Below are 461,373 nucleotides of genomic sequence, written 5' to 3'. Positions count from 1 at the left end.
GGCGCCATAGCAGCTCCCATATTCAGAGGATCCGTCATTCCCATGTCCACTACTTTGCCAATCGTGGCGCAAGATATCGAAGGAGTTCCCGGCTTATTCTGTCCAATTAAAACAGCCCCTGCTGCTGTCACTGTCCATTGTGCAGTAGCTGCTTTTTGAGTACCGTACTCGAGCGGATAACGAAATTGCCGTTCAACTGCGTTATGTTGACTAGACGAGCCGGCGATGAGCCAATTTGCTTGTTTAGCTTCTGCAAGCAGCGCGGCTGTAATCATAGAAGAAACGGATGTTGCACAAGCTGAAAACATTCCTAAATAAGGAATTCCTAAAGCCTGGGCTGTGAAATTAGATGGCGTCATTTGATTCACCAAGTCGCCCGTTAAAAAGAAATCAATTTTTTCGACATCTTTTTTAGCTTTACTGAGAGCAACCATCACAGCATCATACATCAACTGTTTGTGACCATCCTCATTTGTCGGCAAATCACATCGCTCGTCTTCATATAATTTGTCAAAACTCTGGGCAAAAACACTTTTCTTTTTTTCTAGGGGTCCTGCAGTAACTCCGGCTGAATGAATACTTGGCATAGAATTGAAAGTCAGGATTCCATTCTTCACCATGAAACAACACCGAATTTCACAAGAATCGTCTTGATAAGCGCCACAGCAAATGCAGAAAATACGCCAAATAAAATAACAGAGCCTGCAAGTTTGAACATATTCCCCCCGACACCGAGCACATATCCTTCTGATTTATGCTCAATTGCAGATGAAACAACCGCATTACCGAAACCTGTGATAGGAACTGCTGCACCCGCTCCCCCGAACTGAGCAATCTTTTTATACAGACCAAAACCCGTTAGCAACATTGAAAGGAAAATCATCGTGGCAACTGTTGGATTGCTCGCTGTACGTTCCGTAAAATCAAAGAACATTATATAGAAAAGTGCGATAAACTGTCCAATTAGGCAAATGAGACCACCTACCAAGAACGCTTTAATGACATTTTTTAGAATGGGAGGTTTAGGCGATAATTCTTTCTCCAAATGGGCATACTTTTCTTGTTCCATTAGGTTTGCTCCTTTTCAATGGATTTAATTTTATCTATTTTCTTTTGGTATTCATCTTGTTTTTCTTTATCAATCAATTTCTTTGTTTCCAGCAACACTTTACTGTCCGCAGAAACAGTAACCGTCAAATCCGGATAAACTTTTTCTAATTTCTTTTTAATATCCGATGCGATCTTTTTCTTTTGAAAGCGAGAAAATGTATTCACACGAATGCCCGTTATCAAGTCCTTTTCATGAAGAAGCGCTATCGCTAATTTGACATGACTGTTTTGATCCAAAACTTCTTCCAACTTATCTTCATCATAAGCCGTTGTATTTTCAATCTTGGTTCCTTTTTCACTGCAGCCAGTCAATAGAATGAGCAAAGTAAACAGCAAACCGATTCTTTTCAAGAGTATCTCCCTCCTTAGAGAAGAGTATGGAATATTCTTAATCGAATTATACATACCGGTGCAAACGCCCTGACGTCTTTTCTCACACCGCATAAGGTATAGAGAAAGAAAAACAGGAGGTGGACAGTAGTGGGATGTGAAAGAACAGAGTTTGAAAGAGATAATGGTAGTCGCTGTAATAAGTCCAATTGTATTTGTGAGGTAGTGCGTTTTATTAAACGTGTCCAAAGCACGAGTCCAGAGGTGGATTGTGTTGAATGTGATACGGATTGCTTCATGGCTCCGCTCGGCAGTTTAACTCTTCCGGCGCGCGGTCGTGTGAATACTCGTGTATTCAGTTTGTTAACAGACGACGGTGACTACTTCAAAGCCGTATTCCGCGGTGGGAAAAGGAATCACAGACCTCGCCCGCAACCAAGAGCAACTGAAGATGAAGTAAGTGGCAGAAGACCGGGACCAAGTCCAGCACCATCAACAAGCTGCGTCTCCGTATTCTTCCGCGTACAGAAAGTATTTGACTCTTGCTGTGCAACGCTTCAAGTATTACAGCCATTGAAAGATGGTAGGCCTTTCGACATTACAAATAACGGGAAAATCTGCGTAGAAAAAATTTGTCAAGTAAACGGCTTCGGAGCCACTGATACGTGCTTGACTGTTGATTTAAGCTGCTTCTGCGGTATCCAATGCATCGACGATGTGTTTATCGACTTCTGCGACGAAGACTAAAATTCAATTAGAATTAACGCTTGCAATGCGAAAAAAGGGCGAACCCGAAATCACGGGTTCGCCTCTTATTATTTATATAGAAAATGATTGCTGTTTCCACTTTATGTCTCTAATATCGTGAATGGCGATTGAGGTAAGATCTTCGCCCTCCTTCATCCAAAGTACATCATCTTTCAGTTCCTCAAGTATTCCCTTCACTACTCTCTCCTCTGTCACAATTTCAATCGGCTGATACAATTCTTTACGGAAAGGATGAACCAAATAATCCAAGTTCTTCTGAATATACGGATTTACTTCCACTGAAACTTCTTCGTCCGATACGACTAATTGAGGCAATTCAATGACTCGTTCCGCTTCTCGAGTATGCTCCATTTCAAAAACAGAAGTACTCTCTTCTTCAACAGTTGGCGTATACATGAATTTCCGAATCACCGGGCTCTTAATAAACAACAACGGCTCTTCATTACGCATACCTCTCACATCCTTTTTGTTTAGCATATGTAAACAAAAAGCCTAACGTTCCAAGTTCCAGTTCATCTTCAATTTTCTATACGTTTTCAAATGTTCAAATAGAAAAAACAGCATTTACTCCTCACAAGGAGCTGATAAATGCTGTTGCTAGTCCTAGATAAATAATAATACTGATGACGTCATTCAACGTCGTGATAAATGGTCCGGAGGCTACTGCAGGGTCCACCTTGATCTTATGCATGAATAAAGGGATGAACGAACCTGAAATGGTAGCGACAAAAATCGATACAAGGGTAGCTGTACCCACTAAAAGAGCAATGACCAATTCATGTTTCCAGATAAATATCAGCAGAACAACGAATATTGCGCAGACTAATCCGGTGATTAATCCGGTACCCGCTTCTCTCACTAACAATTTGAACTTACTCTCATCCTCAATATCACGTGTCGCAATACCCCGAACGGCAACGGCTAATGATTGGGTACCACTATTTCCCGCAGTTCCCGCAATTAACGGTATAAATACAGCGAGTAAAGCGACCTGAGAAATCGTTTCTGTAAATAAATCAATTAAATTAGCAGTGAGCATACCGAGAACAATCAATGTGATCAACCAGGGTATCCTCTTCTTTGCAGCAGAGAAGGAGTTCTTGTCGAATGTGTCCATTGTAGAAACACCGGCAAGCTTTGAATAATCGTCTGAAGCTTCTTCATCAAGAACATCAATAATATCATCGACTGTGATAATTCCTAAAATGTGTTGTTGAAAGTCGACAACAGGAACGGCTAAAAAATTATAATCCTGGATTGTTCGGGCAACATCTTCCTGGTCATCTGAAACAGACACGCTGACAATGCGATCACTCATGATTTCACGAATCAACGTATCTTCATCCGCAATAATAAGATCACGTAAAGAAACGACACCAGTCAAACGCTGGTGATCATCCACGACGAAGACATAGTAAATTGTTTCGGCACTCGGAGCTTCATTACGCAGTATAGTCATCGCAGAACGGACGGTTGAATTTTCGGGAACCGTAACAAATTCAGTGGTCATGATGGATCCTGCTGTGTACTCTTCATAGTGTAGCAAAGCTTTGATCTGAACAGCAGCGTCTTTATCCATTAATGTCAAATAGCTGACTACTTGCTTTTTATCAAGTTCTTTCAGGACATCTACCGCATTATCCACAAACATGTAAGATATCATCTCTGCAGCATATGTCGCGTCCATCTCCTCAAGGAACTCTTTGTATTCATCTTCATCAATTTCGCTCGTCTCAAAAATTTCAGCAAGTTCTTTTGGTGATAAATAGAAATACATCAATTCTCGGAGTTTCGGATCAACTTTTTCATAAAAAATCGCTCGATCATATGGATGAAGGGTTAAATATTCTTGTCTAAATGAATGGATATCTTCGTTTACGAGCAACTCACGCAAGCTATCTTCATCATAGATGACTTCATTTTTTAATTCCTCTGGTTGATTGTTCATGATTATACACCTTCCCTTCTGCAGTTACGGTTCATATCAAATCCTTCTGTTATTCCCCGGGAAATTATTACATACTCCTTATTTCGACTGTCTTACTTTGCTTTAAGTAGTACTTCATGTCACTTGGCAACGGACTATCAAATATCATTCTTTCCTTCGTAAGCGGGTGAAGAAAACTGATGGATGAACAATGCAACGCCTGACGCGCAAATTGGTGACTCGAAGCACCATACAAATCATCGCCAACTAAAGGATGGCCTAACCATTGCATATGAACACGTATTTGATGAGTTCTTCCCGTATGCAGTTTCAGCTCGACTACAGAAAAAGCCTGAACGTCATTGACATAATTACCCAGGAGAGTTACATCTGTTTTTGCGTATTGTCCCTCTGCACTTACCTTCCGCTCAATTATGCTTCCTTCTTTTCTATCGATTGGTTGTTCGATCCTAATCAAAGAAGTATTGATGTGACCTTCCGCGAATGCCGTATAGCGCCGATGAAAGAGCTGCTCATTCATCTGCTTACTTAATAAGTGATGAATGTGTCGATTTTTCGCCACGCAAATTACTCCTGACGTATCTGTATCCAGCCTCGTCACGATATGAGCTGTCGATAGTATGCCCTCTTCTTCAAACTTCCCACAGACAAAATTCGCAAGTGTTCCGGACGGATGATTACGTGAAGGGATTGTACTCTGACCTGCAGGTTTATCAAGTAATAAAATCGTCTTGTCCTCATATAAAACAGACAATGGACCCAATTCTGACTTCAACCCTTCGCTCATCTGTTCAGGAGGGAACACTACGGTAACTTGATCACCTGGCCGTAAAATATAACGAACATTTTGTGCATGACCGTTCACCAAGATATCCCCGCCTTGATATTTAATGGCGGTCAATGTGGTTTTGGAAATATCTTTCCTCGCTAAAAAATCTCGCAGTATTAGTTGTTCTTCCACTTCATAGTCTAATTGAAACAAATGATTAGCTATCCTGTTCATTGTCTTCACGTTCAAATCTTAAATCACTCGCTATAAAAGATTCATTCACTCGCTTCCAAAATGGGAAAGGTCTAAACCGCGCAAAGCCCATTTTTTCATTGGAAACTTTGTACTCAATAGACTTTACGTCTTTATGAAGCAATTGCAAGTGATCCACTGTCACCATGAAATCAGGCCCTTTTACAGGAGTCAACGTACAGATATGGTGATCGGGCAAAATAAGAGGAGAACCAACTGTTCGGAAGACGCGGTTATTGATCGATGCCATTTCCGTCAGCTGCATCGAAGGTAAAGATGGATGAATGATCGCTCCACCAAGTGACTTACTATAGGCAGTTGAGCCAGATGGCGTTGACATACATAAGCCGTCTCCTCTAAAGCGTTCAAAATGTTCCCCATTTAACTCAACGTCCATAACTAATGTCACTTCAGGTGATTTCACTGTTGATTCATTAAGTGCCAAATAGGATGCACTTTTTTCTGAGTGGCGGTAATTAATCGTCACTTCAATTAATGGATACTCTATGACTTCGTATTCCTGTCTAGCAATCAAAATCACTAATTTTTCTACTTCAGAAGGTTTCCAATCAGCATAAAATCCTAGATGACCTGTATGGATACCGACGAATGACGTCTTGTCGAGTCGATGTATGTATTTATGAAAAGCATGCAGTAATGTGCCATCTCCACCAATTGACAATACAATGTCCGGTTCTTCCTCATCATACTTTAAACCGAAATCTCGTAAATATACTCGCGCTTCTTTCATTAACTTATTCGAAAGTTCGTCGTTTCGAGACTGAATTGTGAATTTCATTACGCCACTTCCTTTCTATTTTGTTTCTTCGTATACCGCTTAGTTTTCCTGTTCTAATACAGATTGGAAGGCTTTCTCAACAGCTACACTGAATGCTTCACCATAATTATCATTGCCTTCGATATTCAATACCAGTGCCTGTAGTTCCTCTGCCGCGTTTTCTAGAGGTATTTTCTGATCTACCCAAATTAGAAAAGGTTCCATTTCATTCAACAGCAAATCTACAAGGCCGTACCAGCTTTCTTGTGGAAAATACGCATACTGATAGCCCGAATCATGATCAAATACATAAACAAATGATTGTCGGTCTGTGTCTGTCAGCATTTTTCCTGTAGGGACACTATCTAAAGGCCACTCTGCTTCCGGATCCAAAATAAAGTGTATTTCATTCCCTTGCTGACTCACTTTTATTATTTTATTTTTGATATCCAATATGATCACTTCCTTAATACAAGTCTTTACGTTCAGTCTACCATATGACACACATAGTTGCATTTTGTTATTGTACATTCGGGTACAAAAGTTGGTATAATGGATATAATCGACCAATGAAAAACTAATAGAAAAATCATAGATAGGGGGAGAAAGTATGAGCCTAGACCTACAAAATCTAAGGTTACTCCTAGAAATCAACGCGCTGCAAACACTCGGAGCAGTTCAGTCCTTCAGCACGAACTCTTCAGGCAGCTCTAACGAATTCCAATCGATGCTGACGCAGTTAATGACAGAAAGTACATTAGGGTCAGTAAGTTCATCGAATACAGTGAATGGCACTGCTGCTGACGGCCTGCTTTACCAAGGCGCCAATCCAGTATACATGCCAGCCCATATTCCAGCATTCCAGTTACAGAACTCCTCTCCAACAATAGCTGCACCATCATCCGGTGCAACCTACCAAGGTCCGTATGGAGACATCATCAAGCAAGCTGCTGACAAATACCAATTGCCGCAAAATCTGATTGCCGCTGTCATCAAGCAAGAGTCCAACTTTAATAATAATGTCACGAGCCACGCAGGAGCAGCCGGCTTAATGCAATTAATGCCCGGAACAGCTAAATTCATCGGTGTCACAGACCGCTTTGACCCGCAACAGAACATCATGGGCGGCGCCAAATACTTGCGAAAAATGCTAGATCAATTCGGAAAAATAGAAACCGCACTGGCCGCATATAATGCAGGACCAGGGAACGTAAAAAAATATGGTGGAATTCCTCCCTTCAAAGAAACACAACAATACGTCAAAAAAGTCATGAATTACTACGGGCAGATGGCGTAGCATAGATATGTTTTAAAGTTTGATGTTTTCTTCACTATTTTCTAAGGAACACGCTAGTTGATTGGAGTGAAAGGCGGGCGACTCCAGCGGGATTAGCGTGACAGGTGAGACCCTGGACTGAGCGAAGCGAAGGAAGCGGCTCACCGCACGCCCCGCGGAAAGCGTCACGCCTGTAGCGCAAATCAACGGTTCTCGGAATCCCTATTTACATCCAACCAGCAATTGCCTGCTATATAACAATAATTAGAAATAAGCTGTTTTATTTGTATACAAAATAATTCGTTGATAGAATAAAGTCACAAATGAACGAAGGGGTGTGAATGTAATGACCCGAAAACCTGTCATCCCTTTTGAGGAGATTGGCGAGAAAAGGTTACATGAACTAATTGAACGCTTCTATGATAAAGTGGCTGTGCACCCGGACCTTATTCCAATATTTCCTGAAGATTTAACCGAAACAATTCGGAAACAAAAACAATTTCAGACACAATATTTAGGAGGCCCTAACCTATATACGGAAGAACACGGCCATCCCATGATGAAGGCACGGCACATGCCGTTCCCAATTACGCCTACTCGCGCGAAAGCGTGGCTTGCATGCATGGAAGAAGCAATGGATGAAGTGGGACTGGAGGGACCGCTTCGGAATGTCTATTATCAACGCCTTGTCTTAACAGCCAACCATATGGTAAATAGGAACGAGGAGGAAGACCAGTGAACTATCTAACTGTTATTGATGATACGTTACACTATTCTACTTCAGCAAAACCAATTGAACTTTATGTATTTTTGGATCCATACTGCAAGGACTGCTGGTCACTCCAACCGCTCCTACGTAAACTTCAAGTAGAATATGATCATTATTTTACGTTGAGAGTTGCGTTGCGTACACCTATAAATAAACTAAATAGGAACTGCTTAACGGAGAGACAAGACCCCCAGCCGACAAAGCGATCAAACCCATGTTTCCCGAGCCTCGCGGTGAAAGCTGCTGAATTTCAAGGGAAACGGGCTGGCTTCCGTTACCTATCTTGCTTATTTGAGTATTCGTTTTTAAAGAAGCGTGATGTCACATCTTTTTCTGTGCTAGTTGAAATTGCCGCACGGATCAATCTAGATGTAGATGAATTCATTGTCGACTTCACGTCGGAAGAAACAATACGCGCCTTGCAAGTCGATATGTTTCTAGGAAATGAAATGGAAGTAGATGAAGCACCGACTTTCGTATTTTTCAATAGCAATATTGAAGATGAAGGTTTGAAAGTGAGCGGTCTCTATGATTATGGGATTTACGAACAAATCTTAGAGGAATTGATTGGCGAACAGATCTTACCCGATATTCCGCCATCCATTAGCTCATTGTTCAATCGTTTTGATTTACTAACCACTAAAGAAGTTGCCGAAATCTATCATATTTCAGAAAAAGAAGCAGAACGCGAATTGAAGAAGCGCCTGCTCAAGCAGCAAATCGAACGAATTCCTTTCCAAGATCGAACGCTTTGGCGTAAAAAACAACCAAATTGCTCTCTAATTAAATAGCACTTATTCATATCCGAGGTGATCAAGAAAATGATCACTTCGGATTTCTTTATACAAAAAAGAAAAGAGCATTCTCTCCTGGGGGGGAGTGAATACTCTTTTTCAAAGGGAATGGGAGAAATGTTCACGTTCAAACAAAAGGGGTGTATGTTTGGTATGTGATTTATTCCACGTACATAACATACCATATCTAACTTATGACTTCAACAAATTATACTCGCTTTCATCCTTATGTCACATACTCCGACAACATACCTAGAGATTTATAGCTATCGCTTATCCTCTCTTCGCCAAAAGCTGCTCGAGTTCATTTAATCGCTCTTCAAAAACACGGCACGCTTCTTCAATCGGTTTTTCAGATGTCATATCGACCCCTGCCTTTTTCAGCACCTCAATCGGATAATCAGAAGATCCAGCTTTCAGGAAGTTGGAAATGTATCGGTCGACTGCCGGCTCCCCTTCTTCGAGAATCTGTTTACTTAGCGCTACTGCTGCACTATACCCTGTCGCATACTGATAGACATAATAATTATAGTAGAAATGTGGAATACGCGCCCATTCCAAACCAATTTCTTCATCGCTGACGATTGCTTCACCATAATATTTTTGATTCAATGCATAGTACTCTTCTGTTAATTTTTCAGCTGTCAATGGCGTTCCTTCTTGATCCAACTTATGGATGAGATGCTCAAATTCAGCAAACATCGTCTGGCGGAATACAGTTGCACGGAATCCATCCAACCAATGGTTCAGCAAATAAATTCGTTTGTCTTCATCTGTAGTTACCTTCAATAAATGATCATTGAGTAATGCTTCATTCACTGTAGATGCTACTTCTGCAACGAAAATTGAATAGCCACTGTAAATAAACGGTTGATTTTGCCGAGAATAATAGCTATGGACACTATGGCCGAATTCATGCGCCAACGTGAATAAGTTATTCACATTATCTTGCCAATTCATTAAGATATACGGATTTGTTCCATATGAACCAGAAGAATAAGCACCTGAACGCTTTCCTTTGTTTTCACGGACATCGACCCAACGATTCTCAAGTCCTTCTTTTACGATCGAGGTATAATCTTCGCCTAGCGGATGAAAACTTTCCAGCATCGTCTCTTTCGCTTCTTCATAAGTGTATTTAATTTCTGTGTCTTCCACCAACGGCGTGTACATATCCCACATATGAAGTGTATCAAGTTGCAGTACTTTCTTACGCAAAGCAACATAGCGATGCAGCGAGTCTAAGTTCTTATTGATCGTAGAAACGAGATTCTCATATACTTGTTCAGGAATATGATTGCTGGACAATGCTGCATTTCTTGCAGAAGTATAATTCCTGATTCTCGCATTTACATTATGTGCCTTGACATTCCCGCTAAGTGTGGATGCAAATGTATTTTTGAACTCTCCATATTTTGCATACATTTCCTTAAATGCAGCTTCTCTCACCTTAGGGTCTTTACTCTCTAAAAAACGAGAATACCGGCCATGTGTTAGTTGGATTTCATTTCCTTCCTTATCCTTAACTAATCCGAAGGTTAGATCAGCATTATTCAACATGCTGAACGTTTCAGCCGGATTTCCAGTTACTTCGGACAACTGAGCGAGTAATGCCTCTTGTTCAGTTGATAGAATATGCGCACGTTCAGCATTCAATTCCTTAAACTCTTGTTTATACAAACGCAAACCTTCATGCGATTCAATCGTTTGGTTTAATTGCTCTTCGTCTATAGAAAGCAGCTCGGGCGTAAAGTAAGACAATGCTGTGGACACCTTTACTACTAATGACTTGATACGGCCATCCATTGTTTGATAAAAACCATTCGTCGTATCCTGATCAGTTTTAAGATGTGCATACGTATACAATCTGCGTAAACGCTCTGCCAATTTATCACGGTACGTCAATGCCTCAAAAAGTTGTCTTGCTCCGTTGCCGAGCGTCCCTTTGTACTGCTCAGCTTCATTGACCATCTCTTCAACTTTTTGATATTCTTTATCCCATGCTTCATCGGAAACAAAAATATCTTCCAGACGCCAAGTTTCTTCTTCAGCTACTTCGTCACGTGTTAAAACTTTTTGATCGTTTGTCAATCAAATTCCTCCTTCAGCCATTTCACCGTAATTCAAATCCACTATATTTTCTCAATTCTTCGCATGCATTGCAAGAAATCGCCCTGCTAGAATTTCCTGCACGAAATTACCTCCAATAAATTTATCCATTCTGTAGATATCTATGCGCTCTTGGCGTAAAAAATCCGTATACACTCTGCATGCTTTTAATTGATCTTCCGTCTCTCCTTCAAATCTTTTAATAAACGTTCGAAAAAATGATGAATTAAGCTGATTAGGCATTTTTCTAGTTTCCCGCATTGCTGCAACAAGCAACAGTTGCCATTCACAGTCAGGCTGTTTGAATGCCTCCTGTCCCGCCGTCGGCACGCCAACCCATGAAGGCAGTTGAATCGGTTGAATTCGCATTTCATAGCACGCACGTAAAAAACGATTATGAATTCCTCGTGGATTGTAACCGATCACAGAACGAAGATACTTTCGCCGGGCTGATTGATAGTGACGAGTCAGCTCCTCTATATCTGTCGGGTTCGGTACTGCGGGCGTAGCAAAAGGAACCGTTTGTTTATCTATGCGCAAAATCAAATGGCGAACGGCATAAGTAGAACCATGCAGATGAATCATATGGCTGAGGTAATGAAATTGTTCGCTAAGCGGATGGTATGTAAGAAGGATGGAGATCCGGTCATTGATTTGCCGAATAAAAAAATGATGGAACTGAGAGATACGAATAGAGAGTGTGGCTGCAGAAGTGGCATGGATCGTTTGAGGGGTTAAGACAATCCAGATCGGCAGCATGTTTAGCATGTGGTAGCCAGCGTTTCTTTGCTGGACAAGCGAAAGTGGAATGACACTACATTGGAACTCGATAGGGACCGCAGTATCCTGCCAAGTAACGAGAAGGTCCGGCCTTTGTCGCACGTCTACTAAAAAAGGTTCTAAGTTGACGTTGAGGGCGTGGCGGGAAAACAATTCGTATAGTTGAGTTTTACCAAGCAGATGAGTTGGGGATTCTCCTTCTGAGAAGCTGTCTCGGCAGTTGGTCTGCTGACAGTGCGCAAAGTGTGGTATCATAACGTCGCCGACTTTCAAAATCAGCTTTTCTTTGCATTGGGGACAATAGAACATTTCGTCTTTACGCCACTTTCTTAAGTGCTCGAGGGAATAGTGTTTAGTCAAGACCACCAGTTCCCCGCCAGCTGTATGAGCTGTCAACAAAGCATTCACACTCCTTTCAACTACATCTTACGAATTAACAGACTATTTTGCAAGTATTATTATATCTAAAAGGGTTTTGTCGTTTTTCTTTTCCAAACCTTTTAAGTACTGGTCGGGTTTCGCTGCACGACTTTGTAAGCGGGTTGTGAATAAAGTGATGCTTGCTCTTTGGCACCGCTTCGGCGCTGGGGGATTGCCTTCCGCCACGAGCCAACTATCAAAGGGCGCTAGCTGTCTCTTGGCTACGGCCGACCCCGCAGTTGCGCCTTCGCTTTTGTAGTAAAATAATAACTATGGTGTTTAAACTGAGATTGCCTTGTATCCGACTTGTCGCCAGAGCCTGTTTTTGCAAAGAATGATTTCCTTTTCTTCCACTTACCAAACGCAGGCGCCTTACAAGCGGTAGGCGAAGCAATGAGACAGACAGGCGATCTTCCTGACTGGCTCATTGCGGGAACCATCCGCAAGCGCCGAAGTGGATTTCCTGACGCAACTCAACATATTGCCTCGTCGCTCGACCTATAGTGACCTATGAACTAAGTGAAGGTTGTGCTCCGGCACCGCTTCGGCGCTGGGAGATTGCCTCCCTCCCGCCAAGAGCCAACTAGCAAAGGGCGCTAGCTGTCTCTCGGCTACGGCCGACCCCGCAGTTGCGCCTACGCTTGTGTTGCTATATTAGTGAATGTGGTATCTAAAAAATAGAATTAATTGGCGTCTACTTAGTAGTCAAAGTTGGCCTAGGCTATGAGATTACCCTAGCTTCTTTACATACTAAACGTAGGCGCCTTACAAGCGGTAGGCGGAGCAATGAGACAAACAGGCGCACTTCCTGATTGGCTCATTGTGAGAGCCATCCGCTAGCACCGAAGTGGGTTCCATGACGCAACTCAACATATTGTCTCGTCGCTTGACCTATCGCAACCCCTGAACTAAGTAAACATTGTGCTCTGGCAACGCTTCGGCGCTGGTGTAGTAAAATAAAAACTATGGTGTTTAAACTGAGATTGCCTTGTATCCGATTTGTCGTAAAAAACTGTTTTTGCAAGGAATGATTTCCTTTTCTTCCGCTTACCAAACGCAGGCGCCTTACAAGCGGTAGGCGGAGCAATGAGACAGACAGGTGCTTTTCCTGACTGGCTCATTGCGGGAGCCATCCGCTAGCGCCGAAGTGGATTTAATGACAATACTCCTTCTGCCACACTAGGCGTTGTACCGTTGCTCGTTTGATAATAAACCACGCTTAAATCGCGAACCAAAATAAAAAAAGCTACCAAATTATTGGTAGCTTTCCAGTGAATTATGAAAAATATTTATCTATTTGAACGAAAGCGTCGGACTCCATAACGGCTGTGCCATATTCCTCAATACGATGAATCGACATCTTAGATAGAATGCCGTATTCTGTGATCATACTGACAATGTCCTTGGCGCGTTTCGTATCTATAAGAGTGTAATCAAACCGCAAGTTGAGATAATAACGACCCTCAAATGCATACAGCTGAGTTTCAAAAGGGTCTTCGAGTGAAGCCATTTGAGATGCCAATGGAATCAGCTCATCAAAATCTCTGAATACAAACAACTTATCATTGACTTGCACTTCTTCTTCACTATCCTCTTCCGTTTCATTGATCGCGTCAAAAATCGGATCGAATAATTCTTCAGGGTCTTCAATGCCAAAAGGAAATTGTGAAGATTCAGCGTTCTTCGGAAGATGTGCTCTTGTCACAATCACTTCAATTCCCTCATTCATAGCATTGACTTGAATCCAAAGCGGTCCTTCTACTTCGAACTCTGTATCATCGCCAAGTTCATCCATCATATCCCAAAAAAGCTCTTCACTTTTATCGCGGTTATACCAAACATCTTCTTTGCTAAAGCCGCGATCTTCTATATCTCCATAAGAAAGATAAAACTTTACCGTATTTTCGTTAATGCGCTCTATTTCCATCCCTTATCTCTCCCTTCTGTCAAACAGGCCTTCCCCTGTTTTATAATTTAAACTCACTTGCAATGCTTACTCTTACTATATGTCGACCAAACCGATTTCGAAAGGGTTTATTTCAATTGCCTAAGCATTGAAGCGAAAATCCTAGAGGAATACAAGGGAATTTCAATTCAAAAAAGCTGATAGGCACAAATGTATCCAGTGTGTCATCCCTATCAGCTTTTGTATTCAGATTAGTTCACCATTCGCCGCGCTTCGAGCAGCTGATAGGCTCTAACTTTTCTCGGTAGGAAACGACGAATCTCATCTTCATTGTACCCTACTTGGAGTCTTTTTTCATCTAGAATGATTGGTCTTCTTAAAAGGCCCGGATGTTCTTGAATTAATTCATATAACCTTTGAAGCGGCAGACTCTCTACGTCAACATTCAACTTTTGAAAAATCTTGGAACGCGTGGAGATAATTTCATCTGTACCGTCTTCTGTCATGCGAAGAATTTGTTTGATTTCTTGAATGTTCAATGGCTCAGAGAAGATATTACGCTCTGTATAAGGAATCTCATGTTCCTCCAACCATGCTTTTGCTTTCCTACAAGATGTACAACTAGGTGATGTATAAAGTGTAACACCCATGTATTGACACGTCCTTTCCCACGGCTTACGCTCATTTAGATTTGATATGTTTAGATTTCAATTTAGAATTATTATAATTTGTCTTCATACTACTCATTATACACATAATCATTCTCAATTAATATAGTTTTTCCAAAAAAATTATACAGAATTTCGACATTCTTTAGTTCCTACAAATCTGTGCAGAATGATGCTGTTTTATGCGGTAATTGAACATCTTCTCTTTTTATACCCAGTAATGAATTGATTTAAACCTACTAAAAAGAAAGAAATGGTATTCTCATTTAGAAAGTCGTTCTATCTTTTTCTCTCTCCTCTATAGTACGTACAGATGTACTGAAAGGTTTCAATTTAATCCTTATTTTTTTCTGAAAGTTGCATTTTCCAATCGAAATCGATATACTTTAGAGCAATAAGTAAATGGCGAAGAAGGAAAAAGTATTTTTGACGCGATTTTCTCAGAGAGCCTGTCTATGGTGGAAGCAGGCAAAATCGTACAAAAAGAATGGGCTCCCGAGCTTGACGGACGAACAACAGTAGTCCGACACGTATCCCGCGTTAAGGGACTAGAGCGGCTTTTAACGAAGCAATTCGGGTGGTACCACGGTTACTTTTCATCAATCGTCCCTTTTTATAGGGATGGCTGGTGTTTTTTTATGCCAATTTATAAAGGAGGAAATACAATGAAAACTATATTCTCAGGTGTTCAACCAACAGGTGTCATCACATTAGGAAATTATATTGGCGCTTTCCGCCAATTTGTAGAGTTGCAAAATGAAGAGGACTGCATCTTTTGCATCGTTGACCAACACGCTATTACCGTGCAGCAAAATCCTGACGACTTAAAACAAGCTATCCGATCCCTTGCCGCCACCTATATCGCGAGCGGCATCGATCCAGAAAAATCTACACTCTTTATTCAATCGGAAGTTCCCGCTCACGCACAAGCAGGATGGATTATGCAATGCGTCTCTTACATCGGCGAACTAGAACGCATGACACAGTTCAAAGACAAATCTGAAGGTGCTGAAGGTGTCTCTGCAGCGCTGTTGACTTACCCTCCATTAATGGCTGCAGATATTTTACTGTACAACACAGATATCGTCCCTGTCGGTGAAGACCAAAAGCAACATTTGGAGCTGACAAGAGATTTGGCGGAACGTTTCAATAGCCGCTACGGCAAAGTATTGACCATTCCTGCCGTTCGTATTCCAAAAAACGGCGCCCGAATAAAATCTTTACAAGATCCTTTAAAGAAAATGAGTAAATCCGATCCAAATAAAAAAGCGACGATCTCCATTTTGGATACGCCGAAAGAAATTGAAAAGAAAATCAAAAGTGCTGTTACAGATTCAGAAGGCGTTGTGAAATTCGATGTTGAAAACAAACCTGGTGTCTCAAATTTATTGATCATCGAATCTTCATTAGGCGGATTGTCCATCCCAGAACTGGAGACAAAATATGAGGGGCTTGGCTATGGCGCCTTTAAAGCTGGCGTAGCTGAAACGGTCAACAATCATTTAGCAGGAATCCAGCAGCGTTATCATGAATTAATTGATTCACCTGAATTGGATTCTATTCTGGACCAAGGCGCTGAAAAAGCAAATGCCATCGCTTCCACCACTCTCAAGAAGATGGAGGCCGCGATGGGCTTGGGACGCAGACGGTAGACACTAACGAAATAATGGCTATGACGAGCATTGTAAAGTCTGTCGACTGCAACATAAACAAAGTAATTTGCTTATAATCGTAACCGAGTGCTGCGTAGTTCAAGTAGAAGAGTAAATTGGCAACACAGATGACGATAATAGAATAGCTGAATAGGAATACTAGAAAACGCGTCAAACGGATCCTCGCCCTTTATCGTTTTCTTTCATCTTATGTATAAGTACATGCCTTTTAGACGAGTACTTTCAACTTGCTTGCACGGAAAGTATTAAGAGTAGATACATGGATCTTGAAGAGAATGAACAGAGCGACCACAAGCCCATTTGCCCTATCCGAGCTTTCCCCTCCAACGTTAATTCACTTTATCATTTCATCGTTTATTAAAAGTCAAAAAAAAAGGAAAGAGCTACTGTGCTCTTTCCTTTTTCATTATATTTTCTTAAATACCAGCGAAGCGTTGTGACCGCCGAAGCCTAGAGAGTTGCTCATTCCATAGGTGATGTTTGCTTTACGTGCTTCATTGACCACGTAATCTAAATCACATTCTGGATCCGGAGTTTCGTAATTCATTGTCGGAGGAATGATGCCCTCCTGCAAAGCCTTTACGGTAAAGATCGCTTCAATACCGCCAGCCGCGCCGAGTAAATGGCCCGTCATGGATTTTGTCGAACTCATTGCCAGCTTATAGGCATGTTCACCAAACACTGTTTTGGCAGCCATCGTTTCGAATAAATCATTATACGGCGTACTCGTCCCATGCGCGTTAATATAATCAATTTGCGTAGGATCAATCTCCGCTTTTTCCAGCGCCTGTACCATTGCACGTGCGCCACCTTCTCCGCCTGGTGCTGGAGCCGTGATATGGTGTGCATCTCCAGTAGAACCATAGCCGACGATTTCCGCATAAATTTTTGCGCCACGTTTGACCGCATGTTCATACTCTTCCAAGATCAGAATTCCTGCTCCCTCTCCCATTACGAATCCATCACGATTCTTATCGAACGGACGAGATGCTTTTTCAGGGTCTTCATTCAAGGAGAGTGCCGTGCTTGCAATGAAACCTGCTACTGCAAGTGACGTAATCGGCGCTTCTGTTCCTCCAGTGATCATGACGTCTGCATCTCCGCGAAGTATAACTTCAAACGCATCTCCGATCGAGTTCGTGCCGGAAGCACAAGCTGTTACCGAACAGGAGTTGATGCCTTTTGCTCCAGTGAAAATTGATACTTGTCCTGCCGCCATATCCGGTATCATCATGGGGACAAAAAATGGACTGACACGTCGATAGCCTTTTTCAAGGAATGTATTGAATTGGGTTTCATGCGATTCCATACCGCCGATCCCCGACCCGATCCACACGCCTGTGCGAAGCGCCAGTTCATCATCCAGCTCAAGATCGGCATCCTTCATTGCCATCATGGCAGAAGCGACGGCATAGTGTGTGAAACGATCCATCTTACGTGCGTCTTTACGTGAAACAAATTGTTCGATATCGAAATCTTTAACTTCCGCCATCACACGGACCGGGAATTTTTCCTGATCCAGTCGCGTCATAATATCAATGCCGGATTTTCCTTCCACAACTGCTTTCCATGAGTCTTCTGCGGTATTTCCTACTGGTGAAACGCCACCGATTCCCGTAATCACTACACGTCGTTTTTCCAATTCTAAACTTCCTTTCTATAATCAATTACGCCTTGGCGTAATTGCGTCCAGATTTTGAATTGTGCATGCACAATTCACTCCTCTCAAAATCTGTGACATCCGCCGGAGGCATGATTTTTGTTCAGCAGGCGTTTGAACAGCCACTGAACAGGAAACAAAATCGTATTCATGTGACCAACTGTAAAGGTGAGAGTTTTCTGCTGAATGAAGATCAACTTGTTCGTTCTTTTTAATGTTTTACTTACCCCATTTTATACATAAGGCGCCCCATGTCAAGCCGCCACCAAATCCAACCAATACAATCACGTCATCATCTTTGACGCGACCTTCCGCTAAATCATCCGTCAATGAAATTGGAATAGAAGCTGCGGAAGTATTGCCGTATTTATGAACGGACTTCGACATCTTTTCAATCGGCAATCCTAAGCGCTCACGCGAAGCCTCCATAATGCGTATATTCGCTTGATGAGGAACCAGATAATCCACATCATCTTTAGTAAGTCCTGCTTTTTCAGTGACTGAGAGCGCAGATTCGCCCATCTGACGGACTGCGAACTTAAATACTTCGCGACCGTTCATTTCGATGAACTCTCTATGGCATAGGTGTTTACCTCCAGAACCATCCGCACCTAGTTCAAATGAAAGAATTCCTCTTCCTTCACTCACTTTCCCTACAACTGTAGCACCTGCACCATCTCCAAACAAAACAGCTGTGTTGCGATCTTCCCAGTCTGTAATTTTAGACAGCTTTTCCACGCCGACAACTAAGACATAATCGTACGTGCCTGCTTCGACAAATTGCTTTGCAGTCACCACACCATATATAAATCCTGCACATGCTGCCGAAACATCCATTGCAGCCGCATTTTTTGCACCCAAACGTTCTTGAATCATTGTTGAAACGGAAGGAAACGTATAATCTGGTGTCACTGTCGCCACTAGGATAAGACCTATCTGATCAGGGCGAATTTCTGCCGATGCGAGCGCTTCTTTCGCCGCTTCAAAAGCCATGTCTGATGTATTCGTATCATCATCTGCAATCCTGCGCTCTTCGATACCTGTGCGTGTACGAATCCATTCATCTGAAGTATCTATTCGTTTTTCCAAATCTTCATTCGTCAAAACATGTGGCGGGTTGTATTTCCCCATACCCAGCAGCCCTGCTCTCATTTCATCTACCCCGTTTCTTGTCATCTATTATTAGTACCTGGTGTTAATTATAGAAGAAAATCGCTCACTTTTCAATACAAGGACACTTTTTCGTCAAAATTAAATTTATTTATTATTTCATCGTTTTGACCGGCTATGGTATGATGAAGTTTGAAATAGACTAGTCGAGGTGAAAATCATGCAATATATTATGACATTTGTTTGGTCATTCCTATTAGTTGCCATGTTGAACTATGTTGCAGGTTCAATTGTCGAGGCACCATTTGACTTCATGACAGGTGTAATCGTCTCTATCGTTATGGCTGTTGTTGTACTTATTATCACAGCAATTATCCCTGATGAAGCTCCAGCAGACGTATAACACATAAAAAGCGTAAGAACTATTGACAGTTCTTACGCTTTTTAAAATTTCACAGATTAATCTTTCTTGATGAGCTGAACAACTAATTGTCCATCTTCCATCGACAATTGAATTTGTTCGTCTTCCTGCAGACTACCTCTAATCACTTCTTTAGCGACCTTCGTTTCCACATGACGCTGAATAAATCGCTTCAAAGGCCGTGCACCAAAATCCGCATCTGCACCTTCCGCCACAATCCAGTTCACGACGTCTTCATCGTAGCTTAACGTCGCATCCTGCATTGCCAAACGTTCCACTAAATCACCCAACATTTTGCGGGTAATCGACTTGAACGAGTCCGCCGTTAACGAGTGGAAGATAATGATGTCATCCATCCGGTTCAACAACTCGGGTTTAAAATGGCGGCGTAACTCTGCCATAATCAAGTCTTCTCTTGCATGATCTCCGTCTTCTAAGTTGCCTTCTAATAAATAAGCAGAGCCGATATTGGATGTCATAATCACAACGGTATTCGTAAAGTTGACCAACCGCCCTTGACTGTCTGTTATCCGACCGTCATCCAAAATCTGCAGCAAAATGTTCGCCACATCTGGATGCGCCTTCTCGATTTCATCCAGCAGCACGACAGCATACGGGTTTCGTCGAACAGCCTCCGTTAATTGACCGCCTTCTTCGTAGCCGATATATCCTGGAGGTGCCCCAACAAGACGTGACACACTATGCTTCTCCATATATTCAGACATGTCGATCCGGACGAAATGATCTTCAGAATCAAATAAAGTGGCAGCCAGCGTCTTCGCCAATTCCGTTTTCCCGACACCAGTCGGACCTAAGAATAAGAACGATCCAATCGGCTTATTCGGATCTTGAATTCCTGCACGTGCACGCCAAACAGCTTCCGTCACGAGCTGCACCGCGTTATCTTGACCAATAACGCGTTCTTTCAATGTTTCATGCAAACGAAGTAACTTCTCCCGCTCACCTTCCACAAGTTTCGTCACAGGAATGCCTGTCCAACGGGCTACGATGGAAGCAATTTCTTCTTCCGTCACTTCTTCACGCAACAAACGAAGGTCCTGACTTCCTTCCAATGGACTCTCAAGCGCTTTTAATTCTTTTTCCAATTCAGGAATTTTACCATACTGCAATTCAGCAGCTTTATTCAAATCAAAACGAGCTTGCGCATCTTCCAGTTCTCTTCGATAGCGATCGAGTTCTTCCCGCTTGCTCTGAACTTCCTTCAGTGCTGTTTTTTCAGAATCCCACTGCTCACGCATATCTTTAGATGAATCTTTCAGTTGCTGCAACTCTTCTCGCAGCGTAACCAATCGAGATTGACTCATGGAATCTTTTTCTTTCCGCAAAGCCTGCTCTTCAATCTCGAGTTGCATGATTCGGCGAGTTACTGCATCTAATTCTTGCGGCATCGAATCGATTTCTGTCCGAATCATCGCGCTAGCTTCGTCAATCAAATCGATCGCTTTGTCGGGCATGAAACGCTCGGTTAAATAACGATCCGATAACGTGGCGGCAGCGACCAAAGCACGGTCATGTATCCGTACACCGTGATGCAGTTCAAAACGTTCTTTCAATCCTCGCAAAATTGAAACGGTATCTTCAACAGATGGCTCGCGCACCATCACTTGTTGGAAACGACGTTCTAATGCTGGATCTTTCTCGATATACATACGATACTCATCAAGCGTTGTCGCACCGATACAGTACAGCTCACCTCTAGCAAGCATCGGTTTCAGCATATTCCCTGCATCCATCGCGCCCTCCGTTTTCCCCGCGCCGACAATCGTATGAATTTCATCAATAAATAAGATTATTTCGCCATCGCTGTCTTTCACCTGCTTGAGGACACCTTTAAGACGTTCTTCAAATTCTCCCCGATACTTGGCACCTGCAATGAGCGCACTCATATCCAGTTCAAAGATTTTACGGTCCTTCAAACCTTCCGGCACGTCACCTTTGACAATTCGCTGTGCCAACCCTTCAACGATTGCAGTTTTACCAACACCTGGTTCCCCGATCAGCACAGGATTATTTTTTGTTTTTCTAGACAAAATTCGGATCACATTTCGTATTTCTTCATCCCGGCCAATGACCGGATCCATTTTTCCATTTTTCACTTCATCAACAAGATTACGACCAAATTGCTCAAGTGGTGAGCGCTGGTCTTCTTGTACACCATCCATACGCATAAACATCCACCTTCCGTTCATTTGACTTTGACTATCTTTGATTAATTTAATTATAGTCTCTTTTCTACGAGAAGTAAATTAATTTGCTTAGTTAAAAGTTACTTTATTATGCGGTTATTTCCCATAAAAAAACCGTTTGCATTATGCAAACGGCCAATATAATTTTTACACCAATTTACGCGGTGCCACGACAACCCCATCTTCATCTGCATAGACATAGTGTCCGGGAATCCATTCGACATTTCCGAAATGAAGGACTTCTCCACTTTGACCTTCGCCTCGTTTAATACTTTTCACTGGCATGCTGCCGATTGCCATGACTCCGATTTCTTGTGTGCCGAGGTCTGCCGTATCACGTGCACATCCATAGATGATAACGCCAGCCAGTTTTCGTTTTTGTGCAATTTCGCCAAGCATGTCCCCCATTAATGCGCAGCGCTTTGAGCCTCCTCCGTCAACAACGAGTACATTGCCTTCAGGAATCGTTTGCAGTGCTTCTTTTACCAAGACATTGTCTTCGAATACTTTAACTGTGGAAATCGGCCCCGAAAATCGTTTGTGTTTGCCGTAGGAGTTGAATTCCACGGTACATACTTGTAGTTCGTCGATGAAGTCATCGCATAAATCTGCTGTTTTTACTGACATTTCCCTATTCCCCCTAATAGATACTGTTTAACGCTACATCCTTCATATTCGACAAAATTTTGCAATTCCTTCTTTTTCATAGACTGAAATAAAAGATTACAGAGCGAGTAGTCCGAGGGATGGCGGTCCGGGGGATTAAACCAAAGACGTACTCACAACGCTTCGCTTATGTTCGCAAAAGCCGTTCTTCGTTACGGCTTTCGCTCTCTGGTAGCCGCTTTCCGTGGGACGCGGAAGAGTCGCCGGTAAGCATACCGTCTGAATCGTAAATCCCGTTCCACTCACCCCGTCTGTTTTTATTTTAAACAGCACAAAAAAACCATACCACAAAGAGTATGGTTCGGTGATGCATATTAGCGTACGCCAAGTGCCATCTTAGCATAACGGGACATATTATCTCGGGACCATGGCGGGTTCCAGACAATGTCTACTTCTGTATCTTTTACTTCAGGAAGTTCCATTAACTCCTGTTTGATGTTGGCTACAATTTGCGGCCCCATCGGACAGCCCATGGAAGTCAATGTCATCGTGATTTTTGCTAGACCTTCATCGAGCAGCTCGGCGTTATACACTAACCCTAAGTTGACAATATCGACACCTAACTCCGGGTCAATGACGTTTTCCAACGCGCCAAACAGGTAATCTTTGATTTCATCTTTGCTCATAGGAATGCTCCTCTCTGTTATGTGCTATCTTCATCTTACCAACATACTACCTTGCAATCAAATGCTGTGCAAGCCAATCGACTGACGCAAGCATGCCGGGACGCGAAACAGCATGACCTGATTCCTCTTCCGGCATCCAGCCTAAACGTTCCGGATGGTCTTTATAGTCTTGCTGAATTTCAGAATAAAATTCATTTGTAAGCTCAAACGGCACAAGTGTATCCTGCTCACCGTGCCACATGAAAATCGGACGACGATTCAATCTGTTTGGATTTTTCGACAAATCCACTTGCTCCAATGCAGCAAAAAGTTGCTCGCGTTCCGCTGGGGTAACCGGTAATTCTTTGCCAGCACGTTCCGCATAAGCGATCTGTCCTTTAGCAAGTCGTGTAAAAGCTGGAGAACCCATCATAACGGAAGCTGCATCTATCCAGTCATAGCTCGCGAGGCAGCCGAATGTCGTGATGCCGCCCATAGACGTTCCACCGACACCGATTGACGTACTATCCTCTACTAAATCTCTCGCTTTCAACTCTTGACGGATCACGTCTGCTTCCTTAATTGATGTTAAGACAATTTCCCAAAACCGCATTTGCAGTTGAAATTCATCTGTCGATTCTGAACGTGCTCCATGCAATTTCGCATCCGGCAAAATTACTCGGATTCCTTGCTTCGCTAAATTGTAAGCATAATGCAAGTTATGTTCTTTAGCGCTCATGAATCCATGAAAAAAGATGACCGTAGGAATATGTTCTTGGTCTTTGGATTGTTCTACGATATGTAGTACAGGGATATGTTGCCATTGTTCCGAACGAATGATCATTCAAATTCCTCTTTTCTGACAAATGTATACTGTTATTTTAGGATAACAACAATTACGATGGAAGACAAAAACTTCGCCTTGCCCTTGATTTTTTGACTTACTTGCTCCATTAACGATAAACTATGAAGATATAATGAGTAGACTTAATCATATCACTATAGTAGGAGAGGATACGTTGAAACCACATTTAATTGTATTAGACTTAGACGGAACGTTATTGACTGATGAAAAAGTAATTTCTCCAAAAACTGAAGAAACATTGCAACTTGCGGCTTCTGAAGGGCATTATGTCATGATTGCGACAGGTCGTCCATACCGGGCTAGTGAAGTGTATTACCGCCAACTTGGTTTAACTACACCAATCGTCAATTTTAATGGCGCCTTCGTCCATCATCCATCAGACACTTCTTGGAAGACTATTCACGAAACGATCGCCCTTCCAATCGTCAACGAAGTGGTGGAAGCGATGCAGCAGTTTCCGGTTGAGAATATTGTCGCAGAAGTGATGGACGATGTTTATGCACAGTATCATGATGAACGCTTTTTGGATATCTTAAGCTTTGGAAATCCACGAATTACAGAGGGCGATATCCGAAGATCCTTAAAAACGGATCCGACCAGTTTATTGATCCAAGCAAACGAACAAACAGTCGATCCAATTCGTCAGCACCTTGAAGATATTCACGCGGAAGTAATCGACCATCGTCGCTGGGGTGCACCGTTCAATATCGTGGAAATTGTACGCCACGGTTTAAATAAAGCTGTCGGCATAGATGCAGTCTCAAAATGGCTTAATGTCCCACAAGACCGTATCATCGCTTTCGGCGACGAAGACAACGATCTCGAAATGATTGATTACGCAGGAGTGGGTGTCGCAATGGGCAATGCCATCGACCACCTAAAATCCATTGCAGATGAAATAACCGATACTAATAATGAAGACGGCATCTCGCATATCCTGGAAGATCGCCTCTCTTTAGAGAAAGTAAAACTTAAGACAAACAGTAGTAATTGATCGTAAATATATAAGTTCAGGGGGAATTCCAATGAAAATCTTTGCTGACAGTGCATGTGATCTGCCTATATCCTTTTTTGAAGAAAACGAAGTTGAATTATTCCCGCTAAGCGTCTTGCTGAATGGAAATGAGTACGAGGATATCGTAGAAATTAACTCTAAAGAAATATTCGATGCAATCCGCAAAGGACAGCAGCCAAAAACATCTCAAGTTTCTCTGGACACAATGATAACAACTTGGAAAGACCTGGCTGCCTCTGGAGAAGACGGCATCTATATCGCCTTCTCTTCCCAGCTTTCCGGCACCTACCAAACAGCTGTCATGGCAAGCGACCAAGTAAAAGAAGGCAACCCCTCCATGAATTTAGTACTCATCGACTCACGTTGCGCTTCACTCGGCTATGGCCTGCTCGTCAAGGAAGCTGTTCGATTGCGTAAGGAAGGGCTGGATGTTCGAGAAATCGAACGAAAAATCCGTGCTATGGCTTCTCATATGGAGCATTTATTCACAGTAGAAGACTTAGATTATTTAGCAAAGGGCGGTCGAGTATCCAAAGCGAGCGCATTTTTCGGCGGCCTTCTCAATATCAAACCTTTACTGCATGTTGAAGGCGGAAAACTGGTACCAATTGAAAAACACCGCGGTCGTAAAAAAGTCTTCCGGCGCATGATCGAAATGATGGAAGAACGCGGCAGTAATTTAGAAGAACAAACCATTGCGATCAGCCACGGAGACGATCTCACAACCGCAAATGAATTCAAAGCGATGATCGAAGAAGTAATCCAGCCAAAAGCAATCGAAATCCACCAAATCGGCTCGGTCATCGGTTCCCATGCAGGTCCCGGCACCATTGCACTTTTCTTTTTGAATAAAGTAAGTTCATCTTAATATATTAAGATGACAAAGAAAGTTCACCCTAACCTAAAGTTTTTCATTGCCGGTAACATTGCCAGGGTTTGGAGCGCAAATTCCGTTGCATTAATTTATTTAATTTCAGTGAAGAAAAAAGCCAGCCCACAAAAACAAATTGAGGGCTGGTTGTTTATTATGTTATTCCTTCGCTTGTTCTTCTTTCGACGCTTCATCTCTCCTGCGCTGTCTTCCCTTGCGAATCACCGAAAACAAGAATGCCAGGAAGAAGACATACACTAATATCGAAGCAATCAGATAAGGTGTATTGAATCCTTTATCATCCTCTACGATATAAACTTCAGCTAATTCACGGTCCAGAACGATGTGAAATTTATTGTCTTTCGTTTCCTTGACTAAATCTTGACCTAATACACCACGCAACTTTTTCTTTTCCCCAATTTCTGAAGGATCAATCTCTAAGCTTTGTACTTCAGATGTGTTATTGATCGCGATGATCCATTTTTCCTTTTCAGAAGAACGTTCGAACACGATAAATCCATCTTTATTGTGCAAAATCTTGAAATCACCGGATCGCAATGTTTCGGAATCATTACGAAGCGTGTTAAGGTCACCAATCCACTCATGTAATTCCATATCTGTCTTAAAGTTAAAGAATGGATGTGATTCTGGTGCTTCTTTTCCGTTCACTGCAATTTCTGTCGCATACGGAACTAACGGAACGCCCGGCAACATGAATTGCGCAGTTGTTGCTACCTTCCAACGAGTGGGCGGGAATTGGCGCAATTCCACCATTTCATAAGTGAAACGCGGTCCTGTCAAATCATCAAATTGCAGAAGTTTGTCCGCATCCTCATTGGTGAAAATATCCAATGCAGAAGAATCAGGATTCACCTGTACAAACGACTTTTGAATTGCCTGACTGCGCTCTTCAGCCGGTACACTGTCGAATGCGGCTTCGCTAGGCTCGTTGGTAATGACGTATAATCCTTCGCGCATCTCTTTCAGCGCATTGATCATCTTATCAAGAAACTTTGTGTCTGCCTGCTCAAGATGCGTCAGACGGATTCCGTCAATTTTATAATCCTCGACAAATTGCACAGCTGCACTAATGATTTGATCTTGCGCTTTCGGTTTACTTAAATCCCAATCAATCGTTCCGTCTTCAGCGGGGATTGTCGGGAGCTGACTTGCCCAGACATGGTCGGAACTAACGTTTCCAAGTGGAAAATCCGCCATGACTTTCAATTTATTGTCATGCAATTCTTTGATCAGTTCAGTAAATTCCTTTTTCGTTCCGAAATGCGGTTCGATCTCTGAATAATCGAGTACTTGATTCCCATCATACGTTGCTGTGCTGAAAACAGGGCCAACGGAAATCATTGTAAAATGCATATCGAGCAAATGTTGCAATCTGTTGCTGATCCCAGCAAAGTCCCCGCCATTGAAAGCATGAGGGTCCCTTGCATTGACTTCTATATCATTCGATCCCAAGCCGTTATTGAAACGGTCAACGAGCAGATCATAGATACTTTCATCACTGAAGGATTGCTTCGTATCAGCGTATGTGATCGGTTGTGCTATGGATAGGGCAAGCATGCATGCTGCCAGTAGTCCGGTGATTCGTTTCACTGTAGTAAATCCTCCTTACGCAAACTCTTTTATTAGTTTATCAAACGGCTGAAGGTGACGCCATTCTTTCTTCATAAAAGGGTGAATGCTCATTGTAAATACGGCAATCTTGTGAATTGCAGCTAGGTGCAAGCAAACAAAAAAACAGAGGGTGGAATGTTATGAATTCCTCCTCTGTTAGCTCTTTCCGGTCATTTAATTGTCATCTTCCGAAAAAAAATCCGGATCTTGCTGTTTACGCGAACTAACGAAAACGGAGACTGCAAACAGCGCCATCAACAAGAGGACTACTGCTAAGAAGATCCATCCAGTCTGTGTTGACATTTGCCCATCTCCTTTTGTTCTAATCGTTCGGTATTATGCAAAAAAGTCGAAACCGAGCGGCAGTTTGAATCCGATGAATAGAGTAGCCAGCAAGAACACAACGAATAAAATCCACATAAGACCTGTATTCTTCCCCTTGCTTCCTCGGACCAATGTCATCTCCATGAATCCGATCGTCAAAAGACCTAATAAGAATTTAATGCCGTATAGCATCGAATCATTCGTCTGGTATTTGAAAAACAATGCAGCACCAGACACAATAATTAAAATATAAAACAAACGCAAAATCATATGTGTAATCTTTTTCCCTTTCGTTCCTGCAGCCATACTAGCTGAAGCTAGAAAGAGAATGATACCCACTACCCAAGTAAATATATGAAAGTGGGTCGTATCTGTTAAGAATCCCAATCCTGACACCTCATTTTATTATGTAGTCGAATGATACTTTACCATGTTTTCCAATCGACTACTATTCTATTGCTCATATTATCGAAACTGTAAATAAATTTTATTCGAAACGATTCACCAATGTCCCGATTCCTTCAATTGAAACTTTCACCGTATCGCCTTGCTTTAAGAAAGTAGGCGGCGTCATGCCCTTCCCTACGCCAGCTGGAGTGCCTGTTAAAATGACATCACCCGGTTCAAGCGTTACATATTTGGAGATTTCTGCAATTAATTCATCAATTTTAAACATCATGGATGACGTATTGCCATTTTGACGTACTTCATCGTTCACTTTTGTGACGACTGATAAATTCTGTGGGTTTGGAATCTCGTCTTTCGTTACAACATAAGGCCCCATTGGACATGTGCCGTCTAGACTCTTACCAAGGAAAAATTGTTTATGGTCAGCTTGGACATTTCGTGCAGTAATATCGTTACCGATCGTGTAGCCGAATACATAGTCATACGCTAATTGTTTTGGAATGTTTTTTCCTGTTTTACTGATGACGACGGCAAGCTCTCCCTCGTAATCTAGGGAATCTGTCACATCACTATGAATTGGCAGCGTCTGCTCATCTCCGGCAATTGCTGTCGGAGCCTTTGTAAATATCATGACCTTTTCAGGCGGTGCTTCTGCTCCCATTTCCTGCGCATGCTCTGCATAGTTCTTGCCTACGCACATTACATTCTTAGGCGTACGAGGAATCGGTGATAGCCATTCAACATCAGTAAATGCATATTTAAATTGCGCCGCATTTTCACCCGCTTCAGTTTCCTCTACTAATTTACGAACCATTTCCACAAAATCCATGCCAAGGGACACGGCCTCGATCATCGTCTTCGGAAAATCTGCTTGCTGCTGTGCTTGCGCCATAGCGAGCACATCCCAAACTGCTTCCTCACGTTTCACTTTCGGTCCGAATAAAGTTTGCCCTTCGTAACGGAATGACAATAATTTCATGTGTATGCCCAACCCTTTCCATGTGTATTCACATACTACTATGTTACGACAAAATCTATACTTTTTCCTCTTTATTACTAAAATTCTTCCCATAAGACAACTTTCTCCATACATATTCAAGAGGTCCGATGCGGAATTTCGACAGCCAAATTTGTGCTGCGATCAATTGGATCACAAATATTCCGATCGCCAGCCACGTACCTGTCACTATATCTACTTTACCATAGAGACCAGCTCCGTATGAATAGAAAATCAGCGTCGCAATGATCGATTGCATGATATACGTCGTGAATGCCATTCTCCCGAGCGTTGCGAACGGTTTCGTCACGATTTTCAGGAATGGAATTTGCCATAACAACATCAACAGAGCAGCGTATCCTATCGCTAGAATCGGCCCGCCAAATGTTGACTGTACAATTATGATATTTTCAAATTTCGGTCCGTCGATGTACGGTACATTCTTCAATAAAACACCCAATGTAATACCGACGATCATGGTGACGACCAATTTCCCTTTCATTGCATACATCTTCTCGACGACTTTCCACTTCGAAAACGCAGCACCGAGCATCATGAGCGGCAAAACAGCGAAAAATGACGTGAACACACCGACTACTCCGAACGTGAACCATTCACCCAGCCGAAACATGAAGATTTCTCCAAATGAACCGTGTGCATAAGCCGAGATGGCAAGCTCGATCTGATGGATATCCACAAAGCCGTCGAGCAAAGAATTCGGATTAATTTTCCGGCTGAAGACGAGCAAGATATACACCAACACCGAAGGCACGATATATAAGACAAGTGCCAATGAAAACAGCCATTTCTTCGGTATCCTAACAAGAGCGATCATTACAAAGCCCATGATGGCATACGTAAATAAAATATCTCCAAACCAGATCAGCAACGCATGCAGAATTCCGAATAAGAGCAGCCAACTCATGCGGCGTGCCATGAACGGTGCAAACGGTGTATGGTTCTTCAACGATTTCTCATACTGCATATTTAATCCGTAACCGAACAGCATCGCAAACAGCGGATAGAAACTCGCTTCGACAAACACATCAATAAAATGAAATGCCGACTGTTCACCCGGCGTTGAAAACCATGTATAGGGATCCATATACGCATAAGGCGAATGAAAGTGCAGCATATTTGCGATGATAATTCCTAATAAAGCAATTCCCCTTAGAAAATCGAGTCCTTCAACTCGCTTCGTTAGGGAAGTAGGAGTCAACTTCAAACCAATTCCTCCTGTAGTCTAATTGTTTTCGCTCCATCAAATAAGTAGAGGAGCATTTCTTTTATTTCAATAGCCAAAATGGATTGCAGTACATTTTTATATAAATTCAACTGCGTACCATAGCGTTTCTGCATTTCATTCGACAAAGCTTTTTCCGAATGAAAACCGCTTACTTGGTCCGTTTTATAATCGACGAGTACCCATTCCCCATCTTCATGGAACAAGCAATCCGCGATCCCTTGCAAGAGTTGGAACTCTCCTTGTTCAGCAGGCAGCGCATAGGTGAATGGCATTTCACGCAATACTTGATCGGCTTGTTGCAGGCGTTTGCCTAAAGATGTTCCATAAAACCGCACAATTGCATCGGCATCAACAGCAGCCACCTCTTCTTTCGTCAGCAACTCACGTTTCTCTAGTTCCTCTACAAACTCGCTAGCTTGCGTTACATTTAAAGGGCGCTTCAGATCAATATGCTGCATGACGGTATGCATGGCCGTTCCGACTTCCGCTTTCGTCAAGGAACGCTGCTGCAAAAAGGACGGTCGATCATGCAGGAAGGACGGTTTATTCGTTATCTCAGGTGATCTCTCTTCAAACGGATCGGCATCTCCCCGTTCTAACTCCAGTAGGGCAATCCGTTTCAATTCACTGACAGACTGCTTGGAAGGCATTTCTACCGCGTGCTCATACAGATAGCGCGCCTCAAACCGATTTTGGATCGTTTCTACTAATTGTGAATCGGCAGTAAACGAAGTTTCACTGTCCAACGGGATCCAGTCATCGACTTCCACGGCATCTGAACTGTGAAATGCTGAAAACGGATAGGCATTGACGTCCCAGGAAGACGAATCGTCCATCAATTCGCCGCCAACCGCCTTGCCGAACTTGCCGAAATCGATATGGCGTGCAATCGCGGGACCAATCCAATCTAGATAACCGCCCGCCCGCGAACGCTTATACTCAGGCAGCGGAGCAGATGGATCGAGCAGCTGTGCTTCCTGCCATTGACTGACTGCCTTTTCGATATCCTTCACTGAGGCAATCAGTTCCAGATGCTCTTTCGCCCGCGTCATCGCCACGTAGAGCACACGCATTTCTTCTGCACGCATCTCCAGCTCCTTCTTCTCTTTCACAGCGAGGAACGGAAGTGAAGTGAATATGATGCGTTTTTCGGGATCAATCGCTTTGACGGCCAATCCAAAATGCTGGTCGAATAAATACGGCTGATGAAAGTCCATTTTATTGAACGGACGTCCCATCCCAGCTAAAAATACATAAGGGAATTCCAGACCTTTCGACGAATGAATTGTCATGATTCGCACGACATTTTCTTTCTCACTCATGAAACGCGCTTCCCCGAGATCGTCTCCTCGTTTTTGCATGCGATCGATGAAACGCAGGAATCGGAACAATCCTCGGAAAGACGTCTTCTCATATGCCATCGCTCGATCATGCAGCGCACGCAAATTGGCCTGACGCTGTTTACCATTCGGCAGAATTCCGACCATTTCATAATAAAACGTATCCTGATATACTTTCCAAATCAAGTCCGACAGCGATCCATGGCGCGCCATATTACGCCAGTCCTCGAGTCGCAGGAAGAAACGCTGAAGCTTCTCCTGTGTTACCGGCTCCACGCCAGCGCCGCCTGTCTGAATGAACGTTTGAACCGCTTCGTAAAACGGAGCATTCGGTTTCGCCAGGCGGATTTGGGCCAGTTCATTTTCGGTCATACCGACAAACGGTGCACGCAAAACCGATACGAGCGGAATGTCTTGATACGGATTATCGATGACCCGCAATGTGTTGAGCATAATCATCACTTCAATCGCATCGAAATACCCGGAAGACAATTCCACATAGACCGGAATGCCGGCTGCTTTCAATTCATCCGCTATCTCACTGGACCACGTCATCGAGCGCATCAAAATGACAATATCGCGATACTCAAGCGGCCGTTTCTTGCCGCTGAATGCATCCGCCACTTGCTCCTTATCAGCCTGCCACTGCTTGATTTTCTGTGCAATGAAACGCGCTTCAGCCTGTGACTTCTTCAACTCTTGCTGTGCTTCCTGCTCTTCCGATAAATCCGCGTCCTCTTCATTCTCATAAAGAATCGTTAGCCCGGCCGCCACTTCTTTCTCTGGATATTGCGCACCATATTTCAATGCCGCTGCGTCATCGTATTCGATTTCCCCGACACGCACACCCATAATCTGTTTGAAAATGAAGTTCGTCGCATCAAGCACTTCCGTACGGCTCCGGAAATTCGCATTCAGATCAATTTTCAGTCCTTGATCGAGCGGTTCTGCCGTAAAGCGTTCGTATTTGCCCAAGAACAGACCAGGTTCTGCAAGCCGGAATCGATAGATTGACTGTTTGACATCGCCCACCATAAACAAATTGCCGTCCGCTTCTCCGCCTTGCTTGATCAATTGAAGAATTGCTTCCTGCAAAAAATTCACGTCTTGATACTCATCAACCAATACTTCAGCAAAGCGATTTTGATAATCCATCGCAATATCAGAAGGTACAAGTTTTCCGTCTTTCTCATCCGAAAAGATTTGCAGCGCATAATGTTCCAAGTCAGAGAAATCCACAAGCCCTCGTTCTTCTTTCAGCGCCTGATAACGAACCGCAAAATCTTCGACCAACTCGACGAGTGTTTGCATCAATGGAGCCATCAGACGGATTTCTTCCAGCAATCTCTCCGGTGTCCGCGTAAAATAGGTCTCTTTCAATGCGTTAACAATTTTTTTGACCGACTCGCGCATCGCCTTACCACGCTTCGCCAGTTCTTCATCGCAGGAATCTTTCTTGATCATCCCTGCTTTCATCCATTTAAGTGTCTGGAAATAGGCATAGACATCTTCCCAATTACCGTTGATGACGTATTCCAGTGCATCATCAATCCATGCCTCATCTGCTTTCGCCGTGTCAAGAAGCGGCAGCGGACCGTCATTCATCTCAGCAAGTCGCTGCAAATCCTGCGCCACTGTCTTCGCTTCTTCCAACGTATGTCGGATAGCCAATTTCAGCGGCTCGATAAATGATAATTCATCAATCGTTGCGTCATCGCCGATTTCATATTGTTGCGGAATCATCTGGAGCCATTCAGCAGGATTCGGATGTACGCGTGAATAATCATATAACCGGTCAATCAATGTCTCGATCGCCTGGTCGTTACGGTCCGCGGTAAAACTATCACTCAGTCGATAGATCGCTTCCGGGTCTGGCTGGCCATAGGCATCCTCAAGCACCAATGCAATCGTATCATCACGCAATACCGCAGCTTCTGTTGGATCTGCAATACGGAATCCGGGATCGATGTCGAGCACGTAGGAATATTGCCGGACGACTTGCAGGCAGAAGGAGTGCAACGAAGATATTTGAGCTTTATTCAGCAAATTCAACTGTCTGCGCAAATGCACCGAAGTTGGATCGTTCAAAATAGCTTCTTCCAGCGCACTGGCCATACGATGACGCATTTCTGCCGCAGCTGCATTCGTGAACGTCACGACAAGCAGCTGGTCGACGTCAATCGGCTGTTCTGTATTCAACACTTTTTCAATCATCCTCGTAATGAGGACTTTTGTTTTTCCTGAACCTGCCGCGGCTGACACGAGAAGGTCTTTGCCGGATGCATAAATGGCTTTCCACTGTTCATCCGTGAACGTCTCATGTGGCGGTTTAACGGGAATTTTCATCGCAGCCTATCTCCTTCCGCATTTTATCTAATGATTCTTCAGGCTTAAACGCCGTATAGTTTCGTGCCGGCTGTGTCGGATCGGTCCGATCAAACTGGCAAATCGATTGATACGAGCAAAATTGACATGGCATATGCTCTTTCAGGCGGTACGGGTACACTCGCGTATCCCCTGCAAGCATGCCATCTCCCGCCTGTTGATGCCGTTTGCGGACGAATGAACGCATCATATTTAAGTCTTCCGTAGGTACCACTTTCGACGTGGAATAAAAGGAGCCGTCTTTTTTCAGCCGTGCCGGGATAATGAGCGATTCACTCTCAATATTGTCATCCATTGCAAGCGCCACTTCGGCATCTTCCACGATATACCCTTGCATTTTGTACGATTTCATCAACTCTTTTTCCACTGCATCCTCGGCGAGCTCTTTCGTCAAGCGTAGCATCGGATTGTGCACATACATATAGAGCACGCCCGCCGGATCCGCATGGACACCGAGCCAATCCTCTGCGTGTTCGAGCGCCACATCTAAATACGTCAGCATCTGAAGCGACAGTCCGTAATACACTTCGGTCAAATCAAGCGCACGAGCGGAAGATTTATAATCGACGACACGCAAGAACGTCTGATCATCCTTCTTCATCGTATCGATGCGATCAATCCGTCCTCTGATTTTCATTTGCTGACCTTGTTTCAAATGAATTTCAAGCGGCGGAATTTCTTCATTCGGACCGAATCCTGCTTCCATGGCAATCGGTGTGAATCTTGAATTGCGGGCTTGTGACTGTAAGGCACGGATCGTCCGCTGAATAATTTGCATCAGCTTCCGCTGAATGTACGCATACCGCTGACTGGACAGCAAGATCCGATGGAAGAACATTGGCGTCAACGCTTCAATCGCCTCTCGTCCAAGCTGCCAGCACTGTTCTTTCGTCAGAGATGCCCACGATAATCCCCGCTTCATCACTTCATCCGATACCCACTTCAGGGCGGCATGGAAAAGATCCCCGATATCGGGTGCTTCCAAATGGAACTCAAAACGCTCCTGCAAACCAAGTCCGTACGTCGTGAAATGCTGGAACGGACAACTATAATAAGATTCGATACGGGAAACACTCGTCGTAAAAGACGAACCGTATAAACCAGCCGTCAGATGCGGATCGAGCATTTCGGTTTTCTGCCGTTTCAGCGCCGGCTGTACGATCGACTGAATGATCGACGACCACAGCGGATCCTCTTTATAATAAGCGAGCACCGCCTGCCACTCCGGTGCAATGGCCTCCTGCGAATTGGCCTGTCGCATGACACGCACCACATAGGACAACGCGACTTTCGGATGCTCGATATAGTGCATCTTGTTTTCCGTATTAGGCAATTCCGTCGGCTCAATCACCGCTAATTCAACCGGAATGCCCGATGAAATCTGCTGCAATCTCGGAATATAAAGAGACGGAATCAACGCTTTTCCTTCTTCATCCGCAATCGGATAACTGACAGTCAATCGCTCACTTGCTCCGGTGAATGCACGATAAACCATATACGACTCACGCATGAGTAGCATTTTCGAAGTTGGCGCAAGCGTGATACCGAGTTCACTGAACAATTCGCGGTCGCCATCGGACAGCAGTCCTTCCCGGTCACTCCGCAACGGCAAAACACCTTCATTCGCACCGAGGACGAAAAGCGCCTCAACATCCATCGAATTAAACAACTCCACCGTCGTAACGGTCACTTGATCGAGCGATGGCGGAATGAGTTTGAACTCCAGCGTATCAAAACCTTCATCCAAAATTTTAATGGCTGCCTCAACCGGCAATTCCTTATCCCCAAACATCAAGACAAACTGATCCAGCACATTGATCCAGCTATTCCATGCTTGCTCATGCTCTGCCGCCGCACGCAGTCTGTGCTCACTCCGCTCTTCCTTCTGCAACTCTACCATCTTGTCATAGACATTCAGCGACTCCATCGCGAAAAACAATGCTTCCGCCACGTCGCGTCCTGTTTTTGCTTTTTTTAACTGCTTTTCTAATTGCAAAATCGGGTCTCGAATCAAATCACGCGTTTCCGCATACTCCGCCTGCATTGCCAACTCTTCATCGGTTTGAACCGGACGAATCATTTCAAGACCGCGGTAGCGGTTGACCTTCCAGCGTTCTTCATCAAGCCAACGTGAACTGCCATGAATTCCTTTAGCCAGCACGAAGTTCTCCAACCGATCCGCCCGTTCCCTCCATACCCGCTTATTTTCATTCACCGGGAAGAACAAATCGGTTTTCACAGCACGGAACACTGCTTCATACGACCAATCCGTCCGCACCGCCTCGAGCAGTGAACGCGCAAACTCAATGAGCGGATGATGGAGCATCGGTTTTTTCTGACTGATGAAAACTGGGATATCGTATTGAGAAAAGATCGTCTGAATCAATTCGTCATAAACATCTGGCTGTCTATAGACGACAGCCATGCCGCGGTAACGTTTGCCTTCACGCATCATTTTACGAATCGAACGCGCCACTGCGTGAACTTCTGCTCGTCGGTTCGTCGCTTCGATCAATTGGATATGACCTTCCGCTTCGTTCGGCACTGGAGGATAGCGATCGAACTGCGCCTCTAAATGCTGGAGTTCCTCATTCGTAAAACGTTTCATTTCAGTTAAATGAATCCGTTTTTCCATGTCTACAGAATCGCTATGAGCGAGCTGCTGCAGCATCGAATATTGTTGCTCCGCGGTATAGAACAGTTCATGTTCCCCGCTGTGCAGCCTGTCCTCCATCGGCAATACGACGGTGACCCGCTTGGTAAATTTCATTAATTGATTGATGATATTGTATTCCTGTGTGGTAAAGTCTCCAAAGCCATCGATATAGACCGATGCATCTTTCAGCCACTCTGCAAAAGGGATTTGCTCAGCTAAAGCTGTAAGCTGTCCTTCGCTGTCCATAAACGTAGTACCCAGACGCTCTTCGATTTTCTGAAGCAAAAGCTGAAGATCATGTGCTTTGTCCTGCAGTATCCGCGGAGCTTGTTTGTCTTCGAGCAGAGTTGTCAGTTCAGCAAATGCCTGCTGATCGATGCAGTATTTGCTGAATTCTTTCATGACGTCGCTGATTTGCTCAGCAAAGCCATGTTTTGAAGCGGCTTGTTTAAATAAGCGGAATAAATCTTTATTTTCCTCCAGCACGCTGCGCACGAGCATGCGATAGCCGAAGCTGTCGACTTCTTCCCTAGTGATGCCGCCAACTTCTTGCAGCACGCGCCAGGCCAGACGTTTAAATGTCAATACTTGGGCGCGGATCATTCCGGATAACCCAAATTTCGTAGATAGGCTATATTCCATGGAGTAGGATAGCTGGTCGGGCACAATAACAATGATCGGTGGCCCCATCGGCCGCTCCTTTAACTCTTCCGCAATTTCCCTTTCGATAAAGGTGGTCTTTCCTGTCCCGGATCGACCAGTCACAAAACGCAACGACATCTTTCTCTCTCCTTTCTATCCTTGTAAGGTATGGTGAATGTAATTACAGAAAAGCTGGCTAAAATCCAGCGAGCTAGTGTATGGCGGAAGAAGCGTCGGCATTGGACTCACTTCGGCGCTTACGGATGGCTCCCGTAATGAGCCAGTCAGGAAGATCGCCTGTCTGTCTCATCACTCCGCCTACCGCTTGTAAGGCGCCTTCGTTTGATATGTTGAGAAACACATAGCCTAAGCTGTCTTTCACTACTTAGTAGATGCCAATTAGTTCTATTTTTAAATACTATACTCACTAAATTAGCAACACAAGCGAAGCCGCAACTGCGGGGTCAGCCGTTGCCGTGAGCCAACTAGCTCTCTTTGCTAGTTGGCTCATGGCTGAAGGCAATCCCCCAGTGGCGTAGCGGTGACAAAGTACGGTCCTCCGCTCCTTACCAAAACCCATTATAAGTCGGGCAACCGTGACAGCAAAAAGAGTAAGCCCATTGGACTCACTTCGGCGCTTGCGGATGGCTCCCACAATGAGCCAATCAGGAAGAGCGCCTGTTTGTCTCATTGCTCCGCCTACTGCTTGTAAGGCGCCTACGTTTGGTAAGTGAAAGCACTTGGTATATCTATTTGCACATTGGATTCTATGAATGAGCTGGATGCTGAGACCTTCTCATTTTAAACGCCACTCTCGTTATTTTAACCACTCCAGCGAAGCCGCAACTGCGGGGTCGGCCGGAGCCATGAGACAACTAGCGCCCTTTGCCAGAACCCACTATCAGTCGAGCGACGAAACAACAAAAAAATCCTGTCGACTCCTTTCCTTCATTGTACCGAAAGAAAAGATAGACAGGAAATATTTTAAACGTTTTTCTTATCCGACTGCCCCAAAGTGGAGAAACTCTTAAAATCTTCCTCCACCTTCTTCGCCAGCCTGCGCTCAAACCACTTACCAACCAACCACAACAGGAAAATTAGGAAAAACATAATCAACGTGCGAATCGGATTCGTAAACAACGCACGTATATCATGCCCGATATACGTAATCATCAAAATCATGACCAACTTACCAAGCATCAATGCAAACAAAAAATTCTTCTTATTCATATTTGACAAACCCGCCACTAAATTAACAACCGAAGAAGGAGTGAATGGAAAGCAAAGCAAAATGAACAACGGACCAAATCCATTGCGTTCCACCCATCGAATCAACTTCTGCACACGCACCGGCTTTGTCAAAAACGTGAAAAAGCGATTATCCCCGTACTTCCGAATGAGCAAGAACACCGCATACGACCCTGCCACCGTACCTGCCCATGAAAGCAGGAAACCTTGCCAAAAACCAAACGCCAGAGCATTTGCGATGACGAACACGACCAACGGCAGAAATGGCAAAAACGCCTCCAAAAAAGGCGGGATTAAGCCCATATAAAACCCAATCGACTCATATTGCCTTGCCAATTCCTCCACTTTATCAATTGATAGCCATTCCTTCATCGCAAACACCCTCACCGTTTAAAGTTCAATTAAATATGTTTACTTCTCCATATAATTGCAAAAGTCCCTAGCATCTGTCCATTTATAGTATAATAGCAGAAAGATTCTGATAGAAAGATGGGCTGCTTCATATGAATACAACTTTTTCTCAAGGCCTGAAAGCAGGATCGAGCATCGCCATCGGCTACTTTCCGGTTGCCTTAACGTTCGGACTGCTTGCTAAAACAACTGGACTGTCTATGATCGAAGCGACTGCTATGAGTTTGATTGTCTACGCAGGGGCTTCGCAATATATGGCACTTAGCCTGATCGCAACAGGCGTAGCACCTTGGCTCGTCGTCATGAATACATTTATCGTCAACATACGCCATTTCCTGATGACCGCTTCATTAAGCGAAAAAGTGGAACCGGCACCGAAGTGGATGAAGGCGATTTATGCATTCGGTATTACGGACGAGTCATTCTCCGTCCTGTCTACACAAAAGGGCAAGATCACGACAGCTTTCGCATTTGGCGTTGCCTCAATCGCCTACGGCAGCTGGGTTTTCTTCACTGCAGTAGGACATGTTATTGGCGCCAACCTTCCGCAATTTTTACAAAATGCGATGTCTGTGGCGCTCTATGCAATGTTTATCGGATTGCTCGTCCCTTCGATGAAAGGCAATCGCAAAGTTGTCTTGCTTGCCGCAATCGGAGCTGCTATTCATTGCGTGTTGTATTACGGAAATCTGCTGTCCACCGGATGGTCTATTCTGGTCGCAACACTCGGATCCGCTATTTTTGTAGAAATCATTTATGTAAAAAATAACAAGACAGTCGAACATTGGACTGTACAAAAGGAGGCGGATAACTGATGGGCGCTGCATATTGGTGGATGCTGCTCGGGATGGCGATCGCTACGTACGTGCCTCGAATGATTCCTTTGACGTTTTTGGATGGAAAAGAGTTGCCGCCGATCGTCAGCGGGGTACTTCGCAATATTCCGTACGCTGTGCTTGGTGCGCTAATTTTCCCTGCGGTTCTTCATATCCAAGACAATATCCTGTTCGGAGTCATCGGTGCCGTCACGGCTTTTGCTCTGTCTTTCATCGGACTCGATGTCATGTTCGTCGTTATAGGAACGATTGCAGTATTAGCTGTTTATAGTTTGTTTTAATCGCTCTCTTATCTTAATTATCCCCGAAACACTCCTGACTAAAACAGAGAATGCAATTTTAGGAACAAAAAGGCGGTCTTCAAAGAGTTATATGCTTTGAAAACCGCTTTTTTCATTCCTCCATTTGGCTTCTCCGGGCATTGCGCACCATACGTGAAGCAAACCAAAACCCAACCGTTAACGAGACTGCATCTGCTACATAAAGCAGCCAATTATGCGTGTACCCTGCATAGACAGATGCAGCAATCAAGGCCAATGTAAGGATGAGCCCTACCACATGATGGAATGTCACCCTCGTAAAAAACACCACTAAAAGTCCTGGCAACAATGTAGCAAGCAGAAGCTTCGTTTCAAAATCATGCATCGTACTCTCTCCTTTTACCGCACGACTAGCATACCTAGACGGAAATGATCGTGGCGGTACAACACTTGTTGCTTCAGCCGCACTTCACCATCACGACCAATCACCTGCAATCGGCAATGAGCGGCATTCACTTGGATCGCGTCATACAATTCACCTTCATTATGAATCGTAATACCGTTCACCGACTTAATCAGATCACCTGGAATAATTCCCATTTTTTCTGCTGGGGAATCCTCCAGTACAGTAACGACGAAAACCCCTTCAGACTGCGGCACTAATATTAAAGGCTTTTTGCGCTCGGAAACAGAGATCAAAACAGACAGGAAGATACGACACAACACCCCCGCGATCAACGCGGCCCAACCAAGAATCGGCATCCAAATCGCCCCGACGCCTATGGCTGCAACCGCAATCCCAAGCCAAGCGACCGCTGCACCCATTTTAGGAAACAGCACATCTGGGAATGAAGCACGTGCCATCTGCGAAAAACCGATGATCAGCGGAATTGGTACGAATGAAAACTTTTCTGCCCCGAGCGTGAATTGTGGCCAGTAAGGAGCATATTCCGCAACCATATGACCGGGCACTAAGAGAACAACCGGAACTATCCACAACAGTTTTGATTTATATATCGCCGCACGCATTCCTCGATTTGTCGGAATTAAAACCGGTGAAGCATGACGACTCGCATAACGACGGATCAGCAAACCTTCCGTAATTAAAAACAGTCCGGCGATAATCGGAACTGTAATTGCCAATGTGCCGAAAAAGTCCAAATCCTCTTGTACAAACCAATCGTTAATTGAAAAATCTCCCACCCATCGACCGACTGCATATAAACCGAAAAACGCTATCGCTGCATAATAGATCGGTGAAGCTAGTTTATAGGAAAATGATAAGATTACTAGCAACATCACGAGCGAAAAAATTATGATCCAATTAAAATCAACAATTAATCCTACGCCTGCAATTAGAACAGAAAGTAGCAAGCCATGTATCCAGGCAGAAGTAAGCCCATGCTTCATCTCCGTCAAGCCAGCCAGCACGCGGGTCGTAAAGTCTTTTCTTTCTCTCTTGACCCGAACATAGCCGAGCAGCACGGCCGCAAGCAAAGCAACCAGCCAGACTGGATTAAGAAGAAAATATAATATTGCTTCCATAATAGTATTCAGTAGTTCGCTAGACATCATCTATCACCTTCCCGCTCGTCCAAACAACTCTTTTCCCCATTGTACAAAAAATGAAGGGAAATAGCGAATGCAGAACGAAAAAAACGCACCTCCTATGAGATGCGCTCTATTTATTCTGCTAATTCATTTACTAAATAATCAATTGCCATCCTCAACTGCTTATCGTTTTTCGCTTCACCGCGGTACTCCTCCACTGCGGCCTTCAACGTGGTGAAAAACTCTCGATCCATCGCATCATTGTCGGCGATTTGATGGTCTGCACGGAATGCCTGTACTGCTTCAGCAGTATCTTTATCAAAAAAACCGTCTACTCGACCGGTCTCATAATCAAAAGCTTTCAGCATCCGTTGCGCATAAGCGATTTGGTCATTGTAGTGACCCTCTTTAAACGTTTCCGTGACCATTTGTAAATGCTCCGTGAACAGTATACTCTGCTTCACTTCTATATCTGCTTTGACACCTTTTCCGTGAATCCACTTTTCTTTCGGTGTCAGCCATTTATTCGTCGATAGTTTTAACTCGCCACCGTTTGTTAACTCCATCGTCTCCTGCACAGTACCTTTCCCGAAGCTTGTTGTGCCGATGATGGCTCCGCGTTTCAGATCTTTTACAGCTGCGCTTAACACTTCACTTGCGGATGCGCTTCCCACGTCTTGTACGAGTACGACCGGAATTTGTTTCAATCGTTCATTGTAATCGATATCCGCAGATTTCTCTGTCACGAGTGGAGTCAAATTCCCTTTCGCATCCTGCATCACGACAAACACCTTATCTTCGTTCAATAAACTCCCCGCTATTTCGGAGACTGCCATCAAATAACCGCCTGGATTGCCCCGCACATCGATGATAATCGCCTTCGCACCCTGCTTGATGACTTCTGAAGTTGCTTTTTGCCATTCTTTCGCCGTCTCTTCACCGAACATCGTCAGTGCTATGTACCCTAACTTAGCACCTCGTTCTTCCAGCAGTTGATGTGAAACGGACTGCACCGGAATTTGATCTCGAACAATGGTATATTCCATATGTTTATCTGCGTCCGGCCGGAAAATCGTCATCTTCACTTCCGTTCCCTCTTTACCCCGAATCAAATTTACAACTTCTTGCAGCGTTTCATTGCTTAATCGCTCATTGCCTACCTTTACGATTTCATCATACGGCTGCAAACCTGCTTTCTCCGCTGGCCCCCCTTTTATAGGAGAGACGATGATATACTTGCCGTTCGTCCGCGTCACTTCAGCCCCAATTCCTACTCGGGAGCCTGCCAGCGATTCACGGTGTGAAGCTGCTTCTTGTTCCGTCAAATAAGTCGAATACGGATCACCTATCGTGTCCGTCATCCCACGCAGTGCTCCTTCGATGAGCCTGTCCTTTTCGACTGGATAAACTGCTTTTTCTTGAATGGTTTCATACACTTCATCCAGCACAGGCAACTTACTGATGGGCTTTGCTGATTCCGATCCTGATTTTCCGCAACCATTCAATCCGAACAGCACACCGCCGATCAGCAAGATGCTTCCCAATAAAAAAAGCCTGCTCCTACGCATGCATAACCTCCTCCTCCCTCCACTATATGAAGGAAGACAAGAAGTTACGACACGAGAACAGACTCTTTTTTCAATCCATAAAATCGACCAATTCATTCAACGTTTTTTCATCTAACGGGCCAATTACCTTTTGTGCAATTCGCCCTTTTGTATCAATCATAAACGTTGTCGGCATGGAGAATACACCATACATTCGCGTTACTTCCGCAGTTTTATCAAGCGGGATCGGAAAGCTCAATTTATACGACTTTACGAAATTCTCTACTTCACTGATTCCCAGTTTCTCTGACTCCGTCACATTGACCGCAATCAATTCGACTTGATCTTCATCCGTCAGTTTCGAATAAAAACTTTCCATATGCGGCATTTCTGCTTTGCATGGAGGACACCAGGTCGCCCAGAAATTCAAGATCACTTTCTTACCTTTCAGCTCTGACAAAGTCACCGTTTCACCGGCAAGTGTCTTCAATGTGAAGTCAGGAGCAGGTGAATACTGTTCGAGCCCTTCTTCAGCCACCTCTAGTTCATTCGCTTGACTCAAGGAGGTTACAGGCGATTCAATCGGCTCAGGCTTCTCCACTGTATTCTTCACCATCAAAAAAACCAATGTGCCGATCACTAACAAACTGAGGATGGATCCAATCATTTTTTTACTCACTTTGCTTCTTCCTTTCTACTTACCGAATGCGTTGCCTGGCGTTGCAGAATCCACATCAGCAACCCGCTTCCGATCGTTGTGATAAGCGGCATTGTCCAAAATGCGCCTGGCTGAGATGCCGACACCATGAAATGAACCGCAATCCAAATAGTTGATAATTCACTAACCGAATTGGCTTTCTTGCGGTAACTCCAAAACGTCAAGGCCCATAACAAAACGAAGAAAGCGATCGTCCCGCCTTTAACTAGGAGACTGCCATCATTCAAAAAAGTCATGACCACTTGATACACCGTCTGCCAACTAATCAACGCAAGCAACAGCGACCAGTGATCCTCGTACTTCCACTTCTCTTTCATCCCTTGCCGAATTGTCAGCAGACCGACAACAATCAAAGCTAGAATCCAACCAATCTTGCCGCCATGGAAGTATAGAATAGACAAAGGATAGTGACGGACAGTCGAAAAGTCTGTCAAGATCACAGAGAACTTCCATATGATCACCGTATTAAAAAATATATTGCCGATTCGGTCACCAGCTGTTTTCCCAAAGTATATGCGAATGAAAAGATAGGTCATGACAAAGCCTGCACTAAATGCAATCCAGGAAGACGGCATGGTGATTGCTCCGACAGGATAATACTGAGTTATGGGCACCGCCACTTCCTCCTTCATCTGTCACCATATGAAAAACCTGCCGTTGAATAGGCAGGTTTTCATTTTATCCTATATCAAAAAGACACGTAATGCAAAGGGTTGACCGCGCTTGGACCAGAGCCTGAGAAGTTTCCAACATGGACTTCAAAGTGCAAATGTGGTCCTGTCGAGAAGCCTGTTGATCCAACAGCTCCGATATATTGACCTTTTCCGACATGGGCACCTGAGCTCGTACTAATTGACGAAAGGTGACCATAGACAGTAGTTAAGATTTTACCGTCGACAGAATGTGTGATCATGATCACATTACCGAATCCACTCATCTGACCCGCGTAAGATACGACGCCATCTCCAGCTGCTACAACCGGAGTTCCCATAGGCGCACTTAAATCGATACCACGGTGCTGTTTTTTCGCATGAGTGATCGGGTGTGTTCTCCAGCCAAATCCTGAGCTGTATCTACCATTTGTAGGCTTTGTCCAAAATCCGCTTGAAACAGCAGGTAGGTTACCAGTCGGTGCAGATGAACCACCGCTTGATTGTGTTTGCTGCTGACGCTTCGCCGCTGCTTCCGCACGACGTTTTGCTTCTGCTTTGCGAGCAACTTCCGCGAGACGATTCTGTTCCGCTACGATTTGGCCTTCCAACTCGTCACTGATTTCGATTGCATCGTTATACTCTTCTTCGAGATTGGCTTTCTCTTTTGAAAGTTTCTCTTGCTCAGCCTGCAATTTATTGACGAGCGTATTCTTTTCTTTCTTTTGAGCATCCAACTTATCTTTCATTGCTTGAATTTTAATCTTGCGTTCTTCTTGTTCTGCTAACTTTTGCTCGACAAGCTTTTTCTCTTCTTCAAGCTGTGCCATATCTTCTTCTTGCTGGCGGATAATTTTACGATCCGCATCCATTAAAGTCGTCACTGCCGAAAAGCGGTCAATGAAATCAGAGAAGCTGTTCGCACCGAGCAACACGTCCAAATAGCTGACTTGTCCGCCCTTCACTTGCATAACCCGCACCCGTTCGCGTAATACTTCATCACGTTCCGCAATACGAATTTCCAGTTCTTTGATCGACTTTTTTAATTCTTTAATCTCTTTCTTTGTTTGATCCATTTCGGCAACGAGATGATTCATATTGCTGTTTGTTTCATCGATTTTCGCGTTGAGCTTCTTGATCTGCCCCGTGAGCTGATCTGCTCTCGATTGCTTCGCCTGAATTTGACTTTCTTTATTCTCGATCGTGGAATTTAAACTGTTCTTTTTATTTTCCACCGCTTTTCGTTCATTCTGAAGATCTTTCAAAGTACTTGCCGAAACGCCCCCACTGCCGACCATCGTCGTCATAAGACATACCGCCAAGACACTCGAAATGATTCGGTGTCGCTTTATCAAATCCCAGTTCCCCCTTCGAAATTTCAAATCTATCAATCCTTTATACTTTTAAGAACTTTCTAACTGACATAAAGCTGCCCCATACGCCAATGAATACCGCGATGAACAGCAGTAAACCATTCAACTGCAATAGAAATGGCATTGGATTCAGTAAATGAAACAGTTCATTTTGCAATCTGGCTTCCCATACGGTATACAATTGAGAATAAGCGACTGTAACCAAGATCATCGGCAAAATCGCACCAAAAATTCCGAGCCACACTCCTTCGAGCATGAATGGAATTCGTACAAAGCTATTGGTTGCGCCTACAAGCTTCATAATCTCGATTTCTGTTCGTCTCGCCACAATCGTTAGACGGATTGTGTTCGATATGAGGAACATAGCGGTAAATAATAAGGCCAATATTAAAACAAGCCCTACATTCCGACCAACCTTCAGCACATTGAACAGTTTTTCAACCTTACCTTCTCCATATTCCACATCGTATGTATAATCGTATGTACCGATTTTTTTTGCGATTTTCGCCGTCTCTTTCGGATCGGCAGCTTTAATATAAAGCGCGTCACCAAGCGGATTGCTCTGCTTGTACAGCGCCAGCTCATCTCCGAATGAATCGATCATTTTTTCAAGTTCCTGATCTCGGGTGGAATGGACTACCTCTTCCACACCTGGCGTTTCCTTCACTTTCTTTAAGAGCTTTTGTACCGCTTCCTGATCCGCCGCGGGATCCGCTACCACTTTAATTTCCACATCATTTTCAATATTATCCGCCAGTTGATTCAAGTTCATCATGATGACGAAGAACACGCCGATGAGTAGCAACGTGACCGTTACCGCACTGACAGATGCGAACGTCATCCAATTGTTTCGGCTAAGGCTTTTGAAACTTTCCCTCACGTGTCGTTTTAACGTTCTAAATTTCATAGCGGTACTCTCCTTCATACTCATCTCGTGTGATGAGACCGCCTTCAATCTGAATCACTCGGTTGCGCCGCGTGTCGACGATTTCCTTGTTATGTGTTGCCATGACAATCGTCGTGCCGTGCGCATTGATTCGTTCAAAGATTTTCATGATCTCCCAAGATGTGTCGGGATCTAAGTTTCCAGTCGGCTCGTCCGCAATAACCAGCTTCGGTGAATTGACGATTGACCGTGCAATCGACACGCGTTGCTGTTCGCCCCCCGACAATTCATTCGGGAACATTCTTGCTTTTTGAGTTAATCCGACCAATTCCAATACCTCAGTCACTTTTTTACGGATCGCACTCGGTGTTTCTTCTATTACTTCCAGTGCATATGCAACATTTTCATAGACATTCAATTTAGGCAGCAATTTAAAATCCTGGAAGACCACACCGATCTGTCTTCTCAAGAAAGGCACATCTTTACTGCGCATTTTTGTTAAGTCCGTTCCATTGAAATAAATCGTTCCACTGGTCGGAACTTCTTCACGATACATCATCTTAATGAAAGTGGATTTTCCTGCTCCACTTGGCCCGACAACGTAAACAAATTCACCTTTTGTGATCTCAATGTGGATTCCGTTAGAAGCCACTACGCCATTCGGGTACTTTTTGTACACATTTTTCATTACAATCATACATTTTAACCACCTGAATTTTGTTTTCCATTCATATTCGCCAAACTAATTATAGCATGATTCGACATGCCTTGTATTACAGTTATGTATCAAATGGTCTAAGTGGGTATTTTTATGTGAAATCCTGGCTAACCCTCTCCAAACATGAAAAAGACCATTCTCAAGGAGTCCTCAAGAATGGTCGATTGTTACATAATTATTTCTTCTCAGCAAGCCAAGCTGCTACTGCGTCAGCTTCTTCGCCTTTGATAATACCTGGAGGCATTGCGCCTTTACCGTTGATGATGATGTCATGGATTTCTTCTTCAGAGTGAGTAGCTCCAACTTTGTCCAATGCAGGACCCGCTCCACCTTCTAAGTTTCCACCGTGACAAGACACACAGCTAGTCTGTACGACTTTCTCCGCGTCTACATTGGATGTTTCAGCACCGTTGTTGGTATTTGTGTCTTCTGCTGGCTTGTCCGCTGCGTTGTCGTCACCGCCGCCACATGCACCAAGCACTAGCGCTGCTCCAAATAAGGTAGCCAAAAGTTTGTTCTTCATGCAATATCCTCCCTTTTGATTAATTTTTTCTCACATTCAATAGTATACCAAAAAACCTTCGTTCCACAGCAAACAGAAATGACAAGTTTTCAAATTCTACAAGGAAGCTGCCATACGTCTTCTGCGTAATGGACGGTTTGGTAATGAATACACTCTATAGTATTGACCAAAACATTGCGGATTAAACATTTTATTTTAGATAAAGTGTAAGGAATTTAGCAAGTCAGCTGTGCCTATTACTTTTCTCGATGAGTAAAGATGACTCAGTAAGCGTTCCGGGATTTCCGCTACAGACGGTACGCTTTCCGGGGGGGCGTGGCCTTGAGCCTCCTCGTTCGCTTCGCTTCCTGCGGGGTCACAAGACGCACGCTGATCCCCCAGGAGTCGACCGTCTTCCGCTCCAATCCTTAATTAGTGGGGATGGACACACAGTAAGCCCATTGTACTTTTTTTAAAGTCTGAGAAGAGTCCCCACACTCAGAGTACATAACGGGCATCTCTCATTCTCTTAGTTAAATAGCGTTAGGTGATTTCAAGAACAAGAAGCCTGCAAGTACTGCTTCTTTTCATTAGCTTTTGAACTTTGATCAATTTCGTAAGGACACATCGCTTTGTCACTTAGAATTTTCAATGGATAAGCCACTATAATTCCCATCAAAAAGTAGGGATTGGAGCGGCGGGTGGCGACTCCTGCGGGATCAGCTCGACAGGTGAGACCCCGCAGGAACGAGGAGGCTCACCGCGAGCCCCGCGGAAAGCGTCCACCCAGAGCGCAAATCCCCGGAGCATTTACTAAGTCTTACAATCCCATTATTACTTTATTAGAACAAGAAAAAGTGCATTTCTGCACTTTTTGATTAGGATATTCTGGAACGCAAGTAAGCGTTGATGAATGGGTCGAGATCGCCATCCATGACGGAGCTTACGTTTCCGGTTTCTTCATTTGTTCGGTGGTCTTTTACCATGGAGTATGGGTGGAAGACGTAGGAGCGGATTTGGCTGCCCCAACCGATTTCTTTTTGCTCGCCACGGATTTCCGCTAAGCGGGCTTCTTCTTCTTCAACGCGAATTTGATAAATTTTTGCTTTAAGCAAATTCATCGCACGCTCACGGTTTTTGATCTGTGAACGTTCCGTTTGACAGGTAACGATCGCGCCCGTCGGTATATGTGTCATGCGTACAGCAGAGTCCGTCGTGTTGACGTGCTGTCCGCCCGCGCCGCTGGAACGATACGTATCGACCTTGATATCCTCTGTTTTAAGATCCAAATCGATATCGCCGTCGAATTCCGGCATGACTTCAATGGAAGAAAAAGATGTGTGACGTCTTCCAGAAGAGTCGAATGGTGAGATACGGACTAATCGGTGAACGCCTTTCTCAGCTTTTAGATAACCATAAGCGTTATGACCTTTGACACTCAAAGTGACCGATTTCACACCTGCTTCGTCACCTGCTTGATAATCAAGGGTTTCCACTTTGAAACCATGGTGCTCAGCCCAACGCGTATACATGCGGAGCAACATTGAAGCCCAGTCTTGTGACTCGGTCCCGCCTGCACCTGAATGTATCTCCAGCACTGCATTGTTTTTATCAAATTCATCGCTCAATAGCATCTGTAGATCGAATTTATCCATTCGTCCTTTGAACTCTTTTAATTCGGAGACGAGCTCTTCCTGCAACTCTTCATCTGCCTCTTCACGAAGCAGTTCAAGTGTCATTTCTAAGTTTTCCTGCGTGTCATTCAAGTCATTGTATTCCCCGACAATATCTTTTAATGCATTGGATTCAGAAATGACTTTTTGCGCGGCATCCTGGTCGTCCCAGAAGCCTGGTTCAAGCATCATTTCTTCTAATTCCTGCATACTGGCCTCTTTGTTTTCTAAGTCAAAGAGACCCCCTAAAGTCCGCTAATTTCTTAGCTGTTTTGTCGAGCTCGTTCCGAACATCGGATAATTCCATCATAATTGTTTCCTCCTGAGTGGTTGTTTCTCTAAATCTTTGACTGATTAACCTATATACCGATTATGCACCGTTGATCTACGTTCCAGGCGGATGCTTTCCGGAGGGCGTGTCTTGGCCGCTTCCCTCAGTCAAGGGTCTCAAGACACACGCTGATCCTCCCGGAGTAGCCGCCTTCCACTCCAATCAACTGGGCTTCCTTTCGTTCAAGGTTAGCTCGGATAATAGATCATTAGACCAAATAAAATAATATTACGCTTTGCCGTGGCAGTTTTTATACTTCTTGCCGCTGCCGCATGGACAAGGATCGTTGCGGCCAATGTTGACCGAACGGCGAATCGGTTTTTTGCGTGCCGGTTCGCTGCCTTCTTTCGGGTTGTTCGCTTGCCCTTTTGCTACTTCTTCACGCTCTAGGTTGTTGCGGATTTCTGCTTTCATGACATACTTCGTCGCGTCGTCTTCAATCGCTGTCAGCATATCTTCAAACATCGCAAATCCTTCTGCCTGATATTCACGCAACGGGTCAGTCTGTCCATACGCACGTAAATGAATTCCGTTTCGAAGCTGATCCATCGCATCTATATGATCCATCCACTTCGTATCAATCGCACGCAGTAAGACGACTTTCTCGAACTCGCGCATGCGGTCTTCAGACATTTCCTGCTCCTTCTCATTATAGCGTGCAATCACCAATTCGTGAATAAATGATTGCAGTTCTTCTTGAGATTTCCCTTGAAGCTCCGCGACCGTAACGGAGTCTTCCGGCAATAGGTTCGCTTCCAGATAATCCTTCAGACCTTTAGCATGTACTGTGTTCTCATCGATATGCAGCGCAACTACACGCTCAATGACCGAATTCAACATCCCTTCAAGTACAGGACGTATATTATCGGAACTTAACACATCATTACGTTCTTTATAGATAACTTCACGTTGCTGACGAAGAACATCATCATACTGCAGCAAACGTTTCCGCGAATCAAAGTTGTTCCCCTCGACTCGTTTTTGCGCAGATTCAACAGAACGCGAAACCATTTTGGATTGAATCGGTGTGGAATCATCCATTCCGAGCTTCGTCATCATCGATTTCATTTGCTCCGAACCGAAGCGGCGCATCAATTCATCTTCGAGTGACAAATAAAATTGTGTCACCCCAGGATCTCCTTGACGTCCGGAACGACCGCGGAGCTGATTATCGATACGTCTTGACTCGTGCCGCTCTGTACCGATGACCGCAAGACCGCCAACTTCTTGAATATGATCGCCCAGTTTAATATCTGTACCACGACCTGCCATGTTTGTCGCAATCGTTACTGCACCTTTTTTACCGGCGTCTAAAATTATTTCTGCTTCGTGTTCATGGTTTTTCGCGTTCAAGACGTTGTGCGGAATACCATACTTTTTCAAGAAAGCAGAAATGATTTCAGATGTTTCGATTGCAACGGTACCGACCAAGACAGGCTGACCTTTTTCGTGACGTTCTTTAATATCTTCCGCCACCGCTTTGTATTTGCCGTCCATCGTTGCAAAGATCAAATCTGGACGGTCGTCACGTGCGATTGGTTTATTCGTAGGAATTGCAATGACGTTCATATTGTAAATATTACGGAACTCTTCTTCTTCCGTTTTTGCAGTACCGGTCATGCCGGAAAGCTTTTCGTACATACGGAAATAGTTCTGGAATGTAATCGTCGCAAGTGTCATCGATTCGTTCTGAACTTCAAGACCTTCTTTTGCCTCTATAGCCTGGTGTAAGCCATCACTGTAGCGACGGCCTTTCATCAAACGTCCGGTGAAGGAGTCAACGATGACAACTTCGCCTTCTTCCACAACATAGTCTACGTCATTATGCATACTGACATGCGCTTTCAATGACTGATTAATCGCATGGTTCAGCGTGACGTGCTGCAAATCGAACAAGTTGTCGATGCTGAATGCCTTCTCTGCAGCTTCAATACCCGCCTCTGTCAAGACGACACCTTTCGTTGATTCATCAAACGAATAGTCTTCATCTTTTTTCAATGTAATGACGAAACGATTCGCCAGACGATAGAGTTCTTGGGATTTTGCTGCTTGACCGGAAATAATAAGCGGTGTACGGGCTTCATCGACTAAAATGGAGTCAACCTCGTCAATCACCGCAAAATGAAGTGGGCGCTGAACTTTATGTTCATTGTAAAGCACCATATTATCCCGTAAGTAATCAAAACCAAGTTCATTGTTCGTACTATAGGTGACATCGGCTTCATAGGCTTCGCGTTTCTCTTCCTTGCCCATGCTGTTCAAATTCAGGCCGACTTTCATGCCTAAAAATTCATATAGCTGGCCCATTTCGGCTGCGTCACGGCTGGCCAAGTATTCGTTGACTGTCACGACGTGCACACCTTTAGATGTTAGAGCATTTAAATAAACGGCGAGTGTAGAAGTCAGCGTCTTCCCCTCACCGGTCTTCATCTCTGCGATATTGCCTTCATTCAGTGCGGCTGCCCCCATGATTTGAACACGGAATGGATAGAGTCCGAGCACGCGGCGAGCGGCTTCCCGAACGACTGCGAATGCTTCGACTTGCAGGTCCTCAATCGTTTGGCCTTCTTGATAGCGTGTTTTGAATTCGTCGGTTTTTGCTGTCAGTTCATCGTCTGACAATTTTTCCATGTCGGAAGCCAATGCTTCGACTTGGTCTGCTACTTTTTCGAGACGTTTCAAGTCACGTTTGTTCGGATCAAACATTTTATTCAATACGCCAAGCATTTATGTCACATCCTCATAACTTCTTCAATCAAGCAGGTTTGTCCCGCCAGTTGTTCGTTCTGGTAAGTTTTAACTAATACGAATTTGTGTCACACTCCATTTTAGCACTGTCAAAAGCCTGGTGCAAATGGTCCGCCGTATGGATTTTCAGAGGACAGAGTGAGAGTGCTAGGTTGTCCGGGGATTTGCGCTACAGACGGGACGCTTTCCGGAGGGCGTGGCTTGAGCCGCTTCCCTCGCTTCGCTCAGTCCAGGGTCTCAAGACTCACGCTAATCCTCCCGGAGTCGCCCGTCTTCCGCTACAATCCCTACTTTTAAAAGGAAGTATAATGGCTAGTCCATTGTAATTTATAAGGGACAAGGTGTTGCCTTCTAGCGTGATCAAAGTTCAAAAGCTAAATGATTTTGTGCAGTACTCGCAGGCTTGGTTAGCCGTAAAATCACTTAACACGCTTGAACTCATTTAATAATATATCTAAGTTTTGCAATCTGACATTTAGCTTCTTCTTAGATTTAAGGAAATCACTGTGGACTGGCGAATTGTTCATTGCAAATCTTTGCCCTGAATCTCGGACCGCTCAACAAGTAATCCTATAGGTTAAGGCTCGGCATAAATCATTATGTATAATAAAACAAGCCCAGCTTAGCTGGACTTGTTTGAGATTGTTGATTAGTTTGTTTCGATCAGACCGTAACGGCCGTCTTTTCGTTTGTAGACGATGTTTGTGCCGTCAGATTCTGCATCTGTGAAGATGAAGAAGTTGTGACCGAGCATGTTCATTTGAAGGATGGCTTCTTCTTGATCCATTGGCTTCAAGTCGAACTGCTTTGTCCGTACTACGTTGAAGTCTTGATCGTCGTCGAGAGATTCTTGTGTGTTGTTACTATCTTCAACAGATTGGAAGAAAGCAACTACGCCTTCGCGCTCGCGAGATTTTCGGTTGACGCGTGTTTTATATTTACGAATTTGACGCTCGAGCTTATCAACGATCAAGTCAACAGCTGCATACATATCACTGTGGCGCTCTTCTGCGCGAAGTGTCAAATTCTTCATTGGAATCGTTACTTCCACTTTTGTTTGTTTATCATTATACACTTTCAAGTTAACGTGAGCTGTTGCGTTTGCACCTTCTGTAAAATAACGCTCCAGTTTTTGTATTTTCTTTTCTACGTACTCTCGGATCGCCGGAGTAACCTCGACGTTTTCACCGCGGATATTGAAGTCTAACATATGAACTCCTCCTTTATTTGAACCTTATTAGTATACTTCTTCATAGTACCCTTAAATACCTTCTGCAAACTTGAGAAATTTGCTGAAACTTCAAGAAATTTTGTATAGATCAATGAATTCACTCCAAATGTTTCTCCACACGCGCACGTTGTTTCAGTTCCTCCACAATTTGCGCATCTACTCGTTGCTCTTCACCGAATTCGAAACCGTATTGAAAACCGTGCTGCACAGACTGCTTCCAGACGACGGCACCAAGAATTTTGAAAGGGTGCTGATACAGCGTGAACTCCAACTGCAAAGTAAGTTTTTTAGGATGCAGAGGCAAATCGAGGAACGTAAAAAACTTCACGCCGCCCGTACTAATATCTATTAGCTCACACTCCCCTTCATTCGACAATTTCTTCTCTTCGCCATCCAACTGAAGTCGAAACTTCGCAGGTAGTTGTGGGTTGAACTCGTATCTAAAATAGTCATGCCGATTATAGCGCATACGCTATTCTCCCTTCTTATTGAATTTCTATGTAAAAAAACCGAAAGAGATGCGCTCTCTTTCGGTTCTTATTGTTTCGTATCGTAATAGGCACCGTCTTGGATCATTTTCCCGTAAGGATTCGTATAACTATTGATATTTTCTTTCTTTGCTTGGGACTCCGAAATATTTGTGCGGATGTCCTTCATGAAGCGCGCAAGATTCATTTGCACTTCTTTTTCAAGCTGCATGAGCTCTTGACCAGCATCTCGTTCTTCCTCTGTGAATGGTTCTGCAATATGCGGTTGCAATTTTTCACGGTCGTCGAGCAATTCCTCAATCTGTACTATCACTTCATCCCGCTTGGACTCCTCCACATTGTTCGTCAACGTAATCAATTGTAGAGAACGTTCACGCCAAACTGTAATAGCAGCCCGAATCATATTTCATTCACGTTCGCATACTGTTTTGAACGATTGACCTGAATGACCTGCTTCCACGTATCGCGGAATTCCTTGATAATTCCTAAAGCTTCATCGAAAAGAGCCGGGTCATTTTTAATATTACCATCGATGAGACGACTGTTGACAAACTCATACAGCACCAACATATTCTCCGCGACTGGATAAGAAGTATCCAATGTCAACATCAATTCCGTCACAATGGCTTGAGCTTTTTGGATTGCGACATTTTTTTCTTCAAGTTTACCTTCTTCTAGCGCCATTTTCCCTTGTTGAATAAACTTGAGGCATCCGTTGTAAAGCATCAAAGTCAATTCTCCGGGAGTAGAAGTCGTCACCGAGTTGTTTTGATATGCTGCATAAGGATTGTTAATAGCCATGTTACGTCATTCTCCTTTTTTCTTACAAAGTTTCATTACATACCGCCGCCAAATGCATTCATCAACTGTGCAGACTGGGCATTCGCACGCTGGATCGCACGCTCCATCGCGGAGAACTGCTTCCAATAGCGATTTTCCATCATCTTTAATTTATCTTCAAAACGTTCAATTTGTTTGTCGAAACTTTTTAGTGAGCGTCCTAGGGCGAAGGTGTCGTTGACTGCAGTGGTTCTACCTGCTTTTTCTTCGATGGTTTTTTGGGCGTTCTGCAGTTCCTTCCGGTAGTCTTGAGCGATACCGGAGTTTTTTGGATTCTCCTTATCATCCCGTCCAATTAAATCGTAGACAGCATTCGGATTTTCTGCAATCTTTTCGCGTAGTTTGTCTTCATTTATAACTAGCTTTCCGTTATCCATATAACTTTTTGACGGCTCAATACCTAAGTCTTTGAGACTAATTGTAATTTTATTGCCGTCTTTATCAGTCGTATCGACAGACTTTGTCATAATCCCTCTCAAGTTAGTCAGCATGCTCGAAATCGCTGGATCATTACGCAATGTTCCGCTTTTTGCTTTTTCTTCCCACAGCTCAATTTCCTTTTCTTTCATGTCTTTCTTTTGCTCGTCTGAAAGTGGCGGGAAATCACGATAGTTTTTTTCACGGATTTTGCTGTTTAGTTTTTCGATCAGCTCATTATAATCGTTGACGAATTGTACGACGGAGTCGACAATTTTATCTGAATCTGCGGATGAACTGAATGTAATTTGCGAAGTAGTAGTCTGCTTAAGTGTCACTTCAAAACCATTAATTTGGAATGTGTTAGATGCACGTTCTGTTTCCAAGCCGTTAAAAGTGAACTTCGCATTTTCACCATTAGTAAAAAATACTTTTCCTGCATCTCCGGGTTCGTTCGTTGCCGAACCTTCAGTTGCATTCTCAGTAACTATTCCGAGCTTCGCTGCCAAATTTCCTATCCCCGTTGCCGTGCCACCGTTTTCGTCTAGTGGTGTAGAAACATCTTCAATAGTTATTTTGCCTTCCCCACTGTTTTTAGCAGTAACAGCAATTCTTCCTGAGTAAGAATCATAAAACGCATTGACGCCAGTATCTTTATTTATTTTTTTAAGTACCGAATCTAAAGTATCATCGCTAGAAAACGACACTGTTTTACTGCTTGTTCCATCGCCCGTACTAACCTTCAAGCTGAAAGTTCCATTTGAATCTGGAGTCAGACCCAAATCTGAAAGTTTTCTTTTAGCGAAATCTGCTTCTGATGGCTTTCCATCTACTACAGCTCCCTGCAAAGTAGCCTGCTTAGCTAACTGCTTCACTTCCAAAGTCCCTGAAAAATCACTAGAGGCATTCAACGACTTAATACTGACTGCCTTATCATCTGAGACATTTACATTTTTTTGTAAATAGTTACCTTCCTTAATAACAGTATCAAACAACTTATCACTCTGTTTGCGTAAATCCCGGTTTATACTACGATAATCATCCATCTGCCACTGTGTATATGCTTTTTTCTGTGTAATTTTATCAAGCGGGATCCGGTGTGCTTTCATCATGTCTCTGATGATTGTTTCTGTATCCATACCGGATGCTAATCCACCAATTCTCATTTGCTTCACACCTTTTCTTTAAATTTTTTGGTCTACCAATAATCCGACGAATTCTTTCATTGAGGCGTACATGTCCATCAATTTCTTTGGTGGGATTTCACGCACGATTTCATCCGTCTGGGAATCTACGATTGTTACATAGTATTCATTTAGTTTATCATGAAATTTAAATCGCAGCTGCGTATTGACGCTTTCGAGGAACTTATTCATGCCGTCTGTCAGCTGCTTTGCATCACTTTTTGAAAGTTCTTTCCGCTCTTCAGGAGGCGGTTGTTGCCTGGTATCTTTAATTGGCTGTACTTCTGTAACTGGTCTTTCGGTTTCAATGGACGCACTATCATAGGATGACTGTACTGGTTGAGGCGTGGATCCACTGCCTATTCGGCTAACCATACATGGAACCCCCCGTCTTTAAATCAACATTCGTTATTACTAGTATCGGTTTTAAACTAGAGATGTTGAGCCAAACAGATGAAAATCTTCCCACCGACTGAATTTAAAAGATCCACCACTCTCTCGTTGAGGGAGTAGCGGATCTTTGTTGTATCAAAATTCATATCCTCAGCTGTACAGCTTCTTCATGCGTTTCCTGGATATACTCCGCAATCTGTTCCTGCTCGTTCGTCAGCTCTGTCAGCGTGGCGTTCATTTCTTCGATCGCCGCCGTACTTTCCTGAATGATCGACGCAAATTCCACTGTACGTTCAGAGACTGTTTCACTGCTCTTTGCGATGTATTCGAAGTCATCCATGAATGCATGTAAGGCGCTTTGCAATGTCGTCATCGTGCCGAACAGTTCAGTGAATGATGAATTGGAGCGATCTGCAACTTTTACTTGTTCGGCGACTTGTCGCAAGCCGTCCTGCAACTTGCCTACCGATAATTCATTGAATGTATTTACTTCGGATAAATTCAGATCAATTTTCTTCAGCGTTCCGTCGGTCAACCCAGCGAGCTTTCGGATCTCGTCCGCAACGACTGCAAATCCTTTTCCTTTCTCGCCCGCTCGCGCCGCTTCAATACTGGCGTTTAAGGCAAGCAAGTTGGTCTGTTCCGTAATTTCCTTGATTGTGCCTGCAAATGTATTCGTTTCCTTAATTTTATCAGAAAGAATCTTAAATGTTTCATCCAGTTCTTCAAAGAATTTTGAAAAATGGTCAATCTGTTGTTTCAGTTCACTAATTTGATGCGTTCCTTCTTCTGCTTTTAGGCCTGCTTCGTCTGTCTGTATCGCTAATTCACCCATCTGTCCCGAAATGCGCGTCACAGAACTATGTGTATTCTCTGTACTCTCAGCAATTTCCATTATATGATCGGCTTGATTTTGGCTGGAGGCGCTCACTTCATTAATCGCAACCAACATTTCGCGTTGGGACGATACGGAAGTCTCGGAGCTAACTTGAAGCTGGCCTAGATTGCTGGTGATTTTTTCAACCGCTTGATCTAGTTTTTGTGCCAACTGCTCTTCATTGTGCATTTTTTCTGCTGTCAGTTCGGCATATTCTTCAACTTGCTTAAAATTACGTGCATTTTGGCGCACGACCAAGAGCAATATCACTCCACCTAAGAAATGAAGCAATACGAGGTTGCTTCCGCTCGCCGCCACCAACTCTGGCTCAACGAAATGTACATTGTTCAACAGTAATGCAATCAAACTCAACACATATCCAAATGCCATAATACCCATCTTGCCGTGAATGCCCCCCAGCACAAGCAGCAAAATGATAATACCAATTGATCCTAAATTCGCTTCGGAAAAATAAATGACTCCAACCGCAATCGCAAAATTCATCAGCATCAAGAAGTAAGGCAAATATTTCGTGATCAGTTCATGCTTAGTGAACAAAAAATAAAAATACAGCATAGCCGCTATCGCAAACGGGATGGCCACCGATAAAATAATTTCCATAGCCGATTGCTGAATAAACTGCGCTATCAGTCCAAGTCCCGCTGCAATCCCAAACCCTAACCCCATGATTTTATTCTTCTGTATCCAGTCCTCTCGCTTTACCTGTTCAATATCCATCATACATCCCCTTTCACTATACCAGTATAATTGGCAACATAGTAATATTAAGGTAGCATGAATGAATAGTCATTCATATAATTCCGATGGCCTATCTTATACTTTATAGTGCTCATTTCCATTCTCCGAAGGGTCTTAGGATCTATATGAAGTTTTCCTTTAACGTTTGATAACTTCTTAACCTACTACATAAGATTAGGTAAAATAGAGAAAGGAGGGTTCAATGTCAAGCCCTGATACAAACCAATGGCTACTGGAGTGTTATGAGCGTCCTATCGAACTCTGCCGAAAGTTAACGAGCTACTTTAGAGGTGCTACCGCAGGCCAAATCTATGACCATCTAACGTTTCATGGTCTCTACAGCTATCCTACCAAACCAGCTAAACAAGTCGTTTCAGAACTTCAGCGATTACAAGCTTGGGATATTGTGCAAAAAGAAATCAAACTGCTCCGTAAGGAATGGCAAGGTCCTCAAATCCCTACTTTCATTCTCCCAGCTCATTCCACAAAATCTGGTTTAGCATTCAATGATAAATTATTCATCTTTCTTCCTCCTGATTGTAGCGAGTCTGAGATCAAAGCTGTCGTTACGCATGAATATCATCATGTTTGTCGACTTTCAAGATTTTTTCAGAAAGAATCCGATTATACGCTACTAGACGCCATCGTACTGGAAGGTCTTGCAGAGCATGCGGTCCGTGAACGACTCGGGAGTCAATTGGTAGCAAGCTGGACAAATTGGTATACAACCAGTCAGTTGGAAGAGTTTTGGGATACACTGTTTTTTCCGAACCGTCAGCTGCCAAAATCGTCATGGGCGCATGAGCATCTAGTGAATGGAACGGCTGGCAATCCACGCATGGCAGGTTACGCAGTCGGTTATTTTTTAGTAGGGAGGTATATGAAATCTTCAGGGCTTACAACGGCTGGTTTACTTGGTGTTTCGGCAGAACAAATGGTAAAGAAGCTGTCGTAACCCACGACAGCTTCCTCCCTTACTTCTTACCAGAAAAACAAGGACAATAAAGCAATGCCCGCAATCGCACCTAACGCAATTCGTTGATATCCGCCATAGCCATATCCTCCAAAACCATATCCTCTTATACCAAAACCGCCATAGCCAAAGCCGCCCAATCCACGAGGTCTACCGATCGGCTCGATTACAACTTGCCTTCGATCTACTTCTCGAATATAGCCACGATAAACACCGCCATCCTTCGTCTGAACCGTAACTGCTCTGCCATGATATCGCTGACACATTTCGTAAAATCCACAATTCGACATCTTTTCACCCCCTCAGTCACTCCTATACACAGCGTATGCCATTAAAAGGCATACGTCTGATCCATCCGTACATGATGGGTTCCAAAATAAACATCATAAATTCTTTTGAGAAGCCAAGACACTCTGAAAATTTCTGCATACGATAAGGATAGTTCCACATTTGGAGGTGAAGTAACTATGGGTGAGTCAGTTGGAGGAGCAGGTTACAACGGTGGTTTCGGTTTCGCAATGATCGTCGTGTTATTTATCTTATTGATCATTGTCGGCGCAGGGTTTATGGGATACGGCTGTTAATAATTTCTAAATGAAACGGAAAAGGTGGTGAATAAAATGTTCGGATTCGGTGGATATGGATGCGGCGGTGGCGGTGGCTGTGGCTATGGCGGCGGTGGTAATGTTGGCGGAGCCGGCTGTGGCGGATATGGCGCAGGTCGTGGATTTGCATTGATTGTCGTATTATTTATCCTTCTCATTATCGTTGGCGCTGCTTGCCTATAAAACGGAGAAGGAGTAATGGTTTGTCAGCCCGTCGATTTTTACGACGGGTTTTTTGTATTTTATTCATTCGACAAATTAAGACACTCATATTTCAACCGATAATACTAGTGTTCTATTTAAAGAGCAGGAAGGAAGGAACACCACTTGTTTAGATCTATTAAAATTAAAATCATTCTAATGGTCATGGCCCTCTTCATTGTCGGTATTTTCTTGATGACATTCATGACGAATGATCAGGCAAAGAAACAATCTATCGCGAATGCAGTAGAATCCAGCAACACGATTGCAAACGAAATAAGCTTTGGTATATATAGCTTTTTGGACAACTTTGAAAATGGTTTGAATTTACTTGCGGCTACGGACGCCATCACTTCTTTCACAGGGAAAACTGGCGGGACGACTGAAGTTGATCTCGAATCGGCGTTGGAAGACTTTTTAGCAGTCTATCCTGATACATCGTCTATTTTTTATTCATTGGCCTCAAATTCCACAATCATAAAACCAAATGCTGATTTAACAGATTTCGTTGCCACCGAGAGATCATGGTACAAACTAGCAACCGAAAACCCAGAAGAAGCCCAATGGTCTGCCCCTTATCTCGATCATGCAACAGGCAATTTCGTCATTACTGTTTCAAGAGCAATTACCAAGAATGGAAAAGTGGCTGGAGTTATCGGCTTAGATATTGACTTGGCGGCGCTGACCGACGAAATTTCCAGCAAAGACATCGGGTATGGCGGCTATCCAGTATTACTGGATCAACAAGGACTTGCCATCATTCATCCGTCAAAAATCGGGGAAGATTTAAGCACTTTGTCTTACTTCAATGAAATGTTTGATCACGAAAGTGGTGTAGTCACATTTACAGATGAAGATGGAAAAGCGCAACGCAATATTTATACAACATTGCCTGATTTCAATTGGAAAGTAGGGACGGTCTACGAAGAAAATGCACTCAATAGTCTAGCTCACTCTCTCCGAAACTCCATGTTGATCATCGCACTCATTACGCTGGCAATCACATTTACCGGCCTGTTCATCGCAATCGGCCGTATGCTCAAACCTATCGAAATAATTAAAGAAACGATGGTGACAGTTTCTACAGGTGACTTGACTGTCCGTTCCGATATCAAAACAAATGATGAAATCGGCGAACTCGGTCAAGACTTCAATCAAATGGTAGAGAATATGAACGATATTATTTCAGTCGTCCGCACCTCCGCAGAAAATGTCCGCGTCAATTCGGAAAGCCTGAGTGCTGTGTCCGAAGAAACCAATGCCGCAAGCACGGAAGTCGCCCAAGCAGTCAATGAAATTGCAGAAGGTGCAGCCAAATCAGCGGAAGATGCAGAAATCGTAACGGAACGCACCGATTTGCTCAGCCATGAAATCAATGAAATTATCGTAAAGGCAGATACAATGAAGGACATCGCGAGAAAAACAGGTATCCAGAACGCCAATGGCCAGGAGCAGATGAATGCACTGAATCGTTCATTCGCAACAACCGGGACGACTTTAGAAACAATGACTAAAGATATTTCTTCATTATCTGGAAAAGTACAAGCAATCGGAAGTGTCATGGAAACAATCATGAACATTTCCGCGCAGACTAATTTATTGGCATTGAACGCCAGTATTGAAGCGGCAAGAGCGGGAGAACACGGCAAAGGATTTGCTGTGGTAGCCGAAGAAGTACGAAAGCTTGCTGAACAATCCGCACGTGCAACGGATGACGTTAAAGTGACCATTGAAGAACTACAGGAAGACTCAAGAATCGTCTCGGAACAAATGAAAGAAACAATCGACACGTTCCGCGAGCAAGGATTGGTCGTACAAGGCACTGAGGAAACCTTCAAGGAACTCTCCTCTCTGATGGATGACATGCACGATTCCATTGACACCGTGACAGAGGAAATTGATTTAATAGCCGCTCATAAAGACGAAGTGACATTGACGATCCAGACGATGTCTGCTACATCTGAAGAAACAGCAGCGGCTTGTGAAGAAGTAAGTGCTTCATCACAGGAACAGCTACGCGCCATCCAATCTGTCACGGATGCGGCCGAAACACTGACTGAACTGAGCGAGAAACTGACTGAAGTCATAGAACAATTTAAAGTTTAACCGAATGCAAAAAGGGCTTGTCCATCGACAAGTCCTTTTGGTTTTCCCTCTTATGCTTGACTCGATGCTTCGATAAAATGCTTGAATAAGTTTAGCGACGTCGGATCATCACGATTCATGAGCGCTTCAGGATGCCATTGCACGCTCATGACAAAACGATGTTCTGTACTTTCAAGTGCCTCGATCACGCCATCTTTTGCCACAGCCGTTACCACTAAAGGCGCTTCAACCTCATTCACCGCCTGATGATGCAACGAATTCACTTGGATCTCTGAAGTTCCTGCAAATCCTGCCAATTTACTATCGTCAATGATATCAATGGAATGTGTCGCAAACTCACGATCTGCCTGCTGCTTATGCTGAACCAATTCAGCAGACAACTCAGAATAAATATGCTGATGAAGCGTTCCTCCAAACGACACATTCAAAACTTGATGGCCGCGGCAAATCCCGAGTACCGGCTTATCCTTTTCTGTCATACATTTAGCCAGCGCAAGTTCCATCTCATCACGTTCCGGCGACAATTTGCCAACCTCCTGGTGTGGCTCTTCTCCGTAGACGAGCGGATTGACGTCCTCCCCGCCCGTCAAAAGCAAACCATCCAAACGACCGCAAATTTCATCTATATCTTCCAATCCTGCCGGCAAGACAACGGGCAAACCACCTGCACGCAAAATTGCCCGGCTGTAATTTGACTGTACCAACGTCTCCCCATTTTGATCCAAATCTGAAGTAATCCCAATCAACGGCTTCATCCCTTGCACTCTCCTTTTAATATACTGCTGCTTCACAGTGAAAAAAAGACACTATCTAACTTGTTACCCTTTTCTAGAGTAACTTAACCCGATTTGCAAACATCTATTTTTCATCTTCCTAACGTTCAGAAGGAGGATACCTTTCGACAAACTTCCATGTTATAATAAATGCACTTTAATAGGAGGTGAGCAAAATGAGCGAAGTATTACTACGAGAAATCCTTTCGGAAATCAGCGGAATTAAACAAGAGATGTCTGGAATGAAGCAAGATATTCAATTCCTTAAAGACGAACAAGCCAAGATCAAGCAGGCTGTCCTAGAAACGAATGAACGCGTCAAACAATTGACAGACAAGACAACCAGCACGCCACCATCGATATCCTCTCCAGCCGTTCCATTGAACACGAAGCATTACTAAAGCGAGTACATTAAATTATTCCACACACTCTTATTTCGTAAAGTCCCCAAGTGAATTTTTCCAAAATTGCAAAGGGCGTTCCGCCAATTATGGGGAACGCTATTCCTTATGTCGGTTTCTTTAACTTTCCGAGACATCAAAGTTTCGTTTTTTGGCATCTTTTGAAATCGAGTATGTCACACCGTTTACTTGTTCGTAATATGCATGCTGACGTATCCTTCCCTCTATTATGAGTTTCAGCATACCTGCACGCTGATATCTTCTTTCGAATGAATGGAGACTAAGAGGAATCGTGACGGAAGATCCGTCGGTCAAGATCACTTTTGTATGCCCTTTATCCACTTTCACATATTTGTAAATATGACCGAGGGATAGCCAAATACAGTCATCGCTGGAAGGTGACTTGGTCGGAAACCAATACAGTTTCAACCGTTCATTGACCACGACCGGCGGCATGCTGATTTTCTCTCCTAATATTGACTTGGATCCATCGAAAGCTCCCCGTAAACTGGAGCCAAAATAGCGTAAGCTTAGGTCCACCATATTTGTCGGGCTCATATCTACAGAAACAAATTGACCGTCTATCAGCACTTTGGCACATAACCTCCCTGCAGAGTCGTAGTGTGGAAAAATCCCACTTGTCCTCGGTGTAATCAAAGTTTCTTTGTTACTTTCCATTCCCACCATCTCCCTTTTCATCCTATTATGCCCCCCAAAAAAGACATACTATCAACGAATCTTTATTCTTCCGCCAATTCCGTCTACATAAATTAGATCTATCCTCTCCCTGTCTTTTCACCTATTGTATACTACAGTAATCTTTTCGTCTATCTAATTTTTCCATTTTTCTGATTTTATTGTTAATAGAGTGAGAACATTGTCATTTTTTCCTCTTTTTCTGTAATTACCCAACTATTTTTGTTTCTGTGAGCAACCTTTAAAATCTTTCTACAGTGTTTCATAGTTCTGCCTTAGACAAAGCTGAAAAATAGCGATTCGATTTTCAAACCCGAACTTCCTACGATGAATGCACCCAGGGAATACAAGGTGTCGTGCACGACCTGAAGAGGTCGCTTTCATGAATTCATTTGAAGAAGTATTGGCACAATACGAGCCGATGATTTCGGCAGTCATTCGTAAGTTGAATATCTATCGTGATTTTGAACAGTACCGCCAAGCTGGACGTGTGGCATTATGGCAAGCGTGGGAACGGTTTGATGAAAGCAAAGGAAACTTCACTCCATTTGCCTATCGATCAATTTACGGAGCTTTGCTCGATGAAATAAAACGGGAAAATCGCTTTAGCGCGGTAAATACGTCGGTAGAAACAGAAACGATAGAATTGCTAGGTGGCACGGTTCCCTTCTCTACACACGCAGAAGAGATACATGCCGGTTTGAGTACTGTTGTTAAAGCATTGACGATGGAAGAGCGACAGTTGCTTAACATGCTGTTCGTAGAAAAAACATCACAAACAGAGTGCGCTGAGTTTTTCGGGATTTCAATCGCAGGTGTGAAAAAACGCCGGGAACGGCTTCTTCGGAAACTGAAACAGCGATTGATGGAATTAGCGAGCGAATGAACCCCTATACACCTATCTGAATAGTGTTTGATTTGCATATCATCTTAAAACTAAGCTAAATAACTTGTACAGATTGACGATAATGTAATGAGTACTATAAACGCGACAGCAACCTAGAAAGGACTGATTCTCTCTTGTTTCAATCAATTAAAACTAAATTACTTTTCACTGTCATGATTTTATTTATTCTCGGAATTTCGCTGATGACTTATTTCACGACCAATCAAGCTAAAAAACATTCCATAGCGGACGCACTGGATTCAAGTGACGCGATTGTGAATGAAATGGGTTTTGGGGTGAATCAATTCTTGCAGAAATATGAAACTGGTCTCAATTTACTGGCAACCTCCGACTCCATCGCGCTTTTCAAAAGAGCGGAAGATTCTCAAAAAGCCGGTAAGGAAATGGAAGACAAACTAGATGAGTTTCTGTCCATTTATCCGGAAACATCGGCTGCATACTACTCATCCACAACACGCGATTCATTCATCATGCCTTATGCTGACCTGTCCGACTATGAGCCTGAAACTCGTCCTTGGTTCAGCCTCGCGATAGAGAATCCCGACGCTATCCAGTGGATTGAGCCCTATGAAGACGACCAAACCGGCGAGCTTGTCATCTCCGTTTCAAAAGCGATTCGGGATAACGGCAAAGTAGTAGGTGTCGTAGGTCTCGATATTCAATTAGGAACGTTGACCGATGAAATCACCAATCGGGAAATCGGCTATAACGGGTTTCCTATCTTGCTCGACGGAAAAGGCACAGCAATTTCATATCCTTCCGAAACCGGTAACGACTTGAGCCAACTTTCATATGTCGGCAAATTGTACGAATCGGAAAACGGAATTGTCACCTATAAAGATGAAGACGGAGTGGCAAAACGAATCATTTTCACGACGCTCCCTGACGTCAACTGGAAGGTAGGAGCAGTCTATGAAGAACGCGAACTGAACAGCTTGGCGAACAATTTACGAAATTCCACGCTGCTCTTCGCCCTGCTAACACTGTTCGTCATATTTGCTGCACTTTTTGTAACGGTCAGCCGAACAACTAGACCGATCGGAAAAATCAAATCCGTCATGGACTCCGTATCTTCCGGCGATTTAACCGTCCGTTCTGAAATGACAGCAACCGATGAAATCAGCAACCTAGGCAAAGACTTCAATCATATGCTCGATCAAATGAACGGCATCATTCGTGTAGTCCGCACTTCAGCCGATGATGTCCGATCCAATTCGGAAAGCTTGAGCGCCGTTGCAGAAGAGACAAGCGCGGCAAGCACAGAAGTCGCACATGCCATTTATGAGATTGCGGAAGGAGCATCTAAATCTGCTGAAGATGCTGAAATGGTCACAGAACGCACTGAATTGCTCGGACAGCAAATCAACGAAATTACCGATAACGCAGCATCAATGTTGCAGATTGCTGAACAGACAGGCATTAAAAATGCCAGCGGACAGGAACAGATGGCAGCTTTGAAACAGTCATTCGAAACATCCGGCGCCACTTTGCGTACAATGACACAGCAAACGCAAACACTCGGCGAGAAAGTAAACGCAATCGGAAATGTCATGGAAACGATCATGAATATTTCCAAACAAACCAATTTATTAGCCTTAAATGCCAGCATTGAAGCAGCACGGGCCGGAGAACATGGAAAAGGATTCGCGGTAGTGGCGGAAGAAGTACGCACTCTCGCCGAACAAACCGCCAAATCGACAGAAAACGTCGGCATGACAATCTATGAACTGCAAGAAGAATCGACAATGGTTGCCAATCAATTAAGCGAAACCGTCGACACATTCAAACAGCAAGGAATTGTTGTCGAAGAGACTGAAGCGACATTCCAAGAACTCTCTGCACTGATGACCGACATGCAACAAAGCATCCACACCGTCACAAAAGAAATCGAACAGATAGCAACTCATAAAGACGAAGTAATGTGGACCATCCAAACAATGACCGCCACTTCCCAAGAAACTGCTGCGGCATGTGAAGAAGTGAGCGCTTCGTCTGAAGAACAGCTGCGCGCGATCCAAGCGGTAACGGACGCAGCAGAAACTTTGACTGATTTGAGTGAACGATTGCAGGAGGCGATTGAACGGTTTACTGTGTAAGGGATACCAATTTTGATATTCTTCATTAAATACAGGCTGCCTGAGAAGTCATTTCCACCTGACTTTTCGGGCAGTTCTTTTTTGAGGAAAGCTTGTGAACATTCTTGACTGATATCATGGCGGCGGAAATGTGCGGTGTGTGGATGGTTTGGTGGTTCGATTCTACTTACGCATCTGTACCTAGCGTTCCTTTACTTCTCATACAAATAATCCGCTCTATTTGTATCCTTTCCTCCCTTCTATATATAAAAAAGGATTTTTAACTTGATACATGATCTTTTCAGTAAGCGACATTCCAAAACTAAATCGAAAGGGACACAGTTGCAAGCAGGCATGTAGATTTCCATTGGAATACGATGCACAAGACAGACCTCGCCGTCCTCATGAGATCACCTGTTATTCAGTGAAATATCTTGCTGCACACTTGAAACGTGAAACAATTGAAACTAAACTCAGCTTGTCATATTCTACGGTCAGACTTGCCATCCGTAAACTTATCAAGCTGCTGATCATCGGGCTGATTCATTATATTAGACCAAGTATAATTTCCTTTTACACAGAGACTTTTCAATGCAAATATTCGTAAATCTTACAAGCCAATTGAACATCGAACCATCTTTCTGAATCGTTGAGCCGAATATCCAAAAGCGTTTCAATACGTTTCAGCCTGTAGTAGAGCGTATTTTGATGAATCATTAATTTTTCCTTTGTAAGTTTCAAGGCTTTATTATTTTCTACGTATACGAGTAAAGTATCCAAGAACTCTTTATTTGATTCGTCCAGTAAGACACCTAAGTGGTCGGCCAAAAACAGCTCCAGTTCATCGTGTTTCATGTCTAACAAAATCCGATTTACACCACTTTCTGAAAACAGGTGAACCCGACCAGTCTTCTTCTTTCGTAGTAAGATCAAACTCTTTTCCGCATCATCAAACGACTTTTGAATATCACGAAAATTATCGTATACTCGTCCTAGGCCAATGATTATCGGCCAATTCATTGAACGTAAATACCCAGAAAGCGTTGTTAATTTTTCGGTTGCACTCTCTTTCCCCTCCACTTGGGGGAAAGACATGAACGCGATGATCTGCTTATTTCGCTCGGTCACAATTCCTTTAATATGATTAAATGCTAGAGCCTCTTCAATCCATTGCATCCATTTCTCGCGATTATATCGTGAATCTTTCAAAACTGTCTGCTCTGGTTCGCTACAAATCAGCGCCACATAGAAGTCGCGCGGATAGAGACCTAAATTCTTCGCTTGTTCATCCAATTGGTTATCATAAACTCCTAACAAAACCTTTTCGAACAACTCGCCGTAAAATATTTGCTGTGCTTCCTTGATAGAATGTTGTTTGATCATTTCTAACGACAGCAATGAAGCGCCATATTCCAATAGCATTCGATTCACAAGATGAACTTCCTCAATCTGTATATAGGACAATAGGAAGCCAATTACAGAATCAGACCCAACAATCGGTATAATGATGATAGACGTGCCATTTTTACTATTATATACTTGCCATTTTTTTGTCGCGATCACATATTGGACTTCTTTTGTTGAAATCATACCTGAAGGAAGAGGAAACGAATCGGAGCCGTGTAGCGCAATCAAATTAAAGAGACCATCATAAAGCGCGATTGGCACCTCTACATATCGCTGCAACGCAGTGATCATCCTTCCAATTCCTTTCTTTTGATTGCTTAACATCGTTAATTCATTATATAAATCAGCTGTTTTCTGTTGCTGGTCGTGTTCTTTATGTAAAGCTTTCGTTGTTAATGCAAGTTCTTTTTCCAAATGATTCGTTCTATCTTGCAAAATATGATACCGATACGACATCGTAATAACAGGTGCGAGTATCTGTACTTTCTTTAGAAAGTCTTCTGTATATTGTGCAGAGGAGTCATGACCGTTCATCGTCACTACTCCCACCGTTCCTTGATCGTCTATTAATGGAAGCGCCAACGTTTGGTGAGGGTAATCTGCTCGGATGGTTGACTGAATATAATGCGATAAATTGGAAGGAGACATTGTCCTCATCGCCTTCATAATGTCATCTCTAAAAGTAAGAAACTGCGGTTCATTTGTTTCAAAAGCCAGTCCGGTGATCCCTTCGCCTGGTTTCAATTGCGTCTTGCGATAATTCTCTTCTACATAGCCAATCGCATACTTCACGATTAGTTTATTCGTTTTTTCACTGAAAATAAACAAAAATCCTGTGTCAAACTGTGCAAACGAACCGATCATCTCTTCGAGGACCGTCTTAAAAAAACAATTTTGTCCTACCGTGTTAAAAATGTTAGATGTCACATGGCCAAAAACTTCGTATATGCTTTTTTCAGGTACGTTGGTTTTATAACTATTCACATCAGCACCCACTTTTTTCGATCTATGTCAGTCTAATACCAGCTTCAATCGTTTCCACCCATTCATCATATCGATCAATCAAAACACACTTATTTTTCAAGTATATCTGTTCTAATTCAAGTACCGGCTCTTCCGCATCATCCACCCTGAAATCTACATAAGGATAACCTTCTAACGCCACAACCTTAAGTATTGCAGACTGCTTGCCTCTTCGGTCTCCCCCCATCTGATCCCCTTTCACCAAGGCCGCTAGCAGCTTATCTTCCAATTTTCCATCGGTATGTTCAAATGCATTTGCCATTCCGTCTAATACATCTTTACTTGCTAAAAGATTACCTAAAATAGCATACTGATTACCAATAATATGTCCTTTTTCCTCATCATTTTCGATTCCTGTATATACTGCACTATTTCCAAAACGATCTAAAATGGCCAATTGACGCAGTTCCCTTCCCGGATCACCATGAAGCAATGTGTTCAAGGTTGCATTAGCAGTTTGGCCCGCGCTCAAAAATTGCATGCCTTTTCCCCCAAGTGAAGGATTCACCCAACCTTGTGTTGCGATGATTCCTACATCTGCTTGAATTGCCGGTGAATGTGCGCCTACCGCTGGAAAACAAGAGGCAATGGCGGCTCCAAAATTACCTGTATCAGGACATCGTGCAATGATTGAATACGTCATGTTAAACTCTCCTCTACTATGTGACACGCAACAAAATGTTCAGGTTCTGCTTCAACAAGCTGCGGAACTATCTGTTTACAAATATTTTTCGCCAAAGGACAACGCGTGTGAAATTTACACCCAACGGGCGGATCCATCGGGCTGGGGATATCTCCGTTCAATTTTATACTTTTACGTGAATTAGATGGATCGGGTATGGGGATGGCTGATATGAGAGCTTGAGTATAAGGGTGCAGAGGCTTCTCATATAAACGTTCACTCGCAGTTAATTCCACGATACTGCCAAGATACATTACCGCGATCCTGTCACTTATATACTCTATTACACTTAAATCATGAGCAATAAACAAATAGGTCAAATCATACTCATCTTGCAGATCTTTCATCAAATTAATAATTTGTGCTTGAATCGATACATCCAATGCAGCAACTGGTTCATCGGCGACAATGAATTTGGGATTCAATGCGAGAGAACGAGCGATTCCGATCCGCTGGCGTTGCCCACCGGAAAATTCATGTGGGTAACGGTTCAAATAGTCTTTTGGAATGCCGACTGAATCCACTAACTTCACTAGCCTTTCTTTTCTATCTTTCACTTTGTAAGTTCTCAGCGGCTCGCTGATCAGTTCTTCAACTGTCATCCGCGGATTCAATGAGGCATAGGGATCTTGAAAAATCATCTGAAAATCTTTTCTCTTTGCGCGAAGCTCTTCCTTGGAATAATCCATGATATTAGAACCCTCAAAAAACACTGACCCCGAAGTCGACTCCATTAATCGCAGAAGAAGGCGTCCAGTAGTCGATTTCCCACAGCCCGATTCTCCAACGATTCCAAGTGTTTCTCCCTTGTAAACAGAGAATGATAAGTCTTCCACTGCACGGATGGTGTTTGTATTTTTATTAAAAAATGATCCGCCTAAGCTAAAATGCTTTGTCAGATTTTCTACCCGAACAAGCTCCTCATAACTCATTTGCATTTCCTTCCTCCTCTCCGTATAGATAACAGGCGACTTCATGATCAGGACCAACTCCTCGAAGATTAGGATGAACCCCTTTGCATACGTCCATAACTAATGGACACCGATCTGCAAATGCACAACCTGTAGGCAAATGGTGCAGATTAGGCGGCTGCCCCGGTATAGACTTTAATCGTGTTTTATCTCCTAGTTTTGGAAGGGAAGACAACAATCCTTTCGTATACGGATGCTTTGGCTTTGAAAACAATTCATCCACAGACGCCTTTTCTACAATCTTGCCCGAATACATGACAGCTACTTGATCACATATTTCTGCAACAACTCCTAGATCATGAGTGATCAACATGATTCCAGCGCCCGTTTCATCACGCAAATCTCGAATCAACTCCAAAATTTGAGCCTGGATTGTTACATCCAGCGCAGTAGTCGGCTCATCTGCAATAAGAAGCTTTGGATTACCTGCAAGCGCCATAGCAATCACCCCACGTTGCCTCATTCCTCCACTGAATTCGTGTGGATACTGTGTTGCCCGAACTTCCGCGGAAGGAATCCCTACTCTTTTGATCATTGCAACGGCTTTCTCCCAAGAACTTTTCTTAGAACTCTTCTCATGGATAAATGGTACTTCTGCAATTTGATTTCCTACTGTATATACAGGATTTAATGACGTCATCGGATCTTGTGCAATTAAACTGATTTCTTTTCCTCTGATTTTCTGCATCTGTTTCTCTTTCAACTCAAGCAAATTCTGCCCTTCAAATAATACTTCACCTGCTAATTTTTCACTTTTTCTACTACCCACTAGTCGTAAAATTGATTGGGAAGTCATACTTTTACCAGATCCAGACTCTCCGACAATACCCAGAATCTGTCCATGTTCTATTGTAAAGGAGATATTGTCAACAGGCCTTACCACTCCTCTGTCCGTACGAAAAGACGTGGTCAATGATTTTACTTCAAGTAACGTTTTTTTCATATCAGGCATAGTAGCTGACCTCCTTTTTTATTCATTTTTCAGCCTTGGGTCTAGTGCATCACGTAACCCATCACCCATAATATTGAAACTTAGCACCGACAGCGTTATAGCAATCCCAGGGAAAATCGCAGTCCACCAAGAAATCTCCATCCAATCCTTCGCTTCACTCAACATAATTCCCCAAGATGGCGTATCAGGCGAAACTCCCAACCCTAAGAAACTTAGAGCAGCCTCCGCCAAGATTGCGAATGCAAACGAAAGCGTAACTTGTACGATGAGCGGCGCTAATGAGTTCGGTAAAATATGCCGCAACATAATTTGAAAGGAGTTGACTCCCATTGAACGTGCAGCCTCAATATATAACGAGTCCCGAATGTTAAGTACCGCTCCCCGAGCAATCCGGGCAAAAATTGGTGTATAGACAATTCCAATCGCAATCATCAAGTTCGTCAAACTCGGTCCTAAAATCGCCATAATGACCAAAGCCAATAAAATATCCGGAAATGAAAACAATACATCTGTTATCCTAGATAGAATTTGATCGATCTTTCCTCCAAAATAGCCTGCAACGATTCCTATAATCGTTCCAAAGAATAATGAAAAACCGACTGCGATTAAACCTACTTTCAATGAAATTTGCGTTCCATATAAAATTCTACTGAAAATATCACGTCCGAATTGATCTGTCCCGAACCAATGCTCACTATTCGGAGCTGTGAGCGTACTATTCGGATCCATGTAATACGGATCGAAAGGAACAATCCATTTCGCCAGCAGTGCTACAATTAGAATGAGGGCTATGAGCAGGAAGCCAACGAACGCAAAACGATTTTTCTTAAACCTTTTCCAAGTATCTTTCATTTGTCATCCCACCTCACTCTAACTGTATCTGATTTTCGGATTGATCAAGGCATAAATAATATCCACAGCTAGATTAATCAATACAAAAGCGCTCGCTATGAATAAAATGGCTCCTTGCAACAAACTATAATCGCGGTTTGAAATTGCCTGCAATGCCAGCTGTCCGATCCCCGGCAACGAAAAGATTTGTTCAATAATGATTGAACCACCCAATAAATATCCCGCCTGAATTCCCAGCACTGTGACTACGGGAACTAGAGCATTTCGCAATCCATGCTTCCAAATGAGACGAGAATTCGTAACTCCTTTCGCTTTTGCCATTTTCATATATTCTTCACCTAACACTTCCAACATAGATGAACGGGTCATTCTCATCGTGACTGCTCCGACTGAGGTTCCTAACGCAATCCCCGGCATTATCATCGTCTTTAGATTCATCCAAACTCCTTCAGAGAGTGGCACGAAACCACTAGAGGGCAACCAACTCAGATGAAGTGAAAAATATAAGATCATCAATGTACCGAGCCAAAAATTAGGTACGGAAATACCAAACATTCCGAAGAAGCTTGCACCATAATCGATCGGTGTATTTCGCTTCAAAGCCGCAATTGTTCCAAACGGTATCGCAATCAACAAAGCAAAAAGAATACTAATTACAGTGAGTTCTAAAGTAATTGGAAGACGATTGATCAGTATTTCTAAAACTGGTTCATTTGTAAGCGAAGAGATACCAAGATCTCCTTTTAAGACATTCATGATCCAGATACCATATTGAACAAATATTGACTGATCCAAGCCATACTTTTGCCGTAGGATTTCTGCCTGAGCCTCATTGTAATTCGTTCCTAGCATAGCCGTTACTGTATCACCCGGTACTAATCTCACCATAAAAAAGGCAAGTACTGATATTCCAAACAGTACCGGAACTGCGATTAGCAAGCGACGTAAGATATATACAAACAAACAGACACCTCCTTATGTAGAAAGGGGTGTGTTTTATTCACCCCCTTGTCTAGCTCTCAGCGATCGATCCATGTATTTTCTAATGATTTGGTAGATACTGTTGGGTTCACGTCAAATCCATGAACTCCCTTTTGAATTGCAGATGCATGCTGATTGGCGTACAAGAAAACCATGGGAGCCTCTTTAACAATAATGGACTGGGCTTCTTTATAGATTTCAAAACGTTCATCTTGATCTGCTGTCTCTCTGCCCTCTTCTAACAAACGATCAACTTCTGCATTAGAGTAGCCTTGTTGGTTCCACACTTCGTCTGTATGAAAAATGTTATACAAGAATTCATCTGGATCTACAAATCCAACCCAACCGACAATGGACATTTCAAAATCTTTCTTTCCTAGGGCATCAAAGAAGATGCTGTCCTCTTGTTGCAGTATTTCCACATCAATTCCAACCGGTTGCAATTGCTGTTTGATCACTTGTGCTGCATCCACTTGCGCTTTGTTCTGTCCGACTTTCAATGAAATAGCAAAACCATCTTCATATCCGGCTTCCTTCAGTAAAGATTTTGCCTTTTCAATATTTGGTTTCGAATACGTATCTAGCTTTGCATCTGCCCAGTGACCTTCAGGTATCGGACCACCCGCCAAAATCGTCGCTTGTCCAAACTTTACCGAATTATTCATCACTTCCCTATCAATTGCAGTCGCGATCGCCTGTCTCACAGCTTTCTCTTTCAGCGGACCGGCATTCACATTCAAACCCATATACTCCCAATAAGTTCCTGTTACAGGTTCTACTGATAGATCATCCGATTTTGAAAGTAATTGAATGTCTTTTGGTGATAACTGTAAAATAATATCAATCTCTTTATTCCGAATTGCAGTCGTTCTTGAGGTCTCATCTGGCACTGCTTTCCAAGTAACTTGATCTAAATACGGTAAGCCTTCCTTAAAATAATCTGCAAACTTTTCAAGTACCATCTCTTGGTCTTTCTTCCAATGCACCAACTGGAACGGACCGCTTCCCGCATCTGCATTATCCAAGCTACCACCATTTTCCTCCACGACCGACTGATTGACGATTGCATTCATTGGATACGCAAGAAACGTCAAAAATGGAGCGACCGGCTTTTTCAAATTGACAATCACAGTTTGGTCATCTGGTGTTGCAATTGACTCTACATCTTCAAATTGAGGAGCACGAACGAGCTGATCCACGATCCGCTCTATTGAATATTTCACGTCTTTAGACGTCAAATCATCACCATTGTGGAATTTGACTCCTTCCTGAAGCGTGAACGTGTATATTTTTCCATCTTCTGAAATATCATAGTTTTGTACCAGATCTCCTTCAATTTCACCATAAGTACCTTCTTTGTACTTAAAAAGCGTGTTGTACATGTTCTCAATATAATGCATCGATTGCGCGTTAGTTTCACTATGCGGGTCCAGCCCTTGCGCATCATTTAGATCTACTATCGTTAATTTTCCACCTTCAATCGGCTCTCCTGTGCTCTCCGTCTTATCATTCGAATTTGGCTTCTCCTCATCTTTAGGCGAAGATTCCTCATTTGCAGAACACGCCGCTAGCATTAACAATAAAAAAATTCCAAACAAGCCGACTAGCCTCTTCATGTAACCTCACTCCTTTTTTAAATTATCTAACTACTTATAGTTTAATTTAGGAACAAGCTAAATAATATAGAATATATTCTAAAGGTAAGCGTTAACATTTTGTTATAACTTCTAACTTCAATTGACTGCTAGTAGTTTAAGCTATATCTATTAGCAGTCAAAAGGAGGAATACATGATGCTACTTATAAAAAATGCCCTAGTATACAAAGGGGAGTGTCAATCGCCTTCCTATGAAACTATAGGAGTAGCTGAAGGGAAATTTGCGAATCCAGATGAGATGACGCAGCCAAGCACAAACGTCATCGACGCAAAGGGAAAAGTAATTACTCCAGGTCTGATCGATGTACACACACATCTCGGCATTAACCAACAAGGCATAGGAGAAGCTGGGCACGATTTCAATGAATCTAGTTCTGATTCTACTCCTGAAGTCAATTCGATTGATGCCATCACAATGAAAGATAGTGGGTTTGAAGATGCACGCCGAGCAGGAGTCACGACCGTCCAGGTCATGCCCGGGAGCGCAAACGTTATTGGCGGTGAAATGGTCGTCATTAAAACAGCGGGAACAATTGTGGATGATTGCATCGTCCGTAATCCATCTGGACTTAAGGCAGCCATGGGAGAAAACCCAAAAAATCATCATCAGAAAACCGTCCAAACAAGAATGGGGATTGCCGCCCGTTTACGTGAAAAACTAATGGAGGCACAATATTATGATGATCATCGACAAAAAGGAAATTGCCCGCCTAACCTAGGGCTGAACCATATCGTAAAAGTATTACATGGCGATATTCCACTGCGGGTCCATGCACATAGAGCGGACGACATCGCGACGATACTCAGACTCCAAAAAGAGTTTCAAATCGATGTTACGATTGAACACGCCACAGAAGGACATCTCATCATTGATCTCTTAGCAGAAAGAAACGTTCGAGTAGCAGTTGGCCCTACCATGTCCAGCCGGCCCAAATTCGAACTGGCAGAACAAAGCTGGGAAACTGTCCTTGCGTTAGACAATGCCAATGTCCCTTTCTCCTTGACGACTGACCACCCTGTAGTAAGCATCGAACATTTAATGACAAGTGCAATTCTGGCGGTTAAAAATGGATTGGCAGAGGTAAAAGCATTACAAGCAATTACATTGAACGCAGCGAAGCACTTAGGGATAGCAGATCGGGTTGGATCGATTGAAGTTGGAAAAGATGCAGATTTTGTTGTGTGGAATGGTGATCCTTTCGATTTGCGTACTACCGTGGATGGTACGTTTATTAATGGAAACTGTGTATACCAGAGAATTTTAGATTTTTAGAAGGAAGGTGCCTGCTCTGTTTGTATCATCGCTTTCTTCTTTCCAAATACTTCCCTTTATTATCGGGTTTTCCACGCGATAGCTATTTAGGGTTCACGACCATAAGAGCTATTACTTCCAAGAGTTAGCGCATTTTATTGATTCTTTGATAAAAAAGAAAATCAGTCTGGATATCTTGACTTAAAGTATAAAAATTTTCCGATTTATGTTTTAAAAAGCCTTTACATGATCAATCAGGCGAAGGCTTATTTAGGATTTCTTCATGGGAGGTGAATCGATAAATATCCACTTCAACTTCTAATCTACCGACTCTGAATGCGTGGCGTATAGGCAACAGAAACCAATATCTATCCTACTTTATACTGTATACAAACTACCTCAAAAATAATCACTAATTATATCCTTCTGCCCCTCCCTTCTAAATAGAAGAAAAAAGGGGTTTTTCACAAGTATTTACAATACAAAGACTTTGTTTGGTGTATATTAGATAAAACAGTAGGTCCAGGGGGTGTCAACGTGACAGCAGATACTTTATCCGCACACTTGAAAGACTTTCGCCAAAATTTAAACGTCAAAACGGCAAGCTCCGGCTTAGTAGCAGCGATCTTCGGCTGTACAGGCCCTGCTTTAATTGTCATTGGAGGGGCAACAGGTGGCGGCTTGACATACAACGAGACGATCAGTTGGATATTTGCTATTTATTTTTTCAGTGGACTGCTCGGTATGATTTTAGCATTGAAATATCGTCAGCCCATCGTAGGTGCCCATTCAATTGCTGGAGCTGTTTTAGTTGCCGGTGCGTTGACGCATTTTACATTAAAAGAAGCGGTAGGGGCTTATCTGGTTGCCCACATTATCGTAATCCTTCTCGGTGCGTCAGGTGTCATCGACAAAGTGATGAAATGGATTCCGGTGCCTATTGTTATGGGGATGATCGTTGGCGTGATGATCCGTTTTGCCACTGATATGATTACAGCGATAACACTTTCGCCCTTACTGGCAGGTTCAGCTATTATAGTTTTTTTACTGTCGACTCGACTTTTTAATAAAATTCCCCCTGTTTTGGTGGCATTGGTCGTCGCGGTTTGTCTGGCCCTCATGACAAATGAATTTCAGATCCAATCTGTTCAAAATTCATTCATACTTCCACAGTTGATGCTGCCCGAGTTCAGTTTGGATGCCATTTTATCTATTGGTGTTCCTCTTGCATTGCTTATCATTTGTACGGAAAATGCTCAAGCATCAGGAGTTTTAATGGCTCAAGGTTATAAACCGCCGAATAACGCGATGGCGATTTATGGTTCAAGTACTGGTCTGATTGCTTCATTTTTCGGTGGTCATGCTATTAATATCGCTGGGCCGATGACGGCGATTTGTTCTGCCGAAGAGGTCGGAACAAAAGAGAGTCGATATGCGGCAGCGGTTGTCAGTGGTGGGTTATTTTCTATTTTTGGGTTGTTTGCAGCTGCAGTCGTGCCACTGGTAATTGCTATGCCTGGTGTAATTGTCAGTGTGATTGCGGGCCTTGCGATGCTTGGAGTTCTTATTACTTCCCTTAAGACAGCCTTTTCAGCAAATAAATTTCAAATGGGTTCGTTTTTTGCTTTGATTATCGGAATGTCGGATGTGAGTTTCTTTAATATTAGTGCGCCTTTGTGGGCGATTATCGGGAGCTTATTTGTTTCTTTTCTGGTGGAGAGGGAGCATTTTGCAAGGAATAAAAGGGAGGCTTAGCTGGTTAGATAAAGAAAGGGCTAATCGTGAATTCGATCACCGCTCCCTCGTTGTTAGATAGTGTCTAGCAACGAAGGGTAGTTCATTTATCGACTATATGATTTAAGTTATGAAGTGAAAACAAGCGCTATTCGAACACTAAAACCACCAAGCACCAACTTTCACAAAAATATTTGCCAAAACAACGAGCGACAATAGTGTAACCAGCATGTATTTCAAGAAAACGAATATTAAAGGCCAAAGCTCACTCATCGAATTCACCTGACCGAACCACCTTTTTTCTCCGCATTCTTCACAAAACAGGCGATGCTGTGTACGTGTAATGCTGACTTTCGCAAGCCCGCTTTGGACACTTCCGCCAATTTCCCGCTTCATTGTAAAATGATCAAGCCAAGTAGTTTCAGAAAGCTTTTTTTGTTTGCTGTGCGGACATTCCACAGATTGATATTTAAAATAGAAATTGTCGTAAATTCCTTTGCGTTTCAATTCTTTTTTATAGAATTTCCGGACACTTACCATCATAAAAATGAGCGATAGAATAATAGTTGATATGAAAATAATAAGTGGAGCCATCACAAATCATCCTTTATTTTGATTGATTGGTTGAGATATAGGTTATCATGGAATGGCTTGTTTGTCATGAGGAATCCAGAAGTAGTGATTGTTGGGATACCCTGCGCTAAAGAAGATATATCACGAGTGGTTTCTTTAATGTTAGGATTATTGATTTAGCCGCACTCTTTCTGTTCAGACTGCTCACAAAATTAGAAATGCCAGTCCATTCATAAGTATCTTTAAAAAAGAGCTGAAAAAATACCGCACGCGGCAGTATTTACGGTAAAAGTTATACAGTTATGTATGTGAAAAGTGCCTATGCCCAGTTTTAATAGTTTCACTGTTTATTGTTCCAGGAAACAATGTCATAGGCACCTTGGAAATAAAAAGTTCATCGTCAACATTATAAATTACAGCGGATCCTGACAGTCCGGGCAACTTCTTCATTTGTACCAAGCTTAAGTGCTTCATTTGCAAGTTCTACCATCTCGCTTTGTTTCAATTGGCTGATTTGCTTGCGTGCTTTTAGAATCGACGAAGCACTCATTGAGAATTCATCCAATCCCAAACCCAGTAATATTGGAATTGCAATTTCGTCTCCGGCCATTTCTCCGCACATCCCTGTCCATTTCCCTTCACGATGTGACGCATCAATCACCATCTTAACAAGCCGCAGAATTGCTGGATTGTATGGTTGATACAAGTAGGAAACACGTTCATTCATACGATCTGCCGCCATCGTATATTGAATTAAATCATTTGTTCCTATACTGAAGAAATCCACTTCTTTTGCAAACTGATCCGCTAGTAGAGCAGTTGAAGGAATCTCTACCATGATGCCGATTTTAATCCCATCTGCAACTATTGTGCCATTTTCTAAGAGTATTTTTTTCTCTTCTTCCAACATGCCTTTAGCTTGGCGGAATTCATCTAGCGTTGCAATCATTGGAAACATAATTTTCAAATTCCCGAATGTACTTGCTCGTAAAAGAGCTCTTAACTGGGTTCGGAAAATGTGCTGTTCTTCCAAACATAAACGTATTGCTCGGGATCCCAAAAATGGATTCAATTCTTTAGGTAGATTTAAATATGAAAGTTCTTTATCCCCGCCAATGTCTAATGTCCGCACAACAACCGGTTTACTCCCCATTTTTTGAAGAACAATTTTATATGCTTCAAACTGTTCTTGCTCGGTAGGCAATCGATCTTTACCCATATACAAAAATTCCGTTCGATATAAACCGATACCTTCTCCGCCATTCGAAAAAACACTGGCTACATCTTCTGGGCTACCGATGTTTGCCGCTAACTCTACATAGTGGTTATCCGAAGTAGTCGTTTTTTCATTTATCAACTTCGCCCATTCTGCTTTTTGTTCCTTGTATTTTTGTTGTTCGTTTTCATGTATCGCTATTTGCTCAGAAGTAGGATTAATATGCACAATTCCATTTAACCCATCTACAATGACCATATCACCATCTTTGATATGCTGTGTTAACTCTTTGGTTCCTACAACCGCTGGTATTTCCAATGAACGGGCCATAATTGCGGAATGGGATGTCCTCCCACCTATGTTCGTTGCAAAACCTTTAACATACATACGATTTAATTGAGCTGTGTCTGAAGGAGTTAAGTCTTCCGCTATAATTATAACTTCTTCAGAAATGGCACTTGGATTTACAACTTTAACACCTAGTAAATGAGACAAAATTCGTTTCGTTACATCTCGGATATCCCCTGCTCGTTCTTGCATATATTCATTGTCCATTGCCTCAAACATCCCAATAAACATATCTGTTGACTCTTTAAGTGCATATTCTGCATTTACTCTTTCTATGTTAATTTTTTCTTCAATAGGTGTTATTAACTCTGGATCCTCCAGCACTAAGATGTGTGCATCGAATATTGCTGCCTCTGCTGCTCCAAACTCTTTCTCAGCAGCTACGCGAATATCTTTTAATTCACTTTTGGCGATAGACATTGCAGACTGGAAACGCTCGATTTCTTTTTCGCTGTCCTCAATCGTTCTTTTATCGAAAGACAAGTCTGGCTCGACTAGAAGATAAGCCTTTGCAATGGCAATGCCGCTCGATGCAGCGATTCCTTGTAAGTTCATGCGTTAACCAATCTTTCGGTTTTCAACGTTTCTTCTAGTTCTTTTACTGCTTCTACTTCATCCGTTCCTTCCGCCGTAATTGTAAATCCCTCACCAAATGGAATTCCAAGAGCCATCACACCCAAAATGGATTTTAAATTTGCAGTTTTCTCTTTATAAATTATTTTTATTTCTGATTTATAATCATTCGCCACGTTAACTAATACAGATGCAGGACGTGCATGAACGCCTGCCTCATCGATTACGTTAAAGTTTTTTTCAATCATATTGTTCAATCTCCTTTATAGATTAATTCGAATACTTCCTAGCCTACTTTAACTGATAGAAAGTTCGATCATGGGATTCAATTAAACATTTCTACCTTTATCTCACCAATACACCTGTTTACAAGTTCGGTATCAATAGAACCTGTCTTTTCCTGCATTGCATTTAGAACTCCCATCGCGATTCCATATTTAATTACTTCTTGTGGAGGCAGTTTACGTGAGAAACCTGCTGCGAACCCTGCAATGACAGAATCACCTGATCCTACAGGGTTTATCACTTTCACTTCAGGAATTTGCACACGGTACACTTTTTCTTCATAGCGAACTAATGCGCCCTGACCACCTAAAGTAACGACCACCCATGTTATACCGTTTAGGATCGGATGCTGCAACGCTTGAATCGTGTCTGTTTCCGTATTAATTTTCCGATTTATTAACTCTTCCAACTCTTCTTGGTTGGGTTTTATCAAAAAGGGTTTGTAGTTGCCTTCCAAAGAATATTTGAGCGCCTCTCCACTTGTATCTAACAATACGAACGATTGATTTTCATGAGCAATCTTTAGCAACTCTCCATAATAGTTCGCTTCTAAGCCTCTTGGCAAACTGCCTGAGATCGTAATGATATCTACTTTATTGACAAAGGACTGAAACTGCTCCAAAAATTCTTTGGCTTCCTTTTTACTAATCCGTGGACCATTTTCTAGAATTTCTGTCTGTTTTTCATTATGGATAACAGCAATACAATTCCTAGTTTCTTCTATGATATCTATAAAACAATCTCCTATTGAAAGATTATTAATTTGTTCACGGATAAAGCCTCCTAGACTTCCGCCTAGAAATCCAGTAGCCGCAACCTCTTCTTCTAATTGAACTAAAACTCTAGAAACATTTAATCCTTTTCCGCCCGCTGTCTTTGATATGTTTCCAACACGATTTACTGCGTCCAACTTAAAATCTTCAAGTTTGTAGCTTATATCAACAGAAGGATTCAAGGTTACAGTAAGTATCATTTAGCTGCACCCTTTCTTGGTCAATTTGTACTTATAACTGCGAGTGATTATGCTTTTCCATCACTCATACAAATTAAAATTTTGCTGATGGCAGCTTCTTTCATTTTTTCCTTTGCAGGTCCCATATACTTTCTCGTATCCGATTCATTCGGATGTTCAATCAAAAATTGGCGAAGTGCTGTAGAGAAAGGTATTTTCAATTCTGTAGAAATATTCACTTTCGCACAGCCAAGTGCAATACATTTTTGAACATCTTCTTTAGAGATACCAGATGCACCGTGCAAAATAATCGGAATACCGATTAAGTTTTTTATTGTTTCTAAGCGTTCGAAGTCTAATTCCGGCTTTGTTTCGTACACACCGTGCCCCGTTCCGATTGCAACGGCCAATGTATCTACTCCAGTACGTTCTACAAATTCTACTACGGTTTCAGGATCCGTATAAGCGGCATCTTTCGCTTCTACAATTAAATCATCTTCTTGACCGACCAGTTTGCCTAGTTCTGCTTCAACAGTTGCTCCATATGAATGTGCCAATTCAACTACTGTTTTTGTTAGTTCTATATTTTCTTCAAATGAATTGTGTGAACCATCAATCATTACAGATTTCGTTCCTAATTTTAGCGATTCTTCAATAGATTCAAGTGTTTCATGATGGTCTAGATGCAAAGCGATCGGAATTTCATTCTCTTGAGCAGCTACTTCGGCAATTGCTTGAATATAAGCACGCCCCGCATAGTTCATCGTTCCAGGCGTCGCAGCCAAAATAACTGGAGATTTCATTTCAACTGCAGCCTCGATTACAGTTTGTATAGTTTCCAGGTTATGAATGTTGAATGCTGGGACCGCATATCCTTCTCTTCTGGCTTTAATCAACATATCCTTTGTGTTTCGTAAATGCGTCATACTGTTTCCTCCTAATTACCGATTTTTCGTATGCAGGATCATTTTGTGAAATCATCCCTCACGTAGTTCACTACCCCATCTATCGCTGTTGCCATAACCGTCAAATCCTGACCAAGCACTACGTAGTCTGCAACTTTCCCTTTTTCGATGCTTCCGAACTTGTCTGCTTTTCCTATACTAGCTGCAGGTGACAAAGAACCTCGATGCCATATTTCATGTAAAGGACGATTACTCCAATTTTGTAAGTTTCGAACTCCATCAATCAGTTTCAACGTACTTCCGGCAAGGGAGCCTGTTTCCGTACGAGCAATGCCATTTGCAATGTTCACCGGAAATTCCCCTAAATAATATTGTTCATCTGGCATTAATCCAGCACGCATACAGTCCGTAATCAACACTAGTTTTTCTTGTTTTTTCTCCAACGCCATGGCTGCAATAACTGGATGTACATGATAGCCATCGCAAATTAATTCTGCATAGGCACGTGAATCCGTTAAAGCGGCACCGACCGCACCAGGCTCACGATGATGTAGACCCGACATCCCATTGAACAGATGAACATAGTTACGGGCGCCGTTATCTACTGCTTGCAGACAGCAATCAAAATCTGCTTCTGTATGCGCAATGCTAACCAATACCTGTCCATGAACTTCTCTAATAAAATCCATTGCACGATCCCGTTCTGGGGCTAACGCAATTTTCACAATACTTCCGTCTGCAAGATCTTGCCATCTTTTAAATTCAGTTACGTCAGGGTTCTTAAAATAGCCAGGATTTTGTGCACCTTTATGTTTTTCAGTGAAGTAAGGACCTTCTAAAAATATGCCTTCTGACTGGGCCCCTGATAGCCCGCTGTTCGTTGCACGAACAATAGCGTTGATTGCTTGTTCTAATGCTTCATTGGATGAAGTTAAAGTGGTTGGTAGGAAACGGGTGACGCCAAGTTGAACGATCGCTTTCGAAATTTCTTGGATTGCTTCTGTTGTCCCGTCCATGACGTCATATCCCTTGATTCCATGAATATGGGTATCGAACAAGCCAGGAGCTATGGTGAACCCTGACCAATCCTTTACCTCAACGTTTTCGGGGGCTTCATTGCTGAATTTACCGAAAACTCCATTCTCTACTTTTAAATAACCCTTTTTTTTCGTTTCGTTTTTAAGTAGAAATCGATCAGCGTAAATATAATATGTCATTTTTTTGCTTCCTTTTTAAAAAATCAATTATCCCACACTTATAAACTAATAATTCAGACATGCCAACCCTAAGTCAGCTAACATTTGCACACTCACTAGGCAAACTTCTCTTCTTTTTTCTCTTCATTTTCTGTTTTCTTTTTTCTCTTAATAAATCCTGTTGCTAGCACACCTATAATAGATAGGATTACAACGACAGGTATGATATTCAGACTTGAGAATACCTTTAGCAAGGTAAGTACTATAATCGCATCTGGTACTAAGAGTGCAATACCCGAGACGCCATATACTTCTAGTCCAAATAATGGATAGAATAAAGCAACAGGTATAGTTAAAATTAAACCATATACTACGCCTGAAATCATAGCGCCGCGTCTTCCTCCTAGGGCATTTCCGAATATACCAGCTGCTCCCCCTGTAAAGAATCCCCCTATTATAGAAGGTAGGGGAATAACCGTACCAAATGTTTTGGAGACAAACATTCCAATAATCATACCAATTACGGAGAAAACAAAACCGATCATTAAAGCAGTTGGAGCAAACCCAAAAATTACAGGCACATCGAGTGCTGGTTTTGCGCCTGGAACCAATTTAACCGCAACACCACGGAATGCTGGAACAATTTCGCCCAAAAACATTCTTACCCCCTGAAGTAAAACGAGAACTCCAGCAGTAAAACCAAAAGCCTGAACGATGGAAAACACTAGCCAATTCTGCTCCCCACTTAATGTACTGACAAACTTAGGTCCCGCCACAAGAGTTGTGACTAAATACAAAATTAACATGACTGTTGAAATTGAAATTGCCGTGTCTTTAAACATCTCCAGACCTTTAGGCATTTTAACTTCCTCAGAATCTTTCGAAGCATCTCCAAATAGTTTCCCAATATAAGCTGATAAAACAACACCACTTGTCGTTAAATGTCCATACGCAATTTCATCATTACCAGTAATTTTCCTCATAACCGGCTGAGCTAAAGCCGGAAATAGAACTAAAACTAGTCCTTGAATTAAAGAACCCCATAATACTGCTTCCGTAGTAGAATACCCTAGATCATAAAAAGCCCAAGCTAAAGCTCCTGACATAATCCAAAGCATATGCCCTGTCAAATAGATATACTTAAATGGTGAAAACCTTGCTAGAATGATATTTACAATGAACCCAAATGCTAATATCAATGATGTATTTCGAGCTATTTCAGTAACGCTTTCTGATAGAGCACCTATTACTGCTTCATCAAACGGTACAACTCCCGTCAATTTAAAAGCTTGTGTAAACATTTCACTGAACGGCGTAATATATTGAACAATAATAGCCGCCCCAGCGCTTAAAATGAGTATACCTAAAATAGTTTTGAAAGTTCCTTTAACAACTTCACTAAATGCCTTACGTTGAATTAATAGACCTATTAAGGCTACTAGCCCGAGCATGATGGCTGGTGTTGTCAATAATTGAATTATGAATTCAAGCACGTGTATCCCCCCATTTCCTTTATAGCCGTTCTTCTATCCTTTCCGCCAACACGATCCTTCTTATTCCGTTTCAAAAAAGTTTTTAATCTTGTCTTGAATTTCTGCTTTATCTACCATGTTCTTCAAATAAATTACTGGAGCATCAACACTTGGAAACGAGCCTTGCATATCGTTAGAAGTAACAAATAAATCTGCACTCAGACCTTTCGCTGAACCCATATCAATTGCCTCAACATTTGCTTCTTTACCAATCTCTTTTAAAACATCATCAATTGTCATCTTCACCATTAGACTAGTTCCAAAACCCATTCCACAAACTGTATAAATTTTCATACGAATTCTCCTCTTTTTTTATTTTATAAACATTTAACTCGATTTTTGTAATTTTTTATATGTCCTTTGTTAATGTCGTCACCTTTATCTAAATTAGAACTCACCCATACACTCGGCTCAGTTCCTTCCTTTACTAGATCGCTAATGGTTTGTGCGATGATGCTTTGCAAAATCATAAATCCTATAATAGAAGATGTAGGACCAAACTTTGTTGCAAACCCCTCTACTTCAATTACTGCATCTCCACTAACTCCACAATTATCCAGAACGACATCCGCAATATCGATTAATTTTTTCCCAGATACATGTCTAGATGTAACGTCGTTAGTAAATTCAGTTGATGTTAACGCAATCACCTTTAATCCCTTTTCCTTTGCTTCTAATGCCATTTCAATTGGGACTGAGTTTCTTCCCGACGTCGAAGCTATAATGATGACGTCTCCTTTTTCTACTTCTTCACTATCAAGAATTTTTTTCGCATAGCCATCTAACCTTTCAAACCAGGTACTTTTTGTAGCTTCAGGTCTTAAAGATAAAGCAGGCTCAAGTATCGGATTGACAGCCACTAACCCACCGGCTCTGTAAAAAATTTCTTCTGCATACATTTGAGAATGTCCACAGCCAAAAACATGAACCAATCGTTCGTTTTTGACTGCCTCTTTGATTAACGAAGAAGCTTCATGAATTGCATCCATTTGGGTAGCCTTCACTTTTTTAATAATCTCCTCTATTTGCTCAATATAATTTAATGCCATCATATAATCTTCACCCTTTTCACTAGTTTATAATTCATTTAGAAGTATTAATGCTTCTTCTACACTCTGAGAGTTTCTAAGCTTAGTTAATCTATCCTCATCATTAAATAATTCCATTAATTGCTGTAATGCTTGTAAGTGAGATTGTGCATCCACTGCACCAAATGCAAAAACTAAAGTTACCGGATCTCTTTCTTCATGACCAAAAGGCACACCAGTTTTTAGGATTTGTAAACTCATACACGCTTCATTTACACCATCTTCTGGCCTTGCATGAAGCAAGGCAATTCCTGGGGCAATGACCATATACGGACCGTTCTTCTCAACGGACTCTGCCATCGCTGTAATATAACCATCCTCAATAGCCCCTGTTCTTTTTAATAATATTCCGCCTTTTTGTACCGCATTTTGCCATGTATCACATGCTTCTTCTACAACAACCGTTTCTTTAGTTAGTATATTTTTCAGCATAATAACATTCCTTTTTAGTTGATATAGTTATAAATGGTAACGCCCTCAACTACCCGGTTGATTCGACCTTCGGGACTTGGATTATCTGGTGTGATGCCAAGTTGCAGAGACTTTTTCATTGCAAAGACTTGAGCAAAGATTACATATAGCAAAGCTAGATCAAAGTCACTGGATAACTCCAAATTCTCTGAACTAACGGGGATTATCCAATCCGCAAGTTCTTCGACTACAGCATCACGTTTATCTGTTAATACAACAATCTTTAATTCAGATTGGTCTGAAGCTATTTCACGCAAGATATCCAGATCATACTTTCTTGTATGAGAATCCTGTGAGACAAAAAGAACAACTACCGTTTTATCATTTAAGATCGACTTAGGTCCATGTCGAAAACCTAATGAAGATTCATGCATCGCCACTACTTGACCCGCTGATAGTTCCAACATTTTTAGAGCGGCTTCATGTGAAAGCTGTCCTAAAATTCCAGATCCTAAATAAATAATACGCTCAAAATTAAATTTCAAAATCTCATCCACTTGATCAGATACGGTTTCGACTAAACGTTTACCGCTTTCAATAACCGCCTTCATATTATTCACTATCATTTCGTCATCTGCAAAAACCGTATACGCGGCAATTAGCATACTTGTGAAACTACTAGTCATAGCCATCGCTTGATCATTTGCTTTTTCAGGCGTCAGAATTGTCATGCTATTTTCATCATCTATAATATTATTTGCAAGCTTCCCTTCCTTATTGCAAGTTACAACGACTTGGTAAAAATCCTTAATAATTTCTCTCCCTAAAGAGACAGCTGCAACGCTTTCTGGGCTATTCCCTGATCTAGCGAAAGATACCATAATTGTAGGAACATGACGAATCAAATATTCCTTTGGATTTGAAACGATATCGGTTGTAGGGATGGATTCGAATTGCAAACACTTATTTTCTTGATTTTGTTTACGCAATATAGGGACAATTGTATCCCCCGCGAACGCAGATGTACCTGCACCTGTAAAAATAACTCTTACCAACTCATGTTTACGACAAATCGATTGTATAAAATTTTGAGTAACAGCTTTTTTCTGAGCTAGTGAAGAAATCAACTCATCCCAGACAGTTGGTTGCTGGTAAATTTCACCGGCGGTTTGAAGCGCTTTCATTTCTATTAAATTTTCTTGATTTAAGTTGAACATGTTAAACCTCCACTTTTATCAATTAGATAATTATATTCCTTATTGGTTATGTTGTCATAACCAGTTAGATGAAAAATCTAATATAAAACTACTTAGATAGCATGTATTAGACTTTTCTTTACGTTAATTCGACGGTATACGAGAACTTATCTCCAAGTGCTACACTGATAGTATACTCAATCAATTGATCCTGATGATATGCATAACGCTTAATTAACATTCCAGGTTGATTACTTTTAACATTTAAATATTGGGCCTCTTGCTCTTGTATAAGTGTAGCCGACAGTCGTTCCGTTGCCTTTGTAACACCAATTTGATAGTCCTGATGAAACACCTCATACATCGGTCTTTCATTTAAGTCTTTTTCAGTTAAATTTGGAAATGTTTTTTTAGGTAAATAAGAAGTTTCAAACATTAGTGGTTTACCATCCGCAAATCGCAATCGTACAATTTTATAGACTTCTTCTAATGTATATAAGTTCATTTTTTTGGCTAATCGATCATCAATCGCGATCACATTGAAAGATAATACTTCTGTCGTAGGCTTCTTTCCTAACTTCTCCATTTCATTAGTAAAGCTATATAATTTAACTAAGTTTTGATTATATGATTTTGAGGCTACAAAGGTACCCACCCCATGCAATTTATAAATATATCCTTCGCGTTCTAAATCCTGAAGTGCTTGCCTTACTGTTATCCGGCTTAATTTATATATTTCACAAAGATCGCGTTCGGATGGTAGTTGCTCATGCTCAGCATACTCTTTTCCTTCAATCTTCTTGATTAGTACCTCCATCAGTTGCAAATAAAGTGGTACCTTACTACTCTTATCCATAGTTTTTGCACCCCCTAACTATATGACACTTAAAACTCAGATAGTTACGTGCAACTACCTGGTTATAACCACTTGTATATTTTTTATACTAACAAAGTATTCTGAGAATGTAAAGGGTTTTAGTAAAAAATACACAAAAATACTAGAGTAAAATATACATTTACTTAGTTTTTATAGCGACTGTGCAACTTACTCCATTTAAAATCTTTGAAAACCTAAGGAAATATTATTTCTATTTAACCAAAGTCTCTTCCCTTGCCAGAATGTAAAACAAATGAAATTCACCCCACCACTAAAAAAAGTGGCGAGGTGAATACTGATTTTAGATAAGGTCAAATTTTACATACCATACTGATTTGACAAATAAATATTACCAAGAGTTGTTCCGTGGGACGAAAAGTTTTATGTCATCGATAACTGCCGACCCTTCGTAATAATTGATATGCGGGATTCCAATGACGAAATTATCAGGGTATGCAGAGCCTTCAGGCCATTGTTCTACAGAGTAACTGCCATGTGGACCAGTAAAAGTGAGTGTGGAATTATACTGACCATCATATTCTTCTGGAGTGTTATTATAATGCCAAATTGGTCTGCCATCTTGAATAAATTCCCTTTCATATCGCAACGTTTTTTTCCCAATATATTTAAAGTTCCCGGTCATTTCCATTACATAACCTGTTTTATTACGCTCGATAGCAAATTTATAATCCTCATCAGGCATTAATTCAGGCTGAATTTCAGCATTAGAAATAATGGAATACTCTGTATCTGTGTCAGATAGGGATCCACATTCAGTTTCAAATAAAAAAGAATTATAAGCCATCGATTTATCTCTAAATGTATCTCCTGCAAAGAAAATACCATTTATCGCGTTATTTGAACTTTTGTCACTGAGTTGCTTATATAACTCCCCAGTAGAAGGATTACAAGTTGCATATGAATTTGCCCACGTCGCATCAGTGTTGTACGCATCCATACCTATTTTCCTATGATTATGGATAAAAACATTGTTATGGGGCGCAGGTTTTTCATAGTCCATAATGGATAAGAAATAGTAACCGTTTTCATTCGTTACATCTCCGAAATTCTTATTCGTATGATTGGAGTCCCCAGTAAATTCACCGTTTCTTTTCCATGGGTGATTTGATTTACGCTGATCCATTGTATAGCCATTAAACTTATTATCGTAATGAAAGCTATCATTCCTTTTTCCACCAAAGTCTATATTTTTCAACACATATTCCACTCTATATTCAGATGGTAAAGCTTCTGTGGACCGAATGATTAAACCTGAATCAAAGCTAGTCGATAGCTTCGCAGCCTGTCCTCCATTCTTCAATTGAACATTTTCTAATAATGCTTCTGTGTCTGGTAACCCATTTTTATCATAGTCCCTAACCGCAAACTCTGCAGTCAGCCAGCCATCTTTTCCAAACTTCATCTGTTTTCGTAACAAATCAAAACTATTAAGCTGCTTTAAAAAATCATCTCCTCCTTGGATTTTGAAAAAGTCACCATCGTCGTCAAGATGATCTACATGCCAAGGGCTGTCATCTCCATAGCTATCAAGAATCCAATTTGTTTCTTCTGTTGGTAATTTTTTATTAAAGTTCTCTTGGTATTTTAACTTCCATTGTCTATGGACATTAGGTTCTTTATCCAATATCTCCGCGTGAACATGGCCAACAACTAACGGCGAAATCAAAAGCATAGATAAAATACTTTTCACAATAAGTTTCTTCTTCATACGTACCATTCCTCCTCTAATAAAAGTAATAAACCGTAAACATTTTTAGTTGTTCAAACTCTACTGATTAGACCTCCCTCTCTTATTTCACAAAGAGCCATTTCTTTCTTTAAACACAATTCGCCATAGTACATGCTCTCAACGACAATATTTCTTTTGCTACATCATTTTGTCCATTTATCTTCCCCTTCAACTGGTTATAACCAATTTATATGTATACTAAATAAATAGAGACTATTTGTCAATATAGTTATCTAACTATTTGAAAAATAGTAAAAACACCCTACTCTTCATATATTTTGACTGCTGCCATAGATTTCTAATCAAAAATTCACATATATTATTTAGAGATTAAGTACTTTTACCCGAAACGAAGAAGTTGAAATTAATAAGAATATTTAACTACTAAATGACAAAAAGGTCTTTCACCAAATCCTTACTTTGGCGAAAGACCTTCACAATATAAATTATTTTTCTTGATGATAGATACCCACATAGCAGCATTGCATATCTATTGATATCAGTAAATACATATTTTAAAGATACAAATAAAGCTTCTATTTCCATTTACGTGGGGATATTGATCGGGTGATGTTTAGAATATTATGCGATGGCTTGTTTGTCATGAGGTAACCAAAAGTAGTAATTGCTTGGAAACTAAATGTCTAAAAACACTTGGCCGCCCACTCAATTTCGACACTTCTCCAAGTCGGATACAATTTTTATATTATTCATAAAAACTTCTCGCAATCACAACACTCAAATTGGTTTTACAAGCGGCTATAAGTGTTAGGTAAAAGAAATAAGGTATGCAATTTATAGCCGTTTTTACATACTCAGGATTTCATACTGTCTAACCTATGAACACTTTTAAATTAAGCACGAAAAGAAACCATGCAATACGGGCAGTTAGTAAAATCATGCCAAGATATAATACCCCCAACATACCACTTAAGACCTTATTAATCCACACATCATCCGAATATATCATTGTTTTCAGAAGATAACCAAATGCAAAACAAGCAATTGCTAAAGAGATACATACTAATAATAACGGTATCATTAGATTACTAAAAACATTATACGTATTTTCAACTGGGGCAGTGGCAGGTAATCCACAGATTTCCGAAATTTCATTTCCCATTTTCCTGAAGAACCCACTGAACTTTTCTCCTTTAAGATGATAATCCTGTCTTCCTTTTATTGGATCAAGTAGTTTATCAGCTGTCATAATCAAAAGAAATGTTAAAACTATTCCAAGCGATGAACACACTAAGTCTAAATTTCTTTTAATTTTCGCCAACCCATCCGCTCCCCCTCCTGTTATTCATACAAATGTATGATGCATATAGGTCGAATAGGACAAAGTTACTTAACTATTGGATGCAGCTATCAATGACGTGGCCTACTGGGTTCAGACGCCGTAAAGAAATATTTTAGCCTAGTTCAATTTTCAACTGAGTGAAAAGCTCGAAGTTTTAAAGCGACTTGATTTTTCTAAAAATATAGTTTATAGTTTATAAAACCAATTAACTTACTATACTTTACAGGAGTGATTCCCATGACAACAAAACAACTTATTCAAGTGGAAACAAGCGGGAAGTGGACAGGCGGAGTACAAACTGAGATTGACATCCGATCATTTGAACCGTTTATTGTAGACGAACCTGAGAACCTCGGAGGAAAGAACGAAGGGCCGAATCCAGTAGAACTTGTGTTAGCCGGTCTTAGCAGCTGTACATCTGTCATGATCGCCCTCATTGCTAAGGAACAGAAATTTTCATACGAAGCTGCTGAATTTTCCAATTCAGGTGAACTAGATCTTCAAGGATTAGCAGGGGTCGAAGGTGTCTCTCCACACTTCCAATCTGTCCAGTTTGATGTGGTATTGACAACGGAAGAGACTGAGGAACGGATCGAACTATTGAAACAGGCTGTCGAAAAAAGATGTCCAGTCATGAATCTGTTGTTGGATGCCAACGTCCCAGTTCAATCGACTTGGACAAGAAAATAAATAAAAAACGTCTACGAAGCACAATGAAGTGCTATTCTGTAGACGTTTTTCTTGTTTAGAGACAAAAAACCCCGATCACATTCAGAATCCAATAAGAATGTTGACGATTTTCTCTTTCTATCGTCAACATTTTCTCCTTATCATCATCTACTACAGAGATAGATAAATCCTTACTATAGAGGTGATTAGCAATGGCGAAAAGAAACCGGGGGAAAACTTTAAAAAGGCTGCCGTCCAATTCGCGTGGAAACTGCCCAGTTTGTGGACGTAAACGAATAAAGCTGTTGTATTCTATTAAAACTGAATCTGCTCAAACTTTAACTGTCTGTAAAAATTGTCGACAAAAATAAAGTCATGTACACTTTGTACTTATACACACGGCAGGCTTATATAATTGCAGAAGATAGTGTTCAGTACCTTCGCACCAACCATTACCAGAAAAAAGTATTTTCGCAGTCGAAGGAGTTTTTTTGAATGAATCAATCACATTGTATGTTAACAGGTACCTTTGTCAATACGTATGGAATTTAAAGTTATCTCTAAGTTGTATGATGCATAGGCACGCCAAAATTTGATATTCTTTATTAATTATTGGCTGCCCGAGAAGTCATTTTCACCTAGCTTTTCAAACAGTCATTTTATAAGAAAAGCTTTTGGCATTCCGGGTTATATATTCGGAATGGCGTCTGACTTTTATAGGTACCAGTGATTAAAGAAGTATTCAGGAAGCTATTGTGAGATGAACATAAAAATTAAACGCTGACAGATTGAATTCCGTCAGCGTCTTTCTTTTTATCTAAGTAATAGATATTTTTTAAATTTCATTTGGTTGACTGATATGGGGGTTTTCTGACCTTTCCCCCTCCATTAACTAAAAGCTTCAGATATAACATATTAGCCACGGGGTAAATGGTTCGATGTATTGGCCCAACTAACTGAAAGAAAAATTCACTAGAGGAAAAATGATGTATAGGAAGATAGCGAACATTAATGAGTCCCATATACCTACAAGCCAAGCACTTGCTTTAGCTATGAGTCACTATCTTGTCATCAACCCATTCTAACTGTCGCCGATAATTTGTGACCCTCTAACCCCTCGATATCTGATTGTTGCTCTGCATGAGAAGCCAAATATTGAACCCCAGGACCAGTTATCTCCTGATGTGTTAATATTTTTAGGTAACTCCCAACCCATAAACCTCCTGTATACCTCGCTGCTTTTTGAGTAGGAAGTGTATGATTCGTTCCAGAAACTTTATCTGAGAACACAACAGAACTGTCCTCGCCAATAAACAATGAGCCATAATTATAGAGTTTTGAAGTTAATTCTTTACTATTTCTGACATGTAAATGTAAATGCTCGATTGCATAATCGTTACAAATACTTAAACCTTCTTGTAACGATTCTACATATATTATTTCTCCTCTACTTTCCCATGATTCATGTGCTGGTGATGCTGCAGAGAATGTCAATAAAATGTTCTCAATTTCTTTTAATGTTGAAGTGGCGATTTCACGTGATGTTGTCACGAGAATTGCACGAGCGTAAGGATCATGTTCTGCCTGTGCGAGTAAATCCGCCGCAATTTTATTTGGCGAAGCATACTCATCCGCTAATACCATTACTTCGCTCGGCCCTGCAATAAGGTCAATTCCAACCTTTCCAAAAACTTGACGTTTCGCTTCTGCCACAAACATATTTCCGGGACCAGAAATTATGTCTACTTCCGGTACGGATTCTGTTCCATAAGCCATTGCCGCAATAGCTTGTGCTCCTCCAATCGCAAAAATGTCTGTTGCACCTGAACGCACCAATCCATATAATACAGCCGGATGAATTCCCCCTTGGTAGTTAGCTGGGCTGCATGCTATTATTCTTTTTGCACCGGCAACCTTTGCAGGAGCAACAACCATAGGTCCAGAGGATAGCAATGGGAACCTTCCGCCTGGAATATACGCACCAACGTTTTCAATGGGTACCACCCTATGTCCCATTCTAATACCTTCTCCAAAATCTTTTTCGAAAGGTGATATACATTCCATCTGGGCCTTTGCAAACTCAGATACTCTATCAACAATTCGGTCAATCAGAAGCTTTGTGTCTTTGGGAAGTATATTATGACAATCTTCAATCTCCTTATCACCCACCCGCACATGACGATCTGAATTACCAAATTTTCTTTCATACTCTTGAACAGCACTATCGCCTTTCTTTTTAACATTTTCTATAATCGTTTTCACGGTGTTCTCAACGTCATTATGAGATTTGTTACCAAGAATGCTCTCTTTTTTTAAGTATTCCAATATAGGGCCTCCTCCATAAAATGTATCTTTGTATTTGAAATCAGTGAAAAATAAAAGCATTTCATGAGATAAATTAACTTCTCTCTATGTTTCGAGTTTATTACTGGCCATCATTTTTTAGATTTGTGTTATTCCTTGGAGTTATTAAGAGACTCCTGGAAAATTCCCGTCTTCAATACCATTAAATAATGCTTGACCCTCTTCATCTAGTTCATGATCGCTAGGAGTATAAATTTGACGCAAAACTTCGATTCCATCAAAAAGTAAACATTCATCTACAATTTTTTTATTTCGCACTTTATAATGGCTTATTCCAGAAATATCAATCCCTTTGCCACTTGGCGAACCGAAATATCCAGTACCTTCATGGACACCTTGGATTCTCCAACGAACAGCTACATCCCAATCATTTTCTGTTTCTCTTTTATTACAAGTAATCCGTTCAATAATTACCTTTCCATTTGGAACAGAAGCAAATAAACTAATGAACATTCCTTGAATTTCATTTACTCCAACAATATCTCTATTACAAACAAAATGTACGACTGCATTTTCTTCATAATACTCTTTAACGTAATTAAAAGAACGTCTCATCCAAATTCGATTAAAGACAAGCTGCATAAACTCTCCAATTTCAAACTCATCAGAGGATGGTTTATAAAGCTTCGGCGGCAACCCTGTTTCCGCTGTCTCGGGTAAACCCAATTGAATAGTCGGCACCAGTTTACGCGTAGACATAGCCAATTTTTTAGCCACTTCAACCGGATCCAATCCTAATTGTTGAACTAGATGATACGTATCCATAACTAACCATTCTTCATAAATTTTATTATTTTTGATTAGACAATCCGCACTCGTCCTAAATATTACTTTCTTTCCTGTGGCAGGACCATATAAACTGTCCCCTAAATTTGTAGCGGCTGAGCGTCCTCTATGAGATGTGAAAAAGCCATTTTCATCATCACCCGACCAAATTACATTCCACCCCAATCCTTTTCGATCCGGGAATGCATGTAACGTTTGCAACGTACCAGAGATAACTTCATTGACACCATGGGTATTTACTAGACCTTTATGCACTGCAACGCCAGTGCTGTACGTATCATAGATCAGCCCAATATCCTTCTCTTTCCAAATCTGTCTGGTGATTTTTACAATATAGTCAACGATATTATTGTATTCAGGATTAAATCCTTTCATTTCTTGCTTTCGTTGTTGGGATTCTGCAATATTGATATAGTCGTAATCGTCGTTAGAATCAATCATGTTAACATCTGCACTATCGGCATAATAAATAAAGTTTGATTGATCTTTATTTAATGTATTTAATTTTAATTCTGTATTTCTTTCTTTTACTGCAACTCTTGTGTTTTCTCTTTTTTCATCCGCCATATTATCCGTCCTCTTTTGTTTATATTTTTTATCTTCTTGTTTTCTATTTTTTATTTGATGGTTACTTTACCCCACCTGAAGTCATACCAAGAATGAATTGTTTACGTACTAGCAACATAAATATAACAGTAGGTAATACGAATACGATGCCCGCTGCAGCCATTTGGTTCCATAACACTCCTTTTTCACCTGTGAAGAAGGAAAGGGCGACAGGTAATGTAACTGCCTCTTGCTGTGTTAACACAAGTGCAAACATAAATTCATTCCACGTTATGACGAAACAAAAAACGGTTGCTGTAATAATCCCTGGCATAGCAAGTGGTAATAACACATGCCAAAGTATTTGTAGACGGCTTGCCCCATCGATTGATGCGGCTTCCTCAATATCAATAGGGATTCTATCGATAAATCCTTTTGTTAACCAAATTGCATATGGAATCGTGTGGCCAAGATTGACAATAATCAGAGCGATTGTTGTATCAAGCAGTCCCCAGTCTCTAAACATCAAGAAAAAAGGAATGACATTTACTATTAATGGGATAAACTGTGTTGCTAAAATAGCAAACATAAAAATTTGTTTCCCCTTCATTTGAAAACGGGATAAGCTATATGATGCAAGTATACTGACTGGAATTGTTATCAATAAGGTAACTAGCGCTACTATTAAACTATTTGAATAGTATTTTCCAAAATTAAAACCTGAGCCGAATACAGCTTTAAAATTATCCAAAGTCGCTTTAAAAATTATACTCGTAGTATAAGTTGCTGCTTCCGGTTTAAATGCCGTTATAAAAATCCAAACAATTGGAAGAAACAAAAATATTATTACAAGTAGTACACTCAAGACTTCCAATATAGAAGTTAATTTCAATGAAGATGTCCGTCTCTTTTCATGAGATGGTGCCTTAATATGAGCTATTATATTTGCTATCAATTCCAATCATCTCCCTTCACCAATTTTCTCATGTAAACAATGACAAATATGATGGTGATGAATGCAAGGATATAGCCGACTGCAGCGGAATAACCCATATCAAAATAACGAAATCCTGTTTTATAAATGAAGTAGTTCAATACTTCTGTTGAATTTCCCGGTCCACCGTGTGTTAAAGTCACAACTGGATCGAATGCTTTCAGCGTAAACATAGTCATTAGGATTGACGCGATTAAAATAATAGGTTTCAACATAGGTAACGTAATCTTAAATATAATTTGCAAAGGTGTTGCACCATCAACTTTTGCTGCTTCAAATACTTCGGCAGGCATACCAATTAAACCACTAATAAACATTAGACTCATAAATGGTAGCCATATCCATACAACAACAGATATGAGTGCCATCATGGAAGTTGTATTTGTCCCCAACCAAACAACATCTGACAATGGAGGTATTAAAAAACCAATGATCTTGTCAAACAATCCATAGTCGGAATTAAGCATAAATCTCCATGAGTAACCAATTAACGCTGGACTCATGGCAAACGGGATTATTAACACTGCCCTGATATAAGATAGATATTTTTTATCCTTACTTAATAAAAGCGCTACCATTATGCTTAAGACTAAGGTCAAAACAACTGTGCTTCCTGCAAATATAAATGTTACACCTACGCTATGCCAAAACTGGAAATCTGAAAATGCACGCGTGTAATTCTGAAAGCCAACAAAATCACCCATATCGGCTGACTTCTTTAGATCCCAATCATGAAGGCTAATCCAAAAAGAGCGCATTAAGGGATAAAACGTTGTAACCGCAATCAAGATTAATGCTGGGGCTAACAAGGTGTATTTAAATAACCTACTTTTCAATATCGTTTCCCCCCTACATATCAAGTATGTTGTTCTTCGTTGATTTATCTTTAGTGCTACCACGCCAAAACTAAGCGTGGTAGTTTTTCGATTGTTTTACTTATTATAATAGCCTGCGTTATCTAGTAATTTTTCTACTTGTTCAGCAGCGTCATTTAAGGTGGACTCTACAGGCTTTCCGGTTGCCATTTTAGAAATTGCAGAACTAATAATATCTGCTACTTGTGGCCATTCTTGAATATGCGGCAAAGTTTTAGCATTCTCAAATCCATCTGCAGCTACAGAGTAAAAATCGTTTGTCAAGCCATTTAATTCTTCATTTTTCAAGTTTTCTGTTTGAGTGATTACTGTTGAAAACTCTTTTGAAGGAATTTCTTCTTTCCATGTTTTCAACACAATATCAAGCTCCTCTTCTGGCTCAGAAATCCATTTTAGTACTTCCCAGGCTGCTTCTTTATTCTTAGATCCCTTCATCATAGCAAGCGGGAATGTACTCACGTTCGAAGAAATCGATTTATCTTCCCAGCCCGGAACAGGGGCGAAATTCACGTTTCCAGCCACTTCGGGATTTGATGCTTCCTCATCATTAAACTCAGAATAGACCCACCACCAGCCAAGCCAAATTGCTGCTTTGCCTTGTTTGAAATACGTTCTGGAATCTTGCTCTCCAAACGTAACTGAACCTTTTGGCGCAACTTTATCCTTGACAAGAAGATCAATATAACGTTGTGTCGCTTCTATACCTTCTGCATTATTGAAAATCGGTTTATAGTCTTCATCAAAAATATCACCATTATTACTCCATAAGTAACTAGTCCACATAGGTATATTTTGGCCATTATTACCAGCCCCGTAATAAGGTACAACCCCATCCAGATTAGTTTCATCGGAAATTTTCTTAGTTGTACTTTCAAATTCTTCCCAAGTTGTCGGTACTTCTAGATTGAGCTGATCAAAAATGTCTTGACGATAAAACATCATCTGAACATGTGCCCTAACTGGGAGGCTATATACTTTATCGTCGAAAGTAGATAAGTCTAGGATAGAGGAAGGAAACCTATCAAGGTTATAGTCGTCTTTTGCCGCGTACTCATCCAGTGGTTCTAAGAACTGACTAATGGAAGATCCCATAGAATCTAGGAATACAACAAGATCATATGCACCACTGTTGGCAATACCGTCTGACGTTATATTTTCTAATAGATTCTCGTAAGGTGTTTCAATAAATTCTATTTTTATACCTGTATCTTCCGTAAACTTTTTACTTCTTTCTTTCCAAGAGTTAAACTGACCTATATCACCCGCTGACAAAAGTACTTTTACAGTCTTTCCTTCCAAATCATCATCAGTAGATCCTTGGGTGGAATTTGAATCACTACACCCAGCCACCATTAATAAAAGTGCTAATGTGGAAATAAGCAATACTTTTAAAAACTTTACAGGCTTTTTCATCCAACATACCCCTTTTCAGTTTTCTATTAGAAAGGTTTAAAGGCACTAAAAAAATTTATTATTTTTCCGACAATCGCTACTATTTATAGGAGTTTCCTACAATTTTTTTGTTAGTCATTGTATAAATTTAAGCCAAAATATATTGTTCGTAGGCACGACCGACACGGAACAAGTTTACTTCTTGGTGATGTCCAGCAACTAATTGTACGCTAATTGGTATGCTATGGACGATAGTATCGGTGGGAAGAGATAGAGCTGGATGTCCAGTTAAATTAAAAACATTTGTATAACGAACCATGCAATCTCCTAATGTTTCATTTCCAAAGGCTTTCTCATTCATCTCCACACCCGGTGGCATGATAGGCATTACTGGTGTCATCATTACATCTACGATCGAAAAGATCTGGGAAACTTTCTGCTTCCATTCCTCTCTTTTTTGTAAGGCACCAATATAATCCATTGCTGAAATCCCTTTACTTCTTTTAAATGTTTGTTGTAATTCTTTGCTATATAATTGAGGATTTTCAGCAATTCTCTCCATATGCACAACACCCATCTCGGAAGTCCCAATCGTTCTAGAGACTTTCACTACATCACTTAAAAAAGAAGTGTCTACTTCTACAATCTGCGCACCAAGCTTTCGAATTTGATGAATTGTTTTTTCATAAGCTTTTCTGACTTCTATTTCACTATTTTCATTAAAATAATGTGTAGGGATACCAATCTTTACACCTGTTAACTTAAACGAATTGTCTTGAACATAAACGTTTCTCGTGACGGCCTGCAACATAATAGCAGTGTCCTTTACGCTATTTGCAATTACACCAGTGTGATCCAAAGTCCAAGATAAATGAGTTGTTCCCCTTGTACTTATTAGGTCATATGTTGGTTTTATCCCTACTACTCCGCAACAGGCAGCAGGTACACGAATCGAACCTGAAGCATCCGTTCCAACCGATCCTAAACATAAATTCGAAGCGACAGCTACAGCTGAACCGCCACTAGATCCACCTGCAGTCTTTTTGGGATTTAATGGATTTACAATATCACCGAAATTTGTATTTTCCGAAGTTATCCCTGCTCCGTATTCATACATATTGGTTTTACCAAGTAACACAGTTTCCTCTCGCTCTAGCAATTTAACTATTTCAGCATCCTCTTTTGGATACCTTTCCGCATCAAGATGGGAGCCATTGGAAGTTAAGATCCCTTTCGTGTCAATTGAATCCTTAAATGAAATCGGTACACCTAGCAGCTCTTTCACTATATCGGAAGTCATTTTATCTTCTGCTGATTTGGCTTGTTGACGAGCTGTATCCTCAGTAATTGTAATGAACGCATTAAGTTGAGGATTTAATTTTTTAATTCTCTTCAAATACCATTCTGTAATTTCAGTCGGAGAAAACTTCCTCTCTTGATATCCCACTATCAGGTTATCTATCGAACTAATCATCCCTGATCTCCTTCATATTTCCGAATTTATCGTCGAGTGGACGAAATTCAATAGTGTATTGGAAATTAGTGTCGTACCAACTGAAACAACATAAACCGCGCCATCCTCAAATGCTTGATTTGCTGCATCCACACTATTCGCTACTGTCCCTATTGGCACATTAATTTTTTTTGCTTTTTCATATACTTGGGAGATTGCATCTTTTACTTCTTTGTGATGAATCCCGTCTCGGTAACCCATGCTAACTGATAAATCAGTGGTTCCTAGAAAAGCTAAATCTATTCCTTCCACACTCATTATCTCTTCAAAATTTCTAACAGCTTCTGGGGTTTCTATGTGTACACTTATTAAAAGTTGTTCATTGGAAGAATCTAAAAAATTTTCGCCAACATCTTTTCCGTATCTTGCTGCGCGATGTGAATAGGCTGCACCTCTATTTCCTATAGGAGGATATTTTGCTCTTTGAATAACCTGAAGAGCATCTTCTTTTGTATTAACCATTGGAATATGGAGACCTTTAGCTCCTCTATCCAATGCCTTCTGAATACTGGAATCATCATACGAAACACGCACGATGGGTACCAAATTCACTAGTTCGGCAGTTCTGATCATGTTCTCTAGTTCGCTATAGCTAAATGCCCCGTGCTCATCATCGATTACAATAAAATCGAAATTAGCATGACCACACATTTCAACAATAGCAGGTGAATAAATTCCAACAAATATACCAATTGTATTTTCACCACTACTTATTTTTTCCTTTAATGACATCCCCATTTACACAACTCCTTTACTGACGTCTAATTACCCCTGTAATGCCAATTCTTTTTTGGGGAGCAAAATGCGACCTTCTGTTATTACATCGAAGAAGTGTACTTTACTCATATCAAAAGTCATTGTCATTAAATTTCCAGATTTAATATTCAACTCAGAATCAAGACGAGCAATAAATTCTTGACCCTCCAAATCAGAGTAAACAATTATTTCTGAGCCCAATAATTCTGAAACAGATATATTTGCATCAAATGTGTTTTTTTGTGGGATTGCTGTTGAAGAGGGTACATGGTATATATCTTCCGGACGAACACCCATTAGGACAGATTTCCCTTCATACCCTGCTTTGCGTAAGTAACTCATTTTATCTTCAGGTATATCCAATGAAATGGAGCCTATCTGCAATGTTCCATTGTTCAGTTCTCCTTGAAAAAAATTCATTGGAGGTGAGCCGATAAATCCCGCTACGAATACATTTTCTGGATTCTCATAAACCTCCTTAGGAGTTCCAATCTGCATGATTTTTCCATCTTTCATAACAACTATTCTAGTGGCCATTGTTAATGCCTCCGTCTGATCATGTGTTACATAAATCGTAGTTGTTTGCAGACGTTGGTGTAGTTTAATAATTTCCGCTCGCATTTGCATACGTAATTTTGCATCCAAGTTGGAAAGTGGCTCGTCCATTAAAAATACTTTTGCATCTCGAACAATTGCACGGCCTAAGGCAACACGTTGGCGTTGTCCGCCAGATAAAGCCTTTGGTTTACGTTTTAAATAATCCGTTAACCCTAGAATATTAGCGGCATTTTCCACTCGTTTATCAATCTCTGTCTTCGGAACCTTTCGAAGTTTCAAAGCAAATGCCATATTGTCATAAACAGTCATATGGGGGTACAACGCATAGTTCTGAAAAACCATCGCAATATCACGATTTTTGGGATCTACGTCATTAACACGTTTATCATCAATATAAAAATCACCTTTAGATATTTCTTCAAGGCCAGCAATCATTCGTAGTGTTGTTGACTTACCGCAACCTGAAGGACCTACAAATACGATGAATTCTTTATCCTCGATTTGTAAATTAAAGTCTTCAACCGCAGTCACGTTTCCATCATAAATTTTATAAATATTATTCAAGCTAAGTTCTGCCATCTATTTTCCTCCTGTAACCATATTATTGTCGCAATAGATTACATCGCTTTAAATGAAAACACATTTATTATTCCAAAAACTGATTATGCTTTGACTCTTTCAATCCACTTAGTACCCTAGAACTCTACTTTCGGTTTTGTAATCCATTCCTTTAAGAGTTCATATACAACCTCAGGTTGCTCCATTGTTGTTAGATGACCTGAATCCTCTACTATTTTCAAACTGGCATTTGGGATTGTATCCGCCATATATTTTGACAATTCTATTGGACACACAATGTCCTGTCTTCCAACGATAACTAGAGTGGGGCATGTGATGAAGGGTAGAACAGTAGTTTGATCTACCCTTTTTTTCAATGCTCTGAGCTGATTAATATAGCCTTCTTCTCCCATTGTATCTGCCATTTTAAAAATGGTTTCCACTAATTCATCGTTAGATTGTTTATCAGGATGTATTAAAACCGGCAGCAGATAATCCTTCACAATTTCACCAAATCGTTGGGTTTGAATCATGTCTAGAAAGCTGTTCCAATTGGAGATTTGCTCTTCTTTTGGAGGAAATGGGTTTGTATCAAGTAGAGCTAGTTTCAACACCCTTTCAGGAGCCTTACGCACAATTTCAAGTGCGACCATCCCACCAAACGAAAGACCAGCAACAGCAAATTTATCGGGCATTTTTGACAGTATCTCATCCGCCAAAGCCTCTATAGAATCATGTTTTGAAAGTTCGCCAACTGTTATGTTTACTTCGTCTTCTAACCCCTGGATTTGAAACTGCCATAGCCTGTCATCGCATAATGTACCTGGAAGTAATAGTAACGGAATCTTTTCTACCATTATTTTTCTCCCATTTTCAATTTATCGGCAATCTCCTTCTCCAGTTCGTTAAAGTTATCCGGCTTTATCATCTTTCCTAATTCATCTGCGTGAAAGCCATGCTTTGCCGCTTCTTTAATAATTTTTGGCGACCAATATGGGTCTTTCCCTTCAAATACCTCGTGTTGTTCTAGGACTGCGAATAACCAAGCATCTTCTTCACTAATATTCTCAAACCCTCTCCACAATCCAGGTGGTAAAGAAATGTAATCCCACTGTTCGATAATTGTTTCTCCTTCTATTTCATCTGGACTATTTCCCCAGTAAAATCGCCATTTTCCTGTTAGCGGTAAGAAAGATTCGATATAATCGTGCGTGTGGTAAGCGGGCCCATTTCCTTTAGGTGCTTTCACCATACCTATTTGAAAGCCATGTGGTTCTGTAATTTCTGGTGTGAAGTTATCATTCTCACTTGCTGTGTCACCAACTAAAGTGTAGTTGATGCGTTGATGTCCCGGAATGATACTATCAATAAACATTAGCGGAATACCTTTAGGTCTTAATTCATCAAATCTCACTATCCAATTGTTTTCCATCTCTTCATTTGTAATTACCTTTTTTTCTTTAGATTGGTTTGTCATTAAAAACTCTCCCTCACATTTTTTTATTTTCAACATAAATCCTACTGAATAATAAGTTTATAGATTAAAAACAGCTAATTTTAATTCAGTCATCTCTTCCATCGCATACTTAATGCCTTCACGCCCCGTTCCACTATTTTTTACTCCTCCATACGGCATTTGATCTACTCTAAATGAAGGAATATCATTGATAATGACGCCTCCGACTTCAATTTTGTCAATAGCCTGAAACGCCTTTTCAAGGGATGTTGTGTAAACGCCTGCTTGAAGACCATATTGTGAATCATTTACATTGCTGATGGCTTCTTCAAACTGATCATAGGTATGGATAACCACTAACGGAGCAAACGCTTCATTACAGTTAATAGATACGTGAGCCGGCGTATTTACTAAAATGGTTGGTTCAACTATTGAGCCATGACGCTTTCCACCAAAAATAATATCTGCTCCTGCCTGTACTGCTTCTCGAATCCATTCTTCCGCCCGTACCGCCTCCTTTTCCTGAATTAAAGCTGAGATATTGGTAGTTTCTTCTGCTGGATTACCGATAGTCCAACCTTCTAGAGTTTTTAGCATAGCTTGGCTAAATGTTTCATATAAATCTTTTTTAATATAGATTCGTTGTACTGAAATGCATACTTGTCCCGCGTAAGTAAAAGCACCTTCCACACAGCGATCAGCGATAGCTTGAATATCTTCCGCGTCATCTATAATGACCGCCGAATTGGATCCAAGCTCTAATGTCGTCTTTTTGAGTCCTGATTTCGCTTTAATGTCCAAGCCAACTTCCAAACTACCTGTGAAAGTGATCAATTTAATATCAGGGTGAGTGACTAACAAGTCCCCCACTTCTCCGCCCCTCCCAATCACTACATTTAAAGCTCCTGCCGGCAAGCCTGCACTTTCAAAGATTTCTGCTGTTTTAAGTGCACTTAAGGGAGTTTGTGAAGCGGGCTTTAAGACTACTGTATTCCCGGCAGCAAATGCAGGTCCTAGCTTATGAGCAACTAGATTAAAGGGAAAGTTAAACGGAGTAATAGCTCCAATCACACCAAGCGGCTCACGCTTCGTAAAACCCAACTTTCCCTTTCCTCCTTTTGCTGCATCCATAGGAATCATCTCACCTGTTAATTGCTTCGCTTCTTCTGCTGCAAATCGGTACGTTTCTATAGTGCGCAAAATCTCTCCCCTAGCTGCTATTAAAGGTTTTGCATTTTCTTGAGTGAGAATAAGGGCACATTCCTCCAGTTGCTCTTCGAATAGGTCAGCTACTCTTCCAAGAATTTGTGATCTTTCAAGAACAGTTAGCGCTTTCATCTTTTCTCGCGCTTTCTTAGCTGCTTCTATCGCTTCCAGAACATCATCTTTTGTAGAGAAAGGTATATGGGCAACTACCTCTCCGCTGAATGGGGATTTCAATTCATAGGAAGTTGCTCCTTGTCTCCACTCCCCATTGATAAACATTTGTTTTTTAGAAATCATCTTTCTTTGACACCGCCCTTTCCGTAATATGCATTAACATAGATCTGCTTTATAGTTTCTTCGGAGAGTTTATACGGTGTATTAGCTAGCAACCTCTCGACTTTTGAAGCACTTTCCGCCAGTTCAGCCAATGAATCTTCAGGAATATCCAGGTCTTTCAACTTGGTGGGAAGATTTAAAGTTCCCAATAGTTCAAATAAATATTGAACCACGGTTTGCAATGCTTTAGCTGGCTGATGGGAATAATCCCCGAGTTGCAAGTATTCAGCAATCTCTACCATTTCTTGCGTACATGTTGTTCCTATTTTTTCAAACACATATGGCATCAATAAGGCATTTGCTACACCATGCTCGATATGATATTTTCCACCCAATGGATATGCAAGTGCATGGACTGCACCCACCCCTGCATTTGCAAGGGATACTCCTGCCAATGCACTTACCCAGCCCATGCCAGTTCGCGCCTCTAAATCAGATCCGTTATGAACCGCCCGAGTAATATAATCCGGAAAAAGTCGCATTGCTTTTTCAGCAAAAATCTTTGTCAACGGCGTAGCTCTAACAGAAATATAGGACTCAATCGCATGTGTGAATGCATCTACTCCTGAAGATGCCGACACGCGGGGCGGGCATGAAAGTGTTAATTCAGGATCGATAATTGCCAAGTCGGGCAGTAAAGCTGGACTAACAATCCCTCTTTTTAATTCTTTCTCTTCGTCACCAAATATCGCATTCATAGTTACTTCCGATCCAGTACCAGAGGTGGTCGGCAGGAGGATACAAGGCGTTTTACGTGTTTCGATCTGTTGAGAACCATCTAAAAAAGGCTTTATATTTTCTACCAGCAGTAGCGCAGCCGCTGTTTTTGCTACATCTAATGCACTACCTCCACCAATGCCAATGACAAGATCACAGTCCTCCTTTCGCAATTTTTCAGTGACATTTTCAACCAATTTAAACGTAGGTTCTCCTGAAATATCGGTAAATGTATAAATAGGTACATTTATTGGTCCTAAAACATCTTTCAATTTATCTACCAAGCCAGCATGAGCTACTCCGTTATCACTAACAATTGCGATTTTTTGAGGAGAGTATATTTTTAATTCTTCTGCTAAGTTTTTATGCGCACCGGAACCAAATTTAAAATTACCCGGCATTCTGAAGTCAGGCGCAATAGATGTCACATTTGTAGCTATCATTCACTCAACCACCTAATCTATTAAATTTCGGAATACGTATTCTCTAAATGGCAAAAAAATAATTTTTACCAAACGGTCCATCCGCCATCTACTTTTAATGTATGTCCTGTAACCATGTCTGAAGATCGTGATGATAGATATAAAATTGCTCCAAAAAGATCTTCTGATTTAGCTAAACGGCCAAGTGGAATTCGGCTTAATATTTCACTTTTAAAATGATCTTCTTCAAACATTTTTTTTGTCATTGGCGTTTCAATGAATGTTGGTGCTACAGCGTTAACATTAATATTATAAGGTGCCCATTCGATGGCTAATGCTTTCATCATCTGCGTTACGCTACCCTTACTTGCACAATATGCAGCGCGATCGTAGTAACCAACAAACGCCATTTGAGAGGTAATATTTACGACTTTTCCTGCCTTTTGTTCTTGCATATATTTGCCGACTTCTTTTGTCATAAAGAATAGACTTTTCACGTTTAAGTCCGTTACCAAATCCCATTCATGTTCTGTAATCTCCAGAGCAGGTTTTGGTATATTCATGCCAGCGTTATTAATTAGAATATCGATTCGCCCAAACTCCTTAATTACTTGATCAACGATATTGGGAATAGAGGATATTTCCATTAAATCAGCCGAGATAGCCAACGCGCGCCTTCCTTTAGCTTGTATTTCTTCAGAAAGCTCATAAAGTTCTTGTTTATTTCGAGCAATAATAGCTACATCAGCACCGGCCTCTGCCAGGAATAAAGAAATGTCTCTTCCAATTCCTTTACTTGCTCCGGTAATTACTGCAACTTTTTCGGACAAACCAAACATTGATTGGATGCTTAGCACTAATATGCAACCTCCCTCTAAAACTAGTTGTTCTCCCTTATAGATCTTGTTGTAGATCGTAAAATCAGCTCAGGCTCTAAAATAATTTGATAAGGCAAGTCATCATTATCTTCATTAATAATATTTAATAGCTTTTTTAGTGCCAATTCAGCCATCTTTTGTTTATTTTGAGATATAGTCGTCAAGTTTATATGCGGATTGGATGCAATATCGATATTATCAAAACCAACAATAGAAAAATCAGCCGGGACATCAAATCCTATTTTCGTTAAAAGGTCAATGACAATCATTGCAAGTTGGTCGGTTGCCGCATACAAACTTGTCGGAGGATTCTTATTAAATAAGATCTTTCTTAAGAATTTCTCAATTTCAAGTGAATCTGTATTTCCGCTGTATACAAGGCCAGGATCTATTATCAAGTCATGGTCTGTAAGCGCTTTCTTATACCCTTCATATCGTTGATGAAATGTAGAGAAATTTAAAGATCCCGAGATATAAGCAATTCTACTGTGCCCTAGTTTTACTAAGTGATCTATTGCCAGCCATGAACCTCGCTCATTATCTATAACTACATATGGCGTCCCCTTATCATCTGTATGTCGATTAAATAGAACAATCGGGAATCCTTTTTTCTCCAAATCTGTTGTGATGGTATCATGTCTATCAACTGAAGCAACCAATATGCCATCTACTCTTCTACCAATCATGTTTCGTATTGCCCACTCCAAGTTCTCCAAACGATAATCTGTGTCAGATATAATTACATCAATTTCTTGTTCTCTAGCATTAGTAATAACTACTTTAGAAACTTCAGAAAAAAATGGATTCGATATGTCACCAACAATGAGACCTATCGTTTTGGATTTTTTTGATACTAAACTTCTGGCAATTAAATCTGGATAAAATTCTAATTCTTTTATAGCCTTCAATACTTTGTCTCGAGTTTTTTCACTAATTGCAGGATAGTTATTCAAAACCTTTGACACAGTTGATTGTGAAACACCTGCTTTTTTTGCGATGTCTATTACTGTTACTCTCATCACGATCCTCTTCCTTTAACTACATTTTTTTACCAGAAAGACAGCAATAGAGAATACGTATTCCGCGTAATATTTAGAACTATAGATGTTTTCTAACTAATTGTCAATAATGAAATATATGAATATTTAAATTATATTTGAATATTATTCTAATTAAATACAAGAACACTACTTAACAAAATAACACTTGCTAATTTTGAGTTTACATAAATTATGAAAGCAAATAATTACTCTTAATAGTTTCATATTAGACTTGCCAACGAATTGGTTTGAGTTAAAAAAGTGCTGTCTTTTTAATAGTGGGCCTGCCACCAACACATTCAGAATCCAAAGAACTAATGCAAAGTCCCTTTCCTTCGTCAACATTTTACCGCATTATCATTTACTACAGAGATAGTAAAATCTTTACTACAGGGGTGATGATAATGGCGAAAAGAAACCGGGGGAAAACTTTAAAATGGCTGCCGTCCAATGCGCGTGGATACTGCCCGTTATGTGGACGTAAACGAATAAAGCTGTTGTATTCTAGTAAAACTGAATCTGCTCAAACTTTAACTGTCTGTAAAAATTGTCGACAAAAATAAAGATATGCACGCTGTCCTTTGCCCAGACTAGGCTTACCTAATTGCATTAGACAGCGTTCATCATCTTCGTACTGACCTTTGAGTGATGCAAATGTCCGTCCCACACGGTCTCTTCGCAAGCTCAAACCACACATATACCGTACTGTCAAATCCATGTAGCAACAGAACTTGAGGTTCGGACCCTCCATAGGATCCTCGCCCTATTGTAAGTAATAGACGATAAGATTTACTCCAAATTTTATGTACTTTTCTATTTCGATGGACGCCCCTTCTTTCTTGCCCAGTGCGATATTTCGAACATGAATTAACAAAAAAAGGACAGCTAAAAAGCCATCCCTTTCATATAATCTTATCCTTTTAAGAAATCTGGTTGTGCAAAAGCAGGGTTGGGATATTTATAAAATCCTTCGCCTGTCTCCCTACCAAGTTTTCCTTTATCGATATAATTTTCTTTCATCAAATCGGCTACTTTTTGCGCTTCTGGGTTTCCGGTTGCTTGAGCTTTTGCCGATACAATATGGTAGGCAGTCGTTACGCCGACGATATCCAAAATGGCAAACGGACCTAAAGGAGCGCCTGTCCCGATCATCCAAGTCTTGTCAATCGTCTCGACATCTGCAACTTCTCTTGCGAGCAATGTCTGCGCCGCATCTAAAAACGGCACTAAAAGTGAGTTAAGGATATAGCCTGGCTGCTCTTTATGCAATGGCAATGCTACCATACCGATCGCTTTTGCGAATTCAATCACTTCATTAAACACCGATTCGTCCGTTCCCGGATGTTTCATCACTTCAGCCGTGTTATTTTTCCAAATTTCATTTGCAAAGTGAAGCGCTAAAAACTTCCCGGGGCGTCCTGTCGCTTCTGCAAACTGGCTTGGCAATAAAGTCGATGAGTTCGTTGCGAACACTGTTTTTTCAGGTGCGACTTGTCCTAGTTTCTCGTAGAAATCCGTCTTAATGCTGACTACTTCAGGAATCGCTTCGATCACAAGATCTGCATTTTCAACAGCCTTTGCAAGATCACTATTGAATGAAATCCGTTTAAGTGCCGAATCTACAACCGCGTCTGTAGCATTCAAATCCGCTTTATAAACATCTTTCAATTTGTTGATGCGCTCTTTCGCCACATTCAAAGCCTCGTCATTAATGTCGTAAACGGAAACGTTAAAGCCATGAAACGCTGTTTGATAAGCGATTTGGCTTCCCAAAACGCCACTGCCTGCCACTGTGATATTTTTATATTCCATCATTATTTACCCCTTTCAGCCTATAACTCTTGAACTACTTTTATTATAGGACAATAATATTCCATTGACATCTTTTTTGCCTGCAACTTACACTCATTATTCCTCTTTATGCAAAGAAGTAACCTGTTGAGCAGTACTATCCATTTCCTCTGCTACTATCCGGCTGTCGGAAGTCAAATTGTCGATGATCTTGCTCATTTCTAGTAAATTGGCTGAATTTTCTTCAACAATTGTCGCAAAGTTGTTCGTCGAGTTTTCGATTTCCGTTGATTGCTCAATCATTTCAGTGGAAGAGGATGTGAATTGGACCAGCTCATCATCCAAATGCTGCAGTGTCGAAGCAATCTTTGAAATCTGATTTGAAACCTGTTCCGTCGTCAGCGCATTTTGTTCTATCTTCTCGCTGCTTTCCGTCATCTTTTTAAACGCATCGCGATTGCTGTCGTTCAGTTCTGACAAATTGGCTGTGATTTTTTCCGTCGTCTTATTCGTCACTTCAGCCAATTTCCGGATTTCATCAGCGACAACCGCGAACCCTTTGCCCGCTTCCCCGGCCCGCGCGGCTTCTATTGACGCATTGAGCGCAAGCAAGTTGGTCTGTTCCGTGATTCCTTTGATGAGAGCGGCGAATTCATTTGTTTCATTTAACTTATTGGATAACGAAAGATATGTCTTATGTAACTCGGCAATATTCTGCTTCAACATCATCATGTCCGCTGAAAGGATATCAATTTGCATGTTCCCTTCAACTGCCACTCCGTTTGCTTCGCTCGATTCCCTTTTCAACTCATTCGCTAAATCGAATAGAGAAGAGATGCCATCTTTCATGGACACCGTATTTTGCGCAATGGTTGAAATTTGATCAGCCTGCGACTGGCTGCCGTCCGCCATCTCTTCCACAACAGATGACATATTGCTCTGTGACGTCATATTTTGCTGAATGCGCAAATTCATGCCCGAAATGCTCTCGATAATTCCCGTCACATTCTTGTCCAAAATAGCTTTTTCGTTTTCTTTCCTTTTTGCATCTTCAGCAAACTCTTGCGTAAAAGCTGCAACTTGTCTGAATTGCCCGGTCGTCAATCGCATTATGGCAATGAACATGAACCCAAGCAGAAGGTATAGGATCAAGGTATAGGCGAATAATTCTCCGACCATCTCCTCGGCACTCACCATACGGTTGACGATAAGCAATACTAAACCATAAGCATAACCGAAAATAAATGGTTGCAACTTCAACTGGACAGCAGAGAAGATGGCGAGAAAAATGCTAATGATTACTGCTTTCATGCCACCGTCGAACAGAACGCTCCCGATCAATGCAAACGTAAACACATTGAAAATGACCGCATAAGCATACCACTCCGCCTTATGTAACCACTTACTGAATAGGAAATAAAAACCGACAACCCCTAAAAAATCGAGACTGTATAAAATCGCAGTCCCAGTGTCTTTAAACGCTAGAGCCTGCATAACCGCAATAAACAGCGAGATACCCATCGTGATCGCCATTACTCGGTTCTTCTTCATTACATCTTTTAATACTAACTGCTCGATTGACTGCATTATCTAGCCTCCCTAAATTCCAATCCAAATTCTTATATCGGTATAATTTTAAGTTTTTAAAGGCTTAGGTAATATGTAATGCTATTCTAATAAAATATTTGATAGGAAGGGTGTGAGGAAAACCCTTATTAAGGTGTATTAAATCGCTAAAATTTAAAAACAAAATCCTGCACTGTTGAGCGAGCCCATTACGTCAGACCAGAGATGAGCAGTTTGGGAGCAAACATTTATGTTATTTTGCCGTTGAATGACCAGGGTAATTGGACAGGGATAAAAAGCGGACAAGCCTAATGAGGACATGGTTTCTAAATCGTTTTTGGGAAATGAATCTTCTTTCAACAAATATCTAAATATTAAAAATTATATAAAGGTGTATCCCCTGCTGTTGAAATGTTATTCATATCCTTGTTCGTGAAGATGAAGGATTTATTGAAGTTAACTAAAGTTGTCTCAAAGGCGCGTGAGTCCTTTCAAATACTTGAGCAAATACTAAAATTCGATATTCATAAGGGCAAGGAAGGTATGTTTGAGGATTTGACTCGCCGTACGATGCTGATCAGTATGGTGGCGACGAAGACAATAAACATTCATAATCTTCCGGGATATTTTAGTGGCTTCCTGCGGAAATAGATTGATGAGACGCTTTTTAAGGATATCTATCAGGATTATACGGTTCCTGTTAGTGATGATAGGTTTTATAAGTTTGATGGCCGTAATTGAAATGAAAATTAGATCAAGTGGATGAATTGAAGGGTTGAATAACTCTCCTCCCGCTTTTTAGTTTTTTAAACAAATGTTGAATTATGTGAAAACCGATTACTGAAGTGTACGGAGAACAGCATACAGTTTCAAAATTAACCATGTATATAGCCTGTATTCCTATTCATACTTCAGCTTTCCTTACACTCAAATTTCCTTAAAAAACAATTCTAAAATATTTTTTATCAGTTTATTCTATGTATTTTTTATTTTCAGAAATGTTATTGACTCTTTTATTCTTTTAACTTATACTACTAAAAACACAACTGGTACGGACATCATGATGAATTGAATTTACTTTGTAATAAAAGGAGGAGATAAGATGAAATTGAAGACAGCGCTAAATGTGTTAATTGGATTGGTAATCCCTTTTGTAGGTGTTATTGGGGGTATCTTAGCATTTAGAAATTCTGAACAATTCGTTCTAGGGTTTCCAATCTTATATTTCTGGATGTTTTTATGGTTTATTTTGACTTCAATTTGCATTTCACTATCATGGCACTTCTTTGACAGCAAAGAAGTAGAATTAGATTGAGAAGGGCGGAGATTATAGATGGCAATTGTAATATTTAGTGGTATTTTAATTTTCTCTTTATACTTAGCAGTTCGATCTTCGAGTAAAGCGAAAAAAGGAAATATGGAAGATTACTTGGTCGGGGGACGATCATTTAATGGTTTCATCTTATTCTTCTTAGCAATTGGAGAAGTTTACAGCATAGGAACGATTATTGGCTTTCCGGGCGGTATCTATGCAAAGGGTGTTGGTTACGGCCTTTGGTTCCTTGGCTATATTTTATTAGCTTATCCAATTGGTTATTTCTTAGCACCTCTAATTTGGCGAGCAGGTAAGAAATACAATGCGATGACAGCTCCAGATCTATTTAAAAGTCACTTTAAAAGTAGACCATTGGAATTGATCGTCGCTTGTTCATATTTAATCTTCCTCATACCATGGGGACAATTGCAATTTGAAGGCTTAAATGTCGCATTAAATGCCTTGGGATTTAATCTTTCCCCTAGTCTGGCTGTATTTATAGCAGGCGTGATTGCTTACTTGTATATATCTGTATCTGGAGTCAAGGCGCCTGCTATCATTTCAATCTTGAAAGATATATTATTGTTTGCTGCGATTATTATTGTAGGTGTAGCCGCATTTAGAAACCTAGATGGCGTTCATAATCTATTTTCAGCCGCTAAATCTCATGGTACATCATTATCATTTACCAATACTAGTGATTTGACCTTTTCCGTAACCACAATCATTTTTCAAGCAGTCGCTTTTTATTGTTTACCATTTATTGTGACGGTCGTATTCACAAGTAAATCAGAAAAAACGATTAAGCGCGCACAAAGATTTATGCCTCTTTATATGCTAATGTACCCATTCTTAATCGCTTCATCTTACTTTGCACTTGTTGGTCTTCCAAACGTCGATAATCCAAATCATGCGTTTATTGCCACGGCAATTGAATTATTACCATCTTGGGTTGTCGGCATAGTCGCTGCTGGTGCCGCGTTGTCAGGCTTATTAGTACTTGCTATCACTTCATTAGTTGTGGGTGGTATTTTTACTCGTAACCTTATGCCAGGTATCCCTGAAAACAAACAAAGAAAGTGGTCTCAATTTGTAGTAATTGGTTACCTACTTATCTCGATGGTTTTAACTGTTGGAATGCCAAGTTTGATGCTCCACCTTGTCAATACTGCCTATTTCGGTTTCGGACAAATCTTACCCGGACTTTTGGCTATTCTATTCTCCAAAAGTGCAACAGCCAAAGGAGTGGGCGCAGGTATTATTGCAGGAATCACTGTCGCATTGTTCCTACAATTCACTGGCATAAGTGTATTTGCAATTAATAATGGTCTAGTTGCATTAGTTTTCAACTTTGTTGTAACAATTATTGTTAGTTTGTTGACGGCAAGTAAGGTTCGCTTACTAACACCAATGGTGAACATAAAATGAGCATACGATAATTGGATGAATTTAGGATGTGGTTCGAATGCAACTAAGCACAGTATTTAATTCAATAACTCTAATTGGAATGATGATCGTAATCGGTGTTGCACTTGCCCGAGTAACACCGATTAACGAAAGTACTAAGAAAACGTATACACTACTTATTGTAAATGTAGCTATGCCCTGTATCATTCTTTCTAGTATTTTTAAAGTCAATATTGACCAATCAATGTTGAGAAATATAGGAATCGTCTTAATCCTTTCCGTTGTTATTAATACGATCGGAATTGGAATTGGATGGGTTTTTGCTTCTTCATTTTCCGGTAACCGTAGGCTTCGACAAGAGATTGCTCTTTTATCCGGTCTAGGGAATACAGGTTTTATCGGGATTCCTTTATGCGCTGCAATACTTGGACCTGAAGGAGCGCTTTATGCAGCTATTTTTGATGCAGGTGTGGATATCGTAATTTGGACAGTAGGTGTCATGATATTAAAAAATTCTTACGCCTTCTCGATAGTCAACATAAAATCGCTCATTAATATTCCAATTGTCGCAATAATCGTAGGCTTATTATGTACATTTATAAATTATCGGCCTCCTGAAATTTTCATTGATTTATCTAACCAGTTGGCGGCTTTAGCATCTCCCCTAGCAATGTTTTATATTGGCTTATTGATTATGTCTAAGAGTGAAAATAAAAGTGCAATAAAAACGACAAATGTAAATATCTTTTCTCCTATTTTCTCAAAGTTAGTAGTATTACCGATAATTACACTTTCTATTATTAGTATTTTACCGATTCAGATGGATGTGATGATCAATAAAGTGCTGCTCATTCAGGCAATGATGCCTTCACTAACGCTATCATCCATTTTATTTACAAAGTACTCTAAAGATGAGGTGTTTGGAGCATTTGCTACCGTTATGTCAACCATAATTTCGTTAGTAACGATTCCTTCGCTAATTTTGATATTCATAAAATTTAAATACATGTGAGGAGAATGAATGCCATGATACAAGTGGACAGACTATTTAAAAATGCAAACGTTTTAACGATCGACGAGGAAAACAATCATGCGAATGTTGTAGCATCCTATAATGGCAAAATCACAGGAATATGGACCAATAGTGAGTTCAATCTTATAAAAAAAGAGATTGAGAAAGACGATAAACTCATTGTTCATGATTTAGAAGGCCAGACGCTCATTCCTGGTTTTATTGATACTCATAACCATTTACTTATGTATGCACTTAATAAAAACCAAGTAGACTGTTCTTCACCAAAAAATGAAAGTATCGAGGATATTCTCAACAACCTTCGAACACATCACAATACACATTCGGATGGCAGCTGGATTATTGGGTACGGGTACGATGATACCTTGCTAAAAGAGAATAGACATCCTACTCGTCATGATTTGGATAAAGTAAGTACGAATCGTCCAATATTTATAAAACATATCTCGAATCATTTAGCAGTCGCAAACTCCTATGCACTCAAGCTTGCGGGAGTTGATGAGTCAATTGAGAATCCTGAAGGCGGCCATTTTGGAAGAGAAGAAAATAACTCCCTGAATGGAGTGTTATTTGAACCTTCAGCAATGGATATAGTTTATAAGCACGCTCCGATTCCAACAGATGAAGAAGTTATTAAATTAATGGGACTCGCGTCAGAAGACTATTTGGCACAAGGCATCACGACAAGTTCAGATGCAGGCGTAGGTTTAGTATTTGGCCGGCCCGAATATGACTTGCATATGGTCGCATTAAAAGAAGGTGCAAACCAACTGCGTATGCGTCTAATGATTATGTATGATTTATTATTGGAAGGTGGCCCATTTGAAAAATTTCACGCTGAAGAATTACGAGAAAGAATTTTGAAAGACTCGAATGGGAAAGCAAAGTTAGATAGTGCCAAGCTATTTCAAGACGGTTCTATTCAAGGGTTGACTGGCGCATTGCGTAAACCTTACTATTGTGATGACGAGTTATACGGTGAATTAATTTTTCATCAAGATACTTTAAATTCTTATGTCCTTGATTTCCATAAGCGTGGTTTTCGTGTTACAACGCACGGAAATGGTGATCAGGCAATTGGCTCGATTATTGAAGCGTACAAATTCGCCCTTAATTCCAATACGAAAATAGACCATCGACATCGCATTGAACACGTACAAACCGCTACTGTAGAGGACTTGCAGGAAATGAAAAAACATGATATCGCCGCCTCTTTCTTTATCAATCATGTGTACTATTGGGGGGATCGTCATAAACGAATATTTTTAGGACCTGAAAGAGCAGAACGCATGAACCCCTTAAAAGATGCCTCAGATTTAGATATGCTTTATACATTACATTCAGACTGTCCAATCACTGCCATTTCCCCCTTATTTTCTATCTGGGCAGCGGTTAATCGTATTACACGGGAAGGTAAGGTATTAGGAGAAGGCCAAAAGATAGATGTCTTAGAAGCTATAAAATCAATGACTATATATGGAGCACGATTAAACTTTGAAGAAGACCTTTTAGGTAGTATAGAGGTTGGAAAATTAGCGGACTTTGCTGTACTTGATCGAGACCCTACTGCAATTGATCCGTTAGAAATTAAAGACATTTCAGTTGAAATGACTATTATAAACGGAGAAGTAATTTATGAAAATACAAAACAAGTTGCAACAAACTTATAAATAAAAAAGAAGACTCCCATTTAGTGAGGAGTCTTCTTTTATTTACCAGCCCTTGCTGACTTAAAATGAAGTGAATATAACTCAGGATTATAATCAGCTATACAATATTCAACCAAATCACCATTCACGTCATATACAAATCGCTCTAAGTGTAAAGTATAACAATCTTCAGGAAGATTAAGTAATTCCGCATCTTCAATTGATATTTTTTGAGCGGTAATCTTTTCATCAGCTTCATGAAGCCGAATAGACAGTTCTTTCTCCATTAAATCATATAGTGTTCCATGGCTAATATCTAGATTTGCCAATTGTAGACCTATATTAACAGGATAATACTGTGTTTCGATCGCAAGTGGCACCTCATTTGCATAACGAACACGCTTAATCAGATACGCATTCTCTAAAGCAATCGCCTTATTTAATTCCTCAGGAACTACTTCAATTCCATGTCCAATTAGTTTAGTACTAGGAATCTTGTTCATACGCTCAATCATTTCAGTTGTACTAATAAAATTCCCCTGCCAATAATGAACAGGATGTCTTGAAATAAATGTTCCCCTACCATGTTTTTTTTCTAGTATTCCATCGATAACTAATTGTGAGATAGCTTCTCGAACAGTGCTTCTGCTAACATCATAAGTTTCCATTAATTCACGTTCACTTGGTATTTTCTCTTCATATAGACCTTGCTTTATCTTTTGTTCTATACTCTTTCTAATTTGTATATGAAGTGGCACAGGACTGCTAGGATTGATCACACTAATTACCTCCTCAGAGTTCACAAGGAAAAATTTCCTACGTGCCTATATACTTATATGATACCTTTTTAATCCATGAGTGTCTAATTTCCGTTGGGGCAAATGTTTTATTACGCTAATTAGGAAGGCCTAATTTACCTTATTTGGTTTAATGAGAAGACATACATTTTGATGGGTATGATTATGACAAGTGAGTTCTATGTGTCTGTCGTGAATTGACAGAACAAGTAGATTTCCTTTTATACTCCATGGCTAAAAAGTACGTATTTTTATGGTTCACGCTTATTCCATAGAAACCACCGGATATGCCTTTCCTTTATGTTTCACTTTTCTGCTTCAACAAAAGCACTTAACTTGGATTTCAATCCACACTCTCTATACAGAGAATGACTGCGATATATTGTGTTCATCAATACTTTAAATACTATATAGTGCAGTTAAAATCGTATTTCCCTAGATATGCAAACTAATATTCCTGATTTAAAGAGGATTTTGCTGTTTTTTTGTGCAAACCTCCTAGGGAATTTATGGGCACTTAGGGTCGCACTTTGTGATTCTCTCAATTATATCACACGTTATCAATTCTTTTTAAACTTGTATTTGACTAGTACCGATAATCCCGTAGAGACTTCTTCCTTAGAGAAATAGATAGACCATGTAAGTAATTCAGGAAATGTTCAAGTTGTGTGATGAACTGGTACGACAAAATCATACTCAGATACAATCTATCATTTATTTATTGACAATTCTTTTCTACATGGTATATTGAGTTCTAACAACTTAATATTTTGAAATTTCTTATCTAGAGAGGTAGAGGGACTGGCCCTTTGAAGCCTCGGCAACGGACTTTTATAAGAACTGTGCCAATTCCAGTAGCATAATGCTAGAAGATAAGATGAGCAGGTAATTCCAATTTGTCTACCTATCCCTCTTCTTATTTATTAGGAGAGGGTTTTTGAATTTGGGAATTACCAAGGACATAAATTAATTTCGGTCCTACATTTTAATTAAAATTATAAAATAAGGAGTGGGTATTGATGGTAAAGACATTAGTCAAAGCGCCGTTTAGAGCGGATCACGTGGGGAGTCTATTACGACCGGAAAGAATTCATCAGGCAAGAAAGGATTTCCAAGAAGGAAACATTTCTTCACAAACGCTGCATGAAATCGAAACAGAGGAAATTAAACATATCGTTGATAAGCAAATCGAAGTAGGTTTGAAAGCAGTGACAGACGGAGAATTCCGCCGCAGATTTTGGCATACGGATTTTATTGAGCATTTAAACGGAGTGGAAGGCTACATCCCGGAAGAAGGCTTTTCATTCAAAGGGGAAGAAACGGAAAGATACGATGTACGGGTTATCGGGAAAGTCTCCTTCAATCAGGACCACCCACAAATAAAAGACTTCATCGAATTTAAAGAGATCGTCGGGGACCGTGCCATTGCCAAACAAACGATTCCGAGCCCCAACCAATTATTTAACGCGGGCATCCGCAACCCGGACATTTACCCGGACATTGAAGAATATGCAAAAGATATTATCAGTACGTACCGTGAGGCAATCCAAGCCTTTTATGATGCCGGTTGCCGATATTTACAGCTGGATGATGTATATATCGCCGGTCTGAACGCTTCCGAAATCCCATTTAACGACAGCGGTCATTCCCGCGAAGAGTTAATTGACTTAGCATTACGGGTTGCCAATGGCGTGTTGGAAGATAAACCGGAAGACCTGATCGTAACGACCCATCTTTGCCGCGGGAACTACCGATCTAATTGGGCTTTTGAAGGCAGCTATGCTAAAATCGCCCCTGTATTGTTTGCAAAGGAAAAAGTGGACGGATTCTTCCTGGAATACGACGATGATCGTTCTGGAGACTTCAAACCATTGGAATACATACCAAACCGTGGCGCTCAAGTCGTGCTGGGCGTATTCACATCCAAACATGGTAAATTGGAAAGTAAGGAAAATATTAAAGCGCGTGTGGAAGAAGCAACAAAATATGTCCCATTGGAGCAATTATGCATCAGCCCTCAATGTGGCTTTGCTTCCACTCATCATGGCAATATTTTAACCGAAGAAGAACAATGGGCGAAGTTAAAATTCATTGTAGATATTTCCAAAGAGATTTGGGGATAAGAATTGAGCGAACGGCTTACAGAGCTGTTCGCTTTTTTGGGTTTGTTCGAGGTACCAGGTCCCCACATATGACTTCTTGGACAACTTCTTTTTGGATTGAGATGAAAAATCGTACTCCTTACTCCTTTTTCTCCGCCACTTTAAACCTCGGAAAACCAACCAAAATCGCGATGACACAACAAATTCCCATCAATACAGGATAAAATGAATACATGATAATGCTCACAGGTGAAATGGCAGCGAGCCCCGAAGCAGCAAGCATTTGTACACCATAGGGCAAAACACCTTGCCAAACGCTAGAGAACGTGTCGAGCAAACTGGCCGATTTGCGGGGATCGATCTCATATTCATCCGCGATATGCTTCACGACCGGTCCAGTTATAATAATGGCGATTGTGTTATTCGCGGTCGCAATATCCGCTGCACTCACTAAACCGGCAATACCAAATTCGGCTCCCTTTTTCGTTTGAATCTTACTCGTAATCATGCGCAATAAATAATCAATACCACCGTTATGCTGAATAACCCCAACGATGCCGCCAATCAAAATCGACACCATAGCCAAATCCTCCATCGCGACAACACCGTCAGCGATTGCCTGCAGATAGCTTTGCAAGTTGTAGGAGCCGTCCATCAAACCAATCGCACCAGCAATAATAATCCCGCCTGCTAACACGATTAACACATGTGTACCAACCAAAGCACCGACTAAAACAGCCAGATACGGCAAGATTTTCACGAATTGGTACGGGTAGTTACCTGTTAGATCAGCAGTATTGCCGTGCGTTAAGAAGCCAAGAAGAATCATCGTCAAGATCGCACCCGGCAGGACAATAAAAAAATTCACTTTAAACTTATCTTTCATTTTCGTATGCTGCGTCCGGACCGCTGCGATCGTTGTATCCGAAATCATGGACAAGTTATCCCCAAACATCGCGCCACCAATAACAGTCGCCATGGCAAGCGCCACCGGAATATCCGTCTGACTGGCAATACCCACTCCGATCGGTGCCAACGCGACAATCGTTCCCATCGAAGTCCCCATCGAAATAGAGATGAAGCAGCCAATAATAAACAAACCGACCATGAGTAAATTCGCTGGCAACATCGACAAACCGAGATTGACCGTTGATTCAACAGCACCCATTCCCTTGGCGACACCTGCAAAAGCACCAGCCAAAAGAAAGATAACCGCCATTAAAAGGATATTTGGATGCCCCGCGCTCTTCATGAAAATATCAACTTTGGTGCTGAAAGACTCCTTTCGATTCATCACAAGCGCGACTGCTGCCGCAATGAGAATGGCTACGTTCAGCGGCATGATAGAAAAATCTTTTGTAACGATACCTGAGCCGATGAAAAGAATTACAAAAACAATGAGCGGTAAAAACGAAAGGAGACTTCCTTTTTTCATGGTGTTGTTTGACATATCTATTCCTCAATTTCTTATCGTATATGGTAAGCATATTAGTTTACCATATATGAGGGGCGTTTCGACAGCGGTTATACTTTTTCCGTGCCATTTCTCATGCTTGTCTGTGCGCAAAACAGACATGACTATTTCGATAGGCGCGTTTGTTTATTCATCCACGGGGCCTGTTTTAGTTTTGTGGTGTATAGACAAGTTAAAACCATTTCTATGCTTATGCAACACTAGCGACTTATTCGTATAGCACGCATAATCTTTAAGTTTGTAAAGGTTTTTAAATTGCTGTTGAGTATTTGAATCGTCACCTTGTCTACACTTTGATTTTGGCCATGCAGAATGTCTTTCATTTGAGCAATCATTTTCTGCGCAAATGCCTTTTGATTAATTACAGTGATTTCATTTTTTTGTGTTGTCATCTGCGATAAATCAGTAAGGGATTGCGGATTAGTAAAATTGAACAACTGATATTATTTAAGATAGATAGTTCTCCAACGACCTAATTGCATCCTGATGTTCTTGCATTTGCTTATTCGACCGCTCTTGCTCATGCAGAGACAATCGGTGCTCTGTGGCGTATCTAGCAATCTCTTTCATCTCATGTAACCTGCGTTCGATCTCTGCAAGAATCCGATCCTGTTGCTTGACCCACTCCAGTTGCTGTTTAAGCAGTTCGAGTTCATCTTCAGAGTTCTCATACATAGCCGTCGCCTCCCTTTTCGTGAAGTATTACTTTTTATATCGGCTAATCAGGCATATTATCTACTGTTCCAAGTAGGATTAAGTCAACAAACATAGTATAGAACAAATATTCCTACAGGCTGGTGAATTCAAAGGAAGGCAACGAGCAATTATATTATCGTATTTGTGGGAAGTTGCTGGGGGATGGCTGTATAACGAAGCAAGGGAATCGGAAACCGAGGTTTCAATTCATTCACCGAATTGAAGATGTAGGCTGGTCAGAACACTGCTATTCACAATTAAAAGAGTTCATACCACTCACTCCCCCTGTTTATAAAAGAGTCATAGATCCACGTCTTAAAAAAGGTTTTTCGGAATGTTACACAGTACAATCAAGGACGCATCGAGTGATTACCGGGCTATATCAAATATGGTATCCAGCCGGCAAGAAGAAACTGCCTTTCCACTTCCTAAATCGCTATTTAAACGAGGAAGCATTGTCTTGGTGGTTTCAGGATGATGGACACCTAAAAGTCGTGAACGGTAAAATGTGCAAAGTCATCTTATCAACAGACAGTTTTTCTTTCGAGGAAAACAACCAATTAATATCGTTGCTATTCGATAAGTTTGGTTTACTCTTTAAAATTGACGGACAAAACAGATTAATTCTTTATGATCAGTTTCAAATTATCTACTTCCTAAAACTGGTCTCTTCTTGGATGAACGAAGCAATGATACGAAAAGAAGCAGTCGAATTGCCACCGCGACCGGTTTCGAAACGGACGACTATCTACTTGCCATCAACGATTTTCCTCAAAAAGCCAACTGCAGAGATTAATGAAAAACTAAACAAGTTGGATACATTTATTTGCCAAGAAGGTAAAATTGTTTGTCATGCTTTATTGTTTAAGCTATTTAATAGAAGTTGTTCCACAGTGTCAGAAACGAATGCTTATCAAATTAGAATTCAAGATGTCTAGCATGAAAAATTAGCTAGTATACGGCAACAAGCCGGGTTAACGGTAAGCCAGCTGGTTGATTATTGTTTTAGGGTGTCAAGTGTTTAAAATTCAGATTCGTATCTGAATTGTGTGATTCGCAGGTACTCCAAAAAAGCACAGTTACCCCAACTCTTCTATTAGCTAGTTGGCGATTTATTTTCTGAAGAAAATGTATGTTTTTGACCATTGAATTGTGTTGGAATTATGTTGGGATCTGGTACCTTCGTTAAGATTGTGAATTGTGTCGTTTACAATTAAACTAATTTAACAGAAAATCATTAATTTATAAGCCAACATGTTAAGGGTACAAATATATTTTGTACATGGTATAATAGCATCGGAGTAGCTTCGAACATCAAAGGTGAAATCGCCTGGTTATGATAACTTTAAAGGAATATTTATTCCTGTCAGCACGTTTACTATTTTGTCTACTTTGCACGCTAGACTTAGAAAAGTGGAATGGCTGCTCCGTCTTTCCACAAAAAGAGGTGCCCATTTGCAACCAAAATTAGTTAAAGATATCGATACACTCAAATTCTTGTTTAAAAATTTGAAATCATTCGACGATGTCGCTTGCTTGCTAGAAGTTGAGAAAAAGACGTTATGGGAAAATGTCATCGCACATAAACGTTACTTTGACTTTGAAATACCCAAAAAAAGGTCTAATGAAGTACGTACTATCAACAAGCCTGCAAAAAATCTAGATATCATTCAAAAAAAATTTAATTACATTCTTTCGAATGTATATGGTAAACCAAGTAAACCTGTACATGGTTTTACACCTGACAGAAGTATTAAAACTAATGCTTCAACACATTTAAAGAAAAACTTAATATTAAATATAGATTTAAGTGACTTTTTTGGTAGTATTAATTTCCCTAGAGTAAGAGCCATGTTCATGTCCTATTTTAGGTTCAATAATGAAGTAGCGACAATTCTGGCAAATATTGTATGCGACAATAATAATGCATTACCCCAAGGCGGAGCCACCTCACCTATCATATCTAATATAATATCTTTCAAATTAGATAAACAGCTTAGCAAACTGGCTAGGAACTCTGGTTGTCTATACACCCGTTATGCTGATGATATTACTTTTTCAACAAATCGTCATGAATTTAGTAATGACATTTTTAATAGTGAAGAGGATATTTGGGATGTAAGCGAAAAAGTGAAGTCTATAATTAATAAAAATGGTTTCCAAATAAATATTAATAAAACCAGAATATCAAATCAAACAAATTCTATGTATGTTACAGGCATAAAAGTTAATGAAAAATTAAATGTTAAAAGAACATACGTGAGAAGAATTCGTTCTATTTTACACTCAATTGAAAAGAACATTGACAATATTCCTTATGCACGGAATTTGTTTTCTGAAAAGTATAGGCGTAGACATACATTTTTTTCTGATTACGACATGTTTAATATTTTAAGAGGGCTTATCTCTCATATAGGTTTTGTTAAAGGTAAACAAGACGGAATATACCAAAAATTCGCAAAGAGGTATAATGATATAGTTAAAACCTTAAATGAAAATGGTTCTAAAAATTACCCATATATTTATCGTCCTCTAACCTCTAAAGAATTTAGACAGAGAAATGTGTACGTGGTAGAGGAAGATATTGTGAATTATATTTTAGGGGATAGAATAGCTAAAACGTTAGAATCGAAACAAGGCAGTGCATTCTTATTAAAAGGTTATGGTTTAATTACTAATTGGCACGTTGTTAGTCCTTATATTGATAATGTGTTAAATAATGAGCTTGCTAAATTTAATTCCGAATACTATATCCCCATTAGTAGATCAAAGTACTCTGACGAAATTAGTTTCGCTAAAATACTTGCATATGATAAGTCCCGGGATTTAGCGGTATTAGAAGTTGATAGTATTAACGTAGAAAACAGTGGATTTAATTTCAACTTAAACATATCCGAAAACATGCCTTGTGTATTGCTAGGCTATCCAGAATATATACAAGGTCAAATACTGCATGAGGTAGAAGGTAAAATTCAAAGTCAAAGAATCGCAAGATATTATCCCGAGGAATTTATTCGTTATACTACGACAATGTCAATACTTGGAGGGAACAGTGGTGGTCCAATTGTTAACTTTAATAATGAAGTTATTGCGGTAGCGGTTAAAGGCAGTAACAATACTGTGTCAGAGGTAATTCCAATTGCAGAATTACTCCTGTTAATCGAGAAGTCAATCTCATAATTATTTTACATGCCACTCATTAGCTCTCACTAATTGTGAACAATATAGACCCACCAATAACCTACTGCTAATCGACAGAATCAGTGAGGTCTAGTTGCCGACTATTCTGATCTAATTTTCTTATTGCACTGTTAATGGACATCATACCCGAAAGTATGCTTGTTCATGTGGCCATCAGAATTAGTAAGAGGAGGTTTGAGGGTTTATTTCTACCCGCTTTAAAATGATATGCTAAAATCGTCCAACGCATGTAGCGATCAAGTAGAACTTAATTGTGTGGGGATCTGGTATGTAATACTTACGAGCAGGGTGGCAGTACAGACTTTTCAAGAGGGGTCTAAGTGAGTACCTGTATATTTTACTCAACATTTTTGCCTCGTATGCATAAACATATAACTAAATGGTAGAGTAACAATGACAAATACGCCTGAATATGGATGCCTAGTCTGGTAATTACCGTGAATATGTGGTGTCACGAGTGGGCTCCCCAATATTTATCCTAAGACCAACCTTTATTGTTATAGTTGGTCTTTTTTGTTTGGTCTTTTGAGCCGACGTGCGTGCCACTAGGGTGGCTGCATCTGATATCCCGTTATCACATAAGGCCCATCGTTTCTCCAAAGAAATAGATAGGGTATGTATACAAAACAGAATTGTGTTTGAAGTGTTTGGGGTCCAGGTATGAAATTCAGGCGGAATATTCACTGACAACCATTTAGTTGCCACCGATGATTTCTCTCTTAAAGCCGGCTGCAAGGATTAATGAAAAACTAAACAATTTACACTTATCTGCCATGAAGTATAAATTGTTTGCCGTGCTTCATTTTGTATCGGTTTCTGGAGCAGATTATCTGCTGGGTTCCAACAACATTTAGAATGGTTAATAACTAAGCTGTATTTGGATACTCTGGAAACAAGGGCAAAGGGAAGAGTTGTTAAGAGAGAGGAAGTATCTGAATTCTATGATGAACAGGTTAAACCCGCTAGCTCAACATGAATTAGTTTACTTTCCAAGTATACCGAAGTGAGAGATAACTAATTGAAGTATAAAAAGAAGCACTCCACCTATAACAACTGAAATAAAATTGTGATTAAAAAAGTCCCATACATTTCTACGGAATTTATTTTTATCTTTCAACAGATAATTATAGCTGTCAGACTCTTTCATATGCTCCATAATTCCATGATAATTTCTATGCCACTGCTCACCAAGAAACTCTTCATCCCTATCTTCCAAAATGAATTTACTATATAAGTCTGGCCTGCTTGCCTGATTGTCTATAATTCCTTTTGTCGCTGGGGTTTTCAAATAATAGAACATAACTGATACAAATGCTTCTCCTACCCTGATTGTTATAGGTTTTTCACTGTAGTTTGTAACAGTAACTAACGATAAGCCATACCATTGAGGATCTAGCGTCGTTGATATATTGCTTAGACCCTTTGCAACCAATGAGACTCTCGGGTGATAAGACCCTCCTATTCTTCTGGAAACCCATACTGCCTCTCTAGTAAAAATTGAAACTGTACCTTTTGCGGGTATATTAATCTTTTTCCCATCCACAACAGACTTTTTAGATTGCACATCCCAAGCATGAGGGCTAGCTGTTAAATTTATGGAGCTACCTTTAATATTCTCTACCATAAGAGGGTGAATCCCGATGTTTTTTCTCTTTATTAATTCCCTTTTTATATCATTGTTACTAAGCAACAAGCGCTTCACCCGCTTTCATTAGAAAAATACACGAATGGCATATATCGATCTGATAGTACAATAAGTAGTCACTAGCTTTGAATCAATGTATGCAATTCAGAGTTTCATCAAAATTTTGTGCAGCACAGAAATCCCCCAATTATTGATAGTTTGATATTTGAAACCTTTTGAGCTGCAAAAAACTCAAGCTATAATTTTCGCAGTTCTCATCTAACGTATAAAGAAGGAGATCCCAATATATTCTTCTCAAATATTCAATAAATTGCTTATCCAATTTTTTTATTTTACCTTTATGGACTAGATCTCCTCTAATACTCTGAATAGGACCAATCCCAAACGTCTGACCTGCTGTATTATCATCCATTAAATACATTTCTTTAAATGCATTCTTTATATTGGCAATATTGGACTTTTTACAATCACCAAGAATCTCTATCGCAATCCATAATGTCAAAAAAGCATCCTCAACTTGCTGATTAATGTGTTTATAATACCACCGTAAACTGAGCATAATTCTTTCCTTGTCTTCAGTCGTCCGTTTGTTAATCAATCCAATTGCCCTGTTAATTTTATTTATTGACTCGATGTCGACTGTAGTGCCGTTCCTTTCACTTTTAAATGTAATCGGGAACGTCTGGATAAATCCCTGTGTCATAACCTGGATTTTAAAACATTCGCTATGTAAAATTTCCTCTCCTGAAAAAATTGAAATTAAAGAGGAAAGTTCTTTTTCCAAAAATTCTTCCTTGTCTATTCCATAATGTATAAGAAACAAATACGAACCTGCGTCAAATTCTTTAGCGCCTCCTGATTGCATCTTAAAACCCATTCCTATTTCCGAAATTTTCATAGATACCGAACCGTTAATTTTAAATCCTTTTAAATATGCAACTATGCATAGATGGTTATCCATTATTCTAAAAATCGAATACATTTTTTGTTGAAAGTAATCCTTCTCTAATCCAAATAATCTAAAACAAGTTAGATTGAAGCTTTCAATTTCATACTTATTGTTCAAGGCCTGAGCAACAATTTCCTTGGTATTCAACACTGTATTATCGTTTAAAACAAAATTCAATGCTTAGCCCCCTAAAACTTCATAATAGCTTTAGCCTAATTATGTATTTAAAAACACGATCCGATAACTCGGATCGTGTCTTTTTAACCAAATTAACGTAACAATTGAAGTACGCCTTGTGGTTGTTGGTTGGCTTGCTTTGCCGCCATGTCTTTCAATCATGGAATAGACTATATCTTCACCCTTAAACCATCCAAGGGGCTGGGCACTTCGAATGTTACGACTCGTAACACCCTACGGATTTCATCGTCATAGCGGTTGCCTTAGACGGTATATCCTAGTCGTTGAACGTTCCCCACGGTTTCCCGACAGGGGCTTCGCTGCTGATTGTCCAATCTCTTCTTTTTCGAGCCGTCGCGTTTACCGTTTCCAGTTCCGCTGTGGCAGAAGAGCTCTCAGGAGGTTCCAGCAATTCACCCAGTGATGCCCTAACCAGTTACCCAGTTAGACGCCCGTACAACATTATCGAAGAAGTTGTAATACTCCTTGCGATGACTGCTGTGCTTGAGCCAACATTGCTTGTGCTGCTTGAGTTAAGATGTTGTTCTTCGTGAAGTCCATCATCTCTTTCGCCATCGTGCGAACATTAGCTTTCACTAATGACTAGACTATATCTTCACCCTCCACTCTGGGTAGGGGCCGGGCACTTCGGGTTGGCAAGTTACTCAGTCTTGCGTTTCCTACGGATTTCATCATCATGGCTTGCGCGTTAGATGGTTTATCCTAGTCGTTGAACCTTCTCCACTCTTTCGAGACAGGAGATTGGCTGCTGATTGCCCAATCTGTTCTTTTTTCAAGCCTTCACGCTTACCGTTTCCAGTTACGTTGTGGCAAGAACAGTTTCAGGGGTTTCCAGCAATTCACCCGGTCGTACTCTCTGACCGTTACCAGTCAGGACGACTGTGTTTGTCTCAGTTGCTTACGCAGCTGATAAAACATAATCCACGTCGCGGATACGTGATTCCGCAGCAGTAAGGTTTTCGGAAGAAGTACCGAGGTTATTGATTGTGTGTTCCAAGCGGTTTTGCATTGCTCCAAGCTTAGAGCGTTCAGCAGAAACCTTTTCAATAGCTTCATTTATTTTTGTAATCGAGCCAGATGCTTGTTCTCTAGATGATACATCTGAACTATTAATAGTGAATTTAGACCCGGCAGCTAACGCTGTTTCAAGTCCAAGGTCTGAAGCTGCTATCGTTGTAGTTTTACCGTTTAATGTTATCTCATCCGTACCAGTAAGTTCACCAACAACCTGGCCATCCTTAACTAAATCTGTACCTTTGATTTCATAATTACCTGCAGACAATTGTTTACCTGCGTCTGTCAATCCCTGTTTTAATTCAGCTTTCTCGCCCTTAACTGTAATAACAGAGTCTTTAGTTAGTAGATCAGTGAAACCTACTGCGCTAGTCTGGCCTGCTACAGTAAGTTCTCCTGCAGCTATTGCACCGACAACGTTTTTATTTGAGTCCAAAAGATTTGCCCCGTCACTACTTACAGTATAAACACCATCTTTCAAACCAGTTGCTGCCACGTCTGATTCTACTGTTGCACTAGATGTCAATCCAAGTGCTGACGATCCCATAGCAGAAATGGTAAGATCAAGTTTTTGTCCTTCATTAGCGCCAATTTGGAAAGTACCCTTAAAAGATCCATCAATAAGACTCTGAGTGTTAAATTCAGTAGTATTAGCAATTCTATCAATTTCTTCACTTAATTGATTAAGTTCTTTTTGGATTTCTCCACGATCTGTATTTGTGTTTGTATCACTTGAAGATTGTACTGCTAATTCACGCATACGTTGAAGAATGTCATGTGTTTCATTCAAAGCGCCTTCAGCAGTTTGGATCAAGGAAATACCATCTTGTGAGTTCTTTTGAGCCATATCTAATCCACGAATCTGACCGCGCATTTTTTCAGAGATTGCTAGACCTGCTGCGTCATCTCCAGCACGGTTGATTTGAAGACCAGAAGATAGTTTCTCCAAGTTTTTAGAAGCTTGTGCGTTGTTTGAACCTAGTTGACGGTGTGTATTAAGTGCTGCGATATTATGATTGATAATCATTTTATTTTCCTCCTTGAGTGTTTGTTGGGTTCACATCCTTGTGACCCGATTTTTTGGGCGGTTGATGGATCCGGCCGGTCTCTATCTCCCGCTTACACTACTAATATCGGATGGGTGGGTGTAGTGTTTAGTAGTTTATGAAAGTTTTTTTGGATTGTTTTTAAATGTGGAGGAGTTGTGGCGGTTGGTTGGTTAGCTGATAGGATTCTTATTGATGCCGGGATGCCAAGTGCCGTCACAATTCACGAATTACGGTGAATTGTGGCGGGAGCCTGGTGGGCTGTTGGTTGGTGGTTAATCTTTTTTGAGTAGGGTGGTAAACAGGTTGGCGTCCAGGGTGATGGCTTCAGTGTTGTTTTCAGTGATGGATTGAACTAGTTCTCCACGTAGGATGTCGACTGACTTTGGGGCTTCAATTCCGATACGTACTGTGTCACCCTTTATTTCAAGAATGCGGATTTCGATATTGTCTGCGATTTTAATGGTGTCGTTTGTTTTTCGTGAGAGGACGAGCATGTTAGTTTCCTCCTTTGCCGATTGAGTGTCTGACTTCGAAATGGGTATCGTTCAGGATCATTTGTTTTGCTGTTTTGTTGTGCAGTTGGAAAATTAATGGTGCCTGAAGGTTTATTGTTGATTGTTCGAATGGTTGTTTCATGGATAGGATGCCTAGTACCATGATGTCTTCTGGTTTTGTAATTTCTAGTAAGTCAATAGTTGGTTCATCGATTTCGAATGAGTAGTTGTCGACTATGGTGTATGGGTTGGCGACGATGAAGGCCGTATTGGCATTTTTTGTTGATTGGAGCACTTGGAATGCTGTATTGCCTTCGATTGGTAGTAGGGCGAAATTGGTTTCTCCTTCGAATCCTGGCAGACCTTTTGGGAAGTGCCAGTTTTCGGTTGGTTCGATATGGACAGAGCCGTGGAATTTCGTTTGGATTTGCATGTTGGTTGCTCCTTTTATCATTGTTTTGATACTAGTTTTAGATTTTCCAGTCGATGTCGATGGAGTTGTATTGTTCCATTACACCGGTTACTTTTCCTTGGGTGTAGTTGTGGATTGGACGGTTTGCTTGCGCGTCTACTATCGGCTTTTGTGTTCTTACATCGGTGTCCAATGAGCCAGGTGAGAAGCTCATCTGTAGTTTGGTTCGGTCGCCTACGAAGCGGACGTTGATGTCGGCTTGTGGTCGGTCGGTGTTTTGTTTGATGACGTCGGCTAGGCTGGCTCCATTTTCGATTTTCATTAATTGCTGGCCTTCTTGCGCACGCCTGCCTGCTCCTTCTAATGCTTGTTGCATGCCATATTGAGCATTTTCTGCGCTGCGTCTTAGTGTGCTTTTTAGGTCGATGTCCGCGCGGTTCTCTGTTGTGTCCAATGAGAGTTGCGGTCGTGTTGTGGACATTTCCAGGATGGCAGCCGGTTGTTCGATGCTTTGGGTTGCTTTTGGCTGTTCGATTTCCTGGATTGGTTTATCGATTTGCAGTCCGAGCTTGGCTGATGTGGTTTGGATTTGTAGCTGTGGAATGTTCATTACGTACGGCCCTCCATTCGTATGTATCAAAACGGGTGCCAGGTACGTGCGCAATTCGTTTAGGTAACGAATTGCATTTCATACCTAGCACCCTGAGTATTGTTGTTTATCGCAAGAAATCTACTAGTGACGGTTGGATAATTCGTGCGCCAACCGACAGCGCCGCACGGTGAATGGATTCGGATGTGATGAGTTCTGTAATAACGACTTCATAATCAATATCTTCATTTTCAGAACGTTGTTTTTTTGCTGCGCCTTCTTGCATTTGAAGACGGTTGTCCATGAGTTCAGCGCGGTTGGAACGAGCGCCGATGTCAGCGCGAGCAGTAAGTACCTTGTCTAGATTTTTCTCTATTGAAGATATAGCGCCACTGAAGTCAAAATCATCAGTATTATTATCTACACTGTCCTGAATATCTTTAAAAACCTCATCAATTTGTTTAAACATTGCTCCAGCTTCAGTATTCACTCTCAGGTTTACTCCATCAAACACTTCTATCTCTACCTGTTTTTCATAAGCAGTTTGATTAATTGTAGGTGGAGTATTATCTGTACTTAATTCCGGATATCCGTTTTCCCCATACAACGGCTTGTCTGTAGCAGTACCGCTAAAGATATATTTATCGCCTACTTTTGTATTGGCTAAATCTTGTAGTTGTTCGCGAAGCTGTTTCATTTCAATTTTAATCTTTTCTCTGTCTTCAGGCGTCATGGCTCCAGTATTGGCAGCATTTGTCGCAAGCTCTTTCGCACGATGCAATACTTGCCCAACACCATCTAACGCATCATCCGAACTATCCAACCAATTATTGACTTCTCCTAAGTTTTTTTGGTATTGAGCAACTTTGTCCACTGTCATACCGTAGCCAAGACTTTTCATGACTACAACTGGATCATCAGATGGTCGGTTGACTTTTTTCCCTGTATTCAGCTGTTCCTGCAGTATACCCATTTTGTTATAACTACTTGATAAGTTGCGCAGCATATTATTAGATAACATTGATTGTGTAACACGCATTATGTTTATTCCTCCTTATTATCTACCGACAACGCCCATTCCGTTAATGATTTTATCGAGTGTTTCGTCCATAACAGTGACCATGCGGGCAGATGCATTATATGCCTGCTGAAAACGGATCATATCAGTCATTTCTTCATCTAATGAAACTGAACTGATAGAGTCGCGTCGGTTGGATACTGCACCAAGTAGCGTCAATGAGCTTTTCGTCATTTTTACTGCTTGCTGTCCTTCTACACCGAGTTCCCCAATTACACCCGAATAATATGATTGGATGGTTGTATCTTCTATATCACCAATTTTGATCTTATTAAATTGAAATTTCGAAAGTTCTAATGCTATTTTGCCGTTCCCCACTTCTCCTTTTGCATCTGAAGCATTAAATTTATTTGGATCCTTCTGAATCTCATCTACCACCTTGATAGTGGAAGCACTGTCGCCTTGGAAAAAATCATCAATTTTGGTGCCGGAAAGTGGTTCGCCCTTTGCGTGAATTTTGTTGAACTCTGTAATAAATGCCTTTGCCATATCATCTAACTTTTTCAACATATCAGGATAAAGGCCCTTAACATCATTTCCATCTGGATAACCATAAGATTCTACCAATGATCTTAATTTCCCAGATTCCTGCATATCTTTAACCGTTAAAGGACCGCCAGTCGCGTTACCATTTCCAGTAAAAGTGAATGACTCCATTTTATCAGCACTTGTAGGTTTTCCTTCTCCATCACCATTAACCACTGACATTTTTGCATATTCCTTGCCTTCAATGACAGTTATATCACCGTTCTTGGTTTTAATCTTCACTGTAACTGTACCCTCTGCTATAGCCAGAGCTTTACCTCCAGTAGGTACGTTCTTTACTTCAATTGGCAAGTATGTCGATAATTCATCCAATAACGCATCGCGAGCGTCGTATAGATCGTTCGGCAAATAGCCATTGGGTTCAACTTCTGCGATTTGTTTATTAAGTCCCGCAATTTGATCCATGATGGAATTGATGTCCTTAACAGAAACACCAATCTCCTGCCCAATATTGTCTTGAATTTCTTTCAAGGACTTGTCAATATATTTAAACGAATCGGCAACCGCAACGCCTCGTTCTACGACAACTGCGCGTGCTCCTCCATTTTCCGGATTATTTGCCAATCCCTGCAATGATTGCCAAAACTCACTTAGTGATCCTTGAAGACCGTATTTCGAAGGCTCAGCCAATACATCTTCCATTTGAGCAATATTTTTCGTGCGGTTTTCCCAGTAACCTAGCTGATTGGATTCGTTACGAAACTGCTTATCCACAAATCCATCCCGAATCCGCTGAATCGACCCAGCCTCCACACCTGTCCCTAAAAACCCAGGCATCGTCCCGGCGTTCATCCCCACTCCCGGAAATCCAGAAGTCGCTTGCATATTCACCCGCTGTCTCGAATACCCCAGCGTGTTGGCATTACTAATATTATGTCCTGTCGTATAAAGAGCGGATTGCTGGGTGTACAATCCGCGTTTGCTTGTTTCTAGTCCCATGAATGTTGAGCGCATGTTGTGTTGTCCTCCTTAGGCTTGGGAGTCGAATGAGGAGAGTTTTGGTTTGGCTCCTGGCGACTGCCCTTGTACTTCGTTTTTAGAATAGTTGGCGGTTTCCGGACGCGGACGGACCATGTCCAGCGATAGATTCACAAATTGAAGAGATTGGTAGGTCATTTGTTGGTTGAGTTCGTTTTGCTGTTTCAACTCATGAATCGCATGCAGGAGACGGTCCTTCGCCTCTGCTAACGGTTGTTTGTCCGGTTCGTTCACTAGTTCGATCAGTTGCGTCATCGTCGGTTCAGCAGGGACTGGACTTCCTTGTTCAGTCAAATACTGCTTCACGGCGTTCACGCGTTGTTGGTCCATTTGCACAATAGCCGCCAAATGGGCTTGCTCCTCCTTCAACAGCTGGTCAATCCCGTTGATGTCTCCGCTTTTCAGCAGTGCGGTCTTGTCGTTAGACAGACGGAGCAGGCTCGTATGCAGTTTTTCCAGGTGATTGAGCGTCGTTAAGATCGGTTCAATGGACATGTGGTTCCCTACTTTCTGTTACAGCTTATTGTAATAAGACAGCATGCTGGAAGCGAGTTCTTTTGCATCCACTTGATAATCGCCGGATTGCACTTGCGCTTTCAGCTGTTGCACGCGTTGCTGACGTTCCGTTTCAATAGGTGTTGCCGTAGATAGCTTTTTTGCTTCCGATGAAATTTCCAGTTTGTCGGTCTTCAATTGATTCGTCTGTTTCGCTTGATCCACTTTCATTTGCTGATTGCGGTATGGATTGACCGCAGGGGTGTTGAATCTTTCAATTTTCATAGTTCTCGCTCCTTTCATTTTTAGCCTTCAGATAGGTCCTACTCTTTACTTCGGCAGAATTCCTTAAACGTTTAGAGGCTTTGGGATGAAAAAACGAACAGTACGAACTGCTCGTTTTTTCGTCACTTCCTGTCTTTTTGCGAGTAATACGTCGCTCGGTCTTGTTCTTTCATCGCTTCACGCAGTTCTTCTGCTGCTTCGATCGTATTCAATTCACGTTTGATCTCGTCAGTGCACTTTACGCAAAGTTTACCGGTCGTCGTCAACGAGCCGCATTTGTCGCATGGATAGCCTAAATTCGGAAACAATGCGGGCTGAAGTCTTCCTTTACGCACCCAGCGATGCAGTAAGCTCTCGGTCACGCCTGTAGCTTCGACGATCCGGTCGATGTTTGCCGCACGGTTTTCGCGTTTGCGTAAGAACCGATAGACCGTTTCATACATTTTCTCTTCATTCATTGCACACTTCGCACACACATCCCGGACACCCGTGTAATTGAAAAAATCTCCGCATGTCGGACAATTCCTCAGTTCTGCCATGTCTCATCACTTCTTTCCTGTAGCTCTGAATAATGTCACCGCTTCCACTCGTTCAGCTCCCGCTTGCTTTAACGTATGCGCAGCGTGGTGCATAGTGGTACCGGTCGTATAAATATCATCAACGAGCACATAGATCTTCTCATTACTTATTATATCGGCTGACGCGGTGAATAGTTCAATTATCGCCAGACGTTCACTCCGTGTTTTTTCGCCCATCACCGACTCAGTCGTTTTTTGCAAAAGTTCTTGAAATGGAATGCCAGCAGCTTCGAGCAACGCATCGACTTGCGCGAAAGTCCGCCTCTTTTTACTCGCCGGGTGCATCGGAATCGGCACAATAATCTTTTTCGGATCAATCAACACGCTTCGCAGGTCACTCGCAAATACATGTGCCAGTGCGATATCTTGCAGAAATTTGAATTGGTGCAGGTATTCGCGCGCTTGCTCATTGTATGCATAGAGCGAATGAATGGAGTCCAAGTGATCGGCTTTTGTGATGTTGTCGATCCGTTCGAATTTCGCGAAACACATTGGACAGGTTGAGGTTTGCTTTTCGATGCCTAGAAATTGTTGCCACGTCGGCTGATCGTTGAGTGGTTTTCCGCATAATAGGCAGCTGTTCATAGCAAGGGATCTCCTTGTTTATTAAGCTTACGGATTTCCTGCTTCGCTTCGTCCATTGCGTTCGTGATGCCTTGATGAAACAGCACAAAATCGCCGGATGTATTCGGAACGGAACGCCCGACTCGGCCGCCGATTTGGATGAGTGCACCTTTATTGAAAATCGTCTGTTCCGCGCCGACGACCGCCACTTGCACATTCGGAATCGTAATGCCGCGTTCAAGTATGGTTGTGGTCAAAAGGCCGGGTATTTCTTTTTTCCTTAACAATTGTACGCGTTCTTTTCGATCCGCATGCTCCGCGTGGACAGCACAGATCCTGCCGTCGAGTTGCTGAAAAAGCGGCTCCGCAAGTTCCATTAATTCAATTTGATGAAAGAAGATGAGAAACGGCTGTTGTTTATCCAGGCGTTCTTTCGTCCAATCCAGCAGTTTTTTCGGGATGCGTTTCTTCTTTATTTGTTTTTCATAATTCCATAGCGTCTCGTCGCGCGGCTCCGGCAGTGGCTTCCCGTGATAGCGCCTCGCGAGGATGGAAATATTGCCTGTCTTTTTATTCATCACGAGCAGTTGTGCTGAAGGTGTCGCAGTGACGAAATGAATCGGCGCGCTTGCCTTCGCGGCTTTTCGCACTGCTTGTTGCAGTGTTTCGTCGGCAGTATAAGGAAATGCATCTGCTTCGTCAACGAAGACTGCGTCGAACGCTTCTTGGAATCGATACAACTGATGTGTTGTTGCTAGGATTAGCTGTGCATCGAAATGTTCCACTTCCGCCCCACCATAAAGTGCTTCTATGACGGTATCCGGAAATGCGGTTTTCAGTCGCGGCAGCAATTCGAGGATGACGTCCACTCGCGGCGCTGCGAGACAGACGCGTTTGCCTTCATTCAGCAAGTAATGGATTGGCTGGAACAGCATCTCCGTTTTACCGGATCCGCAAACGGCATACAATAGATGGGAAATGCCTTGCTTCGTGCTGTCGAGCAATTCATTCGTCGCCTTTTGCTGGGCTGGCGTCAAGTTTCCCTGCCAGTCCATTCGATGCTTTTTTGGATAAATCGGAGCTTGTCCTGTCCAGACGAGCAATTCCGAACACCGTGAGACGCGTCCCATTTTTAAGCAGTTGCGGCAGTAAGCACACGTCGTTTCACACTGCGCACATTGGAAACTTGTAAACTTTGATTGGTCTTCATTGAGGCAACGACGGCACGTAAAATGTGTACCGTGCCAAGTCGTTTCAGCTGTGACGCCTTCGATCACCCGAATGAATCCTTGTTCAATTGTCGAGTCAATCGATTCAGGTGGAAACGGCATGACGTGGCGCAGCCAAATGCGGCCTGCCAGGAACTTTTGTAGCCCAGCGTAATTGGCTATAGAAGGAATCCTCCTTTATGTTCCGCGTCGCTTCACCCAACCGAGTCCCATCGCCCCTTCTCCGAGATGGGTGCCTATGACCGGACCAAAATGGCTGATCGTGAAATCGACGTTCGGATGTTTTTTCTCTAAAATTTCTTTCCATTCCACTGCTTGTTCAAAGCGGTTTGCGTGAATGATCGCTGCGTCGAGCAACTGATCTTTCGCATCTTCCGCCAATAAATCCGCAATTCGCTTCATCGCCTTTTTCGTTGTACGGATTTTCTCGAACGGCACGATGACCTTATCTTCGAAATGCAGAAGAGGTTTGACTTGCAGAAGTCCACCGACAATCGCCTGCGCGCCGGATAATCGACCGCCACGCTGCAGATGGGATAGGTCGTCCACCATAAAATAGGCTTTTAGCGTTTTCTTCATTTCATGAAGTTCTTCCAAAATCTTACGTGGTTCGACGCCTTCATTCGCCAGTTGGGCTGCCCGCACCGCGTAAAAACCTTGGGGATACGCGGATATTTCCGAATCAAACGGCAAGACTTCAATATCTTCTACAATTTCACCTGCTTGCATCGCGCCCATATATGTGCCGCTGATGCCACTGGATAGATGAATTGAAATGATAGCGTCATAGTCTTTCGCCAGTTGTGTGTAGAGCGTTTCAAAGTCTCCGATTGCAGGTTGGGATGTTTTGGGAAGCGGACCTTTTCCGCGTACCAGTTCATAGAATGCTTCTGTCGTCAGGTCGACGTCTTCCGCAAACGATTTCCCATCGATCGTCACCATTAAGGGGATGGTGTGTATTCCAAGTTCTTCTTTTATGTCATCCGGCAAATACGCCGTACTATCTGTCACAATCGCTGTTTTCAACATGATCAACTCCTGTCCCCTATTCTACCTGAAATTGTTTAAGTTGGCATCTGTGAAGTTGAACGGTTTTGGGAGAGGGATTGACTTAGTTAGCGTTCCAGGATTTACGCTCCAGACGGGGCGCTTTCCGGAGGGCGTGGCTTGAGCCGCTTCCTTCGCTTCGCTCAGTCCAGGGTCTCAAGGCTCACGCTGATCCTCTCGGAGTCGCCCCGTCTTCCGCTCCAATCCTTAATTTGCTTGGATAGACACATAGCGAGCTCATTATAGTTTTTTAGGTCTTAGAAGTGCTTTCACAGACAGAGTACAAAACTGGCATCTTTCATTGACATAGTTGAAGGGCGTTAGTGATTTCAGCATCAACAAGACCACAGGTAATGCTCCATGCCATTTAGCTTTTGAACTATGATAGGAGAACAATACATTGTCACTTAAAAATTACGATGAACTACACTTTATTCTTACCTTCTCGAGGTAGGGATTGGAGCGGCGGGTGGCGACTCCTGCGGGATTAGCGCGACAGGTGAGACCCCGCAGGAGCGCAGCGAACGAGGAGACTCACCGCGCGCCCCGCGGAACGCGTCCACCCAGAGTGCAAATCCCCGGACCACTCACAATTTCCCACTTCAATTTTCTGACAACAACCTTCCACTCATGCTATCTTGTAAGTAGACTATCCAAACTGAAAGGGGTTTTCAGGATGCAGGAAATTCGTTATGAGCAAAGGAACTCGGTGGCTTATGTGACGCTGAATCGATCAGAGGCGATGAATGCGTTCAACTTTAATCTTCTGATGGAACTCGGGCAAGTGGTGGAGGCAATTCGGATTGATTCCGACATTCGTACGGTCGTCTTCACAGGCAGCGGCGATCGGGCGTTTAGTGTGGGGGCTGATTTGAAGGAGCGGAAACTGTTGACGGAAGCTCAAGTGCGACGGAATCTGAATAAAATTGGCGGCGTTTTTACGATGATCGATCAACTGCCTCAGCCGACGATTGCGGTCATCAATGGCTTTGCGTTCGGCGGTGGGATGGAGCTTGCTTTGGCGTGCGACTTCCGGATTGCGGCGGATGAAGCGGTCATGGGACTGACAGAAACTGGACTTGCGATTATCCCGGGCGCTGGCGGTACGCAGCGGCTTCCTAGGTTGATCGGTGAAGCGAAAGCGCTCGAGTTGATTTTGACAGCGAAGCGATTGACTGCGGATGAAGCACTGCACTATGGAATCCTGACGCAAAAAGCGCCTGCAGATCAGTTGGCGGAAACAACTGAAGCGTTCGTGGCTTCATTGCTTGCAAATGGACCGATTGCAATTCAGCAGGCGAAGTTTGCCATCAAGCAAGGGATGAACGCAGATTTGCAGACGGGGCTTGCGATCGAGCGGAAGGCGTATGAAATGACGTTGCCGACGGAAGATCGGGTTGAGGCGTTGACTGCATTTGCTGAAAAGCGGAAGCCTGTGTTTAAAGGGCGCTGATGATCAAAAAGAGATGGTCAGTTGTTTTTGGTGCTGCGTTTACTTCGTTTGGCGCGGTTCGATAAGAGTTTGGTGCGGTGGTAGCGGGGATTGGTTCGGTGCACCGATAATTTGGCGCGGTGGGGGTCTTGTTTGGTTCGGTGCGCAGGCAGATTGGTGCGGCGGCTACAGTCAGTTGCCAGCTATTCAAAAAAGTTCAATAAACGAAAAAAGCCATCTTAGAAAGTCTTTTTCACTGACTTTTAAGATGGCCTTTCTTCATTCACAAACTATTCGTCGTAAATCGCTCCCGCCGTTGGTTTTGGCGCGCTTCACTCCACGCTTCCGCCAACTGATCGATCTGTTCCCGGACCTCCGGCAGTAATTCGTAGTATTTATGTAATTGCACAGTCAAGAGACTTTGATTGATCACTACATACTGCAGCACTAGCCGCTTGCCCTCTTCGCTTCGGTGATCCACCACGCCCATCAGCTCGAACAGCACATACTGAAGCTTTTTCAGCGGTTCGGTTACGTCAGGATTCGCTACTCGTTCTGTAGTGGCTTGTGTTTCTGAAAGCAAACTGCTCATTTCATTCAGCAGTTGAATAATGGAGTCAATCGTCGGGGTCGTCGTGCTCGCTGTCGTTTGATAGACTTCGATCGCACGTTTTATGTACATGCCGCTCACTCCAAATGTTTTTCTTTTATTATCGTCTGTTTCGTTTGATTTTGAATGAAATCGGCCGATATAAAATCTGACGCACAAATGAATAGTCAAAGTAGGTGAAAGGATGCGAATACACAGCCAAGAACATATTGCGTTTTCAACGAATCGTGCGCAAAGGAATGCGACGGACATTGAAAAAACGCTGTTGAAGCTCGGCAGCGGATCGAAGGTCGCAAAAGGAAGTCAAAATGCTTCCGGCCTGGCCATTTCCGAAACGATGCGTGCTCAAATCCGGGGACTCTCCCAAGCGCAGCGCAATATGCAAGACGGACTTTCCGTTCTCGAATCTTCCAATGAAGGACTGAATAACGTCAACAACTTGCTTCAGCGAGCACGTGAAATGGCAGTTGCTGCGGCAAACGGCACATTGACCGACCAGGATCGAGAAGCAAGCTCTTTGGAACTGGACCAGATCATGGAGTCCATTAATGACACTGCAGGTAAACTGGAGTTCAATACGAAGAAGATCCTTGGAGAAGATAAGGCGCTGATTTTACAGGTTGGTGCGAATCCAGGACAGCAATTGACGATTGGTAATATTAACGTCAGCACGGACAAACTCGGTCTTGACGGTGCTTCCATCGCGACACAGAAAGACGCGGAGGAATTGATTTCGAAGATTGATAAAGCAATCGGCGTTGTCGGCGGTCATTTAACGAAAGTCGGCTCTGAGATGGAATCGATCGAGCACCATTTGACAAATGCTCTCGTGTTCGAAGGCAATCTGACCAAATCGCTTTCGTTGCTTGCGGATACCGATATGGCTGGGGAAATGATGAATTTCGTCCAACAGGATATTCGACAAAAAGGCGATCAGCTGCTGATTAAAACTGTGAATAGTAATTTGCAGGATGCTCTATCGCTTCTGAAGTGAATGCAAAACCCTTCCAACTTTTATTCGTTGGAAGGGTTTTTTACGTTTTCACAGCGTGGGTTCTCTGCCACAACTCCTGCGGCCCAGGCCACTTTTGTCAAGATGGCGGTGGCGCCTTGGCGATCGGCTTGATGAATGGCTCGTATGTAGGCGCTGTTTGCTTCGTCGACGATGTATTGAGGAGCTACCTTGTTCAGAGTCATAGCCAGCACGTCGTTCATGCAATGATCGCATGTGCATGACATGTTGAGCTCATCCTTGTATTTCTCAATGACGTCTTTGACGACAATCTCCATAACGTTCTGCACTTTCATTTTCTGATACCCCTTTTCAACCTGCATAGGGAGTTAGTGTGACGCTAGATTCTTCTTACATTGAGTGAGTGGGTATGGGTTTAGGCACCGTTGATTTCCGTTGCGGGCGGACGCTTTCCGGAGGGCGTGGCTTGAGCCGCTTCCCTCGCTATGCTCAGTCCAGGGTCTCAAGACTCACGCTGATCCTCCCGGAGTCGCCGCCCTCCACTCCAATCAACTAGATTCAGTTTAAAACAAAGTGAATCAACTGCTCTATCGCTTTCAATGTAAGCCTATGTCTCGACCTTATGCTGAAGAACCTTATCCCTAGAATTAAAGAGTGCTCACTGTCTACAGTATGCTCTTAATCCTACAACGTGACCGGGATAGCAAATACCTTCAAGTTTCAAAGTATTCACTAAGTAATTTCACTTACTTTTAGGGATTGGAGCGGCGGGCGGCGAAAGGCAAAGATATGCTCCCAACGCTTCGCTTATGCTCGCAAAATCGAACCCCCACTCTCTACTTATTTCGACAAAATAATCTTTTTCTTAAGTAAATCTTTACCTGAAATTCCAGGCTTCGTCATTTCGAAAGGGTGCAGGATCAGGTCTAGTTCCTCTTCTGTCAGTACTTTCTTCTCAATGCAGAGCTCACGGATCGATTTGTTCGACAGCAGCGCTTCTTTCGCAATCTGTGACGCTACTTCATAGCCAACGTGTGGATTGATCGCTGTGATGACGCCGATACTCTTCTCCACGTATTCTTCCAAATGCTCGACGTTTGCTGTGATGCCGTCTAAGCAGTAATCACGGAACACTTCGAAGACGTTTGTCATGATCTTCAGTGACTGCAATAAGTTGAACACTAGAACTGGTTCCATAACGTTTAATTCGAATTGTCCCGCTTCTGAAGCGAGCGCGATCGTCATGTCGTTGCCGGCAACTTGGAACGCGACTTGGTTCATGACTTCTGCCATGACTGGGTTCACTTTTCCTGGCATGATCGAAGAGCCCGGCTGTCTTGCAGGCAATGAAATTTCAGACAAGCCTGTGCGTGGGCCTGACGCCATCAAACGCAAGTCGTTACAGATTTTGGACATATTCAACATGGTGCCGCGCAACGCTGCGGAGACTTGTACGTATGAATCTGTATTTTGAGTCGCGTCCACTAAATGCGTGGAGGACTTTAATTCGAAGCCGCTGTTTTCTGATAGATAGTTTGCTACTTTTTCGATATAGAGTGGATCGGCGTTCAAACCTGTTCCGACAGCTGTTGCACCCATATTGATTTCATACAAATAGACACGAGAGACACGGACGCGTTCGATATCACGGCGCAGCACCATCGCGTATGCTTCGAATTCTTGACCAAGACGAATCGGTACAGCATCTTGCAAGTGCGTGCGTCCCATTTTCAGAACGGATTGGAACTCGATCGATTTTTTCAGGAATGTTTTATGAAGCGCCTCCATGACCTCGAGCAATTTATCGACTTTGACAAGTGTCGCAATATGGATCGCTGTCGGGAACGCATCATTTGTCGATTGCGCCATATTGACATGGGAGTTCGGGCTGATTACATCATATGAACCTTTATCATGACCAAGGATTTCAAGCGCTCGGTTGGCTATGACTTCATTGGCATTCATATTGACGGATGTACCCGCGCCGCCTTGGATCGGATCGACCAAAAACTGATCGCGCAATGCGCCGTTCATGACTTCATCCGACGCTTGAATAATTGCTTTTGCAAGCTCTTCATCCAATTGGCCGATATCTCGGTTCGCTTGTGCAGCAGACTTCTTGACGATTGCGATCGCACGAATCAAATCGCGGTTGACCCGGTAGCCAGTGATTGGGAAATTCTCTGCTGCTCTCAGTGTCTGAATGCCATAATAAGCATCTTGTGGCACTTTCTTTTCTCCGATGAAATCCTTCTCTATTCTGTACAACAATTCCTCTACCATCATGCAGAACCTCTTCTCCAATATTTTTCCTGTATTTACATATTAATCCCAATTATACGTATACACTTTTCGCGATGTATAGTGCAATTTCGACAGGTTTTTTACTATCTAATCTTACCTCATAGATAGCGTTCGAACCAGCCAATAATTTCTTTTAGCCTCGCAACGCGTAAATTCGGCTTGCCGGTTCTCGATAAATTATGATCCGACTGCGGGAAACGAACGAATTCCGCCACTTTCCCTAAATCCTTCAACGTGATGAACAATTGCTCCGCTTGCTCGATCGGACAACGGAAATCATTTTCCGAATGCAAAATCAATAACGGCGTGTCAATCTGCTCGGCGTATTTCAACGGCGAGTGCTTCCATAATGTATCCGCATCTCGCATATCCGCATTCAACTGCCAGTCACTGAAATAATAACCGATATCCGAGACACCGAAAAAGCTGATCCAGTTGCTGATCGAGCGTTGTGTTACGGCTGCTTTGAAGCGATTCGTATGACCAACAATCCAGTTCGTCATGAACCCGCCATAGCTTCCACCCGTAACACCCAGCCGATCCGAATCAATCCAAGATTCTTGCGCTAAGACTTCGTCGAGACCTGCCATGATATCCTCGTAATCACCTACGCCATAGTCTCCTCGCACTCCGTCGACAAACACCTGACTATAGCCATGGCTACCTCGAGGATTGACATATAATACACCGTAGCCGTTAGCAGCAAGAACCTGAAGCTCATGAAAATACGTATTACCGTACATCGCATGTGGTCCGCCATGGATTTCGACGACCAGCGGATACTGTTTGCCTTCTTCATAGTCTTCCGGTTTTAGCAGCCATCCATGCACTTCCGTGGCGCCATTCATAAACTGAACAGCTCGCGGCGCAACAGGCTGTACTTTTTTCAACCAATTTTCATTGAATGAAGTGAGTGCAGTCCGCTCTCCTGTTGCAATGGTCTGAAGATACAGCTCTCCAGGATTAGTCGCTGTACTGACCGTTAGAAGTGCGAATTCTCCATTCGACGAAACGTCATATCCATAGACATGTTCTTCTTCGCCTGTCGCGGGATAAATCGCCCCGTCCAGCGTGGCCGCATACAATCGCACGTCGCCCATGACGGACAGCTGGAAGTAGAGCTGTTCGTCTTCTGTCCAGACCACTCCCGTCGCAGCGGCTTGCTGTAAATGATCCGAAATACTGTCATCACCGACTGGCGCGTCGATCCCCGCTGTCAAGTTCATCGTCAGCCCGTTCGCTTGATCATAGACGAAAACATCCGCTTGCGTGGCGTTTTTAAACGTCAAGTCTGCTCCGACATAAGCGATATAGCGGTCGTCTTTTGAAAAATGGACGTTGCCAAAATAGCCTTGTTCATCAACGAGCACAGTCTCTTCCTTCGTTTCCGTATCAACGAGAATCAATGGCGAGCTAAAGTCCTGATCATCGTTTTCCATTCTCTTCACACCAATGACCAGCTGCTTGCCGTCATTTGACACCGCTTCTAATGAATGATCACACGGCTCTGAAGTGAAATTTGTCACGCTGCACGTCGCTAAATCCACGCAACCGATCTGCGCAAACTCGTCTTGCGGTAAAATGCCTGCTCCGTCCATTTTATATTTCATCTTCGTAACGCGTATTGGCTGCGGAAACTCTTTCTTCTCTTCCTCTTTCGAAACAAATGTCTCGCCCGTTTTCAGACTGCCGCTAAACCAAATCTTTTGTCCGGAAGGTGCCCATTCAAATGAATCCACGCCATTTTTGCACCCCGTCAGCTGTCTCGCTTCGCCGCCTGCAGTCTGCAGCACATACAGCTGATTTTTCTCCGTACGATTTGATAAAAATGCAAGCATCTTACCGTCAGCAGACCATTTCGGCATGCTCACTTTCTGCCTGCCGAACGTCCATTGGGTCACTTCCTGCGTCCGCAAATCGATATGATGAATCGCTGAATAATATTCATTATCATCTTTATTCATTTCCGTCACGACGACAACTGCTTCCTCATCGTTCGGGGACAGTACAGGATTCGTCACTGACTTCGTTTCGAATAAATCATTGATTCCTACTGGCCGTTTTTCCATCCAATCCCTCCTATTTTATAGTTGTTTCATTAAACCATAACAAGTTTACGCGAACTTTGGCAACCATTCATTCTATAGAAACCGATCTCCACAACGAAAAAACCCTCCCAATGAACAGGAAGGTCCTTTTGTCTTGAACAATTCAGTTTTTCACTTGATCTTTCAATGAACGTCGAAGAATTTTCCCCGTCGTGTTTTTCGGCAACTCATCAAGGAACTCGATAAACTTCGGTACTTTATACTTCGCCAGGCGCTTCGCACAGAAATCCAGAATCGTTTGTTCCGTCGCCTTCGAACCTTCCTTCAGAACCACGTATGCCTGAACTTCCTCACCAAAATTGACATCCGGCACGCCGATTACAGCGGCTTCGATAATATCGCGGTGGCTGAACAACACTTCTTCCACTTCACGCGGATACACGTTGAATCCACCGACGATAATCATATCTTTCTTGCGGTCTACGATATAAAAGTAACCGTTTTCATCGCGCCGTGCAAGGTCGCCAGTATAGAGCCAGCCGTCTCGCAGGACTGCAGCCGTTTCTTCCGGTAACTTATAATAGCCTTTCATGACATTCGGTCCGCGGACGATCAATTCGCCTACTTCATTGTCTGCCACTTCTTCACCCAGCTCGTTGACAACCTTGTTTTCCACATTCATGATCGTCGTACCAATCGAACCGGGTACCCGCTCCCTATCTAGTGGATTGAAACATGTGACAGGTGATGCCTCCGATAATCCGTAGCCTTCAGAGACTCTGACCTGGAATTTCTCTTCAAAATCATGCAGCAGGGAAACTGGCAATGAAGAGCCTCCCGAAATAGCGAGTCGGACCGTTTCAAAGTCTTCTATTTTACCTTCAGGATACTGATAAAGGAAGTTATACATCGTCGGCACACCTGCAAAAACGGTCGCTTTCTGTTCGCGGATCAATGAAAAGATTTCGCTTGGACTAAAGCGCGGCTCCAGCAAAATGGTTGCCCCTTTAAGCAGTGGCGCGTTCGCCACAACCGTCAAAGCAAACACATGGAATAACGGCAACGTCGCAACAATTCGATCATCTTCAGAGAAGTCCAAATAGTTCCCGACATCACGCGCGTTGGAATAAATATTCTTATGTGTCAGCATCGCACCTTTCGGATGTCCTGTTGTACCGGATGTATAGAGTATGATAGCGCTTTCATCCTCATCAACCTTCACCATTTCTGAGAGCGGTTGCGATTGTTTCATCAATGCCATGAACGCATGTACTTTTGTTTTCACAGAGTCCGCAAGTCCCGCCATTTTTTCAGGCGTGTCGGGGCTCAATTCACAAATAATATAGTTTTCAATCGTTGGGAATGAATGGCTCGCGACTTCCACAAGCGGCAGCAACTGATCGATCGCAATGACAGCTTTCGCATCACTATTTTCCAAAATGAAAGAAATTTCGTCCGGCGTATAGAGTGGATTGATCGGCACGGCTGTTGCACCGAGACGCATCGTGGCATAAAGGGAGATTAAATAATGCGGTGTATTGCCTAATAAAAACGCAACTTTATCTCCTTCATTGACTCCTAACTCTTTCAATGCAGAGGCAAACATCGATACGGATAGATCAAATTCTGCATATGTAGTGTCTTTTTCCATAAAACGATAAGCAACTTTGTCGGGTTTTGTCTGGGCTGTCTGGTGAACGCTTGAAACTAAATTCATACTTTCATCTCCCTAATAAATGAATGAGTAACCATTCAGTATTTCATTCATTATATCGATAGAATAATTAATCCGCAACCGTTTACTGAAAGTTTTATAGATTTTGTCACCTGGTAGAGGTTTTAATGCGTAGTTTAAAACAGGAACGGAACATGGACTTGCGGTCCGGGGATTTCCGCTACAGACGGGACACTTTCCGTGGGGCGCGGATGAGCCGCTTCCCTCGCTTCGCTCAGTCCAGGGTCTCATCATTCGCGCTAAATCCCACAGGAGTCGCCCGTCTTTCGCTCCAATCCCTACTTTCTGTGGGTAAGTATTAAGCACAGTTCATTGTAATTTTCAAGTGACAATGGGATGATTCCTAACAATCGCGATCAAAGTTCCTAATTTAAATGAAATGGGGTATCACCCGTAGGATTGTTGATTGTTAAAATCACTTCACGCACTTAAACTAAGTCAACGAAAGATGCACGTTATGTACTCTGACTATGGGAGCACTTCTTAGACTTAAAAAAAATTACAATGAACTTGCTACGTGTCTCTAACGCACTAGCTAAGGATTGGAGCGGAAGACGGGGCGACTCCGGGAGGATCAGCGTGAGCCTCGAGACCCTGGACTGAGCGCAGCGAAGGAAGCGGCTCGAGCCACGCCCTCCGGAAAGCGCCCCGTCTGGAGCGTAAATCCCGGTGTACTCACTAACTCTATTTTCCCCCTTGACTATAAAAAACACCCACTTCAAGAAGTAGGTGCCTTAATATGTGAAATATAACGCCAGCGGATCAAGTAGAAATAGAAGACTTGCATGACCGCAAAGCCGAGCAACACGAGTGTCAGTTCTTTGACGATTGAAATTTCAGCCAGCGCATCCCAAATCACCTGCAGCGACAGGAACGCGAACGCGCTGTGGATGAATGACACGCCCCATGGGAAAAAGAACTGCGGGATTAATTGGCGATTGACGATTTTCTTAAACTCCCGATCCGTCATCCCAATCCGTTGCAGCACAGCATATTGCCTTCGATCATGATTGAGCGACGTGTAGAGCCTGAAATAAATAAAACTGCCCGACGCCAGGAAAAACACGCCCGCCAGCAACAAGCCGATAAACAACAACAACGAGAACGTCATGCGGATATGAGAATAATTCAGTCCGGGGTTCTCAAATTCAAAGCGAACCGGCTGTCGATCGTCCAGCATGAGACCGGCCAACACTTGCGCATTGATCGATAACCCGATGTCTTTCGTCTTCTGCCAATCCTCTATATTGAACGCATAATACGTAAACGCCAATGAATCGGCGAATATCTGTTCTTCTACCCGATCGAAATCCAAATGATTCAGCACGATCGTATTGAGCCCTATCGCATTCGGCGGGAACAACTTATACGGATAGACCCCTTCTACCTCTAATGTTACATTACTATCCGACAGTTTCGTTCGTACCGATTTATTCTGCAACATTTCTGCAGCGGAAGAACTGGAAGGCAGGAATAAGGCGTGCCCTTGCGATAACCGGATAGAATCTTTGCCGAATGAAGCAGCAAGTTCGTTCAAATCCGCCAATTTGACGATATTCACTTTGTTTCGCGTATGAGAAGATTGCTGTTCGAGAATGCGTAAACGCACAGCCGAGTAACCCAGCCCTTGCTGCTCCAATTCACTCGTCAGCTGCGCAATATGTCGATATTCAAATTCATTATCCGGAAAGCTTTTATAGACTAAGCCAAGCGGATTCACTTCTCGATATTGTGAAGCAAATGACGTCAGCGATGCGAGAATTCCGACCGACATGAACGCAATCGTCGAAACGATCGTCACGATGAAAAACATCCGCGCATTCTCTTTCAGTCGAACAATGCTTTCTGATATGGAAATCATCCAGAAATCACGCCAGAAAAAATGCTTCTGACTGCGAAGCGCATGCAAAATAAGCGGCAGCGTATCAGTGAAAAAGAAGTACGTCCCGAACGTGATAAACGGCGGCAGTAAGAAAAATAGACTGAGAATGCTCGAACGTGAGACAAATGCCGCCATTCCATACGCCAGCGCTAACAAGATGACGCCGAAAACGCCGCGCCTTTTTGAGTACGTATAAACCGACTGCACTGCCGTATCACCATGCAATAAATCCGATACATTCCCTTGTTGGATGAACACTGGTGCAATATACGAAATAATCGCGAATAAACTGAGGAACGCGCCTATGGTCAACCCAAATGGTTTCCACGATAAATAAAGCGGCAGCACGGGAATTTGCACGATCGCTTTAACGATCATGAAAAAGAATTTGGAGAACATAAAGCCAATAAAAATCCCAGTAAGGATCGAAGCAAAACCGAGTAACATCGTCTCAATGAAAATCAATCGGTACAATTGCCGTTTCGCCATCCCAAGCAACAACAACACGCCAAATTCCTTCGAACGCGCCTGTAAAAATGCACGCATCGAATAAAACAGGAAAAATAACGTGAAGATAAATAGAATAAGTTCCGCAATTCCCATACCAAGAGATGAAATTTCTTTTAGAAACGAATTCTCAATTGACGGATGAAACAGCAGCATTGAATACAGGAAAAACACCATGACCGAAAACACACTAGCCATGAAAAATGCGGCATAGACACGACGATTTCGAAGAACGTTACGGTAAGCGAACTGACGAAAAGTCATGCACATTGCCTCCAAGTAATGACAGCACATTCAAGATGCGCTGGAAAAAAGTCTGCCTGCGCTCATCTTTATAAATTTCATTGAAGAATTCGCCGTCTTTAATGAACAGCACACGATCGCAATAACTCGCAGCGATCGGATCATGCGTCACCATGATGATCGTTGTTCGCTCATGCGTGTTAATATTCTCCAACAGCTCCAGCACATCTTTCGCAGATTTCGAATCCAAATTTCCTGTCGGCTCGTCTGCCAGCACAATGTTTGGCTGATGAATCAACGCGCGTCCAATCGCCGTGCGCTGTGCCTGACCACCCGATAATTCATCGGGTCGGCGTTCTAAAATATCTTCCAAATTCAATTTCTGCGCCATATCTTGCACTCTGCTTTTCATTTCCCTTACAGGTAAACCATCAAGAGTCAGCGGCAGCACCAAATTTTCCTCTACCGTCAACATCTGCAGTAAATTAATTTCTTGAAAGACGAAGCCGATTTGCCGTCTGCGGAATAAGGCAATTTCATTTTGACCCAAAGTTTCCGGCTCTACTCCTCCAATGACGATCTTGCCGTATGTTGGGATGTCTGTAGCCATCAATAAATTCAGCAGCGTAGTCTTACCACTCCCCGAAGGACCCATGATTGCCACGAATTCCCCTTCCTCTACGTCAAAATCCAACTGTTTCAATGCGCGGTGCATCACTTTTCCTTCATAAATCTTGGTGACATCTTTCATCTCAACGATTGGTTTCCTCATTTGGTTGTTTATTTGGTTGTTTATTTGGTGATTGTTTATCTTGTGATCGTGCATCTGGCTGTTCACCCGCCTTTCCGTCTTTGAATAACAAGGCGACCGTCGTACCTTCTCCTTGCTTCGATGAAATCGTCAATTCATGTCCCAATCGCTGACACACTTCCGATGCAATATACAAGCCCATGCCCGTCGATTCACCAGACAGTCTGCCATTTTCGCCTGTAAAAAACGCCTTCGTCACACGATGCAGATCGGACGCCGGTATGCCGATTCCCTCATCCTTGATTTCAAGCAGCAGGCCCTCCGCATTTTGCATAGCCGTCACATGTATCTTCTTGCCTTTTTGAAACGTATATTTTACTGCATTTGTGATGAATTGATTGAGCATAAATTTGATCCACTTGCGATCCGTCGCAACAGTCAGTTGTTCATCTACATTTAAGACAGGAAACAAACCGTTTGTAATAAACAAACGCTTATTTTCATTCAACACTTCCTGCAGTACATTTTTTAACGGCAATCGTTCAATTTGCATATCATCTTCGAATGTTTCAAGCCGTGCATTGACGAGGACGATCTCCAGGCCGGTCCGGATTCTTTCCACTTCCTGACCGATGCTCTTCTTGTCCACTTCCTCCTCCTGCAATAATAAATTAATAACAGAAATCGGCGTTTTCATTTGATGCACCCACTGATTCATGAAATGCAGATGACGATGTTGGACGTTGTAGAGTGTCTGCACCTCATGTTGATACAAACGATACAATTGACGCGTGTATTCGGTCGTCTTTCGATGTTCCGGAGTCAATACATGCCGGATGAGCGCGTCCTCCATTTTTTTAGGTTTTTCAACAATAGCTGAATAAAAAGAACGCCGCATAATAAACTTTCCGCCCAAATAACCTGAAGTCAGCAGTACACTCATCGCTACCGAATAGATGGCTGTGTTTGGATTCCGAAAGCCATCCAGCCAATACAACAGCAAAATGAACAGGACGAGCCCCAACTGAAACAGCATAAATGGGATATGTTCTCGAACGAACAGCAAAATAGCCTTCTTCATTACGCCTCAGACTCCGGTACAAAGCGATAGCCCGCACCGCGCACCGTCTCAATCCAAGAACTCACATCGTAATCCGTCAACTTTTTACGAACGCGTGCCATATTGACATTGAGCGTATTCTCATCGACGAATGACTGATCATCCCATAACTCCTCAAGCAACCGCTCCCTTGAGACCACTTTGGGGTACTCACCCATCAGCAGCTCCAAGATGACACACTCTTTCTTCTGAAGCGGAATCTCTTCCCCTCCCTTTTGTAACGCCATCCGTTCTATGTACAATGTCAAATCGCCGAAATCGATAACCCGCTCCGATTGATTCGGCGCATACTCCCCGACGGATCGACGCAAATGACTCTTAATTTTTGCCAACACAATTTCATAATGGAACGGCTTCGTAATAAAATCATCCCCACCGTTTTCCAATGCAAATACTTGATCCATATCACCTGAACGTGCCGAAATGAAAATAATCGGGCACATCGTATGCTGTCTCAATTGACGACACCAATAATAGCCGTCATAAATTGGTAAGTTAATATCGAGCAGTACCAAATGCGGATTATATGCCACGCACTCTTCCACCACCCGATCAAAATCTTCAATAATTGCCACTTCATACTGGTACTTCTCAAGTGTACCCGCCAGCAACTGCGCAATCTTCTGATCATCTTCCACAATGAAAATTCGATGCTTCACCACAATCCCTCACTTTCCTACTTCATTTAGTATAGCGCATTTGTTCATCCACATAAAATCTCAGCCCGTCTACTTGCTTCTTCACTAATCAACAAACGAACCGCGCAAAAAAGATGCAGAACCGAACGTAATTCTCATCACACCGAACCATTCTCCACCCTGACCGAACCAAAACAGCAGACTAACGCGCCAAACTCCTTTTGCACCGAACCAAACCATATCCTTAACGAAAAAAAGCGCAGTGCCTCGCAAGACACGCGCTTCCTCTTCATTCAATAAATCAATCCAACAAACTCTTCTAGTTGAATACCGCCCAAAATCTTCTCCACATCCATCGACGCCAGCGCCTCCGTAATCGCTTTACGTTCATATTTTACGCCAGTCAGCCGCTGTTCAATCTCCGCCACTTCACCAACCCCGAAAAAGTCACCATAGATGTGGATATCTTCGATGCTTCCTTTTACAACATACAAGCGTACATCAATGCCCCCGACCGGGAAACGTTTCGATTGTTGCACATTGAACTTTGGAGAACGACCATAGTTCCAATCCCAATTTCCGTAACGCTCAGCAGATAGCTTGCGAATATTTGACCAGTCTTCTTCTGTAAGTTCCTTATATTGAATATTTTCTTCTCCATCAAAAATCGAATTCAATATTTCCTGCCTGAATTGCTCAATCGAAATTGGCTCTTCGAGAAACTCCGAAATATTGGCGACACGACTGCGGATCGACTTAATGCCTTTCGACTCAATTTTGTCTTTTTTCACTTTCAGCGAGTTGACGACACCTTCCATATCTGTGTCAAACAGCAATGTCCCGTGACTGAACATTCGGCCACCTGTCGCAAACTGTGCATTTCCTGAAATTTTCCGTCCATCGATCAGAATATCGTTACGACCAAGCAGTTCTGCTTTGATGCCCATCTTCGCGAGCGCATCCGTTACGGGCTCAGTGAACTTCTTGAAGTTCCGGAATGAATCTCCATCATCTTTCGTAATGAAACTGAAGTTCAAGTTTCCTTGATCATGATAGACAGCGCCGCCGCCAGATAGTCGGCGGACGACATGAATGCCTTCACGATCCACAAATTCTGTGTTGATCTCTTCAATGGTATTTTGATTCTTACCGATAATGATCGATGGTTCATTGATATAGAACAGTAAATACGAATCTTTGTCGACGTCCATCGTCTTTAAGACATATTCTTCAATTGCCAAGTTAATTCGTGGATCTGTTACCCCTTTATTGTCAATAAATTGCATTTCCTATCTCTCCTCACAATTTTGTCACATTTATTTTCTGTGAATTCTTTCAATTTAACTTGTCCAAAACCTGTGGAAAGCGCGTCACCAAAGGTCTGAACCTATTTTAACAGATAAATTTGCAGAGTGTTGACTTTTGCTACCTGTTATAATACACTATGAATATATCAAGGAGTTATACAACAAGGGAAAGGAATTGATCAGATATGGTTGAAAGTATCGTAGAGTTTTTCAAGAACTTGCCGGCGAAGGTTTGTGCGACATGCGGAAACGAAATCGAAGAGCAGCATGAGTGCTACTCTAATCAATGTGACCACTGCAACATTAAATAATATAAAACTTTCATTCGGCGAATATCTCGATATTCGCTTTTTTTGTTGTCTGAAATAGATACAGGCTTTGAACACCGTTGATTTCCGCTCCAATCAACTTGAACTTCTCCCACCCCAAAAATAAAAATCTAAAACCTAAAACTTCAAATCTAAAATTAAAAGTGAACTGTTCTTAACAGATAATATTTATCAATCAAAAAATTCACATAAAAAAACAGCCAGAGCATAGCGTTCTGGCTGTTTTGGTTATTTAAAGAGCTCGGTCAAGATGTTCTCCATTGCGGCTACTCCCTGGTCGATGCAATCGGGCAGGCCGACTCCGTTGTAGGAGGCGCCTGCGAGTTGAATCATGGGGAATTGTTCGTGGAGTTCTTGTCTCGCTCTTAGGATTTTTTCTTTGTGTCCGACTCGGTATTGCGGTCGGTCTTCTTTCCAGCGTGTGATGATGCAAAATTCGGGTTGACCTTCTAAGCCTAGGATTTCACCTAAGTCTTTGAGGACGATTTTCTCTATCTCACTGTCAGGCAAATCGACGATCGCTTCTTCTCCGATTCTTCCGACGAAGGCTCTGACCATCACTTTATCGTCCGGTGTGGTCGTTGGCCATTTGCGGTCGACGAGTGTGCAGGCGGTAATTGAGTAATTGCTGCTGCGTGGCACTAAGAAACCCGTTCCGTCAATTTCGCGTTTCATTGCACTTTTTGGGAAACCAAGTGCAACGGTCGCGACGGAGGTGGTTGGGATTGTTCCGAGTTCCTTCAGCAGACCATGCGGTTCAAACAACTGGCTTGCTACGGAATGACTCGTTGCCATGATCACTGCATCTGCTTCGATTTGTTGCTGATCGCTCAATGTCAAAATCACTCGGTCGTCTTGCTTATCTACCTTGATTACCCGAGTCCCTTTCATGACAACTACTGGATCGAGCTGTTCTTCCAGCGCCTCTACTACAGATTCCAGCCCTTGCCTAAAGGTGTGGAAAGCACCCATTTTTTTGGAGCTATGGCTGTTTTTCTGCGGCAACTGTTTCGGCGTTGTTTTTTTCATGCCTAAAATTAAGCTCCGATGCTTTCTCTCCACTTCATAAAACTGTGGAAAAGTAGATTCTAAGCTCATCTGATCAATATCGCCTGCATAGACACCTGACAATAATGGCTCGATCAAATTTTCCACTACCTCGGTACCAAAGCGTCGACGGAAGAATTTCCCCAGCGACTGATCACCAGATACTTCGGAGCGTGGCAACACAAAATCACCTGCTGCTCGCAGTTTTCCGCTTAAACTGAATAATCCCGATGTAATGAATGGTTTGACCTCTGTCGGAATCCCCATCACAGCACCTGCCGGAATAGGATGCATTTGATCCTGCAGTAATATATAGGCTTGTCCAGTCGCATTTCGGACGAGTTGATCGGCTATTCCGAGATCACTTGCCAATTGATCTACGCTCTTTTTACGGATCAGGAAGGAGTCGGGACCGCGTTCTATCACATAGCCGTCTCGGCGCACTGTCTGGATTTTGCCACCTAGCTCCGGTGAAGCCTCAATTAAGGTGATATCTAAAGGATACCCCTGTTCATTAACTTCTTTTTGCATATAATAAGCCGCAGAAAGCCCTGTGATGCCCCCGCCGATAATGACTACTTTTTTCCGCCCATTCATGTCCTTCGTCCCTCCGATCTTGCTGGATTCCATACCTTACTTTAACTTTTCTAATACTGCATCCGCCATCGCATCCACAAATAACGGATCTGTGTTTGGCATCGCAGGTCTATGATACGCCGCTCCGATTTCATCGCAAACGACTTTGCATTCGTAATCATTGTCGTACAACACTTCTAGGTGATCGGAAACAAAACCGACCGGCGTATAAACAAAGGACTTGTAACCTTTTGTTTCATGCAGCTCACGTGTTAAATCCTGTACGTCAGGTCCAAGCCACGGCTCGCCGGTTTGTCCTTCACTCTGCCATCCAAGTGCATATGTTTTCACTCCGGCTGCTTCTGTAATCAGTTTAGCTGTTTCTTTCAACTGATCTGCATACGGATCGCCATTTGCCAAGATCTTTTCAGGCAATGAATGTGCCGAGACGATCAAACATGCATGCTTGCGTTCAGACTCGTCCATCGCATCATATGTCTGACGCAATTGGTTGGCCCAGTAGTCAATGAACTTCGGCTGTTTGTACCAGCTTTCCACAGATGTCATACGAATTCCATGCTTGTCCGCTTCTTCTTTCGCACGACCGTTATACGATTTTACCGAGAACGTTGAGAAATGAGGTGCCAAGACGATAGATACAGCTTCTTCTATTCCATCGTTATGCATTTTTTGTATTGCATCTTCAATGAACGGAGCGATATGCTTCAGCCCGACATATACTTGAAAATCGATATCGTCTTGCACTTCATTCAAACGGTTGCATAACGCGTTCGCTTGATTTTCCGTTATTCTAGCTAACGGTGAAATCCCTCCGATTGCTTCATAGCGATTGCGCAGATCTTCCAATTGCTCAGGTGCCGGCGGACGACCTCTGCGGATATGCGTGTAGTAGGGTTCCAAGTCTTCGTCTGAGTATGGTGTTCCATACGCCATCACAAGCAGACCCATTTTCTTCTTTGTCATATTGTTCACCTCATTGGTTTTAATACATTATTCTTCAGTTTATTTTGAGCGCAATTGTGCACTATATTCATGCACGAAAGCTGTCAAACGTTTCAATGTAGCCGGCTGTACTTCTGGGAAGACACCATGGCCTAAATTAAAGATATGGCTGCCGTGTTCGACACCCTCTTCGACAATTCGTTTCGCGCGTTCTTCAATGATCGACCAATCCGCCAACAGCATGGATGGATCTAAGTTCCCTTGAAGCGGCTTTGTCAACCCGCGTTCTCCTGCTTCTTTAACGGACAATCGCCAATCCAGTCCTACTACGTCGACAGGAAGATCATGCCATTCATTTGCCAGATGACTCGCACCTACGCCAAATGTGATCAATGGAACGTTTAACTTGCGAAGTTCTGAGAAAATACGTGTCATCGTTGGCTTAATAAAGATACGGTAGTCTGACACGTTTAGTGCACCTACCCACGAATCAAATATTTGAACAGCTTTTGCTCCGGCTGCCACTTGCGCCTGAATATAGGCAATCGTCATGTCCGCTAATTTATCCATCAACGCAAACCAAGCCTCTGGTTCAGACACCATGAAGGATTTCGTTAAATTATAACTGCGGGAAGGTCCCCCTTCGATCATGTAGCTGGCAAGTGTAAAAGGTGCTCCAGCAAAACCAATCAACGGTACATTCAGTTGTTCTTGGGTCAAGATTTTAATCGTGTCCAAAACGTATGGAACTTGGTCTTCTGCCGAAAACTCTCCAAGTTTCTCGATATCTTTTATCGAACGTATCGGGTTAGAAATGACTGGGCCAACGCCGGACTTTATCTTCACGTCAATTCCGATTCCAACTAATGGTGTTACAATATCTTTATATAAAATAGCCGCGTCTACATCGTATTGATCGACAGGCAATTTCGTCACATATGCACATAATTCAGGTTGGTGCGTGATCTCTTCCAAGGAGTACTTCTCTTTAATCTCTCTGTATTCCGGTTGCGAACGTCCTGCTTGACGCATGAACCACACAGGGGTGTGGCCAATCTCTTCTCCTCTGGCAGCACGCAGCAACGTATCATTAAACGTTGTCATGTTTACCGATCCCTCTTTCCATTATTTTACATTTATCAATCAATTACGCCTCGGCGCAATTGTGTCCAGATTTTTTTGAACTCACTCGAGAATTCCCTTTAAAAATCTGTGACATTCGCTGGAGGCTTTAATTTCACTCCGTTGAAATTCAAGCACGGTAGAGTGAAGTTAAATTATTATTCGTTTCTCATCATAAACTGTTGATAAGTCAATGTATAGCGAATTGCCCCTTTGTCATAATTTTGTGCTTTGCTTCTTGACCACTTCGCCATGTTTTAGACAATCATTCCCCCTAACTAACTTACTTTGAGTTTGATTTTTAGTATTAAGGGGAACTATCTACTATAGAATACACAAACAGGATAAGATAGAACACGATCGACTGGATTCAGCCGTTTAATTCGTATGTTACTAGCCAAAGGAGGAACTATTGATGAATATTTATATGACAACAGGAACTATTGACTTTATGGAAAAGGTTAAAGAAAAGTACAAGAACGAATCGATCATCTTAATGAATGGCGGTGGTCATACACTTTTGCTTCACGAAACAAGTGGAGCGTCCGTTTTCCAAACTCCAAGAAAATATGAGGTTGTAGGAGCAGAAGGGCAGCTTTCTGAGAACGGATATTATGCTTTGGATAACGTTGCAGTCACCGACGAAGGCAAACCGATTTTTGAACATCACTACAAAACGATGGGCACTAAATTGAAAGACCTTCCAGGTTTCATTGCTTTTCGTCTGTTACGTCCTATCGGTTCCGACACGTACATCATACTGACTGAATGGACAGAGAAGCGGCTTTATGAACTATGGCATAACTCCCCTGGTTCAAAACTTTCCAACCCTAATAATTTTAAAGACCAAGGCGGAGCCACTTTGCATATTTTTTCGAGCGCACCTTATACCGCCACATACAAAACACCTACTGAGGAGATTTGACGTATCCACGTCAAACCTTCTTTTCCTCCTTCAGCTCTGCTTTCGCCTGAATTGTCAGACTGCCCTATTTGCGGCTGTCCTTTCGCATTGCTATACTAGTAGCTAGGATGCATAGTTTCGTACTTAGGTTGAAAGGGGAATTTTGATGAGAGATTTATTATTCAAGAAATTAGAACAATCGTATGATGACATGGTAGAGATTCGCCGCCATTTACATATGAACCCCGAAATTTCATTTAAAGAAGAAAAGACTGCTGCCTATATTGCGGATTTTTATAAACAATTAGGTGTTGACGTTCGTACTGGCGTTGGCGGCAATGGAGTTGTGGCTAAAGTTAAAGGCGGAAAAGCTGGAAAGACTGTCGCGTTGCGTGCTGATTTTGATGCATTGCCTATTCAAGATCAAAAAGACACACCTTATGCTTCTAAAGTTCCGGGAGTCATGCACGCTTGCGGCCATGACGGCCATACTGCGACACTTCTCCAGCTTGCGAAGGCAATCCACGAAATGCGAGAAGAGTTGGCAGGTGAATATGTGTTTATTCACCAGCACGCAGAAGAGCTGGCTCCTGGCGGTGCGATCGCCATGATTGAAGACGGTTGTCTGGATGGAGTAGATGTCATTTTTGGTACGCATCTTTGGTCTTTGTTTGAGTCGGGTGTCATTTATTATGCAGACGGTCCGATCATGGCAGCACCCGATCGTTTCCACTTCACTATTCAGGGAGCTGGCGGACACGGCGCCTCTCCTCACCAAACAAAGGACGCGATTGTCATCGGCTCCCAATTGGTCATGAACTTACAGCAGATCGTCTCTAGACGTGTTGATCCCATTGAATCGGCAGTCTTATCTGTCGGATCATTCATTTCGGATAACGCATACAACGTCATTGCCGATCAGGCAGTGATCGTTGGGACGGTTCGGACATTCACACAAGAACTCCGTGATTTGATGGAACAGGAGATTCGCCGCGTCGCGGAAGGTACCGCTATTGCAAATGATTGCCAGATTAAAGTAGAGTATACCCGCGGCTATCCTGCAGTAGTCAATCATGTCAAAGAAACAATTTTCCTTAAATCTGTCGCTGAGTCAATTCCTGATTTGGCAGGTGTTGAAGAAATGAAACCACAGATGGGTGGAGAAGATTTTGCTTATTACCTGGAAAAAGTACCGGGCACCTTCTTCTTTACAGGAGCTAAACCGACGGACGCATATCCTCACCATCATCCTCGATTCGACATCGATGAAAAAGCGATGATGGCAGCGGCAAAAACTCTCGGCGCTACAGCAATCGAATACCAAAAGTGAACGTAGGCTGTCAACATATTTTATTCTGTTGGCAGCCTTTTTTCATGTAATTAACTAAATAATTCACCTTTTCTGTATTTTGTTGTTGATTTTAGTTTTTTCTGTCATATAATGAGAGAAACACTTATATTGTCCTATGAAAGAGGAGGGTACGCTATGGTAAATCAACAAAATTTATCGTCTTACGTAGTCACATTTCATACTTTTGCATTACTTCACGGGCAACATTCGAATCCTTACTATACAAAAGTAGTAGAAAATGATCGAACTTTCATTGTCGAGAAAACACCTTTGGAAATCATGAGGGATTCTTGCACGCATTATCGTACAAATTTCGATTCGATTATCAACAGTTCAAAAAGCGACTTAAAGAAACGGCCTAAACCGCCGATCATGCTGACCCATTCAAACGATCGGCCGCTGCTGTTTTTTCCTTTATTGTCCCCATCGCTCCATAAAAATTCTTGGATTGCCTATCATGCCGTAAAAGATGCGCACCAGCATAAGGATGGAGTCTCGGTCGTTCTAAAAAATGATACTCGGATGTCTTTAAACACTTCCATCGCTACGGTCTATCGGCAACTTGCACTGTCGCATTTCCTTTCCGAGCGTTTTGATAACGCTCAGGAAGAACTGAGAAGTTCTTACTATATGATCATGGAGCCAAAAAATTCTGACTCTCCAATTTCCTGAGATACTGATTTAATAGCTCTTCTGTACGGTTCCGCAAGCGTACGTTTAAGTAACGGCGGTAGTCTTCATAGCCATCATGCACGAATAGATATTCTGTGAATAACTCATCTGAAGATTGGCGGATTACTTTCATCTTGTGCTGCCGCAAATATACAGCAGTTTTTTGCAAATCTGTCGTTACCGAATTCATTGCATCTTCCAGCAAATTCAGATAGGGACTTTTCAGTTTAAAGGGGACTTTTTCCACTAATTGTCGATCTCTTTCTAGAATGGTCATTAGCATGGGCAAATAAATATGGTTCTCCAAATACGGCAATGCCTCCGCAGGAATCAAAGGCATAAACATCGCCTCCTATAAGAACTTATGTTCGTATACCGATTATAATTCCTTTAAGCTCATAAAGCAAGCAGTATTAGTATGGTAATTTTTGTTTCTCTTCATACAAAAACTGCACCGCCACTTGTTAGATCATACCTAACAAGCAGGGTGCAGTTTTTGGCTGAATGCCTTTTATTCTTGTGGTTCATCCCCGATAAAATGAATCGAGAAGACTTTCCACGCGCCATCTTCTTTATGGAACACTGTCACTTGGCGACCTTCCGGAACATTTTCTACTCCACTTTCCAAATCAGTAAAAGTCGTTTTCATCGTAGCAAACAATTGAGCTGTATCTTTATCATATTTTACGATTGTTTCGTTATCTGCCTCGCGCTTCATGTCTGTTGTGTTCAGCATTTCTTCTGTCGCTTTACGCTCTTCTTTCAGATCATAACCTTCTTTAGACAACGTAGCCAGATAGCCGTCCACGTCCTTGTTGTTCAACGTTTCAATATATCGGTCGAATGCTGCGAGAATATTTTTCTTTTCTTCGTCCGGAACATCCGATGCCTCTTCGACTTGATCACCCGACATGCTAAAGCCCACTTTGTTATCGTCGACACCATGGTCGATCGCCCCGCTGCCCGGAGCCGCTTCCCCATTGTCGATGTCATTTGGATTGGTTTCTCCCGCATTCGAACATGCACCCAAAATCAGTGCGACGCTAATAGATGCGGCTGCTAATTTTTTCTTCATTTTTTCCTCCTACATATAGAAAAAGACCTTTTAACTTAATTAAGCAAAGGTCCTTTTTCTTTTTGTAAAGATAATTATTTTACTTCTACCCAACCATTTTTAATTGCCGTGACAACTGCTTGTGTCCGGTCGTTTACATTCATTTTTTGTAAGATACTGGAGACGTGGTTTTTCACTGTTTTTTCGGAAATAAACAATGTTTCACCGATCGTCCTGTTGCTTTGTCCGTCCGTCAGCAATTGCAGTACTTCACATTCCCGTTTCGTCAATAAATGAAGCGGACGGCGAATGTCGTTTTGCTGGAAAGATCCCTTATGTTCTCTCTCACTCAAGCGGCGGAATTCTGATACTAAGTTATGTGTAACTTTCGGGTGCAAATATGATCCCCCAGCAGCCACTACTTTGATCGCTTGTACAATCGCATCGGCATCCATCTCTTTCAGCATGAAGCCAAGTGCCCCCGTTTTCAAAGCGTGTGTCACATAGGACTCATCGTCATGAATGGATAGCATGATCACTTTTGCGTCCGGGTATTCCTTCACCAATTGCTCCGTAGCATCTACACCGTTCATACGGGGCATATTAATATCCATTAGTACTACATCCGGCTGAAATTGTTCGAACAATTCAACCACTTCACTCCCGTCATCACCTTCCGCTACTACGTTAAACGACTCTTCAAAGTCTAAAATGCGTTTAACCCCTTCGCGAAATAATTGATGATCATCTACTATTAAAATTTTCGTTGATTCCATGTTCTGTTCCTCCAAGTCTTTATGTAGCTTATCTTTCTTCATCTAGCGGGATTCGGAAAAGAAGCGAAGTTCCTTCATCAATACTCGAAATAACTTTCATTTCTCCCTTTAATAAATCCACGCGTTCTTGCATTCCAATTAACCCAAATGATTTATCTTTCACTTCATTTGTATCAAAACCGCAACCTTTGTCTTTTATGAGTATATTTACAGTTTCACGCAACCACTCGATTTTCACCCAAATTTCATCTGTTTTTGCATGCTTGATGCAGTTATTGACAGATTCTTGAACGAGGCGGAAAATCCCCACTTCAAAGTTGGAATCAAATCTTCTCTCAACTCCACTGCTCTGAAAATGTATAGTTAGTGGTGCTTCATATTCACTAATGGTCGATAAATATTTTTTTAATGTCGGGACAAGCCCCAAGTCATCGAGAGCCATCGGACGCAGATCGTAAATAATGCGCCGCACTTCGGATAGTGCTCCTCTGACTGACTCTTTCAGCTGGGCCAGTTCATACAATGCATTGTCCGGACCTTTTTGCACAAATGTTTTCTCAATCAATCCTGAACGCATCAGTACATTCGCCAGCATTTGAGCCGGTCCATCGTGAATATCGCGTGAAAGTCGTTTACGCTCTTCTTCTTGGGCTTGGATAATTTGAATTGCAAAATCTTGTTTGTGACGAGCAGTTTCAAGTGCCGTACTCACATTTTTCAAATCCGATGTTAAGTAAGTAATCACTGTGGTTACTTGATTAACAAGTTGATCAGCCCTTTCAATTGTAGAGAGCAACATGACAAGTCGACGTTCTAACTCATCACGTCTTGTTCGCAATTGCTTTTCCTCCATTTTATTGACAGAGACGCGTACAAGCAAATCATTTGCCACACTGTAAGCTTGCTTCACTTCATCTTCGCTATAACTGATGAAATTCTTCGACACGTTAGCCAAGCGTTTTCTTGAGTGGCGTGACATATCTTCTAGATAATCGCCTTCAGTTATGACATGGGAAATGCTCTCTTTCACTTCAGCTAGCTCTTTCTGCATCTCTTCAAAACTTTGACGGCTTTGTTCGCTAATTAAAAATATGTCATTTTTCGACTGATCCATTACATCGACCATGTTTTCGAAAATTTTCTCCATTTGTTGGATGTCGATCGCCTTCTCGTTCAAATAACTCCCTCCCGCATCTGTCTATGTAAAAATATGCAAAGTGAGCAGCATTGCAGTTTAGCCTAATTACTTATACACTTCATATAGTATATCATCTAGATGATGTAAAAGTATTATAAGTATATTACAAATGTAGGGGGCACGACAAATGCGAGCTAATTACAAAACTGTAAACCAGTATGGTGAAAGTGAATTCGTGATTCAAAAATCTCGTTTCCTTTCATTTGTCAAAAGAGTAGAAACTGAAGATGAAGCACTCGACTTCATCCAGGATATCAAAAAACAACACCATTCCGCGACACATAATTGTTCTGCATATATAATAGGCGAGCACGATCATATCCAAAAAGCGAACGATGACGGGGAACCTTCCGGCACGGCGGGCGTTCCAATCTTGGAGGTTCTGAAAAAACAACAACTGAAAGACACCGTCATCGTGGTCACACGCTATTTCGGCGGCATTAAACTCGGTGGGGGCGGATTGATTCGCGCCTATGGTAAAGCCGCTTCAGAAGGAATTGCCGCAACAGGCGTCGTAGAAAGAAGGCTGCATCTCTTGACAAAGACTTCTATAGATTATACTTGGTTAGGAAAAGTTGAGAATGAGGTTCGCCAATCTGCCTATCCTTTAAAAGAAATCGTCTATGAAGAGGACGTCGGACTATTTTTATATGTTCCTGCAGAAGATGAAATGACATTTAAAGAATGGATGACAGAGCTGACGAACGGTCAAGCAGAAATCACTACAATCCGTCACAAGTTTCTTGAATTCGCTATTTGAACTACTATACGTTTGCAAAAAAAACAGGTATAATAGCAGAAGATGTAATAGATGATTAATATGTCCTTCTTTCAGTAATCTGACTAATGAAAAAGGCATGAATACTTGACTATGTGTCAGTAAGTCACGGCTGTTTTTGCCCGATTCGCCACTGACGGCCTTTTCTGCCGTACACTTTGGAGGTATATGATGAAAAGAAAAGATTATAAAAAAAGGAAGAAAGCCTCTTCGAAAACTCGGCTCTTCTTAAAAATATTTTTATTTACGTTTCTCGCTGTAGTGGCAGTAGGCGCCGCGTATTTGGCAAAGCTGCATAATCAGACAGTGGATGTATTGGATCGTTCCTACGAGCCACTCGCCAAAAAGGATTCGCAGCAAGAGCTGCGTGTAGAGCCTGCGAAAGACAAAGTTTCGATTCTTTTGGTCGGTGTGGATGAGAGTGAGACCCGTCAAAAAGAAGAGAGTCACGGACGTTCTGACGCATTGATCTTAGCTACTTTAAATCCTAAACAAAAAAGTGTAAAGCTTGTCAGCATTCCTCGTGACTCCTACGTCTACATTCCAGAAGTCAAATACAAAGACAAGATCACACATGCACATGCTTACGGAGGGACAGCTGCTTCCATCGATACAGTGGAAGAGTTATTCGATATCCCGATTAATTATTACGTCAAAATGAACTTCAATGCGTTTATCGATGTGGTAGACGCGCTTGGCGGTGTAGAGGTAGAAGTACCTTATGAACGGATTGAAAAAGATGAAAACGATAAGAATGCAATCCACTTGATGCCTGGCTTGCAACGCTTAGACGGACGTCACACATTAGCCTTAGCACGGACGCGTAAACTCGACAGCGACCTTGAACGTGGTAAACGTCAACAAATGATTCTTCAAGCGATGATCAAAGAAGCAACCTCCATCAAGTCCATTACGAAATATGGCGATGTGATCAACGCTCTCGGTGAAAATATGAAAACTGACATGACATCAAAACAAATGCTTTCTTTCATTGAGTATGTAAAAAGCGGTATGCCTGAAGTAGATACTTTATCATTAAGCGGTTACGATGATTGGTCTACTGGCGTGTATTACTATAAACTTGACGAACGGGATTTGGAAGAAACAAAGCAAATCCTCAAATCACATCTTGGGTTGATTCCTGATTCTTCTTCATTGACGGAGTTGGACACCAACCAAACTTCTCCTCCAAGCGAGGTAGCACATCAGTAAGGAAAAGAGCGAGATGCCATATGGCATCTCGCTCTTTTCCTATTAGTAGACACCAAAAAAGCTCCCATCCGTCATCCGGATGGGAGCTTTCAAATTTATTTACCAATCATACGCACTAAATTCAACAACGGGCGATAATTCGCTCCTGCCAATCCGATCAATTCGACAAACAACTCAATGACGATGAGCATAACTAGTACGAGCAACAATGCCCCCCATACCGTTGCTTGCGAAAACAGTACGGCCACCGCACCGAATAAAATCGCAATTCCATAGATCGTCAATACAGCTTGTCTATGTGAAAAACCTGAACGCAGTAAGCAATGATGCAAATGTGATTTATCTGCTGCTGAAATTGGCTGCTTCATTCGAACGCGTCGTACGATCGCGAAGAACGTATCGGAAATTGGAACACCGAGCATAATAATCGGAATGACCAAGGATACAACCGCAACATTCTTGAAGCCGAGCAATGCCAGTACCGAAATCATGAAGCCAAGGAACAGCGATCCTGTATCCCCCATAAAAATTTTCGCTGGGTGGAAGTTGTAGATCAAAAATCCGAGCGAGCTGGCTGCCAATATAGATGCTGTAGCAGCAACGAAGACATTCCCCATCAGCACAGCCATGACTGTAATGGCAATTAATGCAATGGCAGATACGCCTGCGGCCAAGCCGTCCAATCCATCAATCAAATTGATGGCGTTGGTGATTCCAATAATCCAAATAATGGTGATTGGAATACTTAAATATCCTAAATCCAACTGGCCAATGAACGGCAAGTTAATCATCTCTATTTGCAGACCGCCCCATAGAACGACGACCAATGCAGCTACAAGCTGGCCTGACGCCTTTGCTTTCGCTGTTATTTCAAGCATATCATCTAAAAAGCCAATTATGACAATCAATAGCGCACCGACCAAAATGCCAGCTGCGTGTTCGTCGGATGGCAACAAAATCGCATATCCAATAATAAATGCGCCGAAGATGGCTAGTCCACCAATTCGAGGCATAACTCTCGCATGGACTTTTCGATAATTGGGACGATCAACCGCACCGATTCGAAAAGCGAGTTTAATGACAAGTGGTGTAAGTATGACAGCAGCGATAAAAGCTACAGACATTGCAATGAATAACATGTCTTTCCTCCCCAATTAACAATAAGTTCATATCGCATTTCATTATAGCATGCTTGCTACTAGATTTCACTACTAAGTACACTTTCCCTGTTCGTTCCCTCAATCGCTTGCTTGCAAACTAACATTGCTACTGGTCCTAGCGGGATTTCCGCTAGGATATATGAAGTTAAATGTGCGTGAAGCTACACCTGCGTCATGGTTGAGTTGCTTACCCTGAAACTTCTTGCTCCCAACCACTAAAATAACGAAACTACAACGCAGAATACATAGTCATCTCCCGAACAATACAAAGTTCACACTTCAACCATACAGCCATATTCTAGAGATAGTCTTTTGCCTAGGTTTTTGGTAAAATAGATAGGAATCTCTCATTTGGATAGAGGTTTATAAAGGAGCGTTTAATTTATGTTGAAAATCTTTAAGCGTAAAACTGGGACGAGTGAACGGCAACTGCGGAAATACCGCAAGATTGTGGAGCAGATTAATTCACTTGAGCCTAAATACATTGCCATGTCGGATGATGACTTGTCTGGTATGACTGATCAATTCAAAGAGCAATTGGAAGGCGGAGCTACGATCGAAAACATCTTACCGGATGCTTTTGCTGTAGTGCGTGAAGCTTCCAAACGAGTTCTTGGAATGCGGCATTTTGATGTGCAGCTAATTGGCGGAGCCGTCTTAACGGAAGGTAATATTTCTGAGATGCCGACCGGTGAAGGGAAAACACTCGTTGCTTCTCTCCCCTCTTACGTACGTGCCCTAGAAGGAAAAGGCGTGCATGTCATCACTGTAAATGATTACTTAGCAAAGCGTGACTATGAACAAATCGGACAAATCCATCGCTTCCTCGGATTGACAGTTGGATTGAACGTACCAATGATGCAAGGACCGGCCAAACAAGCGGCCTACCAATCGGATATCACATACGGTGTCGGTACAGAGTTTGGTTTTGACTACTTGCGCGATAATATGGTCCAAGATCCTTCTCAAAAAGTACAAAGACCCTACCACTTCGCTATTATCGATGAAGTCGACAGCGTCTTGATTGACGAAGCAAAAACACCGCTCATCGTAGCAGGTAAAATGCAAGCTGATGCCGATCTGCACCATATTGCGGCTCGCTTGGCAAAACGCTTCAAAAAGGGTGAAGACTTCGAATTTGACGATGCCACAAAAGCTACATCACTAACTGAGCAAGGTATCGAAAAAGTTGAAAAAGCATTCGGTATCGGCAACTTATATGACTTGGATCACCAAACGCTTTATCATTACGTCATCCAGGCTGTACGTGCATTCGTCATCTTTAAGCGCGATGTAGATTATATCGTGCGCGATGAAAAAATCGAGCTGGTTGACATGTTCACAGGTCGAATCATGGAAGGCCGTACGTTGTCGGATGGTCTGCACCAAGCGATCGAAGCAAAAGAAGGCGTGCCCATTACAGATGAAAATAAAGCACAAGCCCAAATTACGATCCAAAACTATTTCCGTATGTATCCAAAACTTTGCGGTATGACCGGAACGGCGAAAACGCAAGAGAAGGAATTCCGTGAAGTATACAATATGGAAGTTATTCAAATTCCGACGAATCGTCCACGTGCGCGAATCGATTCTCCGGACTTCGTATATAAGACGATTGAAGAGAAGTATAAAGCAGTGGCAAGAGAAGTGGCAGCGCGTCATGCGAAAGGACAGCCGGTACTTGTCGGTACAACGTCCATCCTGCAATCGGAAGCTGTTGCAAAGCATCTGCGTGAACAAGGCTTGGATTTCCACCTATTGAACGCGAAAAGTGTCGAGCAGGAAGTCGATTTAATTTCACAAGCTGGGCAACAAGGACATATTACGGTTGCTACGAATATGGCCGGCCGCGGTACAGATATCGTGCTCGGCGAAGGTGTCGAAGAAAACGGCGGATTGTTCGTGCTGGGTACGGAAAAGCACGAGAGCCGTCGTGTCGACAATCAGTTGCGAGGTCGTTCAGGTCGTCAAGGTGACCACGGCGAAAGCCAATTCTATCTTTCATTGGAAGATGAGATGTACATTCGCTTTTCCCCTGAAGAGCTCGAGAAGTTCCTGCCGAAGGTACGCACCGATGAAGACGGCAAAGTGTTAAACCCTGAAGTCCACGAGCTAACAGAGCGAACACAGCGGATTGTTGAAGGGGCTCATTTCTCCATGCGGGAATATAATCTCAAGCTAGATGACGTCATCAATGACCAACGGGAAGTTATTTATTCATTGCGTAATCGGGTACTTGAAAGAGAAGATATTTTCGGAAAGTTGAAGGCGATGCTTTCTGAAACGGTTGAATTTGTTGTACTCGACAGCTGTCCAGACAATGAGATTGCAGATAACTGGGATTTCGAACGGATTGAGCGCACGATGAACGCCTTATTGCTGACTCCTGTCGAATTGCCGAAGTCACTGGATCGAACTTCTGATATCTTGAAACAGTATGATGAAGGAATGGCGGAGTTGTTTGCATTTATTGACTCCTTCACTGATAATGAACAAGTGAGTCAACTGCTCCCTCAAGTCATGCTAGGCTATCTCGATACGATGTGGGTCAAGCATCTTGAAGTGATGACACGCTTAAAAGAAGGAATCGGCTTGCGTTCTTACGGACAAGAAGATCCGATGCGTATTTACCAGCGTGAAGGCTTGCAATTATTTGCCAAGCATTATCAACGTCTGCGTCGCGATATTGCGTCTGAAATTATCGCATTCATGAAGCAACTTAACACACAAGAACAGGAGGTTTCCCAATGAAACTCTTCAACCTATTTAAAAAGACTGAAAAAACTGGGTTAGACAGTACAGTGGAATCCAATGAAATACTAGAGAATGCACAAAGCAGCTCTGGCAACGAAGACATCGAGACGGCACTATCCCTTCATCCGCAATGGAATCTGACACAGGAGCAAGAATATGTGTTTCGTTTCCTCGCGAATGAACTGGAGCCATTAAAACCAAATCAAATCTCTTTATCAGGTATCGATATTGACTTGGAGCCTGCAAACGGTAGCTGGCTTGTCAAAGCGTTTTTCCGTTCTTCGCTCGACCAAGCAATCGCTGTCGGTTCCATCGAATTATTATTGATTGACGAGGAAGGCAATACAGCAGCTTCCGCGGAGTTCGACTTGAATGAACTAGGCGAAATTCCTGCACGCAGCGCACGTCCATGGGTATTTGTATTTGAAAAGAATGATCAATTGGCAGAAGAACTTCCGACTGAAAACTGGAAGCTCGCGTTCAATGTACATTCTATGATGCCACATCAATTGGAGCTTGCACCTTCTTGGGAAGAGCAGCTGCCTGCTGAGCAAAAAGAAGCACTAGCTGAAGTAGTAGCTGGTCTTCCAAAACTAAAACCCCGCGAAGTAAATATCGCAGGGTTCCAAATTCAAAAGCAAGAAGACGGCAATATTGCAGCATCTGTTTTTGTCCGTAACGGTCATTCCAAGCAGATTAATATTGAAAAGCTTCCTTTAGAGTTAATTGATGCAACTGGGGAACTCGTAGCACGGGGAACATTTGAGTTGAATCCCGCGCTTTCTGTGAAAGCGAACAGCACGACTCCTTGGACGTTCATCTATCCGACAGAATTGATTAAAAAGGACGAACCAGATTTCTCACGCTGGACGATCCGCGTACCACAAGATTCTACAAATTAATGAAAAAGAACTGCCCGGAAAATCTATCGGGCAGTTCTTTCATTTTATTGACTGAAAATGTCTACCGATGATCATAAACTACCCGCAAGCGATCATAAACTCCATTCGGCACTCATATCTAGTACCCTGGTGATCATACAAATCCCACAGGCGCTCATAACATCACTGAACTCGATCATAAAGCTACTCCACTCGCTCATAGAGCAATTTACCTCACTGATTTTTGGTGATATAGTTCATAATCGAGTCACTACCCAGCACTTTCCCGATCGTTTACAAGTTATTTAGCTCCTTTTTCTATGTACAAAAAAATCGATCCCCCTATTGGAAGATCGATTGGAATTTTATTATTTAGCTGCGACTTGATGAACGCCAGCGATGCGTTTTGCACCTACATAGCGCTTGCCCCAGTAATATGGATCGTTTAATTTATCTACTCGTACACCTTTAGATGTCGAAGCATGAGCGAATTTTCCGTTCCCTACATAGATTCCTACGTGAGAGACACCTTTACCACTTGTATTGAAGAATACAAGATCACCAGATGTTAAGTTGGATTTTTTCACTGGTTTTCCAGATGCATAAAGACCACTGGAAGTACGTGCCACTTTCAATCCATTTTGATTGAATACGTATCCGACATAACCTGAGCAGTCAAACCCTGCTTTTGTAGTGCCGCCATAACGGTATTTAATACCTGTTAGACTTGTTGCCGTCTTAGTAATATTTGTAGATTTTGTTGAAGCATCTGCTTGTCCAGCGAAAGGAGCGACGAGTAATAAAATAGACATTGCCAAAACTGAAAACGTTTTCTTCAATAACTTCATGTGTTCCTCCGATAATCTTATGTATTTAGGTAACTTGCTAACCTTTTATGTTGTATTAACTCTATCATTTTTCAAACGCCTGCTATATTACAGTTATGTAACAAGAAGATTTCAAAACAGTAATATCCGTTACTTTTGAAACATTTTATTACAATATATTTATCTTTCGATAAAATTGAACATACAAAAGGCTGCTTTTCGTAAAGAAGCAGCCTTCGGATTATAAAAAAAGATTTGGGTATGGTAACGGCACCGTTGATCTACGTTCCAAGCTGACGCTTTCTTATCCCTGACCAAGTGTTTTGTTGAAATTGAAGATAAGAAATAGGGTGACTTATCCGAATAGACTTATGAAATTATAGCTTGCGAACGGTCCGGGATTTCCGTTCCAGACGGTACACTTTCCGGGGGGCGTGGCCTTGAGCCTCCTCGTTCGCTTCGCTTCCTGCGGGGTCTCAAGACGCACGCTGATCCCCCAGGAAAAGCGAAGCGTTAGGAGCACATTTTTGCCTTTCGACCGTCCTCCACTCCAATCCATAGTTAGCATGTAGGGACACATAGCAAGCTCATTGTAGTTTTTTAAGTTCTAAAAAGTGTTTCCATAGTCAAAGTACAAAACTACCATATTTCATTGACTTAGTTTAAGGGCGTTAAGTGATTCAGGAAAATAAACTTTCGGGCAATGTTGCTTATCATTCGCTTTTGAACTTTGGTTACAATGTATAAGAAAGCATCACATTACCACTTAAAAAATTGCAAAGAACAACACTTTAAACTTCCCATAATAAAGTAGGGATTGTAGCGGAAGATGGGCGACTCCTGCGGGATTAGCGTGACAGGTGAGACCCTGGACTGAGCGAAGCGAAGGAAGCGGCTCACCGCACGCCCCGCGGAAAGCGTCCCGTCTGGAGCGCAAATCCCCGGACCTACGCCCATGTTCCTTTCTTGCGTTCTATTCTATAACGCTAATCCAACTTTATCTCATAGGTATTTATCTACAAGCTAAAGGCTGCTTCCTCAGAATTGAGGAAGCAGCCTTTTTTGTAGGACATCAGTCGATTTGCAGATCCGTTATTACCACTACGTCTTCATGACGCAATAGTTTAGTGATTGGCCAGTCGGGTGTGACTTCGCCTTGCTTTAATTTCTCCATCGCTGCTCGCTTTTTCTCGCCGAATGCAACCATGATGAGTTTTTTCGACTTCATGATGGAGGAAATCCCCATCGTTAGAGCCGTGTTTGGAATTTTTTCGTCGTTCTCAAAGTATTGGCTATTTACGCCAAGAGTCGAGTCTGTGAGTGTAGCGACATGTGTTACGGAATCAGGAGAAGTTCCGGGTTCATTAAAAGCAATATGACCGTTCTCTCCTACCCCTAATAATTGAATATCAAGAGGATTGGCGTTTAGTTGCTGCTCATAGTTCTGGCATTCTTTGTCCAGGTCTTCCGCCATCCCGTTTGGTATATGTGTTTCTTTAAAAGGCTTTTTATTGAATAAATGTTGTTTCATAAAGTAGGCATAGCTATTTGGGTTGTTAGCATCTATCCCTACATATTCGTCCAAGTTGAACGCAGTTACTTGTGAAAAGTCCAGGTTTGAGTTGGTCCATTCCTGATAGACCGGGATCATCGTGCTGCCTGTCGCTAGTCCAAGTACGTTTAGTCGATTGTTGCGGAGCTCTTCTTCAATAATTTTATAAACTTCTTTTGCTCCTTCTTCAGGACTTTTTACTGTGATCCATTTTAAGTTTTCCATCTTATACACACCGGCTTTCCTAAGTTTTACCTTATATATTGTAATTTCAAATGTTTCATTGGTCAAGATTTGAACCATTCACTTGGAGTAGACTTTTAAACCGTTGATTTACACTGCAGGCGCTTTGTACTTTTGATCGCATCCAGTTCCAAGCGCCAGTCTCTCGGTCACTTCGGTCTTTCCGAAAAGGTGCAAAGGCCACACCTTAGTCGGCAAGACCTCCAGTGCCTGTCGAGACTAGACGGCGCTTTGCACTTTTGATGCACAAAGATACGCAGTTGTGTATGTCAAAAGGATGTATAGTGGTTGAACATATTGTGAACAGTTCGTCTGCTTTTACACTCATAGGGAATTCCCTAATTCCTTATTCCCTCCCAAAGATTAAGATAAACGTAAGATTAATTTCCCGACGAGGAGGTGGCCGCATTGAGCAAGAGAAAAATGGCTTCTGCGAAACAAACGAAGGAAGATGTGAATTTAAAAGGCACGTTGATCATGGTAATGATCCTAGGTGTCATAATTCTTGTCTTCTGGTTCGGAATCTACGGTCTTTTCTTATCTAGATAACCAAAAGTGTTTGAGGAGGAAATACTATGCATCTGCATAAATACGAAAAAGTTTGGCTTGTATTTGGTTTAGGGTCATTGGCCTTATTCCTAATTATCATCGGCTTTGCAGCATTCTGGAAAGGAACGCACCCACAAAGCCATATTGAAACAATCGATCCGCAAAACGTGGAAGCGAATGAAGCATTCCAGCCTGAAAACTTGGGCCTGACTGAAGTAGCTGAAGGTAAGTATGTTGTTAATATGGTCGCTTCTGCTTTCAATTATGACTTCGGAAAAGAAGAGGATGGCAGCGCTACTAAGACGATTCGCGTGCCGAAAGGTTCCACAGTCCTTTTCCAAATTACAAGTAAAGACGTAGTTCATGGATTCCAAGTGGCCGGAACGAATGTCAATATGATGGTGGAACCAGGGCATATTAGCCGCTTTGAAGCTGTCATGAAAAACAATGGTGAATTCACGGTTGTCTGTAATGAATATTGCGGCATCGGACACCACTTAATGTTTGGCACTGTGGAGGTGTACTAACCAATGGAACTATTTAACTTCTCAAAAAAAGAATCAAGATTGTATATGTCCTTCATGTATGTCACGTTTGTCTCTCTTTTGGTCGGCGGCTTAATGGGACTATTGCAGACATTGGTTCGCTCAGGAAAATATACATTACCATTCAATATCGATTACTACACGATCTTGACAACACATGGCGTTGTTCTTGGTCTGGTTTTAACTACATTCTTCATCATCGGGTTCCAGTTTTCGCTTATGGGAAAAACGGTTGGAATATCCGATAAGCAAATCATGTGGGGATGGGTTTCGTTCTGGGTCATGCTGGTCGGTACCGTACTCGCAGCATGGATGATTCTAACTGGAGAGGCTTCTGTATTATATACATTCTATACACCTCTTCGTGCACATCCAATTTTCTATATTGGTTTAGCGCTCGTTATTATCGGTAGTTGGATTGCCGCTATTGTCAACTTCCGTCAATTGTATGTATGGAAGAAAGCCCATAAAGGTGAAAAGTCTCCATTACTCGCTTTCATGGTCACCATCAATATGGTCATGTGGGTTGTTGCTTCATTGGGAGTAGCTTATTCAGTTGTCGTACTGATCTTACCTTGGTCACTTGGCTATGTTGCAACCGTAAACGTACTCTTAACGCGTACATTATTCTGGTATTTCGGACATCCGCTCGTTTATTTCTGGCTTTTGCCTGCTTATATGGCCTGGTATGCAATTATCCCAAAAATTATCGGTGGAAAACTTTTCAGTGATTCATTAGCAAGACTATCATTCATTTTACTGTTGATGTTCTCGATACCTGTCGGGTTTCACCACCAACTGACAGAGCCAGGTATCGATCCTACTTGGAAATTCATTCAAGTTGTCTTAACTTTCATGGTTGTCATTCCGACTTTGATGACTGCATTCTCTATATTCGCTACATTTGAAACGACGGGAAGAAATAAAGGATATAAGTCTTTATTTGGCTGGTTCAGACACCTTCCTTGGAGAGATGTTCGTTTCTTGGCACCTTTCATTGGAATGGTAGCCTTTATTCCAGGAGGAGCAGGCGGGATCATAAACGCTTCTCACCAAGTGAACGCTCTCGTCCACAACACAATCTGGGTTACTGGTCACTTCCATTTGACGATTGCTACAACCGTGATCTTGACGTATTTCGGTATTGCATATTGGTTGATTCCACATTTGACGGGTCGTCGTTTGACTCCCAAATTGAATAAATTAGGTATTATTCAAACTATCATCTGGACAGTTGGTATGACAATTATGTCTACTTCCATGCACATTCAAGGCTTGCTCGGCGGACCACGTCGTTCAAACTTCTCTGAATACGCAGGAGGCGATCAAGTAGCCACTTGGATCAGCTATCAAATTTCACAAGCAGTTGGGGGAACCATTTTATTTGTCGGTATCGTATTGATGGTTTATATCTTCATCCAACTGGCATTTTTCGCACCTCGCGGGTACGAAGAATATCCAGTTGCCGAAGAGGATATGGATGCAGAAAAAACACCGAAGATTTTGGAGAACTGGTATTTATGGATCGGTATCACGATCGCGTTAATCTTATTCGCGTACACGATTCCGATGATTGACATCATCAAGCACTCTCCACCAGGGTCTATCCCATTCGATTGGCCAATCGGACGTTCTTAAACAACAAAAAAGCCTTGAGAATCCATATTCTTTGGATTTCAGGGCTTTTTTGTACTAAAACATTATTTTAGCGGTAAATACAAAGCGGTATGACCTGTCAAGTTCTCAAGCATTTCGGCCATAGCTTGTTCGTTAAGAGGTTTGGCAAAATAGAAACCTTGTAGTTCATCACATTCTTTGTCTTTCAGGATTTCCCATTGTTCTTTCGTCTCTACCCCTTCTGCTACTGTTCGGATATTCAATGTTTTACCTAATTGGATGATTGTTTTTACAATGGTCCTGCTTTTCTCGTCATGCACAATATTCATAATAAACGTTCGATCGATTTTTAGCTGTTTGATAGGGAATGATTGAAGATAGATAAATGCAGAGTAGCCTGTACCAAAATCGTCGATCGCGATAGAATATCCTTGGTCTGACAGTGTCTGAATTTGTTTCTGTACTATATCATGTCGTTCGAGTGCGACACTTTCTGTAATTTCTAATACTAATTTACTAGGAGATATTTGTGCTTCTTCCAAACATTCTTGTAGAAATGTTGGTAACTTATCTTGCAAAAAATGTCTCGGTGATAGATTGATTGAAATAGTGAGGTCATGTAGCCCCAATACCTTAAATATTTTCAGCTTTTCTGTCGCTTGACGGATGACCCATTCGCCAATTGATAGTATAAAACCTGTCGATTCTGCCAGCTCAATAAAATCTGCTGGATATATTAATCCGTATTCTGGATGGTGCCAACGGATTAACGCTTCAAAACCGATGATTTCCCCTGTTTCGCTTAGTACTTGCGGCTGATAAAAAAGACTGAACTCATTCATATCCAGACCTCTGCGCAAGTTCATCTCAGACATCATCGCTTGTTTCATATGATTGTGCATATCTACATTATAAATACCTACACTCTTTCTAGAAGAAAGGTGTTTACTAGTTTCCAAAGCAAAACGTGCAGCCTGCACTCCATCAATCGGAGAGCGAACGTCTTTCGGATAGTATGCGACTCCATAACTGAATGTCAGGTAAACTTCCTGTTTAGCGACAAGAATGGGTTCATTCAGTTTCTTCATCAGTCCCTCCATTTTCTTGGTAAATTCTATGCCATATTTACCGTAAGGAACGAAGAGGATAAAATGATCAAACGCAATTCTTGAGATGAAATGAGGCATATCCAAATAGTGCTGAAAACGCTTGGCGACAGTCTGAATAATTTCATCTGCCAACTCAGGACCCAATGCACTTTGAATATCAATGAACTGGTCAATATTCATATAGAGAAAAATCCCTTCCTGCTGTTCGTCAAACGGTGAAATACTGGAAGCCACTTGTGTCAGGAACGCATTATAATTCTTCATTCCTGTCAGTTCATCTACAAAAGCCAAGCGATGGATGTTTTCTTCAAAATCTATCCGGCTCAATCGATCGAATAGAAAGGACAGCATATCAGCAATGGAGGAAATAATCATCCGATCAAAGGTATTCCATTCCCGGCGTTCACGTGATTCGCAGCAGAGCACTCCGCCGATTCCTGAACCAAGAATTATGCACGCATCCAAAAGCGAATGATAGTTTCCCGAATAACCGAGGAATTTTCGTACAATTCCTTTGGTAGCCTCGTTTTGATTTATATCAACTACTGCTAATGTGCGGTGGCTTTGAATAGCTGTAAAGTAGGCTGCAAACTCTTCAGCTCTCAAATCTTCGTCAACAACATGTTCTTTTGTTTCATCGTTATAAGAGTTTTGCGAATGAAGTACTGTCCGATCCTCATTAAACAGCCATATACTCACGCGCTCACAATCCATGATCTGGGAAACTTCAAAACATATATTCTCCAGCGTCTCTTTAATTGTTTTCGGATTAACTGCACAGTATTTTGCTTTTTCAAATATCCGTTCTTGTTGCACGCGTATTGCATCAATCTTATGCAAGTTTTCGATTATTTTATCATCCCTTCGCAAGAAAGCACCGCCTTTCTTATGTGAAATCTGTGAAAAAAACAAAGTAATTTTAATGGTTCAATTATATCAGTCTATAGATAAATTAATAGTAACACATAGTTCTTTCCGCAATAAAGTATACTTGTCCAAAAAATTTTAGTTTAATATCGGACTTTCGATACATGTATTTTCAGAATATTCTTCTGTATACTAGGTTTATTGGTTGATTTTCGATAAGTTGCTAACTTAGTAGAAATAGCTAAACATATTCAAAAGGGGATAATCAGAATGAAAAAAACAGCTCTCGCAGCCATTGCCTCTCTCATGCTCGCAACAAGTATCTCGGTGGGAAGTGCAGACGCCTCGACAAAAACGCATGTTGTAAAACCAGGTGATTCGCTTTGGAAAGTGGCCAACCAATATAAATTGACAGTAAATGAATTAAAGAGCTTAAATGCGCTTTCTTCCGATACTATTAAAGTGAATCAAAAGTTGATCGTTGAAAATAAATCAAAGAATGCTAAGACCGTTTCTTCCACCAACTCATTACATGATGCCAAGAAGCCAATAGTGGACAAGCCGACTGTTACACCAAAACCATCGGCTGGCTCCAGCGCACTAATGAATAAAGTGGTCGACGTTGCTATGCCTCTGCAAGGCGTTCCCTATGTCTGGGCAGGCGCCACTCCATCTGGATTTGATTGCAGTGGATTCATCTATTACGTGTTTAACCAAGCAGGCGTAAAAGTACCAAGGCTCGATACAATCGGAATGTACGATCGTTCTGTTTTTATTAAAACCCCTGTCGTAGGTGACCTATTATTTTTTGAAAATACATATCGTGCAGGCATTTCCCATATCGGAATTTACCTTGGCGACAGTAAGTTCATCCATGCAGGCACAAACGGGATAGAAATCGCTTCTGTTGAATCTCCATATTGGAGCCAGCGTTTCCTAGGCTATAAACGTTTCAAGGACATTAAATAACAGCAAAAGGGCTGCTCTGTACATCATGACCATGACGTACAGAGCAGCCCTTTTTCAATTACTTCTTGCGTTGATTATCTCGCTGAGTATCCACCATCAATTACAAGTTCAGCACCTGTAATATACGAGGCTTCATCTGATGCGAGGAACACTACAGCATTCCCAACATCTTCAGGCTTCCCTAGGCGTTCAAGTGGAGTCATCTTAATAAGCATCCCGAGTAGTTCTTTAGATTCTTCTAATGCTTGAGTCATCGGTGTTTCGATAACACCCGGGAATACTGTGTTGACTCGGATACCGTCTTTACCGTATTCGGCTGCAGCTGCTTTAGAGATCGCGCGTACTGCCCCTTTAGATGCGGAATATGGGTTCAAGCCCATTCCGATTAAAGCCGTATAAGATGAAATATTAACGATAGCACCTTTTTTTGCTTCGGACATATAGCCAGCTGCGTGTTTCATGCCAAGAAATGTACCGAAGCTGTTAATATCGGATAGTTTGCGCCAGTCTTCAATTGTAATTTGGTCCACTGCTTTTTCAGTAGAAATTCCAGCATTATTAATTAAGATATCCAGTTTGCCGAAGTGATCGACCGCTTTTTTCATAGCGTCTTTCCATTCGTTGTCTTCTGTCACGTTAAGTTTGACAATGAGGATTTGATCTTGTCCGCCCCATTTTTCTTCTAGTGCAGCTTCATTGATATCGGCCGCTATAACTTTCGCTCCTTCTGCCACAAATTGCTTCACCATCATCTCACCCATACCAGAGGCGCCACCAGTAATAAACGCTACTTTGTCTTGTAATCTGCCCATATTTCACCACTCCTTTTATTATATATATTTTAACACTAAAGTATCTTTAATTCAATTTCCCGACATGATTACATTGAACGTTTTCCTCGTACATTGGCTATTTGTATAAATAAACTGGAAAGTTCAAAATTACCACTCATTCCAGCCTTATCTTTATGCACACCTTGTATAGACTCCCAGTGTACGATATAATAAGAATTGTTAGATATATACTACAAGTGGAGGAAGTGAACAAAGATGTTCAGAGACCGACGCTTTCTAAATTATAATGCAGCAGGCTTTCGGCAGGATTTGATTGCAGGGATTACTGTTGGTATTGTAGCCATTCCACTTGGGATGGCTTTTGCAATTGCTTCCGGTGTGAAGCCTGAGTATGGGTTATATACAACGATAATTGCCGGTCTGATCGTCGCATTGTTAGGTGGCTCGCGTTTCCAAATTGCAGGACCAACAGGAGCTTTTATTCCTATTTTGCTGGCGATCGTGCTGCAATATGGTTATGAGGATTTATTGATTGCCGGATTTTTAGCGGGTGTCTTCTTGGTCGTTATGGGATTTCTTGGTGTCAGTAATTTAATTCATTTCGTCCCGCGTTCGGTCACGATTGGCTTTACAGCCGGTATTGCAGTCATTATTTTTACTGGACAGTTCCAAAATTTCTTCGGGCTGACAGGTATTGAGAAGAAAGAGTTTTTCCATGAAAGTATGATGGAGATTATTCGTCAATTTTATACGGTGAACACATACAGTATTTTGACTGCAGCGATTGGGTTACTCGTCATCTTTATTTTACCAAAAATCGCTCCAAGAGTTCCAGTATTGCTCGTCGCTTTATTAATCCCAACGATTTGTACGATTTTATTTTTCCCTGGTAGAGTCGAGACGATCGGAACTGCATTTGGCGGTATCCCGCAGCATCTACCTAGTTTCCATTTTCCCGAAATCAGCCTCTCGAAACTTGTTGCTCTTTGGCAACCTGCTTTGATCATCGCGGCACTTGGCGCGATTGAGTCGCTTCTTTCAGCTGTCGTCGCGGATGGCATGAAAAGTGATGTAGCGAAACACGATTCCAAAAGGGAATTATTCGGGCAAGGCATCGCCAATATGATTACACCGCTTTTCGGCGGGATTCCTGCAACAGGAGCGATTGCCCGCACCGCCACGAATATTCGTTCAGGTGCGGTCAGTCCGATGTCCGGTGTGATACAAAGTATATTTGTTCTGGCATTTCTGCTAGTGTTCGCACCTTATGCTTCCTACATTCCGCTAGCCGCTATGGCACCGATCTTAATGTATGTCGCCTGGAATATGAGTGCTAGAAAAGCGTTTGTACAAATCATTTCACTGCGGTCAGGCGATTCACTTGTCCTGTTAACTACTTTTCTCTTAACGATCTTCATAAATTTAACCATTGCAGTGGAAGTCGGCATCCTGTTGGCTGCTCTTTCTTTCTTGCGGAAAATGAGCGGTTCTCTAGATATTAAAGAAAGTAAATTGACAGATGTCGAGAAATTCAAGTTGGCAACAGATTCCGGGAAGGAACTGATCAAATACAAACTCTCAGGCCCATTATTTTTCGGCACTGCCAAAAACTTCGAAGACCGTTATCCAAAGTTTTTGAAAACCAAACAATCTACTATCATCTTAGACATGGAAAATCTGACCGCAATCGATGCAACAGGAGAAGCTGCACTATCCGCACTTCTCGATGAAGCACGACGCCAAAATAAACGGCTCATCTTCAAGAAAGTGCCGCCGAATAAAGTAAACTTATTTAAACGCAGTGGTCTGTTTGAGAAAATCGGCAAAGATAATTTCTTCATGCTATGAAAAAATGAAGTGATAAAGTATGACTTAACGCCAGAGAGAAAACATCTAGAAGGATTATGGGCTTGCGGTCCGGGGATTTAGCGAAGCGTTGGGAGCACATCTTTGCAATTTCGCCCGTCTTCCGCTCCAATCCCTATAAAGTGAACTGTAGACATAGCAAGCTCATTGTATATAGTGTGAATTATCGCTTCCCAAGACAGAAAAGTATACGTATATCCACTTTGACATTACTTCTTGTATTTAAAATTTCTTCGAATGGATGGTGCGTTCACTAAAGTTGGGAAAATACACTAGTTGATCGTAGTAGAAGGCGGCGACTCCAGCGGGATTAGCTCGACAGGTGAGACCCCGCAGGAGCGTAGCGACGAGGAGGCTCACCGCGAACCCCGCGGGAAGCGTCCGCCTGGAACGTAGATCAACGGTGCCATCACCCACTTGCGTTTTCTGCTGTCCACAAGCTAAGAGCTTCCTATCCTTTTTGGGACAGGAAGCTCTTTTATTCGTCTTATAATTTCCACTTAAATCGTGCATAGCCTGCGAGTAGCAAAAAGTTCACTGCTGCACTGATCACGGTTCCATAAGCAATGGCTTGGGCTCCGATTTGATCAACAAATGCATAAATGATTCCGATATTAATTCCAAACACACTGATCAAGCTAAATAGGATTGGCGTGATGGAATTCCCTTTTGCATAATAAAAACGCGTTACATACGTATTCGCTGCCAAGAAAAACATGGACAAAGAGAATACTTTAAATACTGGAACAGTCAGCATAATGGATTCTTCTCCAAAATTTCCATATCCGAAAACCAGTCGGATCAATGGTTCCGCGAGAAAGTAGCAAAAAATCGTTGCAGGCACTAAAAGAGCCACCATATATAGCATACCCTTTTTATAGAGCATTTTGACCGTCTTCGTATCCCCTTCGCCTTCTTTTTTCGCAAGCATCGGATAAATGACCGTCGTTACCGCTGTCATCAAAATCGCCTGTGGAAAGCCTGTCAGTTTCGATGCGTAGTTAATGGATGAAATTGCACCTGTCCCCAATCCATCCGCAGCAATTCGGTGGATAATATAATAAAATTGCAAAGAGGCCCCGCCGAATAAAATAGGCAGTGCCAGCCACCAAAGTTTTTTTATATCCGTTGTCATCCCAAAAGAAGGCTTCAATGAAGACAAGTCCGCGCGCTTGATTCCCCAGTACAAAAATATACCCATTAACAGCGCACTAACCATCGCACCTACTCCGTACGACTCAGGTCCAAGCCACTTAGTCAATAGAACACCTACAGCGACAAATGATGCATTGTATAAAAGAATGGCTAAACTGGATAACTGAAATCGATCATTGATGTTCAATAAGCCGCTCATCCATGTCGACATGACCAAGACAATAGAAGAAGGCATCATCCAAAGAAATAGATTTCTCGTTAATGTAAAATCTTCTTCACTTAAATCTTTAAAGAAAAAATGTAAAATCGGGTTGGTCAATAAAACAAGAAGCAGCGTAATGAGAGTTGCGGACACGACAACTGTCGTAAAAGCCTTACGTACGAACAGCTCTTTGTCCATCTTAGACGAATGATAAACAGAGATAAAAGCTGTTGTCAGCGCACCGCCCAGCACTAAATAGATAAAGTTTGGAATTGTATAGGCTGTAGCAATCGCATCTGCAACCGTAGATGTACCATATTGGATACCGATCACTACTTCTCGTCCAAACCCAAACAGCCTCGCTACAATATTTATGATCGCGACAGCTCCGATGATCTTGAATAATTTACTCATTTAAAAGATCCCTTTCCATTCTGCTCGTAGATATCGTTCAGTCTCTTGACGATTACCTCATAAGAATGTTGCTGGACGACTTTTTGTATGACTTCCTGTTGAGCCCTTGTTATGTCATCCACAAGCGCTTTCTCCAAGCCATTTGCCAAGGAATCCGCATCGTGCGGTTCTACTAAGATCCCTGCATTATCTTGCAATAGATAAGGCAAACCGCCGACATTTGTCGCAACGACTTTCGCTCCTGATGCAAGCGCCTCTAATGCCACCAAACCAAAACCTTCGTGATAAGACGGCAACACTAACACATCTGCCGCTGCCATCCATTTCGCAAGTTCCGTTTGACTAACAGGTTCCCTGAACTCAATGTCCAAAGAGCCTGGATGGAGGCCTTCTTCATTTTCAATTTTTTCTTTTACCGTATCGACAAAACGTTGATCTTTTTGCGATCCTATTATATAGAGAAGAAGATCGTCATGATTTTTCTTCAATTGATAATGGGCATCCAGCAGTTCTATGACACCTTTCGCTTCGATTACGTTTCCTACGTAAATCATTACTCGCTCATTCAACGGTACATTTAATAGAAGGCGAACTTCTTCTTGCCCCATCGGTTTAAAGATATTTGTGTCGACTCCCATGCTCATCACTTCGACTTTTTGCGGAGATATTTCATAATCTTGAAGCACATCATTTCGAAGCTTTTCACCTACAACAATCACTTTGGCTGCTTCCTCCAAGATTTTTTTCGTATACTTGGCAATTCGATCGCTCTTTTTCGCCATTTTATCCAAATCTCCACCATGAACTGTCACTATGTATGGAATATTGAATAACTTCTTTCCTATAAATGAAAGAATACCTGTAGGAAATGCATAATGAGCATGTGTAATCCCAATCTTTTTTTTATGTCTAATTAAATAAGTAAGGGATTGGGTACCCCATGAAATGTATTTCGCTATTTTTTCAATTGGTCCTTTTCCTGGTTCATTGATTGCAATAACTTTGACATCCAACCCGCTGTTTTTCAGTAATTCCACTTGATTTTTCACAAAAATCCCGTATGTAGGATGTTCAGTAGAAGGATACATATTGCTAAATATTACTACTTTAGTCACTAATTACTCATCCTTTTTAGCTTTCCGGTTTAACGGACGCTAGCTCTTTTATTCGTTGAATGATTATACCATAATACTGATAGTTATAAAGTCATGTTAATTATAAACTGATTATTCGTTATTTTCCACCGAAACTTCAAATAATTTTAGGTCTTTCTATTAACATTTCAACTAATCTATCACCTGTAATCCTCTTGTAATGAAAATGTAACAAAAAACGTGTTTATACGTGCTAATATATTCCTAGATTACAAAGCACAACAGTTGATTGTGCGAAAGGGGAATTTGAGAACAGCATGAAACGTCTATTGTCTCTGGCTCTGGCAAGTTTATTATTCTTTTCACTTGTACCAGAATTTGCTTCCGCAAACTCACCAACGTCGCTAATTAGCTCTGCGCGAAATTATTTAGGAACACCTTACTCTTATGGCGGAACGACTCCATCGGGCTTTGACTGCTCAGGGTATACGAAATATGTTTTCAACAAAGAAGGCCATTCATTGCCACGGACAACAGGACAGCAATTTGCAGCAGGCACTGCCGTTGCAAAGAGTAATTTAGAAGTTGGAGATCTGGTTTTCTTCAATACTTCAGGACGCGGTGTTTCTCACGTAGGAGTATACACAGGATCCAATAACTTCATTCATGCTTCCACAAGTAAAGGTGTAATGGTATCTTCACTCAACGATCCTTACTATTGGGGCAGCCGTTATATCGGTGCGCGCCGTGTAGCAAGCTTCGATGAAGAGAAAAAGGTCGCTGCTGCAGCACCTGTTAAAGAAGTTGTATACGCAAGCCGTGCAGAAGTAGCAAAGGTTCTTGCAGATACTCTTAATCTCGATCAAACAACTGTAAATATTACATTTAAAGATGTCAATGAATCTAATCCTTACTATGCTGCAATCTCAGCTGTTGCCGAAGCGAATATCTTTTCCGGCGACCAAGGCAATTTCAAACCAGAAAATGAATTAACTCGTGCACAACTAGCAAAAGTATTAGTACAAGCTTTCGATTTAAAAGGTTCAGCTCAAGCGAATTTCACGGACGTTCCTGCAGGCCACTGGGCAACTGAATATATCAATATTCTCTACCACCACAATATTACAACTGGTTACGGAGACGGTACATTCGGTTTAGATGATAAAGTAACTTCCGAACAATTGAAAAAATTTATTGACCGTGCAAAAAATTAAGTCAGCCACCGAATGTTCTAAAAGGACATTCGGTTTTGTATAATTATGACGAAATTTCTCGCGCTAAGTTACTATTTCTCGAACACTGTCAAAAACATCTAGTAATCGTTTTTCAACGCTGTTACACTTATCTTAGTAAACTATCATATTTTAGGAGGATTCCATGAATCAGTTCAAATGGGCAACAGCCGGACTGTTGCTGCTCACCATCTTAGTTCTCTCACCTCTTCAGTCATTAGCAAGTTTCAAGTTTTCCGATGTACCAGTCGAACGTGAATATTATAAGGAAGTCCATTACATAGCCGAAAAAGGAATTGTCAATAAATCAGTTAAGTTTAATCCAAAAGACAATCTAAAGCGTGCACACGTTGCAAAAATGCTTGTCATTGCAAAAGGTTTTGAAAACACGCCGCTCAAAGAAATGACGATTGACGGCTTGGAACCAAATAGCGAACAATACAAATATGCCAATATCGCGATACAAAAAGGATTTTTCAATATTTCCGATGGCAGCCGTTTTAATCCAAACGAAGAAATTAAACGAGACGAAATGGCTTATGCACTATCCGTCGCTTTTAATCTATCAGAAAAAGTGACAAGTCAAAAACCATTAGTTTTAACAGATGTAGTCAATCATAAATATGCAGAGCGCATTAACGGTTTATATTATGCAGGGATCACACAAGGCGACAACAAAAAATTCTTGCCGAATAACAAATTAACTCGTTCTCAATTTGCATTATTTATTGCCCGCGCACTTGATAAGCAATTTGCGCTAAAAGTTAAAGCTCCCGACCAACAATCCAGTGTCGATTATGTAAAGGTCGATACAGGAAATGATAATGATCCATTAAACGTACGTTCAGCTCCTTCCGTTACTTCTACAATCATCGATGCATTGCCTAATGGTACAGTAGTCGAAGTAGTTGGCTCTACAGGCGTTTGGTTGAAGGTAAATGTTGCAGGCGTTTATGGCTATATCCATGAAAACTATACATCTAGTAATCTGGAAGAAAGCAAACCAAGCCAGCCAACACCTCCAAAACCAACTCCCTCCCCTTCTGCAAAGTTGATGGGGAAAGTAACAGTGAATAGTTTGAATGTCCGTTCTGCAGGTAATTCTAGTGCACCTACGATTGATAAGTTGAAAACAGGTCAAAAAGTAGAAATCGTTTCAGTCACTGGTTATTGGGCAAAAATTAAATACGGCAGCAAAACAGGCTACGTACACAAGTCGTATTTGAAATTACTGAACCAAACCGGTAATCCATTACGTGATCGCATCATCGTAGTTGATGCAGGCCACGGCGGACATGATCCAGGCACAGGTAAAAGTGGACAAACAGAAAAATCGATCACTTTGAAAGTTTCAAAGAAGTTGGAAGCTAAGCTGAAAAATGCTGGTGCTAAAGTGTTGATGACACGTTCAACAGACAAGTATTATGCATTGGAAGAGCGTACGAATTTCGCTAAGAAGAATTTTGCAGAAGCATTCGTTTCAATTCATGTGAATTCAGCAACCGCTTCTGCTAAAGGCACAGAGACGTATTATGACTCTTCAGCTAACCCAAATGCTACGGAAAGCCGCGACTTGGCAACTTTCATCCAGCGTAATATCGTGCAGAAGGCGAATATGGTTGACCGCGGCGTGAAGAATAACCGTTTCTATGTAATCCGTAATAATAATGTAGCTGCGGTGCTTGTAGAGTTAGGTTTCTTGTCAAATGCAGACGATTTCAAGAAGCTGACAAGCGACAAGTATGCTGATATTTACGCAGACGCAATCTACCAAGGTCTTCACCAGTACTACAGCAAGCAATAATCTTCAGCGTTTCAAACCTCCCAGACGATTGTCTGGGAGGTTTTTTGTGTTCAAGTATTAAGGGCCAGGGCCGTTACTCGACTTATTTTGGTTCTAAATAGAAAGAGGCTTGTGCTCTGTCACCGCTACGCCGTTGGGGGATTGCCTCCCGCCATGAGCCAACTAGCAAAGAACGCTAGCTGTCTCATGGCTACGGCCGACCCCGCAGTTGCGGCTTCGCTGGCATGTTTAAAATAATGGGTGTGGTGTTTAGAAATAAGTAAGCCTAAGTTGTCCAGCTAATTAGTCAAAAGCCAAGGTGCAGAAAAACATGCCAAGTGCTTCCCCCTCACTAAACGAAGGCGCCTTACAAGCGGTAGGCGGAGTGATGAGACAGACAGGTGCCCTTCCTGACTGGCTCATCATGGGAGCCATCCGCTAGCGCCGAAGTGTGTCCAATGACGTTGCTTTGCACTTGAACAAATGCTCCTGTTATGCCCGGAAATTGTTTAGCAGAAAAAACACAATACCTGCTTGTACCTGCTAAACAAAGGCGCCTTACAAGCGGTAGGCGGAGCAATGAGACAGACAGGCGCTCTTCCTGACTGGCTCATTGCGGGAGCCAGCCGCAAGCGCCGAAGTGAGTTCAATGACGGTATTACTTTTATTATCTCGATGCCCAAGCTAGTATCTGTTTAGTAGTCAAATCTAGCTTTTGCGACGAAAGATTCCCTTGCACATCGAGTCCCAAACGTAGGCGCCCTACAAGCGCTAAAATAGCGAAAAGACAACCTTTAATTCACATTGCTCTCTATGGATCTAAATGGTAAACTATCAATAGCATTTCAATTTTTAATAATTTCAAAAAACGAGAGGTGGTAATGTGTAATGGCGAAAAACTTTATTAAATGGAGTACAGCTTCCGCACTTCTTCTATCCGCAGCATCCATCACACCTACGATTGCTTCAGCAGAACAAACACCTGAAAACAACTTTTCATTGACCGTCCTACACTCGAACGACACCCACGCCCACGTGGCAAACGCACCAGAACGTGCAGCCCTTGTAAAAAAACTGAAAGAACAAAATCCTGCCAATCTATTGTTGGACGCGGGTGACATCTTTTCAGGAACATTGTACTTCAATGAATTCGAAGGCGAAGTCGACATGAAAATCATGAACTATTTAGGATATGATGCCATGACGTTCGGGAACCATGAATTCGACCTCGGACGTTCTGAAAATGGACATGCCTCCCTTGCCAAAATGGTGAAAGCAGCAAACTTCCCGGTTGTCTCCGCAAACATTGATTTTTCTAAGGATGCCCTCTTTGACGGACTGCAGACAAAAGCGATCACCGATGATCCAAAAGACGGCAAAATCTATAACGGTATTATTAAAGAAGTGAATGGAGAGAAGGTCGGTATTTTTGGTTTGACGACTGAAGAAACCGTCTCAATTTCCAGCCCAGACAAGGTCACATTCACAAACTATATTACAGAAGCAAAGGAAGCAGTCTCTGCTTTTGAGGAAGCTGGCATTAATAAGATCATCGCGATTACTCATATCGGTTTCGATGACAATAAAGCAATTGACAATGATCAGGAATTAGCGAAAGCTGTCCCTGAAATCGATATTATTGTAGGAGGGCATACCCACTCTAATCTTCCTGAACCTCATGTTGTAAATGCCGATACGGATCCGGTCGTCATTGTACAAGCTAATGAATACAATAAATTTCTCGGACAGCTTGATGTGGAATTCGACCGAGATGGTGTCATCACAAACTTCAATGGCCAGCTACATGAGATCGGTGGTGAAGGTGCAGAAATAGATGAAGGTGCAGCTGAGATCCTGGCACCTTATACAAAACAAGTGGAACAGCGTATGGCAAGCCCTGTCGGTGCCACCACCAAAGTATTTTTAAACGGCTTACGGGATTTAGGCGGTGTTCGTGCTGGAGAAACGAATCTCGGAAACTTAATTACAGATGGTATGTTGCAGAAGGCAAAAGAAATTGACTCCGATGTTTCCATTGCATTCCAAAACGGCGGTGGAATTCGAGCATCCATCGATAAAGGTGAAGTGACATACGGCGAAGTATTAACTGTACTGCCATTCGGAAATCCTTTAGCGATCGTTCAGTTAAGCGGCGCCGAATTGAAATCGACCTTTGAACATTCCGTAAAAGAATATCCTAAAGAGTCGGGCGGTTTCCTTCACGTGGCCGGTATGAAGTTCCTTTTCGACCCTTCTAAACCAGTAGGAAGCCGAATTGTTTCATTGGAAGTGGATGGCAAAGAAGTGGTCGACAGCCACATGTATAAAGCAGCTACGAACGTTTTCACAGCACGTGGCGGAGATGGTTTCGAGGCGTTGGGCAAAGCGTATGAAGCTGGCCGCGTCAGCGAACCCGGCTTCTCGGATTGGGAGAACTTTGCCGATCACTTAAAATCTCTGAAAACAGTAGATAAAGGAATTGAAGGCCGTATTATGGCTAAAGTTCCATTTACTGATGTGAAGTCTGGAAATTGGGCTTACCCGTATATTTCAGATCTATATTACCGTGATTTGTTGAATACTGAAAACAGTGCATTCAAACCTGGCAATCAACTGACTAGAGCACAAGCTACTTCATTTATCGTCAGAGCGCTAAAGTTGCCCACCGATTCTACAGCAACTGTTCCTTTCAAAGATTTGAAGGACTATGCCGCCGATACGCAAAATGAAATTGCAGCAGCATATGCGCATAAAATTGTTAAAGGCTATGGCGATCAATTTAAACCGGGCGAACCTGTGTCACGCGCTCAATTCGCACAAATGCTTAAGCGTGCATATGAAAACTATACAGGTCAATTGTATATACCGTCTGTTTCCAATCCATTCAGCGATTTGGGTGACTATGGAAAAGAAGCAAAAGAAGCAATGGCTATGATGGCTGAGCTAGATATCGCAGACGGCGATAATGGTTACTACAAGCCGACTGCCTCTACAACTCGTCAACAAACAGCTAAACTGATTTCAAACTTTGTCTACAATACAAAACAAGTGAAAAAAGCTGAATAACAAAAAAGCCGATAAGAGAAATTACTACTCTTATCGGCTTTTCATATTAAGCAGCCAACTGTTTGATTTCATTAGAGAATACTTCCACTGCCTTGGCAATGTCCACTTGGTGACCCATTTCGTTTAATGTCTCACCGACTTGCATAACGGCTTTTTCGAGCATATCCGCTGTCGTATTACCCATATGTCCGATACGAAAAGCTTTACCGGCCAAGTGAGCTAATGAACCTGACAAGATCGTGCCTTTATCTGCCATAGCTGCACGGAACTGTGCATCGTCCACACCTTCAGGGTACTGAATACAGCTCAATGTCGGTGCCGCTACTTCTTCCGATGCTAATGCCCTCATACCGTACACAGCTAGACTTTGTCGAACCGCACGACCATAAGCTTGGTGGCGTTTGATACGCGCATCGATCCCTTCTTCCAAAACAATGCGCAAACCTTCTTCTAAAGCATAGATCAAATTCACGGCAGGCGTCGCGAAGTATTTTGAAGGATCATGCATGATCGGAATCCAATTATAAATATCACAGTAATACGCTTGTACTCTTTCCATCGCTGCGCGTGCATCCAAAGCCGCTTGGTTAAATGCGACAAGCGCAAGACCTGGAGGGACACCTATCGCTTTTTGTGAACCTGTTAATACAATATCCAATGTATTCCCCGGTCCTCCGTACTCTTTGCTCATATCTTCATCCATTGCAGTAGAAGCACAGACACCATCTACGATAACCAATGCGCCATGTTTCTTGATGACTGGCACGATGGCTTCCAGATTAGCCGCCACACCTGTAGAAGTGTCTGCATGGGTTACAGTGACTGCTTTATAGTTTCCTTCTGACAGCTTACGATCAATATCTTCAGGTAACACTTGTTGCCCCCACTCAGACTGCAAGACATCTACTTCGATCCCGAAAGCTTGGCCTAATTTAATAAAACGGTCACCAAAATAGCCTTGGCTGATGACAAGCAGCTTTTCTCCTTCTGCTATTGTGTTGACGATGGCCATTTCCATTGCGACTGTGCCAGAACCAGCCACTACGAACACTTCCCCATCGGTATTAAATATCTTTCTCGTTTGATCAATTGTATGCTTGTAGATTTTTACAAATCTTGGGTCTGTATGAGATCGTGTCTCGCCTGCAAGCGCTTCATAAATTGAATCTACCACCGGTGTCGGTCCGGGGATTAGCAACATTTCTTCATTTCTCATCCTATTACTCCTCCTTTATTGTATATGCATAACTTCTATAATAGACAAAATATCAGAATCTTTCAAATGAAACAAAGAAAGGGAACTGGACTCGCATCCAATTCCCTCCCCCTTTCACGTTATCTACTGGAAGATACCGTGACCCCGTTATTCTATTAATACCCCTTTTATTTAAGCGAACGGAACTTTCTCCCCAAAGTCACATTCGGTAAAACTATAAAACTTCTATTAGAACTGTGCTGTTTCAGTTGAACCTGACATTGCAGTCGTTGAAGATTGGCCTTCAGAGATTACTTGTGCGACTTCATCAAAGTAACCTGTTCCTACTTCACGTTGGTGACGTGTAGCAGTGTAACCTTTTACTTCGTTATCAAACTCAGCTTGCTGAAGCTCTGAATAAGCACCCATTCCGCGAGTCTTGTAACCGTGAGCCAATTCGAACATGCTGTGGTTCAACGTGTGGAAACCTGCAAGTGTAACGAACTGGAACTTGTATCCCATTTTACCAAGTTCAACTTGATATTTTTCAATTGTTGCATCATCCAAGTTCGCCTTCCAGTTAAATGAAGGTGAACAGTTGTATGCAAGCATTTTTTCCGGGAATTTCGCATGGATAGCATCCGCGAATTCTTGAGCTTCTTCAAGTGATGGGTGAGAAGTCTCACACCATACTAGATCAGCATATTCTGCATACGCAAGACCGCGTGCGATTGCTTGTTTGATACCTGGCTTAGATTTGTAGAATCCTTCAGGTGTACGCTCTCCTGTTAGGAATTCTGCATCTACTGGATCGATATCGCTAGTTACCATATCAGCAGCATCCGCATCTGTACGAGCGATGATTACTGTATCAACGCCTAGAACGTCAGCAGCAAGACGGGCAGCAGATAGGTTGCGAACCGCATTTTGAGTTGGTAGAAGAACTTTACCGCCTAAGTGTCCACATTTCTTTTCAGAAGCCAATTGGTCTTCCAAGTGAACGCCGGCAGCTCCAGCTTCGATCATGCCTTTCATTAATTCGAAAACGTTCAATGGACCGCCGAAGCCAGCTTCCATGTCCGCTACGATTGGTGCAAACCAATCAAATCCGTCTTCACGGCCTTCAGCATGGTCGATTTGGTCAGCACGTTGAAGTGCTTGGTTGATGCGTTTAACAACTGCAGGCACAGAGTTTGCTGGATATAAACTTTGGTCAGGATACATTTGTCCTGCAAGGTTTGCATCAGCAGCAACTTGCCATCCGCTTAGGTAGATTGCTTGTAGACCAGCTTTTACTTGTTGTACCGCTTGGTTACCTGTAAGTGCACCAAGTGCATTGATGAAATCTTCTTCATGAAGAGATTTCCAAAGGCGAGCAGCACCCTTTTCAGCTAGTGTATTTTGAATTAGAAGTGAACCTCGTAGTTTCACTACATCTTCGGCAGTGTAATTACGTTTGATTCCTTTCCAACGGCTATCCTCGGCCCAGCTTCTTTCCAATTGCGCAATTTGTTCTTGTCTAGTTGACATATTCTTCACACCTTCCCAATTTTTCAACGGCTAACTGTTACAAACTGTTTCATAACAGTTATATTCGTTATTGATTACTATATAACAGTCCATCTGAATTGTCAGTCCATTTCGACAAAAAGGCTTTTTTAGTGGATGAAAGAATGGTAGAATGGATGAAAAGGAAAGTTATTGAAATGAATTCATAAACAAAGGGGTTTATGTGAATCTATGGAAAATGTTGATATCCCAAAAAAAATATTGAATCAATATGCAACCATCTTAGAGGACTGGGTTCCAAAGGACGCTTCTATCGCCATTGCGGTATCGGACCGCTACATTTACTATGATCCTGGCATGCATGACATCCATTTAAAAGAAGGTCAACATATCCAAACAGGCAGTATTGCGGAGGCTACGATCAAAGGACGCCGTAAAGTGGAGGTCGTCATGGATAATACACTTTATGGAATGTCCTACTTTGGAATAGGCTATCCGATTGATGTCAAGGGCGAACCGGGAGCCTTGATCATTATATTGCCACCGAACTTTCATGTGCTTAAAAAAGATCAACTACAATTTCTGACGGGGAAACGGGATGATGAATGGTTTCCCATCCCTATCAATGAAGTAACTTATATTGAAAGTTTACATAAGAAGACTTGGTTCTATACGTCTGGTGAACAATATAATATTAGTTTCACATTAAAAGATTTACATCTTCGTCTCCCCAAGTTTTTCCTGCGTATCCATCGTTCGTATATTATCAACATGAGTTGTATCGAAAAAATCTCCAGGGATTTTTCTTCAAACTTAGTCATCACGCTCATTGATGGAACAGAACTCCCCGTAAGCCAAACTTACCTTAATGAAGTAAGATCATTGCTTGGATTTTAAAAAAAACGTATGAAACTGTAATCAGTTTCATACGTTTTTTTTGATGGCCTCTGTAAATTGTCGTGTGCCGCTCATAGCTTCTTCATATAACGTTGTGGAAAGTTTCTGTGTCTGCTCACATGTCTGCGTCCAATCCGCAGCTAATAATTCGTATGCAGTAGTCAAGTGGTTCTCAGATTGATGCATCTCTCCTATCGGAATCGAAACTTCCTCCAAATTAGCGAGCTTCATGAAATCGGTAACTTTGTGGTGATAGCAAACCGCGATAACTGGTGTCGCTGTACAGGTCGCTAAGATTAACGAGTGTAATCTGGTCCCGATTACCAGATCTTGGGACGCCGTGATTTCCAACAAGTCTTTCGGCAATAAATTGCGGTCGATAACAGTGGTGTGCGCTGATTCTTTCATTAATGCTTGAATGTCTTTCGTTACGTCTGCGTCCTGAGGGAACTTTGTAGCAAAAAACGTGATTTCAACAGGTCGAGCCGCCGCTAAAGCGTCTAGGTTTTTCGCCATTCCTTCTATATACTGCTGGTAGATTTCCTCTTTACTCTCCGGCCAATAGCCGCCATGATAATAAGGAACAGCTGTCACGCCGATTTTCACCGGGCTTTCTGAGTGTGTGTGACGTTCTTTTTTTAATGAAAAGGCCGGGTCCCCAATGACTTGGATCTCCTTCTTCACACCTACTGATTGCAAAAGCTCTGCCGATTCCGGATCTCGCACAGAAATACTATGTGCATGCTTGCTCATATATCGGATGAACCACTTTCCAAGATCACTGCTGAGCGGACCGGCTCCACAACCATAAATCACATATGGCACGCCTGAATTTTTCGCCATCATGGCATATGATCCATATAAAGGGGCTTCACGCTTGTACAAATCCATTAAGATACCGCCGCCGCCAATAATGAGCAAATCAAATGTTTTAACGATTTTCTTATTTTGCATATACGTGGCTGCAAATGTTTTGACTGCATTGCCTTTTTTATAATAAAGCGGTGCGCTCATCACTTGGTAGCGTTTTGCAGTTTGCTTCGGATTATTGCTGAATACGGTGATCACATCACTTGGAACTTGAAAGACCTCTGTAACTTGTGAAATGATGCTCAGTAAAATGGCTTCATCGCCGTTATTGTCATTACCATAGTTCCCCACAATTCCTATTTTCAATTTCCATACATCCTTTTCAGATCATTTGCTACAAGTATAGCAGAGTGGAGTTTTATATTGTATACAAACGGAAGAGAAGCCTTCAAATCAACAGTTGTTCAATTGATTTGAAAGCTTCTTTCATCCAAACTTACAAGTTCATACTTCTGTATAGGAATGCACTGAATTGCGCACGATTCACAGCGCGGCCAGGCATGAACTCACCCTTTTCATTACCCGTCGTGATACCGTGATTTGCTAAAATATGAATTTGTTTATACGCACCATGTTGAGGGGATACATCCTTGAACTTAGCAGATGATTCTCCCTCTAATTTATAGGCTTTCACAAGAATCATGGCCATTTGCGCCCGAGTCAGTTGTCCATTCGGATTAAATGTTCCGTCCGAATAGCCTCCTACGATATTTGCATTGGCGATAGCACTGATTTCTTTGTAATAGCGATGTGTTTTCGGCACATCACTAAAGCTTGTTTTTGCATTATCTACAGGCGCTAAATCGAATGCACGGCTCAAAATAACCGCAGCATGTTGTCTTGATAAGGTATGACTCGGATTAAACTTCCCATCGATATCTCCATTAATCACTTTCTGATCTCGCAAGTAGTAGATCTCCTCAGCATATGGATAGGACTTAGGCACATCCTTGAACAGATTTGTATCCGTACCATTGCCTCCCCCAGTTGGCGGTGTCGGCTTAGGAGTTGATGTTGATGTCGATTTTACTTCAATCGGCACCGCGATGGTTTTTGTACCCAGCGTCGCATTGACTTGTCCTTTTCCAGCTTTTGTAGCATTGAATGTACCATTTGAATTAACCGATCCGATTTGATCGCCTGTAACGCTCCAAGTCAATTGACTCGGTTGATAAATGATTGGTTTTCCTGATGCATCTGCAGGCGTAGCCGTAAAGTTGATTTTTTCACCTGGCTTAACACTTTTCGCTGAAGCTTTGACAGTTAGTTTTGCTGGTTCCGCAACGACTTTAACCGGGAAGGACTGTTCAGCAGAACCATAGTTTACATAGATTCGATCTTCCCCTGCTTTTATTGCTTTATATGTCAAACCGGTACCTTCGACTGTGCCTTTACCTGAAGTGACTTTTAGCTGTGACGCATTTGGCACGATCGGATTATAATGTGCATCCAATACATGATTCAGTTTCAATGTCGCCGTTGCTCCTACAAGCATTTCACCGATATTCGAACGAGACACACTGACAATTGCCGGTTCGCCGGTAGGTGCTGTGCTGACCGCTTCAACGATTGCTGAAATATTTCGCTGACTGGCATTTGTCGTCCGGTTCGCCAACACGACTTGATTGCTGCCGTATTTTCGGATACCCATTGTCGTGGAGCCCCCACCGTCAAAGTTCAACGCGCGGTCGTAACCTTTAGATACAAGATAATTTGCGAATTGTGTCAACGTCATCCCGTTACTATAACCAGAACGCGAATCAACTGTCACCAAATGAACCTGCTTCTTGTCTTTGCTGATTGCAATCGCAGTTCTTGCAGTTTTAGCAGTCGCACGCCAATTGGACGTGTCCATCGTAATATGACGCTTGCCGTCTTTCACAAGCATAGGACCACTCGCCATCATGAACTGTGAATCTTTCCATTTATCATCAATTGATAGATCCAATGAAACGTCATCGCCTACTGTTAACGACTTGAAACGTTCCAACCCTTTCTTACCGTGAACTGATAATACGAAACCGTTTGATGGAATGGAAACAGCTGCCTTCTCTCCATAGCCACGGACCTTCACCACTTTACCTTGTACTTTCTGTCCGTAATGAGTGGATGTAATTGGCGCATTGGTCTCTACGACAATCTCAATTCCAAATTCATTGGATCCAGTACTTTTCTTATAGTGTTGCGGAGTAAAGATAATCGTCTCGTCTGCCTGACGTTCTCTATTGATTCCTGTCATTTGATAGACATTTCCTTTGGTTCCGACTTGAATACCTAAATTAAAATTATCAATTTCCGCCAGCCCATCTTTTGTCACGCCGAAAGCGATCGGATGGCTCACATAATAGGAATTTGATTGGGAGATTACACCGCCGTTGACGATTTCATTCCCTTCAGATAATAAATACATGGGCATCCCTGTCTTCATATCAAAAAACGATGCATTGACAGCGCCTACTACCCGATTTCCTTCTTTGGAATCGCGATTCGCCAAAGTAAGTGTTGGCGCTGTTTTCGCTATAGGTGAAGGTACGCCCATTTTTAGTTTTGTATGTGGGTCTCCAAGATTGACTTCTAAATGATTTATGTAACTACTGCCTGAATACGTGTATTGAGAATAATTGACGCCCGAAGAGACTGGGTAACTAGTGACGGTTTTCGTGCTGGCTGATGCTCCAAACGGCAATGACACGAGCATGACTGCCGACATGGCGGTGATTGCTACTCTCCGCTTCGCATGGGTCAGCAAACTTTTTTGATTGATAACGCAACTCCATCCTTCCAATTCTATGTCATTCTATAGTTTACCAAATTTATAGCAAGATTACTATGTACCGTTTGGACGAAAAAGAACCGCGATGAGATTATCCATTCACGGTTTTAGAACATAGTTATAAAAATTGCAGTTGGAAGAAGCACCGCCGATCTGCGTTCCAGGCGGACGCTTTCCGCGGGGCTCGCGGTGAGCTAATCCCGCAGGAGTCGCCGCTTTTTACTACGATCAACTAGTGTATTTTTCTGAAGTTAGTGAGTTGAATGTCCACGCGCGGAAGCTGTATTCTCTTGAAAATACGTATACTTTTCCATCCCAGAATACGGAAATTCATACTACTTAAAGTGAGCTTACTATGTATCACGGTTCACCTTCTAGGGATTGGAGCGAAAGACGGGCGACTCCTGTGGGATATAGCGCGAATGATGAGACCCTGGACTGAGCGTAGTGAAGGAAGCGGCTCATCCGCGCCCCACGGAAAGCGTCCCGTCTGCAGCGCAAATCCCCGGTCCGCGAGCCGGTGCGTCTTTCATGTATTTTTCTCTCTGACGCTAATGCAACTTGTCAATTGATGTGTGTCTACAAACAAAAACTGCGAATGAATTAATCATTCGCAGTTTTTGTTTGAAGTTTTGTAAAAGCCGTAAATGTACCCAACAAAATAAAGTAGAACAGTGTGTACATTTTTAATTCCCAAATATTATAGTACATTCCCGAAACCCCTGTTGAGAACCATAGGGCAATCATGAAGACACCGAAGTTTGTATGGCGCGCTTTCCAGAAGTACCACAGCATACTTAGTAAGAATAGAGCGAAAATCAGTACACCGATTACGCCTGTCTCTGCAATGACCTGAATATATTGATTGTCCGAATAGAAGTACTTGCCTCCGTAAATATCCGAATTGATTCCATAGTGATCATAGATAGGAGAACCGTATGAAAGTGTTGCAGAACCGCCGAATGAACCAAATCCAGTTCCTGTCACCGGATGATCCCCAAAGATCTCAAAACCTTTCTTGATATAGAAAAATCTTCCACTTTCTGTCATCAACGCTAAATTCTTCTCATCAAACGTCTCACCAAAGCGCCCCCCGATACTACCTGGACCTGGCTGGTCGACCTTCATGCCAAACTCTTGCAAATAATGAACAGCTAAGTTGGCTGGATAATAGACCAAAATAATTGAAACTATGCCTGATATCACAAGACGTTTTAAGATATACCATTTCCTCGTCATCACGATGAACACAATGCCGAACGTCACCGCAGAAATCCATGTACCTCTTGAATATGTAAGGACGAGAATCCCTAAGAATAAAACTAATAGAATCCGTAAAGACCATTTGTACTTATTCGCCTGATAGACATGTTGCAAATAAATAACCCCAATAATTCCGAAAAACAGGACCAATGCCAATGAATTCGGATTTCCCGCAAGCCCATAAATACGCACTGCATTCGTTGCGGATAACACCTTGTATTTCCACTCTTCCGGAAGCAATAGTTGCCGTAAGGATAGTTTCTCAATCAGACCATGAATCGACATGACAAGGTTGATCCACACCGTAACCCATGCCAGCTGCATTAACCATTTCTTCGTCAATTCCATCCTAGAGATCGTGTAATACAACAAATACATGATAATGAATGTCCGTATTTGGAAAATAACCGCTGTCGGTGCTACATCATTCAGCAGACCAATAATGGATCCAAATAAAATAAACGCAAAATAAGACCATTCAAACCATTTGAACGTAAATAAAGATCCGATATTTCGTCTGTAACGCAGTAAGGTCCATGCGAATACGACGAAGATAATTAAATCTCCTATTAATTTCAGCCCACTGTTCACTTCGATCAAGAAGGGTCGGATGTTGACGTAAATGACCAAGAAGAGAAGGCTCTGTTGCGGCTGAAGGAATGAAAATATGACAAAAAATAAAGCCGTACCGAGTAATGCTATTTTTGAAGGCAGCAACAAAGCTATGAGCATAACTGCTACTGCAATCAGTATTGTAACCGTAGATTGTTTTTCCAATCGCTGTATCCATTTATTCATTCGATTATAAATCCCTTTCTACACATGCTTGTTCCTTGTTGCATTATATCACTTTCTTGGACGTAATGGTGCAAGCTTTCGTTGCATCTTTTCGAATTAATTCAAAGTCCCCTGTCTAAGTCAAAATTATAGGAGCAAATGCATCTTAACCGAGCACAGTTGATGACAGCTCCGGACGGACGCTTTCTACAGGAGTCGCCGCCCTCCGGAAAGCGTACCGTCTGGAGCGAAAATCTTCTCTTGTAAACTTCCCCAATTTTAGGAAACCCATCTATTACTGGAGAAGTGTAATTATAGCAACAACCAAATCGTTTCTTTTATATACTATTAATCTCTCAATATGTCAAAAGCAACTTACTAATGTTAGCACTTTCTGTTACAATAGTGGAAGATTTATAGAGGGGGTTTTAAATTGAAACGATGGGTCACACTGTTTACGCTTCTACTTTTAGTAGTTTCTCCGTTTTTCACTTCAGTTGCAAGCGCCAATGATTATAAAGGGCATCAAATGAAAGAGGAACTTTCATATTGGGTCAATAAGGGTGTAATTCAAACCGATGCAAAAGGCAATGTATCTCCGGATCGCGCGGTGACAAGAGGTGAATTTGCTTCTTATTTAGCACGTTCTCTTGAACTGCCTGCGTCTACGAAATATACATTTAAGGATTTGAAAGCAAATACATCACGTACGATTGAAATCCAAAATGCAGCAGGCGCTGGAATTTTAGGCGGTTATCCTGACGGCTCATTCAAACCGAACCAGCAGATCACTCGCCAGCAAATGGCTGGAATGATCTTCAAAGCGTTCCGTTATCTTGATATTCCGGTCAATACAAAACTGGTTCAGTTTAAAGACAGCAAGAAAATCTCTCCGAACTTTGTCGATGCTGTTTCCGCCGCTTCGAACTTAAACATCATTCGAGGAGATCAAGGCTACTTTAAGCCAACAAATAATGCAACCATTGGACATGCTTCCGCATTTTTGTTCAGAATGTTTGCGGTAACGGATTCGTCAAAACCTTCAGTTCCTACTCCCCCCGCCAACGGGAATGTAGATCCCGAAGTGTATAAAATCAGTTCAGTTACAAATGGTCAGCTGAATCCAACAAACCAGTCGTTTTTAAAATTCGAGGATGCATTAGCAGCTTATAATGCGTCCTCTTCTGTTCAGACGATTTCTCAAAACAATGTGATTATTAAAATGAAGTCAGGACAAGTATTTGCTTCGGAAAACCCTAAGCAATATACATCATTATATAGTGATTCGGCTTTGAAAAAAGAAGTCACATACGTCCAAAAAGGCTACGAACTAGACTATGTAGGCAGCAGTGAAAATCACGTGATCGTTGAGTTAGGCGGCTATAAATATTATGCGAAACACGCAGAAGTCGACCTCGTGCCAACTCAGCTTTCAGCAGGCTCCAGCTACTATAAAGTATCGAATGACGGTTTATTGGTTCATTATCCATATTACCGGACATATGATTCGAAGACTAAGAAATATACGGGTAAATACGCAGAGTATACAGTAGGACCTGTTGCTTCTTCTGCTTTGAAAAAAGGACAAACCTACACAAGTAATGACGGCGTGCACTTTAAAGAGCGCGGTAGTCAGACCGTTGTGAAGTATTATCCATACTTCCAGTTCCAATCTGTTCGTCAGCCTTCTTCTTATTCAGGTGCAGACTTGGAGCGATTCATTAAGTCCGCATTAGAAAGCCGCGAAAAAACAGGTATTGCGCGCTATAAAAATGCGACGACCAAGTCAAAATTAATTGGTCTTGGATCTTATATTAAATCTACAGAAAAACTACACCAAGTAAACGCTATGTTCACCTTGGCGACAGCCATCCATGAAAGTGATTATGGAATGAGTGCAAATGCACAAAACAAAAATAATATTTTCGGTATTCGAGTATTCGACTCTTCTCCGGACAAAGGAGAAGTTTATCAAGATCCTACCAAAAGTATTGATGCGTTTATAGGCCGTTATATCAACTTGAACTATGCAAATCCTTTCGGTGCTTATGCGAACGGCGCTGCACCAGGAAATAAAGCAGTTGGATTTAATATGAAATACGCTTCCGATCCTTTTTGGGGCAGTAAAATCGCCGGCCATATGTGGAGAATTGATCAGTATCTAGGCAATAAAGATGCGAATCAAGCAGAGCTGGCTTTCATTTCATTTACCGGCACTGCCGATGTCAATATTCGGACAAGCCCGGAAGTGCGTAATTCTAGCAATATCTTGTTCTCCTACAAAGCAAAACATCCAGGCGAACTGACAGCATTCGGTTATCCTTTAGTCATTGTGGACCGTACACATAGTTCGGACGGATACGTCTGGTATAAAGTGCTGGCAGATACGAATCCTGATTATAAAAAGCCAAGTGAACCATATGGCTGGATTCGTTCCGACTTAGTTACCTTAGTTAAATAAACAGCAAAACACCATCTCCGCGTCATGGGAGATGGTGTTTTTTACTTAAAGCGCGTCTGTATGTTCTGCTCCTGCAGGTAACAAGTTCGACATATTGATTCGTTCAAGGCCTTCTTTAATTTTCGTTGTGTAGCCTTTTTTATTTTTATTCAGATAGCCAGCTTTTGATTTGATCATACGCTCAAATACCGGCAATTTTGTTTTGTCTACAGCAGACCACTTTTCATAGGAGTGAATCAAATCTTCCAGTGTTAAATGTGTATAGTCTCTTCCTGCAAACTGACCGTTTGGATCGCGTTTGTACCAAATATCCCCGTCAGAACGAATCCACTTCTTCTCATCCAGCTGGATCGCCTTTTCAATTGCACTCGCTGTCTGTAGATAGATCGGATCTTTGAACTCTTGATAAGCCATAAGTAAGATATTCATCCCACCAAGCAAATGATTCATGGAAGTATGCGTACGGACTTGCTGTTTCGCCGGGAAATAGTCCGGAATATAATAAGCACTTTTCGTTAACGCGCTGACATTGCCTTTTTTCTGCTGCTGAACCAATAAATTCGCATAGTTACGTAAACCTTCATTGTAATCTTTATGACCAAACGCCTTTCCTCCATTGTAAAGGAATAATGCAATTTGTTCATTGAAACGCGTATCGACAAATGGAGCAGTGAAGTTATACAAGTTCTTTAAATAAGTGCTTGTCACTTCTGTCTCCCAATATGTTTTATTCCCTCTAAAAATCGTTAAGTTCGCAAATGAATTATGCAAAAGATCTTCGTAATACCGTTCTTGCGTTTGATTGTACAGCAGCATAACACGGTCTTCTTTCACTAACAATAAGTTGCGGCCATATCCTCTTCCTGAAGCCGGCATTGGTTCGATCGTTGTCGCCATTTTATTATACGGACCGTTTGCGGTATACCATTTATTTCGTTTTTTATAATTGATGATTGACTCATGCATCCAAGCATCCATTCGTTGGTTGCTCGAGAATAGTTTTTCAGCTGATGATAAATACCACTGATCTACAATATCATAGCCGCGAGAATATAATTCATAGACGGTCACGCGATTTGGTCCCATTACAATATTGCTGTGTGCTATTTTTTCATCATGCAATTCACGTGTCTGACTTAATGCACCATTCGGATACTTCATTTCCAAATCACGTGAACGATAGGATTTCGCAATCATCTGTTGTCCAGTTCCTTGATCCGATACAGTTTCAAGCACTCCAATTGGGGAGGTTGCAATATCAAATCCAAAGGTGTCATCAATATCTTTTTTCATTGGATATTTACCGTAGGGTTCTAAGCGATTTTCCTTTATTCCCTTTTCAATCTGTACCAGATCCACACGAATCGGCAGTCGCTGAGGGTTTCGTAATTCTGTAAATACGAAGTAATCTCCATTCGGCAGTTCTCGCTTTGTCACCGTGACGCGAGTCGATTTCATCCCGCTTACGCCGTATATATACACATGATCCGTTGCATGCGCATAAGGCTGTACACGCTTTGTGACAAGCTGAAGATAATGATTGGAACGTAAGAAAGTTTTGTCTTCATTTGTTATCGGCACTTCTACAAACTGCTGTTCAAAACGGATCGGATCAAAATCCCCTATTGTTTTTGGTTTATTAAACGAAATAGGACTTTCTTTTTCCAACATGCCTGCCTGGATCATTGCTCTATGTAAGAACACAACAAAGGATGCCCTATTCACAGGTGATTTCGGATCAAACGACCCATCTTCTTTACCTGTAGTGATTCCATGCTGCATTAGGACTTTTACGCCATACTTATGAGATTCACTAATTTTGTTATCATCTGTAAACCGCACATCTTCTCCGGTGTCTTCCAATTTAAATGCCCGTACAATGACACTTGCCATTTGTTCCCGTGTCAATTGGTCACCGGTTCCAAATGTGCCATCCGGTTTCCCTCCAAATATGCCTTCTTGATACGTAGCCATCGCTCCCCGTAGATGGGATGATTTTGGGCTGACATCTTTGAATACTGGCTGATAGGGCGCTTCCGGCAATTTCAAGGCACCTGCTAATAAATTGGCAGCTTGACCACGCATAATACTTACGCTTGGTCTGAACTGGAGGTCAGGATAGCCATTAATAATCCCTTCTTCAACCAATTGCGTCACTTCGTCTTTAGCCCAGAAATCATTGTGCACATCAGAGAAGCGCTGATCTTGTATTTCCGCACTCACATAAAGCTGTGGCAAACTGATATAGATCAACAGCGCAAATAGTAAAGGAATGAAAATAATATTTTTTTTCATTTTAGGTGAGGTCACCATCTTTTTAAATCAACTCCATTCACTGCTTTCATTATAGTAGTATGTATATACCTCCAACAATTATAGCATAATGCGACAGTTGTTTCGTCCGTTATCCATAAAACGCGTAAAATAGACTAGTAAAAGGAAATAAAAACTATCCATGGCTATGAAAGCGATGGATAGTCTTTATTATGCCTGTTGTTTTTCATATGCGGCAATATGGTCTTCATATTGGATCGTCAATGAAATTTCATCCCAGCCGTTTAATAGCATCTTTTTGTAATATGGGTCAATGTCAAAACGATAGACTTTTCCATTTTCTCCCGTCACCGTTTGATCTTCAAGGCTTACCGTCAATTGGTAAGCTGCTTCTTTCCCTTTAGCCAAAAGCTCATCTATTTCAGCAACCGATAGTTCGATTGGCAAGATGCCGTTTTTAAAGCAGTTGTTGTGGAATATGTCAGCAAAGCTTGGTGCGATGACAACACGGAAACCGTAGTCTAAAATTGCCCATGGCGCGTGTTCACGAGACGAACCGCAACCGAAGTTTTCATGAGCCACAAGGATAGTAGAACCTTGATAGCGCGGATCATTCAATACAAAGTTCTCGTTTTTTGTACCATCTGGATTGAAGCGCCAGTGATAGAATAAAAACTCTCCAAATCCCGTACGTTCGATTCGCTTCAAAAATTCTTTAGAAATAATTTGGTCTGTATCTACGTTATTTTTATCTAATGGAGTGAGTACACTCTCTACTATATTAATTGGTTCCATCTGAATCCCCTCCTCAATTATGCACAGCGGCTTTTACGTCCCGAACGTCTACAAAGTGTCCAGCAACTGCAGCGGCTGCAGCCATCGATGGGCTGACTAGATGTGTACGAGCGCCTGCGCCTTGGCGGCCTTCAAAGTTACGATTCGATGTAGATGCACATCGTTCACCAGCTGGTACAATATCGTCATTCATTGCTAAACACATGCTGCAACCAGATTCTCTCCATTCAAACCCTGCATCAATAAAGATTTGAGACAATCCAATATCTTCAGCTTGTTTTTTGACTGTTCGCGACCCAGGCACGACAATCGCGGTCACAGAAGGGTGAACATGTTTACCTTCAATGACATCTGCAGCTGCCTGTAAATCACTTAGACGAGCATTCGTACACGAACCGATGAATACATGCTGGATATCGATCGACGTTAACGGCATACCTTCTTCCAGTCCCATATATTCGAGAGCAGAACGAAGAGCGGACTTTTCCGTTTCTGTTTTATAGTCTGCAGCGGATGGAATACTTGCCGAAATTCCGGAACCCATCGACGGGTTGGTCCCCCATGTCACAAATGGTTCAATTTCATCCGCATTGATTTCCAACACTTGATCAAACTGTGCACCTTCATCCGTATTCAATGCGATCCAGCGCTCTGCTGCCTTTTCAAATTCTTCTCCTTGAGGAGCGTAACGTCGTCCACGCAAGTATTCAATCGTAGTTTCATCCGGGCCGATCAAGCCTGCTTTAGCCCCGGCTTCGATTGACATATTACAAATCGTCATGCGCTCTTCCATAGACAATGACCGAATCGCTTCTCCTGTATATTCCACGATGTGACCTGTTCCGACATCGATTCCAAACTTCGCAATGATCGCTAAAATGATATCTTTTGCGGTAACGCCAAAACCCAGCTTACCTGTCACACGAATTTCCATCGTCTTTGGTTTATTTTGCCACAAGGTTTGTGTAGACAACACGTGCTCTACTTCACTTGTGCCGATGCCAAAAGCAATTGCTCCGAACGCACCATGTGTAGATGTATGGCTATCACCGCAGACAATTGTTTTTCCAGGTTGCGTCAATCCAAGTTCTGGTCCGATAATATGCACGATCCCTTGGTCTGGGTGTTCCATATGAGCTAACTGTACGCCGAACTCTTCACAGTTCTTCTCTAAAGTCGTAATTTGTTTTTTTGCAATTGGATCATTTATAGTCGGTAAATTCTTTGTCGGGACATTATGATCCATCGTCGCAAAGCAAAGATCCGGGCGGCGCACTTTACGATTTGCTAAGCGCAAGCCTTCAAATGCTTGTGGTGAAGTTACTTCATGCAGCAAGTGAAGATCAATGTAAAGCAAATCGGGTTTCCCTTCTTCTTCGTATACAATATGCTGGTCCCATATTTTTTCTATAATTGTTTTTGCCATAATTGTTTCTCCTTCCAAGCCATGCCCTTAAAAATTTGTTACACCTAGTTCCAAGCACCAGCCCCTCAGGTCGCTTCAGACTGACAGTAATGGCAAAGAACGCCTTTATTACCGGTCTTCCAACGCCTGTCGAGGCTAAACGGTGCATTCCACTTTTGATACTTAGATGTAAGAATACATAATACTGTTAGAAACGAACTGAAGATCTAATTCGTCTACAATTTTATCTGTCCATTCTTTCGTAGATAAGGCACGTTGATCTTTACCAGCTAAATCTGCTGTAAAATGTCCTTCTTCAAAAACTGTATTGACTGCTTTCTCTACTGCCGCAGCTTCTGTTTCCAGTCCGAATGAATATTTCAACATCATCGCGACGGAAAGAATGGCTGCCGCTGGATTGGCTACACCTTGACCGGCTACGTCTGGTGCTGAACCGTGTACTGGTTCATATAAACCTAAGCCGTCTGAACGAACACTTGCTGAAGGTAATAACCCAAGTGAGCCTGTTATGACCGAGGCTTCATCACTCAAAATATCTCCGAACATATTCTCTGTGATAATGACATCAAAGACTGACGGGTTCGTGATCAATTTCATCGCCGCAGAGTCTACCAATTGATGTTCCACTTCAATATCAGGATAATCCACTTTCTTCTCTTCCACAATTTTTCTCCAGAGCTTACTGGACTCGAGTACATTCGCTTTGTCCACAGAAGTTACTTTGCCTTTACGTAAGCGGGCAAGCTCGAAACCTTTGTCGACAATACGTTCGATTTCTTCACGTGTATACACGAGTGTATCTACTGCAGATTGATCTGTATGCCGGCTCGGTTTTCCAAAGTACAGTCCCCCAGTTAATTCCCGGACAATCAGCATATCCACTTCTTTGACGATCTCTTCTTTTAAAGGAGAAGCATGGATTAAAGAAGGAACAGCTGCAACGGGACGAAGGTTCGCAAATAGATCAAAATGTTTGCGGATCGCAAGCAATCCTTTTTCCGGCCGTAACTCAGACGGATTTTGATCCCATTTCGGACCACCCACAGCTCCGAGGAGAATGGCGTCACTTGACTCACATAATTCAATTGTTTCTTTAGGAAGCGGATTATTTTTTTCATCAATAGCGGCTCCGCCAATCAATCCATACTCAGTATGGAACGTATGGTTAAAGCGTCTGCCAACCACTTCCAGCACTCGAACAGCCTCTGCCATTACCTCTGGTCCTATGCCGTCGCCGGGCAATACTGCTACTCTCTTTTCCATAGAACTTCTCCTCCTTGATCAATCTCGTATCACTCGATCGAATACTCTATCCATTATTTTTAAAAAGTCAGTTAGTTACCTCTTGTTTACGCAATCTTTCACGTACCAGTTGGCGGTTGATCGCGTTTAAGTAAGCTTTAGCAGATGCTTCAAGAACATCCTGTGCTACGTCGCGTCCTTTTAGTTCTAAGCCGTTATAGCTTAAGTTCACTACAGCTTCGCCTAATGCATCACGGCCTTTGCCGATGGATGTTACGCGGTAATCTAAAATTAACACTTCACCTTTAATGACCAGTTCCAGTGCATTAAAGATTGATTCAACTGAACCTGCACCAGTCGTTGCCACCGTAACAGTTTCTCCACTTGGTACAGTAGCCGTCACTGTTGCTGTTGGTATATTAGATGTACCATACTGCACTTGGACGTTATGCAATTCGTAAATCGGTGTATCCGTATCTTGCAATTGCTGTCCAGTGAAAAGTACAAAGAGATCATCTTCTGTGATTTCTTTTTTGCGGTCTGCCAGCTTCTTGAAATCGATAAATGCTTCATTTAATTGTTTCTCTGTTAAATCAAAGCCCATCCTAACGGCGCGATCTTTAAATGCATGGCGTCCAGAGTGCTTTCCAAGGGCAAGCGGCATATCACTTTCGCCAATTAATTCAGGCGTAATGATCTCATACGTTTGGCGATTTTTCAGCATGCCATCCTGGTGTATTCCAGATTCATGTGCGAATGCATTCTTACCGACAACAGCTTTATTCGGTTGAATCATCACTCCTGTCAAACGACTGACAAGCTGACTGGAACGCTTAATTTCCTGCAAGTTAATACTTGTATCCATATTGTAGAAGTCTTTACGGATATGCAGAGCCACCGCAATTTCTTCCAATGAAGCATTCCCTGCACGCTCGCCAATCCCATTAATCGTACACTCCACTTGATCTGCTCCATTTTCAACCGCCGCGATGGAGTTGGCAACTGCCATTCCAAGATCATCGTGACAATGTGCGGAAAGTTTTACCTTTTCCACTCCTGTCACATTCTCTTTCAAATACTTGAAAAGAGCACCGTATTCTTGGGGAGTGGCATAGCCGACCGTATCAGGAATGTTAATCGTTGTAGCACCTGCCGCAATGACCTGATTAATGATTCGCACGAGGTATTCTGGTTCTGAACGGAAAGCATCTTCCGCTGACCATTGAACGAGAGGGAAATACTGTTTTGCATACTTCACTGCATCCACTGCAATATTGACTACTTCATCCGGAGTTTTTTTCAACTTATACTCCATATGGATAGGTGATGTTGCTAAGAATACATGGATATGCGGTTGTTCTCCGCCGCGTAATGCTTCCCATGATATATCAATATCGTTCTTCATCGCTCTGGCAAGACCTGTTACTGTTGAGTTTTTTACAGTATTGGCAATGCGCTGAACGGCTTCGAAATCACCTGGGGAAGAAGCAGGAAACCCTGCTTCAATAACTGCTACCCCAAGTTTTTCTAGCTGACGAGCGATCTCTAATTTCTCTACTGTATTTAAATTTATACCTGCAGATTGCTCACCGTCGCGAAGAGTTGTATCGAAAATATCAATTTTTCGCACTCGCTACCACTTCTTCCTCTTTCGATTTAGCTCCTTCGTTGATGAAAGGCATCATAGAACGAAGCTTTTGTCCAACCTGTTCAATTTGGTGATCTGCTTCTGCTTTTTCAATTGCATTGAATTTCGGACGACCGTTTTCATTTTCTTCGATCCATTCCTTAGCGAATTTACCGGATTGGATGTCTGTAAGAATATCTTTCATACGAGCTTTCGTATCTGCATCGACTACACGTGGTCCAGAAACGAAATCTCCCCATTCTGCAGTGTCAGAAATCGAGTAACGCATGCCTGCCATACCGCCCTCATACATCAAATCGACAATTAGTTTCGTTTCATGCAATGTTTCAAAGTATGCAAGTTCAGGCTGGTATCCAGCTTCCACTAGTGTTTCGAAACCAGCTTTTACCAATGAAGTCAAGCCACCGCAAAGTACTGCTTGCTCTCCGAAAAGATCTGTAACTGTTTCTTCTTCGAATGTTGTTTCCAATACACCACCGCGTGCAGATCCAATACCTTTTGCATATGCAAGTGCAACGTCTTTCGCTTGGCCCGATACGTCTTGGTATACCGCGAATAGTGCTGGAACACCGCCGCCCGCTTCAAATGTTCTGCGTACAAGATGTCCAGGTCCTTTTGGAGCTACTAAGAATACATCTACGTCTGCAGGTGGTTTAATTTCGCCAAAGTGTACGTTGAAACCATGAGCGAATACTAGTGATTTCCCTTTAGTAAGAGCCGGCTCGATTTCTGCCTCGTATACTTGCTTTTGTCTTTCGTCTGGAAGCAAGATCATGATGATATCTGCTTTTTCTGAAGCTTCTTTAACAGATAATGCTTCAAGCCCGTCTGCCTTTGCTTGATCAAATGATTTACCAGCACGAACTCCCACTACTACATCGAAGCCAGAGTCTTTCAAGTTACGAGCGTGTGCGTGACCTTGTGAACCGTATCCGATAATTGCAATTTTTTTACCTTGTAAAAGTCCTTCATTGATATCCTGGTTATAGTACATTTTTGTCATTTTAATTTCCTCCTAAGTGTGTTTGAATTATTGTTTTAAGATTGACAACTGTGGTGCTTGAACTTTTTGCATATCACGGGCAAACGCCGTTGCGCCAGTTCTGGTTAATTCTTTGATGCCATATGGTTTCAGCAAATCGATAAAAGCCTCGATTTTATCTGGATCACCCGTTACTTGGTAAGTTACTACATTCTTTCCTGAATCGACAATTGTCGCCCGGAAAGGTTCTACAATACTATTCATTTCAGAACGGATCTGCGGTGGCGAGATCACCTTTACTAAAGCCAGCTCACGCAGCACGATCGCTTTGTCTGTTATATCTTTAACTGTAATAACATCAATCTGCTTTTGCAGTTGTTTTACAAGTTGTTCGATTTTGTTTTCATCTTCTACATGAACTTGAAACGTCATTTTGGATCTGTTCGGCTGTTCAGTAGGACCGACAGTGATACTTTCAATATTGAATTGCCGCTTCATGAGAAGTCCTGTCACTCGGTTTAATACACCGCTTTGGTTGATGACTGTTACTGTAATGATTCGTTTCATTTAGGACTCACCCCAATCATTTCCTGTAAGCCTTTGCCTGGTGCAACCATCGGATAGACATTTTCCAATTGTTTTACCCGACAGTCGATCACAACTGGTTCATCAGACAATAGAGCTTCTTCAAATACTTTTTCTGCTTCTTCCAGCGTCTGAATCCGGTATCCTTTCAGATCGTATGCTTCAGCTAATTTAATAAAGTCTGGTTGTACCGGAATTAGCGACTGGGAATAACGTTCTTCATAAAAAGTTTCTTGCCACTGACGAACCATCCCGAGTGCACCGTTATTTAAGATAATGACTTTAACCGGAATTCGAAGTTCTTGAAGCAACGATAATTCTTGAGCTGTCATCTGAAAGCCTGCATCTCCCACAATTGAGATGACTCGCGCTTCAGGTTTAGCAAGCTGAGCGCCAATTGCTGCCGGGAAGCCGAATCCCATAGTCCCTAGCCCGCCTGAAGTGACCCAATTATCCGGGTTATTCAAGCGATAATATTGAGCCGCCCACATTTGATGTTGACCTACATCTGTCGTAACGATTGCATCCCCTTTTGTTATGCGATGAATGATTTCAAGCGCTTGCTGCGGCAATAGATCATTTTCATCTTCCTTATACCAAAGTGGATATTCGTTCGACATATTTTTCAGATATTCAACCCATCCGTCTGTGTCCGGTGATTTGAAATCCGCATTTATCAACGCAAGTAAAGCTTCCTTCGCATCCGACACAATCGGAATTTCAGTTGGAACATTTTTTCCGATTTCCGCGGGATCAATATCCACGTGTATGACACGGGCATTCGGTAAAAATGAATTCAAATTACCCGTCAGGCGGTCATCGAAGCGGGCACCGATATTCAACAGTACATCACATTCGCTTAATGCATAGTTTGCTGTTGCCGTACCGTGCATTCCTGCCATTCCAAAGAATAATTCATGATCACCATGGATAGAGCCCAATCCCAATAATGTGTTTGTAACTGGGATTCTATGCTTTTCCACCAGTTCTTTCAGTTCTTCTGACCCGCCTGCATGGAGTATACCTGCTCCCGCAAGAATCATAGGTTTCTTTGCGGTAGAAAGTGCTTGTGCCGCTTTTTGAATTTGCAGATAATTAGGATGCTTAGTCGGCTGATATCCTGGCAAATTCACTTCTTTATTGTCCTTCTCCACCGGTACAAAAATTTCTGTAGCAACATTCTTCGGTATATCCACAACAACTGGTCCCGGTCTTCCCGTAGATGCAATATGAAATGCTTCACGAATAATACGCGGAAGATCTGCTACGTCTTGAACTTGATAGTTATGTTTTGTAATCGGCTGTGTAATTCCGATAATATCTGCTTCCTGGAAAGCGTCGGTTCCAATCACCGTGCTTGCAACCTGGCCTGTGATGACTACCAGTGGCAAAGAATCCATCATGGCATCCGTAATACCTGTTACTAGGTTCGTCGCACCTGGTCCTGATGTTGCAATAACGACTCCAGTTTTTCGAGAAACTCGCGCATAACCTTCTGCAGCGTGAATTGCTCCTTGTTCATGTCGTGCCAAGACATGTGGAATGGGGTCATTATACAAAGCATCATAGATTGGGAGAACTGCCCCTCCGGGATATCCAAAGACCATCTCAACATTTTGTTCTTTTAATAATTGGATCAAGATAGCAGAGCCATCAGCAGGTTTTTTATTGGATTGTTCCCTAGGTTTTGTTGCTACAGCAGTTTGTTCTTCTTTTACTTTAGCACTCATAATGAACTCCTCCTTACAATTTTCTTCTATATGATGATACTCAATGGCATAATATTCAGCATTTTCTCCTAAAAAAAAGCCTTTTCATCCCACGCAAAGAAACCGAATTTCTTCACATAGGGATGAAAAAGCTTTCATGGTACCACCCTAGTTCGTGACCTGAGTCACCTTACGAAAAAGCAAGTCGAAACCTGACTTTTTCATTGCTAACGAGCCCAATTGCCGAGCCCGGGACTGCCTAATCGGCATACCTTTTAACAGTCCACTCCGAGGGGATGTCGTAAATAGTTGTATTGCCGGCTTCCAGCATGACCGGCTCTCTGTGAATACAAGTTTCTACTTACTTTTACCTCATCAACGTTTTATCTTTATTCAACTGAAGACTCTCACCTATATAGGTGATGAGATGAATGTAATCTTTATCCTGTTCAGTGGGTATTCAAACACCCGCTGAACAAAAGAGGTACGCAGGCAAAGGTTAACTGACCTGCGTCACGCTGGCCTAAGCACAATTCAAAATCTGGACGCAATTACGCCGAGGCGTAATTGATTTATTATATTTTCATTACTCCACCTGTACTTGCTGAAGTAACCAACTTAGAATATCTACCTAGATATCCTTTTTTAATTTTTGGTTCAAATGGTTTTAAAGCGTGTCGACGTTCCGCCAACACTTCATCCGAAACTTCAAGCTCGATTGTTCGGTTGATCAGATCGATTTCAATAATATCGCCATTCTCAACAAGAGCAATTGGTCCACCCTCTGCAGCTTCAGGTGAAATGTGTCCGATGGAAATACCTCTGGATGCTCCAGAGAAACGTCCATCTGTGATAAGAGCTACTTCTTTCCCGAGCCCTCTCCCCATAATTGCGGAAGTAGGAGCCAACATTTCTGGCATTCCTGGACCGCCTTTAGGCCCTTCATATCGAATGACGACTACATGGCCTGCTTGCACTGTGCCATTATCGATATTTTCCTGCGCTTCTTCCTGAGATTCAAAGACAATCGCTTCTCCTCTAAAATCTTTAATGGAAGGATCTACGGCTCCTACTTTAATTACAGAGCCCTCAGGTGCAATATTGCCAAATAAGATTGAAAGACCACCGACTGGACTATATGGGTTATCTTTTGTTCGAATGACGTCTGTATTCGTGATCTCATGTCCAGCGACATCTTCTGCAATTGTTTTACCTGTAATGGTTATTCGATCTTTATGGATGGCCCCGTCAATTTTACACAATTCATTGACAATTGCGCTTACACCACCGGCTAGATGTATGTCATGCATAGAATAATCGGATGCCGGCATGATCTTGGACAAATATGGTACTCGTTTTGCAACTTCATTTACATCTTCAATATTGTAGTCGATCTCTGCTTCGTGAGCGATTGCCAATGTATGAAGGACAGTATTTGTCGAACCACCCATCGCCATATCGAGCGCGAATGCATCATCGATCGTTTCTTTAGTAATAATATCGCGTGGTTTAATATCTTTTTCAATACAGTTCATCAAGTGCTTTGCTGCCTGCTTGATCAACGTATGACGTTCGTCGGAAGTTGCGAGAATTGTCGCATTTCCTGGCAAGGCCATACCGAGCATTTCCATTAAGGAGTTCATGGAGTTCGCAGTAAACATTCCCGAGCAAGACCCACATGAAGGACAAGCATTTTCTTCAATATCCTTTAATGTTTCTGCCGACATCTGACCGCTTTTATAAGCGCCGACACCTTCAAATACGGATGTTAATGAAAGGGGTTCGCCTGTTGCCGATACGCCAGCTTCCATTGGTCCTCCTGAAACAAATACGGAAGGTACATTCGTACGAACTGCTGCCATCAACATACCAGGTGTGATCTTATCACAGTTCGGTATATAGAAGACTCCATCAAACCAGTGTGCATTTATGACAGTCTCTGCCGCATCCGCGATCAGTTCACGACTTGGTAATGAATAACGCATTCCAATATGCCCCATCGCGATACCATCATCTACACCAATTGTATTGAATTCAAACGGTACGCCGCCCGCTTCCCAAATTGCTTCTTTTACGACTTCTGCAAATTTATTCAAATGCATATGTCCCGGTATAATATCAATATACGAATTACATACTCCAATAAATGGTTTGTTCATATCTTTCGTTTTTACACCTGCTGCATAAAGTAAGCTACGATGTGGTGCACGATCGATTCCTTTTTTAATCATGTCACTTCTCATTGCGATCTCTCCTAAACTAATCGAACGAACCAATTTCCAAACAATTGAATTCAGTTGAATATTCTGAACAGCCAGTGAAAAGTTTCACAGCTATGAACTAGATTGTTGCTATCATATCTTGTAAACAATGAAAGGTCAACTGTATTTTTAAAGTTTTTAATCAATTGCGACTAATCAAAAATAGTTGAATACGCTTACATACGCGGCACGGAGCGATATATTGCATATTGGAAATATCTAAAAAAATATTATGTTTTTTATAAACTTTGTTGCAACCCAACTATTAGATCCATCCACACTAACACTTTAAAATGGTAATAAATCGTTAAGAATGTTTCGACAATTTACGACAACTTATTTTTGTTTATAACTTTACACACATAATCCACCGCGTCTCTTTTATGTTTTGAACAACTATGCACAGGGTACGCACAGCTTATCCACTGCTCTTGTTGATAAAACGAACGGTTGTTCTTTTGTTGCTTTACTGTTAAAATATTGTATAACATCCTAAAAAGTCTATGCAGGTTGGATGCTTGATATTCATACGAAAGGGAGGCGGTTCAATTATGTTTCAATTGTCCGATCAAATGCTGCTCTATTCTTATCAACAAGCTCAACGACTAAAACTAAGCCCTGAGTTCATACGATTGTTAGAAAGAGAAATAGAGAAGCGCTCCTTAGAATCTACGCATCTCTATCGCTAGCCTTTGGATTCAATTAAAAAGGACATGCCCTAGCATTTTTCGGGTATGTCCTTTTTTCGAGTATGAAATTGTTCTTCTATATAGTGTACACAAGACCCTTACCAGATTCTTCACAAAAACTGCATGATTTTTCGTATATGCATCTTGCTTTACCCCAGAGTACAACATACTATTAGAAAAGGACATTATAGATAGGGGTTAGAAAGAAGAATGAAGAAGTTATTGTTGGTGGCTGTTTTATTATGCAGCTTGTTTATTTCCACACCTACCACTGAAGCAGCTACCACATCTGTTATAAAGATCGCAGCTACTACACCTGTTTTTAAAGACACCGAAAAAATCGCAGTGTTTTCTAAAGGAACAATACATACTATAACCAAGTCCGATCAACGTTTTCACTATACAAAGATCGGTGACTTGGAAGTCAAATTTTCCAAGCAGAAAGCAAAAATGATTCATCAAGATGCAGATCAATTGAAAAGCGCAAACCCTGTTCGACTGCTTACAAAAAAGCATGTGAAAATCTATTCGAATCGAAACATTAAATCAACTGAGCTTGGCCATATCCAACCAAAGCAAGTAATTTACACGCAACGTCTGCGTGGTGATTACTATCCTATCGTGTTCGGCGGCAAGACGGGGTATATCTACAGGAAAGACGTAAAAGTTCAAAAAGGTATACCTGTACTTATGTATCATGATTTAGTCAAGAAAAAAGAAGGTACAAATGTTTCTATTTTGGAAGTGGATAAATTCAAATCTCAGATGGCCTATTTAAAGAAAAACAATTGGCATACGATTTCCACTGATGATTTAACACTTTGGCTTCAAAAGAAAATTAAGCTTCCGGAAAAATCAGTCCTTATTACATTTGACGACGGCTATTCCTCAACTGCCGATTTAGCATACCCTATTTTAAAATCCCATCGTTTCAAAGCGACGGCATTCTTGATAGCGAGCCGTATAGAACGTCCCGGTTATTTAACAGAAGAACAAATTCGGTCAACTCAGGATATGATTTCCTACCAAAACCACACATATGACTTGCATGGTTTTAATTCGATGACTGGACTAGCACTCTTGGAATATACGCCAAGATCGGCAATCTATACAGATCTTACCATGGCCAATCAAAAAATAGGAAGCATCCTTCCTGAGCAACCTCCAGTTTCCGCGCTTGCCTATCCATATGGTCTTCGTAACACAGAGGCTATACGAGCGAGTAAAGTGGCGGGCATGAAAAGTGCTTATACGATCACCGAAGGAAACGTTTTCCAAGGGGACTCACCATTTCATCTAAAACGCCAGCGTGTTCATTCTGGAATGTCTATTTCGGATTTCGAGCGAAGGTTGCTCGGTCAATAAAAAAAAGAAGGGGCAGTCGATCTAAACCGTCGACTGTTCCTTCTTTTTATGATAAAGCCTTTAATCCAACTACTCCAAATACGATCAAACATAAACTCGCAACTCTTCCGACACTTTTTGATTCGCCAAAAAAAATCATATTAATCAGAACAGCCCCTGCTGTACCTACGCCGATCCAGACAGCGTATGCCGTGCTCACTTGCAAATATTTAAAGGAGTTATAGAGGAAGAAGAATGCCGTCCCAAAACCCCCATAATACATTAAACCAGTAGCCCAGCTTCTGTTTTCACTAAATTTCTTCAATCCGATTACTCCGACAAACTCACTCAGAGCGGCCAAGAACACCAGCGTCCATCCCATGCTTCTCCACCTCTTTCAATGCTTTCTTCTCATCAATTCCATCCGCTATTTTTAAACCTGCCACTCCAAGAACCAAGATGAATATAAAAAATATTTTTCCTAAACTAATATGTTCACCGAAGAAAAGCACGTCCATCAGAGATGTCCCGACCGTTCCGATACCTGCAAATACTGCGTATACCGTGCCCGTCGGCAAACCTTCACATGCCTTCGTCAAGAAATGAAAATCAATAAATATAAAACCGACAATGAAAATCCAGTGCCACCACTGACTTGCTGTGTTAAAACCAAATATCCAAACTAACTCAAAGAAGCTAGTTAACGCTACATACATCCAAGCCTTACTCATACTATTCCCTCCGTATTTCTATGTCTCATTTATTTGACTGACTGTCATTCATTTTATCATAAAAGTTAACAACGTGCCATGTTAACTTTTCACAGTCTTGAATTGTAATGCGTGTGACAGAAAATCCAATACCTCTTCTTTTTGGCGATCCGCCTCACTTTCGTCACGATGAGCATACAAAAATACTTGTTCTGCCGTCGATTCGATCAGACCTATGATGACTTTTGCAGTTCGCTCCGGCTTTATTGACTGACGAATAGCTCCTTCTTCCCTTGCCGCTTCAAGCTTCTCACTGATCCATTCATAAAATGGAGCATATATCGATTCCCATTCCCTAATATGCTCTGTGGAGGCAAGTCCTGAGTAAATTACAGCCATTATTTCGTAATACTCCCTGTTCACTTCATATATCGCATCTACCATCTGTTCGAATTGCTTTGAATAAGCTGCTCGATCATCAACTGTACGTTGCACAATATCCATTGTCTTCGCCACCATCTCTTCTGCGATTGCAGGCATCAATGACAGTTTGGATGGAAAGTATAAATAGAAAGTTCCTTGTGCAATTCCAGCACGTTTAACAATATCCGAGATCTTCGTTTTCTCGATTCCCTGCTCTTGAAATACCTCTATAGCTGAATGAATTATCGCTGTTTTTTTCCCCAATGAACTTCCTTCTTTCTATAAATAGATTTCAGATAGTATATAGTAAATATTCTCTCCTTACAACTTGTTCATGTATCTCCACACCATGGTGACACTCATTCATATGTTTTGAATTATCTAAAATTTATCATTGACAAATGATTGATATTCATTTAATGTGAGGAATCAAGAGATTGAAAAGTCACGATTACGTCACATTTTGTATTTCAACATAATTTTTTCTTTTATGTTACTCCATCTATTTTAGCATAAGATAACAGTTATTTTGACATACAATTGAAAACGCTTACTCACTTATATTTTTGTAATCTAATGACTGATATTCATTCATCTTTTACCATTTATTCTAAAATAAATTTTGGAGGGATTCAGATGGGCACTGGATATATTTTTGACGAAAGTTATTTCTGGCACGATAACGGCAGCGGGACTCTTTACTTACCTTCAGGAGGATATATGCAGACTGATGTGTTCGTGGAGCACCCTGAAACAAAAAGACGGGTCAACAATCTACTTGCACGATGCGGATTGATGAAAAAGCTTGAACAAATTGAACCGCGTTCCGCTACGAAAGAAGAAATAGAATATTTTCATGCACCTGAATATGTAGAAAGAGTAAAGAAATTAAGTGATACGACGGGTGGCGACGCGGGAGACCATGCGATTGTAGGCAGGGGTTCCTATGAAATTGCACTGCTATCTACCGGAGGAGCTTTACGTGCAGTAGATGCCGTTATGGAAGGTGAAGTTAATAATGTTTACGCAATGACTCGCCCCCCTGGTCATCACGCAGAACGAGAAAAAGGCATTGGCTTTTGTATTTTTAATAACGTAGCAATTGCGGCTCAATATGCACGCAAGAAATACGGCTTAAAACGAGTACTTGTACTCGACTGGGATGTTCATCATGGCAATGGCACTGAACAAGCCTTTTATGAGGATCCAAATGTTTTATTTTTTTCAATCCATCAGCACTTAAGCTTTCCGAATAATACAGGCTTTAAAGAAGATGTTGGAGCTGAAGCTGGACGCGGATACAACGTAAATATTCCATTACCTCCAGGTACCGGAGATGCAGGTTATGTTCACGCGTTCAAGTCAATCGTGGAACCTATCGCAGCTGATTTCAAGCCTGAATTAGTTATTATTTCAGCTGGTCAAGATCCAGGCATGTTTGATCCCCTCGGCCGCATGATGATGACAGCTGAAGGCTTCGGTCAATTAACAGATTGTATGTTAAGAATCGCCGACACGCATTGCGATGGAAAAATCGTCTTCTGCCATGAAGGGGGGTACAGTAATGCGTATGTTCCCTTTTGTACACTAAAAATTATTGAACGTTTGAGTGGTATAGAAACTGACGTAACGGATCCATACGCTTCCGGTTCACAAGGTTATCCAGATAAATTGTATCCCAATCAAAAAGAAGCTATCGATGAAGTAATTGAAGTTCAACAGGAATTTTGGAGTTCACTGAGTCAATTTGTTAGTAAATAGGAGGGGTGATTGCCCCTCCCCCTATTCGCTTAGCTTAAAGGAGGCATTTCAATGGGTAAAGAAAAATCAAAGGCTATTGAGCAGGTCGGTTTTGAATATATACCGGAAGTTGATCGGAAAGGGAATCCTAAAGAACTATTTTTCACTTGGTTTGCAGCAAGTACAGTATCTACTACCCTTGTGACCGGAGCGTTAGCAATCATCATTGGATTAAACTTCTGGTGGGCGGCACTAGCAATTCTTCTCGGTCATGCCATCGGTGCGGTTATTATGGGCTTACATTCAGCTCAAGGACCGAAGTTAGGTATCCCGCAAGTGCTGCAAAGTCGCGCTCAATTCGGTTATTTCGGCGTTATTTTACCGATGCTAATCATATTGACAATGTATTTCGGTTATGGTGCCATGAATACGATCTTAGTCGCACAAGGCATACAAGAGACAATCGGACTTAACATCAATATCACAGTCATTCTTGGCTTAATCCCTATGGTTCTTTTGGCGATCTACGGACAAAATATTATTCAAAAATCAATGAAATTCTACACAGTCGGTTACACGTTGGTTTTCGTTGTGCTTTCAGGCTTGGTCATAAGTCAATTGTCGATGGATTTGTTAAGACAAGGAACATTCACCTGGACTGCATTCATTTTAGCGACTTCCATCTGTGTGACATGGCAAATTACGTACGGTCCTTATGTATCCGATCATTCTCGATTTATGAAAGCAAAAGATGCACGCAAAACCTTTTTATACACGGCGAGCGGCAGCTTCATGAGTTCTGCTTGGCTTATGCTGATTGGCGCAGCTATTGCTACAATGGTGGTAAACGGAAATATAATGGGTGAAATTAAAAACATGGGCGGTGTGTTAGGATATTCTATTGTCATCTTGCTCTCTCTAGGTGTCCTTATCATCAATTCATTAAATATTTATGGTGCGGGCATTATCGTGCTATCGATCGCGAGTAATTTTTGGTCTTTTAGAACTTCAGGAAGATTACGTATCATTATCTCTGTGTTAATTGGTATTGTCATTGGCTTCGCCGCAACTGCAGGTGCTGGTAACTTCATGTCAAACTTTCAAATCTACTTGGGTTTTGTGTTATTTTTTATTATCCCATGGAGCGTTATCAACTTGACAGATTTCTATGTATTAAAAAGAAGATTTCACCACGAGGATTTTATGAAAAAGGATGGCATATTCGGAAAACTAAATTATAAAACGATGGGTATCTACTTATTTACAATACTTTGTCAAGTCCCCTTTATTAATACAGAGATATACCAAGGCGCTCTGTCAAAAGCAATGGGTGGGATGGATATCGCATGGATTATTGGAATTGTTATTGCATTCGTATTCTATATGATTGCAATGAAAATAGGTGAACGGGTTTCTTCTAAAAAGGCGGCTGATATCCGTGTAGCGAGTACGGTAGATTAAAAAGTCATCATTCGGATAGATATCGAATGATGACTCACTGTAACGTTCCTGACCAGAACGCATAATATAATTTTACCACATTGCGGAGACTTTTCCTCTGCAATGTTTTTTATGTCTATTTAAGCGAATGCCAATAATACAATATGCAATCATTTAGATAGTTATTTTTCTGCTTTTGCTTCCTTTGTTTCTTGAGCGAAGGTTTCCCCGCTCTTTCTTGCTTGGATATCTATACTGTGATCTGGATATTCTTTTTCAATGCGTGTAAAGAATTTCTTGGCGAGTTCTTCAGCCTGCTCTTTTTTCATATCCTCGGATACTTCGAAATCAAGTAATACATAACCACCCGCATCTTCTGTAATAATTAAGCTTACTTGCGATACACCTTCTTCTTTAGCGAGTTCCTCTTTTAGCTCATCGTTGGAAGTCGTAGTATCGGATTTATCTACCACGCCTGGTGTTTCTTTTTCAGCTGGTTCGGTTTGCTCCTGATCCGCTTTCTTATCTTCTTCAGCGTCCCCGCTGCAAGCTCCTAATAATAGAAGAGATAAACCAAGCGGCACCATCAAATGTCTTTTCTTCATTGTAACCGACCCTTTCTTTTCTAGACTCTAGATTGTATCCTAACATAATTGTAAAACGCTGACAAAGGTTTTGATAATTTATGACAATATATAGAACTAGTAAGGTAACTATATACGAGGTTAGTAACGAACATTATAATGTACACTCCATTGCATATAACTTTCCAGATTGTGCTAGTTCTATAAACAGAATTAAAATTGATTCCCTTCAAGGTTTTTATATTATTCCTGAGGGTATTGTATCTATACCAAATAAACTTAAAAGTTAGAGGAGGAAGAATAATGGTTGAACCAAACAACAAGACATTTATCGGTGTATATTATAACGACTCTGACCTTCTCGACAAGATAGAGGAACTAAAGCTGACGGGCTATCTTGCCGACAATATTTACGTAATCGCCAAGAATGAAAACGATGTCTCCATGCTTAGAAACCAGACTGCAGCCGATGTACATGCAGCTTATGGTACTTGGACAGATCGGTTTATCGGGTTCCTTACCGGAGAAAATCAAGTAAAGCGAATGATGGATAGTGTCGGTATGAATGAAATTGAAATCGATCGCTATTATGAAGAAGTGCAGCATGGCGGTATGCTGCTGTATGTGGATGAAGGATGGGCATTCAGTGTGTATTCAAAAGACGAGCCTTTTTATACGGACAATCTAGCCCCTGCTGCTTCAAAACAAGTTTCGGATGCCGAAAATGAAGCAGATCCATTTTTGAAAGATCAACATGCCAAAAAGGCAAAACAGTTTGAAGAAAATGAGCCCTCATACGGCGGCTATGAACCATTGAAAAATCCTGTACCTCCAGAAGTTTTGGCTGCAGACAATCAAGAAGAAACAGTTTTAAATGAAGAAGACAGGTAATTCATCTCCAATTATAAAGGCATATCCGGCGAATCCGATTTAATTATAGTAAAAGATCTATAATCCTTACCAAGACAGTGCCGATAAATCATTGTGAAATCAGCCGCTCCGATTTTGGGGCGGCTGGCTTGCTTTATTACAATCTATTAATATGATTACAAGACTGTAACCTCTTCTTAACAAGAACGTAATGTTTCGTTTCTACAAGTCATGTAAGATGTAACTTGCAGCTAGAGAGACATACATTATTTCGAAGGAGAGTCATGATGAAGAAGTTTTTGTGTTCACTATTGATGGCAGCAGTAATGGTCGCGGGGTTTGCAGGAGGAAGTGCTGATGCGGCAAGTAAGGCAACAGCGAAAAGTGGTACATACATAACGAAACATAATATAAATGTCCGTGCTGATGCGGGCACTAAACATAGAATTGTCTTCACATTAAAAAAAGGTACACGAGTACAACTGACCCATCAAAAGAATTCAGGTTCTGAACTATGGTACAAAGTAAAAATCAATGGTAAAAAGGGTTATGTACTTAGCTCACTTTTGGCAAAGTCTTCTGCTAAGTCGGTTGCAGCATCCACGCCTGCCAAAAGCAGTGCGGGAGTTGTCAAAACTGCAATGAATTTGAGAGGTATTCCATATCGCTTCGGCGGTACGACAACAAAAGGATTTGATTGCAGCGGATTTATCCAATATGCATTCAAGAAAAATGGTAAGTCTGTTTCCAGAACAACAACAGGACAGTACACGCAGTCCGCTAAAATCAACTCACCTAAACCAGGTGATCTCGTATTCTTCCACAATACATATCGAAAAGGCATTTCCCATGTTGGAATCTATGTCGGTAATAACAAGTTCGTTCATGCTGGTGGAAAAAAATCAGAGGTTGTCAGCTTAAGCAACCCGTACTGGAAATCTAAATTCAATAGCTTCAGAAGAATATAAACCTAAAAAAAGACTCGATGAATATTCATCGAGTCTTTTTTACTCTACAGAATGGATCCTTCCCCGTTCATCCTTATAAATGACATGATGACGTTCGAACTTCGTTGGAGAGTCCAGACCCGCCGCAGCAGCTACGCGAAACAATCCTTCCCTCATCGTCAAGATATAATTGGTGACACGAAACTTTTTCTCTTCCACAACGAGCGCTCTCTGCAAGTGTTTATCCGTCGTCGCTACCCCCGCCGGGCATGTATTTGTATGGCAGCGTTCCGCCATAATACAGCCTACGGAAATCATGAATCCCCGGGCGATTTGCACAAGATCTGCACCTAACGCCAACGCGATGGCCGCTTTGTCCGGTGTAATGATCTTACCAGAAGCAATGATTTTCACTCGATCTCGCACCTCGTACTTTCGCAACGCATCATCCAATATGACAAGCGCAGAACGTAACGGCAGCCCAACACTATCCGCTAAGTCTTGATAGGTTGCACCGGAACCGCCCTCTGCCCCGTCCAATGAAATAAAATCGGGCCCCATACCAGTTTCCGCCAGCTGTTCCGCAAGTTCTTCAGCGTCTTCCTTCCCTCCAATGACGATTTTCATGCCGACCGGCTTGCCGCCAGCAGTACGAATATCTTCAATGAATGTGAACAATGTAGGATAGTCATTGAACTGATTGAAGCGATTCGGGCTATTAATAGAAGTAAAAGGAACGACATTTCGTATGGCCGCAATTTCTTCGGTCACCTTTTCACCTTCTACATGACCGCCACGCATTTTTGCACCTTGCGCCAACTTGATTTCGAATGCTTTAATTTGAGGTACTTTAGCCTTTTCTTTCACCTTTTCCAAATCAAAGTCTCCTTCTTCAGTTCGGAAACCGAATAAACCTGAGCCGATCTGTGCAATGATATCTGCACCGCCAGCTAGATGGTGATCCGAGACACCGCCTTCCCCAGTGTTCATCCACGCACCCTGCGCCATGCCAATCCCCTTTGACAACGCAGTGATCGCATGGTCTCCTAAAGCTCCATAGCTCATTCCTGACTGCCCGAGCAAACTGCGTACGACAAATGGCTGCTCACAATTGGGTCCTAACACAATCGCATCTTCTTCAGGAAGCAGCCAAGGAAGTGTGGTAATTTCCTCTCGATGTTCTTTACGTGAAAATAAGTTATCTTGATCTACCTCATAGCGCATCGTCTTCATCAAGTTATCATTATCTACACGCATCTCATCATTTTGCTTCGTGAACATGGCGTTTCGAATGTAATGACCCGGCTCTTGAAAATCCCGTTTCGAACCAAAACCGATGACACTATTCAAATACTTTCCCGGCATGACCATATGTAAATACTCTTCTCGGCTAAACGGCTTGCCGCTGTTATCGTCATTGAATAAGTACTGTCGTACTTCCGGTCCCGCCTTCTCAAACATATAACGTACTCTGCCAAGTACAGGATAATTACGTAAAATCGCATGCTGTTTTTGACGTCGATCAAAGAAATACAGGATTATTGCAATTGTAATTGGTACAGCTAGCAATAAAAGCACAATCAACAATGTCGTAAAATAGATTCCTTCAAACCAACGCATCCTCCCACTCCTCTCAATCTTTTAAACTTTCTATTCTATCTGTACCCTTGGTACGTAGCTTAGTAAACGTAAAAAGCTCTATTCCTTGAACGTCTTCAAGGAATAGAGCTTGGGTGTTGTTAGTTATTCATGTACATGATTAATTTCGTTATTATTTTGGTACACTTACCTCAATATTACTAGTTCCAACTGGAGCAGTTTCATCTGTACGGTTAACTTTAACAACAATCGTACCATTGTCGCCTGCTGTTGCAGTACCTGTAATGTTTCCGTTAACTACTTTCAAACCAAGTGCTGTCGCATTACCTGAGTAGCTTGTTGCAATAGTTCCTAATTTAACATCCTCAGTCGCTGAGTAACCATCCACTTTGTCTAATTCAATATAAATCGTACCATCTGCAGCAATTTTAGCTTTGTATTCAGAAGAAGTTAGCTTAATACCCTCTTCTTTCACTACAGCACTACTAAAGTTTCCAACTTTAGTAACCGGTTCTGTTTTCTCAAAACTCACTGAAGCGATAGAAGGGGTAGTATTTACTACTTTAATTTCAGCTGTCGCTCGTGTTACACTGCCTTCTTTAATCGTAATCGTTGTATTTCCTGCTTTTAATCCTTCAACTGTAATTACACCATTAGCATCTTTGCTGACTTTTGCTACGTCTTCATTAGATGAAGTTACAGTATAATTCGCAACTGGGATAAGATCATTTCCAAGGTAGAAACCTTGCTCATTATATTGTTTCCAAACCAACTCTACAGTCTTGTCTTCGGAACCTTTCATCACATCTAATTGTAGATCGTCAGAAGCCGATTTAGTTTCTAATTTTCTAGTAGCTACTTGTGAATTGTCAGAAACGTTAACTGCAATTGTTGAAAGGACTTTATCGCCTGCTTTGATTTGGATTTCTGTTGTTCCTGTCTTCACTCCGTTAATGTGAACAGCTGACTTACCTTTAGTTACTGTATCAATAGTAGCTGTAGCAATTGTTTCGTCCTTAGAAGTAACAGTTAATGCACCTGTATACAACTCACCGTATTGATCTTTAACTGTCAACCCGATATCTGAAGTTTTGTCTTTCAATACTTTTGCTGAAGTTGGTGAAGCAACTACTTCAGCAGCTGCACGTTTACCTGATACCACTGTCAATGGAACATTCTTAGTAGCTCCATCTGCTTTCACCACAATATTGACTTCACCAGGGCTAACAAGTTCCACAGCGCCAGTGCTTGAGTTGACTGTAGCAACACTAGGATTCGATGATGTGTAAGTTGCATTAGGATTACTTACAGAAGTGCCATTTACTGTTGTCGCTTTAGTCGCTTTTACAGTAACTTTACCTTCATCTTCATCAAGAGATACTTTACCGCTTTCTACTGTCGTACCACCTTGCGTAACAGTTACTTCATTAATAGTAGAAACATAAGAACCGTAGTTCAATACTTTTACATCTACCAAGTCCGATTCAACCGTTTTTCCGTCTTTTGATACTACTACTTTATAAGAGAAAGTATCATTCGCATTTAGTTGATCTGCATTCAATTCACCGGTCTTCGCATTCTTTAGTACATTATTTTTCGTAGCTTGGAACTCAACTGTATAACCTGCTTCGTTCAATTTCTTTAAGTCTGCTAGTTTACCATCTACATTGAATTCAAGGAATTGCTCGCCAGTCTCATTCACCTGAGTAGTAGTCGCAACCACTTTACCAACCTTCAACTCATAAGTGAATTTGAAAGTTTTCTCTTGATCGGGCTGTCCTTCTGTTTTAGTCGTGACAGTAAGTGTCATCTCTTTTCCAGAAGTCAATTCGTCTTTCAATTCAACTGTTGCTTGAGTTCCATCTTGATTGGCATTGAATGAAACTAGTTCATTACCTTCTACTTTAAGCTGTTCAGCTTTTAGAAGGTGTAGGTTTGTCCCTTTCAATTCCAATTCTTTGTCGCTGATTGCTTCTACTGCAGTCACTTCAGCTACTTCCGGTGCCTCAGGCGTTTCTTCACCTGGCTTCTCTACTTCACTAGTTTTATATAAGAAAGAAGCGAATTGTGCACGTGTTGTAGTTTCTTTTGGTCTGAAGTTTGGTGCAGCTGGGTTCGTGATATCGAAGTAGTCGAGTACGTCAATGTAAGGACGTGCTTCAGCTTTAGCTTTAGCCAAATCTACAACATCTTTATCAAACTTTTCTTCTTTAACAAAAGTTAATAGATCTGTTTTATTCACTGCATCATATGCACGAACGAGGACGATCGCCATATTTTCGCGTGTGATATTGCCAGTTGCCTTTAATGTGCCGTCTTCGTATCCTTTGAAGACATTATTATCTTTAACAATAGCTGCTGATTGTAAGAGTTCATCGTTAGACTTAGACGTTAAGTCTTTGAAACGAGGGTTTGTTTTATAGTCTTTAGGTATTTCATATCCCATAGAGACGAGCCATTTACCCATCAATTTCACTACGTCAGAACGAGTTAACGTTTTATTTGGTTTAAAAGAACCGTCAGGATATCCAGAAATAACACCTGCGTTTGACAGAGCGTCAATTGCCGGCTTGTGAGAGTTGTTTTCCAGTACGTCATTGAAATCTGCCGCACTGACAACTGGTGCCACCGCTGATGCAACTAATGCTGCTGATGCTACGCCTGTAATGTATTTGCTGTATTTTTTTGATTGAACCTTCATGGAAAAATTTCCTCCTTTTAATTCTTCTAATACTGCTTGGAAACTACTAGGTTTCCAAAGAGCTTGTAGAAAACGTTGAGTAGTATAAAAACGTTCTTTTGTTCTTATACCCTATTTATTATTCCGTAATCATTCAGTTTTTCGATATAGCTAGAATATCTTGTATGTATGATTGGGGGTTAGGGCTTATTTCAACCACTCGAGTTAAATATTAGCATATCTTTTTACAATAGTAAGTGGAAATTTAAGGAGACATTTCATGTATAATGGTATCTAGTATTCTACAAAGGGTACGGTATATATATAGAAGATGTTTATATTTTTATATAGGAGTTTACAATTTTACTATACGACAAGGAAAGGGGGTTCTGTGATACAATCCAACTATGAAAAAATTTATTGTGATTCTTATACTTATAGCCCTTTTAGTAGGCTTGGCAATTTCATCGAGTCAAACTTACGAACAGCAATCTCTTGTCTCTACGCTTGAACGGCTGCTGCCTAATGAACCTGGCAAAGCTGTCCTGTCCGAATTGGAGTTTTTCTATTGGGACCGCATAATTTCAGTTGACGAACGCGGTTACTATTACTTTGTAGAATTTTTAATTCGTAAAGCTGCACACTTTTTAACGTTCGGATTTCTTTCTTTAGTAATCTATTGGATACTGCCAAAACGAAAAGGGCGCTTATTAGGGGCTGCTCTTCTTACATTAATATTAGCTTGCGCTGATGAGTTACACCAATCTTTTACAGGAGGACGAACCGCTACCATTCAAGATGTCTATTTGGACATGGCAGGTGCGATTACCTTTTTGTTTATTGTTGCCGTTGTTCAGTTTATTCGAGCTGTCAGAAAAATTTAGAGCCCAAATAGTAAGTGCAACTTTTTGTGAAGTTGTTCGCATATGATATGATACGCGATACAGGAGGTTTTATTATGAGCAACTCAGCTGATCAACTAATCCATTCAATTTCTTACGTATCTATCCAACGGGTCGTTGACCGCCTGGAACAAACATACCTTAAATCTTTTCACTCTATTCATTTGTTCCAGGATCGTATCACTACCTCCCAACGCACATTTCCACTTGAGCATGTGTTTGATCTATCATATCGTCCTTTCTCTGGTCAAACAGGTCTTTTTTATCTTCATACCCACGAAGGCGTATTTACATTTGAAGTAGTGGATAACCCCGATCGTTTCATTAAATTGTTTAAAGAAATACAATCTAACTGATTTGATTTTCAAATCACTTATCCAACCTTCAAATAAACCTAAAGTATTATGTTTAGTAAACATACCAAAAGGTATAAAAAACTAGAATAATGTTCTAAAACTTTATTTATTTACGTTCTTTTTCATTTAACTGTCATTTTTATTGGAAAATCATGTTATAATTGAGGCATATATTTTTCACAAACATAGGTCTTTACTCATGATAGCTAGTAAAATTCAAAGTTTATGGGAGGGGCTAATATGCTTCACGAAAAGGAGTTAGCTACATTACAAAACTCTATTAGCCATTTACGAAGTGAAGGTAAATACGAACTAGTCATAAAGACTGCAGAGGAATTATTGAAGAAAGGCACTCAGTATGCAGATCCGAAAGCCATTTTATATGCTCATTACTTCAGTGCGCTCTCCAATTATTATGTTGGTGATCTCAAAAAAGTTCTTTTCCATATTGAAGCTCACCATGAAAATTGTCTATCATTCGGTGCCAAGCAAGACTGGATGCGCTCGTATTATTTACAATATTTCGTCAGTTTTATATCAAACGACTTTGAACATGGGCAAAAGTTGCTGGAAGACGTACTCTCGATAGCTCTAGAAACAGAGAATTTCGTGTATGTGAGCATGGCCTATAGTAACTTAAGCCATACGCTCAATAAAACCAATCAATTTTCTGAAGCTCTGAAAGCTGCCCAATCTGCAGTTAAATATGCAAACTTATACGTGGCAGATCGCTTTATCCTTTCGATTCGCGGGCATCTATATTTAGTTGAATCTGCCCTCAATATGAAGCGTTCTGACATTGCGATGACAAGTATAAAATGTTTAGATCAGCTCCCAGAGTTACAAAAGTATCCACAGGAGAAGGCCTTTTTAACAATCTTAAAAGGCCGGCTTTACGAACTCCTTGGTGACCAAAAGAAAGCGTTTCAATTTTATACAACGGTCAAAGAAAGTGACCTATTGCTTCACGATAATTTTTTATTGAAAGAAATTCAACAGAAACGAATTGAATTAGCAGAACATCTTTTTAGTTATGATGAATTGGCGATCATACAAAAGGAATATATTGATTTATTACATGAACTCGAAAGCTACAATTGGGGGAAAGCTGCTTTAGAATTAAAACTCCGATTGCAAGCCTCTTCTAAGAAAACAAATGAGCATCTCGACTATCTAACAGGTTTGTATAACCGAAGGTATTTAGAGGAAACGACGGATCGTTTATTGGCTGCTGCTTCACATACGAAGGAATCTATTGTTTGTATCGCCTTTGATATTGATAATTTAAAATCTATCAATGATACGTACGGTCATTTAGCAGGTGATGAAGCAATTAAAATGGTAGCAAAGGTTTGTTCTTCTCTAATTCGGAGAGACGACATCTTAGGACGTTTCGGTGGTGACGAATTTGTGTTGGTCATGCATGGAATATCGCGAGAGCAAGCGAAGAAGAAAGCTTTACTCATCGCAAAGAAAATTGAAACTATACCACTGGATCTACAAACTGTCCCTGAAAATATTACAATTAGTATTGGTATTGGTGATAATCTGATGCGCGATGTTGTAAGCTTTAAAGATTTATTTCACCTAGCTGATTTAGCGCTCTATAGAGCAAAGCAAAATGGGAAAAATCAAATCGTTTCATTTGTATAATAGAAACATGAATTCCTTTTTAAAAGGATTCATGTTTTTTTATATGGCATTCACCTTCTCCTATTCTGAAATAGGAACAGAGAAATAAAATAAACCTAATCCAGCATAAAGCCGAACTAGGTTTATTTTCAATCAAGAATCTTGATTTTCACATTCTTGCGGCCCCATTGGTACGCGCGTGTCTTATTTGGAATGAAGACATCGATCTTATTTCCTTTAATTGCGCTGCCAATATCTCCAGCAACCGCATATCCATACCCTTCGACATGGACTTTCGTGCCTAATTTAATGACACTTGGATCGACTGCAATCACTTTCAAATCTGGGTTTTTACGTAAGTTTAAACCTGTTTTCGTCAAGCCCGTACACCCATTACAATGTGCCGTATATGCTGTTGCACTCACCATGAACTCTTTAACGACTTGTGGTCCGTCAGAGCGTGATGGTGTTTTGCTCTTGTTTGAAGATGTACTGGAAGCAACTTTTGACGGCTTAACTAAACGCAGTTTTTGGTTTGGATGAATAACCGATGACTTTAAGTTATTCCATTTTTTCAAATCTGCTACGGAAACTTTATGTATCTGTGAGATTTTATATAAGCTATCGCCTTTTTTCACTGTATGAACAGATGTAGCTGCAGATGTTTCATTCATTCCGCTTGTGAAAATAGTAATCAACATGGCTACTGTTAATGAAAATAAAAACTTCTTCAATATGCCACCCCTAACTTTTTAATAGACTCAGCTTACCAAGCTACTGTTACAGTTACATTACAACTATCAGTCGAATCCATTACAAAGATAAGTCTATTGTTACAAGTATGGCTCCTTAATAGAAAATTGCTTAAGAAACAGGTATTTTGTCCAATAAGTCTATCAACTACTGTCGAAATATCTCTTATTTCTTCTAACGTTTTATCTATTAAAAAAAGGGTAAATTCTCTGTAGTGAGAAAATAAGAGAATTTAGTTCAAGGAGGGAATTTTTTATGGTTAGAAGACAAGTGGTAGGAACATATGACACGGATACAGAAGCAATTGCAGCGATTGAAAATCTTAAACGCCAAGGATTTACTGCGGATGAAATTTCAGTAATCAGTCGAAGCTCCGATCAAGTAGAACATGTAGTGGAAGAAACGGATACGCATGCAGGTGAAGGCGCAGCGACAGGAGCAGCAACTGGAGGGTTAATTGGAGGATTAGGCGGCATTTTAACGGGCCTTGGGGCCTTGGCTATACCTGGCGTCGGTCCGATTATTGCAGCAGGACCAATTGTAGCGGGCATCACGGGCGCGGCTGCAGGTGCCGGTGTAGGCGGTCTGGCGGGTGCTTTAATCGGCATGGGGATTCCAGATGAAGAAGCACATCAATATAATGAACAGTTCGAACATGGGAAAATATTGGTATTAGTCGATTCCGATCTTTATGACCCATTAAATGACCCGGCACCTCATGGCAGAGGTCCACTTATTTGATTTAAAGATACAAGAGTCTCCACATAGGAGGCTCTTTTTTGATTGGAAAAACTTATGCACTTAGCCAGGTTTACTATTGTTTGTTTTTTCTTCATTTGGGGGATAGCAAGAGAGACAACAATTATCTTTAAACGATTGGGGTGCTGACCATGCCATTGACAAACAATAGAGATGATATTTCAAGAGCTATTATAAAACTGACGAAGGACGGTAATTTAGAGTCCTTGAAAAAGGCGATTGATGAATTAGAGCCTTCTGAAGTTGCTGCACAATACCGACGGCTGCCAAGAAAGCGACATCCAATCTTTTTGGAAGTATTGGACACTGATAAATTGATCAAAATGCTCGGGTCCCTAACTAGAAATGAACAACTGCGGGTGCTTGAATTAGTAGGCCCGATTCGTTCAACAGAATTACTTGATCAAATGAAAAGTGAAGACTTATCCTATCTGCTTTCAGATCTTCCCGATAAACAAGTTGAAAAATTAATTGCTGAAATGCGACAGGAAGAAAAAAAGTATATTCGCCAACAGAGAAAGTATCCAAAAGATTCTGCAGGTCGAATTATGAGGACTCGTTATGTATGGGTTCATCAAACTTATAGCGTCACAAAAGCTGTGGAAAAATTAAAGCATTATGAAGCTTTCGCCCATTATCTAAATTATGTATATATCATTAACGATGATAAACAATTAGTTGGCGTATTATCCTATAAGGACTTGTTGCTTGCTGAAGCTGATGAATGCGTAAAAGATATTATGCAAACTTCGATCGCCAAAGTGTTTGATACGACCAAGCAAGGTGAAGTTGCCAAAATGATTGGGCGTTTTGATTTTGTGTCCCTTCCTGTAGTCAATGAAAATAATATATTGATTGGGATCATCAGGGCTGACGAAGTCCTCGACATTGTCGTCAGAGAGGCAGATAAAGACATCGAAATGCTTTTTGCTTCCGGTAAATCGATTGACTTCCATACAAAACCCCTAGTTGCTGCCTATCGTAGACTTCCTTGGCTTATATTATTACTTTTTATCGGGCTCGTTTCAGGCAGTATCATTTCTCGTTTTGAAGAGACCCTCGAAGCAGTCGTTGCACTTGCCTTTTTTATGCCAATGATTGCAGGTATGACAGGTAATACCGGTACACAGTCACTCGCTGTCGTTGTGCGCGGTTTAGTGTCTGAAGACATGACCATGAAAAAATCCCTGCATTTAATATTTCGAGAATTAATTGTCGGCGTTATATTGGGTGTCGTATGCGGGGCAGTTATTTCTGTCATTGCGTATGTTTGGCAAGGAAGCTTTACACTCGGATTGGTCGTTGGTTCCTCACTCGTTGCAACATTGATCATCGGGACAATTGCCGGTACTGTTATTCCCTTGATCCTCAATAAGTTCAAAGTCGACCCTGCTGTAGCATCCGGTCCTCTGATCACAACGATCAATGATATTCTTTCCTTGCTGATCTATTTTGGTATTGCGACAATGTTTATTTCTAAATTAATGTGACAAAACCTTCCGACTCTTCATGCATAAAGTCGGAAGGTTTTTCATATGTTATCTTAATGAAAGACAGTTGTAAGGTTGGTGTAATTTATGTCATTATGATGCCAAACACTACAGGGGCATGACATTTCTCACAGTTCGATGATTTGCGTTTATTCTGTTCTTCACAGGCTATACTTATAGTAATACCAATTGCACAAACGGATTTGGGTTGAAGTTTGGTGCAGCTGGGTTTGTGATAGGGAAGAAACTATACGTCGAATAGTTAAGTACCGCTTAGTCGAAGAGCGTGTACCTAACCGAAACTCCGCGATCATGGGTTGATCGCGGAGTTTTTGATTGATTTTAAGCTCGAGTTAACAACTCAGGCTTTCTGTCTTTCATTGGGTTTGTCTGTTCGATTGCATAGCCTACATCAAGTATACGAGCTTCAGCAAATGCAGGCCCGATAATCTGGACGCCAACCGGCAGATTCCCTTTTAGCCCTCCAGGTATCGATAAAGCCGGCAAACCTGTTAAGTTACTTGGTCCAGTGAAACGAATAATATTATCAATCAAATCGACTTGCTGACCATTCAGATCAACGGTGTCATCCCCAATTGTACTGGCGACTACAGGCAACGTCGGCGCGATCATTACATCCACTTTCTGGAATGCTTGCTGAAATTCCTGTTTCAACTGTCGTCTGACTTGCTGTGCTTGTAAATAATCTACAGCCGACGGCAGTTCACCCAGTTCAAACAACATGCGGATATCATCGCCAAAATCTTGTGGTCTCTTCAACATATCTTCATGGTGAATTGCAGATGCTTCAGAAAGCGAAGTAACTAACTCTGCCCACTCCGCATATTGAAGTGAAGGAATATTAACGATTTCTACTTTAGCTCCTTGATCTACAAGGGCTTGTATGTTTTTCCGTACGATTTGATCTACTTCATTATCGACTTGTTTAAAGAAGTACTCTTCATTCACTCCGATTACCAAGTCTTTCACATTGCCTTGGATCTTTTGCAAATACTGATCGACCGGTGTATTTACAGAAGTGGGATCTTTCTGGTCGTATCCTGAAATGATATCCATCATTCCCGCCGCATCCTTGATTGTTTTCGTCATAGGTCCAATATGGTCCAGTGTCCAAGCTAATGGATAACAGCCATATTTGCTAACTCGTCCATGCGTCGGTTTTAATCCGACAATTCCGCAAATGGATGACGGAATCCGAATGGAGCCTGCCGTGTCTGTTCCAAGTGAAGCAACACTCGAACCTACCGCCACAGCTGCTCCGGAACCGCCACTCGAACCGCCTGGTATTTTATCGGTATCCCATGGGTTTCTGACCGCTCCGTAATGAGGATTATTATTAGTGATCCCCCATGCGTATTCGTGCATACTCAGTTTGCCGGTAAAAATTACACCTGCGTCCCGCAACTTGCTAACAACAGTTGCATCATCGTCCGGAACAAAATCTTTATGGATTTTAGATGACATTGTAGTCACTTTATTTTTGAAATATAAATTATCTTTTAAGGCCATCGGGATACCGTGATACATTCCCCGATACTTTCCTTCTTTAATTTCTTTTTCTGCCTCACGGGCTGACTGCTCTGCTTCATCACGATAGATGGTCATATACGCATTAATGGATTCCTGAGTGTCCTCAGCATGGTCTAAAACCGCCTTCGTTAAATCAACAGGAGATAAGGAGCCATTTTGTATAAGCGGAGCCAATTCTTCAACAGATTTCTGAATCAATTCTTTAGCCAATATGATCACCTCCGGGAATATTGCGAAGCCCGATATCGGCGTCTTCGATTTTAACACCCTTTAATGTCCCTCTTAACTCTTGCATACCCTTCCAGCGACTTTCCAAGATCTCCAAATGTTCCGGCTTAGCCTGAATCCCTTTGTTCTCCAATAGTTGCTTAACGGATAGAGACAATGTGTTCACTCCTTTTAATTTGTTTTTCTACATTGTTTAGTGCAAAGTGAGATCTTATTGTGAACCAATACTAAGCTCTCTCTTTAACCCTATCATCAAGTTATAAATTATTCAAAATAATTCAAATATAGTGATCTTCTTCTGGGTCTTTAGTTTAATTATATTTTACTGCGCTATCTCTTTTACAATGGCTTTTATGACATTGAACTAAAAGTAAAAATATTCTACCAAATACTACTAAAGATACATGCAATTAACCTAAAAGCATAATTATTTATATTAATTGTACCAACAGTACCGGAACTTATTAATATTTTAGATAAAACGAATCAATTTTAGTTGGTGTAAACTTAGTTGCTTGAGTTATTTAGCAATCTATTATAACTTCGACTTGTAAGCGCTTACTACTATTATTTATATAAAAACATTATTCTAGGGGGAATTCTATGTTAAAAAGAAAACTAGTTATACCTGCTATTTTAGCAACAATTGTCGCTGCGCCCACTTATTCTTCAGCTGCAACTGCAGAACACTCCTTACCTCCAGCTGCCGGCCAAACAAACTCTTCACATATGTCTTATTCTCCCGGCACTCATTATGAACAATCTCTCAAAGTATTAGAGTTATACAAAGAACCAGAAATGGAGCTTGTAACGCCAGGCTTGAAAAAGGATAAATGGATGACTACGAATCCCGACATGATGCGTTACCTGCAAGATATCGTGGATAATAACCCTTCAGCCAGTATGGAGAATGCCGGGCACTCTCTTGAAGGTGTTGAATTGCCTATGCTCATTTTCACTACAACAAGCGGAAAAGATTCAGCAGAATTTAAATCAAAGCCTACAGTTTGGCTACAAGGACATGTCCATGGTAACGAGCCTGCCGGTGGAGAATCCATGCTGGTCATGGCTAATGAGTTGGCAAATGGAAACCTAGGAAAAGAAGTTTTGGATAAGATCAACGTCGTCATTTATCCACGTATCAATCCAGATGGCGCACAATACTTCCAGCGTCAAACGGCACTTCCTTTAGATGCGAACCGAGATCACGTAAAATTAGAGCTTCCTGAAACCCAAGCAGTTCATAAAGGCATGAATCAATTCCAACCTGAAGTAGTAGTCGATGCACATGAATACGGATTGAGCGATTCAACCTTCAAGCAATTTGGCGAGCAAGGCTCCATCAAGTATCATGATATCTTATTGCTATCCGGAAAGAACTTAAATATTCCAGAACAAATCCGAAAGCAATCAGATGATTTATTCGGAAAAAATGTTTTTCAGGCACTCGAGCGTACTGGCTATTCGAGTAGAGAATATTTTACTAACAGCTCCAAAGATGGTCATGTGACATTGGATGAAGGCGGCGCAGAAGCAAGAATCGGTAGAAACGCAAATGGATTGCAGCCAAGCTTCTCCTTCTTAGTAGAAAGCCGCGGGATCGGGATTGGTAAAGAGAACTTTGTCCGCCGAGTCGCATCACAAGTCGAAACACACTCAAGTATTTTGAGAACAACTGCAGAAAATGCAGAGTCTGTTAAGAAAATGGTGCAAGATGCTCGCGATGAAATAGTTGAAAAAGGAAAAACAGTGTCGGAAAAAGACACACTTATTTTGAGAAGTGATCGTACAGAAGTGAAAAACCAAACTCTCGAAGTCGTTGATGTTGCAACAGGAACGGTAAAAGAAATACCGGTTGGCTATAACAGCGCAACGAATGGTATCGCTACATTAGAACGCGTTCGCCCTACCGCTTATATTTTACCGCCAGCATATCACCATATTGCGGACAAGCTGAAAATTCAAGGAGCTACTGTTAAGAAAACAAAGAATGCTCAAGAGTTAGAAGTGGAGAGTTATATAGTCACAGATAAAAAGGTAGACACAAGCTATTACGAAGGACATATGCGAGCAAATATCGAAGCCCAACTTTCCAAGAAAAGAGTATTCTTCCCTGCTGGCAGCTACGTCATCAGTATGGCACAACCTACCGCCAATCTGGTCGCTCTTTCGCTAGAACCTGAATCTGTCGATAGCTATGTGACATTCAACTTTATCCCTGTAAATGTAAAAGATGAAGTACCTGTTTACCGATATATGAAAGAGTTGGATTTAGTCCTGGAATAAAAATAAATGCCAAAAAGCCTGTCTTGAAAGTCAGTAATTTCTTTCAGGACAGGCTTTTATTTCTGTATCAAACTTCGGACAGTAAAGAAACACTTCAATGCTTCGTCGGGATGAACCAATACACCATCTTACCGAACCATCCTCTTTTCCGACAGCACTTTCCCCCTGACAGAGCAGCCGGCAAATGACAAACAAAAGATTTTCAGTAAATACTAGAGCCGTCTAAAACTTCATGACTTCTTACGTTTATTTTCATTACCAAGCGGGAATTTATGAAGCAGGAGGTGACGGTTCATGCCATGGAGTAAAAATGATTATCCTGCTTCAATGAAGAACTTAGATCCAGATGTCCGAGAAAAAGCGATTGAAATTGCCAACGCCTTATTAAGAGAGAACTACGAAGAAGGCCGCGCCATCTCAATAGCTACCGCCCAAGCTCATGAATATGTAGAAGGAAAAAGTGAAGGACGTCCACACTACGAAGTGAAACCTAGGCAAGACGAATGGATTCTAAAAAAGACCGACAGCGACCATGTCATCTTTAAAGATTCTACGAAAACAGATCTACTAGAGAAAGCCAAGAAATATGTGAATGAACATGATGGAGTTTTATCCATTTTCCTTGCTGATGGATCACATGAAAAGACCCTCTACGAGTAACTAGCTCGCCCTTTCAACATTGTAAGGGCAAGCTAGTTTTTTTCTTTTGGCCCTGGAGGATAAATAACCGTGCCATTACTTTCTAGCACTATATGATGTGGTCCCCATTTTCCGATAACATGATCTTCAATAAGCGTTTTCTCTTTTGGACCGTCTATAATATGTTTTACTTCCCATCCGTGCAGCGCCAGCCAATTACTGATTAACAGACGATGGCATCGTGCGGGATGGCGTTCAGAGCAACATATCGCAATCCTCTGCTTTAAAGCCTTTTCCATCAATCGATCAACGCCTTCTTTAAAATCTGCAGTTAATGTGTAATCCGCATAATTATGAAAGGACTGATTGTCCCACGCATCATTTATTTCTGGATCAATCGTCTTCGATTTCCTCCGTCGCCCACCAAGTTTTCCACAGTGTTCATATGCAATGTCGTTTGCAGGGAGCCATTCTTTCATTAGATCCTCATGAAAATGAGGAAACTTTCGACTGCCTGGAAATGCCCTTATATCAATCAACCTTTCGATATTCGCATCATCAAGCAATTTTAAGAATTCTTCTTTTGTATGCGTAGAATGACCAATTGTATAAATCTCCACCTTCCCCCCTCCTCTTACCATCACTCTTCCCTACTTGCCTGTATGAATAAACTTTTAAATAAATAAAAAGCCTTCCAGCAAAAATACTGGAAGACCTTCTGTTAATCCATCTTTTCTGTTAACCATAATGACAATTGAGGGAAGAAAACTACGATCGCCAACACTAGAATCATCAAGAAGATAAAAGGAATAACTCCTCTTACAACATCTCCAAGTTTTTCTTTCGATATTCCGCTCACTACGAATAAGTTCAAACCAACTGGCGGGGTAATCATACCCAACTCCATGTTGATTGTCATAATGATCGCGAAGTGTAATAAATTAATATCAAAATGAACGAGCATAGGCAATAGAATTGGTAGTGTAATCAGAATGATGGAAACTGCTTCTAAGAACATTCCCAACACAAACAGTAATAAATTCACAAGCAGGATAAATACCCACTTATTCACATTACTTTCCGAAATCCACGCCCCGATTTCATGAGGAATTTGTGCATTGGTTAAATACAATCCGAACAAACTTGCAGCGCCGATAATCAAGAAGATCATCGCAGTAATGTTGATGGACTCAATAATGATCGGACGAATATCCCGAAAATGAAGTTCGCGATAAATAAACGCTGATACAATGATTCCATAAAACACCGCAATAACAGCAGATTCTGTCGGTGTAACTACTCCGCTGTAAATACTACCCAAAATCAAGAATGGGAGAAATGCTCCCCAAATTGCTTTTAATGAACTCTTTCTTCTCTCATCCCAAGTAGCTTTCCGCTCACTTTTATAGCCATTTTTCTTTGCATAAAAAATAGCTGAAGCAATAAGGACTCCTCCTAATAGGACTCCCGGAATGACACCGGCCATAAATAACTTTCCTATCGAGACTTCTGCTGTAATACCATAAATAATCAATGGAATACTTGGAGGAATCAAAATCCCCAACGTACCACCAGCTGCTACCAGACCCATAGAATACTTCTTATCATACCCTGCATTCACCATTGCAGGAATCATGATCGAACCGATTGCCGCTGCTGTAGCCGGACTAGAACCCGAGATTGCCGCGAAAATCATACAAGCTAAAATCGTAACAACCGAAAGACCACCCGGTAAATGGCCAACCCATGATTTCAAAGCCTCGATTAGATACTTCGAAATTCCGCCACGGGCCAACAGAACGCCCGCTAGGACGAATCCTGGAATCGCCATCATCGGAAAGGAATCAAGAGCCGTAAATATCCGTTGCGGTACCATCGTCATATTAAAGTCGATCTGCCACAACACAACCATAGTCGATAAAGCAAGACTGATGGCAATCGGAACTCGCAACAGAAGTAAAATAAAGAAAATACTAAGTAAGAGGATTGTCATATTTTACATCCTTTCCGCGTACCAATTGAACCAGTCTTTCAATAAAACGCAATGAAAATAATACACCGGAAATAGGCAAGATTAAGTAGACAATCCACATTGGAATTCCGACATCCAGTGATACCATGCCAGAATGATAACGTGCTTCTACTAATAAATAGCCATAATACGTATACGCCAGACAGAATAAAATACTGATGATCGTAGCAAATAAATCAACAAACTTTTTCATTTTACCGGGCATTTTATCATAGAGAAGATCTACTTGAATATGCTGATTATGTCGTAATGCAATAGAAAAACCTAAGAACACACCCCAAATAATAACGTATCTTACTACTTCCTCAACCCATGCTTTAGGAGAGTTGAAGCCATAGCGCATGACGACGCCATAGAATATGAGTGTAATTCCACCAAAGAAAAATACTCCTGCTGAGATTTCCTCAACTGCTCTCCAAATCTTTTGTAATGTTTTCAATAGTTCGCACCCCTTCTGCTGAATTCAGATACATTGCAAGTGCGTGACTTGTCGTCTTTCCAACCTACTGCTAATCATTCGAAAGACGACAAGTCATGCCCTATGCCAACCTATAAACAAAGAAATGCCGATCCGGTAATCAGATCGGCATCCAAATCCCTGTATAAACAGGTACTATGATCTCCGCTTTCCCACTTAGATGACAATTCTTCTTATTTCAAGCTACGGATCCCTTCAAGCAGTTCAGGTGTAATATCATCAGAAAACTCATCGTATACCGGCTGTAAAGCATCAACGAACTTTTGGCGCTCTTCCGCAGTCAACTCAGTAACTTCGACTTTTCCGGAGTTCTTGATGTTTTCAAAACTTGCTTCATTCTCATCAGCAGCCAACTGCCACTCAAGTTCCGTTGCTTCTTTCAAAGCTTCCTCAACTTGCGTACGAATATCTTCTGGCATACCTTCCCAGAATGATTTGTTAACAAAAATCGCATAGTCTAGACGACCATGTTCACTTGTTGTCAAATACTTTTGTACTTCTTGGTACTTTTGAGTATCAAAGTTATTGAATGTATTTTCTTGTCCATCTACAGTGCCTTGTTGCAGGGCTGCATAGGTTTCACCAAATGAAATCGTTGCACTTCCCGCGTTCAAAGCATTGAACTGAGATTCAAGGACTTTACCTGCTTGCGCACGGAATTTCAGACCTTTGAAGTCTTCTGGAGTTTTCAAAGGATGTTTATTATCTGAAAAATGTTTGAACCCATTCTCCCAGAATTCCAATCCCATAATGTCGTTATTTGCTAATTGATCACTATTCAAGATTGTTTGTGCTACATCACTCTCAAAGAATTTGCGCGCATGATCTTGATCTTCAAACAAGAAGGGCATATCTACATACTGCCAGCGTGGATCCAACTTCACCATTTTTGTAACGGATGGTGCAATCATATGAACATTTCCTGATACCAATGCATCTAATTCATCTGCATCTCCATATAATTGAGAAGACGGGTATACTTCTACCTTCGCTTTTCCATCTGTTTTTTCTGCAACTAGTTCCGCAAAACGGTCAGCAGCTTTCCCCTTTACACTATCAATTGCCGTTACATGCGAAAACTTGATGATGATTGGCTTATCCGAAGATGACGCTTTTTCGCCGTCGCCTGAAGAAGATGACTCTTTGTCAGATGAACAAGCAGCCGCCACGATAGCAAACATACTGATCACTGCAACTAAAAGAATTTTTTTCATTCTTTATTTCCCCCTTTTATTTTTGGAAGTGAATTTATATATTTAGCCCCAAACCGCCCCCGATAAAAATCGTAAACCGGACTGAAAGCTTCTTCCCATTGTTGTCTCTCATCTTCCGATAAATTGTGAATTTGAATACAATCGCATTTCTCCAATTCAGAGAGGTCTTTTTCATTTAGTTGGTGTGCAATTTCTCGTTGCCATTCGCTCACCTCAGACAACGTATCTTGGATTAAGAACTGAACATTTTCAGGTAACCCATCCCAAAACTCTTTATTCATCAACAGCACATACCCTAAATACCCATGATTACTAACCGTCATATAGCCTTGCTTTAAATGTAAGCTTTTGCTCACAATATTGGACAAAGTATTCTCCTGAGCATCAATTAATCCATTATCCAATGACTGGAACACATTATTGAAATCCAATTTCATAGCGGAGGCACCGAAGAGCTCAAATTGCTGCTCTAATATGTCACTTGGCATAATCCGCATGTTAAGCCCCTTTATATCTGCAGGCATGTTGATAGGATACTCACGATTCGTCAATTGCTTAAAACCGTTATCCCACATTCCCAACATCACGAGACCTTGCTTTTCGAATTTCCCTATTAACTGCCGACCGACCTTCCCTTGCATATATGCATGTACTTCTTCATAGCTATCAAAGGCAAATGGCAAGTCAACAACAGACCACTCCGGTACGGTTGACGTAACCTTAGATGTAGCAGGTGCAATCATTTGTATATCATTATTAGAAAGCGCTTCCATTTCCTCGCCATCTTTATATAAGATACTATTCGGGAATATTTGTACTTCGATATATCCATTGCTCCGCTCTTTCATTAATTTGGCAAATTTTCTGGCTGCCAATCCTTTTGGAGTATCTTCTCCTACAACATGTGAAAAACGGATAACCAATCGTTCTTCTGCACTTAATTGTTCATAATCAACTGGATAGGAAGTTTTTTGACAACCTGCCAACAAAAACAGTAATCCGACAAAACTTACGAAAAAACAAAAGTGCTTCTTCAGGACATACATAGAACTTCTTCATGCTCCCTCCTGAATCATCAGTAGTCTGATATTTTATATTTTAAATAATGTTCAAGAAAACACAATATTATGAAGTTAATGGACGTTTTGGTCTTTATGGTATTTTCCCTAAACACATGAAACTTCTATTTTATTGAATAATAGCGAGTTGGACGACCTATATTCCCGTACTGCAATTCAATATGGACCTTCCCATTAACCGACAAAAATTCTAAATATTTACGGACGGTTACCCTTGCCATTCCAACTTTTTGAGCTAACTGTTCGGCAGTCAACGGATGTTCTTCATTCTTGAGACCGACAAAAATCTGCTCCAAGGTAAATTCATTTAACCCTTTTGGAAGTGCACTTATTTTTTCAGCACTTCCTATCCAAAGATCGATATCTTCCTGTTTTAATTTATCAATCGTATTGAATTTCCAATAGTTTTTACTGAATTTTTGAAGCGCTTCTTGAAAGCGTTCAAAACGAAAGGGCTTCACTAAGTAATCCACTGCCCCGAACCGCAATGCTTCACGAATGGTAACCGCATCACGGGCAGCCGTTATCATAATCACGTCACTCGATATATTCTCCAACCGAAGTTCCCTTAGTAACTCAAGCCCTGACATGTCTGGTAAGTACATATCAAGTAAAATAAGATCAGGCTGAAGTTTATGTATGTCTCCAATTGCCGGTTTACCTTCCGCGGCTTCACCTACCAACTTGAAGCCATCCAACCTTTGCAAAAAGCCTTTATTCACTTCTAACACCATAGGATCATCTTCTATTATGTAGACCGTTAACTTATCCATATTTTCTTTCACCTGCTTTCAATGTAATGATTGTCCCTGATTCTGGCGGAGAATACGCCGTAATACTGCCTTTATTGGAGTCCAAAATCTGCTTTATTAAAGCCAATCCAATTCCTCTTCCCTCTTTCCTCTTCATGCTGAATCCGTAATCAAATATTTTATTTTCCTCTTCAGGTAACCCGCATCCACTATCCTGTATTTCGATAAATAAATAATCTCTATTACCTTCAATCAACAGCACAATCTCTTTCTCTTGCTCCAGTAAGCAAGCTTCCATAGCATTATCAATTAAATTCCCTAAAATTGTAACTAGATCGCCACTTGAAAACCCCGTCATCACTTCAGATAAATAAGACTCATCGTCAATAGTAAAAAGAACACCCAATTCCCTAGCACGTGATCGCTTCCCTATTAAAATACCTAAAATTGAATAATCAGAAATTCGTTCTTTCAGAAACTGCATCACTTCTTGTTCATCGGAAATTTCATCTACAATCATAGTAAGTGCCTCTTTTGAACGATTGAGCTGTATCAGACCTGCAATACTATGTAACTTATTCATATATTCATGGTTTTGCGAACGCAGTGAATCGACTAGAGACTTGATACCTGTTAGTTCTTCCGCAAGTGTATGCGCCTCTTTCTGATTAGTCATCATTAAAAGGGAACCTACACGTTGATCATTTACGTTTATAGGAAAGATACGGACTAACAGCATCGTGCCGTTTAGAAGTAAGGGTCTATGCGTCATTTCTGCTTCATTTTTCAACACTTCCTCTGTTACCCATGTATCAGGAAACGCGTCTGCTACTGTGATGATTTCGTTCTCCAAACCTGTATACTGCTGGGCTAACCGGTTCATAAAGACAATTCGTTCCTTCTCATCCGTAGCCAAAATTCCGATATCCATCGACTGCATCATGCTGGAACGCTCCTCGACCAGACGTGCAATTTCATAAGGCTCCATATTAAAGGTTTGTTTCTTTAGATGGTTAGCAATAAACAACGAACCGATCAGGCCGATGAGCAGACCACTCATCAATGAAAATAAAATATCGGTCTTGTAATCATTTAATAAGCTTTGAAATGTCGGTGATAGAATGCCAACTGAAACAACACCAATTTGTTTGACGCCTTCATCATTCATAATCGGTACGAAGGCTCGAATTGCAAACCCCATAACACCTTGAGCTTTTGATATATATTCGTGTTCCGAAAGTGAAGCCTGCTCATCCCCGCCCTCAAATACTGTACCTATTTTACTTTCTGAGGGATGTGAATAGCGGATCCTTTCCATATCAAATACAACAATATAATCTACATCTGTTGCCAATCGAACTCTCTCAGCAATTGGCTGAATGGAGGAAGCACCGTTCGTTTCACCAACATGCGTCTTAATATCTGGCAGCTGAGCTACCGTTCGGGCAATCGCAATAGCTCTTGCTCCGAGTTCTTTTTCAAAAGCGCCAGAAATATTATGGATCATAATTGCTCCACTCGTCATGACAGAGAAAAACACAAGAATAAATGAAAAGATAAACATTTTCATACGAAGTGATATTCGATTCATTCAGAAATCTTCCTCTCACCTAATCGCGGGATACGCTTTATTTTAACAGAATATTAATTATATAGTAGAAAGGTATTAAGGAGAACAGTTATACTTAATTTTTTCCAATAACTAAGTCATTTCGCACTAAATATATTAAACTATCATTCCTTTGAAACCTTTTATAAAGTTGTCCGTACAATCTAGTATACCTGTACACAAAACAGGTGAGTTTTTCCAAAATAAGAAATGGGGGTTTTATGTAGTGAAGAAGTTAGGTTCTTGGTTATTTGCTTTCGTATTACTGTTGGCTTTTGCAGTTCCAAACAGTAATGTACAAGCAGCAGGTAACGACTCAATGAAGCTGGTAGTCGATGGCGTGGAAGTTGCGGGCTACGAGCAACCGTTTTTATCTCATGGTGAAGTGCTGATCCCAGTTGAAAATCTTTTTAAAGAGGCTGGTTACTCTGTCTCAAAAGACAAAGGCGTGGTAACGGCAACAAATTCTCAATTGACAGTAGACTTTAATGCTAGTGCTGGAAAGATTTTGGTCGATGGAAAGAAAGCAGATACTGTATTTCCCCTTACACTAAATAATGGAGGAAATTATATTTCAGATTCGTTCCTATCTACATTGGAAGGCTTTGAAGTATCCGTTTCAGATGACAAAAAATCTGTACAAGTAACAACAAATCGTGTGAAGGATGTTGAAGGTTTTCTTGAAAAGATGCTCGACGTTGATTTGAATAGTTATTCTGCAACGATGAAAATCGATCAGAAAATGAAAACATCCAATCCTGAGGAAGAAGAAATCGACATGATCATGGACATGAAAATGGATGTGATCCAAGATCCTCTTGCACTTTATACTTCTACGAAGATGCAAATGAATATGGATGGCGAGAACCTCGATCAATCATCAGAAGCGTATTTGACGAAAGATGGTTTCTTCCAATACGATAGCATGGTAGATAAGTGGATTAAAATGGATGACGAATTAACAGATGCATTAATCGATTCATCCGTTCAACAAATGGACCCACTTGCACAGCTCGAACTAACTAAAAAGTTCATCGACGGCATTCATATTTACGAATATGAAGACCAGTATGTTATGACACAAACGATAACGAATGAGCAATTCCGTGAAATTCTGGATGAAGTAATGGCGCTTCTGCCTGGTTTACTTCCTGACGAAACTACTGAGAGTGTAATTCAAAAAGTAGAAGGTGTGTCAGTTGACGCTAAAGCTACGGATTCTGAAGATGCAGTAATCGAAGAAGAAACAACTGAAGAGGAAGTAACAGACGAAGAAATTGCTGACGATTTGGAAAGTATCTTGGATGCTTTAGATATCAATATTGAAGAATTCCTTGTTGTTTCCACTATCGATAAGAAGACATTGTTCCCACTTGAAATGTCAGGCGTTACGAAAATGACGATGGGCATTGAAGACGAAACAATCTCAATCACTCAACTTATTTCAGGTGCATACAGCAACCATAATAACGTCGAAGAAATTAAAATTCCTGCCGATGTAATCAAAAATGCAATTACAATGGAGGAATACTTGAAAGAATTAGGCTTGGATGAAGAAGAAGCTGAGCCTGAGCTTGAAGCATAATAACTAGTCAACGAGAGCTCCTTTGTTCTGTATTGAGAGCCTCTCACCGATAAATCTAGTAAAAGCCCATTCCATTGCGAATGGGCTTTTTTAATAACATTGGCTCTGACACTCCATTAATGGCTGGCTATATTTCGTATTTTTCCATCCTTAACATACTCACCACATGGTATGCTAAATGCATCATCCTTTTCTATGGGAGGTCTGCACATGATTCGCTTTCGAAAAGAAGATTTAACCAGCCATCATTTTCAATCGAAACCTTTCGTCAATTTACATATGAAAATGATTGTTCTGATCGGTACACTCGTCGTTACGATTATTTTGCTGATTGGTGGATTTATGAGTTTCTTTATAACGGATACAACGGAAGCTCAGATTGGGGAAAGAGCTCTTAGCGTTGCCACCAGTGTATCGCTGATCCCTGAAATTCGTGCCGCATTTCATTCAGACGACCCTTCTGCTATAATTCAGCCTATCGTGCAACAGATACAGGAGCAAACGGATGCAAAATTTATCGTTGTCGGTAATCGCCAAGAAATTCGTTATGCGCATCCAAACCCCGACCGCCTCGGTAAAAAAATGGTCGGTGAGGACAATGAACGAGCTCTTATGTTCGGTGAATCATATATTTCAAAATCTGCCGGCTCATTAGGAAATTCATTACGAGCAAAGGTGCCTATATATTCTAATGAAGAAATTGTCGGTGTCGTGTCGGTAGGATTTTTGGTGGATTCCATCGAGTCTGTGATTTGGGATTACAGTAAAGAAATCTGGTTCGTCCTTCTAGGAATTACAGCAGCAGCGATTTTAGGTTCTATTGTAATTGCAAGTTATATCAAGAGAGCATTGTTTGGATTAGAACCCGAAGAAATCTCCTATTTATTATTTCAAAAAGAAACCATTCTCCACTCCATTCATGAAGGCATCGTAGCTACTAATGCAGAAGGACAAATAACGATGATCAACTCTGCCGCATTGAAACTGTTAACTGGAGATGACCAGCAAACAATCTCATGGATTGGTCAGTCGATTCATGCAATATTTCCAAATTCTGATTTGCCATATGTGTTAAAGAATGGTCAAACTGTATTTGACCAAGAAAAACTTTTTGGCGCGCACAGTGTCTATGTCAATAGTGTCCCAATATTCTATGAAGATGAATTATTAGGAGCCGTTTCAACGTTCCGTAATAAAACAGAGATTGAGGAATTAACGAAGAAATTAACCCATATTCAACAATATGTTGATGCCTTGCGCTCCCAGACACACGAATTTTCGAATAAACTTTACACAATTGCGGGACTTACGCGACTCGATAAAAAAGAGGAAGTGCTCGACTTCGTTCAAAATGAAACGAAGATTCAGCAACAATGGATTGATACATTACTTGATGAAATACAAGACCCTTATGTAAGCGGACTGCTTGTTGGCAAATTAAACCAAGCAAGTGAATTGCAAATTGATATTTCTATTCAACCAGACAGCCGCTTGCATACCGCTTTGTCCGAGCGTAGCCGACAAGCACTGTTGACTGCTGTCGGAAATTTGCTGGATAATGCGTTTGACGCGGTTTATGATGAACGGGCAATTTCCCGGGAAATATCTGTTTTTTTCACGGATATTGGACAGGATATCCTATTTGAAATTGACGACGCCGGACCTGGTATTGAAGACACTGTGCTCGAGAGCATTTTTACTCGAGGCGTTTCTACAAAAAAAGGTGTGGGCAGAGGTCATGGTCTGGCGCTGACAAAACAAGCCATTGATGCAGCAAATGGTCAACTTTATACAGAACCTAGTGAGTTAGGAGGCGTTTGCTTCATCGTTTCAATTCCAAAAAGCAACTGAAAGTAGGTGTTTCGAATGATTAGGACATGGCAGGTAGTGATTGTGGAAGATGATTTTCGAGTAGCTGAAATTAATCGACGGTTTGTTGAACAAGTTTCGGGATTTAATGTATCAGCAGAACTGAGGACAGCAGCAGAAACCCTGCACTATTTACAGCAGGTCGAACAATTGCCTGATCTGATTCTATTGGATGTTTACATACCGGATAGTCCCGGACTCGAACTATTTTGGCGTCTACGTAAAGACTTTCCATCCATCGCTATCATATTGGTAACTGCCGCTAAGGAGACAGTTACAGTAGAAGCTGCTTTACAAGGTGGCGTATTCGACTTTTTGATTAAACCGGTTGATTTTGATCGATTCAATGAGACATTTACACGCTACCGAAAACAGAAAGTCTTATTAGCCTCCAAAAAAGAAGTCAATCAAGAAGAGGTGGATCGTCTCCAATTTGGATCAGAATTACGTGCGGACAAGTCGATCACTGCCGACGGATTACCAAAAGGAATTGATCGTTTAACGCTGGAACGAATAGAAGTAATCTTAGAACACAGCCCGGCAGAAGGCATTAATGCCATCGATACCAGCGAAGCAGCAGGTGTCAGCCGGTCTACCGCAAGACGTTACCTAGAATACTTGGTGTCTGCTGGAAAAGTAAAAGCCCAGCTGCAATATGGCGAAGTTGGAAGACCTGAACGAACCTACATCAAAATTTAATCTTTTGTATTCGTGAGCAAAATGAACAAAATGCATACAATAAACTCTATTTGTTTTATTTCCATAAGCTTTTTAGCTGCTTTTTCCTATGATACATTATGAACAACTTTAAGAAAGAATTTTCGGATACCTCATTTTGTATCCGCTTACACCTTTCTTTCATAACTTGTACTTTGGAGGGAAAAGCTATGTTGAGTATCATAGGGTTATTAACTATTTTCATAATTGTCGCTCTTCTGATCAGCGGCAGAATCACACCGATTGTTGGTCTGGTCATTGTACCAATCTTCGGAGCATTTTTTGCCGGATACAACTTTAAAGAAATTGGAGAGTTCTTCGGGAGTGGTATTGACTCGGTCATCAGTGTCGTCATTATGTTCATCTTCGCAATTCTGTTCTTCGGAGTTATGCAAGATGCGGGAGTCTTTGATCCACTTATCAATACAATGATCAAAGTATCTCGAGGAAATGTGATTGCCGTATCGATGGCGACTGTTGTCATTGCTGCGATCGCCCAGCTAGACGGTTCAGGCGCTTCAACATTTTTGATTACGATTCCAGCTTTATTACCTCTTTATAAACGGTTGAGAATGAGCCCATATTTATTATTATTACTCGTTGGTACGTCTGCGAGTATCGTCAATATGGTGCCTTGGGGAGGTCCCCTTGGGCGTGCTGCCGCCGTCCTTGGCGTTGATGTCACTGAATTATGGCGTCCTTTGATTAAAATCCAAGTGATTGGTTTGGTGTTATTAGTTGCAGTCGCCTTTGTTCTTGGAATGCGCGAAAAACGTCGAATTGTCAGAAAGGTTACAGATGATTCTTCTGACGAAGGTGAGTCCATATTCGATGAGGTTGAGGATGAATCAACCAAAACAGCTAACTCTCTTCACCGTCCTAAACTGCTTTGGATTAATGTAGTCATTGCACTGACTGTTATCGGTTTACTCGTTTGGGGTAAAGTCCCGGCCGGCTTTATCTTTATGATAGGATTCAGTTTGGCATTGCCATTGAATTATCGTACAGTGAATGAACAAATGGACCGAATTAAAGCCCATGCGCCAAATGCTTTGCTTATGGCAGCTATCATCTTAGCGGCAGGTTCATTCTTAGGTATATTGAATGGAGCCAATATGCTGGATTCCATTGCAACAGATTTGGTGAAAATTCTTCCGGCATTTATCGTGCCTTATTTACATATTATCATTGGATTCTTTGGTGTTCCTTTTGATTTATTACTCAGTACGGATGCCTATTACTTTGCATTGTTGCCGATTGTAGAACAAGTTGTGTCAGGCTTCGGTGTACCTTCAATCTCCATTGCCTATGCATTGATCGTTGGAAATATCATCGGTACATTCGTCAGTCCTTTCTCCCCTGCCCTTTGGTTGGCACTTGGCTTAGCGGGTCTCGAAATGGGTAAGCATATCCGTTACTCTTTCTTAATCATGTGGGGTTTCAGTATCGTATTGTTCCTTATCACAATGGCACTTGGCGTTATTACATTTTAAGTCGGATGGTACGAAAAGGCTCTCAGCAAAATGTCGCTGAGAGCCTTTCTCTTATCCTATTTTCACGACTGCGCGTTGCTGTTTGGATTGAATGACCTTTAGTGCATAGAATACACCAATAACTGCTGAAACTACAATTCCTGTCCCCACGGAAACTCCATAGCTTAAGCTCAAACCTTCCGGTGCATACATCCAATACGTTATGACGACTGCTGTCATGAACAATGCAGGAATCCCCGCAATCAAATGTGCTTTGTTTTCCCTCATTAGATAAGAGGTAGCGGTCCACAGCATTACAGCTGCGACTAGTTGATTCGTACCGCCAACATAGCGCCATAAGAAAGAGTAATCAATCATCGACAAATAAAACATAGGTGTGCCCAATAAAAGTGTAACCGCTAAAACGACCCACTTTTTATTAGGATCCATCCACTTGGATACGGCTTCAGTGAAAATCATTCGTGCCGAACGAAGTGCTGTATCACCTGTAGTGATAGGTAAAATAATGACACCTAAAATAGCCAATAGCCCACCGAACGAACCTAATAATGTACTTGAAATTTCATTGACTGCCCCCGCAGGTCCTCCTGCTGCCAACGCTTCTTGTAAACCCGCTGTACTGCCAAAGAACGTCATGCCGGCAGCAGCCCAAACCATCGCAATAACTCCTTCTGCGATCATCGCTCCGTAGAATACTTTACGGCCTTCTGATTCCTTTTTCATTGTTCTTGAAACAATCGGGCTCTGTGTACAATGGAAGCCCGAGATGGCTCCACAAGAAATCGTTACCATCAAAAGCGGCCAAATTGGTAAATCACCTGGATGCAAGTTCTGCAGTGTTAAATTCGGGATTTTTTCTGTTCCAAATAATAAAGCGACCCCAATCCCAACAGCCATAATAATTAAGACAATCCCGAATACCGGATACAAACGTCCAATAATCTTATTAATAGGTAAAATTGCAGCTAAAACAAAGTATCCGAATATCAAAATAAGTGAAACCATGAATGACAAAGGTGTAATAGACGAAATTAGCTGTGCGGGACCTGCCGTGAAAGCTGCCGCAACTAATACCATCAATACAACGGAAATGACATTAATAAACCGGCGTGCAAAATCTCCTAAATATTCTCCAACTATTTTAGGGAATTGTGCGCCTCCATGCTTTAAGGACAGCATGCCTGAAAAGTAATCATGGACAGCACCGGCAAAAATACTGCCGAACACAATCCAAATAAATGCCACAGGACCATATAACGCCCCTGCAATCGCTCCGAAAATCGGACCGAGCCCAGCAATGTTCAATAATTGAATCAACCAGCCCTTCCACCAGCTCATTGGTACATAATCCATACCATCTGCTTGGGTATAGGCTGGAGTTCTTCGCGAATCGTCAATAACGAAAACTCGTTCAACCACTTTTGAATACACTAGATATCCCACAATCAGCAAGACGATTGATGATAAAAATGTAAGCATAAAACCCCTTCTTTCTCGTCTTCTTTTCTATAACATTATCTGCCTGTAGATTAATCAGACAATTCATTATCTTAGTATATAATAGTTAGAAAATTATATCAACATAGATTTTTTAATTAAGTTAAAAAATTTATAAACTAAAATAATGAACGGAAAAATTTCATGAAAATCCTCAAAAAAACATCTGAAGAATGAATTATTCTCCAGATGTTTTTCATCTTTCAACTTCCAAAATAGATTGATTGGGATTGTCTTTTCCAGCTATCTCATCCCGAATCAAATAAGCACCAAGCATGCTGTAAACTGTGCCATTTCCACCTAGCCCAATTAAATAATAGACATGCGATTCATTTGGATGACGGCCAATGACTGGCAGTTCATCAGTCGACTCTCCAAATACAGCAACCCACTCATGTTCAGATCGAATTTCTTCATTCGGGAAAAGCTTCTTCAATTCACTTTTCAACTCATCGAACTTTTTTTCAGTTGCATCTGTTGAACTTAGCAGCTTCTCGGCATCTTGATCAAGCCCGCCAGCAATGATTCGCTGATCATCCGTCAAACGCATATATAAGTAAGGACGTTTTGTCTCCCATATCATCATGCGCTCATGCCAAAACGATAGATCCTCTATTGGCTGCGTAGCGACAGCGTATGTGATTTTGAGGTCTTTCTGAGGAACGTCTAATTCTGGAGCCGGTGTGTAACCTGTTGTCACTACGACAGTCCGAGTATAAAAATCTCCCTCTGATGTATTTATTACTGCATATTCATCTTGATCATCGATCTCCAGAACTTCTGTATATTCAAAAACATCCATCCCTTTTTCATAGGCGTATTGAATTGCCCCGATACATAAGCGAAGGGGGTTTACTTCTGCGTCCCCTTTCGTGACGATTGCAGCAGGCTGCGAAAATGGGAAACGCGCCTCAATGTCTTCCCGCTCCCAATATTCCACCGGAAAGCCATATTTCTGTAATGCCTCATATTCTTTTTTTAATCTTGAAACATCCTCTTCTGTACTTGCATAATACAGGCTGTTTCGTGTATGGAAATTGACATTAAATGACGTATGGTCAGCAACTTCCTGAAGCTGCTGCAACGCTTTTTTGCAAGAAAGATAAAACTCTACTGCTTGCTCTTCCCCGATTTCTTCTATCAATTCATGAAGCATAATATCATTTGAGAATTGCAATAAACCAGTGTTGGCTGAAGTACTGCCCCCTCCCACTTCATTCTGTTCAATCATAACGAGCGAATAGCCTTCTTGCGCTAAAACAAAGGCACAAAGCGCGCCCGACATTCCGCCGCCTATAATTGCAATATCATATAATTCCTTCCTAGCACCATTTTTAAAGCTTTTTATGTCAACTGTAGTTTCCCAAAACAAAGAACCTGTATGTAATTTCATCTATGAATCTCTCCTGCCTATAGTTTCTTCCTATCTACCCTTAAACCGAAAGTCGAAACTATCTTTCTGCGCTCCCTCTTTCTCCCGTGAGTGGGCAAGAAATAAAGAGGAACGAACCAAGATACCGTCACATCGAACCATAGTACTGTCGAACCGAACCAAAAGTCTTCTGAACCGCACAATAATAATGGCAAACCGGGCCAATCCCGGTTTACACCGCACCAAACGGATCACAAACCGCACATTTCCTCTGTCATACCACCTTTTAAGACAAAATAGTAAAAACCGTTCGAAAAGTCATGTGAAAACGACTTCTCGAACGGCCTGATTTCTTCTTTACAATTTTATTCAACCTCTAAACGGCCACCATACTCCGCGACCGAATGAAACCGTAATTGCCGGAATCAACAATGGCAGAATGATCAAGCCATACAACAGCAATCCCGAAATCACAATCGTCGCGATCTGCACTAGACTTAATACTCCAGAAGGCATCATCGCTCCAAACGTACCGGCTAAGATAACAGCCGCCGTAATGATGACTGTTCCCATCTTCGCCATCGAATGCATAAGAGCTTCCTTCGTTTTCATCCCACCGATGCTCTCTTCGCGGAAACGATCCAGCAAGAAGATGGAATAGTCCACCCCCAGCGCAATCAACATGATGAAACCGAAGAACGGAACTGCCCAACTGATACCATCATACCCAAGACCATTTACGAAAATGAGCTCCGTAATGGAAACAGCTGTATAATATGTTAACAGCAATGAACCAATCATATAAAGTGGCATAATTGCTGAACGGAACAAAATGAACAGCACGATGAACAAACCGACTAGCATAATCGTTACCGTGCGTGTGAAGTCGGCAGATGAAATATCATCCAAATCTGAGTTCATACTGGAAATCCCGCTAAACGCAAGCTCCGCATCTTCGAAAGGAGTCCCGATTACAGAGCGTTTGACTGTATCCTTGATATCATGCACTGTCGAAATCGCTTCACGAGAATATGGATTTTCTGTCAAAATGACTTCCATTAAAATTCCCTTTTCCTTATCGAATGTATAGCGATCGATAACCGGCTTGAACTCTTCGTTTTCAAGCGTGCCGGATGGAATGAATAACCCTGTATCCCGAACACTTTTCGTGTCGCCCATATCATTCAGCATTTCAGCAAGCTCATTCAAACCTTTGCTGACTTCAGCCAAACCATCTTTAGCGGCCTTCACACCGCCGGACAATTCTTTCAAACCACCGCTGAGTGCACCAATTTGTGAACCGCCCTGATCAACTTGGGAGGCTGCGCCAGCAATTCCCGAACTGATTTTCTCAAGTTCTGTACTAAGGGCATTTAATCCGCCTGTTGCTTGTGCGGCAGGCATTCCCTGCTGCAATCCGCCGGCAATTTGCATAAGCTGCCCATTAATTTGCTCTACACCGTTTGCTGCTTGGCGTAGTCCATCTCCGCCTGCGGAACCGGCTGGCAACTGCCCACCAATTTGATTTAATCCGCCTTGTACACTGCCAAGTCCTTTACCGATTTCATCCAATCCATCGGTTGCTTCATTTAATCCATCTGCCATTAAGGCAATTTGATGATCTACATACAAGTCTTCCAACAACTCGCCTGTCGGACGCGTAACCGTACGAACGCTTTTGACGCCTTCTACTTTTTCTAAGTCGCGGGCGATCGCTTCCAGATATGTCACATCGCCTTCCTTGACGATCGGAGAATCTTTTCTCAGCAATACTTGCACCGGCAATGAATCCCCTTCTCCAAGCGCCTCGGAAATTAGATTCAATCCTTTAACCGATTCTTTGCTGCTGTCGATTTCATCTACTGTATTGAAAGACAACTCATTATCATAAGTCAATAAAAGAGGAATGGTAATGACAGCGACAACCAGCATAGATACGAGCGGACGCATAACGGATACTTTACTGAACGCAATCCACAGTTTACTATCTTTATGAGACGCTGCACCTTTAGATGGCCAGAATAATTTATCCTTCAATATCGACATCAATAACGGTACGATCGTATAGAGAATGACCAGCAGCACTGCGATTCCGACGGCTACAGCCACTGCTGATTTAAAGATCGGGAAATCTGCAAAACCGATTGCCGCAAAACCAATAAACACTGCGAGCGCACTGATGAACAATGTGCGGCCAGCCGTCTTATACGTGTTAACAATCGCTTCTTCCACTTCATGCCCCGCAAGTAACTCTTCCTTGTAGCGACTCAGCAACAGAATACAATAATCCGTACCTAAACCGAACAAAATAGCCACTAAGAAGATTTGAGTGTAATTGGATACCGGAAAACCGAACCAATCGATGAAAAATGCCACAAAAGATTGGCTCAATAAATACGTAATACCGACAGCCACCAATGGAACAAACGGCGTGACGATTGAACGGAAAACGATGAGCAATAAAGCGAAAATCAATACTACTGTTATCAGTTCCGTCTTTTTCAGTCCTTCTTGCGCACTTTCATTGACGTCATCATTAATAATGGCTTCACCAGTCATATAGATGGTCTGGTCTTTCGGCAATACTTCCGTTTTAATTTGATCTGCCAACGTGATAATTTCATCCTGTGTCCCGTCGACTGTAATCGGTACTAAGACTGTTTTCTTATCTTCAGAAACGAGCTGGTCTTCCATCTCTTCACTTTCAAATGGGTCCAGCACTTCTGTTACCGTTTTGCTGAGATCCTTGATTTCTTTCGCTGTCGCAGAAATTTCTTTCTTTTTCACTTCATCTGCTGCTTTCTCTAGCGGATATACGAGTGACAACGTTTCTTCTGCTTCACCTGCAGCCTCCAACATTTTTGCTGCTTTTTGCGAATCAGCGCTGTCGAGTAACTGGAACGATCCGGCATCTTCCGCCTGCTTCGCCAAGTCAGGAGCTGCTATGAATAATACAGCAGTCAATATAATTAAACCGATTGCTATCGGCCATTTAAGTTTTAAAACGGTTTTCACACATTACATCCCCTTCATTACTAAAATATCTTTGAGCTTACGGAAGGTGCCGATGAATTGTTCAAGCTCTTGTTCGTCAATCCGATCTTTGAATAGACTTTCGATACTTTCATAGACTGCTTCATTTGAGGCAGACAATATTTCATTGCCTTTTAGTGTCAATGAAATACGGTTCGTGCGCTGGTCGTTCGGATCTTTCTCCGATTTGACCAGTTCTTTCTCCACCAATTTCTTCAATCGAGTAGAAATGGCGCTTTTATGCACGCCTTGGATTTCTGCCAGCTGTCCGCTCGAGAGATTTCCGTAGGTGGAAAGAATCTTCAATACTTGGATTTGCTCCGGCGAGTATTCTTTCCATATAGGAATGTTAAGATTTTTGACAACGTGTTCCGTACCATAGATTATTACTTCTTCAAACAGCTCTACAGCTTCTTGTAATTGCTCTTTCAAAATAGTCCACCCCCTAAACTAATAATATTAGTTTAGGGGGTGGACTAAGTAAAGTCAACTAATTCATCATATTCTTGTAGAATGTTTTCAGATTACGGTAACGCAAAAAAGTCAGGTTGAAGAGAATTCTCTTCTCGCCTGACATAATGGATATAATTTTTTAAACAATAAAATACACAATCACGGATAACAAAACTGAAGTAACAGCCATAGCCGCCAGTGGACGCATTGCCCGGTCACGCAAGTCTTTCAAGCTGACATTCAACCCGAGACCCACCATCGCCGCCGTCAACAGCCAGGTCGTTAGAACCGAGACGCCTTCCATCACGCTATCTGATACAGGGATTGAATGTCCGAATACGTAGCTGCCGAGAATGCTTAGTAGGATGAATCCAACTAAGAACCACGGGAATTCAATTTTTGCATCGGCTTCATCTGTCCCTTTGTTCTTGCGTTTCATCAGATAGATGAAGATGAAGCAAAGTGGAACCAATAGGAACACTCGCCCCAGTTTAGCAAGCAATGCAATCGCAAGGCCATCTTCCCCTGCTGGAGCGCCTGCCAATGCTACATGTGCCACTTCATGAAGGCTGATCCCTGCCCACATTCCATACTCTATGGAGTCGAGCGGCAAAATCGGACGAAGTATTGTATAGCCGATGGCGAAAATGGTCCCCATCAATGCTATGATTCCAACGCCGATTGCCGTGTCCTCGTCTTTCGCCTTAATAATTGGCGCGACTGCAGCGATGGCAGCAGCGCCGCAGACACCGGTCCCAACACCAAGTAGCAATGAAATATCTTTATCCGCTTTAAAAATTTTCGCAAGCCAGATCATCATAAAAATCGCGAAAATAATTACACCGGCATCTCGTACCAATAAACCTAAGCCGTCACTCAAAACGGTATCAATGTTCAATTTCAATCCGTATAAAATAATGGCCGTACGCAGCAATCGCTTAGATGAAAAAGCAATCCCTGAACGTATTGCTTCCGGATAGCCAAAGAATTGGCGATAGGCCACCGCAATGATGATCGCACATGCTAACTGGCCAATATGGTCAAAACCAGGTAGTTTTGCTAATAAAAATCCTAAAAGTGCTATAAAAAATGTAAATGCCACTCCACCTAGCCAGGCAACCCACTTTGACGGTTGTTGTGGTGCTTGCTGCTTTTGAGTCTCGTTTGCAGTAGTCATGTCGACAACACCTCCTATAGTCAGTATACGAAAATGCTCGCTATAAGAAAAATAACTATTTATAATGATCATGATAAGTAATTATATATATGAGAAGGAGTTGCTACCCATCGACCATCAATTGCAAGTATTCATTGCCGTAGCGGAACGTAAGAATTTTTCTAGAGCGGCTGAAGATCTTCACATGACGCAACCTGCTGTCAGCCAATATATCCGCTCCTTCGAGGAGTCGATCGGAGTCCGGCTACTCGAGCGCACAAATAAATATGTCCGCCTGAATCGGGCTGGTGAAATCGCCTATCATCATGCAAAAGAAATAGTCGGCCTCTACTCCAAAATGCATAATCTAGTTGATGATTTAGCCAATAAAGCGAGCGGATCATTAACCATCGGAGCTAGTTACACCTTTGGAGAGTACGTCCTCCCCCATATCTTGTCCAAGCTCGTCGCAGAATATCCTTCCATCGAGCCTTCTGTGACAATCGGGAACACAGCAGATATTGCAGAGCTAGTCATCAGTCACCAACTGGACGTTGGACTAATTGAAGGTCACTTCAAGGAAGCTACACCTTTACAAAACGAGAACTTTGCAGAAGATGCCATGTACGTCGTCGCGTCTCCTATTCATCCCCTAGTCAGGAAAAAGGGGCGACTATCCATCGGCGAATTATCAAATGACCTATGGCTGCTGCGCGAGGAAGGGTCAGGCACACGAGAAGCTGCCGAAATATTCTTCTCACAATCAGGATTTCGGCCGGCACGCGTCATGCAGTTCAGCAGTACCCAGCCAATCAAAGAATCCGTAGAAGCTGGACTCGGCATCAGTCTGCTTTCGCAATGGGCCATCCAAAAAGAACTGCGTCACGGAGAGCTCAAAACATTACCTGTCAAAGGCACTCCTTTTAAACGCAATTTTTCCATTGTGACCAATTCGCCTTTTCAGACAAAAGCATTGCAAGTGTTTATTGACTTATTGAAGAACAATGAAGATCTTACCGTTTTAAATCAAAAAAACTCCACCAACATGAAGTAAACAGTCGGTGGAGTATAAACCCCTTATCTATTTGCAAATACACTTTCCTTCAATTTCAGGGCAACTAGTTGATCACCGGGATCTAAAGAAATCTTTCTTTGCAAAGTGGAAAATACAATCGTTTTATTCCTTTTCATTATAAATAATGGTGTGGTATTTTCAGGAAGGATTTCTTTGGTCCCTATATCCGATTCAGGGACTTGCCAATCAAGTACCCCGATCTCATAATCGGTATTAATTTTGCGATTTAATTCGGGAAACGTCGCACCCTCCTGAAATAATAGATGTGCTTTTAATGAGATGGGAAGTTCCGACTTACTCATTTGATGACTAGGTGCCGCAGTCAGGGAAAAGGTATTGTTGAAACCAAACTCCGGTGCAAAAGACTGTGTAATCAACGCATTATAAGAAGCGTCTCCTGTCATCGATAAGATCGTATCGTAAGGTGCCAAGTCAATGGAAAATCTCGAACGTTCAGATAAAATCTGGCCGGTAAACGTGGAGATTCCCTTTTCAACAGCTGGACGCAGACGCCCCTCTGAAGGATCCACAATCAATACGGGAATGTTCATCTCCTTCAACTGTTCAGCCAATCCGATAGAAAAACTGCTGGCTCCGACGATCAATACGCCCGGCGGTTCATTGCTGGCCAAATTCAACTTTTTTGCCAACGGACCGAGGGTAAAACCATGAGCACAAACTGTAATGAATACGAGAGCAAACGTCAGTGCGGTCAGCAAGGAGGCTTCTTCGTAACCATCCTCTGCCAGAGTTGCAGCAAAATACCCGGCAACCGTCAAGGCGACAATCCCTCTAGGAGCAATCCATCCGATCAGCAGCTTCTCTCGCCAGACCAATTCTGTTCCTATGGTGGAAAGCCAAATCGACACGGGGCGTACAAAGAACAACATAACGAGCACAAACCCGATAATCGGTAAAGTGAAAATCTGAGCAATTGTTTCTCTCGCAAGGGATGCGGTCAATAAAATAAAGACTGTCGATGTCAGCATGACGGAAACATTCTCAACAAAATGACCGACATTTCCAATTGACGAAACATAACGCTTGCTCCGACCTAATACGAGACCCATAACCGTCACAGCAAGCATTCCCGTTTCATGCATGATGACTTCTGCCATCGTAAAACAAAGCAAGACAAATGCCAGAATAACGGGAGATTTTAAGTACTCCGGAAATTGACCTTTATTCGCCATAATACCGATCAAGGTCCCCATCACCAATCCGAGAAGGACCGCAAGCCCGGCGCCACCAAAGAAATTCAATAAGTAATTTAGTGATAAATTCTCATTCGTCAAAACCTTGATTACTTCGTAGGCAAATAATGCTAGCAATGGGCCGGCCGGATCGACAATAATTCCTTCCCACTTCAGTACCGCTGCAGTCCGGGCTTTTAATTTCGCATTCCTCAACAACGGGATAATGACGGTCGGCCCTGTCACGACAAAGAGACCTCCTATAATGAATGACACTTCCCATGTGAGTCCTGCAATGAAGTGCGCAGTAAGTGACCCCAAAATCCATGCAAGAAATGCACCCATTGTGACAACTCGAAAGACAGATTTAGAAATATCCTTAATCTCCCGTACATCCAAATTGGAACTGCCTTCAAATAAAATGATAGCTACTGCCAGCGAAATCAACGGACTATAGAGCTCACCGAGTGCCAGTTCGGGATTGACCAAGCCAAGCAGCGGACCGATGAGCAGGCCGGCAATTGACATAATAAATATAGAAGGCCATTGAATACGCCATGCAAGCCACTGAGAAAAAATTCCAAGTGCTAAAATGGACACAACACTAATTAGTGCTACTTCTTCCATACAAACACCTACCCTCATTCACGAGTCTTTTTATCAGTTCAGTGTAACAAATGATAGGCTATATACCTAACAGAAAGAATAGAAAAGATTTCTCATCCCGCTCTTCGTATTCTTTAATAGTTTGTCCTGTTAATTTCTTAAAGATCTTCTGCCAACTGTATCAAATCATCTGACGAGTGAGCAATCGCTCCCACCGCTTGATTGATTTCTTGTAGAATTTGCACAGTACTCTCAACGGAATTTTTGGATTGTTCACTTTGCTCTTTCATACCTGAAACAGCTTGTATGATTTCATTGTAGGAATTTGTCACTCGTAGATTGCCGGCAGAACTTTCTTGAATCAACCGTTTCATTACTTGTACAAAATTGGACATGTCGTTCATATTCGTATTTGTTTCTTCAATCATAGCTGTGACAGTACTGATCGCTTTCTTTGTCTCAACAGATAAATTGCGTACTTCTGCCGCCACCACAGCAAACCCTTTACCATGTTGTCCGGCTCTTGCTGCTTCAATCGCCGCATTCAATGAAAGGAGGTTCGTTTGATCGGCAATGGACGTAATGAGCGTTACTACCTCACGTATATGATCCGTAGACTTGTATAGTGCTTCCATGCGGTCCATCAGATCTGCCGTAAACTCTACTATCTGTTCAAATTTTTGTGACTGCTGATTCACCAATTCTTTGCTGGCAAGCGAAGTCGTTTCCGTGTCCGTAATAAACGACAAGCTATGAACCGTCATTTTTTCAAGAATTTGCGTTTTATTATAAAGTTCTTCTGAAGAAGCACTTGTCTGCTCGCTGACCGCTGCCAACTCTTGGGCAGTTCCCAATACCTTTTCCTTAACAATAATTTTCGATTCTTCAGCCTTTTGTCGATTTTCCTTATTTACATCTTCGTAAGCATCCAACACCAATTGCTGTTCAAAATTCAATATCTTCATGAATGCACGCAATGTCCGAAATTGCCTTTCCCTCGGTATGTCCAGCTGTTCAATGAAGGTAAAAAACTCATCGCAAATTACATCAAAGGCAGCCAAGTACCACTTCGATTCAAGGCCGATATGCACATGAACCTTCGCGATGGTTTTCCGCTGTTCCAAATAAGCTTCATCAATCCGACCATCGAATATCGACAGTAAATGTCTGTTCAATGACGCTTTCAAACGCTCTCTGCTGCTATGATTGGAGATAATCTTATTCAATTTCGGTTCTGCATCCAAGGCTTTATAAAAAGCATCTACCATAACAGGCAGGATAGGTTGAACTTGATCTTTAATAGACAGAAGGAATCCAAGGTCATACTCCGTGAAATTAATCATATCCATTTGCTTTTTCACAGAAGGAGAATGATCCAATTGAATAACTCCAGTAATACAATCCAATTTAGTTCCCCTCGCTATTACTTCTGCCTTACGTTTATCTTTCTTAAATAAATACACCATGCCATTTATAACCCCTTCTTCCGAAATATCACTCTAAATACTTTTCACTATATAAGTTGTTCATTTTACCATACACCCACCACCTATTCTATTCCAATCCCAACTTCCTGCAATATAATTTAATTCCGACTTATTAACAGATTTAGTCAAAAAAAGCAGAGACGGAATTTTTCCGTCTCTGCTTTACATAACTTAAGATAGCTTAAATCGCTCCACAACGCCTTGGAGTTCTCCAGCAATTTTATTCATTTGAGTTGTCGAATTCGCCACTTGCTCGAGTTCGTGTTGTTGTGCCGCGGACGATGCACTCACTTCTTCAGCTGAAGCCGCTGTTTGTTCTGAAATAGCAGATACATTTTGAATGGCGAGGATTGCTTCGTCTTTATGCTCCATCATTTCGGTCAGCTCTTCTGACAACTCCGCAATCGCTTCACGGATTTGCTTCGTGATCTTAGCATTTCGGATAAATGATTCTTCCGTATCCGAAACGGATTGATTCTGACCTTCCATCAATTCCATGCTCTTGTCAATCACTTCCACCGTTTGTTCAGACTCTACTAAAATCTCTTTTACGGTTTCTTGAATTACCTCGGTTTCAACACGTGATTGTTCCGCCAGCTTCCGAACTTCATCCGCTACGACCGCAAAACCTTTCCCGCTCTCTCCTGCTCTTGCTGCCTCAATACTTGCATTGAGTGCGAGCAAGTTAGTACTTGCCGTAATATCATGTAAAGTTTGGATTACTTGATTGATCGACGATATCTTAGTAGATAGCGTTTCAATCTGAAGTTGAACTTTGTGATTCATATCATTGGCGGATGTATTATGGTCGCGTAATTTCTTCACTTCACCAATACCATCTTCCGTAGCATCAGAAGCTTGTCCAGATAAATTGTTCATAGTATGGAACATTTCATTCAAGTGTTCCATACGATCAGCCAAGTCGGATATACGAAGACTCGTTTGCTCTGTATCTTCAGACTGACGTGACGCACCTTGCGCAATTTCATCGGTCGCTACTGAAACTTCCTGATTCGCAGCTACAAGCTCTTCAAATGCGTGTGTTACTTGAGAAGATGAGTCACTCAATTGGGTAGATGACTGTTGCACTGTTCGTATCGCTTCATTCGTTCGTTGCAGCATATCGTTATAAGCCAATGAAACGGCACCAATTTCATCTTGCCGTACCGAATTTTCATCGACGAGCACCGTCAAATCTCCAGCCGCTGCTGTTTCCATTGAATGCTGCAATTCCCGCAATGGACGTAATTGTCGATAAATGAAAGCGGTAGAAGCCGCTGCCATGAGCAACACAATGACGACTGCCGAAATAATCGTGATCCACAAAATTGAATTGAACGTTTCCAAGATTTTCGATTTAGGTGTTACTGTCTGCACTGTCCATGTTTCATCAATATCCTTTAAAGTAATAGGCGCAAACGCGTTGAAGGCAGTTTCGCCTAAACTCTGCGAATCAACGTATAGATTCGAAAGTTCGCCTTTGTCCATAACTTCTTTGACACTAGCCCAATCAATGGAATCCTGCATATTGGCGCCGTTCATTTCTTCTTTCAGGCTATTTGCTGTTACATCGCCATTGTCTGTAATAACCGATGCATAGCCTCCGTCAGGTTTAATCGAATTTACCAAATCTGTTAAGAAATCAATGGATAAATCGGTCGTCAACAGACCGAAATAAGTACCTGCTGAATCAAGTAATGGCACAGAAATAGTTGTCATAAGAATCGTTTGTCCGTTTGTATCGTATGCATAAGGTTCCGTCAGAATCGCACGCTGTTCTGATTTCGGCACTGTATACCATAAGTTGGCTTCCGGATCGTCCATCCCGCTTAGAGGCTCGACACCGATTGTTGACCCTTCTTTAAAGGTATACGGAATGAATTGTTGATCATCATCCAGTAGATCCTGTGGTATTGCATCTTTATTCGCAATGGCTGCTTGATTGATGACAGCTGCCATTCCTGTTGCATCCTCATTATTTTGAAGGTTGTTCTTGATGATTCGAATGACTTCATCCGCATGAAGATCTCCTTCTGCTCGCTGGGTTTCCAAAACATGTTTAGTTGTTCGCAGCATTTCATTCGTTTCCTTTAGCTTTTCACTCAAAGCAAGCGAACTCTTATTTGTGCTTTCCATTGCAAATTCTTCCGCATCACGCAGGCTTTGCTTATGTAACATGACACTTGTGACGACCGAATACACTAAAAACAATAATAAAAATAATGCAATGATTAACCCTGACAGCCGCATCGCAATACTTCTAGATTTTTTCACTTTATTAGGACCTCCTAGGTAAATATACAGTATTATTACAGTATACCTTTAGTCCTTGTTAAAAGAAAGGGATGAATAGTCAAATTTTAAAAAGAATAGGCAAAAGTAGCAGAGGAACCATCCAAACCAGCTGAGTACCGCACAATCCTGTCAACCTAGTAAAAATAGATGAACAAAACGCTCTCTCATACAAAAAATGAGCTGCCAGAAATTTTCTGGACAGCCCTTTATTCCTTAATTTCGTTCCGTCATCTGGCGCCAAATAGAACCTTTAGCTTCCTCGCCTTCTTCAATGCGGGCAATCGCCATGCGCACTTGCAGCTTCACTTCAAATTCCGGATCATTTTCCGCTTCATGTAAAGCAGGCAATGCGTCCTCCGTACCAGTTTCATATAAGAACATTGCTGCACGCCAGCGGACGAGTTTGTTTTTATCTTTCAATAAACGAATCGCCGCAGGTTCGAACCCAACATATCCTAGGTCGCTCATACAGTCTGCTGCCGTACGGCGAACCGCCCAGCTTTTGTCTTCTAATGCTTTTTCGATAAACGGAATAACCGATTCATCTTCAATCATTCCGAGATAAACCGTAGCGAGACGACGGATTGACATTTTCTCGTCTTCAAGTGCAACGGACAATACTGGATAATCGGACGCATCCGGGTCCGGCATTTGGTCTAATAGCTGGAAACGTTTTTCCCATTCAGGAACAGTGAACTCAGCGAGCGTTACTTTTTGGCCTCTAACTTTTGTTTCATCATCGGCTTTTTCAGCTTTTTCTACCAGTTCTTGCAGACGTTTTTCTGGATAAGCTGCTTCCAGTTCCTGCGCGACTTGGTCTCCCACTTCTTGCAGTTCACCGTAACGAATGCCATAGTCCGCCCATTTTCTCAATAAAATATAGTTCTCCACTTCGGAGTGGTGTACAGCTTCCATTGCGTTGACGAAGCGTTCACTCAAACCGAAACGCACTTCCGCATCGCTGTTGAAAACTTTGACTTGCAATGGAATGTCCTTATATGTCTGTACATGAACATATACTTCCCCGTAGTGTTCATCTATTTCCATGTCTCCCGATTGTTCCGTTACATCGCCTTCTTCATTTAAAACAGCGCGCACTTCTGCGAGTATAGACTCCCAAGGGACATTGCCGATCCGCTCGACTGCCATGAAATCCAACACATGATAAATTCCTTTCACACCTTGGATTGCCAAGAGTGAACGGATCGGTTCAGGTGCTTCAGTTTCATCTTTCTTTTTATAATTATGACTCTTCCCTTCAGGTAATGCAGTATCCATGATGATTTTCATCGAATTGGGACTAGGTGTCGGTTCAATTGCTTTTATTTTCAACGAAATCTCCTCCATCTACTCTTTCTTTCTTAGTCGGCTAATTCCTGTAAATACGACCAGCGTTCGATCAGCTCTTCATATTGTGTATTGAGCTCTGTCAACTGTTCATCGAGTAAGCGAAGCCGATCGTAATCAGATCCCGTTCCTGCCATTTCTTGTTCGGTCGCTGTGATTTTTTCTTCAAGTACTTCTATATCCGACTCAATGGTTTCCCATTGCTTCTTCTCCGAATAGGTCATCTTCTTTTTCTGTTTTAATTCTTCTTGAGGCTGCACTTCTATTTTCTTCGGTGCTTTTTCCTCTTTCAATGGAGTCTCCTCCAAGAAGTCGGAATACAGACCGAGCCATACATTTATGTCTCCTGTCCCATCCAATACCCAAAGCTTTCGTGATATACGATCGAGGAAAAAACGATCATGCGAGATGGTAACGACGACGCCAGTAAACGTATCGATAAAGGATTCTAAGACAGACAGTGTCTCAAGATCTAAGTCATTCGTCGGTTCATCTAGCAGCAGGACATTCGGCTGCTCCATCAAAAGCTTCAACAAATAGAGCCGTTTTCGCTCGCCGCCAGAAAGCTTCCCAATTGGCGTACCATGTGAAGAAGCCGGAAATAAAAATCGCTCCAACATTTGTGTAGCTGATAATCGTGCGCCGCTTCCATCTTCTATATCATTGGATGTTTCACGGATATATTCAATAATTCGCTGATTTTCATCCATTGGCGGAATATGCTGATGAAAATGCGCAATCTTCACCGTCGCTCCTCTTTCGATATTACCAGTATCTGGTGCAATGGTACCTTCCAACATCTTAAGAAGTGTTGACTTACCAACACCGTTCGGACCGACGATGGCAATTCTGTCTTTTGCCTGTAAAATTGCGGAGAACGGATGCAAAATCACTTTTTGTCCAAACCTTTTGGTAATATCATTTATTTCCAGAACTTTCCTACCTAGACGTGAAGTTTGCAGATCCATTTCTAAATCTAATGAGGAGTCTGTCTGTTTCACTTTTTCTTCAAGTTCTTCGAAACGACCGATTCGTGCTTTTTGTTTGGTAGAACGCGCCTTGGCACCTCTGCGTATCCATTTTAATTCATTACGATAACGATTGCGGTCTTTCTGCTCAGACGCAGCGGCCATTTCTTCGCGCAATGCTTTGGATTCCAAGTAGTCGGCGTAGTTTCCTGTATGCGAATACAATGTTTGATTCGCCAATTCATATATATGGGTTGCTACTTGATCTAAAAAGTACCGATCGTGCGTGATGAACATAACGGCGCCTTGAATATTTTGCAGGAAGTCTTGCAACCAACGAATGGATTCCACATCCAAATGGTTTGTCGGCTCATCCAGCAACAATAGATCTGCCGGCTCGATTAGCACTTTCGCTAAAGCTACCCGTTTTTGCTGGCCTCCTGAAAGTTCGCCCATCTTCCGATCAAACATATCAATTCCAAGCTTCATGAGAATCGTTCGTGCCTGGGCATTCAAATCCCACCCACCTGTTGCGTCCATTTCATTTTGCAAACGCGTAAAACGTTCTTGAAGCTCAGGGTTTGATGAATCTGATGAAAGTTCTTGCAAAGCATGCTCATAATGAAGATTCAGCTGAATGATCGGTGCATCACTCTTAAACACTGTCTCCATCACTGTCAGTTCAGGATCCACAACTGGCTCCTGAGGAAGAAAGGCGATACGGAATTTATTCGGATGATCCGCTGCATAAGAATCCGCTTCCTCTTGTCCTGCCAGTATGGATAATAAAGTAGATTTACCGGTTCCGTTGATGCCGATTAACCCGATCTTCTCACCGCTTGTAATGGCAAATTCTACATCTTTAAACAAGGTTTTATCGCCAACCGTTTTGGTTAATTTTTCTACAACTAAATGACTCATAACACCACATCCTATCTTCAAGCTGCTATTCCTAGTATAGCTGAAAAACACTTCTATAGGGGACAACGAAAACCTGACAAAAGAAAAGAACTTGAGCCGAGTGGGGTCAAGTTCTTTCCTTTCTATTATTTAGACGATTCATAAAGCGGCGTGGGATTTGATTTCGCAAGATCCACTGCTCTTTTCAATTGTCTCAAATGGCGTTTTTCGTGGAAACCGACGAAACGGAACCACTGGATTAACGGTACGTTCCCGAAGACCGGGTGCTTGATGGACTTGCTGCGTAACTCTTCTTCAGTTGCCGAGTCGTAGATATCCAATAGAAAATTTCGAGACTGATGTAGACGTTCTTTAGTCTCTGAAATTGAGAGATACGTATCCGTCGGTTCTGTGTATTCCAATAAATAAGCCTTGATTAGAGGACTGGCCGATACACTGATCGGTTTTTTGAAAACCCGCGGACTGTCAGGGTTTTTCAATTCTTTGGCAATGTTTGTAGCAACTCGGCACTCCATTAATGCTAAATGTTCTACGATCTGCTTGGGAGACCAGCCGCCGCATGAGGGCGTTCCGTTAAATTCCTCATCTGTTAAGCCGTCGATCAACTGTAAGATGCGTTTACGGACTTTGATGTTTTCTCCAAAAACCACCAACATCCTCCTCCATTTCTTCCTCATAATCATTACTATTGAAATAGCATACGCTTTTTCCTATCAGATTTAAAGAGGGAACGGTTATATTTCATACTTGTAATAATGAAGAAAATTCATGGATTTCGAATGCTCTTTGAACTCTTGCAAAAGTGTACATTTGTATTGATTTCTAAATTGGTAAAAAAGGCAATAGCATGTATACAAAGAAAGCTCAAAGTAAAGGTGAAATCTGATGACCGGACATTTTGGCGAACTTCTTTCAGGATCCAGCCGTTGCGTAATGCACTTCATTCGGAACATATTGAGATGCAAATTCAACACTTCTCTGGAAGTTATTCCAAGCGAGCTTTTTATCAATTAAAGGCTGACCGCTAACTGAAAAATCGCACTTTAGCTTAAAGTGTTTACATTGGACGGATAAACAGTATAATGTATAAATATTCACTTTATACATCAAAGACAAGGAGAGAACTACCTTGAAGAAATATACCGCTAGTACGTGGTTTGTATTTTTGATTCCTTCCCTTCTCGGGATTATGCTATTTATGATTCCATTGCCATTTCAGGATGGCTGGAAAGTACCGATCGCCAAACTAGCCGACTTAATGGCAGGATCGCTGGAACCCGTTATCTCGCAGTTGATGATGGTGATGATCATACTCTCTGCATTAGGCTCCATCCTATTTTCATTCGTAAGAAAGGATCCTCAGCGTCCTTCATTTTTTGTAAATTTATTCAAAGTGACACCTTTCTGGACGATCACTCGCGTAATTGGTGCAGTGTTCTCTGTCATGGTCGTCTTTAAATTAGGACCTGAAGCCATTTGGAGTGAAAATACAGGTGGCTTACTATTGGCAAGTGACGGACTTGTATCCTTTTTGTTCAGTATTTTCTTCTTCGCGGGACTTTTGCTTCCGCTTTTGCTGAACTTCGGATTACTGGAATTTTTCGGGACACTGATGGTCAAGATCATGCGGCCTTTATTCAATCTACCAGGACGCTCTTCCATTGATGCACTTGCTTCGTGGATTGGAGACGGAACAATTGGTGTTTTATTAACGAGTAAACAGTATGAAGAAGGCCATTATACACAGCGTGAAGCTGCCATTATATCTACCACATTTTCTGTTGTATCGATTACATTTTCATTGGTCATCATCGATACGGTCGGAATGGCAGATTACTTCCTTCCATTTTACGGAACAGTAGTTTTAACCGGCTTGATTTTGGCTCTCGTCATGTCGCGGATCTATCCTTTACGTTCTATTAAGAATACATATATCGACGATCGGGAGTTTTCACTTGAAGATGAAAAATTGCCTGAAGGGACGAATGTATTTGCATTAGGCTTGGATACTGCATTACAGACGGCTTCAAAACAACGCTCCATTGGAAAAACCGTCAAAATGGGTTTTCAAAACGTACTTGACATGTGGTTTGGAGTCGCACCAGTAGTCATGGCTTTCGGGACAGTAGCTTTGATGCTTGCGGAATATACGAGCATCTTCCGAATCCTGGGTAAACCATTCGAATACATTCTGGAGTTTTTGAGAATACCCGAAGCAGCAGATGCAGCACAGACGATGGTCGTCGGATTTGCGGATATGTTTTTACCCGTTATTTTGGCAGAAGGCGTCATCACTTCGCCTGTCACATTATTTACCATCGCAGCAGTATCAGTCGTACAGCTCATTTATATGTCTGAAGTCGGCGGATTGATTTTAGGAACGAAAATTCCTTTGAACATTTTTGATTTACTAATCATTTTCTTGCTTCGCACCATTATCGCATTACCGATTATAGCAGGTATTGCACATTTATTATTTTGGTTTGTGGGCAAAGTATAAGAAAAGGGAAATATTCCTTCACATAAAATCAATTGCACTTATAGAGCTGTCACAGAAAGTCAGAAATGACTTTCCGTGACAGCTTTTATGCGTAATAGGACAATGAAATTAGCGTGAACGAACCAAACCATCATTGCACCGAACCATAGTTTCATCAGACCGAGCTAATACTCTTCTATACCTCACATTTGTTAGGCCAGACCGAACCAATGTATAACCAACACGCACCAAACTACCAGCGCAACGCACATTTCTATTGCCATAACCACTGCCCCATAAGACAAAAACTTTCCCATAAAAAAACAAGAACCGCTCAAATTGACATAGGAAAACTCTTTCTCAAACAATCCCGCCTGATGAATAAAAATAAAAAAACTGCCTTTCAGTTAAGAAAGGCAGCCAAATGAACATCTTGAAAGCAACAATGTCTTTAAATCCTTAGAATGTCCGCAAGTAAGGGAGGGTTGCGATTAGGTGAGACTTTGCGACATCGGCTTCCAAGTGTTTCCGCGATGTACAGTTATGCTGACGGTATCCCGAAAGCCATCTATACAGTCAGGTCTCTGTATAGATCGCATTCGGACTTTGATAGAGCGGCAGTTCTAGCATCCTATCTGCCGCCGCTACGTCAAAAAATTACTTCACTTCACTAATTTCGGCTGGTAAATGTTGTACTTTCACAGCAAATTTCGTCAACTTATTCCCCAAAATCGGACTTGGTTCAGTTGATGGTGCTTTCGATTCGTGAGACTTTGCATTCTCTCGGCTATTCAGCCAGTTTTGAAAATACTTCTCGTCTTCCCAAGTCGTGCAAACTTTCACTTCATCCTGATCTTCAGCATCCTGCTTCAATAGAACTTCCATTCGAATGAATCCTTCAAATGTGTGGACTGTTTTCGCTCGTTGAAAACGTGCAGTCACCTGTTCCCCTTTTCCTTTTTCCACAAAAATCGTATTCACTGCTGTCATCATTTGCATTGCACTGCCTCCTCTTTCATCGTCTGTAAATAGTCTACTACATGTTGCGCTTGGTCACCGCCTACTACCGCATGCCGCAATAATGGAATACCATGCGGACCTTTTAATTCTCGCCAGTCCGGATACCACTTCAGCATTGATTGGACAATTTCCAGTTCACCCAGCATAGCGGCTGCAAAAATATCCATACGTGCTCCTTTTGCTACTAAATACTCCGCAATATCCCGGTTTCCAGTATGCGCAGCAGCCCCCAACCCGCTCTCCCAGTCATCGCCACCCCAGTTCATCACAGCATGAACCAAATCAGGTTCCTTTTCAATCAACTTCTGTACTTCCTCAAAATTGCCATGTGTCGCAATTAAATATTGCCGTACAAGTCCTTGGTCAATTGGCTGTTTCTTTTCTCCCTCTGCTCTCATGACATTCTCCCTTTCGTAATTTACTAGGTGTGAAAAAACATTTCCCATTCTTCATGAAAATTTCCGCATCAATTTCAAAAATTGAATGGAACATGTCTTTGCACAAAACACATTGTGGAATACCATCGAACCGTACCCTTCCATCTTTCAATACGATCATGCGGTCACTATAACTGGCTGCTTGATTGATATCATGGAGCACCATGACAATGGTCATGCCGTACGACTCATTCAGTTCCGCCACAAGCTCCATCACTTCCAGCTGATGTGAAATATCCAAATACGTGGTTGGTTCATCGAGCAACAAAATTTTCGGACGCTGGGCAATCGCCATGGCAATCCAGGCACGTTGCCGTTCCCCCCCAGACAATGAATGCAATAGACGATTTTTATAAGCACCTAAATTCGTTACTTCAATCGCCCAATCAATGATCTCCTGATCCTCCTGGCTAAGTTTTCCATACGCAGTACGATGAGGATGTCTGCCGAATTCCACTAGCTCTCCCACCGTCACATCCAATTGGTGATCTTGCATTTGCGGAAGCATCGCCAAATTCCTCGCCACTTCCTGCGACTTCATTCGCTTCAGACGTTCTCCGTTCAGCAAAACTTCACCGCTACCTGGCGTAATCAGCCGCGAGATCAGCCTCAAAAAAGTAGACTTGCCTGAACCATTCGGACCGATCAGACTGACGATTTCTCCTTGTTTAATATGAAGATCGATAGACGATAATCCGAATGAATCCGAATGACGATAGGAAAGTTCTTCAGTTACCAGCAAATGAATCCCTCCGTTTTTGAATTAAGTACAAGAAGAATGGACCGCCTAGGAAAGACAATAAAATACCAACAGGCAACTCGATCGGATTAAAAGCACTACGGGCGATCGTATCCGCCACCACAACAAGCAATCCACCGCCTAATGCCGAAGCTGGCAGAAGGAACCGATAATCGCCTCCAACAATCGAGCGCATAATATGCGGTACGACCAAACCGACAAAACCGATCAAGCCCGAAACGCTTACCGCCAATCCAGCAAGCAATGTACTCAAAACAATTAAGAAAAATCGACTTCGTTCCACGTTATGACCGAGTAATTTGGCTACTTCGTCTCCTAACCGTAAAATCCGAATATGCTTGATTGAAAAGATTGCTAACACAAGCGCGGCAATTACGTAATAAATAATCATCTCAAATTGCACCCAACCGACACCCGCTATTCCACCGGCAAGCCATGGCAGGACCGATTGAACCCGATCGCTGTACAGCAGCATGAGCGCACTCATGAAAGCACCAATAACGGCATTGATAGCGACACCGACAAGAATGATTCGCAGCGGTGATGCCCCGCCTCTCCAAGATAATGCGTAAATAACGAGAGCCGTCACGAATGCACCTAAAAAGGCAGCGAGCGGTAAGAACATAATGTATGCCGGAAAGATGATCATGATGGTTGTCGCTGCTAGTCCAGCGCCAGAAGATACGCCGATAATTCCCGGATCTGCGAGCGGGTTACGCATGATTCCTTGTAATATCGCCCCGGATGCCGCTAAGCTGGTTCCGACAATCATGCCGACTAAAACGCGTGGAAAACGAAGTTCCCAAACGATTCGCCGTTCCATCGTATCCGTTGATTGAAAGATGCCATTCCAAATCTCTTGCAAAGAGAACGAAACAGGTCCGATCATCAAACTGGCGATAGCTGCGACCATCAGTAAACTGCCGCTCGTCACTAACACGATGAGACGTTTTCTTGCAAGCGGGTGCTGATCTTTTTTTGTTCGTTCGTGTACAGCAATCATCTTATTTAACCTGGCCTAAACTTTCTTTCATTACTTCAAGTGCTTCGACTACTTTCGTTCCGGGATTCGTGCCAAATAAATGGGAAGGTAGGACGACAACATTTCCCGTTTTGACTGCATCTAAGTTTTTCCATGCAGGGTTCTTCAACATTTCGCCTTCGAACGCTGTCTTGACAGCTTCCGGCTCACCATGCGTAATCAACATGACCATTTCTGGATTGCGTTCAATGATTTTCTCGACACTTAAGCTTGCATATTGTGGATATTTCTCTTCGTTCGGGAAATCACTTGCGATATTTTCGCCGCCTGCCAGTTCCAATAAGTTACCGGATAAAGAGTTTGGAAGGGCTGCCAAGTATGTACCGGGTGCTCCATAGACAAGCAGTGTTCTGACAGGATCTGCTTTCTGTTCAGTGTTTTTCTGGATTTCACTTGCAATCTTATCTTGAATTGTTTGTGCTTCTTTTTCTTTATCGAATATTGTTCCAAACAATTCGATTGTATTTTGAATATCTTCAACGGAATTAGCCGCAGTATAAACTATTTTCGTTCCTTGACGCTCCATGTTTTCTTCATGCTGTTTGAAGCTTGGTGCAGCAATCAGGACTTCCGGATTTATTTCTGCAATCTTCTCAAAATTTGGCTGATGTGGATTCCCGATTTCTGCAACTTGTTCAAGTCCTTCTACTGAAGGTCCCTGCACAGTCGGGCGTCCTGCTACTTCAATTCCCAGTGCCAGTAACACATCTAAATCGCCTGAACTTAATGTGGCGACAGAAGATGGAGTTTTATCAAAAGTCAATGTCTGACCTGTCAGATCGGTTACTTCAATACTTGGATTGCCTGTCACTTCTGGCTCTTCAGCCTTTATAGGAGCCGCAGCCAGTTTATCTGCTGCTTGATCTTCTTCTGCACCACATGCTCCTAAGACCAATAGCAACAGGAGAAGACCTGCTACACTTACTAGTTTCTTCATCTCTCTCCATACCCCCTTATTTTAATGAGAACGTTTCTCATTGCAATCATCATAAGTGATAATGAGAATCATTGTCAAATAGATTTATGATTATGATTCGTTTGAACTACGGATAGTTTGGTAGGTTTAATTGGTTAGGGGGTGGTATAGGGATGATGTAGTTTGTTTTTGTGATCACGTTGTTTAGTGCGGGAAGGATATAGTTTGGTTCGGTGATCGCATAATTTAAAACGATGATTATGTGTTTTGCTTCAATCCACACGAAGAATAATACAGCTGTCAAAAACATGACGGATTCAGCAGTAGTGCAGGTTTTTTTCTCGCTGAATCCATATGAATATTTGTTCATTTATTCATCTGAACTATCATTTCCTCTTTGGATCATCTGCATCCGTTCATTGAACAACGTAGGATACGAAAGCAAGCCTAGGCAGACACTTGTTAAAGCAGCTGTAGTTAATAACAAGAACACGACCAAGATTTGAAATTGTACAGCCTCCAAAGGATCTGCGCCTGCAATGATTTGCCCGCTCATCATACCGGGTAATTGCACAAGGCCGATTGTTTTTTGGCTCTCAATTGTAGGAATCATGCTCGCTTGTATAGAGCGGATCAATTGTCGATGAATGGCTTGTTTGGGAGTACCTCCAAGGGATAAAATCAACTCGCTTTCTGAACGATGGGTTTCCACTTCCGCTACGAAGCGGTTAAGGAAAAGTATAGACAGGACCATTGAATTTCCAATCACCATACCCGTCAATGAAATAATGTATTGAGCCGTCGCGGGAACAATCTTGAATCCCAGCAAAATACCTTGTGTCAAAACTTCTAATAGAACAAAAGTTACGATCAGCTTCCATGTGATCCCTTTTATTTGCTGGCCTTTTTTACGGGCGTTCTGAACAGCAGCGCCAATCATCAGGGAAACCATCAAAAAGATGAACAAATAACTTTCCGAATCAAAGACGAATTTTAATACAAAACCAACTAGCAACAATTGAACTGTAGAGCGTACCGTAGCAATAACCGTGTCTTTTTCCAGTTGCAATCCAAGTGTTTTGGATAGAATGATTGGAATGAAAACGAAGATTAACGTCAGCAGGAGGGCCGTCGTACTCATTTGAATTCCCCTCTCAAAAAGCGTTCTACAGATGGATCATCTGAATGTTGTAACGCAGAAGTATTCCCTGTCTGCACAAGTTGGCCGTCGATCATAATCCAAGCGTAATGCCCCATTCTCTTTGCCTGTTCTAAATTATGTGTAATCCATACAACCGTAATTTGATGGACTTCGTTAAGCTTGCGAATCAATTCCTCTACTTCGCGTAATGATGAAGGATCGAGTGCAGAAGTGATTTCATCAAGCAAAAGGATATTGGATTCATTCAGCAATGTACGCGCAATCGAAACTTTTTGTTGCTGTCCTCCTGACAAGTTGCGGCTATTGCGACGTAAGTATTTTCGATCAAGCCCTACTTGATTCAATATATCGGTCGCTTTTTCTTCACTTAATTCCTTGCCTTGCAGACGTAATGGCAATGACAAATTATCGTAAACACTGCCGTCCATCACTGGGGAATTCTGCAGAACCATCCCTGCTTGTCGACGCAATTGTATTGGTGAAATGTCTTGAAGAGGCAGTCCTTCCACATAAACTTCTCCGCTTGTAGGGCTTAACAATCCATTACACATTTTCAATAACGTCGTTTTCCCTGCTCCTGAAGGTCCGACGAGCGTAGTAATTCTATGTTTAGGAAATGAACCAGTCACTTCTTTGAGAATTTCAGTATCTTTCACTTTATACGAGACTTTTTGAAAGTGGATTGCAGGTTCATATAACCTAGTTGTAGTTTCAGATTTCAACCTAATCACCTTTTCCCATATCGTCAATCCAGCTTCAATAAATCCAATGGTGTTATAATGCCGATCAATTTTTCATCTTTTCCTCCATGCTCCGTAATGAGCAATGCTTCCAAACGATTTCCTCGAAGAATCGACTTCTTAAAAAACTCTTCTGCTTCATAAACAGATAATGTACTTTTTACAAAACGATACGTGTTTTTACGTTTTTCGTGATTATAAACATCGTATAATGTCGGTATTTCCCGGGAAATGTCTTCGTGTTTTTGATCCGCCAGCCAATTCATAATTCCATTAGCGGTAATCAACCCGATGAACCTGCCTTTTTGATAGATCGGTATTTGGTTGAATTTCTTCTCTCTTACCATCTTTAACCCCGTTGCCAACGACTCCTTCGCTTGTAACGTATGTACTTTTCTACTGAAGAGATCCTTCACTGTCATAGGATTAGACAATTTTTTCTCGATCATTTCAATCATTTCTACGATCACGTCATGGGGCTCCGCAATCGCATAATTCAACCCTGTCCGATTATGTATAATTGCATTCCGCAAACTCCCGAACTCCCGCAACTCCTCTTCATAATGTCGAATCAGCGCATTTTTCTCTTTTGCTTTGTCAATTCTTCGGGAAAACGAAAAATGATTTGGCATGCCTGTTAGTTTTACTAAGGACTTATCAATACGATTATACGCGACGATAAAACGGTCTGAGTTTTTAGGCGTCATCCTACTTCCCCCTTTCTATTCTAGGCAAAGTATATCATAATCTATTAATTTCCTGAGTCTTTTGAAGACAGACAGATATACAAGTTTAACTGAGTGGTCAACATACAGAAAATCCTTCAACCATAATAGATTGAAGGATTTTCCGATTGTTATTGTATACGTTTCGCTTGCACAATAAGCCGATATTCATTGGATCGTTCTGGGTAGCACGTGATTAATGACAACAATGCAATTCCATTTTGACTATCTAAAATTTCCACCTTCTCCGGCTTGACAATTTGAATGTCAAATACTTTGTAACGCTGTATTCCGTCCAAAGTTTCATAAGTGAACTCCTGACCCGCTTCCATTTCATGAAGCCGGTTGAAGTACTTTCCGAATACATGCGATTGATGGCCTGCAATCGCATAACTGCCGTCGATCACGCCTGGTTGATCCATGTTTTCAATAGCACCTAAACCTTCTGACAATGTCTGCTCATCAGCTCCTAACAGCACGGGGGCTTCCAAGTCGATTTGCGGGATATCCAAAATGCCTTCGATTCCTTCAAGTTTCGGATCCAAAGTACCATTTGGTAATGCAGGATGTATGTCGGAAGAATTCGCTGCTTCCGCTTTCATCGCAGCAAAAGCATTTAATCGTTCTGATTGCTGCTTTTTATTTGAATGTACTCCCGAAATGAGCAGTAACAAAGTCGCCGCTCCCGCAATAATCAAGATGTTTGCTATCCACTTGACAAATGAGCCTTTCTTTATTGCTCCACGCTCACTCATTTTTGCTCAGCGCCCATTGTCGTGCTGTAAAACCGCCGATCATTAAGAACAGAGCCAAGATAGCTGTAAGGGCAGGATCCAAAAATCCTCCTGTTGTTGGCAATTGTTCAAATGAATTAGATGCAACTGGCTGTCCGGCTAATTGGTTGGATCTATCATTTGTTCCAACTATATTGGCGTCGAATAATTGATTGTGTTTTGCAGGCGTCTGTGCCAACCATCCAGCAGCATTCAGATGATTCGGATTCACTGATCCATCAGAATTGTCGGCGTTTGGCTGTTTAACCGAACCATTGTCTCCCCACATACCATTCGGCTGTTCTTCACTATTCGAATCGAAGTTGTTATTCTCTTGCTTGGAATTCCCATTTTCTTCAGGAACGTCTACAATCGGCGGCGTGGTATCGTTCGAATCCGGGATTGGAGTAGTTTCTCCATTCCCTTCATTCGAATTGGTGCCGTCATTTTCTTCGTTATCCACCACAGGGAGAGCTGGATTTTCATCTCTATCTTCTGGAGACGTTCCTGGCTGTCCATCATTATCATCAGGTTCCGTTGTACCGTTACTGTCGTCGTTTGGACTTTCATCAGGATTTGTTCCAGGCTGAGTGGTTGGGGAAACGATAGCTATTGATGTGAACGTTTCATTAGACAAGATATCTGCTTGCACTTCACCTAGAATAGGTAAAGTTACGCCCAACGTGATGCCGCTTTGTTTTGTATAGGTTCCGTCTTCTGTCGTTTGTTCTTGTTTTCTTAGAATATTTACAGCCGTATCTTTTAAAAGCGTACCATTTAACCCAATCTGAGCTAAGCCTGTGGAAAGAGAAGATTGGTTTTCCATTTCTCTTTCGTGATAGTCTAAAACACCGATAGACAGATCGCCGACAATTGGAAGGTTCGTCACAATAGTGTTTACAATGCCCTGATCAAGTGAAAAGGAATCTTCATCTTTTTTCACATGCTGATCTAACACTCCTACATGCGTTTCATCCAAGATTGGAGCTTTTTCGATCGTCGCCTCCACTATGCCGCGATCGAATGAAGATGAGTTTTCAGCTTTTACAACATGAGAATCCAAGACCCCTACATGGGTGTCGTCCAGCAAACCTGGCGTCGCTACATCTGCTTCGACTACTCCACGATCACTTGTGATGCCGTCTTCAGTCTGCTTCACATGTTGGTCTAAAACTCCTACATGTGTTTCGTCTAAGACCGGAGCTTTTTCGATTGTCGCTTCTAATACACCACCATTATAGATAGATGAGTCTTCACCTTTTACAACGTGGGAATCCAAGATCCCTACATGGGTGTCATCCAGTAAACCGGGTGCTTCTAAATCCGCCTGCACTACCCCTCCTTTTTCTGTATAGGAATCATCCGTCTTCTCCACATGTTTGTCGAGCACGCCGACATGCGTTTCCTCCGCTACGGGTACCTTTTCGATATTCACTTCCACTACACCGCCATCGTATGAAGTGGCTTCATCTGTCGTTTGGTGTTTCTTCTCTGCTATGCCAACTTCCGTTTCTCCAACGATTGGCAAATCATCCGCAGTGACATTCGTGATTGCAGTAGAGGTTTCAGACGTATCTAATTGCTGTGTTTTTTCTTCAGCGATTACGTCAACCTCTACATCATCTGTAACAGGTGTCGACAAATTCACAGTAGCAACAGCCTTCTTTTCTTGCGTTGTTTCCTGTTGGTCAACCTTTTTCACAGGTGCTACATCCACTTCCAGATTATCAACGATACCTTCGCTAACCTGTACTTTCGCAACAGATTGTTCACCTGTTTCAGACGAAGGAATTTGAACTTTCACATCACCGACAACTGGTACATCTTCTAAATGAACGTCAAGGAGCGGCTTTGCTTCATTCTGATCATTGACCTCTAAGGCAGTGTCCGTAGATTCGTCTGTTTCATTTGCCTGTCCTGCAGATGGGAATAAATATATCGATGCTCCGACAACGAATGTGATTCCGACTTGTTTCATCCAATTTGTTTTCATAATAATTCTCTCCTTTTTTATTAGTTAAACGCTAACGTATAAAAAAGGAGCTGTTTGGGCGGTTGCCCAGGTGGTTCATGGACCCATTGCAATTTACCGATTGTGCTTTCCAAATACCAGCGATTGCTGACCAATTGAACATTCACTAAGTATTCGCTCGACAAGTCTGCACTTATATTTACATGTGAACTACTTACAGAAGAAGATGTTGTGGTGATTGATGAAGAACCCGTCGTAATGAAAGCTTCAAAAGGTGCTGCTTTCACATTCTTTGTCACAGATCGATTCAAATTTTTGCCGTTTCCCTCATACTGTCCAGGCAAGTTCATCTTATATGAAGAGTTTGAACCAACAGGCGTGCGTTCTTGTTGTTCCATGAATTGCCTAGATACATATAGTTTGTGCATTAAATCTGCAGCTTTGGACGCCTCGTGCAACCCATCAGATTTCAAAGATGAATTGATCGCTTCCTTCTGAATATCTTCAGATTCTACTTCTAGTTCAAGATCATCAGGCTCTTTTTTCGAATTAAAATTAGACTTATTCAAAGGAACGGACGGAACTCTCGCAATCTCCGTATTCTGCTTTTCGGAGGTTATCACTTCAGAAGGAAATTCAGGCTCTTTCTCCATTACAATTTCATCTGGTTTCTGTATTGTACCAACCACTGCATCGACTGTTTCAGAGACTGTTTGATCCGTTGTACCTTTAACAGTATCGACGGTATCCTTCATTAGTTCTGTCGTTTGGTCGACGACAGGTGTCACAACAGGCAACTCCGGCAACTCTTCCGTTACTCGCGCAACGTCTTGTACGATTCCTTGTACCATTTCCGTTGTTTCCTCTACAATCGGTACTGTACCGTTGACCGTTTCGCTTATAAAGTCGGCGGTATCTTCCACTACCCGCTTAATGGGTTTGTCAGTTGATGCTGTCACTGTGTTGACCGATTCGTTCACGAGATTGACTGTACGGTCTGCTGTAGTTGAGGTAAAATCGACTGTCTCTTCTACCACAGGATTAGCATGTGAAACGATGGGTACTTCTTCAGTGATCTCAGTCACGTTTCCAGCAGTCTCTCGGACAGTTTCAGTTGTTTGATTCACAACTGGTATCGTATTTTCCACAGTGCCCTGTACAAACTCTGCAGTCCTTTCAACGATTTGCTTTACAGGCTTTTCAGCAGGTGGTTCCGCTACACTTTTAACAGTATCTTCTGTAAATTCAACCGTTTGTTGGACGGTTTTACCTGTCATCTCGACTGTTTCATTTACCACATTACCGGCAGAGGATACCGTATCTGCCACCACATCCACAACACCCGATATGATCCCTTTTCTTTGCTTCGGTTCCTGTTCTGCTTCATTTTCTTCGGCATGCATTACAATAGGTGCCATTCCAATTAAAAATAATGTCATAAAAACTATTTTCCATTTTTCCAACATCACACCTCCTTCCTACTTATAAAGATAGGGCAGATTTTATCCCTTAAACCCTGCCTACCCACTTCATTTCTTCCTAAACATGGAACAACGACCAACCTCATGACGGTTTTCCAAAAATACAAAATCAACCCCTCCATCATAATGATGAAGGGGCTCTATTTTATTTATAGTAGTAAAAACGCAAGCGGCGTGACAATGATGATTGTTAAAATAACACGCTGAATCCAAATGATAACCAACTTGGGAATGGAAATCGGAATCTCAGTCGCGACGATACAAGGAACAAGCGCAGAGAAGAAGATGATCCCAGACACCGACACAACGCCTACAATGAACTTTGAAATCAAAGCAGACTGTACAACGAGCGATGCCGGTAAGAACATTTCGGCAATTCCAAGTGCACTTGCTTTTGCAACTAACATCGGTTCAGGAACTTGCATCAAATAAGTGAACGGATAGAAAATATAACCGATCCAGTCAAATACCGGTGTATATTCCGCTAGCACAAGACCTAATAGCCCTATAGATAGAATGGAAGGCAAAATCGCCATCGCCATCATCAATCCGTCCTTCACATTAATCCAGATATTTTTTACGAGTCCAGGAGCTGAAGAAACCGTTTCCATTGCTTCGTCCCAAGCTGCTGCGAAACGACTGCCTTCCGGTTTCATCTCTGGTTGCGGTGTAGAACCTTCATAATACTCATCCTTCATGGAAGCAAGCGGCCAAATACGCACCGTAATCCCTGTTACGATGAAAGTGACGACAAGCGTAAGCCAGAAATATAAATTCCACATGCTCATAATGTCGAGTGTTTTTGCTACGACTACCATGAATGTCGCAGACACCGTGGAGAATCCTGTCGCAATAATCGCCGCTTCTTTCGCAGTATATTTCCCCTCTTTATATACACGATTCGTAATGAGCAGTCCGAGTGAGTATGAACCTACAAATGAAGCAACAGCGTCGACTGCGGAACGTCCTGGTGTTCTCCAAAGCGGACGCATAACTGGCTGCATCAGCACACCAATAAACTCCAACAATCCATAACTAACAAGCAACGCAAGAAACGCCGCTCCAATTGGGACTAGCAATCCAACTGGAATCACGAGTTTATTCAATAGGAAGGGGCCCATATCCGGTTCGAATAACCAGGCTGGTCCAATATTGAATATGAGAAGAATACCTACTACAAGTCCGATTACTTTAAAGAACGAAAATACGATATCCACTGTTGATTTCTTCCACGTTCCTGAAATAAACGGATAAGCGGCTCCAGCAATCAAAATGAGTAATGCATAATACGGTAGGACAGCGCTTACATTCGTCTGAAACCAAGTCACGATATGGTCCAGCATAATCGAATTGTTGCCGTTGATTGTTACAGGCACAAAAAACATAAACGCACCAATCGCACTATAGACAAAAAACTTCCAAATACCTGTATTTGTTTTACTCGTTGCTCTTTCCTTCAATTGCTCCATTCTGTTCACCCCTCTAAGATGTCTATGCACTCAGAAACGTTGTAAAAGAACGTCGTGTTGAGACGTTCTTTCACAGTTTCTATAAGTCAGCCAACGATTAATTGACCTTTTTTCCATACTTTATCTACATGATTCACACCGAATAGATATTGCAACTCCTGATAGCTCCCAATATCCCACATCACGACATCGCCTTGTTTGCCAACTTCCAATGAACCCGCACGGTCTTCTACTTTAATCGCGCTCGCTGCGTTGATCGTTGTGGCAACTAACGCTTCTGCAGGCGTCATGCGCATCGAAATGCAAGCCAAGTTCATAACAAGTGGCATGGAAGTGGTCGGAGAGGATCCCGGATTGCAATCAGTGGAAATGGCGACTGCCATCCCCGAGTCGATCATCTGTCGTCCTTTTGCTGCTTCTTCACGAAGGAATAATGCAGTTGCAGGTAGCAGGCACGCAATCACTCCAGCCTTCGCCATATCTTCAATTCCTTGATCGGAAGCTTTCAATAAATGCTCCGCGGAAATAGCTCCGACTTTTGCAGCCAGTTCTGCGCCGCCGTATGATGCAATTTCATCCGCATGAATTTTAGGAGTTAAGCCGTGCTTTTTACCGGCTTCTAAAATTCGTTCAGATTGCTCCGGAGTGAAAACATCCTTTTCACAGAACACATCATTGAATACTGCCAATTTTTCTTCTGCGACAACAGGAAGCATTTCATCAATGACTAAATCAACGAATGCATCTTCATTGCCTTTATACTCTCTTGGCACGGCGTGAGCGCCCATGAAAGTAGGCACGATTTCCAGCGCATGCTGTTCATTGAGACGTTTCGCTGCACGCAATTGCTTCAGTTCCGTCTCTAAATCGAGTCCGTATCCACTTTTTCCTTCAACCGTCGTAACTCCATGCTTTGCGAATGAATCCAAACGACGGGATGCTTGTTCCACCAGTTCATCTTCTGTCGCTTCACGTGTCATGCGGGAAGTAGCGTGAATCCCACCACCGGCATTCATGATGTCCATATATGTTGCACCTTCAAGACGCATTTCAAATTCCTTTTCACGGCTTCCGCCATAGACAATATGTGTATGAGGATCGACGAGGCCTGGCGTAACCAGGCGTCCCGTTGCATCCACAATATCTGCTTCATTTGCACGACTTGCATACTGTTTTTCCAACTCTTCCGTTGTACCGACAGCCGCGATTTTGCCATCTTCAATCCACACGCTTCCATCCTCAATGATGGAAAGATTCGACATGTCTTTCCCTTTACGCGGTCCATTTTCACCTGAAATTGTTGCTAGTTCTTTTGCATGTTTAATCCATACAGGTTTCAATTAATTTCCACCTTCCAACATCGGGATTTTGATTCCTTTTTCCTTTGCTGTTTGAATTGCGATATCATAGCCTGCATCCGCGTGACGTACTACACCCATTCCTGGATCCGTTGTCAATACGCGCTCTAGACGTGCTTCTGCTTCTTTCGTTCCGTCCGCTACGATAACCACTCCGGAGTGCTGGGAATAACCCATACCTACGCCACCGCCGTGGTGAAGAGAAACCCAAGTTGCCCCGCCGACAGCATTGATCATAGCGTTAAGGATTGGCCAGTCAGATACTACGTCTGAACCATCTTTCATTGACTCTGTTTCACGGTTTGGTGAAGCTACAGAACCTGAATCCAAGTGGTCACGGCCGATAACGATCGGTGCGCTTAATTCGCCGCTTGCCACCATGTCATTGATGATTTTACCGAAACGAGCACGTTCTCCGTAACCCAACCAGCAAATACGGGAAGGCAGTCCTTGGAATTGAATCTTTTCTTGTGCCATTTTGATCCAATTGCAAAGATGCTTATTGTAGCTGAATTCACGCAAGATCACTTCGTCTGTTTTGCGGATATCTTCTGGATCTCCAGATAGAGCTACCCAGCGGAAAGGCCCTTTACCTTCGCAGAATTGCGGACGGATATACGCCGGAACGAATCCTGGGAAGTCAAATGCGCGTTCAACGCCTTCATCTTTTGCCACCTGGCGAATATTGTTACCATAATCAAATGTAATTGCACCTTTATCCATCATCTCAACCATAGCTGCTACGTGCTGAGCCATAGCTTTTTTCGATAGACGTACATATTCTTCTGGATCAGATTCACGAAGTTTCGCTGCATCCTCCATAGACATTTTAGATGGAACATAGCCGTTCAGTGGATCGTGAGCAGATGTTTGGTCAGTCAATACTTCAGGAATAAATCCACGAGAAAGCATTTCTGGTAATAGATCGGCTGCATTTCCTACTAGACCGATAGAAAGTGCTTTGCCTTCTGCTTTCGCTTCTTCTGCAATACGAATCGCTTCATCCAATGAATCTGTCTTCACGTCTGTGTAACGAGTTTCGATACGGCGATCGATACGTGTTTCGTCTACATCGATTCCGATACAAACTCCGCCAGCCATTGTAACTGCTAGAGGCTGAGCACCACCCATGCCGCCTAGACCGGCAGTCAACGTAATCGTTCCTTTCAGTGAGCCGCCAAAGTGTTGGTTTGCAAGCTCAGCAAATGTTTCATATGTTCCTTGAACAATTCCTTGAGAACCAATATAAATCCAGCTGCCCGCTGTCATCTGTCCATACATCATCAAGCCTTTTTTATCTAGCTCGTGGAATGTATCCCAGTTTGCATACGCTGGTACGATATTAGAGTTTGCGATCAATACGCGAGGTGCATTTTCATGAGTTTTGAAAACAACTACAGGCTTACCTGATTGAACAAGCAACGTTTCGTCATTCTCTAATTCTTTCAATGAACGAACGATCGCATCAAAGCTCTCCCAGTTACGCGCCGCTTTACCGATTCCTCCGTAAACGACCAATTTGTCGGGATGTTCTGCCACATCTGGGTGCAAGTTGTTCATCAGCATGCGAAGAGCTGCCTCTTGCTGCCATCCTTTCGTATTAAGTTCAGTACCTGTATATTGAATCACTTTTTCTGCTGCTATATTTGTTTGTGTACTTGTCATTTTAAATACCTCCTCATAAGTTACTCTTAGTATACTAGCTGTAAAACGTTAATTACGTTATATTTTATTGATTATTTTATATTATATTTACAATATTTAAAGGAAACCGTTTTCAATTGCATTTTATTGTTGCCTCATATAATTAATTTTCAATATTCTTTGAGCATTCCTATGATTGGCGGTATTCATTAGGCGTTCGGCCTACCGCTTCTTTAAAACGTTTACTAAAGTAAGCAGGATGAGAAAAGCCTGATGTTTCCGCTACTTCAGAGATGGTTAAATCCGTTTCTTTCAATAAACGCTGCGCTTGTTCAATTCGGATGCCAAGCAATGTATCTCGGAACGACTGTCCTGCTTCTTTCGCATATTTCCGGCTGAGCGTACTTTTATGGATTTTCATTTCTTCCGCGCAGGCAGCTAAGTTCCAAGAAGAATCCCAATAATTCATTAAAATCCGCTCTCTTACCTTCTCATCGAAGTCTTGAGAAGTGTACAGGTCACTGGATGTCCGAATCAATTCGCCGCTAAACGTAATGAAGGATTGAATAATATGATACATAACCGGTTCTTGAATCGTTTTATTAAACAGAGCATGATATGCCTGTTCTAATTTTGAAGACTGTAAGGAGTTCGCCATCATATACCGACGCATCTGCGCTAAAATACTCGTTAGCCGCACGCGCACCATCCCAGGGTTCGGATATGGCGGTTCCAAAGTCAGAAAGTCGTACTCCAACCATTCACGAATATTCGTCAGTTGCTGCTTCTCCAGCATTTCAATCCACTTTTGCTGATCAATCGGCGACAAAAATGGGTCGAGTTCCTTCCATTGAAAATCTTCTTCAACTTGCGTAAGAATATCATAGCCGTCATAGAAAATTCGCTCATGGAACAGGCGCATTTTTTTGTAGAACGCACGATAGCTTATTTCTTCATCCGCTATATATAGATAAATCGTCAGCAAAGCTTCCGATTGACCCTTCCATTGTGAAAAAAACACTCGATACGCTTCATGCAATGGCTGCATTTCGCTCAACCGATGAATGACCAGTACATGATCCGAAAACGGAAACACTTGAAATGCCGCCGGAAAATCATAGCGCTTCAATTTTTCAACGAGGATATCCAACGCTTCTAAATCGGATATCGCAAGCAGGCTCATACAAATCGGCTGTTGTGGTATCGTGTCTCGGATGAGTAAATCCTCATAGGATACACTGTTTTGCTGCTGTGCAAGCGGCTGTTCACGATCCGTTTTTTCATTGCGCCAATGAAAACGGATTTGCTGGACTTGTTTCAGCAGGCGTTCAGGTGGGAACGGACGGAACAGCACGTCTTCGGCTTTTAGCGTAAGTGCCTGATAGACCGTCTGAAATGTGCGGTCTGAAGAAATGCCAAGCCAGAGTGCATGAGCAGGCAAGTCGACGTCTTCTTTGCTGATGAAGTCCATGTCGATGATGTATAAGTAAGCGTCTTGAAATGTGCGCAGTACGTTTGGTTGGTCTGTTATTTCGACCGCCACGTCGTTCCATTGTGATGTCAGCAGCCATTTTAAGCCTTGTGCTTCTAATGGGTCTTTTATAAGGAGCAATATTTTCATTTGTCGTTCACCTCGATGCATTGTTGTTATGTATTGTAGCATTATATTATGGGAATTGCGTTGTTGGTTAATGAGCGGCTAGTCATGGCGGGTATGAGCTTAAGCAAAGGGCTTATGAGCGAGATGACGGGAAGTATGAGCACAGAGCAAGGCTTTATGAGCGGCAAAGCAAGACCTATGAGCTCAAAGCTAGGCTTTACGAGCGGCTACTGTTATTTATTGATTATCGGCAGTCGATTGACACAATCTCCTTCTTATTTCCATAAAAGAACTCTGCCTAAATTAGACAGAGCACTTATCATCCTATACAATTGTCTCCCCGAATCAAATCAGCTTCCGTTGATTCAATAACTTCCTCTGCCGTAAAACCGTCAAATACTTCTTTCAGCACTAAACCTTTTGGAGTCACTTCAATTAAAGCTCGTTCGGTAATAATCTTATCCACGACTTCTTTTCCTGTTAGCGGCAGAGTACAGCGCTTTTTAATCTTCGGTTCACCGCTTTTAGAAACATGTTCCATTATGATGATCACTTTTTTGGCACCATGAACCAAATCCATCGCGCCACCCATCCCTTTAATCACTTTCCCTGGAATCATCCAATTGGCCAAATCTCCTGTTTCAGACACTTCCATTGCGCCTAAAATCGCAACATCCACATGGCCGCCGCGGATCATCGCAAATGATTCGGCACTCGAGAAGAAAGCAGATCCGGGAATCGTTGATACCGTTTCTTTTCCAGCATTGATCAAATCAGGGTCGACATCTTCTTCTAAAGGATACGGCCCAATGCCCAATAATCCATTTTCCGACTGCAAAATGACTGTTTTATCAGCTGAAATATAGTTCGCTACAAGTGTTGGCATACCAATGCCTAAATTGACATAGTCGCCGTCTTTAATTTCCTGCTCTGCCCTTTTCGCAATACGCTCTCTAAAATGAATTGGTTTCATTAAGCTCCCTCCCCTTTCTGCCGAGTCGTCAGCCGCTCAATTCGTTTTTCTTGTTTTGCCTGTATTAAGCCTTGCACATAAATGCTTGGGGTATGGATGTGAGCAGGATCTAGTGCTCCAACATCTACAATCTCTTCCGCCTCAGCAATTGTAAATTTAGCTGCCGCCGCCATAAGTGGGTTAAAATTTTGCGCCGTTTTATTGTAGATCAAGTTTCCCAAACGATCGGCTTTCGCTGCCCGAATCAATGCGAAATCCGCACGCAAAGCTTCCTCCAATAAATACTCCTTGCCATCAAAGACCCGCTCTTCTTTTCCTTCTGCAATCTGTGTCCCGACTCCAGCAGGCGTATAGAAAGCCGGTATCCCCGCGCCGCCTGCACGTATCTTTTCAGCCAACGTTCCTTGCGGTGTCAGCTCGACTTCAATTTCCCCTGCCAATACCTGGCGTTCAAATTCCTTATTCTCCCCAACATACGATCCAATCATTTTCTTGATCTGCTTCTTTTGCAGCAACAAGCCAAGTCCCCAATCATCCACGCCACAATTATTTGATATGATTGTTAAATCTTTCACTTCAGTTTCTACCAATGCCAGAATCAGCTGCTCTGGTATCCCAACCAGTCCAAATCCGCCAACCATTAACGTTGCTCCGTCTTCAATATTTGAAACCGCTTGCAAATTTGTTGAGTAGATCGTTTTCATACGTTTCTCCTCCTGTTCTTTGCCAGTGCTTCACCCTTATTTTATTTTAACAAATGATTCAGATATTTGCATGAAACTATGAAAAAGAATGGTAATTCATAGTATTAAAATGTTCCTAATGCTATACTTCACAGACACATACATAACAAAATCACTGGGGGTGCCTATTGGCTGAGAGGAGAAAACTCCGACCCTTTGAACCTGATTCGGTTGATACCGACGGAGGGAAGTGGCATTCTTTTCAGCGGCCGCTAACTTTCAGTGGTCTTTTTTTGTATAAACCTATGAAAAAAGGAGCTGGATGGATTGGAATTGAAAGATCAAGTAGTATTGGTGACAGGTGCAAGCAGAGGATTGGGCGCGGCAACTGCGAAGGCATTTGGCGAAGCAGGTTCAAAAGTTGTCGTGAATTACTTTAAAAATAGTGATAAAGCTCAGCAAGTTGTGAATGAAATTGGCAGTGACCGAGCAATTGCACTGCGGGCAGATGTGCGGAATCTAGATGATCTGCAGTTATTAGTAGAACAGGCTAACCGTCATTTCGGACAACCAATTACGACAATCGTCAATAATGCATTAATCGACTTTTCTTTCAACGGCGATGATCGGAAACAGTTGGATGCAATTGAATGGCAGGATTATCATAAACAGTTGGAAGGTTCTGTGGGGGCAACACTGAATACACTTCAAGCAACTCGGGAAGGTATGACACGATTGCAGTTTGGTCGAATCATCAATATCGGTACAAACTTGGTGCAGAATCCTGTCGTGCCTTATCACGATTACAATACGAGTAAGGCCGCTTTGCTCGGTATGACGCGAAGCATGGCAAAAGAGTTAGGACCAGATGGTATCACCGTCAATATGGTGTCAGGTGGGCTTTTACTGAAAACAGATGCTAGCGCTGCTACACCGGATGCTGTGTTCGATATCATTAAAGCCAATACACCGATTGGGCGAGTCGTCACTCCAGAAGAAGTAGCCGATGTGGTTGTTTTCTTCGCTTCTCCTTCCAGCCGTGCCATCACAGGACAAAATCTTGTTGTGGATGGCGGATTGGTAATGGATTAATAGAGTTATTTCTTGATTTTCTGCATGGTTAATTGGTAGAGCAAGCTTACATTCAGTTGCACCTCCTTGCCGTTGAATTCATCAAATGAAACGGCACAGTTCTCTCACGTTTTTCGACATACACTAAGAGAGAAGGAGGTGCATATTTTATGTCATCAAGAAAGTTTAGACCTTGCAACAGCTGTGACTCTTCGCATGTATCGAATCGGGAGACTAGATGTTATGACGAAAAGAAATTAATTCATATACTCGTCGATTTAATGATGGGTGATCCTATCGAAATCACATTGAAACAATCAAAAAATATTCAGCATAATGGCTATTACTTAGAATTCGACAAAAACAATCGAGTTATCCATTTTCAACCGTTCGGAGATGCAGATGTCAAAGAACTCGCCTTGGCTGACATTTGCACGATCAGATATAGCTGACACTAGAATGTTTGTAAACTGAAACGGAGTCGTTCGATGAGTCTATGGTTAGCAGTAACGAGGGATCGGTTCATCCTTCCCAATTCAGTAGAAAGAAACCTTTTATGAGCGCGATACACAGTTTAATGAGCGAGTTCCTAGTTGCTATGATCGCTTGGCAGGAGGATATGAGCGGTTGACTGGAATTTATGATCGTGTATAGACACTTTATGATCTTCGACAGCAAAATGATGCAAAAGTAAGAAGGGCAGTTCAGGAGATCACTCCCTGGACAGCCCTCCATTTATACAGTCTTGCTTTTCAGATTAATTCCTCAAAGCATTCCACTGTTTTCATCGGTTCGCCTGACTTACGCAACCCCCATGTATCTTCCATGAACACCTCTGCTAACTTCTCATACTTCCTACCATACTTTGCAGCCCACTCCAAACTCACGACGCTTTCATATACGTCCGACATGCGTTTCATCCATCTTTTCGCTTCAAATGTTTGCAAAGAATAATCATAGGAAGCAAAGGCAGTCAATCCTTCCTGCACACTATCAATTTCTCTATCTAGTACTTGCGTCAATCCGCATTCCTCTAATGCAGACAAACGGCTCTTCATCTCATCGACAAACAAGTCATGAGCTTTGAATTTCGTGACCAAACGAATTAATTCCAACGCTAAAATATTTGCCGTCCCTTCCCAAACGGTTAACACTTGTGCATCCCGTAGCAATCTCGGCGTAACAAAATCTTCTATATAGCCATTGCCGCCGTGCATTTCGATTGCTTCATGAGAGAAGTGAATTGCCTGTTCCGCTGTTTCCTTTTTAATCAATGCAATAAAAAGTCGATTCAGCACTTGCTCGCGTTCATCCGCTTCTCCATCTGTAACTTTTTCATATAGTTTAATGAAATCAAAAACGGTTATTGTTTCCGCATGTAATTTTGCCGACATTTTTCCTAATGTATCACGCACCATTGGATAACCCGTCAAACGTTGACCGAATGCATTTCTACGACTTGCATAGCTCTTGGATTCCAGCAATGCTCTGCGCATGATGCCTAGAGATGCAACCGCATTGCAGATTCTTGATAAATTAAGCGCTTCGAGCATATAAGCCAAACCTTTCGTCGGATCACCTACAACATAGGCAATCGCCCCGTCAAATTCCACCTCACCTGACGGCACAGCGCGCACACCCAGTTTATCTTTGAGTCTGCGAATACGAACTCCGTTTAACTCCCCGTTTTTCTTGCGCCAAGGTACCGCAAACAACGTCAAACCTTTTGACCCTTCAGGCGTACCTTCCATACGAGCCAAGACCATCACCACGCCTGCCATTCCGGCATTCGAAGCAAAATACTTTTCTCCATACAATCGATACTGCTCTCCTTCTTTCACCGCGCGGACAACATTTGCACCTACATCGGACCCACCTTGCCGCTCCGTCAAAAATGTAGCACCTTCGAATAAAGGCATTTCACCCGTTGCGCAAACACGGGGTAAAAACAGTTGTTTTACCTCGTCATCCGCGAAATGATCCAATAAATACGCAGTTGCCATCGTCAGCGTTACAGGACAATAGAAACCAGGCTCTGCATGAGACAACAGAAATCCTTGTGCAAAGCTATACGTATAATTCCCCTTATGTCCAAGTTCGGGAATCTCTTTATGGACATAGCCGACAATCCCTGTATCATACGTTTCCTGTACGGTTTGTCGATACCCTTCATTGACCCACACTTCCGATACTTCTTCACCAAACTTATTGTAACGAATTAGACGCGGTTCCCCTTCTCTGTCCGTATGCACAGCTCTTCGCTCAATATCATTCGCACATGCTTCACCGAATGAATGAAGTTCACGTAATGCATACTTAAGAAACGGACCATCCAGTCGCTCACGTAAAATTAGTTCCAATGTTTCATCACCAACAAAAAAGTTTTCCACTTCATAACGTTCAGTTTCCTCCAATACTCTCATCCGACAGTTCCTCCTTCTCGCAACGGTTGTTTTAGAATCTTCCCAGAAGCATTTCGAGGCAGCGCATCGACTTGTTCATAAATCCGCGGAATTTTGAATGAAGCCAAATGTTCTTTCAAATAACCTTTAAGCGCTTCCTCATCAATTCTTTCAGAAGCGGCAAATACGACCTTCACCGTCTCACCCCACTCAGGATGCGGTACACCAACTACCGCAACTTCCTTCATATTAGGAAATTGAACGATTTGTTCTTCAATTTCTTGCGGATAGATGTTGACCCCGCCTGATAAAATCACATCTTTCTTTCGACCAATAATCCAATAAAATCCATCTTCATCTTCCATCGCCATATCACCAGTCCGCAACCAGCCGTCAAAATAGGTCTCCCGTATCGCTTCCTCATTTTTGTAATAGCCAAGCATATTTCCTTCACCAAAGAGAACGATCTCACCTACTTCACCTGGTATTACATTTTTTCCTGATTCATTTACAATTCGCAGCTCTGTGTGCAGCGGAGCACGCCGCCCGATACTTCCCGCCTTCGCATCATGTTCAGCAGCCAGCAGTAATGCCCCGCTCGGTCCCGCCTCTGTCAGTCCATAAACACAGACCAGATTGTCCGAGCGGAATGCAATTTTCACTTTTTTCACTTCTTCAGCCGACAGCGGAGCCCCACCATATACCCACCATTTCATGGATGATAGGTCTGCATCTTGTAATTTTGGATTGCTTGCGGTCAGTATATATGCAACAGGTGCACCAAAAAAGTGTGTTGTTCGTTCTCGTTCCACCATTTCAATCAATAAATCCGGAGTAAATGTCGGTGTTATAACAAGTGTGGATCCCACAAGCATACCTGCCATCAAAAACAAGTGAAGCGGTGCTGAGTGACTGAGCGGCATCATCAGCAAGATGCGACTCTCCGGTTTGAATTCCATTTCCACAGCAATCATTGAAGCAACTGTCAAGATATTTCGGTAGCTAAATAACACACCTTTCGGGCTACCTGTCGTCCCGGATGTATATAAAATGGTGGACTCATCGTCTTCTTTCAAATTACACGAAATTGTAGTTTCTTCCCCTTGAGACAGCACATCTTGAAAATCAAACCAACCATCCACTGCGCCACCTGTCTTAATCTTCAGTGAAGGCGCTTTCATTTTACTTGCTGCTTCAAACACTAAATCATGTGCAATCAATACTTTTACGTCCGCGTGCTCAAGAATGTATTCCAATTCCCGTGCTGTCAACTTCACGTTAATCGGCACTACAATCGCCTCGATTCGCTGTGCTGCAAAATACGAGATCACAAATTCTTCTACGTTCGGTAAAAACAACGCTACTTTTTCTCCTTTCTTTACGCCTTGTGTCCGCAACGCATTCCCAAATTGATTAACAAGCCGATCCAGCTCTTTGTACGTAATTTGCTTTTCCCTACTGACAACTGCCTCGTGTTTCGGATACTTCCGTGCATTACGAGACAATAATTGTGAACTATTCATTCCCTTCATCCCCTTTCGATTTTTCCAATTTGCTATTGAATACAACAAGCAGCTGCTCCATTTCGCGCTTCATTTCTTCCAATTCCTGAATTTTCAACTCAACTTCTTCGATTCGCCGTCTACCGTATTGAATTGTCCGTTCCAACTGTTTGCGCCCGGTTCGGTCTTTATCGAATAACAACACCATTTCTTTAATCTCTTCCAATGAAAAGCCATATTTCTTTCCACGAACAATCAATTTTAATTTGACAAGTTCAGAAGCTGGATATAGGCGCTGATTTCCTTCTGACCGGGCAGGCGAAAGCAAACCAATCTCTTCGTAGTATCGGATCGTCCGCGTGGATACATCAAACAGATCCGCTGTCTCCCGAATTGTTTTCACTTCACCTCCTCCTTTCTATCATTTTCTAAATAGTAGCATTTACGTTAACGTAAAGGTCAAGATGATAATTTGCCCCGATACGCTATGATGCGGTTAAGACCAACGATCCCCCTTAAAAGAAAAAGGTCGTCATAAAAGTCAGATGCCACTGACTTTCACAACAACCTCTTCTATCATCGTTAACTATTTTGCAGTTTTTCCCCTACAGCCACCGTCAAATCGCGCACAGTTTGCGGCACATAGCTTTTCATCATCGAATTCATAACCGACCCCATCATACCCTTGCCCGAAATATCAAGGTAGCCTATAAGATCTGTCGTCTCTCGATCAACTTCATTCAGCTGAAAGTAGCCGTTGCCTTCCAAGTTTTCATTCAGTCCTTCGAGTTTAAAAGCAACTTTTGAGTTCTCTGACCGTTCCGCAATATCAACCTGCATCTCGATATTTTTTTGGATCATCCCAAGGTCCGCACGAAACTTCCAGGTGAACTGCTTTTCATTGGCTACTTCGTGTTCGATATACCCCGGGATTAGCGGAGCCCATTGATTCATATCATCCAAAAATCTCCACACTCTATCCACCGGCGCTGAAATCTTGATTTCTTCCATTCCATTCGGCAAATGACACACCCCTTTTTCTTTGTCATGAAGAATAGTATATCATTATAAGATTATGTATTGCACTAATAATTCCGAATTTAAAGTTATATAATCTTGCTTAACTCGGCTTCAAAAGCTGGTTTATTCGGATATATTATAAGTAGGTCTTGGATTAGTGCTTGTTTTTCAGGTTGCTTGCTATCCCGCCAAGCCGTTGGATCATCCCGCATACAACTCAATAATTGAATCCACTAATTGTTTAATCCCTCTTAGACGTCTCCCTCTCCCTTCGAATAAACAGCCAATAAGCGTCGTTTCAATACCTCATCTCGTTCTGTTAAATCTCTCACGATCTCAATCAATACTTCATTCGATAACGTCTGAAACATTTCTGTGAAAGGATCATCCGTCACCTCCACCCATTGTGTGGCAGAAGGCGGAGTCTTACCATCCAATTGTTCCGCCAGCTCAAAATAAGCTGCCACCTCATGCTTACAAACAGAACTATAGTCATACGGACAGTTGCATGATGAAAACAAAATCGTTCCCTCATCACCTATGGTTACAGTTACTTCATATTTTTCACTGCCCTAAATAAAGAAAGTATACGTTCCTTCTTGTCGTTTACGGGAAGAACTGACACGACCATCACAAAAATAGTTCCAACCACGGGTCACAATCTTCTGATTCACATGCTCTTCGAATTGATAAATATTCATAAGTCGCTCCTTCTACCGATTTTCCATTATTTTAGCATAGACCAGCTCATTAGACGCTTACCACTCTTTCAACTCTTCATTCAGCTTTTTCGCTTCATTTGCATAATACAAATAAAATCCAATCCAGCTGGCAATGTACAGTCCTAAAAACAGACCTGTAAATGTCAAAAAGCTCTTAGCCGTAAAAGTAAACCAGCCGATACCGAAAGCAGTGATAAAGTAAAGAATCAGCACGGTAATGAAGTGATACAAAGTCTGTTTCAGCAGTGACCAACTTTCATTTTCAAAATAAAGTGGGGTGACACTGAAAAACCAGCCACAAAAAATTGTGCCTAGAGCGTTCTTGACGAACACATCTGCTTTTAGTGTTTCAAGATCGCTTGCATATATGGCCAAACTTGTAATGACGACTGCCAGGAAACCACCAAAGAAAATACCAATCATACTGCGGAATAAAAAAGAGTTCATTCCTTACTCCTCCTTTTCATTTTAAGCGCTTCCTTGATCCCGTTGACGTATGTTCTTGAAACATATTCTTTCGTCCCAGATTTAAAGTATACTGCCAGTGTCCCGTTAAAAGAAGCTTCGAAACGGCTCAATTCATGGAGATTGGCAATGACCGATTTAGAGAGCCGAATAAAACGACTTGATGGTAAAACGGCTTCCAATTCATATAGTTTTTCTTTCACTAGAAAGGAACCATTTGCAGTGACGGCAGCAACTCCAGATGACGTTGCGTGAAAATAATGGATGTCCGCCGGTTTTAAGATATGCTGCATCTCTCCATCCTTACCTACGATAAAATCCAGTTCCTGTCCTTTTAAAAAGTCCAAAACTTCTTGGATCGATTGATTCATTTCTTCGCATTCAATGGAGACTGTTGTCCCTTTATTTGCACTATCGATATTCAAGAAAACTTTCATTTCGAGAAACCCCTCCCGACAATAGTGTAAACGTTTCTTTCCAAATTGTCTGTACTATTTCGATTGCTGCAGACGAAGAATACACAAGCTGAGTACGAAGACAATGGCAATGAAGCTACCTGATAGAATCGTTTCCCCTGTCCATTCCAGCTGCCCATTCCATATCGCAATAAAAAGTTGATTCATATGATAGATCACATTGAAATCTGCAATTGTTTGCACGAATTTCGGCATCAACTCTATCGGCATCGTAAAGCCTCCTGAAATCATGACTAGTTGAAAAATAACGATAGAGAAGACAAGTGCACTATTTTGATTTGTGAAAAATGAATAAATAGCTGAAGATAAGACGAGAAGTACTGCGTTCATTGCAATGAAAAATCCATAAGAAGCAAGAAAGTCTATCAAATGAAATTGCAGGTCATATACCAATGCGCCAATAGAAAATACAAGGAAATAGCCGAGACTCGTTAAAATAATGGATTTCAAAATAGCAGACAACAAAAGCATACGCTTCGGCACGGGTGTCAGTGTAATCCGCTTTTCGATGCCTGTTGTCCGGTGCGTTACTTGTTCAAATCCGAAAGCGAAAAAAATAACTCCAAACGCGATGAGTAGAATGAATGATGGTGTATAAGTCTCCGCATAATTCAAACTTCCATCATAAGTAGCTTCTCCGAATAACTGTCCCATGAAAAGATACGATACGGGCGGCACGACAATCGTAAACACCACATAGAAAATTTCTCTCCAAAACATTAATAAATCGTATTTTAGTTGTGTAGCTAACATGTCTAATCTCTCCCTTAAACCGTCACATTTTGTAAATAAAACTCATGAATTGAGCGATAACCGCGCTCCAAAATCCGTTCCGTGGTATCAAGCACCTCTGCTATGCCATTGTTAAGCAACATCACCTTATCACAGTACAACTCCACTTCATCCATATTATGAGTTGTTAAAATGACCGTTCCACCCATCCTTTTATTGTAGTCCGTAATGTAATTCCACAGCATATTGCGCATATGAGGGTCCAACCCTGTTGTCGGTTCATCCAAAATCAACAGCCTAGGCTGCGACATGAACGCAATCGCCAAACTGACAATTTGCTTCCACCCACCCGAAAGCTTATCGAAATAGGTTCGACGATACGGTTCAAGATGAAACTCCGCCAATACCTGATTGACATCTTTAGTGGAATCATAATAGGACTGAAATAGTTTCAGCAGTTCATAGACTTTCATCGTTTTATAAAACTGTGTTGGCTGCAGTACGACAGAAATTTGTTTTCTCAGCTGCTCTTTTTCATTGATGGAAAGACAATGCAACTCCTTGCCGAATAGATGAATGCCTCCTGCGTCCGGTGTTTGAATCGTCATAAGCATCTCTAAAAAAGTCGACTTCCCCGCTCCGTTTTTCCCAATGACCGCCACAATTTCCCCTTCATTTGCCTGAAAGTCTACTCCCTTCAATACGTCATAGGATCCAAATGATTTTCGAACGTCTTGCGCCTCGACCACAGTCATTATGTTTTCCTCCATTCGTTCACTCTTTGTACTTTTAGTATACGAACTGGCGAATAAAACGTCAGCCGGATTTGGGTGAGTGGTACATTTTTGAATGTCAGTTGCAGGATTTGTTAGGTGAGTGGCATAGATGTGCGAAGTTGGTTTGGTATGATATGTGTTTGGCTTAGACTGACACGGGTTTGGCTCAGTCTACTTTTTCAATTCAGCTTCAATGAAAGCAGCCCCCAATCAAATTTTTGATTGGGGGCTGGCCTGAAAATATATCAACAATTCTTCAATAATACTCACGCTTCCTGCAGCTGTCTCCATAAAATTTTTCCGCTGCTTGTGGTAGGGAAGCTGTCGCGGAATTCAATAATTCGCGGATACTTATAGCTTGCCATCTGAGTTTTTGACCACTCAATGATTTCATCGTCCGTGACTTTTCCTTTGTATTCTTCGTTAAGAATGATCAACGCCTTGACTGTTTCACCGCGCACTTCATCCGGATAGCGGACTACACATGCCTGTTGAATCGCCGGATGCTTGTAGAGGATGGATTCTACTTCCGTGGGCCATACTTTATAACCTGCCGCGTTAATCATCCGCTTGACTCGATCTACCATATAGAAGTAGCCTTCGTCGTCCATACTCACAATATCGCCTGTACGGAAAAACTGTTGGCCGCCAAGCTCTATGTGGCTGGCTTTTGTCTCTTCCTTCCTGTGATAATAACCTTTAAATAACTGAGGTGCATTGACCACCAGCTCGCCTTCTTCGTCTGCCCCGAGTTCGGCACCGGTTGCCGGATCAATAATTCGGGCATCGACCCCAAATGCAGGGATGCCAAGACACTGAAGTTTCGGCCGGTTTGGAGGATTAAAATGCGTGTGCGACATGGTCTCGGATAATCCATACCCCTCCACATAGTCAAGCCCGGTCCATTGCCGCAATTTTTCTCCGACAGCAACAGGCAGCGTGGCTCCTCCCCCGCCAACCAATTCCAATGACGAAATATCATATTCCGCTAGCTTCGGATTCGCAAGGAAATCGATGAGCATCGTACTGATATTAATCCAGTGACTAATTTTGAAATGCTCCATGGCTTTGATTGCATAGTCACGGTCCCATCTCGTCAGAATAATCATCTCACTGCCTGCTAAAATAGGATTCAAAGCACTGTGCGTAAGTCCCGTGACATGGAATAGAGGCAAACTGGTCAACGTCACAGTATCAGGGCTCATCGTCATCCAGTGATAGGAACCCGTCGTATTAGCCTGAATGGTACGATTGGTATGGATACATCCTTTTGGTGTACCCGTCGTTCCGGATGTGTAAGGGATCATCGCCATATCGTCACTTTTCCCCTTGTAAGCTGACGGTGTGCTTCCGGAATTCAATGCGGCTTTCCAGGAGATGGTCTTCGCTAATTGCTGTACGGGTGCCTTCACCACGTCCGGGATGATACCCAAGGCTCTTTCTTCTATTATATACTCCGAGTAGGCTGTACTTATCACAGTTTTAAGCATCGTTGTGCCGATAAGCGGCTCGATTTTCGGATAAAGTTCTTGCCCGACGAACGCCAAATGGATTTCTCCGTCTTCCAAGAAAAACTGCAGATCTTCCGTCGTGCTCATCGGATTGATCGCCACAGCGACTGCCCGTACCCGCAGGATGGCAAATAGGCTGATCAGAAATTGAGGGGAATTTTGCATAAGCAGCAATACCCGATCCCCTTTTTTTACTTGGCAGTGATGTTCCAAATAACCGGCGACTTGATCCACTTCACCTAATAATTCACCGTACGTTGCAGATCCGCCATAAAATTCATAGGCTGATTTGTTCGGATACTTCTTCGCTGTGATCGCCAAATTATCGTAAATTGTCGTCTCGGGAACTGTAAGTGTCTTCGCAACTCTTTTCGGCCAATAGTCAAAATGCGCGGTATGTTTCATTCTTTTCACTCCTCAAGATCTGTATGCGCTTACAAAACTATCGCAAACTATTTCATTTTCAAATAAATAAGGTGCTGTTTCTATCAGGCTCTTCTGACTGACGAAATGAAGTTCCCTTTCGAACTCCATATTCATCAACGACTCTCCAACGCGGGTGTTTTTCAATATGGACAGGCTATTGCTGCTTTGACTTTCGTAGAATAAATTTGCAGCCCGCGCACTGTCGGTCAATTCAAGTGCTGCTCCTCCCGTTTTCACGGCTAACTGCGACAGAAAATAACCCGCACCGTAAAAGTCCTCCAAACAAAACTTATTATTTGACCCTGCACAAACGAGCAAAATTGTTTCGTCTTTGTATTCTTCCGATACTTTTCGTGCCACTGTTTCACTGTTCAGCAAAGATGCAATCCAAACTTTCCCCGCCTTCGCGGCTTTTCGAATCGCGACCGTTCCGTTAGTAGTTACTAAAATAAGCGTTTTCCCTTTTACTTCGTGCTGAAGCGCCAGCGGAAGCGGGTAGACAAATCCTGTAATCGGTAAGCCGTTCGATTCACCGGCCAAACAAACCGCTTCATCTTGTCGTTTTTGTGCAATCAGCTGCGCCTCTTCAGCTGTTTCAGCGGGAACGACAGCACGCGCGCCAAAAGACAGACAGGCAGATATCGTGGATGTTGCCAATAAAATATCGAACACGACGACTGTTTTTGAAGCATCCAGTAGCGCTTCGTCCAGTTCTTCCTTCTTCAAAAGTACGTGAACTTTCATTATTTCGCCCCTTATTTTTTCGCAGTGATCAGCGCATACTGAATTAAATTCTCGACAAAAACATTAAACTTGGCGAAGCGCTGATCAGTCGTCTGCCCTTTACGGTACCTGTAATAAATCTGCTGACAAATCACCGCCAACTTGAAATAAGCGAACGTCAAGTAATAGTCGATCGACCCCACATCTCTGCCACTTTTATCTGCATACATTTGAATAAACTCATCTCTCGTAAAGAATCCATCCAGCACAGTAACGGGAGGAGCCCCCAGCCCCTTCTTCAAAAGATCAGGATCGTTTGGCTGAATCCAATAACTCATCGCTGCACCGACATCTGCCAATGGATCACCAACCGTTGTCATTTCCCAATCAAACAACCCGGTCATCTCTGAAAAGTCGTGCGAAAACATCGCATTGTTCAATTTATAATCATAGTGAATAATTGTCGGTGCAGCAGAGTTCGGTACATTTTTCGTCAAGTAGTCCGTCAACTCCGCAACACCTCGAACCTCATCTGTTTTCGCTCGCTCATACCGTCCGATCCACCCCGACAATTGGCGTTGCATAAAGCCTTCTGGTTTCACCATGTCTGCAAGTTTCGTCTTCTTGTAATCTACTTGATGCAAATGAACGAGCTGTTCCACCATGAGTTGTGATATTTTCCGTCCGAGCTCAGGAGTATACGTTACCTCATTCGGAAACTTGGTATCCAGGACGATTCCTTTCCTACGTTCCATGATGAAGAACGGGCTGCCGACAATACTTTCATCATCTGAAAACAGATAAGGCTTTGGTGCTGGCTGGAAGTACGGATGCAAGCTGGATAAAATCGTATACTCCCTTTCCATATCATGAGCTTTCGGTGCTACCGGTCCTAGTGGCGGCCTTCTTAACACGGCTTCCCAATCCGCAATTTGCAGGAGATACGTTAAGTTGGAATGCCCTGCACTGAATTGGCGAATCTGTAACTCTCCTTTTGGAGCCTGTGGAATTTGCTGTTGAATAAATGTCTGCAGCATTTCCCTGTTCAATTCTTCCCCTGTTCGAACTTCAATTGTAGTAGCATCGCTCATACTAACTCCTCCTCCATACTAACCAGTAGGTATGTTACTTACATGCTGACAGAATCAGCTTAGGGTTTCTTAATCCCATCGAATAAAATCATTGAAAAGAGTTTGCTCAGTTGCTCTGCGGAAATTTCGCCCGAAGGATTAAACCAGTTATAACTATAATTCGCCATCCCAAGAACTCCGAATGCCACAATATCTGCGCGTAACTCTGGACGGAATTCACCGGCTTGTATCCCATCCGCAACCAACTGTTCAATATTCAAGCGAAATAAATCCCGCTGTTTGTCAATCGTTTCTACATTTTCTTCTACAAGATGCCGCATCTCACGGAAAAAGACCCGCCCGCTCGGACCTTTATCTTGAATATCTGCGATCAATAAAACGATCACTTTTTCTAATTTCTCTTGGTAGGTTAATTTCTCATTTTCCATGATCGACTGTTGCCGATTCAACAAGTCTGAAATATAATCTAAATGAATTTCCATCAATAATTGTTCTTTACTTGTAAAATAGTAGTAGAACGTTCCTTTTGTCACACCGATCGAATCCACAATGTCTTGAATCGACGTTTGGCTGAATCCTTTTTGCTCAAATAATAAAATACTTGCTTGCGTAATTTTTTCTTTCATTTCAATTCCCCAGTCCTCATAATGTCGTTTTTACATACTATAGCACATTATTTTGATGCAAATCTTCCTTTATCGGGACGGGGCGAATGAGGATAAAAGTCAAAAAGCATGTGCTCCGCCATCAACTGTCAAAATATCGCCCGTTACATAATCAGACGCTTTGGATGCCAGAAACAGTGCAGCACCTTTTAAGTCTGAATCATTTCCAAGCCTGCCGAGTGGCGTACTTTGCATGATCATTTTCTCTCCATGCTCAATCAAAACCTTCGACATTTTTGTCGGGAAAAACCCTGGTGCGATCGCATTGACATTCACTTGATGCTGTCCCCATTTGACCGCCATATCTTTCGTCAGCGTCATGATCGCGCCTTTACTCGTATTATAACCAATCGTCTGCATAAACGGCGGCGTTCCTCCAAACCCTGCAATCGAAGCGATATTAATAATTTTTCCACTTCGCTGACCAATCATGACTTTCCCCACTTCTTGACTCATCAGGAAAGTTCCTGTGACATTAACATCCATCACCTTTCGCCAAGCTTCCAACGGCATATCCTCAGTCGGTGCCGCCCAGCTTGCCCCGCTATTATTAACCAGAATATCAATCGTGCCAAAATGTCTGACAGTCTGCTCCACTACTCTCTTTACATCTTCAGGCTGTGTCACATCGCACGGCAACGCGATGGAATCGACGCCCATCCCTTTTAACTTCTTACTCATCTCATCACACGCTTCGGCGTTACGTGAACAAATGACCACATTAGCTCCCGCTTCTGCAAATGCCTCTGCAATCTGGGCGCCTAACCCGCGAGCTCCTCCAGTGACAATCGCTGTTTTACCTGTCAATGCGAATAAATCCAAAATGCTCATAGTTCTTCTCCCCTTTGTCTGTACTTTTTCAATTCCAATCGTGCAATCTGTCGCGCATGCACTTCATCCGGACCGTCTGCGATCCGCAGTGTTCGCGCACCCGCATACTGGTAAGCGAGCGGGAAATCATCACTGACTCCTGCTCCGCCAAATGCTTGAATCGCACGATCGATGACTCGCAAAGCCATATTTGGCGCTACCACTTTGATCATGGCAATCTCTGCTTTTGCGACTTTGTTTCCAACCGTATCCATCATATAAGCCGCCTTTAACGTCAACAAACGTGCCTGCTCAATATCCATACGGGATTCCGCAATCCATTGTTGCACTACACCATGGTCGGCAATCTTTCTGCCAAACGTTTCTCGTTCTGACGCCCGTTTACACATTAATTCAATTGCGCGTTCAGCTGCTCCGATCAAACGCATGCAATGATGGATTCTGCCTGGTCCCAATCTGCCCTGCGCAATAGCGAATCCTTTTCCTTCCCCCCACAACATATTCGTTACGGGGACCCTGACATTATCAAAATGAATTTCAGCGTGACCATGCGGTGCATCATCGTAACCAAAAACAGGAAGCATTCTTTTGACAGTTACACCTTCTGCATCCATTGGCACTAAAATCATTGACTGCTGTTCATGCTTAGGGGCATCCGGATTACTTTTCCCCATAAAAATCATCACTTTACAACGTGGATCACCTGCACCTGATGTCCACCATTTTCTTCCGCTTAAAATATACTGATCGCCGTCTCGCTCAATTCGTGACTCAATATTCGTCGCATCACTCGAAGCAACTTCTTTTTCCGTCATTGCGAAGGCAGAACGAATTTCCCCTGTCAATAAAGGTTCCAGCCACTGCTTCTTTTGCTCATCCGAACCATAGCGCGCCAACACTTCCATATTGCCTGTGTCAGGTGCACTGCAATTAAAAATTTCAGGCGCTAAAAAAGACCTTCCCATAATTTCACACAGCGGAGCGTATTCCAAATTGGTCAGACCCGCACCTTGTTCGTGATCTGGAAGAAACAGATTCCACAAGCCCTGCTCCTTAGCATTCACTTTTAATTCTTCCACTATAGGTGGGACTGCACTCCATCTATTGGATTGACCAACAAGCTGACTGCGAAACACATGTTCATTTGGATAAATATAGTCCTCCATGAATTGACTCACTTGTTCCTGCAGCTGTACTACTTTTTCTGAATACGAAAAATTCATTGAGTCTTGCCTCCCTTTCTATACTGACCAGTTGGTATGTTCAGAATATTAATTCAGAGTATACTAGATTAGTTCGAAGCTAGCAAGTCTCAATTTAAATACTAAGTGCCTGCAACGAGCCAAACACTTCCTGTTTCGAGCTTAACGCCGTTTGATCGATGAGCAAAAACTAGACATGAAAAAAGCTGCCACAGAAAGTCTTGTTTCAAAGACTTTCCGGACAGCTATTCTCACATATTATTTCGCTACTTTTTTATTCTTCCGATTACCTGCGTGTTGGGTAATCCGGTCCAGGATGATCGCAACAATGACGATTGACAATCCTGTTTCGAAACCTTTACCGGTTTTCAACTGAGTAACGGAACGATACACTTCTTCTCCGAGACCCGGTGCACCAACCATGGACGCGATGACGACCATCGATAGAGACAACATGATACTTTGGTTGACTCCTGCCATGATCGTAGATTTAGCCAATGGGATCTGCACTTTCAGTAAACGCTGTGATGTTTTGGAACCGAATGCTTCTGTTGCTTCGATCAAATCTTTTGGCACTTGTTCGATTCCGAGCATCGTCAAACGAATTGTCGGCGGCATGGAGAAAATGACAGATGCCACAACCCCGGGCACGACACCGATATTAAAGAAGAAAATCGCTGGCAATAAATAAACGAATGCCGGCATTGTCTGCATCAAGTCGAGAATCGGATTGATGATTTTCTTCACCGTTGCTTGTTGAGAACCCCAAATACCTAACGGAATCCCGATGAGTAACGCAATCGCGACCGAAGTCAGAACGAGAGCGAGCATTTGAAGCATTGGATACCAGTAACCTAAATAGTCAATGAACAACAAACCAATCAATGTAAACAACGCGATACCACGTGTCGACAAGAAATAAGCAATCACTGCGAAGATGACTGCCAGCAAAATGGAAGGTACTAAATCCATTAGCGTAACCGCACCTTCAACGGTACCTTTTAGGAAAGCAGAAATACCATCAAATACTGTGCCGAACGTGTCGACCAACCAATCTACTCCGTCATCGATCCAATCAGCAAATGGTAATCTTGGTAATAAATTATTCATGATCCGTCACCTCGTTTACTCCCGTTGCAACAGGATCGTTATTAATAAACTGTCCATTTCCAGCAAGCGCGCCAATTAACGCACCTCGGATAATGATTCCTTGCAGATGTTCTCTTTCATCCACTACCGCAACTGGAACGGAGGCAGTCGAAACCGTATCGAATAAATCTGTCAATACTGTATCTTGTGAAACCTTCGTAATGTCGCGAATGAGTACATCTTCTAGGAGCTTTCCTTCTTCTGTCGCTGTAAGTGCATCTTGTGCAGTGACAGCACCAAGCAAACGGTTCCCTTTATCCACTACATAAATAGAAGAAATGCTTAACTTTTTCATCAAGCGCAAGGCTACGCGGGCACCTCGATCGACTTGCACTGTGTCCGCTTTCTTCATAATATGCCATGCTGTCAATACCTTCGATAAATCGACGTCTTCGACAAAACGCTCGACATATTCATTGGACGGACTCATCAAAATTTCTTCCGGCGTTCCGATCTGGACGATATCGCCGTCTTTCATGAGTGCGATTCGATCTCCAATTCGCAACGCTTCATCCAAATCATGCGTAATGAAAATAATCGTTTTCCCCATGTCATGGTGAAGTTGCAACAATTCGTCTTGCATATCTTTACGAATCAACGGATCAAGCGCACTAAACGCTTCGTCCATTAGCAATACGTCCGGGTCATTTGCAAGCGCACGAGCTAGACCTACCCGTTGCTGCATCCCGCCACTGAGTTGATTCGGATATTGTTCTTCATAACCTGCCAAACCTACCAATCGCAAGGATTCTTTCGCCTTTTCTTGTCGCGTCTCCTTTGCGATGCCTTGAATTTCTAATCCATATTCTGTATTTTCCTGTATCGTCTTATGCGGAAACAATGCAAAGTTCTGGAACACCATGCCGATTTTTTTCCTGCGAACTTCACGCAACTGCTCCTTATTCATCTCCACAATATCTTTTCCATCGATCAATATCTTCCCCATCGTCGGATCGATCAAACGATTCAACATGCGTACAAGTGTCGATTTCCCACTTCCTGACAAGCCCATGATAACGAAGATTTCTCCATCATAGACGTCAAATGAAGCATTTTTTACACCGACCGTCGCGCCCGTCGCTTGTAAAATTTCCTTCTTGGACTTCCCCTCGTTCAGTAATTGCGCGGCACGTTTCGTATTCTTTCCGAATATTTTCGTCGTACCTTGTACTTCAATTTTCTTTGTCATTTCTTGATCACTCATGTGGACAACTCCCTAGCTTTCTAAAAACTTGACTTTATTATTATAGACGTAACAGTTTTGCAATACAACAGTTTAACCTAAATTAATTGTTTATACAGTAAAAACTGTACAAACTTTCATCTAAATATTGCTTTTACACGTCAAATATAATACGCTATATTAGCAATCGGGGAGAAATCCATCCTCAGTATTTTAATGGAGGTACACTTTATGGACGGTAAAGAACAACTTGAAAAATCACGCGAGCGAATTATCGAAACAATCGCGCAAAACATACATCTATACGGCCTGACTCCATCTGCAGGTAGACAATATGGCACGATGTTTTTCCATGACGATCCGTTGACATTGGATGACATGACAGAAGAACTCGGGATGAGTAAAACCAGCATGAGTACATCCGTCCGCGCCCTATCTGATTTGAAGTTAGTGGAACGCGCATGGAAACGAGGCGTCCGTAAAGACTTATACCAAGTCAAAGACGATTGGTATCAAAGCTTCATCGACTTATTCTCTATCAAATGGCGGCGCTCCATCTCTCTTTATTCCACCACCATCCGTAAGTCATTGAACGAGTTAAACAAGCTGGCAGCCGATCCATCCATTACAGATGATTTGAAACTAATGGTAGAAAGAGACATAGAGAAGCTTCGATACGTTCAAGATTATTATGAATGGCTAGATCGTCTGGTCGATGCATTTGAAGATCATGATATTTTTGATCTGGTACCACGAAAAGACGATATACAAGAGGGTAAATGACGTGAGAGCTTAGGCTTTTGCGGTTTTCAAATAATAAAAAGCATTCCACTACCGTTTTATGGTAAGTGGAATGCTTAATCACTCCTTTATACATATCATGTGGTGTAGGAAGCAAAAGCTACTTGTTCAATACCCCATTTACTCCACCTCAGGCAGCATGATTTCCTCCGCCTCATTCACCTTCCCATAATTCAAATCCACGGAAATCGTTACAGACTGCGTAGGATTTTTCCCTTCTGCTTCATAATGGAACTCTTTCAATCTCATATGATCTTTCGCAATCTTTACTTCGAGCTTTGAAGCGATATTCGATGAATCGACACCTTTAAACGACATATTAAATAGTTCCTGAAATACTTTATAAAAGTCTTGGTCATTTCCGTCGTATGTAAAAATATATTCATTGTCCTTCTCTTTCATTGCCAATTCTTCTTTGACTTCTCCGAGTCGATCGATCACTTTTTCGTATTGGACATTTAACAATTCTTCTTCTGTATATTGACCTGAAACATCTTCCCACCTTCCTCCGTTTTCATTAGCCAATACAACTTCTGCTTTTTTATAAACTTCTGCTTTCGTATCGTTCAGCTGACCATCCGTTGTTGTTACGTACGATGCATGGAAATCAGGCGACTCCTTGTCGACGTATTGTATTTTCCCTTTGTTAACCTGTTTCTGCTCTCCCTTTGCCATATCTTTCGCAAGCACCGTCAACGCCATGTCGATTTCATAACTCTTCAATTCTTCCGGTGATTGATCCAGACGTGTTTGGACTTCTTGCATCGTCAGGTTATCTGCCGATTCAGCACAAGCGCTGAGTATGATGGCGGAAAGAACTAACATCAGTAATCTACTAATACTTTTCATTCTTCTTCCTCCTAAACCAGTTTTCTCATAGTATAGCGTTTTCCTAATTTATCGAAAGTGCCTGAATGCCCACTGAACATTACCTATCATTTGACCCCTTCATTGAGAAATGCAGTACCTCCATCCACCTCTCTTAGTTTGCTGCATGTATATCGGGGAATTAAAGAAGCATAATGACAAGAAAAGGAATGAGTGACGATATGCTTTATGAATGTGCAATTATTGGCGGTGGACCCGCTGGATTGAGCGCAGCCCTGGTACTCGGTCGGGCGAGACGAAAAACGGTTATATTTGATGACGACCATGCGCGGAATCGAGTGACACGGGAAGCACATGGTTTTTTAACAAGAGACGGCATCCAGCCTGCTGAATTAAGACAACTCGCCCGAGAGGAAATTGCGAATTACCCTTCCGTTGAGTTTCACAATGAGCGAATTGCTTCTATTGAGAGAATAGACGAGACACATTATGAATTAAGGACGGCGGGCGGAAAAATCTTTCGCAGTCAGAAAATTTTATTGGCAGTCGGTTTACAGGACGAACAACCAAATATCCCGGATATTGAACGCTTCTACGGAACATCCATATTCAGCTGCCCTTACTGTGACGGCTGGGAACTTCGCGATCAGCCTCTTGCCGTTATTGCGGATAAGAATGTCTTCAAAATTGCAGCAGAAGTCTATACATGGAGCCGTGATTTGATCGTCTTTACAAACGGCGAAGGTCAGCTTACAGCGGAAGAATGCAAAAAACTTAATGCGAAAGGAATACAAATCATAGACGACATGATCGCAGGACTGGAAGGAAAAAACGGACAACTTGAAAGCATTCGACTGGAAGACGGCACACTCATCGACCGCACCGGCGGATTCGCCTCCCCACTCTGGAGCCACCCTAACCAATTTGCAGCAGAACTAGGCTGTGAGCGTAATGAATATGGAGGAATTTCAACCGATGAATATGGACGCACCAGTGTATGGAACGTCTATGCAGCAGGCGACGCAGCACATATTGTCCCATCTCAATTAATTATTGCAGCGGGCACAGGCAGCGCGGCGGCGATCGGAATGAATGGTGATTTGACGAATGAATTTTTCGATTAAATAGATCAGACACTTTGTACAGTAAAAACTGTACATACAATAAATATAGGTAAAACGGTTGTATTGCAAACATATTACAGTTATACTAGTAAAGGTTCGCTATGATAGCGGAAACAAAAAGGTTGTACATACTATACAGACGTTGGACAACAAAACGTCCATCTCACTTGCAACCAAATACAAGGAGGAACTGTATCGTGTCATTTAAAAAGAAAGTTCTAGGATTCAGCTCAGTCGCTCTATTAGCAGTAGGTCTTGCTGCATGTGGCGGCGACAAAAATGAGGACACATCAAAAACTGACGGAGACAAAGACGCAACAGGCGCAACAGAATCCATCGGTAAAGCAGTAGACTACAAGATTACAGGAATCGACCCAGGCGCGGGCATCATGGAAGCAACGGACCGTGCACTTGAAGATTACAACTTAGAAAAGTGGGACGTTGTTACAGGTTCAGGCGCAGCCATGACGGCAGCATTGAAAAAAGCGTATGACAAAGAAGAGCCAATCATCGTAACAGGATGGTCTCCACACTGGAAATTCGCAAAATATGATCTTAAATACCTTGAAGATCCAGAAGGTTCTTACGGTGGGGCGGAAGAAATTCACACAATCGGACGTCTTGGTCTAGAAGAAGACTTACCGGAAGCTTACCAAGTTCTGAAAAACTTCCACTGGACAGAAGAAGATATGGCTGAAATCATGGTGGAAATCATTGACGGAGAAGATCCAAAAGTAGCAGCTCAAAACTGGATCGATGCCAATGAAGACAAAGTTGCTGAGTGGACAGACGGTGTAGAAAAAGTAGACGGCGATACGATTAAATTTGTATACGTAGCTTGGGACAGTACAGTTGCAAGCACGAATATGATGGCTCTTGTATTGGAAGACTTGGGTTATAAAGTTGAAATGTCACAAGTCGAAGCAGGTCCAATGTACACAGCAGTTGCTGATGGCAGTGCAGATGTATTGCTTGCAGGCTGGTTGCCAATCACACATGCAACATATATGGAAAAGTTTGAAGACAAACTGGACGATATCGGTGTAAGCATGGAAGATGTGAAAATCGGTCTAGTCGTACCAACCTATATGGAAATTGATTCAATTGAAGATTTGAAAGAGTAATAAGAAAAATAAAATCCCCCGGCATGGACAGATGAACTGTTTACGCCGGGGGATTTTCATTCAATTCGATGTTAGAAAAGTTTATAAACATTGTAAAACTATTTACCTTGTCAGCATAGCGGAGTACTTTTCCTCCATCACTTCCAAAATCATGCTCAGCACCATTCGATCTTCTATTCTTGGAGTGGAGTGAATCACTTGTTCCATTTCTACAATTGCCTGTCGAAGACCAGTCTCCTGGATCGACTCCTCTAAAAGGACCTGCAGACCCATATTGACGGCTGGGATATTGGATTCCTGCAAGCCATGTTGGTCGATCCATCCATATAGTTCATAAAGAGTATTTGCAGCCCGCCGCTGATGCTTTAGCCATGCAACTCCATCTGTACTTGGGGTATCTTGATTATTCAGCTTCAGTCGATCCTCAATCATCGTAGTAATTAATAATAAATTTTTGATGGCATGCTGATCACCGCCCCCCTTCACTTTTTCTTTTGCTTCCACTAACATTTCATGGACCGTATCATTGTACATTGACCATAAATCACGATTCGCGTCCTCCAGTTTATACGGCAGAATAAACTTATTGATAAGCAAGGCCAAAATAACTCCTGCCACTACGAACGCAACTCGTTCCAACGTCAACACCTCTGTCGTACCCGTGACCAAAGCCACTGCGCCGATTGCAGAGAATGTAACGAGGATTGTGTTATATCGATACGCTTTAACATAGCTCATCAAGTAACCTGCCATCATAAGCAAGACGGAACGAGCTGTATAGCTTTGAAATATCATAAATAAAATAGTGACGGCAACAGCTCCAATTGTCGTCGCAAATATACGGTCGCGCATCTTCTTTTGAGATTGTTCATACAGAGGGATAATAACAGACAATACCGTGAACATCATCCAGCGACCTTCCACTAGATCAAAAAAGTCTATCATGAATCCTGTAAGACTGATTCCAACCGCCATTCGAATCGCGTACGACAGCTTGATTGAATTCGTATGACTTGGCGTTTCACTAATCGTTAACTTTTGGAATTTCTGCGGAATTTGCTCTAACCTTTTGACAACGTTATAGTGCTCTTTGCCTAAGTTACTTAATTCAGCCAAATTGTCTTTTAAGAAACCAATATGATTGAGCATGCGCAACACAACTATATTATGATTACGTTCCGCTTTATATTTATGCAGCATTTGGTCAAAGGTATCTTCCAATAAAGTCATCGTTTCTTTATCTTGCAAGCCATCGATAGCCAATTCAAGACACTGTATGATATCTTGCAGCATAACTTCCCGCATTTCTTCCTCGGAAATTTCATCGAGCAGAATATCAATTTTTTCCAGTGCAACGGAAATATTTAATTTCAAACGTCCCTCTTCAGTCAAAAAGTAATTTTCTTCTCTTTTATCGTACACAATACCTCGCAAACCGCTAATATCACTGGTGATTTGTTCAGTAATTTCTTCGAGCGGTTCACCTTTTTGCAAGAGCCTCATCTTTTCAATCAAGGCTGTACAGATCGTCTGGACTTTTTGATCGCCACTCTTCGTGATTCTGTTTTTGTTCGCCAGCATTTGCATACCCATGATCGCAAGCGCACCAAAAGCGAGAGAAGCCAGTCGAAGAGGCATTTGATCTGCAGCTACCGGCATGGCTAAAATGAATACATATTGAAGGGAGAAAGGAAAGTAGAGAGGATTTTTCAAATTAAACAACAACGAATAGCTAATGACAAACATCGCTATGAAGTTGATTGGAATCGCCAGCCACATATTGAAACCTGTTAAGAATGCGGCTATACCGATGAAAAGGTTCAATACAACAAATTTCATGGTATTTCTAATCGGATGGCTCGTCAAATCTCTTTCCAGCAACATCAACATCGCGGTAATCGTCGACACACCAATTAAAATATTTTCACTGCCGAACACTGCACCAAAACCGAGAACAAATCCAAGGATGAAGATGAATAGTAAGGTGTTCGTCAGGATCATTTTTTTAGTCAGTTTCATTTACACTCACTTCTTCCATCTTTTTTCGTCGTAAAGTATTTTAACATTAAAGTTGTTTAAGGTAAAATGTAGAGCTTTGAACCTTCTTAACTCTTCTACAACTTTGCGGTCATAACCTACACTCAACTGCCCAAAACAAATCGACAATCTTCAAAACAGGATACCCAACCATCAAACGACAAATCCAATTATTTTGCACAAAAAAATCCCCAACTCTTTCAAAGTCGGGGTCTATTTAAAACTATTCATTCGCCAGCTCTTTGTAAGCCAACACTTTCAAAGCCAATAATTCATCTTCGGAAAGTCTATCTTCATACCGAGAGAGCAACTCTTGCTTTTCCTCCGCAGATAAGCCACTTTTCATCTTGGATTGGAGTTCAGCGAGTTCGCTCACACTAAATTTCTTTACTAAAACACGCACCGCCTGATCTTTGGTTTTAAAAGGCAAATTGCGATCATCTATATTTTTTCCTTCCGCGATAAATGCTTGGAGCTCGGGATCATTCCGTACTTCCTGCTTAATCGCTTCGAGTTGACCATTACTTTCTAGTTCTGCTTCCACTTGATCCATCACTTCATCCGCGACGAGCTTGCTGCCGAAATAATATACACCATAGCCGATCGCAGCTATAAGGACGACTGTTGTGATGAGTATTTTTATTGCTTTCAAGATAAACTCCTCCTTCTTCTATCTAGTATAAACGATTTCAGGTGAGCGTTGTTAGTTAATTGGTAATGACAAATGATGCCAGTACTTCTTGTTTCACTTGATTCGTAACTACCTACTTCCTGCGTAGGTCTAGGATTTATACAAAATTGCATCTCGAAAGCTACATTTATTGTCTCATTCGATTGCCCGCGATCATAAAACAACTTTACACGCTCATAAATCCCCACGGTCGATCATATCTGCCCCTCAGTCGCTCATACATACACCCCAAGCGATCATAAATACAATGAACTCGATCATAAAACCATTCCAAACGCTCATACAGCAGTTTCTTCCTATACTCTCTGTTAGGTTACGACTCGTATAGAATATCCTTTCAATCTCTTGAACAATTATTTCACATCAAATCCAATCAAAAAGCTCCCCAGCCGTTCGGACGGCCAGAGAGTACTTTTAATCCACTATTTATTCCTTAATCAATTCCAAATCAACCGGAATATCCGCATCTACATCTTCGCCATTCAATACAGCAACCGCGGCTTCCATTGCTTTCTTCCCAATTTCTTCAGGTTTTTGTGCAATCGTAGCTGCTAGTTTTCCGTCTTTTACGGATTTAACTGCATCGTCTGTTGCGTCAAATCCGATGACGACGATATCTTTTCCAGCAGACTGAATCGCTTCTAATGCACCTAACGCCATTTCGTCATTATGAGCGAACACGCCTGTAATTTCTGGGTTAGCTTGTAGAATGTTTTCCATTACAGTCAAACCTTCCGCACGGTTGAAGTTCGCAGTTTGTTTAGCTACGATGTCTACTTTCCCGTCGACTGCTTCGTTAAAGCCTTCTCCTCGATCACGAGCTGCCGAAGATCCTGCAATCCCTTCAAGTTCAGCAACTTTGGCATTTTCACCTAACAATTCAAGCAAATATTCTCCAGCCAATACACCGCCTGCTTTATTGTCAGATGCGATATGTGAAACAACTTCTCCACCTTCAGCGCTGCGGTCTACTGTGATGACTGGAATGTTGGAATTATTTGCAGATTCCACTGCAGATACAACAGCTTCTGAATCTGTCGGATTGATGATCAATAAATCGACACCTTGTTGAATTAAATCTTCTACGTCACTTGCTTGTTTAGACGCATCGTCCTGCGCATCGACTACGATGATTTTCGCTCCTGATTCTTTCGCCTGCTCTTTTGCCCCTTCACTTAACGTCACGAAGAATGGGTTATTCAAAGTTGAAACGGAAAGACCGATTTTAAACTCTTTGTCTCCATCTTTTCCTGCATCCTCATTATCTGACGAGGACTTCGAACCCGGCTGCTCTGTAGAACAAGCGGCCAATACTAAAACGACTACCATAAGTAATGCCCATTTCATTTTCTTCATTCTGTATACATCTCCTTATGCTGTTTTTTTACGATCCAAGAGAACCGCAATTAATATTACTGCACCCTTTACAACCTGTTGGAAGAAAGAGGATACACCAATCAAATTCAGACCATTGTTCAGAACACCGATAATCAATGCACCGACCAACGTACCGACAATCCAGCCTCGTCCGCCAGTCAAACTTGTCCCGCCAAGAACAACAGCGGCAATCGCATCGAGTTCAAACATATTCCCTGCAGTCGGCTGAGCTGAATTCAAACGCGACGTCAGAATCAACGAAGCGATCGCAGTCAAACCACCTGCCAATGAATATACATAAATCTTAATTCGATCGACATTAATACCAGATAAACGTGACGCTTCTTCATTACCGCCAACTGCATAAACTCGGCGGCCAAATGTCGTCTTCTTTAAAATGAAGTAGAGCACCGCAAAGGTAATGGACATCGTAATGACCGGTACCGGAATACCAAAAAAGTATCCTTTGCCTAACATTGTGAAGACTGCAGAATCCCCTAGGCCTGAAATCGGGCGTCCTTCTGTATAGACAAGTGTCAGCCCTCGGAAAATCGTCATCGTTGCAAGTGTTGCGATAAATGGTGCGACTTTCCCTTTCGCGATAATCAAACCGTTGATCGCTCCGAGTATCACACCGAGTAATACGCCAAGCAACATCGCAAGCAACGGATCCATACCGCCCGACATCATACCTGCCGTCACTGCACCTGTTAAAGCCAGGATGGATCCGACCGATAGATCAATACCGCCGGTCAAAATAACGAACGTCATCCCGAACGCAATCAAGGCATTAATGGACACTTGACGCAGCACATTAAATAAGTTATTCAGTGTCAAAAAGCTTGGGCTCATAATTGAAATAATAACAATGATCAGAAGCAGTCCAATTACTGGACCTAGTTTCTGTAACGACCCCTTCATATTAGGCTTGGACAACTTTGTCACCTCCTGTTGCAAAATGCATAATCCGTTCTTGTGTCATGTCCACTTTCGGAATGTCCGCCATCAACTGACCTTCATGCATGACCAAGACGCGATCCGCCATACCGATGACCTCCGGCAATTCAGATGAAATCATTACAATCGCCACTCCCCGTTCAGCTAATTCATTGATAATGCTGTAAATTTCTTTCTTTGCTCCGACATCCACACCTCTTGTCGGTTCATCCAAAAACAAAATATCCGGCTCGATCCCCAACCATTTCGCAATGACGACTTTTTGCTGATTGCCGCCACTCAACGACTTCACTGCCTGTTCAGGACCGGATGTTCGAACGCGCAACCGTTTCGACATCATATCGTAAAGCGCATTTTCTTTCCCCTTCCGGATAATTGCCGATTGGGAAATGCGATCAAAATTCGTCAAACTCATATTGTCCCTTACAGAGAAATCCAAAATCAGTCCTTCTGATTTCCGGTCTTCTGTGACGTATCCAATGCCAAGCTTTTTTGCCTGCAAAGGATTTGAGATTGTTACCGGTTTGCCGTCAATAAAAATCTGGCCGGAAGTCAGTTTCCTATACCCGAATATGGATTGGATGACTTCTGTTCTGCCTGCACCCATCAAACCTGCAATGCCTAGAATTTCACCTTTGCGCACTTCGAACGACACATCTTCGAAAAATCCGTCATGCGTCAAACCTTCCACTTTCATCTTGACATCGCCGATATCATGTGACCGTTTAGGGAACCGTTCCCCTAATTCCCGGCCTACCATCATTTGCACAATTTCTTCAAATGTCGTTTCTTTAATTTTCCGTACACCGACATACTGGCCGTCCCGTAAAATCGTGATTCGATCACACATCGCAAAAATTTCTTCCATCCTATGCGAAATATAAACGAACGACACTCCTTGTGCCTGCAATGAACGAACCGTCTCAAATAACGTTTCGATTTCTCGATCGGTCAAAGCAGCAGTCGGCTCATCCATGATAATCACTTCTGCATTGGATGAAACTGCCTTTGCGATCTCGATAATCTGCTGTTTACCGACAGAAAGCTCGCGCGTGACCGTACGTGCATCGATATCGAGTCCCAATTTGGATAAAATCTCTTCAGCTTGCCGGTTCATTTCTTTCGTCTTTAAGATACCGCTCTTGCCAAACGTCTGCTCATTACCTAAATAAAAGTTTTCCGCCACCGTCAAGTCCGGTAGAATATTTAGCTCTTGGTGAATGACCGCAATGCCCGCTTCTTCTGCTTCTTTTGCGTTCTTGAACTCCACTTTCTCTCCTTTGACCCACACTTCTCCCGCATCACGCGAATAAATGCCGGTCAAAATCTTCATCATTGTGGATTTACCTGCTCCGTTCTCACCCATGAGCGCATGGATTTCGCCTTTTTTCACTTCAAATTGGACGTCTTCCAACACTTTGTTTCCATTAAAGCTTTTTGAAATTCCACTCATCGCAATCATCTCTGCTCACCCACTTTCAGAATATGACGCCTGACTGCAAAATACAATTCGCATACGGTGTCGCTTCTCCTGTACGAATAATGACCTTGGACTGTTTGGACAATTCTTTTAGTTCTTCGTGAGAAACCTCGGTGAACGGGCTTCCTACTCGTTCCATTTCTTCATATATCTCAATATTCTCGGCTTTCATTTCTTCCGCGATATACACTTTCTCCGCTTCAAAATCCTTCAGCAATTCGAATAAAATCTCTGTGAAACCCGGCTTTCCAAGCTTGTAAGACAAGTCGATGCAAGGCACGCCTTCAGGAATCGGAAGACCGCAATCTGCGATCGTCAATTGATCGGTATGTCCCATTCTCGCAAGCACTGCCGCTAGTTCACGATTGATCATTCCGTTTTTCTTCATTGTACTTCTGATCCTTCTTCCATACGTTTTTCCACTTCTTCAGAAGCGGGCATTCCGCCTTGCGCACCGAACTTTTCCACGGACAGCGAAGCCGCTGCATTGGCGAAACGAACAGCTCGCTCAAGATCCATTCCTTCGACGATGCCATGAGCAAGCGCACCGTTGAATGTATCCCCTGCTCCTGTCGTGTCAACAGCTTTCGTCTTGAAACCTTCCACGATCACATGTCGCTGCCCATCAAAATAACGCGCCCCTTCACTGCCGAGCGTCACAATCAATCGGTTTGGATGCGTCTCTAACGCATCGACCATATCGACTCCGAAAAGCTGTTCACACTCGGTTTCATTTGGCGTTAAATACGTAATGAACGGCAACATTTCCGCTTTGAATCCTCCGGCAGGTGCCGGATTCATCAAAACAGGCACACCGAATTCGCGGCATTTTTCCAGTGCATACATGACGGTTGGAATCGGAATCTCCAGCTGGAACATAACGACTTTACTTTTCTTGATGACTTCGTCCATCGCGTCGATATGAGCCGGCGTCAGCAATGAATTCGCACCCGGCACCACGATGATCCGGTTATCGCCTTCCGACAATAAAATATTAGCGATCCCTGAAGCGCCGTCTACCACGCCAACTCCTGTACAATCGACTTCATTCTTTTGCAAATTGCTTACGATACTCTTGCCGAACATATCGTCACCTACACAGCACACCATATGGACACTGCTTCCAAGCCTTGCTGCCGCAACCGCTTGATTCGCACCTTTCCCTCCGGGTACTGTATCAAAAATATCGCCGAGAACTGTCTCGCCCTGCGTAGGGAAATTATCCGTCCCAACAACTAAATCCATATTGGCACTGCCGATCACCGTTATCATCAAGCTCCACTCCTTGTTGTTCCTCGAATAATCAATTCAGCTTGTATCTGAATTTCACGCTCTTCCAGTTCCTGTCCTTCAATCAATTTAATGAGCATCCTGGATGCTAACGCACCAATCTGGTACAGGTCCTGAGCCACCGTCGTTAAACTCGGTGTCAGCTGGCCTGCAAGCATCGTGCCGTCATATCCGACAATTTGCAATTGATCCGGCACAGAGATACCTAGCGAATAGGCCGCTTTCATTGCGCCTGCCGCCGATACATCACTACTCGCGAAAATACCGTCGATGGACTGTTGCTGTAAAATAGTCCGTGCAATCGACTCAGACGCATCAAATTGGAACGGACTTTCCACTACCTCTATTTCTATATCTTTGCCTTCTACTGCATCCATAAAACCCATCAAACGATCATCTGCCGGGCCTAATCCAGATGGTCCTTTCATACAAAGGATTTTCCGACAACCGTTCGCCAGTAAATGGTCCGTCCCGATACGCGCACCTTCTCTATTATCTGTCGCCACCAAAGGAATTGACGGATGGATCCGACGGTCAATGGCGACGATTGGAACATTCAAATCTGTATAATGGGAGGTTTCTGCATGACTCGCCGCCACTATGAATCCCGCAACATATTTTTGTTGCAACGTATTAAGATAATGAATTTCCTTCTCAATCTTTTCATCCGAATTACATAGAACGACGGTGTAGTCATACTCTAGCGCCACGTCTTCTATTGCACGGGCCAACTCAGGAAAAAACGGATTGACGATGTCTGGCACGATCAATCCGATAAACATGGCTTGCTTTGTATTTAGCGAACGCGCCACTAAACTCGGTCGATAATTCAGCTCCTCAACCGCCGCTGAAATCACACGTTTCGCTTCTTCACTAATATAGCCCTTATTATTCAAATAACGTGAAACAGTCGCTACTGAAACTCCTGCCTTCTGGGCAACATCCCGTATATTCGCCAACCATTCCACCTTCATTCTGGTCTTGTGTAACCGGTACCACATTCATACAATGTGGTACCGGTTACACATAATATATCAACTGGGAATTTTGATGTCAATAGAGGAAACGAACAAAGATGGAAGCTGGTTGTGGTGGAGAAAACTCGGGAGGTATTCTGAAAATAAGAAGCCGCGTAAAGCACCAAACTCGGGTGGTACCGAACCAAAGTAGCGTAGGAACGAACCAAAGTCATGCCGGATCGAACCAAAACTCTTCCCGACCGCACATTAGTCCAGTTGCAACGAACCAAACCAGCCATGCACCGCACCTTTCTATCGCTATGGCAACTAATTAAATATATAAATGAAGTCACCCTGATAACGTTTTTTCAACAGGATATTTTTTCAACCAATGGACAACAAGATTCAACAGTAACAGGGCGTGATACCAACTGTCATAGGGATGCGTTATAATGGGTGGATGAAGACTTAAAATTGATCGGTAACGGAGGCTCTTATGCATAAATTTGATGAATCTTTTGTTGATATTCTTATTCAGTTTGAAAACGATAGGAAGTGGATGTCTGTCCAGAATTGGATGGTCGAAACTCCAGCCTTTATTCAATCCAATAAGACCTTACTTGAAGCGGCGAAAGTAATGAAAGAACTTAAGTTAGACTTTCTTCCCATAGTGGATCCGCATCATAAACCATATGGCGTCGTGACTCCTAAAGATGTGATGGAAGCTTTCGTTAACGGCGATGAAGGCGATGATTTACTTGAGACCTTCCCTACTCTGCAAGTTGCACAAATAGAAGAGAACACACTTTTAAGCGATCTGGCTCCCCTCCCTGCGGATGTATTTTTGATTACGGATCAACACGGAGTGCTGACGGGCCTCATCACATACAAGGAAATCTTTAGTGGGATTGCCGCTTTGATGGAGAGCTATGTGAAGAACGATAAAGTTTCCGACGTTTTAGATGTCATCTTGGAAAAAGCGTACGAAGGTGTGGCGGTTGTAGATGAAAATGGGATAATCATTGAATTTAATGCAGCTTATAGTAAATTTACTGGAGTTCCGAGAACAGAAGCGATTGGCAGGCATGTCACAGACGTGATCGAAAACACTAATCTGCATGAAACGGTTCAAAAAGGAATCCCAGAACGTGGGGTCCTTCAGAATATTCAAGGCCAAGACATGGTAGTGCACCGAATTCCTATTTGGAAGAATGGCAAAGTGGTAGCTGCAATCGGTATGCTAATCTTTGAAGGCGTTTCGGATATTTATCGTATATACGAACGGCTGCAGCTTCAGAAGATCATGTCGGATACTGAATCACCCCCTTCCTCCCAAGATAATCTCTCAAGTTTCGATCAAATCATCGGCTCGAGTGAAGCTATTTCTAATTTGAAACGAAAAGCACGGACAGCTGCGCGTACACAAGTCGTTGTATTATTGAATGGAGAACATGGAACCGGAAAAAAAGCATTTGCGGAAAGTATTCATCACCTAAGCCCACGGAATGCGGAGTCATTCATCTACATTTCATGCAAGAATGAGGAACCACACATAATAGAAGATCAGCTTTTTGGGAATCCAGATGGAGAGCCTGGCATACTTTCAGGGGATAGAAAAGGCACGCTCTACTTGCAGGATATCGACTTCCTGCCTATAGCTATTCAAAAGAAATTGCTAAATGTCCTGCGAAAAAAACCAGTGGCCCCCCCCATTCAGCTAATCATCTCATCTACACGGAATTTAAGTGAACTGGCAGAAACGAATGATTTCAGTTCGGAGTTGTATGCACAATTAAATCCATTACAACTCATCATTCCGCCACTTCACGAAAGAAAAGAGGATATCCCTTTCTTATTGTCACACTTCATGCGTGAAATTTGTTTTGCTTATAAAATTCCAGAAAAATCCTTTTCACCATCTGCCGTAACCTATTTAATGAACCACCGTTGGAACGGTAACATTGAGGAATTAGTCGTCGTCATAGAGGACTTGGTTAAGAGAGTTCCTTCCGAAATCATCGAGCAGACCGACTTGCCACAAAGCATCTTGAACGAGCAAAGCGTTGCCACATTAGAAAGCATGAGAGAAAAACAAGATTCAGAGGAAAAAAGAATTATTTTAGACTTATTGGATCAAACGGATGGGAATAAGTCACGTACTGCAGAGTTACTGGGCATCCATAGAACAACTTTGTATAAAAAATTAAGAAAATTTAACATCTTGACTTGAGTGTAGCCTCAGTGCTACACTCAAGTCATCAATAAAAAGTGTAGCTAATCAGCTACACTTTTTTATTACCTGTTTTGAATTCACTGAAGGTTCTAACAGAGTTATAGAACAAAAAGGAGCTGAAGCAATGGGAACTAGTAAAACTTTTCAAATGCCACCGACTATACTTTATCTACAAGATTCTTTTAAGCTAGTTGGTGAAAAAGCTTCCTTACATGGTAAAAAAGCGTTAATCATCAGCGACCATGTGATGGAAAAACTAGGTTATATTGAAGATTGCCAAAAATATTTATCCAGTAACTCCGTCGACAGTATTGTTTTTCTCGGGGTGGCTTCAGAGCCTACAGATCAATATGTAGAGAACTCGCTACAACTTTTTCAACATCAACAATGCGACCTCATTATTTCATTAGGAGGCGGAAGTTGTATCGATACTGGGAAAGCAGTCGCGGTACTGGCTGCCAACGGAGGGTATATCGGAGATTATATGGGACAGCAAAAAATAGCCGACCAAACACCCATACCTCATATTGCAATTCCAACAACTGCCGGAACAGGTTCAGAAGCAACAGATGTTACTGTCATCACAAATTCAACTACTCAAGTAAAAATGATGATTAAACAGCCTGCCTTTATGCCAAATATTGCGATTGTTGATCCTTTATTAACTCTCTCCTCACCACAGAATGTGACAGCCGCCACGGGAGTAGACGCACTGAGTCATGCGATCGAAGCGTATATCTCTAAAAAGGCTCATCCGATGACAGATATGATGGCCCTATCAGCTATCAAACTAATTTCCGAAAATCTCTACAAAGCCTACACGGAGGGACAAAATCTTGAAGCAAGAGCAGGTATGTCCCTTGCTGCATTACAGGCAGGAAGCGCATTTTCAAATGCTTCTGTATGCCTGGTACATGGCATGTCCAGGCCAATCGGGGCACTATTTGATGTACCACATGGCTTTTCAAATGCGATGCTTTTGCCTGCTATATTAGAGTATAGCAAGGATTCATGTATTGATAGACTCGCAGACATTGGAAGAATATTTTCACCCAAAGCCAAGCAATTCACAAACGAAGATGCAGCCGAATTTGCCGTTCAGTGTATCAAAGATTTATGCAATTCATTGAACATCCCTAACCTGGAAAAATGGGGAATCCCTCGAAAAGAATTTGTAAGCGTTATCAACAAAATGTCAAAAGACGCTGTGGATAGCGGAAGCCCCGGCAATAATCCAAAAGTGCCGACTGAAGAAAATATCGCGAGTCTTTACCAAGTTTGCTACGATTACCAGTTTTAATACTAGGTTTAATTTAAAAATATATATTGTAATAAAGTTTTCACAGGAGGTTGTTCAGTGATGGACACTCAGTTGATTGTAGTGGAAGGCGGCGAAAAGCAAAGATGTGCTCCCAACGCTTCGCTTATGCTCGCAAAAGCCGTTCTACGTTACGGCTTTTCCTGCGGGGAATAGCGCGAATGGCGAGACCCCGCAGGAGCGAAGCGACGAGGAGGCTCGCCCGCGCCCCGCGGAAAGCGTCCACCTGGAACGGAAATCAACGTGTTCTACGTTTTACTTTGAGTACAAGGTAATTATTTCAGTTTATAATAGGAGGTCATAAAGATGACAATAACAAAAATCGAGACACTAAAAAACTATATTAACGGTGAATGGGTACCGGCTACAACTGATCAAAAAGAAGAGGTCTACAACCCTGCGACAGGTGAAGTCATCGCCAATGTTCCGATTTCCACAAAAGAGGATTTAGACTCTGCAGTCCAAGTTGCAAGCGAAGCATTCGTCACCTGGAAGGAAGTTCCTGTACCCCGCCGTGCTCGAATTCTATTCAAGTATCAACAATTGCTAGTGGAGCATTGGGAAGAGCTCGCTCGGATAATAACAGTTGAAAATGGTAAAAACTTTATGGAAGCACATGGGGAAGTTCTTCGTGGTATCGAATGCGTGGAATTTGCGGCAGGTGCTCCTACGTTAATGATGGGTGACAATTTACCATCCATCTCGACAGGTCTGGAATCGGGAACTTACCGCTATCCGGTCGGTGTCGTCGGTGGAATCACACCGTTCAACTTCCCAATGATGGTTCCATGTTGGATGTTTCCGATGGCGATTGCCACGGGGAATACATTTGTATTGAAGCCCTCTGAACGTACGCCGCTGTTGGCAAACCGATTGGCTGAACTGCTGGAGGAAGCTGGTCTACCAAAAGGTGTATTTAATATCGTCCACGGGGCACATGACGTGGTGAATGGAATCTTGGATCATAAAAAAATTGCAGCCATTTCGTTTGTCGGGTCTCAGCCTGTTGCTGAATACGTGTATAAGCGAGGAACCGATAATCTGAAGCGTGTTCAAGCTCTAGCTGGGGCGAAAAACCACTCCATCGTTCTTAAAGACGCCAACTTGGAAAACGCCGCTAATCAAATTATCAATGCAGCATTCGGCTCAGCAGGCGAACGTTGCATGGCGTGTTCGGTGGTGGCGGTTGAAGACGAAATCGCAGACGAATTCGTTGAAACATTACTCAATCGGGCAAATGAACTGACAATCGGAAATGGGTTAGATGAAGGCATATTTCTGGGTCCAGTCATCCGAGATACGCATAAAGAGCGTACGGAACAATACATTGCGACTGGGGAAAAAGAAGGTGCTACATTGATCCGTGACGGTCGTCTAGACAACGCAGCTCAAGAAAAAGGCTATTTTGTCGGGCCGACAATTTTCGATCACGTGACGAGTGAAATGAAAATATGGCAAGACGAGATTTTCGCTCCTGTCTTATCAATTAGCCGTGTTAAAAACTTGGATGAAGCAATTGAATTATCAAACCAATCCATGTTTGCTAACGGCGCTTGTATTTTCACTAGAGACGGTGGTCATGTCCGTACATTCCGCGAAAATATTGATGCCGGAATGCTCGGAGTAAATATCGGTGTACCGGCGCCGATGGCTTTCTTCCCTTTCTCAGGTTGGAAGGATTCGTTTTACGGCGACCTGCACACCAACGGGAAAGATGGTGTGAACTTCTATACACGGAAGAAAGTCATGACTGGGCGTTGGGAATAAGAGAAGTACTATACTAAAAAACAACTAAAGGAGGACGTAACATGTATGACTTTTTCGCACCGACCGTAAACTTTTTCGGAAATGGTTCAGTTGAGGTAGTTGGTGAACGCTGTGAAATACTGGGCGGTAAAAAGGCTTTAATTGTAACAGATAAATTTCTAAAAGGACTGGAAAATGGACCTGTTACCAAAGTCGTCAACTCATTGAATAAGGTCGGAATCAATGTCGCCTATTTTGACGGAGTAGAACCAAATCCTAAAGATTATAATATTTACGACGGTTTGAAAGAGTACCAAGAAAAAGAATGCGATCTGATTATCACAGTGGGCGGAGGCAGTGCACATGACTGCGGAAAAGGGATAGGTATTGCCGCAACGCATGACGGCGATTTATATGAAAACTATGCAGGTATCGAAAAACTGCAACATCCACTGCCCCCTATTGTCTGTGTCAATACAACCGCAGGAACAGGCAGTGAAGTTACACGCCATTGCGTCATCACGAATGTTGAAAAGAAAATAAAATATGTTATTGTGAGCTGGAGAAATACACCACTCGTATCTATAAACGACCCTGAGCTAATGATTGATAAACCAGCAAGCTTAACAGCAGCAACCGGAATGGATGCTTTAACCCACGCAATTGAATCGTATATATCGCTTGGAGCAAATGCCGTCACGGACTCTATGGCCATTCAAGCCATAAAACTTATTTCCGACAACTTAAGACAGGCAGTGGCCAATGGACGCAATATGATTGCCCGGGACAATATGACAAACGCCTCCCTGCTCGCCGGCATGGCGTTCAATAATGCAGGATTAGGCTACGTCCATGCCATGGCACACCAATTAGGCGGTCTATACGATATTCCACACGGCATAGCAAACGCTGTTTTGCTGCCGCATGTACTGGAATACAACATGATTTCAGACCTGGAAAAGTTCGCAAACATCGCGGAATTCATGGGAGAAAACATCGAAGGAATCTCAAAACGGGATGCCGCATTTAAAGCAATAGAAGCTATCAAAAACCTATCGAAAGACGTCAATATTCCAAGCAATCTTCAAGCACTCGGTGTGAAGTCCTCAGACTTCGAATTAATGGCGAGACTTGCTCTAGAAGACGGAAACGCCGGAAGCAACCCGATTCAAGGCACCGAAAAAGATATTATCGGTATTTTTAAAGCAGCCTACTGAAACAGTCTGGCTATAGAGGTTATTGTGGATAGTCGGTTACATCGACTTTCTGCAATAACCTTTTTTTCCGTCTAGTTAAATTTCATGATTCCCCTCCTCCAGCCGTTTTCCTGTCCACCTTAGCCGAAAAACCGGCTCCATCTGCCGTCTTATCGGTTGTCCTATTCAAAAAACACGATAATTACCAGTTTTCCAAGTTGGCACGCATCTTGCACTATAAGAAGATGAATACAAAAAGGGAGGAATCATTTATGAAGGCACCAGTCGTTAGTGGAAAAGAACAAGAAAAAAATTCAGAAACACTTATGAAAGCAGCAATTGTAAGCGAATTCCAACAAGAGTTGGAACTTCAGGATGTACCAAAACCGAAACCGGGACCTGGTCAGGCGCTTGTAAAAATTGAAGCTTGTGGTGTGTGCCATACTGATTTACATGCAGTCAATGGTGATTGGCCTGTTAAACCGAAACTTCCACTCATCCCTGGGCATGAAGGTGTTGGCGTCGTGGAGAAAATCGGACCGGGCGTGACAGCTGTTAAAGTTGGAGATCGTGTCGGGATTCCTTGGCTGTATTCCGCATGCGGGGAATGCGACTATTGCCTGAAAGGACAGGAGACGCTTTGCCACAATCAGGAGAATGGCGGTTATTCTGTTGATGGCGCATATGCAGAATATTGTCTGGCAGCAGCGGATTACGTGGCCAAAATTCCTGAAAGTCTAAGTTCTGTCGATGCAGCGCCGATCCTCTGTGCAGGAGTGACAACTTATAAAGCGTTGAAAGTATCCGGTGCAAAGCCTGGTGATTGGGTAGCGATTTATGGAATCGGAGGACTTGGGCATGTCGCACTGCAATACGCAAAGGCGATGGGCTTCAACGTTGTAGCGGTCGATATTGCGGATGAAAAACTGGAACTCGCTAAGAAACTAGGAGCCGATGTAACGGTAAATGGTAAAAAAGAGGATCCAGCTGAAGCGATTCAATCACAAGTTGGCGGTGTCCAGGCAGCTATCAGTGTCGCTGTGACGAAAGTTGCATTCGAACAAGCATATCATTCTGTCAAACGCGGAGGCTCACTCGTTGTAGTCGGACTGCCGCATGATGAACTCCCAATTCCGATTTTTAACACAGTTTTAAATGGAGTTACTGTAAAAGGTTCCATCGTCGGTACTCGTATTGATATGAAAGAAGCGCTTGATTTTGCTGCACGCGGCAAAGTAAAAGCACAGATTGAAACTGCTCCGCTTTCCAATGTCAATTCGATTCTAGATAAAATGGAAAAAGGTGAAATTAACGGAAGAATCGTTTTAACATTTGATTGATCGAAACGCTCTTTCTTACTATAAGTAGATAACTAAAAATAAGCTAATTAAATAGGGGGATTCTCTAAGTCAATATAGGACTAGAAGAATCCCCCTCTTTTTCATGTTTCATTCAAATAATAACGGAGCTTTCTTGTAGTTACGCCAAGCTTTTGGGCTGTTTCTTTACGATTTCCGGCCGTTTCGTGGAGCGATTTTTTTATAAGTGCAGTTGCCGTTCGTTTTTCCATCGTTTTCATAAGAGACAGAACATCGTCAAGAGACTGTTGTTCTGACCCATTATAAATATTCATTACTTTTTTTGAAAAGTCATTCCACTCGTCGGGGAAACGGACTGGTTCAACCGAAGCGGCAATCGGAAAAGATTTCGTTTTTCCTATGATCCGATCTGGCAGTAAGTCTGGTGTGATGATAGCCCCTTCTTTTACGATAGCAGCTGTTCTGCGGATCAGGTTGGATAGTTCACGCATATTTCCCGGCCAATCGTGTTGTTGCAGCAGTTCTAATGCGTCTGGAGAAAAAGTGATTGTTTCACCAGATTGCTCGATGAATAAGTCGATTAATAACGGGATATCTTCCCTACGTTCACGGAGCGGAGGAATGTTCAGTTTAACAACATCCAGCCGGAATAATAAATCTTCTCTAAAGGCGCCGCGTTGTACAGCTTCATCAAGGTTGACATGAGATGCAGCAATGATTCGGGCAGAAGTACGCTCCGTTTTCGTTCCGCCAATTTTGATGAACTCGCCCGTTTCGAGAACTCGTAACAGTTTTACTTGTGTCGATAAGGAGGCTTCAGCGATCTCATCAAGAAAAAGAGTACCTGATGAAGCAGCCTCAAAATATCCGGCCCGGTCTGTCATGGCACCAGTGAATGCACCTTTCACGTGACCGAATAATTCACTTTCCAAGATTGTTTCGGAAAGGGCACCGCAGTTAATATTTAGCAGCGACCCGGCAGAACGTCGGCTTGCTGCGTGGATGAACTTTGTCAGCACTTCTTTACCGGTTCCTGTTTCGCCCTCTATTAAAACTGTAACTTGCTTAGGCGCAATTTTATAGGCAAGCTCATACAACTGATGCATCGAGCGACTAGTCCCAAGGAAACAACCCAATTCCATAGCGATCCTCTTGAATTCAGCTTCTTCTCCGACGTCAAATTGTGGATTTGCAAGAAGTCGGTCGATCAATTGGTCGATTAAATTAATATCTTCAAAAGGTTTTTCTATAAAATCGGCCGCCCCATGTTTTATAGCATCTACAGCGATTTTGACCGTGCTGTATCCGGTCATAACTACACACGGGCAATGCGTAGCTTGCATTTTCATTGCCTTCAATACGTCTATTCCATTTCGATCCGGAAGACGGACATCGATAAACGCAAGTGTAAACAGCGAGAAGTCCGTAATTTTGTCAAATTCCTTTCCACTTTTCACATGTGTTGTCCGGAAACCTTTTAGTTCAATGAGACGTGATAAAAATCGGCCAAGTTCGATTTCATCTTCCACAATTAAAATATGTTCCAAGATTTCACTGCCTTTCTTCATTTAATGGAAGTGCAAGAGAAAATGTTGTCCCACTGCTCTCTTCTGATCTGGCAGATAAAATTCCACCATGAGCTTGCGAAATTCCGAAGCTGACGGATAATCCGAGACCCGTCCCACTGTCTGCATCCTTCGTTGTGAAAAAGGGATGAAAGATGTCATCAAGCACTTCCTTCGCGATACCTACCCCGTTATCTGTAATTGATAAAACTGCCGAGCCTTCCAATAACTCCGTCCGAATTAAAATCTTTTTTTCCTCTGCAGATGTCATTGTCAGCGCATCTTTTGCATTCATCAGCAAGTTGACAGCGACTTGAACCAGCTGTTGTGAGTTACCGTTTACGTACGGTAGATCAGGAGCAAGCACCACGTCAATTGAAATATGGTTTTGTTCAATTTGCCTGCGGGTCAGACTGAGCGCTTCATTGACAGCATCATTTAACGAACAGGGTTTAAAGGTTGGAATCTCCTGACGCGAAAACACAAGCAGACTGCGGATAATCGTACGGCATCTTTTCCCGCACTGATCGATGTCTTCTAGCAATGGCTTCATTTGTTCATTAGCAGATTGGGTCCGAAGCAGAAGTTGCGTGTTTCCAATGATTGCGGTCAGCGGATTGTTCAGTTCGTGTGCAACCCCGGCAGCCATCTCTCCAATTGCCGCCAGCTGTCCGGAATGCATGAGTTGCATTTCCATCCTGCGCTTTTCTGTTACGTCTTTACGATAGACAATGACTGCATCAATGGAGTCATCCAGTCCCAAAAGCGGATAGCATGAACAATCATAAATTTTATTATCATGATGCAGTTCGGCAGATTGCGGTTTTTTTGTTTGAATCGTCAGTTGAAAAGGGTTTTCCGCAGACCCGGTTGCTTGTTCCATGAATTCACTGATATTCTCGCCGATGCCAAGCGACCAATCCATTCGCGCCGCATCATTTCTCGATAAGATGGTGCCGTCAGGTGCTATGATTAAAATCGTGTCAGACACGGCTCGGAAGGTCTCTTCCCATCGCTGTTTTCCAGCAAGAACCTCACCATAAAGCCGCGCATTTTCCATGCAAACCGCTATTTGGTCTGCAAAATGAAAAAAGAAAGAAAGGTCATCTTCATCGCACTGAAAATATGATCGGCTTGCAAACGACAGAACTCCAATCATTTTGCCGTTGCTCTTTAATGGAAAAAGATGCATAGAAGCTAATGCAAGATGCTGGATTCCTTTTTCTTCAAAGAAAGAAGCATGTTCATTTTTGTGATAAACCGAGTAGTCTCCTGTTGTAAAGAAATTCTGGTCTAAGGAGTCTTCACCTCGAAAAAGTGTATTTTCCCCCTGAGAGATGACATGTTCCGGATAAATATAGGACCGAATGATTTTAGTATCTGCTACAAGCGCGACACTGAGAAGATCAATCGGATATACAGTTTTTAATTTGGCAAATGTATTTTCCAACATATTCTCTACCGAGAAATTAATTGTGAAACTCCTCATCACTTCATTGATCATTTCAAGTTGGCTGTTTTTCTTTTTCAGTTGGTCCACAGTGGACTTCAGCTCGGAATAATAATTGTGTTTGGATGACTGTACCCCTGTCAATAAATCAATCATTTCGTGTCTTTTCATCGTAGCACCTACAACGCCTGCCGCAGAAGGAACGCCACTTCATCAGCTGAAATATCACGAGGGTTGGTAATCATACAAGCATCCAGAAGCGCTATTTCGCTAATGACAGGAATGGCTGATTCTTCAAAACCCATTTCTGATAATGTAAGCGGCGCACCTATATCAACCGCAAGTTTTCTTACATGACTGACCGCTTTTTCACAGGCCTCCGATACACAAAGTGAACTCACATTTTCACCCATCAACTCAGCAATCGTCCTGAATTTTTCCGGTGCAGCCAACGCATTAAACTCCATAACATGAGGAAGCAGAACAGCATTGATATCACCGTGTAAAAAAAGATAACGGCCGCCTATAGTATGCGCCATCGCATGTGCAGCGCCGAGGATTGCGTTGGAAAAAGCGAGTCCGGCGTGAAGACTTGCCATCGCCATCTTTTCTTTTGCTTCCATGTTAAACCGTGATGCAACAGATGGTCTGAGAAATTGCGAGGACAACATGATGGCATTTTTCGCATGAACATCGGTTAGCGGTGTAGCGGCAATGCTGACGAATGATTCAATAGCATGTGTCAACACATCAAGCCCAGTGGAAGCGGTAAGACGAGCACTTTTTGTCGCCAGTACATCGGGATCGATAATCGCGATATCCGGCACTAAAGACTTTGAAACGATGGTCATTTTTATATGCCGTTCGCTATCCACGATGACGGAGAATTGAGATACTTCGGAACCTGAGCCAGCTGTTGTCGACACCATAACTAATGGAGGAAGTGGTTTTGTGATGCGGTCTACCCCTTCATAATCGCGGACTTGTCCACCATTCGTCACCAGTATGGCTGCCGCCTTTGCAATATCTATGGCACTGCCGCCACCGACTCCGATGAACGCATCGCATTCATTGTCACGATAAACTTTTGCACACATTTCGGCTTCTGTCTCTTTGGGGTTCACACTGATATTAGAAAAAAGTACGAAAGCGAGCCCCGCTTCCTGACAACTTTCTTCAACACTCTTCAACCAGCCCGCATCAATTACTCCCTGATCTGTCACGATCAGCACGTTGCGAGCACCGAGGCGTACACAACTTTCGCCGACTTGTTTGATGGAACCGCTTCCAAAAATGACTTCCGGCATAACGAATTTGAACATATTGAAACACCTCTTATTTGTTTTACTATTCTATCTATTATAACATCATTTTCTAGAAGTTAACTATTGTAATCCTGCCAAGAGCTGGATCCTACCATTAAGTTAACGAAACTCTGTCCATCATGACTGGTATCCCAATTTTAATGAATGAATTGTGTGGGCCTGTTACCTTAAATGCACTGTTGCGGTGCTCATATATATATTTGTGCTAGCGTCTAGCACTCGTTATACTTTTCTTAATGAAAGGAGACAGAGATGAAGCAAAAATGGGAACAACACGGACTTAAGTTTATAGCGTTTGCGGCATTTATATTTTTGATTATCGTAAACTATGGAAATTGGCAAGAGCATCAGGAGTTCATGGAAGAGGCGAGTCAACATCCGACGGAAAAACAAATCTTTCGGAAATACGTAGTTCTTGATCTGTTGCAAGGTCCGCATTTTTCAGTACAATTGGCAGCCTTGCCTGAAAGCAGTGTGCCTACAAAATACAATTCATCGATCATCAGAATCGACCAGGAATTATTTGAGCAAGAGGAAGTTGGAGACAATATTGCTGGGTATTCGGCTGATGGAAAGTTTTATACGGGAGAAATGTTGAAGGAAGAAGAGCGCTGGTTCTATCTATTATTGACATTCTTTAGTCTGTATCCAGTAGGCTATCTAGTGTATTGGTTAATGAAAATTAATACGATTCAACAGTTTGTCAGGCAAATTGGTAAACAATCATTTATAAATAAGACTGGCAATCTTCTTTTCTCTTTCATCTTTTTTGGGATTGTCGGGATTATTCTTCTCTTCTCGCTGACAGAATGGAAAAACGTATGGGAAAACGGCTATGAAAAGTTTTTCGGCACCCATCACGCGGAAACGACGGCGCTCATTATCGACCGCGATGTGGACTGGAATTCCTCTCTACACGGGGATCACGAATACTATCTTTCCTTGATGTATAAACCAGATAACCAAGACAGCATATTTATCGCCAAAGGAGTAACATGGCATACCTACCATAAGTATCAGGAAGAAATGCCAATCATTTATAACACGGAGAACCCATACCAAGTATTTGCAAAAGAAATTGATCCACAAGATATTTTTTTCATCTTGGCGGCTGACACAGTTACCATCATAACGGTTTCGCTAATTTTGGTAATCCTCCTAAGCATACTTCTGTATCTTCTTTGGAAACGGAGACAAAAACGTAAGTTGATTGTTAAAAGTAAAAAATGATAGTCGTTTGAACCTATAAAGAGATCAAACAGAATTTGGCTGGCAGAGTCGGATTCAATACCGTCTTTCTGCCAGCCAAATCACTAATATTATTTAAATTTCTTCACAGACCAATTGTATGAGCAGGGGCTGAATTGTATAGAGACCTCCGTACTCGTCAGCTCTTTAGAAAGAAGCTTACTAAAAAAATGTTCTATAATCTAATCGATCGATTAAAGGACAACTTTTGGGTCATTCTTTTTTCAGAGTATTAGTATCCATTACTCTTTTTAAATCCCCAGGTATACTCGGCAGTGGGCAGTGGCCACCATCCACTTTCCTGCTAGGGTTTGCCCATAGGAAGCCGCATCTCGATGTTAATTCTGATCCGTTTCAACGATATCAAAAGCTTGCCGGTTTGCTGATCAGAATAGCCTGGATGTGCATTAAGCGTTCGGCCGCTGTCTATCTGTTATTGGCAACGTATAAATCGGTGACTGTGGATCGCACAATTCACACACAAAAATAGCACGAACCAATTAAGAGGTTCGTGCTATAATTCTTCACGCCTGACGAAATCTGTTTCCTCTTTTAATAACTTTGCACGCCCGCTGTTCCCGATATTATAGCAATACCATTGCTCGTGCCCACTCTGGAGACTCCAAGTTCCTTATATTTCTGAAACTGATCTCGCGTCCGGATACCCCCAGAAGCCTTTACACGTACATGTTCGCCGGAATTTTCGACCATGAGCTGCACAGCTTCCAAGGTGGCACCACCAGAGCCAAAACCTGTTGAGGTTTTAATAAAATCCAGCCCTACCTCCTTCGCAAGGATAGATAACTCTTCAATCTCGGCAGGTGTTAAATAACATACTTCAAATATGCATTTAACGACCACATCAGGTCTTTCCTCTTTTAATCTCGCAAGTGCTTCCATTTCCTCTTTTACAAAAAGAAAGTCTTTGTTTTTGACTGCACTAATATTTAGGACGTAATCAATTTCTTCCGCACCATCTTCTATTGCCTGCTCTGCTTCAAGCCGCTTAATCGAAAGCTTATTAGCACCTAGTGGAAAGCCTACTACTGTACATACCTTGACTCCAGTGTCTTTTAATAGATCGACACAGATAGGAACATAGAAAGGATTCACACAAACAGTAGCAAAATGATGTTCTGATGCTTCTTTGCATAATTGCTCAATTTGTTCTTTCGTTGCCTCTGCCTTCAATAACGTATGATCGATATATTCATGAATAGCTGTCACTCTTGACCTCACCGCTTTCTTTTAAAAAATGTTCTACTTGTTCTTTATGCGGCATAGCAGGTGCTGTTCCTAATTTCGTGACGCAAAGTGCTGCTACGGCATTTGCATAACGAATGGATTCTTTCAATTCCTTGCCTGCTGCCAAGCTATGAGCGAGGCCACCACTGAAGGCGTCCCCGGCTCCTGTTGTGTCTATGGCATGGACTGAAAAAGCCGGAATTAATTCACCTGTTCCCTCACCTGTATAGAGATAGACACCTTGTTTCCCCATTGTAATAATAATATGAGGAATCCCCATTTCATATATTCTCTCTGCAGCTTTTCTAGCGGATAATTCATCTATCACCTTAATCCCACTGAGCTCAGAAGCTTCGATTTCATTAGGGGTAATATAAGAAACTTTGGTCAATAGTTCTTTCGGAAAATCTCTGTAAGGCGCTGGATTTAAAATTAACGGCACATGGTGCTTAGAAGCAAGCTCGATCGTTGTTTGAATTGCTTCCATACTCGTTTCGAATTGAACTAAGGCAATATCTGATCCTTTAAACTTCTCTTCTGTTGCGTATACATCTTCTTTTGTGATTTTTCCGCAAGCCCCTAGTGCAACCGCAATGCTGTTCTCACTGTGTTGATCTACAATGATTTGTGCAGTCCCTGTTATTTCAGTTGGGTCCTGTTTAATGTAATCAACATTCATACCTTCGTTTTTAAAATATTGCAATGCCTGCTCTCCAAATATGTCAGTTCCCAATTTGGTCATATACGTTACGTGTGATCCGCTACGTGCCGCCGCGGTCGCTTGGTTTGCCCCTTTACCGCCAGGTCCCATTTGAAACGGTCCACCTAATACGGTTTCACCAGGCTTCGGTAAATGCGGAGTCAGTGTCATTAAATCTGTAACATAGCTTCCTATTACGATTACATTTGCCATATTCTCACCTAATTTTTATTTAGTTTTGATCTGATCTACGTTGTCTGCTGTTACTAAGTTAGAATCTAAGATTACTTCCTTCTCCACATCTTCGCCGTCAGAAATTTTGATAGCTGTATCTATAGCTTCTTTCCCTAAGAAGAAAGGCGGTTCTGCGATCGTTGCATTCATCTTGCCCGCGCGAATTGCATCCATTGATGGATCAATAGCGTCACAGCCAATTAATACAATTTCATCTACACGACCAGCTGCTTCAATTGCCGCTAATGCTCCTAACGCCATTTCATCATTTGCAGCGTAGACTCCGTCAATTTCTTTATTCGCTTGTAAAATATCTTCCATTACTTTCATCGCTTCTCCTCTGTCAAAATTGGCTGATTGACGAGCTATGACTTTAAAGTCAGGGGTTTCTTCTACGATTTGGTTAAATCCTTCACTCCGAAGCTGCCCCACGTTTGTTCCAAGAATCCCTTGAATCTCAACAATATTACCTTTTCCGCCCAATGTCTCACTCATATAATTGCCCGCAATATTTCCAGACTTTATTGCATCGAATCCGATATGAGTTGCTACATCTCCACCATTTGATTGACGGTCGACTGTAAATACAGGGATATCTGAATCGTTAGCTTTCTTAACTGCCTGTGCAATCGCATCGCTATCAGCTGGATCAATAATAAGAATATCAATGTTTTGTTGAAGCAAGTTTTCCACGTCGGCAAGCTGCTTTCCTGGATCGTTTTGTGCGTCTGTCACGACAATATCAACATCTCGTTCTTTCGCTTGCGCTTCTGCTCCTTCTTTTACAGCTACGAAAAATGGATTGTTCAACGTGTTCATAGAAAGACCGACTTTTAACTTGTCATTTGAACCTTTTTCTTTTTCCGTTTTACCTGAGGCCTCATCGTCCATACTGCAGCCAACCAACAACACCAGTGTCAATACAACGGCAAACATACTCATTAATTTTTTCATCATTCTCTCCCCTTATGAGCGTTTTAATTTGGAAAACCTACTGTCGATTAAAACAGCAATCAAGATAACAAGCCCTTTTGCGATATTCTGATAAAATGGCGAGACGTTCATTAGATTTAATAAGTTATCAAGCACCCCCATAATCAAGGCCCCGATTAACGTCCCAATGACTCCTCCTTTCCCGCCTGCTAAACTTGTACCTCCAATGATGACAGCGGCAATGGCATCCAATTCTATTCCTGTACCGGCTGTCGGTTGAGCTGACATGAGTCTAGATGTATAAATGATGGCAGAGATAGCTGATAGAAAACCCGCAATACCGAATACTGCAACTTTTATGGATCGAACCCGGATACCAGCTAATATAGCTGCTTCTTCATTACCCCCTATCGCGTAAATATATCTTCCAAAACTTGTGTATCTCAATATCCAAAACATCAGGCCAATAATTACAAACATAATAATAATCGGCACTGGGATTCCAAAAATTCGTCCACTTCCGATAAAGCGAAATGCTTCATTGCTAACAACAAGCGGATAACCTTTTGTATAGACAAGGGTCATTCCCCTAGCAATTACCATAATAGCGAGCGTGGCAATGAAAGATGGAACCCCGAAATTCGAGACAATGACCCCGTTAACTAAACCGAACAACAAGCCGACAACTGTAGAAGCAAGGATAGCGACCCATAAAGGCAATCCTGCAGTTAATACACCGGCCAATATTGCTCCGGAAAAGGCCATCACTGCACCGACTGATAAATCGATTCCTGCTATTAAAATAACCAACGTCATTCCGGTAGCAATAATTGCAATAATAGACACTTGTCTTAAAACGTTCATAATATTGCTTGTCGTGAAAAATGCGTCAGATAGAAAACCTGCCACAATACAAAGAAGGAAAAAAATTAGTACAACCCGATACTTTTCCAGAAAACTAAGCCAGTCTATTTTATTTAAACTTTGTTTTTTTTCCTGTTTACTGACTGTTACATCATTAGACATGTAATTCGCCTCCTGCTGCATATTGGAATATCGTTTCCTGATCAAAATGTTCCTTGTCCAATTCAGCTGTAATAGTACCTTCACTCATAACCAATATGCGATGGCTTAACCCTAGTAACTCCGGCATATCAGAGGATATTAAAATAATCGCAATTCCTTGTTCTGCAAGCTCTTTCATGATTTGATATATCTCTGCTTTTGCCCCAATATCAATACCCCTTGTCGGTTCATTTAAAATTAAAACGTCAGGATCCATTTGCAGCCATTTTCCAAGCACTACCTTTTGCTGGTTTCCGCCGCTAAGCGTGCCAACTTCTACAGAGGAATGATGCACTTTAATATTTAAGGCTTTAATCCATCGATCAACAATTTTTTCTTTATTACGTTTATGCAAAACACCAAAGGACGAAATTCTTCGATAAGAAGGGAGCAGCAAGTTTTCATAAACGGACATTCCTAAGACCAAGCCTTCATCTTTTCGATCATCGGTAACAAGTGCAATTCCCGCATCGATTGCTTCGCGCGGTGTATTAACTGTCTTTCCACCAACCTTTATAGTCCCCTCTTTGTGAGGATAAAGACCAAACAGTGCTTTCGATAGGGGAGTTTTCCCAGAACCCATTAAACCGGCTATCCCAAGAATTTCTCCTTTTTTTATAGTGAAATTGATATCATGTAAGTATTCCCTTACAGACAAGCGCTCTACTGTTAACGCGGGCTCCTCGTACGGTCCTTGAAGCTTAGGGAATAAGTCCGTTAATTCCCGACCAACCATCATTGTGACCATTTGATGCCTAGTAATATTTTTAATGGATTCACTTCCAATGTACTTACCATCACGCAGGACAGAAATTCGATCCGCTACTTCTTCCACTTCCTCCAATCGGTGGGTAATAAAGATGACACCAAACCCTTGCTTTTTTAAATCTCTCATAATATTTAGTAACTTCTCTGTTTCTTCTTCATTCAAAGTTGCCGTCGGCTCGTCCATAATAATAATATTCGATTCAAATGAAAGTGCCTTGGCAATTTCCACTAGCTGCTGCTCTGCAATGGACAGATTAGCCAACAGAGTATCAGGAGATAATGCTGTTAGCCCAACCTTCTCCAGCCATTGTCTCGTCTCATCCCTCAAACGTCTTCTGTCTATTACCCCGGTAATTAATCTGGGTTCTCTTCCCAAAAAGATATTTTCGGCTACACTCATATGCGGTACTAAATTAAACTCCTGATAGATGATACTAATACCCAGCTCCTGAGAGTGTTTTGGTCCATGGATTGATACTTCTTTTCCATTAATTTTAATTTGACCGCTGCTCGGCTGATGAACGCCGGCTAATACTTTCATTAACGTCGACTTACCTGCTCCATTTTCACCAAGTAATGCTAAAATTTCCGAACGCTTCACATGAATAGATACTCCGTCTAATGCTTTCACTCCAGGAAATTCTTTTGAAATTCCGACCATTTCTAAAACTGCCTGCTCCATATGCGCACCTCCTTGGCCCTTAGTAAGCAACGCCTGCAACCAAGATTATATTTGCGTAAGATGTAAACTCTCCAGACCTTATGGCACCTCGAACATGCGCCGTTTTTTCTTTGAATGTAATATGGGGAACATATTCAACCGGCACGTTAGGAAATCGCTTCAGAATCGCTTCATTCATCTCCGGACTACTAGTTTTTATCTCCTCCGCTAAGATAATTCCTTCTACTAATAAATCCCCTACCACTGTGTCAAGAACATCAAGAAATCTTGGAACTCCTTCTTTTAATGCCAAATCAATCCGTTGTGGAATACCCACCGGAATCGGCAGACCGGCGTCTGTTACAACAATCGTATCGGTATGACCTGTCTCTGTGAGCAATTGATTCAAAGTTGGGTGTAAAATTGATCCTTTTCTCATGATGATCAGCTCCTTTTATGATTCAGCCGTATATTTCCTAGACGGCAAGATTCTCTAATTTTTAATTCTGGTGACAATAAGTAATTCCGGGGCGAAAAGACTTCATTTGCAAGAATTCGCTCATGTAACAATTGAAATGCCAACTCCCCTAATGCATTCATAGGTCTGGAAACAACAGATAGTTTTGGTTTAGTAAAAGTCGCAATTTCTATATCATCAAAACCTATAAATGCTACCTCTTCTCCAAGCCTCCATTCCAGATCTTGTAACGCTTTTATGCAACCAATAGACATTAAATTGTTTGAAGAGAAAATGGCAGTCGGCCTAACTTCTAATTCATTTAGAGTACGTGTAGCAGAATAACCCCCTTCTTCAGAAAAGCTACCTTGTACGACAAATTGATCATTGAGTGGAATCTCATAATCCGAAAGCGCTTTCAAGTAACCTGCAAAGCGATCTCGTCCCGGTGTCGTGCTATGCGGTCCGCAAATAATAGCAATATCTTGGTGCCCTTGCAGGATTAATTGCTTGGTAGCTTGATAGGCTCCATCAATATTGTCAATTAGAACAGAATCAAAATTATATTCATTGATCCTTCTATCTAGTGCCACAACCGGAATACCTTGTTCTTGTAAAATTTGAAACTGTTTTCCATATTCATCTGCTGTTGTGATGACTACCCCATCGACTCCCCGCTCCACTAAAATATTAATAATCTCACTTTCAACAATCGGTGATTCACTTGTGTTACTCAACATCGTGTAATAGCCTTTTTTTCTAGCTTGCTGTTCAATCCCGGATACAACAAGAGGGAAAAACGGGTTATTAATATCAGGAATTATAATTCCAATCATTTTCGTTTCTTTCTTTTTCATACTTCGGGCAACCGCGTTTCGGACATAGCCCAGCTCCTTGATCGCGTGTACAATCCTTTTTTCTGTTTCTGCCCGTACACCGCCCTGATTATTGATAACTCTAGAAACTGTTGCAATAGACACACTCGCATGCTTTGCCACATCTTGAATAGTTGGTTTTGACTCAGTACGCATAAACAAATACCTCCAAAAACTCTATATGTAAACGTTTAGATTTATTTAAACATTTTTTTATAGATTTCCGATGATTTTTCAACGTTTAGTATATTAAAATGTAAACGTTTAGATTCATTGATTTATATCTTAACATTCATTTAAAATATTCGCAATACTATATTAAATTTAAATAACTTTGAAAAAATCGCCGTAATTATTTTAAAGTTTTCCTATAGGATACTTAATTTTATCTAACAGTTAAGTTTAAGAAAGCCTTATTAAGACTTTATCCCACGGAACCTTTAATAAGTAATTACTAAATTACAATTGCTGATTATCCTAATATTATTGATATAAACATAGAAAAAAGGACACCTTTTCTGATACGATGATTAGTGTCCAAATTAATATCAGTATCCAAGAAAGATGTCTCTATGAAAATAATTGTATTCAATTCCTCACAATCCTCTTACTTAAGAGTTTAAACAGTCTCTTCTCTGACATTTTGAAAATATAAACATCACACAATTTAAGTGGTTGAAAGACATGCATATGCGAGGAGCCCCTAACCGATCGTTCGATAGAGGGCTTTATCCTACTCAACAAGATCTCGAAAAGAGTGGTGAACAACCGGATATTTTTTAGTTATTCAGCTTTCCATAACAGAAAGAAGATAATAAAGCTCACTAACCAGGGCATATGCAACTGAACAAAAGTCCCCACTTGAGAAAGCTGTTCCAGTCTGGCAATCCCCCATTGTGAACCGAAGGCATGTTTGATTCTTTTATCTACATTATTTAAACCGATCCTTGTGGTGTGACCTGTTCCTTTGGATAGTGGAATACTCGTGGAATTTTCTTCGATCCCCACGCCGTCATCTATTACATTGATAACGATTTTTTCTTTCTCTGTGTAAGCTTCTACAATTATTGTTATAGCATCACCAGTGCTTTCAAATCCATGGACAATTGAGTTTTCAACGATTGGCTGCAAAGTAAATATCGGAATTTTATAATCTAACAGATGATCTTCTATGTTTATTACAATCTTAATTTGATCACGGTAGCGTGTTTGTTGGATGGAAAGATAATATTCGAGGTGTTCAATTTCTTCCTTTAGCGGAATAAGCTGATCTATATTGCGCAGGCTGTAACGTAAGATTTTCCCTAATGAATACGTTACATCCTCGGTTTGTTTTGCGTTTTCCATATAGGCTAACCGTGAAATCGTATTCAATGTATTAAAAAGAAAGTGCGGATTAACTTGAGATTGGAGTACTTTTAATTGAGTATCCTTTAGCATTTTCTCCAATTCAGAGCGGTACTGTAACTCTTCCAACAGCTTTATATTATTCAGCGATAATTCTTGTGCTGTTAAATGGGCATCGCCCAACTTCACTATGTAGTTAGCAGTGACAAAGAGTAATTCAGCAATTGACTGGACTCGGCTTTTGTTTTTTCGATCTAATTGATCGAAGAATTTCTGCAGCATCTCTTGATCTAATGGCAAATCCGCCAAGTCCATCTCTATTTTTGGCAATTCCTCTAATTCCTCATCTTCTATAAGAACTTGTCCACAAAGAATCGAACCTAAATATTCGTCGCGCAGTATGATAGGCGCAGCAAAATCCACAAGACCCGTATGGCAACGGTGAATAACCGGTCGTTTGCTCTCTGCTGCCAACTTGCCCACTTTATCGTCAGACAGTATACAACGCTTTTGTCCTTCGCTGCATGACCGAATATATTTACAAAAGGCTGTGAACTGACTCGGCTTGGTCACCGGCTCTCCTTGTGCATCACAAATTAATACTGCCACTCCCATCGCTTCAGCAAATTGCTCTTGCAGTTTTTGCAATTGGTCTATATCGACAAATTCTCGTAAGCTCTTTATCATATATACCACCTTTTTCTGAGTCAGTTCTGACGCGCTATATAATGCTATGAATATATGTCTTTTTCACTCGTTCTTTTTTCAGTAACTGCTCATTTTTCCGATAGTGACTGGGCGGAATTCCTTCTTGTTTTCTAAAAACTCTAGTGAAATAATTAGAGTCAGAAAACCCGCAAAGTCGGCTAATCTCCGTGATCGTATATTGAGAATCAAGCAATAATTCCTTCGACTTCTCAAGACGTGTAGATGTAATATATTCAGTAAGTGGTCTATTCATTTTTTGTTTAAATAAGCGACTCAAATATTGTGGATGCAGATGAACTTGTTGCGATAGATCTTTTAATGTCAGTTTCTCCTCCAAATGACCTTTTATATAGTTGATCAACTGATCAATAATCTGAGTAGATGAAAACTCTATTTCTTGCATGTCTGTACACGCGATAGCTTTTGTTAAAGACCCCACCAACTCCTCTGGACGAACTGGTTTTAATAAATAGTCTTCTACACCGATCTTAATGGTTTGCAATGCATAGTCGAACTCATTAAATGCAGTTAGAAATATGATTTTAATCTCCGGATTCATTTTCTTAATGAGCTTAGCGGCAGTAAGACCATCCATTTTAGGCATCTTGATATCTATTAACATGACATCAATAAGAGTAGTACTTGCAATATCTACGGCCAGTAAACCATTCTTAGCTTCCAAACATTCAATAAAACCAAGATTACTTTTTTTTACAATATCGAGCAAAACTTCTCTTTCAAGGGGTTCATCGTCGACAACTAATAATTTTATCGATCTCTCCTCCTTACTCGAACTATTTAGCTCCTTTCATTATAGACTATATTATGAATTCAGACAATTCAAGAAACCCTCCAGTCTATTTCATGTAAACCAACAGGAGGGTTAAGGAAATATATTAAGTTGATTATACAAGACCAGCTTCTGCAACCTCAGTATCCTCAGCGACTGAACCTCCGCTGACGCCTATGCCTCCGATAATTCGATCACCACTCTTTATAGGAATTCCACCTCCAAACACTACAATCTTTCCATTATTCGTAGTGTTAATTCCAAAAAGTTCTCCGCCAGGCTGTACTGCATCATACAATTGGGAAGTTGGCATTTGTAACGCAACGGCAGTCCATGCTTTATTTTGTGAAATATCAATACTAGCTAATAAGGATTGGTCCATTCGATGACATGCCAATAAATTCCCACCGCCATCTACAATGGTAATCACCATAGGAACCTTAATTTCTTTAGCTTTTTCTTCAGCCTGTTCAATCATTTTTTTTGCTGTCTCTAAATTCAGTTCTGTCATCATACTCCTCCTCAAGAAATAATGGCAGGCCTTTTACTAATCGGGCAGCATTTTGTCCTGCTCTTCTGCCGTTTTGTTTTCTTTCTATTAAATAGGGACGATTAGGTAGTTTTTCATGAAAGATTGATATGGCATGTTCATTTCGGATTAGAATGCTGACTTGCAAAGAAGTAAAGCTGAATCCTTCCTCTGAAATTTGTTTACAGGCATATGGAACTCCTTCTTCCTCAAGCCCTGCACATACCTCTTTGGCAAGCAGTTGATCTACTGATTCCGATAAAAAGACGGGGATACATACTGTGTTGTGTTTCATATCCTATCATTACGCCTTTTCAAAGTAGATAAGACCAGCCCCGTTGCCACCGCATTCCTAGGTCCCTCTGTTCCTCTAATGTTTGCGAAGCCTGCGACAATACCATATTTGGATAACTCATCATTGATCATTTCGGGAATTTCAAAATCCAACGCGGATCCACCTAACATCACTACAAAAGAGATGTGTCTAATATTGTGGGTAGGGAGTACCTGCTCTAGTGCACGAATGGCGTTCGTAACAAATACTTTTCGTTTAGCCTCTCGTCGGATCGTACGAATTTTTTCCAGTGAATGGCGGATCGGCAAAGGAGTGATACCCTTCTCTTCTCGAATAACTACTTTTCCAAATGCTTCAGGTGGATGAGATTCCTCGGAAAACAAGTACGTCCCATCTTCCAATTGCATATGATAGAGACTTTGTAGTTTTCCAAGAGGATATTTCTTTATTTTCTCTGCCAGCTCAAGATCATGAAGCGATAGCTCCGTATTGATCAGCAGCGTCACCATATCTCCAGCTCCTGCCAGGTGAACCGTTTGAATCATTCCATTTTCATCATTCGTCGCTGCATCCGTTGAACCGCCGCCCATGTCCAAGATGACGATTGGCCTTTCCGTTCCTGGCGTTGTCAGCGCTCCGGCTATCGCCATTTCTGCTTCAATTCCACCCACTTCAACTGACACTCCAAGCTCTTCCTCCAATAATGAAGATACGGTTTGAATGGAAGTCTTTTTAGTCTGCACCATTGAAGCGAGTCCCACTCCGCTTTCCATAGTGATTTCACCCGCCAGTGCTCCGCGAATAGAAGAAGGAATCTTTGTATCTACTGCAAGTAAATCTGTAATACGAATTTCATGCATATTTTGATCCGTTACTTCCGCCAGATCTTGGCGCAAACCATTTAACATCGCACCCGCATTCGTTCCCTGTTCACCTTGCACATCGTTCAACACACCTATTTTTTTATAGCATCCCATAATTTCATCTGCACCGTCATTGACGTCAACTTTCACACTCATCCTATTGCCGACCATTGTGACGCTTCCTGATTCAATTTTCCGCTCTGCGATCTGCCCCGCCGGTGTCCGTATCACGACGGCCGAACGATTTCCGACCAATGATTTGGCAACAGGCGCTACTTGTTTCGTTTCATCAGGGGTTAAATCAAATACAGTGGAGAGTCCATAAGGGTTGCTGAGCATCCGAATGACATGTCCAGGAGGCGCCACTTCAATTGCTGCCTTTTTTCCTATCGGCACTTTATCAATCATGGCCACTTCATCTACGATAGGCACTTTCATTTGCAGGCGATTGTGGATTAAAACCCCGTCATCCTTCTGTACGATGACTCCTTTGATCTGGATCCCTTGTCTTTCAAATTTATTAAACTGATAGGCTACCCATTCATAATCGAATTTCTTTGACACTACTACAATATAGGGTTTATTTTCCTCGGCATGTTGCAGCAATTGCTCGATCAAAATGGTTTGACCAATCCCAATTCCTTCTCCCCCAGGCGTATCCGGATTATGACCGATCATAGAAGATTCCGTAATGATCGTTTCACTGATGACGTCCATGGCGAGATCGCCAATAACTGGTACTGCATCATTGATTCGAACTATATTAATCTCAGAAATAGTTCGATTAATTTTTGACATAGCTAGCTGCAGACATGATTTGATTCCTTTAATATTAGTAACCGTTCCTTTAATCCCAGTCGTCGGGACAAGATGCTGAGTTAAAAATACGGCCTCATTTCCGCATACTTCTACAATCGCTACCTCTGTTGATGAATTCCCAATATCTACTCCTGCGATCAGTTGCTTGCTCATTATTTATTCCTCTTCTATACGTAATAAGTTTCGTCGGCTATATACTTCAGCCGCCTCTTCTACTAACTTGGCGTTTTCAAACGCCTGATATTCACGCTTCAATTCATCAGCAATGGCCAGCAATTCTTCATGAGAGGAACGGTTGGGACGAAGAGCACTATAGATTTCGAGAATTCTTTCATCAGAAATCGAAATTAGTTCTGCAGCTCTTCTAAAATTTCTCCCTAATTGGTCTCGCTCTATACTCTCCGATATTTCCGCCTGCATAATTAAAGTTTCGGGGCTGATCCGTAAATCTTTACTCGAGATGTCTCCTTTTAACGCCGCTTCTAAAGTCAAGTCATCATAGGCTTTGTTCGTTAGCGTAAATAATACGTCTGTTCTTTTCTGTCCTAATGGGTAATCTTGTCTTGTCAATCGGCTCATACGGTTTCCTCCTCTGAAATGGTAAAGCTGTAGTCTACATTTACAGCTGGCTTGCCCCTTACAATTTCTTGCGCTTCTTTCAAGTGCAATATTGCTGCAATTGCCTGGTAGCGGGGCCTAGCCATCTGATCGTTTACAACCGGAACAGGATCAACATTCTCTCCCCGTGCATATAAAGCGGCATTTCTACCGATATCACGATAGGTTTCAAGTGTAATCAGCGGTGATTGCGGAAAGAGTTCCAGATTGCTTAATGGATCTAAATCCCGTTGATGAATGATCGTAGTCCCCCTAGACTGAATGCCGATTCCTATTCCTGAGCCACTTAATTTAGCAGCAAGATGCCCAATAAACGCTAAGTCAGCAGTTTCAAAATTACGGATTACACGTGTTACACCGCCTTGTTCTTCAATCCCGGAGATAATTTCACGCAAGACTTCACTATGCTCTACGCTAACAATCGTCTTCGAAAGCGCTTTCCCAAAAGCCGGTGAAACAGCAATGACAACTTCTTTCGGATCCGATCCTTTAGCCGCTCGTGATTGATCATCCATTTGCATTTCAATTGAATATGAATAATTCATCTGATGACACCTCCTCAATACTCACTTGGACTGATTGCTTGGCGAATATTCTTGATTTCTTCCCATCTTTCCTCACTCATTCGATAACCGGTTCCCGGTCCTGTATAGTCATTTTCATTATTAACGGCACTCCGTACAATATTATTCTCATCAATTATTGCGGAAGTGTGTAAATAATCCCCCGCCACGCGTTGCTTAAGCATATTGAAAATTCTTTCTGCCACTTGATGATAGCCTCTATTAGCTAAAGCCAACGCCACATCCAATCCAGTAATCCCTTCTTTCAGTACACTCTCAGCAGCTTTTAAATCTTCCATCACATTTCGTTTCGGCATATCGTCGCTGCTATTCGCATACGTTGCCGCGTCGATCTCCTCTTCAGTGATCGCGGGAAAACCAAGCTCATCAAAAAGGACCTGCATCGTCTTAGCAGCTTGATAGCGGACTTCAATTACTTCGCTCTCTTCAACTGGCCGTAAACCACCGTCCACCATCATATCTCGTTGTATAATTAAAAAATCATCTAAATCGGATGAATCCATATTCGATCCAGCGAACATATTATCACTGTTCGGAACCGCACTATAACCGGAAAAGACAAAGTCCGTGCCAGGCAGCATTTGACATAGCATCTTTGCGCTGCGGCGTATTTCAGAGTGAGAAAAAGTTTGGTCATTTCCTGAGGCTACTTCTAAATCAAACATAGTCGTAGCCAAGTTTTCTGCCAATACTGCGCGAATTCCGCTTGGAACTGCAGCTGGAATCCCAATGCAACTAATCGAACCATTCTGCAGTCCCTGGACACCTGCGCCTTTTGCCATCATGATACAGCGAATTTCCAAGTACAACATCGACTTTCCTTCCGCACCTGCCATTTGTACTTCGGAACCCGTACCTGAAGTGAAACGCATCTTCGATCCCCGTGATGCATATGCAGATGCCAAGAATGACTTTGACCATGGGGTATCGTCTCCATCTTTAAAAACGGACTCTGTTCCGTAAATTGAAATCGTCTCTGCATACGTCGTCAAACCAAGCATCGCCAATCGTAATTCCGTTGCCTCTTCCAATGCATCTTGCGTCAAAATCCCGCCTCTCACAGTTTGGGAACCTACTAAAAGGGCAAGCGCATTAAATGGTGCATACCGCACAACTCCTACCGTCGTTTCCTGTTCATCAAACCCTCTTAACGCAGCTTCTGCCGCATCTGCCGCCATCAAAACAGGATTATCTCGAACATTTGTCACGTGACATTGATTGGAAGGTTTCTTTCTGGCCCGCATTTTTTGAAGCGCCATCATCATCTCTACCACATTTAATTGATTGAGCACCTCTACTATTTTGGCAGGGGTCAAACCTGTTACAATCGCTAATACTTCAGAACGTGACACATTGATATCTACTAATTTCCTTGCGATATCCACACTTTCCATGTTCATCATCTCGTTGGCAGTTGCAACATCAATTGTATAATCCGCAATAAATTGATCTAGCATATCAAAATCTTTACGCAGTTTTCCATCCAACTCGACAATGCGGCCATCCTGTATCTCAATAGACGGCGATGGATCATTCGGACTGGACATCGCAACAAATCCTTGTTCCGGCCACTCATGTACAAATCCATCCTTATTGACAGGCCGATCCTCCAAGACTTGAAAACGCTTGGAACGTCTGACTGCTGTTGGGTTCGGTTTCATGTAAGCACTTCCTTTCTAAATTTTCAATCTATTCAATCGATTATAAGCTATGTATTTATTCATTGCTCTATAGAATCGATACTCGACTTAGGAATATCGATACTTTTTCAAACTGTGGATTAGCATTTTTCGGATGAGACGAAGAATCTATATTAAGTATTTTCTATAGTAACGAATCCAAAATGTTTTTCTCATCCAGTTGGCAGATATAGTTACCATTGCCAGGCTGTTTGCATCAGCCGAGTTTTAATTGTGTATTTATAATCAAAAGCATATCCAATTGACACCCAATCCTTCAGCGTTTATACTGAACATACAAAAAAATATACAACTTCCTTTAAGGGGAGTAGCTATAAAGCAAAGTCGTCAATACGGGAGTTTATTCCCCGGCTTTGTTTACAACACTAGTTGTTTGCGAGACCTTACCGTTTATTTGGTGAGGTCTTTTATTATTTAGAGGCGATATGACCAATAATTGGACATATCGCCTTTTTCATTTTTAATTTATTGGAGGTCAAACTTTGCAAAGCTATCAAGAACTTGCAAAAACAGTCACTATAAACAAGGAAAACCGTTTAATTCACTATGATGATTCGTTAATGCATATTGGAACAGGTAGAAGTGCATTTGTGTTTAGAATAAAATCCACCATGAAGGCAATTAAAGTATATTTCCCTGCCTTTTCTTATATCGCTAAAGAGGAAACCGACATTTATAAAAAGCTTCAAAACATCACGTATTATCCAGCTGTGTATGATTCAGGATCGAATTATATTGTGATGGATTATATAGAAGGCCATACTCTATTTGAGTGCTTGTCTAAAGGAGAAATTATAACGTCCGCCCATATTAAACAAATTGACGATGCACTATCTTTAGCAGCTGCAAGGGGTCTAAATCCATCCGATGTTCATTTGCGCAATATTATTGTCACTATTACTGGTGAGATAAAACTCATTGATGTTGCTCGTTTTAGACAAACAAAGGATTGCCGGCAATGGGATAATTTAAAAAGAGCCTACGTAAATTTTTATTGCAAACGTTTATTTCCAAAGAAGGTTTCTGCTCCATTTCTAAATTTCATTGCTATCCTATATAAAAAAAGGTGCATACCATTTTTTCGGGCATGAATAGATGTGGAATTCAAAAGCATTGAAATGGGTAAATGAGGTAATTCTTAGAAAAAGGAGAAAAGAACGATGAATGATTCTAGAGAATGGTTAACAGAAGAACTTAAAAAAGCACAAAATTGGGAGAACAATCAGAGTGATTTATGGTTTTGGGAAAAGCTAGGGCGTTTGCCGTTTAAAATAATTGATAAATGGACCCCTGATTTTATTCAACGTAAAATCGGTATACTCCTTGACGAACTCGGTCAGTACATACAAACAGGTGGGAGTTATTTAAGCTCAGTTTCTAAAATTTCCTCTTATTATCCGAACCTAGATGTGAGCACTTTAGCAAATGTAGAAAAGCTACCCGTTTCTACAATGGATGTCGCTGTCGAAAAAATTACGGGCAACAGAAAAAAACTTGCAACACTGCAAGGCGCGGGCACTGGCATTGGTGGCGTTTTCACATTGTCGATCGACATTCCACTATTGCTTAGTTTGCAACTAAAAACGTTGCAGGACATTGCAATTTGTTATGGATATGATCCAAATATTAAAGAAGAGCGTTTGTTCGTCGTAAAATGTATGCAATATGTCTCAGCCGACATTGTAGGCAAACAAGCCATCCTAACTCAATTGTCTCAATTTGATTCACCTGATGATGCTTTAAAACGTGAAATTTTATCTGAACTACAGGGCTGGCGTGAAGTGTTTTTTTCCTATCGAGATCAACTTGGTTGGAAAAAGTTTTTCCAAATGATTCCGATTGCAGGTCTCGTGTTTGGCGCCTTCATTAATCGTTCCGCTGTCAACGACATTGCCGAAGCAGGAAAAATGCTTTATCGAAAAAGAAGGATTGTTGAAAGGCTGGATATACTGCATGATTCAAGTGACTCCTTGTTTTCGGATGTTCGGTAGTGTTGAATAAAAACACGTATGAACGTATATGATTAGTGTGTCCACTTTTCTATTGAGGATAAAAGAAAAAAGGGTTATCTAATCTTACTCAAATGCACTCCATTGTAAATGTATATGACTTACTTTCCTACAGTTAATCAGATAGACATTGCACGCAGTTCAAAATGATATTTGAATAGTGTGACTCACAGATACATGTTTTTAGGATTCTGTTGCCTACTCAGTGTTCTATCCACTTTATGACCTTACATTAAATGCAGTCTGCAAAATTGTCTGCTAGAAAAATCCCTGAATCGTTAATCCGATTCAGGGATTTTAATTTCTCATGTAATTGAAATGATTTCCAACTCCCCATCATCCACGAGAGGAGTTGGAGGGGCTACCCACACTGCAATGACCAAATCAGGTACCTTTTCTCCGGCTACATTTATGACGCTGTATGTGATGGTATACATCCCGCTTTTAGTCGTATCAATTGCGGTTTGCGTATTCCCTGCAGCATCTTTAATCACAAATTGTACAGCAAACGATTTACCCGAGTCATCTATCGCTTTCACTTCCGGGAATGTAAAATCTGCTCCATGATCTAATCGGATTGTTTTCATTCCGTTATAGTTCCATTTGGGCGTCTGAACCGGTGGTTGTTGAGCACCACTTTTTTGAACTGGCACTGGAACAGTGGATACTTTATATAGAAATGAAGCGAATTGGCCACGGGTTGTCGTATTTTTCGGATTAAATACAGATACTGCCGGATTGGTTATGTCGAAAAAGTCCAGAACGTCAATGAATGGCCGGGCTTCCGATTTTGCTAGTTCTTGGTCCCCCACGTCTTTTATGAAAGGCTGACTTTCTACATAAATCAAGAGATCTGTGCTGTGGATGGCATCATATGCGCGTATGAGGACGATAGCCATGTTTTCACGGGTAATATCCCCTGTCGGATTAAGTTTTCCGTCGGCTTGACCATTGAAAACTCCATGGTCCTTCACTAATGCTGCATATTTCAGTAGTTCTTCATTCGATGCAGAAGTTAAATCAGAAAAGCGTCGCTTCGTTTGATAATCAGCCGGGATTTTGAATCCAAGGGAGACGAGCCATTTGCCCATCAGTTTAACCACATCGGAGCGTGTCAACGTTTTGTTGGGTTTATACGTTCCATCAGCATACCCTGAGATGATCCCTTTTTGAACGAGCGCGTTAATTGAGCTCTCGTGTGAACTTCCTTTAATATCGGAGAATCCTTCCGCACTTGCCGTTATCGGTGCGAGGATCGGAATAGTTAATGCGGCAGAAGCGGCGAGCGCGGTGAATCTTTGATAACGTTTGGACATGCAATCGTTTCCTCCTAATAAGCCAAATAGACTATTATCTGTTATTATACTAACCTTCCACAGAATGTGCTAGTCATTTGGATTCTATAACTACTTTACTTCTGAGTAATATAGAGAGACAATTACTCTATGTTCATAGTAAAATAGTAGCCTAAATAATTATTAAAAGGAGACGCATCAGGTGGAAAAACGATACCTTTCTTTACGATATATGTTGTCTTATCTCATGGTGGCTTTTCTGGTCTTTATTTCTAGCGCTACCTACTCATTTGCAGAAACGATTGATACTTCTTCTAATGAATTGCTTGTGAAATACGCAGAGTTACCGCAGTCCATTGCGGCCCCCATTCCACTTCCTAATACAGCTGAACAAGTGGAAACAGTAACGTCCTCTGTTGAACTTCTTTCATTTCCTAATGAAATGGATTTAATGCAAGCGGCCGAGCAACTAGAGGAAAATCCATTCATTGTAGCAGTTGAACCAAACCACGAGCGAAGTGTCTCGGTCACCAATGATGTCTTTTATACTAATCAATGGTGGTTGCCGCATGTACAAGCCGAGCAGCTATGGCCGTTAGCCGCCAAACAGAAAAAGCAGGCAGTCGTAGCGGTCATTGATTCAGGAATTGACACGACTCATGAGGATTTAGTCGGACGAATTGCGCCGGGTGGCTTCAACTTTATCGATCAAACACAAAATATTCAAGATGTGAATGGCCATGGAACGAGCGTAGCAGGTATCATTGCTGCCAACAGTAACAATCGAAAAGGCATTGCCGGTGTGATGGGGAGTTATGGTGTTTCCATTCTTCCATTAAAGACCGTGCATGATGACGGCAAATCAACGGTAGCGGATAACCTAAAAGCGATCGATTATGCCCTTCAACAAGGCGTCGATGTCATCAATATTAGCCAAGGGGGCACGTCACCTTCAACTATTGAACAAGATGCTATCCGCCGGGCAGTGAGGGTAGGTATCCCGATCGTCGCTTCTGCAGGGAATGATGCGTTAAAGGGCAACCCCACTATGTATCCAGCTGCGTATGATGAAGTAATTTCCGTTGGCTCCGTGAACCAACGGAATAGCCGATCCGATTTCTCAAATTATAATAACCAAGTCGATATCGTGGCACCTGGCGAACAAATTTATACGACCGGGATTTCCAATCACTATGTCATAGCGAACGGAACATCCTTTTCTGCTCCGATTGTCGCCGGAACGGTCGCCATGATGAAAGCTATCGTGCCAGAACTGTCGGTGAAGGAAATTACAGACGTCTTAACAAAAACCGCCAAAGATTTAGGTCCAGCTGGAAAAGATGCCGAATATGGTTTCGGTTTATTAAACAACAAGCAAGTAAAGGCAGAACTCGAACAGTTATTGATTCAGAAACAAACCGTGCCGGTCACAGGAATTTCATTGAACCAGACAATGATACAACTACTTATGGGAGAAGATGGAGAGATGGGAGAGCAAACAGCATTGACAGCGACCATCACACCATCAAATGCAACCGATCAGAACGTAGTATGGACCTCTTCCCGACCAACAGTTGCTAGCGTCAGCCAATCAGGGATGGTGACCGCAGTCTCAAAAGGAGAAGCTGTCATCACTGCTGAAACAGTCGATGGCATGTATAAAGCGACAGCTAAAGTCATCGTGGTCGCGCCAAAACCATTTGTAGGCACATTTGCGGATCTAACCGTAAACACTTCAAAACAATTTATTGTAAAGTTCAATAAACCGTTAGCCGAGGGCATGAATTATAAAAAGTACATTCAGATTTCAAAAAGGGCGGATGGTCAACAGCCGATTACAACCTTTAACGTTACATTCAATCCCGCGGTTCCTGACCAGTTAATAATTGCACCGCAAAGTCGATGGGAACTGGGAACCTACTACCTGATCATTCGACAAGGGGTCCTAGCAAAGGAAGGAAAGTTACTGACTGAAAACGTAAATATGCGGTTTATAGTACGGTAGGAAATGAGGAAGTAGAAAACGGCCGACCAGCCCGAGGGATGGTCAGCCGTTTTTTCGTTTATGATTTTATTGTTTTACCGGTATCTGCAATCAAGAACGCCTACTTCAGCAGTTCCTTCGAAGTAGAAGCCAACGCTTTCAGGTACTTCGCGGTAGTTTGGTTAGTATCCTAGTATACAATATTTTCCCAATCACTGTATGCACTTTTATTAATCCCAGCAGTAGTCTGTCAGTTCTTCGAACATGACATCGGGTGGAATGCCTTAAGCTTTTTCACACGGATCAACATCCGATATGCCTTTTGATCTGTCGATTGCATGGATCTTTAGCGTTCTCCAGACAGGCGGGTATTTTTTCTTCATGTTCCTCCCATACAACCGCTGCGTTGGTAAAGCGCAATTTGACTCGTTTCAATAAGTAACAACTTAATCGATTCCTTATCATACTAAAATTTATAGGGGGACTTACGGGTTAAGGCAACAAGTTATTATTCGACTTTGTACTGTGCAGCTGTATCTGGTTTTCGTAGCCCAAAGGTTCTCTTAGTAGACGAATCATACGGAATATTCATCTTATTCAGACCTAATGCATCGTAGTTTAAATATTGCAAATGTTCTATTATAAAAATAGCTGCACTACTTAGCGATAAAGTTTCAATTAGATTGAGAATACAGGCTGTAATAGAATGCGTTTCCAAGGGCTACTTATTCTTTTTTAGGCTTAAGGGCTAGTCAACTATTCTTGTTTCGGATTGATAGGTGATCGTCTTTTTCAATTAAAGAGAACCAAATACTATTACATGAATACTAAGTTTCAGGGAGGAATAAATTATGACTATACAAATAAAAAATCAAAACAAGCTCGATCATGTATTGAGAGAAATTCGTTCCCGGCGTGAAGAATTTGAAGAGAAGCGGCACGTACCAAAGGACATGATAGCGCAACTGAAGGAATTGGGTATCTATCGCGCCCATGCGCCGCAGTGTTTTGGAGGAGATGCCCGTTCGCCCATGGAATTCTTGCAGTTAATCGAGAATATATCCGAAGCGGATGGATCGGCTGGATGGGTCGCGAGCTTCGGCTCTGCTGCAATCTACCTAGCGGCTTTACCTCGTGAAACACTCGCTGAACTGTATGCAGAGGATCCGGATGTGGTCTTCGCAGGCGGGCTGTTTCCAGTTCAACCCGCAGAGAGAGTGAATGGCGGCTGGCTTGTTAACGGTCTTTGGAAGTTTGCAAGCGGATGTAAGGGAGCCGATCTTCTCGGCGTTGGTATTGGTACAGGGGAAGGCGGCAAGCCACTGACTGCTGTGTTAAGACCTGAAGACGTTGAAATTATCGAGAACTGGGAAGTAATTGGGATGCGTGGAACGGGCAGCCATGACTTGCGTGTGACAAACGTCTTCGTACCTGACGAACGTATTTTTGTCCGTGGCGGTGACTCTTCTATTCAAGAGCCGATTTTCCAATACCCATCCATCGCTTATGCAGCGCAAGTACTAGCGGTGGTAAATCTCGGAGTAGCCCGTGCTGCGCTAGATGAAATTATTAAGATGGCCGGACGCACAAGTATAACAGGTGCACCTAGAATGGCCGATCGAGCTTACCTGCGCATCTCTGTAGCAAAGGCAGAAGCTACACTAAGGTCAGCGCGAGCCTTCTTCTACGAGACTACTGAATCCGCTTGGAAATCGATCCTGAAAGGTGATGGTGTCTCGGATGAACAAACGAGCATGCTACGTCTGTCTGCTGCTCAAGCTGCCCGTGAAGGTGCTAGCGCCGTGCAATCAGCCTATCTCCTTGCCGGTACTTCAGCTATTTACGACGGACACCCGCTACAGCGATATCTGCGTGATGCAATGGTCGTGACCCAGCACGCGTTCCTGAACGAGAGCATGTTTGAGGGTGCTGGATCAGTACAATTGGGTGTACCGCCAATGAAAGGTTTTATTTAAAAACGGTCAATCAGTGAAGAACGCCCGTGTCAGAAAAAATTGTGTATGATGAAACATTCACCGCTGTTTCAATAAACAAGAACGTAAAACGTTTTAGCCCCATAAAACTAAATTATTAAAAACATACTGTAAAGGCGTCATTGCGCAGCGGAAAGTTCTTATGTCTTCCCTTCTCTCCGCTCCGGAAAGACGCCTCTTTTATTTATTTTAATACCTCAGTAAATGCCAGCCAACTCCACTTGATTGAAATAAAAATAACCGCCTCTCTGATTTGAGAAATCCTCTCAGATAGCTGTCTGTCGTACTTCAATAAAAACCAGACTTTCCTTACAGTACTGTATACTTTTTTTAAGCACATAAAAAACGAGATTCATTTACAGAATCTCGTTTCTTGAGTTACAGTTGCACAATCTTAGGCGTTAGTCATTCTTAAGGGTTAAATCTCTAAGTTCATCAACTAATTCGGGTACTTTACTTTCAAGGTATTCCCATTCTGTATTATAAGCTAAATCTAAAAACTTTTTTTCCTCTTCTTCCGGAAGTTTAAAAAGTTCTACTCCCGCATTTTTCAACTCTTCAATCTCCTTTTTATCCAACTCATCGTAGTATGCAACCATCTTTCTTTCATAATCAGCGGTAGCGGCTAGAATTGCTTCTTGGTCTTCAGCAGAAATTTCTTTCCATTTATCATCATTCATTAGTATCGTACAATTTTGTGTCCAGAACGGATGATCCAACACATACTTAGAAGAATCTGTCCAACCATCTTGTCTAGGCCCATTAAAGCCGCCATATACAAAACCTTTTACAACACCTGTCTGCAAAGACGTATATACCTCGGAAGGATCGATCATCGCAGATGAGATTCCAAGCTTTTCGAAAAAACGTGTATAATTTGGAGCAGATCGGATTGGCATCTTTTCCAAATCATCAACACTATCAATAGAATCGTTTAACCATAATCTTGGAGACCCAGTCAGCCAGCGCCCTAAATACCTGACATTCATCTCTTCATGACGTTCCGCCATTAGATCATAGAAACCATTTTCTCGTTCTTCCCATGGTTCAATTTGGGAAAGGGCTATACTAAGTGTTTCAGGTGCAAGTGTTTGGTATTGTCCAATATAAGTAAAATTAATATCCATCACACCAGAATTCATAGCTTCGAATTGCTCCCCTATAGGGATCACATCGGCACCGCCTCGCCAATTCACCTTAACCCTTCCCTCTGTCACCTCTTCAACATCTTTATTCCAATCATGCAGCGTTGCTGTTAATGGATGATCTTTTGGCAAGAAGCTAACTGCATTTAATGTTATTCCTTTTGCGCTACTTACTTCTCCATCCTGTGAACATGCAACTAATAAAAGAATCATTAAAACAATTGCCATTACTTTAAATGTCTTTATACTATTTCTCATTCATTTTCCCCCTTAAATTCTTTTAGTATTACGATTTTTTAGTTCTGTATCTACTTAACAAAACTAGGTAACCACAATGTCAGTGATGGAAATATAATCATTAAGGCCATTACTAGTAAATTTAATAGGATAAATGGAATGACTGCCAGATAAATTTCCTTCATAGATATCGTTCCCTTTGGTATTACTGCCTTCATAGCGAAAAGATCCATCCCAAACGGCGGCGTGATTGTGGCAATTTGCATATTTAGAAGCATAATCGCTCCAAACCACAGAGGATCGAAACCCAAAGACTTAGCTATAGGCATTAATACTGGAAGTGTCATCATCATTATTGATAAAGGTTCCATAAAGCAACCTAATAGAAGTAAGACCATTTGAATCAATATCAAGATCATGATGGGGTGGATTTCTATGTTGCCTACAAGTTGCACAAGACCTCCTGTAACTCCCGTGTAACTCAATATTTGACCAAAAGTTGTTGAACCGATAATAATCATAAATATCATGACACTGGATCTTAGCGTCCCAGTTAAGGAATCCCAAAATTTCTCCCAAGTTAAACCTCCATAAAACATGGAAAGCACTATAGTACCGAGTGCGCCTAAAACAGCACTCTGAGTTGGGGTTGCATACCCGAGTATAATTAGACCTAATAGAAGAAATACAATAATTCCAAGCGGCAAAATATACTTGATCGTCCCGATTAACTTTTCACTAATTGATACTTTCTCAACATCATAACTCGGTGCTAATTCAGGTTGTAAATAACATCTTATTATAATATACAAAATGAAAATGAATGCCAGAAGAATTCCAGGTATAACAATCGAAAACAAAAAATGCCCCACTGGGATTGATGCAAGCGAAGCAAGCAAGATTCCTAACGCTGTAGGTGGTATCATTGTGGCTAAACCCGCGCTACCAAGGATTGGACCAACTGTCATGGCGGGACTGTAATCCTTTTTTTGCATATCAGGAACTAGCAAGGAACCTAACAATGCTGTACTTGCAACACTAGAACCGCTTAATACTGAAAATAACGTTCCACTGCCCACGGCCACTATGCTCAATCTACCGGGCAAATTCCCAAACCACTTACCCACTGCATCCAATACTTTGAAACCTAGTCCTGTTCGGAACATAATCTCACCCATCAATATAAACATGGGAATAGGCAGCAAGGAAAACTTTGAAACTGAGGAGAATATGTTTAGGACTAATTGATTTAATCCCGCTTCGCCATTCCATAATACAATTACACCAACAATATTAATTGCAAGAAATGAGAATGCTATTGGTAAACCTATCATAAATAGAATGAACATACTTCCGAAAACAATAGCTAATGCAACCCACCATTCCATCTCATTTCCTCCTAGGTTTCTATTTCAGATTTTTTTACTAACGCAAACAGATTTCTAATAAATTGTATAAAAACAAATATAAAACTTATAGGAATTATTAAGATCAGTAAGTAGCGAGGAATTTCTAAAATAGTCTCAGTCTTTATTCCTCTCTCATATAAATTTAATACAGCTATAAATCCATACACTGTAATTACCAAAGATATTACAGCTCCTAAGCAGGTATTCAGTATTTCTAACCTTCTTCTGTTTCTTTTACTCATTCTATTTATTAATAAATCTAATTTAATATGACCATCTTCCTTTAATAACCACGCCACACCTAAAAACGTTAACATTACAAGTAGATATTCTGAAACTTCCATTATCCAAGAGAAGGAGTAATTAAAAAACTTCAATGCAACGATATCCGTAATTATGAGTAAACTAATTATAATGATTACAATACGTCCCATTACAGCCAAGAAGTTTATTATCAAATCAAAAAACTTGTCTATTTTGGTAAACATGCCGTTCCTCCTCTCTCACAAAACAATCAATTAATGTAAGTTAAAGCTATATATTCTGACAAATTACAACTGACTAGGTTATATTGAGATAACCTAGTCAGTTGTAAAAAATGTAATACTTTTAATTAACTTCTTTTAAGCTTCCACTACGCAACTTAACGTACACGATCTTTCTCTTGAACTGTTAGAAATCCTAAATGCTGCAGCAAGTCAACAAACTTTGTTAAAGTCTGAAGTTGGTAGTTGTCGATATCCTTGCCATCGAATTCATAAAATCCTTTTTTTACTTTCATTCCGATCTCACCATTTTTCATTTTCTCTTCAATAATCATAGGCGGTGCAAATCGAACGCTTTGTAGTTCACTCTTCAGATAATTACTTGCGTGAAAAAGAGTGTCGGCTCCTCCCCAATCAATGAACTCTAAAAGTCCCATGACAGCAAACCTAATTCCAAATCCATTTCTGATAGCTTTATCCACGTCATTAGCAGAGGCTACTCCGTCTTCAATTAGTCGGGCCGCTTCATTCATTGCCAAAGCTTGAATCCTAGGAACGATAAATCCAGGAGAAGGTGCACACCTTACTGGTGTTTTCCCTATACTTTCAAGCAACGTAAACATCTTTTGTATAGCCTGTTCACTGGTGTTACTTCCCGCACTTACTTCTACGAGCGGGATTAAATGCGCAGGATTCAGCCAATGGGTATTCATAAATCTTTCGTTATTTGTCACAAATTCTGCTAAATCATCAACTAAGAATGTAGAAGTTGTGGAAGCTATAGGCGTTTTCTTTGGAATTTTAGAACAAAATCTTTGGAAAACCTCTTGTTTAATCTCTTTGACTTCTGGAACTGCTTCAAAAAAAATATCAATCTTTTCCCATTCAAGTGTCTCATCATCGTCTCGACAAATCTTCACACGATCTAATACCCGGTTCACAGATTCTTGTGGGACAACATTTCCATATACTAGAATATTTAATTGATTTTTAATTTCTTCGAAGGATTGAATATAAAGTTGTTCAAATTCATTCTTTTCTCTTTTCTTAATATCCATTAAATATACTTCATATCCTTGGTAGGCGAACGTCAATGCAATTCCTCTTCCCATTCGTCCGGCACCTGCAATAGCAACAATTCCATCATTTAACTTCATATTGCATTAATCCCTTTTGAAGAATATTTTTAAGTTCTTCTGATGTTTTAGTGGATAGCCTAAGGTTTTCAAGTGTCCTCCCTTGTCCCCTGAGATCTTCTTCAACTACACTTGATGCGATTGCAAGGAGTCCGGTAGCAGTTGGCACCGAGATACCTAACCAGTCCCCAATAGAGACTAGAAAAGCTAGTCCGCATTCAATGTCTTCTCTCATATAACGATGTGTTTTTAAATCTAAAGTTTCGAACCAATCTTCACCATCCACTAGCTTTTCATGTGCACCATTCCCGTACATCCATTCATCTCCATCGAGATTGTAATGATCATCTAGAGGAAAATGAGGTGCCTTATAACCTAGTGCTTCACGGATCATAATTCTCTCTTCATCCAATGCTTTATGGACATTCCTAACAGATTTTTGAGTACCTTCATTGTGTATGTCCCATTTATCAAAATGTTCTATCGGACCAGCATTCATTAATATAAGTGGCGGGTGAATAATTGGACCCGCGTTCATTAAGGCGCCACTTAGTGCATCTTCAACTAGCTCTACGGAAGGGAATGCCTCTTTCAAAATATCAAACCCATATTGGGATTCGTCACTTGGAAAGAATCCTGTTGGCAGCCGAGTAGCCCTTCCTGAAATTGATACTGTATGCTCATCATATTTCCTTGCTAAATATGGAAGAGTTCCTGTTTCCGCAAACACTACGTTTGCTTTACATCCTTTTTTCTGGAGTATGTCCGCCATAATATAACTTCCAAATGTACCCGGCGGTAAAAATAGGACTTGACCATCTTCCAACACAGGTGTAAGTTGTTCCGCTATGGCTTCTTGTGTAACAGCTGGTAATGGAATAACTATCAACTTTACACCTTGAACTGCTGCACTTAAATCATTTGTTGCTAGTTTTATAGGGACTGAGCGTTTTCCTGTGGCATCTATCACATCAATAGATTGACTTTCCAATACGTCCTGAAACGCTTCTTTATCCCGCCTCCATAATCTAACTTTATGTCCCTTTTCAGTTAAATCTACCGCCGCAGCATAACAACCATTTCCCCCGCCAATCACCGCTATTTCCATCAGTATATTCCCCCTCGTATATTTAGTTAGAATACTCATCAATAAGTTCGTATAATCTCTCATGGTATACAGATCCAGGCAACCCTTTATCGTCAGCACTTTGAACTGCTTTTTCTTGTATTTCTCTTAAAAGATCATCCCATTTACTGCTTTCCTCATCAGTCAATGGGATAACCTTCAGTTCTTGCTCCTCTTGGCTCCATTTCATTGAATCCTCAACATGCTTATCTAAATATTTACCTGCAAACTGTCCCATTTCACTATTTAGTTCATCTATTACTTCTTGAACATCCTTAGGAAGTGACTCCCAAGTATCTTTGTTCATTACGGATACGAAACTTGTAATAGCAAATGGATAATCTGTCACAAACTTTACTGTCTCGGCAAGTTTGAAGTCCTTTAAAACTTCACGCGAAGAAACATTTCCTTCTATTACACCTGTTTGCAGTGCCTCAGGTACTTCAGCTTGCGACATTCCAACTGGAGCTGCACCAAGCCTCTCCATAACAGGTGTTAATCCTCCTGATATCCGTAATTGTTTCCCAGTCATTTCTTTTAGATTTGAAATGGGTACTCTACTCTGAATATAAGATGGTTCTGTGGCAAAAGCGGTGATAACTTTAAAGTCTTTTAATGCTTCTGGTGGATACTCTTGGATTAGACTATTTACAACTCGACTTGCAACTTCCGAGTTAGGATAGCCCGATGGAAGGTCTGATATTTCAAGCAAAGGGAAACGCCCAGGTTCATACGTAGTGGCAGTTAGGCCAATATCGGCAGTGCCATTTGCTACTCCGTCAAACATATTGTTCGCTTCCAGTAAAGTGGCACCGTAAAACATGTCAATTTTAACTTTCCCATCAGTCCTGGATTCTAATTCTTTCGCCCACTCTTTCATTTGAATTGCGGGAAAAGTAGAGTCAGGTGCAAAAAATGCGTACGATAACTTAATCGGTTTATCAGCTGCTTTCGCAGACTTGGATTCTACATCTTCCGTTCCACAACCGGCTAACACAAAAAATAAGAAAGTGAATAGAAAAAATACTATTGAACGATTTTTCTTATCCCCCACAACTTCTCCCCATTTCTCTTAATGTTGGTAAGCGTTAAAGTAACTAATGTTTGTTTTTAGTGCTTGTACCCATTGCTGAGATGTTTCATAACAATCACCAATTTCCAAAACTCTTTTATCACAAAGTGGTTTTCCGATAATTTGGAGTCCTACCGGAAGCTCGTCCTCAGTAAATCCGCATGCTACAGAAAGTGCAGGAAAACCTAAAATATTTGCAAGTGGCGTTTTACCGAGAGTAAACATATTGCTTATTGCTTGTTCAGGAACCATCGTACCTATATCAAATGGCGGCTGAACATTAGTAGGACCAATAAGGGCATCAATTCCTTTCATTTGCTCTAATGTACGACCGATGAATTCTTTTCGAGTACGCTGAGCAGTTAAATAGGCTGATGCTAATTGATCTTGACCATAATTGAACCTAAATTTTAAATCGTCTCCATATAAGTGACTATGGTTTTTCAAGATAGGATTATGGAAAGAAAGCACCTCAGTTTGGGCTATTATTTTTAAGCCCTCAAGCGCTTCATGGATTCCAGGTAAATCAATGGGAACTATTTCAGCTCCAAGAAGTTCTAACTGATTAAATGCCTTCTCAATTACACGCTTCACTCCTGGATCAATGCTGGAAAACATATAATCTTGATAAAAACCTAATTTAATTCCCTTAAGACTTCTTAATGGCTCATTTAATTGAACCGAACAGCTTTTCTTTATAGAGGAATGGTCAAGCGGATCATGACCCATCATTACCTCAAGCATAGTTGCTGAATCCTTAACCGTTCTAGTCATTGGTCCGACATGATCTAACGACCAACTAAATGTAAAAGAACCATATCGGCTTACAAGACCATATGTTGGTTTGAAGCCTACTGTTCCGCACATGGCTGCTGGTAGTCTTACGGAACCTGCGGTATCTGTTCCAATTGAGCCAAAGACCATACCTGTCGCAGTAGCTATTGCCGAACCACCACTAGATCCACCAGGTATCTTTTTAATATTCCAAGGATTTTTTGCACTTCCATAATGCGGATTCTCAGTTGTTGCGCCCATAGCGAATTCATGGAGGTTTGCTTTACCTATAATCACGGCTCCTGCTTCTTTCATTTTCTGCACAGTAGTAGCGTCCTTATTAGGAATCCAATCTTCAAAAACTTTTGATCCGCCCGTAGTACGTATGCCTTTTGTTTGAAGCAAGTCCTTAACAGAGATAGGGATACCATGTAAAGATCCTCGAATCTTACCTTCACAAATTTCTTTCTCTAGTGATCTCGCTTGGTTTATTGCTTCTTCTTCCATCACTGTAATAAACGCATTAAGTGTAGGATCATGCTCTTTAATACGTTTGATTGATAATTCAGTTAATTCTACAGGTGATAATTTTTTTTCCCGTATCAATGAACTTACCGTTTCAATGTTTTCAAATAGGAGTTCACTCATCTTAATCCTCCTCATAGTTTTCAAGAGTAAAAATAAATGCCGGTTCTTCGAACATTAATTCCGCAATGTCTATCCCAAACTTATCGTTTAAGTACTCAGTTAATTCCATTAACAGTCCTCCTTTCTAACCTATAGCAGTAAATTTCATATTAACTATATGTTAAATAATATAATACCTGGGAATAGTATTAGCAGAGCAATAAATACTACGTACCCTATTAGAAAATATGAAGACCCTTTAAAAACTGTGGTTATTGGGACATCCTTAGCCAACCCTTGTACAATAAAGGCATTGACTCCAACTGGCGGCGTAATTGCGCCCATGCTTGTGACAACACATAGAATTACCGCAAACCATACAGGATCGTAACCAAGTGCTAAAACAGTTGGATAAAAAATAGGTATTGAGATTATTAAGAAACCAAGTGCATCCATAATAGATCCGCCAATGACATATATAATCAAAATTGAAATTAAGATAACAACTGGTGGAACAGATAGGTTAGTCACCCACTCCGCGACTGCATATGGCAATCTTGTAATAGTTAGAAAACGACCAAATACCATTGCACCAACTACAAGCATTAATACCATCGCAGAGGAACGAAGCGTACCAGCCATGGCAACTAAGAAATTTTGCTTGGTCATTTTTCTCATTACTAAAGAGATTAATATTGCACCGAACGCACCGAACGCACCTGATTCTGTAGGCGTAAAGATGCCAATAAACAGACCACCAATAACAAATACGAATAATACTGCTACTGGAATAACACCCTTTAATGATACAAGCCTTTCCTTCATGCTTGACTTCTCACCAGCAGGACCTAGTTCAGGGTTCTGTCTGCACAAGTAAATCACTGTGAGAATTAAAATACCAGTTAAAAAAATACCAGGTATAATGCTTGCTACAAACAACTCTTTGACCGATTGCTCCATCTGTAAAGCAAGTACAATTAATACTGTACTTGGAGGAATGATGATTCCAAGTGTTCCTCCTGTTGCAATACTTCCTGTACTAAGGGCATTGTCATATTTATATTTTTTTAGTTCTGGAAGAGCCATAGTTCCCATAGTTGCGGCAGTCGCTGAATTGGATCCGCAAATTGAAGCAAATCCTGCACTTGCTAAAATGGTAGTACTTGCCATTCCACCACGAAAATGTCCAACCCACTTATAAGCTGCGTCAAACATTTTCTCTGTTATCCCTGTTCGAAATACAATTTCCCCCATCAAGATATAGAGAGGAACTACGCTTAATGAATAGCTAGAAAACTGATTCCATAAATCCGCGCTCAAAACGTTATATGCAGCTTTTGGCGATGCTGCTATGACGAGTCCGACAAATCCAACGATAAACATCGAAAAACTTATTGGCATTCTAAAGAACATTAAAAGAAATAGTGCTAGGATTCCTATAACAGCTAAGAGATTCGGGTCCATTTTAAGAATCCCCTTTCCAGATCAAAATAGTTTCTTTCACAAGAGCGAGGACCAATCCCAGAAATCCAAGTGAACATAAAATGACAATTGGATAAAAGGAAAATTGAATGGTTTCTGAAACTACTCCTCCATCTCGTAAGTTAATGCCGAATAAAGCAAGTTGCCAAGAAGCTATACTAAAAAACGCTATGCTTAACACGTTCATTATTGTGTGGATAATTTTACGGATCAAAGGAGGAAAATTATTTATGAGCATATCTATATAGATATGCCCTTTATTCAATTGAGTATAGCCAAGAGCAAAAACACCCGTAACCGCTCCAAGCCAGCTAACAATCTCTACTGTCCCTGAAATCGGATCCGAAAAGAGACGTTTTACAGAATTAAAAACAATCAATAACATCATTGATATTAATGCCACTCCGGCAATGGCGGCAAAAAATCGATTTAAGTATTCTGTAGACCTAAAAAACAGATTTGAAGAATCGGCTATATTTCTTTCTGCCTTGTCTTCCAAAGGTTTAGTATTGTCGGCATCAAATTCTAAAACTTGATCATTTCTCATTCTCGTCCCTCCATATCTAAAGGAATAATTCATTCAGTGCTGTTATACTTCTCGATCAACTCTTTCATTTTCTCCAAGTATTCTTCGGCAGGCAGTCCTTCTTTTTGTAGTTTTTGGACAGATTCTTTCTGCATGTCGCTTAACTTTCCATCCCATTTTTCTTTCTCTTCTTTCGATAACTCGACAACCTCAAGCCCTTCTGTATCTATACTCCATTCTATAGACTCTTGAACGTGGTTATCTAGGTAATCTCCAGTAAATTCCGTCATTTCTGCATTTAAATCTTCAATTACTGACTGAACATCCTCGGGAAGTGAATCCCACTTTTCTTGGTTCATAACAGCAATAAATGTATTTAAAGCCAATGGATAATCTGTTACATAACCAACTACTTCTGCAAGTTTTGAATCCTTAAGAATCTCTCTTGAAGATACATAGCCCTCCACAATCCCTGTCTGTAATGCTTCAGGCACCTCCGCCTGTGACATACCGACTGGTGCCGCTCCAAGTTCTGACATAATAGGTGCGAGTGCGCCAGCTATGCGCAATTGTTTTCCTTTTAAGTCAGCTAATGACGAGATAGACTTTTTACTTTGTATATATGCCGGTTCAGTGGCAAATGTTGTGATGATCTTAAAATTCTCCAGTGCTTCTGGTGGATACTCATTAACTAAATCAGCTGTAACTTTACTAGCAACCATCGCATTTTTATAACCAGAAGGCATATCTGAGATTGATAAAAGCGGGAATCTGCCAGGCTCATAAGAAGTTGAAGTTAAACCTATGTCAGCTGTGCCATTCTCCACGCCGTCATACATATTATTGGCTTCTAGTAAAGTTCCACCAGCAAAGAGATCAACCTCTACCTGCCCATTTGTTCTTTCCTCAAGACGCTTTTTCCACTCTTCCATTTGAATAGCTGGAAATGTATTAGGGGGAGCAAAAAAAGCATATGTCAATTTAATAACTTCACCTTTTCCTTTTCCTTTTTCACTGCCACTTGCCTCTTTACTATCACTACAAGCAGAAAGGACAATAGCTATTAATGCGGTTGACAGCAAGATAAATAGTTTTTTCATCATTTCACTTCCCCGTATTGTCTAAATAATAGTAGGGAGATAAGTCTCCCTACTATTATTTGAATTTTATTCTGTAACATTAGTTTTCAACTAAGAAAAATGGACGGCCGATAGAAGCCTCCAAACGAAAATAACGATCTATACCCGTTTCACGAAAAGAATGTGTCATATCGGTAACTGTTTGCAAACTTGGTACGTCATAGATAAAACAAGCATGCCAATTATTGGGGCCAGCATGTCCTGTCGTTAAAATATCACGGTCAAAGGTTGCCAACAACTTGGATCCGTTACCTTTCCATTCCTCAATGATAGATTTAAGCGTTGGTAAAAGTTCTTTTTCCTTCTGTTCTTGAGTAGTATCAAACCACCCAGTAGATTCAAATGTAATAAAGACTCGTAACGGGTTCGGTACTTGTGGTGCGCCATGTTTAATTCCCAATCTTTCCATCTCCTTTTTCATCTCATTAGTAATCCGCCATTAATATCAAACGTGGAACCTGTTATATATCCTGCAGCATCCGAAGCTAAATATGATACTATGCCAGCTACTTCTTCTTCTCTTCCAAATCTTTGTACAGGTATGCTATCTTTCATCTTTGCCAATTTATTGGTATCAATATTTTTCATTTCAGGTGTTTCAATCGCAGCTGGGGCGACTGCATTTACAGTGATTCCTTGGCTGGCAAGAGATCGTGCAAATGTTTTAGTAAGTACAAGTTGACCTGCTTTTGAAGCACAATAATGTGCCCCGGAAGAAAGTGGACCAGCTTGACCGCCGTAAGAAGAGATATTTATGATCCGGCCACTTTTTTGGCTTTTCATGGTTGCCAATACGGCCTGTGAGTAGAAGAAAGTCCCGCCTAAATTCACTGATAAAATTTTATTCCACTCTTCTTCAGTCATATCTTCGATTGACGTTTCCTTGCGCACTCCAGCATTATTTACCAATATATCAATGCGGAACCATTCTCTTAAGATTTCATTGACACTATGCTTTATGGCTGCGACATCAGAAACATCCACTTGTAAGAACTTTGAATTTGAAAGATATGGTTGTAAATCAGCAGAGTTTTTAACCTCATTCAGCATTTGTTGATTCACATCAACAAAAACTACTTTCATTTCTTCAGATAAGAATTTTTTTGCAATTTCAAGACCCAACCCTTGGCCAGCTCCTGTAACTATTGCAACTTTTCTTTCCTCATTGATCTCGCTCATGACATTTTCCCTCTCCTAGTCTATTAAAATTTCTTGTATAACCTTCATAGCATTCCGACCGGAGACTTTCGCTATATCTTTTATCGTGTAGCTTCTTTTCACCATCCATCCAATCATGTTCTTGATTGCTTCTGATGGATTTTCCAGACCTTCAACATACGGAGAGATTTCAAATGCTTCACCACTATGCGAATCCGATATACCCAGCATGTCGTCAAAAGCATTTTGTAAGGCAACATGGTCTCCAAAAAATGTATCAGGTCCAAACCCGACGTGATCTATGCCTACCAAATCTTTCACATACTCAAAATGCTCCATTACCGAGTCGATAGAATGTATTGGAAATGTTTTTGACATGGTTGTGTTCGGAGCTGCACATATGCCTATGATCCCGCCTTTTTCGGCACATGCTTTTAAAACATGGTCAGGTTTCATTCTAGGGGTATTCCATAATGACCGAGCACCTGCATGAGTCATCAGAACAGGCTTTCTGCTCGCTTCGATAATATCCAAACTGGTTTGGTCTCCACAGTGTGAAATGTCTATAATCATCCCTAATGTGTTCATTCTCTCGATCACACGTCGGCCAAAATTTGTTAAGCCGCCGTCACGCTTTTCTGTCAGTCCTGAGCCAAGTGTGTTGGAGTCATTATAAGTGATCCCCATGCATCGAATACCAAACCCATATAAAATATCAACACGATCAATTTCATTTTCTAAAATGCTCGCAGCCTCTAAAGATGGTAAAAGAGCAGTTTGTTTCTGACGTTTAGCTCTCAATAGGTCTTTATAGGATTTCGCTAAGAACACGGTATTTTGATGATGGATATCAGCGTATCTCATACCGAGTAAATAAATAACATCATCCCACTTCAATCCATTTTTAGAGGTAATAGTAGCAATGCCATCCATGAAATTCTCAAATATTATATCTACTCCGGATTTGGCAATCCCTTCATAGTGGAAGAATGTATGCATTTCACCACAATACGGTCTAATATCTTTCGGATTTTTAGGGGAAATAAATCCATGGTCTCTCAATGACACTATAGGATTTCTATTCATTATCTCATCCAACTTACTTAGTTCATCATCAGACAAATCTAAAGTATATTCAGGTACACGATCAAGCTCTGTAGACAGCTCGTATTTTTTGTAGTCTTTATTAGTTTTTAAATATCCAAAAGATGTATAACCATCATAATATTTTTCATTCATCGTTTTTCCAAAACCTTTTCCTTTTCAAATTCCTCTTTCAAAGGAAAGGCATCTTGCCATCTTTTCTTATTGTCATCATACAAGCCTTCACTATACAGGTTCTTCAATGACTGATTTTCCAGTTTTAAGGGTTCTTTTCCTTTTTGGAATTCTTTTACTTCCTTCAGCAGGATACGGCGCATATGAATAACAGGTAAATCACTCGTGCCCAGACGTTCATTCGTTCGATCTACGATCGTACCCATCGCTTCGGTCGCGGCGTGGTCCTGGTTGGCGATCCCTCGGATCCCTGTGAAATTCCCAGTTTTTTGCAAGTCCCGGTCCTGATTATATTCGTTCTCTTTATTGACCTGCTTTTTAAGGTTTTCATCCAGCTTCAGGCCGCGTCGGTCATGTTGTGCCTGTACATCAATTGCACGGTTATGGGCAAACTGCACGTCCCATGTCCAAGTGCTGTGGTCATCCCGCGGAATAAATGCATGCCACATCCCATCCTCCCCTCCAAAGCGAGGTGGATATGTGTAGAATGGGAAAATATAATGGATCTCCATAAAGGCATTTTCTTCTTCCGTGCCAATCCCAACAGCTACACAGCGCTTGCCATAATTCGTGTCCTGTACAGATTGTTTGACCGGCGGATTTTTCACCAATGGATGGTTGGGATCAATACCCAAGTCACTGCTTAGGATTCCTTCTTCTGTTTCCTGATTGCCATGTGCTTTATGGAGGAATGCCGCATGTACGTAGTCCAGGTCATTTTCCATCGCTTGTGCATAGTTACATTCCTGCCAAACTCGTTCAACCAATTTATTCTCATCCGGCAGTCCCACCCAATAGAATTCCGGGAAGTCAGGTTCTGACCCTTCCGGCCCCATATATGTCCAAATGATACCGCTTACTTCTTTTGTCGGATAACTCTTTATCTTAATAGATTCTCTGAACTTCCCATCCGTCGGTTCTGATGGTATTTCCGTACACTCCCCATCTGTATTGAACTTCCACCCATGATACATACAACGCAGGCCGCAGCCATCATTGATTCCGTAGTAAAGGGAGGTTCCGCGGTGCGGGCAGCGTTCATCGATTAGCCCGACTTTCCCCTCTGTATCCCGGAAGGCGACCAGGTCTTCGCCCAGCAACTTCACACGCTGTGGCTTCCCATCGCTTTCCAATTCATGAGTCTGCAGAGCCGGAATCCAATATCTCCGAAACAACTCACCCATTGGTGTGCCTGCATCTGTCTGTGTTAGCAACTGATTATCTTCTTTTGTAAGCATTTTAATTTCCCCCTTAAAATATTGTTTCTAAACGAGTAGATTTGAATTGTGTACTGCTAGAATGTATTCTTGCAGTTACCGAAAATAAGCAACCGTATTTGCAGATCAGTCGTCATTTAATACGAAGCTTATAAAAGTAAATATATTTGGCTTTGTAAATTCATAGACAATATGTTCTTCATGACTGTTATTTTCCTCTGTTACGCAGGTCTATTGTTTTATTTAAAGTAAAATCTGAATAACTATATACAGCTCCTATGTATAAAAACAATAATAGGAAATTAGAATCTAAGAATTTACTTGTACAACAGTGCTGTTTGATAACCATGTATTGTATAATGGTGAAAGCTGTGAACAAGTTCTAACACCTCATAAATTCACTCCAAAATTTTATAATTATTATAGGAATATTCCTTAATCCCACGTAATGATAGCGCTGTCATTTATAAAGGGATATCTGCTATATATCTGTAAGAACAATACTATCTTATTAAATACTCAAAAACATTACACTATTAGGTCTGAATTTTCTTTCAAATCAAACTATTGATACTAATTATTCTGGAATATTAAACTGATTTGACACTGTATCTCTAATCACTTTACTCTTTCGACCAACTGTAGCAGTTCCCCATACGGCCCTTCAAAGAGTATCATGCGTCCCCCTTCAAGTGTTGTATTTGGTGCATCCGTTTGAAATATAACATTTTTCTCCTTAAACTCCTTAATAGCATGATCGATATCGTCAACGGTGAAAGCTAAATGATTCACTATTCCATTTTTGTTATATTCTTTCTGCAATCCCAAATCTTTAATTAACTCAATTTCAATCCCCGGCTGTTGCTCCAAATACAAAAATGCTAATTCTTTGTCTTTTGTATTCCCGCGAAGACGGACCTTATATCCTATCAACTCAGAGTAAAACTTGATAGATGTGTCCATATCTTTTGTAACGATGGCTATATGTTCTATTTTTAATTCCATTCTAATCACTTTCCTTTCCATTCTTCGAGATACTTAATTAAAATAAGCAAAAACAAAAGATAACAAAATCTTAATTAAACTTCTCAAGAAAAAAGATTAATCAAGACAGGATATTTTTCCGTCTCATTAATCTCTTCGTCCACTCTTGTTAAATTCCCGCAACGACTGAACTCTTTTTATTCTCTTCACCCATAACACTCGTACTGTGAAGAGGCTGAACTTTCGCACTTGGATCAATATAAACCTTTGCATTGCTCACTGCGGTCGGCGCCTCTCCAAATCCACTAGCGATGAGCTTAACTTTGCCTTCATACGTACAAATATCACCTGCTGCGTAAATCCCTTCAATATTTGTCTCCATTTTAGAATTCACAACAATGCTATTTTTTTCGATTTCCAGACCCCAGTTTTTAATTGCCCCCAATGAAGAAATAAACCCATAATTAACAATGACATCATCGACTTCAATTACCTTTATATCCTCACCTTTAACTTGTTCAAGAATAACATGTTCTATTTTGCCTTCACCTTTAAATTCCTTTGGTACATAAGGAGTCATTACATTCACACTGGAACTGTGTAATTTTTCCACACTTTTTTCATGAGCCCTAAACTTATCTCTTCTGTGCGCAAGTGTGACTTCCTTGGCAATCGGCTCAAGCATAAGCGCCCAGTCAACTGCGGAGTCACCACCGCCAAAGATCTGCACTCTTTTCCCACTAAATTTATTAAGATCATCTATAAAGTAATGTAAGTTTTCATTTTCATATTTCTCAGCTGATTTTAATTCGATCTTTTTCGGATTAAAAGCACCATTTCCCGCAGTGATAATAATTGTTTTAGCGAAGTGACTATCCTTATTTGTAGTTAACTTGAAAACCCCATCCGATTGTTTCTCTACTTCGCTCACCGATTCACTTAATGCAATGACTGGGTTAAATTGCTTCATTTGTTCTAATAGACTATCTACTAACTCTTGACCTGTAACTTTTGGAAATCCTGCAACATCATAAATGTATTTCTCCGGATATAAAGCGGAAAGCTGTCCGCCCAGTTGAGGCAGACTTTCCAGAATTTTTACCGATGCATTGCGAAGTCCGGCATAAAATGCTGTAAATAACCCTACCGGACCTCCACCAATAATTATAATATCGTAAACTTCTTTTTTTTGAGACATCTTGGTCACTCCGATTCTAGTCTTTTTCATACAAAGACAATAAATTACTTACATGTTTTTGACGGATTAAACTTTTGAATAATCTTTTTCATCCTCTAGAGCTTCTTTATTGAACGGTTCATCAGAAACTTCAATAGAACCACTAGGACAACCCTCATGAGCATCTTCTAAATCATCATGTAACTCTTCAGGCACTTCTACAATACCTTTATTTTGATCAAGTAGTACAAAGGAAACTCCATCATCGTCGTGATCATATATGTCTGGTGCCGTCGCCCCGCACGCACCACAAGCAATACAAGTTTCTTGATCTACAATTGTATATTTCGCCATCTTTTATCCACTCCATCTTGATGTATTAAAAACATGAATGTTCACTTGGAAGTTTGTTCTAGATTCTTTTTAATAGACCAAAATCATGATAGTTCTTCCGGATAATTAACTTTTTACTTTATCCATGTCTTTTTCAAATTCCTCTTTCAAAGGAAAGGCATCTTGCCACCTTTTTTTATTGTCATCATACAAGCCTTCACTATACAGGTTCTTCAATGACTGATTTTCCAGTTTTAAGGGTTCTTTTCCTTTTTGGAATTCTTTTACTTCCTTCAGCAGGATACGGCGCATATGAATAACAGGTAAATCACTCGTGCCCAGACGTTCATTCGTTCGATCTACAATCGTACCCATCGCTTCGGTCGCGGCGTGGTCCTGGTTGGCGATCCCCCGGATCCCTGTGAAGTTCCCAGTTTTTTGCAAACTCCGGTCCTGATTATATTCGTTCTCCTTATTGACCTGCTTTTTAAGGTTTTCATCCAGCTTCAGGCCGCGTCGGTCATGTTGTGCCTGGACATCAATTGCACGGTTATGGGCAAACTGCACGTCCCATGTCCAAGTGCTGTGGTCATCCCGCGGAATAAATGCATGCCACATCCCATCCTCCCCTCCAAAGCGAGGTGGATATGTGTAGAATGGGAAAATATAATGGATCTCCATAAAGGCATTTTCTTCTTCCGTGCCAATCCCAACAGCTACACAGCGCTTGCCATAATTCGTGTCCTGTACAGATTGTTTGACCGGCGGATTTTTCACCAATGGATGATTGGGATCAATACCCAAGTCACTGCTTAGGATTCCTTCTTCTGTTTCCTGATTGCCATGTGCTTTATGGAGGAATGCCGCATGTACGTAGTCCAGGTCATTTTCCATCGCTTGTGCATAGTTACATTCCTGCCAAACTCGTTCAACCAATTTATTCTCATCCGGCAGTCCCACCCAATAGAATTCCGGGAAGTCAGGTTCTGACCCTTCCGGCCCCATATATGTCCAAATGATACCGCTTACTTCTTTTGTCGGATAACTCTTTATCTTAATGGATTCTCTGAATTTCCCATCCGTCGGTTCTGATGGTATTTCCGTACACTCCCCATCTGTATTGAACTTCCACCCATGATACATACAACGCAGGCCGCAGCCATCATTGATTCCGTAGTAAAGGGAGGTTCCGCGGTGCGGGCAGCGTTCATCGATTAGCCCGACTTTCCCCTCTGTATCCCGGAAGGCGACCAGGTCTTCGCCCAGCAACTTCACACGCTGTGGCTTCCCATCGCTTTCCAATTCATGAGTCTGCAGAGCCGGAATCCAATATCTCCGAAATAACTCACCCATCGGTGTGCCTGCATCTGTCTGTGTCAGTAACTGATTATCTTCATTTGTAAGCATTCCAAATTCCTCCTCACTTCATTGTGTTATTTGAGTGGACAACATTTTTATAATTCAACCGTTTTAGCTAGTTCAAGTTGCTCAATTTTCCCACGGAAGAAAATTAGCGGCTCTCCTTGGTCATCATAAGAAGCATTTTTCACTAGACCCGTCACAATATAATGATCACCGCCTTCAATAATATCTGCTACTACACATTCTATTGTTGCTAAGTTATCCTCGAGAATAGGCACTCCGTCTTCGGACAGTTTATAAGCTGCCCCTTCAAATTTATCGCCTGAACTTTTAGCATATCTCCAACATTCTGTCTCCTGGCTTTTTTTCAGTAAATTAACTGCGAAAGGATGATCTCTTTTAAGCGCTTTCAAACTGCCCGATCTTTTATCTATACAAACTAAAATCAGCGGCGGATCTAATGATAATGAAGAAAAAGCATTAGCAGTTAATCCAATCTTTTCTTTCCCATTAATTGTTGTAATTACTGTTATCCCAGTTGCAAAGTGTCCAACCGTGTTTCTGAATTCTCTCGGTTCAATCATTTTTAATACCTCCTCGAATTTTAAAAGATTAATGCTCTGTACTGTATATCCTAATCTTTCCTAGCACCAAGAATATTTGTAACGAGATTTGAATTTCAAATCGACAGTTTGAATTAGATAGATCGATATCCAATAAATCTTCAATTTGCTGTATTCTGTACCTCATTCCACTAATTGAAATTGACATTTCACGAGCTGTTTTATGCAAGTTAAATTCATTTTGAGAATAATAAAAGAGCGTCAGCAAAAGCTCCGAGTTTTTTTTCTTGTCATAATTCAATATGGGTTCTAAATTTTCTTCAGCAAATAACTCCAATTCTTCTGGCTCTCGTGCATTTAAAAATAATGTTAAATGTCCTAAATCACTTGTTAAGATAACTGCCGATCTTGTTGATTTGAATTTAGCTAATTCTACTGATTTTCTTGCCTCTTCCGCTCGTTTATTAAAGTCCGACAGTTTATGTGTTTCATTACTGATCCCCATACAAATTTGTTCTTTATCTCCTTTAATATTTTTCAGCAGAAGCTCCACAAAGTCTTTTATAGTAGTTTGCTCATCTTCAATTAGTTTTTTGGAAATAACAACTTGGACAGTATTCAACTTTGTTAGCAATAAAATATTTGATACATACTCTTTTTGTTTTTGAAGAAAGTTTGTAATTTGATTTCTGACTTTTAAGTATTCATACTCCTTGAGATCTCCTTTTTTCTTATCTTTTCCAGCAATATCTATATGAACAATATAATGAGGTTCAGATAAATTGTAGCCGAGGTAAGAAAATCTATTACTGATCCATTCCCAATCCATTTTCTTTTCATTAAGTAATTTTTCTAGCAACTCGCCTTCAAGCCTTTGTTCTGTCTCAATAGCCACTTGTTCATTCTGCATATGTAAAGCGGCTATTGTAGCAACACGTTCTAGTAGATCTTTTATGAAATCATTACTTCTTTGATTGATATCTATCGTAATAAATCCATTGATTTGATCCTTAATAGTTATAGGCACGGTAAGCAGCGTGAAAGTTTTACCTTTTAAGGTTGTTTCAATTATTTCATTTCCGCCTGAATTTATCATTTCTTCACCCAGAAAATTACTAACACTCATAAGTGTCTTCATTCCAGGTTTTTTTCCAAATTCAGCAATCGTTTCATAATTCCTATTTTCTATCAAAACTGAGCAATTCAAACATTCACCTAATAGTTGTGAAAATGCAGGAAAGCCTTCTCCCTCTAACATCGCTTTAGTAAGGTTCCGACTTAAGGAATAGCCAATCTCAAGTTTTTCATTTTGCTGTTCAACCTTTCTAAACATCTGATCTCTTTCATCAGATAATTCCTCATACTCATAATATAGTGATTCTTCTGAAATCTCTTTACCCCATTGTTCGACTGTCTTACCTACATAGCTGCAATATTCATCTCCCTTTCCCTTACACTTTATCTCTTTAAAGATGACTTGTTTACCCAAACACTCACTCGTGTATCCGCTTGCATAACCAACCAAGAAGTGGCAGATACATTCTGAATGAACAGGGAAATATCTTAAATGTTGCTTTGCTTCATACGAATCTAGCCAATAACCCGATACATCAAAAATACCTTTCTCCATATCTACATGGAATCTCTCGGTATAAGAAAAAACTCTTCCCGTCAAATGATGCAGTTTAGATCCAGCTATCAGCCATTCTATATCATCCGTCCAAATGATTGCGTCTTTTAGAATTCTGGCTTCATGCGCACCCGATTGAAATGCATACCTAAGCAAAAATCTTTTCGCTCTTCCAACTCCAAGTGCTGTAATTAAGTCTTTTCTTAACACTCCAAATGCATCCGTACTTAATAAAGTCATATTCAAATTCTGGAATCCTTCGCCTGATTGTTCTGTGACTTGGATTAGATGGTCGAGAGTTAGTTCACTAGCTTGAATACTCAATAAGATCACTCCTGATTCAGCATCGGTAATCAATGAAAAGAATTAGACTTCCTTTTACTCCTCCTTTACCAAACTGTAAAAACAATTTCTTTTCATTGTAAAACTCATTCTCGCACAGAAATGTTAAGTATTGAACAATTACTTTACGCCGGGTTATTATATCAATCCATCCATAATCATAAAACCAGCTGTCAATAACGTTAAAAATGCCACGGTTAATACGATAATTTACTGAACAAAAATCAAAAAACTGTTTATCAGGCGAATGGAATATGCTTTCATTAATATGATTTGTTGAATCTTTGCTGCTAACTACTGTTAATTGCATCCGTATCCCTCCTGTTGTATTTTGTATCACTAAATTAAAATATCTGCCCGAACCATAAATACTTTTAGTCTAATATAGTTCCCAACCAATTATCTCTAAATCAAAGATTCTAAATATTCAACCTACACTCTTATCATACAGCCATCCAATCTTTATATTCAATATACTATTAGGCTTAAAAAACCCTTTTCTACTATCGTTTTAGTATTAAAATGCTGCAACTCTTAAAGCAACAAACACAACTATTTCACACTGTAAATATCCCTTCAATGGTTTAAACGTAAAAAGAACGACACCCAACGGATTACATCGTCGGATACCGTTCTCTTCTAATTATGACCAAGACTTTAACACAGCCTACTATTATGTTATGTTGTTTATTTTTTACGCATAACAAAGTTTAATTTCGATTCTTTATGATCACCTTTATCTTCAAGCGTAGTCATCAAATCAAGACGAACGCCATCTGCTACATCTGTCTCAAGGTATTCATCACCTTCAAAGAACACTTGGGTAATTAACGTCTCATGACCATTTGCTTCAAACATGAAATGAAGATGGGCTGGTCTCATTGGATGCTGATCAGTATAATCTAAAAACTCTCCTGTCGGTCCTTCTGTAGGAATAGAATAAGGAAGCGGCACAATACTTTTTATAACAAAATCACCGTTTTCATCAGTGAAGAAGTGACCTCTAAAGTTATATCTAGGTGCATCAGAATCAAAAGCTGAGTATTTACGTGAGGCATCATTTTGCCACATCTCTACACGAACGTTTTTAAGCGGCTTACCATCAACGTTACTAACGTTGCCTTTAAAATACAAAACTTCGCCTGGTTCATTTTCACGTTGTGTTAACACTAATGGCTGTCCAGCAACAGACTCTATTAAAGGAGATCCTTCAATAAAATATGGTCCTAATAAAGAGGGCTGCGTGCCAGGCTTTTCTGTATACATTGCTCTTAACACATGGGTTTCTAAGAAAACGTCTGCGAAAAGTGGCAGTTCACCTGTGCGTCCAAGCCGATCTGCCCAATTCACAAAATTTGTATATTCTTCATGATTTAGATTTGCTTCACTTAAAAATGATTGGATATGTTTGATAAATAATTCGAAGACTTCTTCAACACGTTCATTTTTTTTAGTAATTTGTTTTTGCATTTTAAATCCCCCTTAAGATTTGTGTGATTAATAAATATCTTTTCATAATCGAAAAGTATATAGTAAAACTTTTTTCACCTCCAAGAGCATTCCGGGTTTTCTGAAATAACGGAATATTTTATCAATGGATTAATTATAGATTTTTGTATTATCAATAACAATATATGTATAAGGTTAATTTTCGAGCGGTTTTAGACTTATTCATACTGACGTGTTTGTGATGCCTCCCCTAATTTTCCCAACAACCAGACGGCTGAAAGGAGATCCGACATCTTTTGTCCTCGTTGGATTGAGTCGTTTGTTCAAGAGACACGGTTATAGAAATGTCAACGATAATCAGGAGCATTCCATCTATTTTGTCGACTACACCAGCTATTTTCGAGGACTTGAAGAGGTCGCGGCATACGGGCCGGAGTGGTTCATGTAAGCTGACCATCCGAATCGATGGACGTGCCCAAGTTCTTTTGAAACTAAAAGAAAAGAGACTCACCCTGATGCACTTCGGCTCTTACCATTTAGCTGACGACATCGTTACGGAAAGTGAATACTTTCAAATACAACTCATAATTAATGAATACTAATTCGTTCAGTCAGTACTTTTACTTCGTCTCCAAGAATTCCGTTAATCCCTCTCTACCAGATTAGATATACCTTGTCCGACACCGATTGCACATCGCCAGACCCAGTTCATTTGCCTTCTCTTCGTTCATTAATAAAACGGGTGCTGCACCATCGTTGACACCTGAAGCATTTCCCGCTGTAATCGATCGATTCGTCAGGAAATAAGGGACGCAGCCTTTCTAGCACATTCAATGTCGTCCCAAGGCGTGGGTGTTCGCCAGTAACAACAGTGACCTCTTCTCCTTTACGCGTCTTATAAGTAACAGGGATAAACTCGTCTTTGAATACACCATACTCTTGTGCTGCTTTTGTCTTCATTTGAGATTGGTATGCAAATGCATCCTGTCTCTCTCTGGAGATACTTTAATCGTTAGCTACATTTTCCGCAGTTTGCGGCATGCTATCAACACCATGGAGCTCTTCCATTTTTGAATTGACAAAACGCCATCCGATCGTAGTATCTTGAAGCTTCATATCCACCAGTTAATAATTTCTCCGCAAAGTCGATGGGAACTGAAAGCCTACTACTTGACCGTTCTACAAGGGGTCCCGGCTAAAGAAGGAAAGTTACTGACTGAAAACGTAAATATGCGGTTTATTGTACGGTAGGGATTAATGAAGTAGAAAACGGCCAACCAGCCCGAGGGATGGTCAGCCGTTTTTCGTTTAGGCACCCTTTAATAAATACGAAGGCCATGAAGTCCATTACATAGAAGTTATTTTTCAGAACCCTCGATGTTTTTGAAATTTGAAAGACTCCCTTCGGAACTGTCTTATCGAGCACAGTCACTTGCATAGCGGTATCCTCCTTCGCCATCCACATCCTAACTGGCAGGAGAAGTAGCACGATCACCCCCGCAATAATAATGACCAGCTTTTTCATTTGCCCCATTCCCCTTTCCGGCCTCTTGAATAATATTCTCGTAGTCTAGATTTTATCTTATCAAGTTTATGTATTTTCTTGTAAAATAGTGAAAAGACAAAAAAGCCCGCAATCTCCTGGGTTAATTCACCCGAGTATTGCGGATATTAGTTGATAAAATATATTAAAGATGGATTATAAGAAATAGAACGTATTAGCCAATGGATTTGATTGATCCAAACGAGTGTGCGGATACACTTGCTGTTCTCTAAGAATGCCACGATACTTTCTTCTATACCTCCGCAACCGGCATGCCGGCGTTACGAGCAATAATGCGGGCACCTTTGTCATTTGACAAAAACAGCAGATTGTTTGCACCGTTTTTGAATTCATATAAATAGGTTGCGATGATTCTCTCATCAGCAGACGTTGACAAGGCCAATTTTTGCAGCTTATCATATGCAGGCACTTGAATTAGCTTCAGCAATCCTTTGCGCTGATACGCTTCAATTACATCAAACGCCAATTGCGCACGCATTCTAGTCAATTTTTCTTTGTTGTTCTTCAACCCATCTAATTCTTTAAAAACTTGACTACTGATGATGAGTTTGATTTGCTTAGTACCCAATAAATGGATCAACAAATCTGCATCATGCATGAGAATGTTCGTATCGACCGCAAACTGGTGGTTATTTTCATGGTATGTAGTAAGAAGTCCTGCACGTTGTTCCAGCTGCTTTTTTTGCTGTTTTTTTGCAAGTCGTTGATTCATTTTTCCTGAACTGTAATTGGCCTCAAACATAGAGAGAATCGGTAAAACGAACAGGACAAAGAAAACAGCCCAGCCCGAGAAATCATCCCCTTGTTTCGTTATTCTGACAAACAGAACGAGATACAAGGCAAGAAACAAAATACTTTTAACAAGCTGTCGATTATAAGCCTGTCCCAAACCTATGGATATAAATGATAAGAAGGAGGCCATTCCCCCATTTAGCTTTCCTTTGGTGATTTTAGGATGCAACAATAGGAAATATAGACTTAAGATTGCATTAAAAACGATCATACTAGTAACCGCCGAACTAATAAGTGAAGTACTAGCCTCTTTTTTTGCAAGGTAAGAAAATATGAAAATAAGAACCATTTTTACTCTTCCTCCAACTGTAGTATCCTTTCTTAAAAACCATCATGTCCACTATGATGTGTAAAATCCGAATCAGCACTTCCATGATCGATTCCATGATAGGATTCATCGACCACTATACTGACACCTGGGTTGATGTAAGGGTCATGCATATCTATATGGTTTTGTTGAAGCTCTAAACTCTCAAATTGCTGACGTTCCAATTCATCCATCTCATCAGAGAAATCGTCATGTCGACTGCTTGAACTAAATAAAAGGGAATCACTTTTAAAATTATTCCATTTTGAGTCCTTCATCCCCAAATCAGTTGCCCGCTTCATCAACTCCGAAAATTCATCGTGCTCACGCGGCAACAAAAATTTTCTAAACAAGCTCCACATTTCCAACACTCCTTCCTTTTTTTCCGCTCGGTTGTCAGGACAGGTTATAATTCCGTGTGACGCTTAGAGATCTTAACTAAAACATAAGGACAATTCGTGCATTTTGGCGTGTACTTTCAATAATTGGATTTCCAACTTTACAGTCATATTTATCCCCACCCTATTGTATGTAAAATATTCAAACAGGCAAAGTGTATTAAGAATTAACTATATTCTTTCTCTTTCTCGTGCCTAGTAAGTAACTCATGCGAATTATGCATTTTAGCAATGACGGCTAAATTGAGAGGGTCGTTTGTCTTGGTGTGTATACAGGTTACGGAAAATGGAAAGGTGAGATAAAAATGATTTCTTTAAATTTCACTGCTTCTATTTCATCTAACATTTCCACGATCATATAATGTATCAATACAAATAAGTCCGCTAATGCAAAATGAACTGCCACCCCAATTGTTAAACAATCACTAACAATTAGGAAGCAGTTCAACCGGTTAAAAACTTCCTTCTTTTCCCTTAATCAACTCTCTGATTTGTATCAAGACCAGTTCTTAGTCTTCATAATGCATTCCATCATTAGATTGGAAGCTTACCTTAAAACGGCCTTTGTTTGTTTCGACTCTAAATACATACTTATCGTACGAATATTTTTGATCAGCTTTATAATCATGAGCCGTGTCTCGTACAGTCGATACATAGCTTACGGTAACATTGCGGTGACCATAGTCTTGATAATCCTGTTTTAGAATCGTTTGCGCTTCGTTAACCGTAAGCTGCAGATGCCGTTTCCCTACCATTTCATACGTATAATTCGCCATTTTCCAAGTGCCCGATTCTTTTATGAATTTGTAATCTACAAACCCGCCGCCAGACAAGCCATCTGAAAACTCAACCGTTTTCACATTGACCGCATAACTGTTCGGCTGATTGAAGCTGAATCTTATGCTCGTATCTAAATAGTATGGAAAATAGAAACTATCGCATTCTGTACATGCATGCGGATAATAGTTCTTCAATTTCGTATCCGCAAACTCCTTCGTCACATACTGAAGTAATTGCGGACGAATAGTATTGAATGATTTCTTCTTATATTTTCCTTCTAAAATAATCCCTTCAATAATATGCGGCAGGCGGTATGAAAGGTCCACTGCCTTTCCTTTCGTCACAGCAGTCGTATTCGGACGTGATTTAGTGACATTGATTGCGCGCTGTAAAAATTCCGCGTAATGCGCCCGCGTGACAGGTCGGCTCGGGTAGAACTTTCCGTTATCCCCTTTTGATACACCGCTCGAATACATTGCGCTTGCATGTGGATACCCCCAGTGATTGCTATTAACGTCTTCAAACGGTCGTTGGTAAGGTCCCATATGCAAGTCGAATGCCAAGTCCAACACTTTCGCCATTTGGATGCGAGTAATGGTAGAATTCGGATTAAACTTTCCATTTGATCCACCTACAATTCCCGCTTGCGACAGTTTCATGATCGGCGTGTAATATGGATGACTTTTCGGCACATCCGTATAAATCACCTTACTGGATGACAGTCCCGGCAGCTTCACTGCCTTTTCAAGCAACTGCGCTACATGCTTCCGGCTAATTTTTTCATTCGGACGGAATGTCCCATCAGGGTAACCGCCAATATACCCAGCCTTTTGCATTGCCTGGATCGCCTCATAATTCGGATGGCTTTTGGGCACATCTTTGAACTCCTTCGCTGATGCTTGGTTTGTTCCGACAAAAATGAACGAGGCCAACAGCAACAACGTGGTCCAGCTGAAAATCGATACAATCTTCTTCATATACTCCCTCCTCTTGTCTAGTAAAATATGATTACTAGCTAATCATATTTTACCAACAACGCATTAGGTAGTATACAGTAAAATCATAGAGTTTAATTTTATAAATCACGCTGTAAATTATACAAGTCTGACACTATTTTGAGAAGTTCAGGTAACCATAAACAGAACTTCCCAAATGAGATTGATACGAAATTCATTTAAACGAGAACTCCTTAATATAGAAAGAACCATCTAACAAATCAACTGTATAATGACTTGTTTGGGAAGATTCACTATACCATTTCTCCGGTTCATAGATTGAGTACTGCTCATTCACGGTAACTTTATACTTATTCGGCGCTAATTTTTCCATTGATGAAATCGAATGATCGATGAGTTCAACATCACGTGAATTTAATGAGTTCATGTACTTCTTTTGTTCAGAATAAAATGAGGACGATGGATGAACAAAGTACCCAAGTTGTTCTATGCCACCGGTTGTATACGCCTCTAATTAATATTAAGTCAATCTACTGATTTAATCGCGTGTACTTTCACTGTATTACTGGCACCCGTTACCGGCACTGTATCCAAGTCTACTTTTAGTAGTTGAACGGGTTGAACTGCTTGCTCTGTTGCTGATTCCCCAGTTGGTTTGCTTGCTGGTTTACGATCTGCTTTAGCTTCCTTATCTGTGTTCTTCGTTCTCTCGAAAAAGATTTCGCTCCACCATTTGTTAAATCGAAAGATTCTCCATCGTTTTCTATAGGCCCTCTCCGTTAGTAGACTCCTTCTCTTTTTTCTTAATTTACAATATTGAACGGTACCACATTTAAATTGATCTTAGAAACCTTGCTGCCGTTGAAAAATAATAGCTGGATAAAAGAAAGTTTCAAACCTTACATCACTTAACAAAAATTATCTAATTCTCTATTAAAAAGACAACCTGAAATAGTATAATTGAATCAGGAGAAAAGAGGTGGTTACTCAGTTGATTTGATTTTAAGTAGCAGAGCATTTAATCAGCAAGATCATTAAAATGCAAGTAGTTTCAAGTTAGATTTTAAATTTATTTTACGAAGGAGAATCCCATGAAAAAAGTCGTTAAAGTATTGGCAGTGTGTTTCCTCGCCATTACATCTCTATTGTTTCTAACAGAAAACAAGGCTAGTGCCAAAACTAACGAGAAAGTGTATAAGACATATTCACCGTCCTCTGAAAAATCAAAGTTTCCGATCAAACTCAGCAACTCTTTAGTGATCGATATCACGTCGAATAAAGAGCCGGTCATTAAAAAAGATGGCCGTGCAATCTGGCAAGGCGTCGGCGGGTGGAGCAGCAGTGAGATTAGTTTCACGGTTACCAAAACCAATGATACCTATCTCTATTACAAGACGGGCGCAGGGGGAACGGAAACAGTTGAAGTAATCGGTGTAAACCGCAACGGAAAGATATTTATGAACAAAGCATTCGGTGGCGATGGTGCGGGCATGCATGCCAGATTTGTATCCTCAAGCATTATAGAGATTGGCATAGAGGAGTACAGTCCTTATTACGATGGGTCTACTGCCAGCAAACATTCAGGCTCTTTCAAGTCGAAATTTTATCAGTTGTATGTAAAAGGCTCCGCTAAAGAAATCGCCTATTTCGACAGCACCTTTGCTTCATTGGCCAAGAAGGGGCAGCTGAAATGGGTGCCGGGAGCGCTTGGCATGTCATTTTCTAACTTAAAATCTGCCGTACAGGACCCGTATGCCCGCCAGGAAATGGCCGAGCATTATATTTTCTATTATACTGCGCTTGGAAACTACGGCTTCTACTACAATAACGATTACAGCAAAGCAATAAAATCAAACGCCAAAGTGCGGGGAGTTTTCCGAACCTCCGATCTTCATGGAAATAGAAAGTCGTTAAGACCCTATTTCAGAAAACAATTCGGCAAAGAAGTGTTGAGCTACGGCAATCATATGGATGTATACCGAGTGGGCAAGTATTACTTGGGGGTACAGTATTTCGACGAGGACACGGTGCATCTTAACCTGACTACTGAAAATGTGTTCCGTTAAGAAACCTTGCGCGACAAGCAAATTAAAGTGTTATCGTAAGTTGGAGAGAGAATAACAGAAAGGGCCTCTCGACCGAGATTTCTCGATCAGGAGGCCCTTTCTCCGTACATTATTCAGTTATCAGAATAGCATCAGAGTAAGAAAAACTGTAGATTGCGCCCGCGTAACCGACCCTCCCGTCTTAAATAAGCCAGGCTTCCCCTGAAGTCATACTATTCGATTATAATGCCTAGACTTGATACCTACTTTAAGAAGGTAACAGTCACTATATATCACGTTTTGTAGCAAGCCTAGTGGAAAAAGAATAGGAATAAGATAGATTAGGAGGATTTCATGGGAGTTTGCCTAAGTTTTGTGTTTGTCATCGGTTTTGTCATCATTCATTTAAGTTTAAAAGTGATGAAGTTTTTAAAGGTGGAGCCTCGGAGCCGGTTTCTATCAGTTGCAGGCTGAATAGCTGTTGCCTATGTGTTTTTGCACTTGCTACCGGAATTAGGTGAGTACCAAAGGGATTTCGATGGGAAGCTACGCAGCCTCGGCTATTTAGAGAATCACGTCTATATAATAGCCATGCTGGGACTCGCTCTCTTTTATGGTTTGGAACAGCTGGCGAAATCCTCTAAACGGCACAATAAAAAGGATGGAGAACATAAAGCGACAGCTGGTGTTTTTTGGCTTCATATAGGCTCATTTGCTCTTTATAACGCGACCATAGGATACTTGCTTCTACGGGGAGAGTATCAGACAGAATGGGGCATGATATTTTATTTCATAGCGATGGGTGTTCACTTTGTTACGAATGACAATGGTCTGTGTGCCACGCATAAAGAGGACTATGATTGGTATGGACGTTGGTTGCTCGCCGTTTCGATTACAGTTGGATGGCTGGTCGGTGTCTTTACAGAGGTAAATGATATGGTTCTCTCTATTTTATCTGCCTTTTTAGCGGGCCGCATTGTGCTGAACGTCATGAAAGAAGAACTTCCAGAAGAACGAGAGCAGCTTCCCTGCCTTTTTTATAGGTATGATCGGGTATACAGATTTACTGTTGCTTCTATGAAAAGGAAGATCGAATAGAATCTAGCAGCTACAGGGAGGAGAACGATCGGCACTCCCTGGCTTTTCGCGGACGCTGTATGCAGTTGAGCGGACATGCTAACAATATGCGACTTTGTATGAAGATACATCTTTGTGTTGCGCGGTTTTTTCGGTCAGCAGTACCCGAAACAGACAGAACTCTGTTTGAATGTGTGGGGACCTATTTAAAATCTAGCTGCCCCACAATCCCTCCGTGGCCGTTATGAATATAGACCATCTTCTAACGATAATAGAATTCTCCTAGTAACCTATTCAAAGCAAACGGAAATGCCCCCTGACTGTTTTATCCGTTAAAGGGCTTTCTTTTTCCTGTAGAATTTAATCTTGATGACAGTGTATGCATTCAGAGTTGTTCCTGATTTGATTGGTGCATAAGATCCTATGGCTATTTAGACATGCTTTTTCAAGTTACTTCGCCCGATCAATCGCAGCGATTAGACGAGTCTCGATATCTTTTGCAATTCCTAAGATATTCTCGTCTTTAACAATACTCAATAGTGCGGTAGGACGTGGCAATCCGATTTTCGTTGTTCCTTGATGGACATATACAACAATTTTGCAAGGCAACACATAGCCGACCAGAAGGTTTTCGGTCAGTACTCGTTTAGCTTCATGGGGATTACAAACTTCAAGAACAGTAAACGGAGTTTCAAAATCAGCACCCTTTTCTTTGAGTTTTTTGGTCAAATCAAAATTCCAAAGGACACCAAACTTCTCTTCCGACAAGCTATTTTCCAAAGCGCGGATCGCTTCATCTTTTCCTTTTGTCGTTTCAACCGTATAATCGAACATATTTTCCCAGCTCCTTTGCTTATCTTCTTTCATTTGTAGGATTCCCATTATGAAAGAATTAAAACGCTGTGATGATCTATGTGAAAGGGTGGGTTATGTAAAAGTTCAAATTGAACCAATCTGATGCCAGATCGACTTTTATTGAATCTGCTTTTTAAAAACAACTGTTCATTATTCATATTACCAATTGATTCAAATGCATACATTTTCTACATCAACAGAATAGAGGGCTTTATTTGTTGTCTAAAGAAAGGATGTAAAAAGCAGACAGAAGCCCCCAACCAGACGCTCGGTTAAAGGGCTCTTTCTTTTGTTCATCACTCAATTATCAGCATTGTGTGGTGCAGTACCTAATCCGCCAACAATTTTTCTTCATTTGACCCGAGCTTGATCGTGGATTCAGTCGGTATCCATAAGCCTGTATTCTCGTTTCTTCCTTGAAGAATAAATTTTGGGTTATTTTTTCCCATACGTTCTACAGCTATTTTCGAAAGTTTGCCAATATCGCCTGCTTTGACACGGTTAATGATTAAACCGAGTTTCACATCCTTAGCTGTCAGCATTTCATAATCTGTGTGGGTATCCCCCGCTGCAAATATTGGGCCGTAACCACCCCGCTCTTTGGAGATGAATTGTTCAATTATTTTTACCTTGCCTTCTCGAGCAGTAATCGGCCAATTGTCTTCATATTTTGCTTGAATAATCCCATCCTTCTTTTTTAATCTCATCCCAAACACATTTTCTTTCGGAAGATTGTATCCATACTTTGGATTGGTTGCAAATACCTCGACCACATCTTCCATCGAAGCTGAAATAACATAAACGTCAATCCCATTTTCAATAAATGTATGCATAAGATTTGATATTTCGGAACTCAGACGCAGTCCTGTCGAATAGGTGATCTCAACAATACCCGTTTTTCCTGACATGGACTCAGGACTTCTAAGTGTCACCGATCCCATTCCTGCTCCTAGACTATAATCATTTGAAGCCTCTGCAAGCTGCTGAATCTCTTCTGTCGACATGTTGACAAATAAATAAAGTACCCATGGATATCCGATTTCAATTCCGTATGTTTCCCCAATGGCTTCATAAAGAAAATACATTTTTGCTTTGAAATCTTTAAACTGATCAGTTGAACGAAGTGTTTCTAGCGACTCTTTCCCATTCATCCCTTCATAGTTGGAATAAAGATATTCATAATTGCGATTTAGATCCTCTGTGATCTCCTCGAGAGTGATCGCATCTCCTTGAAGGTTTTGAAGTTCGTCTGAAAAGGGCCCGTCCGGCACATTCATTTTAATCATTTCATAAAACTCTTCCGGTTTTAGTTTGAATGCCAAGTGATCGATTTGATAAAGAAAAAGGGCCTCCTGTGTATCGCTCATAATACTAGTATGGTCCCAATCAAAAACAGCATAAGGTTTTCGTTTAGGATTGTAACTTGGACTTCCGACACCGTGCTTATCAATCAGGTTTTGGACAGCTCTATACGTGTCAGGCGCCCATTTCCCCTTATCCAACACTTGAATACTCTGGTCATCACGTACTTGTGAAGTCGAGGCTGATTTTCCAATGTCAGCTGCACTTACAGGAATAGAAAAAAACAAGCAAATAACCATCACACTTAACAAAGCTTTGAATGTGATTTTGTTCTTCATATTGCCATTCCTCCTCTAAAAAGACAAAAGAAGCCTATTCAATAGCTGACTACTCGCTATTGAAACAGGCTCCTTTGCCAATTTATTATTTTATGTATATTAAGTTAGCACGAGTTGATTGAATAGTCAAACATTTAATTGAGAGAAAAATGAAACAGCCAATCATCCCAAAAGATAGTTGACTGTTCTTTACACCTCATTACGCCTAAGTGTTAGAGTATTTGATTTACCCTTCTTCACTGTATGATAGCCTATTTAAAATCCAGTTGCTCTTCAATCCGACCACGGTCGTTATGAATATAAACCATCGTTCCATCTTCTTCCGCCAGTTGTTTCGCTTCATCGATTGCCTCGTCTTGAGAATCCGTCGTGCAGATCGGCTCATCTTCCCCTTCGCGTTTCACTGCCCATTCATTGTCATGCGGCACGACATGATAGCGCGCATCTTTCGTTCCCGCTCGGTCTTCAAAGTACTCATTTTGCTCTCTGCTCATTCCAATGCCTCCTCAGTTTTTCATTCTATTTATTTACTACCCGGTTGTGGGAGGATAAAACGGATAGTTGCTTTGACGGGCTTTCGTACTAATCAAACGCAAGTAAAGCCGAGTAATCAATGCAAATAAATACCAATAAGCTCTCCGTCTTCATATTCCACCTTCACATGATACCCGCCTATTTCATAATCGAAATATCCCCCATATCATAATTCGTGCCGGCTATTGCTTCTTTGCAAACAGAGTGCCCTCTAACCAATTACTCGGTTAGAGGGCACTCTTCTTTATTATTGCGTCTCGCGCAAGTACGCAATATCACTTCAAATGCTTATCCAAAAACTCAATCATCGCATGATAAAATTCAATACGGTTTTCTTCATTCTGGAATCCGTGTCCTTCATTGTCCTTTAACATGTATTCGACATCGATGCCTCTTTTCTTCAAAGCCTCCACGATTTGATCGGATTCTGCCTTGTTAACCCGAGGGTCGTTTGCACCTTGGGCAACAAACAGAGGCGTTTTGATTTTATCGGCGTGGAATACAGGAGAGACGGCTTCCAGTAATTTTTTATCTTCTTCAGGGTGGCCAACTCGGTTGTAAAGATTATTTCTCATCGTTTCCCAGTACGGTGGGATCGTATCGAGCAGTGTAAATAAATTGGAGACTCCGACATAGTCCACGGCTGCTGCGTATAAATCAGGAGTGAACGTAATGCCCGCCAGTGTAGCATAGCCTCCGAACGATGCTCCGTAAATACCAATTCGGTCAGGATCCGCAATGCCTTGATCGATAGCCCATTGAACACCGTCTGTTATGTCATCCTGGATTTTTAATCCCCATTGTTTATTGCCTGCATCCATGAATTCCTTTCCGTATCCCGTGGAAGACCGGAAGTTTACTTGGAGAACTGCATATCCACGATTGGCAAGCAGTTGTACTTCCGGATTATAGCCCCACATATCACGTGCCCAAGGGCCGCCATGTGGATTGACGATTAATGGCAATTGCTCCGCTTTCTTATTCTTCGGCAACGTTAAATAACCATGAATCGTTAGGCCATCCCGGCTCTTATACGAAATCGGATGCATATCCGCCAGCGAATCCCGATCGATCCATGGTGCCAGCTCCGTCAATTTTGTCAGTTCTTTCGTTTCTGCGTCGTAGTAATAATAGGTTCCATATTCTTTATCACCCGACACAGCTACAATAAACTTGCTCATTTCTTTATTGTAATCTTCGATCGATAACTGACTTTCGTCGACGTTCAGTTTCTCTTTTAAATCATTGAAGGTATTTTCCAATTCCTTATCAAAGAACTCGTAGTGAATTTTATCTGTCATATAGACGCTTGCCAAAATGGCGTCTTTCCCTGGATCATACACCGCTCCTAAAATATCGACCTGCGGGTTGAAATGGATGACTTTTTCGTTTGCCTTCAAGTCAAGAACGACCAATTCAGTTTTATCACGATCCTTATTGGACAATGCATAAATCGATTGGTTATCTTTCGAAAAAGCAATCGGTGAAATCATATCCCCTTTTTCCGTCTGGACAAGTGGTTTAAATTCATCCTTCTCCGTTTCACGATACAGTACCGTACTATCAACCCCGTCTGATTCGAGCGCGATTCGGATCTTGCCGTCATGGTCTGCAAGCCAACCGGCAATGTTGCCCGGATTTTTCGCTACATGCTCCAGATCACCAGTTTTAATATTTAGCCGGTACACATCAAAGACCGTCGGATTTTCTTTATTCATACCGATAAGGATTTCATCTTTGACACCTGTCAAATTACTGATCATTTCTACACGGACACCGGGATATGGAGTTAAGTCACGTTCTTTCTGTCCGTTAAAGTCGGATGAATAAATATGATAATTTTCATCGCCGCCATTATCTTTTACATATAAAATATTGTCATCTTTCCAAAACGATGCAGCAACGTCCCGATCTTTTGAGCTTGTTACGCGAATAGGCTCGTCCTCACCGTGCATCTTTTTAACAAAGACATTCATTCGGCCTTCCCATTCGGAACTGTAAGAAATATACTCTCCATCCGGTGACATTTCATAACCGAAATCTCCAGGGTTTTTCATGAAATCTTCGACCGAAATTTCACTTACCCCTTTGTCATCGATACCTTTGTACTGTTTTGCATTCTTGAGGATAACTTCCATTTCTTCTGCTGTGACGGTTTCATTTATTTGGCTGTAGACTTTAATAAGTCTATGAATCTTTGCGGATTCCAAGTAATCGGAGGCCGTCTTTTCCTTTTCCTCGATGCCTAAAGCCCGAATTAGTATTTTAGAAATTTCACCTTTGGTAATTTCTTTTTCAGACCCGGCCCTGATAGTATTTCCAGTCCAACGCTTGGCAATTTCCTCTCTCATCTCCTTCGATCCGTGCTGATATGTCAGTTCATCCAAAGCTGATTGGATAAACTCAGCGGTGGTTACGGACACCTCCGCTTTTACATTTTCGGCAATACGTACAGTTTCCGGATCAATGGTACGAACCGAATCGTTGGCTTGAGCTCCTAATGGATAGGACATGAGAAGCGCTGAAGCCATTACTCCAAGTAAAGCTTGCTTTTTCACTGGTAAATTCCCCCTTTACTGTATTAAATAAATAGTACACTTGTATTCCTCGAAAAGTCAATTGAATAAATGAACTATTACATCAATTACGAATTGAATGACCTTTGGTTTCACTGGATTTAGGTTAAGTTTTTTAAAAGGAGGATAGCGACCGGGACATACCTGATAATCAGCATTTGATGGTTGCTAATTTTGTTTCTCTCTCAGTATGCAGATTTATGTGGCAGATCATGTACTTGATCTTTAGTCTCCCAAATTATCCAGACACTATTCAACATATACCTGTATTGTCGGTTACATCGGAAGTGATAAAGGGCAGGCAATTTTCTAAAAACTGAACTTATCCGGATCAGCGGATGAAAAAATTAATGGATGAGATAAAGTTGAATTGAAATGGAAAACAGACAAGTTCATAACATGATAGTTCTTTTTACTTAATTGCGTCTGACCCTCGTAAGGAGCTAATACACATCCGAAACATTCACCCTCCTCCATGCAAATAAATACTGATAACCTCTTCGCCTTCATATTCCACCTTCACATGATACCCGTCTATTTCATAATCCAAAATATCCCCAGTATCATAATTCGTGCCAGCTATTGCTTCTTTATCCTCATCGCTCATTGGATAATCTGCAGTATCACTGACAGGCTCTCCTAATAACTGCTTCAGTCTAGAAGTTGTATCCTTATAGTAGGAACCTCTCAACTCAATACCGTAGACGTTACCGTTATAGTCGTCATAGAAAACATTTTGCCCGTCCGGGTAGGAAAAATACGATCCGCCTTCTGCCTCGTATTCACCAAGATGCAAAGGATATTTAGCCTTGTAAGCCGTCATTGACAGCCCTACTTTCAACTGCTCGTCCAGAATATATCCGTTTTTCAACCGATCTTCCAAATCATCAGGAAATATGCGGTATGGGAATGGGTCGACATAACTGTCAATTTCATGCCATTTGTCAATTAGACCTTTAAACGTATCAAACATTTCGTCTGCAAATCCCTCGCCATACCAATCACTATCTTCCTTCCATTCATCCTCAATGAACAGCTCCCTTTCATTGATCAAGGAAAGCTTTTTCTCATCAGGATGCCACTCGTACGTCTGAAACTGCCAGCCGAGCGGTTCGCCGTTGAAATACAGATATGTCTGGAGATACAGGTCTTCCACTACTTTCACTTTCTCTGTACTGGCGTAAAACACACGCTCACCATCTACCGAGACAGCGTGCAGAAGCCCTTGATCGAGCACAAATAAGGTCAGCTCTCTGCCATTTGATTGAACGATTTCAGCAATCTGGAGAATAGACTGGCTACCGACTTTTCGCACAGTGAAAGGCTCATTCGATAAATTCAGCGAATAGGAAGCCGAATCCGTGTCTTGCAAATACGCTTCTTCACCTGCTGCATCCGCTAGGTAAAACAGCAGCTCTCCTTCATAGCGCCGATCTCCAGGTTTTCCGAAAGCGGACCCTTCACCAGCCGCCATTACTTGTATATTTTCTTTATCCGCAGGCAAAACGAACAGTCGTACTTCTTTTCCGTCATAAAAAACATTGTCCGTGAAGAAAGCTTGATTTTCCAGCTCCGAAACATTTAGCGAAGTCTCTGTCTGTTTTACATGGACCGGCTGGTGAACTTCCTGTTTTGTCTCTTCTTTCTGTATATCTTCTTTCGCCGAAACCGCTACGGTTTCCAACTTTCCTTCTCTTCTCCAGTCTTTCCCGGATTTGCACAACCGCCAACACTGAGAAGCATTGCGAATGAAATACCATACAGCATATTCAACTGGATACCTTTTTTCCTATTCATTAAAGTTCTCCCCTACCCTTTATTTGCTCGATGAAAATCAAAGGGCTTCTCTATCCACAACTAGTCTAGCGAGTAGTAAGAATAGTATGTTGTACAGTCCTATTTTTTGTTTACCAGTATAGCGTATTTTCGTATGTACTTGTTCTTTAGTTCCTATTCTTAAATTTCAAACACCAAAAAACTCTTCCAACTTATCAATCGTAAACTGACTTGTAAGTTTGTATGCTGAGTTTTGATTCGCCCTCAATCCTTTAGTCCAATACGCTTGCTCTATAGGATTTTTTTTGAGCCACTCAACCTTTACAACGTATCCACATTTTTCCAAGTCATCTAGGTCATGTTTGAAATTATTATCGGTAAGTTTGCAATCTATCAGTCTTTTATTGTCATTCTGTGATTCGATGAATGCATCCTTAAGAGGGACCGCCTTGTGGGTAACGATTCCGACCCCAACATATCCCTTTCCAGGTATCATACAAAATACACGTGCCCCTACAAACAGATTATGTAGCGTCTGACTGAACCACTTTCCATTACCTGCGGATATATATCCGTATCTTCTTGCATCATTCCAGCTACGGTGAATTCCATCTTCGAAATTAACGACAAAGTCACGCTTGTTCCATGTTTCCTTTTTCTTATCGTTTTGTGTTGATATCATCTTTTCCTCTGTAATTGATGGATCAATCAGCCATGTTCTAGTAAGATACTCATTGTCATTCTCTTTAAAAAATCTAAAGTACACCGCATTAATCGGTACGTCATAATTAGACGACAAATATTGAATGATTCTCTCTGTTGCCGGATCAAGCTCGGCACAAATAATAATCATTTGATGGGAGTTATTAAGTTCTTCTGGGAGTGGATAGCCAAATTTTGTTTCAAATGCTTCCTCCAATGAATTCCCGTTCTTTTCCCCGTACAGGTCGATTACCGCATCATATGATAGAGACTGTGCCCAGCTAGCATAATCAATAGCTTGCGCCACTACTTCACGAGGTGTTTGATGTTTCTTCAATTCATATATGGCAAGTTCTCCATCTGCTGTAACGCCTAAAATATCGATATATTTACCATGACTAGTAGCAATCTGCCTTCCAAGGATCAGAACATTTTCATCAATAATTGAAAAATCTCTTTGCAAAATTGTTTCCAGTTTTGTCTCGGATTCTATACGTGAAAAGTTAAGCCGGTTAATATTCGAACCAGTCACATTCCAAATCCCCACTTCTATCGGCATTTCAATCATCTCCATTTAATTTTGTTTTCCATTTTATATTCTTCACAGTAAAGAATTATGTAAGACTATTCCTTATTAAAAGCCCTCTAAATGCTCGTTCGATTAGAGGGCTCCCGCACCACTAGATTATATGGATACCTATTTTCTACTCCTCCACCACTCCATAATTCCGATTCCGGCTATCTTTGCTTATCAGGTATGTAGCCGTACGATTCGATTCATAAATGAGTAATTGATTCGTCCGTCCCTCAATTTCCTTCTTATGTTTACATGCTTTTTCGTAACGGCTATTAAATGAACTATAACTGAGATCTACTAGAATTCTTGCCCCGTTAATGAATCTGACGCTTGTTCGTTTCTTGCTGATCCCAATGTAATCTTGGATGTGATAGAGCGCAAACCAGATGCAGTCAGGTTTGTAAGGGGATTTACTCGGAAAGAAAAATAAATTCAACAGTTCATTGATGACAACAGGCGACATCATAACATTGCCTAAGATTAAGCGCGAGCTCTCATTGGCGCCTCGCAAGCTTGATCCATAATAGCGAAGATTATGGTCAATTAATGTAGTTGGCTTTTGATCTACCTTATATAATTCACTATTTTCCATCACCACAGATTGCAACTTTCCTTCGTCCGTATAGTCTGGATAGATTACGCTAGTCCCTTTGTTTACTACATAGTCCGTTGTTATTTTCATTTTAGTTTCCCCCTTTTTTCTTAAACGCTTTAGAATTCAACAAAAAAGGAGTATACTCTTACTAGATTGGTATACTCCAATCGGATATCCTCGAGTAGGTCTGGCCAGACTATCAATACTCGAGGATTCTTCTTTTCCATTCCCTCACCCATCAATCACCTCCTTCAAGGCGCAGCCCATTCACCAATGCGTCATTTTTTTCCTACCCTTATATAACTAACGATTATCTTTATGTACACGTTGATCTAGCATGGAAATTTGAACATATCTTTACCAAATTTCTTATAACTCCTACTCGTCTTTATTTCATTTCACAATTATCCATAACCTTGTTCCCCTGTCATTTTACCTATCATATCCCAAAAATTCCAAATAGTCTACATATTTCACCGAGTATTTTCACCCTAAGAAAACTTCATTTTTTTCCGCTCACTTTCGTACCAATGCACAACTTTTTATGAATGAAAAAAGAGAGAAAACTAAGGAATTTTCTTTACACAACACCTCCTCACGACAGTCATTGGAGGGCAGATAACTATTTAAACTAACTTACATTTTTTCACAAGATGTCACCTTTGTATGGAGGTTGCAAAATCGATTTCAGCTCAACATCTACTTCATATTGTTTACAAGTCCTGTTATCTGAAAAAATGAGCGAACTGTATCCTTTTCGCCCCTCCCTTCTATTTAAAAAGAAAGTTTTTTCCAATGACACATTATCTAGCTCCGTAAGCCAAATTCCAGAACGAAATCAAAATGGCCGCAGCCCTACGCCGGCATGTTAATCTTCAATAGAATGAGATGAACAAGACCGGCCGTGCATTCTTGAAATGATTTGTTGTTATTCAGTGAAGTGAATTGAGTGTTGTACTACCAGTAAGTAGAATGCAAATAAGAATGCCCAAGCATTGCGGGCATTCTTATTTGCGTCACATTTTGTATAGTTTTTCTATCTAATCGAATTCCTTCTCTGCATACGAATTAGAATAAGATTGCAATATGTTAATAGAAGAGGAACTGATTTCACTTCCCATCAACTGTCACACCCATATACACACCTTGCTTCATAAGCTTCCCCTGTAGATTCTTCCATTTTGGATGAATAACTAATATATAAGATGCACCTGCTTTCAGCTGTTTTTCAGGTTTTACAGTGATTGTCCGTCCATTTTTCTTTTCAACCGTAACTGCTTGTTCCCCTCCACCCAATTCGATCAACTGGATTGCTTCTTTGAACTCTGAGTCGTTCCACTTCATTGGCATGGTCATCTCTACATCAAATGTTTTGGTAACTGGAACAGCATCCAATGCGGGCAATCGTTTGTAGTTGCTCCATTGGCTAATTAATTGATGCTCGTGAGCTACTTGGATTTCCATGCCTTCTTTCGTTAGGGTATCCGGCTTCACCCCTACTTGATCGACTTTCTTTCCTCCAGGTGACAAGAAACGCGCAATGGTCATCTTCAAGACACTGTCATCAGAAAGTTGGTACATTGTCTGCATGGATCCTTTTCCATATGTTGTTTGACCATAGAGCGTTGCCGCTTTCCGCTCCTTCACAGAAGCCGCCACCATTTCTGAAGCGCTGGCACTGTAACTGTTAACAAGCAACGCAACCGGGCCATGAAACTGGATAGGTTGCTCAATGACTGGAAAGGTCTCGGTTTTATCTCGATACTTTATCTGATATGCCTGTTTCATCTTCGTGAACAAGCCCATCACTTGCTGTGCTGCTCCAACATGTCCACCGCCATTATCGCGCAAGTCTAAGATCCAACTCTCAACTTCTGGCATTTGCCGGATTGCTTTTTGGATACTCTTTGCTGCATCTTCCGAAAAGCTATGAAGACGAATATATCCTACGTTACCTCCCAGCATCATCTGTTCCACATTCACAAGTTGAATTTCTTGTCGTCTCAATGTTTTCCTAAAGGGCTTTACAGAAGGACGTTCAATTGTCAAAGTTACTGGTGTGTTGGCTGATCCGCTAATGAACGGGATGGCCGCCTGCACAGATTTACCCGCCAACTCCTCACCATCCGCATGTGTAATAATATCACCGGCTAAAATACCGGCCTGATCGGCAGGTGCGCCAGGTACAACAGAAACAATTTGGACACCCCGCTCATGTTCTTCCAGTACAACTCCAACCCCGACAATCCGTTGCTCAATGCCATTCATAAACTGCTCAAATTCATTTTTCGACATAAAGTTCGTATACGGATCTAGCTCTTCTAGTAGTTCTGAAATTGTAGGCTTATTCAGCACAGAATCAGGCACTATATCAACATATTCACTTTCGATCAGCTGGCGAACTTCATTCACCGGCTCAGAACCAGCAAGTACACTTGACGGAATAAAGAACAATGCTAGAGAGAACAGAAGAAACGATTGCAGTTTTAGCTTCATTTGAGTTAGCTCCTTTTGAGTAGCTTAGTAGTATATAAGACTATGTTAAACGTTGTAATTATATCATATAGACAGTGAGTACGATGGGCGGCATTTATCCAAAGTCGAATCGCTCCACCGCTTCCCGCATCTCTTTATGAGGTACATGCAAATAAACAGACGTTGTTTTTAAACTAGCATGTCCCAATAGCTTTTGAATAACTGCAATATGTGTCTCCTGCTTAACTAAAAAGCTGGCAAAAGAATGACGTAAAATATGACTCGTTACATGTTTATTAATCCCAGCTTTTTGCGAAGCAACCTGCAATATTTTATTAACATATTGGATAATGACCTCCCCTGTCCTTTTCAAGGAAAAAAATAAAAGAGAGTCTGTGTCAGGACGAACTTTTGTCAAATAAGATGTAAGCTGTTCAACTAATTGAGGACTCATCGGCAATTCTCTATGCTTTCCACCCTTACCTTTTCGAATGAAAATAATTCTTTCATTTAAATTCACATCTGCAAGTTTTAAATTCCGGCATTCACTCACTCGCATTCCTGTATGAATCATCGTAAAAATAAAGGGATAAAGTATTTCATGATCAATTGCTGCTAGTAACGTACTCAGTTCTCGCCGAGTGAGGTAATTCCTCTCTTTCTCTATAGTTTTCTACAGATCCACTTCTTCCAGTGGATTTTTCATAATAAATCCTTTTCTCTTTAAACAATAGAATAGTCGATCTAATGTATTCAATTTCCGATTGATAGTAGTGGGTTAACATCCTCTTTCAATTATTAAGTAGCGCATGAATTCCTCAATTAATTCTCCTGTAATCTCTGTTACCTCCCGCGGTAAAAACCATTTCATAAATTGGCAGCTATCGATCTTATATCCCCGCAAAGTCTCCTGGCTTAATCCACGTAGCATCGCCCAATTATCAAATATTCTAAGTCCTTCTTGTATTATTAAAATTTAGGCACAAAAAAGAACCTGCAGAGATTGCTCTCCGCAGGATCATATTTCTTCAGATCCTAGATCGCCACGTATTCAAAGAAGTGTCTAAATTGTGTGGCGCACAGGTACCTTGAACTAACAGCAACTCTTTTAGCGCACAAGCCACAGTCCGTAGATAGAATCCTTATAACGGTCTTTCGTATATCCGTAAGTAGCATAGACAGCAAATTCATGCGAAGGATCGATATAAACGTCTCCGGTCTTGATTGCATAATTGATAGCGTTTACCCACTCCTCGAAAGTGATCGGGGAACCAATTCCATTAATATGTTTCTCAACATAGCTGCGGTCACTTGCGGCGTCTAAACCCAAAGTGCCCCGACCGAAGTTTTGCTGGGTTTTATACTTATGTTCAAAAACGGTTTCTCTAATCCGTTTCATATGCTCATCCACCTTTGCATCTGTCCATCCATTAGGAATTTTTATACCTATTTGCCTTGGAAAGAACCCATCTCTATGCATATGAATCGGTTTTGCTACAAAATTCTTGTCCATATAAATAATATTGTTTATCAGTAAAGTATAGTCAAGACGGGTCACTTGTTGATTAGGCTGGAATCTGCCATCGGGTCTTTCAAAGATCCCGTTGGAATAAAGCGCACGTGCATAAGGCTTAGCCCAGTGATCTGTTTGCATATCGATGAAGTCATATGGCGCCTTCACTTTCAAAGAATAAGCATTGACCAGAATTTTGGACATCTGTGCATGTGTGATAGGGGCTTCTGGATAAAAATACCCGTTATCCCCATCGATAATGCCTGCCCGGTAGAGTTTTTGGACAGCATTATAGTATGGGTGTGTTTTCGGGACATCTTTAAAGACAGCCGCTTTTCTGGTGGGTTTTAAATCAATGGTCCTGTCTATCAAGATGGCGATATGCTTCCTGGAGATGAGTTCACTGGGTCTAAATGTACCGTCCGGATAACCGTTAATGACTCCTCTGTCTCTCATATCTTTAATAATAGGAAAAAACAAATTGTCGCTATTTATGTCTTTGAAATCTGCCGCTTCTGCCTGGACAGCGATCACCGGGATAAGGGGGAGTGCAGCAAGTGTGGATAATAGGATTTTTTTATTCATGTTAGACTCCTTTTGCTAAAAAGCTGTTGATTAATTCGCAGTTTTTATTCATCGTAAATCAGTGGGGGTAAAAAGAATAATGGGTTTTGCAAATTATACCGCTAATTGAAAAATAACCGACCTGATGTGGAAAATAGCCTCCTGATCAATAAATCAGAAGGCTATTTTTGTTATTTCCCCTGCTTTACAGCTACTAATTCTGTATAGATATTACCTTTATTATCTGTACTCTTAATAATTCCTACTCCCTTGGCCAAATACTCCCTTGCCCCGTTTGGAAAGCGTAGGATGACAACATTTTTGAAAGTACCAGCCTTTACTTTAATGGTTTTAGTCGTACTCTCTATAAGCACCTTATAACTGGACTCCATACCGTAAATAGTGACATAACTTCCCTGTTTTATAGGGAGTGGAGTTTCCACGAAAGTAAAATCAGACTCAGAGACACCCATCCGGAAATATCCATCTCTCTCGGAATACGCATACTTCGGGTAGTCATAAGAGGAGTAGCTATCGCTGCTATATAAATATGCTGAGCTGCCCTCTCTCTTTACTTTGAATGTCTCTTTTCCATCACCTTCCATGAATGAAGGTGAATATGATAGGATCAGGCCGTTCACAGGCATTAGCCCGCCGCTCACGGTTGTTGGAGCAGGAACTGCATTTGGGTTCTTCTTAGAAAGCGCAGAGGTATATACATACCCCTTGCTATTCCCTGCCTGAATATATGACCAGCCCTTTGAAGAAGAGAGGACCGTCACTTTTGACTTATTTTTTACCGTACCCAGCCTATTGGCATGCTGGTCCGGTTTTACACGCAGAATAATGTCATTTTTGGCATTCACGTACATCTCTGTACCTTTTGCAGCATCGGCGTCTTGTGGTGCAAGTATATAGATGCTACCGATCAATAGGAACATTATTACTGATTTCAATACCAATTTACTCATTTACTTCACTCCTTTTCTAGTTACTTTTGATCATATCATAGAATGGAATGAGCTGATAGCTTTATTAAGATCAACCATGAGGATACATAAAAAGCTATTTTCATATGATAATATTTTAATACTTATATACTTTTCCTCACACAAAAACTTAAACATCTATAGACCTTTCATTCGATGCGTGGAACTTAAAATAGGTTACCGGTTCCCCAAACAATTTTTTGACTTTAGATAATGCAATTAACCACCCGATTCCTTGATCAGTAGATTCCTTTTTTGTCTCTTACTCTGTTATTAGATCAAGAGTTTCTTTTACGTTCAGAATATAAGTATCAGGAAGGAGCATTCTCAGAATAGAAAAAGATCCTACAGAGATTTCTCTCTACAGGAACTTATTTCTTCAGATACTAGGCTGACTTATCGTCAGAATAGTGTCTGAATTGTGTGGCACACAGGGAGCTTCAATTAATGTACAAAGAAAATTCCGCCTCTATTTAGACCTTGAAACTTTCCGTTACAATAGATGTAAATCTGAATCAAACTAGGAGGGATCTTCGTGAACATGAATAAGTTACGTAACTGTTGCAAAGAATGGCTACATTACCTGGGGCGCTTCCTGCGACTCTACTTCCAATCGACACAAGCGGTCAGGATGGAAAACATCGCTCTCAGAAGCCAGCTGGCATTATACATTCAACGATACGAGAAAGAAAAACTACCAAATCCCACGTCAACGCCAGCATTTCGACAGCTCTGGGTGTTCCTCTCCAAACATCTAAGGAATTGGAAAGAGGTACTGCTGATCGTCCAGCCCGAGACTGTCATTCGTTGGCATCGACAGCTTTCAAGTTCCATTGGCAGCGAATATCGAAGAAAATAGGTCGACCCAATTTATCATCTGCAACCATCCAATTAATCAAACGCATACATAAGGAAAATCCCTTGTTATCACCGGAGAAAATTCATGAAAGGTTGCTAACTTTAGGGATTGAAAAGTCGCCTGCACCGAATACAATCGCCAAATATCTGCCTACCACCAGAAAGCCACCTTCGCAAAAACAGGTGCAATCCTGGAAGTTGTTCCTGAGTAACCATCATCACGATCTGTGGGCTACTGATTTCTTTACCATCCCTACAATAAAGTTCCGAGTGCTGTACGGCTTGGTCGTTATCCACCACCAGAGCCGTGAAATCGTATACTTCGCCGTTACCACAAACCCAACAGCCGAATGGACTATCCAGCAATTTCGGAATGCAACGCCTTTTGGGAAAGCACCCAAATATTTAGTACATGACAACGACCTAATTTTCTGTTCCAAAGCCTTCCAATCATTTTTGCAATCATCAGGAATTTCTTCGAAGAAGACTGCCTATCGCTCGCCATGGCAGAATCCCTATGCAGAAAGAGTTATTGGAACGGTGAAGAGAGAACTGTTGGACCACATCATTCCACTGAATGAACGGCATTTGCATTCCCTACTTCGTGAATACGTAGTTTATTACAACAACGATCGCACTCATCAAGGAATCAACGGCAAGACGCCAATACCTTCACCTGTTTACCTTCCTACTTTGGCGGAAGACACAAAATTAGAGGCGACTCCCGTGTTGAATGGCCTCTATCATACATACAAGAAGGCAGCATAGCCTACTATCCACTCGCCAAAATATTTTTAAAAACCTTTAAGATAGGCTTATTTGGCATGCCTTTCTTTTTTACGTTCACTTTTTTGGAATATAGAATGGAGGAAGTGAAGCCCAGTTTCTGATTGATAACATCAAAAAAGAAAAACCAACCGAAGTAATTCTAATGATTTCTCTCCGAATGGACTTTTTGAAGGTGACAAGATACGATGCTGCATTGCACACTGCAAGCCAACATAAAAAGGGATGATCGTTAATATAGAGAGGTATGGGGAGAACCAGCAAAATAAAAAAGACAATCTTCATCGTTTCACCATCTTTATTGTAATACTATAAGAATAGCATACTAGAACGAAGTTGTTACCTATTATAGTAAAACAATCGCTCGCCATGGCAAAATCCCTATGCAGAAAGAGTCATTGGTACGGTGAAGAGAGAACTGTTGGACTACATCATCCCACTGAATGAGCGACATTTACATTCACTGTTACGAGAATACATCAGCTATTACAACAATGATCGGACACATCAAGGCATAAACGGCAAGACGCCAACTACTTCATCAACGTATCTCCCGACTTCAGCGGAAGAGACAAAACTCGAGGCGATACCTGTACTAAATGGTCTCTATCATACATATAAGAAGGCAGCTTAGCCCAGTCTTCACTCGCTCAAATTTTTTTACCTTTCAAGAAAGGCTTCTTTGGCATGCCTTTCTTTTCTTATGGGCACTTTTTTGTATACTGTATGAATGGAGTGAAGACGGATTTCTGATACTTTTCATGAGAATAAGAAAAGCCATCCGGAGAAATCTTAGTGATTTCTGTCCGGATGGACTTTTTGAAGGCGACAGTGTAAACCGCTTCTTGCTTGGAGGCTCAGAAGAACCATCAGTTGAAAAAGTATATGACATGGATTGCAAGGTTGCCGTTTGGTAAAAACGGCAACCTTGCAACACAACAGGCCCTCTATCCTTAATTGGAAAGAGGGCTTGTTTGTATTTTACAGTAAGTACAGAGAAGGGGAATTCTCAGAATAGAAAAAGACCCTGCAGAGATTGCTCTCCACAGGATCTTTCTTCAGTTGCCAGACTATCATATCATAAAAATTATTTCTTAATTATGTGAGAACCTGACACCTAAACTACAAGCATAGCTTATTAGTTTGCTGTAGTATTTGAAGTATCTGTGTCTGCTGCTGTTTGGTTAGCAGTACTTGCATTTCCTACAAGGTCTTTAAATACTCCTGCATCTGCAACAGTTAAAGTTACATTTCCTGTAGTCGCTAGAGCAGCATCTAAAGTCAATACGATTGTATTGTCATCAGCTGTAGTACCAGTAGCCACACTTGCTACTGTTTGACCTGCATCAACAGCTGTTCCAGTTAAAGCATACTTTGCAATTGTTGCAAAGTCTGATGCTGAGTCATCAATAGCTTCATCAAATGTAACAGTAATTGTATTAGGAGTGCCTGCAGCATATACAATGCCTGTAATTGATGGACCAGTTGTATCAGGTGCTGCATAAGGAGTTACAACCGTGCCGATGCTTAATACACCAGTAACTGCATGTTTTGATACAGTTACAACGATTGTTGCTACTTTATCATCAGCTATTCCTGCTGCTCCAGCTTCAGTTACTGTTACTGTAGCTGTTCCTTCTTTTTTAGCAGTTAATTCTACGCCAGTAGCTGTAGTTTTAGCAGTTACAACACCTGTATCTGAAGAAACAGCTGTGTCAGCTTGACCTAAGTTAAGCGTTGTATTAGTTACAGGAGCTGTAACTGGTGTAGCTAAATCAGGAACTGAACCTGTTCCAGCTTGAATAATTTCAATCGAAACTTTATCTGCAGAATCTTTAACGTAAGTTGCCTTAACACCACCAAGAACAGCAGTTTCAAATGCGTCTTCATCAATTACGTTTCCAGCAGCGTTCTTGAATGAAGCACCTTTATAGCTTACTGGTTCTTTGCCATTGAAAGTTACTTCTTTTTCTTTTGTATCAATTGCAACGATATCACCAGTTAAAGTAGGTGCTACTTCAGTTGTTGAAGTGAATGTTGCTTTTGCAGTGTGCTGACCCAAGAATACTCTATCATTATCATTTGTAGTTCCATTAGCAGTTACTTCAACTGAAGTTGTTTTATTACCTGCTGAGTAAACATCAATTGAATTTACTCCTGTAGTAGTATCACGATCAACAGTAGCAGTTTTTCCTGGCGCTACTACTACATCAGATTTTCCTAGAACCTGTACAGTTACATCATTGGCTCCAGTATTCTTAACTGTATAAGATACTTTTACCCCTTGATTCGTAACAGCTTTACCAGATTGGTTAGCTGCAGCGAATGCAAATGATGCTTTATCTGTACCTTCAAATGTAGTATCTTCGTCACCATCTGCATTCTTAACTTCTAGTTTACCACCGATAACTTTTTCAGCCGCAAAGTAAGTTTTTTCAGCCAAGACTGTGACTTCACCTTCATCAAGGTTTCCTTCAACAGAAGTAGAGTCGTTAATATCGATCCATGCTATTGGAGTTGCATAGTCATTAACTTTACCACTATAGATAGTAAATTCACCTTTACCATCTTTATCTAAACGAACAGCGATTTGTTTAGTATCACCAGTAACACCTTTTGAAGCATCTGTTTTAAATTCTGCAGACGTTTCAGTGCTAATCACACGGTCAAGATTTTCATTGAATGCCACATTGACTGTTTGACCAGCTGCAACTTTACCTGCTTTATCTTTAACTTCAACTTGGAAAGTACGTCCATTTGAAGTTCCAATTGCAGCTTCTTGACCTGTTTTAGAAGCGATTTTCATTTCATATTCGGCTTGTACAGAAGTAAATGTAACTTTGTCTGTAGTAACACGTAGTTCTTTTTGATCTAATTTATTATCATCTGTTCCAACGTTTTCAATAAACGCTACTGGAGTTGCAGAAGTGTTAGTACCTGAAACAGAGAAAGTAGCTTCACCTTTAGAGTTAGTTATCACTTCAACAGTTACAGGAGTTGTTCCATTGCTTAATTGTGATGGATTAATCCCATTAATTTTCGCAGTTGATAACTGATCTGGATTCACATTAATGTTTTCTAAGAATGACAAATCAATTTTTTGTCCTGATACAGGCTTTCCAGTTTCAGGGTTTTTATATGTTACTTTATAAAGTTTGCTATCCCCATTAGATAAAGAATTTCCTACTTTTTCATCTACTGAAGAGATTTCTAGAACTGTATCTACACCCCATACAACTTGAGCTACATCACGAGTAGTAGGTGCGCCTGTAGGATAAACTGCAACTGAGTCAATACCAGCATTGTATTGTGTATAAGAGAATGTAGCGATACCATCTGCATTTGTTACTGCTTCAAATACTTGGTCTTTGTTTAATGTTGTTCCAACTGCATCTACGTTGAAAGTAACAGGAATTCCAGCTTCTTTAACGCCAGCGTCAGCAGTAAGAATAACTTGTTGACCCACTTTACCTTGTACGGATGTTTGAGTCATTTTAATTGTAGATGGAATTACAGCAGATACGCCAGTGAATGAACCAATAGCCTTCTCATTCAAAGTAACTGTGTACTTTTCTCCACCTTTTTGAACAGCAGTTGTTAGAACAACAGTTTTGTTGTCAGTTTGTTTTACTGCAGCGTTAGATACAGTCAAACCGTCGATTTTGAAGTTCAAAGAGTTAAGATTTTCAACTGAATCCTTGAATGCAACTTCAACAGTTGTAGCGTTAACCGCCTTAACTGAAGCAACTCCTGGTGCTACTACTCCACCTTCAACATCAGAGAAGTCTGCGTTGATAGTTTTGTGTAGGAATGTAGCAAAGTGACCACGAGTAGTTGTAGCTTTAGGGTTGAACTCAGGTGCAGCTGGGTTTGTGATGTCGAAGAAGTCCAATACGTCGATTGCTGGACGTGCTTCAGCTTTCGCTTTACCTAGGTCAGTAACGTCTTTTTTGAAATCTTGGTCTGCAACATATGAAGCAAGATCGATGTCATGTACGCGGTCGAATGCGCGAACAAGAACGATTGCCATGTTTTCACGAGTGATGTCGCCAGTTGGATCTAGTTTGCCATCTGGAGTTCCTACGAACACACCGTTATCGTAAACTACTGCAGCCATTTCAAGCAATTCTTTGTTTGAAGTAGACTTTAGGTCTGCGAAACGTGGTTTTGATTGAGCGTCAGTTGGCACTTTATAGCCTTCTGATACAAGCCATTTACCCATCAATTTAACTACGTCAGAACGAGTCAAAGTTTTGTTCGGTTTGAATGTACCGTCTTCGTACCCTTTGATTACACCCGCTTCAGATAGTGCGTTGATTGCTTCTTCGTGCGTGTTGCCTTTTGTGTCAGAAAAATCTGCCGCGAATGCAACTGGTGCTACTGCTGATGCTACTAGAGCAGCTGAAGCAGCCCCTACTACAAACTTGCGATATTTCGTTGGTTGGTTAGCCATTGAATAATTTCCTCCTCTTAGGTATCTCTGTTTTTGCCGGTTTACTACCTATGTATGAAAGTAGTAGGCATTACACAGTAAAGTATAGATAAGAACGGTCGAGATGTCAATTGAAATTTAGAAAGTTTGCTAGATTACTAACAAACATCGACAATTCTTTTTCGCCGCAACTTCTATTCTACCGAAATTTCTAGAAGATGCAAGTATTTGCCAAGACTTTTTTAAAATAGGGTCATTTGGCTACTCTTGGAAAAACGACATACAAAAAGGCTTGAACAGATGGGAACTGTTCAAGCCTTTTTGTTTGCGGTCAACCAACCGTTACGCTTCGCGTGGCATTGTGCTATATGCTAAGAGAAAATTATCCTTACACTTCCGTATTCTATCATTAAGTTTACTAGATTACAAGATGTGTTTGATAGTTTGTGTTTTAATATTGAAATAAAATTTCTTTCCGTCATTTCAAATCGCAAGCATTCATCTACGACTCACTTTTTCCTATATACCTCAACCAAAAACTTTGGTAGATTCATTTGCCGTTTGATCCGGCTTGGTTCAAGCATTAAACGATACAACCATTCCGCTCCTGCTTTTTGGAATGCAACAGGAGCGCGTTTAATGTTACCAGCTAGGACGTCGAATGAGCCGCCTACTCCCTGGTAGAGAATCGGGTGTAGCTGGTTTCGGTGTTGTTCAATCCATTGTTCTTGTTTTGGTGAGCCCATGGCGACGAATAAAATGTCGGGTTGAGCTTTGTTTATCGTGTCGAGTACTACTTGCGTGTCTTTTTCATAGCCGTGCTGGACGCCTGCGATTTGAATGTCAGGATGAAGTTCTTGTAATCTCTTAGCGGCAGCGTCCGCTACTCCGGGTTTGGCGCCGTATAGGAAGATTCGCTTTCCTCTTTTGGCTGCTTCTTGTACAATGCGGTCCATCATGTCGATGCCGGTGACGCGTGAGCGAATCTGGCCTTTTTTCAGCTTGGAAGCGAGGATGACGCCGATGCCATCCGGGATTTGGAATTCCGCCCGGTTTAGCAGTGCTTTTAGTTCGGCGTCTTCTTTCGCTTTCATGAGCTTTTCAGGGTTGATCGCAACGACGAGTGATTTTTTTCCTTCATCTATATTCGCGAAAACCTTCGGAATCAGTTCATCATAGTTTTCGGTGTTGACGTTAACGCCTAGTATTTCTTCTTTCATGAGTAAAGCTGTCCCTCTTTTTTGCCGTCTCCTAGTTTGAAGAAGCGATATTCTGCTTGCTCCCATCTATCAGGATTAAGGGCATTTTTTGTATCGAGCATAATCGGTCTCGGTTGTTTTGTTTTCAGACTCGCTGGGTCAAGCTGTTTGAATTCATCATGATCGGTAGTTAATAGAAGAAGATCGGCGTCTTGGATTGCCTCTTCTATTGTTGCAGTTTGCGTCGGGTGCTGCAGTTCCTTGATGTGTGGATCAAAGGAATTGACTTCCATGCCCAGTCCTTGCAGTGCTTCGATGACTTTTGTGGCCGGGCTTTCGCGCATGTCGTCGACGTTTCCTTTGAAAGCTAGTCCGAGAACCGCCACTTTGCCGTTTTCGATACCGAATTGCGAAAGTAGTTTCTGCGCTCTATGTGCAGTATACAGCGGCATACCGTCATTTGTCAGACGTGCCTTTTTAATGATATCCGCTTTGTCCGGTGCCAGTTCAACTAGGAACCATGGATCAACTGCGATACAGTGACCGCCTACGCCTGGTCCTGGTGTATGGATATTTACGCGTGGATGGAAGTTCGCGAACTTGATTGCTTCCCAAATGTCCACGTCGATGCCTTCCGCGATTTTCGCAAGTTCATTAGCAAATGCGATATTAACGTCGCGGTACGTGTTTTCCATTACTTTGACGAGTTCTGCTGTTGTAGCGTCCGTAAGATGAATCGTCCCTTGTACGAAAGCTTGGTATAGTTCTTTCGTCAATTCTGCTGATTTCGGATTGATGCCGCCTACGATGCGGTCGTTATTGACAAGTTCTTCGAAGATCTTGCCTGGGATAACGCGTTCTGGTGAATGAGATACGAATAGTTCTTCGCCCAAGATCAGACCTGTCTTGCGCAGTTCTGGCAGCATTACATTTTCGACTGTTTTTGGCGGGACAGTGGATTCTAAAATCACAAGTGCACCTTTTTTGACGTATGGCACGATGGATGCTGTCGCCTGGCGAATGAATTCCAAGTTAGCCGTGTTGTCCGGGTTGATTGGTGACGGGACAGCTATGATGTAGACGTCTGCTTCTACTGGTGTAGTCGAAGCTGTGAAGTGTCCTTCGTCGACTGCTTGTTCCAAACGTTGTTGCAGGCCATTTTCTTCTATATGTAGTTGTTTGTTGTTGATCAGTTTAACCGCTTGTTCGTTTTTGTCGACGCCGTGTACTTGGAGGCCGCTGTTCGCGAACATGACAGCGGTTGGCAAGCCAATGTAGCCGAGGCCTACCACGCATAGTTTCTTTTGCATAATATTTTCTACCTTCGCTTTCCGTGGGATAGTCTCCGGGATCGCGCTATTGACAGGACACTTTCTGCGGCGTCTCACCTGTTGTGCTGCCCTCGCAACCCGTCTTCTGCTTCGATCCTAGAAATGTACAGTACCTTTACTGTCTATAATTGTTTAGTAATTAAAAGTTAAGAGACAAAACATATATTCATTAATATATTCTCATCTACACAGTATACCAAGTTATTGACTTACCGACCAATTTTATTTCTTTTGGGTGGTCTGTACTTTGAATGTTGTATAGGTTCCTTGTTTTACAGTTCGTCCACTCGTACTTTTTGTTCCTGGATGAACGATGAGCATGTATTCTGCGCCAAGCTGCATTGGTTTGGCGGGTTGTATGGTCATAGTTTTGTTGTTAGTTTGTTTTTTCGTTGTAGGTATAGAGACGCTTCCGAATTTGATAAGTTCCATTTTGTCGTATGATTTTGCCGGTCCGAAGTTCATCGGTTGGGTGAACTCTACGTTGAAAGTTTTTTGTTGCGGTACGTCGGTCGGCCCTTTGGCGTGTTTATAGTTTTTACTTGCCAGATCACTTGTAATTAGACGTTTGTGCAAGCCGGTCAGTTCTGTGCCTGGTGCCATGTTGATAGTTGGTTGGACGCCTTTATGCTGGACAGGTGTTCCTTTTGGTCCAGTGTAGTGCCCGGTCGTCAGTTTCAGTGCGCCGCCGTTCGCTAGTTCGAATAGGGACTGTACGCTGCCTTTGCCTTTCGTGTTCTCCCCTACTACTACTGCTGCTTCTTGGTCTTTGACACTTACTGCGACGATTTCAGATGCGGAAGCTGAGTAGCGGTTGACAAGTACATAGGTGTTAGCCGGAAATTGATTTTTCGCAGGAATCGCTTTTGCGGATTCTGTACCCATGCGTGTTTTTAGTTTATAGGCTTCTTTCGCTTTCGGGAAAAAGCCGAGAAGTTGTTCAGCGCTTTCGACGTAGCCGCCACCGTTAAAGCGTAAGTCTAGAATCAGTTTTTCAGCGCCTTGGTTTTTAAGACGTGTCCAGTGGGTATTAACGTCTTCTAGTAGGTGCGATGAAAAAGTCTTAATTTTCAAATACCCGACATTTCCGTACATCATATGTGATTGGACATTGGTTTTATTCGTCACAGGTGCAGAGGTTGCCGCTACTTGTGTCGTTGTACCTGCACTTGCGTATTGATTCAGGTAGTCTTTGTATTCCGCTGGTGTCAGATAGACGGAGTATTCGTCGAGTTGATTAATAATTTCATTGACGTTTTTGGCTTTCTGTATGTTGTTTGGTTTCTCGCCGTAGTAGTAAAGTTCAACGATCTCTTTGACTTCGTCCAGTGTGGCAGCTTGAGACACAGGCGCTAGGCATAGCCATGCAATAATGGTGGCTGCGGCGATGACTGTTTGTTTCATTGCGGTTCCTCCTTTTATTGGTCGGGTTTCTTATGTATCTACTCACTATTGTATCTACTCACTATACCCTACATGACTGCGATTAAGCAGAGTAGATTGATTTATTTTTTCGAGTATAGGTTGACCCAGTAGATTTTACCCTGTTTGTCGGTGGCTGTTCCGGCTCCCATGTGAGTAAATGTTGGGCTAAGGAGGTTTTCTTTATGTCCGGGCGATGCAAGCCAGGCATCGGTTACTCCTTTGGCGCTAATGTAGCCAGCTGCTATATTTTCTCCGTAGGCTTTCCATTTATAGTTGAATTTCTCCAGCATTTCGGGCACTGTGCCATAGGTTGGAGAGGTATGTGTAAGTTCACCGTGTTTTGCCATGTCTTCAGCTTTGGCAGCGGCAATTTTATTGAGTGTCGGGTCTGCCTGAAGGCTTGGGACTTTGGCGGCTTTACGTTCGGCGTTAACATTGATGATTGTTTGGGCCGCTAATGATGGTTGATTGACGGGTGGTTCTGGTTTAGGCGGCTCGGGTTTTGGTTGTTCCGTTTTTGGCGGTGCTGGTTTGTCCGGCTGCTGTTGTTTATCGATGTACATTTTCTTTTGTTTATCATAGGTGATCAGACCTTTAGTGCGTTTGTTGTCGAATTCGATCGTGCGGTATAGAAATGCAGCCATCTGTGCTCGAGTGACGGGTTCATTCGGCTTGAATTCGGCGCCGGGACGCGTTGTCGTGATATTGAGTTCCGCGATCGTGATGATGTAGGTATACGAGCCATTAGACTTCGTGACGTCGGCAAAACGGATGAAGTCGTTGTCGTCGGTGATGATGTTGTAACCGAGAACGAGCAGTTTTGCCATTTGACCACGTGTCAGCGGTGCATTCGGATTGAATTTTGATTGATTGGCGAATAAACCTTTTTCGGTGAGTGCACGAATGTGGTCGTACGATCCGTGTGTCGGTTGTACATCGGTAAAATTCAGTTTGTAGGCGTTGCTCGGCTTCGCTTTGATGGCGAGCGCGATCATCTTGGCAGCCTGCGCACGCGTGACAGGTTGGTTGAGACGGTATGTGTTGTCCGGATAGCCGTTAATGATTTGATTGGCAGCCATGTAAGTAATGGCTTCATTAGCGTAATGGTCTGCCGGGACGTCTTTGAATGTTGCAGCTTCGGCGGTCGGCGCACAGGTTGCGGCGAGGGCTGTGGCAGCTATAGTAATGGCAGTGGTGCCGATGAATAGTTTTTTGTGGTGTTGCGGTTGAATGTTTGTGAGTTTCATAGATTTGACCTCCTTTTGTATGAGTATACTGGATTGTGGGGTGGGTTTGGTAGGGAATTTGGTGCGATTTATATTGTTCTTGCGTTTTGTAAGTTGGTTGGGAGTGTTATGAGCGCGCAGAAGAGGCTTATGAGCGCGAAGCGGCGTTATATGAGCGCACTCACGAGGTCTATGAGCGCGGGCTACAGGTTTATGAGCGTTTGAAGCAAATTTATGATCAAGACTCGAAGAAGCGCATGAAAAATCATGCGCTTGCTAGAATGATAAGTTTGTAGACATGGCGAGAAGTTGAGGAGCTAGTTGGTAAATGGAGGTTTTGTTTTTTCCACTCAGTTCTGTGTATGGATTGGCTAACAATCGCTTTGCTATGTGCCGTGAATGAATTCCGCTGAATTGTCTAAACTGACGGTTCGTGAGTTGTGCCCCTTTTATGTAGTACCATTCTTGCAATGTGTTTAGATGAGAGACTGCATCTTGATAGCCACATGCTTGGCACCGCCATATCCTCAGCCGCCATTTCATGGTGAGGCGATTACAAACATGACAAGTGACGCCCACTTCAAGCTCTTCTAAGGAAAGTTTATATTTTTGGATGAGTGGGTGGGGTTCAAATACCCGGTGAGCGTGGGTCAGTTCATATGCCAGCCGCTGAACTTGCTTTTCATTCAAAATTGGGGTGTTCATTTCCAGTGCTCGAAGTTTATTTGGCATCTCATAAGAAAATGCAATGCGGTGGGCGGCCATGTTTTCGATAATCAGTTCGTTATTGTACGCGAATACTACAAAATCTGTAAGGGGTACGTCGATTTGTCGCTGTTTCAGCCAGTTGCCAAGGAAATATTTTTTCCGTTCCAATTCTTCAATCGGGCTTCTTAGCACAGTCCGCTCCCCAGTCGCCGTTTCCCGTATGAATTGTGTGGGATTTTGCTTAATCTGCAATTTGCCTGCAATGTTCTTGATTTCAAATAGAACGATCACGCTTGGTGTAATGAGCAGTGAATCAATTTGGAAATAGACTTGATCTTGTTTTATATACAAGTCGTGTAAAACAGCATGTGGATAGCTTGGCGCAAACTCCCTTAGTTGATAGTCAAACTCCCTTTCCCCGCCGAATCCTGCTTTGCGGTTGTAAAGGTCTGTGCGTATTTTTTCGTATTTTTGATGGGTAGGCGGAAGTCGTTTCAGTAGTGCATGTTGGGCGATGATCAGTTTAGGTATGGTACGTGTTTTATAAATCAGATACATTCCCTCCTGTTTAAGTGTTGTAACGCTTATTATAGCAAGAATTCTAGACGATGGAACATTCTGGATGTAATCCAATTTTGATGCTGAAATTGGAGATGAAATTCAATTTTCAAGATCTATTGTTGGGAGGAAATGATTTTCGCCATCTAGAATGTCGTTGAAGTATGAAGTTTCGCTAAAAATGTGTATTTGGACCTACTTGGTGTGAGGGAAGTGGGAGGGGGCTATGAGCGGTTAGGGAGTGTTTATGAGCGCGAGAAGATGAAGTATGAGCGCGGACACGGGACTTATGAGCGGCCATGGAATTTTATGAGCGCGACTTAAGGTTTATGAGCGCTTGAAGAGGTTTTATGAGCGCGGGGTACCCTGCTCTCCCCTTGCCAGGTATAAGTGCAGGGCAGGAAGGCTATGAGCGGCTAGAGAGTGTTTATGAGCGTGAGAAGATGAAGTATGAGCGCCAACAGGATTTTACGAGCGTGCTCACCCGCCAGCCAAACAAAAAAACTGCCACAAGGGCAGTTTTTTAATGTTTAATCAAGTAACGCGTGTAGGTCTTCCAGTGAGTACCTTTCCACTTGTCCCATTCCGGTAAATAGAGCGGAAGTGGATGGAAAACAGTCTGGTTATCTAGGTTGCTGTCTAAGTTATCATTCTTTAATGCGACCATACCAGGTTCAGTTCCGCTTGTTAGAATCGCGCGGTCGAGCCAAGTGAATGGTGTTTCGACGATAGTTTGTACTGCTCGACCGTTGTTGTCGAGTGTCCAGACTTTGGCTGTGTCGTTGTGTTTATTCGACAACCAATTCGTTTTGATGCTCGTTGCTTGGTTCGCTTCGTTTGTTTGTATGAACGTGTTGACATTGGTGCCGAATGGCAGTTCCAGTTGTTCATCATATGGCGCGATGCGTACTTCATAATAGGCCAACGGATTGTCTTTTTGGGTGTTGCCTAGTGCTTTATATGCCTTTAGCCATTTGTCATCCTGTGCAGGCACTTTTGATACAGAAACGACGGTGCCGCTTAGTGTGGAGATGTCCGCCGGATAGTCCGGTTGGATGCGCTCACGAATTTCCGCAAGCTTTTTCTCGTCTTTTGTCTGCCCAGGTGTGCCTTCTGGTGTTTCTTCAACATCGCCTTCCGGTTGAAGGTCTTCGTCTTCATTGTTGTCCGTCTTGCCGTCTGGGTTGTCGACAGGCTCGTCCGGATTTTCGATTAGATCATCTAATTCGTTTTGTTCCGTACCGTTTACGTCATCGAATGAATTGCCGTCGACTTCGTGATCCAGGTCGTCGTATTGATCTTCATCAATATAAACGTCTTCGGTTGGCGGCACGCCGTCAGAAGATGTTGCTGCCACTTTGCCTCCCCCGATGCTGCCTACTCCGCCTTCATCGGGAGTTTGCTCAGGATCTTCGGTAGGGGCTTGGTATGGTTCTTGATTTGGATCCTCATTCGGATTTTCATCTGGATCCACTTTCGGAACGAACGGTGTGCGGATCGCTTCATGCTGGATCGTTACAAAGCTGCCAGGTTCAATGTTTAGCCATTCGTCGTGCAATACATATGTGACGATTGTCTGGTCGGTACTGTAAATATCGATCGATGGCGTTGCGCTGTCGCGGTTGATTTTCACGATATAACCGTTGACAGGACTCGTCATAGCGGCCTCAGTCGGCAATTCAGCAATTTTTGATTCGATTGTTTCGATTTGACGTTGGACTTGAGCAAGGTCACGTTCTGCGTCTGCGATAGCTTGCGCGAAGGTACCTTCACCTATCACCTCGACGTCAACATCGATGTTCACTCGGACTTTCTTATCGTCGTTCGAGTCATAGGCATCGCTGTTGCCTATTGAGCCGCTGCTGTATTTCTGTTCATATTCCAGATCGCTGATGGTCTGACGGATCGTGGAGACTTGGTTTTGCAATGCCGATAATTCGGCGTTCAGTTGGCTGCGTTGCTGATCAATGTGATCGGTCTTCAATGAAGCGAGTTCTGTGCCGAAGTCGACATTCTCCCCTTCCTGAACGAGCCAGGAGTCAATGGTTTGATCTTCTTTCAAGTAAACAGTATGCAAGTCTTTGGGTGCAATGAACCCTTCCTTATCAAGTTCCTTCGTGTAGTCGTCCGCCGCCAGCCGCTCATAGCCGTTGACATAAAATGACTTTGGAATGACACTCTTTTCTGAAAACACAAGGTAGCTGTTCAAAGCGATGAAAGCTGTCATGAGGACCGTTACGATGATATTGCGTAACTTCACCATTTATAGTCCCCCTATCATTAATAGATTCAGCATTTTTTCGACAGGGACAAAGCCGATTGCTGCTGTAAATAACGCAAAGATGATTTGCAATGCGATCAGTAGCCAAATGACGTCTTTGCGGATTTCTTCGCCTTCATAGAAGCGAATGAATCGGTATTGCACCGCTACGATCAGCGCAGAGAAGATCGTCAGTTGATTGACGAAAAAGATAATGTACCAGTTTTCAAGAAACGTCATCGCAAGCGGTCCGAATGAAAGAACAGAGACGCTAGCTGTTTTGCCTGCTATTGTGAAGACGAGGAAGTTGATCGCTTTCTCTAATAATAGCAAGCCCACCACTACTAGTTGTAGTTTCAGCAATGGTTTGAACTGGATATTCGTCAGTTTACTAAGGATCCATGCGACACCCCAGAAGTGAAATGCCATGTAGACGAGCGACCAAAGAATTGATCCGATTAATGCGGCGTAACGGCCGATCGTGTAGTCGTCGGCTGTGCTGTTCGCCAAAATATACGTCATCGTTTCCGTGTTCATTCCCCATATGTCGCGCAGGATGAACAGGATGATGCCTAAAATGAATACACCAAATACGCGGCGTTTAAATCCCATCACCGTTCCTTGACCGAGTTCGCCAGCGAGCCGGTCTGGATATATCAATGAACGCCAATAACCGTAAGTAGAATACATATGTACTTCTCCTTTACTTCCAACTTGTCCAACTTGTTCGTTCAAATAGTATACGATTCTATCTTTACTTACTTTATCAAAAAATGACGAATTTGCAATGAATGTCTTGCTTTAGAGTGAAATTTAATAGAGGCATATAGGTTTTAGTGGTTCTGAACTAGTGAAACATCCAATGAAAGCGGACCGGGGATTTCCGCTCCGGGTGGACGCTTTCCGCGGGGCGCGCGGTGAGCCGCTTCCTTCGCTACGCTCAGTCCAGGGTCTCACCTGTCGCGCTAATCCCGCAGGAGTCGCCACCCTCCGCTCCAATCCCTACTTTTTTTGGAAAATAATAAGCGTAGCTCATTGTAAATTTCTCATGAATTGATTACACATGCTGATATTTATGACCAGAGTTCAAGAGCTTGATGGGATAGAGCATTTCTAATGAGCTTGTTGATATTAATATCACTTAACGCCCTCAAACTTAGATAAATGAGAGATGCCAGTTTTATACTCTGAAAATCAGCTTTCTTCTCAGATTTTAATAAACTAAAGAGAATTTGCGTTGTGTCTCTACACGCTAACTAAGGATTGGAGCGGAAGACGGTCGACTCCTGGGGGATCAGCGTGAGCCTTGAGACCCCGCAGGAGCAAAGCGAACGAGGAGGCTCAAGACCACGCCCCCCGGAAAGCGTACCGTCTGGAGCGCAAATCCCAGACCGTAACCCCCTTCCTCATCACTCTGACCAAGCGACACCTTAGCCCTCAGCCTCATTTATTCAAAAAACGCTAGTTCAATCTATCTATTTATTTATCTGAATGTTTCAAAATATATAAAATCGGTTATAATTGGTAATATCGCGGGTATATTAACTAATAAGGAAGAGATGTTCCCCGAAAATATAAAAAGGAGTGATGAGCGATGAATTTGGAGAAGACGATTGAGTTTACGTGGCAAGACTTTGCACTTGGTTTAGGCGGATCGGGAATTTTCGTATTGGCGCTCCATTTCCTGACACTATGAGGATGCGGACGACAACGCTACAGCCTACATAAAAACACCTCGGTTTTGACGCATGCGAGATGCGCTGTCAACTGAGGTGTTTTTTAAATGACATTTGTCAAATCATTCGCAGTCCTTCCATCAACTCCTTAAACAAGAGTCGGTTTTTCGTTTCGAGCGCATAATCTACCATACGTTCCCAATTTTCTTTCTCCAATTGCTCCACCAATCCCTCTGCTTCACGCATACCTTCTTCTTGTAGATGGCCGTCCACTTCCATCACTCCTTCGAGTATAGTCGACAAATGCATATGCAAATCGGAAACTAGCAATAATTGATAAAGTGGGATTCTAATGAACCGACGCCCTCGTTGAAAGACGAATACCTCTCCTAAGTTCTCAATTTGTAAGCTCCTTATATTGATGATAATCTCCTTACCTTCTGCCGGAACAAACTGGTATACTTCATCGTTTTTAATGATCGAGAAATACTGGTAGGCGAATACAAGGCGTAGATGGAACTCTTCCTTACTTGTAAAAAAAGGCTTGATCCGCTGAATGAGCAGCATGTTTTTCTCCCCCTTCATTATTAATTTGAATATTCCGATTACTATTAATGTATCATAAATAGAAGGGTTTTGTGAATGATATGTGTCCATAACCATCCAATATGTCAAGAGAATTTATCCAATGCTGTCATATTTAGATTTCCTGCCGTATTACTAACGTTTCAAGGTTAAAGCAAATGATTTTTGAACCGGTACATGAGAAATATTGTGCTTGGTCAGTTTGCGGGTGATTCTCTCACCGACGTCCACACACGACGGACTGTAAGAAAAGACAATTTGATTGTTCGCGTAATAAATCTCCACTTGATGAAATGTCATCTCACAAAATACCATGTCCTTTAAATAGTAGACTTTCCTGCGTACATCATGAGTCATTATTTCCGAACACTGTTCCACCATTCAGATTAAAGGTAATTCATTGAATTGTATCGTTTCTGAGCTGTTTAAATGGTACTGCAATTGAGGTATATGTAAAATCAATTGCATCTGCTCTATCGCCTCCACCTCCCTTCACATCTCATTTGTCTCAATATTCTCATAACAGTAGGTAAATGGCAAATTTTTAAGTATTTTGGCCCTCTTGCTGTCGAATGCAGTCGATCAAAGGTTGTTAGTATAAAAGTTCACCCGGAATCTCTTGATACCCTCTCAAGCAGTGGCAAAGAGAAGGGAAAAACGTTATAATAGGAGGAATGCTTTCTGAAGGAGTTGATTCGATGCAAATGACGATTGAACGGATTGCAAATTTGCACGAACGTGAAATTGAAGAGTTCATGAACCACATTAAACATACATTTCAGCCGTCTGTGCCGCAACAAGCGGAAATTGTTCGCAAGGCGGCTTCTCTTGTTCGAATGAACGCGATCGGAGCTTATCGCTATACAGAAAACGAGCAGTCGCTGATGGCCAATATTTCGGGTACGGAGTCCGAGTTTGCCCGGTTGTCTTTCCAGTCGATGGAGCCGTATTGCACGTGCTTGAACGACAGCTGGTGCGCGCATCAGATTGCAGTCGTCTTTCATTTGTATTCGCAGTTTCATTCGCTTTCGGATTGGCTGCATAGTTGGCGGCAATCTGATGTGCAGGCACAGCTTTCGATTGCGGAGCGTACGCCGGATGCATGGCTTTCGGCTTTGTCGTTGCTCGTGAAACCTCTTGCCCAGTTGGATCCGAAAGACGGTCCGACCGGATTTTTGCATTATGTTTCCAAAATTGAACAGCAGAAGACGCGGCTTTCTCCTTTTGAATGGGAATGGAAGCCGCTCTTTTCTCTATATTATCAGTTGACGGTGTTACGTGCGGCTTGGCCTTTTTTGAAGGGCGAGTTGGCTTCCAATGATTCGTATCACTATGGCAAGTGGCAGCTGACAATTTGGCTCAATGAGCAGATGTCCGAATTGAAGGCCAGTATCATTCAGCTCAGTTCGAAGTCCAAGCTTTTCGAGACGGATGCCTTCCATACGAAATTGAAGGATTTGATCCATTCATTCGCAGTTGAAGTGGAAGGGTTATTTTCCAAGCGTTTTGAAGCGTTTCGATTGGTCTATACTGAGCTCTATACTGATGAAGCAGAACTCACGGAAGCGCTCGGGCGGTTGGAAAATGAAACTGCAGCGGATGCACCGTTGTTCCGTGCATTCCTTTATTTGACGTCGGGTCGTTTTGACGAGCTTGATCGGGAATTGAATTCATTGGATCCGACCGCAGTGCCGCAATGGCTGGCGTTTGCGCTCTATGCGAAAGAAGACGAGGACTTCGATATTGTCCAGTCGATCATGCTGCAGCTTCTTCCCCATCTTGCGGGACATTATCAGCAATTGGCATCGCGCAATCGTGCGTCTTTTGCGGAAGAAATCGATCAGTTGCTTGCGCTTTCGGATGTGTCGGAAGAACAGCGCGATCAGTTATTTCAATCGTATGGGTCAGAAGCAGGACGAGCGTATGGACAATTTCTTTTTGAACGCGGTCGCTATGAAGAGTGGGCCGCGCTGATGCATTTGACGCGTGGCTCTGTCGACATGATCGATGGTTCACTGTTGAAAACGGCGCTGGCTGAAGATTCGCAAGCGGTGTTCCCGCTCATGCATGCAGAAGCACTGAAATTGGTAAAAGAGAAGAATCGCGATAGTTATCGCCGTGCCGTACGTTTATGGAAACAAATGAAGACAGCCGCCAAACGTGATGGCCGCAATGAATTTTGGAATCGTTACATCAATACAGTCCGCCAGCAATTTCCCCGCCTGCGTGCACTGATGGAAGAAATGGAGAAAGGAAACTTGCTGCTATGACCGATTCGAACATCTTGCAACTTGCCTTGGAATTAACTTTAAAAGAAGGACAGGACGGTGCGTTCCTCATCTGTGCGAATGTCGTAGGCGAATCGAAGATGATTGACGCGGATATGCTTGTGTCCTATCTGTTTTATTCAGATGAACCGACCATATACGGCATGCTCGTTCCGCAGCGTGACGGCTGGATAGAAGCGACGATCGATGAGTTGCTTCGATTGTTTTCTGCGACAGGACACCCATATGTCCAGTACGCAGGAGCAACAGATGCGGATAACGTGATTTTGGACGGAATCCGTGAGGCCGCGAAACTTTGGCAGGATCCGGCGTTGTTTTCACATATCGAGGCGTCAGCAGAAGGATTGTCGTTTGATATGGGACAGACTGGGCTGTCTGAGCAAGCTGGGCGCTATGTGTCGCTTGCGGTGCGCGGTCAGCTTGCTGCGCTTGGAGTGTCGATGGCGGATTTTCCGACCTTGCTTCCCCACTTCCAGCAATATGGATGGCCGAGTGGCGAGACGACAAAGTTGCCGTTTCGTGTGGCGTTGCGCTTGACGGAGCCTGATATCGATGAAACAGAATGGTTGCTTGAGACGGTGCTGATCAACGAGCGTGGGACACAGTGGGTACCAGCTGTCCGGAAAGTGTCGGCTTCGATTGAAGAGGCCTTGCCCGCAAAGCGCAAGCCGTATGCTAAGGATATTCAAGAGCGCCAAGCGGAGATGATCGGGATTTTTCGTTCGGTTGAGTTGCAGGCAGATGAGCAGTTCGTTCATGAGTTTTTAAACGATGCACAAGTTCGTGTGTTCATTCAGGAAGATTTGCCGCTTTGCCAGGCGTTTGATTATCCAGTGATTTTGCCGGCTTGGTTGAAGTCCGTAACGGAGACCAAGTTGAAAATCCGGACTTCTGCCGGGATGCAGTCGTATCGTTCGTCTGCTAGTCTCGATCAGGTGCTGTCGTTTGATTGGCAATTTTCACTGGCGGGCGAAAATATTGACCGGGAGCAGTTTCAGCGAATGGTTGATGAGAACCGCGAGTACATCCGCGCGGGAGATGAGTGGTTTCATTTGGACCCGGCTTGGCTGAAGCGCATTCGGGAGTTGATGGAGCAGGTGGATGACGGCGAGTGGACGGTGAAGGATTTGCTGTTCCATGAAGTGCCGGAAGAAATTGCACCGGTTTTTGATGAAGAAGATGAGGATGATCCGCTCGTTGCGTTTTCGATGCAGCAGTCGTTGCGCCAAGTGATGACGATGTTGCAGGAGAAGAAGGGACTGCCGGAAGTCGCGGTGCCGGGAGCATTGCAGGCGGAGCTGCGTCCATATCAGCAGGAAGGTTTCGAGTGGCTTCATTTCATGCGTGATAACCATTTCGGTGCAGTTTTGGCGGATGATATGGGGCTTGGGAAAACAGTTCAGCTCATTACGTACTTATTGTATGTGCACAATTTGCCCGAGACGGATTCGCCCTCCTTGATCATTTGTCCGACGAGCGTCATGGGCAACTGGCAGAAGGAATTGGAGCGATTTGCGCCTTCTTTGCGGGTACACGTTCATTACGGTGCGAATCGGTCTCGGGATGAGCAGTTCGAGTCGATTATCGCAAACCGTGAAGCCGATATTATTTTGACGACGTACGGTACTGCCACGCAGGACGGCGAGATGCTTTCAGCGTTTACATTCGCCAGCGTGACGATCGATGAAGCGCAAAACATCAAGAACTTGCAGACGAAGCAGTCGCGTGCGATTCGCAGATTGCATGGGCTTCATCATATCGCGTTGACAGGGACGCCGATCGAGAATCGTCTGTCCGAGCTGTGGGCCATTTTTGATTTCATTCACAAAGGATATTTAGGCAGCTTCCGTAAGTTCAGCGATGAATTCATCGTGCCGATTGAGCGGGATGACTTGGAGGCGGAGAAGCGGAAATTGCGCGCCCGCATTCAACCGTTCATGATGCGACGGACAAAGAATGATCCGGAGTTGCGCTTGAATTTGCCGGAGAAGTTGGAACAAAATGAGTATGTTCCACTCACAACGGAACAGGCGGCGCTATACGAGAGCTTTGTGGATGAGACGAAGTTCAAGCTTGAGACGTTAACTGGCTTTGAGCGCAAAGGCTTGATTTTGAAGATGCTCAGCCGACTGAAGCAGCTGTGTAATCATCCAGCGCTGTTCTTGAAAGAGCCGCAAGCTCCGGCAGCCGAATTGACGAAGCGTTCGAATAAAATGGCGCGGATCGTCTCGATGGCAGCGGAAATCGCGGCGAACGGCGAGCAATGTTTGATCTTTACGCAGTATATCGGCATGGGTCAAATGCTGCGTCAGTGTTTGTCAGAACTGCACGGAATCGATGTGCCGTTCTTGACGGGCAGTATGCCGAAAGGCCAGCGGGATGCATTGGTGGACGCGTTCCAGAACGGCGAGTTCCCAGTTTTCATTCTGTCGCTGAAGGCCGGTGGTACCGGATTGAACTTGACGCAGGCGAATCACGTGCTGCATGCGGATCGTTGGTGGAACCCGGCTGTCGAGAATCAGGCGACGGACCGTGCTTACCGGATCGGTCAGACCAAGTTTGTGCATGTGCATAAATTCGTGACGGTCGGAACGATTGAGGAGAAGATTGATCAGATGCTTGTGGAGAAAGCCGCTTTGTCTGCCGATTTAATTCATTCGAGTCAGTGGCTGACGGAGTTGAATGATCGGGAGTTGGAGGATCTTTTGACGTTTAATTGAGTTGGGGATGGCTTTTCAGAGGGCGGTTTAGTTCGGAGTGGCTCGAGAATGGTGCGGTTCGAACGGCGTTTGGTTCGGTCCGGACCAGGATTGGTGCGGGGCGAGCGGTGTTTGGTTCGGTTCAGAACAAGATTGGTTCGGTCACGACAATGTTTCGCTCCCAACTAGTTGTGCCTCCAAAAGACCTGTATCGTATGTGGATACAGGTCTTTTCTGAGGTTTTATTTTCGATCGGCGGGTAGGAAAAAGGGGTTGGATCGAGTTGTTTCCAAGTAGTTCAGGCGTTCGTTCAAATTGGCGATGATGCGGATGAGTTGGCCTACCTGGTTTTCGAGGCGCTGGATGTCGTCCTGGTATTTCTTTTTGGAGATAGGCAGTTCGGTTGTGAATGACTGGGCTTTTTGCTTGGCTGCTGTTTGGTGGTGCGCTGGCATTCATGTCCACCTCCTTTCTGTCGTTCGAATGATATGTATTCCGCCAGCTCTGTTTTGGAAGTGGTCTCCAAACTGTTGAGCGGCGGATGATTTGGCGTAAATTGTATTCAGTCCCTTTGCTGAATATTTTCTTGGATATCAGGGGTCCCCTCCCCTTCATCCGGACTTTCTTAATACTGGCGAATATGCTTGTAGTGTCTCTCCATTTTTCTCTTTTCTCGTATTGCTCTTCAATTGTGTATTTCCCCATCTTCTCTTCAAGAATTGATCATTAGCGAAAAGTGTCCGGTATGGCGGCGTTTATGCCTCTACATCTCCCCCTTTCTTGAGATTGTTTAGTGAGTATTAGAAAATAGGTAGTGCCGAATCGCTTGCAGTGGTTTCGAAACGTGCGGGCTCTGCAGTTGAAGGCGTTTTCTTTTCTGCTGTGCTCGCCTTCGATGATCTTGATAGAAAACGGATGTCATCGCAGACCACTTCGGTTACATAGACTTTGGTCCGATCTTCACGTTCATAATTACGGGTCTGGATACTGCCACTGACGCCTACGAGTGAACCTTTGCCGCAGTGACGGACGAGATTCTCGGCGGTCCTTCCCCAAACGGAACATAAAACAAAATCCGTCAAGACTTCTCCGCTGGCGTTTTTAAAACTGCGGTTAATGGCGAGGAAGAATGTCGTATTGACTCGTCCTGATGTGTGTTCCTTGAGCACGAGGTCTTTGGTGATACGCCCTACTAAAGCCACTTGGTTCAAAGTTTGTCCCTCCCTTCATTGGATTGCCCCTATCGTATGACAGATGGAGTACTTCTAGCAAAGTAGCAAAAATGAATTTTGAGATTGTTTATGAGATCGTTTTTCAGTTTTCATTTAGCCATTTTTGAGAGGTTTGGCGGAGCGGTCAAGTTTTAAGCTGATTTGGTTTTAGGCATTATTGAATTTTCGAGTGTTCTGAAGTTTTTATGCTATACTGAGGGAAATTGTACCGAGGTGAGTCGAATGAAAACGTTTAAAATGCTGTCCGTGGAGGTAGTACAGGACGATGGAGTGCTTCCATTTCCTTTATATGATGGAATTATCATCAACCAGGAAAACAGTCATCGTCTGTGGGTGCTGGAACTGTTTATTGATGAAAAATATAAAGACATAATGGAGCAATGGAAGGTCGAGAAAAAGGTGCTGACGGCTCGCGTGGTTATTTCGTATCCGGGAAATGAGCCTGCATCTTTCATTGTCGCGGTAGAGGATTGGAGGCAGATCGGTGACCGGATCTCAGTGTTGATGAAGGGCCGTCTGAAGCGCGCTCGTTCGAAGTATGCCGAGCATTTGCTGGAGGAATTACTGGAAGAAGGTTTTGAAGGTGATGAGCTGCTGGAGCAGTTTGAGACAGGAATGTGGGATCGGCCGAAGTTGAGGCGCGATCAGATACCGCCGGAAGATTGAATGTTGTGAGCCGTCACTTGGTTGTGGCGGTTTTTTGTGTATGTATGAGCGCAGGGAGTATGGTTATGAGCGCACATGAAGGCTTTATGAGCGTGGATAGCGGAGGTATGAGCGGCGGGGGCGACTTTATGAGCGCGGAAGGCGTTGGTATGAGCGACAAAGACAAGTTTATGAGCGAGGAAGGCAAAGGAATAATATGTTATAAGCACATAAAAACGGCTCCTGCCATTAGCGGGAGCCGTTTTTGACAGCTGGCGTATTATCGGTTGTAATCTTTACGATCTTTATCGCGAATAACGCCGTCAGGAGCTGTGTCGTTGCCGTTCGTGTTCCCTTGGATGGTGTTGTCGTCACGCGCACCACGGTTGCCGTTTTCCCCGTCCAGGAGACCATCTTCCCCATCAAGGAGACCTTCTTCTCGGTTAAGATTATCTTCCAGAAGGTCATTGTTGTTGTTCTCCATGGAGCCTTCACGGTCGCGGTTCATGACGCCGCCATTGTCACGATTGTTGTCATCGAGACCATCAAGGTTCGGTCCCATGCGCTCGTTGCCATTCGGCGTACGGTTGTCTCGTTCCACGTCTTGCATCGGTGTTTCATTATTGTCTGGAAGAGCGCCGTTGTTCGTATTACATGCCGTTAGGACGAGTGCGGAAGCGAAGACTACAGGCAATGCTTTTTTGATCATAAAAAAGTTCCCTCCTTTTTTTACAAGCTGTCAATCATACATGGTGGTACGATCTTTGTTAGCTTGTGCGAAAAGAAGGGAACTATTCATTCAATTATTTACGCTGCTCCGCTCTTGCTTCCAATAAATTTTGGACGTACAGAGCTTCTGCTTTACAGCCATATTCATAATGAGTGTTCAGCTGTTCTTGCAAGATTTCGATTTGAGCGATCTGCTCTTCAGAAGGCGGCTCGTTGAGGATTCGGATTAAAACTTCCTCCACTCGTTGTGCCAGTTCCTTATGAAATTGTGGATCTGCTTTGATCTCATCAGGAATTTTTTCATACCAAAGTGCTTTAGTTGTAATGTATTCCCGCCAATTTGCGTAAAATTGTTCTATGTCGTATTGATCTTCCGTCCAACCGATATCGCTCATATATTGCTCGAATGATTGCGAAATGGAACGGGTAATACTGCTTTTTATATTTGGAGAAAGCTTTTTAAACATGCTCTTTTGTAACCTCCCACTGTATGCCGTCGCCGGCAATCCAATGTTCATTGTATCAAATTTTCACTTCCGTGCAAACTGTAATTAACGTTCTTGTACAGGACCTAGTGCGAATGTGATTTCCGTTTCACACGCCACTTCGCCACCGACAGTTGCAATTGCTTTTCCTTTGCCAATTGATCCGCGAAAGCGAACGATCTCGACTTCCAAGCGCAGTGTGTCACCTGGTGTGACTTGGCGCTTGAATCGGCAGTTGTCAATGCCTGCGAAGAATGCAAGGCGTCCTTTGTTCTCTTCTTGTTTTAGAAGGGCTACTGCGCCGACTTGCGCAAGTGCTTCAACGATGAGTACGCCGGGCATGACTGGATAGCCTGGGAAGTGGCCTTTGAAGAATTCTTCGTTGATCGTGACGTTTTTCAATCCGACGGCACGTTTTCCTTCTTCTATTTCTTCAATGCGATCGACCAATAAAAATGGATAGCGATGCGGGATGATTTCTTGAATTTGTTGGGCTGTTAGCATTGGAAAATTCTCCTTTGTTCGAGTATGTCTCGTCAGCTATATTTTTATTCGTATCGGGATCAAATTAGATGTACTGGCGCCGGGATTTACGCTGCGGGCGGAAGCTTTCCGCTCCAATTCCTAGATATCTTGTAACGAATATTCGGTGCCTATATCCGAAATTCATTTCCCATTCATGATATCAAAAATATGTTTCCAGGTTTCTTTTTGGAAGACATCGCCTGCTGAGCCGTCTCCTACGACGCTGAAGCCGATGATTGCGCCCAAGATGGCGGCTATGGCTATTGAAACGAGTAGAATCAGTAGGCGCAGCCAGATCGGAAACATGCGGACTCGTACCCATTTTAGTTCGCCGACTGGAGTTTCCGGTTGTTCGCTTTGATCTTTGCGTGGCCATTTGGCTTTGATCCGTGTCCAAAAGTTGGCGTCTGATTCTGTCAGTTTTTTGTGTCGCTCTTTGCGTACGACAGGTGGATTGGCTTCAGATGCCTGCTTGGTGGATTCACTTAGCTGAGGTAGCTGCTTTTCAGTTGTCTGTTTTTCATCTGTCATAGTCAGTACTCCTAGTGCACGCTTAGCGGATGCCATTGATAAGACCTAGCATTTGATCGGCCAGCGTTACAGAACGCGCGTTGAATTGATAGGCACGCTGCGTCGCAATCAAATCTGTCATTTCTTTTTCATAGTTGACGTTGGATGCCTCGAGTGCACGGTTCTGCAAGCCGATCTGACTGCGTGCTGCTCCTGTCATTTCTGTCAGTAAATCGTTAGCTTCGAGTCCAAGTCCCGCCATGTCTGCAGGTAATCCGAAGTTTGTGGCAGACAGCCGCACCATGGAATCCGGCTTTTCAAGTACTGTCACACCAAGTTCGAATGTCTGGTTGCCGCCTGGTTGGGTTATTTCGAGCAAGCCATTCGGATGGACATTGTAATTCGTTGCTTGACCGGAAAAGACGATCGGACGGCCTGCGCTATCCGCTACTGGAAGTCCTTCTTCGTTGACCAGCATGTTTTGTCCATTATCCATCGGCGAGACATAAAAGTTCCCTTTACGCGAATAAATGATTTCTTCTCCGCCTTCAGTCGGTTGAATCAAATTAAAATATTGCTTTGGTTCCGTCAAGGCAAAGTCCAGCTGACGGTCCGTCACTTGAATGGATCCAACCTTCCAGTTCATTTGTATACTTCCGAGCATTGCACCGCTGCCGATGCGGATTCCGTCTTCCGAACGTCGATCTGCCCGGTCTGCTTTGTCATTGTTCATTTGCTGAAAAAGCAGTTCTTGAAATTTGGCATCGGATGATTTATAGCCATGTGTCGCCGTGTTGGCCAAGTTATTGCCGATTAAATCCAGGCGATGCTGTAGCTGGTTCATCGTATTGACAGCTGTTGTCATTGTGCGAATCATTAAAGGTGACTCCTCTCTTGCTTGGGGCATCTATATTCGGTGGTCATTAGTTCACGCGCCCGACTTCATTGACCGCTTTTTCCATACTGCGGTCGTAGGCTTGCAGAATTTTTTGATTGGCTTCGAATGCTCGATAGGCCGTCAGCATTTCCGTCATCGTACGGCCTGCGTCGACGTTAGAGCCTTCAATGAAACCTTGCTGTATCGAGTATGTGCCGCCCATCGGAAGAGGTTGTCCATCCGCAGTGGTGAACAGGCCGTTATCTCGCTTCGACAAAGTATCCGGTTCTGCAGCATATGCGATTCCCAGTGTTGCAGCTTGCGTATCGCCGGTGAATATGAAGCCTTCTTCCGTGATGCGAATGTCGTCATTCGGCAGTTCGATTCGATTGCCTGTCGCATCTAGTACATAAAGTCCGGATGGGTTCGTTAAGTAGCCTTCCGCATTGACGGTGAAATTACCGTTTCGTGTGTAGTATTGATCGCCATTTTCGCCTTCCAACGTAAAGAACACCGTACCCGCTACACCTGTCTCTTCATTGACATCCATCGGTCCGTCAATCAGTGCCACATCTGTCTTCAATTCCGTTTCCCTTAGCTGTCCTTGGGCAAACAAAGGCAAGGTCTCCTGCATATAGACACCTGTCGACAGTCCTCCGACCGGGTTCAGTCCTTTGAAACTCAAACCTTTTTCCGTCGGCACACGTGCCGCATCGAGACGAGACATGAACATTTCGGGAAATGCCCGAATTGTCGACTGCTCCGCTTTGTAGCCAGGTGTATTGGCGTTAGCCATATTATTCGCCAACATTTCCGTCCGACGCTGCTGGGCGATCATGCCCGATCCTACTGTGTAAAAGCCACGAAACATTTTATTTCACTCCTTTTCTTTCCGTACCTAAATTCATTCAGTCTAACCTAAATGAAACGATCTTTTTATTATACACTATTTTTTCACTCCATGCCGCTTCAACGCGTGCGTGCTGGTGACTTTCCGATCGTTTCAAGCAGGACACCCGTCCCAATTGCGACACAATTTAAAGGATGTTCAGAAACAAATACAGGCACTTTTAGCTCTTCTGCAAGCAATAAGTCAATACCATGCAGCATCGCGCCCCCGCCTGTCAAGAATACGCCGAGATCGATAATGTCCGCGGAAAGTTCAGGTGGTGTCTTTTCTAGTACGTTTTTGGCTGCCTGCACGATCATACTCACCGATTCATGAAGCGCTTGATTGATTTCTTCAGATGTGACTGTCAACGTTCTCGGTAATCCCGACACCATGTCACGACCGCGGATATCGATTGTGCTCGATTTCGCTTTGCTGAGAAACACGGTACCTACTTCTTTTTTCACTTGTTCGGCAGTTCGGTCACCGATCAGTAATTTATGTTGTTTTTTAATGTGCTGGATAATGTCGTGATCGAATTGATCGCCCGCGACATTGATAGATTCCGATGTCACGATATCGCCCATCGAAAGAACCGCGACATCTGTTGTGCCCCCGCCAATATCGATGACCATATTACCTGTTGGCTGGAAGATATCCATACCCGCTCCGATCGCTGCGACTTTTGGCTCTTCTTCTAAGAACACTTGCTTGCCGCCCGCTTTTTCTGCTGCTTGCCGAATGGCTTTTTGTTCGACACTTGTAATATTAGTTGGGCAGCAAATTAAAATACGCGGCTTGGACAAGAAGCCTTTGACGTTTAATTTATTGATGAAATGTGTCAGCATTGCTTCTGTCACGTCAAAATCTGCAATGACCCCATCTTTCATTGGACGTACGACGACGATGTTCCCCGGCGTCCGTCCGACCATCTGGTACGCCTCATCTCCGACAGCCAATACTTTTTTCGACTGTTTCTCAATGGCTACAATCGCTGGTTCGTTAATAACGATCCCTTTCCCCTTCACATGAATCAATAAGTTGGCTGTTCCCAGGTCAATCCCTATATCTTTCGAAAACATCGCTGCCGCTTCCCCTTCCACCCTGTTTATATGTAGTCTCTAACTATTAATTGTATCATATTTCCTATTTAATTTGCATAGTTCGTTTAGATTTTTACCTTGATTGTCGAATTTTAGGGGATTTGGTTTGTTTGTATAAGCGCGTGACGGGTGGTTATGAGCGTGGAGAGATACTTTATGAGCGCGATGCCTGGGTGTATGATCGCAGATAGACGCTTTATGAGCACAAAGGCTGGGCGTATGAGCGCGGATAGATGCTCTATGAGCGCAATGGCTGGGTGTATGAGCGAGGCAGTTGCCAATTAAAAATGCCTGCAGCCAACTTCTGCGGCTGCAGGCGCTACTATTTTATTCGCTCATTTAAATGCGGTAGTGGCTTTGATGGCTTTTTGCCAACCTTTGTACAGTTCTTCTCGCTGACTGTCTTCCATCTCCGGATTGAATGGACGGTCTAGGCGCCAGTGGGTTGCGATTTCTTTGCTATCTTTCCAAAAGCCTACTGCTAGGCCTGCTAGATAAGCGGCGCCGAGTGCAGTTGTTTCATTGACTGTTGAACGTTCGACAGGTACATTCAGCAGATCTGCTTGGAATTGCATGAGGAAGTCGTTGGCAACGGCTCCGCCATCGACCCTCAATGTTTTCAATGAAATTCCTGAATCTGCTTCCATTGCATCGAGTACGTCCTTTGTTTGGTAGGCAAGCGATTCGAGTGTTGCACGGACGAAATGTTCTTTCGTCGTGCCGCGGGTCAAGCCGAAGACTGCTCCTTTGACGTCGCTGTCCCAGTATGGTGTGCCTAGTCCTACAAAAGCTGGCACGACGTAGACGCCTTCCGTAGAGTCCACTCGATTGGCATACATCTCACTTTCTGCTGATTTGCGGAACATGCGCAGGCCATCGCGCAGCCACTGGATGGCGGAGCCTGCGACGAAGATGCTTCCTTCCAGAGCATATTCCACCTTGCCGTCGATGCCCCAAGCAATCGTTGTCAGCAATCCATGTTCGGATGTGACAGCCTTATCGCCGGTATTCATGAGCATGAAGCAGCCTGTTCCATAGGTATTCTTCACCATGCCGCTTTCAAAGCATGCTTGGCCGAATAGCGCGGCTTGCTGGTCTCCCGCTATTCCTGCAATCGGTGCTTCGTAACCGAAGAAATGGGCTGCATCGGTGTGCGTATAGATTTCGGAAGACTGACGAACCTCAGGAAGCATGGAAGCCGGCACATCTAAGATCGACAGCAGCTCTTCATCCCACTTAAGTTCGTGGATATTGTACATCAATGTCCTGGAGGCGTTCGAATAGTCGGTCACATGGGCTTTGCCGCCGGATAGCTTCCAAATGATCCACGTATCGATCGTGCCGAACAGCAAGTCGCCATTCTCCGCTCGTTCCCGCGCGCCTTTGACGTTGTCAAGAATCCATTTCACTTTCGTTCCTGAGAAGTACGCATCGACAAGCAAACCGGTTTTATTGCGGAACAGTTCATTGTAACCGTTTTCTTTCAACTCTTCACAAATATCCAAAGTTTGACGTGATTGCCAGACAATCGCATTGTACACAGGATTTCCAGTATGCTTATCCCACACGACAGTTGTTTCGCGTTGATTGGTAATACCGATTGCTTCAATCTGCGTAGCTGTAATGTTTTTCTCGGAGATCACTGCTGCAATGACAGATAATATCGAGCTCCAAATTTCATCTGCATTGTGTTCGACCCAACCGGATTTGGGAAAGTACTGCGTGAATTCTTGCTGTGCAGTATGATAGATCTCGCCTTTTGAATCAAATAAAATAGCCCGTGAACTCGTAGTTCCTTGGTCGAGTGCCAGTATATATTTTTCTGTCATCTTCAATTCCTCCAATTTACTAGTTGGTTTCCATTATACACGTTCTGACTTCGCTCCGAACTTTAAAGCGCTTCGTGATGACTACTCTGATTTCATTCCCTTACTCACAGAGAACTGGGCAGCCAATAGAACAGCTAAAACGATTGCCCCTACAATCCAAAACGCTGCACTGTTTTCTCCAATAAAAAACTGTTTATAAAATAACGCACCAAACGCACCTCCGAGTACTGGACCAACAATCGGAACCCAAGCATAACCCCAATCGGATTTTCCTTTTCCCGGTATCGGCAAGAAGAAATGTGCGATACGCGGTCCGAGATCACGTGCCGGATTGATGGCGTAGCCTGTTGTGCCACCGAGCGACATGCCGATCGCGATAATGAGCGCTCCGACGATGAGCGGATTCAACCCTTCTGTAAATTCATTGGCTCCGATCGACAGCAGACCGAGCAGTAAGACAAATGTTCCGATGATTTCGCTTGTCAGATTTGATAGCGGATGACGGATTGCCGGAATCGTTGCGAACACCGATAGTTTTGCATCCTGATCTTCCGTTTCTCTCCAATGCGGCAAGTACTGTAAATATACGATGACCGCGCCGACTATAGCACCGATCATTTGGGCTGCGATATACATCGGCACGTCCGCCCATGCAAAGTCTCCGATCGTAGCGAAACCGATCGTGACGGCAGGATTCAAATGAGCTCCGCTAGCACCACCGACTGCATATACCCCCATGGCTACCGCAAGTCCCCAACCAATTGTAATGACAATCCAGCCTGCGCCTTCCGACTTGGACTTTTTCATGAGAACTCCACCGACTACACCGCCGCCAAAAATGATCAGTATCATGGTTCCGATTAATTCCCCAACAAAAGGTGTCATCTCCCGTATCCTCCCCTATCTTCATGATACGTGATTGAAAACGCAAAAATACCCACAACTAACCCCTTGCGCGATGCAAGAAATTAATCGTGGGATCCTGTACTCAACCACTTGTATGAACTTACCAATAAGTATATCGCCGGTTGAATTATCTGTCAACATTAATTTCCGGAATTAATATCTTTTGTAAACGACTCCCACAGCAAGTGATCGGAAGTAGTCACCGCCACCGCTCCTGCACCGAGCGCATCGTCAATATGCTGTTTTGTGCGGATCAGACCACCGTTGATGATCGGAATGCCCGTATGTTCCTGTACTTCCTGGATTAATTCAGGAATCACACCGGGCAGCATCTCAATGAAATCTGGAGCAGTTTGCTTAATTAACGAGTAGCTTTTCTCAAGAGCGATCGTATCGAGCAAGAACATGCGTTGGATCGCAATAATGCCTTTTGCCTTCGCTTTTGCAATCATATTGGATCTGGTTGAAATGATACCGGCCGGACGAATATCATTGCATAGGAAGTCGGCAGCAAAATTATCTGTTTTCAAGCCTTGAATCAAATCTGCATGGATAATGAGTTTCTTGCATCGTCTATCCGCTTCTTGTTTCAAGGTTTTCACATTGCTTATATGCACTTCCAGTAACACGATATATTCAAATGGACTGTCCAGCAGCCGTTCGAATTGCTTCATCGTCCGAGCCGCAGGTAAGATTTTCTGACCATGAAAAGGTATGACGATGATCACTCCTCCATCAAAGTTTTTCTTTACTATACCATGTTAGATGACTGTCGTTGCCTTTCTAACCTCTTCATCCAATTCTTGCTCGTATTTTGACTTTTCCGGTTCTGTCCATCCTAAGATGGCAGCCATTTCATTCAATACATCGGACTTGCCGGCTGTCACGTTGGCCATATGGAAATAGAGATCTCCTGTACGACGGATGAAGAAGTCAGTCGGCTTTACCGCCATTTCTTGTTCAATAGCGTAGCGCAGTTTGACGTATAGAATACGCGGCATATCCGTTACAGGTTCGTAAGGAATTGTGAATACTTTCTCCACGTTTGAACCGTACAATGCAGCTAGGTGCCGACTCTCGCGTTCTGTAAAGCCTAATGCTTGTCCACGTTCTACGGATTGCTGAATGAATCGTTTGTAGTTGGACGACCCGCCGATATCTCCGCCTGAAATCGGGAAATGTTTCGTGATGCTGCGCGGGAATTTCCGGCCGGTTTCTTTCGAAAGCTGCTGGACTACTTTATTGATAACCGTCTCCGCCATCTTACGGTAGCCGGTCAATTTACCGCCAGCAATTGTGATGAGTCCTTTTTTCGATTCCCAAATCTCATCTTTTCTCGAAATTTCAGATGGATTCTTGCCGTCTTCGTGAATGAGCGGTCGTACGCCTGCCCAGCTGGACTCAACATCGTCTTCTGTCACTTGGACTTCCGGGAACATGAACTTGATGGAGTCGAGTATATACGTTCGATCCGCTTCCGTAATCTGCATTTCTTTAGGATCTCCTTCGTAAAAGGTATCCGTCGTGCCGACATACGCTTTCCCCTCGCGCGGAATTGCAAAAATCATACGCTTGTCTGGTGTATCGAAATAAATCGCTTGGTGCAGAGGGAAGACACTTTGGTCAAAAACAAGATGGATGCCTTTTGAAAGGATTAAATGTTTACCCGCAGAATAACCGTCCATATTTTTGACTTCATCCACCCAAGGACCTGCCGCGTTGATCACTTTCTTCGCTTGGATTGTGAACTGCTGATCCGCAATCGTATCGCGGACTTGCACACCCGAGATTTTATTCTGATCATTGTAGACAAATCCTTCAGCAGTAGCGTAATTAAGGATGAACGCTCCTTTTTCTGCTGCTGCTTTCATCACTTCAATCGTCAATCGCGCATCATCGGTCCGGTATTCTACATACATACCGCTGCCTTGAAGACCTTCTTTTTTTACAAGGGGAGCTTGTTTCAGCGTTTGTTCCACATTCAACATCGTCCGTCGTTCAGACTTTTTAACGCCTGCCAAGAAATCATATACTTGTAAGCCGATTGCAGTGGAGAAGCTTCCGAATGTGCCGCCTGTGTGAAATGGAAGCAACATGCGTTCAGGCGTTGTGACATGCGGACCATTCTCATAGACGATCGCCCGCTCTTTACCTAACTCTGCAACTTCTTTGATTTCAAATTGCTTCAAATAACGCAATCCTCCGTGGACAAGTTTCGTGGAGCGGCTGGATGTTCCGGAAGCGAAATCCTGCATCTCAACAAGTGCCGTCTTCAGTCCGCGTGTTACCGCATCGAGTGCAATACCTGCTCCCGTTATGCCGCCGCCGATTATCACGACGTCAAAAAGCTCGGAATTCAATTGATCAACTAACGCAGTACGTTCCAATGAAGAAAATGTTGTCATTTGTCTCTCTCCCTTTTTTAATGAAGTATGAAAAAAAGAAACCTCAAAAGAATGACTGCTGAATGCAATCATCCTTTGAGGTCTCTCAGTAACTCAAACCAGAAGTATTAACTTACTTAGATTGTATCATAATTTGAGCTTATTACAAGTAATGGGATTGGCGGTCAGAGGTTAGTGGTGAGCCTAGGCATCCGCCTGTTGCTTAGGGGTTTCATTTTTCCATTTTTGGCGGGTCGCTTCTCCTCCGCGAAGGTGGCGGATCGATTTATGATAGGCAAGAATCTTTGCGACTTGTTCCGATAGGCCGGGATCGACATTCGGCAGTCGCTCGGTCAAATCTTTATGCACCGTACTCTTGGAATAGCCGGTCGCATTGGCTAACGCACGCACTGTCAAGTTCGTTTCAATCAGCATCCTCCCAAGACGTACGCAACGCCTTCTAATTTGCTCGTGCACGCCCTCTTCCTTTCTCTTTTCACTCCTTTATGGTGTTCTATTGTATGCAAACACTTACGAACATATGAAAAAGCCATTCCGGGGGGCTGGAATGGCTTAGTGGATTGTTTATTTAATTAGAACGCCAAGTAGTCGTGTGGGTTGACAGCCACGCCGTCTTTTTGAACTTCAAATTGCAAATGTACGCCTGCTTGTGGATTCCAATCGTTTTGTGTAGTCGTTGCGAGGACTTGTCCTTGTTGGATTTCTTCGCCTTCCTTCACAAGTACGCCTGTCAATGAACTATAGACCGTTGTCATACCGTCCGCATGTTTTAGTCTGATCTCACTGCCTTTGAATGAATCCGCGACGACAGCCTCTACTGTACCGCTCAGTGCCGCCACTACTTCAAACGGTTGTCCGTCCATCGAAAGAGATAGACCTTTGCTTGTGACATAAGATTGCTTGAATACGAGCAATGCCTTTTCACGCACCGACTCTTCTGCTGTAGGATCGTAAAATTCTTGTAAAATAGCGACTTGATCTAGTTGATCTTCATGGAATGGATACTTGAGTGTTTCGTTTGCTGCATTTGTTTCCACCGTGACATCGTCATTCGGCTGATCGAGCTTCGCCACATCCGACGTTACTGCTTCATCTTTCGTCGTCATTGCGGAGTAGCCCCATACCATGCCGATAAATAGGAGCGCTACGCCCGTATAAATGGCAGGCCAGAACCAGCCGTTTTTCATTTTTTTGTTTTCCTGAGAAGGGGCCTTTGGTTTTTCTTCTCGCATTGTCATCACCTCACTTGCATTCTTTGCAAGTTAAGAGGATTTTAAACATTCATCTTCAGGTAAATTTATTTTTTGTATCCGTGTACCTGTATAATAGTGTGAAATGATTTTATCTGCCGTCCAGCCTTTTTGAGCATACGCTTCAGCTCCGTATTGGCTCATCCCGACACCATGTCCATATCCGAGCGTCGTAATATGCACAATTTGATTGTTGACATCATATGCAATATTGAAGTCTGTTGAGGCCAAATTCAATTTCTCCCGAACCTGTCGTCCGCTTGTCTCATAATTGCCCGTGATGATTTTTTGAACCCGTCCTGTTTGATTTCTCACTAATTGAAGTTCGCGGAATTCGTCCGCATCCCACTTCAATCCAAGTTTCCGATTCCATTCTGTTAAAGTCATTTGCAATTTACGTTCGACAGTCGGTGCTACTTTTTCTTCACCAGGGCTATCCACGCTTTGTAAATACTCCACTGGATTTCCACTGAAGTTTTGTGCGGCTTCGGTTTTACCATTAGATGTAGAGAAGAACATTGCTGAGATGATTTCTTCACCATGAACGATAATATCACCTCTTGTTGCTTCTGCTGCTTTCCTGATTTTTTTCTCGTTCTGTTTAAAGGCCTTCCCCCAGCGCTCTTTGCGTTCTGCTTCCGTCCGATACACTTGCGCGGAAACATCCTTCGCTATCGGTTTAGCCCCTTTATCCGTATTTCGCGCCGCATATGTACGTGCAGCGATCACTTGAGCTTTCAATGCCTCTTCATGGAAGTCAGCCGGCATTTCACCCGCAACGACACCAACCACGTACTCTTCTAAAGGAATTGGCTCGTCCACTCCAGTAACGGAAATCATGATGTCACACTTCTTCTCCTTTCGTTGGTCTGCCAGCTTCAGATCCGGCGCTTGTTTTGCTAGGATTGGAATAAAAAATAATGAAAGAATAATGAATAAAAGGAGTAGTTTTTTGTACATACTGCACTATATGCGGTTAGTGGAGCTCGTATGCTTATAGAGTGATCGTTGATTCGAAGGATAAAATTCTTAGACGCTCATAAATTTGTGTAGATGATCATAAATCTTTCGGGTGCGCTCATAAGTCCAAGCTTGCCGCTCATAAACAAGCTATGCACGATCATACGACCTATCTGAGCGCTCAAAAAACCACGAACGATGAACGTCCGTGGTTTTCGATAGTTTATGCAAATTGTGTTTCCGTGATTTCTTGTTCAGAAGAAACGCGTGTAATATCTGCTCCCAAGGCCTTCAGCTTTTTGTCGAAATCAACATAGCCGCGATCTAAATGGATAAGTTCAGTAACACGAGTGACCCCTTCTGCGACGAGGCCAGCTAGGATAAGTGATGCTGCGGCACGCAGATCAGTTGCAGCGACTTCAGCTCCCTGGATTTTAGAAGGTCCTGAAACGATCACTGAGCGTCCTTCAATTTTCACATCCGCATTCATGCGGCGGAATTCTTCCACATGCATGAAACGATTTTCAAACACAGTTTCAGTCAATACACCTGTACCTGTTGCAGTGAGCATCAACGCCATCATTTGTGATTGCATATCCGTAGGGAATCCAGGATGCGGCATCGTTTTCAAATCGACTGCCTTCAAAGGATGCTTCGCTGTAATGCGAACACCTTCATCCAATTCCGTGACGATTACACCCATTTCAGTTAATTTAGAGATCAATGCCGTGCTATGTTCTGGCACCGCGTTGTCAATGATGACATCGCCGCCTGTGATTGCAGCAGCCACCATGAATGTGCCGGCTTCAATGCGGTCAGGAATAATGTGGTGGATAGAAGCATAGAGTGTAGAGACTCCTTCGATACGGATATTATCCGTACCCGCACCCACCACTTTACCACCCATTTCATTGATAAAGTTTGCCAAGTCGACGATTTCAGGTTCTTTTGCGGCATTTTCAATAATTGTAGTGCCTTCAGCCAAAGCTGCAGCTGTCATGATATTTTCCGTTGCGCCCACGCTCGGGAAATCCAAATAGATTTTTGCACCTTTCAAGCGGCCATCGACTTTTGCTTCCACATGCCCATGTCCAAATGAAATTTCAGCTCCCATTGCTTCGAAGCCTTTCAAATGCTGATCGATCGGTCTTGAGCCAATTGCACAGCCGCCTGGTAACGCGACACGTGCGAAGCCGTTGCGTGCCAGCAAGGGTCCCATCACTAAAATGGATGCCCGCATTTTACGTACGAATTCAAATTGCGCTTCCTCTGCCAATTTTCCACGAGAGTCAATAATCACTTCGCCTTTTTCAGGATCGTGTGTAATTTTTGCATTTAAGCTTTTGAGTACTTCATTGATTGTCCGCACGTCCGAAAGATTCGGCACGTCACGAATCACGTTTACACCTTCAGATGCCAATAAAGCTGCTGCCAAGATCGGCAGTACCGCGTTCTTCGCACCTTCTACACGTACGTTCCCTTGTAAAGTCCGTCCGCCGTTAATAATAATTTTTTCCACCACTAGCCCCTCCGAGTCAAATTTATCCTTCTGCCCACAAGCTATAATTATCCATAAACATTTTTGTTATTAATATCCAGTACATACTTGTTCTTATTGAAAGTTTACACATAAAACACATTCTATTGTACCTTGTAAAACTTTAGTAGACAAGTAACTTCCGGCGCAATTTTCGGGTATTTCTTACGTAATGTAGTATATGTGGCAATTCGACACAATGTGTTTGTAATTAGCGAGGCCAAATTGGACATATTAATCGTAATACCCGAGTCATCCAGTACTTACACGTATTCCACGGAATTTTCTTTGGTGTATAGTTACGGCAAAGAATTGTATCCTAGCTATAAGTGAGAATTAGTGTCCGGGGATTTAAACCAAAGATGTGCTCACAACGCTTCGCTTATGCTCGCAAAAGCCGTTCTTCGTTACGGCTCTCGCTCTGGGTGGACGCTTTCCGCGGGGTGCGCGGTGAGCCTCCTCGTCGCTACGCTCCTGCCACCTGTCGCACTAATCCCGCAGGAGTCGCCACCCGCCGCTCCAATCCCTAAGAGGTGAAGTATAAATACTTATAGATTTCACTGCACATATCAAGTAAATAATTAAGATAACTACCTTCATTATTTTAAAAATTCAATGTGTTCTGTCTTAAAGTTCAATAAAATAACGAAACCATAGCCAAGGTTTACCCATTGTTTTTTAGGGGGAGAACAAATTCCCAATCACACTGCCTGAAAACTATACCAGTTGATCGCAGCGGAAGGCGGCGACTCCTGGGAGATTTGCGGACAGGTGAGACCCTGGACTGAGCGGAGCGAAGGAAGCGGCTCACCGCACGCCCCCCGGAAAGCGTCCGCCTGCAGCGTAGATCAACGATGTCCCACCCACTCGCTTTTTCATTGTACTCACCAGAACAACAAACTTTTTGGTTTTAACTTCTTTCAGCCGGAGTTCTGACTCCTGCTGAGAAGATGTTGACAAACTTCAGCTGAAGGAAATCAAAACCAGGTAGACCATCTTCCTGACCAATAGGATATGTCTAAAAAGAAATTTGATACGGTCGAACCAATTGCAATACTTAGCAAAATAAACAAAAGTTGTGTTTGGAAAACACGATTTTTACGAATAATTGCTTGGGTAAGAATTGCTTGTAACGCATAAAAACTAATCCCAATGAAAAAAATATGCGAAACGATCGCAAGCAGCGGATTACTGCCGAGTGTGCTCATCGTTCAAACTCCTTTCAAGAATTGTATAAACTTTGGTTCGGCACTGAACTCGTTACGCTCGGTTCACTGCAACTTTGGTTCGGTCCCAGCCGTGTTTCGTTCGGTTAAATGAACTTTTGGCTCGGTTCGCAAGGAGTTACGAACGTTCGAACGTTTTTTGGATCGTTGTGAAATAATTTTGTCAGTTGCCAATCCCAAACTATACATTCTAAAAAAATAGGCGGACAGAAATATTGTCTGTCCGCCTTCGTACTTCTATTTATACACGTTGCTCATACACTTGCATACGGTTGATGGCACGCTTCAAATCAAGTTCAGCTAGACGCAGATCAAGACTATCTGTTTTTGCTTTCAAGTCCGCTTCTGCTTTTTCGGCTGCTCTCTTTGCGCGTGCAATATCAATGGACTTAGCCATTTCAGCACTCTGCGCCAATACAGTAACCACTTCAGGACGGACCTCGATGAAACCTCCGTGGACTGCGACGGTTTCTGTCTTGCCGTCTGTTTTAAGGCGAAGTGCACCAATTTGAAGTGGTGCTACCATTGCGATGTGGCCGGGAAGAACCCCGATCTCACCAGCTTCGGTAACTGCAATCACCATGTTCGCATCCATTTCACAAACAGGGCCGTCGGGAGTGACGATATTCACTTTGATTTTACTCATTTTTTCCCCTCCTGGTCCCTATTCTTAGACTTCTACGCCCATGCCTTTTGCTTTTTCGATAACTTCTTCGATGCGTCCGACCAAACGGAATGCATCTTCCGGCAAGTGGTCATACTTACCTTCCAAAATTTCTCCGAAGCCTTTAATTGTTTCAGCAACTGGAACGTAAGAACCTTTTTGTCCTGTAAACTGTTCAGCTACGTGGAAGTTTTGAGACAAGAAGAACTGGATACGACGCGCGCGGTCAACAACCTGCTTGTCGTCTTCATCCAACTCATCCATACCTAGGATTGCAATGATGTCTTGCAATTCACGGTATCGCTGAAGCGTCGTCTGAACTTCACGTGCTACACGGTAGTGCTCTTCTCCAACAATCTCAGCACTCAATGCGCGAGAAGATGAAGCAAGCGGATCTACTGCTGGGTAGATACCCATCTCAGAAAGCTTACGCTCCAAGTTCGTTGTCGCATCCAAGTGAGCGAATGTTGTTGCCGGAGCTGGATCCGTATAGTCATCCGCTGGTACATAGATCGCTTGGATCGATGTAACGGAACCTTTATTTGTAGAAGTGATTCGTTCTTGTAACTGACCCATTTCTGTAGCCAATGTCGGCTGGTAACCAACCGCAGAAGGCATACGTCCAAGAAGGGCAGAAACTTCAGAACCTGCTTGTGTAAAGCGGAAAATGTTATCGATGAACAATAGAACGTCTTGTCCTTGCTCATCACGGAAGTGTTCAGCCATTGTCAAGCCCGAAAGTGCAACACGCATACGCGCACCAGGTGGCTCGTTCATTTGACCGAAGACCATTGCCGTTTTCTTGATAACGCCTGAGTCTGTCATTTCGAAGAATAAGTCATTACCTTCACGAGTACGTTCTCCAACACCTGCGAATACGGAAATACCACCGTGTTCTTGTGCGATGTTGTTGATCAATTCTTGGATTAGAACTGTTTTACCTACTCCCGCACCACCGAAGAGTCCGATTTTACCACCCTTGATGTATGGCGCAAGCAAGTCAACTACTTTAATTCCAGTTTCCAGAATCTCAACCTCTGTGGAAAGGTGTTCGAATGTAGGTGCAGAACGGTGAATTGGATCACGTTGTGCATCAGCTGGAACTGGCTCAGCTAGGTCGATTTCCTCGCCTAGTACGTTAAATACACGTCCGAGTGTAACGTCTCCGACTGGAACAGAAATAGGTGCGCCTGTATCTTCTACTGGAGTACCACGTTTCAGACCATCTGTCGAGGACATTGCAATCGTACGAACCGCGTCGTCACCAAGGTGTAGTGCCACCTCTAGAGTCAACACTTCGACCTCGCCGTTTCCGCGGTCGATATTTACCTTCAATGCGTTATAGATTGCAGGAAGCTGACCGTCTTCGAATTTAACGTCAACAACCGGACCCATAACCTGAAGAATATGTCCATTACTCATGCTTTTCCCTCCTGTCTTACTTTCCTTCAAATCTTTTATTCAAGTGCTGCTACGCCGGCTACGATTTCTGTGATTTCTTGAGTGATCGCTGCTTGACGTGCACGGTTAAATTGTAATGTTAACGAATCGATTAGTTCAGACGCATTGTCTGTCGCCGTCTTCATCGCTGTCATACTGGAAGCATGTTCGCTCGCTTTTCCATCCAGTACTGCTCCATAAATGAGGCTCTCCGTGTATTGCGGGAGAAGGGTTTCGAGTATCGCTTCAGCAGAAGGCTCGAACTCATAAGATGAAGTTGCAGATACGGATGAAATATCTGTGAGTGGAAGCAATTTACGTTCAGTTGCTTCGTTGGAGATGGCTGAGATGAAGTGGTTGTAGTATAAATACACTTCATCATAAACGCCTTCTGTGAACATGCCAACAGCCCGATTCGCGATATCTTTTACTTCTTCAAAACGAGGGTGATCCGAAAGCCCGATCAGACTTTCTTCAATCTTGAATCCAAGACGACTGAAGAATTCATAGCCTTTTCGACCAATCGCGATAATGACCACTTCGTCTTTTGACTTGTGGCGTTGTTCGATTGCGCGGGTTACGGCACGGAAAATGTGCGCGTTGTATCCACCTACGAGTCCACGGTCAGAAGTCACTACGATGTACGCAGTTTTCTTAACGGGACGTGCAGTTAAAAGAGGATGCCCGGAATCTTTCGTTACGGATGCAATGGCACCGACCACTTCTTCCACTTTGTCCATGTAGGGAACGAATTTCTTAGCGTTCATTTCAGCACGGTTCAGTTTGGAAGCAGAGACCATTTGCATCGCTTTCGTGATTTGACTCGTCTTTTTCGTTGAAGCAATACGGCTTTCTATTTCGCGTAAGGACGCCACTGGCTATTCACCACCTTTATTTTAAGATCCATCAAGAGAAAAATTACGCTTCAGAAGTCACAAAGTTTTTCTTGAATTCGTTGAACGCTGCGCTCATTACGTCGTCCGCTGGAAGATCTTTTGTTGTACGGATGTGATCGTAAACTTCCGTGTGGTTTGATTCTAACCAGCTAGTGATTTCACTTTCAAAACGCAGTACGTCTTTTACTGGAATATCGTCGAGGTAACCGCGTGTCAGTGCATATAGACTGATAACTTGGTATTCGACTTTCAATGGTTTGTTCAAGTCCTGCTTCAAGATTTCAACTGTACGCTGACCGCGGTCCAGTTTCGCTCTTGTAGACGGATCAAGATCCGAACCGAATTGTGAGAATGCTTCTAACTCACGGAATGCAGCAAGATCCAAACGAAGTGTACCGGCAACTTTCTTCATCGCTTTAATTTGCGCCGAACCACCAACTCGGGATACGGAAAGACCTGCGTTGATTGCAGGGCGTACGCCTGAGAAGAAGAGGTCGGATTGAAGGAAGATTTGTCCGTCCGTGATGGAAATTACGTTTGTTGGAATATAAGCAGAGATATCTCCTGCTTGAGTTTCAACGAATGGTAGTGCAGTGATTGAACCTGCTCCTAAAGAGTCGTTCAATTTCGCAGCACGCTCTAACAGGCGGCTGTGTAGGTAGAAGACATCCCCTGGATAAGCTTCACGACCTGGAGGACGACGAAGTAGCAAGGAAAGTTCACGGTAAGCTGCTGCTTGTTTAGATAGGTCATCATAAACAATCAGTACGTGCTTGCCTGCGAACATGAATTCTTCTGCCATTGAAATACCTGTATATGGTGCCAAATAAAGCATTGGCGCCGGGCTTGATGCAGATGCTGTTACTACGATTGTGTAGTCAAGAGCACCGTTTTTGCGCAATGTTTCTACTACGCCACGAACAGTGGATTCTTTTTGTCCAATCGCTACATAAATACAGATCATGTCTTGGTCTGCTTGGTTTAGAATCGCATCGATCGCAACAGTTGTTTTACCTGTTTGACGGTCACCGATGATCAATTCACGCTGTCCACGACCGATCGGAACTAGCGCATCGATCGCTTTGATTCCTGTTTGCAACGGTTCATGAACAGATTTACGCGCCATAACCCCTTGTGCAGGGCTTTCAATAGGGCGTGTTTTTGTTGTGTTGATAGGACCTAGTCCGTCAACTGGTTGTCCAAGTGAATTGACGACACGGCCGATCAATTCTTCTCCGACTGGTACTTCCATAATACGTCCTGTGCGACGTACTTCATCGCCTTCTTTAATGTCTGTGTATGGCCCAAGGATAACGATACCTACGTTGTTCGCTTCCAAGTTTTGTGCCAGACCCATTACGCCGGTAGAGAACTCAAGAAGCTCTCCCGCCATGACATTGTCGAGGCCATGAGCAAGTGCGATACCGTCACCTACACGGATTACAGTACCTACTTCACTTACTTCCATTTCAGACTGATAATTTTCGATCTGCTGTTTAATCAGACCGCTAATTTCCTCAGCTTTGATGCCCATGTATGTCACCCCTCTTAATTCAAATTAATTGATTAATTGACGTTCAAGACGCGCCAGCTTTGCGCTGATGCTGCTGTCATAAATTTGGTTGCCGATCTGAAGGCGGATGCCTCCGATTAGGCTTGGGTCAATCAAGTTTTCGATATGCAATGATTGCTTCCCGACCTTATGTGCAAAGGCAGTGGAAATCGCATTGCTCTCTTCAACCGTCAATTGACGTGTAGAGTATACTTTTGCTTCGGCGACACCGGATGCTTCATTTGCAATGTCCTGGTAATCTTCGATAACGTTCAGTACTTCTCCAATACGCCCCGCGTCGATTAGAACATATAGTGTGTTCAATACGAGCGGATTTGCTTCACTGAAAAATTGCCCAATTAATTGTTTCTTCTTTTGGATCGAGAATTTTGGAGAAATTAGCATCTCACTCAATTCCTTTTCCCCTTCAAAAATCTTCTTCAGCTCTTTTAAATCTGTTTGCACAGCAAGAGCTTGTTGTTTTTCCTGTGCAGCATCAAACAATGCAACGGCATAACGTTTTGCGATTACCGATTGGCTCATCGCCCTTCGCCTGCCTTCACAATCGTTTCTTCGATCAATGCGCGGTTATCGTCTTCGGAAATTTCTTTCCCAAGAACTTTAGACGCAGCCAAAATAGATAGAGATACGAATTCTTCGCGAACTGCAGCCACTGCTTTCTCTTTTTCTGTAGCGATTTCGAGAGTAGCAGCTTCTTTCATTCGGCTTACTTCAGCGCGTGCAGCCGTAATCAGCTCTTCACGTTGAGTATCACCTTGTTTCTTAGCGTTTTCGACGATAGATTGTGCATTGTCGCGTGCTTCTTTCAATAGAGCACGTTGCTCTTCAAGAAGCTTTGCAGATTCTTGACGGCTTTTTTCGGCTTGTTCGATCTCCGTAGCGATTAATTGCGCCCGTTGATCCATTATGCCCATTAACGGACCCCATGCGAACTTCTTGAGAAGTACCATGAGAATCGTGAAAAATACGACAGTGACGATGATGTCACCTAAATTGAGTCGCTGGTTCAAACTTGCTAAAAATCCTGCGTCAGCGTTTGCTGATAAGAGGACGAAGGTATCCAACACGATTGTTTCACTCCCTTCAAGAGCTCATGACTCTTTCGTTTCAGTCTTCTGCCTGATTGGCAAAATTATTCTATGTTCAGATGTTTCAACTATTTATCCACATAAAGCAATGGCGAAGACCTATACTACGTGCTTCGCCATATAATTCGAAAATTATTTGTTCATTACGATAAACGCGATAACTGTTGCGATGATTGGAAGTGCCTCAACCAATGCAACCCCGATGAACATTGTTGTTTGAAGAACGCCGCGTGCTTCTGGTTGACGAGCGATCCCTTCAACTGTCTTAGAAACGATCAAACCGTTACCGATACCTGCGCCAAGTGCACCTAGACCAACTGCTAGTGCTGCTGCCAATAAACCCATAGTGTATTTCCTCCTAATATTTGTATAGTTTTGGTTTCCCTAAATAGGGTATTTCTATGTTTAGTGGTCCGTGCTGACTTTGTGAGCCATATAGACCATCGTTAACATAACAAAGATAAATGCTTGGATCGCTCCGATGAACACGGAGAAACCTAGCCATGCAAGTGCCGGGATCACAGCTCCGACTAAACCGAAGACGCTTCCTGCACCGAGTGTCGCAAGAAGACCGATCAAGATCTCACCTGCAAAGATGTTACCGTAAAGACGAAGACCGAGTGTCAACGTATTTGCGAATTCCTCAATGATTTTCAGTGGTGCCAAGAAAGGAATCGGCTGGACGTATGTTTTAAGATACCCACCAAGTCCAAGCTGTCTGACGCCATAGAAATGCGTTAACGCAACAACTGTAGAAGCGAGGGTTAACGTGATAACTGGATCGGCTGTCGGAGATTTCCACCAAAGTTGATCGTCCCAGACGATTGCGAATGGCAATCCGAGCATATTCGCCACGAAGACAAACATGATTAAGGTGATCCCTAGTACGTGGAAGCGTCCTCCCGTTTTCCAGTCCATGTTATTTTTAATGATGCCTTTGACAAAGTCCATGACCCATTCCATGAAGTTTTGCATGCCCGTTGGTTTCATTTGAAGCCGCCGAGTGGATGCTACTGCAATCAAGAAAACGACCAGACACGTCACAAACAGCATCAATATATTCGAAGGGTTAAACCCAATTCCGAATAAAACAAACTGTGGATTTTCATGATTCACGTTTTTGTTCACCTCCCCTTGCTAGTAAAGTGTTAATGCTTCCCATGGAACAGCAGACGATCAGTGAACAGCAATACATAAGGTACCATTAACCCGATTACCGTGCTGATCAAATCAAACTCTTCCGGCAGAGAAAGTGCAATGGCTGCCGCCGCTACACCTGATGCAAAACGTAAGCCCATCCCTAATGATTTCGCACGCTTTTCTTCGGTAATGGCCCGATCAAATCGTTCCATCCGCCGCACCAAAATCCAAAAGTTGTACATTCCGAAAGATGAACCTAAGATGAGTCCCGCGAAGATTGTCCGGTAGTCCAAAAAGAACCAGCCGAGCCCAAACAATGCAAGCAAAAAAAAGAAGCTCTTCTTTTGCCGATTGAAAATTTCCTGCATACTTTGCATTGTCGGTGATTCTCCTATTTCGTATTTGGATTCCAAGTGGTTTTGGTGAAGTGCTCAGTAGTTTTTTCGACAAGTGTCGAACGTGATTAGACTTTGTCGTTTCCATCATTCTTTTACGACATAGATTCCTTGCATTGGAATCTGGAAATTGTAAGTGAAACGCCTTTTTGTTCACCAGGTAGCGTTGCTTTGCATAACGCAGTCAAAGAGGCTAGCAGGCGTTCATGGTGGAAAGACTAGAAAGCTCGAAAACATCATTTCTTTACCTAAGATATGTATGAGTTCCTTATCAATCTTACCCTTTGTTAGCATACAATAGGGGTTTTTTTATGTCAATTGATTCAAGATAAATTATTCACAAAGTGTTCGCATTGTCAAACATTCGACATATTTGTTTATAAAGTTTTTGTTGCTTTTTTTGCTTGGTTGAAAGAGGGTTGGTGACTTAGCTAGGCGGTCCGGGGATTTGCGCTCTGGGTGGACGCTTTCTTACCTCTAGTCAAGGGTTTTGTTAGAATAAAAGATACGTACTATGATTTACTATCCGAATAGGCGTGTGAAACCACAGCTAGTGAGCACCCCGGGATTTCCGCTCCAGACGGTACGCTTTCCGGGGGGCGTGGCCTTGAGCCTCCTCGTTCGCTTCGCTTCCTGCGGGGTCTCAAGACGCACGCTGATCCCCCAGGAGTCGACCGTCTTCCGCTCCAATCCTATATAGCGAGCGAAAGAAGCCATCCCCCGTCATGATCTAATTGCTTAAACTGAAAAAATTAGTAAAATCTGAGCTTTATTTTTGCATATGCTAAATAGACCTAACGAATTGCTGTTTTTCGAAAGGAGAAATGTGCTATAGTAAAGCTATCCTTTTACGCACTAGCCATGGCGAATGCATAGTTATAGGGGATGCTGTGTTGAATAAGGTGAAATGCGACTTTCAGGAACTTATTCACACAAGCGATCACCGCAACCTTATGAGGCTTACTCTGGGGTTGCTTTTTTAATTGGTCATAGTAATCAACAATGGTATTTTGTGTTCGTTTTCGTAAAGAAATCATGGAAATAACCATGAAGTACAGAATCTTCCTTAACCTACGGTTCCCACGTTTATTGATTCGATCTTGATAGTGGAGCTTCCCTGACTGATACCGTTGAATATCAATACCGGCGTACGCATTCACCTGTTTGTTATTTTGAAAACGGCGAATGTCTCCCAACTCTCCAATAATCCGAACAGCGGTAGCTTCTCCAATGCCTGGAAAAGATATGAGCACTTGAAAATCGCTACGTTCCTTTGAAAGTTGGACCATCTGTTTGATGATCTCTTTTTTCTGGCGTTTCAGTTCTTTGACTCGTTGGGCACACTCCTTTAGGTGCTGACACCGCACACCTGTCGCCTGAATGGCTGGATAGGAATTTTCAGCAGCTGCCAGTAGAAGTGCTGCCTTTTTCTCCGCTTGTTGAAGTGATATATTTTTGAGCGAAGTCTCTTTCACTCGGCTCTGTATCTCTTCCAACGATAAACCCTTTATCAAATCTGGATGAGGGTAATGTTGTACGATTTGTAAGAAGTGAAGAGAACTCCTAGAGAACACGTCTTCCAATAAGGGAAAGCTTAACTGCAGAAATGCATGTAATCGGTTCGCATATTGTCGACTTTCATGTTCTAAATCGTCGTAGTACCTTCCCAATGCCCGCATTTGTTCAAAATATTCTTCGTGTACATAGGTTTTATTCCGCTCTGTCTTGAAATGCGATTTAGCTAGTTCATGTGCATCGCTGATATCCGTTTTGTGTCGCCGCATACTACCTGTAGCCATTTGTAGTTTAGCTTGTAGAGGATTTATACGGCTATAAGGATATTGCTCGTTCTGTAGGAAGCGCTCTAGGCCCTGCGAATAAACACCGGTTGCCTCGAATACGATTTCTGGTAGTTGACCGTCTAGTTTCCTAACTAAATTAATCTGTTCTTTTAGTGAACGGAACCCCACTGTTGTATGTTCCACTTCACCTTCGTAATGACACTGCTGATTGTCGTCATAGATCACCACCGCGCTTTTTCCCATACTGACATCAAACGCCATTACATAACTCATCTTGTTTCCTCCTTTTGACCATTCATAGAAGTCTTCACAGTGCCTCATCGATTCCACTTTCTTATACACGATCTCGAAGATCCAACATACTAAACTGATTCAAATAAGGATGTGAAGTGAGTCGGTTTCCTTGTACGGATTCTAAGATCCCAGCGTCCCTGTGACTTTCCTTCACTTCTACCATAAAAAATAGTAGCACAAACCATGGCCTTGGTCTGTACTACTAATGTTAGTATGTTTCCGCGGGGCGCGCGGTGAGCCCCTTCCTTCGCTTCGCTCAGTCCAGGGTCTCACCTGTCGCGCTAATCCCGCCGGAGTCGCCATCCGCCGCTCCAATCCCTACTTTTAAAAAGGAAGTATAATGGTTAGTTCACTGTAATTTTTAAGCAATAAAGTGATGCTTCCTTAAGATAGTGACCAAAGTTCAAAAGCGAATGATAAGTAGCATTGCCTAAAGGCTTATTGTCCGTGAGTTCGTTTAATGCACTTGAATTTAGTCAAAGGGAGATGCCCGTTTTGTACTCTGACAATGGCTAGTCTTCTCAGATTTTAAATAACTATAAAAAGTACGCTATATGATTCTGCAAGCGAACTAAGGATTGGAGCGGAAGGCGGTCGACTCTTGGGGGATTAGCGTGCGTCTTGAGACCCCGCAGGAAGCGTAGCGAACGAGGAGAGGCTCAAAGGCCACGCCCTCCGGAAAGCGTACCGTCTGGAGCGCAAATCCCGGACCACAACCCCAAGTCTCCTTTCCCCTTTTACGAAAAACCCAGCAAAAGATTCTCCTTCTGCTGGGTTTATGTTTCTTATAATGAAGATAAATATTTCAATAAAGATTCGACGATGCGTTCGGATGCATGGCCGTCGCCGTATGGATTGTAGGCTTTAGACATTGCTTCGTACTCGACATGGTCTGATAAGAGCGTGTCGGTTAGCTCGAAGATGGTTTCTTCATCTGTTCCAGCCAAGCGTAACGTTCCTGCTTCGATGCCTTCTGGGCGTTCGGTTGTGTCTCGCAGTACGATGACTGGTTTTCCAAGAGATGGTGCTTCTTCTTGGATGCCGCCGGAGTCCGTAAGAATGATATGCGAACGCGCAGCAAAGTTGTGGAAATCCAGCACTTCTAGCGGCTCGATCAAGTGCACCCGCTCATTGTTCCCCAGCAGTTCATCCGCCACTTCACGCACGGCCGGGTTCATATGCACAGGATAGATCACTTGAATGTCATCATACTTGTCGAGCAGACGGTTAATCGCGCGGAACATGTTGCGCATCGGTTCTCCGAGGTTTTCCCGGCGATGTGCTGTCAGCAAGATCAAACGGTCGTCGCCGAGTCGATCGAAAATCGGATGATGATAATCCGGATCGACCGTTGTCTGAAGTGCATCGATCGCTGTGTTGCCTGTGATGAAAATGCGTTCTTCATTTTTGCCTTCATTCAGCAAGTTTTGTGCTGATTTTTCAGTCGGTGCGAAATGTAAGTCGGCGATGACGCCTGTCAGTTGGCGGTTCATTTCTTCCGGATATGGAGAATATTTATTCCACGTACGCAATCCCGCTTCAACGTGACCAACAGCGATTTGATTGTAAAATGCAGCCAAACTGCCGATGAATGTCGTCGCCGTGTCTCCGTGAACGAGCACGATATCGGGCTTGGATTCTTTCATAATTTTGTCGAGACCTTCTAAACCACGTGTCGCCACGTCGATTAGAGTTTGCCGGTCCTTCATAATATTCAAATCATAATTCGGCTTGATTTTGAATGTTTCCAGCACCTGATCGAGCATTTGTCGATGCTGGGCAGTGACAGTAACGATGGATTCGATTTGATCGGGATACTTTTCTAGTTCTAGAACTAGCGGCGCCATTTTAATCGCTTCCGGTCTTGTGCCGAAAATCGTCATCACTTTCCACTTTTTAGTCAATGAATGTTCCCTCCATTATTTCGTGCCGAATAAACGGTCACCTGCGTCACCAAGTCCAGGCACAATATACCCTTTATCGTTCAACTTTTCATCCAAAGCCGCGATATAGACATCAACGTCAGGGTGCTCTTTAGTCAGTAATTCGACGCCTTCAGGAGCCGCGACCAAACACATGAACTTAATATTAACCGCACCGCGCTTTTTCAATGAATTGATCGCTTCAATCGCTGTGCCGCCTGTTGCGAGCATCGGGTCCACTACGATGAATTCGCGTTCTGATACGTCAGAAGGCAATTTCACATAGTACTCCACTGGTTTTAGCGTCTCTGGGTCCCGATAAAGACCAACATGTCCTACCTTAGCAGCCGGAATTAATTTCAAGATCCCTTCTACCATTCCGATTCCTGCACGCAGGATTGGAACGACTCCTAATTTCTTACCTGCCAATACTTTGGAAGTTGCTTCGCATACCGGCGTTTGGATGTTGATTTCTGTAAGCGGCAGCTCACGTGTGATCTCGAATGCCATTAGCGTCGATACTTCATCGACTAATTCACGGAATTCTTTCGTGCCTGTATCTGCTTTTCGAATAAACGTCAGTTTGTGCTGAATTAATGGGTGATCAAATACATGTACTTTTGCCATTGGTTTCGCTCCTTTTCGGAATATCTTGTACATTATAACAGAAATCATGCGATAGGCGCAGATATGTCAGATGTTTTTAGATTCAGACTTTTGCAGCGCGCTCATAAAATCTTTCACGTGCTCGTATAAGACGTATTGCCGCTCATAAACTATCGATTCTCGATCATAAAATCCCGACTCTCGCTCATACACACCGTCTAAGTGATCATAAACACCTCATCCGCGATCATACATAGACATTTTACACTCCAAAAAGCGCCTGACACAATGGTCAGACGCTTGATTTTTATGCGTATAAAGGATGTTGATCTGTAAGAGCTGTTACTGCTTTGCGTGCTTCGGCTTTTGCAGTTTCATCTTCGTGGTTTTTCAATAGATTCGCAATGATGCGGCCGACTTCTTGCATGTCTTCCTCTTTGAATCCACGTGTTGTGACAGCAGGCGTACCGATGCGGATACCTGAAGTGACGAATGGTCCTTCTGTATCGAAAGGCACTGTGTTTTTATTCACTGTAATGCCAACTTCGTCCAATACATGCTCAGCAACTTTTCCTGTTAAACCAAGTGATTTCAACTTCACAAGTACGATGTGATTGTCCGTGCCGCCTGAAACTACATCAATACCTTCCTTGTTAAATTGCTCTGCCAATGCCTTCGCATTTTTCTTCACTTGTTGGATGTATGTTTTGAATTCCGGCTCTAGCGCCTCTTTGAATGCAACAGCTTTTGCAGCGATAACGTGCATCAATGGACCGCCTTGAACGCCAGGGAATACCGTTTTGTCGATTTTGCGGCCAAATTCTTCCGCGAATTCTTCGTTCAATAAAATCAAACCGCCACGTGGTCCACGCAATGTTTTATGCGTTGTGGACGTTACGAAATGTGCGTGTGGCACTGGATTCGGGTGCTCGCCTACTGCAACAAGGCCTGCGATATGCGCCATATCGACCATCAAATATGCGCCGACTTCATCCGCGATTTCACGGAATTTTGCGAAGTCGATTTCCTGCGGATACGCACTCGCACCAGCTACGATCATTTTCGGTTTATGCTCAAGCGCTTTTTGACGAACGTCTTCATAGTCGATTTTTTCGTCTTCTTTACTTACACCGTATTCTACGAAGTTGTATAGAATACCAGAGAAGTTTACAGGTGAACCGTGCGTCAAGTGACCGCCATGGGATAAGTTCATTCCAAGCACTGTATCGCCCGGCTCTAGTGCTGTAAAGTAGACTGCCATATTTGCTTGTGCACCTGAGTGAGGCTGCACGTTGGCATAGGCTGCACCGAATAACTCTTTCAGGCGGTCGCGTGCGATATTTTCCACAACGTCGACATGTTCACAGCCACCGTAATAACGGCGTCCCGGATAGCCTTCTGCATATTTATTCGTCAAATATGATCCTTGTGCTTCCATGACTGCCTGTGTAACGAAGTTTTCTGATGCGATTAGTTCGATGTTGGAATTTTGACGGTTCTTTTCAGCCATGATCGCTTCAAAAACAGCCGAGTCATCGCGTTGTACATTGCTTAAGTCCATTGGTTAGTATCCCCTTTTTCTGATGTTTTGTATGCTATCTTGTATTGTACACATTTCATTCGTATTGCGCACGACTTCCGCCGATCAATTTCGGTCGTGTCGTGGCCAGTGTGATGATTGCTTCACCGACTTGTTTAATGGATGTGCGAATCGGCACGACGACAGGTTTCAATTGCATGCCTATCAAGGTTTGGCCGATGTCAATACCGGCGTTTGCCTGTACGGACTCCACTACTACCGGATCTTTGAATTGCTGATAGACGTACGCAGACATGGAGCCGCCCGCATTGACGACCGGTATGACAGAAACAGGTTCCAATTGAAACTGTTGGGCTGTCTTGCGTTCAATTGTGACAGCGCGATTAATATGCTCGCAGCCTTGAAATGCTAAATGAATCTGATGCTGGTCTGCAAATTTCCGAAGCGGTGCGAATAATGCTTCACCAATCTCCAGCGCGCCGTTCGTACCGATCCGCGCACCTGCTACCTCAGACGTGGAGCAGCCAACGACGAAAATCGTATTAGTTGCAGGTGGCGCTTGTTCCGCAAACTCAGTCAATGCCTGTTCGAGTTGCAATTTCCATAATTCAATCGCATCCACATGTTCCACCCACTTTCATTATTGCTTTTCCAAGTCCATCATTTTATCAATACGGCGTTCATGACGACCGCCTTCGAATTCAGTTCCAAGCCAAGTGCTGACGATTTCGCGCGCAAGACCAGGCCCGATGACACGCTCGCCCATCGCAAGAATGTTGGAGTCGTTATGTTCTCGTGTTGCTTTTGCACTAAAGACGTCATGTACGAGTGCACAGCGGATGCCTTTTACTTTGTTCGCTGCAATCGACATGCCGATGCCAGTCCCGCAAATCAAGATTCCGCGGTCGGCTTTTCCTGCTGCTACGTCGTTGGCTACTGGTACTGCGTAGTCCGGGTAGTCGACGGAAGCGCCGGAATCTGGTCCGTAGTCGACAAATTCTATGTCGAGTTCGGTCAATAGATTGGTGATTTCATTTCGGAGTTGGTTGCCTCCATGGTCTGAAGAAATTGCAACTTTCACTGCGCACCCTCATTTCTATTTTTACTTATCGCTTATTCTACCACTGTTCAATAAAAAAATCATCGGTTTTACTGCATTATTTTTGAGGTTTTCATGTCTGAATTAGGGAGATTCGTCAAAAACACGAATATTTATCAACTTAAAGACGATTAACGTCCGTGTGTTTTCGAATTAGGGTGACGGGTTTGCTACCGTTGATTTCCGCTACAGATGGGACGCTTTCCGCGGGGCGCGGGTGAGTCGCCCATCTTCCGCTACAATCAACTAGTTTAGCCCATTGAATAGGGAATCGTATATTATAAACAAAGCTAGGTGATGAAGTAAATGCTACATCAATACTTTAACTTTTGCATCCAGACAAGAGAAGCCGAGTAATGAACCAAAATTGCACAGCACCGCACCAAAGCATTGCCAGAACGAACCAAAAACCTTTTGGACCGCACGTTAACAGCACTGCACCGAACCAATCCTTGTCTCATCCGCACCAAACAAGTCGGACACCGAACCTTTCCACCCGTTTCGCATACCCCCTGAATAAAAAAACAGGCCCCTATGAATAGTCAATAATTCCTGACTTCATAGTAGCCTGTCCACCTATTAATCCATCAATCAACCGAGCGATCGAATTTGCGGATTACTTTGTAGAGTTCTTCGGATTGTACTTTAAGTTCCATCGCTTTGGCGTCAGTTTGTTCTATGGACGCCACTTGTTCCTCTGTGGCGGCTCGTACTTCTTCCGCGCCCGCTGAAGTAGCTTCTGCAATGGAGGCGACTTCCATGGATTGTTTGGCTGTTAGTTCGATTTTTTGCATTTGCTGACTGACGATTTCACTGATTTCTACGACCGAGGCTGCCATCGTGTGGATTGTTTCGGTCATGGATTGTACGTTTTCGTTTGTTTTCGTTGCGCGTTTTGCTTCGGCTGAAGCTGTGTCGACTTGTTGCTTCATTTCGGAAACGACTTTTTTGACGTCTGCTTGGATACTTTGAACAAGTGTGGAGATCATTTGTACAGCATTTGCGCTTTCGTCGGCTAAGTTACGTACTTCTTCCGCCACGACAGCGAAGCCTTTTCCGTGTTCTCCTGCACGTGCCGCTTCGATAGATGCATTGAGCGCCAATAAGTTCGTTTGTCCTGCGATGTTACCGACAAGTTCGACGATTTCTCCAATTTTATGTGCATTTTCATCCAGCACTTGGATTGTTTCCAATGAATGTTCGCTCTGCTCCGTCATTTGATGGATACCCGCCAACACCGATTGGAATACATCTGTGGTCGTGTGGAGTTCTTGCAGCATCGCTTTGGAGTGCTCCGAAGATTGGCCCGCCCGACTGTTGACTTCCATAGCCAATTGACGAACATCTTCAATTGCTCCGACCGTTTCCTGGATTGCGCTTGCTGTCGATTCTGCCCCATTGGAAATTTCTCCGATTGTACGCGCGATGGCGTCCGATTGACCGGATGCCGAGCTTGTCTCTTTCGTCAACGCGTCTACTGATTGAACGGTCGTTTGAAAGTTTGATTCGATTTGTTCGATGATGCTCCGCAAGTTCACGACAACTTGCCGGAATGCTTTCGCGACTGAATGAATTTCATCAGATGAATTTGACAGTTCAATATCGTGCCCAATCTTCCCATCTGCTACTCTCATCGCAGCTGTTTCCAATCGCTGCAATGGTTTCGTTAAAATCACACTGAATAATGCCGCCAAAATACCTGACCATAAAACGCCAAGAGCATATGTAATCAGTTGAAATACAAATGGCTTTACATTGGGGAAGAATGTCGGTTGTACCCAATTAATGAAAACCGCACTCGTTGAATAAGTGATGACTGCGAGAATGACGATAAAATAGACAAACTTTTTTCGCAGACCCACTTTCCTTGTTCTTGTTTCCGTCATAAATTTCCCTCCGAGAGCTTTCGGGTTACCGCTTTAATAAGTTCTGTTAGTTCCATGAACGTTGTACGGTATGTCGCTAAGTCGCCACCATATGGATCATGGACGTCAAAACCATTCTTCTCCCCTACATACTCCTTTAATGTGAAAATCTTTTCCTTCATTTCGGGATAGCTGCTGTGCAGGAAATCCCTGTGGCCAACTGTCATTGTCAGGACGAGGTCAGCCCACTGCATTTCAGAGAACTTGAGTTCATTTGAAAATTCACTGTACGGAATTCCGGCTTCCTTCAGCAATTGAGCGGAATTCACGGAAATCGGCAGTCCATCCATTGAGTGGATGCCTGCAGATTTTGCCGTGACGCCCGGCAACTTTTCATTATTCAACAGAGCTTCCGCTAAAGGACTTCTACATGTATTACCTGTGCAAATAAAATAAATATTCATTTTCCTCACCTACTATAAATAATAACGGATTTATGAGAGAAAAGAAACACTAATTGTTAAAAGATAAAGGACATTACACCTATAATAATGAAAACAATTCCAGTAATGCGTCTAATATAGGTTCCATTGATCAATTTAATACGCCCTGTGGATAACAATGCGACAATAGAAAAGACGAATGAAAAGAAACCTGACACAAAAATGAACAGCCACTTATTCAACTGCATCATGCCAAATGTCACACTGACAGTGAAGGCATCGATACTGACGAGCAATGCCAAGAAAAAAGGCGAGATTTTATCCATTACTGAAGGCTGTTCTCCGTCATCAAGTAACATATGGAGACCGACTAGTCCAATTAGGACACCCGATAGTAGGGGACCCCATCCTGCAAAGAAGTGGACGGTCCACTCGCCCATATAAAACCCGATTAGCGGCAATAGCATATTCAAAAAGGTAGTCCATAGCGCGATCATGAATCTTCCGCGCCGCAATTGAAGAATTGTGTAGACGATGAGGATATCGATCGTCGTAACGACGGCCGCTATGATTTCAATCAATGAGTAAGCCCCCTTACAGTTCGCATCTATCCATCTTATGCGTCTGCTTCAGGGGGCTATTCGTCTTTTGTTTTATTCGATATATCGTTTGCCGTCGGAGGCTTTATCCAATCGATTCATGACAGCTGCCCCTATACCTGCTTGGTCGGTTTCGATCGCCAAGATGATGTCCGCTTCGGTGTTGTCACATTGACGAATCGCCTTGTACAGATGCGCAGCCATTGCTTCACTGCTGTCGAGTGCACCCGTTGTAAAGTACCAATCCGCTTTTGCCGTATGCAACTCGTCTGGCCCGATGACGGCAGCCCGTTTACCTTGACGATGAAT

At 42.1% G+C, this 461,373-nt stretch carries 408 protein-coding genes, 3 pseudogenes, 2 riboswitches and 2 other annotated features (2 of these 415 cut by a window edge); of the genes and pseudogenes, 91 read left to right on the top strand and 320 right to left on the bottom strand.

From position 1 onward, the window contains the following. The 3 genes in view from MKX97_RS04745 to MKX97_RS04735 are tightly spaced (each overlapping or abutting the next) and all read right to left on the bottom strand, a layout consistent with a single transcriptional unit that may run on beyond the window. Positions 1–620: the 5' portion of a stage V sporulation protein AD gene (locus tag MKX97_RS04745; RefSeq protein WP_342537100.1), read on the bottom strand. Its footprint begins 400 nt before the window's first position; only the first 620 of its 1,020 coding nucleotides appear in the window; its start codon is at positions 618–620; its stop codon lies beyond the left edge, outside the window. Continuing rightward, positions 614–1,069, bottom strand: a complete 456-nt coding sequence (gene spoVAC, locus MKX97_RS04740) for a stage V sporulation protein AC (protein ID WP_342537099.1) — start codon at positions 1,067–1,069, stop codon at positions 614–616. Before spoVAC ends, MKX97_RS04745 begins: the two co-directional genes overlap by 7 nt. Next, positions 1,069–1,461, bottom strand: a complete 393-nt coding sequence (locus tag MKX97_RS04735) for a hypothetical protein (protein ID WP_342537098.1) — start codon at positions 1,459–1,461, stop codon at positions 1,069–1,071. Before MKX97_RS04735 ends, spoVAC begins: the two co-directional genes overlap by 1 nt. Positions 1,462–1,590: 129 nt before the next feature. Here MKX97_RS04735 and MKX97_RS04730 point away from each other — a divergent pair, with 129 nt between their 5' ends. Next, entirely contained in the window at positions 1,591–2,187 is a 597-nt protein-coding gene (locus MKX97_RS04730; RefSeq protein ID WP_342537097.1) for a CotY/CotZ family spore coat protein, read from the top strand. Positions 2,188–2,259: 72 nt separating this feature from the next. Here the strand turns inward: MKX97_RS04730 and MKX97_RS04725 are convergent, their stop codons facing one another. The 5 genes from MKX97_RS04725 to MKX97_RS04705 form a co-directional block, all read right to left on the bottom strand. Next, positions 2,260–2,658 (bottom strand): hypothetical protein, encoded by a 399-nt coding sequence (locus tag MKX97_RS04725; protein WP_342537095.1) that lies wholly within the window; start codon positions 2,656–2,658, stop codon positions 2,260–2,262. Positions 2,659–2,779: 121 nt separating this feature from the next. Beyond that, positions 2,780–4,156 (bottom strand): magnesium transporter, encoded by a 1,377-nt coding sequence (mgtE, locus tag MKX97_RS04720; protein ID WP_009765710.1) that lies wholly within the window; start codon positions 4,154–4,156, stop codon positions 2,780–2,782. A gap of 67 nt (positions 4,157–4,223) precedes the next feature. Beyond that, the gene (locus tag MKX97_RS04715) at positions 4,224–5,159 is read right to left on the bottom strand and encodes an RluA family pseudouridine synthase (RefSeq protein ID WP_342537480.1); all 936 of its coding nucleotides are present in this window, start codon (positions 5,157–5,159) and stop codon (positions 4,224–4,226) included. Next, on the bottom strand, positions 5,143–5,976 hold the full coding sequence (locus MKX97_RS04710; RefSeq protein WP_009765712.1) for an NAD kinase: 834 nt from the start codon (positions 5,974–5,976) through the stop codon (positions 5,143–5,145). Before MKX97_RS04710 ends, MKX97_RS04715 begins: the two co-directional genes overlap by 17 nt. A gap of 39 nt (positions 5,977–6,015) precedes the next feature. Continuing rightward, the gene (locus MKX97_RS04705; RefSeq protein WP_342537093.1) at positions 6,016–6,408 is read right to left on the bottom strand and encodes a hypothetical protein; all 393 of its coding nucleotides are present in this window, start codon (positions 6,406–6,408) and stop codon (positions 6,016–6,018) included. A 157-nt stretch (positions 6,409–6,565) separates the two neighbouring features. Here MKX97_RS04705 and MKX97_RS04700 point away from each other — a divergent pair, with 157 nt between their 5' ends. The 3 genes from MKX97_RS04700 to MKX97_RS04690 all read left to right on the top strand — a co-directional run bounded on the left by MKX97_RS04700 (position 6,566) and on the right by MKX97_RS04690 (position 8,791). Next, on the top strand, positions 6,566–7,252 hold the full coding sequence (locus MKX97_RS04700; protein ID WP_009765714.1) for a lytic transglycosylase domain-containing protein: 687 nt from the start codon (positions 6,566–6,568) through the stop codon (positions 7,250–7,252). Positions 7,253–7,577: 325 nt separating this feature from the next. After that, on the top strand, positions 7,578–7,970 hold the full coding sequence (locus MKX97_RS04695; protein WP_009765715.1) for a hypothetical protein: 393 nt from the start codon (positions 7,578–7,580) through the stop codon (positions 7,968–7,970). Continuing rightward, entirely contained in the window at positions 7,967–8,791 is an 825-nt protein-coding gene (locus MKX97_RS04690) for a DsbA family protein (RefSeq protein WP_342537090.1), read from the top strand. The genes MKX97_RS04695 and MKX97_RS04690 overlap by 4 nt, the downstream gene beginning before the upstream one ends. 276 nt (positions 8,792–9,067) lie before the next feature. Here the strand turns inward: MKX97_RS04690 and pepF are convergent, their stop codons facing one another. From pepF to spxA, 4 genes are all read right to left on the bottom strand, one after another. Further along, the gene (gene pepF, locus MKX97_RS04685; protein WP_342537089.1) at positions 9,068–10,885 is read right to left on the bottom strand and encodes an oligoendopeptidase F; all 1,818 of its coding nucleotides are present in this window, start codon (positions 10,883–10,885) and stop codon (positions 9,068–9,070) included. Between the two features lie 51 nt (positions 10,886–10,936). Next, positions 10,937–12,082 (bottom strand): competence protein CoiA family protein, encoded by a 1,146-nt coding sequence (locus tag MKX97_RS04680; protein ID WP_342537088.1) that lies wholly within the window; start codon positions 12,080–12,082, stop codon positions 10,937–10,939. 1,297 nt (positions 12,083–13,379) lie between these two features. Then, on the bottom strand, positions 13,380–14,030 hold the full coding sequence (gene mecA, locus MKX97_RS04675; RefSeq protein WP_340758469.1) for an adaptor protein MecA: 651 nt from the start codon (positions 14,028–14,030) through the stop codon (positions 13,380–13,382). A 230-nt stretch (positions 14,031–14,260) separates the two neighbouring features. Then, the gene (gene spxA / locus MKX97_RS04670; protein WP_009765721.1) at positions 14,261–14,659 is read right to left on the bottom strand and encodes a transcriptional regulator SpxA; all 399 of its coding nucleotides are present in this window, start codon (positions 14,657–14,659) and stop codon (positions 14,261–14,263) included. 417 nt (positions 14,660–15,076) lie between these two features. Beyond that, positions 15,077–15,291 (top strand) — a binding site (T-box leader). Between the two features lie 51 nt (positions 15,292–15,342). Between spxA and trpS the strand changes: the two genes are divergently transcribed. Further along, entirely contained in the window at positions 15,343–16,329 is a 987-nt protein-coding gene (trpS, locus tag MKX97_RS04665; protein WP_040758864.1) for a tryptophan--tRNA ligase, read from the top strand. A 427-nt stretch (positions 16,330–16,756) separates the two neighbouring features. Here the strand turns inward: trpS and fabF are convergent, their stop codons facing one another. Both fabF and MKX97_RS04655 read right to left on the bottom strand, forming a co-directional pair. Then, positions 16,757–17,992 carry a beta-ketoacyl-ACP synthase II gene (gene fabF, locus MKX97_RS04660; RefSeq protein ID WP_342537085.1) on the bottom strand — a complete coding sequence of 412 codons (1,236 nt, stop codon included), beginning with the start codon at positions 17,990–17,992 and terminating at the stop codon, positions 16,757–16,759. A 237-nt stretch (positions 17,993–18,229) separates the two neighbouring features. Continuing rightward, complete coding sequence (locus MKX97_RS04655; RefSeq protein ID WP_078817333.1) at positions 18,230–19,162, bottom strand: beta-ketoacyl-ACP synthase III; 933 nt, start codon at positions 19,160–19,162, stop codon at positions 18,230–18,232. A gap of 178 nt (positions 19,163–19,340) precedes the next feature. On the opposite strand from MKX97_RS04655, the gene MKX97_RS04650 reads away from it, so the two are divergent. Beyond that, positions 19,341–19,523 carry a YjzD family protein gene (locus tag MKX97_RS04650; RefSeq protein WP_009765726.1) on the top strand — a complete coding sequence of 61 codons (183 nt, stop codon included), beginning with the start codon at positions 19,341–19,343 and terminating at the stop codon, positions 19,521–19,523. Between the two features lie 56 nt (positions 19,524–19,579). Here the strand turns inward: MKX97_RS04650 and MKX97_RS04645 are convergent, their stop codons facing one another. From MKX97_RS04645 to MKX97_RS04630, 4 genes are all read right to left on the bottom strand, one after another. Continuing rightward, positions 19,580–21,736: an AAA family ATPase gene (locus MKX97_RS04645; protein ID WP_342537084.1), complete on the bottom strand. Its 2,157-nt coding sequence runs from the start codon at positions 21,734–21,736 to the stop codon at positions 19,580–19,582. Between the two features lie 159 nt (positions 21,737–21,895). Beyond that, positions 21,896–22,375, bottom strand: a complete 480-nt coding sequence (rraA, locus tag MKX97_RS04640) for a ribonuclease E activity regulator RraA (RefSeq protein ID WP_342537083.1) — start codon at positions 22,373–22,375, stop codon at positions 21,896–21,898. Between the two features lie 353 nt (positions 22,376–22,728). After that, positions 22,729–23,040 (bottom strand): metal-sulfur cluster assembly factor, encoded by a 312-nt coding sequence (locus tag MKX97_RS04635; protein WP_009765729.1) that lies wholly within the window; start codon positions 23,038–23,040, stop codon positions 22,729–22,731. 46 nt (positions 23,041–23,086) lie between these two features. Then, positions 23,087–23,863 carry a prolyl oligopeptidase family serine peptidase gene (locus MKX97_RS04630; protein ID WP_342537082.1) on the bottom strand — a complete coding sequence of 259 codons (777 nt, stop codon included), beginning with the start codon at positions 23,861–23,863 and terminating at the stop codon, positions 23,087–23,089. A 175-nt stretch (positions 23,864–24,038) separates the two neighbouring features. On the opposite strand from MKX97_RS04630, the gene MKX97_RS04625 reads away from it, so the two are divergent. Both MKX97_RS04625 and MKX97_RS04620 read left to right on the top strand, forming a co-directional pair. Further along, positions 24,039–24,878 carry a Cof-type HAD-IIB family hydrolase gene (locus MKX97_RS04625; RefSeq protein WP_342537081.1) on the top strand — a complete coding sequence of 280 codons (840 nt, stop codon included), beginning with the start codon at positions 24,039–24,041 and terminating at the stop codon, positions 24,876–24,878. Between the two features lie 31 nt (positions 24,879–24,909). Further along, complete coding sequence (locus MKX97_RS04620) at positions 24,910–25,767, top strand: DegV family protein (protein WP_340758465.1); 858 nt, start codon at positions 24,910–24,912, stop codon at positions 25,765–25,767. Positions 25,768–25,929: 162 nt separating this feature from the next. Here MKX97_RS04620 and MKX97_RS04615 read toward each other — a convergent pair whose 3' ends face one another. The 10 genes from MKX97_RS04615 to MKX97_RS04570 form a co-directional block, all read right to left on the bottom strand. After that, positions 25,930–27,381 carry an alpha-amylase family glycosyl hydrolase gene (locus tag MKX97_RS04615; RefSeq protein WP_342537080.1) on the bottom strand — a complete coding sequence of 484 codons (1,452 nt, stop codon included), beginning with the start codon at positions 27,379–27,381 and terminating at the stop codon, positions 25,930–25,932. A 195-nt stretch (positions 27,382–27,576) separates the two neighbouring features. Further along, entirely contained in the window at positions 27,577–27,705 is a 129-nt protein-coding gene (locus MKX97_RS04610) for a hypothetical protein (protein WP_281250648.1), read from the bottom strand. 33 nt (positions 27,706–27,738) lie between these two features. After that, positions 27,739–28,113, bottom strand: coding sequence for a YisL family protein (locus MKX97_RS04605; RefSeq protein ID WP_078817328.1), 375 nt, complete (start codon positions 28,111–28,113; stop codon positions 27,739–27,741). Between the two features lie 100 nt (positions 28,114–28,213). After that, positions 28,214–29,113 (bottom strand): fumarylacetoacetate hydrolase family protein, encoded by a 900-nt coding sequence (locus MKX97_RS04600; protein ID WP_040758326.1) that lies wholly within the window; start codon positions 29,111–29,113, stop codon positions 28,214–28,216. Between the two features lie 55 nt (positions 29,114–29,168). Next, complete coding sequence (locus MKX97_RS04595) at positions 29,169–30,356, bottom strand: DUF418 domain-containing protein (RefSeq protein WP_342537079.1); 1,188 nt, start codon at positions 30,354–30,356, stop codon at positions 29,169–29,171. Further along, positions 30,353–34,063, bottom strand: coding sequence for a helicase-exonuclease AddAB subunit AddA (addA, locus tag MKX97_RS04590; protein WP_342537078.1), 3,711 nt, complete (start codon positions 34,061–34,063; stop codon positions 30,353–30,355). Before addA ends, MKX97_RS04595 begins: the two co-directional genes overlap by 4 nt. Next, the gene (gene addB / locus MKX97_RS04585; protein ID WP_342537077.1) at positions 34,047–37,538 is read right to left on the bottom strand and encodes a helicase-exonuclease AddAB subunit AddB; all 3,492 of its coding nucleotides are present in this window, start codon (positions 37,536–37,538) and stop codon (positions 34,047–34,049) included. The genes addA and addB overlap by 17 nt, the downstream gene beginning before the upstream one ends. Positions 37,539–37,611: 73 nt before the next feature. After that, entirely contained in the window at positions 37,612–37,782 is a 171-nt protein-coding gene (locus MKX97_RS04580) for a hypothetical protein (RefSeq protein WP_176132517.1), read from the bottom strand. Between the two features lie 45 nt (positions 37,783–37,827). Beyond that, positions 37,828–38,091: a hypothetical protein gene (locus tag MKX97_RS04575; RefSeq protein WP_342537076.1), complete on the bottom strand. Its 264-nt coding sequence runs from the start codon at positions 38,089–38,091 to the stop codon at positions 37,828–37,830. 293 nt (positions 38,092–38,384) lie between these two features. Then, complete coding sequence (locus MKX97_RS04570; RefSeq protein ID WP_009765741.1) at positions 38,385–39,020, bottom strand: TVP38/TMEM64 family protein; 636 nt, start codon at positions 39,018–39,020, stop codon at positions 38,385–38,387. 131 nt (positions 39,021–39,151) lie between these two features. Here MKX97_RS04570 and MKX97_RS04565 point away from each other — a divergent pair, with 131 nt between their 5' ends. Both MKX97_RS04565 and MKX97_RS04560 read left to right on the top strand, forming a co-directional pair. Further along, positions 39,152–39,874 carry an AzlC family ABC transporter permease gene (locus MKX97_RS04565; RefSeq protein ID WP_009765742.1) on the top strand — a complete coding sequence of 241 codons (723 nt, stop codon included), beginning with the start codon at positions 39,152–39,154 and terminating at the stop codon, positions 39,872–39,874. Next, the gene (locus tag MKX97_RS04560; RefSeq protein ID WP_009765743.1) at positions 39,874–40,176 is read left to right on the top strand and encodes an AzlD domain-containing protein; all 303 of its coding nucleotides are present in this window, start codon (positions 39,874–39,876) and stop codon (positions 40,174–40,176) included. The genes MKX97_RS04565 and MKX97_RS04560 overlap by 1 nt, the downstream gene beginning before the upstream one ends. Positions 40,177–40,288: 112 nt before the next feature. Here MKX97_RS04560 and MKX97_RS04555 read toward each other — a convergent pair whose 3' ends face one another. From MKX97_RS04555 to MKX97_RS04470, 18 genes are all read right to left on the bottom strand, one after another. Beyond that, positions 40,289–40,540 carry a CsbA family protein gene (locus tag MKX97_RS04555; protein ID WP_340758457.1) on the bottom strand — a complete coding sequence of 84 codons (252 nt, stop codon included), beginning with the start codon at positions 40,538–40,540 and terminating at the stop codon, positions 40,289–40,291. A gap of 14 nt (positions 40,541–40,554) precedes the next feature. Then, on the bottom strand, positions 40,555–41,730 hold the full coding sequence (locus MKX97_RS04550) for a PDZ domain-containing protein (RefSeq protein ID WP_342537075.1): 1,176 nt from the start codon (positions 41,728–41,730) through the stop codon (positions 40,555–40,557). A 110-nt stretch (positions 41,731–41,840) separates the two neighbouring features. Beyond that, positions 41,841–43,274, bottom strand: a complete 1,434-nt coding sequence (locus MKX97_RS04545; RefSeq protein WP_340758455.1) for a S41 family peptidase — start codon at positions 43,272–43,274, stop codon at positions 41,841–41,843. Between the two features lie 70 nt (positions 43,275–43,344). Next, the gene (locus MKX97_RS04540) at positions 43,345–43,932 is read right to left on the bottom strand and encodes a redoxin domain-containing protein (protein WP_342537074.1); all 588 of its coding nucleotides are present in this window, start codon (positions 43,930–43,932) and stop codon (positions 43,345–43,347) included. Then, positions 43,929–44,585, bottom strand: coding sequence for a hypothetical protein (locus MKX97_RS04535; RefSeq protein ID WP_342537073.1), 657 nt, complete (start codon positions 44,583–44,585; stop codon positions 43,929–43,931). The genes MKX97_RS04540 and MKX97_RS04535 overlap by 4 nt, the downstream gene beginning before the upstream one ends. Positions 44,586–44,659: 74 nt before the next feature. Beyond that, positions 44,660–45,976: a peptidoglycan DD-metalloendopeptidase family protein gene (locus tag MKX97_RS04530; RefSeq protein WP_245799470.1), complete on the bottom strand. Its 1,317-nt coding sequence runs from the start codon at positions 45,974–45,976 to the stop codon at positions 44,660–44,662. Positions 45,977–46,016: 40 nt separating this feature from the next. Further along, positions 46,017–46,901: a permease-like cell division protein FtsX gene (ftsX, locus tag MKX97_RS04525; protein ID WP_009765750.1), complete on the bottom strand. Its 885-nt coding sequence runs from the start codon at positions 46,899–46,901 to the stop codon at positions 46,017–46,019. Next, on the bottom strand, positions 46,891–47,577 hold the full coding sequence (gene ftsE / locus MKX97_RS04520; protein ID WP_078817320.1) for a cell division ATP-binding protein FtsE: 687 nt from the start codon (positions 47,575–47,577) through the stop codon (positions 46,891–46,893). Before ftsE ends, ftsX begins: the two co-directional genes overlap by 11 nt. Positions 47,578–47,773: 196 nt before the next feature. After that, positions 47,774–48,121: a cytochrome c551 gene (gene cccB, locus MKX97_RS04515; RefSeq protein WP_078817319.1), complete on the bottom strand. Its 348-nt coding sequence runs from the start codon at positions 48,119–48,121 to the stop codon at positions 47,774–47,776. An 857-nt stretch (positions 48,122–48,978) separates the two neighbouring features. Then, positions 48,979–50,080, bottom strand: a protein-coding gene (prfB, locus tag MKX97_RS04510) for a peptide chain release factor 2 (RefSeq protein ID WP_171805920.1) whose coding sequence is annotated in 2 segments (ribosomal slippage) — positions 48,979–50,007 and positions 50,009–50,080 — 1,101 coding nt in all. Because the reading frame shifts where the segments join, the coding sequence is not laid out codon by codon here. 252 nt (positions 50,081–50,332) lie between these two features. Continuing rightward, a complete protein-coding gene (gene secA, locus MKX97_RS04505; RefSeq protein ID WP_078817317.1) occupies positions 50,333–52,831 on the bottom strand; it encodes a preprotein translocase subunit SecA in 2,499 nt (832 codons plus the stop codon). Between the two features lie 670 nt (positions 52,832–53,501). Beyond that, positions 53,502–54,062 (bottom strand): ribosome-associated translation inhibitor RaiA, encoded by a 561-nt coding sequence (raiA, locus tag MKX97_RS04500; protein WP_342537072.1) that lies wholly within the window; start codon positions 54,060–54,062, stop codon positions 53,502–53,504. 118 nt (positions 54,063–54,180) lie between these two features. After that, positions 54,181–54,552 (bottom strand): PilZ domain-containing protein, encoded by a 372-nt coding sequence (locus MKX97_RS04495; RefSeq protein ID WP_340758450.1) that lies wholly within the window; start codon positions 54,550–54,552, stop codon positions 54,181–54,183. 68 nt (positions 54,553–54,620) lie between these two features. Further along, on the bottom strand, positions 54,621–54,974 hold the full coding sequence (locus tag MKX97_RS04490; protein ID WP_340758449.1) for a hypothetical protein: 354 nt from the start codon (positions 54,972–54,974) through the stop codon (positions 54,621–54,623). Beyond that, positions 54,971–55,372, bottom strand: a complete 402-nt coding sequence (fliS, locus tag MKX97_RS04485) for a flagellar export chaperone FliS (RefSeq protein WP_342537071.1) — start codon at positions 55,370–55,372, stop codon at positions 54,971–54,973. The genes MKX97_RS04490 and fliS overlap by 4 nt, the downstream gene beginning before the upstream one ends. 35 nt (positions 55,373–55,407) lie before the next feature. Next, on the bottom strand, positions 55,408–56,994 hold the full coding sequence (locus tag MKX97_RS04480; RefSeq protein ID WP_342537070.1) for a flagellar hook-associated protein 2: 1,587 nt from the start codon (positions 56,992–56,994) through the stop codon (positions 55,408–55,410). Between the two features lie 18 nt (positions 56,995–57,012). Continuing rightward, positions 57,013–57,387 (bottom strand): flagellar protein FlaG, encoded by a 375-nt coding sequence (flaG, locus tag MKX97_RS04475; protein ID WP_340758447.1) that lies wholly within the window; start codon positions 57,385–57,387, stop codon positions 57,013–57,015. Between the two features lie 160 nt (positions 57,388–57,547). Continuing rightward, positions 57,548–59,023 carry a methyl-accepting chemotaxis protein gene (locus tag MKX97_RS04470; RefSeq protein WP_342537069.1) on the bottom strand — a complete coding sequence of 492 codons (1,476 nt, stop codon included), beginning with the start codon at positions 59,021–59,023 and terminating at the stop codon, positions 57,548–57,550. A 220-nt stretch (positions 59,024–59,243) separates the two neighbouring features. Here MKX97_RS04470 and MKX97_RS04465 point away from each other — a divergent pair, with 220 nt between their 5' ends. Next, entirely contained in the window at positions 59,244–59,996 is a 753-nt protein-coding gene (locus MKX97_RS04465; RefSeq protein ID WP_340758445.1) for a DUF2268 domain-containing putative Zn-dependent protease, read from the top strand. A gap of 26 nt (positions 59,997–60,022) precedes the next feature. Here MKX97_RS04465 and MKX97_RS04460 read toward each other — a convergent pair whose 3' ends face one another. Further along, the gene (locus MKX97_RS04460) at positions 60,023–60,304 is read right to left on the bottom strand and encodes a hypothetical protein (protein WP_340758444.1); all 282 of its coding nucleotides are present in this window, start codon (positions 60,302–60,304) and stop codon (positions 60,023–60,025) included. A gap of 177 nt (positions 60,305–60,481) precedes the next feature. On the opposite strand from MKX97_RS04460, the gene MKX97_RS04455 reads away from it, so the two are divergent. The 3 genes from MKX97_RS04455 (at position 60,482) to MKX97_RS04445 (ending at position 62,926) form a co-directional block, all read left to right on the top strand. Then, positions 60,482–60,598 (top strand): YjcZ family sporulation protein, encoded by a 117-nt coding sequence (locus MKX97_RS04455; RefSeq protein WP_078817308.1) that lies wholly within the window; start codon positions 60,482–60,484, stop codon positions 60,596–60,598. A gap of 36 nt (positions 60,599–60,634) precedes the next feature. Beyond that, complete coding sequence (locus tag MKX97_RS04450; RefSeq protein WP_078817307.1) at positions 60,635–60,802, top strand: YjcZ family sporulation protein; 168 nt, start codon at positions 60,635–60,637, stop codon at positions 60,800–60,802. A 144-nt stretch (positions 60,803–60,946) separates the two neighbouring features. Beyond that, the gene (locus tag MKX97_RS04445) at positions 60,947–62,926 is read left to right on the top strand and encodes a methyl-accepting chemotaxis protein (protein ID WP_342537068.1); all 1,980 of its coding nucleotides are present in this window, start codon (positions 60,947–60,949) and stop codon (positions 62,924–62,926) included. Between the two features lie 50 nt (positions 62,927–62,976). On the opposite strand, the gene MKX97_RS04440 is transcribed toward MKX97_RS04445, so the two are convergent. Next, complete coding sequence (locus MKX97_RS04440) at positions 62,977–63,681, bottom strand: gamma-glutamyl-gamma-aminobutyrate hydrolase family protein (protein ID WP_078817305.1); 705 nt, start codon at positions 63,679–63,681, stop codon at positions 62,977–62,979. Positions 63,682–63,875: 194 nt separating this feature from the next. Here MKX97_RS04440 and MKX97_RS04435 point away from each other — a divergent pair, with 194 nt between their 5' ends. Beyond that, the gene (locus MKX97_RS04435) at positions 63,876–64,100 is read left to right on the top strand and encodes a hypothetical protein (RefSeq protein ID WP_342537067.1); all 225 of its coding nucleotides are present in this window, start codon (positions 63,876–63,878) and stop codon (positions 64,098–64,100) included. A gap of 120 nt (positions 64,101–64,220) precedes the next feature. On the opposite strand, the gene MKX97_RS04430 is transcribed toward MKX97_RS04435, so the two are convergent. Further along, entirely contained in the window at positions 64,221–64,778 is a 558-nt protein-coding gene (locus MKX97_RS04430) for a competence protein ComK (protein ID WP_342537066.1), read from the bottom strand. Positions 64,779–65,178: 400 nt separating this feature from the next. On the opposite strand from MKX97_RS04430, the gene MKX97_RS04425 reads away from it, so the two are divergent. Beyond that, on the top strand, positions 65,179–65,682 hold the full coding sequence (locus MKX97_RS04425) for a sigma-70 family RNA polymerase sigma factor (protein ID WP_340758441.1): 504 nt from the start codon (positions 65,179–65,181) through the stop codon (positions 65,680–65,682). 134 nt (positions 65,683–65,816) lie between these two features. After that, positions 65,817–67,799, top strand: coding sequence for a methyl-accepting chemotaxis protein (locus MKX97_RS04420; RefSeq protein WP_342537065.1), 1,983 nt, complete (start codon positions 65,817–65,819; stop codon positions 67,797–67,799). Positions 67,800–68,366: 567 nt separating this feature from the next. Here the strand turns inward: MKX97_RS04420 and MKX97_RS04415 are convergent. Genes MKX97_RS04415 through MKX97_RS04385 form a run of 7 tightly spaced genes read right to left on the bottom strand, consistent with a single transcriptional unit; the run spans position 68,367 to position 76,262 of the window. Then, a complete protein-coding gene (locus MKX97_RS04415; protein WP_340758439.1) occupies positions 68,367–70,169 on the bottom strand; it encodes a helix-turn-helix domain-containing protein in 1,803 nt (600 codons plus the stop codon). Positions 70,170–70,191: 22 nt separating this feature from the next. Then, positions 70,192–70,851, bottom strand: coding sequence for a DUF1028 domain-containing protein (locus tag MKX97_RS04410; RefSeq protein WP_340758438.1), 660 nt, complete (start codon positions 70,849–70,851; stop codon positions 70,192–70,194). Next, a complete protein-coding gene (locus MKX97_RS04405; RefSeq protein WP_340760905.1) occupies positions 70,848–71,822 on the bottom strand; it encodes an oligopeptide/dipeptide ABC transporter ATP-binding protein in 975 nt (324 codons plus the stop codon). Before MKX97_RS04405 ends, MKX97_RS04410 begins: the two co-directional genes overlap by 4 nt. Beyond that, positions 71,812–72,804, bottom strand: a complete 993-nt coding sequence (locus MKX97_RS04400) for an ABC transporter ATP-binding protein (protein ID WP_340760904.1) — start codon at positions 72,802–72,804, stop codon at positions 71,812–71,814. Before MKX97_RS04400 ends, MKX97_RS04405 begins: the two co-directional genes overlap by 11 nt. A gap of 27 nt (positions 72,805–72,831) precedes the next feature. Next, positions 72,832–73,665 (bottom strand): ABC transporter permease, encoded by an 834-nt coding sequence (locus MKX97_RS04395; protein WP_340758437.1) that lies wholly within the window; start codon positions 73,663–73,665, stop codon positions 72,832–72,834. Between the two features lie 18 nt (positions 73,666–73,683). Beyond that, positions 73,684–74,628, bottom strand: coding sequence for an ABC transporter permease (locus MKX97_RS04390; RefSeq protein WP_340758436.1), 945 nt, complete (start codon positions 74,626–74,628; stop codon positions 73,684–73,686). Between the two features lie 56 nt (positions 74,629–74,684). Then, positions 74,685–76,262, bottom strand: coding sequence for an ABC transporter substrate-binding protein (locus MKX97_RS04385; protein WP_340758435.1), 1,578 nt, complete (start codon positions 76,260–76,262; stop codon positions 74,685–74,687). Positions 76,263–76,438: 176 nt separating this feature from the next. On the opposite strand from MKX97_RS04385, the gene MKX97_RS04380 reads away from it, so the two are divergent. Together MKX97_RS04380 and MKX97_RS04375 are read left to right on the top strand one after the other, a co-directional pair. Continuing rightward, positions 76,439–77,575, top strand: coding sequence for an amidohydrolase family protein (locus MKX97_RS04380; RefSeq protein WP_340758434.1), 1,137 nt, complete (start codon positions 76,439–76,441; stop codon positions 77,573–77,575). Between the two features lie 516 nt (positions 77,576–78,091). Further along, a complete protein-coding gene (locus tag MKX97_RS04375; protein ID WP_340758433.1) occupies positions 78,092–79,309 on the top strand; it encodes a benzoate/H(+) symporter BenE family transporter in 1,218 nt (405 codons plus the stop codon). A 138-nt stretch (positions 79,310–79,447) separates the two neighbouring features. On the opposite strand, the gene MKX97_RS04370 is transcribed toward MKX97_RS04375, so the two are convergent. The 14 genes from MKX97_RS04370 to MKX97_RS04305 form a co-directional block, all read right to left on the bottom strand. After that, the gene (locus MKX97_RS04370; RefSeq protein WP_340758432.1) at positions 79,448–79,882 is read right to left on the bottom strand and encodes a hypothetical protein; all 435 of its coding nucleotides are present in this window, start codon (positions 79,880–79,882) and stop codon (positions 79,448–79,450) included. A 385-nt stretch (positions 79,883–80,267) separates the two neighbouring features. After that, the gene (ptsP, locus tag MKX97_RS04365; RefSeq protein ID WP_342537064.1) at positions 80,268–81,980 is read right to left on the bottom strand and encodes a phosphoenolpyruvate--protein phosphotransferase; all 1,713 of its coding nucleotides are present in this window, start codon (positions 81,978–81,980) and stop codon (positions 80,268–80,270) included. Continuing rightward, on the bottom strand, positions 81,977–82,246 hold the full coding sequence (locus MKX97_RS04360) for an HPr family phosphocarrier protein (protein WP_342537063.1): 270 nt from the start codon (positions 82,244–82,246) through the stop codon (positions 81,977–81,979). Before MKX97_RS04360 ends, ptsP begins: the two co-directional genes overlap by 4 nt. Before the next feature lie 77 nt (positions 82,247–82,323). After that, on the bottom strand, positions 82,324–83,256 hold the full coding sequence (gene pfkB / locus MKX97_RS04355; RefSeq protein WP_340758429.1) for a 1-phosphofructokinase: 933 nt from the start codon (positions 83,254–83,256) through the stop codon (positions 82,324–82,326). Between the two features lie 47 nt (positions 83,257–83,303). Continuing rightward, a complete protein-coding gene (gatY, locus tag MKX97_RS04350) occupies positions 83,304–84,161 on the bottom strand; it encodes a tagatose-bisphosphate aldolase subunit GatY (protein ID WP_340758428.1) in 858 nt (285 codons plus the stop codon). A 38-nt stretch (positions 84,162–84,199) separates the two neighbouring features. Further along, positions 84,200–85,357 (bottom strand): N-acetylglucosamine-6-phosphate deacetylase, encoded by a 1,158-nt coding sequence (gene nagA, locus MKX97_RS04345; RefSeq protein ID WP_342537062.1) that lies wholly within the window; start codon positions 85,355–85,357, stop codon positions 84,200–84,202. 95 nt (positions 85,358–85,452) lie between these two features. Next, entirely contained in the window at positions 85,453–86,829 is a 1,377-nt protein-coding gene (locus tag MKX97_RS04340; RefSeq protein WP_340758426.1) for a PTS ascorbate transporter subunit IIC, read from the bottom strand. A gap of 60 nt (positions 86,830–86,889) precedes the next feature. Further along, positions 86,890–87,162 carry a PTS sugar transporter subunit IIB gene (locus tag MKX97_RS04335; protein WP_340758425.1) on the bottom strand — a complete coding sequence of 91 codons (273 nt, stop codon included), beginning with the start codon at positions 87,160–87,162 and terminating at the stop codon, positions 86,890–86,892. Between the two features lie 23 nt (positions 87,163–87,185). Beyond that, the gene (locus MKX97_RS04330; protein WP_340758424.1) at positions 87,186–87,920 is read right to left on the bottom strand and encodes an SIS domain-containing protein; all 735 of its coding nucleotides are present in this window, start codon (positions 87,918–87,920) and stop codon (positions 87,186–87,188) included. 24 nt (positions 87,921–87,944) lie between these two features. Further along, a complete protein-coding gene (locus MKX97_RS04325) occupies positions 87,945–88,388 on the bottom strand; it encodes a PTS sugar transporter subunit IIA (RefSeq protein WP_340758423.1) in 444 nt (147 codons plus the stop codon). Between the two features lie 14 nt (positions 88,389–88,402). After that, positions 88,403–89,584 carry an SIS domain-containing protein gene (locus MKX97_RS04320; RefSeq protein ID WP_340758422.1) on the bottom strand — a complete coding sequence of 394 codons (1,182 nt, stop codon included), beginning with the start codon at positions 89,582–89,584 and terminating at the stop codon, positions 88,403–88,405. A gap of 118 nt (positions 89,585–89,702) precedes the next feature. After that, the gene (locus MKX97_RS04315; RefSeq protein WP_340758421.1) at positions 89,703–90,419 is read right to left on the bottom strand and encodes a GntR family transcriptional regulator; all 717 of its coding nucleotides are present in this window, start codon (positions 90,417–90,419) and stop codon (positions 89,703–89,705) included. 370 nt (positions 90,420–90,789) lie between these two features. After that, positions 90,790–92,169 carry a hypothetical protein gene (locus tag MKX97_RS04310; RefSeq protein ID WP_342537061.1) on the bottom strand — a complete coding sequence of 460 codons (1,380 nt, stop codon included), beginning with the start codon at positions 92,167–92,169 and terminating at the stop codon, positions 90,790–90,792. An 853-nt stretch (positions 92,170–93,022) separates the two neighbouring features. Next, positions 93,023–93,472, bottom strand: a complete 450-nt coding sequence (locus MKX97_RS04305) for a hypothetical protein (RefSeq protein WP_342537060.1) — start codon at positions 93,470–93,472, stop codon at positions 93,023–93,025. A gap of 258 nt (positions 93,473–93,730) precedes the next feature. Here MKX97_RS04305 and MKX97_RS04300 point away from each other — a divergent pair, with 258 nt between their 5' ends. Further along, positions 93,731–94,183: an OsmC family protein gene (locus MKX97_RS04300; protein ID WP_342537059.1), complete on the top strand. Its 453-nt coding sequence runs from the start codon at positions 93,731–93,733 to the stop codon at positions 94,181–94,183. Between the two features lie 1,050 nt (positions 94,184–95,233). Here the strand turns inward: MKX97_RS04300 and hisD are convergent. The 16 genes from hisD to MKX97_RS04220 all read right to left on the bottom strand — a co-directional run bounded on the left by hisD (position 95,234) and on the right by MKX97_RS04220 (position 113,937). Next, the gene (hisD, locus tag MKX97_RS04295; RefSeq protein WP_342537058.1) at positions 95,234–96,487 is read right to left on the bottom strand and encodes a histidinol dehydrogenase; all 1,254 of its coding nucleotides are present in this window, start codon (positions 96,485–96,487) and stop codon (positions 95,234–95,236) included. Positions 96,488–96,631: 144 nt separating this feature from the next. Further along, positions 96,632–97,879: an ester cyclase gene (locus MKX97_RS04290; RefSeq protein ID WP_342537057.1), complete on the bottom strand. Its 1,248-nt coding sequence runs from the start codon at positions 97,877–97,879 to the stop codon at positions 96,632–96,634. 61 nt (positions 97,880–97,940) lie between these two features. Beyond that, a complete protein-coding gene (locus MKX97_RS04285) occupies positions 97,941–98,813 on the bottom strand; it encodes a carbohydrate ABC transporter permease (RefSeq protein ID WP_342537056.1) in 873 nt (290 codons plus the stop codon). Beyond that, on the bottom strand, positions 98,810–99,688 hold the full coding sequence (locus MKX97_RS04280) for a sugar ABC transporter permease (protein ID WP_340758414.1): 879 nt from the start codon (positions 99,686–99,688) through the stop codon (positions 98,810–98,812). The genes MKX97_RS04285 and MKX97_RS04280 overlap by 4 nt, the downstream gene beginning before the upstream one ends. A 96-nt stretch (positions 99,689–99,784) precedes the next feature. Continuing rightward, positions 99,785–101,140: a sugar ABC transporter substrate-binding protein gene (locus MKX97_RS04275; RefSeq protein WP_342537055.1), complete on the bottom strand. Its 1,356-nt coding sequence runs from the start codon at positions 101,138–101,140 to the stop codon at positions 99,785–99,787. Positions 101,141–101,267: 127 nt separating this feature from the next. After that, the gene (locus MKX97_RS04270) at positions 101,268–102,593 is read right to left on the bottom strand and encodes an amidase (protein WP_342537054.1); all 1,326 of its coding nucleotides are present in this window, start codon (positions 102,591–102,593) and stop codon (positions 101,268–101,270) included. Between the two features lie 12 nt (positions 102,594–102,605). Further along, entirely contained in the window at positions 102,606–103,370 is a 765-nt protein-coding gene (locus MKX97_RS04265; protein WP_340758411.1) for an aldolase/citrate lyase family protein, read from the bottom strand. A 27-nt stretch (positions 103,371–103,397) separates the two neighbouring features. Further along, a complete protein-coding gene (ugpC, locus tag MKX97_RS04260) occupies positions 103,398–104,525 on the bottom strand; it encodes a sn-glycerol-3-phosphate ABC transporter ATP-binding protein UgpC (RefSeq protein ID WP_342537053.1) in 1,128 nt (375 codons plus the stop codon). Between the two features lie 116 nt (positions 104,526–104,641). Beyond that, positions 104,642–105,361 (bottom strand): alpha/beta hydrolase, encoded by a 720-nt coding sequence (locus MKX97_RS04255; RefSeq protein ID WP_342537052.1) that lies wholly within the window; start codon positions 105,359–105,361, stop codon positions 104,642–104,644. Continuing rightward, complete coding sequence (locus MKX97_RS04250; protein ID WP_342537051.1) at positions 105,361–106,017, bottom strand: cupin domain-containing protein; 657 nt, start codon at positions 106,015–106,017, stop codon at positions 105,361–105,363. Before MKX97_RS04250 ends, MKX97_RS04255 begins: the two co-directional genes overlap by 1 nt. Positions 106,018–106,038: 21 nt before the next feature. Beyond that, positions 106,039–107,463 (bottom strand): aldehyde dehydrogenase family protein, encoded by a 1,425-nt coding sequence (locus MKX97_RS04245; RefSeq protein WP_342537050.1) that lies wholly within the window; start codon positions 107,461–107,463, stop codon positions 106,039–106,041. Beyond that, positions 107,460–108,662, bottom strand: a complete 1,203-nt coding sequence (locus MKX97_RS04240) for an iron-containing alcohol dehydrogenase (protein ID WP_342537049.1) — start codon at positions 108,660–108,662, stop codon at positions 107,460–107,462. The genes MKX97_RS04245 and MKX97_RS04240 overlap by 4 nt, the downstream gene beginning before the upstream one ends. 65 nt (positions 108,663–108,727) lie before the next feature. Beyond that, entirely contained in the window at positions 108,728–109,498 is a 771-nt protein-coding gene (locus MKX97_RS04235) for a glucose 1-dehydrogenase (protein ID WP_342537047.1), read from the bottom strand. A 23-nt stretch (positions 109,499–109,521) separates the two neighbouring features. After that, positions 109,522–110,538, bottom strand: a complete 1,017-nt coding sequence (locus MKX97_RS04230; protein WP_342537046.1) for a LacI family DNA-binding transcriptional regulator — start codon at positions 110,536–110,538, stop codon at positions 109,522–109,524. A 933-nt stretch (positions 110,539–111,471) separates the two neighbouring features. Further along, positions 111,472–112,371, bottom strand: a complete 900-nt coding sequence (locus MKX97_RS04225) for a 3-hydroxyacyl-CoA dehydrogenase (RefSeq protein ID WP_342537479.1) — start codon at positions 112,369–112,371, stop codon at positions 111,472–111,474. Between the two features lie 96 nt (positions 112,372–112,467). Next, positions 112,468–113,937, bottom strand: a complete 1,470-nt coding sequence (locus MKX97_RS04220) for a methyl-accepting chemotaxis protein (protein ID WP_342537045.1) — start codon at positions 113,935–113,937, stop codon at positions 112,468–112,470. Between the two features lie 429 nt (positions 113,938–114,366). Here MKX97_RS04220 and MKX97_RS04215 point away from each other — a divergent pair, with 429 nt between their 5' ends. The 5 genes from MKX97_RS04215 (at position 114,367) to MKX97_RS04195 (ending at position 119,341) form a co-directional block, all read left to right on the top strand. Next, positions 114,367–114,567 (top strand): hypothetical protein, encoded by a 201-nt coding sequence (locus MKX97_RS04215; RefSeq protein WP_139365958.1) that lies wholly within the window; start codon positions 114,367–114,369, stop codon positions 114,565–114,567. 451 nt (positions 114,568–115,018) lie between these two features. Continuing rightward, a complete protein-coding gene (locus MKX97_RS04210; protein WP_078817292.1) occupies positions 115,019–115,231 on the top strand; it encodes a DUF3311 domain-containing protein in 213 nt (70 codons plus the stop codon). Between the two features lie 18 nt (positions 115,232–115,249). Further along, positions 115,250–116,659, top strand: coding sequence for a sodium:solute symporter family protein (locus tag MKX97_RS04205; protein WP_342537044.1), 1,410 nt, complete (start codon positions 115,250–115,252; stop codon positions 116,657–116,659). Between the two features lie 37 nt (positions 116,660–116,696). Beyond that, a complete protein-coding gene (locus MKX97_RS04200; protein WP_342537043.1) occupies positions 116,697–117,650 on the top strand; it encodes an AEC family transporter in 954 nt (317 codons plus the stop codon). A gap of 14 nt (positions 117,651–117,664) precedes the next feature. Next, the gene (locus MKX97_RS04195) at positions 117,665–119,341 is read left to right on the top strand and encodes an amidohydrolase (protein ID WP_342537042.1); all 1,677 of its coding nucleotides are present in this window, start codon (positions 117,665–117,667) and stop codon (positions 119,339–119,341) included. 38 nt (positions 119,342–119,379) lie between these two features. Here MKX97_RS04195 and MKX97_RS04190 read toward each other — a convergent pair whose 3' ends face one another. Beyond that, complete coding sequence (locus MKX97_RS04190) at positions 119,380–120,099, bottom strand: GntR family transcriptional regulator (protein ID WP_342537041.1); 720 nt, start codon at positions 120,097–120,099, stop codon at positions 119,380–119,382. 795 nt (positions 120,100–120,894) lie between these two features. Then, positions 120,895–120,996: riboswitch (SAM riboswitch) on the top strand. A gap of 140 nt (positions 120,997–121,136) precedes the next feature. Here MKX97_RS04190 and MKX97_RS04185 point away from each other — a divergent pair. Continuing rightward, positions 121,137–122,240 (top strand): 5-methyltetrahydropteroyltriglutamate--homocysteine S-methyltransferase, encoded by a 1,104-nt coding sequence (locus tag MKX97_RS04185; RefSeq protein WP_342537040.1) that lies wholly within the window; start codon positions 121,137–121,139, stop codon positions 122,238–122,240. Positions 122,241–122,358: 118 nt separating this feature from the next. Here the strand turns inward: MKX97_RS04185 and MKX97_RS04180 are convergent, their stop codons facing one another. Continuing rightward, complete coding sequence (locus tag MKX97_RS04180) at positions 122,359–123,669, bottom strand: Na+/H+ antiporter NhaC family protein (protein ID WP_342537039.1); 1,311 nt, start codon at positions 123,667–123,669, stop codon at positions 122,359–122,361. A 471-nt stretch (positions 123,670–124,140) separates the two neighbouring features. Then, entirely contained in the window at positions 124,141–124,368 is a 228-nt protein-coding gene (locus MKX97_RS04175; protein ID WP_342537038.1) for a DUF5320 domain-containing protein, read from the bottom strand. A 122-nt stretch (positions 124,369–124,490) separates the two neighbouring features. On the opposite strand from MKX97_RS04175, the gene MKX97_RS04170 reads away from it, so the two are divergent. Both MKX97_RS04170 and MKX97_RS04165 read left to right on the top strand, forming a co-directional pair. Further along, complete coding sequence (locus tag MKX97_RS04170; protein WP_342537037.1) at positions 124,491–125,327, top strand: endonuclease; 837 nt, start codon at positions 124,491–124,493, stop codon at positions 125,325–125,327. Positions 125,328–125,844: 517 nt separating this feature from the next. After that, positions 125,845–127,569 (top strand): reverse transcriptase domain-containing protein, encoded by a 1,725-nt coding sequence (locus tag MKX97_RS04165; RefSeq protein ID WP_342537036.1) that lies wholly within the window; start codon positions 125,845–125,847, stop codon positions 127,567–127,569. Between the two features lie 1,003 nt (positions 127,570–128,572). On the opposite strand, the gene MKX97_RS04160 is transcribed toward MKX97_RS04165, so the two are convergent. From MKX97_RS04160 to MKX97_RS04090, 15 genes and pseudogenes are all read right to left on the bottom strand, one after another. Further along, positions 128,573–129,280, bottom strand: coding sequence for a hypothetical protein (locus MKX97_RS04160; protein ID WP_342537035.1), 708 nt, complete (start codon positions 129,278–129,280; stop codon positions 128,573–128,575). Between the two features lie 142 nt (positions 129,281–129,422). Continuing rightward, entirely contained in the window at positions 129,423–130,361 is a 939-nt protein-coding gene (locus tag MKX97_RS04155; protein ID WP_342537034.1) for a hypothetical protein, read from the bottom strand. A 462-nt stretch (positions 130,362–130,823) separates the two neighbouring features. Next, positions 130,824–130,937: pseudogene (locus tag MKX97_RS04150) on the bottom strand (flagellin); the annotation flags it as partial. Between the two features lie 343 nt (positions 130,938–131,280). Next, complete coding sequence (locus MKX97_RS04145; protein ID WP_342537033.1) at positions 131,281–132,423, bottom strand: flagellin; 1,143 nt, start codon at positions 132,421–132,423, stop codon at positions 131,281–131,283. Positions 132,424–132,717: 294 nt separating this feature from the next. Next, positions 132,718–132,939, bottom strand: coding sequence for a carbon storage regulator CsrA (csrA, locus tag MKX97_RS04140; protein ID WP_342537032.1), 222 nt, complete (start codon positions 132,937–132,939; stop codon positions 132,718–132,720). A 1-nt stretch (position 132,940) separates the two neighbouring features. Next, the gene (locus tag MKX97_RS04135) at positions 132,941–133,372 is read right to left on the bottom strand and encodes a flagellar assembly protein FliW (protein ID WP_342537031.1); all 432 of its coding nucleotides are present in this window, start codon (positions 133,370–133,372) and stop codon (positions 132,941–132,943) included. 37 nt (positions 133,373–133,409) lie between these two features. After that, entirely contained in the window at positions 133,410–133,961 is a 552-nt protein-coding gene (locus tag MKX97_RS04130) for a DUF6470 family protein (RefSeq protein WP_342537030.1), read from the bottom strand. A gap of 106 nt (positions 133,962–134,067) precedes the next feature. Continuing rightward, positions 134,068–134,979, bottom strand: coding sequence for a flagellar hook-associated protein FlgL (gene flgL / locus MKX97_RS04125; protein ID WP_342537029.1), 912 nt, complete (start codon positions 134,977–134,979; stop codon positions 134,068–134,070). Between the two features lie 18 nt (positions 134,980–134,997). Beyond that, positions 134,998–136,518, bottom strand: a complete 1,521-nt coding sequence (flgK, locus tag MKX97_RS04120) for a flagellar hook-associated protein FlgK (protein ID WP_342537028.1) — start codon at positions 136,516–136,518, stop codon at positions 134,998–135,000. 15 nt (positions 136,519–136,533) lie between these two features. Further along, entirely contained in the window at positions 136,534–137,037 is a 504-nt protein-coding gene (locus tag MKX97_RS04115; RefSeq protein WP_342537027.1) for a flagellar protein FlgN, read from the bottom strand. An 18-nt stretch (positions 137,038–137,055) separates the two neighbouring features. Beyond that, a complete protein-coding gene (gene flgM / locus MKX97_RS04110) occupies positions 137,056–137,322 on the bottom strand; it encodes a flagellar biosynthesis anti-sigma factor FlgM (RefSeq protein ID WP_342537026.1) in 267 nt (88 codons plus the stop codon). 122 nt (positions 137,323–137,444) lie between these two features. After that, the gene (locus MKX97_RS04105; RefSeq protein ID WP_078817252.1) at positions 137,445–137,861 is read right to left on the bottom strand and encodes a TIGR03826 family flagellar region protein; all 417 of its coding nucleotides are present in this window, start codon (positions 137,859–137,861) and stop codon (positions 137,445–137,447) included. A 6-nt stretch (positions 137,862–137,867) separates the two neighbouring features. After that, on the bottom strand, positions 137,868–138,485 hold the full coding sequence (locus tag MKX97_RS04100; RefSeq protein ID WP_342537025.1) for a phosphoribosyltransferase family protein: 618 nt from the start codon (positions 138,483–138,485) through the stop codon (positions 137,868–137,870). Continuing rightward, entirely contained in the window at positions 138,482–139,795 is a 1,314-nt protein-coding gene (locus tag MKX97_RS04095) for a DEAD/DEAH box helicase family protein (protein ID WP_342537024.1), read from the bottom strand. Before MKX97_RS04095 ends, MKX97_RS04100 begins: the two co-directional genes overlap by 4 nt. 75 nt (positions 139,796–139,870) lie before the next feature. Next, positions 139,871–140,719: a DegV family protein gene (locus MKX97_RS04090; RefSeq protein ID WP_342537478.1), complete on the bottom strand. Its 849-nt coding sequence runs from the start codon at positions 140,717–140,719 to the stop codon at positions 139,871–139,873. A 697-nt stretch (positions 140,720–141,416) separates the two neighbouring features. Between MKX97_RS04090 and MKX97_RS04085 the strand changes: the two genes are divergently transcribed. Then, a complete protein-coding gene (locus MKX97_RS04085) occupies positions 141,417–142,193 on the top strand; it encodes an enoyl-CoA hydratase-related protein (RefSeq protein WP_342537023.1) in 777 nt (258 codons plus the stop codon). Between the two features lie 262 nt (positions 142,194–142,455). On the opposite strand, the gene MKX97_RS04080 is transcribed toward MKX97_RS04085, so the two are convergent. Continuing rightward, on the bottom strand, positions 142,456–142,854 hold the full coding sequence (locus tag MKX97_RS04080; protein ID WP_342537022.1) for a flagellar protein FliS: 399 nt from the start codon (positions 142,852–142,854) through the stop codon (positions 142,456–142,458). Positions 142,855–142,966: 112 nt separating this feature from the next. Between MKX97_RS04080 and MKX97_RS04075 the strand changes: the two genes are divergently transcribed. Further along, the gene (locus MKX97_RS04075) at positions 142,967–143,776 is read left to right on the top strand and encodes a flagellin (RefSeq protein ID WP_342537021.1); all 810 of its coding nucleotides are present in this window, start codon (positions 142,967–142,969) and stop codon (positions 143,774–143,776) included. A 20-nt stretch (positions 143,777–143,796) separates the two neighbouring features. On the opposite strand, the gene MKX97_RS04070 is transcribed toward MKX97_RS04075, so the two are convergent. The 10 genes from MKX97_RS04070 to MKX97_RS04025 all read right to left on the bottom strand — a co-directional run bounded on the left by MKX97_RS04070 (position 143,797) and on the right by MKX97_RS04025 (position 156,269). After that, entirely contained in the window at positions 143,797–144,090 is a 294-nt protein-coding gene (locus MKX97_RS04070) for a late competence development ComFB family protein (protein WP_342537020.1), read from the bottom strand. A 505-nt stretch (positions 144,091–144,595) separates the two neighbouring features. Next, positions 144,596–146,041 carry an aspartate ammonia-lyase gene (aspA, locus tag MKX97_RS04065; protein ID WP_340758373.1) on the bottom strand — a complete coding sequence of 482 codons (1,446 nt, stop codon included), beginning with the start codon at positions 146,039–146,041 and terminating at the stop codon, positions 144,596–144,598. A 116-nt stretch (positions 146,042–146,157) separates the two neighbouring features. Continuing rightward, positions 146,158–148,128, bottom strand: a complete 1,971-nt coding sequence (locus MKX97_RS04060; protein WP_342537019.1) for a S9 family peptidase — start codon at positions 148,126–148,128, stop codon at positions 146,158–146,160. Between the two features lie 142 nt (positions 148,129–148,270). After that, positions 148,271–149,824, bottom strand: a complete 1,554-nt coding sequence (locus MKX97_RS04055) for a fatty acid--CoA ligase family protein (RefSeq protein WP_342537018.1) — start codon at positions 149,822–149,824, stop codon at positions 148,271–148,273. Positions 149,825–150,560: 736 nt separating this feature from the next. Next, positions 150,561–152,495, bottom strand: a complete 1,935-nt coding sequence (locus tag MKX97_RS04050; protein WP_342537017.1) for an ABC transporter permease — start codon at positions 152,493–152,495, stop codon at positions 150,561–150,563. Then, the gene (locus MKX97_RS04045; RefSeq protein WP_040758369.1) at positions 152,467–153,246 is read right to left on the bottom strand and encodes an ABC transporter ATP-binding protein; all 780 of its coding nucleotides are present in this window, start codon (positions 153,244–153,246) and stop codon (positions 152,467–152,469) included. Before MKX97_RS04045 ends, MKX97_RS04050 begins: the two co-directional genes overlap by 29 nt. Continuing rightward, positions 153,227–154,306, bottom strand: a complete 1,080-nt coding sequence (locus tag MKX97_RS04040) for a sensor histidine kinase (RefSeq protein WP_342537016.1) — start codon at positions 154,304–154,306, stop codon at positions 153,227–153,229. Before MKX97_RS04040 ends, MKX97_RS04045 begins: the two co-directional genes overlap by 20 nt. Next, positions 154,306–155,007 (bottom strand): response regulator transcription factor, encoded by a 702-nt coding sequence (locus MKX97_RS04035; RefSeq protein ID WP_009765868.1) that lies wholly within the window; start codon positions 155,005–155,007, stop codon positions 154,306–154,308. Before MKX97_RS04035 ends, MKX97_RS04040 begins: the two co-directional genes overlap by 1 nt. An 81-nt stretch (positions 155,008–155,088) precedes the next feature. After that, complete coding sequence (locus MKX97_RS04030) at positions 155,089–155,280, bottom strand: hypothetical protein (protein WP_009765869.1); 192 nt, start codon at positions 155,278–155,280, stop codon at positions 155,089–155,091. Continuing rightward, on the bottom strand, positions 155,277–156,269 hold the full coding sequence (locus MKX97_RS04025) for a lipoate--protein ligase (protein WP_009765870.1): 993 nt from the start codon (positions 156,267–156,269) through the stop codon (positions 155,277–155,279). Before MKX97_RS04025 ends, MKX97_RS04030 begins: the two co-directional genes overlap by 4 nt. A 206-nt stretch (positions 156,270–156,475) precedes the next feature. Here MKX97_RS04025 and yhfH point away from each other — a divergent pair, with 206 nt between their 5' ends. Next, positions 156,476–156,601: a protein YhfH gene (yhfH, locus tag MKX97_RS04020; protein WP_009765871.1), complete on the top strand. Its 126-nt coding sequence runs from the start codon at positions 156,476–156,478 to the stop codon at positions 156,599–156,601. Between the two features lie 246 nt (positions 156,602–156,847). Here the strand turns inward: yhfH and hemY are convergent, their stop codons facing one another. The 3 genes from hemY to hemE are packed head-to-tail and all read right to left on the bottom strand — an operon-like array spanning position 156,848 to position 160,309. Then, positions 156,848–158,263 carry a protoporphyrinogen oxidase gene (gene hemY, locus MKX97_RS04015; RefSeq protein ID WP_342537015.1) on the bottom strand — a complete coding sequence of 472 codons (1,416 nt, stop codon included), beginning with the start codon at positions 158,261–158,263 and terminating at the stop codon, positions 156,848–156,850. A gap of 36 nt (positions 158,264–158,299) precedes the next feature. Then, positions 158,300–159,226, bottom strand: coding sequence for a ferrochelatase (hemH, locus tag MKX97_RS04010; protein WP_221837538.1), 927 nt, complete (start codon positions 159,224–159,226; stop codon positions 158,300–158,302). Positions 159,227–159,265: 39 nt separating this feature from the next. Next, positions 159,266–160,309 (bottom strand): uroporphyrinogen decarboxylase, encoded by a 1,044-nt coding sequence (gene hemE, locus MKX97_RS04005; RefSeq protein ID WP_078817236.1) that lies wholly within the window; start codon positions 160,307–160,309, stop codon positions 159,266–159,268. Between the two features lie 433 nt (positions 160,310–160,742). Here hemE and MKX97_RS04000 point away from each other — a divergent pair, with 433 nt between their 5' ends. The 3 genes from MKX97_RS04000 (at position 160,743) to MKX97_RS03990 (ending at position 163,254) form a co-directional block, all read left to right on the top strand. Next, on the top strand, positions 160,743–161,252 hold the full coding sequence (locus MKX97_RS04000) for an antibiotic biosynthesis monooxygenase (protein WP_009765875.1): 510 nt from the start codon (positions 160,743–160,745) through the stop codon (positions 161,250–161,252). A 145-nt stretch (positions 161,253–161,397) separates the two neighbouring features. Beyond that, entirely contained in the window at positions 161,398–162,561 is a 1,164-nt protein-coding gene (locus tag MKX97_RS03995) for a M20 family metallopeptidase (RefSeq protein ID WP_342537014.1), read from the top strand. A gap of 156 nt (positions 162,562–162,717) precedes the next feature. Then, positions 162,718–163,254 carry a competence protein ComK gene (locus tag MKX97_RS03990; RefSeq protein ID WP_009765877.1) on the top strand — a complete coding sequence of 179 codons (537 nt, stop codon included), beginning with the start codon at positions 162,718–162,720 and terminating at the stop codon, positions 163,252–163,254. Here the strand turns inward: MKX97_RS03990 and MKX97_RS03985 are convergent. The 4 genes from MKX97_RS03985 to MKX97_RS03970 form a co-directional block, all read right to left on the bottom strand. Further along, positions 163,217–163,594: a hypothetical protein gene (locus MKX97_RS03985; protein WP_040758371.1), complete on the bottom strand. Its 378-nt coding sequence runs from the start codon at positions 163,592–163,594 to the stop codon at positions 163,217–163,219. The two genes, MKX97_RS03990 and MKX97_RS03985, sit on opposite strands and share 38 nt — an antisense overlap. Before the next feature lie 171 nt (positions 163,595–163,765). Beyond that, entirely contained in the window at positions 163,766–164,329 is a 564-nt protein-coding gene (locus MKX97_RS03980) for a nuclear transport factor 2 family protein (protein WP_009765879.1), read from the bottom strand. A 74-nt stretch (positions 164,330–164,403) separates the two neighbouring features. Further along, positions 164,404–165,084, bottom strand: coding sequence for a response regulator transcription factor (locus MKX97_RS03975; RefSeq protein ID WP_040758372.1), 681 nt, complete (start codon positions 165,082–165,084; stop codon positions 164,404–164,406). Positions 165,085–165,112: 28 nt separating this feature from the next. Next, a complete protein-coding gene (locus tag MKX97_RS03970) occupies positions 165,113–166,261 on the bottom strand; it encodes a sensor histidine kinase (RefSeq protein WP_221837541.1) in 1,149 nt (382 codons plus the stop codon). Positions 166,262–166,409: 148 nt separating this feature from the next. On the opposite strand from MKX97_RS03970, the gene MKX97_RS03965 reads away from it, so the two are divergent. Together MKX97_RS03965 and MKX97_RS03960 are read left to right on the top strand one after the other, a co-directional pair. After that, complete coding sequence (locus MKX97_RS03965; RefSeq protein ID WP_009765882.1) at positions 166,410–167,042, top strand: YigZ family protein; 633 nt, start codon at positions 166,410–166,412, stop codon at positions 167,040–167,042. A 186-nt stretch (positions 167,043–167,228) separates the two neighbouring features. Further along, complete coding sequence (locus MKX97_RS03960) at positions 167,229–168,272, top strand: LCP family protein (RefSeq protein WP_009765883.1); 1,044 nt, start codon at positions 167,229–167,231, stop codon at positions 168,270–168,272. A 95-nt stretch (positions 168,273–168,367) separates the two neighbouring features. Here MKX97_RS03960 and MKX97_RS03955 read toward each other — a convergent pair whose 3' ends face one another. Beyond that, positions 168,368–169,411 (bottom strand): MraY family glycosyltransferase, encoded by a 1,044-nt coding sequence (locus tag MKX97_RS03955; RefSeq protein ID WP_009765884.1) that lies wholly within the window; start codon positions 169,409–169,411, stop codon positions 168,368–168,370. A 405-nt stretch (positions 169,412–169,816) separates the two neighbouring features. Between MKX97_RS03955 and secA2 the strand changes: the two genes are divergently transcribed. Both secA2 and MKX97_RS03945 read left to right on the top strand, forming a co-directional pair. Next, positions 169,817–172,183: an accessory Sec system translocase SecA2 gene (gene secA2 / locus MKX97_RS03950; protein ID WP_078817231.1), complete on the top strand. Its 2,367-nt coding sequence runs from the start codon at positions 169,817–169,819 to the stop codon at positions 172,181–172,183. Then, complete coding sequence (locus MKX97_RS03945; RefSeq protein ID WP_078817230.1) at positions 172,180–173,088, top strand: accessory Sec system S-layer assembly protein; 909 nt, start codon at positions 172,180–172,182, stop codon at positions 173,086–173,088. The genes secA2 and MKX97_RS03945 overlap by 4 nt, the downstream gene beginning before the upstream one ends. 347 nt (positions 173,089–173,435) lie before the next feature. On the opposite strand, the gene MKX97_RS03940 is transcribed toward MKX97_RS03945, so the two are convergent. Together MKX97_RS03940 and MKX97_RS03935 are read right to left on the bottom strand one after the other, a co-directional pair. After that, positions 173,436–173,915, bottom strand: coding sequence for a C40 family peptidase (locus MKX97_RS03940; RefSeq protein WP_009765887.1), 480 nt, complete (start codon positions 173,913–173,915; stop codon positions 173,436–173,438). Between the two features lie 1,051 nt (positions 173,916–174,966). Then, the gene (locus MKX97_RS03935) at positions 174,967–175,671 is read right to left on the bottom strand and encodes a glucosamine-6-phosphate deaminase (RefSeq protein ID WP_040758899.1); all 705 of its coding nucleotides are present in this window, start codon (positions 175,669–175,671) and stop codon (positions 174,967–174,969) included. Positions 175,672–176,112: 441 nt separating this feature from the next. Here MKX97_RS03935 and MKX97_RS03930 point away from each other — a divergent pair, with 441 nt between their 5' ends. Genes MKX97_RS03930 through MKX97_RS03920 form a run of 3 tightly spaced genes read left to right on the top strand, consistent with a single transcriptional unit; the run spans position 176,113 to position 178,421 of the window. Continuing rightward, entirely contained in the window at positions 176,113–176,238 is a 126-nt protein-coding gene (locus MKX97_RS03930) for a cytochrome c oxidase subunit 2A (protein WP_078817368.1), read from the top strand. Positions 176,239–176,264: 26 nt separating this feature from the next. Beyond that, positions 176,265–176,765: a cytochrome c oxidase subunit II gene (locus MKX97_RS03925; protein WP_009765891.1), complete on the top strand. Its 501-nt coding sequence runs from the start codon at positions 176,265–176,267 to the stop codon at positions 176,763–176,765. Between the two features lie 3 nt (positions 176,766–176,768). Beyond that, entirely contained in the window at positions 176,769–178,421 is a 1,653-nt protein-coding gene (locus tag MKX97_RS03920; RefSeq protein WP_340758369.1) for a b(o/a)3-type cytochrome-c oxidase subunit 1, read from the top strand. A gap of 62 nt (positions 178,422–178,483) precedes the next feature. Here MKX97_RS03920 and MKX97_RS03915 read toward each other — a convergent pair whose 3' ends face one another. Next, complete coding sequence (locus MKX97_RS03915; protein WP_340758368.1) at positions 178,484–180,379, bottom strand: sensor domain-containing phosphodiesterase; 1,896 nt, start codon at positions 180,377–180,379, stop codon at positions 178,484–178,486. 267 nt (positions 180,380–180,646) lie between these two features. On the opposite strand from MKX97_RS03915, the gene MKX97_RS03910 reads away from it, so the two are divergent. Further along, positions 180,647–181,345: a C40 family peptidase gene (locus tag MKX97_RS03910; protein ID WP_078817227.1), complete on the top strand. Its 699-nt coding sequence runs from the start codon at positions 180,647–180,649 to the stop codon at positions 181,343–181,345. Between the two features lie 74 nt (positions 181,346–181,419). On the opposite strand, the gene MKX97_RS03905 is transcribed toward MKX97_RS03910, so the two are convergent. Next, a complete protein-coding gene (locus tag MKX97_RS03905) occupies positions 181,420–182,157 on the bottom strand; it encodes a glucose 1-dehydrogenase (RefSeq protein WP_078817226.1) in 738 nt (245 codons plus the stop codon). Positions 182,158–182,394: 237 nt separating this feature from the next. Here MKX97_RS03905 and MKX97_RS03900 point away from each other — a divergent pair, with 237 nt between their 5' ends. Next, on the top strand, positions 182,395–183,987 hold the full coding sequence (locus MKX97_RS03900; RefSeq protein WP_221836729.1) for a SulP family inorganic anion transporter: 1,593 nt from the start codon (positions 182,395–182,397) through the stop codon (positions 183,985–183,987). Positions 183,988–184,492: 505 nt separating this feature from the next. On the opposite strand, the gene murJ is transcribed toward MKX97_RS03900, so the two are convergent. Both murJ and MKX97_RS03890 read right to left on the bottom strand, forming a co-directional pair. Beyond that, positions 184,493–185,776: a murein biosynthesis integral membrane protein MurJ gene (murJ, locus tag MKX97_RS03895; protein ID WP_078817224.1), complete on the bottom strand. Its 1,284-nt coding sequence runs from the start codon at positions 185,774–185,776 to the stop codon at positions 184,493–184,495. Next, positions 185,773–186,891, bottom strand: a complete 1,119-nt coding sequence (locus MKX97_RS03890) for a glycosyltransferase (RefSeq protein ID WP_009765899.1) — start codon at positions 186,889–186,891, stop codon at positions 185,773–185,775. The genes murJ and MKX97_RS03890 overlap by 4 nt, the downstream gene beginning before the upstream one ends. 296 nt (positions 186,892–187,187) lie before the next feature. Between MKX97_RS03890 and MKX97_RS03885 the strand changes: the two genes are divergently transcribed. The 3 genes from MKX97_RS03885 (at position 187,188) to MKX97_RS03875 (ending at position 192,951) form a co-directional block, all read left to right on the top strand. Then, positions 187,188–188,084, top strand: coding sequence for a C40 family peptidase (locus MKX97_RS03885; protein ID WP_221836733.1), 897 nt, complete (start codon positions 187,188–187,190; stop codon positions 188,082–188,084). A gap of 163 nt (positions 188,085–188,247) precedes the next feature. Beyond that, complete coding sequence (locus tag MKX97_RS03880; RefSeq protein ID WP_342537011.1) at positions 188,248–189,906, top strand: N-acetylmuramoyl-L-alanine amidase; 1,659 nt, start codon at positions 188,248–188,250, stop codon at positions 189,904–189,906. An 867-nt stretch (positions 189,907–190,773) separates the two neighbouring features. Then, entirely contained in the window at positions 190,774–192,951 is a 2,178-nt protein-coding gene (locus MKX97_RS03875; protein ID WP_078817223.1) for a 5'-nucleotidase C-terminal domain-containing protein, read from the top strand. A gap of 46 nt (positions 192,952–192,997) precedes the next feature. Here MKX97_RS03875 and MKX97_RS03870 read toward each other — a convergent pair whose 3' ends face one another. Together MKX97_RS03870 and aceA are read right to left on the bottom strand one after the other, a co-directional pair. Continuing rightward, positions 192,998–194,167 carry an alanine--glyoxylate aminotransferase family protein gene (locus MKX97_RS03870; protein ID WP_342537010.1) on the bottom strand — a complete coding sequence of 390 codons (1,170 nt, stop codon included), beginning with the start codon at positions 194,165–194,167 and terminating at the stop codon, positions 192,998–193,000. Positions 194,168–194,395: 228 nt separating this feature from the next. Next, positions 194,396–195,676 (bottom strand): isocitrate lyase, encoded by a 1,281-nt coding sequence (gene aceA / locus MKX97_RS03865; protein WP_040758374.1) that lies wholly within the window; start codon positions 195,674–195,676, stop codon positions 194,396–194,398. Between the two features lie 210 nt (positions 195,677–195,886). On the opposite strand from aceA, the gene MKX97_RS03860 reads away from it, so the two are divergent. Then, complete coding sequence (locus MKX97_RS03860) at positions 195,887–196,552, top strand: LytTR family DNA-binding domain-containing protein (protein WP_342537009.1); 666 nt, start codon at positions 195,887–195,889, stop codon at positions 196,550–196,552. A gap of 27 nt (positions 196,553–196,579) precedes the next feature. On the opposite strand, the gene MKX97_RS03855 is transcribed toward MKX97_RS03860, so the two are convergent. The 3 genes from MKX97_RS03855 to MKX97_RS03845 form a co-directional block, all read right to left on the bottom strand. Continuing rightward, entirely contained in the window at positions 196,580–197,728 is a 1,149-nt protein-coding gene (locus tag MKX97_RS03855) for a polysaccharide pyruvyl transferase family protein (RefSeq protein WP_078817220.1), read from the bottom strand. A 130-nt stretch (positions 197,729–197,858) separates the two neighbouring features. Further along, positions 197,859–200,207 (bottom strand): S-layer homology domain-containing protein, encoded by a 2,349-nt coding sequence (locus MKX97_RS03850; protein ID WP_342537008.1) that lies wholly within the window; start codon positions 200,205–200,207, stop codon positions 197,859–197,861. A gap of 591 nt (positions 200,208–200,798) precedes the next feature. Continuing rightward, a complete protein-coding gene (locus MKX97_RS03845) occupies positions 200,799–202,256 on the bottom strand; it encodes an O-antigen ligase family protein (protein ID WP_078817218.1) in 1,458 nt (485 codons plus the stop codon). A gap of 412 nt (positions 202,257–202,668) precedes the next feature. On the opposite strand from MKX97_RS03845, the gene MKX97_RS03840 reads away from it, so the two are divergent. After that, a complete protein-coding gene (locus MKX97_RS03840) occupies positions 202,669–204,696 on the top strand; it encodes an S-layer homology domain-containing protein (RefSeq protein ID WP_342537007.1) in 2,028 nt (675 codons plus the stop codon). Between the two features lie 45 nt (positions 204,697–204,741). Here the strand turns inward: MKX97_RS03840 and MKX97_RS03835 are convergent, their stop codons facing one another. The 9 genes from MKX97_RS03835 to ilvD all read right to left on the bottom strand — a co-directional run bounded on the left by MKX97_RS03835 (position 204,742) and on the right by ilvD (position 217,600). Then, positions 204,742–206,991, bottom strand: coding sequence for an S-layer homology domain-containing protein (locus tag MKX97_RS03835; RefSeq protein ID WP_342537006.1), 2,250 nt, complete (start codon positions 206,989–206,991; stop codon positions 204,742–204,744). A 189-nt stretch (positions 206,992–207,180) separates the two neighbouring features. Continuing rightward, complete coding sequence (gene leuD, locus MKX97_RS03830) at positions 207,181–207,765, bottom strand: 3-isopropylmalate dehydratase small subunit (RefSeq protein ID WP_078817216.1); 585 nt, start codon at positions 207,763–207,765, stop codon at positions 207,181–207,183. A 13-nt stretch (positions 207,766–207,778) separates the two neighbouring features. Then, a complete protein-coding gene (gene leuC / locus MKX97_RS03825) occupies positions 207,779–209,191 on the bottom strand; it encodes a 3-isopropylmalate dehydratase large subunit (RefSeq protein ID WP_009765912.1) in 1,413 nt (470 codons plus the stop codon). Between the two features lie 162 nt (positions 209,192–209,353). Beyond that, a complete protein-coding gene (gene leuB / locus MKX97_RS03820) occupies positions 209,354–210,454 on the bottom strand; it encodes a 3-isopropylmalate dehydrogenase (protein ID WP_009765913.1) in 1,101 nt (366 codons plus the stop codon). A gap of 67 nt (positions 210,455–210,521) precedes the next feature. After that, positions 210,522–212,063, bottom strand: a complete 1,542-nt coding sequence (locus MKX97_RS03815) for a 2-isopropylmalate synthase (protein WP_078817215.1) — start codon at positions 212,061–212,063, stop codon at positions 210,522–210,524. Continuing rightward, positions 212,050–213,084: a ketol-acid reductoisomerase gene (gene ilvC / locus MKX97_RS03810; protein ID WP_078817214.1), complete on the bottom strand. Its 1,035-nt coding sequence runs from the start codon at positions 213,082–213,084 to the stop codon at positions 212,050–212,052. Before ilvC ends, MKX97_RS03815 begins: the two co-directional genes overlap by 14 nt. Before the next feature lie 27 nt (positions 213,085–213,111). Further along, positions 213,112–213,630: an acetolactate synthase small subunit gene (ilvN, locus tag MKX97_RS03805; RefSeq protein WP_009765916.1), complete on the bottom strand. Its 519-nt coding sequence runs from the start codon at positions 213,628–213,630 to the stop codon at positions 213,112–213,114. Continuing rightward, positions 213,627–215,378, bottom strand: a complete 1,752-nt coding sequence (ilvB, locus tag MKX97_RS03800; protein ID WP_009765917.1) for a biosynthetic-type acetolactate synthase large subunit — start codon at positions 215,376–215,378, stop codon at positions 213,627–213,629. The genes ilvN and ilvB overlap by 4 nt, the downstream gene beginning before the upstream one ends. A gap of 115 nt (positions 215,379–215,493) precedes the next feature. Next, positions 215,494–215,745, bottom strand: a binding site (T-box leader). 187 nt (positions 215,746–215,932) lie between these two features. Next, the gene (gene ilvD / locus MKX97_RS03795) at positions 215,933–217,600 is read right to left on the bottom strand and encodes a dihydroxy-acid dehydratase (RefSeq protein WP_009765918.1); all 1,668 of its coding nucleotides are present in this window, start codon (positions 217,598–217,600) and stop codon (positions 215,933–215,935) included. Between the two features lie 569 nt (positions 217,601–218,169). On the opposite strand from ilvD, the gene MKX97_RS03790 reads away from it, so the two are divergent. Then, complete coding sequence (locus MKX97_RS03790) at positions 218,170–218,307, top strand: sporulation histidine kinase inhibitor Sda (RefSeq protein ID WP_078817213.1); 138 nt, start codon at positions 218,170–218,172, stop codon at positions 218,305–218,307. Between the two features lie 210 nt (positions 218,308–218,517). Next, positions 218,518–219,672 (top strand): polysaccharide deacetylase family protein, encoded by a 1,155-nt coding sequence (locus MKX97_RS03785; RefSeq protein WP_009765919.1) that lies wholly within the window; start codon positions 218,518–218,520, stop codon positions 219,670–219,672. Between the two features lie 46 nt (positions 219,673–219,718). Here MKX97_RS03785 and MKX97_RS03780 read toward each other — a convergent pair whose 3' ends face one another. The 3 genes from MKX97_RS03780 to MKX97_RS03770 form a co-directional block, all read right to left on the bottom strand. After that, a complete protein-coding gene (locus tag MKX97_RS03780; RefSeq protein WP_009765920.1) occupies positions 219,719–220,033 on the bottom strand; it encodes a multidrug efflux SMR transporter in 315 nt (104 codons plus the stop codon). Beyond that, entirely contained in the window at positions 219,996–220,382 is a 387-nt protein-coding gene (locus MKX97_RS03775; RefSeq protein WP_009765921.1) for a multidrug efflux SMR transporter, read from the bottom strand. The genes MKX97_RS03780 and MKX97_RS03775 overlap by 38 nt, the downstream gene beginning before the upstream one ends. 81 nt (positions 220,383–220,463) lie before the next feature. After that, positions 220,464–221,048, bottom strand: coding sequence for a TetR family transcriptional regulator (locus MKX97_RS03770; RefSeq protein WP_078817211.1), 585 nt, complete (start codon positions 221,046–221,048; stop codon positions 220,464–220,466). A 372-nt stretch (positions 221,049–221,420) separates the two neighbouring features. Here MKX97_RS03770 and MKX97_RS03765 point away from each other — a divergent pair, with 372 nt between their 5' ends. After that, complete coding sequence (locus tag MKX97_RS03765; protein WP_342537005.1) at positions 221,421–222,545, top strand: class II histone deacetylase; 1,125 nt, start codon at positions 221,421–221,423, stop codon at positions 222,543–222,545. Between the two features lie 51 nt (positions 222,546–222,596). After that, on the top strand, positions 222,597–223,985 hold the full coding sequence (locus tag MKX97_RS03760; RefSeq protein ID WP_342537004.1) for a cytosine permease: 1,389 nt from the start codon (positions 222,597–222,599) through the stop codon (positions 223,983–223,985). A gap of 161 nt (positions 223,986–224,146) precedes the next feature. On the opposite strand, the gene MKX97_RS03755 is transcribed toward MKX97_RS03760, so the two are convergent. After that, the gene (locus tag MKX97_RS03755) at positions 224,147–224,569 is read right to left on the bottom strand and encodes a hypothetical protein (protein WP_342537003.1); all 423 of its coding nucleotides are present in this window, start codon (positions 224,567–224,569) and stop codon (positions 224,147–224,149) included. Between the two features lie 282 nt (positions 224,570–224,851). Here MKX97_RS03755 and MKX97_RS03750 point away from each other — a divergent pair, with 282 nt between their 5' ends. Beyond that, on the top strand, positions 224,852–225,439 hold the full coding sequence (locus tag MKX97_RS03750; protein WP_009765926.1) for a general stress protein: 588 nt from the start codon (positions 224,852–224,854) through the stop codon (positions 225,437–225,439). Positions 225,440–225,702: 263 nt separating this feature from the next. Continuing rightward, a complete protein-coding gene (locus MKX97_RS03745) occupies positions 225,703–226,386 on the top strand; it encodes an NlpC/P60 family protein (RefSeq protein WP_342537002.1) in 684 nt (227 codons plus the stop codon). Positions 226,387–226,425: 39 nt separating this feature from the next. Here MKX97_RS03745 and MKX97_RS03740 read toward each other — a convergent pair whose 3' ends face one another. Both MKX97_RS03740 and MKX97_RS03735 read right to left on the bottom strand, forming a co-directional pair. After that, positions 226,426–227,985, bottom strand: coding sequence for an FMN-binding glutamate synthase family protein (locus tag MKX97_RS03740; protein WP_342537001.1), 1,560 nt, complete (start codon positions 227,983–227,985; stop codon positions 226,426–226,428). A gap of 151 nt (positions 227,986–228,136) precedes the next feature. After that, on the bottom strand, positions 228,137–230,665 hold the full coding sequence (locus MKX97_RS03735; protein ID WP_342537000.1) for an S-layer homology domain-containing protein: 2,529 nt from the start codon (positions 230,663–230,665) through the stop codon (positions 228,137–228,139). A gap of 386 nt (positions 230,666–231,051) precedes the next feature. Here MKX97_RS03735 and MKX97_RS03730 point away from each other — a divergent pair, with 386 nt between their 5' ends. The 3 genes from MKX97_RS03730 to MKX97_RS03720 all read left to right on the top strand — a co-directional run bounded on the left by MKX97_RS03730 (position 231,052) and on the right by MKX97_RS03720 (position 233,555). Continuing rightward, on the top strand, positions 231,052–231,528 hold the full coding sequence (locus MKX97_RS03730; protein ID WP_342536998.1) for a VanZ family protein: 477 nt from the start codon (positions 231,052–231,054) through the stop codon (positions 231,526–231,528). Between the two features lie 74 nt (positions 231,529–231,602). Beyond that, a complete protein-coding gene (locus MKX97_RS03725) occupies positions 231,603–231,902 on the top strand; it encodes a hypothetical protein (protein ID WP_040758379.1) in 300 nt (99 codons plus the stop codon). A 240-nt stretch (positions 231,903–232,142) separates the two neighbouring features. Then, positions 232,143–233,555: a GGDEF domain-containing protein gene (locus MKX97_RS03720; protein ID WP_342536997.1), complete on the top strand. Its 1,413-nt coding sequence runs from the start codon at positions 232,143–232,145 to the stop codon at positions 233,553–233,555. Between the two features lie 128 nt (positions 233,556–233,683). On the opposite strand, the gene MKX97_RS03715 is transcribed toward MKX97_RS03720, so the two are convergent. Next, a complete protein-coding gene (locus MKX97_RS03715; RefSeq protein WP_009765933.1) occupies positions 233,684–234,268 on the bottom strand; it encodes a 3D domain-containing protein in 585 nt (194 codons plus the stop codon). A gap of 274 nt (positions 234,269–234,542) precedes the next feature. Between MKX97_RS03715 and MKX97_RS03710 the strand changes: the two genes are divergently transcribed. Together MKX97_RS03710 and mgtE (MKX97_RS03705) are read left to right on the top strand one after the other, a co-directional pair. Next, positions 234,543–235,028: a general stress protein gene (locus tag MKX97_RS03710; RefSeq protein ID WP_009765934.1), complete on the top strand. Its 486-nt coding sequence runs from the start codon at positions 234,543–234,545 to the stop codon at positions 235,026–235,028. A 149-nt stretch (positions 235,029–235,177) separates the two neighbouring features. Continuing rightward, positions 235,178–236,536: a magnesium transporter gene (gene mgtE / locus MKX97_RS03705; protein WP_342536995.1), complete on the top strand. Its 1,359-nt coding sequence runs from the start codon at positions 235,178–235,180 to the stop codon at positions 236,534–236,536. Between the two features lie 342 nt (positions 236,537–236,878). On the opposite strand, the gene MKX97_RS03700 is transcribed toward mgtE (MKX97_RS03705), so the two are convergent. Continuing rightward, entirely contained in the window at positions 236,879–238,297 is a 1,419-nt protein-coding gene (locus MKX97_RS03700) for an amidase (protein ID WP_342536994.1), read from the bottom strand. Next, on the bottom strand, positions 238,290–238,472 hold the full coding sequence (locus tag MKX97_RS03695) for a hypothetical protein (protein ID WP_040758382.1): 183 nt from the start codon (positions 238,470–238,472) through the stop codon (positions 238,290–238,292). Before MKX97_RS03695 ends, MKX97_RS03700 begins: the two co-directional genes overlap by 8 nt. A 446-nt stretch (positions 238,473–238,918) precedes the next feature. Here MKX97_RS03695 and MKX97_RS03690 point away from each other — a divergent pair, with 446 nt between their 5' ends. Together MKX97_RS03690 and MKX97_RS03685 are read left to right on the top strand one after the other, a co-directional pair. Beyond that, the gene (locus MKX97_RS03690) at positions 238,919–240,601 is read left to right on the top strand and encodes a M14 family metallocarboxypeptidase (protein ID WP_342536993.1); all 1,683 of its coding nucleotides are present in this window, start codon (positions 238,919–238,921) and stop codon (positions 240,599–240,601) included. A gap of 294 nt (positions 240,602–240,895) precedes the next feature. Then, the gene (locus tag MKX97_RS03685) at positions 240,896–241,261 is read left to right on the top strand and encodes a hypothetical protein (RefSeq protein WP_078817200.1); all 366 of its coding nucleotides are present in this window, start codon (positions 240,896–240,898) and stop codon (positions 241,259–241,261) included. 32 nt (positions 241,262–241,293) lie between these two features. Here MKX97_RS03685 and MKX97_RS03680 read toward each other — a convergent pair whose 3' ends face one another. The 7 genes from MKX97_RS03680 to MKX97_RS03650 all read right to left on the bottom strand — a co-directional run bounded on the left by MKX97_RS03680 (position 241,294) and on the right by MKX97_RS03650 (position 248,386). Then, positions 241,294–241,860, bottom strand: a complete 567-nt coding sequence (locus MKX97_RS03680) for a DUF488 domain-containing protein (protein ID WP_342536992.1) — start codon at positions 241,858–241,860, stop codon at positions 241,294–241,296. Positions 241,861–241,961: 101 nt separating this feature from the next. After that, the gene (locus tag MKX97_RS03675; protein ID WP_078817198.1) at positions 241,962–243,233 is read right to left on the bottom strand and encodes a TRAP transporter large permease subunit; all 1,272 of its coding nucleotides are present in this window, start codon (positions 243,231–243,233) and stop codon (positions 241,962–241,964) included. Beyond that, positions 243,214–243,711 carry a TRAP transporter small permease gene (locus MKX97_RS03670; protein WP_342536991.1) on the bottom strand — a complete coding sequence of 166 codons (498 nt, stop codon included), beginning with the start codon at positions 243,709–243,711 and terminating at the stop codon, positions 243,214–243,216. Before MKX97_RS03670 ends, MKX97_RS03675 begins: the two co-directional genes overlap by 20 nt. A gap of 212 nt (positions 243,712–243,923) precedes the next feature. Beyond that, positions 243,924–244,964 carry a DctP family TRAP transporter solute-binding subunit gene (locus MKX97_RS03665; protein ID WP_342536990.1) on the bottom strand — a complete coding sequence of 347 codons (1,041 nt, stop codon included), beginning with the start codon at positions 244,962–244,964 and terminating at the stop codon, positions 243,924–243,926. Beyond that, the gene (locus MKX97_RS03660) at positions 244,961–246,010 is read right to left on the bottom strand and encodes a DctP family TRAP transporter solute-binding subunit (RefSeq protein WP_342536989.1); all 1,050 of its coding nucleotides are present in this window, start codon (positions 246,008–246,010) and stop codon (positions 244,961–244,963) included. Before MKX97_RS03660 ends, MKX97_RS03665 begins: the two co-directional genes overlap by 4 nt. 137 nt (positions 246,011–246,147) lie before the next feature. Next, positions 246,148–246,816 carry a response regulator gene (locus tag MKX97_RS03655; protein ID WP_342536988.1) on the bottom strand — a complete coding sequence of 223 codons (669 nt, stop codon included), beginning with the start codon at positions 246,814–246,816 and terminating at the stop codon, positions 246,148–246,150. After that, positions 246,809–248,386 (bottom strand): sensor histidine kinase, encoded by a 1,578-nt coding sequence (locus MKX97_RS03650; protein ID WP_342536987.1) that lies wholly within the window; start codon positions 248,384–248,386, stop codon positions 246,809–246,811. The genes MKX97_RS03655 and MKX97_RS03650 overlap by 8 nt, the downstream gene beginning before the upstream one ends. A 244-nt stretch (positions 248,387–248,630) precedes the next feature. Here MKX97_RS03650 and MKX97_RS03645 point away from each other — a divergent pair, with 244 nt between their 5' ends. The 4 genes from MKX97_RS03645 (at position 248,631) to MKX97_RS03630 (ending at position 254,068) form a co-directional block, all read left to right on the top strand. After that, entirely contained in the window at positions 248,631–249,989 is a 1,359-nt protein-coding gene (locus MKX97_RS03645; RefSeq protein WP_342536986.1) for a DUF6612 family protein, read from the top strand. Positions 249,990–250,199: 210 nt separating this feature from the next. Next, complete coding sequence (locus MKX97_RS03640) at positions 250,200–251,840, top strand: sensor histidine kinase (RefSeq protein ID WP_342536984.1); 1,641 nt, start codon at positions 250,200–250,202, stop codon at positions 251,838–251,840. Between the two features lie 15 nt (positions 251,841–251,855). Beyond that, positions 251,856–252,557, top strand: coding sequence for a response regulator (locus MKX97_RS03635; protein WP_009765949.1), 702 nt, complete (start codon positions 251,856–251,858; stop codon positions 252,555–252,557). A 188-nt stretch (positions 252,558–252,745) separates the two neighbouring features. Beyond that, positions 252,746–254,068: a citrate:proton symporter gene (locus MKX97_RS03630; protein ID WP_245799464.1), complete on the top strand. Its 1,323-nt coding sequence runs from the start codon at positions 252,746–252,748 to the stop codon at positions 254,066–254,068. Positions 254,069–254,119: 51 nt separating this feature from the next. Here the strand turns inward: MKX97_RS03630 and MKX97_RS03625 are convergent, their stop codons facing one another. From MKX97_RS03625 to MKX97_RS03605, 5 genes are all read right to left on the bottom strand, one after another. Continuing rightward, positions 254,120–255,547: a carbon starvation CstA family protein gene (locus MKX97_RS03625; RefSeq protein ID WP_221835410.1), complete on the bottom strand. Its 1,428-nt coding sequence runs from the start codon at positions 255,545–255,547 to the stop codon at positions 254,120–254,122. 214 nt (positions 255,548–255,761) lie between these two features. Then, entirely contained in the window at positions 255,762–256,958 is a 1,197-nt protein-coding gene (locus MKX97_RS03620; RefSeq protein ID WP_342536982.1) for an FAD-dependent oxidoreductase, read from the bottom strand. A 348-nt stretch (positions 256,959–257,306) separates the two neighbouring features. After that, entirely contained in the window at positions 257,307–259,952 is a 2,646-nt protein-coding gene (locus MKX97_RS03615; protein WP_009765953.1) for an MMPL family transporter, read from the bottom strand. A 3-nt stretch (positions 259,953–259,955) separates the two neighbouring features. After that, on the bottom strand, positions 259,956–260,402 hold the full coding sequence (locus MKX97_RS03610) for a MarR family transcriptional regulator (protein WP_340758333.1): 447 nt from the start codon (positions 260,400–260,402) through the stop codon (positions 259,956–259,958). Between the two features lie 160 nt (positions 260,403–260,562). Then, the gene (locus tag MKX97_RS03605) at positions 260,563–261,600 is read right to left on the bottom strand and encodes a putative sulfate exporter family transporter (protein WP_040758394.1); all 1,038 of its coding nucleotides are present in this window, start codon (positions 261,598–261,600) and stop codon (positions 260,563–260,565) included. Positions 261,601–261,709: 109 nt separating this feature from the next. On the opposite strand from MKX97_RS03605, the gene MKX97_RS03600 reads away from it, so the two are divergent. Further along, positions 261,710–262,633 carry a LysR family transcriptional regulator gene (locus MKX97_RS03600; protein ID WP_342537477.1) on the top strand — a complete coding sequence of 308 codons (924 nt, stop codon included), beginning with the start codon at positions 261,710–261,712 and terminating at the stop codon, positions 262,631–262,633. Between the two features lie 23 nt (positions 262,634–262,656). On the opposite strand, the gene MKX97_RS03595 is transcribed toward MKX97_RS03600, so the two are convergent. The 6 genes from MKX97_RS03595 to MKX97_RS03570 all read right to left on the bottom strand — a co-directional run bounded on the left by MKX97_RS03595 (position 262,657) and on the right by MKX97_RS03570 (position 272,127). Continuing rightward, complete coding sequence (locus MKX97_RS03595) at positions 262,657–264,474, bottom strand: sodium:proton antiporter (protein WP_340758331.1); 1,818 nt, start codon at positions 264,472–264,474, stop codon at positions 262,657–262,659. A 137-nt stretch (positions 264,475–264,611) separates the two neighbouring features. Further along, positions 264,612–265,919, bottom strand: coding sequence for a globin-coupled sensor protein (locus MKX97_RS03590; RefSeq protein ID WP_342536981.1), 1,308 nt, complete (start codon positions 265,917–265,919; stop codon positions 264,612–264,614). 192 nt (positions 265,920–266,111) lie between these two features. Further along, positions 266,112–268,214 carry a methyl-accepting chemotaxis protein gene (locus MKX97_RS03585; protein ID WP_342536980.1) on the bottom strand — a complete coding sequence of 701 codons (2,103 nt, stop codon included), beginning with the start codon at positions 268,212–268,214 and terminating at the stop codon, positions 266,112–266,114. 234 nt (positions 268,215–268,448) lie between these two features. Next, positions 268,449–269,567 carry a virulence factor gene (locus MKX97_RS03580; RefSeq protein WP_040758398.1) on the bottom strand — a complete coding sequence of 373 codons (1,119 nt, stop codon included), beginning with the start codon at positions 269,565–269,567 and terminating at the stop codon, positions 268,449–268,451. Between the two features lie 29 nt (positions 269,568–269,596). Beyond that, positions 269,597–271,471: an ABC-F family ATP-binding cassette domain-containing protein gene (locus MKX97_RS03575; RefSeq protein WP_078817183.1), complete on the bottom strand. Its 1,875-nt coding sequence runs from the start codon at positions 271,469–271,471 to the stop codon at positions 269,597–269,599. Positions 271,472–271,596: 125 nt separating this feature from the next. Further along, positions 271,597–272,127, bottom strand: coding sequence for a DinB family protein (locus MKX97_RS03570; protein WP_246602493.1), 531 nt, complete (start codon positions 272,125–272,127; stop codon positions 271,597–271,599). A gap of 473 nt (positions 272,128–272,600) precedes the next feature. On the opposite strand from MKX97_RS03570, the gene MKX97_RS03565 reads away from it, so the two are divergent. Then, the gene (locus MKX97_RS03565) at positions 272,601–273,971 is read left to right on the top strand and encodes a YjiH family protein (RefSeq protein ID WP_342536979.1); all 1,371 of its coding nucleotides are present in this window, start codon (positions 272,601–272,603) and stop codon (positions 273,969–273,971) included. A 636-nt stretch (positions 273,972–274,607) separates the two neighbouring features. On the opposite strand, the gene MKX97_RS03560 is transcribed toward MKX97_RS03565, so the two are convergent. The 17 genes from MKX97_RS03560 to MKX97_RS03480 form a co-directional block, all read right to left on the bottom strand. Then, entirely contained in the window at positions 274,608–274,949 is a 342-nt protein-coding gene (locus MKX97_RS03560; RefSeq protein WP_245799462.1) for an antibiotic biosynthesis monooxygenase, read from the bottom strand. Next, positions 274,940–275,368: an ankyrin repeat domain-containing protein gene (locus MKX97_RS03555; protein ID WP_342536977.1), complete on the bottom strand. Its 429-nt coding sequence runs from the start codon at positions 275,366–275,368 to the stop codon at positions 274,940–274,942. The genes MKX97_RS03560 and MKX97_RS03555 overlap by 10 nt, the downstream gene beginning before the upstream one ends. After that, positions 275,334–276,149 (bottom strand): ABC transporter ATP-binding protein, encoded by an 816-nt coding sequence (locus MKX97_RS03550; protein WP_078817178.1) that lies wholly within the window; start codon positions 276,147–276,149, stop codon positions 275,334–275,336. Before MKX97_RS03550 ends, MKX97_RS03555 begins: the two co-directional genes overlap by 35 nt. After that, a complete protein-coding gene (locus tag MKX97_RS03545) occupies positions 276,136–277,170 on the bottom strand; it encodes an iron ABC transporter permease (RefSeq protein WP_078817177.1) in 1,035 nt (344 codons plus the stop codon). The genes MKX97_RS03550 and MKX97_RS03545 overlap by 14 nt, the downstream gene beginning before the upstream one ends. A gap of 1 nt (position 277,171) precedes the next feature. Next, positions 277,172–278,146, bottom strand: a complete 975-nt coding sequence (locus MKX97_RS03540; protein WP_078817176.1) for an ABC transporter substrate-binding protein — start codon at positions 278,144–278,146, stop codon at positions 277,172–277,174. Between the two features lie 349 nt (positions 278,147–278,495). Next, positions 278,496–279,266 (bottom strand): iron export ABC transporter permease subunit FetB, encoded by a 771-nt coding sequence (gene fetB, locus MKX97_RS03535; protein ID WP_078817174.1) that lies wholly within the window; start codon positions 279,264–279,266, stop codon positions 278,496–278,498. Beyond that, complete coding sequence (locus MKX97_RS03530) at positions 279,263–280,009, bottom strand: phosphate ABC transporter ATP-binding protein (protein ID WP_078817173.1); 747 nt, start codon at positions 280,007–280,009, stop codon at positions 279,263–279,265. Before MKX97_RS03530 ends, fetB begins: the two co-directional genes overlap by 4 nt. A 23-nt stretch (positions 280,010–280,032) precedes the next feature. Next, positions 280,033–280,734 carry a CBS domain-containing protein gene (locus tag MKX97_RS03525; protein WP_078817172.1) on the bottom strand — a complete coding sequence of 234 codons (702 nt, stop codon included), beginning with the start codon at positions 280,732–280,734 and terminating at the stop codon, positions 280,033–280,035. A 149-nt stretch (positions 280,735–280,883) separates the two neighbouring features. After that, a complete protein-coding gene (locus MKX97_RS03520; RefSeq protein WP_078817171.1) occupies positions 280,884–281,507 on the bottom strand; it encodes a class D sortase in 624 nt (207 codons plus the stop codon). Then, a complete protein-coding gene (locus tag MKX97_RS03515) occupies positions 281,500–283,518 on the bottom strand; it encodes a hypothetical protein (protein WP_342536976.1) in 2,019 nt (672 codons plus the stop codon). The genes MKX97_RS03520 and MKX97_RS03515 overlap by 8 nt, the downstream gene beginning before the upstream one ends. Positions 283,519–283,538: 20 nt before the next feature. Continuing rightward, positions 283,539–284,963: a hypothetical protein gene (locus MKX97_RS03510; protein WP_342536975.1), complete on the bottom strand. Its 1,425-nt coding sequence runs from the start codon at positions 284,961–284,963 to the stop codon at positions 283,539–283,541. A 164-nt stretch (positions 284,964–285,127) separates the two neighbouring features. Further along, complete coding sequence (locus MKX97_RS03505) at positions 285,128–286,447, bottom strand: YjiH family protein (RefSeq protein WP_078817168.1); 1,320 nt, start codon at positions 286,445–286,447, stop codon at positions 285,128–285,130. Positions 286,448–286,533: 86 nt separating this feature from the next. After that, on the bottom strand, positions 286,534–287,787 hold the full coding sequence (hutI, locus tag MKX97_RS03500; RefSeq protein ID WP_342536974.1) for an imidazolonepropionase: 1,254 nt from the start codon (positions 287,785–287,787) through the stop codon (positions 286,534–286,536). Continuing rightward, the gene (gene hutU, locus MKX97_RS03495) at positions 287,788–289,470 is read right to left on the bottom strand and encodes a urocanate hydratase (protein ID WP_078817167.1); all 1,683 of its coding nucleotides are present in this window, start codon (positions 289,468–289,470) and stop codon (positions 287,788–287,790) included. A gap of 169 nt (positions 289,471–289,639) precedes the next feature. Further along, the gene (locus MKX97_RS03490) at positions 289,640–291,070 is read right to left on the bottom strand and encodes a response regulator transcription factor (RefSeq protein WP_245799461.1); all 1,431 of its coding nucleotides are present in this window, start codon (positions 291,068–291,070) and stop codon (positions 289,640–289,642) included. 298 nt (positions 291,071–291,368) lie between these two features. Further along, positions 291,369–292,022 (bottom strand): CoA transferase subunit B, encoded by a 654-nt coding sequence (locus tag MKX97_RS03485; protein ID WP_342536973.1) that lies wholly within the window; start codon positions 292,020–292,022, stop codon positions 291,369–291,371. Continuing rightward, positions 292,022–292,726 carry a CoA transferase subunit A gene (locus MKX97_RS03480; RefSeq protein ID WP_342536972.1) on the bottom strand — a complete coding sequence of 235 codons (705 nt, stop codon included), beginning with the start codon at positions 292,724–292,726 and terminating at the stop codon, positions 292,022–292,024. Before MKX97_RS03480 ends, MKX97_RS03485 begins: the two co-directional genes overlap by 1 nt. A 146-nt stretch (positions 292,727–292,872) precedes the next feature. Next, positions 292,873–292,971: riboswitch (TPP riboswitch) on the top strand. 61 nt (positions 292,972–293,032) lie between these two features. Between MKX97_RS03480 and MKX97_RS03475 the strand changes: the two genes are divergently transcribed. Next, complete coding sequence (locus MKX97_RS03475) at positions 293,033–293,797, top strand: 3-oxoacyl-ACP reductase (protein WP_342536971.1); 765 nt, start codon at positions 293,033–293,035, stop codon at positions 293,795–293,797. A 149-nt stretch (positions 293,798–293,946) separates the two neighbouring features. Further along, positions 293,947–294,228 (top strand): hypothetical protein, encoded by a 282-nt coding sequence (locus tag MKX97_RS03470; protein ID WP_342536970.1) that lies wholly within the window; start codon positions 293,947–293,949, stop codon positions 294,226–294,228. Positions 294,229–294,528: 300 nt separating this feature from the next. Here the strand turns inward: MKX97_RS03470 and MKX97_RS03465 are convergent, their stop codons facing one another. The 18 genes from MKX97_RS03465 to MKX97_RS03380 all read right to left on the bottom strand — a co-directional run bounded on the left by MKX97_RS03465 (position 294,529) and on the right by MKX97_RS03380 (position 310,673). Further along, a complete protein-coding gene (locus MKX97_RS03465; protein ID WP_342536969.1) occupies positions 294,529–296,199 on the bottom strand; it encodes an acyl-CoA dehydrogenase family protein in 1,671 nt (556 codons plus the stop codon). Further along, the gene (locus MKX97_RS03460; RefSeq protein ID WP_342536968.1) at positions 296,196–297,701 is read right to left on the bottom strand and encodes an AMP-binding protein; all 1,506 of its coding nucleotides are present in this window, start codon (positions 297,699–297,701) and stop codon (positions 296,196–296,198) included. The genes MKX97_RS03465 and MKX97_RS03460 overlap by 4 nt, the downstream gene beginning before the upstream one ends. After that, entirely contained in the window at positions 297,694–298,083 is a 390-nt protein-coding gene (locus MKX97_RS03455; protein WP_009765997.1) for a MerR family DNA-binding transcriptional regulator, read from the bottom strand. Before MKX97_RS03455 ends, MKX97_RS03460 begins: the two co-directional genes overlap by 8 nt. 179 nt (positions 298,084–298,262) lie before the next feature. Continuing rightward, entirely contained in the window at positions 298,263–298,712 is a 450-nt protein-coding gene (locus MKX97_RS03450) for an SRPBCC family protein (protein WP_245799460.1), read from the bottom strand. 239 nt (positions 298,713–298,951) lie between these two features. Next, complete coding sequence (locus tag MKX97_RS03445) at positions 298,952–299,221, bottom strand: hypothetical protein (protein WP_342536967.1); 270 nt, start codon at positions 299,219–299,221, stop codon at positions 298,952–298,954. Between the two features lie 51 nt (positions 299,222–299,272). Next, positions 299,273–299,401, bottom strand: a complete 129-nt coding sequence (locus tag MKX97_RS03440; RefSeq protein WP_281250646.1) for a hypothetical protein — start codon at positions 299,399–299,401, stop codon at positions 299,273–299,275. A gap of 57 nt (positions 299,402–299,458) precedes the next feature. Then, entirely contained in the window at positions 299,459–299,869 is a 411-nt protein-coding gene (locus MKX97_RS03435) for a DUF3021 domain-containing protein (protein WP_009766000.1), read from the bottom strand. Beyond that, positions 299,866–300,324, bottom strand: a complete 459-nt coding sequence (locus MKX97_RS03430; RefSeq protein WP_342536966.1) for a LytTR family DNA-binding domain-containing protein — start codon at positions 300,322–300,324, stop codon at positions 299,866–299,868. The genes MKX97_RS03435 and MKX97_RS03430 overlap by 4 nt, the downstream gene beginning before the upstream one ends. Positions 300,325–300,378: 54 nt before the next feature. Continuing rightward, a complete protein-coding gene (locus MKX97_RS03425; protein ID WP_009766002.1) occupies positions 300,379–301,116 on the bottom strand; it encodes an ABC transporter permease in 738 nt (245 codons plus the stop codon). Between the two features lie 14 nt (positions 301,117–301,130). Further along, positions 301,131–301,850: an ABC transporter ATP-binding protein gene (locus MKX97_RS03420; RefSeq protein WP_245799459.1), complete on the bottom strand. Its 720-nt coding sequence runs from the start codon at positions 301,848–301,850 to the stop codon at positions 301,131–301,133. Positions 301,851–302,137: 287 nt separating this feature from the next. Further along, positions 302,138–303,787 (bottom strand): long-chain-fatty-acid--CoA ligase, encoded by a 1,650-nt coding sequence (locus MKX97_RS03415; RefSeq protein ID WP_342536965.1) that lies wholly within the window; start codon positions 303,785–303,787, stop codon positions 302,138–302,140. Between the two features lie 12 nt (positions 303,788–303,799). Beyond that, positions 303,800–304,552, bottom strand: coding sequence for a 2-phosphosulfolactate phosphatase (locus tag MKX97_RS03410; RefSeq protein WP_009766005.1), 753 nt, complete (start codon positions 304,550–304,552; stop codon positions 303,800–303,802). Positions 304,553–304,563: 11 nt separating this feature from the next. Beyond that, complete coding sequence (locus MKX97_RS03405) at positions 304,564–305,622, bottom strand: phosphotransferase family protein (protein ID WP_009766006.1); 1,059 nt, start codon at positions 305,620–305,622, stop codon at positions 304,564–304,566. 59 nt (positions 305,623–305,681) lie between these two features. After that, positions 305,682–306,248, bottom strand: a complete 567-nt coding sequence (locus MKX97_RS03400; RefSeq protein WP_009766007.1) for a TetR/AcrR family transcriptional regulator — start codon at positions 306,246–306,248, stop codon at positions 305,682–305,684. Between the two features lie 99 nt (positions 306,249–306,347). Further along, positions 306,348–307,118, bottom strand: a complete 771-nt coding sequence (locus tag MKX97_RS03395; protein WP_009766008.1) for an SDR family oxidoreductase — start codon at positions 307,116–307,118, stop codon at positions 306,348–306,350. Continuing rightward, a complete protein-coding gene (locus tag MKX97_RS03390; protein ID WP_009766009.1) occupies positions 307,115–308,341 on the bottom strand; it encodes an acyl-CoA dehydrogenase in 1,227 nt (408 codons plus the stop codon). Before MKX97_RS03390 ends, MKX97_RS03395 begins: the two co-directional genes overlap by 4 nt. 237 nt (positions 308,342–308,578) lie before the next feature. After that, positions 308,579–309,430 (bottom strand): proline/glycine betaine ABC transporter permease, encoded by an 852-nt coding sequence (locus MKX97_RS03385; RefSeq protein WP_009766010.1) that lies wholly within the window; start codon positions 309,428–309,430, stop codon positions 308,579–308,581. Then, a complete protein-coding gene (locus tag MKX97_RS03380; RefSeq protein WP_078817154.1) occupies positions 309,423–310,673 on the bottom strand; it encodes a glycine betaine/L-proline ABC transporter ATP-binding protein in 1,251 nt (416 codons plus the stop codon). The genes MKX97_RS03385 and MKX97_RS03380 overlap by 8 nt, the downstream gene beginning before the upstream one ends. 210 nt (positions 310,674–310,883) lie before the next feature. On the opposite strand from MKX97_RS03380, the gene MKX97_RS03375 reads away from it, so the two are divergent. Further along, positions 310,884–311,435 (top strand): transcriptional regulator, encoded by a 552-nt coding sequence (locus tag MKX97_RS03375; protein ID WP_040758413.1) that lies wholly within the window; start codon positions 310,884–310,886, stop codon positions 311,433–311,435. 138 nt (positions 311,436–311,573) lie between these two features. On the opposite strand, the gene MKX97_RS03370 is transcribed toward MKX97_RS03375, so the two are convergent. Continuing rightward, positions 311,574–312,302 (bottom strand): DUF6612 family protein, encoded by a 729-nt coding sequence (locus MKX97_RS03370; RefSeq protein WP_342536964.1) that lies wholly within the window; start codon positions 312,300–312,302, stop codon positions 311,574–311,576. 173 nt (positions 312,303–312,475) lie between these two features. Here MKX97_RS03370 and MKX97_RS03365 point away from each other — a divergent pair, with 173 nt between their 5' ends. Both MKX97_RS03365 and MKX97_RS03360 read left to right on the top strand, forming a co-directional pair. Further along, positions 312,476–313,405: an NAD(P)/FAD-dependent oxidoreductase gene (locus MKX97_RS03365; RefSeq protein ID WP_342536962.1), complete on the top strand. Its 930-nt coding sequence runs from the start codon at positions 312,476–312,478 to the stop codon at positions 313,403–313,405. Between the two features lie 197 nt (positions 313,406–313,602). Continuing rightward, entirely contained in the window at positions 313,603–314,529 is a 927-nt protein-coding gene (locus MKX97_RS03360; protein ID WP_078817151.1) for a glycine betaine ABC transporter substrate-binding protein, read from the top strand. Positions 314,530–314,631: 102 nt separating this feature from the next. Here MKX97_RS03360 and MKX97_RS03355 read toward each other — a convergent pair whose 3' ends face one another. The 8 genes from MKX97_RS03355 to MKX97_RS03320 form a co-directional block, all read right to left on the bottom strand. Then, positions 314,632–316,548: an FUSC family protein gene (locus MKX97_RS03355; RefSeq protein WP_342536961.1), complete on the bottom strand. Its 1,917-nt coding sequence runs from the start codon at positions 316,546–316,548 to the stop codon at positions 314,632–314,634. Positions 316,549–316,789: 241 nt separating this feature from the next. Then, positions 316,790–317,218: a hypothetical protein gene (locus MKX97_RS03350; RefSeq protein WP_078817149.1), complete on the bottom strand. Its 429-nt coding sequence runs from the start codon at positions 317,216–317,218 to the stop codon at positions 316,790–316,792. A 465-nt stretch (positions 317,219–317,683) separates the two neighbouring features. Continuing rightward, positions 317,684–318,613 (bottom strand): ribose ABC transporter substrate-binding protein RbsB, encoded by a 930-nt coding sequence (gene rbsB, locus MKX97_RS03345; RefSeq protein WP_078817148.1) that lies wholly within the window; start codon positions 318,611–318,613, stop codon positions 317,684–317,686. Positions 318,614–318,628: 15 nt separating this feature from the next. Further along, positions 318,629–319,555, bottom strand: coding sequence for a ribose ABC transporter permease (rbsC, locus tag MKX97_RS03340; protein ID WP_078817363.1), 927 nt, complete (start codon positions 319,553–319,555; stop codon positions 318,629–318,631). Between the two features lies 1 nt (position 319,556). After that, complete coding sequence (locus tag MKX97_RS03335; RefSeq protein ID WP_342536960.1) at positions 319,557–321,053, bottom strand: sugar ABC transporter ATP-binding protein; 1,497 nt, start codon at positions 321,051–321,053, stop codon at positions 319,557–319,559. 16 nt (positions 321,054–321,069) lie between these two features. Then, positions 321,070–321,459, bottom strand: a complete 390-nt coding sequence (gene rbsD / locus MKX97_RS03330; protein WP_078817146.1) for a D-ribose pyranase — start codon at positions 321,457–321,459, stop codon at positions 321,070–321,072. Continuing rightward, positions 321,456–322,343 carry a ribokinase gene (rbsK, locus tag MKX97_RS03325; protein ID WP_078817145.1) on the bottom strand — a complete coding sequence of 296 codons (888 nt, stop codon included), beginning with the start codon at positions 322,341–322,343 and terminating at the stop codon, positions 321,456–321,458. The genes rbsD (MKX97_RS03330) and rbsK (MKX97_RS03325) overlap by 4 nt, the downstream gene beginning before the upstream one ends. Beyond that, entirely contained in the window at positions 322,343–323,329 is a 987-nt protein-coding gene (locus MKX97_RS03320; protein WP_342537476.1) for a LacI family DNA-binding transcriptional regulator, read from the bottom strand. The genes rbsK (MKX97_RS03325) and MKX97_RS03320 overlap by 1 nt, the downstream gene beginning before the upstream one ends. 487 nt (positions 323,330–323,816) lie before the next feature. Between MKX97_RS03320 and MKX97_RS03315 the strand changes: the two genes are divergently transcribed. The 5 genes from MKX97_RS03315 (at position 323,817) to adhP (ending at position 331,153) form a co-directional block, all read left to right on the top strand. Further along, entirely contained in the window at positions 323,817–325,550 is a 1,734-nt protein-coding gene (locus MKX97_RS03315; RefSeq protein WP_342536959.1) for a sigma 54-interacting transcriptional regulator, read from the top strand. 127 nt (positions 325,551–325,677) lie between these two features. Beyond that, positions 325,678–326,853 (top strand): iron-containing alcohol dehydrogenase, encoded by a 1,176-nt coding sequence (locus MKX97_RS03310; protein ID WP_342536958.1) that lies wholly within the window; start codon positions 325,678–325,680, stop codon positions 326,851–326,853. Positions 326,854–327,177: 324 nt separating this feature from the next. Next, positions 327,178–328,638 carry a CoA-acylating methylmalonate-semialdehyde dehydrogenase gene (locus MKX97_RS03305; RefSeq protein ID WP_342536957.1) on the top strand — a complete coding sequence of 487 codons (1,461 nt, stop codon included), beginning with the start codon at positions 327,178–327,180 and terminating at the stop codon, positions 328,636–328,638. A 41-nt stretch (positions 328,639–328,679) separates the two neighbouring features. Continuing rightward, entirely contained in the window at positions 328,680–329,834 is a 1,155-nt protein-coding gene (locus MKX97_RS03300; RefSeq protein WP_009766030.1) for an iron-containing alcohol dehydrogenase, read from the top strand. Positions 329,835–330,139: 305 nt separating this feature from the next. Continuing rightward, positions 330,140–331,153 (top strand): alcohol dehydrogenase AdhP, encoded by a 1,014-nt coding sequence (gene adhP / locus MKX97_RS03295; protein WP_078817362.1) that lies wholly within the window; start codon positions 330,140–330,142, stop codon positions 331,151–331,153. Between the two features lie 101 nt (positions 331,154–331,254). Here the strand turns inward: adhP and MKX97_RS03290 are convergent, their stop codons facing one another. Genes MKX97_RS03290 through MKX97_RS03280 form a run of 3 tightly spaced genes read right to left on the bottom strand, consistent with a single transcriptional unit; the run spans position 331,255 to position 335,469 of the window. Then, on the bottom strand, positions 331,255–332,679 hold the full coding sequence (locus tag MKX97_RS03290) for a sigma-54 dependent transcriptional regulator (RefSeq protein WP_221835468.1): 1,425 nt from the start codon (positions 332,677–332,679) through the stop codon (positions 331,255–331,257). Between the two features lie 4 nt (positions 332,680–332,683). Further along, positions 332,684–334,318: an ATP-binding protein gene (locus MKX97_RS03285; RefSeq protein ID WP_342536956.1), complete on the bottom strand. Its 1,635-nt coding sequence runs from the start codon at positions 334,316–334,318 to the stop codon at positions 332,684–332,686. Positions 334,319–334,326: 8 nt separating this feature from the next. Beyond that, complete coding sequence (locus tag MKX97_RS03280; RefSeq protein WP_009766035.1) at positions 334,327–335,469, bottom strand: iron-containing alcohol dehydrogenase; 1,143 nt, start codon at positions 335,467–335,469, stop codon at positions 334,327–334,329. A 255-nt stretch (positions 335,470–335,724) separates the two neighbouring features. Here MKX97_RS03280 and MKX97_RS03275 point away from each other — a divergent pair, with 255 nt between their 5' ends. After that, positions 335,725–336,702 (top strand): hypothetical protein, encoded by a 978-nt coding sequence (locus MKX97_RS03275; RefSeq protein WP_342536955.1) that lies wholly within the window; start codon positions 335,725–335,727, stop codon positions 336,700–336,702. A gap of 570 nt (positions 336,703–337,272) precedes the next feature. Here MKX97_RS03275 and deoC read toward each other — a convergent pair. The 15 genes from deoC to MKX97_RS03200 all read right to left on the bottom strand — a co-directional run bounded on the left by deoC (position 337,273) and on the right by MKX97_RS03200 (position 351,872). Next, complete coding sequence (deoC, locus tag MKX97_RS03270; RefSeq protein ID WP_221835476.1) at positions 337,273–337,947, bottom strand: deoxyribose-phosphate aldolase; 675 nt, start codon at positions 337,945–337,947, stop codon at positions 337,273–337,275. Further along, the gene (gene rbsK, locus MKX97_RS03265) at positions 337,931–338,878 is read right to left on the bottom strand and encodes a ribokinase (protein WP_078817111.1); all 948 of its coding nucleotides are present in this window, start codon (positions 338,876–338,878) and stop codon (positions 337,931–337,933) included. Before rbsK (MKX97_RS03265) ends, deoC begins: the two co-directional genes overlap by 17 nt. 15 nt (positions 338,879–338,893) lie before the next feature. Continuing rightward, positions 338,894–339,856, bottom strand: a complete 963-nt coding sequence (locus tag MKX97_RS03260) for a substrate-binding domain-containing protein (RefSeq protein WP_342536954.1) — start codon at positions 339,854–339,856, stop codon at positions 338,894–338,896. A gap of 9 nt (positions 339,857–339,865) precedes the next feature. Then, entirely contained in the window at positions 339,866–340,858 is a 993-nt protein-coding gene (locus MKX97_RS03255; protein WP_078817109.1) for a ribose ABC transporter permease, read from the bottom strand. Next, positions 340,851–342,347, bottom strand: coding sequence for a sugar ABC transporter ATP-binding protein (locus MKX97_RS03250; RefSeq protein ID WP_078817108.1), 1,497 nt, complete (start codon positions 342,345–342,347; stop codon positions 340,851–340,853). Before MKX97_RS03250 ends, MKX97_RS03255 begins: the two co-directional genes overlap by 8 nt. Before the next feature lie 19 nt (positions 342,348–342,366). Further along, complete coding sequence (gene rbsD / locus MKX97_RS03245) at positions 342,367–342,765, bottom strand: D-ribose pyranase (RefSeq protein WP_342536952.1); 399 nt, start codon at positions 342,763–342,765, stop codon at positions 342,367–342,369. A 5-nt stretch (positions 342,766–342,770) separates the two neighbouring features. Next, positions 342,771–343,814, bottom strand: a complete 1,044-nt coding sequence (locus tag MKX97_RS03240) for a LacI family DNA-binding transcriptional regulator (RefSeq protein WP_078817106.1) — start codon at positions 343,812–343,814, stop codon at positions 342,771–342,773. A 627-nt stretch (positions 343,815–344,441) separates the two neighbouring features. Then, entirely contained in the window at positions 344,442–345,692 is a 1,251-nt protein-coding gene (locus tag MKX97_RS03235; protein ID WP_342536951.1) for a PocR ligand-binding domain-containing protein, read from the bottom strand. A 34-nt stretch (positions 345,693–345,726) separates the two neighbouring features. Beyond that, the gene (locus MKX97_RS03230; RefSeq protein ID WP_342537475.1) at positions 345,727–346,485 is read right to left on the bottom strand and encodes a response regulator; all 759 of its coding nucleotides are present in this window, start codon (positions 346,483–346,485) and stop codon (positions 345,727–345,729) included. A gap of 133 nt (positions 346,486–346,618) precedes the next feature. Beyond that, positions 346,619–347,014, bottom strand: a complete 396-nt coding sequence (locus tag MKX97_RS03225; protein WP_078817103.1) for a heme-binding protein — start codon at positions 347,012–347,014, stop codon at positions 346,619–346,621. Continuing rightward, positions 346,974–347,327 (bottom strand): glycerol dehydratase reactivase beta/small subunit family protein, encoded by a 354-nt coding sequence (locus tag MKX97_RS03220; RefSeq protein ID WP_342536950.1) that lies wholly within the window; start codon positions 347,325–347,327, stop codon positions 346,974–346,976. The genes MKX97_RS03225 and MKX97_RS03220 overlap by 41 nt, the downstream gene beginning before the upstream one ends. After that, positions 347,324–349,162 (bottom strand): diol dehydratase reactivase subunit alpha, encoded by a 1,839-nt coding sequence (locus MKX97_RS03215; protein WP_342536949.1) that lies wholly within the window; start codon positions 349,160–349,162, stop codon positions 347,324–347,326. The genes MKX97_RS03220 and MKX97_RS03215 overlap by 4 nt, the downstream gene beginning before the upstream one ends. 3 nt (positions 349,163–349,165) lie before the next feature. Continuing rightward, positions 349,166–349,588 (bottom strand): diol dehydratase small subunit, encoded by a 423-nt coding sequence (locus tag MKX97_RS03210; protein ID WP_078817100.1) that lies wholly within the window; start codon positions 349,586–349,588, stop codon positions 349,166–349,168. After that, the gene (locus tag MKX97_RS03205; protein ID WP_281422260.1) at positions 349,585–350,148 is read right to left on the bottom strand and encodes a propanediol/glycerol family dehydratase medium subunit; all 564 of its coding nucleotides are present in this window, start codon (positions 350,146–350,148) and stop codon (positions 349,585–349,587) included. Before MKX97_RS03205 ends, MKX97_RS03210 begins: the two co-directional genes overlap by 4 nt. Before the next feature lie 38 nt (positions 350,149–350,186). After that, complete coding sequence (locus tag MKX97_RS03200; RefSeq protein ID WP_342536948.1) at positions 350,187–351,872, bottom strand: propanediol/glycerol family dehydratase large subunit; 1,686 nt, start codon at positions 351,870–351,872, stop codon at positions 350,187–350,189. Between the two features lie 521 nt (positions 351,873–352,393). Between MKX97_RS03200 and MKX97_RS03195 the strand changes: the two genes are divergently transcribed. Beyond that, a complete protein-coding gene (locus MKX97_RS03195; RefSeq protein ID WP_340758273.1) occupies positions 352,394–353,002 on the top strand; it encodes a protein kinase family protein in 609 nt (202 codons plus the stop codon). A 69-nt stretch (positions 353,003–353,071) separates the two neighbouring features. Beyond that, positions 353,072–353,902, top strand: coding sequence for an EcsC family protein (locus MKX97_RS03190; RefSeq protein ID WP_342536947.1), 831 nt, complete (start codon positions 353,072–353,074; stop codon positions 353,900–353,902). Between the two features lie 323 nt (positions 353,903–354,225). Here the strand turns inward: MKX97_RS03190 and MKX97_RS03185 are convergent, their stop codons facing one another. After that, on the bottom strand, positions 354,226–355,236 hold the full coding sequence (locus tag MKX97_RS03185; protein ID WP_342536946.1) for an S-layer homology domain-containing protein: 1,011 nt from the start codon (positions 355,234–355,236) through the stop codon (positions 354,226–354,228). Between the two features lie 181 nt (positions 355,237–355,417). On the opposite strand from MKX97_RS03185, the gene MKX97_RS03180 reads away from it, so the two are divergent. Next, positions 355,418–357,220, top strand: a complete 1,803-nt coding sequence (locus tag MKX97_RS03180; RefSeq protein WP_342536944.1) for a S8 family serine peptidase — start codon at positions 355,418–355,420, stop codon at positions 357,218–357,220. An 830-nt stretch (positions 357,221–358,050) separates the two neighbouring features. Next, a complete protein-coding gene (locus MKX97_RS03175) occupies positions 358,051–359,175 on the top strand; it encodes an acyl-CoA dehydrogenase family protein (protein WP_078817095.1) in 1,125 nt (374 codons plus the stop codon). A gap of 419 nt (positions 359,176–359,594) precedes the next feature. Here MKX97_RS03175 and dctP read toward each other — a convergent pair whose 3' ends face one another. The 29 genes and pseudogenes from dctP to MKX97_RS03030 all read right to left on the bottom strand — a co-directional run bounded on the left by dctP (position 359,595) and on the right by MKX97_RS03030 (position 387,068). Next, entirely contained in the window at positions 359,595–360,596 is a 1,002-nt protein-coding gene (gene dctP / locus MKX97_RS03170; protein WP_340758267.1) for a TRAP transporter substrate-binding protein DctP, read from the bottom strand. A 50-nt stretch (positions 360,597–360,646) separates the two neighbouring features. Next, entirely contained in the window at positions 360,647–361,963 is a 1,317-nt protein-coding gene (locus MKX97_RS03165) for a TRAP transporter large permease subunit (RefSeq protein ID WP_342536942.1), read from the bottom strand. 11 nt (positions 361,964–361,974) lie between these two features. Beyond that, the gene (locus tag MKX97_RS03160; RefSeq protein WP_078817092.1) at positions 361,975–362,472 is read right to left on the bottom strand and encodes a TRAP transporter small permease; all 498 of its coding nucleotides are present in this window, start codon (positions 362,470–362,472) and stop codon (positions 361,975–361,977) included. Between the two features lie 155 nt (positions 362,473–362,627). Next, positions 362,628–363,626, bottom strand: coding sequence for a 3-hydroxybutyryl-CoA dehydrogenase (locus MKX97_RS03155; RefSeq protein ID WP_342536940.1), 999 nt, complete (start codon positions 363,624–363,626; stop codon positions 362,628–362,630). Next, positions 363,613–364,713 (bottom strand): NAD/NADP octopine/nopaline dehydrogenase family protein, encoded by a 1,101-nt coding sequence (locus MKX97_RS03150; RefSeq protein WP_342536939.1) that lies wholly within the window; start codon positions 364,711–364,713, stop codon positions 363,613–363,615. Before MKX97_RS03150 ends, MKX97_RS03155 begins: the two co-directional genes overlap by 14 nt. Positions 364,714–364,735: 22 nt before the next feature. Continuing rightward, a complete protein-coding gene (locus MKX97_RS03145) occupies positions 364,736–365,785 on the bottom strand; it encodes a TRAP transporter substrate-binding protein (protein WP_342536938.1) in 1,050 nt (349 codons plus the stop codon). Between the two features lie 18 nt (positions 365,786–365,803). Continuing rightward, a complete protein-coding gene (locus MKX97_RS03140; RefSeq protein ID WP_342536937.1) occupies positions 365,804–367,225 on the bottom strand; it encodes an amidase in 1,422 nt (473 codons plus the stop codon). 153 nt (positions 367,226–367,378) lie between these two features. After that, entirely contained in the window at positions 367,379–368,668 is a 1,290-nt protein-coding gene (locus tag MKX97_RS03135; RefSeq protein ID WP_342536936.1) for a TRAP transporter large permease, read from the bottom strand. Between the two features lies 1 nt (position 368,669). After that, positions 368,670–369,233 (bottom strand): TRAP transporter small permease, encoded by a 564-nt coding sequence (locus tag MKX97_RS03130; protein ID WP_342536935.1) that lies wholly within the window; start codon positions 369,231–369,233, stop codon positions 368,670–368,672. A gap of 29 nt (positions 369,234–369,262) precedes the next feature. Further along, positions 369,263–370,315, bottom strand: coding sequence for a TRAP transporter substrate-binding protein (locus MKX97_RS03125; protein ID WP_342536934.1), 1,053 nt, complete (start codon positions 370,313–370,315; stop codon positions 369,263–369,265). 76 nt (positions 370,316–370,391) lie between these two features. Then, a complete protein-coding gene (locus MKX97_RS03120; RefSeq protein ID WP_245799455.1) occupies positions 370,392–370,751 on the bottom strand; it encodes a hypothetical protein in 360 nt (119 codons plus the stop codon). A gap of 17 nt (positions 370,752–370,768) precedes the next feature. Beyond that, the gene (locus tag MKX97_RS03115) at positions 370,769–371,530 is read right to left on the bottom strand and encodes an SDR family NAD(P)-dependent oxidoreductase (RefSeq protein ID WP_342536933.1); all 762 of its coding nucleotides are present in this window, start codon (positions 371,528–371,530) and stop codon (positions 370,769–370,771) included. Positions 371,531–371,545: 15 nt separating this feature from the next. Beyond that, positions 371,546–372,748 (bottom strand): membrane dipeptidase, encoded by a 1,203-nt coding sequence (locus tag MKX97_RS03110; protein WP_342536931.1) that lies wholly within the window; start codon positions 372,746–372,748, stop codon positions 371,546–371,548. Continuing rightward, positions 372,745–374,025, bottom strand: a complete 1,281-nt coding sequence (locus tag MKX97_RS03105; RefSeq protein ID WP_342536929.1) for a Rieske 2Fe-2S domain-containing protein — start codon at positions 374,023–374,025, stop codon at positions 372,745–372,747. The genes MKX97_RS03110 and MKX97_RS03105 overlap by 4 nt, the downstream gene beginning before the upstream one ends. Positions 374,026–374,622: 597 nt before the next feature. Beyond that, the gene (locus MKX97_RS03100; RefSeq protein WP_078818867.1) at positions 374,623–375,009 is read right to left on the bottom strand and encodes a VOC family protein; all 387 of its coding nucleotides are present in this window, start codon (positions 375,007–375,009) and stop codon (positions 374,623–374,625) included. Between the two features lie 148 nt (positions 375,010–375,157). Continuing rightward, the gene (locus tag MKX97_RS03095) at positions 375,158–376,186 is read right to left on the bottom strand and encodes an NAD(P)/FAD-dependent oxidoreductase (protein WP_342536928.1); all 1,029 of its coding nucleotides are present in this window, start codon (positions 376,184–376,186) and stop codon (positions 375,158–375,160) included. A gap of 66 nt (positions 376,187–376,252) precedes the next feature. Continuing rightward, complete coding sequence (locus tag MKX97_RS03090) at positions 376,253–376,519, bottom strand: ferredoxin (RefSeq protein WP_078818865.1); 267 nt, start codon at positions 376,517–376,519, stop codon at positions 376,253–376,255. 105 nt (positions 376,520–376,624) lie between these two features. Next, on the bottom strand, positions 376,625–377,905 hold the full coding sequence (locus MKX97_RS03085) for a Rieske 2Fe-2S domain-containing protein (protein ID WP_342536927.1): 1,281 nt from the start codon (positions 377,903–377,905) through the stop codon (positions 376,625–376,627). A gap of 47 nt (positions 377,906–377,952) precedes the next feature. Beyond that, positions 377,953–378,444, bottom strand: coding sequence for a flavin reductase family protein (locus MKX97_RS03080; protein WP_245799454.1), 492 nt, complete (start codon positions 378,442–378,444; stop codon positions 377,953–377,955). A 28-nt stretch (positions 378,445–378,472) separates the two neighbouring features. After that, positions 378,473–380,377, bottom strand: coding sequence for a XylR N-terminal domain-containing protein (locus tag MKX97_RS03075; protein ID WP_342536925.1), 1,905 nt, complete (start codon positions 380,375–380,377; stop codon positions 378,473–378,475). A 16-nt stretch (positions 380,378–380,393) separates the two neighbouring features. After that, entirely contained in the window at positions 380,394–380,705 is a 312-nt protein-coding gene (locus MKX97_RS03070; protein ID WP_078817080.1) for a hypothetical protein, read from the bottom strand. A gap of 377 nt (positions 380,706–381,082) precedes the next feature. After that, entirely contained in the window at positions 381,083–381,865 is a 783-nt protein-coding gene (locus MKX97_RS03065) for a dioxygenase (protein WP_078817079.1), read from the bottom strand. A gap of 641 nt (positions 381,866–382,506) precedes the next feature. Further along, positions 382,507–382,629 (bottom strand): hypothetical protein, encoded by a 123-nt coding sequence (locus MKX97_RS03060; RefSeq protein ID WP_342537474.1) that lies wholly within the window; start codon positions 382,627–382,629, stop codon positions 382,507–382,509. Between the two features lie 85 nt (positions 382,630–382,714). Continuing rightward, a pseudogene (locus MKX97_RS03055) lies at positions 382,715–382,804 on the bottom strand (acetyl-CoA acetyltransferase); the annotation flags it as partial. Positions 382,805–383,081: 277 nt separating this feature from the next. Further along, entirely contained in the window at positions 383,082–383,369 is a 288-nt protein-coding gene (locus tag MKX97_RS03050) for a hypothetical protein (protein WP_340758251.1), read from the bottom strand. A 271-nt stretch (positions 383,370–383,640) separates the two neighbouring features. Continuing rightward, positions 383,641–384,411, bottom strand: coding sequence for a PIN domain-containing protein (locus tag MKX97_RS03045; RefSeq protein WP_340758250.1), 771 nt, complete (start codon positions 384,409–384,411; stop codon positions 383,641–383,643). Between the two features lie 110 nt (positions 384,412–384,521). Continuing rightward, positions 384,522–384,869 carry a hypothetical protein gene (locus MKX97_RS03040; RefSeq protein WP_342536922.1) on the bottom strand — a complete coding sequence of 116 codons (348 nt, stop codon included), beginning with the start codon at positions 384,867–384,869 and terminating at the stop codon, positions 384,522–384,524. Between the two features lie 545 nt (positions 384,870–385,414). Next, on the bottom strand, positions 385,415–386,662 hold the full coding sequence (locus MKX97_RS03035) for an S-layer homology domain-containing protein (protein WP_340758247.1): 1,248 nt from the start codon (positions 386,660–386,662) through the stop codon (positions 385,415–385,417). Between the two features lie 193 nt (positions 386,663–386,855). Beyond that, positions 386,856–387,068, bottom strand: coding sequence for a hypothetical protein (locus tag MKX97_RS03030; protein ID WP_078817074.1), 213 nt, complete (start codon positions 387,066–387,068; stop codon positions 386,856–386,858). Between the two features lie 664 nt (positions 387,069–387,732). Between MKX97_RS03030 and MKX97_RS03025 the strand changes: the two genes are divergently transcribed. Further along, positions 387,733–388,707 (top strand): hypothetical protein, encoded by a 975-nt coding sequence (locus tag MKX97_RS03025; RefSeq protein ID WP_342536921.1) that lies wholly within the window; start codon positions 387,733–387,735, stop codon positions 388,705–388,707. Positions 388,708–389,187: 480 nt separating this feature from the next. After that, a complete protein-coding gene (locus tag MKX97_RS03020) occupies positions 389,188–389,784 on the top strand; it encodes a hypothetical protein (RefSeq protein WP_342536920.1) in 597 nt (198 codons plus the stop codon). 429 nt (positions 389,785–390,213) lie between these two features. On the opposite strand, the gene MKX97_RS03015 is transcribed toward MKX97_RS03020, so the two are convergent. The 12 genes from MKX97_RS03015 to MKX97_RS02960 form a co-directional block, all read right to left on the bottom strand. Next, positions 390,214–390,597 (bottom strand): DUF302 domain-containing protein, encoded by a 384-nt coding sequence (locus MKX97_RS03015; protein WP_078817072.1) that lies wholly within the window; start codon positions 390,595–390,597, stop codon positions 390,214–390,216. Positions 390,598–390,947: 350 nt separating this feature from the next. After that, on the bottom strand, positions 390,948–392,258 hold the full coding sequence (locus tag MKX97_RS03010; protein WP_342536919.1) for a haloacid dehalogenase-like hydrolase: 1,311 nt from the start codon (positions 392,256–392,258) through the stop codon (positions 390,948–390,950). Between the two features lie 251 nt (positions 392,259–392,509). Next, positions 392,510–392,752: a DUF2188 domain-containing protein gene (locus MKX97_RS03005; RefSeq protein ID WP_340758242.1), complete on the bottom strand. Its 243-nt coding sequence runs from the start codon at positions 392,750–392,752 to the stop codon at positions 392,510–392,512. A 315-nt stretch (positions 392,753–393,067) separates the two neighbouring features. Beyond that, positions 393,068–395,350, bottom strand: a complete 2,283-nt coding sequence (locus tag MKX97_RS03000) for a S9 family peptidase (protein ID WP_342536917.1) — start codon at positions 395,348–395,350, stop codon at positions 393,068–393,070. 481 nt (positions 395,351–395,831) lie between these two features. Continuing rightward, positions 395,832–397,052 (bottom strand): hypothetical protein, encoded by a 1,221-nt coding sequence (locus MKX97_RS02995; protein ID WP_342536916.1) that lies wholly within the window; start codon positions 397,050–397,052, stop codon positions 395,832–395,834. Further along, a complete protein-coding gene (locus MKX97_RS02990; protein WP_342536915.1) occupies positions 397,040–397,165 on the bottom strand; it encodes a hypothetical protein in 126 nt (41 codons plus the stop codon). Before MKX97_RS02990 ends, MKX97_RS02995 begins: the two co-directional genes overlap by 13 nt. A gap of 166 nt (positions 397,166–397,331) precedes the next feature. Next, positions 397,332–398,420 carry a DUF91 domain-containing protein gene (locus MKX97_RS02985; RefSeq protein ID WP_342536914.1) on the bottom strand — a complete coding sequence of 363 codons (1,089 nt, stop codon included), beginning with the start codon at positions 398,418–398,420 and terminating at the stop codon, positions 397,332–397,334. Positions 398,421–398,550: 130 nt separating this feature from the next. After that, the gene (locus MKX97_RS02980) at positions 398,551–399,105 is read right to left on the bottom strand and encodes a competence protein ComK (RefSeq protein ID WP_078817066.1); all 555 of its coding nucleotides are present in this window, start codon (positions 399,103–399,105) and stop codon (positions 398,551–398,553) included. Positions 399,106–400,128: 1,023 nt separating this feature from the next. Beyond that, positions 400,129–401,514 carry a S41 family peptidase gene (locus MKX97_RS02975; protein WP_342536913.1) on the bottom strand — a complete coding sequence of 462 codons (1,386 nt, stop codon included), beginning with the start codon at positions 401,512–401,514 and terminating at the stop codon, positions 400,129–400,131. Positions 401,515–401,608: 94 nt separating this feature from the next. Then, positions 401,609–402,160 (bottom strand): tyrosine-type recombinase/integrase, encoded by a 552-nt coding sequence (locus MKX97_RS02970; protein WP_342537473.1) that lies wholly within the window; start codon positions 402,158–402,160, stop codon positions 401,609–401,611. Positions 402,161–402,601: 441 nt separating this feature from the next. After that, positions 402,602–403,591 carry an S-layer homology domain-containing protein gene (locus MKX97_RS02965; protein WP_342536912.1) on the bottom strand — a complete coding sequence of 330 codons (990 nt, stop codon included), beginning with the start codon at positions 403,589–403,591 and terminating at the stop codon, positions 402,602–402,604. Positions 403,592–403,761: 170 nt separating this feature from the next. Beyond that, on the bottom strand, positions 403,762–404,541 hold the full coding sequence (locus MKX97_RS02960; protein ID WP_342536911.1) for an SH3 domain-containing protein: 780 nt from the start codon (positions 404,539–404,541) through the stop codon (positions 403,762–403,764). Between the two features lie 588 nt (positions 404,542–405,129). Between MKX97_RS02960 and MKX97_RS02955 the strand changes: the two genes are divergently transcribed. Then, complete coding sequence (locus MKX97_RS02955) at positions 405,130–406,185, top strand: integrase core domain-containing protein (protein WP_342536910.1); 1,056 nt, start codon at positions 405,130–405,132, stop codon at positions 406,183–406,185. A 391-nt stretch (positions 406,186–406,576) separates the two neighbouring features. Continuing rightward, positions 406,577–406,837 (top strand): annotated as a pseudogene (locus tag MKX97_RS02950) (integrase core domain-containing protein); the annotation flags it as partial. 504 nt (positions 406,838–407,341) lie between these two features. Here the strand turns inward: MKX97_RS02950 and MKX97_RS02945 are convergent. The 9 genes from MKX97_RS02945 to MKX97_RS02905 all read right to left on the bottom strand — a co-directional run bounded on the left by MKX97_RS02945 (position 407,342) and on the right by MKX97_RS02905 (position 421,585). After that, positions 407,342–410,656, bottom strand: a complete 3,315-nt coding sequence (locus tag MKX97_RS02945; protein WP_342536909.1) for an S-layer homology domain-containing protein — start codon at positions 410,654–410,656, stop codon at positions 407,342–407,344. A gap of 488 nt (positions 410,657–411,144) precedes the next feature. Further along, positions 411,145–411,855, bottom strand: a complete 711-nt coding sequence (locus MKX97_RS02940; RefSeq protein WP_342536908.1) for a WecB/TagA/CpsF family glycosyltransferase — start codon at positions 411,853–411,855, stop codon at positions 411,145–411,147. Next, positions 411,852–413,144, bottom strand: a complete 1,293-nt coding sequence (locus tag MKX97_RS02935; protein WP_342536907.1) for a nucleotide sugar dehydrogenase — start codon at positions 413,142–413,144, stop codon at positions 411,852–411,854. Before MKX97_RS02935 ends, MKX97_RS02940 begins: the two co-directional genes overlap by 4 nt. A gap of 243 nt (positions 413,145–413,387) precedes the next feature. Further along, complete coding sequence (locus MKX97_RS02930) at positions 413,388–414,569, bottom strand: S41 family peptidase (protein ID WP_342536906.1); 1,182 nt, start codon at positions 414,567–414,569, stop codon at positions 413,388–413,390. 101 nt (positions 414,570–414,670) lie between these two features. Then, entirely contained in the window at positions 414,671–415,837 is a 1,167-nt protein-coding gene (locus tag MKX97_RS02925; protein ID WP_342536905.1) for an S-layer homology domain-containing protein, read from the bottom strand. A gap of 255 nt (positions 415,838–416,092) precedes the next feature. Continuing rightward, positions 416,093–417,082: a nuclease-related domain-containing protein gene (locus MKX97_RS02920; protein ID WP_342536904.1), complete on the bottom strand. Its 990-nt coding sequence runs from the start codon at positions 417,080–417,082 to the stop codon at positions 416,093–416,095. Between the two features lie 523 nt (positions 417,083–417,605). Continuing rightward, positions 417,606–419,345, bottom strand: coding sequence for a hypothetical protein (locus MKX97_RS02915; protein WP_342536903.1), 1,740 nt, complete (start codon positions 419,343–419,345; stop codon positions 417,606–417,608). Then, a complete protein-coding gene (locus MKX97_RS02910; protein ID WP_342536902.1) occupies positions 419,346–420,032 on the bottom strand; it encodes a hypothetical protein in 687 nt (228 codons plus the stop codon). 1,103 nt (positions 420,033–421,135) lie between these two features. After that, positions 421,136–421,585: a transcriptional regulator gene (locus MKX97_RS02905; RefSeq protein WP_078817050.1), complete on the bottom strand. Its 450-nt coding sequence runs from the start codon at positions 421,583–421,585 to the stop codon at positions 421,136–421,138. 692 nt (positions 421,586–422,277) lie between these two features. On the opposite strand from MKX97_RS02905, the gene MKX97_RS02900 reads away from it, so the two are divergent. Genes MKX97_RS02900 through MKX97_RS02890 form a run of 3 tightly spaced genes read left to right on the top strand, consistent with a single transcriptional unit; the run spans position 422,278 to position 426,828 of the window. After that, complete coding sequence (locus MKX97_RS02900; protein ID WP_078817048.1) at positions 422,278–423,873, top strand: hypothetical protein; 1,596 nt, start codon at positions 422,278–422,280, stop codon at positions 423,871–423,873. Continuing rightward, positions 423,870–426,611, top strand: coding sequence for a DEAD/DEAH box helicase (locus MKX97_RS02895; protein ID WP_342536901.1), 2,742 nt, complete (start codon positions 423,870–423,872; stop codon positions 426,609–426,611). Before MKX97_RS02900 ends, MKX97_RS02895 begins: the two co-directional genes overlap by 4 nt. Before the next feature lie 37 nt (positions 426,612–426,648). Then, positions 426,649–426,828 (top strand): hypothetical protein, encoded by a 180-nt coding sequence (locus MKX97_RS02890; protein ID WP_342536900.1) that lies wholly within the window; start codon positions 426,649–426,651, stop codon positions 426,826–426,828. Positions 426,829–426,832: 4 nt separating this feature from the next. On the opposite strand, the gene MKX97_RS02885 is transcribed toward MKX97_RS02890, so the two are convergent. Continuing rightward, on the bottom strand, positions 426,833–427,045 hold the full coding sequence (locus MKX97_RS02885; RefSeq protein WP_078817045.1) for a hypothetical protein: 213 nt from the start codon (positions 427,043–427,045) through the stop codon (positions 426,833–426,835). Positions 427,046–427,390: 345 nt separating this feature from the next. Continuing rightward, positions 427,391–427,792: a single-stranded DNA-binding protein gene (ssb, locus tag MKX97_RS02880; protein ID WP_342537472.1), complete on the bottom strand. Its 402-nt coding sequence runs from the start codon at positions 427,790–427,792 to the stop codon at positions 427,391–427,393. A 252-nt stretch (positions 427,793–428,044) separates the two neighbouring features. Between ssb and MKX97_RS02875 the strand changes: the two genes are divergently transcribed. Both MKX97_RS02875 and MKX97_RS02870 read left to right on the top strand, forming a co-directional pair. After that, on the top strand, positions 428,045–428,488 hold the full coding sequence (locus MKX97_RS02875; protein ID WP_342536899.1) for a YwpF family protein: 444 nt from the start codon (positions 428,045–428,047) through the stop codon (positions 428,486–428,488). A gap of 65 nt (positions 428,489–428,553) precedes the next feature. After that, on the top strand, positions 428,554–428,736 hold the full coding sequence (locus tag MKX97_RS02870; protein ID WP_342536898.1) for a hypothetical protein: 183 nt from the start codon (positions 428,554–428,556) through the stop codon (positions 428,734–428,736). Between the two features lie 11 nt (positions 428,737–428,747). Here MKX97_RS02870 and MKX97_RS02865 read toward each other — a convergent pair whose 3' ends face one another. The 35 genes from MKX97_RS02865 to MKX97_RS02695 form a co-directional block, all read right to left on the bottom strand. Beyond that, positions 428,748–429,161, bottom strand: a complete 414-nt coding sequence (locus tag MKX97_RS02865) for a hypothetical protein (protein ID WP_139365945.1) — start codon at positions 429,159–429,161, stop codon at positions 428,748–428,750. Positions 429,162–429,270: 109 nt separating this feature from the next. Further along, positions 429,271–429,663: a hypothetical protein gene (locus MKX97_RS02860; RefSeq protein WP_040758490.1), complete on the bottom strand. Its 393-nt coding sequence runs from the start codon at positions 429,661–429,663 to the stop codon at positions 429,271–429,273. An 84-nt stretch (positions 429,664–429,747) separates the two neighbouring features. Next, positions 429,748–430,185 carry a 3-hydroxyacyl-ACP dehydratase FabZ gene (gene fabZ, locus MKX97_RS02855; protein WP_078817039.1) on the bottom strand — a complete coding sequence of 146 codons (438 nt, stop codon included), beginning with the start codon at positions 430,183–430,185 and terminating at the stop codon, positions 429,748–429,750. Positions 430,186–430,347: 162 nt separating this feature from the next. Further along, entirely contained in the window at positions 430,348–430,737 is a 390-nt protein-coding gene (locus tag MKX97_RS02850) for a DNA-directed RNA polymerase subunit beta (protein ID WP_342536896.1), read from the bottom strand. Positions 430,738–430,759: 22 nt separating this feature from the next. Further along, positions 430,760–431,593 (bottom strand): flagellar hook-basal body protein, encoded by an 834-nt coding sequence (locus tag MKX97_RS02845; RefSeq protein WP_342536895.1) that lies wholly within the window; start codon positions 431,591–431,593, stop codon positions 430,760–430,762. A gap of 46 nt (positions 431,594–431,639) precedes the next feature. Continuing rightward, positions 431,640–432,464, bottom strand: a complete 825-nt coding sequence (locus MKX97_RS02840) for a flagellar hook-basal body protein (RefSeq protein WP_340758199.1) — start codon at positions 432,462–432,464, stop codon at positions 431,640–431,642. A 98-nt stretch (positions 432,465–432,562) separates the two neighbouring features. After that, positions 432,563–433,564, bottom strand: coding sequence for a rod shape-determining protein (locus MKX97_RS02835; RefSeq protein WP_040758497.1), 1,002 nt, complete (start codon positions 433,562–433,564; stop codon positions 432,563–432,565). A gap of 356 nt (positions 433,565–433,920) precedes the next feature. Continuing rightward, on the bottom strand, positions 433,921–435,414 hold the full coding sequence (gene glpK / locus MKX97_RS02830; protein ID WP_221835132.1) for a glycerol kinase GlpK: 1,494 nt from the start codon (positions 435,412–435,414) through the stop codon (positions 433,921–433,923). A gap of 81 nt (positions 435,415–435,495) precedes the next feature. Further along, positions 435,496–436,299, bottom strand: a complete 804-nt coding sequence (locus tag MKX97_RS02825; RefSeq protein WP_078817034.1) for an MIP/aquaporin family protein — start codon at positions 436,297–436,299, stop codon at positions 435,496–435,498. Positions 436,300–436,460: 161 nt separating this feature from the next. Further along, on the bottom strand, positions 436,461–437,036 hold the full coding sequence (locus MKX97_RS02820; protein ID WP_221835201.1) for a glycerol-3-phosphate responsive antiterminator: 576 nt from the start codon (positions 437,034–437,036) through the stop codon (positions 436,461–436,463). Between the two features lie 45 nt (positions 437,037–437,081). Beyond that, entirely contained in the window at positions 437,082–438,725 is a 1,644-nt protein-coding gene (locus MKX97_RS02815) for a glycerol-3-phosphate dehydrogenase/oxidase (RefSeq protein ID WP_221835134.1), read from the bottom strand. A 183-nt stretch (positions 438,726–438,908) separates the two neighbouring features. Further along, positions 438,909–439,181, bottom strand: coding sequence for a sporulation transcriptional regulator SpoIIID (locus MKX97_RS02810; RefSeq protein ID WP_078817033.1), 273 nt, complete (start codon positions 439,179–439,181; stop codon positions 438,909–438,911). A 116-nt stretch (positions 439,182–439,297) separates the two neighbouring features. Next, complete coding sequence (locus MKX97_RS02805; RefSeq protein WP_245799451.1) at positions 439,298–439,957, bottom strand: M23 family metallopeptidase; 660 nt, start codon at positions 439,955–439,957, stop codon at positions 439,298–439,300. 30 nt (positions 439,958–439,987) lie between these two features. Next, positions 439,988–440,935: a stage II sporulation protein D gene (gene spoIID, locus MKX97_RS02800; RefSeq protein WP_009766197.1), complete on the bottom strand. Its 948-nt coding sequence runs from the start codon at positions 440,933–440,935 to the stop codon at positions 439,988–439,990. Positions 440,936–441,158: 223 nt separating this feature from the next. Further along, a complete protein-coding gene (murA, locus tag MKX97_RS02795) occupies positions 441,159–442,454 on the bottom strand; it encodes a UDP-N-acetylglucosamine 1-carboxyvinyltransferase (RefSeq protein ID WP_221835135.1) in 1,296 nt (431 codons plus the stop codon). A gap of 995 nt (positions 442,455–443,449) precedes the next feature. Continuing rightward, positions 443,450–443,680, bottom strand: coding sequence for a DUF1146 family protein (locus MKX97_RS02790; protein WP_009766199.1), 231 nt, complete (start codon positions 443,678–443,680; stop codon positions 443,450–443,452). A gap of 259 nt (positions 443,681–443,939) precedes the next feature. Continuing rightward, entirely contained in the window at positions 443,940–444,344 is a 405-nt protein-coding gene (locus MKX97_RS02785) for a F0F1 ATP synthase subunit epsilon (RefSeq protein WP_009766200.1), read from the bottom strand. Between the two features lie 24 nt (positions 444,345–444,368). After that, a complete protein-coding gene (gene atpD / locus MKX97_RS02780) occupies positions 444,369–445,784 on the bottom strand; it encodes a F0F1 ATP synthase subunit beta (protein ID WP_009766201.1) in 1,416 nt (471 codons plus the stop codon). A 35-nt stretch (positions 445,785–445,819) separates the two neighbouring features. Next, positions 445,820–446,677: an ATP synthase F1 subunit gamma gene (gene atpG / locus MKX97_RS02775; protein WP_009766202.1), complete on the bottom strand. Its 858-nt coding sequence runs from the start codon at positions 446,675–446,677 to the stop codon at positions 445,820–445,822. Between the two features lie 43 nt (positions 446,678–446,720). Beyond that, a complete protein-coding gene (atpA, locus tag MKX97_RS02770; RefSeq protein WP_009766203.1) occupies positions 446,721–448,232 on the bottom strand; it encodes a F0F1 ATP synthase subunit alpha in 1,512 nt (503 codons plus the stop codon). A gap of 24 nt (positions 448,233–448,256) precedes the next feature. After that, positions 448,257–448,793 (bottom strand): F0F1 ATP synthase subunit delta, encoded by a 537-nt coding sequence (locus MKX97_RS02765; RefSeq protein ID WP_078817032.1) that lies wholly within the window; start codon positions 448,791–448,793, stop codon positions 448,257–448,259. Then, positions 448,790–449,281 (bottom strand): F0F1 ATP synthase subunit B, encoded by a 492-nt coding sequence (gene atpF / locus MKX97_RS02760; protein ID WP_040758981.1) that lies wholly within the window; start codon positions 449,279–449,281, stop codon positions 448,790–448,792. Before atpF ends, MKX97_RS02765 begins: the two co-directional genes overlap by 4 nt. Before the next feature lie 210 nt (positions 449,282–449,491). Beyond that, entirely contained in the window at positions 449,492–449,704 is a 213-nt protein-coding gene (atpE, locus tag MKX97_RS02755) for a F0F1 ATP synthase subunit C (RefSeq protein ID WP_009766206.1), read from the bottom strand. A 60-nt stretch (positions 449,705–449,764) separates the two neighbouring features. Next, positions 449,765–450,475 carry a F0F1 ATP synthase subunit A gene (gene atpB / locus MKX97_RS02750; RefSeq protein WP_040758506.1) on the bottom strand — a complete coding sequence of 237 codons (711 nt, stop codon included), beginning with the start codon at positions 450,473–450,475 and terminating at the stop codon, positions 449,765–449,767. A 32-nt stretch (positions 450,476–450,507) separates the two neighbouring features. Continuing rightward, entirely contained in the window at positions 450,508–450,876 is a 369-nt protein-coding gene (locus tag MKX97_RS02745) for an ATP synthase subunit I (RefSeq protein WP_078817031.1), read from the bottom strand. Between the two features lie 866 nt (positions 450,877–451,742). Further along, positions 451,743–452,969: an IS110 family transposase gene (locus MKX97_RS02740; RefSeq protein WP_342536893.1), complete on the bottom strand. Its 1,227-nt coding sequence runs from the start codon at positions 452,967–452,969 to the stop codon at positions 451,743–451,745. 806 nt (positions 452,970–453,775) lie between these two features. Further along, entirely contained in the window at positions 453,776–454,894 is a 1,119-nt protein-coding gene (gene wecB / locus MKX97_RS02735; RefSeq protein ID WP_342536892.1) for a UDP-N-acetylglucosamine 2-epimerase (non-hydrolyzing), read from the bottom strand. Positions 454,895–454,909: 15 nt separating this feature from the next. Beyond that, entirely contained in the window at positions 454,910–455,539 is a 630-nt protein-coding gene (gene upp, locus MKX97_RS02730; protein WP_040758508.1) for a uracil phosphoribosyltransferase, read from the bottom strand. Between the two features lie 286 nt (positions 455,540–455,825). Continuing rightward, positions 455,826–457,079, bottom strand: a complete 1,254-nt coding sequence (gene glyA, locus MKX97_RS02725) for a serine hydroxymethyltransferase (protein WP_078817029.1) — start codon at positions 457,077–457,079, stop codon at positions 455,826–455,828. A 55-nt stretch (positions 457,080–457,134) separates the two neighbouring features. Further along, a complete protein-coding gene (locus tag MKX97_RS02720; RefSeq protein ID WP_342536890.1) occupies positions 457,135–457,680 on the bottom strand; it encodes a TIGR01440 family protein in 546 nt (181 codons plus the stop codon). Between the two features lie 18 nt (positions 457,681–457,698). Then, positions 457,699–458,139, bottom strand: a complete 441-nt coding sequence (gene rpiB / locus MKX97_RS02715; RefSeq protein ID WP_009766213.1) for a ribose 5-phosphate isomerase B — start codon at positions 458,137–458,139, stop codon at positions 457,699–457,701. 605 nt (positions 458,140–458,744) lie between these two features. Continuing rightward, on the bottom strand, positions 458,745–460,043 hold the full coding sequence (locus MKX97_RS02710) for a methyl-accepting chemotaxis protein (protein WP_078817028.1): 1,299 nt from the start codon (positions 460,041–460,043) through the stop codon (positions 458,745–458,747). Then, entirely contained in the window at positions 460,040–460,486 is a 447-nt protein-coding gene (locus tag MKX97_RS02705; protein ID WP_221835138.1) for a low molecular weight protein arginine phosphatase, read from the bottom strand. Before MKX97_RS02705 ends, MKX97_RS02710 begins: the two co-directional genes overlap by 4 nt. A 56-nt stretch (positions 460,487–460,542) precedes the next feature. Further along, entirely contained in the window at positions 460,543–461,046 is a 504-nt protein-coding gene (locus MKX97_RS02700) for a manganese efflux pump (RefSeq protein ID WP_221835140.1), read from the bottom strand. A 72-nt stretch (positions 461,047–461,118) separates the two neighbouring features. Beyond that, positions 461,119–461,373: the 3' portion of an L-threonylcarbamoyladenylate synthase gene (locus MKX97_RS02695; RefSeq protein ID WP_342536889.1), read on the bottom strand. 777 nt of this gene lie beyond the right edge of the window; 255 of the gene's 1,032 nt are visible here — the last part of the coding sequence; its start codon lies off the right edge, out of view; its stop codon occupies positions 461,119–461,121.

The organism is Sporosarcina sp. FSL K6-3508, assembly GCF_038615825.1.
GTDB classification, from domain to species: Bacteria; Bacillota; Bacilli; order Bacillales_A; family Planococcaceae; genus Sporosarcina; species Sporosarcina newyorkensis.
The sequence above is the reverse complement of the archived record's forward strand: the minus strand, read 5'-3'. Positions and strand labels throughout refer to the sequence as shown.

What these genes read in the sequence shown, in the direction of transcription:
- spoVAC (WP_342537099.1), bottom strand. Translation starts at nt 1,069, where the DNA reads ATGGAACAAGAAAAGTATGCCCATTTGGAGAAAGAATTATCGCCTAAA.
- MKX97_RS04725 (WP_342537095.1), bottom strand. Translation starts at nt 2,658, where the DNA reads ATGCGTAATGAAGAGCCGTTGTTGTTTATTAAGAGCCCGGTGATTCGG.
- mgtE (WP_009765710.1), bottom strand. Translation starts at nt 4,156, where the DNA reads ATGAACAATCAACCAGAGGAATTAAAAAATGAAGTCATCTATGATGAA.
- MKX97_RS04715 (WP_342537480.1), bottom strand. Translation starts at nt 5,159, where the DNA reads ATGAACAGGATAGCTAATCATTTGTTTCAATTAGACTATGAAGTGGAA.
- MKX97_RS04710 (WP_009765712.1), bottom strand. Translation starts at nt 5,976, where the DNA reads ATGAAATTCACAATTCAGTCTCGAAACGACGAACTTTCGAATAAGTTA.
- MKX97_RS04700 (WP_009765714.1), top strand. Translation starts at nt 6,566, where the DNA reads ATGAGCCTAGACCTACAAAATCTAAGGTTACTCCTAGAAATCAACGCG.
- MKX97_RS04695 (WP_009765715.1), top strand. Translation starts at nt 7,578, where the DNA reads ATGACCCGAAAACCTGTCATCCCTTTTGAGGAGATTGGCGAGAAAAGG.
- mecA (WP_340758469.1), bottom strand. Translation starts at nt 14,030, where the DNA reads ATGGAAATAGAGCGCATTAACGAAAATACGGTAAAGTTTTATCTTTCT.
- spxA (WP_009765721.1), bottom strand. Translation starts at nt 14,659, where the DNA reads ATGGGTGTTACACTTTATACATCACCTAGTTGTACATCTTGTAGGAAA.
- trpS (WP_040758864.1), top strand. Translation starts at nt 15,343, where the DNA reads ATGAAAACTATATTCTCAGGTGTTCAACCAACAGGTGTCATCACATTA.
- MKX97_RS04655 (WP_078817333.1), bottom strand. Translation starts at nt 19,162, where the DNA reads ATGAGAGCAGGGCTGCTGGGTATGGGGAAATACAACCCGCCACATGTT.
- MKX97_RS04650 (WP_009765726.1), top strand. Translation starts at nt 19,341, where the DNA reads ATGCAATATATTATGACATTTGTTTGGTCATTCCTATTAGTTGCCATG.
- MKX97_RS04645 (WP_342537084.1), bottom strand. Translation starts at nt 21,736, where the DNA reads ATGTTTATGCGTATGGATGGTGTACAAGAAGACCAGCGCTCACCACTT.
- rraA (WP_342537083.1), bottom strand. Translation starts at nt 22,375, where the DNA reads ATGTCAGTAAAAACAGCAGATTTATGCGATGACTTCATCGACGAACTA.
- MKX97_RS04635 (WP_009765729.1), bottom strand. Translation starts at nt 23,040, where the DNA reads ATGAGCAAAGATGAAATCAAAGATTACCTGTTTGGCGCGTTGGAAAAC.
- MKX97_RS04630 (WP_342537082.1), bottom strand. Translation starts at nt 23,863, where the DNA reads ATGATCATTCGTTCGGAACAATGGCAACATATCCCTGTACTACATATC.
- MKX97_RS04620 (WP_340758465.1), top strand. Translation starts at nt 24,910, where the DNA reads ATGAAAATCTTTGCTGACAGTGCATGTGATCTGCCTATATCCTTTTTT.
- MKX97_RS04610 (WP_281250648.1), bottom strand. Translation starts at nt 27,705, where the DNA reads ATGTCAACACAGACTGGATGGATCTTCTTAGCAGTAGTCCTCTTGTTG.
- MKX97_RS04600 (WP_040758326.1), bottom strand. Translation starts at nt 29,113, where the DNA reads ATGAAATTATTGTCATTCCGTTACGAAGGGCAAACTTTATTCGGACCG.
- addA (WP_342537078.1), bottom strand. Translation starts at nt 34,063, where the DNA reads ATGAAAATTCCCGTTAAACCGCCACATGAGACGTTCACGGATGAACAG.
- addB (WP_342537077.1), bottom strand. Translation starts at nt 37,538, where the DNA reads ATGTCGTTGCGTTTTGTGACTGGTCGATCCGGGACAGGAAAGACCACC.
- MKX97_RS04575 (WP_342537076.1), bottom strand. Translation starts at nt 38,091, where the DNA reads ATGAGACAAACAGGCGCTCTTCCTGATTGGCTCATTGTGGGAGCCATC.
- MKX97_RS04570 (WP_009765741.1), bottom strand. Translation starts at nt 39,020, where the DNA reads ATGAAGGAATGGCTATCAATTGATAAAGTGGAGGAATTGGCAAGGCAA.
- MKX97_RS04565 (WP_009765742.1), top strand. Translation starts at nt 39,152, where the DNA reads ATGAATACAACTTTTTCTCAAGGCCTGAAAGCAGGATCGAGCATCGCC.
- MKX97_RS04560 (WP_009765743.1), top strand. Translation starts at nt 39,874, where the DNA reads ATGGGCGCTGCATATTGGTGGATGCTGCTCGGGATGGCGATCGCTACG.
- MKX97_RS04555 (WP_340758457.1), bottom strand. Translation starts at nt 40,540, where the DNA reads ATGCATGATTTTGAAACGAAGCTTCTGCTTGCTACATTGTTGCCAGGA.
- MKX97_RS04550 (WP_342537075.1), bottom strand. Translation starts at nt 41,730, where the DNA reads ATGATGTCTAGCGAACTACTGAATACTATTATGGAAGCAATATTATAT.
- MKX97_RS04545 (WP_340758455.1), bottom strand. Translation starts at nt 43,274, where the DNA reads ATGCGTAGGAGCAGGCTTTTTTTATTGGGAAGCATCTTGCTGATCGGC.
- ftsX (WP_009765750.1), bottom strand. Translation starts at nt 46,901, where the DNA reads ATGAAATTTAGAACGTTAAAACGACACGTGAGGGAAAGTTTCAAAAGC.
- ftsE (WP_078817320.1), bottom strand. Translation starts at nt 47,577, where the DNA reads ATGATTGTAATGAAAAATGTGTACAAAAAGTACCCGAATGGCGTAGTG.
- cccB (WP_078817319.1), bottom strand. Translation starts at nt 48,121, where the DNA reads ATGAAGAACAAACTTTTGGCTACCTTATTTGGAGCAGCGCTAGTGCTT.
- secA (WP_078817317.1), bottom strand. Translation starts at nt 52,831, where the DNA reads ATGCTTGGCGTATTGAATAAAATGTTTGATCCGAACAAACGTGACTTG.
- raiA (WP_342537072.1), bottom strand. Translation starts at nt 54,062, where the DNA reads ATGTTAGACTTCAATATCCGCGGTGAAAACGTCGAGGTTACTCCGGCG.
- MKX97_RS04495 (WP_340758450.1), bottom strand. Translation starts at nt 54,552, where the DNA reads ATGCGCTATAATCGGCATGACTATTTTAGATACGAGTTCAACCCACAA.
- MKX97_RS04490 (WP_340758449.1), bottom strand. Translation starts at nt 54,974, where the DNA reads ATGATTCGGGCTGCTATTACAGTTTGGCGTGAACGTTCTCTACAATTG.
- fliS (WP_342537071.1), bottom strand. Translation starts at nt 55,372, where the DNA reads ATGGCTATTAACAATCCTTATGCAGCATATCAAAACAACTCGGTGACG.
- MKX97_RS04480 (WP_342537070.1), bottom strand. Translation starts at nt 56,994, where the DNA reads ATGAGAATTGGTGGATTAGCATCCGGTATGGATACAGAAACAATCATC.
- flaG (WP_340758447.1), bottom strand. Translation starts at nt 57,387, where the DNA reads ATGGTTAGCCGAATAGGCAGTGGATCCACGCCTCAACCAGTACAGTCA.
- MKX97_RS04470 (WP_342537069.1), bottom strand. Translation starts at nt 59,023, where the DNA reads ATGATGGATATTGAACAGGTAAAGCGAGAGGACTGGATACAGAAGAAT.
- MKX97_RS04465 (WP_340758445.1), top strand. Translation starts at nt 59,244, where the DNA reads ATGTCAAGCCCTGATACAAACCAATGGCTACTGGAGTGTTATGAGCGT.
- MKX97_RS04460 (WP_340758444.1), bottom strand. Translation starts at nt 60,304, where the DNA reads ATGTCGAATTGTGGATTTTACGAAATGTGTCAGCGATATCATGGCAGA.
- MKX97_RS04455 (WP_078817308.1), top strand. Translation starts at nt 60,482, where the DNA reads ATGGGTGAGTCAGTTGGAGGAGCAGGTTACAACGGTGGTTTCGGTTTC.
- MKX97_RS04450 (WP_078817307.1), top strand. Translation starts at nt 60,635, where the DNA reads ATGTTCGGATTCGGTGGATATGGATGCGGCGGTGGCGGTGGCTGTGGC.
- MKX97_RS04440 (WP_078817305.1), bottom strand. Translation starts at nt 63,681, where the DNA reads ATGAAGCCGTTGATTGGGATTACTTCAGATTTGGATCAAAATGGGGAG.
- MKX97_RS04435 (WP_342537067.1), top strand. Translation starts at nt 63,876, where the DNA reads ATGAGCGAAGTATTACTACGAGAAATCCTTTCGGAAATCAGCGGAATT.
- MKX97_RS04430 (WP_342537066.1), bottom strand. Translation starts at nt 64,778, where the DNA reads ATGGAAAGTAACAAAGAAACTTTGATTACACCGAGGACAAGTGGGATT.
- MKX97_RS04425 (WP_340758441.1), top strand. Translation starts at nt 65,179, where the DNA reads ATGAATTCATTTGAAGAAGTATTGGCACAATACGAGCCGATGATTTCG.
- MKX97_RS04410 (WP_340758438.1), bottom strand. Translation starts at nt 70,851, where the DNA reads ATGACGTATTCAATCATTGCACGATGTCCTGATACAGGTAATTTTGGA.
- MKX97_RS04405 (WP_340760905.1), bottom strand. Translation starts at nt 71,822, where the DNA reads ATGAGTTATGAGGAGCTTGTTCGGGTAGAAAATCTGACAAAGCATTTT.
- MKX97_RS04400 (WP_340760904.1), bottom strand. Translation starts at nt 72,804, where the DNA reads ATGAAAAAAACGTTACTTGAAGTAAAATCATTGACCACGTCTTTTCGT.
- MKX97_RS04395 (WP_340758437.1), bottom strand. Translation starts at nt 73,665, where the DNA reads ATGAAAGATACTTGGAAAAGGTTTAAGAAAAATCGTTTTGCGTTCGTT.
- MKX97_RS04385 (WP_340758435.1), bottom strand. Translation starts at nt 76,262, where the DNA reads ATGAAGAGGCTAGTCGGCTTGTTTGGAATTTTTTTATTGTTAATGCTA.
- MKX97_RS04380 (WP_340758434.1), top strand. Translation starts at nt 76,439, where the DNA reads ATGCTACTTATAAAAAATGCCCTAGTATACAAAGGGGAGTGTCAATCG.
- MKX97_RS04370 (WP_340758432.1), bottom strand. Translation starts at nt 79,882, where the DNA reads ATGGCTCCACTTATTATTTTCATATCAACTATTATTCTATCGCTCATT.
- ptsP (WP_342537064.1), bottom strand. Translation starts at nt 81,980, where the DNA reads ATGAACTTACAAGGAATCGCTGCATCGAGCGGCATTGCCATTGCAAAG.
- MKX97_RS04360 (WP_342537063.1), bottom strand. Translation starts at nt 82,246, where the DNA reads ATGATTGAAAAAAACTTTAACGTAATCGATGAGGCAGGCGTTCATGCA.
- pfkB (WP_340758429.1), bottom strand. Translation starts at nt 83,256, where the DNA reads ATGATACTTACTGTAACCTTGAATCCTTCTGTTGATATAAGCTACAAA.
- gatY (WP_340758428.1), bottom strand. Translation starts at nt 84,161, where the DNA reads ATGACGCATTTACGAAACACAAAGGATATGTTGATTAAAGCCAGAAGA.
- nagA (WP_342537062.1), bottom strand. Translation starts at nt 85,357, where the DNA reads ATGACATATTATATTTACGCTGATCGATTTCTACTTAAAAACGAAACG.
- MKX97_RS04335 (WP_340758425.1), bottom strand. Translation starts at nt 87,162, where the DNA reads ATGAAAATTTATACAGTTTGTGGAATGGGTTTTGGAACTAGTCTAATG.
- MKX97_RS04330 (WP_340758424.1), bottom strand. Translation starts at nt 87,920, where the DNA reads ATGATGGCATTAAATTATATTGAGCAAATAGAGGAGATTATTAAAAAA.
- MKX97_RS04325 (WP_340758423.1), bottom strand. Translation starts at nt 88,388, where the DNA reads ATGCTGAAAAATATACTAACTAAAGAAACGGTTGTTGTAGAAGAAGCA.
- MKX97_RS04320 (WP_340758422.1), bottom strand. Translation starts at nt 89,584, where the DNA reads ATGTTCAACTTAAATCAAGAAAATTTAATAGAAATGAAAGCGCTTCAA.
- MKX97_RS04315 (WP_340758421.1), bottom strand. Translation starts at nt 90,419, where the DNA reads ATGGATAAGAGTAGTAAGGTACCACTTTATTTGCAACTGATGGAGGTA.
- MKX97_RS04310 (WP_342537061.1), bottom strand. Translation starts at nt 92,169, where the DNA reads ATGAAGAAGAAACTTATTGTGAAAAGTATTTTATCTATGCTTTTGATT.
- MKX97_RS04300 (WP_342537059.1), top strand. Translation starts at nt 93,731, where the DNA reads ATGACAACAAAACAACTTATTCAAGTGGAAACAAGCGGGAAGTGGACA.
- MKX97_RS04290 (WP_342537057.1), bottom strand. Translation starts at nt 97,879, where the DNA reads ATGGCGGATGAAAAAAGAGAAAACACAAGAGTTGCAGTAAAAGAAAGA.
- MKX97_RS04275 (WP_342537055.1), bottom strand. Translation starts at nt 101,140, where the DNA reads ATGAAAAAGCCTGTAAAGTTTTTAAAAGTATTGCTTATTTCCACATTA.
- MKX97_RS04270 (WP_342537054.1), bottom strand. Translation starts at nt 102,593, where the DNA reads ATGATTAGTTCGATAGATAACCTGATAGTGGGATATCAAGAGAGGAAG.
- MKX97_RS04265 (WP_340758411.1), bottom strand. Translation starts at nt 103,370, where the DNA reads ATGGGGATGTCATTAAAGGAAAAAATAAGTAGTGGTGAAAATACAATT.
- ugpC (WP_342537053.1), bottom strand. Translation starts at nt 104,525, where the DNA reads ATGGCAGAACTTAGCTTGAATAATATTTATAAAATTTATGATGGAAAC.
- MKX97_RS04255 (WP_342537052.1), bottom strand. Translation starts at nt 105,361, where the DNA reads ATGGTAGAAAAGATTCCGTTACTATTACTTCCAGGTACATTATGCGAT.
- MKX97_RS04250 (WP_342537051.1), bottom strand. Translation starts at nt 106,017, where the DNA reads ATGTTGAAAATAAAAAAATGTGAGGGAGAGTTTTTAATGACAAACCAA.
- MKX97_RS04245 (WP_342537050.1), bottom strand. Translation starts at nt 107,463, where the DNA reads ATGATTTCTAAAAAACAAATGTTTATCAATGGGGAGTGGAGACAAGGA.
- MKX97_RS04240 (WP_342537049.1), bottom strand. Translation starts at nt 108,662, where the DNA reads ATGATAGCTACAAATGTGACATCTATTGCGCCTGACTTCAGAATGCCG.
- MKX97_RS04230 (WP_342537046.1), bottom strand. Translation starts at nt 110,538, where the DNA reads ATGAGAGTAACAGTAATAGACATCGCAAAAAAAGCAGGTGTTTCACAA.
- MKX97_RS04225 (WP_342537479.1), bottom strand. Translation starts at nt 112,371, where the DNA reads ATGGAATATAAAAATATCACAGTGGCAGGCAGTGGCGTTTTGGGAAGC.
- MKX97_RS04220 (WP_342537045.1), bottom strand. Translation starts at nt 113,937, where the DNA reads ATGCAGTCAATCGAGCAGTTAGTATTAAAAGATGTAATGAAGAAGAAC.
- MKX97_RS04210 (WP_078817292.1), top strand. Translation starts at nt 115,019, where the DNA reads ATGAAATTGAAGACAGCGCTAAATGTGTTAATTGGATTGGTAATCCCT.
- MKX97_RS04205 (WP_342537044.1), top strand. Translation starts at nt 115,250, where the DNA reads ATGGCAATTGTAATATTTAGTGGTATTTTAATTTTCTCTTTATACTTA.
- MKX97_RS04200 (WP_342537043.1), top strand. Translation starts at nt 116,697, where the DNA reads ATGCAACTAAGCACAGTATTTAATTCAATAACTCTAATTGGAATGATG.
- MKX97_RS04195 (WP_342537042.1), top strand. Translation starts at nt 117,665, where the DNA reads ATGATACAAGTGGACAGACTATTTAAAAATGCAAACGTTTTAACGATC.
- MKX97_RS04185 (WP_342537040.1), top strand. Translation starts at nt 121,137, where the DNA reads ATGGTAAAGACATTAGTCAAAGCGCCGTTTAGAGCGGATCACGTGGGG.
- MKX97_RS04180 (WP_342537039.1), bottom strand. Translation starts at nt 123,669, where the DNA reads ATGTCAAACAACACCATGAAAAAAGGAAGTCTCCTTTCGTTTTTACCG.
- MKX97_RS04175 (WP_342537038.1), bottom strand. Translation starts at nt 124,368, where the DNA reads ATGTATGAGAACTCTGAAGATGAACTCGAACTGCTTAAACAGCAACTG.
- MKX97_RS04145 (WP_342537033.1), bottom strand. Translation starts at nt 132,423, where the DNA reads ATGATTATCAATCATAATATCGCAGCACTTAATACACACCGTCAACTA.
- csrA (WP_342537032.1), bottom strand. Translation starts at nt 132,939, where the DNA reads ATGCTCGTCCTCTCACGAAAAACAAACGACACCATTAAAATCGCAGAC.
- MKX97_RS04135 (WP_342537031.1), bottom strand. Translation starts at nt 133,372, where the DNA reads ATGCAAATCCAAACGAAATTCCACGGCTCTGTCCATATCGAACCAACC.
- MKX97_RS04130 (WP_342537030.1), bottom strand. Translation starts at nt 133,961, where the DNA reads ATGAACATTCCACAGCTACAAATCCAAACCACATCAGCCAAGCTCGGA.
- flgL (WP_342537029.1), bottom strand. Translation starts at nt 134,979, where the DNA reads ATGCGTGTTACACAATCAATGTTATCTAATAATATGCTGCGCAACTTA.
- flgK (WP_342537028.1), bottom strand. Translation starts at nt 136,518, where the DNA reads ATGCGCTCAACATTCATGGGACTAGAAACAAGCAAACGCGGATTGTAC.
- MKX97_RS04115 (WP_342537027.1), bottom strand. Translation starts at nt 137,037, where the DNA reads ATGTCCATTGAACCGATCTTAACGACGCTCAATCACCTGGAAAAACTG.
- flgM (WP_342537026.1), bottom strand. Translation starts at nt 137,322, where the DNA reads ATGAAAATTGAAAGATTCAACACCCCTGCGGTCAATCCATACCGCAAT.
- MKX97_RS04105 (WP_078817252.1), bottom strand. Translation starts at nt 137,861, where the DNA reads ATGGCAGAACTGAGGAATTGTCCGACATGCGGAGATTTTTTCAATTAC.
- MKX97_RS04100 (WP_342537025.1), bottom strand. Translation starts at nt 138,485, where the DNA reads ATGAACAGCTGCCTATTATGCGGAAAACCACTCAACGATCAGCCGACG.
- MKX97_RS04095 (WP_342537024.1), bottom strand. Translation starts at nt 139,795, where the DNA reads ATGCCGTTTCCACCTGAATCGATTGACTCGACAATTGAACAAGGATTC.
- MKX97_RS04085 (WP_342537023.1), top strand. Translation starts at nt 141,417, where the DNA reads ATGCAGGAAATTCGTTATGAGCAAAGGAACTCGGTGGCTTATGTGACG.
- MKX97_RS04080 (WP_342537022.1), bottom strand. Translation starts at nt 142,854, where the DNA reads ATGTACATAAAACGTGCGATCGAAGTCTATCAAACGACAGCGAGCACG.
- MKX97_RS04075 (WP_342537021.1), top strand. Translation starts at nt 142,967, where the DNA reads ATGCGAATACACAGCCAAGAACATATTGCGTTTTCAACGAATCGTGCG.
- MKX97_RS04070 (WP_342537020.1), bottom strand. Translation starts at nt 144,090, where the DNA reads ATGAAAGTGCAGAACGTTATGGAGATTGTCGTCAAAGACGTCATTGAG.
- aspA (WP_340758373.1), bottom strand. Translation starts at nt 146,041, where the DNA reads ATGATGGTAGAGGAATTGTTGTACAGAATAGAGAAGGATTTCATCGGA.
- MKX97_RS04060 (WP_342537019.1), bottom strand. Translation starts at nt 148,128, where the DNA reads ATGGAAAAACGGCCAGTAGGAATCAATGATTTATTCGAAACGAAGTCA.
- MKX97_RS04055 (WP_342537018.1), bottom strand. Translation starts at nt 149,824, where the DNA reads ATGAATTTAGTTTCAAGCGTTCACCAGACAGCCCAGACAAAACCCGAC.
- MKX97_RS04050 (WP_342537017.1), bottom strand. Translation starts at nt 152,495, where the DNA reads ATGACTTTTCGTCAGTTCGCTTACCGTAACGTTCTTCGAAATCGTCGT.
- MKX97_RS04045 (WP_040758369.1), bottom strand. Translation starts at nt 153,246, where the DNA reads ATGAGGAAACCAATCGTTGAGATGAAAGATGTCACCAAGATTTATGAA.
- MKX97_RS04040 (WP_342537016.1), bottom strand. Translation starts at nt 154,306, where the DNA reads ATGAAGAAGGCTATTTTGCTGTTCGTTCGAGAACATATCCCATTTATG.
- MKX97_RS04025 (WP_009765870.1), bottom strand. Translation starts at nt 156,269, where the DNA reads ATGCAATTTATTGACAATAAAGGGGTAACAGATCCACGAATTAACTTG.
- yhfH (WP_009765871.1), top strand. Translation starts at nt 156,476, where the DNA reads ATGGTTGAAAGTATCGTAGAGTTTTTCAAGAACTTGCCGGCGAAGGTT.
- hemY (WP_342537015.1), bottom strand. Translation starts at nt 158,263, where the DNA reads ATGAATGGGCGGAAAAAAGTAGTCATTATCGGCGGGGGCATCACAGGG.
- hemH (WP_221837538.1), bottom strand. Translation starts at nt 159,226, where the DNA reads ATGACAAAGAAGAAAATGGGTCTGCTTGTGATGGCGTATGGAACACCA.
- hemE (WP_078817236.1), bottom strand. Translation starts at nt 160,309, where the DNA reads ATGACAACGTTTAATGATACGTTGCTGCGTGCTGCCAGAGGAGAAGAG.
- MKX97_RS04000 (WP_009765875.1), top strand. Translation starts at nt 160,743, where the DNA reads ATGAATATTTATATGACAACAGGAACTATTGACTTTATGGAAAAGGTT.
- MKX97_RS03995 (WP_342537014.1), top strand. Translation starts at nt 161,398, where the DNA reads ATGAGAGATTTATTATTCAAGAAATTAGAACAATCGTATGATGACATG.
- MKX97_RS03990 (WP_009765877.1), top strand. Translation starts at nt 162,718, where the DNA reads ATGGTAAATCAACAAAATTTATCGTCTTACGTAGTCACATTTCATACT.
- MKX97_RS03985 (WP_040758371.1), bottom strand. Translation starts at nt 163,594, where the DNA reads ATGCCTTTGATTCCTGCGGAGGCATTGCCGTATTTGGAGAACCATATT.
- MKX97_RS03980 (WP_009765879.1), bottom strand. Translation starts at nt 164,329, where the DNA reads ATGAAGAAAAAATTAGCAGCCGCATCTATTAGCGTCGCACTGATTTTG.
- MKX97_RS03975 (WP_040758372.1), bottom strand. Translation starts at nt 165,084, where the DNA reads ATGGAATCAACGAAAATTTTAATAGTAGATGATCATCAATTATTTCGC.
- MKX97_RS03965 (WP_009765882.1), top strand. Translation starts at nt 166,410, where the DNA reads ATGCGAGCTAATTACAAAACTGTAAACCAGTATGGTGAAAGTGAATTC.
- MKX97_RS03960 (WP_009765883.1), top strand. Translation starts at nt 167,229, where the DNA reads ATGATGAAAAGAAAAGATTATAAAAAAAGGAAGAAAGCCTCTTCGAAA.
- MKX97_RS03955 (WP_009765884.1), bottom strand. Translation starts at nt 169,411, where the DNA reads ATGTTATTCATTGCAATGTCTGTAGCTTTTATCGCTGCTGTCATACTT.
- secA2 (WP_078817231.1), top strand. Translation starts at nt 169,817, where the DNA reads ATGTTGAAAATCTTTAAGCGTAAAACTGGGACGAGTGAACGGCAACTG.
- MKX97_RS03945 (WP_078817230.1), top strand. Translation starts at nt 172,180, where the DNA reads ATGAAACTCTTCAACCTATTTAAAAAGACTGAAAAAACTGGGTTAGAC.
- MKX97_RS03940 (WP_009765887.1), bottom strand. Translation starts at nt 173,915, where the DNA reads ATGAAGTTATTGAAGAAAACGTTTTCAGTTTTGGCAATGTCTATTTTA.
- MKX97_RS03935 (WP_040758899.1), bottom strand. Translation starts at nt 175,671, where the DNA reads ATGGAAAACTTAAAATGGATCACAGTAAAAAGTCCTGAAGAAGGAGCA.
- MKX97_RS03930 (WP_078817368.1), top strand. Translation starts at nt 176,113, where the DNA reads ATGGCTTCTGCGAAACAAACGAAGGAAGATGTGAATTTAAAAGGCACG.
- MKX97_RS03925 (WP_009765891.1), top strand. Translation starts at nt 176,265, where the DNA reads ATGCATCTGCATAAATACGAAAAAGTTTGGCTTGTATTTGGTTTAGGG.
- MKX97_RS03920 (WP_340758369.1), top strand. Translation starts at nt 176,769, where the DNA reads ATGGAACTATTTAACTTCTCAAAAAAAGAATCAAGATTGTATATGTCC.
- MKX97_RS03910 (WP_078817227.1), top strand. Translation starts at nt 180,647, where the DNA reads ATGAAAAAAACAGCTCTCGCAGCCATTGCCTCTCTCATGCTCGCAACA.
- MKX97_RS03905 (WP_078817226.1), bottom strand. Translation starts at nt 182,157, where the DNA reads ATGGGCAGATTACAAGACAAAGTAGCGTTTATTACTGGTGGCGCCTCT.
- MKX97_RS03900 (WP_221836729.1), top strand. Translation starts at nt 182,395, where the DNA reads ATGTTCAGAGACCGACGCTTTCTAAATTATAATGCAGCAGGCTTTCGG.
- murJ (WP_078817224.1), bottom strand. Translation starts at nt 185,776, where the DNA reads ATGAGTAAATTATTCAAGATCATCGGAGCTGTCGCGATCATAAATATT.
- MKX97_RS03885 (WP_221836733.1), top strand. Translation starts at nt 187,188, where the DNA reads ATGAAACGTCTATTGTCTCTGGCTCTGGCAAGTTTATTATTCTTTTCA.
- MKX97_RS03880 (WP_342537011.1), top strand. Translation starts at nt 188,248, where the DNA reads ATGAATCAGTTCAAATGGGCAACAGCCGGACTGTTGCTGCTCACCATC.
- MKX97_RS03875 (WP_078817223.1), top strand. Translation starts at nt 190,774, where the DNA reads ATGGCGAAAAACTTTATTAAATGGAGTACAGCTTCCGCACTTCTTCTA.
- MKX97_RS03870 (WP_342537010.1), bottom strand. Translation starts at nt 194,167, where the DNA reads ATGAGAAATGAAGAAATGTTGCTAATCCCCGGACCGACACCGGTGGTA.
- aceA (WP_040758374.1), bottom strand. Translation starts at nt 195,676, where the DNA reads ATGTCAACTAGACAAGAACAAATTGCGCAATTGGAAAGAAGCTGGGCC.
- MKX97_RS03860 (WP_342537009.1), top strand. Translation starts at nt 195,887, where the DNA reads ATGGAAAATGTTGATATCCCAAAAAAAATATTGAATCAATATGCAACC.
- MKX97_RS03845 (WP_078817218.1), bottom strand. Translation starts at nt 202,256, where the DNA reads ATGAATAAATGGATACAGCGATTGGAAAAACAATCTACGGTTACAATA.
- MKX97_RS03835 (WP_342537006.1), bottom strand. Translation starts at nt 206,991, where the DNA reads ATGAAAAAAAATATTATTTTCATTCCTTTACTATTTGCGCTGTTGATC.
- leuD (WP_078817216.1), bottom strand. Translation starts at nt 207,765, where the DNA reads ATGGAACCAATTAATATAGTAGAGAGTGTACTCACTCCATTAGATAAA.
- leuC (WP_009765912.1), bottom strand. Translation starts at nt 209,191, where the DNA reads ATGGCAAAAACAATTATAGAAAAAATATGGGACCAGCATATTGTATAC.
- leuB (WP_009765913.1), bottom strand. Translation starts at nt 210,454, where the DNA reads ATGGAAAAGAGAGTAGCAGTATTGCCCGGCGACGGCATAGGACCAGAG.
- ilvC (WP_078817214.1), bottom strand. Translation starts at nt 213,084, where the DNA reads ATGACAAAAATGTACTATAACCAGGATATCAATGAAGGACTTTTACAA.
- ilvN (WP_009765916.1), bottom strand. Translation starts at nt 213,630, where the DNA reads ATGAAACGAATCATTACAGTAACAGTCATCAACCAAAGCGGTGTATTA.
- ilvB (WP_009765917.1), bottom strand. Translation starts at nt 215,378, where the DNA reads ATGAGTGCTAAAGTAAAAGAAGAACAAACTGCTGTAGCAACAAAACCT.
- ilvD (WP_009765918.1), bottom strand. Translation starts at nt 217,600, where the DNA reads ATGAGAAGTGACATGATTAAAAAAGGAATCGATCGTGCACCACATCGT.
- MKX97_RS03790 (WP_078817213.1), top strand. Translation starts at nt 218,170, where the DNA reads ATGTTTCAATTGTCCGATCAAATGCTGCTCTATTCTTATCAACAAGCT.
- MKX97_RS03785 (WP_009765919.1), top strand. Translation starts at nt 218,518, where the DNA reads ATGAAGAAGTTATTGTTGGTGGCTGTTTTATTATGCAGCTTGTTTATT.
- MKX97_RS03780 (WP_009765920.1), bottom strand. Translation starts at nt 220,033, where the DNA reads ATGGGATGGACGCTGGTGTTCTTGGCCGCTCTGAGTGAGTTTGTCGGA.
- MKX97_RS03775 (WP_009765921.1), bottom strand. Translation starts at nt 220,382, where the DNA reads ATGAGTAAGGCTTGGATGTATGTAGCGTTAACTAGCTTCTTTGAGTTA.
- MKX97_RS03765 (WP_342537005.1), top strand. Translation starts at nt 221,421, where the DNA reads ATGGGCACTGGATATATTTTTGACGAAAGTTATTTCTGGCACGATAAC.
- MKX97_RS03760 (WP_342537004.1), top strand. Translation starts at nt 222,597, where the DNA reads ATGGGTAAAGAAAAATCAAAGGCTATTGAGCAGGTCGGTTTTGAATAT.
- MKX97_RS03755 (WP_342537003.1), bottom strand. Translation starts at nt 224,569, where the DNA reads ATGAAGAAAAGACATTTGATGGTGCCGCTTGGTTTATCTCTTCTATTA.
- MKX97_RS03750 (WP_009765926.1), top strand. Translation starts at nt 224,852, where the DNA reads ATGGTTGAACCAAACAACAAGACATTTATCGGTGTATATTATAACGAC.
- MKX97_RS03745 (WP_342537002.1), top strand. Translation starts at nt 225,703, where the DNA reads ATGATGAAGAAGTTTTTGTGTTCACTATTGATGGCAGCAGTAATGGTC.
- MKX97_RS03740 (WP_342537001.1), bottom strand. Translation starts at nt 227,985, where the DNA reads ATGCGTTGGTTTGAAGGAATCTATTTTACGACATTGTTGATTGTGCTT.
- MKX97_RS03735 (WP_342537000.1), bottom strand. Translation starts at nt 230,665, where the DNA reads ATGAAGGTTCAATCAAAAAAATACAGCAAATACATTACAGGCGTAGCA.
- MKX97_RS03730 (WP_342536998.1), top strand. Translation starts at nt 231,052, where the DNA reads ATGAAAAAATTTATTGTGATTCTTATACTTATAGCCCTTTTAGTAGGC.
- MKX97_RS03725 (WP_040758379.1), top strand. Translation starts at nt 231,603, where the DNA reads ATGAGCAACTCAGCTGATCAACTAATCCATTCAATTTCTTACGTATCT.
- MKX97_RS03720 (WP_342536997.1), top strand. Translation starts at nt 232,143, where the DNA reads ATGCTTCACGAAAAGGAGTTAGCTACATTACAAAACTCTATTAGCCAT.
- MKX97_RS03710 (WP_009765934.1), top strand. Translation starts at nt 234,543, where the DNA reads ATGGTTAGAAGACAAGTGGTAGGAACATATGACACGGATACAGAAGCA.
- mgtE (WP_342536995.1), top strand. Translation starts at nt 235,178, where the DNA reads ATGCCATTGACAAACAATAGAGATGATATTTCAAGAGCTATTATAAAA.
- MKX97_RS03690 (WP_342536993.1), top strand. Translation starts at nt 238,919, where the DNA reads ATGTTAAAAAGAAAACTAGTTATACCTGCTATTTTAGCAACAATTGTC.
- MKX97_RS03685 (WP_078817200.1), top strand. Translation starts at nt 240,896, where the DNA reads ATGCCATGGAGTAAAAATGATTATCCTGCTTCAATGAAGAACTTAGAT.
- MKX97_RS03675 (WP_078817198.1), bottom strand. Translation starts at nt 243,233, where the DNA reads ATGACAATCCTCTTACTTAGTATTTTCTTTATTTTACTTCTGTTGCGA.
- MKX97_RS03665 (WP_342536990.1), bottom strand. Translation starts at nt 244,964, where the DNA reads ATGAAAAAAATTCTTTTAGTTGCAGTGATCAGTATGTTTGCTATCGTG.
- MKX97_RS03660 (WP_342536989.1), bottom strand. Translation starts at nt 246,010, where the DNA reads ATGTATGTCCTGAAGAAGCACTTTTGTTTTTTCGTAAGTTTTGTCGGA.
- MKX97_RS03655 (WP_342536988.1), bottom strand. Translation starts at nt 246,816, where the DNA reads ATGGATAAGTTAACGGTCTACATAATAGAAGATGATCCTATGGTGTTA.
- MKX97_RS03650 (WP_342536987.1), bottom strand. Translation starts at nt 248,386, where the DNA reads ATGAATCGAATATCACTTCGTATGAAAATGTTTATCTTTTCATTTATT.
- MKX97_RS03640 (WP_342536984.1), top strand. Translation starts at nt 250,200, where the DNA reads ATGATTCGCTTTCGAAAAGAAGATTTAACCAGCCATCATTTTCAATCG.
- MKX97_RS03635 (WP_009765949.1), top strand. Translation starts at nt 251,856, where the DNA reads ATGATTAGGACATGGCAGGTAGTGATTGTGGAAGATGATTTTCGAGTA.
- MKX97_RS03630 (WP_245799464.1), top strand. Translation starts at nt 252,746, where the DNA reads ATGTTGAGTATCATAGGGTTATTAACTATTTTCATAATTGTCGCTCTT.
- MKX97_RS03625 (WP_221835410.1), bottom strand. Translation starts at nt 255,547, where the DNA reads ATGCTTACATTTTTATCATCAATCGTCTTGCTGATTGTGGGATATCTA.
- MKX97_RS03620 (WP_342536982.1), bottom strand. Translation starts at nt 256,958, where the DNA reads ATGAAATTACATACAGGTTCTTTGTTTTGGGAAACTACAGTTGACATA.
- MKX97_RS03605 (WP_040758394.1), bottom strand. Translation starts at nt 261,600, where the DNA reads ATGACTACTGCAAACGAGACTCAAAAGCAGCAAGCACCACAACAACCG.
- MKX97_RS03595 (WP_340758331.1), bottom strand. Translation starts at nt 264,474, where the DNA reads ATGGAAGAAGTAGCACTAATTAGTGTTGTGTCCATTTTAGCACTTGGA.
- MKX97_RS03590 (WP_342536981.1), bottom strand. Translation starts at nt 265,919, where the DNA reads ATGGTGTATTTATTTAAGAAAGATAAACGTAAGGCAGAAGTAATAGCG.
- MKX97_RS03575 (WP_078817183.1), bottom strand. Translation starts at nt 271,471, where the DNA reads ATGAGTCATTTAGTTGTAGAAAAATTAACCAAAACGGTTGGCGATAAA.
- MKX97_RS03570 (WP_246602493.1), bottom strand. Translation starts at nt 272,127, where the DNA reads ATGTTGGTGGTTTTTGGAGAAAACATCAAAGTCCGTAAACGCATCTTA.
- MKX97_RS03560 (WP_245799462.1), bottom strand. Translation starts at nt 274,949, where the DNA reads ATGCAAATGATGACAGCAGTGAATACGATTTTTGTGGAAAAAGGAAAA.
- MKX97_RS03555 (WP_342536977.1), bottom strand. Translation starts at nt 275,368, where the DNA reads ATGAGAGCAGAGGGAGAAAAGAAACAGCCAATTGACCAAGGACTTGTA.
- MKX97_RS03545 (WP_078817177.1), bottom strand. Translation starts at nt 277,170, where the DNA reads ATGATTGCTGTACACGAACGAACAAAAAAAGATCAGCACCCGCTTGCA.
- MKX97_RS03540 (WP_078817176.1), bottom strand. Translation starts at nt 278,146, where the DNA reads ATGAAGAAACTAGTAAGTGTAGCAGGTCTTCTCCTGTTGCTATTGGTC.
- fetB (WP_078817174.1), bottom strand. Translation starts at nt 279,266, where the DNA reads ATGAGTACGACGGCCCTCCTGCTGACGTTAATCTTCGTTTTCATTCCA.
- MKX97_RS03525 (WP_078817172.1), bottom strand. Translation starts at nt 280,734, where the DNA reads ATGACGCCTAAAAACTCAGACCGTTTTATCGTCGCGTATAATCGTATT.
- MKX97_RS03520 (WP_078817171.1), bottom strand. Translation starts at nt 281,507, where the DNA reads ATGAGTGAGCGTGGAGCAATAAAGAAAGGCTCATTTGTCAAGTGGATA.
- MKX97_RS03515 (WP_342536976.1), bottom strand. Translation starts at nt 283,518, where the DNA reads ATGAAAACAAATTGGATGAAACAAGTCGGAATCACATTCGTTGTCGGA.
- MKX97_RS03510 (WP_342536975.1), bottom strand. Translation starts at nt 284,963, where the DNA reads ATGTTGGAAAAATGGAAAATAGTTTTTATGACATTATTTTTAATTGGA.
- MKX97_RS03505 (WP_078817168.1), bottom strand. Translation starts at nt 286,447, where the DNA reads ATGGAGCAATTGAAGGAAAGAGCAACGAGTAAAACAAATACAGGTATT.
- hutU (WP_078817167.1), bottom strand. Translation starts at nt 289,470, where the DNA reads ATGACAAGTACACAAACAAATATAGCAGCAGAAAAAGTGATTCAATAT.
- MKX97_RS03490 (WP_245799461.1), bottom strand. Translation starts at nt 291,070, where the DNA reads ATGAAAATATTGCTCCTTATAAAAGACCCATTAGAAGCACAAGGCTTA.
- MKX97_RS03485 (WP_342536973.1), bottom strand. Translation starts at nt 292,022, where the DNA reads ATGAAACCAATTCATTTTAGAGAGCGTATTGCGAAAAGGGCAGAGCAG.
- MKX97_RS03480 (WP_342536972.1), bottom strand. Translation starts at nt 292,726, where the DNA reads ATGAAAACGATCTACTCAACAAATTTGCAAGCGGTTTCAAATATTGAA.
- MKX97_RS03470 (WP_342536970.1), top strand. Translation starts at nt 293,947, where the DNA reads ATGTCATCAAGAAAGTTTAGACCTTGCAACAGCTGTGACTCTTCGCAT.
- MKX97_RS03465 (WP_342536969.1), bottom strand. Translation starts at nt 296,199, where the DNA reads ATGAGAGTATTGGAGGAAACTGAACGTTATGAAGTGGAAAACTTTTTT.
- MKX97_RS03460 (WP_342536968.1), bottom strand. Translation starts at nt 297,701, where the DNA reads ATGAATAGTTCACAATTATTGTCTCGTAATGCACGGAAGTATCCGAAA.
- MKX97_RS03440 (WP_281250646.1), bottom strand. Translation starts at nt 299,401, where the DNA reads ATGAATATTTATCAATTCGAAGAGCATGTGAATCAGAAGATTGTGACC.
- MKX97_RS03435 (WP_009766000.1), bottom strand. Translation starts at nt 299,869, where the DNA reads ATGAACTCTTTTTTATTCCGCAGTATGATTGGTATTTTCTTTGGTGGT.
- MKX97_RS03430 (WP_342536966.1), bottom strand. Translation starts at nt 300,324, where the DNA reads ATGAAAGTTTTCTTGAATATCGATAGTGCAAATAAAGGGACAACAGTC.
- MKX97_RS03425 (WP_009766002.1), bottom strand. Translation starts at nt 301,116, where the DNA reads ATGTTAGCTACACAACTAAAATACGATTTATTAATGTTTTGGAGAGAA.
- MKX97_RS03420 (WP_245799459.1), bottom strand. Translation starts at nt 301,850, where the DNA reads ATGACTGTGGTCGAGGCGCAAGACGTTCGAAAATCATTTGGATCCTAT.
- MKX97_RS03415 (WP_342536965.1), bottom strand. Translation starts at nt 303,787, where the DNA reads ATGAAACATACCGCGCATTTTGACTATTGGCCGAAAAGAGTTGCGAAG.
- MKX97_RS03410 (WP_009766005.1), bottom strand. Translation starts at nt 304,552, where the DNA reads ATGAAAGTTCACGTACTTTTGAAGAAGGAAGAACTGGACGAAGCGCTA.
- MKX97_RS03405 (WP_009766006.1), bottom strand. Translation starts at nt 305,622, where the DNA reads ATGAGCGATGCTACTACAATTGAAGTTCGAACAGGGGAAGAATTGAAC.
- MKX97_RS03400 (WP_009766007.1), bottom strand. Translation starts at nt 306,248, where the DNA reads ATGAAAGAAAAAATTACGCAAGCAAGTATTTTATTATTTGAGCAAAAA.
- MKX97_RS03395 (WP_009766008.1), bottom strand. Translation starts at nt 307,118, where the DNA reads ATGAGCATTTTGGATTTATTCGCATTGACAGGTAAAACAGCGATTGTC.
- MKX97_RS03390 (WP_009766009.1), bottom strand. Translation starts at nt 308,341, where the DNA reads ATGAATTTTTCGTATTCAGAAAAAGTAGTACAGCTGCAGGAACAAGTG.
- MKX97_RS03385 (WP_009766010.1), bottom strand. Translation starts at nt 309,430, where the DNA reads ATGAATAATTTATTACCAAGATTACCATTTGCTGATTGGATCGATGAC.
- MKX97_RS03380 (WP_078817154.1), bottom strand. Translation starts at nt 310,673, where the DNA reads ATGAGTGATCAAGAAATGACAAAGAAAATTGAAGTACAAGGTACGACG.
- MKX97_RS03375 (WP_040758413.1), top strand. Translation starts at nt 310,884, where the DNA reads ATGGACGGTAAAGAACAACTTGAAAAATCACGCGAGCGAATTATCGAA.
- MKX97_RS03370 (WP_342536964.1), bottom strand. Translation starts at nt 312,302, where the DNA reads ATGAAAAGTATTAGTAGATTACTGATGTTAGTTCTTTCCGCCATCATA.
- MKX97_RS03365 (WP_342536962.1), top strand. Translation starts at nt 312,476, where the DNA reads ATGACAAGAAAAGGAATGAGTGACGATATGCTTTATGAATGTGCAATT.
- MKX97_RS03355 (WP_342536961.1), bottom strand. Translation starts at nt 316,548, where the DNA reads ATGAAACTGACTAAAAAAATGATCCTGACGAACACCTTACTATTCATC.
- rbsB (WP_078817148.1), bottom strand. Translation starts at nt 318,613, where the DNA reads ATGAAGAAAATGAAATGGGCATTACTTATGGTAGTCGTTTTAGTATTG.
- rbsC (WP_078817363.1), bottom strand. Translation starts at nt 319,555, where the DNA reads ATGAAGGGGTCGTTACAGAAACTAGGTCCAGTAATTGGACTGCTTCTG.
- MKX97_RS03335 (WP_342536960.1), bottom strand. Translation starts at nt 321,053, where the DNA reads ATGATTGCGATGAGTGGAATTTCAAAAAGCTTTAATGGAAACAAAGTG.
- rbsD (WP_078817146.1), bottom strand. Translation starts at nt 321,459, where the DNA reads ATGAAGAAAAACGGAATGATCAATCGTGAACTAGCGGCAGTGCTTGCG.
- rbsK (WP_078817145.1), bottom strand. Translation starts at nt 322,343, where the DNA reads ATGATAACGGTGATCGGCAGTGCCAATATGGATTTAGTTGTTGGGACG.
- MKX97_RS03315 (WP_342536959.1), top strand. Translation starts at nt 323,817, where the DNA reads ATGCATAAATTTGATGAATCTTTTGTTGATATTCTTATTCAGTTTGAA.
- MKX97_RS03310 (WP_342536958.1), top strand. Translation starts at nt 325,678, where the DNA reads ATGGGAACTAGTAAAACTTTTCAAATGCCACCGACTATACTTTATCTA.
- MKX97_RS03305 (WP_342536957.1), top strand. Translation starts at nt 327,178, where the DNA reads ATGACAATAACAAAAATCGAGACACTAAAAAACTATATTAACGGTGAA.
- MKX97_RS03300 (WP_009766030.1), top strand. Translation starts at nt 328,680, where the DNA reads ATGTATGACTTTTTCGCACCGACCGTAAACTTTTTCGGAAATGGTTCA.
- adhP (WP_078817362.1), top strand. Translation starts at nt 330,140, where the DNA reads ATGAAAGCAGCAATTGTAAGCGAATTCCAACAAGAGTTGGAACTTCAG.
- MKX97_RS03285 (WP_342536956.1), bottom strand. Translation starts at nt 334,318, where the DNA reads ATGAAAAGACACGAAATGATTGATTTATTGACAGGGGTACAGTCATCC.
- MKX97_RS03280 (WP_009766035.1), bottom strand. Translation starts at nt 335,469, where the DNA reads ATGTTCAAATTCGTTATGCCGGAAGTCATTTTTGGAAGCGGTTCCATC.
- MKX97_RS03275 (WP_342536955.1), top strand. Translation starts at nt 335,725, where the DNA reads ATGAAGCAAAAATGGGAACAACACGGACTTAAGTTTATAGCGTTTGCG.
- rbsK (WP_078817111.1), bottom strand. Translation starts at nt 338,878, where the DNA reads ATGGCAAATGTAATCGTAATAGGAAGCTATGTTACAGATTTAATGACA.
- MKX97_RS03260 (WP_342536954.1), bottom strand. Translation starts at nt 339,856, where the DNA reads ATGATGAAAAAATTAATGAGTATGTTTGCCGTTGTATTGACACTGGTG.
- MKX97_RS03255 (WP_078817109.1), bottom strand. Translation starts at nt 340,858, where the DNA reads ATGTCTAATGATGTAACAGTCAGTAAACAGGAAAAAAAACAAAGTTTA.
- MKX97_RS03250 (WP_078817108.1), bottom strand. Translation starts at nt 342,347, where the DNA reads ATGGAGCAGGCAGTTTTAGAAATGGTCGGAATTTCAAAAGAATTTCCT.
- rbsD (WP_342536952.1), bottom strand. Translation starts at nt 342,765, where the DNA reads ATGAGAAAAGGATCAATTTTACACCCAACTTTGAATCAATTGCTCACA.
- MKX97_RS03240 (WP_078817106.1), bottom strand. Translation starts at nt 343,814, where the DNA reads ATGCGTACTGAGTCAAAACCAACTATTCAAGATGTGGCAAAGCATGCG.
- MKX97_RS03235 (WP_342536951.1), bottom strand. Translation starts at nt 345,692, where the DNA reads ATGATAAAGAGCTTACGAGAATTTGTCGATATAGACCAATTGCAAAAA.
- MKX97_RS03225 (WP_078817103.1), bottom strand. Translation starts at nt 347,014, where the DNA reads ATGACAGAACTGAATTTAGAGACAGCAAAAAAAATGATTGAACAGGCT.
- MKX97_RS03220 (WP_342536950.1), bottom strand. Translation starts at nt 347,327, where the DNA reads ATGAAACACAACACAGTATGTATCCCCGTCTTTTTATCGGAATCAGTA.
- MKX97_RS03215 (WP_342536949.1), bottom strand. Translation starts at nt 349,162, where the DNA reads ATGAGCAAGCAACTGATCGCAGGAGTAGATATTGGGAATTCATCAACA.
- MKX97_RS03210 (WP_078817100.1), bottom strand. Translation starts at nt 349,588, where the DNA reads ATGAGCCGATTGACAAGACAAGATTACCCATTAGGACAGAAAAGAACA.
- MKX97_RS03205 (WP_281422260.1), bottom strand. Translation starts at nt 350,148, where the DNA reads ATGCAAATGGATGATCAATCACGAGCGGCTAAAGGATCGGATCCGAAA.
- MKX97_RS03200 (WP_342536948.1), bottom strand. Translation starts at nt 351,872, where the DNA reads ATGAAACCGAACCCAACAGCAGTCAGACGTTCCAAGCGTTTTCAAGTC.
- MKX97_RS03190 (WP_342536947.1), top strand. Translation starts at nt 353,072, where the DNA reads ATGAATGATTCTAGAGAATGGTTAACAGAAGAACTTAAAAAAGCACAA.
- MKX97_RS03185 (WP_342536946.1), bottom strand. Translation starts at nt 355,236, where the DNA reads ATGTCCAAACGTTATCAAAGATTCACCGCGCTCGCCGCTTCTGCCGCA.
- MKX97_RS03175 (WP_078817095.1), top strand. Translation starts at nt 358,051, where the DNA reads ATGACTATACAAATAAAAAATCAAAACAAGCTCGATCATGTATTGAGA.
- dctP (WP_340758267.1), bottom strand. Translation starts at nt 360,596, where the DNA reads ATGAGAAATAGTATAAAGACATTTAAAGTAATGGCAATTGTTTTAATG.
- MKX97_RS03165 (WP_342536942.1), bottom strand. Translation starts at nt 361,963, where the DNA reads ATGGAATGGTGGGTTGCATTAGCTATTGTTTTCGGAAGTATGTTCATT.
- MKX97_RS03160 (WP_078817092.1), bottom strand. Translation starts at nt 362,472, where the DNA reads ATGTTTACCAAAATAGACAAGTTTTTTGATTTGATAATAAACTTCTTG.
- MKX97_RS03155 (WP_342536940.1), bottom strand. Translation starts at nt 363,626, where the DNA reads ATGAAGTTAAATGATGGAATTGTTGCTATTGCAGGTGCCGGACGAATG.
- MKX97_RS03150 (WP_342536939.1), bottom strand. Translation starts at nt 364,713, where the DNA reads ATGGAAATAGCGGTGATTGGCGGGGGAAATGGTTGTTATGCTGCGGCG.
- MKX97_RS03140 (WP_342536937.1), bottom strand. Translation starts at nt 367,225, where the DNA reads ATGAGTGAACTCCTATTTGAAAACATTGAAACGGTAAGTTCATTGATA.
- MKX97_RS03135 (WP_342536936.1), bottom strand. Translation starts at nt 368,668, where the DNA reads ATGGACCCGAATCTCTTAGCTGTTATAGGAATCCTAGCACTATTTCTT.
- MKX97_RS03130 (WP_342536935.1), bottom strand. Translation starts at nt 369,233, where the DNA reads ATGAGAAATGATCAAGTTTTAGAATTTGATGCCGACAATACTAAACCT.
- MKX97_RS03125 (WP_342536934.1), bottom strand. Translation starts at nt 370,315, where the DNA reads ATGATGAAAAAACTATTTATCTTGCTGTCAACCGCATTAATAGCTATT.
- MKX97_RS03115 (WP_342536933.1), bottom strand. Translation starts at nt 371,530, where the DNA reads ATGAGCGAGATCAATGAGGAAAGAAAAGTTGCAATAGTTACAGGAGCT.
- MKX97_RS03110 (WP_342536931.1), bottom strand. Translation starts at nt 372,748, where the DNA reads ATGAATGAAAAATATTATGATGGTTATACATCTTTTGGATATTTAAAA.
- MKX97_RS03105 (WP_342536929.1), bottom strand. Translation starts at nt 374,025, where the DNA reads ATGCTTACAAAAGAAGATAATCAGTTGCTAACACAGACAGATGCAGGC.
- MKX97_RS03100 (WP_078818867.1), bottom strand. Translation starts at nt 375,009, where the DNA reads ATGGAATTAAAAATAGAACATATAGCCATCGTTACAAAAGATATGGAC.
- MKX97_RS03095 (WP_342536928.1), bottom strand. Translation starts at nt 376,186, where the DNA reads ATGTCTCAAAAAAAAGAAGTTTACGATATTATAATTATTGGTGGAGGT.
- MKX97_RS03090 (WP_078818865.1), bottom strand. Translation starts at nt 376,519, where the DNA reads ATGGCGAAATATACAATTGTAGATCAAGAAACTTGTATTGCTTGTGGT.
- MKX97_RS03085 (WP_342536927.1), bottom strand. Translation starts at nt 377,905, where the DNA reads ATGCTTACAAATGAAGATAATCAGTTACTGACACAGACAGATGCAGGC.
- MKX97_RS03080 (WP_245799454.1), bottom strand. Translation starts at nt 378,444, where the DNA reads ATGATTGAACCGAGAGAATTCAGAAACACGGTTGGACACTTTGCAACT.
- MKX97_RS03070 (WP_078817080.1), bottom strand. Translation starts at nt 380,705, where the DNA reads ATGCAATTAACAGTAGTTAGCAGCAAAGATTCAACAAATCATATTAAT.
- MKX97_RS03065 (WP_078817079.1), bottom strand. Translation starts at nt 381,865, where the DNA reads ATGCAAAAACAAATTACTAAAAAAAATGAACGTGTTGAAGAAGTCTTC.
- MKX97_RS03050 (WP_340758251.1), bottom strand. Translation starts at nt 383,369, where the DNA reads ATGAAAAAGCTGGTCATTATTATTGCGGGGGTGATCGTGCTACTTCTC.
- MKX97_RS03045 (WP_340758250.1), bottom strand. Translation starts at nt 384,411, where the DNA reads ATGATCGTTTTTAATGCAATCTTAAGTCTATATTTCCTATTGTTGCAT.
- MKX97_RS03040 (WP_342536922.1), bottom strand. Translation starts at nt 384,869, where the DNA reads ATGTGGAGCTTGTTTAGAAAATTTTTGTTGCCGCGTGAGCACGATGAA.
- MKX97_RS03035 (WP_340758247.1), bottom strand. Translation starts at nt 386,662, where the DNA reads ATGAAGAAGATTGTATCGATTTTCAGCTGGACCACGTTGTTGCTGTTG.
- MKX97_RS03030 (WP_078817074.1), bottom strand. Translation starts at nt 387,068, where the DNA reads ATGAACTCATTAAATTCACGTGATGTTGAACTCATCGATCATTCGATT.
- MKX97_RS03025 (WP_342536921.1), top strand. Translation starts at nt 387,733, where the DNA reads ATGAAAAAAGTCGTTAAAGTATTGGCAGTGTGTTTCCTCGCCATTACA.
- MKX97_RS03015 (WP_078817072.1), bottom strand. Translation starts at nt 390,597, where the DNA reads ATGTTCGATTATACGGTTGAAACGACAAAAGGAAAAGATGAAGCGATC.
- MKX97_RS03010 (WP_342536919.1), bottom strand. Translation starts at nt 392,258, where the DNA reads ATGAAGAACAAAATCACATTCAAAGCTTTGTTAAGTGTGATGGTTATT.
- MKX97_RS03005 (WP_340758242.1), bottom strand. Translation starts at nt 392,752, where the DNA reads ATGAGCAGAGAGCAAAATGAGTACTTTGAAGACCGAGCGGGAACGAAA.
- MKX97_RS02990 (WP_342536915.1), bottom strand. Translation starts at nt 397,165, where the DNA reads ATGAATAGGAAAAAAGGTATCCAGTTGAATATGCTGTATGGTATTTCA.
- MKX97_RS02985 (WP_342536914.1), bottom strand. Translation starts at nt 398,420, where the DNA reads ATGGAGATGATTGAAATGCCGATAGAAGTGGGGATTTGGAATGTGACT.
- MKX97_RS02980 (WP_078817066.1), bottom strand. Translation starts at nt 399,105, where the DNA reads ATGAAAATAACAACGGACTATGTAGTAAACAAAGGGACTAGCGTAATC.
- MKX97_RS02975 (WP_342536913.1), bottom strand. Translation starts at nt 401,514, where the DNA reads ATGAAGCTAAAACTGCAATCGTTTCTTCTGTTCTCTCTAGCATTGTTC.
- MKX97_RS02965 (WP_342536912.1), bottom strand. Translation starts at nt 403,591, where the DNA reads ATGAATAAAAAAATCCTATTATCCACACTTGCTGCACTCCCCCTTATC.
- MKX97_RS02960 (WP_342536911.1), bottom strand. Translation starts at nt 404,541, where the DNA reads ATGAGTAAATTGGTATTGAAATCAGTAATAATGTTCCTATTGATCGGT.
- MKX97_RS02955 (WP_342536910.1), top strand. Translation starts at nt 405,130, where the DNA reads ATGGCTACATTACCTGGGGCGCTTCCTGCGACTCTACTTCCAATCGAC.
- MKX97_RS02945 (WP_342536909.1), bottom strand. Translation starts at nt 410,656, where the DNA reads ATGGCTAACCAACCAACGAAATATCGCAAGTTTGTAGTAGGGGCTGCT.
- MKX97_RS02940 (WP_342536908.1), bottom strand. Translation starts at nt 411,855, where the DNA reads ATGAAAGAAGAAATACTAGGCGTTAACGTCAACACCGAAAACTATGAT.
- MKX97_RS02935 (WP_342536907.1), bottom strand. Translation starts at nt 413,144, where the DNA reads ATGCAAAAGAAACTATGCGTGGTAGGCCTCGGCTACATTGGCTTGCCA.
- MKX97_RS02930 (WP_342536906.1), bottom strand. Translation starts at nt 414,569, where the DNA reads ATGAAACAAACAGTCATCGCCGCAGCCACCATTATTGCATGGCTATGC.
- MKX97_RS02925 (WP_342536905.1), bottom strand. Translation starts at nt 415,837, where the DNA reads ATGAAACTCACAAACATTCAACCGCAACACCACAAAAAACTATTCATC.
- MKX97_RS02920 (WP_342536904.1), bottom strand. Translation starts at nt 417,082, where the DNA reads ATGTATCTGATTTATAAAACACGTACCATACCTAAACTGATCATCGCC.
- MKX97_RS02915 (WP_342536903.1), bottom strand. Translation starts at nt 419,345, where the DNA reads ATGGTGAAGTTACGCAATATCATCGTAACGGTCCTCATGACAGCTTTC.
- MKX97_RS02910 (WP_342536902.1), bottom strand. Translation starts at nt 420,032, where the DNA reads ATGTATTCTACTTACGGTTATTGGCGTTCATTGATATATCCAGACCGG.
- MKX97_RS02905 (WP_078817050.1), bottom strand. Translation starts at nt 421,585, where the DNA reads ATGCTGCTCATTCAGCGGATCAAGCCTTTTTTTACAAGTAAGGAAGAG.
- MKX97_RS02900 (WP_078817048.1), top strand. Translation starts at nt 422,278, where the DNA reads ATGCTTTCTGAAGGAGTTGATTCGATGCAAATGACGATTGAACGGATT.
- MKX97_RS02895 (WP_342536901.1), top strand. Translation starts at nt 423,870, where the DNA reads ATGACCGATTCGAACATCTTGCAACTTGCCTTGGAATTAACTTTAAAA.
- MKX97_RS02885 (WP_078817045.1), bottom strand. Translation starts at nt 427,045, where the DNA reads ATGCCAGCGCACCACCAAACAGCAGCCAAGCAAAAAGCCCAGTCATTC.
- MKX97_RS02875 (WP_342536899.1), top strand. Translation starts at nt 428,045, where the DNA reads ATGAAAACGTTTAAAATGCTGTCCGTGGAGGTAGTACAGGACGATGGA.
- MKX97_RS02870 (WP_342536898.1), top strand. Translation starts at nt 428,554, where the DNA reads ATGAGCGCACATGAAGGCTTTATGAGCGTGGATAGCGGAGGTATGAGC.
- MKX97_RS02860 (WP_040758490.1), bottom strand. Translation starts at nt 429,663, where the DNA reads ATGTTTAAAAAGCTTTCTCCAAATATAAAAAGCAGTATTACCCGTTCC.
- fabZ (WP_078817039.1), bottom strand. Translation starts at nt 430,185, where the DNA reads ATGCTAACAGCCCAACAAATTCAAGAAATCATCCCGCATCGCTATCCA.
- MKX97_RS02850 (WP_342536896.1), bottom strand. Translation starts at nt 430,737, where the DNA reads ATGACAGATGAAAAACAGACAACTGAAAAGCAGCTACCTCAGCTAAGT.
- MKX97_RS02845 (WP_342536895.1), bottom strand. Translation starts at nt 431,593, where the DNA reads ATGATTCGCACAATGACAACAGCTGTCAATACGATGAACCAGCTACAG.
- MKX97_RS02840 (WP_340758199.1), bottom strand. Translation starts at nt 432,464, where the DNA reads ATGTTTCGTGGCTTTTACACAGTAGGATCGGGCATGATCGCCCAGCAG.
- MKX97_RS02835 (WP_040758497.1), bottom strand. Translation starts at nt 433,564, where the DNA reads ATGTTTTCGAAAGATATAGGGATTGACCTGGGAACAGCCAACTTATTG.
- glpK (WP_221835132.1), bottom strand. Translation starts at nt 435,414, where the DNA reads ATGACAGAAAAATATATACTGGCACTCGACCAAGGAACTACGAGTTCA.
- MKX97_RS02825 (WP_078817034.1), bottom strand. Translation starts at nt 436,299, where the DNA reads ATGACACCTTTTGTTGGGGAATTAATCGGAACCATGATACTGATCATT.
- MKX97_RS02815 (WP_221835134.1), bottom strand. Translation starts at nt 438,725, where the DNA reads ATGACAACATTTTCTTCATTGGAACGTACTGCGTTAGTTGATCAATTG.
- MKX97_RS02805 (WP_245799451.1), bottom strand. Translation starts at nt 439,957, where the DNA reads ATGCGAGAAGAAAAACCAAAGGCCCCTTCTCAGGAAAACAAAAAAATG.
- spoIID (WP_009766197.1), bottom strand. Translation starts at nt 440,935, where the DNA reads ATGTACAAAAAACTACTCCTTTTATTCATTATTCTTTCATTATTTTTT.
- MKX97_RS02790 (WP_009766199.1), bottom strand. Translation starts at nt 443,680, where the DNA reads ATGAGCACACTCGGCAGTAATCCGCTGCTTGCGATCGTTTCGCATATT.
- MKX97_RS02785 (WP_009766200.1), bottom strand. Translation starts at nt 444,344, where the DNA reads ATGAGTAAAATCAAAGTGAATATCGTCACTCCCGACGGCCCTGTTTGT.
- atpD (WP_009766201.1), bottom strand. Translation starts at nt 445,784, where the DNA reads ATGAGTAATGGACATATTCTTCAGGTTATGGGTCCGGTTGTTGACGTT.
- atpA (WP_009766203.1), bottom strand. Translation starts at nt 448,232, where the DNA reads ATGGGCATCAAAGCTGAGGAAATTAGCGGTCTGATTAAACAGCAGATC.
- MKX97_RS02765 (WP_078817032.1), bottom strand. Translation starts at nt 448,793, where the DNA reads ATGAGCCAATCGGTAATCGCAAAACGTTATGCCGTTGCATTGTTTGAT.
- atpE (WP_009766206.1), bottom strand. Translation starts at nt 449,704, where the DNA reads ATGGGTTTATTGGCAGCAGCACTAGCAGTTGGTCTAGGTGCACTTGGC.
- MKX97_RS02745 (WP_078817031.1), bottom strand. Translation starts at nt 450,876, where the DNA reads ATGCAAAGTATGCAGGAAATTTTCAATCGGCAAAAGAAGAGCTTCTTT.
- MKX97_RS02740 (WP_342536893.1), bottom strand. Translation starts at nt 452,969, where the DNA reads ATGAGTTATGTAATGGCGTTTGATGTCAGTATGGGAAAAAGCGCGGTG.
- upp (WP_040758508.1), bottom strand. Translation starts at nt 455,539, where the DNA reads ATGGCAAAAGTACATGTATTTGATCACCCATTAATTCAGCACAAACTG.
- glyA (WP_078817029.1), bottom strand. Translation starts at nt 457,079, where the DNA reads ATGGACTTAAGCAATGTACAACGCGATGACTCGGCTGTTTTTGAAGCG.
- MKX97_RS02710 (WP_078817028.1), bottom strand. Translation starts at nt 460,043, where the DNA reads ATGACGGAAACAAGAACAAGGAAAGTGGGTCTGCGAAAAAAGTTTGTC.
- MKX97_RS02705 (WP_221835138.1), bottom strand. Translation starts at nt 460,486, where the DNA reads ATGAATATTTATTTTATTTGCACAGGTAATACATGTAGAAGTCCTTTA.